Source organism: Sphingopyxis indica (assembly GCF_900188185.1).
Lineage (GTDB): Bacteria > Pseudomonadota > Alphaproteobacteria > Sphingomonadales > Sphingomonadaceae > Sphingopyxis > Sphingopyxis indica.
On record NZ_FZPA01000002.1, the window covers coordinates 1 to 376,392 of the forward strand.

General features: G+C 66.5%; 306 protein-coding genes, 6 tRNA genes, 1 other RNA gene, 4 pseudogenes and 1 riboswitch. Of the genes and pseudogenes, 141 read left to right on the forward strand and 176 right to left on the reverse strand.

Features of this window, described 5'->3' with window-relative positions:
• The first annotated feature begins 1,144 nt into the window (after window positions 1–1,144).
• The 4 genes from CHB69_RS04465 to CHB69_RS04480 all read left to right on the forward strand — a co-directional run bounded on the left by CHB69_RS04465 (window position 1,145) and on the right by CHB69_RS04480 (window position 6,517).
• Window positions 1,145–2,791, forward strand: coding sequence for an acetolactate synthase large subunit (locus CHB69_RS04465; RefSeq protein WP_089214807.1), 1,647 nt, complete (start codon window positions 1,145–1,147; stop codon window positions 2,789–2,791).
• A gap of 134 nt (window positions 2,792–2,925) precedes the next feature.
• Entirely contained in the window at window positions 2,926–4,359 is a 1,434-nt protein-coding gene (locus CHB69_RS04470; RefSeq protein WP_089214808.1) for an aldehyde dehydrogenase family protein, read from the forward strand.
• 230 nt (window positions 4,360–4,589) lie between these two features.
• Window positions 4,590–5,471, forward strand: coding sequence for a UDP-2,3-diacylglucosamine diphosphatase (locus tag CHB69_RS04475; protein ID WP_089214809.1), 882 nt, complete (start codon window positions 4,590–4,592; stop codon window positions 5,469–5,471).
• Window positions 5,468–6,517 carry a glycosyltransferase family 4 protein gene (locus CHB69_RS04480; RefSeq protein WP_089214810.1) on the forward strand — a complete coding sequence of 350 codons (1,050 nt, stop codon included), beginning with the start codon at window positions 5,468–5,470 and terminating at the stop codon, window positions 6,515–6,517. Before CHB69_RS04475 ends, CHB69_RS04480 begins: the two co-directional genes overlap by 4 nt.
• Before the next feature lie 193 nt (window positions 6,518–6,710).
• Here CHB69_RS04480 and CHB69_RS04485 read toward each other — a convergent pair whose 3' ends face one another.
• Window positions 6,711–9,206 (reverse strand): TonB-dependent receptor plug domain-containing protein, encoded by a 2,496-nt coding sequence (locus CHB69_RS04485; RefSeq protein ID WP_089214811.1) that lies wholly within the window; start codon window positions 9,204–9,206, stop codon window positions 6,711–6,713.
• A 195-nt stretch (window positions 9,207–9,401) separates the two neighbouring features.
• Here CHB69_RS04485 and guaA point away from each other — a divergent pair, with 195 nt between their 5' ends.
• The 8 genes from guaA to CHB69_RS04525 all read left to right on the forward strand — a co-directional run bounded on the left by guaA (window position 9,402) and on the right by CHB69_RS04525 (window position 18,016).
• Window positions 9,402–10,988 (forward strand): glutamine-hydrolyzing GMP synthase, encoded by a 1,587-nt coding sequence (gene guaA / locus CHB69_RS04490; protein ID WP_089214812.1) that lies wholly within the window; start codon window positions 9,402–9,404, stop codon window positions 10,986–10,988.
• A 3-nt stretch (window positions 10,989–10,991) separates the two neighbouring features.
• Entirely contained in the window at window positions 10,992–11,384 is a 393-nt protein-coding gene (locus CHB69_RS04495) for a VOC family protein (protein ID WP_089214813.1), read from the forward strand.
• 65 nt (window positions 11,385–11,449) lie between these two features.
• Window positions 11,450–11,674, forward strand: coding sequence for a hypothetical protein (locus CHB69_RS04500; protein WP_089214814.1), 225 nt, complete (start codon window positions 11,450–11,452; stop codon window positions 11,672–11,674).
• Between the two features lie 51 nt (window positions 11,675–11,725).
• Complete coding sequence (locus tag CHB69_RS04505) at window positions 11,726–12,214, forward strand: GFA family protein (RefSeq protein ID WP_245836530.1); 489 nt, start codon at window positions 11,726–11,728, stop codon at window positions 12,212–12,214.
• Window positions 12,211–13,392 (forward strand): formate-dependent phosphoribosylglycinamide formyltransferase, encoded by a 1,182-nt coding sequence (purT, locus tag CHB69_RS04510; protein ID WP_089214816.1) that lies wholly within the window; start codon window positions 12,211–12,213, stop codon window positions 13,390–13,392. Before CHB69_RS04505 ends, purT begins: the two co-directional genes overlap by 4 nt.
• Window positions 13,393–13,910: 518 nt before the next feature.
• Entirely contained in the window at window positions 13,911–16,724 is a 2,814-nt protein-coding gene (polA, locus tag CHB69_RS04515) for a DNA polymerase I (protein ID WP_089214817.1), read from the forward strand.
• Entirely contained in the window at window positions 16,724–17,218 is a 495-nt protein-coding gene (locus CHB69_RS04520) for a hypothetical protein (protein WP_089214818.1), read from the forward strand. Before polA ends, CHB69_RS04520 begins: the two co-directional genes overlap by 1 nt.
• A 111-nt stretch (window positions 17,219–17,329) precedes the next feature.
• Window positions 17,330–18,016: a CDP-alcohol phosphatidyltransferase family protein gene (locus tag CHB69_RS04525; RefSeq protein WP_089214819.1), complete on the forward strand. Its 687-nt coding sequence runs from the start codon at window positions 17,330–17,332 to the stop codon at window positions 18,014–18,016.
• A 2-nt stretch (window positions 18,017–18,018) separates the two neighbouring features.
• On the opposite strand, the gene CHB69_RS04530 is transcribed toward CHB69_RS04525, so the two are convergent.
• Window positions 18,019–18,912: a prephenate dehydratase gene (locus CHB69_RS04530; RefSeq protein WP_089214820.1), complete on the reverse strand. Its 894-nt coding sequence runs from the start codon at window positions 18,910–18,912 to the stop codon at window positions 18,019–18,021.
• Between the two features lie 176 nt (window positions 18,913–19,088).
• Between CHB69_RS04530 and CHB69_RS04535 the strand changes: the two genes are divergently transcribed.
• Both CHB69_RS04535 and CHB69_RS04540 read left to right on the forward strand, forming a co-directional pair.
• Window positions 19,089–19,739: a c-type cytochrome gene (locus CHB69_RS04535; protein WP_089215072.1), complete on the forward strand. Its 651-nt coding sequence runs from the start codon at window positions 19,089–19,091 to the stop codon at window positions 19,737–19,739.
• Window positions 19,739–20,185 carry a c-type cytochrome gene (locus CHB69_RS04540; RefSeq protein WP_089214821.1) on the forward strand — a complete coding sequence of 149 codons (447 nt, stop codon included), beginning with the start codon at window positions 19,739–19,741 and terminating at the stop codon, window positions 20,183–20,185. The genes CHB69_RS04535 and CHB69_RS04540 overlap by 1 nt, the downstream gene beginning before the upstream one ends.
• A gap of 237 nt (window positions 20,186–20,422) precedes the next feature.
• On the opposite strand, the gene CHB69_RS04545 is transcribed toward CHB69_RS04540, so the two are convergent.
• Window positions 20,423–21,292, reverse strand: coding sequence for an LOG family protein (locus tag CHB69_RS04545; protein ID WP_089214822.1), 870 nt, complete (start codon window positions 21,290–21,292; stop codon window positions 20,423–20,425).
• Between the two features lie 48 nt (window positions 21,293–21,340).
• A complete protein-coding gene (locus tag CHB69_RS04550; protein ID WP_425442407.1) occupies window positions 21,341–22,036 on the reverse strand; it encodes an extensin family protein in 696 nt (231 codons plus the stop codon).
• A 175-nt stretch (window positions 22,037–22,211) separates the two neighbouring features.
• Here CHB69_RS04550 and CHB69_RS04555 point away from each other — a divergent pair, with 175 nt between their 5' ends.
• The 3 genes from CHB69_RS04555 (at window position 22,212) to CHB69_RS04565 (ending at window position 26,336) form a co-directional block, all read left to right on the forward strand.
• On the forward strand, window positions 22,212–23,336 hold the full coding sequence (locus CHB69_RS04555; RefSeq protein WP_089214824.1) for a phosphoserine transaminase: 1,125 nt from the start codon (window positions 22,212–22,214) through the stop codon (window positions 23,334–23,336).
• 109 nt (window positions 23,337–23,445) lie between these two features.
• The gene (serA, locus tag CHB69_RS04560; protein ID WP_089214825.1) at window positions 23,446–25,032 is read left to right on the forward strand and encodes a phosphoglycerate dehydrogenase; all 1,587 of its coding nucleotides are present in this window, start codon (window positions 23,446–23,448) and stop codon (window positions 25,030–25,032) included.
• Window positions 25,033–25,214: 182 nt separating this feature from the next.
• Window positions 25,215–26,336, forward strand: coding sequence for an ATP phosphoribosyltransferase regulatory subunit (locus CHB69_RS04565; protein WP_089214826.1), 1,122 nt, complete (start codon window positions 25,215–25,217; stop codon window positions 26,334–26,336).
• A gap of 3 nt (window positions 26,337–26,339) precedes the next feature.
• Here the strand turns inward: CHB69_RS04565 and CHB69_RS04570 are convergent, their stop codons facing one another.
• Entirely contained in the window at window positions 26,340–26,660 is a 321-nt protein-coding gene (locus CHB69_RS04570) for a hypothetical protein (protein ID WP_089214827.1), read from the reverse strand.
• Entirely contained in the window at window positions 26,657–27,055 is a 399-nt protein-coding gene (locus CHB69_RS04575; RefSeq protein WP_089214828.1) for a DOPA 4,5-dioxygenase family protein, read from the reverse strand. Before CHB69_RS04575 ends, CHB69_RS04570 begins: the two co-directional genes overlap by 4 nt.
• Before the next feature lie 144 nt (window positions 27,056–27,199).
• Between CHB69_RS04575 and CHB69_RS04580 the strand changes: the two genes are divergently transcribed.
• Both CHB69_RS04580 and CHB69_RS04585 read left to right on the forward strand, forming a co-directional pair.
• Window positions 27,200–28,489: an adenylosuccinate synthase gene (locus CHB69_RS04580; RefSeq protein ID WP_089214829.1), complete on the forward strand. Its 1,290-nt coding sequence runs from the start codon at window positions 27,200–27,202 to the stop codon at window positions 28,487–28,489.
• Window positions 28,490–28,633: 144 nt separating this feature from the next.
• Window positions 28,634–29,224: an NADPH-dependent FMN reductase gene (locus CHB69_RS04585; protein WP_089214830.1), complete on the forward strand. Its 591-nt coding sequence runs from the start codon at window positions 28,634–28,636 to the stop codon at window positions 29,222–29,224.
• A gap of 50 nt (window positions 29,225–29,274) precedes the next feature.
• Here the strand turns inward: CHB69_RS04585 and CHB69_RS04590 are convergent, their stop codons facing one another.
• The 3 genes from CHB69_RS04590 to CHB69_RS04600 all read right to left on the reverse strand — a co-directional run bounded on the left by CHB69_RS04590 (window position 29,275) and on the right by CHB69_RS04600 (window position 32,415).
• Window positions 29,275–30,588 (reverse strand): spinster family MFS transporter, encoded by a 1,314-nt coding sequence (locus tag CHB69_RS04590; RefSeq protein WP_089214831.1) that lies wholly within the window; start codon window positions 30,586–30,588, stop codon window positions 29,275–29,277.
• A gap of 144 nt (window positions 30,589–30,732) precedes the next feature.
• Entirely contained in the window at window positions 30,733–31,143 is a 411-nt protein-coding gene (locus CHB69_RS04595; RefSeq protein ID WP_245836532.1) for a DUF2721 domain-containing protein, read from the reverse strand.
• Between the two features lie 51 nt (window positions 31,144–31,194).
• On the reverse strand, window positions 31,195–32,415 hold the full coding sequence (locus CHB69_RS04600; RefSeq protein ID WP_089214833.1) for an LL-diaminopimelate aminotransferase: 1,221 nt from the start codon (window positions 32,413–32,415) through the stop codon (window positions 31,195–31,197).
• A 116-nt stretch (window positions 32,416–32,531) separates the two neighbouring features.
• Between CHB69_RS04600 and CHB69_RS04605 the strand changes: the two genes are divergently transcribed.
• Entirely contained in the window at window positions 32,532–34,316 is a 1,785-nt protein-coding gene (locus tag CHB69_RS04605) for a PHA/PHB synthase family protein (protein WP_089214834.1), read from the forward strand.
• Here the strand turns inward: CHB69_RS04605 and CHB69_RS20460 are convergent.
• Window positions 34,298–34,741 (reverse strand): hypothetical protein, encoded by a 444-nt coding sequence (locus tag CHB69_RS20460; protein WP_245836533.1) that lies wholly within the window; start codon window positions 34,739–34,741, stop codon window positions 34,298–34,300. The two genes, CHB69_RS04605 and CHB69_RS20460, sit on opposite strands and share 19 nt — an antisense overlap.
• Here CHB69_RS20460 and CHB69_RS20465 point away from each other — a divergent pair.
• Window positions 34,740–35,186: a phasin family protein gene (locus tag CHB69_RS20465; RefSeq protein ID WP_245836534.1), complete on the forward strand. Its 447-nt coding sequence runs from the start codon at window positions 34,740–34,742 to the stop codon at window positions 35,184–35,186. The two genes, CHB69_RS20460 and CHB69_RS20465, sit on opposite strands and share 2 nt — an antisense overlap.
• A 223-nt stretch (window positions 35,187–35,409) precedes the next feature.
• Window positions 35,410–35,736, forward strand: coding sequence for an ATP-dependent Clp protease adapter ClpS (gene clpS / locus CHB69_RS04615; protein ID WP_245836567.1), 327 nt, complete (start codon window positions 35,410–35,412; stop codon window positions 35,734–35,736).
• Window position 35,737: 1 nt separating this feature from the next.
• Here the strand turns inward: clpS and CHB69_RS04620 are convergent, their stop codons facing one another.
• Entirely contained in the window at window positions 35,738–36,229 is a 492-nt protein-coding gene (locus tag CHB69_RS04620) for a winged helix-turn-helix transcriptional regulator (RefSeq protein WP_089214837.1), read from the reverse strand.
• 108 nt (window positions 36,230–36,337) lie between these two features.
• On the opposite strand from CHB69_RS04620, the gene CHB69_RS04625 reads away from it, so the two are divergent.
• The 3 genes from CHB69_RS04625 (at window position 36,338) to murA (ending at window position 39,185) form a co-directional block, all read left to right on the forward strand.
• Window positions 36,338–37,069 carry an SDR family oxidoreductase gene (locus CHB69_RS04625; protein ID WP_089214838.1) on the forward strand — a complete coding sequence of 244 codons (732 nt, stop codon included), beginning with the start codon at window positions 36,338–36,340 and terminating at the stop codon, window positions 37,067–37,069.
• Complete coding sequence (locus tag CHB69_RS04630) at window positions 37,063–37,668, forward strand: 2-hydroxychromene-2-carboxylate isomerase (protein WP_089214839.1); 606 nt, start codon at window positions 37,063–37,065, stop codon at window positions 37,666–37,668. The genes CHB69_RS04625 and CHB69_RS04630 overlap by 7 nt, the downstream gene beginning before the upstream one ends.
• Window positions 37,669–37,901: 233 nt before the next feature.
• Complete coding sequence (murA, locus tag CHB69_RS04635; protein WP_089214840.1) at window positions 37,902–39,185, forward strand: UDP-N-acetylglucosamine 1-carboxyvinyltransferase; 1,284 nt, start codon at window positions 37,902–37,904, stop codon at window positions 39,183–39,185.
• Here the strand turns inward: murA and CHB69_RS04640 are convergent.
• The 9 genes from CHB69_RS04640 to CHB69_RS04675 form a co-directional block, all read right to left on the reverse strand.
• Window positions 39,172–40,458, reverse strand: a complete 1,287-nt coding sequence (locus tag CHB69_RS04640) for an alpha/beta hydrolase family protein (protein WP_089214841.1) — start codon at window positions 40,456–40,458, stop codon at window positions 39,172–39,174. The two genes, murA and CHB69_RS04640, sit on opposite strands and share 14 nt — an antisense overlap.
• A gap of 46 nt (window positions 40,459–40,504) precedes the next feature.
• Window positions 40,505–41,464: a DMT family transporter gene (locus CHB69_RS04645; protein ID WP_089214842.1), complete on the reverse strand. Its 960-nt coding sequence runs from the start codon at window positions 41,462–41,464 to the stop codon at window positions 40,505–40,507.
• Entirely contained in the window at window positions 41,461–42,471 is a 1,011-nt protein-coding gene (locus CHB69_RS04650; protein ID WP_089214843.1) for a threonine aldolase family protein, read from the reverse strand. Before CHB69_RS04650 ends, CHB69_RS04645 begins: the two co-directional genes overlap by 4 nt.
• A 67-nt stretch (window positions 42,472–42,538) precedes the next feature.
• Entirely contained in the window at window positions 42,539–42,721 is a 183-nt protein-coding gene (locus tag CHB69_RS19620; RefSeq protein WP_141133913.1) for a hypothetical protein, read from the reverse strand.
• A 196-nt stretch (window positions 42,722–42,917) separates the two neighbouring features.
• A complete protein-coding gene (locus CHB69_RS04655) occupies window positions 42,918–44,135 on the reverse strand; it encodes an argininosuccinate synthase (protein ID WP_089214844.1) in 1,218 nt (405 codons plus the stop codon).
• Between the two features lie 109 nt (window positions 44,136–44,244).
• Window positions 44,245–45,480 (reverse strand): SAM-dependent methyltransferase, encoded by a 1,236-nt coding sequence (locus CHB69_RS04660; protein WP_089214845.1) that lies wholly within the window; start codon window positions 45,478–45,480, stop codon window positions 44,245–44,247.
• 30 nt (window positions 45,481–45,510) lie between these two features.
• Window positions 45,511–46,290, reverse strand: coding sequence for a molybdopterin-dependent oxidoreductase (locus tag CHB69_RS04665; protein WP_089214846.1), 780 nt, complete (start codon window positions 46,288–46,290; stop codon window positions 45,511–45,513).
• Entirely contained in the window at window positions 46,287–47,126 is an 840-nt protein-coding gene (locus tag CHB69_RS04670) for a cytochrome b/b6 domain-containing protein (RefSeq protein WP_089214847.1), read from the reverse strand. Before CHB69_RS04670 ends, CHB69_RS04665 begins: the two co-directional genes overlap by 4 nt.
• Window positions 47,127–47,203: 77 nt before the next feature.
• Window positions 47,204–48,910 (reverse strand): class I adenylate-forming enzyme family protein, encoded by a 1,707-nt coding sequence (locus CHB69_RS04675; protein WP_089214848.1) that lies wholly within the window; start codon window positions 48,908–48,910, stop codon window positions 47,204–47,206.
• A 76-nt stretch (window positions 48,911–48,986) separates the two neighbouring features.
• Between CHB69_RS04675 and lgt the strand changes: the two genes are divergently transcribed.
• From lgt to CHB69_RS04705, 6 genes are all read left to right on the forward strand, one after another.
• Window positions 48,987–49,862 carry a prolipoprotein diacylglyceryl transferase gene (gene lgt, locus CHB69_RS04680; protein WP_089214849.1) on the forward strand — a complete coding sequence of 292 codons (876 nt, stop codon included), beginning with the start codon at window positions 48,987–48,989 and terminating at the stop codon, window positions 49,860–49,862.
• Window positions 49,863–49,887: 25 nt separating this feature from the next.
• Window positions 49,888–50,925, forward strand: coding sequence for a class I SAM-dependent methyltransferase (locus CHB69_RS04685; RefSeq protein WP_089214850.1), 1,038 nt, complete (start codon window positions 49,888–49,890; stop codon window positions 50,923–50,925).
• Window positions 50,922–51,440, forward strand: a complete 519-nt coding sequence (locus CHB69_RS04690; RefSeq protein ID WP_089214851.1) for a GNAT family N-acetyltransferase — start codon at window positions 50,922–50,924, stop codon at window positions 51,438–51,440. The genes CHB69_RS04685 and CHB69_RS04690 overlap by 4 nt, the downstream gene beginning before the upstream one ends.
• Window positions 51,437–52,213: a peptidoglycan editing factor PgeF gene (gene pgeF, locus CHB69_RS04695; RefSeq protein WP_089214852.1), complete on the forward strand. Its 777-nt coding sequence runs from the start codon at window positions 51,437–51,439 to the stop codon at window positions 52,211–52,213. Before CHB69_RS04690 ends, pgeF begins: the two co-directional genes overlap by 4 nt.
• 241 nt (window positions 52,214–52,454) lie before the next feature.
• The gene (locus tag CHB69_RS04700; protein ID WP_089214853.1) at window positions 52,455–53,861 is read left to right on the forward strand and encodes an SLC13 family permease; all 1,407 of its coding nucleotides are present in this window, start codon (window positions 52,455–52,457) and stop codon (window positions 53,859–53,861) included.
• A gap of 57 nt (window positions 53,862–53,918) precedes the next feature.
• The gene (locus tag CHB69_RS04705; protein ID WP_089214854.1) at window positions 53,919–55,244 is read left to right on the forward strand and encodes a cystathionine gamma-synthase family protein; all 1,326 of its coding nucleotides are present in this window, start codon (window positions 53,919–53,921) and stop codon (window positions 55,242–55,244) included.
• Window positions 55,245–55,444: 200 nt separating this feature from the next.
• On the opposite strand, the gene CHB69_RS04710 is transcribed toward CHB69_RS04705, so the two are convergent.
• The gene (locus CHB69_RS04710; RefSeq protein ID WP_245836535.1) at window positions 55,445–56,152 is read right to left on the reverse strand and encodes an HAD family hydrolase; all 708 of its coding nucleotides are present in this window, start codon (window positions 56,150–56,152) and stop codon (window positions 55,445–55,447) included.
• A 100-nt stretch (window positions 56,153–56,252) separates the two neighbouring features.
• Between CHB69_RS04710 and CHB69_RS04715 the strand changes: the two genes are divergently transcribed.
• From CHB69_RS04715 to CHB69_RS04740, 6 genes are all read left to right on the forward strand, one after another.
• Window positions 56,253–57,359, forward strand: coding sequence for an ABC transporter permease (locus CHB69_RS04715; protein WP_089214855.1), 1,107 nt, complete (start codon window positions 56,253–56,255; stop codon window positions 57,357–57,359).
• The gene (locus tag CHB69_RS04720) at window positions 57,359–58,216 is read left to right on the forward strand and encodes an ABC transporter ATP-binding protein (protein WP_089214856.1); all 858 of its coding nucleotides are present in this window, start codon (window positions 57,359–57,361) and stop codon (window positions 58,214–58,216) included. The genes CHB69_RS04715 and CHB69_RS04720 overlap by 1 nt, the downstream gene beginning before the upstream one ends.
• A 9-nt stretch (window positions 58,217–58,225) precedes the next feature.
• Window positions 58,226–59,167 (forward strand): MlaD family protein, encoded by a 942-nt coding sequence (locus CHB69_RS04725; protein WP_089214857.1) that lies wholly within the window; start codon window positions 58,226–58,228, stop codon window positions 59,165–59,167.
• An 11-nt stretch (window positions 59,168–59,178) separates the two neighbouring features.
• Entirely contained in the window at window positions 59,179–59,778 is a 600-nt protein-coding gene (locus tag CHB69_RS04730) for an ABC-type transport auxiliary lipoprotein family protein (RefSeq protein ID WP_089215074.1), read from the forward strand.
• A gap of 40 nt (window positions 59,779–59,818) precedes the next feature.
• Window positions 59,819–60,712, forward strand: coding sequence for a CHAD domain-containing protein (locus CHB69_RS04735; protein ID WP_089214858.1), 894 nt, complete (start codon window positions 59,819–59,821; stop codon window positions 60,710–60,712).
• A gap of 133 nt (window positions 60,713–60,845) precedes the next feature.
• Window positions 60,846–61,166 (forward strand): DMT family transporter, encoded by a 321-nt coding sequence (locus tag CHB69_RS04740; protein ID WP_089214859.1) that lies wholly within the window; start codon window positions 60,846–60,848, stop codon window positions 61,164–61,166.
• A gap of 466 nt (window positions 61,167–61,632) precedes the next feature.
• Here CHB69_RS04740 and pepN read toward each other — a convergent pair whose 3' ends face one another.
• On the reverse strand, window positions 61,633–64,227 hold the full coding sequence (gene pepN / locus CHB69_RS04745; protein ID WP_089214860.1) for an aminopeptidase N: 2,595 nt from the start codon (window positions 64,225–64,227) through the stop codon (window positions 61,633–61,635).
• A gap of 310 nt (window positions 64,228–64,537) precedes the next feature.
• Between pepN and CHB69_RS04750 the strand changes: the two genes are divergently transcribed.
• Entirely contained in the window at window positions 64,538–65,329 is a 792-nt protein-coding gene (locus tag CHB69_RS04750; RefSeq protein WP_089214861.1) for a Rossmann-fold NAD(P)-binding domain-containing protein, read from the forward strand.
• Here the strand turns inward: CHB69_RS04750 and CHB69_RS04755 are convergent.
• The 11 genes from CHB69_RS04755 to CHB69_RS04805 all read right to left on the reverse strand — a co-directional run bounded on the left by CHB69_RS04755 (window position 65,326) and on the right by CHB69_RS04805 (window position 78,897).
• Complete coding sequence (locus CHB69_RS04755; RefSeq protein WP_245836568.1) at window positions 65,326–66,498, reverse strand: DUF445 domain-containing protein; 1,173 nt, start codon at window positions 66,496–66,498, stop codon at window positions 65,326–65,328. The two genes, CHB69_RS04750 and CHB69_RS04755, sit on opposite strands and share 4 nt — an antisense overlap.
• Window positions 66,499–66,812: 314 nt before the next feature.
• A complete protein-coding gene (locus tag CHB69_RS04760; RefSeq protein WP_089214863.1) occupies window positions 66,813–70,229 on the reverse strand; it encodes an efflux RND transporter permease subunit in 3,417 nt (1,138 codons plus the stop codon).
• Between the two features lie 32 nt (window positions 70,230–70,261).
• On the reverse strand, window positions 70,262–71,491 hold the full coding sequence (locus CHB69_RS04765) for an efflux RND transporter periplasmic adaptor subunit (protein ID WP_089214864.1): 1,230 nt from the start codon (window positions 71,489–71,491) through the stop codon (window positions 70,262–70,264).
• Window positions 71,492–71,786: 295 nt separating this feature from the next.
• The gene (locus CHB69_RS04770) at window positions 71,787–72,056 is read right to left on the reverse strand and encodes a GlsB/YeaQ/YmgE family stress response membrane protein (RefSeq protein WP_089214865.1); all 270 of its coding nucleotides are present in this window, start codon (window positions 72,054–72,056) and stop codon (window positions 71,787–71,789) included.
• A 140-nt stretch (window positions 72,057–72,196) separates the two neighbouring features.
• Window positions 72,197–72,448 carry a GlsB/YeaQ/YmgE family stress response membrane protein gene (locus CHB69_RS04775; RefSeq protein ID WP_089215075.1) on the reverse strand — a complete coding sequence of 84 codons (252 nt, stop codon included), beginning with the start codon at window positions 72,446–72,448 and terminating at the stop codon, window positions 72,197–72,199.
• 894 nt (window positions 72,449–73,342) lie between these two features.
• On the reverse strand, window positions 73,343–74,332 hold the full coding sequence (nadA, locus tag CHB69_RS04780; protein ID WP_089214866.1) for a quinolinate synthase NadA: 990 nt from the start codon (window positions 74,330–74,332) through the stop codon (window positions 73,343–73,345).
• Window positions 74,333–74,404: 72 nt separating this feature from the next.
• The gene (locus tag CHB69_RS04785; RefSeq protein WP_089214867.1) at window positions 74,405–75,115 is read right to left on the reverse strand and encodes an adenylate cyclase; all 711 of its coding nucleotides are present in this window, start codon (window positions 75,113–75,115) and stop codon (window positions 74,405–74,407) included.
• Between the two features lie 64 nt (window positions 75,116–75,179).
• Window positions 75,180–75,794 (reverse strand): DUF4230 domain-containing protein, encoded by a 615-nt coding sequence (locus CHB69_RS04790; protein ID WP_089214868.1) that lies wholly within the window; start codon window positions 75,792–75,794, stop codon window positions 75,180–75,182.
• Entirely contained in the window at window positions 75,791–76,720 is a 930-nt protein-coding gene (locus CHB69_RS04795) for an MBL fold metallo-hydrolase (RefSeq protein WP_170935437.1), read from the reverse strand. Before CHB69_RS04795 ends, CHB69_RS04790 begins: the two co-directional genes overlap by 4 nt.
• 135 nt (window positions 76,721–76,855) lie before the next feature.
• Window positions 76,856–78,532: a M56 family metallopeptidase gene (locus CHB69_RS04800; RefSeq protein ID WP_089214869.1), complete on the reverse strand. Its 1,677-nt coding sequence runs from the start codon at window positions 78,530–78,532 to the stop codon at window positions 76,856–76,858.
• Window positions 78,529–78,897: a BlaI/MecI/CopY family transcriptional regulator gene (locus CHB69_RS04805; RefSeq protein WP_089214870.1), complete on the reverse strand. Its 369-nt coding sequence runs from the start codon at window positions 78,895–78,897 to the stop codon at window positions 78,529–78,531. The genes CHB69_RS04800 and CHB69_RS04805 overlap by 4 nt, the downstream gene beginning before the upstream one ends.
• 509 nt (window positions 78,898–79,406) lie before the next feature.
• Between CHB69_RS04805 and CHB69_RS04810 the strand changes: the two genes are divergently transcribed.
• The 5 genes and pseudogenes from CHB69_RS04810 (at window position 79,407) to CHB69_RS04830 (ending at window position 86,604) form a co-directional block, all read left to right on the forward strand.
• Complete coding sequence (locus tag CHB69_RS04810) at window positions 79,407–80,414, forward strand: cation diffusion facilitator family transporter (RefSeq protein ID WP_089214871.1); 1,008 nt, start codon at window positions 79,407–79,409, stop codon at window positions 80,412–80,414.
• 50 nt (window positions 80,415–80,464) lie between these two features.
• A pseudogene (locus CHB69_RS04815) lies at window positions 80,465–84,009 on the forward strand (hydantoinase B/oxoprolinase family protein).
• Window positions 84,006–84,677, forward strand: coding sequence for a DUF969 domain-containing protein (locus CHB69_RS04820; protein WP_089214872.1), 672 nt, complete (start codon window positions 84,006–84,008; stop codon window positions 84,675–84,677). The pseudogene CHB69_RS04815 and the gene CHB69_RS04820 overlap by 4 nt, the downstream one beginning before the upstream one ends.
• Window positions 84,674–85,624, forward strand: coding sequence for a DUF979 domain-containing protein (locus tag CHB69_RS04825; protein ID WP_089214873.1), 951 nt, complete (start codon window positions 84,674–84,676; stop codon window positions 85,622–85,624). Before CHB69_RS04820 ends, CHB69_RS04825 begins: the two co-directional genes overlap by 4 nt.
• Window positions 85,615–86,604, forward strand: coding sequence for a DUF2891 domain-containing protein (locus tag CHB69_RS04830; RefSeq protein WP_089214874.1), 990 nt, complete (start codon window positions 85,615–85,617; stop codon window positions 86,602–86,604). Before CHB69_RS04825 ends, CHB69_RS04830 begins: the two co-directional genes overlap by 10 nt.
• An 18-nt stretch (window positions 86,605–86,622) precedes the next feature.
• Here CHB69_RS04830 and CHB69_RS04835 read toward each other — a convergent pair whose 3' ends face one another.
• Both CHB69_RS04835 and CHB69_RS04840 read right to left on the reverse strand, forming a co-directional pair.
• Complete coding sequence (locus CHB69_RS04835; RefSeq protein WP_089214875.1) at window positions 86,623–87,333, reverse strand: anti-sigma factor family protein; 711 nt, start codon at window positions 87,331–87,333, stop codon at window positions 86,623–86,625.
• A complete protein-coding gene (locus CHB69_RS04840) occupies window positions 87,330–87,818 on the reverse strand; it encodes an RNA polymerase sigma factor (RefSeq protein WP_089214876.1) in 489 nt (162 codons plus the stop codon). Before CHB69_RS04840 ends, CHB69_RS04835 begins: the two co-directional genes overlap by 4 nt.
• A gap of 108 nt (window positions 87,819–87,926) precedes the next feature.
• Here CHB69_RS04840 and CHB69_RS04845 point away from each other — a divergent pair, with 108 nt between their 5' ends.
• The 5 genes from CHB69_RS04845 to CHB69_RS04865 all read left to right on the forward strand — a co-directional run bounded on the left by CHB69_RS04845 (window position 87,927) and on the right by CHB69_RS04865 (window position 93,341).
• Entirely contained in the window at window positions 87,927–89,198 is a 1,272-nt protein-coding gene (locus CHB69_RS04845) for a S8 family serine peptidase (protein ID WP_089214877.1), read from the forward strand.
• 95 nt (window positions 89,199–89,293) lie between these two features.
• Window positions 89,294–90,235 (forward strand): hypothetical protein, encoded by a 942-nt coding sequence (locus CHB69_RS04850; protein WP_212541889.1) that lies wholly within the window; start codon window positions 89,294–89,296, stop codon window positions 90,233–90,235.
• A 298-nt stretch (window positions 90,236–90,533) separates the two neighbouring features.
• A tRNA-Thr gene (locus CHB69_RS04855) sits at window positions 90,534–90,609 on the forward strand.
• A 211-nt stretch (window positions 90,610–90,820) separates the two neighbouring features.
• Window positions 90,821–91,516 carry a response regulator gene (locus CHB69_RS04860; RefSeq protein ID WP_212541890.1) on the forward strand — a complete coding sequence of 232 codons (696 nt, stop codon included), beginning with the start codon at window positions 90,821–90,823 and terminating at the stop codon, window positions 91,514–91,516.
• Complete coding sequence (locus CHB69_RS04865; protein ID WP_089214878.1) at window positions 91,500–93,341, forward strand: sensor histidine kinase; 1,842 nt, start codon at window positions 91,500–91,502, stop codon at window positions 93,339–93,341. The genes CHB69_RS04860 and CHB69_RS04865 overlap by 17 nt, the downstream gene beginning before the upstream one ends.
• A 39-nt stretch (window positions 93,342–93,380) precedes the next feature.
• Here CHB69_RS04865 and CHB69_RS04870 read toward each other — a convergent pair whose 3' ends face one another.
• From CHB69_RS04870 to CHB69_RS04880, 3 genes are all read right to left on the reverse strand, one after another.
• The gene (locus CHB69_RS04870; protein WP_170935438.1) at window positions 93,381–95,114 is read right to left on the reverse strand and encodes a ShlB/FhaC/HecB family hemolysin secretion/activation protein; all 1,734 of its coding nucleotides are present in this window, start codon (window positions 95,112–95,114) and stop codon (window positions 93,381–93,383) included.
• Window positions 95,111–100,750, reverse strand: a complete 5,640-nt coding sequence (locus CHB69_RS04875; protein ID WP_170935439.1) for an MBG domain-containing protein — start codon at window positions 100,748–100,750, stop codon at window positions 95,111–95,113. The genes CHB69_RS04870 and CHB69_RS04875 overlap by 4 nt, the downstream gene beginning before the upstream one ends.
• A 249-nt stretch (window positions 100,751–100,999) precedes the next feature.
• Entirely contained in the window at window positions 101,000–103,669 is a 2,670-nt protein-coding gene (locus CHB69_RS04880) for a sensor histidine kinase (RefSeq protein ID WP_089214881.1), read from the reverse strand.
• A gap of 432 nt (window positions 103,670–104,101) precedes the next feature.
• On the opposite strand from CHB69_RS04880, the gene kdpF reads away from it, so the two are divergent.
• The 5 genes from kdpF to CHB69_RS04905 are packed head-to-tail and all read left to right on the forward strand — an operon-like array spanning window position 104,102 to window position 109,249.
• A complete protein-coding gene (gene kdpF / locus CHB69_RS04885; protein ID WP_089214882.1) occupies window positions 104,102–104,191 on the forward strand; it encodes a K(+)-transporting ATPase subunit F in 90 nt (29 codons plus the stop codon).
• Between the two features lie 14 nt (window positions 104,192–104,205).
• Window positions 104,206–105,909 (forward strand): potassium-transporting ATPase subunit KdpA, encoded by a 1,704-nt coding sequence (kdpA, locus tag CHB69_RS04890; protein ID WP_089214883.1) that lies wholly within the window; start codon window positions 104,206–104,208, stop codon window positions 105,907–105,909.
• Between the two features lie 12 nt (window positions 105,910–105,921).
• A complete protein-coding gene (kdpB, locus tag CHB69_RS04895; protein WP_089214884.1) occupies window positions 105,922–107,952 on the forward strand; it encodes a potassium-transporting ATPase subunit KdpB in 2,031 nt (676 codons plus the stop codon).
• 10 nt (window positions 107,953–107,962) lie between these two features.
• A complete protein-coding gene (gene kdpC / locus CHB69_RS04900) occupies window positions 107,963–108,550 on the forward strand; it encodes a potassium-transporting ATPase subunit KdpC (RefSeq protein ID WP_089214885.1) in 588 nt (195 codons plus the stop codon).
• 9 nt (window positions 108,551–108,559) lie between these two features.
• The gene (locus CHB69_RS04905; RefSeq protein ID WP_089214886.1) at window positions 108,560–109,249 is read left to right on the forward strand and encodes a response regulator; all 690 of its coding nucleotides are present in this window, start codon (window positions 108,560–108,562) and stop codon (window positions 109,247–109,249) included.
• A 28-nt stretch (window positions 109,250–109,277) separates the two neighbouring features.
• On the opposite strand, the gene nagA is transcribed toward CHB69_RS04905, so the two are convergent.
• Genes nagA through CHB69_RS04920 form a run of 3 tightly spaced genes read right to left on the reverse strand, consistent with a single transcriptional unit; the run spans window position 109,278 to window position 112,215 of the window.
• On the reverse strand, window positions 109,278–110,432 hold the full coding sequence (gene nagA, locus CHB69_RS04910) for an N-acetylglucosamine-6-phosphate deacetylase (RefSeq protein WP_089214887.1): 1,155 nt from the start codon (window positions 110,430–110,432) through the stop codon (window positions 109,278–109,280).
• The gene (locus CHB69_RS04915) at window positions 110,432–111,478 is read right to left on the reverse strand and encodes an SIS domain-containing protein (protein WP_089214888.1); all 1,047 of its coding nucleotides are present in this window, start codon (window positions 111,476–111,478) and stop codon (window positions 110,432–110,434) included. Before CHB69_RS04915 ends, nagA begins: the two co-directional genes overlap by 1 nt.
• Window positions 111,475–112,215 carry a GntR family transcriptional regulator gene (locus tag CHB69_RS04920; protein ID WP_089214889.1) on the reverse strand — a complete coding sequence of 247 codons (741 nt, stop codon included), beginning with the start codon at window positions 112,213–112,215 and terminating at the stop codon, window positions 111,475–111,477. The genes CHB69_RS04915 and CHB69_RS04920 overlap by 4 nt, the downstream gene beginning before the upstream one ends.
• A 192-nt stretch (window positions 112,216–112,407) precedes the next feature.
• Between CHB69_RS04920 and CHB69_RS04925 the strand changes: the two genes are divergently transcribed.
• From CHB69_RS04925 to nagE, 4 genes are all read left to right on the forward strand, one after another.
• Window positions 112,408–115,074, forward strand: a complete 2,667-nt coding sequence (locus tag CHB69_RS04925; RefSeq protein WP_089214890.1) for a TonB-dependent receptor — start codon at window positions 112,408–112,410, stop codon at window positions 115,072–115,074.
• A gap of 86 nt (window positions 115,075–115,160) precedes the next feature.
• On the forward strand, window positions 115,161–117,446 hold the full coding sequence (locus tag CHB69_RS04930; RefSeq protein ID WP_089214891.1) for a family 20 glycosylhydrolase: 2,286 nt from the start codon (window positions 115,161–115,163) through the stop codon (window positions 117,444–117,446).
• Window positions 117,443–119,935, forward strand: a complete 2,493-nt coding sequence (gene ptsP, locus CHB69_RS04935) for a phosphoenolpyruvate--protein phosphotransferase (RefSeq protein WP_141133914.1) — start codon at window positions 117,443–117,445, stop codon at window positions 119,933–119,935. The genes CHB69_RS04930 and ptsP overlap by 4 nt, the downstream gene beginning before the upstream one ends.
• A complete protein-coding gene (gene nagE, locus CHB69_RS04940; protein ID WP_089214893.1) occupies window positions 119,932–121,626 on the forward strand; it encodes an N-acetylglucosamine-specific PTS transporter subunit IIBC in 1,695 nt (564 codons plus the stop codon). Before ptsP ends, nagE begins: the two co-directional genes overlap by 4 nt.
• 72 nt (window positions 121,627–121,698) lie before the next feature.
• Here the strand turns inward: nagE and CHB69_RS04950 are convergent.
• The 20 genes and pseudogenes from CHB69_RS04950 to CHB69_RS05050 form a co-directional block, all read right to left on the reverse strand.
• Window positions 121,699–123,677 (reverse strand): annotated as a pseudogene (locus tag CHB69_RS04950) (acyltransferase family protein).
• Between the two features lie 210 nt (window positions 123,678–123,887).
• Window positions 123,888–123,963 (reverse strand) — tRNA-Phe (locus CHB69_RS04955).
• A 368-nt stretch (window positions 123,964–124,331) separates the two neighbouring features.
• A complete protein-coding gene (locus CHB69_RS04965) occupies window positions 124,332–124,520 on the reverse strand; it encodes a DNA gyrase inhibitor YacG (RefSeq protein WP_089214896.1) in 189 nt (62 codons plus the stop codon).
• A complete protein-coding gene (locus CHB69_RS04970) occupies window positions 124,510–125,481 on the reverse strand; it encodes a ribonuclease E/G family protein (protein WP_089214897.1) in 972 nt (323 codons plus the stop codon). The genes CHB69_RS04965 and CHB69_RS04970 overlap by 11 nt, the downstream gene beginning before the upstream one ends.
• Complete coding sequence (locus CHB69_RS04975; protein ID WP_089215078.1) at window positions 125,474–126,046, reverse strand: Maf family protein; 573 nt, start codon at window positions 126,044–126,046, stop codon at window positions 125,474–125,476. Before CHB69_RS04975 ends, CHB69_RS04970 begins: the two co-directional genes overlap by 8 nt.
• 14 nt (window positions 126,047–126,060) lie before the next feature.
• Entirely contained in the window at window positions 126,061–126,279 is a 219-nt protein-coding gene (gene infA / locus CHB69_RS04980) for a translation initiation factor IF-1 (RefSeq protein WP_003049127.1), read from the reverse strand.
• Between the two features lie 79 nt (window positions 126,280–126,358).
• Window positions 126,359–127,225: a cupin-like domain-containing protein gene (locus tag CHB69_RS04985; RefSeq protein ID WP_089214898.1), complete on the reverse strand. Its 867-nt coding sequence runs from the start codon at window positions 127,223–127,225 to the stop codon at window positions 126,359–126,361.
• The gene (locus CHB69_RS04990) at window positions 127,222–128,403 is read right to left on the reverse strand and encodes a GNAT family N-acetyltransferase (protein WP_089214899.1); all 1,182 of its coding nucleotides are present in this window, start codon (window positions 128,401–128,403) and stop codon (window positions 127,222–127,224) included. The genes CHB69_RS04985 and CHB69_RS04990 overlap by 4 nt, the downstream gene beginning before the upstream one ends.
• Before the next feature lie 228 nt (window positions 128,404–128,631).
• The gene (locus CHB69_RS04995) at window positions 128,632–130,527 is read right to left on the reverse strand and encodes an XrtA/PEP-CTERM system amidotransferase (protein ID WP_089214900.1); all 1,896 of its coding nucleotides are present in this window, start codon (window positions 130,525–130,527) and stop codon (window positions 128,632–128,634) included.
• 168 nt (window positions 130,528–130,695) lie between these two features.
• Entirely contained in the window at window positions 130,696–132,210 is a 1,515-nt protein-coding gene (gene xrtA / locus CHB69_RS05000) for an exosortase A (protein ID WP_089214901.1), read from the reverse strand.
• Window positions 132,210–133,415: a TIGR03087 family PEP-CTERM/XrtA system glycosyltransferase gene (locus CHB69_RS05005; protein WP_089214902.1), complete on the reverse strand. Its 1,206-nt coding sequence runs from the start codon at window positions 133,413–133,415 to the stop codon at window positions 132,210–132,212. The genes xrtA and CHB69_RS05005 overlap by 1 nt, the downstream gene beginning before the upstream one ends.
• A gap of 119 nt (window positions 133,416–133,534) precedes the next feature.
• Window positions 133,535–134,617, reverse strand: a complete 1,083-nt coding sequence (locus tag CHB69_RS05010) for a FemAB family XrtA/PEP-CTERM system-associated protein (protein ID WP_245836537.1) — start codon at window positions 134,615–134,617, stop codon at window positions 133,535–133,537.
• A complete protein-coding gene (locus CHB69_RS05015) occupies window positions 134,599–135,459 on the reverse strand; it encodes an XrtA system polysaccharide deacetylase (protein WP_089214903.1) in 861 nt (286 codons plus the stop codon). The genes CHB69_RS05010 and CHB69_RS05015 overlap by 19 nt, the downstream gene beginning before the upstream one ends.
• A gap of 41 nt (window positions 135,460–135,500) precedes the next feature.
• Complete coding sequence (locus tag CHB69_RS05020; RefSeq protein WP_089214904.1) at window positions 135,501–136,757, reverse strand: XrtA/PEP-CTERM system-associated ATPase; 1,257 nt, start codon at window positions 136,755–136,757, stop codon at window positions 135,501–135,503.
• Window positions 136,758–136,778: 21 nt separating this feature from the next.
• Window positions 136,779–138,488, reverse strand: coding sequence for a hypothetical protein (locus CHB69_RS05025; RefSeq protein WP_089214905.1), 1,710 nt, complete (start codon window positions 138,486–138,488; stop codon window positions 136,779–136,781).
• Window positions 138,485–139,504, reverse strand: a complete 1,020-nt coding sequence (locus CHB69_RS05030) for a P-loop NTPase (protein ID WP_089214906.1) — start codon at window positions 139,502–139,504, stop codon at window positions 138,485–138,487. The genes CHB69_RS05025 and CHB69_RS05030 overlap by 4 nt, the downstream gene beginning before the upstream one ends.
• 14 nt (window positions 139,505–139,518) lie before the next feature.
• On the reverse strand, window positions 139,519–141,060 hold the full coding sequence (locus CHB69_RS05035; protein WP_089214907.1) for an XrtA system polysaccharide chain length determinant: 1,542 nt from the start codon (window positions 141,058–141,060) through the stop codon (window positions 139,519–139,521).
• Window positions 141,061–141,105: 45 nt separating this feature from the next.
• Window positions 141,106–141,759 carry an XrtA/PEP-CTERM system exopolysaccharide export protein gene (locus tag CHB69_RS05040; RefSeq protein ID WP_245836538.1) on the reverse strand — a complete coding sequence of 218 codons (654 nt, stop codon included), beginning with the start codon at window positions 141,757–141,759 and terminating at the stop codon, window positions 141,106–141,108.
• Between the two features lie 177 nt (window positions 141,760–141,936).
• On the reverse strand, window positions 141,937–143,166 hold the full coding sequence (locus CHB69_RS05045; RefSeq protein ID WP_089214908.1) for a pyridoxal-dependent decarboxylase, exosortase A system-associated: 1,230 nt from the start codon (window positions 143,164–143,166) through the stop codon (window positions 141,937–141,939).
• Window positions 143,163–144,692 carry an acyl-CoA ligase (AMP-forming), exosortase A system-associated gene (locus CHB69_RS05050; protein ID WP_089214909.1) on the reverse strand — a complete coding sequence of 510 codons (1,530 nt, stop codon included), beginning with the start codon at window positions 144,690–144,692 and terminating at the stop codon, window positions 143,163–143,165. The genes CHB69_RS05045 and CHB69_RS05050 overlap by 4 nt, the downstream gene beginning before the upstream one ends.
• Before the next feature lie 35 nt (window positions 144,693–144,727).
• Between CHB69_RS05050 and CHB69_RS05055 the strand changes: the two genes are divergently transcribed.
• The 4 genes from CHB69_RS05055 to CHB69_RS05070 are packed head-to-tail and all read left to right on the forward strand — an operon-like array spanning window position 144,728 to window position 147,463.
• Window positions 144,728–145,726, forward strand: coding sequence for a GNAT family N-acetyltransferase (locus CHB69_RS05055; protein ID WP_089214910.1), 999 nt, complete (start codon window positions 144,728–144,730; stop codon window positions 145,724–145,726).
• 4 nt (window positions 145,727–145,730) lie between these two features.
• Window positions 145,731–145,997, forward strand: coding sequence for an acyl carrier protein (locus CHB69_RS05060; RefSeq protein ID WP_089214911.1), 267 nt, complete (start codon window positions 145,731–145,733; stop codon window positions 145,995–145,997).
• Between the two features lie 18 nt (window positions 145,998–146,015).
• Entirely contained in the window at window positions 146,016–146,690 is a 675-nt protein-coding gene (locus CHB69_RS05065; RefSeq protein ID WP_089214912.1) for an alpha/beta hydrolase family protein, read from the forward strand.
• Window positions 146,675–147,463 carry a hydrolase 1, exosortase A system-associated gene (locus tag CHB69_RS05070; RefSeq protein ID WP_089214913.1) on the forward strand — a complete coding sequence of 263 codons (789 nt, stop codon included), beginning with the start codon at window positions 146,675–146,677 and terminating at the stop codon, window positions 147,461–147,463. Before CHB69_RS05065 ends, CHB69_RS05070 begins: the two co-directional genes overlap by 16 nt.
• Window positions 147,464–147,556: 93 nt before the next feature.
• Here the strand turns inward: CHB69_RS05070 and folE are convergent, their stop codons facing one another.
• Window positions 147,557–148,189, reverse strand: a complete 633-nt coding sequence (gene folE, locus CHB69_RS05075; RefSeq protein WP_170935441.1) for a GTP cyclohydrolase I FolE — start codon at window positions 148,187–148,189, stop codon at window positions 147,557–147,559.
• 435 nt (window positions 148,190–148,624) lie between these two features.
• Here folE and CHB69_RS05080 point away from each other — a divergent pair, with 435 nt between their 5' ends.
• Window positions 148,625–151,582 carry a TonB-dependent receptor gene (locus CHB69_RS05080; protein WP_089214914.1) on the forward strand — a complete coding sequence of 986 codons (2,958 nt, stop codon included), beginning with the start codon at window positions 148,625–148,627 and terminating at the stop codon, window positions 151,580–151,582.
• A 112-nt stretch (window positions 151,583–151,694) separates the two neighbouring features.
• Here CHB69_RS05080 and CHB69_RS05085 read toward each other — a convergent pair whose 3' ends face one another.
• A complete protein-coding gene (locus CHB69_RS05085; RefSeq protein ID WP_170935442.1) occupies window positions 151,695–154,250 on the reverse strand; it encodes a TonB-dependent receptor in 2,556 nt (851 codons plus the stop codon).
• Between the two features lie 326 nt (window positions 154,251–154,576).
• Between CHB69_RS05085 and CHB69_RS05090 the strand changes: the two genes are divergently transcribed.
• A complete protein-coding gene (locus CHB69_RS05090) occupies window positions 154,577–155,617 on the forward strand; it encodes a rod shape-determining protein (protein ID WP_089214915.1) in 1,041 nt (346 codons plus the stop codon).
• A gap of 6 nt (window positions 155,618–155,623) precedes the next feature.
• On the opposite strand, the gene CHB69_RS05095 is transcribed toward CHB69_RS05090, so the two are convergent.
• The 3 genes from CHB69_RS05095 to CHB69_RS05105 form a co-directional block, all read right to left on the reverse strand.
• Entirely contained in the window at window positions 155,624–156,310 is a 687-nt protein-coding gene (locus CHB69_RS05095) for an energy transducer TonB (protein ID WP_245836540.1), read from the reverse strand.
• A 28-nt stretch (window positions 156,311–156,338) separates the two neighbouring features.
• Window positions 156,339–157,016: a Fe2+-dependent dioxygenase gene (locus tag CHB69_RS05100; RefSeq protein WP_089214917.1), complete on the reverse strand. Its 678-nt coding sequence runs from the start codon at window positions 157,014–157,016 to the stop codon at window positions 156,339–156,341.
• Window positions 157,017–157,090: 74 nt separating this feature from the next.
• Window positions 157,091–159,427: a catecholate siderophore receptor Fiu gene (locus tag CHB69_RS05105; protein ID WP_089215083.1), complete on the reverse strand. Its 2,337-nt coding sequence runs from the start codon at window positions 159,425–159,427 to the stop codon at window positions 157,091–157,093.
• A gap of 252 nt (window positions 159,428–159,679) precedes the next feature.
• Between CHB69_RS05105 and CHB69_RS05110 the strand changes: the two genes are divergently transcribed.
• From CHB69_RS05110 to CHB69_RS05125, 4 genes are all read left to right on the forward strand, one after another.
• Complete coding sequence (locus CHB69_RS05110; protein ID WP_089214918.1) at window positions 159,680–160,321, forward strand: PepSY-associated TM helix domain-containing protein; 642 nt, start codon at window positions 159,680–159,682, stop codon at window positions 160,319–160,321.
• 10 nt (window positions 160,322–160,331) lie between these two features.
• Entirely contained in the window at window positions 160,332–160,862 is a 531-nt protein-coding gene (locus CHB69_RS05115; RefSeq protein ID WP_089214919.1) for a DUF2271 domain-containing protein, read from the forward strand.
• A gap of 19 nt (window positions 160,863–160,881) precedes the next feature.
• A complete protein-coding gene (locus CHB69_RS05120; protein WP_089214920.1) occupies window positions 160,882–161,712 on the forward strand; it encodes a DUF4198 domain-containing protein in 831 nt (276 codons plus the stop codon).
• A 68-nt stretch (window positions 161,713–161,780) separates the two neighbouring features.
• Window positions 161,781–162,683 (forward strand): FAD:protein FMN transferase, encoded by a 903-nt coding sequence (locus CHB69_RS05125; RefSeq protein WP_245836542.1) that lies wholly within the window; start codon window positions 161,781–161,783, stop codon window positions 162,681–162,683.
• 7 nt (window positions 162,684–162,690) lie between these two features.
• Here the strand turns inward: CHB69_RS05125 and grxD are convergent, their stop codons facing one another.
• Genes grxD through CHB69_RS05140 form a run of 3 tightly spaced genes read right to left on the reverse strand, consistent with a single transcriptional unit; the run spans window position 162,691 to window position 163,646 of the window.
• Window positions 162,691–163,023, reverse strand: coding sequence for a Grx4 family monothiol glutaredoxin (grxD, locus tag CHB69_RS05130; RefSeq protein ID WP_089214921.1), 333 nt, complete (start codon window positions 163,021–163,023; stop codon window positions 162,691–162,693).
• Between the two features lie 48 nt (window positions 163,024–163,071).
• Complete coding sequence (locus tag CHB69_RS05135) at window positions 163,072–163,305, reverse strand: BolA/IbaG family iron-sulfur metabolism protein (protein WP_089214922.1); 234 nt, start codon at window positions 163,303–163,305, stop codon at window positions 163,072–163,074.
• 14 nt (window positions 163,306–163,319) lie between these two features.
• The gene (locus tag CHB69_RS05140) at window positions 163,320–163,646 is read right to left on the reverse strand and encodes a DUF1476 domain-containing protein (protein WP_089214923.1); all 327 of its coding nucleotides are present in this window, start codon (window positions 163,644–163,646) and stop codon (window positions 163,320–163,322) included.
• A 237-nt stretch (window positions 163,647–163,883) separates the two neighbouring features.
• Here CHB69_RS05140 and CHB69_RS05145 point away from each other — a divergent pair, with 237 nt between their 5' ends.
• From CHB69_RS05145 to CHB69_RS05175, 7 genes are all read left to right on the forward strand, one after another.
• Window positions 163,884–166,955: a CHAT domain-containing protein gene (locus CHB69_RS05145; protein ID WP_245836544.1), complete on the forward strand. Its 3,072-nt coding sequence runs from the start codon at window positions 163,884–163,886 to the stop codon at window positions 166,953–166,955.
• Window positions 166,956–166,958: 3 nt separating this feature from the next.
• A complete protein-coding gene (locus CHB69_RS05150; RefSeq protein ID WP_089214925.1) occupies window positions 166,959–169,043 on the forward strand; it encodes an adenylate/guanylate cyclase domain-containing protein in 2,085 nt (694 codons plus the stop codon).
• Complete coding sequence (locus CHB69_RS05155; RefSeq protein WP_089214926.1) at window positions 169,030–169,785, forward strand: hypothetical protein; 756 nt, start codon at window positions 169,030–169,032, stop codon at window positions 169,783–169,785. Before CHB69_RS05150 ends, CHB69_RS05155 begins: the two co-directional genes overlap by 14 nt.
• 178 nt (window positions 169,786–169,963) lie before the next feature.
• Window positions 169,964–171,778: a ShlB/FhaC/HecB family hemolysin secretion/activation protein gene (locus CHB69_RS05160; protein ID WP_245836546.1), complete on the forward strand. Its 1,815-nt coding sequence runs from the start codon at window positions 169,964–169,966 to the stop codon at window positions 171,776–171,778.
• A 19-nt stretch (window positions 171,779–171,797) separates the two neighbouring features.
• A complete protein-coding gene (locus tag CHB69_RS20650) occupies window positions 171,798–180,014 on the forward strand; it encodes a beta strand repeat-containing protein (RefSeq protein WP_141133915.1) in 8,217 nt (2,738 codons plus the stop codon).
• A gap of 45 nt (window positions 180,015–180,059) precedes the next feature.
• On the forward strand, window positions 180,060–181,511 hold the full coding sequence (gene cysS / locus CHB69_RS05170) for a cysteine--tRNA ligase (protein ID WP_245836547.1): 1,452 nt from the start codon (window positions 180,060–180,062) through the stop codon (window positions 181,509–181,511).
• A gap of 108 nt (window positions 181,512–181,619) precedes the next feature.
• The gene (locus tag CHB69_RS05175) at window positions 181,620–182,564 is read left to right on the forward strand and encodes a D-2-hydroxyacid dehydrogenase (RefSeq protein ID WP_089214929.1); all 945 of its coding nucleotides are present in this window, start codon (window positions 181,620–181,622) and stop codon (window positions 182,562–182,564) included.
• Here the strand turns inward: CHB69_RS05175 and CHB69_RS05180 are convergent.
• The 6 genes from CHB69_RS05180 to pyk all read right to left on the reverse strand — a co-directional run bounded on the left by CHB69_RS05180 (window position 182,561) and on the right by pyk (window position 191,345).
• A complete protein-coding gene (locus tag CHB69_RS05180; protein ID WP_089214930.1) occupies window positions 182,561–183,409 on the reverse strand; it encodes a phosphodiesterase in 849 nt (282 codons plus the stop codon). The genes CHB69_RS05175 and CHB69_RS05180 overlap by 4 nt on opposite strands.
• Before the next feature lie 42 nt (window positions 183,410–183,451).
• The gene (locus CHB69_RS05185; protein ID WP_089214931.1) at window positions 183,452–185,389 is read right to left on the reverse strand and encodes a cytochrome c3 family protein; all 1,938 of its coding nucleotides are present in this window, start codon (window positions 185,387–185,389) and stop codon (window positions 183,452–183,454) included.
• 16 nt (window positions 185,390–185,405) lie between these two features.
• A complete protein-coding gene (locus CHB69_RS05190; RefSeq protein ID WP_170935443.1) occupies window positions 185,406–186,287 on the reverse strand; it encodes a hypothetical protein in 882 nt (293 codons plus the stop codon).
• Entirely contained in the window at window positions 186,287–188,722 is a 2,436-nt protein-coding gene (locus tag CHB69_RS05195) for an FAD-dependent oxidoreductase (protein WP_089214932.1), read from the reverse strand. Before CHB69_RS05195 ends, CHB69_RS05190 begins: the two co-directional genes overlap by 1 nt.
• A gap of 172 nt (window positions 188,723–188,894) precedes the next feature.
• The gene (locus tag CHB69_RS05200) at window positions 188,895–189,668 is read right to left on the reverse strand and encodes an arginyltransferase (protein WP_089214933.1); all 774 of its coding nucleotides are present in this window, start codon (window positions 189,666–189,668) and stop codon (window positions 188,895–188,897) included.
• Window positions 189,669–189,890: 222 nt separating this feature from the next.
• Entirely contained in the window at window positions 189,891–191,345 is a 1,455-nt protein-coding gene (gene pyk, locus CHB69_RS05205) for a pyruvate kinase (RefSeq protein ID WP_089214934.1), read from the reverse strand.
• Window positions 191,346–191,452: 107 nt separating this feature from the next.
• On the opposite strand from pyk, the gene CHB69_RS05210 reads away from it, so the two are divergent.
• The 5 genes from CHB69_RS05210 (at window position 191,453) to ruvC (ending at window position 193,823) form a co-directional block, all read left to right on the forward strand.
• Window positions 191,453–191,773 carry a DUF1244 domain-containing protein gene (locus CHB69_RS05210; protein ID WP_089214935.1) on the forward strand — a complete coding sequence of 107 codons (321 nt, stop codon included), beginning with the start codon at window positions 191,453–191,455 and terminating at the stop codon, window positions 191,771–191,773.
• 62 nt (window positions 191,774–191,835) lie between these two features.
• A complete protein-coding gene (locus CHB69_RS05215; protein ID WP_089214936.1) occupies window positions 191,836–192,078 on the forward strand; it encodes a DUF2312 domain-containing protein in 243 nt (80 codons plus the stop codon).
• 31 nt (window positions 192,079–192,109) lie between these two features.
• Entirely contained in the window at window positions 192,110–192,427 is a 318-nt protein-coding gene (locus tag CHB69_RS05220; RefSeq protein WP_089214937.1) for a YbjQ family protein, read from the forward strand.
• A 73-nt stretch (window positions 192,428–192,500) separates the two neighbouring features.
• Entirely contained in the window at window positions 192,501–193,247 is a 747-nt protein-coding gene (locus CHB69_RS05225; protein ID WP_089214938.1) for a YebC/PmpR family DNA-binding transcriptional regulator, read from the forward strand.
• Between the two features lie 105 nt (window positions 193,248–193,352).
• Window positions 193,353–193,823 carry a crossover junction endodeoxyribonuclease RuvC gene (gene ruvC / locus CHB69_RS05230; RefSeq protein WP_089214939.1) on the forward strand — a complete coding sequence of 157 codons (471 nt, stop codon included), beginning with the start codon at window positions 193,353–193,355 and terminating at the stop codon, window positions 193,821–193,823.
• 9 nt (window positions 193,824–193,832) lie between these two features.
• Here the strand turns inward: ruvC and CHB69_RS05235 are convergent, their stop codons facing one another.
• Window positions 193,833–197,123, reverse strand: a complete 3,291-nt coding sequence (locus tag CHB69_RS05235) for an autotransporter outer membrane beta-barrel domain-containing protein (protein WP_089214940.1) — start codon at window positions 197,121–197,123, stop codon at window positions 193,833–193,835.
• A gap of 147 nt (window positions 197,124–197,270) precedes the next feature.
• On the opposite strand from CHB69_RS05235, the gene CHB69_RS05240 reads away from it, so the two are divergent.
• The 3 genes from CHB69_RS05240 to CHB69_RS05250 all read left to right on the forward strand — a co-directional run bounded on the left by CHB69_RS05240 (window position 197,271) and on the right by CHB69_RS05250 (window position 198,989).
• Window positions 197,271–197,918 (forward strand): sigma-70 family RNA polymerase sigma factor, encoded by a 648-nt coding sequence (locus CHB69_RS05240; protein WP_212541891.1) that lies wholly within the window; start codon window positions 197,271–197,273, stop codon window positions 197,916–197,918.
• Window positions 197,915–198,637 carry a hypothetical protein gene (locus CHB69_RS05245; RefSeq protein ID WP_089214941.1) on the forward strand — a complete coding sequence of 241 codons (723 nt, stop codon included), beginning with the start codon at window positions 197,915–197,917 and terminating at the stop codon, window positions 198,635–198,637. Before CHB69_RS05240 ends, CHB69_RS05245 begins: the two co-directional genes overlap by 4 nt.
• Before the next feature lie 64 nt (window positions 198,638–198,701).
• Entirely contained in the window at window positions 198,702–198,989 is a 288-nt protein-coding gene (locus CHB69_RS05250; protein WP_089215087.1) for a hypothetical protein, read from the forward strand.
• 50 nt (window positions 198,990–199,039) lie between these two features.
• On the opposite strand, the gene CHB69_RS05255 is transcribed toward CHB69_RS05250, so the two are convergent.
• The 7 genes from CHB69_RS05255 to mscL all read right to left on the reverse strand — a co-directional run bounded on the left by CHB69_RS05255 (window position 199,040) and on the right by mscL (window position 209,591).
• Window positions 199,040–201,232 carry a PQQ-dependent dehydrogenase, methanol/ethanol family gene (locus CHB69_RS05255; protein ID WP_089214942.1) on the reverse strand — a complete coding sequence of 731 codons (2,193 nt, stop codon included), beginning with the start codon at window positions 201,230–201,232 and terminating at the stop codon, window positions 199,040–199,042.
• 200 nt (window positions 201,233–201,432) lie between these two features.
• A complete protein-coding gene (map, locus tag CHB69_RS05260) occupies window positions 201,433–202,275 on the reverse strand; it encodes a type I methionyl aminopeptidase (RefSeq protein ID WP_089214943.1) in 843 nt (280 codons plus the stop codon).
• A gap of 189 nt (window positions 202,276–202,464) precedes the next feature.
• A complete protein-coding gene (locus CHB69_RS20040; RefSeq protein WP_170935444.1) occupies window positions 202,465–202,620 on the reverse strand; it encodes a hypothetical protein in 156 nt (51 codons plus the stop codon).
• The gene (gene clpA / locus CHB69_RS05265; protein ID WP_089214944.1) at window positions 202,617–204,953 is read right to left on the reverse strand and encodes an ATP-dependent Clp protease ATP-binding subunit ClpA; all 2,337 of its coding nucleotides are present in this window, start codon (window positions 204,951–204,953) and stop codon (window positions 202,617–202,619) included. The genes CHB69_RS20040 and clpA overlap by 4 nt, the downstream gene beginning before the upstream one ends.
• Window positions 204,954–205,199: 246 nt before the next feature.
• On the reverse strand, window positions 205,200–208,025 hold the full coding sequence (locus CHB69_RS05270; RefSeq protein WP_089214945.1) for a TonB-dependent receptor: 2,826 nt from the start codon (window positions 208,023–208,025) through the stop codon (window positions 205,200–205,202).
• Window positions 208,026–208,746: 721 nt separating this feature from the next.
• Window positions 208,747–209,103, reverse strand: a transfer-messenger RNA (tmRNA) gene (gene ssrA / locus CHB69_RS05275).
• Window positions 209,104–209,165: 62 nt separating this feature from the next.
• Window positions 209,166–209,591 (reverse strand): large conductance mechanosensitive channel protein MscL, encoded by a 426-nt coding sequence (gene mscL / locus CHB69_RS05280; RefSeq protein ID WP_089215088.1) that lies wholly within the window; start codon window positions 209,589–209,591, stop codon window positions 209,166–209,168.
• Between the two features lie 121 nt (window positions 209,592–209,712).
• On the opposite strand from mscL, the gene CHB69_RS05285 reads away from it, so the two are divergent.
• The 4 genes from CHB69_RS05285 to CHB69_RS05300 all read left to right on the forward strand — a co-directional run bounded on the left by CHB69_RS05285 (window position 209,713) and on the right by CHB69_RS05300 (window position 212,766).
• Entirely contained in the window at window positions 209,713–210,309 is a 597-nt protein-coding gene (locus CHB69_RS05285; protein ID WP_089214946.1) for a LemA family protein, read from the forward strand.
• Between the two features lies 1 nt (window position 210,310).
• The gene (locus tag CHB69_RS05290; RefSeq protein WP_425442405.1) at window positions 210,311–211,150 is read left to right on the forward strand and encodes a TPM domain-containing protein; all 840 of its coding nucleotides are present in this window, start codon (window positions 210,311–210,313) and stop codon (window positions 211,148–211,150) included.
• Between the two features lie 12 nt (window positions 211,151–211,162).
• Window positions 211,163–211,852, forward strand: coding sequence for a TPM domain-containing protein (locus CHB69_RS05295; RefSeq protein WP_170935445.1), 690 nt, complete (start codon window positions 211,163–211,165; stop codon window positions 211,850–211,852).
• Window positions 211,853–212,220: 368 nt separating this feature from the next.
• On the forward strand, window positions 212,221–212,766 hold the full coding sequence (locus CHB69_RS05300) for an NUDIX hydrolase (RefSeq protein WP_089214947.1): 546 nt from the start codon (window positions 212,221–212,223) through the stop codon (window positions 212,764–212,766).
• A 133-nt stretch (window positions 212,767–212,899) separates the two neighbouring features.
• Here the strand turns inward: CHB69_RS05300 and CHB69_RS05305 are convergent, their stop codons facing one another.
• From CHB69_RS05305 to carA, 5 genes are all read right to left on the reverse strand, one after another.
• Window positions 212,900–213,535, reverse strand: coding sequence for a rhomboid family intramembrane serine protease (locus CHB69_RS05305; RefSeq protein ID WP_089214948.1), 636 nt, complete (start codon window positions 213,533–213,535; stop codon window positions 212,900–212,902).
• 13 nt (window positions 213,536–213,548) lie between these two features.
• The gene (gene greA / locus CHB69_RS05310; RefSeq protein ID WP_089214949.1) at window positions 213,549–214,025 is read right to left on the reverse strand and encodes a transcription elongation factor GreA; all 477 of its coding nucleotides are present in this window, start codon (window positions 214,023–214,025) and stop codon (window positions 213,549–213,551) included.
• 96 nt (window positions 214,026–214,121) lie between these two features.
• Complete coding sequence (gene carB, locus CHB69_RS05315; RefSeq protein WP_089214950.1) at window positions 214,122–217,454, reverse strand: carbamoyl-phosphate synthase large subunit; 3,333 nt, start codon at window positions 217,452–217,454, stop codon at window positions 214,122–214,124.
• Between the two features lie 3 nt (window positions 217,455–217,457).
• Window positions 217,458–218,285, reverse strand: coding sequence for a hypothetical protein (locus CHB69_RS05320; protein ID WP_141133916.1), 828 nt, complete (start codon window positions 218,283–218,285; stop codon window positions 217,458–217,460).
• A complete protein-coding gene (gene carA, locus CHB69_RS05325; RefSeq protein ID WP_089214952.1) occupies window positions 218,272–219,531 on the reverse strand; it encodes a glutamine-hydrolyzing carbamoyl-phosphate synthase small subunit in 1,260 nt (419 codons plus the stop codon). Before carA ends, CHB69_RS05320 begins: the two co-directional genes overlap by 14 nt.
• 131 nt (window positions 219,532–219,662) lie before the next feature.
• Here carA and CHB69_RS05330 point away from each other — a divergent pair, with 131 nt between their 5' ends.
• The 4 genes from CHB69_RS05330 (at window position 219,663) to rpoD (ending at window position 224,625) form a co-directional block, all read left to right on the forward strand.
• The gene (locus tag CHB69_RS05330; RefSeq protein WP_089214953.1) at window positions 219,663–220,115 is read left to right on the forward strand and encodes a GatB/YqeY domain-containing protein; all 453 of its coding nucleotides are present in this window, start codon (window positions 219,663–219,665) and stop codon (window positions 220,113–220,115) included.
• Between the two features lie 120 nt (window positions 220,116–220,235).
• Window positions 220,236–220,628 carry an endonuclease domain-containing protein gene (locus tag CHB69_RS05335; protein WP_089214954.1) on the forward strand — a complete coding sequence of 131 codons (393 nt, stop codon included), beginning with the start codon at window positions 220,236–220,238 and terminating at the stop codon, window positions 220,626–220,628.
• Between the two features lie 64 nt (window positions 220,629–220,692).
• The gene (gene dnaG, locus CHB69_RS05340) at window positions 220,693–222,579 is read left to right on the forward strand and encodes a DNA primase (protein WP_089214955.1); all 1,887 of its coding nucleotides are present in this window, start codon (window positions 220,693–220,695) and stop codon (window positions 222,577–222,579) included.
• Window positions 222,580–222,615: 36 nt separating this feature from the next.
• Entirely contained in the window at window positions 222,616–224,625 is a 2,010-nt protein-coding gene (gene rpoD / locus CHB69_RS05345; protein WP_089214956.1) for an RNA polymerase sigma factor RpoD, read from the forward strand.
• A gap of 91 nt (window positions 224,626–224,716) precedes the next feature.
• Here rpoD and CHB69_RS05350 read toward each other — a convergent pair whose 3' ends face one another.
• Window positions 224,717–225,274 (reverse strand): hypothetical protein, encoded by a 558-nt coding sequence (locus CHB69_RS05350; RefSeq protein ID WP_141133917.1) that lies wholly within the window; start codon window positions 225,272–225,274, stop codon window positions 224,717–224,719.
• An 86-nt stretch (window positions 225,275–225,360) separates the two neighbouring features.
• Between CHB69_RS05350 and CHB69_RS05355 the strand changes: the two genes are divergently transcribed.
• The 5 genes from CHB69_RS05355 (at window position 225,361) to CHB69_RS05375 (ending at window position 229,519) form a co-directional block, all read left to right on the forward strand.
• Complete coding sequence (locus tag CHB69_RS05355; protein WP_089214958.1) at window positions 225,361–226,434, forward strand: winged helix-turn-helix domain-containing protein; 1,074 nt, start codon at window positions 225,361–225,363, stop codon at window positions 226,432–226,434.
• Window positions 226,435–226,744: 310 nt separating this feature from the next.
• On the forward strand, window positions 226,745–227,038 hold the full coding sequence (locus CHB69_RS05360; RefSeq protein ID WP_089214959.1) for a PspC domain-containing protein: 294 nt from the start codon (window positions 226,745–226,747) through the stop codon (window positions 227,036–227,038).
• 283 nt (window positions 227,039–227,321) lie between these two features.
• On the forward strand, window positions 227,322–227,993 hold the full coding sequence (locus tag CHB69_RS05365) for a DUF6975 family protein (RefSeq protein ID WP_089214960.1): 672 nt from the start codon (window positions 227,322–227,324) through the stop codon (window positions 227,991–227,993).
• 248 nt (window positions 227,994–228,241) lie between these two features.
• Window positions 228,242–229,087, forward strand: a complete 846-nt coding sequence (locus tag CHB69_RS05370; protein ID WP_089214961.1) for an AAA family ATPase — start codon at window positions 228,242–228,244, stop codon at window positions 229,085–229,087.
• Between the two features lie 3 nt (window positions 229,088–229,090).
• A complete protein-coding gene (locus CHB69_RS05375) occupies window positions 229,091–229,519 on the forward strand; it encodes a GFA family protein (protein WP_089214962.1) in 429 nt (142 codons plus the stop codon).
• Here the strand turns inward: CHB69_RS05375 and CHB69_RS05380 are convergent.
• Window positions 229,510–230,907: a methyl-accepting chemotaxis protein gene (locus CHB69_RS05380; protein WP_245836548.1), complete on the reverse strand. Its 1,398-nt coding sequence runs from the start codon at window positions 230,905–230,907 to the stop codon at window positions 229,510–229,512. The genes CHB69_RS05375 and CHB69_RS05380 overlap by 10 nt on opposite strands.
• Before the next feature lie 176 nt (window positions 230,908–231,083).
• Between CHB69_RS05380 and CHB69_RS05385 the strand changes: the two genes are divergently transcribed.
• Window positions 231,084–231,887 (forward strand): enoyl-CoA hydratase-related protein, encoded by an 804-nt coding sequence (locus CHB69_RS05385; RefSeq protein ID WP_089214964.1) that lies wholly within the window; start codon window positions 231,084–231,086, stop codon window positions 231,885–231,887.
• A 90-nt stretch (window positions 231,888–231,977) separates the two neighbouring features.
• Here CHB69_RS05385 and CHB69_RS05390 read toward each other — a convergent pair whose 3' ends face one another.
• The 3 genes from CHB69_RS05390 to CHB69_RS05400 all read right to left on the reverse strand — a co-directional run bounded on the left by CHB69_RS05390 (window position 231,978) and on the right by CHB69_RS05400 (window position 233,901).
• Entirely contained in the window at window positions 231,978–232,580 is a 603-nt protein-coding gene (locus CHB69_RS05390) for an HD domain-containing protein (protein WP_089214965.1), read from the reverse strand.
• Between the two features lie 66 nt (window positions 232,581–232,646).
• Window positions 232,647–233,366 carry a COG3904 family protein gene (locus tag CHB69_RS05395; protein ID WP_245836549.1) on the reverse strand — a complete coding sequence of 240 codons (720 nt, stop codon included), beginning with the start codon at window positions 233,364–233,366 and terminating at the stop codon, window positions 232,647–232,649.
• Window positions 233,341–233,901, reverse strand: coding sequence for a hypothetical protein (locus CHB69_RS05400; protein WP_089215092.1), 561 nt, complete (start codon window positions 233,899–233,901; stop codon window positions 233,341–233,343). Before CHB69_RS05400 ends, CHB69_RS05395 begins: the two co-directional genes overlap by 26 nt.
• 139 nt (window positions 233,902–234,040) lie before the next feature.
• Between CHB69_RS05400 and CHB69_RS05405 the strand changes: the two genes are divergently transcribed.
• The 3 genes from CHB69_RS05405 (at window position 234,041) to CHB69_RS05415 (ending at window position 235,632) form a co-directional block, all read left to right on the forward strand.
• Window positions 234,041–234,487, forward strand: coding sequence for an RrF2 family transcriptional regulator (locus CHB69_RS05405; RefSeq protein ID WP_089214966.1), 447 nt, complete (start codon window positions 234,041–234,043; stop codon window positions 234,485–234,487).
• 147 nt (window positions 234,488–234,634) lie between these two features.
• A complete protein-coding gene (locus CHB69_RS05410; protein ID WP_141133918.1) occupies window positions 234,635–235,150 on the forward strand; it encodes a hypothetical protein in 516 nt (171 codons plus the stop codon).
• Window positions 235,150–235,632, forward strand: coding sequence for a DUF421 domain-containing protein (locus tag CHB69_RS05415; protein ID WP_089214968.1), 483 nt, complete (start codon window positions 235,150–235,152; stop codon window positions 235,630–235,632). The genes CHB69_RS05410 and CHB69_RS05415 overlap by 1 nt, the downstream gene beginning before the upstream one ends.
• A gap of 26 nt (window positions 235,633–235,658) precedes the next feature.
• On the opposite strand, the gene CHB69_RS05420 is transcribed toward CHB69_RS05415, so the two are convergent.
• The 3 genes from CHB69_RS05420 to CHB69_RS05430 all read right to left on the reverse strand — a co-directional run bounded on the left by CHB69_RS05420 (window position 235,659) and on the right by CHB69_RS05430 (window position 237,144).
• Window positions 235,659–236,420, reverse strand: a complete 762-nt coding sequence (locus CHB69_RS05420; RefSeq protein ID WP_245836550.1) for a protein-L-isoaspartate(D-aspartate) O-methyltransferase — start codon at window positions 236,418–236,420, stop codon at window positions 235,659–235,661.
• A 206-nt stretch (window positions 236,421–236,626) separates the two neighbouring features.
• Window positions 236,627–236,702 (reverse strand) — tRNA-Ala (locus CHB69_RS05425).
• Between the two features lie 121 nt (window positions 236,703–236,823).
• Window positions 236,824–237,144 carry an FYDLN acid domain-containing protein gene (locus CHB69_RS05430; protein WP_089214969.1) on the reverse strand — a complete coding sequence of 107 codons (321 nt, stop codon included), beginning with the start codon at window positions 237,142–237,144 and terminating at the stop codon, window positions 236,824–236,826.
• A gap of 125 nt (window positions 237,145–237,269) precedes the next feature.
• Between CHB69_RS05430 and aroA the strand changes: the two genes are divergently transcribed.
• The 5 genes from aroA to CHB69_RS05455 all read left to right on the forward strand — a co-directional run bounded on the left by aroA (window position 237,270) and on the right by CHB69_RS05455 (window position 241,856).
• Window positions 237,270–238,598 (forward strand): 3-phosphoshikimate 1-carboxyvinyltransferase, encoded by a 1,329-nt coding sequence (gene aroA / locus CHB69_RS05435; protein WP_089214970.1) that lies wholly within the window; start codon window positions 237,270–237,272, stop codon window positions 238,596–238,598.
• A complete protein-coding gene (locus tag CHB69_RS05440; protein ID WP_245836551.1) occupies window positions 238,595–238,867 on the forward strand; it encodes a CBU_0592 family membrane protein in 273 nt (90 codons plus the stop codon). Before aroA ends, CHB69_RS05440 begins: the two co-directional genes overlap by 4 nt.
• Window positions 238,864–239,496 carry a (d)CMP kinase gene (locus tag CHB69_RS05445; RefSeq protein ID WP_089214971.1) on the forward strand — a complete coding sequence of 211 codons (633 nt, stop codon included), beginning with the start codon at window positions 238,864–238,866 and terminating at the stop codon, window positions 239,494–239,496. Before CHB69_RS05440 ends, CHB69_RS05445 begins: the two co-directional genes overlap by 4 nt.
• A 174-nt stretch (window positions 239,497–239,670) precedes the next feature.
• Window positions 239,671–241,380, forward strand: a complete 1,710-nt coding sequence (gene rpsA, locus CHB69_RS05450) for a 30S ribosomal protein S1 (RefSeq protein WP_089214972.1) — start codon at window positions 239,671–239,673, stop codon at window positions 241,378–241,380.
• A 116-nt stretch (window positions 241,381–241,496) separates the two neighbouring features.
• Entirely contained in the window at window positions 241,497–241,856 is a 360-nt protein-coding gene (locus tag CHB69_RS05455; protein ID WP_281252651.1) for an integration host factor subunit beta, read from the forward strand.
• Between the two features lie 155 nt (window positions 241,857–242,011).
• Here the strand turns inward: CHB69_RS05455 and CHB69_RS05460 are convergent, their stop codons facing one another.
• Window positions 242,012–242,779, reverse strand: a complete 768-nt coding sequence (locus CHB69_RS05460) for an ABC transporter permease (protein ID WP_089214974.1) — start codon at window positions 242,777–242,779, stop codon at window positions 242,012–242,014.
• Window positions 242,776–243,720 (reverse strand): ABC transporter ATP-binding protein, encoded by a 945-nt coding sequence (locus CHB69_RS05465; protein ID WP_089214975.1) that lies wholly within the window; start codon window positions 243,718–243,720, stop codon window positions 242,776–242,778. Before CHB69_RS05465 ends, CHB69_RS05460 begins: the two co-directional genes overlap by 4 nt.
• A gap of 91 nt (window positions 243,721–243,811) precedes the next feature.
• Between CHB69_RS05465 and CHB69_RS05470 the strand changes: the two genes are divergently transcribed.
• The 4 genes from CHB69_RS05470 to CHB69_RS05485 all read left to right on the forward strand — a co-directional run bounded on the left by CHB69_RS05470 (window position 243,812) and on the right by CHB69_RS05485 (window position 247,481).
• Window positions 243,812–243,898: transfer RNA gene (locus CHB69_RS05470), tRNA-Leu, on the forward strand.
• Window positions 243,899–243,918: 20 nt separating this feature from the next.
• A complete protein-coding gene (locus tag CHB69_RS05475; RefSeq protein WP_089214976.1) occupies window positions 243,919–245,412 on the forward strand; it encodes an ABC transporter substrate-binding protein in 1,494 nt (497 codons plus the stop codon).
• 42 nt (window positions 245,413–245,454) lie between these two features.
• Window positions 245,455–245,877 carry a DUF4112 domain-containing protein gene (locus tag CHB69_RS05480; RefSeq protein ID WP_089214977.1) on the forward strand — a complete coding sequence of 141 codons (423 nt, stop codon included), beginning with the start codon at window positions 245,455–245,457 and terminating at the stop codon, window positions 245,875–245,877.
• Window positions 245,878–246,074: 197 nt separating this feature from the next.
• Window positions 246,075–247,481, forward strand: coding sequence for an amidohydrolase family protein (locus CHB69_RS05485; protein ID WP_245836552.1), 1,407 nt, complete (start codon window positions 246,075–246,077; stop codon window positions 247,479–247,481).
• 204 nt (window positions 247,482–247,685) lie between these two features.
• Here the strand turns inward: CHB69_RS05485 and CHB69_RS05490 are convergent, their stop codons facing one another.
• Window positions 247,686–249,044: a spinster family MFS transporter gene (locus CHB69_RS05490; RefSeq protein ID WP_170935446.1), complete on the reverse strand. Its 1,359-nt coding sequence runs from the start codon at window positions 249,042–249,044 to the stop codon at window positions 247,686–247,688.
• 150 nt (window positions 249,045–249,194) lie between these two features.
• On the opposite strand from CHB69_RS05490, the gene CHB69_RS05495 reads away from it, so the two are divergent.
• A complete protein-coding gene (locus CHB69_RS05495; protein ID WP_089214980.1) occupies window positions 249,195–251,381 on the forward strand; it encodes a TonB-dependent receptor in 2,187 nt (728 codons plus the stop codon).
• Window positions 251,382–251,430: 49 nt separating this feature from the next.
• Window positions 251,431–251,901 carry a DUF3237 domain-containing protein gene (locus tag CHB69_RS05500; RefSeq protein ID WP_170935447.1) on the forward strand — a complete coding sequence of 157 codons (471 nt, stop codon included), beginning with the start codon at window positions 251,431–251,433 and terminating at the stop codon, window positions 251,899–251,901.
• Between the two features lie 80 nt (window positions 251,902–251,981).
• Here the strand turns inward: CHB69_RS05500 and CHB69_RS05505 are convergent, their stop codons facing one another.
• From CHB69_RS05505 to CHB69_RS05540, 8 genes are all read right to left on the reverse strand, one after another.
• Window positions 251,982–252,464, reverse strand: coding sequence for a MarR family winged helix-turn-helix transcriptional regulator (locus CHB69_RS05505; RefSeq protein WP_089214982.1), 483 nt, complete (start codon window positions 252,462–252,464; stop codon window positions 251,982–251,984).
• Between the two features lie 10 nt (window positions 252,465–252,474).
• Entirely contained in the window at window positions 252,475–253,053 is a 579-nt protein-coding gene (locus CHB69_RS05510; protein WP_089214983.1) for an NADPH-dependent FMN reductase, read from the reverse strand.
• Window positions 253,054–253,055: 2 nt separating this feature from the next.
• A complete protein-coding gene (locus tag CHB69_RS05515; RefSeq protein ID WP_089214984.1) occupies window positions 253,056–255,299 on the reverse strand; it encodes a TonB-dependent receptor in 2,244 nt (747 codons plus the stop codon).
• 23 nt (window positions 255,300–255,322) lie between these two features.
• Complete coding sequence (locus CHB69_RS05520; protein WP_212541892.1) at window positions 255,323–257,044, reverse strand: sulfatase family protein; 1,722 nt, start codon at window positions 257,042–257,044, stop codon at window positions 255,323–255,325.
• Between the two features lie 102 nt (window positions 257,045–257,146).
• A complete protein-coding gene (locus CHB69_RS05525; RefSeq protein ID WP_089214986.1) occupies window positions 257,147–258,421 on the reverse strand; it encodes an acyl-CoA dehydrogenase family protein in 1,275 nt (424 codons plus the stop codon).
• A gap of 79 nt (window positions 258,422–258,500) precedes the next feature.
• A complete protein-coding gene (locus CHB69_RS05530; protein ID WP_089214987.1) occupies window positions 258,501–259,025 on the reverse strand; it encodes a MarR family winged helix-turn-helix transcriptional regulator in 525 nt (174 codons plus the stop codon).
• An 89-nt stretch (window positions 259,026–259,114) separates the two neighbouring features.
• A complete protein-coding gene (locus CHB69_RS05535; protein WP_212541893.1) occupies window positions 259,115–260,317 on the reverse strand; it encodes an alpha/beta fold hydrolase in 1,203 nt (400 codons plus the stop codon).
• Window positions 260,318–260,337: 20 nt separating this feature from the next.
• Entirely contained in the window at window positions 260,338–263,238 is a 2,901-nt protein-coding gene (locus CHB69_RS05540; protein WP_089214988.1) for a TonB-dependent receptor domain-containing protein, read from the reverse strand.
• Window positions 263,239–263,535: 297 nt separating this feature from the next.
• On the opposite strand from CHB69_RS05540, the gene CHB69_RS05545 reads away from it, so the two are divergent.
• Window positions 263,536–264,120: a TetR/AcrR family transcriptional regulator gene (locus tag CHB69_RS05545; protein WP_141133920.1), complete on the forward strand. Its 585-nt coding sequence runs from the start codon at window positions 263,536–263,538 to the stop codon at window positions 264,118–264,120.
• Between the two features lie 68 nt (window positions 264,121–264,188).
• Window positions 264,189–265,550 (forward strand): amidohydrolase, encoded by a 1,362-nt coding sequence (locus CHB69_RS05550; RefSeq protein ID WP_245836554.1) that lies wholly within the window; start codon window positions 264,189–264,191, stop codon window positions 265,548–265,550.
• A gap of 136 nt (window positions 265,551–265,686) precedes the next feature.
• On the opposite strand, the gene CHB69_RS05555 is transcribed toward CHB69_RS05550, so the two are convergent.
• The 4 genes from CHB69_RS05555 to CHB69_RS05570 form a co-directional block, all read right to left on the reverse strand.
• Window positions 265,687–266,427, reverse strand: a complete 741-nt coding sequence (locus CHB69_RS05555) for an RES family NAD+ phosphorylase (RefSeq protein ID WP_089214990.1) — start codon at window positions 266,425–266,427, stop codon at window positions 265,687–265,689.
• The gene (locus tag CHB69_RS05560; protein ID WP_089214991.1) at window positions 266,399–266,773 is read right to left on the reverse strand and encodes an MbcA/ParS/Xre antitoxin family protein; all 375 of its coding nucleotides are present in this window, start codon (window positions 266,771–266,773) and stop codon (window positions 266,399–266,401) included. The genes CHB69_RS05555 and CHB69_RS05560 overlap by 29 nt, the downstream gene beginning before the upstream one ends.
• Before the next feature lie 598 nt (window positions 266,774–267,371).
• Window positions 267,372–267,791: a DUF2147 domain-containing protein gene (locus CHB69_RS05565; protein ID WP_089214992.1), complete on the reverse strand. Its 420-nt coding sequence runs from the start codon at window positions 267,789–267,791 to the stop codon at window positions 267,372–267,374.
• The gene (locus tag CHB69_RS05570; RefSeq protein ID WP_089214993.1) at window positions 267,788–268,645 is read right to left on the reverse strand and encodes a metal-dependent hydrolase; all 858 of its coding nucleotides are present in this window, start codon (window positions 268,643–268,645) and stop codon (window positions 267,788–267,790) included. Before CHB69_RS05570 ends, CHB69_RS05565 begins: the two co-directional genes overlap by 4 nt.
• 179 nt (window positions 268,646–268,824) lie before the next feature.
• On the opposite strand from CHB69_RS05570, the gene CHB69_RS05575 reads away from it, so the two are divergent.
• Window positions 268,825–269,460: a TetR/AcrR family transcriptional regulator gene (locus tag CHB69_RS05575; RefSeq protein WP_245836555.1), complete on the forward strand. Its 636-nt coding sequence runs from the start codon at window positions 268,825–268,827 to the stop codon at window positions 269,458–269,460.
• Here the strand turns inward: CHB69_RS05575 and CHB69_RS05580 are convergent.
• Both CHB69_RS05580 and CHB69_RS05585 read right to left on the reverse strand, forming a co-directional pair.
• Window positions 269,455–270,456, reverse strand: coding sequence for a FecR family protein (locus CHB69_RS05580; protein WP_089214995.1), 1,002 nt, complete (start codon window positions 270,454–270,456; stop codon window positions 269,455–269,457). The two genes, CHB69_RS05575 and CHB69_RS05580, sit on opposite strands and share 6 nt — an antisense overlap.
• A complete protein-coding gene (locus CHB69_RS05585) occupies window positions 270,453–270,965 on the reverse strand; it encodes an RNA polymerase sigma factor (RefSeq protein WP_170935448.1) in 513 nt (170 codons plus the stop codon). Before CHB69_RS05585 ends, CHB69_RS05580 begins: the two co-directional genes overlap by 4 nt.
• Before the next feature lie 341 nt (window positions 270,966–271,306).
• Between CHB69_RS05585 and CHB69_RS05590 the strand changes: the two genes are divergently transcribed.
• From CHB69_RS05590 to CHB69_RS05600, 3 genes are all read left to right on the forward strand, one after another.
• On the forward strand, window positions 271,307–274,510 hold the full coding sequence (locus CHB69_RS05590) for a TonB-dependent receptor (RefSeq protein WP_245836556.1): 3,204 nt from the start codon (window positions 271,307–271,309) through the stop codon (window positions 274,508–274,510).
• Between the two features lie 158 nt (window positions 274,511–274,668).
• On the forward strand, window positions 274,669–275,166 hold the full coding sequence (locus CHB69_RS05595; protein WP_089214998.1) for a hypothetical protein: 498 nt from the start codon (window positions 274,669–274,671) through the stop codon (window positions 275,164–275,166).
• Window positions 275,167–275,343: 177 nt separating this feature from the next.
• Entirely contained in the window at window positions 275,344–277,575 is a 2,232-nt protein-coding gene (locus CHB69_RS05600) for a porin family protein (protein WP_141133921.1), read from the forward strand.
• Window positions 277,576–277,735: 160 nt separating this feature from the next.
• Here CHB69_RS05600 and CHB69_RS05605 read toward each other — a convergent pair whose 3' ends face one another.
• Genes CHB69_RS05605 through CHB69_RS05615 form a run of 3 tightly spaced genes read right to left on the reverse strand, consistent with a single transcriptional unit; the run spans window position 277,736 to window position 283,228 of the window.
• The gene (locus CHB69_RS05605; protein WP_089215000.1) at window positions 277,736–278,695 is read right to left on the reverse strand and encodes an alpha/beta fold hydrolase; all 960 of its coding nucleotides are present in this window, start codon (window positions 278,693–278,695) and stop codon (window positions 277,736–277,738) included.
• A 38-nt stretch (window positions 278,696–278,733) separates the two neighbouring features.
• Complete coding sequence (locus CHB69_RS05610) at window positions 278,734–281,847, reverse strand: TonB-dependent receptor plug domain-containing protein (protein ID WP_170935449.1); 3,114 nt, start codon at window positions 281,845–281,847, stop codon at window positions 278,734–278,736.
• Between the two features lie 43 nt (window positions 281,848–281,890).
• Window positions 281,891–283,228 carry a dicarboxylate/amino acid:cation symporter gene (locus CHB69_RS05615; protein WP_089215002.1) on the reverse strand — a complete coding sequence of 446 codons (1,338 nt, stop codon included), beginning with the start codon at window positions 283,226–283,228 and terminating at the stop codon, window positions 281,891–281,893.
• 223 nt (window positions 283,229–283,451) lie between these two features.
• Between CHB69_RS05615 and CHB69_RS05620 the strand changes: the two genes are divergently transcribed.
• The 4 genes from CHB69_RS05620 (at window position 283,452) to CHB69_RS05635 (ending at window position 288,312) form a co-directional block, all read left to right on the forward strand.
• Window positions 283,452–285,254 (forward strand): sensor histidine kinase, encoded by a 1,803-nt coding sequence (locus CHB69_RS05620; RefSeq protein WP_089215003.1) that lies wholly within the window; start codon window positions 283,452–283,454, stop codon window positions 285,252–285,254.
• The gene (locus tag CHB69_RS05625; protein ID WP_089215004.1) at window positions 285,251–286,591 is read left to right on the forward strand and encodes a sigma-54-dependent transcriptional regulator; all 1,341 of its coding nucleotides are present in this window, start codon (window positions 285,251–285,253) and stop codon (window positions 286,589–286,591) included. Before CHB69_RS05620 ends, CHB69_RS05625 begins: the two co-directional genes overlap by 4 nt.
• Window positions 286,592–286,699: 108 nt before the next feature.
• Window positions 286,700–287,809, forward strand: coding sequence for a serine hydrolase domain-containing protein (locus CHB69_RS05630; RefSeq protein WP_281252648.1), 1,110 nt, complete (start codon window positions 286,700–286,702; stop codon window positions 287,807–287,809).
• Window positions 287,806–288,312, forward strand: a complete 507-nt coding sequence (locus CHB69_RS05635) for a MarR family winged helix-turn-helix transcriptional regulator (protein WP_089215006.1) — start codon at window positions 287,806–287,808, stop codon at window positions 288,310–288,312. Before CHB69_RS05630 ends, CHB69_RS05635 begins: the two co-directional genes overlap by 4 nt.
• A gap of 166 nt (window positions 288,313–288,478) precedes the next feature.
• Here the strand turns inward: CHB69_RS05635 and CHB69_RS05640 are convergent, their stop codons facing one another.
• Entirely contained in the window at window positions 288,479–290,656 is a 2,178-nt protein-coding gene (locus CHB69_RS05640; RefSeq protein ID WP_089215007.1) for a TonB-dependent siderophore receptor, read from the reverse strand.
• Between the two features lie 295 nt (window positions 290,657–290,951).
• On the opposite strand from CHB69_RS05640, the gene CHB69_RS05645 reads away from it, so the two are divergent.
• The gene (locus CHB69_RS05645) at window positions 290,952–292,337 is read left to right on the forward strand and encodes a POT-type proton-dependent oligopeptide transporter (protein ID WP_089215008.1); all 1,386 of its coding nucleotides are present in this window, start codon (window positions 290,952–290,954) and stop codon (window positions 292,335–292,337) included.
• On the opposite strand, the gene CHB69_RS05650 is transcribed toward CHB69_RS05645, so the two are convergent.
• Complete coding sequence (locus tag CHB69_RS05650; protein ID WP_089215009.1) at window positions 292,313–293,068, reverse strand: DeoR/GlpR family DNA-binding transcription regulator; 756 nt, start codon at window positions 293,066–293,068, stop codon at window positions 292,313–292,315. The genes CHB69_RS05645 and CHB69_RS05650 overlap by 25 nt on opposite strands.
• A gap of 177 nt (window positions 293,069–293,245) precedes the next feature.
• Complete coding sequence (locus tag CHB69_RS05655; RefSeq protein WP_245836558.1) at window positions 293,246–296,257, reverse strand: TonB-dependent receptor; 3,012 nt, start codon at window positions 296,255–296,257, stop codon at window positions 293,246–293,248.
• 400 nt (window positions 296,258–296,657) lie between these two features.
• On the opposite strand from CHB69_RS05655, the gene CHB69_RS05660 reads away from it, so the two are divergent.
• Window positions 296,658–298,640, forward strand: a complete 1,983-nt coding sequence (locus CHB69_RS05660; RefSeq protein WP_212541894.1) for a calcineurin-like phosphoesterase C-terminal domain-containing protein — start codon at window positions 296,658–296,660, stop codon at window positions 298,638–298,640.
• Window positions 298,641–298,835: 195 nt separating this feature from the next.
• Here CHB69_RS05660 and CHB69_RS05665 read toward each other — a convergent pair whose 3' ends face one another.
• Window positions 298,836–299,255, reverse strand: coding sequence for a metalloregulator ArsR/SmtB family transcription factor (locus CHB69_RS05665; RefSeq protein ID WP_245836559.1), 420 nt, complete (start codon window positions 299,253–299,255; stop codon window positions 298,836–298,838).
• Here CHB69_RS05665 and CHB69_RS05670 point away from each other — a divergent pair.
• Window positions 299,245–300,195 carry an acyl-CoA desaturase gene (locus CHB69_RS05670; RefSeq protein ID WP_089215012.1) on the forward strand — a complete coding sequence of 317 codons (951 nt, stop codon included), beginning with the start codon at window positions 299,245–299,247 and terminating at the stop codon, window positions 300,193–300,195. The two genes, CHB69_RS05665 and CHB69_RS05670, sit on opposite strands and share 11 nt — an antisense overlap.
• Window positions 300,192–301,577: an SRPBCC family protein gene (locus tag CHB69_RS05675; RefSeq protein ID WP_089215013.1), complete on the forward strand. Its 1,386-nt coding sequence runs from the start codon at window positions 300,192–300,194 to the stop codon at window positions 301,575–301,577. The genes CHB69_RS05670 and CHB69_RS05675 overlap by 4 nt, the downstream gene beginning before the upstream one ends.
• A gap of 350 nt (window positions 301,578–301,927) precedes the next feature.
• On the opposite strand, the gene CHB69_RS05680 is transcribed toward CHB69_RS05675, so the two are convergent.
• Window positions 301,928–302,014: transfer RNA gene (locus tag CHB69_RS05680), tRNA-Tyr, on the reverse strand.
• A gap of 78 nt (window positions 302,015–302,092) precedes the next feature.
• Between CHB69_RS05680 and rlmB the strand changes: the two genes are divergently transcribed.
• Window positions 302,093–302,857: a 23S rRNA (guanosine(2251)-2'-O)-methyltransferase RlmB gene (gene rlmB / locus CHB69_RS05685; RefSeq protein WP_089215014.1), complete on the forward strand. Its 765-nt coding sequence runs from the start codon at window positions 302,093–302,095 to the stop codon at window positions 302,855–302,857.
• Between the two features lie 103 nt (window positions 302,858–302,960).
• On the opposite strand, the gene CHB69_RS05690 is transcribed toward rlmB, so the two are convergent.
• Entirely contained in the window at window positions 302,961–303,278 is a 318-nt protein-coding gene (locus tag CHB69_RS05690) for a 2Fe-2S iron-sulfur cluster-binding protein (protein ID WP_089215015.1), read from the reverse strand.
• Window positions 303,279–303,382: 104 nt separating this feature from the next.
• Here CHB69_RS05690 and CHB69_RS05695 point away from each other — a divergent pair, with 104 nt between their 5' ends.
• Window positions 303,383–304,000 carry a DNA-3-methyladenine glycosylase family protein gene (locus tag CHB69_RS05695; RefSeq protein WP_089215016.1) on the forward strand — a complete coding sequence of 206 codons (618 nt, stop codon included), beginning with the start codon at window positions 303,383–303,385 and terminating at the stop codon, window positions 303,998–304,000.
• A gap of 421 nt (window positions 304,001–304,421) precedes the next feature.
• Here CHB69_RS05695 and rpoC read toward each other — a convergent pair whose 3' ends face one another.
• Both rpoC and rpoB read right to left on the reverse strand, forming a co-directional pair.
• The gene (gene rpoC, locus CHB69_RS05700) at window positions 304,422–308,705 is read right to left on the reverse strand and encodes a DNA-directed RNA polymerase subunit beta' (protein ID WP_089215017.1); all 4,284 of its coding nucleotides are present in this window, start codon (window positions 308,703–308,705) and stop codon (window positions 304,422–304,424) included.
• Between the two features lie 52 nt (window positions 308,706–308,757).
• Window positions 308,758–312,933, reverse strand: a complete 4,176-nt coding sequence (gene rpoB, locus CHB69_RS05705) for a DNA-directed RNA polymerase subunit beta (protein WP_089215018.1) — start codon at window positions 312,931–312,933, stop codon at window positions 308,758–308,760.
• Between the two features lie 431 nt (window positions 312,934–313,364).
• On the opposite strand from rpoB, the gene CHB69_RS05710 reads away from it, so the two are divergent.
• Window positions 313,365–314,204 carry a hypothetical protein gene (locus CHB69_RS05710; RefSeq protein WP_089215019.1) on the forward strand — a complete coding sequence of 280 codons (840 nt, stop codon included), beginning with the start codon at window positions 313,365–313,367 and terminating at the stop codon, window positions 314,202–314,204.
• A 155-nt stretch (window positions 314,205–314,359) separates the two neighbouring features.
• Here the strand turns inward: CHB69_RS05710 and CHB69_RS05715 are convergent, their stop codons facing one another.
• Window positions 314,360–314,974: a TetR/AcrR family transcriptional regulator gene (locus tag CHB69_RS05715; RefSeq protein ID WP_089215020.1), complete on the reverse strand. Its 615-nt coding sequence runs from the start codon at window positions 314,972–314,974 to the stop codon at window positions 314,360–314,362.
• Window positions 314,975–315,049: 75 nt separating this feature from the next.
• Here CHB69_RS05715 and CHB69_RS05720 point away from each other — a divergent pair, with 75 nt between their 5' ends.
• Window positions 315,050–316,492 (forward strand): 8'-apo-carotenoid 13,14-cleaving dioxygenase, encoded by a 1,443-nt coding sequence (locus CHB69_RS05720; protein ID WP_089215021.1) that lies wholly within the window; start codon window positions 315,050–315,052, stop codon window positions 316,490–316,492.
• Here the strand turns inward: CHB69_RS05720 and CHB69_RS05725 are convergent.
• Both CHB69_RS05725 and CHB69_RS05730 read right to left on the reverse strand, forming a co-directional pair.
• A complete protein-coding gene (locus CHB69_RS05725; protein WP_089215022.1) occupies window positions 316,413–317,273 on the reverse strand; it encodes an NTP transferase domain-containing protein in 861 nt (286 codons plus the stop codon). The genes CHB69_RS05720 and CHB69_RS05725 overlap by 80 nt on opposite strands.
• Entirely contained in the window at window positions 317,270–318,301 is a 1,032-nt protein-coding gene (locus CHB69_RS05730) for a D-alanine--D-alanine ligase family protein (RefSeq protein WP_089215098.1), read from the reverse strand. Before CHB69_RS05730 ends, CHB69_RS05725 begins: the two co-directional genes overlap by 4 nt.
• 133 nt (window positions 318,302–318,434) lie before the next feature.
• On the opposite strand from CHB69_RS05730, the gene CHB69_RS05735 reads away from it, so the two are divergent.
• Complete coding sequence (locus CHB69_RS05735; protein WP_089215023.1) at window positions 318,435–319,937, forward strand: hypothetical protein; 1,503 nt, start codon at window positions 318,435–318,437, stop codon at window positions 319,935–319,937.
• Between the two features lie 115 nt (window positions 319,938–320,052).
• Entirely contained in the window at window positions 320,053–321,084 is a 1,032-nt protein-coding gene (locus tag CHB69_RS05740) for a hypothetical protein (protein WP_089215024.1), read from the forward strand.
• 106 nt (window positions 321,085–321,190) lie between these two features.
• Here the strand turns inward: CHB69_RS05740 and rplL are convergent, their stop codons facing one another.
• Together rplL and rplJ are read right to left on the reverse strand one after the other, a co-directional pair.
• Window positions 321,191–321,565, reverse strand: coding sequence for a 50S ribosomal protein L7/L12 (rplL, locus tag CHB69_RS05745; protein WP_089215025.1), 375 nt, complete (start codon window positions 321,563–321,565; stop codon window positions 321,191–321,193).
• Between the two features lie 60 nt (window positions 321,566–321,625).
• Complete coding sequence (gene rplJ / locus CHB69_RS05750) at window positions 321,626–322,141, reverse strand: 50S ribosomal protein L10 (RefSeq protein WP_089215026.1); 516 nt, start codon at window positions 322,139–322,141, stop codon at window positions 321,626–321,628.
• Window positions 322,142–322,513: 372 nt separating this feature from the next.
• Between rplJ and CHB69_RS05755 the strand changes: the two genes are divergently transcribed.
• The 3 genes from CHB69_RS05755 (at window position 322,514) to CHB69_RS05765 (ending at window position 323,896) form a co-directional block, all read left to right on the forward strand.
• Entirely contained in the window at window positions 322,514–322,855 is a 342-nt protein-coding gene (locus CHB69_RS05755) for a DUF4440 domain-containing protein (RefSeq protein WP_089215027.1), read from the forward strand.
• A 100-nt stretch (window positions 322,856–322,955) separates the two neighbouring features.
• The gene (locus CHB69_RS05760; RefSeq protein ID WP_425442406.1) at window positions 322,956–323,564 is read left to right on the forward strand and encodes a PadR family transcriptional regulator; all 609 of its coding nucleotides are present in this window, start codon (window positions 322,956–322,958) and stop codon (window positions 323,562–323,564) included.
• A gap of 11 nt (window positions 323,565–323,575) precedes the next feature.
• The gene (locus CHB69_RS05765; protein WP_089215100.1) at window positions 323,576–323,896 is read left to right on the forward strand and encodes a DUF2218 domain-containing protein; all 321 of its coding nucleotides are present in this window, start codon (window positions 323,576–323,578) and stop codon (window positions 323,894–323,896) included.
• Window positions 323,897–324,132: 236 nt separating this feature from the next.
• On the opposite strand, the gene CHB69_RS05770 is transcribed toward CHB69_RS05765, so the two are convergent.
• The 4 genes from CHB69_RS05770 to CHB69_RS05785 form a co-directional block, all read right to left on the reverse strand.
• Window positions 324,133–324,438 (reverse strand): alkylphosphonate utilization protein, encoded by a 306-nt coding sequence (locus CHB69_RS05770; RefSeq protein ID WP_089215101.1) that lies wholly within the window; start codon window positions 324,436–324,438, stop codon window positions 324,133–324,135.
• Window positions 324,439–324,467: 29 nt separating this feature from the next.
• Window positions 324,468–326,144: a SulP family inorganic anion transporter gene (locus tag CHB69_RS05775; RefSeq protein ID WP_245836561.1), complete on the reverse strand. Its 1,677-nt coding sequence runs from the start codon at window positions 326,142–326,144 to the stop codon at window positions 324,468–324,470.
• On the reverse strand, window positions 326,141–326,449 hold the full coding sequence (locus CHB69_RS05780) for a helix-turn-helix domain-containing protein (RefSeq protein WP_089215028.1): 309 nt from the start codon (window positions 326,447–326,449) through the stop codon (window positions 326,141–326,143). The genes CHB69_RS05775 and CHB69_RS05780 overlap by 4 nt, the downstream gene beginning before the upstream one ends.
• 283 nt (window positions 326,450–326,732) lie before the next feature.
• On the reverse strand, window positions 326,733–327,020 hold the full coding sequence (locus CHB69_RS05785; RefSeq protein WP_089215029.1) for a 4a-hydroxytetrahydrobiopterin dehydratase: 288 nt from the start codon (window positions 327,018–327,020) through the stop codon (window positions 326,733–326,735).
• A 51-nt stretch (window positions 327,021–327,071) separates the two neighbouring features.
• On the opposite strand from CHB69_RS05785, the gene CHB69_RS05790 reads away from it, so the two are divergent.
• From CHB69_RS05790 to CHB69_RS05800, 3 genes are read left to right on the forward strand one after another with little or no spacing between them, the layout of a single operon-like run.
• Window positions 327,072–327,500, forward strand: a complete 429-nt coding sequence (locus CHB69_RS05790; protein WP_089215030.1) for a metallopeptidase family protein — start codon at window positions 327,072–327,074, stop codon at window positions 327,498–327,500.
• Window positions 327,500–328,084 (forward strand): heme ABC exporter ATP-binding protein CcmA, encoded by a 585-nt coding sequence (gene ccmA / locus CHB69_RS05795; RefSeq protein WP_089215031.1) that lies wholly within the window; start codon window positions 327,500–327,502, stop codon window positions 328,082–328,084. Before CHB69_RS05790 ends, ccmA begins: the two co-directional genes overlap by 1 nt.
• Entirely contained in the window at window positions 328,081–328,728 is a 648-nt protein-coding gene (locus CHB69_RS05800; RefSeq protein WP_089215032.1) for a heme exporter protein CcmB, read from the forward strand. Before ccmA ends, CHB69_RS05800 begins: the two co-directional genes overlap by 4 nt.
• A 564-nt stretch (window positions 328,729–329,292) precedes the next feature.
• Here CHB69_RS05800 and rplA read toward each other — a convergent pair.
• The 5 genes from rplA to secE form a co-directional block, all read right to left on the reverse strand.
• Window positions 329,293–329,988, reverse strand: coding sequence for a 50S ribosomal protein L1 (gene rplA, locus CHB69_RS05805; RefSeq protein ID WP_089215033.1), 696 nt, complete (start codon window positions 329,986–329,988; stop codon window positions 329,293–329,295).
• A 4-nt stretch (window positions 329,989–329,992) separates the two neighbouring features.
• On the reverse strand, window positions 329,993–330,424 hold the full coding sequence (gene rplK / locus CHB69_RS05810; protein ID WP_089215034.1) for a 50S ribosomal protein L11: 432 nt from the start codon (window positions 330,422–330,424) through the stop codon (window positions 329,993–329,995).
• Between the two features lie 185 nt (window positions 330,425–330,609).
• On the reverse strand, window positions 330,610–331,542 hold the full coding sequence (locus CHB69_RS05815) for an acyl-CoA thioesterase (RefSeq protein WP_089215035.1): 933 nt from the start codon (window positions 331,540–331,542) through the stop codon (window positions 330,610–330,612).
• A gap of 100 nt (window positions 331,543–331,642) precedes the next feature.
• The gene (gene nusG, locus CHB69_RS05820; RefSeq protein ID WP_089215036.1) at window positions 331,643–332,179 is read right to left on the reverse strand and encodes a transcription termination/antitermination protein NusG; all 537 of its coding nucleotides are present in this window, start codon (window positions 332,177–332,179) and stop codon (window positions 331,643–331,645) included.
• 41 nt (window positions 332,180–332,220) lie between these two features.
• Window positions 332,221–332,418, reverse strand: coding sequence for a preprotein translocase subunit SecE (secE, locus tag CHB69_RS05825; RefSeq protein ID WP_089215037.1), 198 nt, complete (start codon window positions 332,416–332,418; stop codon window positions 332,221–332,223).
• A 481-nt stretch (window positions 332,419–332,899) separates the two neighbouring features.
• On the opposite strand from secE, the gene CHB69_RS05830 reads away from it, so the two are divergent.
• On the forward strand, window positions 332,900–333,535 hold the full coding sequence (locus tag CHB69_RS05830; RefSeq protein ID WP_089215038.1) for a PilZ domain-containing protein: 636 nt from the start codon (window positions 332,900–332,902) through the stop codon (window positions 333,533–333,535).
• A gap of 120 nt (window positions 333,536–333,655) precedes the next feature.
• Here the strand turns inward: CHB69_RS05830 and CHB69_RS05835 are convergent.
• Window positions 333,656–333,731 (reverse strand) — tRNA-Trp (locus CHB69_RS05835).
• Between the two features lie 109 nt (window positions 333,732–333,840).
• Here CHB69_RS05835 and CHB69_RS05840 point away from each other — a divergent pair.
• Both CHB69_RS05840 and CHB69_RS05845 read left to right on the forward strand, forming a co-directional pair.
• On the forward strand, window positions 333,841–334,773 hold the full coding sequence (locus CHB69_RS05840) for a DMT family transporter (RefSeq protein WP_089215039.1): 933 nt from the start codon (window positions 333,841–333,843) through the stop codon (window positions 334,771–334,773).
• Window positions 334,770–335,387, forward strand: a complete 618-nt coding sequence (locus tag CHB69_RS05845) for a glutathione S-transferase family protein (protein WP_089215040.1) — start codon at window positions 334,770–334,772, stop codon at window positions 335,385–335,387. The genes CHB69_RS05840 and CHB69_RS05845 overlap by 4 nt, the downstream gene beginning before the upstream one ends.
• Before the next feature lie 25 nt (window positions 335,388–335,412).
• Here CHB69_RS05845 and CHB69_RS05850 read toward each other — a convergent pair whose 3' ends face one another.
• The 37 genes and pseudogenes from CHB69_RS05850 to CHB69_RS20740 form a co-directional block, all read right to left on the reverse strand.
• Window positions 335,413–336,579, reverse strand: a complete 1,167-nt coding sequence (locus CHB69_RS05850; RefSeq protein ID WP_281252649.1) for a DUF885 domain-containing protein — start codon at window positions 336,577–336,579, stop codon at window positions 335,413–335,415.
• The gene (locus tag CHB69_RS20655) at window positions 336,467–337,228 is read right to left on the reverse strand and encodes a DUF885 family protein (RefSeq protein WP_281252650.1); all 762 of its coding nucleotides are present in this window, start codon (window positions 337,226–337,228) and stop codon (window positions 336,467–336,469) included. The genes CHB69_RS05850 and CHB69_RS20655 overlap by 113 nt, the downstream gene beginning before the upstream one ends.
• A gap of 89 nt (window positions 337,229–337,317) precedes the next feature.
• Window positions 337,318–338,874, reverse strand: a complete 1,557-nt coding sequence (locus CHB69_RS05855) for a fatty acid--CoA ligase (RefSeq protein WP_089215041.1) — start codon at window positions 338,872–338,874, stop codon at window positions 337,318–337,320.
• Window positions 338,875–339,002: 128 nt separating this feature from the next.
• Complete coding sequence (locus CHB69_RS05860) at window positions 339,003–339,638, reverse strand: DUF938 domain-containing protein (RefSeq protein ID WP_089215042.1); 636 nt, start codon at window positions 339,636–339,638, stop codon at window positions 339,003–339,005.
• Window positions 339,635–340,093, reverse strand: coding sequence for an ABA4-like family protein (locus tag CHB69_RS05865; RefSeq protein WP_245836562.1), 459 nt, complete (start codon window positions 340,091–340,093; stop codon window positions 339,635–339,637). Before CHB69_RS05865 ends, CHB69_RS05860 begins: the two co-directional genes overlap by 4 nt.
• 88 nt (window positions 340,094–340,181) lie before the next feature.
• The gene (gcvPB, locus tag CHB69_RS05870; protein ID WP_089215043.1) at window positions 340,182–341,828 is read right to left on the reverse strand and encodes an aminomethyl-transferring glycine dehydrogenase subunit GcvPB; all 1,647 of its coding nucleotides are present in this window, start codon (window positions 341,826–341,828) and stop codon (window positions 340,182–340,184) included.
• Entirely contained in the window at window positions 341,825–343,183 is a 1,359-nt protein-coding gene (gene gcvPA, locus CHB69_RS05875; RefSeq protein WP_089215044.1) for an aminomethyl-transferring glycine dehydrogenase subunit GcvPA, read from the reverse strand. The genes gcvPB and gcvPA overlap by 4 nt, the downstream gene beginning before the upstream one ends.
• A 119-nt stretch (window positions 343,184–343,302) precedes the next feature.
• Window positions 343,303–343,674 (reverse strand): glycine cleavage system protein GcvH, encoded by a 372-nt coding sequence (gene gcvH, locus CHB69_RS05880; RefSeq protein WP_089215045.1) that lies wholly within the window; start codon window positions 343,672–343,674, stop codon window positions 343,303–343,305.
• A gap of 2 nt (window positions 343,675–343,676) precedes the next feature.
• Window positions 343,677–344,831, reverse strand: a complete 1,155-nt coding sequence (gene gcvT / locus CHB69_RS05885; protein ID WP_089215046.1) for a glycine cleavage system aminomethyltransferase GcvT — start codon at window positions 344,829–344,831, stop codon at window positions 343,677–343,679.
• A 53-nt stretch (window positions 344,832–344,884) separates the two neighbouring features.
• Window positions 344,885–344,991, reverse strand: a riboswitch (glycine riboswitch).
• Window positions 344,992–345,151: 160 nt separating this feature from the next.
• Window positions 345,152–345,802 carry a Rossmann-fold NAD(P)-binding domain-containing protein gene (locus CHB69_RS05890; protein WP_089215047.1) on the reverse strand — a complete coding sequence of 217 codons (651 nt, stop codon included), beginning with the start codon at window positions 345,800–345,802 and terminating at the stop codon, window positions 345,152–345,154.
• A gap of 134 nt (window positions 345,803–345,936) precedes the next feature.
• Entirely contained in the window at window positions 345,937–347,109 is a 1,173-nt protein-coding gene (locus CHB69_RS05895; RefSeq protein ID WP_245836563.1) for a deoxyguanosinetriphosphate triphosphohydrolase, read from the reverse strand.
• Window positions 347,106–348,785, reverse strand: a complete 1,680-nt coding sequence (locus CHB69_RS20475) for a tetratricopeptide repeat protein (protein WP_245836564.1) — start codon at window positions 348,783–348,785, stop codon at window positions 347,106–347,108. The genes CHB69_RS05895 and CHB69_RS20475 overlap by 4 nt, the downstream gene beginning before the upstream one ends.
• A gap of 218 nt (window positions 348,786–349,003) precedes the next feature.
• Window positions 349,004–350,467 carry a cell division protein FtsZ gene (gene ftsZ / locus CHB69_RS05900; protein WP_089215049.1) on the reverse strand — a complete coding sequence of 488 codons (1,464 nt, stop codon included), beginning with the start codon at window positions 350,465–350,467 and terminating at the stop codon, window positions 349,004–349,006.
• A 153-nt stretch (window positions 350,468–350,620) separates the two neighbouring features.
• Window positions 350,621–351,880, reverse strand: a complete 1,260-nt coding sequence (gene ftsA / locus CHB69_RS05905) for a cell division protein FtsA (RefSeq protein ID WP_089215050.1) — start codon at window positions 351,878–351,880, stop codon at window positions 350,621–350,623.
• A 4-nt stretch (window positions 351,881–351,884) separates the two neighbouring features.
• On the reverse strand, window positions 351,885–352,823 hold the full coding sequence (locus CHB69_RS05910; RefSeq protein WP_089215051.1) for a cell division protein FtsQ/DivIB: 939 nt from the start codon (window positions 352,821–352,823) through the stop codon (window positions 351,885–351,887).
• A complete protein-coding gene (locus CHB69_RS05915) occupies window positions 352,820–353,743 on the reverse strand; it encodes a D-alanine--D-alanine ligase (RefSeq protein WP_089215052.1) in 924 nt (307 codons plus the stop codon). Before CHB69_RS05915 ends, CHB69_RS05910 begins: the two co-directional genes overlap by 4 nt.
• Before the next feature lie 154 nt (window positions 353,744–353,897).
• Complete coding sequence (gene murB / locus CHB69_RS05920) at window positions 353,898–354,794, reverse strand: UDP-N-acetylmuramate dehydrogenase (RefSeq protein ID WP_089215053.1); 897 nt, start codon at window positions 354,792–354,794, stop codon at window positions 353,898–353,900.
• A 154-nt stretch (window positions 354,795–354,948) separates the two neighbouring features.
• Complete coding sequence (gene murC / locus CHB69_RS05925) at window positions 354,949–356,382, reverse strand: UDP-N-acetylmuramate--L-alanine ligase (RefSeq protein WP_089215054.1); 1,434 nt, start codon at window positions 356,380–356,382, stop codon at window positions 354,949–354,951.
• Window positions 356,382–357,563, reverse strand: a complete 1,182-nt coding sequence (gene murG / locus CHB69_RS05930; RefSeq protein ID WP_089215055.1) for an undecaprenyldiphospho-muramoylpentapeptide beta-N-acetylglucosaminyltransferase — start codon at window positions 357,561–357,563, stop codon at window positions 356,382–356,384. Before murG ends, murC begins: the two co-directional genes overlap by 1 nt.
• Window positions 357,560–358,783, reverse strand: a complete 1,224-nt coding sequence (locus CHB69_RS05935; protein ID WP_394357170.1) for an FtsW/RodA/SpoVE family cell cycle protein — start codon at window positions 358,781–358,783, stop codon at window positions 357,560–357,562. The genes murG and CHB69_RS05935 overlap by 4 nt, the downstream gene beginning before the upstream one ends.
• 8 nt (window positions 358,784–358,791) lie before the next feature.
• On the reverse strand, window positions 358,792–360,096 hold the full coding sequence (gene murD / locus CHB69_RS05940; protein WP_089215056.1) for a UDP-N-acetylmuramoyl-L-alanine--D-glutamate ligase: 1,305 nt from the start codon (window positions 360,094–360,096) through the stop codon (window positions 358,792–358,794).
• Entirely contained in the window at window positions 360,093–361,163 is a 1,071-nt protein-coding gene (gene mraY, locus CHB69_RS05945; RefSeq protein WP_089215057.1) for a phospho-N-acetylmuramoyl-pentapeptide-transferase, read from the reverse strand. Before mraY ends, murD begins: the two co-directional genes overlap by 4 nt.
• Window positions 361,163–362,539, reverse strand: a complete 1,377-nt coding sequence (locus CHB69_RS05950) for a UDP-N-acetylmuramoyl-tripeptide--D-alanyl-D-alanine ligase (RefSeq protein ID WP_089215058.1) — start codon at window positions 362,537–362,539, stop codon at window positions 361,163–361,165. Before CHB69_RS05950 ends, mraY begins: the two co-directional genes overlap by 1 nt.
• Window positions 362,536–363,975, reverse strand: coding sequence for a UDP-N-acetylmuramoyl-L-alanyl-D-glutamate--2,6-diaminopimelate ligase (locus tag CHB69_RS05955; RefSeq protein WP_089215059.1), 1,440 nt, complete (start codon window positions 363,973–363,975; stop codon window positions 362,536–362,538). Before CHB69_RS05955 ends, CHB69_RS05950 begins: the two co-directional genes overlap by 4 nt.
• Window positions 363,975–365,669, reverse strand: a complete 1,695-nt coding sequence (locus CHB69_RS05960) for a peptidoglycan D,D-transpeptidase FtsI family protein (RefSeq protein WP_089215060.1) — start codon at window positions 365,667–365,669, stop codon at window positions 363,975–363,977. The genes CHB69_RS05955 and CHB69_RS05960 overlap by 1 nt, the downstream gene beginning before the upstream one ends.
• Before the next feature lie 6 nt (window positions 365,670–365,675).
• On the reverse strand, window positions 365,676–366,311 hold the full coding sequence (locus tag CHB69_RS05965) for a hypothetical protein (protein WP_089215061.1): 636 nt from the start codon (window positions 366,309–366,311) through the stop codon (window positions 365,676–365,678).
• Complete coding sequence (rsmH, locus tag CHB69_RS05970) at window positions 366,305–367,285, reverse strand: 16S rRNA (cytosine(1402)-N(4))-methyltransferase RsmH (RefSeq protein ID WP_089215062.1); 981 nt, start codon at window positions 367,283–367,285, stop codon at window positions 366,305–366,307. Before rsmH ends, CHB69_RS05965 begins: the two co-directional genes overlap by 7 nt.
• Window positions 367,282–367,782 (reverse strand): division/cell wall cluster transcriptional repressor MraZ, encoded by a 501-nt coding sequence (locus CHB69_RS05975; RefSeq protein WP_089215063.1) that lies wholly within the window; start codon window positions 367,780–367,782, stop codon window positions 367,282–367,284. The genes rsmH and CHB69_RS05975 overlap by 4 nt, the downstream gene beginning before the upstream one ends.
• Window positions 367,783–368,074: 292 nt before the next feature.
• The gene (locus CHB69_RS05980; protein ID WP_170935450.1) at window positions 368,075–369,211 is read right to left on the reverse strand and encodes a Gldg family protein; all 1,137 of its coding nucleotides are present in this window, start codon (window positions 369,209–369,211) and stop codon (window positions 368,075–368,077) included.
• Complete coding sequence (locus tag CHB69_RS05985) at window positions 369,208–369,585, reverse strand: hypothetical protein (protein WP_089215064.1); 378 nt, start codon at window positions 369,583–369,585, stop codon at window positions 369,208–369,210. The genes CHB69_RS05980 and CHB69_RS05985 overlap by 4 nt, the downstream gene beginning before the upstream one ends.
• Entirely contained in the window at window positions 369,582–370,562 is a 981-nt protein-coding gene (locus tag CHB69_RS05990) for a cysteine synthase A (protein ID WP_089215065.1), read from the reverse strand. The genes CHB69_RS05985 and CHB69_RS05990 overlap by 4 nt, the downstream gene beginning before the upstream one ends.
• A gap of 73 nt (window positions 370,563–370,635) precedes the next feature.
• The gene (locus CHB69_RS05995; RefSeq protein ID WP_089215066.1) at window positions 370,636–371,172 is read right to left on the reverse strand and encodes a hypothetical protein; all 537 of its coding nucleotides are present in this window, start codon (window positions 371,170–371,172) and stop codon (window positions 370,636–370,638) included.
• Window positions 371,173–371,201: 29 nt separating this feature from the next.
• Window positions 371,202–371,945 carry a 3-oxoacyl-[acyl-carrier-protein] reductase gene (fabG, locus tag CHB69_RS06000; protein ID WP_089215067.1) on the reverse strand — a complete coding sequence of 248 codons (744 nt, stop codon included), beginning with the start codon at window positions 371,943–371,945 and terminating at the stop codon, window positions 371,202–371,204.
• 17 nt (window positions 371,946–371,962) lie between these two features.
• On the reverse strand, window positions 371,963–372,379 hold the full coding sequence (locus tag CHB69_RS06005) for a GxxExxY protein (protein ID WP_089215068.1): 417 nt from the start codon (window positions 372,377–372,379) through the stop codon (window positions 371,963–371,965).
• A 64-nt stretch (window positions 372,380–372,443) separates the two neighbouring features.
• On the reverse strand, window positions 372,444–373,382 hold the full coding sequence (gene fabD / locus CHB69_RS06010) for an ACP S-malonyltransferase (RefSeq protein WP_089215069.1): 939 nt from the start codon (window positions 373,380–373,382) through the stop codon (window positions 372,444–372,446).
• A 115-nt stretch (window positions 373,383–373,497) separates the two neighbouring features.
• Window positions 373,498–374,328: an LD-carboxypeptidase gene (locus CHB69_RS06015; protein ID WP_245836566.1), complete on the reverse strand. Its 831-nt coding sequence runs from the start codon at window positions 374,326–374,328 to the stop codon at window positions 373,498–373,500.
• Between the two features lie 15 nt (window positions 374,329–374,343).
• Window positions 374,344–374,637, reverse strand: a pseudogene (locus CHB69_RS20740) (transposase); the annotation flags it as partial.
• Window positions 374,638–374,790: 153 nt separating this feature from the next.
• Between CHB69_RS20740 and CHB69_RS06025 the strand changes: the two are divergent.
• A pseudogene (locus CHB69_RS06025) lies at window positions 374,791–376,087 on the forward strand (IS110 family RNA-guided transposase).
• Between the two features lie 87 nt (window positions 376,088–376,174).
• Window positions 376,175–376,392 (forward strand): hypothetical protein (locus CHB69_RS20045; RefSeq protein WP_170935451.1); only part of this gene is annotated, 218 nt, incomplete at its 3' end.

Below are 376,392 nucleotides of genomic sequence, written 5' to 3' on the forward strand. Positions count from 1 at the left end.
GGCAACCGCATGGCTCTTCGTCGCCTCGATACAACTCTTCACTCGCCGCATCGCAAGGCTATGAAATTATGAACGATAATTTTGAATCAGACTCTTAAAGATATTCAACTCGCCGCGAAATGCATAAGGTGGTTGGCATCCGAAGCGCGTGACAGATTCATAAACGGCGGCGGTGCAATGGCCAACATTCCGCTATTCGATGGCGTGACAAACGCGCCGTGTGGTAGTGACGAATATAATTTCGACTTTCAGGGGCGAAGGCTCAACGCCAGTTGGCATATCAAAAACGGCGGAAACACCCGCCAACCGGAGAGATGTCTGCGTATTTACTATACCTTTGACGATACAAGCCGACAGATTATCATATCAGATATGCCGGCACACCGGCGAACAGGTGCCAGTTGATGACAGCAACCGTCGCCCATACCTATGTAGACGTCGCCAAGACTTGCGGAATTACGGTGGATGGAGACGCGTGCAGTTCCCCAATTAAATTTCGGCTGTGAACCGAGTGTCACCCCATTCGCCCCAGCGCCGATTGGAAAATTGGATTCGCGCAGAGAGCGCAGAGGCCGCAGAGATTCTGGCTCACGCGGAGGCGCGGAGAGATGGCGATTGCCGCGAAGCGGCCTTTCTTCCGCGGCCGTTGCGATGTCATCGAAGCTGGAGGAAATGAAGGGGCCTGTCGGCCCGGATTCTCCGCGCCTCCGCGCCTCCGCGTCTCCGCGTGAATCCCTTTCCTTCTTCTCTGCGATCTCTGCGGCCTCTGCGCGAAACATATTGAATGCGCCGCCAACTTGCCCACCCCGCTGCGACTAACGAGCAAGCTCGTAAGTCTCGCTGCCCCTCCCCTAAAGGGGAGGGGGTGAGATGGGCATTTTCGCGTCATTGCGAGCGGAGCGAAGCAATCCAGAGTGGGCGTAAGCCGCCCTGGATTGCTTCGCTTCGCTCGCAATGACGGTGGTTTGGGTCGCGGGCCACGCCCTGCGTGACAACCCCCATGCCCCTCGTTACAAATCCTCGCGGCGCAGCAGGGACTCGCGGCCTTATGACGAAAACCGCTGCATCGAATCTGTGCTGACGGTCGCCAGCACCGACTTGGGGGAGCGCATCATTCGATGCGCGGCTAAGGGGGCGACGGCGCGTGAAAAAAGCATCCGACCTGTTCATCGAATGCCTGGAGGAAGAGGGCGTCGAATATATTTTCGGCGTGCCGGGCGAGGAGAATCTCGACTTTCTCGACAGCCTGTCGCGGTCGAAAACGATCAAGCTGATCCTGACGCGGCACGAGCAGGGCGCGGGGTTCATGGCCGCGACCTATGGGCGGCACACGGGGAAGACCGGCGTGTGCCTCGCGACGCTCGGCCCCGGCGCGACCAATTTCGTCACCGCCGCCGCCTATGCCCAGCTCGGCGGCATGCCGATGATGATGATCACCGGGCAGAAACCGATCAAGAAGTCGAAGCAGGGGCGCTTCCAGATTCTCGACGTCGTGCGGATGATGGGGCCGATCACCAAATTCACCCACCAGATGGCCTCGTCCGACAATATCCCGAGCCGCGTACGCGAGGCGTTCCGGCTCGCCGAGGAGGAAAAGCCCGGCGCGGTGCATATCGAGCTGCCCGAGGACATCGCCGACGAACAGACCGACTCCACCCCGCTCAAGCGCAGCCACAGCCGCCGCCCGACCGCCGACGTCAAATCGGTGCGCGAGGCGGTGAAGGCGCTCGAGGCGGCGAAGTCGCCGGTGCTGGTGATCGGCGCGGGCGCGAACCGGACGATGACGAGCCGGATGCTGCTGCAATTCATCGAAAAGACCGGCATCCCCTTTCTGACCACCCAGCTCGGCAAGGGGGTGATCGACGAGCGGCATCCGAAATTCCTCGGCTGCGCGGCACTCTCCGCCGGCGATTTCGTCCACCGCGCGGTCGAGGCGTCGGACTGCATCGTCAACATCGGCCACGATGTGATCGAAAAGCCGCCCTTTTTCATGAAGGCGGGCGGGCCGACCGTGATCCACGTCTCGACCAAGACCGCCGAGGTCGATCCCGTCTATTTTCCGAATATCGAGGTCATCGGCGACATCGCCAACGCGATCTGGCAGATCAAGGAAGACATCGTCGTGAGCGGCGGCTGGAAATTCGACGATCTGCTTCGCTACCGGCAGGCCGAGGTCGCGCACACCGCGCCGCTCGCCGCCGACGCGCGCTTTCCGATCTTTCCGCCGCATCTGGTGCAGCAGGTGCGCGCGGCGATGCCCGACGACGGCATCATCTGCCTCGACAATGGCGTCTATAAAATCTGGTTCGCGCGCGGCTACACCGCCTATCGCCCGAATACCGTGCTGCTCGACAATGCGCTCGCGACGATGGGCGCTGGGCTGCCGAGCGCGATGATGTCGGCGATGCTGTATCCCGAGCGCAAGGTCATGGCGATCTGCGGCGACGGCGGCTTCATGATGAACAGCCAGGAAATGGAGACCGCGGTGCGCCTGGGCCTCGACCTGACCGTGCTGATCCTGAACGATTCAAGCTATGGCATGATCCGCTGGAAACAGGCGAATATGGGGTTCGAGGATTGGGGGCTGACCTATGGCAACCCCGACTTCGTCAAATATGCCGAAAGCTATGGCGCGCACGGCCACCGCGTCGAAAGCGCGGCGCACCTCAAGGAACTTCTCGCGCACTGCCGCGATACTCCGGGTGTGCATCTGATCGACTGTCCGGTCGACTATTCGGAGAACGACCAGATTTTGAATAACGATATCAAACGGTTGTCGAAGGAATTGTAATGTCTGCCCCCTCCCGTTTGCGGGAGGGGCAGCGAGACTTGCGAGCTTGCTCGCTAGTCGCAGCGGGGTGGGCTAGTTCACCGCCGCTGACCCACCCCCAACCCCTCCCGCAAGCGGGAGGGGGGAGAAGCTGAATGAAACTCAAGGACGTCTACCCGCTCTATCTCAACAACAAGGCGGCGCAGCCGAATAGCGACCTCGTCGTCACCGACAAATATAGCGGCGAGGTCGCCTTTCGCACCGCGCTTGCGACCCCCGACGTGATCGACGAGGCGATCGCCGGTGCGGTGCGCGCGGCGGGGCCGATGGCGAAGCTCGCGAGCTATGAGAAGCAGGAGGTGCTCAACCACTGTGTCGTCCGCTTCAAGGAACGGTTCGACGAGCTTGCCTATGCGCTGTGCGTCGAGGCGGGCAAGCCGATCAGGGACAGCGAGGGCGAGGTCACGCGGCTGATCGACACCTTCCGCATCGCCGCCGAGGAAGCGGTGCGCAATTATGGTGAGGTGCAGCCGCTCGACATCTCCGCGCGGGCCAGGGGCTATATGGGAATGTGGAAGCGCGTGCCGATCGGGCCGTGCAGCTTCATCTCGCCGTTCAACTTCCCGCTCAATCTCGCCGCGCACAAGATCGCGCCGGCGATCGCGATGGGCTGTCCCTTCGTGATGAAGCCCGCGTCGATGACCCCGCTCGGCGCGATCATCATGGGCGAGGTGCTCGCCGAGTGCGACATATTGCCCGAAGGCGCGTTCAGCATCCTGCCCGCGACGCGCGACGGCGCCGACCTGTTCACCACCGACGAGCGGCTGAAGCTGCTCTCCTTCACCGGCTCACCGGCCGTCGGCTGGGACCTGAAGGCCAAGGCCGGAAAGAAGAAGGTCATCCTCGAACTCGGCGGCAATGCCGCAGTGATCGTCGACAAGGACGCCGACCTCGATCACGCCCTCGAACGGATCATTTTCGGCGCCTTCTATCAGTCGGGCCAATCGTGCATCGGGGTGCAGCGAATCATCATCCACGCGGAGATTTACGAAAAATTCCGCGACATGCTGATCGAAAAGACCAAGACGCTGGTAGCCGGCGACCCCAAGGATCGCGCCACCTTCATCGGCCCGATGATCTCCGAAAAGGAAGCGGCGCGCCTCGACGGCTGGATCCAGGACGCGATCGCGGACGGCGCAAAGCTGCTGACCGGCGGCAAGCGCGACGGCGCGATGCTCGAGGCGACCTTGCTCGAAAATGTCGACCGCGGCGCGAAAGCCTATCGCGAGGAAGCCTTCGGCCCGCTCGCGATCCTGTCGAAATTCAGCGACTGGAAGGACGCGATGGCCGAGGTCAACGACAGCAAATTCGGCCTGCAAGCCGGGCTTTTCACCCGCGATTTCCAGCAGATACTCGATGCGTGGGACGAACTCGACGTCGGCGGCATCGTCGTCAACGACGTCTCCTCCTATCGCGTCGACAATATGCCCTATGGCGGGGTCAAGGATTCGGGCCTCGGCCGCGAAGGCATCCGCTTCGCGATGGAGGATATGAGCGAGATCCGGAATATGGTGATCCGGCGGGCTTGATTCTTCACAGGTTTCGTCATTGCGAGCGAAGCGAAGCAATCCAGCGCGGTTTACGCCACGCTGGATTGCCGCGTCGCCTGCGGCTCCTCGCAATGACGGGACCGGAAACAACCCAGCGGTCACAAAACCGCCCTCGAACCTTCTTCAAACTGTCGCGAGTTCGAATCGCCCCCTGTAACAAATCTCGTGTCTAGGCCGTGGGCAGCCAAAGGCTGTTTACGGAGTAGGACATGGCCTCGATTTCGACCCTGCCGATCCCCGCCCACTTTCCCGATCCCTATAGCGCCAAGCCGCATGTGCCCGAGCGCGTGATCGGCAAGCGGCGGAGCTATCGCACCGTGTGGGTCAGCGACATCCACCTGGGCACGCGCGGCTGCAACGCCCCGCTGCTGATCGACTTTTTCGACCATGTCGATTGCGAGACGCTCTATCTCGTCGGCGACATCATCGACGGCTGGCGGCTCAAGAAGCGGCATTTCTGGCCGCCCGAGCATAATGACGTCGTGTGGCGCGTGCTCAAGCGCGCCAAGCGCGGCACGCGCGTCGTCTATGTCCCCGGCAACCATGACGAGATGGTCAAACCCTTCGACGGCTTCAATTTCGGCGGCGTCGAAATTCTCCGCGAGGCGGTGCATGAAACCGCCGACGGCAAGAAGCTGCTGATCGTCCACGGCGACGAGTTCGATGCGGTGATGCTGGCGCACCGCTGGCTCGCCTTCGTCGGCGACGCCGCCTACACCGCGCTGATGAAGGCGAATGTGGTGGTGAACGCCATCCGCAACCGGCTCGGCCTGCCCTATTGGTCGCTGTCGAAGGTCGCCAAGCACAAGGTCAAGAATGCGGTCCAGTTCATCGGCCGCTATGAAGAGGTCGTCGCGCACGCCGCGCGCGCGCGCGGGGTCGACGGCGTCGTGTGCGGCCATATCCACAGCGCCGAAATGCGCGAGATCGAGGGCGCCCTCTATTATAACGACGGCGACTGGGTCGAAGGCTGTACCGCGCTGGTCGAACATCACGACGGGCGCATGGAAATCCTCCACTGGGCCGAGGAAGTCGCCTCGCGCGATGCACCGACCCCAATCGACCGGCAGGCCTCGGCGCGCGCTGCATGAGGATATTGATCGTCACCGACGCCTGGGAGCCCCAGGTCAACGGCGTCGTCCGCACGCTCCAGGCGACCGTGAGCGAATTGCGTGCCGGCGGGCACGAGGTCGAAATCGTCTCGCCCGACCTGTTCCGGTCGATCCCCTGCCCGACCTACGGCGAAATCCGTCTCGCCTTCGCCGGGCGGCGCGCGGTCGCGCGGCATATCCGCGCCTTCGCCCCGCACGCGATTCATATCTCGACCGAAGGGCCGCTCGGCCTTGCGGCGCGGCGCTGGTGCCTCAAGAACCGCTTTCCCTTCACCACCGCCTATCATACGCGCTTTCCCGACTATGTCGCGGCGCGGCTGCCGGTGTCGCCCGATCTGATATGGCGCTTCATCCGCTGGTTCCACCGCCCGGCGCGGCACATCATGGTCGCGACGCGGTCGCTGCAAGCCGAACTCGAAGCGCAGGGCCTTCGCCAGACGATGATGTGGGAACGCGGCGTCGATCACGCGCTGTTCCGCCCCGACCGGGCGCCGCATCCCGCCTTTGCCGGAGTGGCGCGCCCGATCCAGATCTATGTCGGCCGCGTCGCCATCGAAAAGAATATCGAGGCGTTTCTCGAGACGAAACAGCCGGGCACGAAGGTGATCGTCGGCGACGGGCCGGCGCTGGCCGAATTGCAGGCGCGCCATCCCGACGCGCTGTTCCTCGGCAAGCTCGGCGGCGAAACGCTAGCGGCGGCCTATGCCGGCGCCGACGTCTTCGTCTTTCCGAGCAAGACCGACACCTTCGGCCTCGTCGTCATCGAAGCGCTGAGCTGCGGAACGCCGGTCGCCGCCTATCCGGTCCCGGGGCCGGGCGACATCGTGACCGGGGGCGCCGGAGCGCTCGACGACGATCTCGACGTCGCGATTGCGCGGGCGCTGGCCTGCGCCCGCGACGATGCCGCCGCGCTGGGCGCGCGCTACAACTGGTCGCGCTGCACCGCCCAGTTTCTGAACGCGCTCACCTTCGTGCCTTCGCAGCCGGCGGCCGGCGTCCCGGTCAGGACACCACGGCTCGCGTAGATTACAGGCGGCAGGAAGCGACCGGTTGAGGGACAGTCTGCGTCTTATAGCTTCGTCATTCCCGCGAAAGCGGGAATCCAGAACGTGCGCCAGCTGACCCTACACTGGATTCCCGCTTTCGCGGGAATGACGAAGATGGGGGACGGCAGTTCACCATCTCGAAGCCGCCGTCCCCGCTCGTGATTTCGGCGACCTAAAAGGATTTCCGCCACTCCAGCTCGATATAGCGGCCGAGCGGGTCGGTGTAGCCGGGCTGGTAGCTCAGTGGCACAGCGCCGCTCGCGTCGGTTACCCTGCGCTGCGCGTCGAACAGATTGTCGATCGACAGCCGCAGCCGCGAATTTTTGAGGAAGGGCAGGTCGCCGGTGACCTTTGGCATCTGGCCGAAGTCGGCGAAGAAGCGCAGGTCGAAGGTCGCGAGCGGGTGGAAGGTCAGATCGCCGTTCGCGCCGCCGACGACGCTGCTGCCGCTGTCATATTTGGCGCGGACGCGCGCGCCGATCCCCTTGTAGAAGACGCCGCCGTCGAGTTCGACGAGGTTACGGCTGGAGCCCCCGCCGCTGCCGGTCGCCGATCCGTCGAGCAGGTCGAGTTCGGGGACGCCGGGACGGATGAGCACCGTGTCGGTGAGCTTGAACGTATGATAGAGCGAGACCTGCCAGCGGCCGCCCTGCGGTCGTCCAAAGCCTCGTCCACCGCCGCGCCGTCCCATGCCGCGACTGCCGCCGCGGGGGGGCCCGCCGCTTGCGCCGGGCGGCGGCCCGGCCTGCTGTGCTTCGCCAGCGCTGCCTTCGCGCCGCGGCGGGGCGTCGCCCCCTTCGGGCGGCGGTCCGCCAGGCGGCGGAGCCTCCGTCGATCGTTCGCGGCGGCCGCTCTCGCCGGGGCCGGTTTTCGGCTCGCCGAAGCTCTTGCCGAAATTGAAGCCCCAGCGGATCTGCGAATTGGTCGCGCGGTCGAAATTGACCGGGCGCAGGTCGACCGCGAGCAGGGTGCCGTCGGTATCGCGCACCACGCGGTCGGGAAAGGCCGCCTCGATCTCGGGGGTGAGCAAGGGAAAGCTGTTCGCCGTATCGTCGCTGCGATTATGGTTATAGTCGATCGAGAAGCTCAGCCCGTCGAGCATCGGCACGTCCCAGTTGAGACCGAACTTGATGTCCTGCCGCTTTTCGGTGAGCAGGTCGGGGTTGCCGCCGGTGATTGTCGTGATCTCGACCGTCTGGCCCGTGGCGAAATCATAGGTGGTCACGCCATCGGTGGTCAGCGGAGCGGCGCCGAGCTGGGTCATCGACGGCGCCGCCTCGTCGCGCTTGTAGCTCGCGATCAGCGACAGATTGCCGGTAAGCCCCCAGTTGAAGGTCGCGCCCCAGCTCGTCAGCGCCGAAAAGTCGCTCGGACGCTCGGCCTGGGCGTTGAGGGTCAGCGACAGCCGGCCGACCTTGCCGACATTATAGTCGGGGTCGAGCAGCGGCACGGTGAGCGATCCGAAGACGCTCGGCGTATCGCGGCCGAGGTCGCTCGTCGTGATGTCGCCCCCGGTCGCCGCGCGGCTGTCGTAGCGCGCGCTGGTGAAGCCGCCGGTGATCGACGCCTGAAGCGGCCCCGCCCAGCCCTCGATCACGCTGCCCGAAATATTGGCGTTGGCGCCGATATTGCGCTGGCTGCTGTCGAAGCGGTCGGTCGTGCCGCCCGTCCGGTCGGTGAAGATGCGCTGATCGCTGTCCGAATAATTGCCCGTGACCGACCAGCGCCAGTCGTCGAGCATGCCGTTGACGCTCGCCGAGCCCTCCCAATTCTGGGTGCGGCTGTCGCGGCGCAGCGGGTCGCCGGGGCCGCCGTCGCCCGGGCCGAGCAGCGACAGGCTGTCGGTCTGGTCGAAGCGCAGGCTTCCCTGCACGTCGGTGACCTTGTCGAGATTGCGGACGATCGTGCCCTCGATCCTATATTCGTCGCTCGCGGGGAGTAGGCTGCGCGCCGGAGCTTCGGCAGCGCGTCCGGCATCTTCGTACCGAAGGTCGCGCTCGCTTTCGAGCAGCATCGTCTGATGCTCCCAGCTCGCGTTGAGGTTGAGCCGGCCCGTCTCGCCGATCGCGATGAAGCCGGGTTCGAGCTCGCTCTTGAATTGCCCGCCCTGCGTCGGCACCCCGGCTTCGGCTTCGGCCGAAATCTGCCGGAAACTCGGCTTGAGCACGATGTTGACCACGCGCTCGGTCGCGGCATAGCCATATTGCAGCGCAACCTCTTCGGGGAAGACCTCGACCTTGGCGATCGCCTCGGGCGGAATATTGCGGACCGCGCCGAACCCCGAAATGCGGCGACCGTTGACGAGGAGCACCGGCCGGCCGCTGCCGCGTCCGCGCCCCGAGCGCGTGATCGGCTCGATCGCGGCGAGCAGCTCCTCGACCGACGACACGCCGTAGCTCGCGACCGCAGCTTCGTCGAGTTCGACCTCGGCGGTGAAATCGGTGTCGAGCTGGCCCGCAAGGCGCTGTCCGGTGACGACGATCTCCTCCTCGTCGTCATAATCCTGATCGTCCGGGTCGGGACTAGCCACCTCTTCCGCAGGGGGCTCGGTCGACGCCGCCGCCGCCGGAAGCATAGCCTCGCCATGCGCGAAGGCCGGTACGGCCAGCGAGGCGGCGGTCGTCAACAGCAGCGCGCGGGAGGTCGTCGAAAGGCGATATTTTTTCATCGGGAGAGGAGCCTTCTATTATATTTCTGTGCGTCATGTCTTAGCCGGCGCGGCTGAATACAGCCTGATGCCTTTTTGCCCCGCGGGTTCATCTGGTTGCAATTTGTCGCAACAATATGGCAGTGCCACCGCTGCTCCACGAACGGGCGATAGCGACCGCTGGACAGCATGGCCGCGGCTCTTTATCGGCCACCCATGCCGACTCCAGATGCCCCGCCCGTTCCCGAATCCATCCTGATCGTCGACTTCGGCAGTCAGGTCACCCAGCTCATCGCCCGCCGCGTCCGCGAGGCCGGCGTCTATAGCGAGATCGTCCCGTTCAGCGCCGCCGAAGCCGCGCTCGAACGGATGCAGCCGAAGGGCGTGATCCTGTCGGGATCGCCGGCGTCGGTCCCCGCCGCGGGCAGCCCGCGCGCGCCGCAGTCGGTGTTCGACAGCGGGGTGCCGATCCTCGGTATCTGTTACGGCCAGCAGGTGATGAGCGAACAGCTCGGCGGGCGCGTCGAGCCGGGCGGCAGCGACGGCGAACGCGACGGCGAGTTCGGCCGCGCCTTCCTGACCGTCACCGAACCCTGCGTGCTGTTCGACGGCCTGTGGGAGGTCGGCGAGCGCCATCAAGTGTGGATGAGCCACGGCGACCGCGTGACGAAATTCGCACCCGGCTTTCGCATCGTCGCGATCAGCGACGGCGCCCCCTTCGCGCTGATCGCCGACGACGAGCGCCGCTATTATGGCACCCAATTCCACCCCGAGGTCGTCCATACCCCCGACGGCGCCAAGCTGATCGCCAATTTCGTCCGCCACGTCTGCGGCTGTTCGGGCGACTGGACGATGGCGGAGTTCCGCGCGACGAAGATCGCCGAGATCCGTGAACAGGTCGGCGACCAGCGCGTGCTGTGCGGCCTGTCGGGCGGCGTCGACAGCGCGGTCGCGGCGGTGCTGATCCACGAGGCGATCGGCGAGCAGCTCACCTGCGTCTTCGTCGACCATGGCCTTCTCCGCATGAACGAGCGCAAGCAGGTCGAGGAGCTGTTCCGCGGCCATTACAATATCCCGCTGGTCGTCGTCGACGCCGAGGCCCGCTTCATGGCGGGGCTCGCAGGCGTCACCGACCCCGAGAAAAAGCGCAAGTTCATCGGCGCCGAATTCATCAACGTCTTCGAAGAGGAAGCGAAGAAAATCGGCGGCGCCGACTTCCTCGCGCAAGGCACGCTCTATCCCGACGTGATCGAGAGCGTCAGCTTCACCGGCGGCCCGAGCGTCACGATCAAGAGCCACCACAATGTCGGCGGCCTGCCGGAGCGGATGAACATGAAGCTCGTCGAACCGCTGCGCGAGCTGTTCAAGGACGAGGTGCGCCTGCTCGGCAAAGAGCTTGGGCTGCCCGACATTTTCGTCGGCCGCCACCCCTTCCCCGGCCCCGGCCTCGCGATCCGCATCCCCGGCGAGGTGTCGAAGGAGCGCTGCGACATCTTGCGCAAGGCCGACGCCATCTATCTCGAGGAGATCCGGAACGCGGGCCTCTATGACGCGATCTGGCAGGCCTTCGCGGTGCTGCTCCCGGTCAAGACCGTCGGCGTGATGGGCGACGGGCGCACCTATGACCATGTCTGCGCGCTGCGCGCGGTGACTTCGACCGACGGCATGACCGCCGACATCTACCCCTTCGACGCGAGCTTCCTCTCGCGCTGCGCGACGCGGATCATCAACGAGGTGCAGGGGATCAACCGGGTGGTCTATGACTATACGTCGAAACCGCCGGGGACGATCGAGTGGGAGTAAGGCATGACCATCGCCTATATCACCATCGGCACCAACGACATGGCGCGCTCCCGGATCTATTATGATGCGGTGATGCCGCATCTCGGTGGCCGGCTGGAGGTCGAATATGGCGATCAGGCCTGTTGTTATGTGATGCGCGACGAAAGGCGCGTCTGGATCGGCAAGCCGCAAGACGGCCAGCCCGCGACGGCGGGGAACGGCATCATGCCCGGATTTCTGTGCGACGACCCGGCGGCGGTCGATGCCGCCCATGCGGCGGCGCTGGCACATGGCGGAACCAATGAGGGCGACCCCGGTCCGCGCCCTCTCTACGGGCCGGATTTTTACGGCGCTTATGCTCGCGACCCCGAAGGGAACAAGATGAGCTTCGTCCATTTCGGCTTGTCGCACGCTTGACCAAACCGTTGGGCTGAGCGAACTTCCACCTTCGTTCGCCCTGAACTTGTCGAGGGAGGTAGGGTATGACTGAAACAACCTCCGCGCTCATCGACGAAATCGCCAATGAGGTTGCGGCGCTTGGCACGGTCCTGTTCGCCGCCGCGAACGCCAACGGGGATGGCGCAGGTGTCAGCGAAGCGATCCGCAGCGTCGCATATCTTCTGGATGATTATCGGAATATCGAAGGCGAGGACCCGGCTCCGAGCCTGATCACGCGCCAGCTTCGCATCAATGGTTTGACCGGATGACAGCCGACGCCAACATCCGGCGCTACCCCGTGCCCTTCGTTTGAGGAGAGGATGATGGACCGGATCGAAACTCACGCCTCCGGCGGCTGCCAGTGCGGCGCGGTGCGCTATCATGCGAGCGCGATGCTCGACACGTCGCACATCTGCCATTGCCGCATGTGCCAGAAGGCGGCGGGCAATTATTTCGCGGCGCTCGTCGGCATTCCGCGCGATGCGTTGACGTGGACGCGCGGGACGCCCGCAGTCTTCAAAAGCTCCGACCCGGTCGAGCGCGGCTTCTGCCGCGACTGCGGGACCCCGCTCTATTACGACTATCTGGAGAGCAGGCATCTGAGCGTCACGACGGGCTCGCTCGACGACCCCGCGCGCTTTCCGCCGAAGATGCAGTTCGGCGTCGAGGGCCGGATGCCGTGGTTCGACACGCTTCCCGGCCTGCCGCAGGAAGGGACGACCGAAGAAACGATGCGCGCGCAGGTCGGCGCGATCGCGGCTACCAACCATCAGCATCCCGACCACGACACGGAAAATTGGCCCGAATGACCCCCACCGCGAAAATCCTGCTCCTCGGCTCGGGCGAGCTTGGCCGCGAGTTCGTGATCTCGGCGAAGCGGCTCGGCTGCCATGTCGTCGCGTGCGACAGCTATGCCGGCGCGCCCGCGATGCAGGTCGCCGACGAAGCCGAGGTGTTTTCGATGCTCGACGGCGACGCGCTGCGCGCCGCGATCGAAAAGCACCGCCCCGACCATGTCGTGCCCGAGATCGAGGCGATCCGCACCGAAGTGCTCGCCGAGCTGGAAGCCAAGGGCGTCCATGTCGTCCCCTCGGCGCGCGCCGCGCAGCTGACGATGAACCGCGACGCGATCCGCGATCTTGCCGCGAGCGAACTCGGCCTCGCCACCTCGACCTTCGAATATGCGACGAGCCGCGACGAACTCGCCGCAGCCGCGACGCGCATCGGCTTTCCGCTCGTCGTGAAGCCGGTGATGTCCTCGTCGGGCAAGGGGCAAAGCACGGTGAAGGACGCCGCGGGCATCGAGGCGGCGTGGGACTATGCCGCCGCCGGGATGCGCGGCGACCGGCTGCGCGTGATCGCCGAGGCGTTCGTCGACTTCGATTATGAGATCACTTTGCTCACCGTGCGGCACAAGGATGGCGTCGCCTTCTGCCCGCCGATCGGTCACCGGCAGGAGCGCGGCGACTATCGCGAAAGCTGGCAGCCCGCCGCGATGTCGGCGGCGGCGCTGCGATCGGCGCAGGAGATGGCGGCGAAGGTCGTCGATGCGCTCGGTGGCCACGGCATCTTCGGGGTCGAATTTTTCGTCAAGGGCGACGCGGTGATCTTCTCCGAACTCAGCCCGCGCCCGCACGACACCGGCATGGTCACGCTGATCTCGCAGGATCTGTCCGAATTCGACCTGCACGCGCGCGCGATCCTGGGCCTGCCGATCCCCGCCGTGGCGCTGCGCGGTGCGAGCGCGAGCGCGGTGCTGCTTGCCGACCGCGATGCCGAGGATTTCGCGATCACCGGGCTGGCCGAAGCCTTAACCCCGCCGGACGCCGACACCACGGTCGATGTGCGCATTTTCGGCAAGCCGGTGACGCGTCCGTATCGCCGCATGGGCGTCGCGCTGGCGCGGGTCGATGGCGGCACCACAGACGATGCGCGCGCCGCGGCGGTCGCGGCGGCGGGGAAGCTGACGGTCGAATATTCGGGATAAGCTGCGGAACATTGGGTCGACTACTTTCTGGCGATTGCGGTCATAAGGGTCCTCCCCGGCACGGGGAGGGGGACCATGCGAAGCATGGTGGAGGGGCACCCTCGGTTTACGCTGCGTTCAAAGAGGGAAAGGCAAACCGCCTGTGCCCCTCCACCACCCTTCGGCCTCGCGGGAAGCAACGCGCCCCGCGCGTTCCTTTGTCCCGCTCGCTCCCCCTCCCCCAAGGGGGAGGACCGGCCGCTCTCCACCCCTAAGCCGACTTCGAAAAAAACACTGTCCTACATCATTCGGCTGTGCCAGCCTTCGTCTCGGCTCTTTCGATATGTGGATAAAGGCAGTCACGGCCCGGTTTACGGATGCGGGCGGGAGCCGGTGCGGCATGTTCGCCAAACGCGACCAATCGGCGGCTGCACAAGGCTGAACTTTGCTGAACTTTGCAACGACGACGCGGACCCGGCCCGCAACACACGCACCGACGCAGCTAGGCCGCCCCCCTTCCCCCTGCTACACCCCGCGCCATGTCCACGAAGAATCACCTCTATCTGGTCGATGGCTCCAGCTATATCTTTCGCGCCTATCACCGCCTGCCGCCGCTGACGAACCCGAAGGGCGTGCCCGTCGGCGCGGTCTATGGCTATACGACGATGCTGTGGAAGCTCGCGAAGGAGCTGCACGAAGCCGACGGGCCGACGCACCTCGCGGTGATCCTCGACCATTCGAGCGAATCCTTCCGCAACGAAATCTACGACCAGTACAAGGCGAACCGGCCCGAGCCGCCCGAGGATCTGATCCCGCAATTCCCGCTGATCCGCGACGCGACGCGCGCCTTTTCGCTGCCGTGCATCGAGATGGCGGGCTATGAGGCCGACGATCTGATCGCGAGCTATACCGAGGCCGCCGTCCGCGAAGGCTGGGACGTCACCATCGTGTCGTCCGACAAGGATCTGATGCAGCTGGTGCGCGAAGGCGACGGCGCCCCGCAGGTCGATATGCTCGATACGATGAAGAATGTCCGGCTCGGCATCGAAGCGGTGGAGGAGAAGTTCGGCGTCGGCCCCGATCTGGTCGGCGACATTCTCGCGCTGATGGGCGATGCGGTCGACAATGTGCCCGGCGTGCGCGGCGTCGGACCGAAGACGGCGACCAAGCTGATCCTCGAATATGGCGACCTCGAAAAAGCGCTGCTGGGCGCGGCGACGATGAAGCCGTCGAAGCTGCGCGACAATCTGATCGAACATGCCGAAATGGCGCGGCTGTCGCGCATCCTCGTCGAACTGAAGCGCGACTGCCCCCTCCCCGATCCGCTCGACGCCTTGAAGCTCGGCGCGATTCCGCCCGCGCCGCTCAAGGCCTTTCTCGACGAACATGGCTTTCGCTCGCTCTCGGCGAAGCTCGACGTCGGCGCCGCGCCGGGCGGTCCGCCGACCCCGCCGCGCGCGGGCGACGAACCCGCTGCGCCCGCCGAGGCGCCGGCATCGACCCCGACCTTGCCGCCGATGCCGCCGATCGACCGCTCGCTCTATGAATGCGTGACCAGCCTCGACGCGCTCGACCGCTGGATCGCCGAGGCGAAGGCCGCGCATGTCGTAGGGGTCGATACCGAGACCGCGAGCCTCGACAGCGTGACCGGCGCGCTCGTCGGGGTGAGCCTGTCGACCGCGCCAGGGCGCGCCTGCTACATCCCGCTCGGCCATGGCGGCAGCGACATGTTCGCCGAACGCCCCGAACAGATCGCGATGGCCGACGCGCTGCCGCGGCTCGGTGCGCTCCTTGCCGACGATGCGGTGCTCAAGGTCGGGCATAACCTCAAATATGACATCGGCGTGCTCGCGCAGCACGGGCTCGTCATCGCACCCTATGACGACACGCTGGTGATGAGCTTCGCGCTCGATGCCGGCAAGCAGCAGCACGGGCTCGACGAACTGGCGAAGCTCCACCTCGATCACACCTGCCTGACCTTCAAGGAGATGTGCGGGACGGGCAAGTCGCAGATCAGCTTCGCCGAAGTGCCGCTCGACCGCGCGACCCAATATGCCGCCGAAGATGCCGAGGTCGCGCTGCGCCTGTGGAAACTGCTGAAACTCCGCCTGCCGCTCGAGGGCGGGACGCGCATCTATGAAATGGTCGACCGCCCGCTCGTCGCGACCGTCGAGGCGATGGAGCGCGCGGGGATCATGGTCGACCGCGACTATCTGGCGAAGCTGTCGGCCGAATTTGCGAGCGAGATGCTGCGCATGGAGGGCGAAATCCACGCCCTCGCCGGCCAGCCCTTCACGATCGGCAGCCCGAAGCAGCTCGGCGAAATCCTGTTCGACAAGATGGGGCTGAAGGGCGGGCGCAAGGGCAAGTCGGGCGTCTGGTCGACCGACCAGAACGAGCTCGAACGGCTCGAACGCGACGGGGTGCCGATCGCGCGCAAGATTTTGGAATGGCGCCAGCTCGCCAAGCTGAAGTCGACCTATACCGATGCCCTGCAGGAACAGATCAACGCCAAGACCGGGCGCGTCCACACGAGCTACAGCCTCGTCGGCGCGCAGACCGGGCGGCTGTCGTCGACCGATCCGAACCTTCAGAATATCCCGATCCGCACCGAGGTCGGCCGCCAGATCCGCGACGCCTTCATCGCCGCGCCGGACCATGTGCTCATCGCCGCCGACTATAGCCAGATCGAGCTCAGGCTTGCGGCGCATATGGCCGATGTGCCCGAACTCAAACAGGCGTTCGCCGAGGGGCAGGACATTCACGCCGCGACCGCGATCGAGCTGTTCGGCGAGGTCAATCGCGACACGCGCGCGCGCGCCAAGACGGTGAATTTCTCGATCCTCTATGGCATTTCGCGCTGGGGCCTCGCGGGGCGGCTCGAGATCACGCCCGACGAGGCGCAGGCGCTGATCAGCCGCTATTTCGAGCGCTTCCCCGGCATTTCGGACTATATCCAGACGACGCTGGAGGGCGCGCGCGAGCGCGGCTATACCGAGACGCTGTTCGGCCGAAAAACCTGGTTCCCGCGCATCAAGGCGGCGAGCCAGAACGAGCGGCAGGGCAGCGAGCGCGCCGCGATCAATGCGCCGATCCAGGGCACCAGCGCCGACCTGATCAAGCGCGCGATGGCGCGGATGCCGAACGCGCTGGCCGATGCGGACCTGAGCGACGTCAAGATGCTGCTCCAGGTCCACGACGAACTCGTGTTCGAGGCGCCCGCCGGCAAGGCCGAGGCCGCGGGCGCAGTCATCCGCCGCGTGATGATGGGCGCCGCCGAGCCGGTGCTGACGCTGTCGGTGCCGCTCGAGGTCGAAATCGGCACGGGCGCGAGCTGGGGCGACGCGCATTGATGTTCGCGCTGCTGCTGCTCGCCGCCCAGTCGATCGCTCCGCTCCCGCCCGCCGCGCCGGCCGCGTCCGAAGCAGCGGCGCCTCCGCCCGTTGCCGAGGCGGACGTGCGCGAATATGCGGCGATCGTCGGACGCAAGGCGGTGGGCAAGCCCGTCACCGGCCCCTTTGGCACCGCCGACAAGGTGCTGGTTCTTGCGCGCGACGACAAGGGCTATCCGATCGTCGGCGCGAGCTTCGGCTATCCGGTGCGCGACAGCTTGCCCCCGCCGCCGGGCGGCGCGCTGGCGGTGGTGCGGCTGCACCAGAAACCGAGCACGATCGTCCCCGGCCCGACCGACGACGACCGCGCTTTCGTCGCCGCGAACAGGCTGCCGCTGTTCGTGATCGGCGAATGGCAGCGCCCGGCACCGATGTGGGAAGTCGCGTGGCTCGACGGCGCGGTCCGCATCCGCTCGATCGGCGAGGTCGGCGAAATCGGACCGTGGCAGGACTGATCGGCGCGATGGATCGCGCGCGCCGCCCTTTCAATGGGCCGCCCCCGCGTCTATGACGATGCGGTGACGTCTGGCTGACGCAGATGTGACAGCCACCGACGAAAGGCCCGCATGACCCTCCATTCGCCCCATTCCGCCGCCAAGATCCAACCGCCGACGCGCATTCAGCAGAATATTCTCGCGCGCGGCGAGCGGCGAGTGCTCAACTGGCTGTGCGCCCGGCTTCCCGCCTGGGTGACGCCCGACCAGCTCACTCTGCTCGGCTTCCTCGGCGCGGCGCTCGTCGCCGCGGGCTATATGCTGAGCTGGATCGACGACGAATGGCTCGGCCTGTCGCTCGCGGGCTATCTCATCAACTGGTTCGGCGATTCGCTCGACGGCAGCCTCGCGCGCTGGCGGCGGATCGAGCGGCCGGCTTATGGCTATTTCGTCGACCACAGCGTCGACGGACTCGCGATCCTGCTGATCGTCGGCGGGATCGGGGCGAGCCCCTATTTCCGGCTCGACGTCGCGCTGCTCGGGGCGGTCGGCTATCTGCTGCTCGCGATCCACACCTTCCTCTCGGCAAAGGTGCTCGGCGAGTTTCGCCTGTCCTATATGGCGGGCGGACCGACCGAACTCCGGCTGGTGCTGATGGCGATGACGATGGTCATGCCGCTGGTCGGCGGCGCGACGGTGCTCGGCACCGATTTTTCGGCGTTCGACCTGTTCGGCCTCGTCGTCGCGAGCATCCTCGTCACGCTGTTCGTCGTCCAGAGCCTCGCCACCGCGAAGCTGCTCGCCGCGCGCGGCGGCTGACGTCAGCCGCGCACGCGCGCCATCGGATAGGTGCCGAGCAGGGTCAGCGACTTGGTCTGGAAATCGAGTTCCTCGAGCGCACGGTCGACCGTTTCCTCGCCGGGCGCGCCGACGATATCGGCATAGAATTTGGTCGCCGCGAAGCTGCCCCCGACCTGATAGCTTTCGAGCTTGGTCATGTTGACCCCGTTCGTCGCGAAGCCGCCAAGCGCCTTGTAGAGCGCGGCGGGGACATTCTTCACCTCGAAGACGAAGGTGGTCATCAGCGGCGCGCCCGTCGCGGCGGCGGCAGCCAGCGGCTCGCGCGCCAGCACGACGAAGCGCGTCATATTATGGTCAGCGTCCTCCATGCCGGTGCCGTGCAGGGTCAACCCATAGAGTTCGGCCGCGTGCGGCGGGGCGAGCGCGGCGAGGCCGACCTCGTCGCTGTCGGCGACCCATGCCGCGGCGCCCGCGGTGTCGCTGTGTGCGACGGGCGAGATGTTATTGCGCCGCAGCCAGTTCCGGCACTGGCCGAGCGCCTGTTCATGGCTCATCGCGCGGGTGACGGGGCCGAGGTCGCGGCTCATCAGACCATAGCGGATCGGCAGGAAATGCTCGCCGACGATGTGCAGCCCGGAATCAGGGAGCAGGAAGTGGATGTCGGCGACGCGGCCGTGCAGGCTGTTCTCGATCGGGATGATCGCGCGGGCGACGCGGCCATCGCGGACGGCGTCGATCGCATCCTCGAAGGCGTAGCAGGGAAGCGGCAGCGCCTGCGGATCATATTCGCGCGCGGCAAGGTCGCTGTTCGCGCCGGGCGCGCCCTGGAACGCCAGCCCGCGTGCGGGATCGGCGAGCGCCGCCGCCTTCATCCCGTCGACCAACCGCTGCGCCGAAGCCGAATAGCTGCCCATATCTGCCTTCCTGAACTGCGCCGCGGCGCATAGCGGGCGACCGCACCGCGCGCAACCTTGCCCGCGTGCGCGAAACCGCGTTCATCCCCTTGCGCCGCCGCGCGCGCGTCAGTAAGGGAGCGACCAATTCTATCAAGCGCGCCGACAAGGGGGCGCCAGCGAACGGGGCTGCACGCATGGACAATCGCAACAACACTATTGCCGGATGGGTTCTGTTTGCCGGCATTTGCGCGCTCGGGCTGTCGATCGGCTCGGGCATGGTGTTTGCGACCCACCACCCCGAAAAGGAAGGCTATCCGATCGAGGATAGCGAAGCCGGCGCCGGCGGCGAAGCGGCAACTCCGCTCCCCAATCTGCTCGCCGCGGCCGACCCCGCGAAGGGCGAAGCGGTATTCGCCAAATGCGCGGCGTGCCACACCGTCAACCAGGGCGGCGCCAATGGCATCGGCCCCAACCTCTATGGCACGATGGGCGAGGAAATCGGCCACGGCAAGCAGGGCTTTGCCTTTTCGGCAGCGCTCGCGGGTGTCGGCGGAAGCTGGGACTTCGAAAAGATGGACGCATGGCTGACCAGCCCGCGCAAGTTCGCGCCGGGAACGAAAATGTCGTTCGCGGGCCTGTCGAGCCCCGAGGACCGTGCCAATCTGATGGTCTATCTGAATTCGCAGGGATCGAACCTGCCGCTGCCCGCACCGGTCGAAACCGCCGCGGCGGAAGGGGGCGAAGAAGCTGCGGCCGCTGCGGCCGAGGGTGATGCGGCCCCGGCCGAAGCCGCTGCCGCACCGGCAGAAGGCGAAGCGCCCGCTCCGGCCGAAGCCAAGAAATAATGCACGCCGCGCCCGTCCTGCTGGCGGGCGCGCTCATCGCCGCGTCGCTCGGCGGCTGCGGCAAGGCGAGCAAGCCTGACGAAGCCCCGGCGGCGCAGTCTGCGCCGGCCGAGACCCCTGCACCTGCTGCGATCAAACCGACCGCGGCGATGGGCGAGCAGATTTTCCGTCGCTGCATGGCGTGCCACACGGTCGACAAGGGCGGCGCGAACGGCATTGGCCCGAACCTCCACGGCGTCGTCGGCCGCGCGGTCGCCGCGCATCCGGGCTTTTCCTATTCGGGCGCGATGAAAGCCAGAGGCGGCGTCTGGGACGAAGCCGCGCTCGACACCTTCCTTGCTGACCCGATGAAGACGCTCCCCGGCACGCGCATGGCCTTTGCCGGCGTCATCGACGCAGCGGATCGCGAGGCGTTGATCCTGTATCTGAAAACGCAGTCCGAATAGCCCCTCCTCTTCGGAGGCGATTATAATATTTGCAAATGCGCGTCGGCTTTGGGGTGGGGAGCTGCCGTTCGACAAAACCCCTCCTCTTCAGAGGAGGGGCAGCGAGACTTGGGAGCTTGCTCCCTAGTCGCAGCGGGGTGGTGCATGGCGTCTTGCGCGCTGTCGCGCGCCACCACCCCAACCCCTCCTCTGAAGAGGAGGGGCTTGAGAACGTCCCGTCCGGCCCGAAAGCGACCCTCAATCCTCGGCATTCTCGTAGAAATGCTGGATGATGCTCCACGCCTCTTCCGCCGTTTCGACGAAGGCGAAGAGGTCGAGGTCGCGGGCGCTGACGACGCCCTCTTCGACCAGCGCGTCGAAATTGACGACGCGGTGCCAGAAATCCTTGCCGAACAGGAGCACAGGGATCGGCTTGATCTTGCCCGTCTGGATCAGCGTCAATAATTCGAACGTCTCGTCGAAGGTGCCGAAGCCGCCCGGAAAGACGCACACCGCGCGCGCGCGCAGCAGGAAGTGCATCTTGCGCAGCGCGAAATAGTGGAACTGAAAGCTGAGGTCCGGGGTGACGTAGCGGTTCGGCGCCTGCTCGTGCGGCAGGACGATATTGAGGCCGATCGATTCGCGCCCCTCGTCGGCGGCGCCGCGGTTCGCGGCTTCCATGATCGACGGGCCGCCGCCCGAACAGACGACGAAATGACGGCACCCCTTGTCGTCGCACGGATATTGGCTCGCGAGCCGCGCGAGCGCGCGCGCTTCGTCATAATATTTGGCCTTGGCCTTCAGCCGGCGCGCGATGTTGCGGCTTTCGTCATCGGTCGCCGCCGCCTCGAGGCCGTCGGCGACGCCCGGTTCGGGAATGCGCGCCGAGCCATAGATGACGAGCGTCGATTCGATCCCCGCTTCCTCGAGCAACAGTTCGGGCTTGAGCAGTTCGAGCTGAAAGCGGACCGGACGCAGATCCTCGCGCAGCAGGAAGTCGGTATCCTGGAAGGCGAGCCGATAGGCCGCGCTCGCGGTCTGCGGGGTCGAAAGCGCCTGCTTCGCGAACTGGGCGTCGTCCTTCGCCTTGTGAAAGCGCGAGCGGTGCGGTTGTTTGTCTTCTGCCATCCGCGAGCGGCTAGCCGCTCCGCATGACTTTGCCAAGGCGAACCCGCGTCAGCGGCAATAGCCGTTGCCGCTCATGTCGAGATGGAAGTGATTATAGTGCGCCGCATTATAGTCGGGGCTGAGTACGGTGCCGAAGCGGCGGCACGCCGATATGTGGAGCGCGCGCAGGAACTGCTGCGACGATTTGTCGCCGTTCCACCCGCCGTCGAGCATGATCCGCCGGCCATCGGCGAGCACGAAGCCCGAGACGTCGACCGCGTTCGACAGCGCATGCTGCGACAGCCGGCCAGAGCGGCCGCCATAGATATTGCGGCAGCTGTAGGTGCCGAAGGTTTCGACCCTTACCACCTCGGTCCTGAAATAGAGGCGCGCCGCGGGGCGCACGGCATATTCGACCCACGCGGCGAAATTGCGCGCGAGCGGACAGGTCATCGGCCCCAGATTGGTGACCGGGGTGCCGATGTCGAGCAGCTTCACCGAATCGATCGACGTGCAGCCGCCGCCGTGATCCGCATTGGGCAGCGGGGTGAATTTCACCCCCGCTTGCTGGAGGTCGGCGGCGCATTGCCGCGCCGCCGCGCTGGTGAAGGAGGGGGTGAGGGTCGCCTGCGGACGCGACGACGGACTGGCACCCGGGCGCTGCGACGCGCTGCGCTTCATCGCATCGGGGGTTCCCGAGCAGGCCGCGACGGCCAATGCGGCAGCAACCGCCACAAGGGTCCGCGGCCGGTGGGCCAGGGTCATCGCCATGGCGCCAACCTACCGAAAATCTGGTTAACAAGCTGCAAAGCATTTGCTCGGCTCACCGAAAATTTCGCACGGGCAGCGCAATTCGTTTGACTCGTGCGCGCTCGCCCTTAAACGCGGCGCCGGGCCACGCGGTCCCAACGCCGCGCGTGCTCTCTGTAAGGAGAGTTTTATGACTGACGCCACGAAGCCGCAGGTGCGCCCTGCGCGCGCCACTTTCTCTTCCGGTCCCTGCGCGAAGCCGCCGGGCTGGTCCCCCGAAAAAATTTCCACCGAATCGCTCGGCCGTTCGCATCGCGCGAAGATCGGCAAGGCGCGCCTCCAATATTGCATCGACCTGATGCGCGAGGTGCTGCAATTGCCCGACACCCACCGCATCGGCATCGTGCCCGGATCGGACACCGGCGCCTTCGAAATGGCGATGTGGACGATGCTCGGCGCGCGCCCGGTGACGACGCTGGCGTGGGAGAGCTTCGGTGAGGGCTGGGTCACCGATGCCGCCAAGCAGCTCAAGCTCGATCCGACGATTATCCGCGCCGATTACGGCCTGCTTCCCGACCTCAGCCAGATCGGCTGGTCGAACGACGTGCTCTTCACCTGGAACGGCACGACTTCGGGCGTCCGCGTTCCGAATGGCGACTGGATCGCCGATGACCGGCAGGGCCTGAGCTTCGCCGACGCGACCAGCGCGGTGTTCGCCTATGACCTGCCGTGGGACAAGATCGACGTCGCGACCTTCAGCTGGCAGAAAGTGCTCGGCGGCGAAGGCGGCCACGGCGTGCTGATCCTCGGCCCCCGCGCGGTCGAACGCCTCGAAAGCCATACTCCTGACTGGCCGCTGCCCAAAGTGTTCCGCCTGACCAAGGGCGGCAAGCTGGTCGAGGGCGTGTTCAAGGGCGAGACGATCAACACGCCGTCGATGCTCGCGGTCGAGGATGTGATCTTCGCACTCGAATGGGCGAAGTCGCTCGGCGGGCTCGACGGCCTGAAGGCGCGCAGCGATGCGAACGCCGCGGCGCTCGATGCGATCGTCGAGGCGCGCGACTGGCTGAGCCACCTCGCCGCCGATCCCGCGAGCCGGTCGAAAACCTCGGTGTGCCTGTCGGTCGCCGGAGCGGATGCGGATTTCATCAAGAAATTCGCCGGCCTGCTCGAAGCCGAAGGCGCGGCATACGACATCGCGGGCTATCGCGACGCGCCTCCGGGGCTGCGCATCTGGTGCGGCGCGACCGTCGACACCGCCGATATCGAAGCGCTCGGCCCGTGGCTCGACTGGGCTTACGCTTCGCTCAAGTGATTTCTGTGTGTCCCCGCGAAGGCGGGGACCCATCTCCTGCCATTTCATTCCGCAAGCATCGGGAGCTGGGCTCCCGCCTTCGCGGGAGCACACGGAAGGTATTATTCCAATGACCACACCCAAAGTCCTCATCAGCGACAAGATGGACCCCAAGGCCGCGCAGATCTTCAAGGAACGCGGCATCGACGTCGACGTCATCACCGGCAAGACGAAGGACGAGCTGATCGCCATGATCGGCGATTATGACGGGCTCGCGATCCGCTCGGCAACGAAGGTCACCGCCGACGTCCTCGCTGCGGCAACGAAGCTGAAAGTTGTCGGGCGCGCGGGCATCGGGGTCGACAATGTCGACATAGCCGAAGCGTCGAAAAAGGGCGTCGTCGTGATGAACACGCCGTTCGGCAACTCGATCACCACCGCCGAACACGCGATCGCGATGATGTTCGCGCTCGCGCGCCAGATCCCCGAAGCCAATGCGCTGACGCAGGCGGGCAAATGGCCGAAGAACGACTTCATGGGCGTCGAACTGACGCAGAAGACGCTCGGCCTGATCGGCTGCGGCAATATCGGCAGCATCGTCGCCGAACGCGCGCTAGGCCTGAAGATGAAGGTCGTTGCCTTCGACCCCTTCCTGACCCCCGAGCGCGCGATCGAACTCGGCGTCGAAAAGGCCGATCTCGACACCTTGCTGGCAAGAGCCGACTTCATCACGCTGCACACGCCGCTGACCGACCAGACCCGCAATGTGTTGTCGAAGGAAAATCTCGCCAAGACCAAGAAGGGCGTGCGGATCATCAATTGCGCGCGCGGCGGGCTGATCGACGAGACAGCGCTCAGGGAGGCGCTCGATTCGGGCCATGTCGCGGGCGCGGCGCTCGACGTGTTCGCGACCGAGCCGCCGGCGGCCGACCATCCGCTGTTCGGTGCGCCGAACTTCATCTGCACCCCGCACCTCGGCGCGTCGACCGACGAGGCGCAGGTCAATGTCGCGATCCAGGTCGCCGAGCAGATTTCGGATTATCTGCTCACCGGCGGGATCACCAACGCGCTCAACGTGCCGAGCCTGTCGGCCGAGGAAGCGCCGAAGCTGCGCCCCTATATGAGCCTCGCCGAAAAGCTCGGCAGCCTCGTCGGCCAGCTCGCGCACGACAATCTCAACACCATCTCGATCGAGGTCGAGGGCGCGGCGGCCGAGCTCAACATGAAGCCGATCACCGCGGCGGTGCTCACCGGGCTGATGCGGCGCTATTCGGACAGCGTCAACATGGTCAACGCGCCGCATCTCGCGCGCGAGCGCGGAATGGACGTGCGCGAAGTGCGCCACGACCGCGAAGGCGACTATCACACGCTGATCCGCGTCACCGTCGCGACGAGCCAGGGCGACCGCTCGGTCGCAGGCACGCTGTTCAGCAACAACGACCCGCGCCTCGTCGAGATGTTCGGGATCAAGGTCGAGGCCGACCTTGCGGGCGACATGCTCTATATCGTCAACGAGGACGCGCCGGGCTTTATCGGCCGCATCGGCGGCGCGCTCGGCGATGCCGGGCTCAACATCGGCACCTTCCACCTCGGCCGCCGCGCCGCGGGGGGCGAGGCAGTGCTGCTGCTCAGCCTCGATTCGCCCATGCCCGAACCCTTGCTGTGGCAGATTTGCCAGCTTCCCGGCGTCAAGACGGTGAAGGGGCTGAAGTTCTAGGCCAACGCCTCCTCCCCTTCAGGGGAGGGGCAGCGAGACTTGCGAGCTTGCTCGCTAGTCGCAGCGGGGTGGGCAAACGCACCGCCAGATGCTCGCTTCGCTCGCGCCCACCCCCAACCCCTCACACAAGCGGGAGGGGAGATTTGTTGAACTCGCCGCCCCGCCATCCTAAGGCCACCGCAATGACCAAGGCCCCCGCCCTGCTGCCCGAAGGCCTCCGCGACCGCCTGCCCGCGCAGGCGGAGGCGGCGTCGCGCGTGACCCGCGCGCTCGTCGATGCGATGCGGTCGCACGGCTATGGCCGCGTCGCGCCGCCGCTCGCCGAATTTCGCGAGACGCTGGGCGGCGACGATGAGCGCGCGTCGCGCGACCTCTTGCGCTTCACCGATCCGGTGTCGCAGCGCACGATCGCGCTGCGCCCCGACATGACGCGGCAGGTCGGCCGCATCGCCACCTCGCTGCTCGCGCAGGCGCCGCGACCGCTGCGGCTCTGCTATGCGGGGCAGGTCGTCAAGCTGCGCGCGAGCCAGCTTCGCCCGGCGCGCGAAATGTTGCAGGTCGGCGCCGAGCTGATCGGCAGCGACAGCGTCGCCGCGGCGCGCGAGATCGTGACCGTCGCGATCGACGCGCTCGAGGCGGCGGGGATCGGGCCGGTGACGCTCGACTTCACCCTTCCCGACGTCGTCGACCTGCTCGCGGGCGGGCCGCTGCCGGTTGCGGTCGACCGCGACGAACTGCGCGACGAACTCGACGCCAAGGATGCCGGCGCGCTGATCCGCATCGGCGCCGAGGCCTATCTGCCTTTGCTCCGCGCGACCGGCCCGTTCGACCGCGCGATCGCCGACCTGCGCGCTTTCGACACCGCGGGCGTGCTGACGAGCCGCCTCGACGCGATCGAGGCGATCGCCGCGCCGATCCGCGATCGCGTCGCGCTGACGCTCGACCCGACCGAGCGCCACGGTTTCGCCTATCAAAGCTGGTTCGGTTTCTCGATCTTCGTCCCCGGACAGGGCGCCCACGTCGGATTGGGCGGCAGCTATGCGATTCCGGTCGGCGGCGGGCAGGAAGAGCCCGCGGTCGGCTTTTCGCTCTATCCCGACCCGCTGATCGACGAGGGGCTGGCGCAGGAGGACGAGCGCGAGCGGCGGATTTTCCTGCCGCTCGGCCACGACGCCGCGATCGCCGCAAGCCTGCGCGCCGACGGCTGGCGCACCATCGCGGCGCTCACCGGCGCCGACGATGCAGCGCGGCTGGGCTGCGGCTACCGCCTCGGCCCCGACGGCCCCGTCGCGCTTCCCGAATAAGCGTTATTCCGTCGCTTCCGCCGGACAGTCCAGCTCGCCCGGAATCACATCGAAATGGCGCGGTCCGACCATGCCCGCGGGCGCCGGCCTTTTGACGATCGCGACCGGCAGGAAACAGGTGCCGGCCGAGACGCGGTAGAGGTCGGGGCGCACATATTCGATCCGGTCGACCTGCTGATCGTCGGGAAGGAGCGCCTGAACCTCGCTGCTCTCCAATATCGCCTTCAACTCGGCAAGCCGCTGATATTTGGGCGGTAGTGCCGCCGTGGCGGGGATCGCGGCAAACAGGAATCCGATGGCGAGAGTCGTCGGCAATCTCTTCATTCTATCCCTCCGTCATTCTGGAAATCCGCCCGTCCAAATCGCGGCACACCCTTGTTCTGGCCCGGCGGGTCGAGAACGGTGGTGTCCAGATCGAGCGGTTCGCCGATCCAGTGCGCGAGCGTCGTATGGTCGGCGAGGTCGTCGTCGGTGAGCGGATGAACCAGCGCGCGCAACCCCGCCGCTTCGATTCGCGACGTGACCGCTTCGACCGAGCACGCGCGGAAATGCACCTCATATTGCGGACACGGGTGCGGTCCGATCGGGCGATCGGTCATCGGGCCGACGAGCAGGATGGCCGGATCGCCCGCCAATGCGTCGCGCAGCGCAGCGGCGGCGGGGCGCTCGGCGGGATCGTAATAGATGTGGGCGTGATAGGGGGCGTCGGGGTCGGTCATCCCATGCAGCTAGCAAATAGTTTCCGCAAAAGGGAGGGCATCGTTCGCAAAGCCTTGCCCAGTCGCGCTGCGCGCCCTTGTATCCGCGGCCAAATCCGCTAAGGCCGCGCCGGGCCAAATGGCCTCGCTCAGCAGGACAGCATCATGGCAAATGTTACCGTCATCGGGTCGCAATGGGGCGACGAGGGCAAGGGCAAGATCGTCGACTGGCTCGCGAGCCGCGCCGACGCCGTGGTCCGCTTTCAGGGCGGGCACAACGCCGGCCATACGCTCGTCGTCGGCAACCAGACCTACAAGCTGTCGCTGCTCCCGTCGGGGATCGTCACCGGCACGCTGTCGATCATCGGCAATGGCGTGGTGCTCGACCCCTGGGCGCTCAAGGACGAAATCGCCAAGCTGCGCGGCCAGGGCGTGACGATCAGCCCCGACAATTTCGCCATCGCCGACAATTGCGCGCTGATCCTGCCCTTTCACCGCGATCTCGACGCGCTGCGCGAGACCGCGGCGGGCGCGGGCAAGATCGGCACCACCGGGCGCGGCATCGGTCCCGCCTATGAGGACAAGGTCGGCCGCCGCGCGATCCGCGTCTGCGACCTCGCGCATCTCGACCATCTCGAGCCGCAGCTCGACCGCTTGACCGCGCATCACGACGCGCTGCGCGCCGGCTTCGGCGAGCCGCCGATCGACCGCGAGCAACTGGTCGCCGAGCTGCGCGAAATCGCCGACTTCGTGCTCGAATATGCGCAGCCGGTGTGGAAGCGGCTGAAGAAGGTCCGCAAGGCGGGCGCCCGCATATTGTTCGAGGGCGCGCAGGGCGTGCTGCTCGACATCGATCATGGCACCTATCCCTTCGTCACCAGCTCGAACACGGTGAGCGGCACCGCGGCATCGGGATCGGGTCTCGGCCCGTCGGCGGTCGGCTTCGTGCTCGGCATCGCCAAGGCCTATACGACGCGCGTCGGCAGCGGCCCCTTTCCGACCGAGCTCGAGGACGAGACCGGGCAGCGTCTCGGCGAGCGCGGGCACGAGTTCGGCACCGTCACCGGGCGCAAGCGCCGCTGCGGCTGGTTCGACGCGGTGCTGGTGCGGCAGAGCTGCGCGGTCGCGGGGGTGACGGGCATCGCGCTCACCAAGCTCGACGTGCTCGACGGCTTCGAAAAGGTCCGCATCTGCACCGGCTACCGGCTGCGTGGCAAGATCCTCGACTATTTCCCGAGCCACGCCGCCGATCAGGCCGCGGTCGAGCCGATCTATGAGGAAATGGACGGCTGGAGCGAATCGACCGCGGGCGCGCGCAGCTATGCCGACCTGCCCGCGCAGGCGATCAAATATATCCAGCGCGTGCAGGAACTGATCGAGACGCCGATCGCGCTCGTGTCGACGAGCCCCGAGCGCGAGGACACGATCCTGATCCGCGACCCGTTCAGCGATTGACGTCAATAACATCGTCATTGCGAGCGCAGCGAAGCAATCCAGAGCCTGCGTAGAACGCCCTGGATTGCTTCGCTGCGCTCGCAATGACGGACAGGGCGGCTACCGCCCTTTCCAATTGCCGTCGGCCATGGCACCACTGCCGCCATGACCCGCTCGATCCTCATCCTCTACGGAAGCTATCGCCGCGACCGGCAGGGCATCAAGCTCGCGCGCTGGCTGGTCGACGCCATCAACGACCGCGGCGACCGCGCCGAGCTGATCGACGCGCAGGCGGTCGGCCTGCCGATGCTCGACCGGATGTACAAGGAATATCCGAAGGGCGAGGCGCCGCCGGCGATGGAGGAACTGGCCGGCAAGATCCGCGCCGCCGACGGCTTCCTGTTCGTCACCGGCGAATATAATTGGGGACCACAGCCTGGCCTCAAGAATCTGACCGACCATTTCCTCGAGGAATGGTTCTGGCGCCCCGCGGCGATCGCCTGTTACTCGGCCGGTCCGTGGTCGGGCGTGCGCGCGATGATGGGCTGGCGCGACATACTCGGCGAAATGGGGATGGCGGTCACCTCGTCGATCCTGCCGGTCGGACGGATCGGCGGTGCTTTCGACGCCGACGGCCGGCCGGCGGGCGAGGATGGCGCGCGGCTGGAAAAGGCCTTCCCGCGCTTTGCCGATGATCTGGGTTGGTGGATCGACGCGGCGAAGGCGCAGCGGGCCAGGCAGGCGCCGCCCTATTAGACCATCGCTCCATAAATCTGCACCGTGATTCCGATTCCCTGCGATTGGCCCTACCCCGATTTGAGCTCGCTGCTGAGCCGCAAGCTCGCGCGCCAGAAGAAGAAGGCCGGGATCAGCCCCAGCCATCCCGCGCCATAGAGGACATAGCGCACGCTTTCCTCGCCATAGGCCGGCGCGAGTGCGTCCGACAGCACGCCGAACAGGAACGGCCCGAAGCCGAGCCCGATCAGATTCTGCCCGAACAGCATGATCGACGCGGCGACCGCGCGCGCCTGCGGCCGCACCAGCCCCTGCACGCAGGCATAGGCGGGGCCGTAATAGGCCGAGTTCAGGATCGTCGGCAGGACCAGCATGGCGACCGCGACGCGCCAGTCCTCCATCGCATAGCCCAGGAAGAGGATCGGCGCGCCGATCGCCATGCCGAAGGCCGGGAGCGAGAGAATGTGGCGCTTGTCGCGCTTGCCGAAGATGTCCGCGCACTTGCCGCCGAGCCAGGTTCCGAACACGCCGGCAAGCCCGAGGACGATCGCCATCGACAGCCCCGCCTCGGTCGTCGAGAGGCCGTGGCTGCGGATGAAGAAGCTGATCGTCCAAAGCGCCTTGCCATAGCCGAGGAAGGCGGTGACCGACGCCGCGATCAATATATAGACGAACGCGCGCGAGGCGAAGATTTCCTTGAACGCGGCGCGCGCGCCCAATTGCGGGGGCCGCGCCACGACCGCGCCCTCGATGGCGTGGCGATGGCGCGGCTCGCGCATGAAGAACAGCACCGCGAGCGCCAGCAGCAGCCCCGGCGCCCCGACGAGCATCAGCGCTATGCGCCAGCCATAAAGGTCGTTGACCACGCCGCCGAGGATCAGCCCGAGGAGCGAACCGATCGGCACGCCGAGGCCGTAAAAGGCGATCGCCGACGAGCGCTTTTCGGCGGGCACGCTGTCGGTGATCAGCGAGTGGGCGGCAGGCGTGCAACCCGCCTCGCCGACCCCGACGCCGATGCGCGCAAAGAGCAATTGCACGAAATTCTGCGCGAGCCCGCACACTGCGGTCATCGCCGACCAGATGGCGAGCGCTCCGGCGATCAGGCGGACGCGGTTGGTGCCCTCCTTGTCGGCATAACGCGCGATCGGAATGCCGAGCAGCGCATAGAAGACCGCAAAGGCCGGCCCGGCGAGCAGGCCGAGTTCGGTGTCGCTGAGCTTCAGGCTGTCCTTGATCGGTTCGGCGAGGATGTTGACGATCTGCCGGTCGAGGAAATTGAAGATATAGACGATCAGCAGGATCCACAGCATCACGCGCGTCTGGGCTTTGACACTGTCGGCTGAGGGTGGAGCGACCCCCGCGGCAAGGGCAGGTTTTCCGTTCATTTTTCTCTCCCGGGCGACGAAGGTGCAGAGCCAGGGAGAGGCTGTCAACGCCGTTGCGGCGCCCCGAAAACCGCCGCGTGCGATTGCCGCTACGGCTGCCGCGGCAAATCCGGCGCAAAAATTTTCGCCCGGCGCGGCGGTCGCCTATTCATGCTCGAGAAATTCGGTGGGCACCTTGATCGCGTGGGTCGCCAGCCGGACTTCAAAGAGGAACAGGCCGAGCGACAGCAGCAGGAAGAGCATCGCGAGGACGAACACGCCCGAAATCGCCAGCCCGATGTGCAGTCCAGCCGCATATTGCAGAAAGAGCAGCGAAACGAGGACGCACACGACGAGCCCGCCGCACACCGCACAGAGGATCGCATTGTTGATGACGCGCATCCGCTTCACGAGCAGGCGCAGCTCGTCGACGAGACGCGCATGTTCGATGCCGCTCGTCGCGCCGTGCCGTTCGGACAGCTTGCGCGAGCGGTCGATCACGCGCGCCAGCCGGCCGGTGAAGACGTTGAGCAGATTGCCCATCGCGACCAGCAGGAACACCGGCGCGACGGACAATTGGATCGTCTGGGCGATCGTCGGCGCCCCGTCGAGGATGGAAGTCAGCGCCTAGCTCCCGCTACCGGCGGCGACCGAGGGCGTGTTGACGCCGTGCATCGACAGGAATTTGCGGATGTTGCGCGCCGCCTGGCGGATGCGCTGCTCATTCTCGACCATCGCGATGCGGACGAAGCCCTCGCCGTCCTCGCCATAGCCGACGCCGGGCGCAACCGCGACCTTGGCATGGGTCAGAAGCTGCTTCGAAAATTCGAGGCTGCCCATGTCCTTCAGCGCAGGCGGCAGCGGCGCCCAGGCGAACATCGACGCAGGCGGACTCGGGATATCCCAGCCGGCGCGCGCGAAACTTTCGACCATCACGTCGCGGCGCTTCTGATAAAGCTCGCGGTTCTTCGCGACGATGTCCTGCGGCCCGTTGAGCGCCGCGCACGCCGCCGCCTGGATCGGGGTGAAGGCGCCGTAATCGAGATAGGATTTGACGCGCGTCATCGCGGCGATCAGCCTTTTGTTGCCGACCGCAAAGCCCATGCGCCAGCCCGCCATCGAATAGGTCTTCGACATCGAGGTGAACTCGATCGCGACATCCTTCGCGCCCGGCACCTGCAGGATCGAGGGGGTCGGATTGCCGTCGTAATAAAGCTCCGAATAGGCGAGGTCCGAAAGCACCCAGACCTTATTCTCCTTCGCCCAGGCGACGAGCCGTTCGTAGAAGGCAAGATCGACCGCCTCGGCGGTCGGGTTCGACGGATAGTTGACCACCAGGATCGACGGACGCGGCACGGTGAACGCCATCGCGCGGTCGAGCGCACGCCAGTAATTCTCGTCGGGCGTCGTCGGCACGCTGCGGATCGTCGCCCCGGCGATGATGAAGCCGAAGGTGTGGATCGGATAGCTGGGGTTCGGCGCGAGCACGACGTCGCCGGGGCCGGTGATCGCGGTCGCGAGGCTCGCGAGCCCTTCCTTCGACCCCATCGTCACCACGACCTCGCTTTCGGGGTCGAGCTCGACGTTGAAGCGGCGCGCGTAATAGTTCGCCTGCGCGCGGCGGAGGCCCGGAATGCCCTTCGACTGCGAATAGCCGTGCGCATCGGGCTTTTGCGCGACCTCGCACAGCTTGTCGATCACATGCTGCGGCGGCGGCAGGTCGGGGTTGCCCATCCCCAGGTCGATGATGTCCTCGCCCGCGGCTCGCGCGGCCGCTCGCATCGCATTCACTTCGGCGATGACATAGGGCGGCAGGCGCTTGATGCGGTAGAATTCATCGTCGGACATGGGAAACTAGAACAACTCCTTTTCGTTAGGTAATAAAATGTCGCGAACGGCGCCTCGCCAGCCACGACGTGACTTGTTATACGCAACAGACGAGAGGCTTACCAGCGGGAACCAGCATGAGCGAGCGAGGCCAGGACGGAACGGACGAAGCCGGCAACACACCGAACCCCTTCATGCCCGCACCCGAGGATTTGCAGCACTGGACGAGCGTGATGGCGCGCGCACAGGCGATGATGCTCGAATATGCGCTGGGGCAGGCGGACGAGGAAAAGGACGCCCAGCCGCTGTTCGACCCGTCGAAGTGGCTCGGCAGCGACGGCGCGCAAATCTGGGCCGAACAATCGGCGAAGATGTGGGAACAGGGCGCGCGCTTCTGGTCGTCGCTCGCGACGCTCACGCCGGGTTTCGCGCCAGAGACTGCCGCCGAAACCCCGAAGGATCGGCGCTTCGCCGACCCCGACTGGACGCAGAACCCCGCCTTTGCGCTGATCCGCCAGACCTATGGCCTGCTCTCCGATCAACTGCTCGAAACCGCGCGCCAGCTGCCCGGGCTCGACGCCGAAGCGCGCGCGAAGATGGAGTTCGCCGCGCGCTCGATGGCCGAGGCGCTGTCGCCGACCAACCTTGCCGTCACCAACCCCGAAGTGATCAAGCGCGCGATCGAGACGCGCGGCGAAAGCCTGCTCAAAGGGCTGAAGCACATGCTCGCCGACCTCGCGCGCGGGCAGTTGAGCCATGTCGACAGGGATGCGTTCGAGCTCGGCGTGAACATCGCGACGACGCCGGGCAAGGTCATCCACGAAACCGGCCTCTATCAGCTCATCCATTATGCGCCGACGACGAAAGAGGTGCTGACCGTCCCGCTCGTCATCTTTCCGCCGTGGATCAACCGCTTCTACATCCTCGACCTCAATCCGGCGAAAAGTTTCGTCAAATGGGCGGTCGAGCAGGGATTGTCGGTGTTCATGGTCTCGTGGAAATCGGCCGACGAGACGATGGGCGACATCGTGTGGGACGATTATGTCGCGGCCGAGGTCGACGCGATCGACACGGTTCGCGAGTTGCTCGACGTGCCGCACGTCCATACGATCGGCTATTGCGTCGCGGGCACCACGCTTGCGGCGACGCTCGCGATGCTCGCCGCAAAGGGCGAAGCCGACAAGGTGAAGTCGGCGACCTTCTTTACCGCACAGGTCGATTTCGAGCAGGCGGGCGACCTCAAGCTGTTCGTCGACGAAAGCTATCTGGCGCTGCTTCAGCAATTGTCGTCGCAAGGCTTCCTCGACGGCCGCTACATGGCCGCGACCTTCAACGCGCTGCGCGGACGCGACCTCATCTGGAACTATGTCGTCAGCAATTATCTGCTCGGCAACGACTATCCGCCCTTCGACCTGCTCTATTGGAACGGCGACGTCACCAATCTGCCGGCGAAATGGCACCGCCAATATCTGGTCGACCTTTATCGCGACAACCGGCTGGTGATCCCGAACAGCCTGTCGGTGCTGGGCACGCCGATCGACCTCAGAAAGATTCGCACCCCCGCCTATATCCAGGCCGGGCGCGAAGATCATATCGCGCCGCTCGCGAGCGTCTGGCGGATGATGGATCATCTGTCCGGCCCCCGGACTTTCCTGCTTGCAGGTTCGGGACATATCGCCGGCGTGGTCAATCCGCCCGCGGCGGGCAAATATCAATATTGGACCGGCGACAATGCCGCCGGGAGCCTGGAGGAGTTCATCGCCTCGGCAAGCGAGACCAAGGGCAGCTGGTGGCCGCACTGGATCGGCTGGATCGCCGGACAGGATGCCGGAAAACGTCCGGCCAAGGGCGCGCGCGTGCCGGGCAAGGGCGCGAAGAAAGCCATCGAGGACGCCCCCGGCCGCTACGTCAAACAGCGGTAATATCGCTGCCTTATACGGAGGCCGCGCGATTGCGGCTTTCTGGCTTTTGTGCGCCGCACAAAAATCTCTTGCAATCCGCGATTCGCTCCTATATTGTGCAGTGCAACATAAAGGAGTTGTCCAATGGCTAGCAAGATGGACAGTGCTGAAAAGGCTTTCGAAGCCGCGACGCTGGAAACGGCCGCCAAGCCGGCGACTCCTGCGGCAACGGCAGCGACCGAAGCCGCCGTTCCGGCCCCCGCGAAGGTCGAAGCGCCAAAGACCCCGACCGTGAAGGCAAAAGCCAAGCCGGTCCAAAAGAAGGCCGCAAAGCCGGCCGCGAAAAAGGCTGCTCCCAAGAAGGCGGCCGCAAAGATCATTGCCCCCAAGCCCACAAAGGCGGCGCCGAAGCCGGCCGCTGCCCCGACCAAAGGATTCAAGACCATGAACGACACCGTCAAGAAGTTCGCTGACGAAGCCAAGACCCGCACCGAAGCGCTGACCGCCGAATTCAACGAAAAGGCGAAGGAAGCGATGGCGAAGAGCAGCAAGCTCGCCGAAGAGGCCGTCGAGTTCAACAAGGCGAACCTCGAAGCGCTTGTCGAATCGGGCAAGATCGCGGCCAAGAACCTCGAAACACTCGGCCAGGAAGGCGTCGCCTTCGCCCGCAAGAGCTTCGAAGACACGACCGCCGCGATGAAGGGCTACACCGCCGTCAAGTCGCCGGCCGAATTCTTCAAGCTCTATGCCGAGAACAGCAAGAAGGCGTTCGACGCCGCGGTTGCGCAGACCTCGAAGACCAGCGAGCTTTTTGTCAAGATGACGAACGACAGCTTCGCGCCGATCTCGAACCGCGTCTCGGTGATCACTTCGAAGATGAAGGCAGCCTGAGGGCCTTCCTCTTTCCCGAACGTCGGCGCGGGCCTCTCTCCCCTCCTCCCCGCCTGCGCCGACGCTCCCAAGGCCGCCCGCTTCCCCCCGAAGCGGGCGGTTCTTGTTTGCCCGGCATCTGCAAAAGGGGGTTAATGGACCGGCACCCTCTTGCGAATCCCCTTACGCGTGCGATATTCTGTCGATGATGCTTCCCGCTTCGATCCCCTATGCGGTCCGCCTGATGGCGGACAAGGACGAGGATACGCCCGGCGCGCCCGGCGTGGGCATTGCGACGCGCACGCGCGCGAAGCCCAAGAAGCCGTCGATGTACAAGGTGCTGCTGCTCAACGACGATTATACGCCGATGGAATTCGTCGTGATGGTGCTCCAGCGCTTCTTCAACATGGATATCGAACGCGCGACGCAGGTGATGCTGCACGTCCACCAGCAGGGCGTCGGCGTGTGCGGCGTGTTCAGCTATGAAGTCGCCGAAACCAAGGTCAATCAGGTGATGGACGCCGCACGGCAGAACCAGCACCCGCTGCAATGCACGCTCGAAAAGGCGTGATCTAGCCGGCCTTCGCCAGCCGCTCGGCATCGAGCGCCGGCGATCTTTGCCCTCGCAAGTCCCCGAAACCGAGTTCGGCCCCGCACCCCGGGCAAACGGTGGCCGTGCCGACGTCGGCCCCGCACGCCTTGTGGATATAGCCGATCGCATAGTCGGCTCCGGTCTCGCCCGGCGCATAAACCCAACGCTCGGCCCAGCCGCGCAGCGCATAAAGGACGCCGAACAGATCCTTGCCTTTGTCGGTCAGCCGATAGTCGTAACGCGGCGGGCGCGGCTGATATTCGTGGCGCGTGACGATGCCCTCCGCCACCAGCCGCTTGAGCCGCGCCGAGACGAGTTGCGGCCCCAGCCCGGTATTCGCGGCGATCGCCTCGAACCGCCGGACGCCGAAGAACAGCTCGCGCAGGATCAGCAGCACCGCGCGGTCGCCGAGCAGTTCGGCGGCACGCCCGACGGGGCAAAAGGTTTTCGACAGATCGGTGCGTCGGGGCATCTGTGCTCCTTGCCGTGGCGGGACGTCGTGGACATTTTCATCTCGCGGAAAAATCGCTTGCAACTATGATTATCATATCTACTCTTGGCGGCCAAGAGGAGAGTCGCGATGCCCAACCCCGCAGCCGTCATTATCGGAGCCGGCGATGCCACCGGCGGCGCGATCGCCCGCGCCTTTGCCGCCGAGGGGCTGACCGCGTGCGTCAACCGCCGCGAGCGCAATGCCGGCGCGCTCGAAGCGCTCGCCGCGTCGATCCGCGAGGCGGGACATGACGCGCGCGCTTTTCCGGCCGACGCACGCAGCGAAGAGGCGATGATCGGCCTCTTCGAGCGCGTCGAGGCCGAGGTCGGGCCGGTCGAGGTCGCGGTGTTCAACATCGGCGCCAATGTGAACTTTCCGATCGCCGAAACCACGCTGCGCGTTTACACAAAGGTCTGGGAAATGGCCTGCCTCGGCGGTTTCCTGATGGGGCGCGAAGCCGCGAAGCGCATGGCCTCGCGCGGCCGCGGCACGATCCTCTTCACCGGCGCGACAGCCAGCTTGCGCGGCGGTTCGGGCTACGCGGCCTTCTCGGGCGCCAAGGCGGCGCTGCGGATGCTCGCCCAGTCGATGGCACGCGAACTGGGCCCGCAGGGCATCCATGTCGCGCATGTCGTGATCGACGGCGCGATCGACACCGACTTCATCAAGGGCCGCCATCCCGATTTCGACAATGCGAAAGCGCAGGATCTGATCCTCAGCCCGCACGCGATCGCCGCCAATTATGTGATGCTCCACAAGCAGCCGAAAAGCGCCTGGACGCACGAACTCGACCTGCGCCCCTGGGGAGAAAAATGGTGACCAAAAGCCTCGAATTCATCTGCGATTTCGGCAGCCCCAACGCCTATCTGGCAATGAAGGCGCTGCCCGACCTGCTCGAGCGCACCGGCGCCGATCTCGTCATCACCCCCTGCCTGCTCGGCGGCATATTCAAGGCGACGGGCAACAAGGCGCCGATGCTGCAATATGCCGACGTGCCGGCGAAGCTCGCCTATGAAAATCTCGAGATGCGGCGTTTCATCGAACGGCACGGGCTGACCCGCTTCCGGCTCAACCCGCATTTTCCGGTCAATACGCTGCTGATCATGCGCGGCGCGATCGTCGCCGAAGACGAAGGCCTGCTCGACGACTATGTTGACGCCGTCAACAGGGCGATGTGGGAGGAGGGCCTGAAGATGGACGATCCCGAGGTTGCCACGGCTTTCCTCTCGGAAAGCGGCTTCGACGGCCCCGCCCTCCTCGCCCGCACGCAGGAACCCGCGATCAAGGCCAGGCTCGCCGCCAATACCGAGGCCGCGGTCGCGCGCGGCGTGTTCGGCATCCCGACTTTCTTCGTCGGCGAGGCGATGTTCTTCGGCAAGGAGCGGCTGGGCCAGGTCGAAGAGGCCTTGCTCGGTTGAGAATATGCCGGGACGAGGTCGGCTTTGGGGTGGGGAGCGGACGTTCGCCTGCTCTCTTTCGTCATCCCGGACTTGATCCGGGATCCACAGCAGCGCCGAAGTCATGGACCCCGGATCAAGTCCGGGGTGACGATGATAAATAGGGCAGCAATCGGTCGCCACCGGACATCGCCTTGAGCACCGCAATCACCGCCCCCGCTTGCACGCCCGCGCGCATCGGCTAAAGACGCCCGATGGATCAGATCGTCATTCGCGGCGGCCAGCGACTCAAGGGCCGAATCCCCATCTCGGGTGCCAAGAACGCCGCGCTCACCCTGTTGCCGTGCGCGCTGCTCACCGACGAGCCGCTGACCTTGCGCAACCTGCCGCGGCTCGCCGACGTCGACGGCTTCGGCCATCTGCTCAACCAGCTCGGCTGCTCGACGACGATCGAGGGATCGCGGCCCGAAGATTTCGGGCGGGTGATGACCGCACGCGCGACGACGCTCACCTCGACCGTTGCCCCCTATGACATCGTGCGCAAGATGCGCGCGTCGATCCTCGTCCTCGGCCCGCTGCTCGCGCGTGCGGGCGAAGCGACGGTGTCGTTGCCCGGCGGCTGCGCGATCGGGAACCGCCCGATCGACCTGCACCTGAAGGCGCTCGAGGCCTTCGGTGCCGAGATCGAGCTTGCCTCGGGCTATGTGAAGGCGAGCGCGCCCGGCGGGCGGCTCGCGGGCGGAAAATTCACCTTCCCCGTCGTTTCGGTCGGCGCGACCGAAAATGCGGTGATGGCGGCGGTGCTCGCCAAGGGGACGTGCGTGCTCGAAAATGCCGCGCGCGAGCCTGAGATCGTCGACCTGTGCAACTGCCTGGTCGCGATGGGCGCGCAGATCGACGGCATCGGCACCGAAACGCTGACGATCGAGGGCGTCGACCGGCTGCACGGCGCGACCTATCGCGTCATGGCCGATCGCATCGAGGCGGGCAGCTATGCCTGCGCCGCGGTCATCACCCGGGGCGACGTCGAACTCGTCGGCGCAAAGGCGAGCGAGATGGAAGCGACGCTCGCCGCGCTGCGCGAGGCCGGCGCGACGGTCGAAGAGGTCAAGGGCGGCATCCGCGTCGCCATGTCGGGCCGCGCCGGACCCGTCACCCTGTCGACCGCGCCCTATCCGGGCTTCGCGACCGACATGCAGGCGCAGTTCATGGCGATGGCGACGCTCGGCACCGGCGCGTCGCTGTTCACCGAAACCATCTTCGAAAACCGCTATATGCACGTCCCGGAGCTGGCGCGCATGGGCTGCGACATTCAGGTCAAGGGCCGCACCGCGATCGTTCGCGGCGTCGATCATCTGATCGGCGCGCCGGTGATGGCGACCGACCTGCGCGCCTCGATGAGCCTCATCATCGCCGGGCTCGCGGCCGAGGGCGAGACGCAGGTCAACCGCGTCTATCACCTCGATCGCGGCTACGAACGGCTCGAAGAAAAGCTGCAGGCGGTCGGCGCCGACATCGAGCGGATCAGCGCGGGCTGACCTTCGCGGTCAGATGTTCGGCGCGGCCGTAGCGGCCCGCGACATCGCCCTTCATCCAGTCGCCGAGCAGCTTCAGATAGCCGTCGGTGATGCGCGTGATATGCCGCTCGCCACCCGCATCGGTGGTGAATTCGACCATGCCATGGTCGGTCTGGGGGAAGAGATAGACGTCCACTGGCCGCCCCGCGGCGGCAAGATCGGTCAGCGCGCCGCGCGTCGTCTCGATCGGCGCTTCGCGGTCCTCACCGGCGAGCACCCACAGCAGCGGGCTCTCCAGCTTTTTCAAGGCCGCGACCGCGTCATAGTCCCAGATCAGCTCCAGATTGTCGAAGCGCGCGCGGCCGATGCGCCGCAGCGTCGCATCGTCCATCCGCATCATCGCGCCGCTATATTCGCCCTCGATCGCCTTCGCCCATGGCTGGCCGGCGAGCGCCGCGCGCGCCGCGTCGAGCTCGGCATAGCCTTCGGTGAAATTCGACAGCAGCAGCTTTGCCGTCGCCTGCGACAGCCGGTTGACCTTTGCCTCGGCATCGGCGCCGAGCCCCGCGGCGCGAACCTCCGACACCAGCTGCTCGCGATCTTCCTCGATCGGCGAGGCGACGAGCCCGAAACCGACCGCAACGAAATCGGCGGGCGTCAAGGTCGCGGCGAGCGGGGCGACCCAGCCGCCCTGGCTGCCGCCAAAGAAGCCCGCGCGCCCGAACCGGCCCTGCGCCATCGTCCGCGCCTGCCCGAGCGCCGCCGCGGCATCGCTCGCCAGCAGCTCGAAATTCTGCGTATATTCGCCCTCCGACGATCCGGTTCCGCGCTTGTCATAAACGAAGACCGCCAGCCCCTGCGCCGCCATCGCATAGCCATAGATGCCCCCGATCGGCGAGCTTCGCTCCGACCCGTGCACCATCACGACCAGCGGCCGCTTCGGACCGGCATCGACGGGCTCGATGAGCACGCCGGCCAGTTCGGTGCCCGCGCTGTCGAAGGTCGCGGGAGTTTCGCGAAAGGCGATCCGCGTCCATTGTTTTGCCGCCGTGCCCTCACCGACCCGCATTCCCTCGCCGGTGCAATGGACCGGCGAGTCGGCGTCGCCCGTAGCGCCGCGCCGCCCGTCGCGGAACAGGTAGCGTAGCCCGCCGCCCGGGTTCAGCGTCGATTTGGCGAGCGCGACGAAATCGCCATCGGAACCGCGATAGGCGCCGGCCTGACAGGCCTCCTCGGCAAATGCGGGGTGCGCGGTGGCCGCGAACAGTGCGAGCGCGAGTAATTTCCTTATCATATCTGTGACTTGAGCCTCTTCCTTGAACCAGGCAAAGGCCGTTCGATCAACCGTCGGATTCGACCGGCAAAGAGACCATATTGCCGCTGACCGACGGCTTCTCGGGCCGCTTCGCCACCGCTATCACCAGTCCGACGAGCGCCACCGCGCCGCCCGCGATCGACAGCGGCGCCCAATGATAGCCCTCGAAGACGGTCGAAAAGCCCATTGCGATGATCGGGATGAGCACGCTCGACCACGCCGCCTGCCCCGGCCCGACCGCGCGGATCACCCCGAAATAGAGCGGGAAGGTCACCGCGCTTGCGACAACACCCAGATAGAGCACGCCGCCGAGGTAGGAAAAGCGCGTCTCGATCACCGGCGGCCCGGTGGTGATCCACGCGAAGAGCGCATCGCCGAGCGTGCCGAACAGCATCGCCCACGCGATCATCACGATCATCGACTGCGCCCGCGCGAAGGCGGTGCCCTGCATGATATTGGCGGTCGACGCGCAGAGGACGCCGGTCAGCGTCAGCGCGGTGCCCGCGACGACCGCCGCCGGACCGAGTGCCGCGGCGCGATATTCGTGGACGATCATCAGCGCGACGCCAACGATCGCGATCCCCGCCCCGAGCAGGAAGCGCCCGGCGAGCGGCGTCTTGAGCATGGCCCGCCCGAGCAGCGTATTGGGCACGATCAGCAGCGCGAACAACACCGCGACGAGCCCCGAGGTGATATGCTGCTCGGCGCGATAGACGAAGTTGAAGTTGAGCGCGAACTGCGCAAGGCCGAGCACCGCGGCAAAGGCAAGCGCGCGCGGTCCGGGCCACAGCCGTTCGCGGCGCAGCAATGCAAAAACGAACATTGCGGCCGCCGCGACGCCGAAGCGATAGGCGACCGACCAGCTCGGCGGCACGATGCCGAGCTGCCCCTTGATGACGATCCACGTCGATCCCCAGATCAGGGTGACGAGTGCGAAGGGAAGGAAGACGCGCGGGCTGAGCAGCGTCGGCGGCGTCTCGCTCATAGCGCCGCGATCGCCGCGGCGAACGGCCCCACGGCGGCGGCGTCCTGATCCCAGCTGACCACCAGGCGAGCCGCGCCCTCGCCCCAGTCATAGAAATCGAAGCCGGCCGCGCGCAACCGTGCGGCTTCGTCGGCGGTCAGGCGCACGAACAGCTCGTTCGCCTCGACCGGATACATCAGCCGTCCCTCGCACGCGCGCGCGAGTTCGGCAGCCCCCGCGTTCGCCGCGCGCGCATTGGCGAGCCACAGATCGTCCTTCAGCATCGCGCGAATCTGCGCGGCGACGAAGCGCCCCTTGCTGAGCAGATGCCCGCCGCGTTTCTTGAGCTCGCGCACCCCCGAACCGCCGCTGCCGCCGAAAAAGACGATCGCTTCGGCCATCATCGCGCCATTCTTGGTAAAGCCGAACGACAGCGCATCGACCCCGGCGCGCCAGGTCACGTCAGCGGGCGCGCACCCCTGAAAGGCGACGGCATTGGCGAAGCGCGCGCCGTCCATGTGCAGCTTCAGCCCTTCGGCCTTCGCCACCTCGCTGATCGCGCCGATCTCCTCGGGGTGCCACGACAGCCCATATTCGGTCGCGTTGGTGATGCTGATCGCCGCGGGTTGCACCTGATGCACATCCTTGCGGATGCCCGCGAGCCGCGTCTTCAGCGCCGCCGCGTCGATCTTTGCACCGCGCCCCGGCAGCGGCATCAGCTTGGCGCCCCCCGAATAGAAGCTCGGCGCGCCGCATTCGTCGACCTCGATATGCGCTTCCTCATAGCAGAGGATGCCCTGCCACGGCCGCACGAAATGCGCGAGGATGATGCTGTTCGCCGCGGTCCCGGTCGGGATCCACACGACCTCGCATGGCGTTTCGAACAGGTCCGAAAAAGCGCCGTCGAGCGACCGGCTGAGCCCGTCGCCGTCATAGGCGGTATCGACGTGATTGGCCGCGGCCAGTGCGTCCATCACCGCGGGGTGAACGGCAGCGGCGTTGTCGGAAAAGAAGCGGGTGGCAGTCATCGGCCGCCCTTAGCGCAGGTCGCGGGGCCGCGCTAATCCTTCATTGCATTTTTGGGAACGGCCGCGCTCAACGCGCAACGCGATAGATCCGGTCACCCCGCGACCGCGAGCGGCGAACAAAATAGCTGCCCGGCAGCAACAATCGCGTATGCACCCCCTGTCGATTCATCAGCTTGCCGATACGTGGGAAAATCAACGAACAGGGTTGCCAATCATATTCATCAAGACCGGCATTCGAAGGCTCGTCCATGCGTACTATCCCGCTTGGCCGCCGCCCTGCGAGCGACGGGTTCCGTTGGCACATCTCGACCCTGTTGCGGCCAGTCCGGTAGCAAATTTTCCGATTCGCGTCACGCGCCAAATCGCGATGATTCCAGAGCGGAACCTCTATATTCAATATCTTGTCTTGCTCGGCGTCACGAGGCCGGGTGTCCCCGGCCGAACGATCACCGGTCGCGCCGGGCGAGCAGTTTCAGGCGCAGCGCGTTCAATTTGATGAAGCCCGCGGCGTCCTTCTGGTCATAGGCGCCGGCGTCGTCCTCGAAGGTCACATGGCGTTCGCTGTAGAGGCTGAACGGCGACTTGCGGCCGACGACGCCGGCATTGCCCTTGTAGAGCTTGAGCCGCACGGTGCCGCTGACCTTTTCCTGACTATGGTCGATCGCGGCCTGGAGCATCTCGCGCTCGGGCGCGAACCAGAATCCATTGTAGATGAGCTCGGCATATTTGGGCATCAGCTCGTCCTTCAGATGCGCCGCGCCGCGGTCGAGCGTGATGCTTTCGATGCCGCGATGCGCGCGCGCATAGATTTCGCCGCCCGGCGTTTCATACATGCCGCGCGACTTCATGCCGACGAAGCGGTTCTCGACGAGGTCGAGGCGGCCGATGCCATGCTTGCGGCCGAGGTCGTTCAAGGCCGCGAGCAGCGTCGCGGGCGACATCGCCTGCCCGTTCAGCGCGACGCCGTCGCCTTTTTCGAAGTCGATCGTGATATATTCGGGCGCGTCGGGTGCGTCCTCGGGATTCACCGTGCGCGAATAGACATAGTCGGGGGTTTCTTCCCACGGATCTTCGAGCACCTTACCCTCGGACGAGGTGTGGAGCAGGTTCGCGTCGGTCGAAAAGGGGCTTTCGCCGCGCTTGTCCTTCGGCACCGGAATCTGGTTCTTCTCGGCAAAGTCGATCAGCGCGGTGCGGCTCGTCAAATCCCATTCGCGCCACGGCGCGATCACCTTGATGTCGGGATCGAGCGCATAGCAGGACAGCTCGAAGCGCACCTGATCATTGCCCTTGCCCGTCGCGCCGTGGGCGACCGCGTCGGCGCCCGTCGCGTGGGCGATCTCGACCAGCCGCTTCGAGATCAGCGGGCGCGCGATCGAGGTGCCGAGCAGATAATCGCCCTCGTAGCGGGCATTGGCGCGCATCATCGGGAAGACGAAATCGCGCACGAATTCCTCGCGCAGATCGTCGATGAAGATATGATTCGGCGCAATGCCCATCAGCTCGGCCTTGGCGCGCGCCGGCTCAAGCTCCTCGCCCTGCCCCAGATCGGCGGTGAAGGTCACCACCTCGCAGCCATAGGTCACCTGCAACCATTTCAGGATCACGCTGGTGTCGAGACCGCCCGAATAGGCGAGGACGACGCGCTTGATGGACTCGGACATGGCGGGGACCCTTGGCTGGTGTGAACGCGGGCGCGGCTAGCAGGGCGCCACGCGCCGCGCAATGGCAATCACGGCTGGGTGCCAAGCCTGACGCGCCGAAAGAAAGCGGCTAGAGATACGCTGCCTCCGCCGCCGCCATATAATCGCGCGTCAGCGGCAGCGCGTGGCGGCTGCGCGCGAACTGGATCTGGTAATTGCCCATGCCGCCGCTTTCGAACGCCGCGGTCGCGCCCGCCAGATAGAAGGTCCACATGCGGAAAAAGCGATCGCCCATCATCGCGACGATCTCGTCCCGGTGCGCGAGCGTGCGTGCATACCATTGGCGCAGCGTGAAGGCGTAGTGCAGGCGGAGCGTTTCGACGTCGGTGACGATCAGCCGGCTCTTCTCGCTCGCCGCCAACGTCTCGCTGAGCGCCGGGATATAGCCGCCGGGGAAGATATATTTGCGGGTGAAGGCGTCGGTCGATCCGGGGCGGCCGAAGCGGCCGATCGTGTGGAGCAGCATCACCCCTTCGGCGGTCATCAGATTGGCAGAGGCGCGAAAGAAGGTGTCGAAATTATGCGCACCCACATGCTCGAACATGCCGACCGAGACGATGCGGTCGAAGCGCCCGGCCTCGCGCTCCGCAAGGTCGCGATAGTCGATCAGCTCGAATGTGACGCGGCCCGCAACCCCCGCCGCGGCGGCGCGTTCCCTGGCGAGCGCGAGCTGTTCTTCGGACAGGGTGATGCCGAGCACCTCGACGTCGGCGAGCTTGGCGAGCGTGATCGCCATCCCGCCCCAGCCGCAGCCGATGTCGAGCACGCGCTGTCCCGGCGCGAGCGCCAGCTTCGCCGCGATATGCGCCTTCTTCGCCTCCTGCGCCTCCTCGAGCGTCATGTCCTCGCGCGGCCAATAGGCGCAGCTATATTGCATATCCGCGTCGAGGAAGAGGCGGTAGAGATCGTTGCCGATGTCATAATGGTGCGCCACGTTCGCGCGCGAGCGGCTGCGGCGGTTGATCGAATTGATCCGCGTCTTGATCCAGTCCATCGCCTCGCCCACCGGACCGCGGTCCTTGAGCTTGCTGCCGCGATCCCATGGCGTATTGGCGCGCAGCAACTGGATCAGCTCCATGATGTCGCCCTGTTCGATCGCCATCTCGCCGTCCATGAAAGCCTCGGCAGCGCCGAGGCGCGGGTCGAGGACGATCCGGCGCATCCCCTTCCGGCTCGCGAAACGCACCGTCACGTCGGGGAAACCGGCGGCGGGCGTCCCGAAGACTTCGCGCGATCCGTCGGGGGCGATGACGGTCAACTGGCCCTGGCGGATGACGCGCGAAAGGAAGGGGCGGAGAATGGACATAGGCGATCTTTCCAATCGTGAAAGTTGGAGTCAGATACCAGCATACCATTCATAGTCCACGCGATCTTCCCAGTAACCCCCCTTGCCCGCGCCGATCCGGTCGAGGCTTGCGACCGCCTCGATCGCGGTCAGATATTTGGCGTGCTTGTAGCCGAGCTGGCGCTCGATCCGCAGGCGCAGCGGCGCGCCGTTGGCGATCGGCAGCACCTTACCATTGAGCGCCCAGGCGAGGATCGTCTGCGGATGCAGCGCATCGACCCTGTCGCAGCTTTCGTAATAATCGGCGTCGCCGATCCGGTCGGCGCAGCGAAAGACGATATAGCGCGCGCCGTCGCGAAGCCCCGCCGCCGCAAGCACGCGGTGCAGCGGCACGCCCGTCCACTCGCCGATCGCGCTCCAGCCCTCGACGCAGTCGTGGCGCGTGATCTGGGTGCGCTGCGGCATCGCGCGGATGTCGGCCATCGACAGCGACAAGGGCCGCGCGACCAGCCCCGTCACCTTCAGGCGCCAGTCGGCGAAGCCGCGCGCGACATGCGCGGCATAGCCGGCACCCGCCGGCATCCGCGTGCCGTTCGAGCGGAATATGGGCGACAGGTCGGCGCGGGTGAATTCGCGCGCGAGGGCGTCACGGTCGGTCAGCGCGCGCTGGCTCGCGAAGTGCATCTCCTCGCCGAGCGAGAGGATCTTGCGCACCGGTTCGGCATCGTTGATCGCATCGCAGCCCGAAAGCAGCGGCAGCGCGCCCGCCGCGGCGACAAGGCCGCCGGCGCGCAGGATGAGGTCGCGGCGCGGAAGGATCAGGTCGCTCATTCGGCCTCGCCCTTCGCTTTCGGCAGGCGGAACCAGCCGGTCAGCATCGACCGCACCTCGTTCACCGGCCCTGCGAGCAGCACCATCGCGATATGGACGAGGAAGAAGGCGACGAGCAGCCATGCGACGATGAAATGGATCGAGCGCGCCGATTGCCGCCCGCCGAACAGGTCGAGCAGCCACGGCGCGGTCGCGTTGAAGCCCGGCGACATGGTGAGCCCGGTCGCGACGATCAGCGGCAACAGGATGAAGATCACCCCGATATACGACAGCTTCTGCAGGATATTATAGCGTGCCGCCGCCTCGCCGGTCGGAAAGCGCAGCCGTGCATGATCCTTGATGTCCTGCCAGATGTGCCGCGGCGACCATTCGCCGCGCCGGACGTGCAGATCCTTGCGCAAATGCCCGCCGAACGCGCTCCACAGCATATAGAGCGTCAGCGCGATCGCGAGCACCCACGCAAAGCTCAGATGCCAGCGCCGCGCATCGGCGAGGCTGTAGCGCGTCGGGATCGTCGCCCAGCCCGGAAAGGCCCAGGTCTGCTCCACGCCGTCCTTGTCGGTCCAGCGCCCGAGCACCCCCGTCGTCTCGACCCGCAGGCTGCCGACACGCAGAAAACCCGTCGTCTCGGTCGCCCCGATCGCGAGCCACGCATGATCGTAATTCGCGCCATATTGCCCCCAATAGAGGCGCGGGTGCGCGTTGAAGATCATCAGCCCGCTCATCAGCAGGACGAGCAGGGTCAGCGCGTTCGTCCAATGCCAGATGCGCGTCGGCAAGCGGTGGCGATAGACGCGCTCCGCTGACGGCACGGTGGCAGGGGCAGCGTCGTACATTGTTTCCAGCACTCCCTCTACAGCCCCTCCCCTGAAGGGAAGGGGCTTGAAGGGGTTCGGCGTCCAGCACGATCTGGTTACGCGGCAAGCTCCGCCGCATATTCCTCGCGATAATGATTGCGCAGGCTCACCTTGTCGATCTTTTCGCTGCCGAGCTTGGGCAGCGCCTCGCTCGCCATCCAGATTTTCGCGGGCACCTTGAACGGCGCGAGCCGCTCGCACAGAAATTCGTGCAGCATCGCCGCGTCGGCCTTGCTGCCCGGCGCCATCCACACCACCGCGCCGACGACCTCGCCGAATCGTTCGTCGGGCAGGCCGAACACCGCGCATTCTTTCGCATCGGGATGCTCGTAGATCGCCGCCTCGACCTCCTGGCAGCTGATATTCTCGCCGCCGCGGATGATGATGTCCTTCTTCCTGTCGACGATGAACAGATAGCCGTCCTCGTCGAGGTAGCCGAGGTCGCCGGTGCGGAAATAGCCATTGTCGAAGAAGGCGGCCTTCGTCGCTTCGGGATTGTTCCAATAGCCTTCGAAATTGCAGATCGAGCGGATGCAGACCTCGCCCACCTGCCCCTGCGCGAGCGGCTTGCCCTGTTCGTCGAGGATCGCCAGGTCGACCAGTGGCTTCGACGCCGGACCGGTCGAGGTCGGCTTTTCGAGATAATTTTCGTTGATGATCCCGCAGCCGACGGCGTTGGTTTCGGTGAGGCCATAGCCGAGCAGCGGCTTGCCCTCGCCCATTTCGGTCGACAGCCGCTTCACATGCTCGGGCGGGCGCGGAGCACCGCCGCCGGCATAGCTTTTGCACGTCGACAGATCATATTTCGAGCGGTGCGGATGGACGAGGATCTCATAGCTCATCAGCGGCACGCCGACGAAATAATTGACCTGCTCGTCCTGGATCAGCCGCATCGCCTCTTCGGCATTCCATTTCGGCATCAACACCAGCTTGCGCCCGAGCGCAAAGCTCTGGAGGAACACCGGTATCTCGGCGGTGACGTGGAACAAGGGCGTGCAGATCAGTGTCGCGGGCTGGATGTCCGGCATCAGCCCGTCCTCGGTGAGCAGATGGACGATGCTCGCGGTCTGGGTGACATAGTTGAAAATGCCCTGCACCACCGCCTGATGCCGCGAATAAGCTCCCTTCGACTGGCCGGTCGAGCCCGAGGTGAAGAGGATCGTCGCAAGGTCGTCGGGGCCGAGTTGCGGCAGCGCGGTCGCCTCGCTGCCGCCGGCGCTCGTGATCGGCGCGATCGCCTCGTCGATCGGGCGCGTGATGTCGAGCGTGACGACCTTCGCGCCATGCGCCACGCCGGCGAGCCGTTCGGCGCGCTGCGGGTCGGCGATGACCAGCTTCGCTTCGCTGTCCTCGATCCCCGCGGCGAGTTCGCCGCCCTGCCACCAGCCGTTGAGCAGGGTGGCGCAGCCGCCCGCCATCAGGATGCCGATATAGGCGACGCACCACGCATTGGCGTTGCGCATCGCGATCCCGACGCGGTCGCCGCGCTGGACGCCATGCCCCTCGACGAGCCCCGCGGCGACCTTGCGCGCCGCGGCATAGACCTGCTTGAAGCTCAGCCGCTCATGCCCTTCGACCAGGAAGGTGGCGTCGCCATGCTGCGCACAAAAAAAGGCAACATAATCGACCAGATTCGACGGTGCATTGGTGATGAAGGGCAGCTCGCGCCCGTTCTTTTCGATGGTTCCGACCTGGATCGGCCCGCCCGGGCCGGTGATCAGTTGGTACGCGGCTTCCAGGCGCAGATCGAGCGCGGATGGCATGGAATATCTCTCCTCTTGGTCTCGCAGCACTTACCCCTTATGGGGAAGGCCTCTCCTGGGGAAGGTCCGAGACTTTATGACATTTTCTGCGCTCCTAGCGGAAGCAACGCAATATGTGAACTTCAACGATCTGATGGGCGAAAACAGCAGCATCGCCTTCAGCGTCTTCGGCTGGCCCATCCGCTGGTATGCGCTCGCCTATCTCGCGGGAATCTTTGTCGGCTATTGGTATTTGCTGCGCCTGATCGCCCAGCCCGGCGCGCCGATGGCGCGCCGCCACGCCGACGACATGATCTTCTATGCGATGCTCGGCATCATCGTCGGCGGACGCCTCGGCTATGTCCTCTTCTACAACCTCGGCAATTATGTCCGCAATCCGATCGAGATATTGCGGCTGTGGGACGGCGGCATGTCGCTCCACGGCGGCGTCGCCGGAGTGCTGATCGCCATCTGGTATGTGACGAAGAAGGAAAAGCTCAGCTTTCTGCGCTTCTGCGACTATATCGCCTGCGTCGTCCCCTTCGGCCTCTTCTTCGGCCGCCTTGCCAATTTCGTGAACGGCGAGCTGTGGGGGCGTCCGACCAGCGTGCCATGGGCGATCATCTTTCCGCACAGCGGCACGCTCGATCCGCGCCACCCGAGCCAGCTCTACGAAGCGGGGCTCGAAGGCCTCGTGATGTTCGCGATCCTCGCCTTCTTCTTCTGGCGCACCGATGCGCGCTACAAGCCCGGCTTCCTCTTTGGCATGGCGGCGATCATCTATGGCCTCAGCCGCTTCGCGCTCGAATATGTGCGCGAGCCCGATGCCCAGCTCGGCACGCTGTCGTGGGGGCTGACGATGGGGCAGACGCTGACCATCCCGATGCTCGTTGCGGGCGTCTGGCTCGTCGCGACGGCGAAAGGCCGACGCCAGCGCGTCGAGCCCGTCGCGGGGACCGACAGCGTTGCCTGACGGTCCACCGACGCCGGCCGACCTCATGTTCCAGATCGCCGCGCAGCGCGCGATGAGCGTTGCCGACTATATGGCGGCGGCGAACGCGCATTATTACGCGACGCGCGACCCGCTCGGCGCAGACGGTGACTTCACCACCGCGCCCGAGATCAGCCAGATGTTCGGCGAAATGGTCGGCATCTGGATCGCCGACCTGTGGCAGCGCGCAGGCCAGCCCGCCTTCCGTTATGTCGAGTTCGGCCCCGGACGCGGCACGCTCGCCGCCGACGCGCTGCGGACGATGACGCGCTTCGGCTGCGTCCCGCAGGGAGTCCATCTGGTCGAGACGAGCCCGGCGCTGCGCGCGGCGCAGGCATCGCGCCTTCCCGAAGCCCGGCATCACGCCGATCTTTCCGAGCTCGACGACGACGTCGCGCCGATCATCGTCGCCAATGAATTTTTCGACGCGCTGCCGATCCATCAATATGAAATGACGGACGGCGGCTGGCGCGAGCGGATGGTGGCGCGCGAGGCGGGACGGCTCGCGGCAAGGCCCGGCGACGTCCCCGCCGACGAAGCCGTCCCCCCCGGGCTGCGGCACCAGCCCGTCGGCACGATCGTCGAAACCGCGCCGGCCGCCGCCGCGGTCATGCAGAGCTGCGCCTTTCGTCTGTCGCGCCGCGGCGGTGCGCTGCTCGCCATCGACTATGGCTATTGCGGCCCCGCGGCGGGCGACACGCTGCAAGCCGTCAAGGCGCATCGCTTTGCCGACCCCTTCGCCGATCCGGGCGAGATCGACCTGACGGCGCATGTCGATTTCGCCGCGCTCGCCTTTGCCGCGCGCCACGCCGGCACGCGCGTCCTCGGCCCCGTCGGGCAGGGCGAATGGCTTCGGCGGCTCGGGCTCGACGCGCGGCTCGACGCGCTCGCCAAGGCCGCGCCCGACCGCGCCGACGACCTTCGCGGCCAGCGCGACCGACTGGTCGAACCGCAGCAAATGGGCGAACTCTTCAAGGTGATGGCGGTACACGCATCGGGCTGGCCGACCCCCGAAGGCTTCCCCGATCTGAGAGGTGCCGCATGATCGCCGTCGAAACCGCCACGCTTGCCGACGCCGAAGCGCTGTCGGCCTTTGCCGAAGCCTCGTTCGTCGACACCTTCGGTCATATCTACGATCCCGCCGACCTTTCGGCCTTCCTCGCCGACTGGAATCCGCCCGACCGCATCGCGGCGCAGATCGCCGACCCCGAATGGACGATCGCGCTCGTCCGCGATGCGGAGGGCACGATCCTCGGCTTCGTCAAGCTCGGCCCGATCGACTTCGACCTGCCGCCGGGCCAGCCGCACGACGGCGCGACCGAACTCCACCAGCTTTATGTCGGCGAAGCGGCGAAGGGCACCGGCGTCGCGGCGGCGCTGATCCTATGGGGCATCGCCTGGGCGCGTGAGCGCGCGTCGATCCTCTATCTGTCGGTGTTCAGCGAAAACCACCGCGCGCAGGCCTTTTATCGCCGCTACGGCTTCGTCGATGTGGGCCGCAACGCCTTTCGCGTCGGCAACCATATCGACGAGGACCGGATCTGGAGGCTCGATCTGTGAGCCCGCCCTTTACCACCGCGGCGCCGCTCGGGGGCGTGCCGCACGGCTTTTTCGGGCGGCGCGGCGGTGTGTCGACGGGCGAGCTCGCCTCGCTCAATTGCGGGCTCGGCTCGGGCGACGATCCGGCGCTGATCGCCGAAAACCGCGGCCGTGTCGCCGATGCGGTGCTGCCGGGCGCGGCGCTCGCCGGACTCTATCAAGTCCATGGCAATCGCTGCGTGATCGTCGATGCCGCGAGCAACCTCGCCGCCCGCCCCGAAGCCGACGCGCTCGCGACGCGCACGCCGGGCATCCTGCTGTCGATCCTGACCGCCGATTGCGTCCCGGTGCTGTTCGCCGACGTCGAGGCCGGCGTCGTCGGCGCCGCCCATGCCGGCTGGAAGGGCGCGATCGCCGGCGTCACCGACGCGGCGCTGACCGCCATGGAAAGCCTCGGCGCCCGCCGCGATCGCGTCGCGGCCGCGATCGGTCCGTGCATCGGCCGCGCCTCCTACGAAGTCGACGACGGCTTCGTAGAGCGCTTCCTGTCCGACGACCCCGCGAACGAGCATTTCTTCGCCGCCGCCCGCCCCGGCCATGCGATGTTCGACATCGCCGCCTATGTCGCCGCGCGGCTCGCCGCGGCAGGCGTCGGCACCGTCGCGATCGGCGGGCACGACACCTGCGCCGAAGCGGATGATTATTTCAGCTATCGCCGCGCCTGCCTGCGCGGCGAGGCGGGCTATGGCCGGCAATTGTCGGTGATCGGCCTGGGGAATCCACAGACACCATAGGTTCGTCAGCCCGGAGTTGAATGGTAATTATCCCTTTGCATCCGTATTTCCGATCCCGTCATTGCGAGCGAAGCGAAGCAATCCAGAGCGGTTCACGCACACTCTGGATTGCTTCGCTTCGCTCGCAATGACGGGACAAGGGGCGCGAAGGGGATAGTCGCCGACTTGATCCGGGGGCCGCCTTCCTTGAGTAAGGGGGCACCGGCTCGGTCGGGCATGACGCTGCGGGATAGGGGGAGCGATGACGCGCACACGGTTTTTCGGATTGGTCGGCGGCCTGATCGTCTTTCTCGTCATGCTTATGCTCCCCGCGCCCGAAGGGATGAGCCTGCCCGCGTGGCGCATCGCCGCGCTGACCTTGCTGATGGCGGTGTGGTGGATGACCGAGGCGCTGCCGCTCACCGCCACCGCGCTATTGCCCTTTCTCGTCGCGCCCTTTGCCGGGGTGATGTCGGCGAAGGACATCGCCAACGAATATTATGATCCGATCCTGTTCCTGATCCTCGGCGGCGCCTTCCTCGCGCTCGCGATCGAGCGGGTCGGCCTGCACCGCCGCCTCGCGCTCGCACTGCTCAAGCTCGCGCCGCCGACGCCGACCGGGCTGCTTTTCGCCTTCATGGGCGCGACCGCGATCCTGTCGATGCTGATCTCGAACACCTCGACGACGCTCATCATGGTGCCGATCGCGCTGGCGGTGCTGCGCGCCGGGGGCGTCGAGGCGGCCGAGACGCGCGGTTTCGCCGGCGCGGTGATGATGGGGATCGCCTTTTCGGCCTCGATCGGCGGGCTCGGCACGCTGGTCGGCAGCCCGACCAATGCGATCGCGGCGGGGCTGATCGAACGCGCGCTCGGCCTGCACATCGGTTTCGCGACCTGGGCGCTTTACGGCATTCCCGTCGTCGCGCTGTCGGTGCCGGCCGCCCTCGTCATTCTCGCGCGCGTCCAGCGGCTTGCCGATCATCCCTTCGACGGCGCCGCGGCATCGAAAGCGCTCGGGCATCAGGCAATCTGGTCGACTGCCGAGCGTCGCGTCGTCCCGATCGTCGCGCTCGTCGTCGGGTTGTGGATGCTTCAGCCGCTGCTCGCGCCGCTGGTGCCGCAGGGCGCTCTCACCGACGGCACCATCGCGGTCGCGGGCAGCCTCTTGCTCTTCGTCATTCCCGACGGCACCGGCCGCCCGCTCCTCGTGTGGAAGGAGGCCGACCGCGCGCCGTGGGGCGTCATCATGCTCTTCGGCGGCGGCCTCGCGCTCGCCGCTTCGATCACCGCGAGCGGGCTCGCGGCGTGGCTCGGCAGCGTGCTGGCGCCGCTCGGGTCGATCCCGACGATCGCGCTTGCCGCGATCATCGTCGCGCTCACCATATTGATCACCGAATTTGCGAGCAATGTCGCGACCGCGAGCGGCATCACCCCCGTGCTCGCCGCGCTGATCGCCGCGACCGGCGTCGATCCGATCCTGCTCGCCTTGCCCGTCGCGATGGCGGCGAGCTGGGGCTTCATGCTCCCCTCGGGCACCGGCCCCAATGCGATCGCGTGGGCGACCGAGCATATCGCCCTTCCCCGGATGCTGACCGCGGGACTGGCGCTCGATATCATCGGCGTGCCGCTGCTCATCGGAACGATCTGGATCATCGCATCGTTGGGGTGACGGACGGGGCGAAGCGCGCTAGTTGCAACGGAAACCAAATCAGCTTGCGAGGAACCCATGCCCACCATCGACAATAACGAACTCACCGGCGCACCCGTTCGCCGCAAGCCCAAGCAGGACGTCACCGAAATCGGCGGCCATCCCCTGTCGCCCTCGACCTTGATGATGGGCTATGGCTATGACCCGATGCTCTCCGAAGGGTCGCTGAAGCCGCCGATCTTCCTCACCTCGACCTTCGCCTTCGAAAGCGCCGCCGCGGGCAAGCGCCACTTCGAAGGGATCACCGGAAAGCGCCCCGGCGGCGCCGAAGGCCTCGTCTATTCGCGCTTCAACGGCCCGAACCAGGAGATATTGGAAGCGCGGCTGGGCGTCTGGGAAAAGGCGGAGGACGCGCTCGTCTTTTCGAGCGGCATGTCGGCGATCGCGACGCTGCTCCTCGCGCATGTCAGCATGAACGACGTCATCGTCCATTCGGGGCCGCTCTATGCCGCGACCGAGACGCTGATCGCGCGCATCCTGTCGCGCTTCGGCGCTTCCTATGTCGATTTCCCCGCCGAAGCGTCGCGCGCGGACATGGACGCGATTCTGGCCCGCGCGAAGGAGATGGCGGAACGGCAGGGCGGCAAGGTCGCGATGGTCTATCTCGAAAGCCCGGCGAATCCGACCAACGCGCTCGTCGATGTGCAGGCGATGCGCGCCGCGGTCGAGGCCGCGTTCGACGCCGATGCGCGCCCGCCGATCGCGATCGACAACACCTTCCTCGGCCCGCTCTGGTCCGCCCCGCTGCGGCACGGCGCCGACGTCGTGCTTTACAGCCTGACCAAATATGCCGGCGGCCACAGCGATCTCGTCGCGGGCGGCGTGCTCGGGTCGAAGCAGTGGCTCGGCCCCATTCGCATGATGCGCAACACGATCGGCACCATCTGCGACCCCAATACCGCGTGGATGCTGCTGCGCAGCCTCGAGACCGTCGAACTCCGCATGACCCGCGCCGGCGAGAATGCCGAAAAGGTCTGCGCCTTCCTGCGCGATCATCCGAAGGTCGAGGGGCTCGGCTATCTCGGCTTCCTGAAGGACGGACCGCAAAAGGATGTGTTCGACCGCCATTGCACCGGCGCCGGGTCGACCTTTTCGCTGTTCGTGAAGGGCGGCGAGGAAGAGAGCTTCCGCTTCCTCGACGCGCTCAGGATCGCCAAGCTCGCGGTCAGCCTCGGCGGCACCGAAACGCTCGCGAGTCATCCCGCGGCGATGACGCACCTGTCGGTCCCCGACGAACGCAAGAAGGCGCTCGGCATCACCGACAATCTGGTCCGCATTTCGATCGGGATCGAAGCCGCCGACGACCTGATCGCCGACTTCGACCAGGCGCTGGCGGCGGTGTGATATACGCCCAATTGGCGAGGTGAATGACGGTTTTCGGACGGTTGCGATCATTCTTAAGCCCCTCCTCTTGAGAGGAGGGGTTTGGGGTGGTGGCGCGCGATAGCGCGCAAGAGGTCAAACACCACCCCGCTGCGACTAAGCCAGCAAGCTGGCAAGTCTCGCTGCCCCTCCTCTGAAGAGGAGGGGTTGAGCCAATTATGCTATCGCCGCCGCCAGTCCACGACCTGCCATCCCATTTGCGGCGCCAGACGTTTCAGCTTGCGCGACGGCGTCGTCGCGACCGCCTCGTCGGCGAAGCGGAGCATCGGGTGGTCGGAAACATGGTCCGAATAGGCCCGGATATGCGCGCCCTCGCGGGTGATCGCATTGTCGGCGAGCCAGCCGCTGATCCGCGCGAACTTGGCCTCGCCATAGCAATTGTCGCCCGACAGCCGCGCGTGGATATGATCGCCGCCATCGGGTTCGTCGAGCCGCGTCGCGAGCACATCGTCGATCCCCAGCCGCCGCGCGATCGCATCGACATAGAGGTGGAAAGAGGCGGTCGCGAGGAGCAGCCGGTATCCCGCCGCGCGGTCGGCCGCAATCTGTTCGAGCGCCGCGTCGTGCAGGCCGCGCGCGACGACCCTGTCGGCGTAGCTTTCGGCGAGCGGCGCGATCTCGGCGCGGCTGAAACGCTTGCCGACGAGCAGCCGCAGGTTGATCGCCTTGAGCTGCGAGCGGTCGATCAACCGCAAGGCATAGGCGAGTCCGGCCAGCCCGACGAGCGGCAACAGCAGCAGGCGCCATTGCTGGCGCCGCCGCGCGACGTGCATCAAAAAGCCGCTGTAGGTGCCCGCGCGCGTGATCGTGCGATCCATGTCGTACATTGCGACGCGGTGGGCATAGTCAGGCGGGCCGGGTTCGCTCATCGAACGCTTCTTAGCCCCGCCACATGACGCGGCCAAGGCTTGGCCGCCATGCCACGGATTCGCTTGAGCTTGTTCGGCAAATCATCCAAGGTCCGGCTCGATGGCGGCCAAGGCGGATTTCGAAACGAGCGATGGAGCCGGGGGAGCCGAGGTGCGCTTCACGGGGCGCCTGACGCTCGCGCGGCTCGGCGACCTGCCCGCGCGGCTCGACGCGCTCGGTCCGATAGCGGCGCTCGACCTGTCGGGCGTCGAGCGGATCGACACGGTCGGCGCGTGGATCGTCACCCGCACCGCGAATGCCCATGATGCACGGATTTCGGGCGCCAGCGAGGAAGCGCAGCGGCTTTTGCAGGCGCTCGCCGACGACAAGAGCGAGTATCGCGTTCATCGCGACCGCCGCCCGATGTGGGCGCGGATGCTCGAACAGCTCGGCACGGCGAGCGCGGGGGTTTGGCACGAACTCGTCGGCATCGTCGACTTCTTCGGTGCGATGCTCATCGCGCTCTTCATCCAGATTCGCGCGCGGCGGCGCATCCGCTGGAACGCGATCGTCACGCGGTTCCAGGCGGTTGGCGTCGATGCGCTGCCGATCATCGGGCTGATGAGCTTTCTGATCGGGATCGTCATCGCGCAGCAGGGGGCGGTGCAGCTCGAACAATTCGGGCTCGATGTCTTCACCATCAACCTCGTCGGGCGCGCGTCGATCCGCGAGCTCGGCCTGTTGATGACCGCGATCATGGTCGCCGGCCGGTCGGGATCGGCCTTTGCGGCACAGATCGGGACGATGAAGCTGACCGAAGAGGTCGATGCGATGCGCACGATCGGCGTGTCGCCGATGGAGGCGATCGTGCTGCCGCGCGTCGCGGCCTCGACGATCGTCATGCCGTTGCTCGGCTTCTATGCCAGCATCTGCGCGATCGCCGGCGGCGGCGTCTTTTCGTGGATCGGGCTCGACATCCCGCCGCTCACCTATATTCAGCGGCTGCGCGAGATCATCCCGATGACCGATTTCTGGGCGATGCTGATCAAGGCGCCGGTGTTCGGCATATTGATCGGCGTCACCGGCTGCTATTCGGGGATGCAGGTGCGGCAAAATGCCGAGGAAGTCGGCCGCCGCACGACCTCCGCAGTCGTCGCTGCGATCTTCCTCGTCATCGTCCTCGACGCCTTCTTCGCGGTCTTCTTTTCCTCGATCGGATGGAATTGATGAGCGAAGACGAGGAACAGGCCGAAATCCGGCACGAACTCGCATCCGCCGAAGCGGTGCGTCCCGAAGAGTTCGACGTCGCGATCCGCGTCCGCGGCCTCGTCAACCGGTTCGGCGACGCGGTGGTCCACGACCATCTCGACCTCGACGTGCGCTCGGGCGAGATTTTGGGCGTTGTCGGCGGGTCGGGGACCGGCAAATCGGTGCTGATGCGCTCGATCGTCGGGCTGCAGATCCCGCAGGCGGGCGAGATCGAGGTCTATGGCAAGTCGCTCGACACGATCGCCGACGAAGAGGAATCGCGCGACCTGCGCCGGCGTTGGGGCGTGATGTTTCAGGGCGGCGCGCTCTTCTCGACCTTGAGCGTCGCGGAGAATATCCAGGTCCCCTTGCGCGAATATTATCCGCGCGTCGACCAGCAGTTGCTCGACGAGATCGCCGCCTACAAGGTCGCGATGGTCGGCCTGCCGCCCGATGCCGGACCCAAATTTCCCGCCGAGCTGTCGGGCGGCATGGTCAAGCGCGCCGGCCTTGCGCGCGCGCTCGCGCTCGACCCGGCGCTGCTCTTCCTCGACGAACCGACCGCGGGGCTCGACCCGATCGGCGCCGCGAAGTTCGACGCGCTGATCCGCGAGCTGGCCGACACGATGGGGCTCACCGTCTTCCTGATCACGCACGACCTCGATACGCTCTACGCGACGTGCGACCGCGTCGCGGTGCTCGCCGAAAAGAAGGTGATCGCGGTCGGCACGATCCCCGAACTGCTTGCCACCGAGCACCCGTGGATACAGGAGTATTTCAACGGGCCGCGCGGCCGCGCTGCGGCAGGATGCAACCAAATTGCCGAGCGGCGATAGGAAAAGCTGATGGAAACACGTTCGAATAATGTGCTGGTCGGCGCCTTCGTGCTCCTTTTCACCGCCGCGCTCGCCTTTTTCGTCGTCTGGATGGCGAACGACAGCGGCGGCGCGAAGCGCGAATATGACATTTTCTTCAAGCAGTCGGTCGACGGGCTGAGCAAGGGCGCGCAAGTGCAATTCTCGGGCGTGCCCGTCGGGCAGGTGACCCAGATCGAGCTGTGGCGCGACGACCCGCAGTTCGTCCGCGTGCGCATCGAGGTCGAAGAGCGGGTGCCGATCCTGCAGGGCACCACCGCCGCGCTCGAAGGCGTCGGTTTCACCGGCGTCTCGCAGATCGCGCTCGATGGCGCGGTCAAGGGCGCGCCGCCGATCACCGACAAGGGGCCGGCGGGCAAGCCGGTGATCCCCAATCGCGTCGGCGGCCTCGGCGAAATCCTCAACACTGCGCCGCAATTGCTCCAGCGACTGTCGACGCTGACCGAACGGCTCGCCGAACTCGCCGACGATGAAAATCAGGCGAGCATCCGCGGCATTTTGAAGAATGTCGAACAATCGACCGCGATCCTCGCGCGCAACGGCCCCGCGCTCGAAAAGGCGCTCGCCGACACGCGCGTCGCGATTCAGCAGACGGGCCAGGCCGCCGAACAGATCGGCAATCTCGCCGCCGCGACGCAGGGAACGATCGACCGCAACGTCGATCCCGCGATGCGCAATCTGCGCGATACGCTCGCCTCCGCGAACGAGTCGATGAAGACGCTCGAAGCCGCCATCGCCGATGCGCGGCCGGGGCTACAGACCTTCAGCCAGACGACGATTCCCGAAGCCAATGCGCTGATCCGCGACCTGCGCCGCACCTCCTCCTCGCTTTCCAGCCTGACCGACAAGCTCGATCAGCAGGGTGCAGGCGCGGTGATCGGCGGAGCCAAGCTGCCCGACTATAAACCATGAGGTATCCGACCATGCTTCGCCGCCTGCCCGCTCCGCTGCTCGCCGCGCTCGGCGCCGCGACCCTGTCCGCCTGCGTCAGCTTCGGCAGCGAGCCGCCGCCTTTCCTGCTCACGCTCGACGCCGACGCGGCCCCCGCGGCGGGACAGGCGCGCACCGCGGGCGAGGATCAGGCGCTCACCATCCTGATCCCGACCGCACCGCAAAAGCTGCGCACCCAGCGCATTCCGGTGCAGCAGGACGATGCGAGCATCGCCTATGTCAAGGACGCGCAATGGGTTGAGGCGCCGCAGCGGCTGTTCCAGCGCCTGCTCTCCGAAACCGTTGCCGCACGGACCAGCCGCGTCATCCTCGACGAAGGCCAATATCTGACCGCGCCCGGCGAGCAGCTCGCCGGGCAATTGATGGAATTCGGCGTCGACGAGGCGACGAACGAGGCGGTGGTCGTCTATCAGGCGATGCTCGTCGAAGCCGGCGGCAAGACCGTCACCCAGCGCCGCTTCGAGGCGCGCGAGCCGATCGGCGGCAAGATCGAGGCAAAGCCGGTCGGCACCGCGCTGACCGCAGCGGCGAACCGCGTTGCGGGCGACGTCGCTGGGTGGCTCGCGGGATAGCGCCGATTGCTATAGTATCGGCCGCTGAACGGAGGCGGCCGTGGCATATCGTTTCAAGCTGAAGGACCGGTCCGTCGCCGACGGCATGCGGCGGATCGCCGGCGAGCAGATCGAAAAGGCACTCGCCTCGGTCGAGGCCCGCGATCGAAGCGACGCGATCCACGACATCCGCAAGCGATGCAAGAAACTGCGCGGGCTGGTGCGGCTCGTCCGCCCGGTGTTCGACGGCTATGCGCAGGAAAATGCCGGGTTTCGCAGGCTGGCCGACAGCATTTCGGCGGCGCGCGACAGCAAGGTCATGCAGGACACCTGTGATCGGCTGACCCGCGATTTCGCCGACCGGATCGACCGCCGCGCGCTGGACTCGATCCGGCGGCAGTTCACCCTGCAGCGCCGGGCCGAAGCCCAAACCGACGGCGAGGCGCGGATGCGCGACGTGCGCGACGGGCTGCGCGAGGCGCGGGAGCGGGTCGCCATGTGGAATTTGAGCGCCGACGGCTGGGAGGCCATCGGCGACGGGCTTCGCAAGACCTATCAGCGCGCCTGCGCGGCGTCGGCACAGGCGCGGTCGTGCCCCCACAGCCGGAATTTCCACGAACTGCGCAAGCGGATCAAATATCACTGGTATCATTGCCGCCTGCTCGAAAATCTCTGGCCCGACCTGATGGAGACCCGCCAGCGACCCGCCAGACGGCTCTCGGACCTTCTCGGCGACCATCACGACCTCGGCCTTTTCATCGGCAAGCTGGAGGGCGATCGGCGCGCATTCGGAGACCAACGCGACGTTGAAGTGGCGATCGGCCTCGCGCGCGAGCGCCAGGCGCGGCTCGAAAAGGCGGCCTGGCCGATGATCGACCGCCTGCTCGCGCAGCAACCCAAGCCGCTCGCGCGGCAATTCGGCGCTCTGTGGGCCGTCTGGCGGCAGGAAGACTGAGCGGCGCTATTGCCAGGGCGCCGCGGTGGAGCTAACGGCGCCCACACGACATCCGGTCTTTTGTGCAGCGCCTCTTTCCGGGTTTCCGGCCTGCACCATCCCGACGAGCCCGCCGACAGCAAAGGACTCGCCTATGGGATGGATCATCCTCGCCATCGCCGTTTTCACCGAAATCATCTGGGCGCTCAGCCTCAAATGGGCCGCATCGCAGGGGACGTGGCAGGCGTCGGCGGTGCCCGTGTCGCTGAGCTTCCTCAACATGGCGCTGCTCGCCTTTGCGATGCGCGAAATTTCGGCGGGCACCGCCTATGCGATCTGGACCGGCCTCGGCGCGGTCGGAGTGATCGTCGGCGGCGTCATCCTGTTCGGCGAAAAAGTGGGCGCCGCGCAGGTCGTCTTCATGGCGCTGATCGTCATCGGCGTGGTGGGGACGAAGCTGTTCGCGGCAAGCTGACCGCCCAGGGGAGCCGCACGGCCGCTAACGACCGGTTGCGGACATGAGCGAAGCAAGCCCCTCCCCTTCAGGGGAGGGGCAACGAAGACTTGGCAGCTTGCTGCCTAGTCGTAGTGGGGTGGGGCCTCTCGGCCTCGCGCAAGGCCGATGGCCCCCACCCGCTGCGACTAACGAACAAGTTCGTCAGTCTCGCTGCCCTCCCCTGAAGGGGAGGGCGTGATTTTGCCCGCACGTCCGCTCCCCACCCCAATGCGGACATCCGCCGCAAAAAACCGCTGTCCTACATTGTTCGGCTGTGCCAGCCTTCGTCTCGGCTCTTTCGATATGTAGATAAAAGCGGTCACGGCCCCGCTTTACGGATGCGGGCGCGAACCGGCGCGACAGGTTCGGCGAATGCGACCCATGGGCGGCTGCACAAGGCTGACCTTTGCTGAACTTTGAAACGCCACCGCCAAGCGGTCGCTCGCTACCCCATCAAACTCTTCGACGCCTGCTCGGTCGTGTCGCGCGACAGGCCGGGCTGCGCGAGGATGCGCTCGAGTTCGGTTTTCATCAACGCCTGCCGCGCGACGTCGAAGCGTTTCCAGCGGCCAAGCGGCGGGATCATCCGCGCGGCGGTCTGCGGGTTCTTCGGATCGAGCGCGATCACGAGGTCGGCGAGCAGGCGATAGCCCGCGCCGTCGGCCTGATGGAACGCCGCCTGGTTCGCAGCGAAGGCGCCATAGAGCGAACGCACGCGATTGGGGTTGGCCAGCGTGAAGTCGGGATGCTGCGCGAGGGCCGCGACCGCGGCAACGGTGTCGCTGCGCAGCGACCACGCCTGCACCTGAAACCATTTGTCGAGCACCAGCGGATCGTCGCGATAGCGCTGATAGAAAATGTCGAGCGCGTGCGCACGCTCGTCGCTGTCGCCATGCGCAAGCGTCGCGAGCGCCGCCTGCCGTTCGGTCATCCCGTCCGCCGACGAAAAAATGCCGAACGCAAGCGCCGCCACATCCTCCTTGCCGGTCGCGGCGAGATAGGCGAGCGCAACGCCGCGCAGGCGCCGGCGCCCTTTGGCGGCGGGCGAAAGGTCGGTCGCCGCGGGCGCGGGGTTGCCAAGGATAGCGCGCCATTGGCCTTCGAGCGCGTCCCCGATCGCCCCCTGCAAAGCCATGCGCGCGCTGCGGATCGCGTCGGGGTCGACCGTCACCATCTGGTCGCCGATAAACGCCTCGCTCGGCAACAGCACCGCCTCGGCGACGAAAGCCGGATCGTCGGCCGCGCCCGCCAGCGTCCGCGCGACGGCGCCGATCACCGCGTCGCGATTCCCCGCCTCACCCGAGACGGCCGCGACCAATGTGTCGAGCATCAGTTGCTGGAGCGCTTCGTAGCGTGCGAACGGGTCGTCGTCGTGCGCCGCGAGCCATGCGAGTTCGCCCGGTGCGCGTTCGTAATCGACGATCACCGGCGCCGAAAAGCCGCGGTTGACCGACAGCGCGGGCCGCGCGGCAAAGGCGCCGAGCGGCACGCGCTGCGCCGCCCCGGTCAAGGTCACCAGCGTATCGGGCAGCGCCGCGCCGCCGCCGTCCATCGCAAAGGCGGCGAGCCTGAGCGGCATCATCATCGGCGCCTTGGCGGGCTGGCCGGGGGTCGGGGGCACCGTCTGCACGATGTCGAGAAACCATTCCCCACCTTCTTGCGCCAGCGTCAAATGCAGCTTCGGCGTTCCCGCCTGCTCGTACCAGCGGCGGAATTGCGTCAGGTCGATCCCGCCGCCTTCCTCCATCGCGCGGATGAAATCCTCGCAGGTCGCGGCCTCGCCGTCGTGGCGGTCGAAATAGAGGTCGGTGCCGCGCCGAAAGCGTTCGGGGCCCAGCAGGGTCGCCATCATGCGGATCACCTCGGCGCCCTTGTTATAGACGGTGGCGGTGTAGAAGTTCGAAATCTCCTGATAGGAGTCGGGGCGGATCGGATGCGCGAGCGGACCCGCATCCTCGGGAAACTGCGCCGCGCGCAGCACGCGGACATCCTCGATCCGCTTGACCGCGGGCGAGCCCATGGCGGCCGAGAAACTCTGGTCGCGATAGACGGTGAAACCTTCTTTCAGCGAAAGCTGGAACCAGTCGCGGCAGGTGACGCGATTGCCCGACCAGTTGTGGAAATATTCATGCGCAACGACGCCTTCGACCCCGTCGTAATCCATGTCGGTCGCGGTGTCGGGATCGGCGAGGATGTAGCGGGTGTTGAAGATGTTCAGCCCCTTATTCTCCATCGCGCCCATGTTGAAATCGCTGACCGCGACGATGTTGAAGCGGTCAAGGTCATATTCGCGGCCATAGACCTCCTCGTCCCACTTCATGCTGTGTTTGAGCGCCGCCATCGCGTGATGCGTGCGGTCGAGGTCGCCGTCGCGCACCCAGATGCCGAGATCGACCTTGCGGCCCGACATCGTCGTGAAACTGTCGCGGTTGACCACCAGGTCGCCCGCGACGAGCGCGAAGAGATAGGAGGGCTTCGGCCACGGATCCTCCCACAGCGCCCAGTGCGTGCCGTCCTCACCCTCCCCCGACGCGATACAATTGCCGTTCGAGAGCAGGATCGGGAAGCGCGCCCTGTCGCCCGCCAGCCGCACCCTGTAGCGGCTGAGCACGTCGGGGCGGTCGGGGTGGAAGGTGATGCGGCGGAACCCCTCGGCCTCGCACTGGGTGCAGAGCATCCCGTTCGAGGCATAGAGGCCCATCAGCTGGGTGTTGGTCGCGGGATGGATCAGCGTATCGACCTCGACCGTCGCAGCGGTGCGATCGCCCAGGTCGACGACCAGGTCGCTCCCGTCCATGCGCCAGTCGTTCCACACCGCGCCGTCGACGCGCACCTCGGCCGGGGTCAACCCGTCGCCGCGAAGCAGCAGCGGCGCCGGTGCATCGGCCGCGCGCACGGCCGACAGCGCCGCGGTGACGCGCGTTTCCTTGATCCCGAGCGCGAAATCGAGCGCGATGTCGGGGATCTGCCATTCGGGCGGGCGATAGTCGCCGCGGTGGATGGTGACGGGGACGGCGGGAGCGGAAGAGGCGTCGGTCATGCGAATGATCTAGGCTTGGCGGCTGCGCTGCGCAATAATACCATATCCCGGTGATCCCGACCGATGAGGATTGGTGGTCCCGTTTGCTGGCGAGGAGCGGCGGCAGCGGCGATGTGGTTCATCGTCGCGACGCCGCGACGGCGTCCAGCGGGCGGGACCACCAACCCGAAGGGCCGTTTCTGGTGGCCCTCGGACCGCGTCGCCTTCTGGCCCCGATGAACCACATCGCCGCTTCGAAGCCTCCTTGCCGAGAACCACCAGAAACGGTCCTCATCGGTCGGGATCACCGGGATATGGTATGAGGCCACCGATGGGCAAGATGCTGATTTTCGGAATGGGCTACAGCGCGGGCCATATCGCGGACCGCCTGCTGGCGCGCGGCTGGGATGTGGTGGGCACCTCGCGCGACGGACGCGGCGGGACGATCGCGTTCGACGACGAAGCCGCGGTGCTCGCCGCGCTGCGCTCCGCGACGCATATCCTGTCCTCGGTGCCGCCATCGGAAGGGGGGGACCCGGTGCTCGCGCGCTATGGCGAGGCGATCGCGCTCGCGCCGGCGGGCTGGGTCGGCTATCTCTCCTCGACCGGCGTTTACGGCGATACCCGCGGCGCGTGGGTCGACGAAAGCGCGCCCGTAAAGGGCCGCCGCGAAGCGCGCAACGCCGCCGACGCGGCTTGGGCCGCGCTGCGCGCCGAGGTGCGCGTCTTCCGTCTTCCCGGCATCTATGGACCCGGCCGCTCGATCCTTCAGCGTATCGAAGAGGGCCGCGCACACCGGATCGACCTATCCGAACAAGTGTTCAGTCGCATCCACGTCGAGGACATCGCAGGCGGGGTCCTCGCCTCTTTCGCCGGACCGCCGGGCATCTATAACCTCGCCGACAACGAACCCGCGCACCAGAACCGCCTCGTCGAATGGGGTTGCGCACTGCTCGGCGCGCCGCTGCCACCGCTGCAATCGCTGGACGAAGCCGGCCTCTCCCCCGCCGCGCGCGCCTTCTATGCCGAGAACCGCCGCGTCGCGAACAGCAAGGCAAAGCGGCTGCTCGGCTGGGCGCCGCGCTATCCGACGTTTCGCGAGGGGCTCGCCGCCTGCCGCTAAAGCAACACGTCGACCGAGTGGATCGCCACCCCGACGAGCCCGCCGACGAGCGTGCCGTTGATGCGGATATATTGAAGATCGGCGCCGACGGCATTTTCGAGCCGGTCGGTGATCGTCTTGGCGTCCCAGCCACGGATCGTGTCGGACACGAGCCGCAGCGCGGTCTCGCCATAGCTGTCGACCACGCCGACCACCGCACGCCGCGCATAGCGGTTGAGCGTGCGCTTGATGCCGCGGTCTTCGCCGAGCATCGTCCCGAACTGGGTGATCAGTTCGCCGAGCCGCCCCGCGAGCATCGTGTCGGGATCGCGTGCGGCGCGCAAGAGCGCGCTGCGCCCCTGTTCCCACAAGCCGTCGAGCCAGCGCTTGACCGCCGGATTGTCGAGCAGCTCGGCCTGCACCCGCGCGACCTTTGCCTGCACCTCGGGATTTTCCTGCAGGTCGAGCGCGAGCTTCGCCATCCCCTCCTCGACGCGCAGGCGGATCGGATGGTCGGGCTCGGCCGCCATGTCGGCAAGCAGCTTCGCGAGCCCCTTGACGATGCGCTTGGCAATGCTTTCGTCGAGCCCCGTGAAGCGGACGATCGCGTTCGAATTGTCATGCACCATCTGGTGGATCAGATGCTCGTTGAGATCGAGCGTCTTCGATCCCCATTGGACCGCGGCGTCGAGCAACGGCTGATGCCGCCCTTCGGCGAGCGCCGCCTGTAGCGCCTGACCGAGCAGCGGGGCGAGATCGAGTTCGCGCAGGCGATCGGCAATCGCCGATTTAACCATGCCGCCCAGCCTTTTCTGGTCGAGCGCGCCGAGTGCATCGGCGATGACCCGCGACGCGCCGAGCTTCAAACGCCCGCCGCCTTCGGCCGGCTGCGACAGGAACTTGCCGACCGCGCCCGCGATGTCGACGTCCTGCATCTTGCGCGCGATCAGCCGCGGCAGCAGGAAATTGGTGAGCAGGAAGCGCGCGAGCGTGTCGCCGATCCGGTCCTTGTTGCGCGGGATGATCGCGGTGTGCGGGATCGGCAGCCCCATCGGATGGCGAAACAGCGCGGTGACCGCGAACCAGTCGGCCAGCCCGCCGACCATCGCCGCCTCGGCAAAGGCGCGCACGAACCCGACGGCCGGGTGGACGTCCTGGAAATATTTGGCGGTGATGAAGATCGCCGCCATGACGACGAGAAGCCCCGTCGCGACGATACGGATGTTGAGCCCGCCCGTCGGAAGCGAGACCCCGGCCCGCGAATAAAGGCCGCGCCCTCCGATCGACGGGGAAAGACGGTCGTTCATGATGCTTCAAATGGCGCCCTGCGCCAAAGGTTGCAACCGGCGCGGGCGCAAAGGCCCGCGGCTTCGATCTTAGTCCTCACGGATCGAGGTTTGTGTGCTCCCGCGAAGGCGGGAGCCCATCTCCCGCCGGTGCCATCTTGAATCGGCAGGAGATGGGTCCCCGCCTTCGCGGGGACACACGAACCTTTGCAAGCGCCTCACTCCGCGGGATGCGGCACCGGGTCGGCGTGCGGCTTCGTATCGTCGCCGGGGCGATAAGTCAGCAGATTGCTCGAGAAGAAGCGACCGAGCCGTTTCTCGATGCTGTCGGCCAGGCTGAAACCCGCAGGGACGATCAGCAAGGTCAGCATCGTCGACAGGATCAGCCCGCCGATCACGACCACGCCCATCGGCGCGCGCCACGCCCCGTCGCCGGACAAGGAGATCGCGGTCGGCACCATGCCCGCCACCATCGCGACGGTCGTCATGATGATCGGCTGCGCGCGCTTGCGCCCGGCGTCGATCAGCGCCTCGACCTTGCCGATCCCCTTGTCCATTTCCTCGATCGCGAAATCGACGAGCAGGATCGAGTTCTTCGCGACGATGCCGAGCAGCATCAAAAGGCCGATATAGACGGGCATCGAAATTTCCATGCCGGTCACGAGCAGGCCGAGCAGGCCGCCGAGCGGTGCGAGCAGCAGCGACGACATGTTGACCAGCGGCGACAGGAAGCGGCGGTAGAGCAGCACGAGCGTCGCGAAGACGAGCATCAGGCCCGACACGACCGCGATCATGAAATTCTGGATCATCTCGGCCTGCCACTTGGCATCGCCCTGGATCACCTTGCGGATGCCCTGCGGCATATTCTTGACCGCGGGCAGCGCGTCGATCTTGGCTTGCGCGTCGCCGGTGACCAGGCCGGGCGCAAGATCGGCGCCGATCACGATACGCCGCGTCTGGTTATAGCGGCGAAGCTCGGTCGGGCCCGAACCGAAGCCGATCTCGGCGACCGACTTCAGCGGCACCGTGCCGCCGTTGGCAGTCGGAACCGGCAGATTTTCGAGCGTCGCAAGGCTGCGGCGCGAGTCTTCGGACAAGAGCACCCGGATCGGAATCTGGCGGTCGGACAGCGAGAATTTCGCCGCATTCTGGTCGATGTCGCCCAGCGTCGCGATACGGATCGTCTGGCTGAGCGCCGCGGTCGTCACGCCGAGGTCGGCGGCAAGGTCGAGCCGCGGCTTGAGGATGATTTCGGGACGCGGAATATCGCCCTCGATCCGCGGCGCGCGCAGTTCCTTGAGTCCCTTCATCTCCTCGACGATCCTGTTCGCGTGCCTTTCGAGCGCGACCGGATCGTCGCCGCCGATGATGAACGTAATGTCGCGGCCCGAAAAGCCGCCCGACTGGCTCTGGAACGACACGCGCGCATCGGGGATCGCCGCGAGCTTGGGTTGCAGGCCGCGCTCCCAATCGACGCTCGAAATCTCGCGATCCTTCTTGAGCGTCAGGAAAGCGTTCCCGCCGCCGACATTGACGTCATAGAAGGCGGTCTCGACCACCGGACTGTCGTCGAGGATCGCCGAAATCTGGCGCGCGATCGTCTCGCTCTGCTCGAGTGTCGAACCCGGCGGCAGTTCATATTTGACCTGGCTATAGTCGCTGTTCGTCGTCGGCTGGAACTGCTGCGGCAAGGTCGCGAACAGGACGAGGCTGAGCACGAAGGCGCCGACCCCGATGCCGACGATCCACACGCGATGGTCGAACAGGCGCGCATAAGCGCGGCGCAGCATGAACGCCGCCCATTCCATGAAGGCCCAGCGCCGCACGTTGAACGCATAAGCGACGCCGCCCAGGACGATCGCGACAAGTTCGCCGACAAGAAAGGCCATGACCGCCGTCAGCGGCATCAACAGCATGAAGTGCAACGCCGGGTTGGGCGCATCCTGCCCCGCGGGAACGGGCTGGAAATATTGCGCGATCGACGCAAGCGCCGCGATGCCCGCGACCACGAGGCCCGGCGCCATGAACGCCAGCCGCGTCGGCACCGCGTCATAGCGCGCGCGCACCGCCTTGTGCTTGCCGCTGTTGAGCGTCCAGCCGAGCACGCGCTCGTAACGGTCGATCCACGGTCCTTCGGCGTGGCTCTGCTCGCCCTGCGCCGAGAGGAAATAGGCCGCGATCATCGGCGTGATCATGCGCGCGACGGCCAGGCTCATCAGCACCGCAAACACCACGGTCATGCCGAACTGGATGAAGAATTGCCCCGACACGCCGGGCATCAGCGCGACGGGCAGGAACACCGCGACGATCGACATCGTCGTCGCGACCACGGCGAGGCCGATCTCGTCGGCGGCGTCGATCGCCGCCTGATAGGCGGTTTTGCCCATGCGCATGTGGCGGACGATATTCTCGATCTCGACGATCGCATCGTCGACGAGCACCCCGGCCACGAGGCTGAGCGCGAGCAGCGACAGGCCGTTGAGCGAAAAACCCATCAATTCCATGAACCAGAAGGTCGGGATCGCCGACAGCGGGATCGCCATCGCGCTTATCAGGGTCGCGCGCCAGTCGCGCAGGAACAGGAAGACGACGACAACTGCAAGCACCGCGCCCTCGATCATCGCCTCCATCGAGCTGCGATATTGTTCCTTGGTATATTCGGTGCGGGTGAAGAGGATCTTGAACTTCACCTTGGGGTTGTTCTTCTGGATCTCGTCGAGCTTCTTTATCGCCGCGTCATGCACGGTGACGTCGGATGCGCCCTTCGCCTTTTCGATCGAGAAGGACAGCACCTGCCGCCCGCCGATCTTGGCGAGGTTGCGCTGTTCGGCGAAGCCATCGGACACGCGCGCGACGTCGGACAGCCGGATCGTGCGGCCATTGCCGATCGAGATCCGCGTTTGTCCCAGTTCATAGGCGCTGCCGGCATTGCCCAGCACGCGCACCGCCTGTTCGGAGCCCGCGATTTCGGTGCGCCCGCCCGCGGCGTTGACGTTCACCTGCCGCAGCTGCTGGTTCACCTGGCTCGCGGTCAGGCCATAGCTTTGCATACGCGCCGGATCGAGGATGACCCGGATTTCGCGATCGACACCGCCCGAGCGGCTGACCTGCGCCATGCCGGGGATCGACAGCAATTCCTTCGCCACCGTGTTATCGACGAACCAGCTGAGCTGCTCGAGCGTCATATCGGCGGCTTCGACCGAGAAATAGGTGATCGGGCCGCCGGCGATGTCGACGCGCATGATTTGCGGTTCGAGAATGCCGTCGGGCAATTCGCTGCGGATCTGCGACACCGCCTGATTGACGTCGTTGTAGGCGCGGTCGATCGGCGTGCCGATCGCAAATTGCACGAAGGTTCTGCTGCTGCCCTCGCTGACATAGGAGGACATTTCATCGACCCCGCTCACCCCGCGAACCGCCGCCTCGACGCGCTGCGTCACTTGCGTTTCGAGCTCGGTCGGCGCGGCGCCCGGCTGCACGACGATCACCTGCACCGCCGGGAATTCGACGTCGGGATTGTCGTTGACGTCCATCCGGTTGAAGCTGACGAGGCCCGCGAGCAGCAGCAGAATGAACAATACGATCGGCGGCACCGGGTTGCGGATGCACCAGGCGGAGATGTTGCGGAAATTCATGGATCAAACGCCTCTGTGCAGTGCCGGTGCGATTATTTCGATGCCTTCTGGACGACGGGCTTCACCTTGTCGCCGGGATTGAGGAAGGCGCCCGCGAGCACGACCACCCTCTCCTGCCCCGTCAGGCCGGACGCGATCGACACGCCGTCGTCGGTGACGGTGCCGACCTTCACCGGCTTCTGCTCGATCTTGTCGTCCTTGCCCACGATCAGGACATAATTGCCCTGCGGACCGCTCTGCACCGCGCTTTCGGGAAGCAGCGGCGCTTCGTCGGCACCGGCGATCAGCCGCGCATCGGCGAAACCGCCGGGGCGCAGCGCCTTGCTGTAGGGCACCGCGATGCGCACCGTGCCCTGCCGCGTGTCGGGATTGATGACCGGCGAAACCTGCCACACCTGCCCCGCGATCTCGAGATTGGTGCCCACCGGCGTGACGATTGCGCGCGTGCCGACCGATATGCGCTGCAGGTCCGCATCGGCGAGCTGCGCGAGCATTTCCATCTCGCCGCCTTTCGCCATGCGGAACAATACGCCGCTGCCCGCGCCGACAACCTGCCCGGGCTCGACCTGGCGCGTCAGGACCAGGCCCGCCGCGGGTGCGACGATGTTGAGCCGCCCGTTGCGCGCGACCGCTTCCTGATATTGCGCCTGCGCGACGCGGACGCGCGCCTGCGCGGCGTCGCGGGTGGCGCGCTTGCGGTCGATATCGGCCTTCGACACGAAGCCGCGCGCGACGAGTGCCTGCGCGCGGTCGAGTTCGGACTGCGCGAGTTCGGCATCGGCCTGCGCGACGCGGATCGACGCGGCGAGGCTCGCCGCCTGCTGCGATTGCACCGACCGGTCGATCACTGCGAGCGGCTGGCCCGCGCCGACCCATTGGCCGGGTTCGACGAGCACGCGGACCACCTGCCCGCCCTCGCCCGCCACGCCGACGGGCATTTCGCGCCGCGCGGCGATCGTGCCGTTCGCGGCGATCGCCGCCTGCACCGACTGCTGGCCGGGGATCATCACCGTAATCGTCGGAACGGTGGCGCCGTCCTCCTCGCCCGCGGCGCCGCCCGCCGTCGCGGCGTCGCCGCCCTTGGCCGCCGAGAAGGCATACCATGCCGCAGCGAGTATCAGTGCCACCAGGACGAGCCCGATGATCAGCCGCATCCGCTTGCGGCGATTGTCCGCCGCCTCATAGCTTTCCGCCTCTTCGTAAAAGCCCTGGGTCGAACCCGCCACGCTGTCCATCGAATCCACTTTCCGCTCGTAGTTCATACCCGCATCCCTTTCTGCCGCTTTCGGCAGCCGGAACCCCGATCGCCCTGCGACCCCGCCCCCCGATCGGCACGACGAGACCTCTGGAAAATCCTCGAAGGTGTATTACCGAATTAAATCACCCCTGACAAGGGGAAACGAAAGGCGTCGATACGGCCCTCGCTCAAATCGCGGAGTGCCGCTCATAAGCCTTTTCCCCGGCTCTTTCCAGTACGCTGGACACGAAAAGGGCGACCGGCCTTCCGCCGGTCGCCCCTTGTCCCCGCGGGCCCGGACGCCCGCAGGATGTCGAAGGTTAACGCAGCCGCCCGCGCCGGAACAGATTGACCGCCGCCAACAGGATGATCGCGCCCAGAAAGGCCGTCAGCAGCGTCCGCCAGTCAAAGGCGTCGCCGCGCAGGTGGCCGCCCCCCAAAAGGCCGCCAAACAGGAACCGGCCGAGGATCGACCCGATACAGCCGACCACGATATTCAGGAAGATACCTTGCTGCGCGTCGGTTCGCATGACGATGCTCGCCAGCCATCCGATGATGCCGCCCATGATGATTGCGATAATCCAAGTCATAAGATGACCCCCTATGATCCTTGCCGATGTCCGCGGGCGCGGACGCCGGGATGCTAACCCAAATGGCCCGATTTACCTAACGGAATGGCGGCCGCGCCGGGCGCTGCCGCCTTTCCGTCCGCCTTGCGGACACGCAATCCTCAGCGCACGCGGCCGCGCCGCACGAGATTCACGATCGCCAGAAGGATGAGCGCCCCGACCAGCGAGGCGAGGAAACTGTACAGCGTGATCCCCGCATTGATCGAACCGCCGAGCAGCAAGCCGCCGATAAAGGCGCCGACGATACCGACGATGATGTTGAGGAAGATACCCTGTTGCGCGTCGGTGCGCATGATGATGCTGGCGAGCCAGCCGACGATGCCGCCGATGATAAGCCAGATGATGATACCCATGGTTTTGCTCCCTTCGTTGCACCGGAGCGATGGGCGCGCGACGCGTGCTTTCGCAAACGCCCGGTCGCTTCCGACCATCGTTTCGCCGAGTATCAGCACAATGCCACGATGAAGCAAAAGGTTCCCGGCCGCACCGCGAGCGATCCGGCCGGGAGAGTGGGATCAGTTCCGGTCGGGGAACTGCTCCGGGTCGCAAGGCGGGCATAGGATGGGGTCGGCGACCGCGATATGACCGCGATCACAGAGCCGGGATTTTCGGGAAGGGCGCCGATTCGCTGCGCGCATACGAAATGGGGGCCGGCATCGCTGCCAACCCCCACTATCCGGAATTTGCGCTAGGCTTCTCTGCTTCGGGTCATCCCGGTCCGCTTCTCTTGCGATCGGCGGCCCGCAAAACGATCCGTCGCGGTAGCAGGCAACGCAGTCCGGCGACGGTTTGGTCGGCCCCCTTGCGGGGGCCGGCCGCACCTGAAAAGCCCTTCATCATCTTGTCCGAGCGTCTGCCGAAGCACACAATCTTCAAAAGCGATGGACTGCTTTTCATCCGATCGGGTCGGTTGCAACTCGTGGGAATTGCGGCCTTCCGTGATCGGCTATCGGTCCGTTTCCTCGTCGATCCGTTCCGTTTCAATCGGGCTGGTCTTGCAACGAGCCTTCCTGTCCCGGGGGTTCGACGTCTCTGCCGTCCCGATGAGTTGAAGCTGTCACGAAGCGGGACGCGCGCCAACAAAAAAGCGCGCGAAACCGCGCGTGGTTGTGGATAAGTCGGGCATTAGCAATTTGGCTTTGCCGCGCAGCATTTTTGTAACGCCGCCGCAACATTTTCGGATTCGGATTACGGCCCGAGCCAGCCCTTGCGGAGCTTCGACTCGGATCACCGATCGCGACTCGGACTCACGCCCGCCCCAGATCGCCCTTGCCCACGGTCCCCGACGCCATCTCGAGCATCCGGTCGAGGCTCTTCTTGGCGCCGAGGCGCAATTCCTCGTCCATCTCGATCCGCGGCTGAAGATCGCGCAGCGCGACGTAGAGCTTTTCCATCGTGTTGAGCGCCATATAGGGGCAGATGTTGCAGTTGCAGTTGCCGTCGGCGCCCGGCGCGCCGATGAAGGTTTTTTCGGGCAGCGCCTTTTCCATCTGGTGGATGATGTGCGGTTCGGTCGCGACGATCAGCGTGTCGCCGGGGAAGCTCTTCGCGAACTGCAATATGCCGCTCGTCGAGCCGATATAGTCGGCGTGGTCGACGATATGCGCCGGACATTCGGGGTGCGCCGCGACGGGTGCGCCCGGATGCTGCGCCTTCAGCTTCAAGAGCTCGGTCTCGCTGAACGCCTCATGGACGATGCACACGCCGGGCCACAGCAGCATATCGCGCCCGAACTTGCGGTTGAGATAGCCGCCGAGGTGCCGGTCGGGGCCGAAGATGATCTTCTGATCCGCGGGGATCTGGCCGATGATCGTCTCGGCGCTCGACGAGGTGACGATGACGTCGGAGAGCGCCTTCACCGCCGCCGAGCAGTTGATGTAGGTCAGCGCGATATGGTCGGGATGCGCTTCGCGGAAGCGTTTGAACTGTTCGGGCGGGCAGCTGTCCTCGAGGCTGCACCCCGCGTCCATGTCGGGCAGCACGACGATCTTCTCCGGCGACAATATCTTGGCGGTCTCGGCCATGAACTTGACCCCGCAAAAGGCGATGACGTCGGCGTCGGTGTCGGCCGCCTTGCGCGACAGTTCGAGCGAGTCGCCGACGAAATCGGCAAGATCCTGAATCTCGGGCTTCTGGTAATAATGCGCAAGGATCACCGCATTGCGCTCCTTGCGGAGCCGGTCGATCTCGGCGCGCAGGTCGAGGCCGGCGAGCGTTTCGCGGACGGGAGCAGTCATGGCTTTTCCTTATCTGGCCTTTGCCTTGAGCGCCCTCCTACACAGGGGATTCGGACAGGGCAATTCGGAACCTCAGCCGCCGGCGAGCCTCGCCGCGAGCGCCGCGACGGGGGGCGTCAGCGACAGGCCATAGATGGCGATGCGCGTCGCGATGACAACCCCCGCCACCGCCCGCGTCGCCGGATGGATGCGCCCGAGCGTGCGGCGATCGTAAAGCGCGACGATCCCTACCGCGACCAATTGGCATAGCGCGACGGGGATGTCCGACCAGCCGATCATCAGCGGCAACGGCAGGATGCGCCCGAGCGCGGGTTCGAGGATCACGATCGTCGCGCCGATCATCAGCCGGCGGTGCCAGTCGGTGCGGCGCCGGTTCCGGATCGCGGCGGCGACCATCGCGCCGAAGACCAGCGCTTCGACCGTCGTCAGCGCGAGGAAATAGGGCGGCGTGAAGAAGGGCGGATAGCGATGCAGCACCAGCGACGCGACGCCAGTGAAGATGCCGAGCGCGACGATGAAGGCCGCGAGCGCGGCGGCGATCCAGCCGAGCCGCCGGTGCCGCGCCATGTCATCCCTTATGACGAAGGTCGGCTGCACAACCAGCACGCCCAGCCAGGCGAGCATCGCCAGCCCGTGCAGATGCACCCATGGCGGTGCGCGCAGCGGATCGACGAAACCGCGCGCCGCAAATTGCAGGAAGCCGAAGACGATGAAAACGGCAAGGCCGATCGCCATACGCTGCCAGAACCGTTCCGCGCGCACCGCGCCCGCCACCGTCGCCATGCCCCACCCTCCTGATCCGAGGAGGTGCTGTTTACCCCAGTTCGCGCGCCGCCGGAAGCCGGATTCAGCCGGCGGGCGCGCCCGCAAAACGCGCCGTGACGGTCGCGTCGATTCCGGCGGCCCTCAGCGGCATGGCGAAACTCTGTTCGATGGCATTGCGCGCAGCGCCCTCGGCAAGCCGCATCGGCGTCGCGCCCCTTGCCTGCTTGATCAGCTCGGCCTGTGCGGCCTTGCGGTTGGCGGCGTCGAGCACCGCTTCGGCGTCGGTGAGCGTCAGCAGGATTTCGCCGTCGCGAAACTCGCTGATCGCGTCGATGTCAATCTCGGGTCCGGCGAGTCGTAGCGGCGGCAGGGTCACCGTCAGCGATTTGGTCGCCGCGTCCCAGTCGAGGTCCGACGGCTCGAGCTTCGCCAGATCGACCTCGTAACGCACCGTGCCCGGCATGATCAGCGTCTTCTTCGCACTGAGCCCCAGGCGGCTTTGTGTCGAGGTCACCACCGCGACATAGCGCGCGGTGAAGGGGACGAGCACATTCTGCTCCTGCAGCCCCTGCAGGCTCGCCGCCACGACCGTCTGCGGGTCATAGCTTCGCTGCCAGCCATCCCATGCGCGCCAGCCGAGGAACAGCGCGAGCGCAAGGAGCGCGACGACAAGGATGCGAAACGCGCCGCGGGTCATGCGACCAGCCTCCACGCCTCGTCGTCGCGCGCGACGCGGCCGCGCTGTTCGAGATCGAGGAGATGCGCCAGCACCGAGCGGCCCGCAGCGCCGGTCAGGCGCGGGTCGAGCCCCTTGTACATATGCTTGACCATATCGGGGATCATCGCCGTCCCGCGCTCAAGCTCGCGCAAGATCTGCCGCTCGCGCTGCTTGCGATGGCCGAGCATCCCGCGCACGAGCTGGCGCGGCTTGGCGACTGCGGGGCCGTGCGCGGGATAATAGACGCGGTCTTCGCGCTCATGGAGTTTCGAAAGGCTGGCCATATAGGCCGCCATGTCGCCGTCGGGCGGGCTGACGACGCTTGTCGACCAGGCCATGACATGATCGCCGGTAAACAACGCCCCGCTTTCGAGGAGCGCGAAGCAGAGATGGTTCGACGTGTGCCCCGGCGTCGCGACCGCCTCGAGCGTCCAGCCGTCGCCCGCGACGCGATCGCCGTCGGAAAGGATGCGGTCGGGCGCATAGTCGGGGTCGAACGCCGAATCGGCGCGCGGGCCGTCGTCCTTGAGCACCAGCGGCGCGCAGCCGACGATCGGCGCGCCCGTCGCTTCCCTCAGCGGCGCCGCAGCGGGGCTGTGGTCGCGATGTGTATGCGTGCAGAGGATCGCGGTCACGCGCTGCCCCTCGGTCGCGCGCAGGATCGCGTCGACATGGCCCGTGCCATTGGCGTCGGGCGGGTCGCCGATGCTCATGCCCGATCCGGTCGGGCCGGGGTCGATCACCGCGACCTCGGCGCCGGCGCCGACGATCCACGTCTGGGTGCCGGTGAAAGTATAGGGCGATGGATTGGGCGCAAGCACACGGCGCACAAGCGGCTCATGCTGCTCGCACTCGCCGGCGCGGATCGTGTCGGGCCAGGGCTTTTCTTCGGTCACGCGCCTCATGTGGCATCGCAGCCGCCAAAGAAAAAGGGGGTGCGCAACGGAAAAGGGAGCGGGTGAAGTGTCCGCTCCCTTTCCCCGCCCCTGCCGCCGATCCCAACCGGGGACGTGGATCGGCGTCGTAAACCGTCGCGACTCTTAGTGTTTCGTGCGCTCCATATCGGCGATCGCGCGGTCCATGTCGGCGATGACCTTGGCGCGCATTTCGGCCGACAGCTGCGACGACGCCGCGCCGCTCGCAAAACGGTCGCGCGCCTTTTTGAGCGCGTCGATCTGGCCCGAGAAATCGGCCTTGCTATCGCAGCGGACCATCAGGACGCGGCTCCGTTTGTCGCCTTCGCGGTCGTCGCGATCGACGATCGGCATCGCATTCCCACCGTCGGCACAATGGGCGAACGCCATCGCCTTGCCATCCTTGGCGATCCACGCCGCTTCGGGCGGCATCGGAGGAATCGGCGGCATGGGCGGCAACGGCGCCATTGCCACGCGAAGGCTTTGGCGGCGCTTCGCTTCGAGCTTGTCGGCGATCGCCTCGGCCTGCGCGCCCGAAATGCCCTGTTCGGTCAGGGTGGCGAGGATATCCGCGCGCGACAGGCTGCCGGGGATGCGAAACTCCATGTGGCGATCGTTCGGCGCGCCCTCGCCGCCATCGTCGCGGACGACGACGCGCGTCACCTCGCGGCGCTGGTCGCCCGCCGCTTCATCGCCTTCGCGCGTGACGATCATCGTCCTATACACGCCTTCGGTGGGTGCGGGCGGCGCGGGGGGAGCGGGCGGCGCGGGAGGGGCCGGAATATCGCTGACTGCGGGAGGGGCCGGCGGCGCCGGAACATCCTGCGCTTGCGCTTTCGCGGTGCCCGCCGGAACGAGCGTCGCAGTCGCGGCGAGCACGCCGAGCGCGGCACCGCCGACGAGCAGGCGCCCGACGAGGCCGCGCGTGCGCGAAATATCCTTCTGCATCAGCATCGTCAGTCTCTCCTGCAAATTGTCGTGCGAGGCCATCGGCGCGGCGAGCGCGAGGCGCGGGCCCACCGCGGTCTTGGCGATCGCGGTCGCATAGCTGGCCGTCCGCGCGCGCCGCTCGCCTGTCGCCGCCGCCATCGTCAGCACGCGCGCGTCGCACGCCGCCTCCTGATCGAAGCGAAAGGCGCGCAGCGCACGCCAGGCGAAGGGATTGAACCATTGCGCCGCGAGCAGCAGCAGCGCCGCGGCATTCGCCCACAGGTCGCCGTGCCGGTGGTGCGACAGCTCGTGGTCGATCGCCAGCGCCCGCTCGTCCGCGGCATAGCGGGCGAAAAAATCGCGCGGCACCGCGATGAAACGGCGCCACAGGCCAAAGGCGACCGGCCCGTCGACCGCATCGGTCATCACCAGCCGGATCGACCCGAACGGATCGAGGTCGACACCCCCCGCCAGCACCTCCGCCTTGAACCGGCGATGCGCGGCCAGCGCCCGCACCAGCACGAACAGCGTGCCCGCGAGCCAGAGCGCGAAGAGCGGCGGCAAGGCGTCGGCAAACGCCCAGCTCGCGTCCGGCGCGGTCGCCGGGGTTGTAATCGCGTGCGCCGTATCGGCCATTCCGATCAGCACCACATCGGCGGGAACCGCGGGCGCTGCGACGGGCACGGCGGCCGGGTCGCCGAAAGGCAGCGGCGGCAGCACGAGGCGAAGCGCGGGAATCGCCCACAGCGCATAGGTCAGCCCCGGGCCGAAGCGCCGCGCAAAGGGCTTGCGGACGACGAGCACTGCCGCGACGAGCAGTGCGGTCGCGAGCATGGTATCGCCCCACGCCTCGAGCATCAGCGCGGCGCTCACGACTTCAGCCTCTTCAGCAGCGCCTCAATCTCTTCGATATCGGCGTCGGACAGCGCCTCGCGCTCGGCGAGATGCGCGATCAGCGGGCTGACGCGGCCGCCGAACAGGCGGTCGACGAAGCGCTGCGATTCCTCGCCCACAGCCTCGGCGCGGTCGATCGCGGGGCGGTAGAGATAGCGGCGCCCGTCGGCTTCGGCAGTGACCGCGCCCTTTTGCACCAGCCGCGCGATCAGCGTCTTGACCGTTGCCTGGGTCCAGCCGTTCGCGGCGCCGATGCGCGCGGTAAGGTCGGCGGCGGTCTGCGGCGCCTCGTCCCACAGGGCGCGCAGCACCTGCATTTCGGATTCGCTTGCGCGTTCGGCCATGGAACCCCTCCTTCGCCTTCATCCTGCAATACGACTACATGTGTAGTCAATTCCCTGAACGCTGGCTGAATGGCGACAGCAAGGGTCAATGTGTCGGGATTTTTGACAGGCAGAGAGGGTGGTAAGAAATCAATAACCATCGAACGGGCCCCGAATGCGTGCGACGCGCCATTTGGCACGCGCCTTGTATGGTGTGATGCGTTCCCGAGTGTTCCGCTCAACTGAGCGGCAGGGGATATCGGTCTGGTCCCTGATATCCCCTGCCCTCACCGGGAAATCCCCACTTACCCCCCGAGGCAAATGGGGGGCGAGCGGCCGAAAGGCCCCGCCCCCCGATGCTGCGTCGCTGCGGAGCCATTTTGCCCGGTCCGCTCTCTACGCGCATGTCTGCCACCTTATCGGGCTGAAGGTCCGCGAGCGCCCGATGAGGCCTTGGGTGTCGGCGAAAATCTGCCTATCGTCATCGGGATACTCGCTACGGCGACGCGGCTGACGGGGAAGGATATTCGATGGGCGGCCATAACCAGGGCCATTCGCATGCAGGGCACAGCCATGCGCCGCGCAGCTTCGGCATGGCATTCGCGGTCGGTATCGGCCTCAATGTGGCGTTCGTGGCAATCGAGGCGGTTTATGGCGTCCTGAGCAATTCGCTGGCGCTGCTCGCCGATGCCGGGCACAATCTGAGCGACGTTTTCGGGCTCGCCATCGCATGGGCGGCGGTCCTCGTCGCGAAAAAGAGACCGACGCCGCGCTTCACTTATGGGCTTCAGGGAAGCACCATTCTCGCCGCGCTGGCCAACGGCGTGTTCCTAATGCTGGCGGCGGGCGCGATCGCGTGGCAGGCGATCCTGCGCTTTTCCGACCCCGAACCCGTCGCCGGCAACACGGTCATGACCGTCGCCGCGATCGGCATCGCGATCAACACCGGCACCGCCTTGATGTTCCTGCGCGGCCGCAAGGGCGACATCAACATCCAGGGCGCCTTCCTGCACATGGCGGCGGATGCGGCGGTGTCCGCAGGCGTGGTGATCGCGGGACTCGCGATCCGCTACACCGGCTGGAACTGGCTCGATCCCGTTACCAGCCTGCTGATCGTGGCGGTGATCGTCTGGAGCACATGGGGCTTGCTTCGCGAAGCCGTCGCCATGTCGCTGGGGGCGGTCCCGTCGGGGATCGACGCCGAGGCGGTCGAGCGCCATCTGGCCGCGATCGAGGGTGTCGATGCGGTCCACGACCTGCATATCTGGGCGATGAGCACGACCGAAACCGCGCTCACCGCGCATCTGGTGGTGCCGATCGAGGGCGACCGCGACATTTTTCTGCATCGCGTTGCGGGCGAGATGCACGATCATTTCGGGATCGGCCACACCACGCTCCAGATCGAGCGCGATGCCGAAGCCTGTGCGCTCGAGCCGATCAACGGCAGCGGCTGTCGACCGCCGGGCCATCGGCACCGGCCGGACGGGCTGTGCGAGCGGGAAGGAAGCGCGCAGGCGCACCGCGGCGCTGGACATTGACGCCGCCGCCAGCCAAATTCGCGCGCCATGCGGGAAAGAGAATAGCGAAAATGAAGGCCTGGCGCTTTGCGGTGGATCGCGGGGGCACGTTCACCGATGTCGTCGCGACGACCCCCGGCGGGCGGTTGGTGACCGAGAAGCTGCTATCCCAAAACCCCGGTTTCTATTCCGATGCGGCCAGCGAGGCGGTGCGGCGGCTGATGGCGCGCCACGGCGCGGGGCCGATCGCCGAGCTTCGCATCGGCACGACGGTGGCGACCAACGCGCTGCTCGAACGCAAGGGCGAACGGCTGGCGCTGGCGATCACGCGCGGTTTCGGCGACGCGCTGCGGATCGGGACGCAGGCAAGGCCCGAAATCTTCGCCCGGCATATCGTGCTGCCCGAGCAATTGCCCGCGCGCGTGATCGAGGTCGACGAGCGGGTCGGGGCCGATGGCGCGGTGCTGCGGTCGCTCGACGAGGTGCAGGCGCGGGCCGACCTCGCGGCCTTGCGCGGCGAGGGTTTCGATGCGCTGGCCATCGTCCTGATGCACGGATGGCAGTATCGCGATCACGAGGCCCGGCTGGCCCGGATCGCGCGCGACATCGGCTTCGCGCAGGTCAGCGTCAGCCACGAGGTCGCGCCGCTGATCCGCCTCGTCCCGCGCGGCGACACGACGGTAGTCGACGCCTATCTCTCGCCGGTGCTGCGGCGTTACACCGACCAGCTGCAAGCCAGCCTTCCGCCGAGCGGAACACTACGCTTCATGCAGTCGAACGGCGGCCTGGCCGAAGTCGGCGCGTTTCGCGGCAAGGATGCGATCCTCTCCGGCCCGGCGGGCGGCGTGGTCGGCATGGTCGCGGCGAGCGCCCCGCTGGGCCACCGCAAGCTGATCGGCTTCGACATGGGCGGGACCAGCACCGATGTCGCGCATTATGCCGGAACTTACGAGTTGACCGGCGACAGCGTGGTCGCGGGGGTCCGGATCGCCGCGCCGATGATGCAGATTCACACCGTCGCGGCGGGCGGCGGCTCGATCTGCCGCTTCGACGGCTCGCGTTTCCGGGTCGGGCCGGAGAGCGCGGGCGCCGATCCCGGCCCGGCTTGCTATCGCAAGGGCGGGCCGTTGACCGTGACCGACTGCAATCTGTTCCTCGGCCGGATCGACCCGGCCTTCTTTCCCGGCGTCTTTGGCCCGAACGGCGACGAGCCGCTCGACCCGGCGGCGGCGAAGGCGCGGCTGGCCGAGGTCGCGGCGATGCTGCCCGAACCGAAGTCGCTGCACGAAATCGCCGAGGGCTTTCTGGCGATCGCGGTCGATAATATGGCCAATGCGATCCGCAAGATCAGCGTCGCGCGCGGGCATGACGTGACGACCTATGCGCTCGCCTGTTTCGGCGGCGCGGGCGGGCAACATGCGTGCAGGGTCGCCGATGCGCTGGGGATGGAGACCGTGCTCGTGCATCCGCTGGCGGGGATATTGTCCGCCTATGGCATCGGCCTCGCGCCGGTTAAGGCGATCCACGAGGTCAGCCTCGTACGACCGCTCGGGGAGGACTTCGCCGACGATCTCTCGACGCTCGAAGGTCAGGCGCGGCAAGCGTTGCTCGATCAGGGCATAGCCCCCGAGGCCATCGTCCTCGAAAGCCGCGCGCGCCTGCGCTTTGCGGGCAGCGACAGCGCGCTCGCCATCGCGTGCGGCGACCGGGCCGAAATGGATGCGACCTTCCGCACGCTCCACCGCCGGCGCTTTGGCTATTCGGACGCCGAGACCGCCATCGTCGTCGAGGCACTGAGCGTCGAGGCGAGCGGGCATTCGGGCGGCCTCGGCGCGGTCGTGCCGCAACCCGTCGCCGCGCTTGGCAAGGCTTCGGGCGATTGGCCGACCATCGAGCGTGCGGCGATGCAATCCGGCGAGACGGTAAGCGGGCCGGCGCTGGTGATCGACCCCGGCTCGACCACCGTGGTCGAGGAGGGCTGGCAGGCGCGGCGCGAGCAGGAAGGGAGCCTGGTCCTGACGCGCGCCGCCGCGCTCGTGCGCGACCGCGCGGTCGGCACGAAGGTCGATCCGGTGCGCCTCGAGATATTCAACAATCTGTTCATGGCGATCGCTGAGGAGATGGGGGTCGTGCTCCAGTCGACCGCCACCTCGGTCAACATCAAGGAACGGCTCGACTTTTCCTGCGCCCTCTTCGACCGCGCCGGCGCGCTGATCGCGAACGCGCCGCACATCCCCGTCCATCTCGGCAGCATGGGCGACAGCATCGCCCGCGTGATCGAGGCGCGCGGCGCGTGCCGGGACGGGCGCGGCTTCCGGCGCGGCGACGCCTATGTGCTCAACGATCCCTATCGCGGCGGCACCCATTTGCCCGACATCACGGTGATCGTGCCGGTCTTTTATGGCGAGGAAAGCGCCGAGCCCGATGCCTTCGTCGCCGCGCGCGGCCACCACGCCGACATCGGCGGCATCGCGCCGGGGTCGATGCCGCCCGAGAGCCGCACGATCGAGGAAGAGGGCGTGCTGATCGACAATGCCCTGCTCGTCGACGAGGGACGTTTTCAGGAGCGGGCGATGCGCGAATTGCTCGCCGCGGCGACCTTTCCGGCGCGCAACCCCGACCGCAACCTGTCCGACCTGCGCGCCCAGCTCGCCGCCTGCACGCGCGGCGCCGACTGCTGCAAGGCGCGGCGAAGGAACAGGGCGCCGAGGTGGTCGCGGCCTATATGGACCATGTCCTCGCCAATGCCGAGGAAAGCGTCCGGCGCCTCCTCGACCGGCTCGACGAGGGCAGCTTCGCCTATGAAATGGACAATGGCGCGGCGGTGAAGGTCGCCATCCGGATCGACCGCGCCGCGCGCTCGGCGGTGTTCGACTTCACCGGCACCAGCGGCCAGTTGCCGGACAATTTCAACGCCCCGCGCTCGATCACCCGCGCCGCCGCGCTCTATGTGCTGCGGACGCTGATCGACGATGCGATCCCGATGAACGACGGCTGTCTGCGGCCCGTCGAACTGGTCGTGCCCGAAGGGTCGATGCTGAACCCGAAACCCGGCGCGGCCGTCGTCGCGGGCAATGTCGAAACCAGCCAGGTGGTCACCGATGCGCTGTTCGCCGCCACCGGGCGGCTCGCGCCGAGCCAGGGGACGATGAACAACTTCACCTTCGGCAACGAACGCTATCAATATTATGAGACGATCTGCGGCGGATCGGGCGCCGGGCCGGACCATGACGGGACCAGCGCCGTGCAGACGCACATGACCAACAGCCGCCTCACCGATCCCGAAATCCTCGAAACCCGCCTGCCCGTGCGGCTCGACCGTTTCGCGATCCGCCGCGCCTCGGGCGGAGCGGGGCGGCGCCGCGGCGGCGACGGGGTCGAACGGCGGGTGACCTTTCTCGAACCGATGCGCGCCAACATGCTCGCCAATCGCCGCCGGATCGCGCCGCGCGGCATCTGCGGCGGCGACGACGCGCAGCCGGGGCGCAACTGGGTCGAGCGCAGCGACGGATCGCGCGAGGAACTGGGGGCGACGGCGTCGGCGGACATGCGACCGGGCGACGCCTTCGTGATCCTGACGCCCGGCGGCGGCGGATTTGGCGAAGAAGCCGAATGAACTACTGGCCGCTCCTCGGCATTGCCATCGTCGTCGTCGGCTTTGCACTGCGGTTCAATCCGCTGCTGGTGGTGGTCGGCGCGGCGGTGGCGACGGGCGTGCTCGCGGGGCTCGATCCGCTTGCTGTGATCGAGGCGCTGGGCAAGGCCTTCAACGACAATCGCTATATATCGGTCACCTGGATCATCCTGCCCGTGATCGGCCTGCTCGAACGCTATGGCCTGCAGCAACGTGCCCGCGCGGTGATCGAGGGGATGCGCGGGGCGACCATGGGCAAGCTGCTGGTCGCCTATCTGGCCTTCCGGCAAATCACATCGGCGCTGGGCATGAAGGACATCGGCGGCCATCCGCAGGCGGTGCGCCCGCTGGTCGCGCCGATGGCCGAGGCGGCGGCGATGAAGACCCACGGCGAATTGTCGGGCGACGAGCGCGACAAGGTCAAGGCCATGGCCGCCGCGACCGACAATGTCGGCCTGTTTTTCGGGGAAGACATTTTCTTCGCCATTGCCTCGATCCTGCTGATCCAGGGCGTATTCGAGAGCGCGGGCTATCGCCTGACACCCCTGCAGCTTTCGATCTGGGCGATCCCGACCGCGATCTGCGCCTTCCTGATCCATGGCGCGCGCATTCTCGCCTTCGATCGCAGGCTGGGGAGCGTGTCCCGGTGATCACCTATGAATGGCTCTATGGGCTTGCCGGCGCGGCCTTTACCATCTGGTCGCTGCTGTCGCTGCACGATCGGCGCTGGGGCAATGCCGGCTTCTGGGCGCTGCTCGCCGCGAGCTTCCTGATCGGCAGCCATGTGTCCGACCTCGTCAACGGGCTGCTGGTGCTGGCGATGGTTGCGATCGCCGGGCTCGGCGGGCTGAAGCGAAGCGACCCGCCGACTACCGGCGCCGAGGAACGGCAGCGCCTGTCGGCGAGGCTCGGCAACCGGCTTTTCCTTCCCGCGCTGATCGTGCCGCTGACCGCGGTCGCGGGGACCTTGCTCTACAACTACACGCCGCTGGGGCAGACCGGACTGTTCGAGGCGCGGCGCGAGACGCTGATCCTCTTCGGGGTCGGCGTGGTGGTGGCGCTCGGGGTCGCGATGCTATGGCTGCGACCGCCGCTGCTCGCGCCCGCGCAGGAGGGACGGCGGCTGCTCGACTCGATCGGCTGGGCCGCGATTCTGCCGCAGATGCTCGCCGCGCTGGGCGCCGTCTTTGCGCTGGCGGGCGTGGGTGAGATTATCGGCGGACTGGCGAGCGCGGTCATTCCCCAGGGCAGCGTGTTCCTCACCGTCCTCGTCTTTGCGCTCGGCATGGCGCTGTTCACGATGATCATGGGCAATGCCTTCGCCGCCTATCCGGTCATGGCGGCGGCGATCGGCATTCCGCTGCTCGTCCAGCAATATGGGGGCAGGCCGGCGGCGATCGGCGCCGTGGGCATGCTCGCGGGCTTTTGCGGGACGCTGATGACCCCGATGGCGGCGAACTTCAATATCGTGCCCGCGGCGCTGCTCGAGCTCAAGGATCAGAACGGCGTGATCCGCCAGCAGATCGGGACCGCGCTGGCGCTCTGGGTCTGCAACGTCGCGATCATCTATGTGGGAGCCTTTCTGCTGTGGAACTGACCGGGGATCTCGCTCGCCGTTTCGCCAGCGTCGCGCTCGGCCATGTGACGCGGCCCTATCCCTATAAGGACGATCATGTCTTCGAAAGCGACGCGGACGTCCGGCCGCCGCGCGCCGCGCATCCCGTTTTTTTCGGCAGCTTCGACTGGCACAGCTGCGTCCATGGGTGGTGGACCCTACTGACCTTGCGGCGGCACTATCCGGACATGCCCGAAGCGGCGTCGATCGCGGCGCTCGCGGACGAAAGTTTCACGCCCGCCAAGCTCGCGGTCGAGCTCGCCTATCTCGACCGGGCGACGTCGCGGGGGTTCGAGCGGCCCTATGGCTGGGCCTGGCTGCTCTACCTGCATCGCGAAGCCGAACGGCACACGGACCGCGAATGGGCGGCGCATCTCGCGCCGCTGGCACGGGCCTTTGCGATGCGCCTGCGCGACTATCTGAAGATCCTGACCTACCCGATCACCGTCGGCACGCATTTCAACACGGCGTTCGCGCTCGTGCTTGCGCGACGCTGGGCCTGCGGCCGCGATGCGGCGCTGGTGGCGCTGATCGACGCGTGGGCGGAGCAGGCCTTCGGCGATCGCAGCGACTATCGCGGGTGGGAGCCGGGGGGCGACGAATTCCTGTCCCCCGTTCTGACCGCCGCCCTGCTGATGGCCGAGGTCCGTCCGCGGCCCTCTTTCGCGCCCTGGTTCAAAGCGCTGGTGGTGGCCAATGGCTGGCTTGCGCGCGAATGCCGGCCGGTTTTCGTTTCGGACCGCAGCGACGGTAAGATCGCCCATCTCGACGGCCTCAACCTCAGCCGCGCGTGGTGCCTGCGCGCCATCGCCGGGACGCTCGGCGACGAGGGGTTGCAAAAGCCGCTGGCGCAGCTCGCGGACCATCACCTCGAGGCGGCGCTGCCGCATGTCGCCGGCGACTATATGGGCGAGCACTGGCTTGCGAGCTTCGCGCTGCTGGCATTGCTCGTGCCGGAATGAAATTTGGCGAAACCCGGTTTACGGCCGGGGCGCTCGCCAGCCGGCGTCGCGCGCCGCGCGTTCCGCGTCGGCGTCGAGCGGGCCATCCGCCGTCATCATGGCGGCCGCCGTCGCCGCCAACTCGCCCGAGGACGCCTGGCGATAGGCGCCGCCAGCTTCGCTGCGCGCCGTCCGTTCGAGCTGCCAGCGTCCGTCGTCACGGCACCCTATGCCCGCCAGCGCGCCACTGTCGAAGCTGCGGCAATAGCGCCCTTCGCGGTCGCGGAAGCTGAGGCCGATGCGCACCCGTGCATTTTGCGGCTGGTTCGAGGCAAGCTGGCTGTCCAACGCCTTCGCCAGCGCTCCGGACGCAATTAGCCGGCCCTGCTCGGATGCAATGTCGGCGGCAGGCGCCCAGGGCTTGAGGCCGATCGTCAGCCCCAGCGCGAGCGAGGCCGCGATCGCCCCCCAATGGATTGCGGCAAACTGCGATCGCTTTGCCTCGCGCCGCGCGGCAAGGCTGGTGTCGATCTTGCCATCGGCCGCCAGGAGCGTGCGCAGCCGTTCGGGCACGGGCTCTTCGGCAATCGGTGCATAATGTGCGGCCAGTCTGCCCCTGAGCGCCCGATGCCGGGCTATTTCGGCGGCCAGCGCCGGGTCGGCTTCGGCCTCGCGTTCGATCCGGCGCGCGGTTGGACCGTCGAGTTCGCCGTCGACGAACGCCGCCACGGTTGCAGGGTCAAAGGTCATGCCGCCTCTCCCAGTAGATGCATCAGCGTCTCGCGCCCCCGTGCGAGGCGCGACGTCACGGTCCCGATCGGCACGCCCAGTATCTCCGCCGCTTCGCGATAGGCATAACCCTCGACAAGAACCAGCATCACGACCTCGCGCTGCTCGTCGGGCAGACGTGCCATTGCGCTGTCGACATCGCCGCGCATCGCGCCGGCCTCGACCTCGGCCGCGCCGTCGCCCGCGATCTGGACTACGGCATCGTCGATCGGGACATGCGCCCCGCGCCGGCCCGCCGCGCGGCGTTCGTCGATCCAGAGGTTGCGAGTGATGCGATACATCCAGCTATCCAGTTTCGTCCCTCGTTGCCATTGGCCCTGCGACTTCAGCGCACGTTCAACCGCCGCCTGGCACAGATCGTCCGCACTGCCGGCGTCGCGCGCCAGCCCACGGGCAAAGCGGCGCAGGCGCGGCAAAAGCTCGACCAGTTCCTCTTCGAAGCGCATCGTCGCCTTTTCGTCCGTTCGGGGAAGAAACGACAGCCTTTTACCGTTTCTTCCATATCGTGCTAAATTTTTGCGCCGACGGGGAGCGAAGGTCAAACAGGACAGGATATGCGATTACCGACCGCCCTATTGCTCGCCGCAAGCCTGCTGCTGACCGGGCCGGGCGCATCCGCCCAGATCGGATTGCCGTCGGTGCGGCTTCCCGATCCGACGCAGACATTGCCGCCGCTCCCCTCGATCGGTGCCGAGCCATTGGCGACGGTGGACGATATGCTGGCCGGCTTGCGGCTCGACCGGATCGCTACCTTGCTGCGCCAGAATCCGGACCGCGTCGAACTCGACGAGCGCGGCGAGCCGGCGGTGCGCGCTGTTCTGATCGCAAGCGGCATCGACGACGCGATGGTGTCGCGCGCGGCCGGTGAGGGTTTCGCGCTTCTCCACCGCGAGCATATCGAAGGCCTTGGCCTCGACCTCGCGCGCTTTCGCGTGCCCGACGGACGCAGCCTTGGCCGCGCGCGCAAGCAGCTCGCGAAGCTGCTTCCGGACGCCGAGGTCGATGTCGACAATCTCTATTTTGCAAGCGGAGGCAACGCCGCGGCCGGCCATGCGCCGCTATCGGCGGCGCTGGCGGCCACGAGCGGCACCGGGACGGCGGCGCTTGGCCTGATCGACGGCGGTGTCGCGGCGCATCCCTCGGTCGCCGGGCGGGTCGAACAGCGCGGCTTCGCAACCGGCGCCCCTGCGCCGAGCCGTCACGGCACCGCTGTCGCATCGCTGCTGATCGGCGAAGGCAGTGTGCGCGGATCGGCGCCGGGGGCACGGCTGCTGGCCGCCGACGTCTATGGCGTCGATCCTGTGGGCGGCAGCGCCAGTGCGATCGCCCGCGCACTCGGCTGGCTTGTGCAGAATGGCGTTGCGGTCACGACGATCAGTCTCGTCGGCCCCGACAACAAATTGCTCGCCATCGCCGTCACCCGCGCCCAGCAGCGCGGGATGCTGATCGTCGCGGCGGTCGGCAACGACGGCCCCGCCGCGCCGCCCGCCTACCCCGCCTCCTATCGGGGCGTATTCGCGGTCACCGGCGTCGATACGAAGGGACGCGCGCTACCCGAGGCCGGCCGGGCCCTGCATGTCGATTTTGCCGCACCCGGCGAGGCTGTGCTCGCCGCGACCGGGGTGGCCGGGACCGACAGGATGCGCGGAACCTCCTTTGCCGCGCCGCTCGTCGCGGGGCGGTTGGCGCGACGCTACCCCGCGCCCTCGGTCGACCGCATCGGCCCGGCCATCGCGGGACTGGTTCTGGAAGCCCGCGACATCGGCAAAAGGGGTCGCGATAAAATTTATGGCCACGGCCTGATTTGCGGAACGTGCGGCCGCTGACCATCACCCACAATCGGTCCGGAAGAAATTCCCGGCCGCCGTCGTTCTCTCCTCAGGCCCATCCCCTCGCGGCCGCAAATTCAGGAGTAGGACAAATGGCAAATCATATTTTCACCTCGACCATGGTGCTCGCGGCGTCGGCTCTGGCCTTCTCGGCTCCGGCCTCGGCGCAGCTGCTCGGCGGCGGAGGCGGACTCACCGGCGGGCTCGGCGGCACCTTGGGCGGCACGCTCGGCCACCCGGCCGGTCCCATCGGCGGCACGCTGGGCTCCGCGGGAGAACTTGCGGGGTCGGGACGCGGCGAAGCCCATGTCGACCGCCGCGCGGGCCGCGTGCAAGGCAAGGGAAGCGGCGACGCGAGCGGCAGCGGATCGGCCGTTGGCGGCAGCGACCTGATCGGCAACGCGATCGGCGGCAGCGCTGAAGGTTCAGGACGTGCCCAAGGCGGCGGCAGTCTCGATGCGCAACTCATCGGTACCGACCATGTCCGCCAGGCGGGCAGCAGCGCGGCCGGGACCGCGAAGGGCGCCGCCTCGACCGCGACCGGAACCGCCAGCGGCGCCCTTGGCGGCGTTCGCGACCAGGCGGGCGGCGCGCCTTCAGGCGCGGCGGGCGCTGCGAACGGCGCCGGATCGGCGGCTGGCAACTTCGAAGGCAGCCTCGGCGGGCTCGCCGCCGCCGGCACCGGCGCGGCGAACGGGGCCGGCATGTTCGCGGTCGAACCAGGCATGGCGGTCACCGACGCGCGCGGCAAGGTGATCGGCCATGTGCAAGCCGTCCGCCAGACCGGCCGCGGCCTTGTGCAATCCGTCACCGTCAAGGCCGGCGATCGCTTCGCGACGCTTCCCGCGACCAGCTTCACGGGATCCGGCGATGTCCTCGTCACCGGCATGACCAGGGGCGAGCTCAGGAAGACCGCCAAACAGCAGGAAGAGGCATCGGCCGAACCCCGGCCGCAGCGTAAGGGCCAGCCGGCGCCCGAATCCGCCGCGGCGCGCGGCAACGCCGCCGAACGCCGCGGCGCGCACGCCGACTGACCATTGGAAACCCGGAAAGGATAATGCGCCGGCCTTCGCGCCGGCGCATATTTTTGCCGTCGCGGCAAGCGGAGAGAAAACCGGATGACGAGCGAAGATGACGCATTTTCGAGCCGATCGCCGGGAAGGCCGATACGTCCGCGTCCTGCGCCGCTTGCAGCGCCTCCCCGCTCGCGGAATTGGGGAGCGGCGGCAAACCCGCTATGAGCCCACCGCCAGCGCGCTCGCATGGCGGCGACAACAAAAGCTCGTCAGTGCTTGTCATGCGCCAATCACGCTGCTAGGGGCGCCCCTCGTTGCCGCTTTAGCTCAGTTGGTAGAGCACATCATTCGTAATGATGGGGCCACAGGTTCGAGTCCTGTAAGCGGCACCAGTCCTCCCCCTGAAAATGGACCGCTGCTGCTGGATTCGGCGACTGTCCTTTCGCGTCCGCGCCTATTTGCAGGAGCGAAAGACCGTCCAAGCGGCCCCAACATGGCAAGCCTACCTGATTCCGAGGATGTTTGATTAAATCATTTATGCCAAGCTGACGATTGTGCCGCCGAGCGGTGGCGCTTTGGTAATGTGCTTGATCGGACCCGCGGTTGAACAAGGAAGAATCCGGCCACCTCGGCGCCGATCTGCCAGCGCCGCTTCTGCTCGTCGAAGATGAGCAGATCATGCATGTTCGTCTGCGATCGATTCTGGGCGCGCTGGGCTACACCGAAGAGGTGCTTTCCTTCGCGTCGAATCTTGCCGAGGCCAAAGCGCTGCTTGCCGCCCAGCCTTTCGCCATGGCCTTTGTCGACATCGGGCTGCCCGACGGCAACGGCGTCGACCTGATCGGCGAAATGCACAGAAATGACCGCGCGTTGCCGATCCTCGTCATCTCGGCGTGGAGCGACGAACAGATCATTCTCCGCGCGCTTCAGGCCGGCGCGAGCGGCTATCTGTTGAAGGAACGCGACGATATCGAGATCACGCTTTCGATCCGCAGCGTCCTGCGCGGCGGCGCCCCGATCGACCCCTTTGTCGCGCGCCATATTCTGGCGATGATCGGCCCGCCCGAAGCACCCGCCGAGGCCCCGCCGCCGCCCGCCGCCGGTCCACCTCTCACGCCGCGCGAGATCGAGATATTGACGCTGGTCAACAAGGGCTTCACCAACAAGGAGATTGCGGAACTCGCCGGATTGTCCCCGCTCACGGTCGAATGCCATATCCGGAATATCTACAAGAAGCTGGCGGTGCGTTCGCGGACCGAAGCCGTGTTCGAAGCGCGGGCGCATGGCTTCCTGCCTTAGGTGGTTCGCCTGGCTCGCGATCTTCCTGTTCGTGCCAAGGCCCGCGGAAGCGCGCCCGGCCCCGCTATCGTTCGAAAGCGTCGAAGCCGCGAAAGCGGACTGGGATTCGCAAGCGCCGCCGATCGCAGGCTGGCACCGCGTGGCGTTGCCCGACGACTGGTCGACGCGCTGGCCCGGCCATGACGGTGTCGTCTGGTATCGGCTGACCTGGACGCAGGGGAACGCGGCGCAGCCGGTCGGGGTGGCGGTCGATTACTGGACGCTGGCGGGGGCGGCCTTTCTGAACGGGCAACCGATCGCGCGCGATGCGCAATTGACCGAGCCGCTGTCGCGTTCGTGGAACCGGCCGCGACACTGGCTGCTCACCGCGCCGGCGTTGCGCGAAGGCCGCAACACGCTTCTTTTCCGGGTTTCGGGCTATGCCCGATATCAGCCGGGGCTCGGCCCCGTCACGATCGGCGATCCGACCCGCGTGCAGGCGCATTATGAGGCGGTGCGCAAGATGCGGCGCGTGCTGCCGCTGTTCAATATGGGGATCACCGCCGCGCTCGCCATCTTCTTCCTCGCCATCTGGCTGCTTCGACGATCGGAGACCTCCTACGGCTGGTACAGCCTCGCGCTGCTCGGTTGGGCGGGATATTCGCTCAACCTGGTGGCCACGCGGCCGTGGCCGTTCGCCACGAGCGATGGCTGGGCGCGCGCGACGCTGAGTATGCTGATCCTCTTCGCGGCGAGCTATTGCATGTTCGTCATCCGGTTTCTCGAACGGCGCTCGCCCCGCATCGAACGGCTGCTGTGGGTGAGTGTCGCTTGCGCCATCGCCGCAATGTGGCTCGTGCCGCACCATCTGATCGGCGTCACGCGCACCATGCTCGCAATCGCGAGCGTCGCGCTCTATTTCGCGACCGCCGCAATGTTGTTCGCCAAAACCTGGCGCAGCCCCCGCGTCGATTATTGGGTGCTGAACCTGACGCATGGGCTCATGCTGATCGCGGGCGCGCACGACCTGCTGGTCTTCATCGGAATATCGCGGGACAATGTCTATTATTCGTCGATCGTCTCGCAGGTTCTGATCGTCTGCATGGCGGTCGTGCTGGCCCGGAAATTCGTTTCGGCGATGCGGCGCGTCGAGCATTTCAACGAACAGCTGAGCGCCGAGATCGCGGTCGCCCGAAACGAACTCGCCGACATGCTCAATCGCGCACATGCGCTGGAACTCGAACGGACCAAGCTGGAAGAGCGGATGCGGCTTGCCCATAATCTGCACGACGGCATGGGGGCGACGCTGGTCAACAATATCGCGATGCTGGAGCATGACGGACGCGCGGTTTCCACCCCCCGTTTTCTGTCGATCCTGAAGGAATTGCGCGAGGAACTGCGGCTCGTCATCGACATGTCGGCAGGGGTTCGTCCGGCCGACCAGCCGCTGGCGGGATGGCTCGCACCGCTGCGTGCCCGGCTGACCCTGTTGTGCGAGAATCGCGACATCCGGTGCCGCTGGAACCTCGACGACCTCGACGGTTTCACGCTGCCTGCCGCGAACAGTCTCGATATCATTCGCATCGTTCGCGAGGGGTTGACCAATGTCATCAAGCACAGCGGCGCCAGCGAGGTGGAGGTTGCCGTCAGGCAGGGGGACGCGGCCCTTCGCATCACGATCGTCGACAATGGACGCGGGTTCGAGGAGCGGTCCACCGGCGAACGCGGAATCGGACTTCAGAGCATGGCCTCGCGCGCCGCGCGGCTGGGCGGAACGTTCGACATCGCCTCGGCCCCCGGCCGAACCGCTCTGACCGTCACCATCGCCCGGCCGGCGGAGCAATAGGGCCGCGAAATCCTTGCGAGCGATGCGGCGCGGGTGCCGTCACCACGAGAGGGTCAGGCCGACATGCGTGCCATAGTGGCGCCCGCGCGGATCGGTTCCGGGATCGCCGATCTGCACCCCATGGTCGAGCCTGAAATCGAGATGATTGCCGAGCTGGTACCGCACGCCGAAGCCGACACTGGCGAGCGAGTAGCGCGCGCGTTCGTCGGGCAGCGGCGAATGCACGAAGCCGAGCCCGTAGTCGACGAACCACAGCAGCTGCATCTGGTCGGCGAGCTTGCCGCCCAGACTTCTCAGCACCGCCATGGGCGGGTGACGAAGCTCGTTGCGCAGGACGAAGCCTTCATCGACATAGACCTGCCCCTCGTCGAAGCCGCGCAGCGACCCGGCGCCGCCCATCGCAAGCTGCTCGCTGCCGAGCAGATTGGTGCTGGTCACCTGTCCCCTCAGATCGAACACCCAGGTGAAATCGCCGGGCAGCCGCGTGTGGCGATTCAGCCCGGCGTTCAAATAGGTGTAGCGCGCCCGTGCCCCCGCGCGTTGGGCCTGAAAGGCGGCGTCGGTGTTGCGATCCGAAATGTCGCCGGGGCTCAGCACCAGCGTCACGTCCATCGCGGTCACGCCGCCCGCATCGTCGAGGCTCGCGCTATAGCCGACACTCGCCTGCATGATGTCGGTGGCGGCACCGAAAACCGGGGCCTCGGCGAATAGCAGATTATTGTCGCTGCGCTTGTAGTCGAGCCCGAGCGTCAGTTCGTGGTGAAAATTTCCCGTGCCCGCGAGCGGGGTCAGATATCGCAGCGAGAAGGCCGACGATTTGCCGCGCTGATCGAGCGGTTCGGGCACCCGGCTCTTGACGTGCCCCACCGAGACGCTGGCGGTGAGCAGGTGCCGCCAGGGCAGCGGCACCGTGTAGTTCACCGAGTCGCTGCGAAACAGATCCCAATCGTCGATCGAATGGGTGTGCTGATAGCCGAGCTGGTGCCCGAGCCCAAAGACATTGCCCCAGTTGAGACCGACGAAGGCGCGGCCATAGCCGGTGCTGCTCGTGCCGCTGTTGTTGATGCCGCCATAGACGCGCAAGGGACGTTGCTCGGTCGTCTGGAGCGTCAGGTCGACCTCGCCTGCCGTCGCGCCGGGCCGGGTGACCAGCTGCACGCGGCGAAAGGGGTTGCGGTTCAGCCAGTCGATGTCGGCATCGAGCGCCGCATGGTCGATCGGATCGCCCGGCTCGATCCGCAGCTCGCGGCGATAGCTGGCTTCGGAAAAATATTTCGCCCCCGCCACTTCGATCGTGCCGGCGCGGCCGCGCAGCACGAGCAACTGCACCGCGCCGCCGGGCACCTCCTGCGCCGGCACGACGACGCGCGCAAAACGCTCGCCGCCGTCGAGCAGCGCCTGGGCCAGCGCGGCGCGCATATCGTCGAGCAGCGCCAGATCGAGAGGCTTGCCGATGAAGGGCGCGAGCGCTGCCCGAACTGACGCACCGGGAAGTGCGGCGGTGTCGTCGATCGCGATGCCTTCGACGGCGACCCCTTGCTTTTGCAACTGCGCCGGATCGGTCAGCACCCGAACGCCGCGCAGAACGCCGTAGCTTTCGGTCGCCGCGTCCGGCGGAGCGGGCGCATCGAGCGGCGGCGGGACCGGCTGCGGCTGTACCGTCCGCAGATCCTGCGCGAACGCGGGGAGCGGCGAGACCAGGGCCAGCGCGGCGGAGAGCGCGCCGAGCGGCCATGTCCGGGCGGCGGGCGATTGCCGGCGATCTGCTGTCACGGCTGCGCCTCCGGCCCGCCCGAAGGCTGTGCGACGGGTTCGGGCGGCGCCACGACGATCGGCGCCATCGGGGTGCCCTGGACGGGCATCGAGGTCATGGTGATGGTTCCGTCGGGATTGGTTACCGTCGTGGTCTCCAGCGTCATGATTTTCGAAGGATCGAGCACGATCGGCGGCTGTTCGATCACCATGCCGCCGCCCGGAAGGGGGCCGATCTCGGTCGAGGTCGTCGACACCGCGCCTTCGGTCGTGCCGCCCGACAGCAGCGCCGCCAGATTGGCGACCGTGCCCATCTGCAATGCCGGATTGTCGCTGCTGCCCAGCATCTGCGTGATCGACATGTTGCTCCGCGATTGCTCGGCCGCTTCGTAGAGCTTGTCTTCGAACTGGCTGTCGTTCACGACCTTGACGATGCCGCTCACGGCAATTTGCAGCGCCGTGGTGACGATGACCAGCGGCCCCGCAAAGGCGCTGCCGGCCGCCCCGGTCGTGCTGGCGCCATAGCGCGCGACCTGGGTAGCGAGGCCCACCGAAATCTCGGTTATGTTGGCGGCCGCAACCCCGCCGACGCCGGCCCCGACCCAAGCCGAGCCGGCGGCACCGAGGACGCGCGCCATGATTTCCGGATTCGCATCGCCGGGGTTGGCGCCGCCGCCTGCCGCCGTCATCAGCTCCTGCGGCGGACTTTCGCCCAGGTCGAACAGGCCGAGCAGCGTGGGCAGCTTGTCCGCCTTCTTCTGCTCCGACGCGACCTTCCAGTCCTTATAGGCCTGGACGGCGGCATCGGCGGCGGCAATGCGCTTGTTCTGCAGATCGGTCATGATGTAGTCATAGAGCGCGGCATCGCTCGCGCTCGGGACGGTCGTATAGCTCTTCAGATCGGCCAGCCGCTGGCGGAGTTGCCATTCCGATCCGCCATAGTTGAACTGCACCAGAGCCCGCTCGGTAGGCGAAGCCGTGCCATCGAGATAGCGCTCGATCATGCCGATCCGCTCGGCGTTGAAGCTGTTGCGTTCATAATCCTGCATCCAGCTCAGGATGAAGGGCAGGATCTGGCCATAGGCATCGGGATTCTGCGCGTTCGCGAGCAGCCAGTTGTTGACGCTGGCGGCGTCGCTGGGCTGGCCCGCGGCGGCCAGAAAGCGTCCGACGATCGTGTCGAGCTGCCCGGTGAAATTGGCGGGCAAGCCGAATATCTTTGGAACGCCGGTAAAATTATAGAGCGGCACCCGTTTCGGGCTGGCATTTTCGACGAGCAATTGCGTCACGGGCGCGAACAGGCATTTCTTGCCTTCGCACTCGCCCGGCAGATGATAGAGGCTGCCGTCTTCGTTGAGGACGGTCAGCGTTCCGCCGCTATATTCGACGTCATAGGGACCATAGCCGTCGCGCACGCCGTCGAAGGTCGCGGGGCCGGTCGGGGTGATCGGATAGAGCCCCGGCGTTCCTATGGTGGCGGTGGTCGTCCAGCCGAACTGGTCGTCGTGAAAATCCTTGCCCTCGCGTTCGGCGGCCTCTGGGCCGCGAAAGCCCCTGAAGACGTAGCGCGGGCTGAAAACCAGATCCTGCGCCATCGCATAGAGGTCGGCGATCGACACCGTCAGCGTCGGATTGTGGACCGTCAGCCAGCCGATCCCCACGGGCTGCGCAAGCGTGATGCGATAATTGGGCGACGCGCTGAGCGTCCCCAGATCGAGCCGATAGGCGCTGTTCACCCCGTCGCCGGTAAAGCTGGGGGCACCGCTCAGTCCGAAGTCGGTTCCGGCGAAGCCCGAAACCTGCCATTCGAACTTGTCCTCGGTTCCATATTGGCTCGTGAAGCGCGACCGATAGGTCACCGCACTGCCGGGATTTTGAGCATCGAAATCGCTGGTCATCGACACCAGATCAACCGGCGTGTCGCCGCGCACGACATCGCCCGACAGCAGCCGCACGATCAGCTCGGCGGGCGAAATGGTCAACGTACCGTCCACTTCCCCGGCGAGCTTGTAATTGCCCGAAAGCAGCGTCGCGTTGGGTGCGATAGCGTAGCTGCCGACGTTGCTGCCGACGGCCGCGGTGGTCGTCGGTGTATAGCCGACGACATCCGCGGCGCTGTCGCCATTCTTCAAACCGGTCACGTTGGCGGTGAAGGCCGGATTGGCTTCGCCATAGAGGCGGCTCGCATCGGCAGCGGTCACCATCAGCGGCGCCGGGGTGACGGTCAGCGTGCCGTCGGTCTGTGCCGCGAGCACATAATTGCCCGAGAGCAGCACCGCGTTGGGTGCGATGCGGTAGCTTCCGACGTTGCTGCCGATGGTCGCAGTGGTGGTCGGCGTATAGCTGACGACATCCGCCGCGCTGTCGCCATTCTTCAAACCGGTCACGCTGGCGGCGAAGGCCGGATTGGCATCGCCATAGAGACGGCTCGCATCGGCGGCCGCGACGGTTAGCGGCGCGGGGGTGATCGTCAGCGTGCCGTCGGTCTGGCTCAGCGTGTAATTGGCGGACAGCAGCGTCGCATTGGGCGCGATGCTGTAGCTGCCGACATTGCTGCCGATGGTCGCGGTGGCCGAGGCGTTGTAGCCGACCACCTGTGCGGCATCATCGCCGTTCCTGAGACCGGTGACGGTGACGCCGAAAATCGGGTTGCTGCTGCCATAGAGGCGGCTCGCATCATTCGCGGCGACATGGAGCAGCGCCGGATTGATTGTCAGCACGCCATCGACATAGGTGACGTCATAATAGGAAGGCGCGCTCGCGCCATAGGGGCGAATCCAATAGGTTCCGGCATTGCTGCCCAAAAGCGCATTGGTGCTGAACTGCAGTCCGGTAACGTCGCTCGCATCGTCGTCGCCGACGAAGCCCGCATAGCTGGCGGTAAACGCCGGCAAGGCGCCCGCGCCATAGGTCATCGCCTTGTCGTCGGCGGTGATGGTCAGCGCATAGCTCGTCGGCGTGCCGCTGCAGATCAGCTTGCAATGCACCCCCAGGTCCATGAAATTGCCGCCCTCGCCGCGCCATTCGGCGGCGGTGCCATAGCCGCTCGGCACCCAGCCGCCGAGATCGACCAGCGCATCGGACACGCCCCAGATCGACACGCCGGCGGCGGAGGCGAGATTGGTGTCGACCAGCCGGATCGCGCCCTCGCCCACGGCGGGGCGGGTCGGGAAATCATTGTCGGCGATCAGCAACAGGGGGATGCCCGATGCACCCGCCGAAGCGAAACTGCTGTTCTCGAGCAGCACATGGCGGCCCGCCTCGAGGACGACGAGATCGGCGGAATCGACCTGCGTTCCGCCTGGCGCCGTGACGATGTCGCGCCCGGCGTGATATTCGAATCCCCCGCCGCTCAAGCTGCCGCCTGCGCCGCCCACCGAACCGCCGGAGCCGCCATGATCGGCGCCCGTGAATTGCTGGCGAAAACCGGTGGCCGTCCCGCCGAGCTGGATGTCTCCGGTGGAGCGGATCACCAGATCGCCCGCCCCGACGAAGCCCGCATCGACCCCCGCGGTGCTGCCGGCGATCGCGCCGTCGCCGCCGCGCGCGGTCGCCGACAGCATCGTATCGCCGAGCAAAAGGACATCGGCCGCATCGACCTGAAAGCTGCCGGCGGTGGCATTGCCGGCGCCGCCCGAGCCCCCCGGAGCGCCGCCATCGTCGCTTCCCGATTGTCCGCCGATGCCCGTCGCGTCGTTGGAGAGCTGTGCGCCCGCGGCAAGCGTGAAGCGATTGCCGGCGACGAGATCGAACTGCCGGGCCACGGCGGTGGCGATGCCTCCGCTGGCTGCTATGCCCGCGCCGCTCGACGCCCCGCCGGCGCCGCCCTGCGCTTCGACGATCTTGGACATTTGGGCGCCCGCCGCGACGGTGATGTCGTTCGCGGCGTCAAAGCGAAAGCCGGACCCTGCCCAAATCTGCGCCGCACCGCCCGCGCCCGCCGTGCTTGCGGCACCGCTGCCGAGTCCCGCCGCGCCACCGGTCGAGCGCACCGACATGGTGACGTCGGTGTTGACCGCGATGTCGCGCCCCGCTTCGAACAGGGTCGACCCCGGGGTCAATTGCACGGTCCCGCCTGCCGTCCCGGTCGCCCCGCCCGAGGCATCGCCGCCGCGTCCGCCGGTCGCCGTAAGCGAGACGGAAAAGGCCTCGTTCAGCACGATGTCGTTCCCGGCCCGAAACAGAAGATCGCCGAGCGTCATCGCCGAAGACCCACCCCCGGCAGCGCCATCCACGCCGGTCAGAACGGCCGACACGTCGAACCCGGTGTCGAAGACGATGTTGCGCGCGGCGTCGAACGTCAGCGCATTGGGCAGGCTGGTCGCGAAGGGCGTGCTGCCCTGGAAGATGATGTCGCCATTGCCGCCGCTCACCGCGGCGTCGGTCTCGACGGCGATCGCGCCGAACGCCAGCTGGCTGTTGATCCACTCGTCGGTGAGTGTGCTCGTCGAACCGCTGACGCCATTGGCCAGGGCGTCGGTGTCGACGACGATGTCGTTGGGATCGAGCAACAATTGGCCGGCGATCCCATGGGGTGCGCGCAGGTCGGCATGACCGTTCATCGCCAGCTGCTTGCCCGACACTTCGGCAAAGCCGCCATCGCCGCCCAGGCCGCCACCGCGCGCCGAAATGCGGCCCGAAAAATCGGTGCGACCGTCGGACCACACCACGACCCGGCCGCCGTCGCCCCGTTCCGAACCGGCGCCGGCGTCAAGGACGGCCGCGCCCGCTACGCGGACATTGGCCGCATGCGCGACCGCGGGATCGTCGCCGCGCACCCCGCCCCCGATCAGGATCGTCCCGCCGCTTCCATCGGCGTCGCGGGCCGTGATGGCGCCTTCGACCGCGACGTCTCCGCCATCGGCGGTGAGCACCACCCGGCCGTCTCGCTGGCCGATGCCCGACGCTTCGATCACCCCGCCGGCGCTGACCGCCAGGGCATAGACGTTGCCGCCGGCTGCAACCAGCTCGGCCTCGGCCGCGCGGATGGTTCCGGCATTGTCGATCCCGGTGCCGCCCCCGGGCAGCGCGGTGCGCACCAGGACGCGCTGGTCGCCCGACGATTGCAGCAAAATGTCGTTCCCCGCGGCCAGCACCGCGCTCCCCCGCGGCGCCTCTATCGTTCCGCCATTGACGACGTGACGCCCGACGAGCACGACATCGCCCGAAGCCGCGCGGATAAGGCCGAGATTCTCGACCGACGCCCCCGACGCGCCGCGGAAGTTCAAGGCATCGCCCGCCATGAAGGCGGCGTCGTCGACGTCGAGCGTCGATGCGACGAACGACGCGGTCCGGATCATGCCATCGGGGCCGACGAGCACGCCATTGGGGTTGATCACAAAGACGCGCCCGTTGGCCTTGATCTCCCCCATGATGCGGCTCGGGTCGCCGCCCAGCACGCGATTCAGGATCGCGCTGTCTACGCCCGGCTGGACGAACTGCATCCATTGGCCCGCCGCGACCGAGAAATCGCTCCAGTCGATGATCGCGCGCTGGCTGGCCTGCGTGATCGTCGTATTGCCGCCGTCGCGAACGATGCTCGCCTTGCCCGCCACCACCGCGGCATCCTGAGCGTGGGCCGCGCCGAAAGCGAGCATGGTCGCCAGCGCGATGGCGCCGCGGCTCGGCCGCGACAGCCAGACAGTGGATGTGCGCATTTCAGTACCCCCGCAAGCCCGATGAAATCTCCATTTCATCCTACCGCGGCGAGGCCTCCAAAGGGCATCCATGAAATCAGGTAGTTGCGAAGCGCGATGGCGAGGGCGGCGGCAAAGGGCGCCAGCTGCCCGGTCGATGCTTTCCGCCAGGCCGGCGCATCTTCAACATCGACGCCAGGTATCGGACCGCATTTTCAATCCTGGTGCGATCAAGCAGAATTTGCGCAGCGCACAAATTGAACCAAATAATCAGGACAAGTCAGTTGCGGCGGCGATTAACCGGCTGGGAAAACTCAGTGTAAATGCGGCGCCGCCATCGGGATGGTTGGCGGCGGCGATGTCGATGTTCAGTGCGTCCGCAAAACCCCTTGCGATCGCTAGCCCCAGGCCGCTGCCTCCGTGACGGTCGCTCCCCTTTCCCTGCGCGAACGTGTCGAAGATCGTCCGTTCGGTTCCCGGCTCCAGCCCCTCGCCGCGATCGCGCACGGTCAATGTCACGGCATCGGGAGTCCGGCGGCCGACGATGTCGATCGGACCGGCGCTGCCGCCGTACTGGATGGCGTTGGCGAGGAGATTGAGGAGAATGTGATGGAGCAGCCGCTCGTCGACGCGGACCAGCGGCAGGCCGGCGGGAACCTGGAAGTTGATGTGATGACCGCGCAGGGGTTCTTTGAGATCGTGGACGACGGCGGCGACGACGTCGGTCAGATCGACCGGCGTCAGATCGAGCCGGACGCCGCCGGCGTCGAGACGCACCAGTTCGACGAGATTATCGAGAAAACGGCGCAGTCGCGATACTTCGGCGCGCGCGACGGGCAAGGCGGCAGTGTCGGGATGCTCGTCGGCGATCGCCTCGATCGCCGCGGTCACGCCGGTGAGCGGGGTGCGCAGATCGTGCCCGATCGACGAAAGCAGCGCCGCGCGCAGCCGATCGCGTTCTTCGAGTACCGAGAGGCTGCGCATCTCGTCCTCGAGATGGAGTCTTTCGTGCGCGAGCGCGGCCTGGCCGACGAGCGCCGACAACAGCGCCGCGCGGTCGGGCGCGATCGGATTGCCGCCGTCGTCGCTCGCGATGCCGAGCACCGCGAGCACGCCGAGCCCCGTCTTGAGCGGATGGAATTGCCAGTCGGACGCGACGAGCGTGCTGGTGCCGCGCCCTGCGGGCTCGCCGCTCGTCCACGCCCATTCGGCGGCGGCCTGATCGACCGGCGAAATGCGCGCGTCGGCGGGTCGCGCGACGATCGGGCGCAGCAGGCCGTCGCGTTCGCCGAGCACGACGCTGCGCACGCCGAGCAGGCGCGAGACTTCGTCGCAGGTAGCGGTAGCGGTGGTTTCGCGATCGGATGCGCGCGCGAGCATCTGCGCGAAGGCCGCGAGCGACGCATTCTCCTGCGCGCTGCGCACCCCGATCCGCGCGCGCGTCCGGAGGCGCCCCGCAAGGTTGCTCGTCACCGCGGCAACGCCGGTGAGGATCAGGACCGTGAGCACGCTCTGCGGCTCGGCAATCGTGAAGGTGTAGAGCGGATGCAGGAAGAAGAAGTTGAACGCCAGCGCCGCCGCGACGCTCGCGAACAGGCCGGGCCGCAGCCCATAGAGCGTCGCCGCGACGATCACCGGAACAAGATAGAGCAGGTCGACCGCCCCCGTGCCGATCCACGGCTCGGCGAGCTTGGCGAGGCCCGTCGTCATGGCGATCAGCAAGAGGGCGACCGCATAGTTGCCCGACCGCCCCCAGCCGCGCGCCCAGCCACCGCGGCGGTGCGTCGTCATGGCGGTTCCGGGCGACGGAATGACATGCACCGCAAGCCCCTCCCCCTCGCGGATCAGCGCCTCGACGATCGACCCGTGGCGCAGTTCGAACCACCAGCTGCGCTGCGAGCGGCCGATGACGAGCTGCGTCGCGCGCAGCGCTTCGATCTGTCCCCGCAGCCCGACGATCACATTTTCGGACGGGACGGTGGCGATCGTCGCGCCGAGCGTAGCGGCGAGCGCGAGCGATGCGGCGATGCGGCGCTGCGCTTCCTCGTCGAAACGCTCGCTGCGCGGGGTTTCGATATGCACTGCCGTCCACGGCGCGTTGAGCCCGTCGGCGAGGCGCTTGGCGGTGCGTACCAGCGTGTCGGTGCCCGGCTGCTCGCTGATCGCGACGAGGATGCGCTCGCCCGCGGCATAGGTGCCGGCCAGCCCGGTCGCGTCGAGATCGTGAAGCATCTGCCGGTCGACGCTGAGCGCCGCGCGGCGCAGCGCCATCTCGCGCAAGGCCGACAGATTGGGCTTCGAAAAGAAATGGCCGAGCGCGCGGCTCGCCTCGTGCGGCACATAGACCTTGCCGTCCTTGAGCCGCTCGATCAGTTCGTCGGGGGGCAGGTCGACGAGCTTGATCTCGGCGCCCTCGAACACGCTGTCGGGCACGGTTTCGCGCACGCGGACGCGGGTGAAGCTCGCGACGACGTCGTTCAAACTTTCGACATGCTGGATGTTGAGCGTCGTATAGACGTCGATCCCCGCGTCGAGCAGTTCGTCGACGTCCTGCCAACGCTTGGGGTGGCGGCTGCCCTCGACATTGCTGTGCGCATATTCGTCGACGAGCGCGAGCGCGGGCCTGCGCCGCAGCACCGCGTCGAGGTCCATTTCGGCGAGGCGGTGGCCGCGATAGTCGATCTCGCGCCGCGGAACGACCTCCAGGCCGCGCATCAGCGCCTCGGTCTCGGCGCGGCCGTGCGTTTCGGCGACCGCGACGACGACGTCGGCGCCCTCGCGCGCGAGCGCGGCGCCCTCGGTCAGCATCGCATAGGTCTTGCCGACTCCGGGTGCGGCGCCGAGGAAAATCTTGAGCCGCCCGCGCGCCTCGCGCTTCGCCTGGCGGAGCAGCGCGTCGGGCAAGGGCCGCTTGTGCTCAGAGGGTGGCGGGCTGGGCATGGGCGAGGGTTCGGCGTCCGTTTGAGACAAGGAACTATCCCACTTCCGCCGCCCCGAGCGAAGACGAGGGGCTAGGCCGAGCGAAGTCGAGGTCCGGTGCGGGTTCTCGCTTCGCTCGAACGGCCCCCTCGTCTTCGCTCGGAGCGGCGGAAGATTGGGGAGTTGTTCTTCAAACAAGCCATAGCCCAGCATGATGATGCACGCCAAGCGAAGCCGGTTCGACTTTACGGAAACTTTACGCAAACCGCGAAATTCGCCCGCGAAACTTTACGGCGAAGGGGCGTAGCGGCCGCCACATCCTATCCCGGCCCGTTCACCATCCGGGCCTTTGCCGGAGACCCGCCATGTCCGATCTTTTGTGGCTTGCCCTGCTCGGCGCGCTGTTTGCGCTGACGCTCGGCTATACGCGCCTGTGCGAGCGAGGGTGATGCGATGACGACCCCGATGCTCCTCGCCGGCCTCACCGCCGCCGCCCTGCTCGTCTATCTGCTCGTCGCGCTCTTGCGCCCCGAACGTTTCTGAGAGGAGACGCGACCATGACCTTGTCCGGCTGGGCGCTGATCCTGCTGTTCATCGCCCTCACCGCCGCGCTCGCCAAACCGATGGGACTTTGGCTGTTCGCTCTCTACGAAGGGCGCGCGACCCCGTTCCATCGCCTGCTCGGCCCCGTCGAGCGCGGTTTCTACCGCCTCGCGGGGATCGACCCCACCGAAGAGCAGAGTTGGCGGCGTTACGCGCTCCACCTGCTGCTCTTCAACCTCGCGCTGCTGCTCTTCACCTATGCCATCCTGCGGCTGCAGGGCGTGCTGCCGGGCAATCCGCAGGGCTTCGGCGCAGTCGGCGCCGACGGCGCGTTCAACACCGCGGTCAGCTTCACCACCAACACCAACTGGCAATGGTATGGCGGCGAGGCGACCTTGTCGAACCTGTCGCAGATGCTGGGCCTCACCATCCAGAATTTCCTGTCGGCGGCGACCGGCATCGCGGTCGCCTTCGCCCTGTTCCGCGGTTTCGCGCGGCGCGAGGCGAAGACGATCGGCAATTTCTGGGCCGATATAACGCGGATCACCCTCTATCTGCTGCTCCCCATTTGCGTGGTCTTTGCGATCTTCCTGATCGCCAGCGGCGTGCCGCAGACCTTCACCGGGTCGGTTGATGCGACGACGCTCGAAGGCGCGCGGCAGACGATCGCGCTCGGTCCCGTCGCGAGCCAGGAAGCGATCAAGATGCTCGGCACCAACGGCGGCGGCTTCTTCAACGCCAACAGTGCGCATCCGTTCGAAAATCCGACCGCGCTGACCAATCTCGTCCAGATGCTGTCGATCTTCTCGATCGGCGTCGGGCTGAGCTGGTGCTTCGGCAAGGCGGTCGGCGACACGCGCCAGGGCTGGGCGATCCTTGCGGCGATGGGCGTGCTGTTCGCCGCCGGCGTCAGCATCGCCTATTGGCAGGAAGCCGCGGGCAATCCCGTCCTCCATCAGCTCGGCGTCGCGGGCGGCAATATGGAAGGCAAGGAGGTGCGCTTCGGCATCGCCGCCTCGGCGCTGTTCGCGGCGATCACCACCGCGGCCTCGTGCGGCGCGGTCAATGCGATGCACGACAGCTTCACCGCCTTGGGCGGCCTTGTCCCCCTGTTCAACATCCAGCTCGGCGAGGTCGTCGTCGGCGGGGTCGGCGCGGGCATCTATGGCTTTCTGCTCTTCGCGATCCTCGCGGTGTTCGTCGCGGGCCTCATGGTCGGGCGCACCCCCGAATATGTCGGCAAGAAGATCGAGGCGCGCGAGGTCAAGCTCGCGGTGCTCGCGATCGCGGTGCTGCCGCTCGTCATCCTCGGCTTCACCGCCCTTGCAAGCGTGCTGCCGCAGGGGCTCGCCGGGCCGCTCAACAAGGGGCCGCACGGTTTCGCCGAAATCCTCTATGGCTTCAGCTCGGCCGCGGGCAACAATGGCTCGGCCTTCGCGGGCCTGTCGGCGGGCACGCCCTTCTACAACGGCCTGCTCGGCGCGGCGATGTGGCTCGGGCGCTATTTCGTGATCGTCCCCGTGCTCGCGATCGCGGGCAGCCTTGCCGCCAAGCGCCATGTCCCGGCGTCGAGCGGCTCCTTTCCCACCACCGGCGGCCTGTGGATCGGCCTGCTCGTCGGGATCGTCCTGATCCTCGGCGGCCTGACCTTCCTCCCCAGCCTCGCCCTCGGCCCGATTGCCGACCATCTCGCGATGGTCCGCGGCCAGCTCTTCTAGGAGCCTGATGTCATGACCGCCCCAACCTCGATGTTCAGCGCCGCGCTCGTCGTCCCCGCGATGCGCGACGCGGTGGCGAAACTCAATCCGCGCGACCTTGCGCGCAATCCGGTGATGTTCGTCACCGCGACCGTCGCCGCGCTTCTCACCCTCCTCCTCGCGCTCGGCGAGCCCGGCCTTTCGACGGGTTTCCAACTCCAGCTCGTCCTGTGGCTCTGGTTGACCGTGCTGTTCGGCACCTTTGCCGAAGCGCTGGCCGAAGGCCGCGGGCGCGCGCAGGCGGCCTCGCTGCGCGCGACCAAGGCCGAGCTACGCGCCAAACTGATGCTTGGCGTCGGCGACACCTATGAACTCGTTCCGGCGAGCCAGCTCGAAAAGGGCGAGATCGTGCTTGTCGAGACGGACGACCTGATTCCCGCCGACGGCGAGGTGATCGAGGGTGTCGCCTCGGTCAACGAAGCCGCGATCACCGGCGAAAGCGCGCCGGTGATCCGCGAGGCCGGCGGCGACCGCAGCGCGGTAACGGCGGGCACGCGCGTCATTTCGGATCGCATCAAGGTTCGCGTCACCGCCGAGCCCGGCCAGGGCTTCCTCGACCGCATGATCGCGCTCGTCGAGGGCGCCGAGCGGCGCAAGACGCCGAACGAGATCGCGCTGACGATCCTGCTCGTCGGGCTGACGATCATCTTCCTGATCGCGGTCGCGACGATCCCGAGCTTCGCCTCCTATGCGGGCGGCGCGATCCCCGTCGCCTTGCTCGCGGCATTGCTCATCACGCTGATCCCGACCACCATCGCCGCGCTGCTCTCGGCGATCGGCATTGCGGGGATGGACCGGCTCGTGCGCTTCAACGTCCTCGCCAAGTCGGGCCGCGCGGTCGAGGCAGCGGGCGACGTCGATGTGCTGCTGCTCGACAAGACCGGCACGATCACCATCGGCGACCGCCAGGCGAGCGAGTTCCGAGCGCTGGCCGGCGTGGAGGTCGACACGCTCGCCGAAGCCGCGCTGCTCGCGAGCCTCGCCGACGAAACGCCCGAAGGGCGCTCGATCGTCGCGCTCGCGCGCGAACGCTATGCGATCCGGGTCGAGGCGCTGCCCGCGGGATCGGACGTCGTCCCCTTCTCTGCGCAGACGCGCCTGTCGGGCGTCACCGTCGCGGGCGTCACGATCCACAAGGGCGCGGTCGATTCGGTGCTGAAGGCGCATCCGCAGGACGAAAGTGCGCCCACGGTGCAGGAATTGCGCCGCATGACCGACGAAATCGGCCGCTCGGGCGGCACCCCGCTCGCGGTGATCAAGGACGGGCGGCTGCTCGGCGCGATCCACCTGAAGGATGTGGTCAAGGCGGGGGTGCGCGAACGCTTCGCCGAGCTTCGCAAAATGGGCATCCGCACGGTGATGATCACCGGCGACAATCCGCTCACGGCCGCGGCGATCGCCGCCGAAGCCGGGGTCGACGATTTCCTCGCCGAAGCGACCCCGGAAGACAAGCTCGCGCTGATCCGCCGCGAACAGGGTGAAGGCCGGCTCGTCGCGATGTGCGGCGACGGAACCAACGACGCGCCCGCACTCGCGCAGGCCGACGTCGGGGTCGCGATGAACACCGGAACGCAGGCGGCGCGCGAGGCGGGCAATATGGTCGACCTCGACAGCGATCCGACCAAGCTGATCGAGGTCGTCGGCCTCGGCAAGCAATTGCTGATGACGCGCGGCGCGCTGACCACTTTTTCGGTCGCCAACGACGTCGCCAAATATTTCGCGATCATCCCCGCCATCTTCGTCGCGCTCTATCCGGGGCTTGGGGTGCTCAATATCATGGGGCTCGCGACGCCGCAAAGCGCGATCCTGTCGGCGATCATCTTCAATGCGCTGATCATCCCGTGCCTCGTTCCGCTCGCGCTCCAGGGCGTTCGCTATCGGCCGATGCCCGCCGGGCCGCTGCTCGCGCGCAATCTGTCGATCTATGGCCTCGGCGGCCTCGTCGCGCCGTTTGCCGGCATCAAGCTGATCGACCTCGCCGTCTCCACCCTTCATCTTGCCTGAGGACAAGCCGATGCTTTCCGATCTCAAAACCGCCGTCCGTCCCGCGCTCATGTTCACCCTGCTCTTCGCGACACTGCTCGGTCTCGCCTATCCGTTCGCGCTGAGCGGTGTCGGCCAGGCGCTGTTTCCCGCCCAGGCGAACGGCAGCCTGATCCGCGACGGGAGCCGCATCGTCGGCTCGGAACTGATCGGCCAGAAATTCGCGAGCGACGCCTATTTCCATGGCCGCCCCTCGGCTGCCGGCGCCGACGGCTATGACGCCGCGGCTTCGTCGGGATCGAACCTCGGCCCCGCGAGCAAAGCGCTCGCTGCCCGCGTCGCCGCCGACGTCGAGGCCCTTTCCGAAACGGCACCGGGCCGCCCTGTCCCGCCCGACCTGGTGACGACCTCCGCCTCGGGGCTCGACCCCCATATCAGCCCCGAGGCGGCCTTTTTTCAGGTCGCGCGCGTCGCAAAGGCGCGCGGCGCGCCGGAAAGCGACGTCCGCTCGCTGGTGCAGCAAGCGGTCGAACGCCCGTTCCTCGGCTTCCTCGGCGAACCGCGCGTCAATGTGCTCGGGCTCAATCATGCGCTCGACGCGCACTACAGGGCGCAGTAGAAAGCCGCGATGCCGCAGGTTTCGAAAATCCTCATCGTCGAGGACGATGTACACATCCGGCGGCTGCTGAAGGCGACGATGCAGCGCGCCGGGCACGACGTGGTCGAGGCGGCCGACGCGCGGCAGGCACTCGCCCTGCTCGACATCGAGCATCCCGACATCGTGCTGCTCGATCTCGGCCTGCCCGATCGCGACGGGCTCGAGCTGATCGAGCCGGTGCGCCGCCGCTCGACCGCGACGCTGATCGTCGTCTCGGCGCGCGAGGACAGCGCCGAGAAGGTCGCCGCGCTCGACCTTGGCGCCGACGATTATGTCACCAAGCCGTTCGACACCGACGAGTTGCTCGCGCGGATCCGGACCGCGCTGCGCCATCAACGCGCCACGAGGGACGAAGAGACAGGCGTGGTCGACGTCGGCGCGCTGCGCATCGACCTCGATCACCGCCGGGTTTTGCGCGACGGGGAGGAGGTCCATCTGACGCCGAAGGAATATTCGGTGCTTGCCGAGCTTGCGCGCCGTCCGGACCGCGTGCTGAGCCACACGCAGCTGTTGAAATCGGTATGGGGGCCCGCACAATCCGATCGCGTCGAATATCTGCGGATCGCGATACGCGGGTTGCGCCAGAAGCTCGAAGCGGACCCGTCACGACCGAAGCTGATCGTCAACGAACTGGCCGTGGGATACCGCCTTCGAACTTGAAAGCCGCGCACCGGTGAATCAAGATCGCTCAGCGGGCGTCACCGAAGACCATCCTGCCGTCGATCCAGGTCCGCCGAACCCTCGCTCCCTCGTCGAGCGCTGCCAGATTGGCTCGATGCCCTGGCGCAATGCTCCCCATTTCGGCCTCCAGTCCGATAAATCGCGCCGGATTTCGCGTCGCCAGGCGGATCGCATCGTCGATCGTCAGATCCAGGAGCGCGGAGGCGTTGCGGACCGCCGATGCCATCTCCAGATCGGCGCCCGCGAGCGTACCGTCGGCCCGCCGGCAAACGCCGCCGGACGCGAATATGGTTTCGCCGTTGAGTTCGAACTCCTTCCGGTCGTGCCCGACCGGCGGCATCGCGTCCGATACCAGAAGGAAGCGATCGGGGCCGCCCTTGGCCTTGATCGCCAGGCGCAGCGCGACCGGATCGACGTGAAAGCCATCGACGATGATCCCGCACCAGCATTGCGGATCGGCCAATGCCGCCCCCACCACGCCCGGCTCGCGCGGCGTGATTTGCGACATGGCATTGAACAAATGGGTCACCCCGGTAACCCCGGCGGCAAAGGCCCGCTCCATTTGGGCGAAGGTCGCGTCTGTATGGCCGGCGGAGACGACGACGCCGCATTGCCGGAGCTGGCCGATCCGCTTTTCATCGGTCACCTCGGGCGCCAATGTCACCAGCGTCCTGCCCCGGCGCAGCCCGGTGATCGCTGCAAAGCCTTCGTCGTCGAGCTTGCGGATCGCCTTGGGGTCGTGCGTCCCCTTGCGGTCCACATTCAGAAAGGGCCCCTCGATGTGGATGCCCGCAATGCCCGGGACGCCCGCCGCGATCGCGGCATCGACCGCCTGCACCGCCTCGCGGATCTTGGGGATGCTGTCGCTGATCAGCGTGGGCATCAGGGCTGTCGTCCCGAAACGGTGATGGGCGGCGGCGATCCTTCGCAATGTTTCCACCGACGGATCGTCGTTGAACAAGGCGCCGCCGCCGCCATTGACCTGCACGTCGATGAAGCCGGGCACCAGCATCGCGCCCGCCAGATCGACCGTGTCGATCGCGGCATCGAGATCGGCCACCGGGACGATGGCCTCGATCCGCCCGTCTGCAATGACGACGGCACGCCCGTCGAGCATCCGGCCATCGGCAAGGACGGGACCGTTCGAAATGGCAAAGCGCATCAGACGGTTTCCGTCACTTTGCGCAGCAAGGGCGGGCGGTCCGGATCATGCCCCCGCGAAATCGCGAGGCTGCTGATCGCCTTGTAGAAGGACTGGATTTGCAGCATCGGTTGCAGCGCGGCCGGAGCATCGACGACGGGCAGGTTGATCGCACCCCCGCAGGGGCCGGAGCCCGCAACCAGCAGCTTCGCGCCGATGGCCAGCAACTCCTTTATCAACGCATCGACGCCCGATGCCGATTCATCGTCCTGGCGGAAAATCAGCATCGGCAACCCCGTCGCGGCAAGCGCCATCGGGCCGTGCCGGACCTCGGCGGTGCTGAACGCTTCGGCATGAATGCCGCAGGTTTCCTTGAATTTCAGCGCCGCCTCCTGCGCGATGGCGAGGCCCGGCCCGCGACCGAGCACGAACAGGCCCTGACTCTCGTTGAACGCGGCGGCCATCGGCGACCAGTCGAGCCGCCAGGCGGCACGCAGCAAGCCGGGCAGAGCCGCGAGATCGGGCGCAATCCCGCCGTCGTTTCGCTCGAGCGAGCCGACGATACGGGCGATCGCGGCGAGCGAGGCAATATAACTCTTCGTCGCCGCGACGCTGTTCTCCGGTCCTGCGCAGAGCGGCAACGTCCAGTCGGCGATTTTCGACAGCGGCGTATCGGGTGCATTGACCAGCGCCAACGTTCGCGCGCCCTGATGCGACGCGCGCTCGACGGCTTCGAGCAGGTCAGGGCTCTTGCCCGACTGCGAGATTGCGAGGAACAGGCTGCCGCCGAGCTTCAACGGTGCTTGATAGATTGAACTGATCGACGGGGCTGCGGACGCCGTGACCCATCCCAGCTGTCGCTCGAAGGCATATTTGGCGAAGGTCGCGGCATGATCCGAACTACCGCGGGCGCAGGTGACGACCATCGACGGCGGATCGGCGGCGAGCGACCGCAAAATGTCGATGATGACGCCTTGCGCGCAGCCAAATTGCCGCTCGACGGCGTCGCCCGCGCTGGCGGCTTCCAGAAACATCAATGTGCGCTCGGCGGATGTCGCCACGTTCATCCCTCCACCAGCTCGGCGATGAAATCATAGGCGTCGCCGCGATAGAGGCTCTCGGTCATCTCGACGATCCGGCCGTCGGCAAGGAAGCCGCGGCGTTCGATCAGCAAGCCCGGCGCCCCCGGCTCGATATCCATGATCGCCGCCGATTCGGCGTCGACCAGAATCGCGCGCAGCTTTTGCAGCGCACGCACCGGCCGATGCCCCGTCTTGTCGAGCGCCGCATAAAGCGAATCGACGACCGCATCGGGGTCGGTGAGCGCATAGCTTGCAATCGTCGATCGCTCGATTGCCATCGCGATACCGTCGGCACAGCGCAGGCGCGCGAAGCGATAGATACGCGACCCGGGGCTGAGCCCGAGGGACAGCGATTCGTCGGGGGTGACGAAACTTTCGATCCTGTCGAGCCAGCGGCTCGACGGCACGCGGCCGCGCGAAATCATGTCTTCGGAAAAGGAGCTGAGCTTCGCGAACTGCTTTTCGACGCGGTCGACCACGAAGGTTCCGGCCCCGTGCCGCCGCACGAGCAGGCCTTCGCTCACCAGTTCGTCGACCGCGCGGCGCACCGTGACGCGCGACACACCATAGCGTTCGGCGAGCATACGCTCGGGCGGAATCGCGCCGCCGGGCGCGAATTCATGGTTCGCGATACTCGCGCGCAGCATGTTGCCGAGTTGCTGATAGCGCAGCCCGGCCGGCTCGGTGTCGGCCGGTTTGGATTCGTCGCCTGCGATGACCATGGAACGCGTGCCCTCACTCCGATTTGATAGACCAATTCAACACCAATTCTCGACGCAACGCAAGAAAAATTCACAAAATGCCCCATAAATCTTGGAAAATCTCGCTAATTGGCGACGGATACGATTTTTTGGTTGATATTGGTATTTTCTCTATGTTACCAAATTAGGACCATTACATAGAGGGGGACTCGCATGTCTGGATCGAAGCCGCTTTTGGCCACCGCAAGCGCCATCGCCTATATCGCCTGCATCTCGCCCGCTGCCGCACAGGACAGCGCCCCGACCGGAGACGGCCAGGAAATCGTCGTCACCGGCTATCGCGCCTCGATCGCGCAGTCGATCGACGCCAAGCGCGACCTGTCGGTGATTGCCGACGTGATCACCGCCGAGGACATCGGCAAATTCCCCGACCGCAACGTCGCCGAAGCGCTGCAGCGCGTCCCCGGCATCGTGATCAACCGCGAATATGGCGAAGGCGAGCGCGTCTCGCTGCGCGGCACGGCGCCGAACCTCACCCGCACCACCGTCAACGGCCATGCGATCGCGACCGCCGACTGGTTCATCCTCGACCAGCTCGCCTCGACGCGCAGCTTCAACTATCTGACGCTGCCGTCGGAGATCGTCGGCAAGATCGAAGTATACAAGAGCCCGCAGGCCGATATCGAGGAGGGCGGCGTCGGCGGCACGATCAACGTCAACACGCGCAACCCGCTCGACCTGCCGAGCTTCACGGTCAGCGGATCGGCGCAGCTCGTCTATTCGGACCGGTCGGACAAGACCAATCCGCAATTTTCGGGCCTCGTCAGCTGGAAGAACGACGCCGAGACCTTCGGCATCCTGATCGGCGGCGTCTATCAACGCCGCGAGATCCGCCGCGACGGCGTCGAAGTGCTCGGTTATCAGACCGTTCCGGGCGCCGCGGCCGATTCGCCGCTGGCGCCGTCGCTGATCGGATCGGCGCTGTTCCAGCAGGACCGCGAGCGCTATGGCGGCAATATCGGCATCCAGGTCAATCCGTCGGATGCGGTCGAGATCAACGTCACCGGCCTCTATGCGGTGTTCAATGCCGACAATTTCAACCAGAACTACCTCGCCTGGACCGCGAACGCGCTCGGCGGCGGCGGGACGCTGACCGACACGACCGTCGAGGACAACACCTATGTGAAGGGGACGGTCACCTCGACCCCGGGCGGGCGCGCGGTCGTCTATGACGCGATCGACCGTTTCGCCAAGGCGAAGACCGCCTCGGCGGACTTTGACCTCAACTGGCACCCCACCGACGGATCGACGCTCCACTTCAAGGCGGGCTGGACCAAGGCGAGCGGCGACACGACCTCGCAACCTTTTTACGAGGGCGGCGCGCCGGGCAGCTTCACCTATGACCTCACCGGCCGCGCGCCGCAGGTCAGCTTCACCGGCATCGACCCCGACAATCCCGACGACCTCATCTTCGACTTCGCCTCGCTGCACCAGATCACGAACGACGACGAAGAGAAATATGTCTATCTCGATTACGAACATGCGCTCGACCTCGGCCCGCTCCAGGCGATCAAGGTCGGGGTGAAATATACCGACCACGACCGCGAAACGGGCTTCCTCGCAACGACCTATGGCGGCTTTTTCCTGCCGCTCGCTGCCGAAGGCTGCGGCGGCCCCTGCCTGTCGTCGGACTTTGCGGGCGGGTCGCTGCCCTCCGACTTCCTCAAGAACATCGCTTCTCCGGGAACGCTCACGAGCTATTTCAACATCGACCGCAAAAAGCTCGAACAGATCTTCTTCAGCCAGCCCGAATCGGTGCGCGCCCGCATCCTCAATCCGCCCGAAAATTTCACGATCAACGAAAAAACCTATGGCGGCTACGTCATGGCCAAGCTCGGCGGCGACCGCTGGAGCGGCAATTTCGGCCTCCGCATCGTGCGCACCGACCAGCGTTCGTCGGGCAATATCCTCGGCGTGCCGCCCGGACCGGGCACGGTCGACGACAATGCGTTCGGCGTCTATCTGCCGGTCACGATCGACCGGTCGTACACCGATTTCCTGCCCAGCGTGAACCTCAGTTACGACCTCACCGACGCGGTGAAGCTGCGTTTCGCCGCGGGCCGCGTGGTCGCGCGTCCGGACTATACCGATATCGTGCCGCGGGTCAGCCTGAACCCCGGGGCGCTGACCGCGAGCGGCGGCGACCCCTTCGTCAATCCCTTCCGCGCCAATCAATATGACCTGTCGCTCGAATGGTATCCCGAACGCGATACGATCGTCGCGGCGGCGCTCTATTACAAGGATATCCAGTCCTATATCGTCAACCGGACGATCCAGGAGACCTTCCCGGTCGAAACCGCGACGCCCAATCTGTCGCGCTGCACGCCGTCGGGCGGGAGCAATCCCAATCTGTACGACTGCGTCTTCGACGTGAACCGGCGCTCGAACGGCAGCGGCGGCACCAACAAGGGCATCGAGTTGCAGGTGTCGCGGCCGCTGTGGGGCGGCTTCGGGGCACTCGTCAACTACACCTATTCGGATGCCAAATCGGAAGATGGAGATCCGATCCCGGGCAATTCGAAACATGCGCTGAACCTGACGGGCTATTATGAGAGCGACCTTTTCTCGGCCCGCCTGTCGTATAATTACCGGTCGAAATTCTTCATCGACATCGACCGCGCCTCGCCGCTCAACCAAAAGGCGACCGCATCGCTCGACGCCTCGCTCAGCGTCCATGTCACCGAAAATGTGTCGCTCTTCGCCGATGCGGTGAACCTGACCAACGAGAAGATCGAGCAATATTCGGGAACGACGGCGCGGCCGCGGGCCATTTACGACAACGGCCGCCAGTTCTACTTCGGGGTGCGGGGCAAGTTCTGACCGCCCGGCCCCGGACGGCCCGTCCGGGCTCCGTCCGTCCGAACGGCGGGCGAGCCCGGAGGGGCGCCCGGCTATTGGGGAGACATATGGCACTCGGGCGATCTCTATCCTGTGCGCTGGCCTGTCTGATCGCCTTGCCCGGCGCGGGCGAGGCGCAGCCCGCGAGCGCAACGCCGGCCGCCGCCACCGTGTCTGCGACCGGCCAAAGCCAGGAGATCTTTCCGACCCCCCGCCATGTCGAAGCCGCCAAAGGGCACCTCGACCTGACCGCGGGCATCCGGATCGTCGCGCCGCCCGGCGACGCGGCCGCGAGCAGGATCGCGGGCATATTCGGCCAATGGACCGCCGGCCGCTTCGAACCCGCCGGCGGCGCCGGCGCGGCTCTGCATCTTCAGCGCGCCGACGGGATGGCGCCCGAAACCTATCGGCTCGACATTGGCCCCGCGGGCGCGCGGGTGACCGCGAGCGACGACCGCGGGCTATTCTATGGTCTCGTCAGCTTCTGGCAGCTGGCGACCGCATCGGAGGGCCGCTCGATCGCCGCGCAGCGCATCGACGACGGCCCCGCGCTCGGATGGCGCGGCGCGATGCTCGACAGCGCGCGCCATTTTCAATCGCCGCGCTATGTCCGGTCTTTCATCGACTGGATGGCGGCGCACAAGCTCAATCGCCTGCACTGGCATCTGGTCGACGATCAGGGCTGGCGCATCGAGATCAAGGCGTTCCCGAAGCTGACCGGCATCGGCGCGGCGCGCCGCCCCGCGACCGCACCGGGCGCGCCGCCGCTCCCCGAATATCGCGGCTTCTACACCCAGGCCGAACTCCGCGACATCGTCTCCTATGCCGCCGACCGCGGCATCGAGATCGTGCCCGAAATCGACGTCCCCGGCCACGCATTGAGCGCGATCCGCGCCTACCCCGAATGGGGCATGGGCGTGCCGGTCCCGCCGGGCACCGAGGCCGACTGGGGCGTCTTCCCGTGGCTCTACAACAGCGACGCGGCGACGCTCGCGGCGCTCGAGACGATCCTCGCCGAAGTCATCGACATCTTTCCCGGCCGCACGATCCACATCGGCGGCGACGAGGCGGTGAAGGACCAGTGGCGCGCTTCGTCCGCGACGCAGGCGCGCATCGCGGCGCTCGGGCTGAAGGACGAGAATGCGCTGCAGGGCCGGATGATGAGCCGGCTCGCGCGCTTCCTCGAAGCGCATGGCCGCACCGCGATCGGCTGGGACGAAATATTGGAGGGCGACGTCCCGCAATCGGTGGCGGTCATGTCGTGGCGCGGCATCGACGGCGCGATCGAGGCCGCGCGAAAGGGGCATGATGCGGTGCTCAGCCCGTCGCCCGACCTCTATCTCGACCATATTCAGGCACAGCACCCCGGCGATCCGCCGGGGCGCGGCGGCATCATCTCGCTTGCGTCGGTGCTCGCCTTCGAACCCCGGCCCGCCGAACTGTCGCCCACCGAGCGCACGCATATATTGGGCGTGCAGGCGAATATCTGGACCGAGCATATCCGGACCGAGGAGCGCACCTCCTTCATGGCCTTCCCGCGCCTGTCGGCACTCGCCGAAGTCGCGTGGACGGGACATGGGAGCAAGGATTATCCGGCGTTCCTGCGCCGGCTGATGCCACAGCTCGATCGTTTGCGCCCCTTGGGGTTGGAGCCCTCGTCCAGCGCATGGACACCCGCCATCGCCGTCGAGCCTGCCGGTGCGCGCGCGCGCGTCGCGCTGTCGGTGCAGGGCGGCCTGCCCGTGCAATATTCGGTCGATGGCGGCCCTCCCCTCCCCTACAATGCTCCCTTCACGGTCGATGTGCCGGCCGAGGTCGCGGCATGGGCACTGCTCGACGGCCGCAAGCTCGGCGTCGGCACGACGCGCCGCCTGACCGCCGGTGGGTTGCAACGGCGCGACAGCCGCGCGCTCGAAACCTGTCAGCACAAGGTCGATCTGGTGCTCGAGGATGATTTTCCCGCGGCGGGTCCGCGTGCCGCCTTCCTGATCGACATCCTCGAACCATGCTGGATCTATCGCGGGGCAATGTTCGACAAGGTGACGGACATCGAACTCGGAGTCGGACAGCTCCCCTTCAACTTTCAGGTCGGCAAGGACCGCGATGCGATCCACTTTCGCACGCCGAAAACCCCCGCGGGCGAGTTCGAAGTGCGGTTGGACGACTGCGACGGCCCGGTGATCGCGACCTTGCCGCTCGCCCCGGCCGTGAGCAATCCGGGGGTGACGAGGCTGACCGCGCCGGTCGCGCCGACGACGGGGCGCCACGACCTTTGCCTGACCTATACGGCGACCGGGCCCGACCCGCTGTGGGCGATCGAGACGGTCGACTTGCTGCAACGGGAGCCGAGGTGACGACCCGAATTCATGCGCCGATCGCCGGAATCGTCTGCGCGCTCGAACAGGTCCCCGACCCCGTATTCGCGCAGAAGATCGTCGGCGACGGCCTCGCAATCGAGCCCTTGGCAGACCGTTTGCTCGCCCCTTTCGACGGCGAGATCGTCGCGGTGGCGCCCACGGGTCATTCGGTCACGCTGCGGTCGGACGGCGGCATCGAACTGCTGATCCACATCGGGATCGACACAGTGGCACTGGGCGGCAAGGGCTTCGTGCCGATGGTTGCGGCGGGCGACCGGGTTGCGGCGGGCGACGCGCTGATCGGCCTCGATCTCGACCATATCGCGCTGGCCGCACCCAGCCTCGCCACCCCGATCGTCGTCACCACCGCCGGCGCCGCGATAGGGTTCAGGGCCGGGCCCGGGCCGATCGCCGCGGGCGAATTGCTGCTCGAAATAGAAGCTCCCGCGGCCGCCGATGCCGCGGCGCCGGGGGGCGTGCAGGCGACCGCGCATGTGCGCGCGATCTTGCCGGGCGGCCACGGTATCCATGCACGGCCCGCGGCGCGGATTTCGGCGCTCGCGCGCGCATTCGGCGGCGAGGTCCGGGTCGCCTGCCGCGATCGCAGCGCCGACGCCAAAAGCGTCACCTCGCTGCTGGCGCTCGGCGCAATCGCGGGCGACGAACTCGATATTCGCGTCGTCGGCCCCGAGCCGCGCGCTTTTGCCGTGCAGCTCGCCGAGATCATCGCGCATAGCGGTGCCGACGACGGCGATGCCGTCACCCCTGCCCGTCCCGACGAGGACGCGGCCGACACGCCGCTCCGGCCCGGCGAATTTCGCGCCGTGCGCGCGTCGCCCGGCCTCGCCGTGGGACCAGTCTTTCGTATCGAGGGCGCAGATGCGCCGATTGCGGTCGAAACCGGTGAACCGCGCGAAGAGCTGGCGCGCCTGACGGCCGCGAGGGAACGGTTGGTGCTGCGGCTCGCCGCGCGCGCGTCCGATCCGGATGCCGGACCCGCCGCTGCCATTGCACAGGCACATATTGCGCTGGTCGAGGATGTCGCGCTGGGTGAGCGCGCCGCCGCGCTGATTGCGGGCGGCGCCTCGGCGGCCTTCGCCTGGCGGCAGGCGTCGCGGCAAGAAGAGGAGGCCTTGTGCAGCACCGGGGTCGCGCGCCTCGCCGAACGCGCGATCGACCTGCGCGATATCGAGCGGCAGTTGCTCGCCGAACTCGCGGGGACCGTCCCCGATGCCGTCGAGGTGCCCGCGGGCGCGATCATCGTCGCAGCGGACCTCGCTCCGTCTTTCCTGCTCGAGCCCGCGCGTGCAAACATCGGCGGAATCCTGCTCGGCGCGGGCGGCGCGACCTCGCATCTCGCCATTCTGGCGGCGGCAAGGGGCGTGCCGATGCTCGTCGCGGCGGGGGCCGGCGCTGCGGCGCTGGCACAAGGCGCGACCATCGTCCTCGACGCCGACCGCGCGCGGGTCGAGACCGCGCCCGATGCCGCGCGGATCGCCGGCGTTCGCACCGATCTCGCCGCGCGCCGTGCGCGGGCCGCCGATGCGCTCGCCGCGGCCGCGCAGGATTGCGTGATGGCCGATGGACGGCGGATCGAGATCTTCGCCAACCTCGCTTCGGCCGACGATGCCCGCCACGCCGTCGCGATGGGCGCCGAGGGATGCGGGCTGCTGCGCACCGAGTTTCTCTTCGCCGAATGCGACACGCCGCCCGGCGAGGATTGGCAGGCCGGCGTCTATGCCGACATCGCCACGGCGCTGGGCGGCAGGCCGCTGATCGTCCGCACGCTCGACGCGGGCGCCGACAAGCCGCTGCGCTGCCTGCCCTTTGCGCCCGAAGAGAATCCCGCGCTGGGGATGCGCGGCATCCGGTTCTCGATGCAGCGGCCGGACGTCCTCGCAACGCAATTGCGCGCAATTTTGCGCGGCGTTCCGGCGACGCAACTGCGGATCATGCTGCCAATGGTCGTCGAGCCTGGCGAGCTTCGCGCCGCCCGCGCGCTGCTCGACGACGCCCGCCGCGACCTTGGCATCGCCGCGCCGGTCGAGCTCGGCGCGATGATCGAAACCCCCGCCGCGGCGATATTGGCCGACGCGATCGCCGTCGAGGCCGACTTCCTGTCGATCGGCAGCAACGACCTTGCGCAATATGCGCTCGCGATGGACCGCGGCAACGCAGGGCTGGCCGCGCGCATCGACGCGCTTCACCCCGCGGTGCTGCGCCTGATCGCCGCCGCAGCGGAGGGCGCACGCAAGCACGGCCGCTGGTTCGGCATCTGCGGAGGGATCGCGTCCGACCCCGACGCCGCGCCGCTGCTGATCGGGCTCGGCTGCCGCGAATTGTCAAGCGTCGCGAACCCGATCCCTGCGATCAAGGCGCGCGTCCGCACGCTCGATCTCGCGGCGTGCGAGCATCTCGCGCGCCGCGCCTGCGCGCTGGGCAGCGCCGAAGCGGTGCGGGCGCTGCTCGGAAAGGAAAAGCCATGAGCGTCAGAACCGTCGTCCAGAACCGCCTGCAACCGATCGGCCGCGCGCTGATGCTGCCGATCGCGGTCCTGCCCGTGGCGGCGCTGCTGCTTCGCTTCGGGCAGCCCGATCTGCTCGGCCTTGCCTTCGTCGCCAGCGCGGGGTCGGCGATCTTCGCCAATCTCGGCCTGCTCTTCGCGATCGGGGTCGGGGTCGGGCTGTCGAAGGAAAATCACGGATCGGCAGGGCTCGCCGGCGCGGTCGCCTATCTCGTACTGACCGAAGGCGCGCGCGCGTTGATGGCGGTGCCGCCCGGCGCGGTGCCGGCGGCGATCGCCGACCCCGCGATCCGCGATACGCTGACCGCGGCGTGGAAGAGCAAGGAACTCGCCAAGCTCAGCGTCCCGGCGGGAATTATCGCGGGCCTCGGCGCGGGTTATCTCTATAATCGTTTTCACGCGATCCGTCTGCCCGAATATCTCGCCTTTTTCGGCGGCCGGCGCTTCGTGCCGATCGCCGCGGGCCTGTTCGGCCTGCTCGCGGCGCCGTTCTTCGGGCTCGGCTTTCCCTTGATGGAAAGCGCGATCGACCATCTCAGCCAGTGGGTGATCGGCGCCGGTTCGGTCGGCCTGTTCCTCTATGGCGTGCTCAACCGGCTGTTGATCGTCACCGGGCTGCACCACATCCTCAACAATCTCGCCTGGTTCGTGCTCGGCGATTTTCACGGCGCATCGGGCGACCTCAATCGCTTCTTCGCCGGCGACCCGGCCGCGGGCGCGTTCATGAGCGGCTTTTTCCCGGTGATGATGTTCGGCCTGCCCGCAGCCTGCCTCGCCATGTATCGCGCCGCGCCGCGCGAACGGCGCCCGGCGGTGCTCGGCATGATGTCGTCGATGGCGCTCACCAGCTTCCTCACCGGCGTCACGGAACCGATCGAGTTCAGCTTCATGTTCGTCGCGCCGCTCCTCTATGCGCTGCACGCCGTGCTGACAGGGGTGTCGATGGTGGTGATGGACCTCATCGGCGCGAAGCTCGGCTTTGGTTTCTCGGCGGGGCTGTTCGACTATCTGCTGAACTTCCGCCTTTCCACACGGCCGCTGCTGCTGCTGCCCATCGGGGCGGTCTATTTCGGCATTTATTATGCGAGCTTCAGCTTCGCCATCCGCCGCTTCGGCATCATGACCCCCGGCCGCGATCCGGCGGAAGTCGCGGCAGCGGATGCAGGCGACGAAGGGCCGCCGGCCGACCGCGCCGAGGCCTTTGTCGCCGCGCTCGGCGGCCGCGCGAATCTCCTCGGCATCGAGGCATGCACCACGCGCCTGCGCCTGACGCTGGCCGACCGCGCGCTCGCCGATCCGCACCGGCTGGCGGCCTTGGGGTCAAAGGGCATGATCGCGGTCGGCGACCGGGGCGTGCAGGTCGTGGTGGGACCGGAGGCCGATCTCATCGCGAGCCAGATGCGCGCCCATTGCGACGGAGCTTCGCGCGCCGTCGCACAGCCACCGAAGATGGCGCCGTCCGAAACGCTGCCTTCGGATATCGCGGCGATATTGGGCGGAATGGCCAATATCGCCTCGGCGCGGCGCATGGATCGACGCTGGGTCGTCACCCTTCGCGATTGGCAGGATCGGTATGCGGCGCCCCTGAACGCCAACTGGTCGAACCGCTGGACTCGAACTGCCGCCGGAGCCGTTCACCTGATCCTGGACTGATCAACCTGACGCAGCTTTCGATCATTCCGCGGGCTTCGCCCTTTTTGCGCTTGGGCAATCCGCTTCGCATGTTCACTTTCGTCGCTCGGGCGCCCCCGATAGGGACCGGCGCGACGCGGCATTGGCCTGGGCGAGCAGCTTGAGGCGCCCCGCGTCACGCAGCCGGTCGACCACCAGCAGCGCGCCTTCATAGGTCAGATGCCCATAGTCGAACTGCGCCGGCGCGCCCGATCGCGTCTGCGTCACGCAGCGCCCCGCGTCGCACATCGCCTGGAGCACCGAGACGTAGCGCACATTGCCTCCCGCTGCACCGACCGCGGCCTCCATCGCGTGGTCGATCCGCTTCACACGCTCGAGTTCGCGCGCGTCGGCGACCATCCGCCCCTCGCCCCGCGTTTGAGCAAGCGCAAGCAGGCGCGGCAGCGGCATCCGGTATTCGACCGGCGGACCGACGACATAGACGCGCCCGGTGCGCCGCTTCAGATAGCGAACCGTGCGCACGAGCGCCCCACCTCCTCCTCGCGCCAGCGTCCCGCGAGAATGATGGCCGCGAAATCCCGCCGGCGCACCAGTCGCTTCAGCCCCATGCGGATCAGGCCGACGCAGCGGTCGGCGCCTTCGGCGGCGAGAAGCGGGCGGCACCCCGTCGCGGTCACTTGCGCGATCTGCAGCCGGGGGAAGGTCGCGTGCAGCGCCTGATAATATTGCGCGGCATAGCTGTCGCCGATCAGCAGCACCTGCTCGCGCCCCGCCACCGGCGGCGGGACGCAGTGGCGCGCATCGAACGCATCATCCTCCTTGTCGGCCTCGGCGTTGATCAGGCAGGTGCCGGCGCGAAACCGCGTCTGGGCGTCATAGTCGAGATAGGCGATCAGCCGGCTCGACTGCCGCTCGCGCTTGTCGGCAAGCCCCCCGTTCGAAAGCAGCACCACCGCAAGCACCGCAACCAGCGCAGTCGATCCCGCGCCGAAAGTGAAGATCTGCTGCCGATAGCGCGCGATCGACAGCCGCCGAGCGGGACATTCGACGAAGCGATAGAGAAGCCACGCTGCGACCAGCGAGCCCGCGAACATCGCCGCGAGCCCGAGCGGCGGCGTCTCCGGCCCGTAATTCGCCCGCACCAGCACAACGATCGGCCAATGCACCAGATAGAGCGAATAGGAGATGCGCCCGACGAAGACCAGCGGCGGCAGGCTCAGCCAGCGCCCCGCGACGATCGGCGAGGACGCGCCGGCGTGGATCACCAGCGCCGAGCCGAGCACCAGCGGCAGCGCGACCGGCCCCGGCACCGGCGATACCTCCGACAGCAGCAGGATCGACCCGCCCACCGCCGTCAGCCCCGCAAATGCCGCGCCATCGGCGACGCGCGGCGCCAGCACCCGCGGCCGGGCCAGCGCCAGCAGCGCGCCCGCGCCGAATTCCCAGAAGCGCGTGACGCTGAAAAAGAAGGCCGCGTCCGAATCGTGCTCGACCAGCCACCCGGCATAGACGAGCGAGACCAGCACCATCCCCGCGACCGCGGGCAGCTTCCAGCGCGGCGCATAGCGATGGAGCGCGAACAGCAGGACGGGGAAGACCAGATAGAATTGCTCCTCGACCGCCAGCGACCATGTGTGGAGCAATGGCCGGATATCGCCTTCGGAAAAATAATCCGCCGCCTGATAGAAATAGAAATTCGACGTATAGGTCATCGTCGCGACCGCCGCCTTGCCGACGCGCATGACTTCGGTCGGGAACAGGAGCGGCACCGACGCCGCGAGGGTGATCAGCACGGTGACGACCAGCGCCGGATAGAGGCGCCGGATGCGCTTGGCGTAAAAGCTCGCCATCGAAAAGCGCCCTGCGGCAAGCCCCGCGTCGATCTGGCCGCCGATCAGAAAGCCCGAAATGACGAAGAAGATGTCGACTCCGGCATAGCCGCCGGTCAGCTTGACCGGATCGAGATGAAACAGCACGACGGCGAGCACTGCGATCGCGCGCAGCCCGTCGATGTCGGCGCGATAGAAGCGCGTCGGGTCCTCGCCCGCAGCCGATGGTCCCACACCGCTCATCCTCGCTGCTCGCCCGCCGTCGGCCGCGCTGTCATGGAATCGCCTCCGAAGGCCGCAGTCATGGCGCCATCATCGCAAGGCCCAGCCCCTCCCGCCATGGCGCATCGGGCTTACTCCGTCCGGGCGGAGACACGCCCTCGCGCAAGACATGCTATCCGGAATGACTTACCGGGCTTTGCGAGATTTTCTGGAATGCCCTGAAAAGGCTAATGGTGCCCGGGGGCGGGATCGAACCACCGACACTGCGATTTTCAGTCGCATGCTCTACCAACTGAGCTACCCGGGCACGGGATTTGCGAGGCCATGGGCCTGTTCGCGAGCGGCGGCTATAGGCAGCGTGCCGCGCCGTGTCCAGCGTCTTTTCGGACCAATTTCATGCCCCTCAATCCTGGGGTCAGGACCCATTAATTGCACGTTCGAGGTTTGAAGCGATTTTGCTCAGGGCGAGGAGAAAAGGCGCAGGAATATGTCGATATTTCCAGACTTTTCGACGAAGCCCTGGGCAAAATCGGTCAAATCGCGAAGCGACGCCGAAATGGCCTCGATCTCGCCTCCGCGCGGCCTTGCGGGTAGCGATGCTACCCGCTGCACCCGCCCGAACCCGATATCTTCGCCATTTCGACGCCTCGAACGCGCAATTAATGGGTCCTGACCCTAGTCGTAGCGGTCGGTCTCCATCGTGCCGTCGGGCGCCTGTTCGGCGGGAACGCGATAGTCTTCGTCGAACCAGCGATTGAGGTCCCGGTCGCGGCAACCGCGGCTGCAAAAGGGTTTATAGGCCTCGTCGCGCGGCTTGCCGCACAGTGGGCATTTGCGCGGTTTGGTGCGCGATTCACTGGGCATGGCCCGCTCCTTTGACTTGCGCGTCGGCGACGATCTCGACGCGGCGGCCGACGCGCGCCTGCAAGGCATCGACCCAGTCGCGGCGCGCGGCGATATGATCGGCAACGGCCGGACGCGCGACGAGTTGCAGCGTTCCCGTGCCGACCGCGCGCCCGGCGTGCCGCAACAGCTCGGCCGCGTCGGTCGCCACCGCATCGAATCGCACCTGCTCGATCAGCGAGGGGCGGCTGCGGCGCCGGACGATCTGCATGAAGCCGAAGCCGTTCGTCGCGGTACGCTCGAAAGGTTGCGGCAGCAATGCATCGACGAGCGCGTCGACCGCCTGCCGCTCGGCGCGCCCCGCGAGCGAAGGAAAGTCGATACCGATCGCGCCGCCGACATCGCAGCAGCGCACGACCTCGATCGCCGCCGCGGCGCCGGCCTTTGCGAGATCGAGCGGATCGCCCTCGCCGTCGATGTCGATCAGCAGCATCGCCGGGGTCGGGTCGATCCACAGCGCGCCGCCGGCGAAGGGCCAATGCCCTTCACGAATCCGCTCGATCAGGTCGGACCAGCCTGCCGCTTCCAGCCGATCGGGTCCGTTCGGCGACAGCTCGACGACCGGCGCATCCGTCGCCGCGATCCGTGCCCGCAGATCGGGGCCGTCGGTGAGCGCCGCGCCCTCGCCCGCGAGGCGCGCGCGCGCCGGCTTGGCGCGGCCACGCTCGCGCAGCGCCATGCGGGTGATTTCGACGATGAGGCGGCTGCCGAGCGACAGGCCGCGCGTCCCGGACAGCGTCGCGATCGGCTCCCCGGGCGCATCGAGCGCGACCTTGCCCGGCTCGACCAGCCGCGCAGCCAGCACCGCACCGACGCGCGGGCCGTCGCTTGCGCGTTCGATCCGCGCCTCGATGATCCGACCATCCTCGACCAGCGCCGCGCGCGTTTCGCCGATGCCGGCATCATATATCCATTCAGCCAAGCGGCACCCCGACGCTGGTCAGCAGCGCACGCGTTTCGAACAGCGGCAGGCCGACGACGTTCGAATGGCTGCCGGACAGGAAACGCACGAACATTTCGGCGCGCCCCTGGATGGCATAGCCGCCCGCCTTGCCCATCCCCTCGCCGCTTTGGACATACCAGCCGATCTCGGTCTCGGTCAGCCGCTTGAAGGCGACGACAGTGTCCGCCACGCGGACGCGCGGCTTGCCGTCAGGGCCCACAACGCAGACCCCCGACCAGACATGGTGCCGGCGCCCCGACAGCAGCGCGAGCATCCGGCGCAGATCGGCCTCGTCGGCGGGTTTTTCGAGGATGCGGCGTCCGACCGCGACCGTCGTGTCGCCCGCGAGCACGACCTCGTCCGCGGCACGCTCGACCGCGAGCGCCTTGCTTGTCGCAAGACGCGCGACATAGGCGCGGGGAAGCTCATCCTTGTGCGGCGTTTCGTCGATGTCCGGGGCCGCGATGCGGGCGGGCTCGATTCCGATCCGCGCCAGCAACTCGCGCCGGCGCGGTGACGTCGAGGCAAGAACGAGCGCGGGCATGGTCGCCGCGCCGCTCACTTGAAGCGATAGGTGATCCGACCCTTGGTCAGGTCATAGGGGGTGAGTTCGACGAGCACCTCGTCGCCCACCAGAACGCGGATGCGGTTCTTGCGCATCTTGCCGGCCGTGTGGCCCAGAATCTCGTGGTCGTTTTCCAGTCGCACGCGGAACATCGCGTTGGGCAACAGCTCGACCACCTGGCCGCGCATTTCGAGAAGTTCTTCTTTCGCCATCAATCCTCTATGGGCTCGAAAAATCTGGATGCGCGCCCATAGCGGCAAATGCGCCCAATTGGAAGCGATCTGTCGCGCTTCAGTTGACCAGACGCAGCCTGCGCGCGATCCGCCAGCCGACGGTCTTGATCCGCGCATGGCCGGGCCAGCGCGGCGGCATGGCCGGGTCCATCCCCATCCGGCGCAGCAGCGCATTGGCGGCATGCGCCTCGGACTCGCGATAGCTCCATTCGCTGCGCCAGGTGATCGACAGCGAAATCGACGGCGCATCGCCATTGGCAACGAAATGCGGCGCCATTACCGGGACGAGCACCGCGTCGCCGGGGGCGAGCGGCACGCGCTGCTGGTGCCCCTCAAAGGCCTGTTGCCACGGCAGGTTGCGGTGGCCGCCGCTGTGATAGCGCTCATGCTCGATCCGGTGCGCGAAACGTTCGTCACCCGCGGGCCAGACGTTCATCACCTTGCTGCCCCTCAGCTGCAGCAGGATATTGTGCTCGGGGTCGAAATGATAGGGCGTGATCGAGCCGGGCGAGGAGACGAAGATGAAGCCCTGCGGCGTCAGCATCGCGCCGGTGCGCGGCTCGACGACCGGTTTCAGTTCGCCCAGCAACCGCATCAGCAGGTCGCGATAGGCGGGCTCGCTCTCGATATTCTTGAGCACCGCCCAGCTGCGATTGCTGTCGATCGTGCGGATCGTCTCGCCGATCGACAGGCCGTTCGAGGGAACATCTTCGGGCCGGATGCCGACCGGCAGATCGCCCGGATTATATTCGACCTGACTGGCAGGCAGGCCTTCGCCGAGCGCCGCGAGCGCGTCGAGCGACAGCAGCGGATGGTCGGGCAGGCCGTGGCGCAACGCCCCCGCCTGCGACGGGTAGAGCGCCGCCACCCGCTCGAGCGTCTCGGCGGGAAAGACGGGGGCAGTGATCGGCTGATGCATCGTCATGACGGGTCCTGTTCCTGCCCCACCTTAGCCGCGGGACGCTTCCAGCGCCGCCACAATTTTTCGGCCCGCGCCAGCGCGTGAAAGCGCCAGCGATCGCCTGCCGCCGACAACGGCACATTGACCCAGACGAGCCGGCGGCGCTCGCGCCAGATGCTGTCGATCATCGGATGGCCGGGCGCGGCGCAGCTGTCGACCCAGTCGATACGATCGTCGCCCAGCAGGTCGAGATTGGCCTGCTGGAGCAGGACGCCGGGCGAGAAGCGCGCATACTCCTCGTCGAACGCGGTCTTGAAGGAAAAGCCGCCGGGCGGGCAGAGGAAGTTGATCAGCATCGCGAGCGGCCGCTCGCCCAGATAGAGCGCGCGCATGTCGAGCTTGCCGGCCTCGGCAGCGCCCGCCGATATGGCGCGGAACCAGGCTTCGGTGTCGCCATGGCTGGCGAGCGCCGACCCCGCGCGTCCCTTCCACCCGCGTGCTTCGAGCGCCAGGAACGCGTCGAGCCACGGATCGAGCGCCTCGCCCGCCTGCCGGCGGCGGATGACGATCGCCCCCTCTTCGGCCAGCCGGTTCGCCTGCCGCCGGAGTTCCTTGCGCTTCTTGGCGCGCACCGCCGCGTCCCAATAGGCGTCGGGTGAGAGATCGCTTTCGAGCAGCGCGCGTTCTTCGCGATGAACCACTTCGGCGTCGCCGCCGCGCATATGCGCGACCTCGATCAGCGCGCGATGGAGCGGACCGTCTTCGGTCAGCCGCGGGATATGGACGAGCGTCTTCGCCCAGGTCGCGGCGTCGCACCAGCCGAGGAGGATCGACCAGAACAGGCTTTCGAACCCCGCGCGCACGAGCGGCGCACCATGGAAATGATTGGGATGCGCCCAGCCGGCGACATGCCGCAGCGGCAGGCGGCCATAATGGAGCGCGGGGGCGAGCGGCATCACGCCGATCACCGCCCCACCCTCGCCGTCGCGCACCATCACGAGCCGCGCCTGCCGCTCGGGATCGAGCAGGTGCAACGCCGATTGCAGGCACCAGCGCTCGGCAAAGGGATTGGGCTCGCTCGCATCCGCGGCCAGCGCGTCCCATGCAGCGGCAAGCTCGTCCGAGAGCGACAGGGGATCGACGACACGCACCGCCAGCGGCGCGGCAGGCCCGGCGGCCGGGAAAGCAGGATGGACCGTCATCGGATGCAGCCTAGCCGCGAAGCGTTAAAAGGTGGTGGCGATTTTGATGGGACCTTCCCCTTGTGGGGGCTGACGGTAGGTCGCTGCCATTTTTAAAGCCCCTCCTCTTCAGAGGAGGGGTTTGGGGTGGTGGACGCCGGTGCAGGAGCACCACCCCGCTGCGACTAACGCGCAACGCGCGTAAGTCTCGCTGCCCCTCCTCTGAAGAGGAGGGGGTGGGACAAGGCTTCAAATCCCGAACAATTTCGCGAGCGATTTTTCGAGCATGAAGAATTGCCAGATCAGCCGGCCATGGTCGCGCCGCCCCGACTGGTGCGCGGCGACGATCCGTTCGATCTCGGCCATGTCGAACCAGCCCGCGCGCGCGAGCGTCGATGAGGTCGAAAGCGCGCGCGCCTGAGCGGTCAGGGCCCCACGGAACCACTGCGACACGGGCGTCACGAACCCCATCTTGGGCCGATAGAGAATATCGCGCGGCAGATAGGGCTCCATCGCCCGCTTGAGGATCGCCTTGCCGGTGCCGCCCTTGACCCGCATCGCGGCGGGAAGCGCCGCGGCGAATTCGACCAGGCGATAGTCGAGCAGCGGCTCGCGTGCCTCGAGGCTGACGCCCATGCTCATGCGGTCGGTCTTGGTAAGGATGTCGCCCGGCAGCCAGATTTTGAGGTCGGCATATTGCGCGCGGTCGAGCCGTTCGCGTGCCGGCGCTTCGGCCATCGCGCGCCAATAGCGTTCCTCGGCGACATGATCGCCGAGCGCCGCCTTCGCCGCGCCGTTGAACAGCCGCGCGCGCTGTACCGGGCCGGTGACGCCGACCGCTTCGGCATAACCCTCCGCCCCGCTCTTCGAGAGGCTCGCGAGCGTCGCGCGGGCGCGGAGCGGGCGCGGCGCCCAGTCCATCTGCGGCCAGACGCGCGCGAGCGGGCCGAGCAGGCCGCGCCGCAGCACCGGCGGGATCATCGCGCGCAGCCGCTCTTCCTGATGCTGGAAGACGAGCCGGCGATAGCCCGCAAACGCCTCGTCGGCACCGTCGCCCGACAGCGCGACGGTCACCGTCTCGCGCGCGAGTTCGCACACGCGGTAGGTCGGGAGCGCGCTCGCGTCGGCGAAGGGTTCGTCGAACAGATCGGCGATGCGGTCGATCAGCGCGAAATCGGCGGCGGCGACGGTGCGCGTGCGGTGGTCGGTCGCGAAACGCTCGGCGATCGCCTGCGCATAACCGGTTTCGTCGAGCGCCGCCTGATCGAAGCCGATCGTGCAGGTCTTGACCGCCTTGCTGCTCGCCTCGGCCATCAGCGCGACGACCGCGCTCGAATCGACCCCGCCCGAAAGGAAGGCGCCCAGCGGCACGTCGGCGACCATGCGGTCGGTCACCGCGGCGCGCATCAGATGGACGAGATGCTCGGCCGCCTCGCCCTCGCTCGCGCGGATGCGGTTCGAGAAATCGGGCGCCCACCAGCCGGTCGGGGCGGGCACCCCCTTGCCGCGTTCGAGCAGCAGAAAATGTCCCGCGGGCAGCTTTTGCACGCCCGCGACGATGCAATTGTCGTCGGGGACATAGCCGAGCGCCAGAAAATCCTCGACCGCCGACAGATTCGCCTCTTGCCGCAACAACGGGTGGCGGAGCAGCCCCTTGAGTTCGGACGCAAAGGCGAGCGAGCCGTCGGACAGCCGCGCATAGTGGAGCGGCTTCACGCCCAGCCGGTCGCGCGCGAGGAACAGGCAGCCGCGCCTATGGTCGTGGATCGCAAAGGCGAACATGCCATTGAGCCGCGGCAGGCACTCAGGCCCCCATTGCCGCCACGCCGCGATGATCACCTCGGTATCGCCGCTGGTACGGAAGCGGTGGCCGCGATCCTGCAATTCGGCGCGCAGCTCGCGATAATTATAGATTTCGCCGTTGAAGCTGATGGTGACGGCCTCGTCGTCGCTCGCCATCGGCTGCGGGCTGCCCTCCACGTCGATGATCGACAGGCGGAGATGGCCGAAGCCGACGCCGGGCGCGGTCCAGGTGCCCGATCCGTCGGGACCGCGATGCGCCATCGGATGCAGCATCGCGCGCAGCCGCGCCGGATCGACAGGCTTGGCCGTTTCGAGGTGAAAGATGCCCGCGATGCCGCACATATCAGAGCGACGATCCAGGCTTGATCCGCATCCCCGAGCGAAGACGAGGGGCCGGGCCGAGCGAAGTCGAGGCTGCGACGGCGCGGCTTCTCGCTTCGCTCGAAGAAACCCCTCGTCTTCGCTCGGGGAAACGGAAATTTGATGCACCAATCATAGATGATCGAAGGCCTAGCGCAGTTTCAGCGCGCGGTCAGCCATCGCCTGCGCACCGCCCGATGCAGCGACGAAATCGGCGATGGCGGCGCGGCCGCCCTGCCCCGCTTCGCTCGACACGATCAGCGAGAGTGCGCGCGGATCGCCGCCGATCAGGCGCGCCCTGAGTTCGGCGAGCTTTGCCGCGCGCGGATCGCCCGTCGCCCGGCCACCCACGACATACCAGGTCGCCGCATCGCGCAGCAGCGGCCCCCGATGGAGCAGCCGCTCGGTCTTGCCGCCGTCGACGCTCGGCAGCGCCGCGCTCCACATCCATCGACCGTCGGGATCGGCAGCGCCCTGCCCGAAGCCGACGACCTCGCGCCCCTCGTCCTGGCGTTCATAGCCGCCGATCGCGACCGTGACGCGGCGCCCCTTCGCATCGACGAAATGGCGGATCAGCCGCTGGTCGGCGCCGTCGAAGCGCGGGTGCCACGGCGTCCCCTCGCTGGGCGCCTCGCTCCAGCCCGGCGGCACCGCGAGCGGCATGGTCGCCGGCAGCGGTGCCGAACGCCCGCCGACGAGCACCGCCCAGCCGGCGAAGAGGAGCGGGATCGCCAACGCCGCCGGCACGATCGCAGACCCTCGGCCAGCGTGGCGCGGCAAGGCTTTCAGACCGCCAATGTCCACCGCCGGATCGTTCGCCGGCCGGTCGAACCAGCGCCGCGCGACCAGCATCACGAGCAGGATGACGAGCCCGAAGAAAATCCAGCCATAAAAGATATGGTCGATCCCGCCGGCGCGCTCGATGCCCCAGATTTCGGCCGCAACCATCGTGCCATAGGCGCGCAGCGCATTGGCGAGGATCGTCGTCGCGAGCGCCGCGATGACGAAGACGATCCGCCGCGGCCAGCTTTTGAAGCATAGATGCGCGGCGAACACCGAATAGGCGAGCATCGCGATCAGGAAATTGATCCCCGAACATTCCTCGGCGACTTCGAAAAAGCCGGCGCGCGTGGTGATGAAGACGCCCTCGATCGCCGCTTCGAGACCCGACAAATGGAGCAGCGCGACGCTGATCCGCGCGGTGAAGGTCTGGAGCAGCGGCACCAGTTCCTCGCCGAAGGGCACGAGCAGCAGCGCATAGGCGAGCGGGAAGAGCAGCGCGCGAACGAGCTGTCCGCCGAGCGCCGCGCCGACGACGCCCTGCAGCATCAGCACCAGCGCCAGTTGCCGGAACAGCGCCACCCCCGCCGCTTCGCCGACGAGCCACACCGCCCCCGCGCCGGCGAGCCAGAACAGCGCGGGCCACCACCAGACGGGCGTCAGCGCGCGGACGAGCGGCACGCGCAGCGACACGAGCCAGCCGATCATCGGCACCATGAGCAGGCAATGGGTGAAGGTCGAACTGTGCCACCAGATGCCCGCCATATCGGCGGCGTCGCGGTGGAACAGCGCGAGGATCGCCGCCGCCAGCACCGCGAGCGCGGCCAGATGCCGCTGCCAGGTCGTCCCATGCCGCGGGCGCGCCGGGTCGAAGACCGCCGCCATCAGTCCGCCAGTCCCAAAAGCTGCCCGAGCGGGGCGAGCCGCGCGTCCCAGCCGTAGCGCGCGATCATCCGCGCCCGCGCCGCCGCGCCCATTGTCGCCGCCGCGGCGGGATCGTCGAACAGGCGGCAGACGGCCCGCGCCATCGCCTCGGCACCCTCGGCGACAAGCAGATGCTCGCCATCGCTTGCGTCGATACCCGTCGCCGCGGCCGAACTCGCGACCACCGGCCGCGCCATCGCCATGGCCTCGAGCAGCTTGTTCTGCACCCCGCGTGCGAGCAGCAGCGGCGCCACCACCGCGTCGGCGGCCGCCAGCCACGGGCGGACGTCGGGCACCTCGCCGGTCACGACCACCCCCGGCAATTCGCCGAGCACGCGCACCTCTTCGGCCGGAGCGCGCCCGACGATCGCAAAGCGTGCGGCCGGGTGCCGCTTGCGGATCAGCGGCAGGATGTCGGCGGCGAACCAATGCACCGCGTCGATGTTCGGGCGATAGTCCATCTGGCCGGTGAAGACCGCGAGCGGCCCATCGCCCTCCCCGACCGGCGCGAAGGTCGCATCGGGGTCGAAGCGATCGGTGTCGATGCCGTTCTCGACCGCGAAAATGATGTCGCCGCCGAGCCCGCTTCGCTTGCGGAACAGCGCCGCCTCGGCCTCGCTGACGAACAGGCTCGCGTCGACCTCGCGCGCCACCTTCGCTTCATGGGCCGCCAGTTTCACCGCCTCGCGCGCGTGGACCCAGTGCATCGGCTGGCTTTTGTCCTGCTCGGCATAGGTCGCAAATTTCGCCGAATCGACATCGACGAAATCCATGATCACCGGGCCGTCGAACCGCGACGGCAGATATTGCGCCATCTGGCCCGAAAAGGCGACGATATGCGTGATTGTCCCGAGCGCGAGCAGCGCGCCGACCTGCTCGGCAAGCGCGGCGCTGCGGAAAAGCCGGTTCGAGATGGGCTCGCCATGCAGAACCGCTCCGGCGAGCGCGACGGGTCGCGAGACATCGCGAACTTCGATGCACAGGCTCTTGCAAAGCGGCGCCATTTTCTCCCGCGCTGCCCTCGCGTCGGCGGCATTATCGGCGAGCGCGGCGACATGCACGGGCGCGAGCTTCGCCAGCGCCTCGAACATATGCCAGCTGCGAATGCGGTCGCCGCGGTCAGGCGGCCATGGCGCGCGATGCACCAGAAACAGGATCTCGGCCATCAAAACGCATCCGTCATTGCGAGCGCAGCGAAGCAATCCAGAGCGGCCTTGCCTAGCTCTGGATTGCCGCGCGGCTTCGCCGCTCGCAATGACGAAAGTTGATGGTGCACCACAGGATCTTAACCCAGCCCGCGCGCGATCAGCGGCCCGATGCGGTTCGCGGCCCACAGCGGCAGCCTTTTCCACAGGTCGACCTGCAATCTGTATTTGGTGCTGTTCGGGTTGGTATCGCGCGGGCGTTCGCCCGGCGCGAGCCACCGCGCATAGACGAGCGGCTGCGGCTCGAAACCCCAATTCTTCTTGTAGGACCAGGGGCCGCTCCCGACCTTCGACCGGCCGAAGTCGAAGCGGCTGCACCCCTTCGCGCGGGCATGGTTCATCAGCGCATAATACATCAGCTCGTTGGCGCGCAGGCCGCGCGCGGCAAAGGTGCCGCCGCCCCAATAGGGCATGACGGTGCCGCGCCAATAGAGGCTGAGCACGCTCGCGACCGGCGTTTCCGCATGGCGCACGGTCAATATGTCGGCGTCTTCGCCGAAGACATCGAGCACGGCATCGAACAGCGTCTTCGGAAAGACCGGCGTGCCAAGGTTGCGTACGCTTTCGGCATAGACGCGGTAATGATCGCGCCGCTCCTTCGCGTCCGTCCCCACCGTCACGGTCAGGTTGCTCGCCAGCGCCTTGCGCACCTCGGCGCGCTGCTTGCGCGGAATGGCGAGCAATTCGGCTTCGTCATCGTCGGCAAGGTCGCGCGCGAAGCCGGCATAGACGCCGTCTTCGCGCTGCCAGCCGGGGCCGCCGGGAAGCACGCCGCCGCGCAGTTCGACCGAAGGCGCGCGCAAGGTTCCGGCAAGCGTAACCGCCGCGCCTGCAAGCGTCTCCGCCGCCGTGTCACTATTCGCGAGCAACCCGCCATCGACCGCAAAGCCACTCGCGACCAACGCCTGGCCGAACAGCGGCGAGCGGATATGATGGAGCGGCAGCAGCCCGACGATCGCCCCGCTGGCATCGCGCGCCGCGAGCGGGTGGCAGCCGTGTCCGGTCGCGCGCGCGATCGCCTCGCACCACGCGCGGCTGTGAAAGGGCGTTGCGGAGGGATGCACGGCAACATAGCCGTCCCACGCAGCGGGGTCGCCAAGCGGCGCGACCGCGACCTTCGCGGCCGCCGGATGCACCGGGGCGTTCACGCCGCCGCGCGCCACGGCCGGGCGCGCTCCTGCTGCGCCGGAACCAGCGCGTCGGCGCGGGTCCAGTCGAATTCGTCGAGCAATTTCTTCAGCTTGCCGGCCATCGCGGCGAGACCGCTGTAGTGGCGGATCTTCGATTTGAGCGGCGCATCGGCGACGCGCGGCTGGCCGGGGTCGATCTCCCACGGATGGAAATAGAGGATCGCCGGATGCCCTTCCTCATTCATGCGCGCGATGGCCCAGCGCGTGAAACGATAGGGCAGCAGCCGCATGAACCCGCCGCCGCCCGCCGCAAGCGTGCGCCCGGCGACGTGTGCGGTCGCCACCGGCCATTCGACGAGGTCGCTGTCGGACAGCGGGCGCCACGCGGTGCGCGGGCTTTGCGGCCAGCCATAATGGTCGTGGACAACGGGCGCCACGCTCGACGAATAGGCATAGCCCTGTTCGGCAAGGATCGGGTGTGCCCATGGCGTGCGCGCGTCGATCGAAAAGCTCGGCGCGCGATAGCCGCGCACCGGCACGCCGCCCAGATCCTCGAGAATCGCGCGCGATTTTTCGAGGTCGGCGGCAAATTCTTCGGCGGTGAGCGTGAAGACGCGCTTGTGGTCGTAGCCGTGACTCGCAAGCTCGTGCCCCGCCGCGACAATGCGCTTGATCAGTGCCGGGAAGCGCTCTGCGACCCAGCCGAGCGTGAAGAAGGTGCCCGTGACGCCGGCATCGGCGAAAATCTGGAGTACGGCATCGCAATTGGCCTCGACCCGGCTTTCGAGCGCCGGCCAGTCGGCGCGGTCGATCGTCCGCTCAAAGGCGCCGACCTGGAACCAGTCCTCGACATCGACCGACAGGCCGTTCCGCATCGCCGCTCACCTCCGCGCGCCTTTCCATAGCCGAAAAGGGGTCAGGCCGCCCACACCTTTGATTTCGTGGGGTTCGGCGCATTTTCCGGGTCGCGTTCGACCCATTCGATGAGCAGGTCGAGCACGCGGCGCAGCGCCGCATCCTGCTCGACGAGCCGCGCTTCGAGGTCGGCGATCTGCGCCTTCAGCTCGGCGACCTCCTCGGCAGCGACCGGCGGCTCGGAATGGCCTGCCTCTTCGGCCGCCGGCGCTTCGGCGACGGCGGGCGCGCCCGCCCGGCGCTCATCGCCCGCCCCGCCCAGCCTCGCCCGGCTCAGGTCGAGCGGCTTTTCAGGCGCCTCGGGCGCCGCGAAAGGCGGACGGCTGCCGGCGCGGACTTCGGGCTCGGCGACCGGCCATTCGAGAGCGGTTTCGGCCTGAACGGGGGCTTCAAATGCGCGCGCCACCTCTTCGACCGGCGCCGCCAGCGCGGATTGATCGAGCCCGCGGTCGGCCTCGATCTCGCCGATCACCTCGCGGACATGCTGCGCGGTGATGCGGCTCAACTGCTCGACCGCGCCAAAGAGCAGCAGCCGGCTCACCAGCACGTTCAGCTTGCGCGGCACGCCTTCGCTATAGTCGAAGATTTCCTCGAACGCGTCGGGGCTGAAGCTGGGGTTGCCCGTCCAGCCGACCTTGCCGAGCCGGTGGAGGATATAGGGCTCGACCTCCTCGGGCTCCATCGGGTCGAGGTGGTGCGTCGCGATCACGCGCTGGCGCAGCTGTTCGAGCGTCGGCGTATGAAAGAGCGTCTGGCGGAATTCGGGCTGGCCGAGCAGGAAGATCTGGAGCAGCGAATGGCCGCCGAGCTGGAAATTCGACAGCATGCGCAGCTCTTCGAGCGCCGAAATGGCAAGATTCTGTCCTTCGTCGACGATCAGCAGCGTCCGGCGCCCGGCGCGCGCCTGTTCGCGCAGATATTGCTCCATCGACCGCAAAAGCTCGGCCTTGCTCTGCCCTTCCCATTCGATCCCGAACTGTTCGGCGACGAGCCGCAACAGGTCGTCGCCCTCGACCTGCGTCGAAACCAGCTTCACCGCGGTCAGGCGGTTGGGGTCGATCGTGTTCATCAGATGGCCGACGAGCGTCGTCTTGCCGGCGCCGATGTCGCCGGTGATGACGATGAACCCCTCGCCCTGCGCCAGCCCGTAGCCGAGATAGGACATCGCCTTGCGGTGCGTCCCGCTCTCGAAATAGAAGCTGGGGTCGGGGGTCAGCTGAAAGGGGCGTCCGGTGAAGCCGTAGAACTGATCGTACATCGGAATATCCTCTTGTCTGGATCAGAAATTATAGCGCAGGCCGAGCAGCGCCGAGCCGATGAGCTGGCTGTTGAACCCGTCCTGGTCGAAAGCGTTGATCGAGGCCGCCGCGGTGCCAGTCAGGCCGCGCCACAACCGCCGCGAATAGGAGCTCGAAAGGCCCGCCGACTGCGCGTCGGACGCGCCGGGCGCACCATTGTCGAAATAGTTGACGAAGCCGGTCACGCTGACGCTCGAATCGGCATCGAGCTGGCGGCCAGCGGTCAGGAAGAGATAATAGCTCTCGTCGACGACGCCGTTCAGATCGGCGAGCACCGACGTCTCCGGAACGAGCAGGCGGCGGCGGTCGTAGCCGATACCGACGCCATAGTTCCAGCGGCCGTAGCGCGACGAGAGCAGCGCCTGCACGCCGCTGCTGCGATACTGCGCCGCGGTCGCGCTCGCGAGTTGCGGCGAGAGGCAGCCGCCGCCCTGCTGCCCGAAGACGCACGGGCTGATGCTGCCGTCGACCGGGTTGCGCGTCGGGTCGAACTGCGTCGGCAGCGCCGAAAGCCCGCTCGACAGCCCGCGGCCGAAGCTCGACAGCCCGTCGTAGACGCCGATCTGGAGCATTGTCGCATGATCGGGGCGATAGGCGAAGCTGCCGGTGTAGATGGTATCGCCATAGCGGCGTCCGACGCGCGCGGTCAGCGACGTGCGCCGGCTCGGCCGCCACATGACGCCGGCGTCCCAGATCAACCCCTCGGTATCGAAGGCGAGCTGGCGCGGCTGCGATTTGTCGGTGACATAGCGCCCGTCCGAATCGATCACCGGCCGCCCGTCGGCGTCGAGCACGGGGTCGCGCTGGCTGATCTCGATATCCTCATAACCGACGCCGCCGAGCAGCGCGACGGTCGGGCTGATCGGCACGGTCACGTCGGCGCGGACATATTTGCCGTCGTAGCGCTGGTCGAGCTGGCTTGCATCCTCGCGCTCCCAGCCGCCCGAAAGCTGCCAGCCGAACGGCAGGTCGCCCGGCCGCGCGCCGACGCTCGCCCAGGCGGCATGGTTGGTCGAGCTGTCGAAAATGCCCTCGGGGATGCCGGCCGTCGCCGCGCCCGGCGTGTCGATGTCGGTCTTGGTATAGCCGAAGCGATAGCCGGCGCCGACGTCGAGCCCCGCGATGCGGCGCGCGAAGGTCGGGCCGGCGTAAAAGGAATAGACGTCGGCGATGTTCGTCGCATCGGCGAGGAAGATGTCGGCGCTGCCATAGCCGTCGGCGCGCGTGCGCGTCGCGAGCGCGCCGGCCTCGAGATTGAAGCCGCGCGCCGCCTCGAGCCGCGCGCGAAGCAGGCCGCTGATGAGGTCCGAATCGCCGAGACCGCCCGATTCGCCGATGCGATGCTCGTAGCGCAGCGACGCGGCCACCTCGGCGCGGCGCGTCACCACCGCCGCGTCGACCCCCGCGGCGAGCGTCGTATAGGTCAGGACATCGCCACCATTCTTGAGGTCGGCGTTCAACACCTGTCCGATTTCGAGATAGGGGGTGACGTCCACCGTCCGCTGGCGCTGCGCCTGGCCCGCATCCGCCTCGCCGCCGCCATAAGGGGTTGCGGGGCCTGTCGCCGGCGCATCCCTGTCGCCCGCGCCCTCGTCGCCCGACCATTGCGCCTGCGCGCCGCTCGCCGCCCCGGCGAGCAGGAGCGCGGCAAGCATCGCGCTGCGGCGTGCAAGGCGGAAGCGCGCACTCATTCGGCGGGGCTTCCCTGTCCGTAATAGGTGCCGAAGCGGCGGCCGCCGGGGGAGAATTTCACGCCGTTGAGCAGCAGCTGGATATGCGGGCACGCCCCCATCAGTCCGACCGCATCGCGCAGCGAGGATTCGAGCGTTTCGTCGGCGCGCACGACGATGACAAGCTGGCCGACATGCCCCGCGAGCACCGCTGCCGGCGACGCCGCGAGCACCGGCGGCGAATCGAAAATGAGAATTCGGCCCGGCGCGCCCTGCTCGAGCGCGGCGAGCAGTGTTTCGGTGCGCGCCGATGCGAGCAATTCGGTATCGTGCATGTGCTGCGCGCCCGCGGGCATCACCTTCAGCCCGGCTATGTCGGTCTGGATCATGCAATCGCCGAGCGGCAGGTGCGGGTCGGCGAGCGCGTCCATCAGCCCCGGCCCTTCGTCGAGCCCCAGCACCGAAAGCACGCTCGGCTTGGCAATGTCGGCGTCGATCAGCAACACGTCGTGATCGGCCTCGACCGCAAGGCTGAGCGCGAGATTGACCGCGGTGAAGGTCTTGCCCTCGCCGGGGTTCGCCGACGCGATCAGCACGCGATGCCCGCGCGGGACGACCGGGCGGTTGGCGGCGCCCGAAAAGTTCCGGATCAGCTCGCGTTTCACGATGCGATATTCTTCGGCGATTCCCGTCACCGGCGCCCCCGGCACGACCATGCCGTGCGCTGCGAGCCGGTCGCGGTCGATCTTGCCCTGGCGCGCCGGGACGATCGCGGGGGCGGCCCTTGCCACCTCCTTGCGCGGCGACGGCGCGGGCGCCAGCTCGACTTCGGACGCGGCGGGCTCGGCGGGTTCGATCTTCCCGGGCACGGGCGCCTGTTCGGCCGCCTCGATCTTGCTCTTGCCCTTCTTCTTCTCGGGCTCGGGCGGCAGCTCGGCGGGGTCGATCGTCGGCCCGCTCGACGCATCTATGCCGAACATGTCGGCGGCGCGTTCGAGGAGCGACGGCTTGCGCTTGAAGGGGCGGTGTTCGTTCATGTCCTTGTCCCCCGTCACGCAACCAGGCCGCGTTGCACGAATTCGGCGACGAGCAGCAGCGCATAAAGCGCGACGAGTGCGCCCGCGCCGCTCGCCAGCCAGACGAGGCGCTTCTTGCGTTCGACCTGACGCTCGGGCGTCACGACCTCGGTGATCGAGCCGATCACCGGCAGCCCGCTTGCCCGCTCGAGCCGGGCGGCGGTCGGATAGCTGGTCCGTATCTGCGCGAGGCCGAAGGCCGCGCCGATCCCCCCCGCGATCCCTGCGAGCAGCACCGCAGTCAGGAACAGCGGCCGGTTCGGCGCCGAGGGCGTCGTCGGCTTCGATGGCGGGTCGAGCAGCTCGACCTTGATCGCGTCGGTTTCGGTCTGCACCTGCCCGCGCAGCCGCACCTGTTCGCGCTGCGCGAGCAGCTTGTCATATTGCGCCTTCAGCGCGGTATATTCGCCGTTGATCCGGTCATATTCGGCCGCCACGCCGGGGTTCTGAATCTGCTGCGACGTGATCCTGGCGATGTCGCCGGTCAGTTGCGCCTTGCGCGCACCGAGCGCGCTGACCGTCGCCTGCCGCTCGGCCCGCATCGCCGCGAGCGAGGCATAGGCCGGGTTCTGCGCATTGCCGCCGCCCCCGCCATTGCCATCGCGCTCGGCCTGCGCCTTCAGCGCCGCGATCTGGCTCTTGACCGCGATGACGTCGGGGTGCGCATCGGTCAGCCCCTTGGCGCGCATCTGCGCGAGCTCGTTCTGCGCCCCCGCCAGCTGTTGCCGCGCGACCCCCGCGCCAGTCGCCGGCGCGCCGGGGACGTTGATCGTCGCCGGGGTCTGCGCAAGCTGGCCGTTCGCTGCGGCGAGCGCCGCCTGTGCGGCGACGAGCTGGCTGTCGATCTGGTTGATCTCGGCGCGCATCGCATCGACGCGCTGCGCCGGCGATCCGGCGCCGCCGCCGACGAGGCCGATGTTCGACGCCTCGAACGCCGCGCGCCGCGCCTCGACCTCGCGCAGCGCCTTTTCGCGGTCGGCGATCTGCGCGTCGAGGAATTTCAGCCCCTCGCGCGCGTCGATCCGGCCCCCGCGCAGCTGGTCGTCGCGAAACACGGTTATCAGGCTGTCGAGCACGCCCGAGGCGAGCTTCGCATTGTCGGCGTCGGACAGGCTGCCGACCCCGATGCTCGAGGTGATTTCGAAGATATTGTCCTGCTGCGGCACCACCTTGATATTCTGTTGCAGCATCGCGACCGCGCCTGCCTTTTCGCGCTCGCCCGCTGCCGCCGGCAGCAGGCCGGTGGTCACCGCGACCTTTTCCATGTTGCGCGCGCTGGTCAGCGTCGCGCGGATCTGGTCGACCTGCTGCTGCGCGCCGAGCCCGCCGGGGGTGTCGTCCGGCAATATCTGGTTGACGTCGACGAGCAGGCGCGCGCGCGAATCATAGCGGTTGGGGATCGACGCGATCGCCAGCCAGCCGAGGATGCAGATGCCCCAGGCGACCGCAAGCACGAGCCACCGGCGCGTCCAGACGCTGTGCAGCGCCACCCGGAATTCGTCGTAGAGGCTGTTCATCGGCGGGGGTCGTTCCTTGGAAGATGGCTCGGTCGCGTCGGTTCGTCAGAACATGCTTTCGGGGATGATGATGACATCGCCCGGCTGCAGGCGGACATTCGCCTTGATGTCGCCGCGCTTGATCAGGTCGTTGAGGCGCAGCGCATATTCGTGCTGCTTGCCCGTCCCCTTGTCGAAGCGCACCAGCCGCGCCTTGTTGCCCGCGGCATATTCGCCGAGCCCGCCGACCGCGATCATCGCGTCGAGCACGGTCATGTTCGCCCGATAGGGGATCGACGCGGGCTTTTCGGTCGCGCCGACGACGCGCACCTGCTGCGAAAAAGTGCTATTGAAGCTGGTGACGATGACGCTGACGATCGGGTCCTTGATATATTGGCTGAGGGCGAGCTTGAGATCCTGTTGCAGCATCGTCGGCGTCTTGCCGACCGCAGGCAGGTCGGTGATCAGCGGCGTCGTGATGCGCCCGTCGGGGCGCACCTGAACCTTGCCGCCGAGTTCGGGGTTGCGCCACACGAAGATCTGCAGCTCGTCGAGCGGGCCGATGATATATTCCTCGCCCGGCCCTTCCTGGTTCGCGACGAAATTGGCGCTCGGCAGCTGCGGCGCATCGGCCACATTGCTGCAACCGGCAAGCAGGGTCGCCGCAATGCCGGACACGAGCGCGGCGCGGGCGGCGCGGAGCGCGGGAGAGGACGTCATAATCAATTACCTTTCGACCGGCCGGGGTGAGGCCGCCCCGGCGCGGAAGCCCGTGGCGACAGCCATTGCGTCGGGCTCAGCCATGCTCGGAAAGGGTGAACATACCGTTAGTATTGGGTTATGTTCAAACCTCAGCCCGCCGCAACCTGTCCCGTTATGAAACGGAACGCGGCTGGTTCAAACAAGCATTTCGCGCGCCGGACCCTGCCCCAGAAAGGCCGACGGGCTCGCCGATGCGCCATAGGCCCCGGCCTGGAAAATGGCGACGAGATCGCCCACTTCGGCGCGCGGCAGCGCGACCTGATCGCCGAGCCGGTCGAGCGGGGTGCAGAGACAGCCGACCACCGATACGCTTTCGACCGGATCGGCGCCGAAGGCATTGGCGATCGCAATCGGATAGTTGCGGCGAATGACGGTGCCAAAATTGCCGCTCGCGGCGAGCTGGTGGTGGAGCCCGCCGTCGGTGACGAGGAAGGTCTCGCCATGGCTGGTCTTCCGGTCGATAATCCGCGTCAGATAGACCCCCGCCTCGGCGACGAGCCAGCGGCCGAGTTCCATCGCAAAGCGGCTCGGCCCCAGCACCGGATCGCGCGCGGCGAGCGTTTCGGCGAGCCTTGCCCCGACCCGCGCTGCATCGACCGCCGTATCGCCCGGAAAATAGGGAACCCCCATGCCGCCGCCCAGATTGACGAGCGGCGGCGGCGCGCCGACCGCATTTGCGAGGCGCGCCGCGAGCGCGACGGTCTGCGCCTGCGTATCGGCGATCGCGTCGGCGTCGAGCGCCTGCGATCCGGCGAAAATGTGAAAGCCCTGCCAGTCGGCGCCCGCGTCGATCAGGCGCCTGACGAGCCCCGGCACCGCCTCGGCATCGACCCCGAAAGGCTTGGCGCCGCCGCCCATCTTCATCCCCGACCCCTTGAGGTCGAAGTCGGGATTGACGCGCACCGCGAGCCGCGGCGCGATCCCGAGCCGCGCGCCGATGGCGAGCGCCCGTTCGGCCTCGCCCGCCGATTCGAGGTTGAGCGTCGCGCCCGCGGAAATCGCCGCCTCCAGCTCGCGGTCGCGCTTGCCCGGCCCCGCGAAGCTGATGTGCCCGGCCGCCATGCCGCTCGCCAGCGCCGCCGCGAGTTCGCCCCCCGATGCAACGTCGAACCCGTCGACGATACCCGCCATATGCGCGAGCAGCGGGGCAAAGGGGTTCGCCTTCATCGCATAATGGAGCAGCACCCCCTCGGGCATCGCGGCGCGCCATTCGGCGGCACGCGCGGTCAGCATCGCACGGTCGTAGACGAAGAGCGGCGTATCCCCTGCCCGCTCGGCGAGTTGGTCGGCGCGCGCGCCGCCGATCAGCAACATGCCGTCGGGGTCGGCCGAAAAGCCGGGCGGGATCGGGCCGTGCGGCTTCACGCGGTCACCTCCGCCTGCCAATCGGCCGCGATCGCGACGCGGTCGAGCTTGCCGTTCGGATTGCGTGGCAGCGCGTCGCGCCATTCGATGAGCTTGGGCTGCATGAAATTGGGCAGGCTCTGCCTCAGATGCGCCGCCAGCGCCTCGCGGTCCGCGGCGCCCTTGCCGCGCACGATCAGCACGATCGCCGCGCCGAGCCGCGCGTCGGGGACGCCGAAGGCGACGGCTTCATAGACCAGCCCCGATGCCGTTGCCGCCTCCTCAATCTCGGTCGGGCTCACCCGATTGCCCGCCGTCTTGATCATCGCATCGTCGCGTCCGACGAAATACAGCAGCCCCTCGGCGTCGCGCCGCACCGTGTCGCCCGACCACACCGCAGTGCCGCCATAGGCCGAAGCGGGCGGCGCCGGCCGGAAGCGCTCGGCCGTGCGTTCGGCATCACGCCAATAGCCTTGCGCGACGAGCGGGCCGCAATGGACGAGCTCGCCCGGCTCGTCGTCCGCGGTAATGGTTCCGTCGGGGCGGCACACCAGAATCTCGGCGTGCGGGATCGCACGGCCCATCGAGGCCGGATGATCGGCGACCAGCGCCGGATCGAGGAATGTCGAACGAAAGGCTTCGGTGAGCCCGTACATCGGGTAGATGGCCGCTTCGGGAAAGGTCGCGCGCAGCGCGTCGATCAGCGACGGCGTCAGCGCGCCGCCGCTGTTGGTCAGCCGCTTGAGCAGCGCCGCGATCTCGGCGGGCCAGTCGCTTTCGACGAGCTGGACCCAGAGCGGCGGGACGCCCGCGAGCGTCGTCGCGCGGTGCCGCGCGACCGCCTTCACCACATCGCGCGGCGTCAGATAGTCGAGCGGCGCGACCGCACCCCCGGCATACCAGGTCGAAAGCAGCTGATTCTGGCCATAATCGAAACTCAAGGGCAGCACCGCGAGCACCCGGTCGTCGGAGATGAGTTTCAGATAGGAGGCGACGCTCTCGGCCCCGAGCCATAGATTCGCATGGCTGAGCATCACGCCCTTCGGCCGCCCCGTCGAGCCGCTGGTGTAAAGGATCGCCGCCAGATCGTCCGGCTGGGCGAGCGACGGCGGAAGGCCTTCGCCGCCTGAATCAATGACTTCTTCGGCAATCTTCAGATCCTGCACCACGCAGCTTTCGGGTCTCCCCTCGCCGAGAGAGTCGGCACGCGCTGCGTTGGTGACAATCAATCGGGCGCCGCTGTCGGCCAGGATATGCGCGGCCTGCGGCGCCTTGAGCAGCGGGTTGACCGGCACATGGATCAGCCCCGCGCGCGCCGCCGCGAGCGGCATCAGGCAGGCGGTCCGCGTTTTCGCGCTCCAGCTCGCGACGCGCTCACCCGGCCCGCCCGCCTGTTCGAGCAGCCACGACGCCAACCGGCCGACGCCCGCGTCGAGCTCGGCAAAGCTCGTGATCCTGTCGCCGATGAGCAGCGCAGGCGCGTTCGCCGCGCCGCGGCGGGCGAGATGGTCGATCGGGTACGACGGAGGGCTTAGCGGTTCGGTCATCGGCTGTTAGGAGAGTGGTGATAGAGGGCCGCACGATGCAAGGGAACGGTGAAGATCGCGCTAATGATGCCGTGCTGCCCGCCGCAGCACGCGGCACGGGCTTCGCTTCGCCCTTCGACCGCGCGCAATGGTTCGACCTGCTGACCGCGCACGGCTTTGCAGGCGAAGGCCGCGAGGACGCCAGCGGAAGCGCGGGCGAAACGGCCGCGTGGCTGCCGCTGCGCCGCGAGCGGGCCGGCCATTATTCGGGCCTCGCCAATTGGTACAGCTTCGCGATCCGGCCGCTCTACACCGGCGAAGACGAACGCCCGGCGGCGCTCGCCGACCTGTTTCGCCGGCTGCGCAGGCGCGCGGCGCGCTTGACGCTCTATCCGGTCCCCGACGCCGAGCAAGGCGGGGTCGCGGCCGCGCTCCGCTCCGCGGGCTGGTGGGTGAACGCCGCACCCAAGGGCGACCGCCACTGGCTCGACCTTGGCGGCATGGACCATGAAGGGTGGTGGGACAGCCGCCCCGGCGCGCTCAGGAATACGGTGAAGCGCAAGGCGAAGAAGGGCGTTGTCGCCATCGAACTGCGCACCGAATTCGACGCTGGCGCATGGGCCGCCTATGAACGCATCTACGCCGCGAGCTGGAAGCCCGAAGAGGGCGACCCCGCGCTGCTTCGCGCCTTTGCCGAGGCCGAAAGCGCGCGCGGCACCTTTCGCATGGGGCTGGCGCGGATTGCGGGCGACCCCGTCGCCGCGCAGTTCTGGACGGTCGAAGACGACACCGCCTTCATCCACAAGCTCGCGCATGTCGAGGACAGCCTGAAAGCCTCGCCGGGCACCTTGCTGTCGGCCGTACTGTTCCGCCATGTGATCGAGGTCGACGGCGTCCGGCGCGTCGATTTCGGCACCGGCAACGACGGCTACAAGCGCGACTGGATGAACCGGCACGAACCGCTGTGGCAGATCGAGGCTTTCAATCCGGCGCGCATCGCGGCATGGGGACCCGCGTTGAAGGCTTTTGCGCGCTCGGCACTCGGGCGCGAGTGAGGACATGAGTGTGACCGATACCGTCGATGCCAATCTCCGCGCGCTGCTCGCCGATGTTCTGGGGCTGGGCGAGGACCGCGCTGCCGCGCTGACCGCCGACAGCGGCCTGTTCGGCGAACTGCCCGAATTCGATTCGATGGCGGTCGCGACCGTGCTGACCGAAATGGAAGACCGGCTGGGCATCCTGATCGACGATGACGAGGTCGACGGCGAAATATTTGAAACCTATGGCAATCTTCTCGACTTCGCCGAGCGGAAAGTTCGCGGCTGAGGCGGGAAGCGGGGGCGCATGGACGAACAGCTCTTTCGCCTCTCCCCCGCAGGAGCGCCGCGCACCACCGTCCTTTTCGTGCCCCCGCTGTTCGAGGAAGCGAACCGCACGCGGCGCACGCTGGTGCTCGCGATGCGCGCGCTCGCGGCGCAAGGGTTCGCCGCGCTGCTGCCCGACCTGCCGGGGCAAAATGAGAGCCTCGTTCCGCTCATAGAGGCCGATCTCGAGCGCTGGCGAAGCGCCCTCGCCGAGATCGCACGCGATGTCGATGGTCCGCTGATCGTCGCCTCGCTGCGCGGCGGTTGCCTGATCGATCACGGCGCCGCGGCCGATGCATGGTGGCGCCTCGCTCCGGCAAGCGGCGCCTCGCTGCTCCGCACGCTGCTGCGCGCCCGCGTGTCGGCCGACCGCGAGGCGGGGATCGCCTCGTCGATCGAGGGTTTGCAGACGGCGGCGGCGAGCGAAGCCCTGCTGCTCGCGGGCAACCGCCTGTCGCCCGCGATGGTTGCCCAGCTTGGCGCGGCCGAAGTGCAGGCGGTCGAGCCTTTGCGCACCGTTACGCCCGGCGGCGGCGAGGGGCAGATCGCCGGCACCCCGCTGTGGCTGCGCGCCGAGCCCGGCGAGGACGCCGCGATGGCGCGCGCGATCGCCGCCGATCTCGCCCTGTGGAGCCGGTCATGCGGCGTCATCTGAGCTTTGCCTGCGAAGGCGCCGCGCTCGGGGCGACGCTCGATGACGCGCCAGGCACGACGGGGCTCCTCATCGTCTCGGGCGGCAACGAGATTCGCAGCGGCGCACACCGCAGCATGGCGATGCTCGCGCAGCGGATCGCGGCGGCGGGCCATCCGGTCTTCCGCTTCGACCGTCGCGGCATCGGCGACAGCGAGGGCGAGAATCGCGGCTTCGAGGCAAGCGGCCCCGACATCGCCGCCGCGATCGCCGCCTTTCGCGCGGCGGCGCCACAGCTGACGCGCATCGTCGCTTTCGGCAATTGCGACGCCGCGAGCGCGCTCTTGCTCCACCAGCCGCTCCCGCTCGACGCGCTGGTCCTCGCCAACCCCTGGACCTATGAGGGCGACGAACAAGACGCCGACGAACCCGCCCTGCCCCCGGCCGCCGCGATCCGCGCGCGCTATTGGTCGCGGCTCAAGGATCCCGCCAGCCTGCTGCGGTTGCTGCGGGGCGACGTGGACATCCGGAAACTCGCGCAGGGCCTCTCGGCGCTCGGCAAGCGCAGGACGCCCCTCGCGGTCGAGAGTCTGGCCGCGCGGCTCAACGCCGCGATGGCGTCGCTGTCACTCCCCGCGACCATCCTGCTCGCGACCGGCGACCGGACCGCGCAGGCCTTTGCGGAGGCCTGCCACTGCGGCACGATCCCGGTCGAACGGCTTGCAAGCCCCTCGCACAGCTTCGCGGGCGACGATGCGGACTGGCTGGCCATGCAGATCGTTAAAAGGCTGAGATAGCCACCGGACGGGCCATCGGCGGCTTTGGGTGGAGAGCGGCTATTGAGGGACAGGTCGCCCCGCGAAGGCAGTTCCCCGCCCGAAACCCGCCGGTCAATAGCCCATCAGGCTCAGCACTTCCTTGCGGCTGCGCTCGTCGTCGAGGAAGCAGCCGAGCAGGCGGCTGGTCACCATGCCGACGCCGGGGGTGCGGACGCCGCGGCCGGTCATGCAGCCGTGCTGCGCGTCGATCACCACCGCGACGCCCTGCGGCTGGAGATTGTCCCAGATGCACCGTGCAACCTCGGCGGTCAGCCGTTCCTGCACCTGCAACCTGCGCGCATAGCCGTTCAGGACGCGCGCCAGCTTCGAAATGCCGACGACGCGATCCCTGGGCAGATAGGCGATCGAGGCCTTGCCCGTGATCGGCGCCATATGATGTTCGCAATGCGACTGGAACGGGATGTCGCGCAGCAGCACGATCTCGTCATAGCCGCCGACCTCCTCGAAGGTGCGCGACAGATGCACCGAGGGATCTTCGGAATAGCCCTGGCAATATTCCTTCCACGCCCGCGCGACGCGCTTGGGGGTGTCGCGCAGCCCTTCGCGCGCGGGGTCGTCGCCGGCCCATTCGATCAGCGTCCGGACCGCGTCGGCGACGTGCGCGGGCACGACGAGCTTGCCGTCCGCGTCGTAGCGATCGTCCACCAGATCGCCGTCCCCCGGCGTGCCCTTTGCCTGCGTCATATCCCCGCTTTCACTGTTGCCATCATGCCGCACATTTCGGGCACGCGAGGGCGATGCGCAACCCTCGGCCGGCAAGAAAGTCAATGCCCGGGCCAAGTTGACGTTGCGGAATCGGACCTTTTTTATCCCTAGGAGTTGCGCGACTTTCGCAGCCTTAGCTTTCGAAACAAGTGACTTGACGCTTTCGTCAACTCGGCGCAACTTTATGCCCTTACAGAGCTCGCCGAAGCGGGCCGTAATCCGGAGAGGCCGGCGTATTCCCCGACGCCGGTGGGAGAGGACGATGACCAGCACCGCTGGCGAGAGGGATTACCCGTGGCGCTCGGCCGACCAGGCCCGGTGCCCTTTGCCATGTCTGGTCGAAGCCCCTCCCCTGACCACAAATTGATCATTTGGGCGGCCGCGCATTCGCGGGGCTGAAAAAGGGAGGTATAAATGAAGTTCAACGCATTGATCGGTTCGTCGATTCTGGCGGTGGCGGTGGCGACGCCGGCTTTCGCGCAGGACGAGGGCGCCCCGCAACGGGATGCCTTCGGCGGCGAGATCGTCGTCACCGCGCAGCGCCAGTCGGAACGGCTTCAGGATGTGCCGATCGCGGTCAGCGCCTTTTCGTCCGAAGCGCTCGAGGCGCAGCAGATCAAGACCCCGTCCGACCTGCAGCTGACCCTGCCGAACGTCACCTTCACCAAGACCAACTTCACCGGCGCGAGCTTCACGATCCGCGGTATCGGCGACCTGTGCGTCGGCACGACCTGCGACAGCGCGACCGCGATCCACCTCAATGGCGACCCGCTGTTTTCGACCCGCCTGTTCGAGACCGAATTCTTCGACCTGGAGCGCGTCGAAGTGCTGCGCGGCCCGCAGGGCACGCTGTTCGGCCGCAACGCGACCTCGGGCGTGGTCAACGTCATCACCGCCAAACCCAAGCTCGGCGCCTTCGAGGCCGCAGCCGAGGGTGAATATGGCAATTATAATTCGATCAAGGGCAAGGCGATGGTCAACATCCCCCTTGGCGAAAATGCGGGCATCCGCGTCGCGGGCATCTATCTCAACCGCGACGGCTATACGAAGAATCTGTTCCTCGGGAACCGGTTCGACGACCGCGACCTCTATTCGGTTCGCGGCTCCTTCCGCTGGGAGCCGACTCCCGACACGACGATTGATTTCCTCGCGTCCTATTTCCACGAGAAGGACAACCGCACGCGCATCCAGAAGCAGCAGTGCCAGCGCGACCCGACCGGCATCCTCGGCTGCTTGAACACGCGCCGCGACAATGCGCCTTTCAATGGCAATGCGACCTTCACCGCGGCGCTGACGTCGCAGGAATTCCTGGCGACGCAGGGCATTCCCACCGCCTTTGCGCTCGGCAGCCTTTACGGGCCGGATGTCTATGCCAATACGACGATCCCGTCGGACCCGCGCGTCGTCAATTCGGCCTTCACGCCGCAATATTTCACCAGCGAATTGATCCTGCAGGGCGAAATCGAGCATGATTTCGGTCCGGTCTCGCTACAGGTTTCGGGCCAGTATCAGAAGGTCAAGCTCAACTCGCTGCAGGACTATAACAGCAATGTTGCCGACCGGTCGCTCTACGCAACCGGCCTCGCGACGCTGCAGGCCGGCGCGAACGGGGCGTTCGACGGCATACTCCCCGGCTTTTCCAACTATCTCGCCCCGGTCGCGGCGGCGCTGATCCCCGATGGCCCGACGGGCGACCTTTGCACGTCGCAGGCCGAGGAAACCGGCCTCGGCTCCTTTGGCGGCAACAGCATCTGCGGCCCCAATTCGCTGCAGTTCGACCGGTCGGACCAATATAACAGCAGCTGGTCGGCGGAAGCGATCCTGACGAGCGACTTCGACGGCGCGTTCAACTTCCTGCTCGGCGGCATTTATGCCGATTATCACCTCACCGAGAACAGCTATTATGTGAACGCCTTCCCGATCGACTATCTGTCGGGCGTGCTCGGAGCGTTCAATTCCTATGCCAACGGGCTGCCGCCGTCGTTCCTCGGCTCGCCCTTCTATCGGAACAACACCGACGATCTGAAGATCAAGTCCTACGGCATCTTCGGCGAGACCTATTATGAATTCAACGACCGGCTGAAACTCACCCTGGGCCTGCGCTACAACCATGACGAGAAGAGCGTCGTGGCGCGTACGGCGCTGGCGAGCTTCCTGGTGCCGTTCGGGCAGACCGGTTCGGCGTTCGATTCGCCCTTCGTCGTCACCTACGACGCCGATCCGGGCACCGCGGGCAACCAGCTGTTCCAGAGCCGCGACGTCAGCTTCAACAAGCTGACCGGCCGCGCGGTGCTCGACTTCAAGCTCTCGCCCGACAATCTGCTCTATGCGTCCTATTCGCGCGGCTATAAATCGGGGGGCATCAATCCGCCGCTGTCGCCGATCTTCTCGGTTCCCGAATCCTTCAAGCCCGAACAGGTGGATGCGTTCGAAATCGGATCGAAAAATTCGTTCGACAACGGCAAGCTTCAGCTGAACCTGACCGCCTTCTATTACAAATATAAGGATCTTCAGCTCAGCCGCATCGTCGCGCGCACCTCGGTCAACGACAATGTCGACGCCGACATTTATGGCGTCGAAGTCGAAGGCATGGTCCGCCCCGATCCCGACTGGCTGATCAACCTCGGTTTCAGCTATCTGCACACCAAGGTTTCGGGCGACTCCTTCTTCAGCAATCCGCGCGACTTCGGCGGCGGCCGATCCGATGCGGTGATTATCAAGGACATCACCAATGCGGCTAACTGCGCCGTGGCGCCTGGTACTGCCGGTAATGCAGCGGGCAGCAATGCCTTCGTCAATTTCGTGAACAGCGAGATCAACGCAGGCAATGTTACCGGTCTGTCAGGCGGCGCCGGGCTCCAACCGACGACGGCCTTCCCGGCCGATGGCGGCATCGCGTCGACCGGCGCGTTCAGCATATGTCAGGTGCTGCAGGGCTATGCCGATGCGGCCGGAGCACTGTTCGATCCTAATGGGATCGAGGTTTACTCGGCCGGCATTCCCGTCAACATCAAGGGCAACAAGCTGCCGCAGGCGCCGAACTACAAGTTCAGCGCCGGTGTGCAATATACGGCGCATCTGGGCGGCGACATGACGCTCGTCCCGCGCTTCGACCTGGCCTATACCGGCGACAGCTATGGCAATATCTTCAACGGCAACGTCAACAAGATCAAAGGCTATGCCCAGGTCAATGCCCAGATTCAGCTGAACGGCGCCGAAGACCGCTGGTATGTGAAGGGGTTCGTTCAGAATCTGTTCGATTCGAACAGCGTCACGGGCCTTTATGTCACCGACCAGTCGTCGGGCAACTACACCAACATCTTCACGCTCGAACCGCGCCGCTATGGCATCGCGGCGGGGGTGAAGTTCTGACGAACCCGGCGTAACGCCAAACAAACACCCCGGCCTCTCGATTGAGAGGCCGGGGTTTTCTTTTGTCCGAAGGGAGAAGGCGCGGAGCGGACTGCCGCCCCGCGCGCGCCGATCAGAATTTGAAGCGGCCGGTCACGCCATAGGTGCGCGGCTGGCTGGGGTAGCCCGAGACGCTGCCCGACTGCGCGACGGCGGGAAAGATCGTCGTCAGATAGTGCGCGTTGGTGAGGTTGCGGCCCCACACGCCGAGCTCGAGGCCGTTGTTCAAGGCAAAGGTGAACGATGCGTTGAGCTGGTTCACTTCGCGCTTGAACTGGTCAGAGAAGCCGTCGGGGAAGCCCTGCAACCCGTCAACGAGGCGCGTCGGGCTTTCGTAGAGATAGTCGACGTGGAAGATCGCGCGATTTCCGCCGTCGAACTCGTGCGTATAGGTCGCGCCCATCGCGGCCGACAGCTCGGGGATCGTCGAGGGCTGGGTGCCCGAAATATCGCCGAACGACGAGTTGGTGAAGCTGTCGTATTTCGGGTCGAGCCACGTCACCGCGAGCGTCAGGTTGAGCCCGCGAACCGGCCGCACCGATCCGTCGAACTCGACGCCCCAGGTCGACTGTCTTTCCGCATTGACGAGCTCGAAGCCGGTGCCGTTGAAGACATTCGACTGGAAGCCCTTGATCGACTGTTTGAACACCGCGACGTTCGCGGCGGCGACCGACCACTGACCCTTCAGGCCGATTTCATAGACTTCGGATTCCTCCGGCCCCGCAAAGCGCGAACCCGCGGCGAGGTTCGGTGTCGTCAGGCCCGCGGCGTCGATCGCCGGCAGGTCGGATGCGAGCGGGCGGCTGTCGCGCGACAGGTTGATCGAGCTTGCCTTGAAGCCCGTCGCATAGGTCGCATAGACGTTGACCGTGTCGGTGAGCTCGTAGGCGAGGCGCGCGCTCCACGAAAGGTCGTTGTCATGCGTCTTGCCCGGCTCGACCGCGTTCGGAACGTTGAGGAACGGCGGCAGGAACTGGAACGCCTTGAGGCCTGCGAGCGGGTTGGCGCTGCTGCCGTCGGGCAGCACGATCGTCGGGTTCGCCGCGAGATAGGCGGCGGTCGCCGGATCGACGCCGCCGCCGATCAGCAGCGCCTCACGGAACGGCGTATAGGCCGGCGAATCGAGATCGACCGCCGAGAAGGTGTCGGTGCTCACCACGTCGGTCGAGAAACGCTTGCGGTCCTGCGTGTAGTTGGCGCCCGCGGTGAAGGTCAGCCGGTCGGTGATTTCGAAATCGACGGTGCCGAACAGCGACCAGCTCGTATTCTTGAGCTTGTACGCCTCGTCCATCCCGTCGCCGACATGGAAGAAGGTGCCGAGATATTTGGTTGGATCGCCTTCGAGCGCGCCGAGCGTCCCTTCGAGCGTCGCGACATCCAGCGCGCCGCCGCTCGCCTTTTGGATCAGCGCATTGCCATAGTCGCGGAAATCGTCGCCGAAGAAGAGCTGGTTCTTCTGGTCGATCTTTTCGTTGAAATAATAGCCGCCGACGAGGAAGTTGACCGGGCCGTCGAAATCGGACGCCAGACGAACTTCCTGCGTGAAGGTGTCGATCGCGACGTCGTCGGACTTGCGGCCGATCAGGTCGGCGGCGGTGAAATCCGAATCCTGGTTCGCGAACGAACGCACCTCGCGATAGGCGGTGATCGAGGTCAGCGCCATATTGCCGAGATCATAGTCGATCTGCGCCGAACCGCCGTAATTTTCGATCCGGTTTTCCGACAGGAAATTGTTGTACACGTCATAGGAGAAGGGATTTTCGCGATCGACGCTCGGCCCGCCGACGAGGAAGTCGGTGATGTCGACCGTCGGCCCCGCGACGACATTGCCCGCGATGCAGCAATTTTCGTCGATCTTGTCATAGTCGCCGATCAGGCGGATCGACAGCGCATCGCTCGGTTCGAAGAGCAGCTGCCCGCGCACGCCCCAGCGGTTGCGGTCGTTGACGTCGGTGTCGAGATAGAGGTCGCGCGCATAGCCGTCGTTGCGGTTGAAATTGCCGCCGAGCGAGAAGGCGATGGTATCGCTGATCGGGCCGGTGATGTCGCCCTTGACGACGACCGCGTCATAATTGCCGTAGCTCGCCTCGATCGAGCCGCCGAAATCGAACTGCGGCTTTTGCGTGATGATGCTGATGACGCCCGCCGAGGCATTCTTGCCGAACAGGGTCGACTGCGGCCCGCGCAGCACTTCGATGCGCTCGACGTTCGGCAGGTCGCCGATCTGGGCGGCCGAGCGCGAACGATAGACGCCGTCGATGAACACGCCGACCGACGGCTCGATGCCGGCATTGTTCGCGCCGTTGCCGAAGCCGCGGATGACGAAATTGGTGTTGGCGCTCGACTGGAGCTGGCTGACGCGCAGGCTGGGCACCGACGATTGCAGGTCGATCAGATCGCGAATCGCCGAATTTTCAAGGTCCGCGGCCGTGGCTACCGACACCGCGACGGGCGTATCCTGCAGCGTCTGCGAGCGCTTCGAGGCGGTGACGATGATCTCGCCGCCATAATTATCTGCGGGTGCCGCCGCATCGTCGGCGGGCGCGCTGTCCTGGGCAAAGGCGTAGGCGGGGGCGGTTGCGGCGCACAGCATCGTGGCGCCCAACAAAATGTTGCGCAAGGTCATCATCTCTCTCCATCCCGGGGAGCCGGCCCTATGGCCTGAGGAGGGGATACTCCGCCGGTAGCGGGCCGATGTAACGAGGCCGCCGGGGGCGTCAACGAAGACGCTGAGCAAGCTCAGCATTTTCTTGAGGCAAGTGGCCTATTGGCAACAGTCCACCGATGCGGCGGCACGCCCCGGACCGTCGCGGCCGCCGAAATCGCGCGGAAACTCGGTAGAACGCAGGAAACCAACGGTCTGGCTCGCGCGATAATTGACGCCGGGGGCGCCAGCCAACATGCCCGGGCGAGGCCTCCCCCCGCCCACGCCAGTTGAAAGCCCGAACCCCTTCCATGAGTTTTTTCGACCGTTTCGCGTCCAGCGCGCACGACATCGCCATCGACCTCGGCACCGTGAACACCGTCATCTATGTCCGCGGCAAGGGGATCGTGCTCAACGAGCCGTCGGTGATCGCGCTCGAAACGCGCGACGGGGTGCGGCACGTCAAGGTGGTCGGTAACGACGCCAAGCTGATGATGGGCAAGACGCCCGCGAACATCCAGGCGCTGCGCCCCTTGCGCGACGGGGTGATCGCCGACATCGAGATCGCCGAGCAGATGCTCAAGCATTTCATCGAGAAAGCGCTCGGCGGGTCGAGCCGTCTCAGGCGCCGCAGCAATGTCGTCGTCTGCGTCCCGTCGAGTTCGACGATGGTCGAGCGCCGCGCGATCCGCGACGCCGCCTCGAACGCCGGCGCGCTCGGCGTGCAACTGATCGAGGAACCGCTCGCCGCCGCGATCGGCGCCGGCCTGCCGGTCACCGAGCCGCGCGGCGCGATGGTGATCGACATCGGCGGCGGCACGACCGAAGTCGCGGTGCTGTCGCTCGGCGGCGTTGCCTATTCGGGGTCGATCCGCATCGGCGGCGACAAGATGGACGACCAGATCGTCTCGCATATCCGCCGCAAGCACAATATGATGATCGGCGAAATGACCGCCGAACGCGTCAAGCTCGCGATCGGCTGCGCCGTGGCGCCGCAGGGCAAGGGCATCGTGATGACCGTAAAGGGCCGCGACCTCGTCAACGGCCGTCCGTCGGAGGTCGAGGTGACCGAAGCCGAGATCGCCGACGCGCTCGCCGAGCCGGTCGGGCAGATCATCGGCGCGGTGCGTCAGGCGCTCGAGCAGACGCCCCCCGAGCTTGCGGCCGACATCATCGACGAGGGCATCACCCTGACCGGCGGCGGCGCGCTGCTGCGCCGCATGGACCAGGCGATCGCCGAGGCGACGGGCCTGTCGGTGCGCGTCGCCGAGGACGCGCTGATCTGCGTCGCGATGGGCGCGGGCATGGCGTTCGAGGACCGCGTCTATCGCGGCGTCCTTCTCGTCGCCTGACAAGCCTCAGCCCTCGCGCAGCACGAAGGGGATTTCGACCAGTCCCCTGACGCGCACCGCCTGACCGCCGCGCATCGTCGGCGCCCAGCGCCACTTGCTCACCGCGCGCAGCGCCGCGTCGTCGAGGCGGTCGAAGCCGCTGCTCCGCGCGATCGAAATCGTCTCCACCGTGCCGTCGAGGTCGAGCGTCAGCGCGAGCACGACCGTCCCCTGCTCGCGGTGGCGCCGGCTTTCGCGCGGATAGCGCGGCGGCGCACCCGACAGCATCCGCGTGCCGAGATCGTCGGCCTGAACCGTGGCGGGCGGCGCGGGCGGCGCCGGGGGAGCGGGCGGGACCGCCACCGCGACAGGCGGCGGCGGCGCGGAATCGGGCGGCGCGAGCAAAGCGGGCTTACTGTTGGGCAGCGCGACCAGCGGGCGCGGCGCGGTGACGGGCGCGGCGGGCTGCGGCACCGCTTTGGCGGGCGGGGTCGGCGGCGGCGCGGGGGGAGGCGCGACCGACAGGTTGACGACCGCGAGTTCTGCGGCTTCGGCCTGCTTGTGGCGATAGCCCGTCTGCGCCAGCACCGCGAGAAACAGCCCCGACAGGAGCAGAGTGAGCGCCGCGGCGGGCAGACTGGGCCGGCGATCCTCGCCATAGCGGCCGATCGGCATGGCGGCCGCGGGCCGGACGAAGCTGCGCGGCTCCGTCACCTCCGCCGCCGGGCGCCTCGCCGCTTCGTCAGGTCTCCGACCAGCGGCGGAGGAGATTGTGATAGACGCAGGTAAGTTGGAGGACAGCATCGTCGTCGGCCCCGTCTTGGGTGAGTTTCTGGATCGCAGTGTCGAGTTCGAACAGCATCCGCCGCAGCTCGGCGTCGCGCACGAGGCTCTGTATCCAGAAAAAGGAGGCGAGCCGCGCGCCACGGGTCACCGGCTCGACGCGGTGGAGGCTGCTGGCGGGATAGAGGATCGCGTCGCCCGCGGGCAGCGCGACCGCATGTTCGCCATAGGTGTCGCTGACGATCAGCCGCCCACCCTCGTATGCGTCGGGGTCGTTGAGGAAGAGCGTGCAGGAAAGGTCCGAGCGCAGATGCTCCCCGTCCGCTAGATGCATTACCGCGCCATCGACGTGAAAACCATATTCGCCGCCGCCCGCGTAACGGTTGAAGCGCGGCGGCAAGATCCTGCTCGGCAGGGCCGCGGCAAAGAACATCGGGTTGCGCTTCAGCGCCGCGAGGACCGCGGCGCCAAGTTCGGCCTTGACCGGCGAAGCGTCGGGCAATTGTTCGTTGCGCTTGACCTTCGCCCCCTGCGCCCCGACCGTCTCGCGCCCGTCGGTCCAGTCGGCGGCGTCGAGGCGGCGGCGGAATTCGGCCGCCTCTTCGGCGGTCAGGACGTTCGGAATGTGCAGCAACATGCCGGTGTTCCCATCATCTCCAAATGGCGAAGGCGGGAGGCACGCCCCCCGCCCGGCCCCGGTGCCGCTGTGCCCTAGAAACGGACATCGGCGCTGAACAGAAAGGTTTGCGGCTGCCCCGGAACATAGCGATATCCGCTCTTGTTGATCGCCGCGACATAGTCTTCGTCGAACAGATTATAGGCGTTCACCCGCAGCGTCAGATTGTCGGTCACCGCATAGCCGAGCAGCGCGTCGACCACGGTATAGCCCTCGGTGAAGGCGGGCGTGCCCTGCGCCCCGTCGGTGCCGCGGTGCAGCCCGCCATTATGCCGCACCCCGCCGGCAAGCTCGAGCCCGAAGGGGAAGCGGTAATTGGTCCACAGGGTAAAGGAATCGCCGGGGATATAGGTCAGGTTCGGCGTCCCGTCGCTGGTGATCGGCGCGCCTTCGGTGACCCGCGTCTTCAGATGGCTGTAGCCGCCCGAGATCGACCAGGCGTCGGTGATGCGCCCGACCGCCGACAATTCGATGCCCTTGACGCGCTTCCTGCCCGTCTGCGTCGGATTGCCGTCGTCGTCGAGAATCTCGCTGTTGATCTCGTTGGTCACCGTGGTCTGGAAGATTGCCGCGGTGAGCGCGAGGCGCTCGCCGAGCGCGTCCCATTTGATCCCCGCCTCGATCGTCTTCGCCTTTTGCGGGTCGAACTTCGGGTTGCTCGCGCTGCTCGCCGAGCTGCTCAGCGTGAAATTCTCGCCGCCCGGCGGCTGCTGGGAGATCGCGTAATTGACATAGAGGCTGACCGGTTCGGCGGGCTTGAATACCGCGCCGAGCTTCCAGTTGAACAGCGTGTCCTTGTCGTCGAGGTCGGCGGTCGTGACGACCGTCCCCTCGGGCGCGCCGTCGCACGGAACGGCGCGGCGTCCGGTGCCACCGCACGGCGTGCTGCTGAAAAAGCTCGTCTTGTAGTGATCGACGCGAACACCGCCGGTAACGAGGAACAGGCCGTCCGCGAACTTCGCGGTGTCGAAGAGATAGACGGACTGGGTATCGGTCTTGCCCCTCGCAATGCCCCCGTTGCGCGCGACGCTGAGCGTGCCTGCGTCGGTCCAGTCGGGATTATAGAGGTTCGCCGGCGGGCGCGCACCCGACGCCGTCTGGCCATAGGTCACCTGCTTTTCGCTGGTGATCTCGATCCCGGCGCTCAGATTATGCTCGACCGCGCCGGTCGCGAAATCGGCGCGCAGGTTGAGCTGGTCGGTGAGGATGCGGTTCGTGACGTCCTTCAGCGTCGGAAGGCTGCGCGCGATCGTATAGGTCGACAGGTCGTTCGGATCGGTCCATTTGATATTGCCGCCCATCGGATCGTCGGCGCTGCCGCCCGTCGACATGAAGGCGGTGAGCAGATAATCCTGCTTCGTCTGCCCCCAGCGCGCGATGTTCGACAGCGTCACATTGTCCGAAAAATCATGCTCGACGCGCAGCGTCGCCATTGCCGCGCTGACATTGTCGCGATCGTCGCGGGTGCCATAGAAATTGGTCGAGGCGACGGGATGGCCGGCGAGCTGTTCGAGCCCCGGCTGCGGTTCCCAGCCCGGCAGGCCGATCGTCGGGACATAGCCGTCGGGGATATTGTCCTGATAGACATAGAGAAGGTTCACATAGGCGCGCGTCGAGGTGTCGAGGCCGAGGCCGAGCGATGCCGCGATGCCGAGGCGCTGATCCTCGACATGGTCGCGGCCCGGAACGTCGCTGTCCTGCCACAGGAGGTTGAGGCGAAGCGCGTTGCTGCTCGCGCTGCCGAGCGTCTGGTTGACGTCGGCGGTGACGCGCTTCTGCCCGTCGACGCCGAAGGAGGCGATCCCCGACACCGCCGTTTCCAGCATGGCCTGCTTGGTCACCATGTTGATCGCGCCGGTCGGCGCGGTGCGGCCGTTGTCGGTGCCCGCCGGTCCCTTTTCGACCTCGACCGCCTCGGTGTTGAAGATGTCGCGCGAAATCGAGCCCAGGTCGCGGATCCCGTCGACGAAGATACTGCTCGACGTGTCGAAGCCGCGCATACGGATCGAATCGCCGGTCGTCGTATTGCCATTCTCGCCGGCATAGAAGGTGCCGACGCCGGGGCTGTTGCGCAGCACTTCGGTCAAGGTCGTCGCGCCCTGTTCGGTGAACAATTGCTTGTCGATCACCTGAATCGTCTGCGGCGTATCGCGCAGCGGCTGGGTGAATTTGGGCGAGGAGGCACGGTCGACCTTGTAGTCATCCTCGTCGATCGCGCTGTCGGTGACCGTCACGCCGCCGAGCATCGGCGGTTTCGCTTGCTCTCCACCATCCTGCGCCGCGGCGGGCGCCGCCGCGAGGCCGAAACAGCTCAATGCCAGATAGGCCGGAGCCGCCGCCGAGATGGAGTCGCGCAAACGCAAGAATGACATGATTTTCCCCTGTTGTGGTTGATGCCCGAATAGTGCCGGAGCGCTATTGCGAGTCGTTCTCATAAATGCAAGCGAATTTGTCGCATTGTGTCGCGAAACGAGCTTTCCGGCTTTCTCGGAGCACGGAAAATTGCGGATTTCGGGTGGCGAGCCCGCATCGCCTTCGAGAAGGATCGCAGCCTCTTCGACAATATTGTTGTATTTGCGAATCATTCGCGATACTGGCGCCCGACCCAAATCGACCGGACACCCATGCACCAGCCCCGCATCATCCAGCCCAAAGCACGCAAGAGCCCCAAAGCCTTTTGGCTGAAGCAATTGCATATGTGGCACTGGATGAGTTCGGCGCTGAGCCTCGTCGGATTGCTGCTGTTCGCGGTGACGGGCTTCACGCTCAACCACGCCGCCGACATCGAGGGCGCGCCCGCGGTGTCCGAGCTGAGCGCGCAGATGCCGCCGGCGCTCGTCGCGGCGCTGACGTCGGCGCCGGCGAGCGGCACCGCACCCCTGCCCTCCCCCGTCGCGGCGTGGGTCGAGGAGAATTTTTCGGTGCGCGCGTCGGGCGATGCCGAATGGTCCGAAGCCGAAGCCTATCTCGCCGCGCCGCGCCCCGGCGGCGACGCCTGGGTCGCGATCGACCGCGCGACCGGCGCGGCGACGGGCGAGGTCACCGACCGCGGCTGGATCTCCTACCTCAACGATCTGCACAAAGGGCGCAATGCGGGCGGCGTGTGGAGTCTGTTCATCGACGTCTTTGCCGCCGCCTGCCTGATCTTCGCGCTCACCGGGCTGCTGCTGCTCCAGCTCCATGCCGCGAAGCGCAAGAGCACCTGGCCGCTCGTCGGCGCCGGACTGATCCTGCCCGCAGCGCTCGCGATCTTCTTCATCCACTAGGGAGGATATTATGCCGAACCCCCGCACCATCGCCATCGCCGGCAGCGCCGCCGGCATCGGCGCGCTGCTCGCAGCGCCCGCCGTCGCCGCGGCGCCGCGCACGATGGACGTGACCGTGACGATCCCGCGGCTGAAGGTCGCCGAATATCACCGCCCCTATGTCGCGATCTGGGTCGAGAAGGACGGTGCGAGGGCGAAGACCGTGGCGCTTTGGTACGACCATGACATGAAGGGCGACGAGGGCACCAAGTGGCTGCGCGACATTCGCCAGTGGTGGCGCGCCGCGGGCCGTTCGATGCGCCTTCCCGCCGACGGCATCACCGGCGCGACGCGCGCGCCCGGCACGCACAAGCTGAGCTTCTCGCGCGCGCAGCTCGGCGCGGCGGCGCCCGGCACCTATACGCTGGTGGTCGAGGCGGCGCGCGAGGTCGGCGGCCGCGATTTGCTGCGCATCCCCTTCACCTGGCCCGCGGCGCCCGGCGTCGGCGGAAAGGCGGTGGGGAAGACCGAACTCGGTTCCATTTCCATAGCATTTCGCTGATCGACGAAGGGGTTAGACGATGAAAAAACATATTCTGGGTTTCGCCGCGACCGCCGCGTTCGCCATCCTCGCCGCCGTGCCCGCCGAGGCGCATCGCCAGTGGCTGCTGCCGTCGGCGACGGTTCTGTCGGGCGACGATGTCTGGGTGACGGTCGACGCCGCGGTGTCGAACGATCTTTTCTATTTCGAGCATTTCCCGCTGCGCCTCGACGATGTGAAGGCGTGGGCGCCCGACGGCAGCGAGGCGAAGATCGAGAATGCGGCGACCGGCCGCTATCGCAGCACTTTCGACGTCCATCTGACGCAGAAAGGGACGTGGCGCATCGCTTCGGTCGCGGAGATGCTGACCGGCAGCTATGCGCTGAACGGCAAGCGCGAGCGGCTGCCGCGCGGCACCACTGCCGCCAATCTCGCCGAAAAACTGCCTGCGGGCGCAACCGATGTCCAGACCGCCGAAGCGAGCAACCGCAACGAGATTTTCGTGACGGTCGGCGCCCCGACCACCACCGTCTTCGAGCCGACCGGCAAGGGGATCGAGCTGGTGCCCGTCACGCATCCCAACGACCTCTACGCGGGCGAAAGCGCGACCTTTCAGTTCCTGCTCGACGGCAAGCCCGCCGCCGGCCTGCCCGTGACGGTGATCCCCGGCGGCATCCGCTATCGCGATCAGCTGAACCAGATCGACCTGACGACCAACGCCGAGGGCAAGGTTGCGGTGACCTGGCCCGAACCGGGGATGTATTGGCTCAACGTCACGACTCCGCGCGGGCCGCGCGGTGCGGCGGGCGAGGATGCCGCGCCGGCGCGCCGCGCGAGCTATGTCACGACGCTCGAGGTGCTGGCGCCCTGACCGGGCATGTCCTCATCCCGCTCGCGCTGACCCCCAGCGCCTTCGCCGGGCGCAACGCATCGGCAGCGGTGCAGCGCTTTGCGGGCGAAACCATGGGCACGAGCTGGTCGCTGCACGCGGTTGATCCGCCCGCCGGTGTCGAACGGGGCGTCCAGTCGGCGTTCGACCGCGTCGTCGCGCAGATGAGCCAGTGGGAACCGGCATCGAATCTGTCGCGCTTCAATCGCAGCGCACGGAGCGAATGGCAGGAGGTGCCCGAGGAATTTGCCACGGTGCTCGACGCCGCGCTCGCAGTCGCGGCGGCGAGCGAAGGTGCCTTCGATCCCTGCCTCGGCCGGCTCAGCGAGCTATGGGGCTTCGGCAGCGCCGGGCCGGTCGGCGCGGTTCCGAAGGCGGAGTCGATCCATGCGGCGCGCCGCGCGCCCGCCGCAATCGAGTTCGACCGCGAAGCGTGCCGCGTCCGCCGCACCGGCGACGCGATGCTCGACCTGTCGGGGATCGCCAAGGGCTTTGGCGTCGACCATGCCGCCGAATGGCTGCTCGGCCAGGGCGTGCGCCACTTCCTGATCGAGGTCGGCGGCGAACTGCGCGGCGAGGGCGTGCGCCCCGACGGCCAGCCATGGTGGGTCGATGTCGAGGCGCCGCCGGACGCGCCGCATGACCCCTTCCGCATTGCGCTCCATGACCTGTCGGTCGCCACATCGGGCAGCTATCGCCGCGGCTTTGCGGTCGATGGCCGGCACTATTCGCACAGCCTCGACCCCGTGACCGGCTGGCCGATCGTTCACGGCGTCCAGTCGGTCACCGTGATCCACCGCAGCTGCATGATGGCCGATGCCTGGGCGACCGCGCTGACGGTGATGGGCGCCGAACGCGCGATGGCGACCGCCGACCGGCTGGGCCTTGCCGCCCATGCAAGCGCGGGCGAGCGCCAGCATATGTCGCAAGCGTGGCGCGCGATGCTCGGCTGATCGGCCGTTATTCGGCGCGGGTCGGGACGCCGTCCATCAGCTGGTGCAGTTCGCCGGCTTCCCACATTTCCATCATGATGTCGCTGCCGCCGACGAACTCGCCCTTCACATAGAGCTGCGGGATCGTCGGCCAGTCCGAATATTCCTTGATGCCCTGCCGGATTTCCATGTCCTGCAGCACGTCGACGGTGCCATATTCGATGCCGAGCCGGTCGAGCATCGCGACCGCGCGCGACGAAAAGCCGCACTGCGGAAAGAGCGGCGTGCCCTTCATGAACAGCAGCACGGGATGGTCCGCAACCAGCTTGGCGATGCGGTCCTGAACATTGGGGTCACTCATGATCAATCTCCGGTGGCGCGCACGGCGCCGCAAATTTCGCTGATGCCCCTATGAAGGGACGGCGGTGGTCAATTGCAAGGCGTGAAGTTCGCCGCCCATCCGCCCGCCGAGCGCGGCATAGACCGCCTTGTGCTGCGCGACCCGGCTCAATCCGCGAAACTCCTCGCTCACGACATGCGCGGCATAATGGTCGCCGTCGCCGGCTAGGTCGGTGATCGTCACCTCGGCGTCGGGAAACGCCGCCGCGATCATCGCCTGCAAATCCTCCTCGCGCATGGCCATTCCGCAGCCGCTCCTCAATTCTCTTTGTCGATGAACTGGCGCCGCGCCTCGGCGGTCTTCTGGTTCAGCGCCTCGCGAATCTCGGCGTCGCTGATCTCGATGCTCGCCGCGGTCAGGTCGCCTGCGAGCTTGCGGATCACATCCTCGTCGCCCGCTTCCTCGAAATCGGCCTGAACCACCGCCTTCGCATAGGCGTCGGTTTCCTCGGGCGTCAGCCCCATGCGCTCGGCCGCCCATTCGCCGAGCAGGCGGTTGCGCCGCGCGGTGATGCGGAATTGCACTTCCTGATCGCGCGCGAACTTCGCCTCGAAAGCGCGTTCCCGGTCGTCGAATTGGCTCATTTTGTCCTCGCCTGGTGAAAGCCCGAGCCTTGCAGATAGGTCGCGCCTTGCCCCCGCGCAAGCCGCCTGTGCGCCAGATCACTTCCCATTTTGTCTATAAGGGGTTAGGGTTCGCACCAACGGGATGGGTCGCATTGCAGCACGGGAAAACTGCACCATGCCGCTACGCCGCTGCATGGCGCCACGATGCACGGGTTTGGGGGAATTGCGCCGATGATCGTTCGAGTTTCATTTGGCATGCCGATTCTGGCGGGGCTGGCGCTCGCCGCAGCGCCGGCGGGCGCGGCGCAGGCGGGCGACCCGACGCTGCGCGACCGCTTTGCGATCGGCAGTCAGGGCGGCGCGCTGTGCGAAGTCCAGGCGACGGTGCGCGACCGCGTGGTTGCCGGCATGTTCGACCGCGCATGGCTGATCCTGTGCCGCGATGCGAGCCAGCCCGTCGGCACCGTCCGCATGCTGCGCGCGAGCCCCGATGCGGCACGCGAGCGAATCGAACGGGGCCGCGCGGACACTATCAACTGCCCCGCGCCCGACGCCTGCACGGTGAAGGGCAGCGACGTCGCGTGGCGCACCCGCATCGAATCCGACGGCGACACGAGCTATACGGTCGAAGGCTTTGCCGCCTATGGCGACGCGCTCGACCTCGCGCTTGAATCGATCCGCCAGCGCCGGATCGTCCCCGGCGTGATCGAGGTCGCGACGACCTCGGTCGGCGGGGATGACAGCTTCGCGCGCACGCTCGCCGGGACGGTCGACCTCGACAAGGCGCTCGCCGAAGGATATCGCCGCAACCACAGCGGCGACTATGCCGACGCCGCCGAATTTTTCGAAGCCCTGTCGCGCCGCGCAGAGGAAGAAAGCGGCGTGACGGGTCTCGACCCAACCGAATTCACGCTTAACCGCGCGCTGCAGAAATCGAACCTCGGCCAGTTCGCCGAGGCCGAGCGCCTGTTCACCGAGGCCGAGGCGGTGCCGACAAGCGATCCGGTGCAGCTGCGCCTGCGCCGCAATTTTCGCGCGATCCACGCGCTCAACCAGCAGGATTACGACGCGGCGGCAACGATCCTGCAAACCCCGATCGCGCCGCTCGCCAACCCGATCGAGACCGACGGCGCGAGCGTGACGCTGACGCCGCAGATCGCGGCGGGACTCAACAGCGGCGGCGCGGGCGTGGTCCAGCAGGCCGCAGACAGCGAACGGCTGACCCCCGCCGAGCGCGCGACGATCATCGACGCGCAGGCGACGCACCTGCTCGGCGTCGTCGAGCGGCTGCGCGGCGATGCGGCGGCGGCGAAAGCGGCGCAGCTCAAGGGTTTGTCCGACGCGCTCGCGGTTCGCGAGGGCCGCGTGACGTCGATCATCCGGCTGCGCTCGCAGATGCTCGGCGAACTCGCGATGAGCGAGGAGGATCTGGGCGACGAGGCCGGGGCCGACGCGCGTTTCCGCGGTTCGGTGGCGCTGCTCGCGGCCGAATATCCCGAAACGACCGCGCTCGCTTCGGCGCGGGCGCGCTATGCCGCCTTTCTGGCGCGCCACGGGCGCGAGGACGAAGCGCTCGCCATCTATCACGACGTCGTGACCGCGCTCGCCGGATCGCAACGCGCACTGACCGGCATGGCGAACCGGATGGCTCCCTATTACCGGCTGCTTGCCGCGCGCGCCGCGACCGACCGCCAGGCGATCGCCGATTTCTTCGTCGCGAGCCAGATTCAGGTCCGGCCCGGCGTCGCCGACACCCAGGCCGTGCTCGCACGCGAACTGTCGAGCGGCAGCGACGACGGCGCACGCCTGTTCCGGCAGGCGACCAATCTCGACCGCGACATCGAGCGCGCGCGCATCGAGGACGCCCGCCTCGCCCAGCTTCCCGCGACGCCCGAGATCGCCGCGCTGCGCGCCGACCTCAAGACGCGGCTCGACAATCTCGGCTTCCAGCAGGCGGAGACGCTGGCACGGCTTTCGGCCTTTCCGCAGTTCCGCGTCGTCGCGCCCGGCACGCTGGGGCTCGCCGACCTGCAGGCGGTGCTGCGTCCCGACGAAGCCTATCTGAAGATGCTCGTCGTCGGCGACGCGGTCTATGCGATGCTGGCCGGTCCGGCCGACGCGCAGCTCTGGCAGGCCGATATCGGGGCTGCGGACCTCGAAGGCGCAGTCGACAAGATCCGCGCGACCATCTCGACCGTCGAGGGCGGCCAGCGGGTCACCTATCCGTTCGACGCGGCGACCGCGCGGGCACTTTATGCGCAGCTGTTCGGCCCGGTCGCCGATCGCCTGCCAACGATCGCGCATCTGATCTTCGAGCCCGACGGGGCGATGCTGCGCCTGCCGATCAACCTGCTCATCACCTCCGACCAGGGGCTCGCCGACTATCAGCGGCGGCTCGCCGATCCTGCCGCCGATCCGTTCGACATGCGCGAGATCGCGTGGCTCGGCCGGACCGTGCGGCCGAGCACCTCGGTCTCGGCGCTCGCCTTTCGCAACGCACGGCAGGCGGCGCCGTCGCGCGCGGCGCACCAATATTTCGGCCTCGGCCAGAACCAGCCGGTCACGGGCACACTGCCTTCGCTCGGGTCGCGCGGCGGTGTGCCGGGCACGATGGACGACGACTGCCAGTGGAGCCTTGCCCAGTGGAGCCGGCCGATTTCGGCGGACGAGTTGCGCATCGCGAGCAGCGCGATGAAGGGCGACGCCGCGGCGCTGCTGACCGGAAGCGCCTTCACCGACACGGCGGTAAGGACACGCGCCGACCTCGATCAATATCGCATCATCCATTTCGCGACGCACGGCCTCGTCACCGCGCCGCGGCCGTCCTGTCCCGCGCGTCCGGCGCTCGTCACCTCGTTCGGCGACGCGAATTCGGATGGGCTGCTGACCTTTCAGGAGATTTACGATCTCAAGATCGACGCCGATCTCGTGATCCTGTCGGCGTGCGACACCGCGGGCGCGGCGACCGTCGCCGCAACGCGCGAGGCGGGGATTTCGCAGGGCGGCGGCAATGCGCTCGACGGGCTGGTGCGCGCGTTCGTCGGCGCCGGGGGGCGCTCGGTGATCGCGAGCCACTGGCCCGCGCCCGACGATTTCGACGCGACCAAGCGGCTGATCGGCGGGCTGTTCGCGGTGCGGCAGGGCGAAAGCGTCGCCGACGCGCTGTGGGCGACACAGCAACGGCTGATGGACGACCGGCTGACCTCGCATCCCTATTATTGGGCGGGCTTCGCGATCGTCGGCGACGGCGCGCAGGCGCTCCTCCACAATGGCGGGACGACCACCGCGGCGGCGGCAGAAGTAGCCGGCGGGCACGCCGGGGGCTGACCGATGGCACGGGGGGATAGCATCGACGACACGCGCGAGACACCGGCAACCGACACGGTCGAGGCGGTGCCGCTCGGCAAGCGGGTGCGGCAGCTCGCGACGCAGCTTGGCCCCGCACGGCTGATCGCGACGGTCGTCTTCCTCTGCCTTGCGGTGGTCGTCGCGCGCTTCGGGTGGGAACTGCCGCTGACCAACGCTGCCGAGCGCGCGCTCTACGACGCCCGCGCGACCGCGATGGCCCCATATGTCGGACAGGACAAGCGCATCGTCCTCATCACCTATAATGACGAGACGCTGTTCAACACCGGCATCCGCTCGCCGCTCGACCGCACGACGCTCGCGCGCGCGCTCGCCAATATCGACGCGATGGGGGCGAAGGCGATCGGGATCGACATCGTCTTCGACTCGCCGCGCCCCGACGACGATCTCTTGAAAACCCAGCTGCGCGCGATGCGGACGCCGACGTGGCTCGCCTATGCCGAGCATGGCAGCAATCCCGACGCGATCCAATATGCGCAGCAAAGGTTCCTCGAGGGTTTTCTTGCCGACGTCACGACCGCGCGGACGCGGCCGGCGAGCGTCTTTTTCCTCACCGATCCCGACGGGGTCATCCGCAACTGGCCGCCGCGGCCGAAGGGACTGCCGCCGCTGATGGCGAACGCGCTGGCGCCGGTCGACGCCGCATATGCCGACTTTCAGGGCAATATCCGCTTCCTGCTCCCCGCGCGCGCCGCCGAAGGGCAGGAAGAGCCGGTGTTCGCCAATATCCCCATCGACAGCTTCGCGATGCCGATGGACGCCGACCTGCGCGCGGGCTTTTCGGAGCTGGTCAGGGACCGCTATGTGCTGATCGGCGGCGACATCATCGACAATGACCAGTTCTATACGCCGTTCAGCCGCTTTCCCGATGCGCAGACGGGGCGCCTCGAAACGATGATCGGGCTCGAGGTTCATGCCCATATGCTCGCGCAGCAGCTTGACGATGCGTGGACCAACCGCATTCCCGGCCCCGCCCTGTGGGTGCTCGCGCTGCTCGTCGTCGCGGCGGGCGGGCTCACCAGCCTGATCGACCTGCGCGCGCGCTGGGTCGCGCTGGCTTTCCTGGGGCAGATGGCCTTTTTCGTCGCCTTTCCCTTCTGGCTGCAGGGTCAGGGGCTCGACACCACGACCCTGCCCGCCGCCGGCTGGGCGCTCGGCTGGCTGTTCGGCTATGCCGCGGTCGGCACCGCCGCGCGCACGATCGGGTCGCGCCAGCGCGCCTTCGCCCAGTCGGCGCTCGGCAAATATCTGCCGGTCGACATCGCCGCCCAGATCATGCGCGACCCCGACCGCCTGTCGCTGTCGGGAGAGAAGCGCGAGATTTTCTGCGTTTTCACCGACCTCGAAGGATTCACCCAGCTCAGCCACGCGATCACCCCCGAAACGGTCGCGCGGCTGCTCAACGAATATCTCGACCGCCTCTCCGACGTCGTGCTCGACCATGGCGGAACGATCGACAAATTCGTCGGCGACGCGGTCGTCGCCTTCTGGGGCGCGCCGATCGGGCGGCCCGACGACGGCGAGCGCGCGGCGGCGGCGGCGGTCGCCATGTATCTGGCCGGCGAGCGCTTTCGCGTCGAACTCGCCGACGGGGTGCCGCCGATCGGCATGACGCGCGTCGGGCTGCACGTCGGCGACGCGATCGTCGGCAATTTCGGCGGCGAGGACCGCATCCAATATACCGCGCTCGGCGACAGCATGAACACCGCCTCGCGTCTCGAATCGGCGAACAAGGCGCTCAAGACGGGGGTGCTGATTTCGGCCGAGGCCGCCGAGCGATCGGGCCGCCGCGATCTCGTGCCGATGGGCCGCGTCACCCTGCGCGGTCGCGCGCGCGCGGTCGATATCTTCACCCCCCGCCCCGACCTGACGCCCGACCAGCGCGCACGCATCGCTGCGATGGTCGCCGCGCACGCCGCGGGCAAAAAAGAGACTTATGTGACCTGCGCCACAGCGGTGCGGGCCGAATTCGCGCAGGATGCCGCCATCCAGTTTCTGGTGGAACGCCTGAACGAGACCGAAGAGGGAGAAAGCTATGTCCTGTCCTGAAGCCCCCACGCGCCGCCTGGGCCTGACCGCGGCGGCCGCGATCATGGCGGTCGCGCTCGCCGGCACCGCCGCGGCGCAATCCTTGGTCGTCCGCTCGACCGGCCCTTCGGCGAGCCAATATCCGACGGGCGCCAGGCTGAAGGCAAATGCGCGGGTGACACTCGTCGCCGGCGACCGAGTCATATTGATGCAGGACGGCAAGACCCGCACACTGAGCGGCCCCGGCACCTATAGCGCCGGCGGCACGGTGCAGGCGAACCAGACGATGGGATCGACGGTGGCGCGGATGCTGTCGCCGGGACCGCAGGGCCGCGCACGCGGCGGCTTTTCGCGCGGGGACGCGCCCGAGGAACCATCGGCGCCCAATATCTGGGTGCTCGATTATCGCGAAAGCGGCACCTTTTGCGTCGCCAACCCTGCGACGCTGCTGCTCTGGCGCCCCTATATGGAGAGCGACCAGCTGCTCAAGATCGAGGCGAAGGGCAAAAGCGAGACCGTCGCTTTCGTATCGGGCGCCAATTATCGCAAATGGCCGACCGAGGCGATCCCGCTCGAATATGGCATCGACTATCGCCTGTCGGGCGCCGGGCTGAGCGCACCGGTGACCGTCCGCTTTGCCGCGATGGATGTGGTGCCCGAAGCGGCCGAGGGCGCGGCCGAAGCCCTGATGGCGAAAGGCTGCACGCCGCAGCTCGACCGGCTGGTCGACGCGATGTCCGAAGCCGAGGCGACGGGCGGATAGGAGTCCGGGCCGGCATTGAACCGGCCCGATCTCTCTGATAATAGGGAAGGAAAGCCGCCGGTCGAGCGGACTCTCCTTTCCTTGGATCGAAAAACTGGCGGCGCCGCGCCCATGCGGCATGGCCCGCCGAACGGGCTCCGGCGCAAAGCGCGGCGGCGCCATTGGGCAAGGGGTGGTGATGAGCGACGTCGGGGCTATTGTCATGGGCCGCCATCCGCGATGCGGCGTCCGCACCGCGCTGGGCTGGTCGGCCGGCCTGATGCTGGCGACGCTGCCGGGCGCGGCATGGGCGCAGCTCCCCCGCCCGGCCCCGACGCGCGAAGAAATCCAGCCGCCGACACTGCCCCCGGCCGCGCCGCCCGCCGAGCGGGTGGTCGCCGCGGACGACAGTGTCGAACGCGCACCCTGCCCGCTCGCCAGCGGCGAATTCGCCGACGTCCGCTTCACGCTGCGCAGCGTCGAATTTTCGCGCGTCGAGGGGATCGACCCGGCGATGCTCGACGCCGCCTGGCACGACCGCGTCGGGCAGGATCTGCCGATCGCGGTAGTCTGTGATATTCGCGACCGCGCTGCGACCTTGCTGCGCGAAAAAGGCTATCTCGCCGCGGTGCGCGTGCCGCCGCAGCGGATCGAGGACGGCGTCGTCAGGCTCGACATTCTGGCCGCGCGTATGAGCCGGGTCGAAGTGCGCGGCGATGCCGGCGCCAACGAAGATCTCCTCCAGCGCTATCTGGCGCGTCTCGATGACGGGACGATCTTCAACATCCGCGATGCCGAGCGCTATCTGCTGCTGGCGCGCGACATTCCCGGCATGGACGCGCGGCTGACGCTGCGGCCCGGCGGCGAACCCGGCGAAGTCGTCGGCGAGGTGCTCGTCACCCGCACGCCGGTAATCTTCGATGCCAATATCCAGAATTTCGGATCGAAGGACGTCGGCCGCTGGGGCGGCATCGCGCGCGCGCGCTTCGCCGGGCTGACCGGCCTCGGCGATCTGACGACCGCCAGCCTCTATTCGACCGCCGATTTCGACGAGCAGCAGGTCGTCCAGCTCGCGCATGAATTCCGCGTCGGCGGCGAAGGGATGCGGCTCGGCGGCAGCTATACCTACGCGTGGACGCGGCCCGACCTGGCCGGGCTCGCGATCAGGACGAACACTCAGGTCGTCAGCCTCTTTGCCGCCTATCCGGTGACGCTGACGCAGGCGCACCGGCTGACCGTGGGCGGCGGCTTCGATTTCATCGACCAGGATGTGCGCCTCGCGGGGTTGGCGCTCAACCGCGACCGGCTGCGCGTGCTCAACCTGCGCGCCGACGCGAGCTGGATCGACCCCGCCTCGATCGCCGGCCGCGCCAGCTATAATCCGTCCGAGCCGCGCTGGTCGCTTGCGACGTCGTTCGAAGCGCGGCAGGGTCTCGACATGCTCGGCGCCAGCGACGATTGCGGCCCGACCGGCACCGCCTGCTTCGCGCCGGGCCGCGTGCCGCTGTCGCGTATCGAGGGGAAGCCCGACGCCTTCGTGCTGCGCACCGAGGCCATCGCCGAATGGCGGCCGGTCAAGACCTTCACCCTTTCGGCGGCGCCGCGCGCCCAATGGGCGAGCGATCCCCTCCTCTCCTATGAGGAATTTTCGGGCGGCAATTTCACGACCGGTCGCGGCTACGACCCCGGCACGATCATCGGCGATAATGGTATCGGCGTCGCGCTCGAGGCGCGCTACGGCTCGCTCGTTCCCGCCAATACCAAGGCGTTCGCGGTGCAGCCCTTCGTCTTTTTCGACGCCGCCTGGGTGTGGAACAAGGACAGCGCCTTCGACGGGTTCAACCCGCAAAAGCTCTATTCGGCGGGCGGCGGCGTGCGCGTCGCCTATGGCGACCTCGCGCGCCTCGACGCCGCCGTCGCGGCGCCGCTCAACCGTCCCGACCTGCTCGCCCGGCGCCCCGACCCGCGGCTGCTCGTCACGCTGACCACCCAGTTCGGCGTGCGGGCGCGCTGAGCCATTGAGGATGACTGCCATGCGTGCCTCCACCGCCACCCCGCCGGTCCACAAGGGCAAGCGCCGCCTGCTCGAAAGCTGCGCGATCGCCGCGGGGCTGATGGCGCTGATGCAGGGCGGCCCGGCGCTGGCGCAAGTGGCGGGCACCGGGCAGGTGGTGAGCGGCAGCGGCAGCATCTCACCGCCCGACCCGCTCGGCCCCACGGCGCCGCCCAATTCGACCCAGGTCGAAGTTTCGACACCGCAGACGATCATCAACTGGACGCCGACCGACGATGCGCCGACCGGCGGCACGATCGACTTCCTGCCCGCTGGCAACACGCTCGAATTCTACGGGACCGGCGACTACACCGTCCTCAACCGCTTCGTCGACGCCGCGGGCGGCTCGATCGGACGGCAGGTTGCGCTCAACGGCACGGTGAACAGCTATGTCGGTTCGCGCTTTGCGAGCAGCGGCAATGTCCCGGGCGGCAATATCTGGTTCTATAATGCCGGCGGCGTGCTGATCGGCAATGGCGCCGCGATCAACGTCGGCAGCCTGCTGCTGACCGCCAACGACATCGACACGACCGGCGGGCTGTTCGGCGCGGGCGGCGAGATCCGCTTCCGCGGCGCCGCGGGCACGTCGCGCGTCGAGGTCGCCAATGGCGCGTCGATCAACGCCGCGGTCGCGGGCAATCCGGGCGGCAGCTATGTCGCGCTCGTCGCGCCGCGCATCGTGCAGAGCGGCGCGGTCCGCGTCGACGGGTCGGCCGCCTATGTCGCCGCCGAACAGGCCGACATCCGCATCAACGGCGGCCTGTTCGACATCGACGTGCTCGTCGGCGCCGACGGCGGCAATGCGATCGTCCACGACGGCAGCACCACCGGCCCCACGCACGAGCAGGGCGATGTCGACCAGAGCCGCATCTATATGGTCGCGATTCCGAAGAATGACGCGGTCACGATGCTCGTCTCGGGCGAGGTCGGCTATGACGATGCCGTCGTCGCGCAGACCGACCCCGATGGCGCGATCGTGCTGTCGGCGGGCTATGGCGTGACGGCGGGCCAGATCGACGCCAGCCCCGCAAATGGCACCGCCGCGAATATCGCGGTCAGCGACACGATCTTCCGCAGCAGCGTGCGCACGCACGCGAGCGGCGCCTTCACCGGCGCGCCGGCCAATCCGGTGCCACCCTCCCCCATCCCCGGCGCGCCCGCCGAGGGCATGCTGATGACCGAAGGCAATGCGACGTTCATCGGCGACGCGAGCGCGACGCTGACGGTCAGTGCCGGTCAGCAGGCCGGTGCGACAGGCAACCTCTCGCTCCAGTCGGGCGGCGCGGCAAGCATCGACGTCGCCGGCGGGCAGCTGACAACCGGCGGCACGCTCGATCTCGCATCGACCGGACAAGTGCAGGCCGACGGGTCGAGCGTCGGCGGCGACGTCACCCTTTCGATCATCGACGGAACGGTCCAGGCGGCAAGCGTCACGCTCACCTCGACCGGGAACGCCGGCGTCGGAGGCACCGGACAGGCCGGAAACGGCACCGGCGGCGCTGCCTCGCTGCTCGTTTCGGGGACGGATGCGTCGCTGACCGCCGACGACATCGCCGTCCAGTCGGTCGGGCGCGGCGGCGGCCTGACCTCTTCCAGCGGCTTCGTGGTGAGTGCCGCCGACACAGGGGGCGACGGAACGGGCGGCAGCGCGACGCTGCGCATCGAAAACGGCGCCAGCCTGGCCGCCAGCACCGTCATTTCGGTCGGATCGACCGGCTATGGCCAGACGGGCAATATCCAGTCGGGCACCGGCACGGGCGGCACTGCGCTGCTCAGCGTCAGCGGCTCGGGATCGACTTTGACCGCGGCCTTCACCAGCGTTTCCGCCGATGGTTTCGGCGGCGAGGATTATCTGCAATCGCCGGCGCCCGACTTTCTGACGCTAAATGGCGGCGACGGCATCGGCGGCACCGCGTCCGTGAGTTTCACGGGCGATGCGCCGACCGACACGAATTTGGGGAAGGCGACCGTTTCGGCGAGCGGCTTCGGCGGCGGCGCGAGCGCGGGCGAGAATGCCGTCGGGGGCGACGCGCAAGGCGGATCGGTCGCGATGACCATCGACGGCGCGCTCACCATCGAGGCTGCCGAGCTCGACCTGATCGCGACCGCGAACAGCGGCTCGGCCGCGTCGCCGAGCCTGACGACGGCTCTGTCGGGCGACGCGCAGGGCGGGTCGGTCGCCTTCACCGCGACCGGCGGCGCCCTTTTCTCCACAAGCACCGACATCATCCTCTCGGCCGATGGCGCCGTCGGCAGCGGGGAAAGTTTCGGCAGCGGCGCCGGCGGCGACATCGCCGTGACGGCGACCGGCGGCGGAACGATCGGCGGCCAGGGCTTGTCCGCATCGGCCAGCGGCGGCAGCGATGCGCTCGACGCAGCACGCGGCTCGAGCAGCGGCACCGGCGGTCATATCGGCTTCACCGCCGACGGCGGCACGATCAGCAGCATCGCATATAACCTCTATGCCGAGGGACGGACCCCCGACGCCGATGTCGGGGGCGTCGCACAGGGTGGCACGATCGACCTTCTCGCCTCGAACGGCGGGTTGATCGAGGCGAGCGACCCCGCTTCCTTCAGCGATTTCAGCGCCAACGCGCAAAGCGGGCAGAGCATCGACGGCGCGGCGGCGACCGGGGGCGCGATCCGGTTCATCGCCGATGCCGGCACGATCAGCCTGCCGGGGTCCGCCTCGGTTTCGGTCAACGGCATATCGGGCGGCGCCAGCCCTTCCAGCGGCGCGGTTCCGCTCGGCCGCGGCGGCACCCTGGTCCTGCGCACCGTCGCCGAAGCCTCGGACAGCAGCGCGCTCCTCTTCGGCTCTCTCTCGGGCTATGCCGACGGGAGCGCGGGTTTCGGCTCGGAGGGGTCGCCGGGTTCCGGAATACCCGTGGGCAACGGCCTCGGCGGCGACATCAGCGTCGACGTCCAGGGCGGCAGCTTCACCGTCACCGGCCTGCTAAGTCTCGGCGCCACCGGCTATGGCGGCGGCGTCGGGTCGAACGGCGGCACCGGAACCGGCGGGACGGTCGGCTTCACCCAGACCGGCGGCGCCACGATCGGCGGCGACATCGGGATCAGCGCCGACGGCTATGGCGGTTATGATCCGAACGGGGCGGGCGACGGCTTCGGCGGCACGGCGACCATGGACCTGCTCGCCGGCACGCTCAACGCGGCCGAAGTCAGCGCGTCCGCGCGCGGTTATGGCGGCTATGGCTTCGAAGGCGACGATTTCGATCCGGCGAACATCATCCCGCCCGCGTCGGGCGGCGATGGCGCGGGCGGGGTCGCGACCATCACCCTTGCCGGGACGATCGCCGAAACGAGCAGCCTTGCCGCGGTCGCGACGGGGAACGGCGGCGACGGCGCCGGCTTCTATGTCTATAACGGCACGCCCGCCGTCGCGGGCGATGGTGGCGACGGTGCCGGCGGCCTGGCGACGGTCAACATGATCGCGGGCACACTCATCACCACCTCGCTGACCGTCGATTCGCGCGGCATCGGCGGCACCGGGGGCAGTGTCCTCGATTCATCGAGTCCGGGTGCAATCGCCAGCATCGGCATCGGCGGGACCGGCGGAAACGGCGGCGGCGGAATTTCGACCCTTGCATTGGCCACCGGCGTCGAGCCGGGCGCGGCAGTGACCGTGGTGTCGCAAGGCACCGGCGGCGGCGGCGGCTCGGCGGGGACGGGCGGCGATGCCGGCAGCGGCAGCGGCGGCACCGCGCAGATCGTCGTGACCGACTATGACGCCGACCTGCTGCAAGCGACGGTCGACGCCTCGGCAACCGGCGGCGCGGGCGGCTATGGCGACGATGGCGCCGGCGGCGACGGCGGCGCGGGCGGCGGCGGCACCGCGCGGGTGCAGGCCGACGGGCCGAACGCGCGCGTGACGGTGAGCCAGGCCAATTTCGTCGCGAGCGGCACCGGCGGCGCCGGCGGCGCGGCGCACGGCTATGCCACCTCGGGCTTTGCCACGGGTCCAAGCGGCGGCGATGGCGGGGCCGGAACCGGCGGCACGCTCGAAGTGGTCGCAACCAACGGCGGCGCGCTCTCGGTCGGACCGATCCCCGACACGACAGGAACCATAGCACTCAGCGTCGGCGGGACCGGCGGGACCGGTGGCGCTGGCGCCGACAATGATTTCGGCGCCGGCCTTAGCGGCGGCGACGGCGGCGACGGCGGGATAGGCGCGGGCGGCACCGTCCACCTTTTGGCCGATGGCGGGACCGTTGCGACGACCGGCGAGCCGGTCGATATCGCGGTGAGCGGCGTCGCAGGCGCGGGCGGAACGGGCGGCGCGGGTACCGCCGGCGCAGGCGCGGCGGGAGCGTCAGGCACCACCGCTGGCGGACGCGCGGTGATCGAGGCGCGCACGACGACCGTTCCGACGGCTGCGATCAACCTCGGCGACACCAGCATCGGTGCCAATGGCGATGCCGCGGGCCGCATCGAGTTCCTCGGCGACGGCGCCATCACGATGGCCAGCCTGACGGCAGAGGCGCTGGGCAGCGCCGCGCCGACGAACAATGACACCGATACCGCGGCAAGCGGCATCTTCTTCGGTGTTTATGGCGGAACGGTGCAGACGGCCGGCAACGCGACACTGACCACCGACGGCTCGATCGGCGTCCATGGTCAGGGGGGCGGCATCGTCGCGATCGGCGGCGACCTGAGCCTCCAGGCGGGCGACCAGATCGACATTCGCCATGACTTCCGCGCCGGAACCGCGCCAACGATCCAGGCGGGCGGCAATTTGATAGCGACCGCAGGAACGGGCATCAGCAGCGCCGCAGGCAGCCTGCTCGCCGCGAACGGCACGCTGTCGCTCACGGCGACCACCGGCGTAATCGGGGTCGACCAGCTCCATGGCGCCGACATCATATTGAACAGCGCAGGCGCGACGCGCGTCGAACATGCCGAAGCCGACACGGATTTCACCACGCAGGCGGCGAGTTTCGCGACCGGGCCCAACTCGATCATCACCGGCGGCAATATCGACATCAACGTCCCGGGCGCCGTCGACCTCGGCAATTCGAGCGCGGGCGGCTATGTTTTCGTCGTCGGCCAGTCGATCAGCTTCAACGCGATCGACGCCGGCACCACGATCGGGCTGAACGCGAATGGCGCAGGCGCGGCCGACGGGATCGACGGCGGCGACCTGACCGCGGCGGGCAATATCGTCCTCTCCGGCAATCATGTCGCGGTCGGCGGCACGATCACAACACCCGCGACCCTCGCGATCAATGCCGGAAACGGCAGCGCCGCAGCCAGCCTCGCCGATGTCGGCGGCTCGATCAGCGTCGTCGCGGCGGGCGACATAGACGGCATATTTCGGGCCGGCGGCAATGTCGTGCTGACAGCGGGCGGCAATATCGCCGCCGAGGCCGACGCGGCGGGCGGCTATGTCGATCCGAACGGCATTCCCGCCGAAGGCTATGTCTTCGCCGATGCCGACGGCGACGCGTTTCTGACCGGCAGCAGCGCCGCGACGATGCTCGCGGTGCGCGCGGGCGGCGCTGCGGGCATCGACGGGGCGGCGGCGGGCGAAGACATCTTCCTGCTCGCCGGAACGACCGCTACCCTCGCGAACCTGACCGCAGGCGACGACATCGACGCGACGGCGGGCGGCGCGATGACGATCGCCGATGCAATGACCACGGGCAGCGGCAACGACACGCGCAGCGTCGTCTATGCACCCGGCGCCTCGGTCCCGACGCCCTTCCTGCAAATCCAGGCGAGCCCCGCCGGCCTGTCGAACATCACCCTCTCGGCGCCGACCGCGACGATCGCCGCCGCCGACCTGTCGGCGTTCGACAATCTCACGGCAACCGCGGGCGGCGCAGTAGCGGGAACGGGTTTGCTTCAGTCAGGGCTCGCGACGAGTATCAGCGGGAGCGCTCTCTCCTTCGCTGCGATCAGCGCCGGCACCGACCTCGACCTGACCGCGACGACGGGCGGCATAACCTCGACCGGCGTGTTCGCCGCGGGGTATGACGCGACGCTCGACGCGGCAGGCGGGATCGACCTGTTCGAGGTCGACGCCGGCGACGATGCGATGCTGACCGCCGCGGGGCCGGTCGCGGCCGGCGCGGCCTATAGCGGCACCGGCAGCTTCGACGACGAAGGCGACGGCGGCAATATCGCGATCGCGGGCGGCGCCACCACGGTGGGCCATGCCGAAGCCGCGGACGATTTCACCGCCGACGTCGCAAGCTTCATCACGGGAACCAACACGATCATCGCCGGCGGCGATATCGACATCCGGTCGGCGGGCGCCGCCGATCTCGGCAATTCGAGCGCGGGCGGTTATATCGCAGTCGACGCCCGGTCGATCGCCTTCGCGGCGCTCGACGCCGGAACGACGGTCGATCTGACCGCCGCCAATGCGATCGCCGGCGGCTCGATCGCCGCAGGGGGCGGCATCGCGCTTGCCGGCGGCAGCATCGCGGTCGGAAGCATCGTCGGCGATGCGGTGCTCTCGGCGACCGCAACGGCTGGTTCCGTGACGGTCAATCAGGCCGATCTGGCGGGATCGGTTGCCGTCGATGCGTCGGGCGATATCGCGGGCAGCTACGCTGCGGGCGGCGATATCGCGTTTTCGGCCGGGGGCGCCATCGACGTGGCGAGCATCGCGAAACAGGGTGCGGGCAGCGTCACGCTGAACGGCGCCGGCGGCATCGCCGCCGATACGATCGTCAATCAGGGCGCCACCGGCCTGACGAGTGCGAACGGCGCGATTGCGGTCGCCTCGCTCGCTTCGGCGGGCGCGGTCGATGCGGACGGCCGCAGTGTGGCGATCGGCGGCAGTGGCGATCTGGTCTTTACCAGCCTCGTTGCCACCGCGGGCGATGCCACGGTCGGCACCGCCGGCACGCTGTCGGTCGCCAGCGCCACCGTCGCCGGCCTCGCCGATTTCGGCGGCGATCAGGGGCTGACCGTGGGGACGCTCGACGCAGGCGAGGCGCGGCTCGCCGCGGCGAACGGCGATATTCTGTTGACGGGCGCCAGCGTCGCGAGCGGCCTCAGCGCCGACGCGGGCGGCGCGATCGCGATCGACGGCACCGTGACCGGCGCGACCATCGTCCTTGCCTCGCGCGACATTGCGATCGGGGCTGCGGGACAGGTCGGCGCCGCCGGGACGACCGCCAGCCTTTCGATCGCCAACAGCGGGACCCAACAGACCTTCGTCGGCGGCGACGGCAGCGGCGACGGCTATAACATCGACGCCGATGAAATGGCGCGCCTCTATGGCAGCGGCATCCGCATCTTCGCGCCGGTTGCGGCGGGCGCTGCCGGCGGGCCCGATCTGGTCGTCGGCGATTTCACCATGACGGGCGGCAGCGACACCTCGAACCTCGGTCCCGCGGGATCGCTGATCCTCGAAACCGCCGGCCGCGCCGAAGTGGCGGGCGCCGTCGCGCTGACCGGCCTGTCGAGCGCGAATCAATTGTCGATCATCGCGGCGAGCACGCTCGACATCGTGCTCGGCGAGGGGTCGATCCGGCTGACGGGAGCAAACGATAGCGCGCCGGGCGGCCGGCTGTCGCTCGCCGCCGACCGGATCGCCGTCGCGACGCGCACCGCGATCGCCGACGTCGATGCCGCGACCTCGACCGATGCGATCGAGGTCCGGCTGGCGCAGAATGACGGCGTCGCCAGCGACGAAGGCGCGCTGTTCGCGCGCGGCATCGACGTCGGCGCCGTCAGCGGCTTCTATGTCCAGAACAGCGGAACCGGCGTGGATTTCGACCAGCGCCGCGGGCTGACCTTCGGCGACGGCGGGTTCAACGTCGACACCGCCGGGTCCGCCACCCGCCTCGTCCTCAACGGCGTCTATCTCGGCCCGCAAGGGCAGGTCGTCGGGCTCGACGCGATCCCGCTGCTGACGGTCAACGGCAGCGCAGCGACCTTCGGGAGCTTCGAGGCACGGTCGCGGTTCAACGGCTGCCTGATCGCGGCTCCCGTGCTGTGCGGCCGCGGGTTCGACAGCATTCCGATCTTCCCCGTGCAGGATGTGATCGAAGAGGAGGTCGGAACCGACGGCAAGCCCGACGAGGGCATCACCCTGCCCACCGCGCTGATTATGATCCGCGACATCGACCCGCCGACCGGCGCGCCGCTGCTCGACGACCCGGTGACCGGCGCGGGCAACGACGATCTGTGGACGCCGCCGGCGAAGGACGACGGAAACGAATAGGCTTTCAGTTGACGCGCGCCCCCGCGTCGCGGCATGGGCGCGGGGATGACCGACGACCTCCCCGCCCCCGGCGCGCCGCTGATGCTGTTCGACAGCCTGACGCGCAGCCTTCAGCCCTTCGCCCCCGTGCATCCGGGCGAAGCGCGCGTCTATTCGTGCGGGCCAACGGTCTATAATTATCCGCATATCGGCAATATGCGCGCCTATGTCTTCGCGGACACGCTAGGGCGCACGCTGAGCTACAAGGGCTACCGGCTTACCCACGTCATCAACATCACCGACGTCGGCCACCTGACCGACGATGCCGACGCGGGCGAAGACAAGCTGGAGAAGGCGGCCGCCGAGAAGGCGCAGTCGATCTGGGATATCGCGCGCCACTATACCGAGGCCTATTGGCAGGACGTCAAGGCGCTCAACATCCGCCAGCCCGCGCATTGGTCGATCGCCACCGACTATGTGCCGCAGATGATCGAATTCGCAAAGGCGATCGCCGACAAGCATTGTTACGAACTCGACAGCGGCCTCTATTTCGACACGGCGACCATCGCCGACTACGGTCGCCTCGCGCGTCACAGCACCGATGAAGGCGAGAGCCGCATCGACCCCGTCGACGGCAAGCGCCATCCCGCCGATTTCGCGATCTGGCGCAAGACCCCGCCGGGCGAAAAACGCCAGATGGAGTGGGATTCGCCGTGGGGCCGCGGGGCGCCGGGCTGGCACCTCGAATGTTCGGTGATGTCCGAAGCCCTGCTCGGCTTTCCGTTCGATATCCACACCGGCGGTATCGACCATCGCGAAATCCACCATCCGAACGAGATCGCGCAGAACCAGGCGCACAGCTGCTCCGACGCGAGCGGTGCGCGGATCTGGATGCACAATAATTTCCTCGTCGAACGCAGCGGCAAGATGAGCAAGAGCGCGGGCGAATTTCTGCGTCTGCAACTGTTGATCGACAAGGGCTACCACCCCCTCGCCTATCGCCTGATGTGCCTGCAAGCGCATTACCGGTCGGAACTCGAATTTTCGTGGGAGGGCCTCGGCGCGGCATTCACCCGGCTCAAGCGGCTGGTGATGGCGGCGGCCCCGGTGCGCGAGGCGCAAGCGGCCGATGTGTCGGACAGGCGCCTCGCCGACCTGCTCGCCAAGTTCGATGCGGCCATCTCGGACGACCTCAACACCCCGATCGCGCTCACGCTCATTGAAGAGGCGGCGGCGATGAAGAAGGTCGATGCCGGCCAGAAGCGCGCCGCGCTCGCCGCGATGGACGCGGTGCTCGGCCTCGACCTGCTCACCCTCTCGCGCGAAGCGCTCCGCATTCGCCCGAAGGCGGCGGTGATCGGCGAAGCGGAGATCGAAGTCCGCCTGACGCGCCGCAAGGAAGCGCGCGCCGCCAAGGATTTCGCCACCTCCGATGCCCTCCGCGACGAACTGAACGCCGCGGGGGTCGAGGTCATGGACGGCGACCCGCTGGGCTGGGACTGGCGGCTGGACAATTGAGTTCCCCTCCCGCTTGCGGGAAGGTTTAGGGGAGGGCATGTTAGGCTGACCCCGTTGCGCGTGGACAGGCCCTCCCCCTGCCCCTCCCGCAAGCGGGAGGGGAGAATTATGACCAAAACCGTCACCGTCCTGTCCGGCCTTATCCGCCCGCTCGTCGAAAATCGCCTGCCCGAATGGGTCGAACCCCGCTTCTTCCAGTCGAAGGATGAAGCGATGGCGCTCGCCCCCGAGGCCGAGATCGGCTGGTTCGACATGTACGACAAGAGGGATATGGCGGCGGCGATCGGCGCGGCGACGCGGCTCAAATGGCTCAACTCGATCTATGCCGGGGTCGACGGCATGCCGCTCGACCTGCTGCGCGAGCGCGGGACGGTCGTCACCAACGGCGCGGGCATCAATGCGATCACGATCGCCGAATATGTCGTGATGGGGATGCTCACCGTCGCCAAGGGCTATCGCGAGGTGGTGCGCGCGCAGGAGCGGCACGAATGGCTGACGGACTCGCCGGGCAAGGTCGAGCTTTACGGATCGAAGGCGCTGCTGCTCGGCTATGGCGCGATCGGCAAGCTGGTCGAGGAGCGGCTGAAGGCGTTCGCGGTCGACGTCACCGTCGTGCGCCGCTCGCCCGGCCCCAACACGCTGAGCCCCGACCAGTGGCGCGCCCGGCTCGGCGAGTTCGATTGGGTCATCCTCGCGGTTCCGGCGACGGCGGAAACCGACGGGATGATCGGCACCGACGAGCTTGCGGCGATGAAGCCGAGCGCCACGCTGATCAACATCGCCCGCGGCACCGTCGTCGATCAGGCCGCGCTGGTCGAGGCGCTGAAGGCGAAGCGCATCGCCGCGGCTTTCCTCGACGTCACCACGCCCGAGCCGCTGCCCGCCGGCGACCCGCTGTGGGGCCTCGACAATGCGCATGTCACCATGCACCTGTCGGGGCGCGCGCAGGACAAGATGTTTATGCGTTCGGCGGCGCGCTTCCTCGAAAATCTGGACCGCTGGCACCGGGGCGAGGCGGTCGAGCCGCGGGTCGATCTGGCGCTGGGATATTAGCTTGGCCGCTCGCCTTTCAACTCCTTCACCAGCGGCTGCAACCGCTCGTCATATTTGGCGAGCATCGTGTGTGCGCCGGCATGGTCGTAGAAGCTGACGAGTTCGCGCCCGTTCCAATGGTGGAGCGCATAGGCGGGGTCTTCGGCGACGATCATCGGCCGATCGTCGGGATGGTTCTCGTCGATCGGGCGCAGGTCGAGCGATACCTGCGGCGCGGTCGACGAGCAGATCGCGACGGTGCGCCCTTCCCACGCGACGGTGACACTGCGGTGCAAATGGCCGCAGATCAATCCGCGCACCTGCGGGTGGCGGCGCACGACCTCGGCGAAGCGATGCACCCACGGTTCGTCGGGATGGGTGTTCATCCAGTCGATCCCGCTTTCGACCGGCGGATGGTGCATCACGATATAGGTCGGCTTTGCGCTGTCCTTTGCCAGTTCGGTATCGAGCCATGCGGCGCGCGCGGTGCAAAAGGCGCCGCCGTGGCGCCCTTCTTCGAGCGTATCGACGGTGACGAGGCGCAGTTCGGGCAGATCGAGCACATATTGGACGAAGCCATTGCCGTCGTCGAACCCTGGGAAGTGCGCGTGGAAATTGTCGCGCAGATCGTGATTGCCGACGCTCGGCCAGACGGGAAAGGGGCAGCGCGAAAAAGCGGTGACGAGGCGGCGATAGCTGTCGGCGTCGCCGCGATCGGTGATGTCTCCGGTCGCGAGCAGCAGGTCGGGGCGGTTCGGTCCCTCGATCAGCCGGTCGAGCACCTCGTCGAGGCGCTTGCGATTATATTCGGCCGGATTGTCCGGATCGAAACCGATGTGCAAATCGGTGATCTGGGCGATCAGCATCTCCGTCCCCTGCTCCGCGCCGCTGTCGCGGCCGCGCGATGATTATCCACCCCAATCCGCGTGCCGCAGCGCCGGTCGGCGCCACGCAACAGCGTAAAGGCCGCGCCGAGTCGGCCCTGTGATCTTGCTCACAGCATAGGCATGGGCCGGCGGCGGCTCTGTGATCGCGGTCACAGGCTTCTTGCGCTGCCGCGCCGGCACCCACGGCTTGCCGCCGTCGCTGTGATATTCGTGGCACATCGCGCAGGGCGAGGCGGTCGCGGTCTCGACCTTGACCAGCGTCGCCCCGCCCTCGCCGACGTGGCAGGTGCGGCACTGCGTCAGCCCCGGCACGAGCAGATCGCTCGCCTGCTTCGACCCGCGCGCCGCGGTGTGGCAGCCGGCGCACGCCGTTTCCTTGTGCGCGTCATGGTCGAACCAGCCTTTTTGCAGAAAGCGCGGCGTCTGATGCACCGGCATAACGCGCCAGCCGCTCCCCGATTCCGGCGCGCGGATCGTGTGGCAGTCATAGCAGGCGCCACCCTTTGAAAAGACCGCACGCACCGCGTCGGCGGCGCGGCGCGGCCGCACCGCAGTTTCGCGGAAATAGATGTTGTAGACCTGCCCCTCGGCATATTGGCCGGGCCGCCGCCGCGCCATGCCGCCGAGCTGAAGCGGGCGCGCCGGTCCGGTCGAGCGGTAATAGGCATAGAGGTCGGCGACGACCTGATCGGGTTCGCCATGGCGCAAGGTGCGCGTGACGCCGCCGACGGTTTCAAACGCGAGGCTGTGGCACATCGCGCAGTCGCGCTCCATCTTCACCGGCGCGATGCGAACGCCATCGGCTTCGGGCCGGTGGCAATTTTCGCATTCGAGCTTTTTGCCAAAGTCAAAGCGGCCGCGGAAGCTCGCCGCCATGCGCGCGACACCGCCGTTCGCCGCGAGATGCAGGTCGTGCGGAAATTTGAGCCCGTCGAAATCGGCAAACGGCGCTTCCCCGAGCTTCGCGCGCAGCGGCTTCGCGCCCGGCGCGGCGCGGACGAGCGGGCGAAAGTCGGGGTGGCTCGTCCCGAAGTCGCCGGCGTCGGCAAGCCGCGTCTCGAACCCCGCCGACGTCAGCCGCGCCGCCATGCCGTCGTGGCAATCGGTGCAAAAGGCCTGCGGCGTCGCGGGCATCGGCCCCGCGCCCTCATGTTCGGTGTGACAGCCGACGCAGCGTCCCTCAGGCTTGTTGAACGCCTTGGCAAAGCCCGCCAGCAGCTTGCCCCCCGCCCCCGGCGGCGCCCGCGCGGCGAGCAGCATCGCGGTCGATGCGCCCGCATGGGCCTGGCTCATCGCCTTGTGCTCGCCGGTGTGGCAGCCGACGCACGCCTTGTCGGTGACCGCGACGAAAGGCTCGACGTGGCAGGCCTGACAGTCGTTCTTCAGGCTGGCGTGCGCGCTCGACAGCGGCCCCGACAACCACGCCTGGTCGGCATGATAGCCCTGCGGCCGCTCGTCGACGCTCCGGTAGCTGTGCCACGCCCAGATCGGCCCGATCAGGAAGGCGACCAGCACCAGCGCCGCGAAGCTCCACGCCCCGATGCGCTTGCCGGGCATCACCCCGGCGAGCGAAAAGGCGCGCGCCTCGTCGACGTCCTTCGACGCCTGCGACAGCTCGTCGATCCGTTCGACGCGCAGGATGACGTCCTCGCCCTCGCGCGCGATCGTCAGCCGGTGCCCGCCGAAGCGCAGCTCGGCGCCTGCCGCGCTGTCGATGTCGGCCACGTCGAGCGTGCGCCCGTTGAGGTCGAAGCCGAGCCCTTCCTGCGCCACAATGCGGACGTGGCGCCCGTCGGCGCTGCTGATCGTCGCATGGTGCGGATTGACCGCGAGGTCGGCGACATGGATCGCGTTGCCTGCGTCGCGCCCGAGCGTGATGCTGTCGCCGTCGAGCGGCTGGTCGCGGACGATCTCTTTGCCCGTCTTGGTCGTCGCGATCCGGCGCAGGATGAAGCTCATCGTCCCCTTCCCCGCCTTACCAATAGAAAAAGACGCTGATGATGTGCGCCGACAGCGCCGCGATCAGCGCAAAGGTCAGCGGCACATGCACATAGAGCCAGATCTCGAGCAGCGCGCGGAGCCTGAGGTGGCGGCGCAGCCGCGCCAGCGCCGCTTCCTTCTGGGTCAGCAGCGCGATCACCTTCGCGCGCGCCTCGGGCTCGCTGCCCTGCGACGCGGCGAGCGCGCGGTGCGCCGCGGCCGTCGCGCAGTGCGGATAGCGGCCCGTCAGCCGCGCGCGGATGCCGCCCGCGAACGGGTCCTCGTCGAGCGCCGCAAGCACCGGTGCCGTATCCGCGGGACCGAGCGGCTGCGCGGCGGCATGAAGCTGGCGGTCGAAGGCGCGGATCGCCTCGAGCATCTGCATCTGCGTCATCTGTTCGCGATTGTTCGAAAGCGCGGCGGGCAGCGTCGCATAAACGATCACCCCGAACATCCCCGACAGGATGACGAGCATCATCAGCGCCCAGGCGAGGGTGTGGACGTTCCAGCCGAGCTGAAAGCCCGTGTGCCAGGTGCCGATGACGATCAGGCTCAGCCCCAGATAGACATGCGCCGATGTCCACGCCTTCAGCGACCAATAATCGCGCGTCATCCGCCGCTTGCGATAGCCGAGCGCGGTGAGCCACAGGATCAGCAGCGCGCCGATCGTGCCGAGCGTATAGCCGTACCAGCTGCCGCCATTGGGGCGCGGCTGAACGTCGATCAGCGAATAGCTGACGATGACGAGCAGGCAGAGGCCGCCCGAAATCTTCGCCCAGCGGAAATCGGCGTAGCGCAGGAAGCCCTCGTGCCGGCTCTCGCGCACGCGCTCGGTCTGCGTGGCCTTGCTGCGGCGGCGCTTGAAAAGGGTCGCCATCAGCCGGCATCCTCCTCGAGCCGGGCGATCGACAGGAACTCCTCGGGCGAGACGCGGATCGCGGCGCCGGTCGGGCAGGCGCGGACGCAGGCCGGACCGCCGGCGATCCCCTTGCACATGTCGCATTTGACCGCGATCTTCTTGGGCTTTTCATCGCCCAATTGCTGCTTCGTCCATTTGGGCGACGGCTCGCCCGGCCCCGGGCCGCGGCCGAGGAGCAGCCAGCTCAGCAGTCCCGGCTTGGGCGGCGGTGCGGCCTCCATACGGATCACGCCATAGGGGCAGTTGCGCATGCAATTACCGCAGCCGATGCACCCCGGTTCCATGAACACTTCGCCGTCGGGGCCGCGGTGGATGACGTTGGGCGGGCAATCGGCCATGCAGTGCGGATGCTCGCAGTGGCGGCAGCTCGTGGGCACGTGCAGATGCGCGAAGGTCTTGCCCGCCTCGCGGTCGAGCCGCGACAGCCCCTCGTGACTGTCGGCGCACGCCTTTTCGCAATTGTCGCAACCGACGCACAGATTTTCGTCGATCAGCAGCGCGTCGGTCGCCTCGCCCAGCCCTTCCTTCATGATGAAGCCGGCGGTGTCCGAATAGAGGTCGACCGCGCTCGAATAGCTCGCCTTGCGCGATTCGATGAAGTCGTTCATCGCGGCGCGCTCGGCGACCGCGGCCTCGGTGGCTTCGCGCACCTGCGGCCGCGCCGCGAGCATCGCCTTGAAACCCGCGCCGGTCAGCTTGATCACCTCGCTGCCGACCGCGGCTTTCACTGTCGCATTGCGCTTTTCGCCGCTCAATACCGCCATTTCGCCGAAATAGCTGCCCGCGGGCAGGTAGCGCAGGAAGATAGGTTTGCCGCCGATGTCCTTTTCGACGACCATCGAGCCCGATCGGATGACATAGACGTCGTCGCCGTCGTCGCCCTCCTCGACCACCGCCTTGCCCGCCGGAACGCGGATCACCTCGGCCTCGTCGACCACGGGTGCGAGGTCCTCCACGGTCAGTCCGCCCTTGAAGATCTGCAACAGCTGGCGTTCGAGCGAGATGCGGTTGATCGCGCGCTTCGCCCCCGGCACCGCCGCCATCAGCTTGAGCGCCGCGGTGCGCGATAGTTCGACGAAAATGCTGTCCGCGCCCGCGCGGATCGTCGCGCCGCGCTTGCGCCCCGAAATCAGGCCGACCTCGCCAAATATCGATCCCTGCTCGATCGGCACGGTGACGCCCGGCCCGACCTCGACCAGCGCCTCCCCCTCGGCGATGGCGAACAGCGACGACCCCGGCTCGCCCTTCTCGAACACCACTTCGCCCGCGCGGTAGAAGGCGACCTTCGAATCGAGCATGAATTCGCGCATCTGGAGCGGCGAGACGTCGGCGAAGATGCGGACGTGACTGCGCAGGAATTCCAGCCACTCGCTGACCGGCATGTCATAGGGCAGGCCGGCGAAGATCGCCGCCAGATCCTTTTCGTCGGCGGGGGTCAGCGCGTCGTTGCCATTGATGAACTCGGCGACGTCATAGCCCTGGTTCATGCAATGCTTGATCAGCGGATAGCCCGCGAGCGCGCCGATGACATAGATGCCGGGCACCGTCGTTTCGAAGGTTGGCGACAGCTTCGGAAAGGCTTCGCGGTCGGGGCCGGTGAACGCGATCCCCATCGCCTCGACGAAGGCGCGCGGCGCAACCGACCCCAGCCGCGCGACGATGGTGTCGCAGGCGATGCGCTCCTCGCCATTCGGCGTGTCGAGCGTCAGCCAGCCGTCCTCGACCAGCTTGGGCTGCGTTTCGGTGCGGATGTCGATCAGCCCGTTTTCGCCCGCGTCCATCAGGTCGGCGACATTCTTCGCCTTGGCGCGCGCGAAATCCTTTGACCGGTTGAGGATGGTCACGCGGTTGCCGAGCGCTTCCTCGGCGACGCCCAGCGCATTTTCGATCCCCGCATCGCCCGACCCGACGACGGTGATGTGGCGGTCACGGAAATCCTCGGGGTCGTCGACCTGATAGATGATGTGCGGCAGCTCGTTTCCGGGGCAGCGCAGCCGGTTCGGATTGCCCTGCGTGCCGATCGCGAGGACGATCGTTTCGGCCGCGATCGTCTCGCCCTTCGCAGTCTTGATGAGAAAGGCACCCTTGGCGCCCGACACCTCGACGACCTCGGCATTATAGAGGATGTTCAGCTTGTTCGCGGCGGCATCCTCGTCCCAATTGGCGAGGATCGTCTCGCGCGCGCCCTCGCCGAAGCGGCAGTCCGACCGCAGGTCGAGCCGGTCGGGGGTCGCAAGCACGCGCTTGCCCTTCTGATATTTGAAGATGGTATCCGACAGATGGTCGGTCTTTTCGAGCAGGACGTGGCTCAGCCCGAGCTGCGCGGCGCGCGCGGCCGCACTAAGGCCCGCCGGGCCCGACCCGATGATCGCGACCTTGACGGTTTCGCTCATCGCACCGCCGCTCCGATCGCCGGCGGCGGCCTGTATCTGCGCGCGGGCATCCCAACCCCCATCGCCCTTCCCCCTCGGCGACCAATAACGGATGCGACCCGGACTTACGTCCTGAAAATACAGCTATGCCCTTGAACGCAAGGCGAGGTCAACCGGCGGTTTTGGCGCGGCGTCAGGCGAGTTCGAAGATCGCCGCGATGCGATCCGACGCGATCGGTTCGAAGCGCGACCAGCCGTCGGGGCCCAGTTTTTCGAGCGGGCGGAAGCGCGCCTTGTACGCCATGCGCGCCGATCCCTCGATCCAGTAGCCGAGATAGACATAGGGCAACCCCGCCCGCGCGGCGCGCTGCACATGGTCGAGGATGATATAGGTGCCCAGCCCCTCGCGCAGCGGATGCTGCGTGTCGAAAAAGCTGTAGATCATCGACAGCCCGTCGCCCTGCCGGTCGGTCAGGCAGCAGCCGACGAGCCGGCCGCGGCTGCCGTCGCTCGTCGGCTCGCGATATTCGATCATATAGCTGTCGACCGGGGTCTGCTCGACCATGTCGGCGAAATCCTGCTCGTCCATGTCGGCCATGCCGCCGTTCGGGTGGCGCGTCGTCAGATAGGAGCGCAGCAGCGCATATTGTTCCTCGGTCGCCCACGGCCTGCACGCGGTGACGACGAGGTCGCGGTTGCGGCGGACGTTGCGCTTCTGCGACTGGCTGGGGGCGAAGTCATTCGCGCACACGCGCACCGACACGCACGCCGAGCAATCGGCGCAACTCGGGCGATAGGCGACCGACTGGCTGCGGCGGAAACCGATGCGCCCGAGCGCGTCGTTGAGGTCGTTCGCATTATTGCCGCCGAGTTCGGTGAACACCTTGCGCTCGGTCTTGCCTTCCAGATAGGGGCATGGCGCCGGGCTGGTCACAAAGAAGCGCGGGAAACGAAATGGTGCGGACACGCGAGCTGGACCTCCGGATTGGCAACGCGCCCTCCCACGCGGGCGCCGACGCTTCACTGACAGCGACTATGCCGCGCGCCGTCAATGGTTCAAAGCCCATTTACCATTTTTCCCCGTCCCGATCTGAATCAGGCCCGAAATTTTCTGAATCGCCCGGTAACTTTTGTGCCGATTTGAATCGATTCGCGCCGGCGCTCGCGATCGGCGCGCGGAATCGGCGGCTCAGCTATAGCCTTTCAGCTCGTCGCCGGTCAGCGTCGCGACGTGGAGCACATTGGTCGATCCCGGCGTGCCGAAGGGAACGCCCGCCATCATCACCAGCTTCGACCCCGCCTGGCCGATGCCATGGCGCAACGCCATGCGCTTGCCCTTGGCGATCATCTCCTCAAAACTGCCGATGTCCTTCGTCGGCACGGCATGGGCGCCCCAGAGCAGCCCCATCCGCCGCGCCGCCTCGCGCTTCGGCGTCAGGACGAGGAGCGGCGCGCCGGGACGCTCGCGCGCGACCCGGCGCGCGGTCGAGCCCGACGCGGTGAAGCAGATGATCGCATCGGCGCCGATCGTCCCGATGATGCTCCCCGCCGCCTCGGCGAGCGCGTCGGCGGTCGTCGGATCGGGAAAGGTTTCGGTGAAATGGAGGCGGCGGAAATAATCGGGGTCGCTTTCGACCGAGCGCGCGATCGAATCCATCATCGTCACCGCTTCGACCGGCCAGGCGCCCGCCGCGGTCTCGGCCGACAGCATGATCGCGTCGGCGCCGTCGTAAACCGCGGTCGCCACGTCGCTCACCTCGGCGCGCGTCGGCGAGGGCGAGACGATCATCGATTCGAGCATCTGCGTCGCGACGACGACCGGCTTGCCCATGGCCCTCGCGGTGGCGACGATGCGCTTTTGCAGCGGCGGCACCGCCTCGGGCGGCAGTTCGACGCCCAGGTCGCCGCGCGCGACCATCGCGGCGTCGGCTATCTCGAGAATTTCCTCCAAGCGCGCGACGCCCGCGGGCTTTTCGAATTTGACGAGCAGCGCCGCCTTGCCGCCGATCAGCCGCCGCGCCTCGGCGACGTCCTCGGGGCGCTGGACGAAGGAGAGCGCGATCCAGTCGACATGCTGTTCGAGCGCGAAAGAGAGGTCGCGGCGGTCCTTTTCGGTGAGCGCCGCGAGCGGCACGACGACATCGGGGACGTTGACGCCCTTGCGGTCCGAAATGCGGCCGCCGACCTCGACGAGGGTCTCGATGCGATCCGCCGTGACCTGCTTGACGCGCAGCACCAGCTTGCCGTCGTCGACGAGCAGCCGCGTCTCGGGCTCGAGCGCAGCGAACAGTTCGGGATGCGGCAGGTGGACGCGCGTCGCATCGCCCGGCGTCTTGTCGGTGTCGAGGACGAAGCTCGCGCCCTTCGCAAGCTCGGCGGGCCCGTCCTTGAAGGTGCCGACGCGCAGTTTCGGCCCTTGCAGGTCGACGAGGATCGTCGACGGGCGGCCGGTTTCCTTTTCGAGCGCGCGGATCGCCGCGATCACCTTCGCATGGCCCGCATGGTCGCCATGGCTCATATTGACGCGGAAGGCGTCGGCGCCGGCGCGGTGCAGCGCCGCGATCATCTCCGGATTGGCACTCGCAGGGCCGAGCGTCGCCAAAATGCGCACCTTGCGCTGGCGGGGGGAAAAACTCTGGACCACGATTGCTCCGCTTGCCTGTTTGCCGTTACGGTGAGCGTGGCATGGCGCGTCGCGCCCGCCAAGGCAACCGCCGTATAGCTATTCAATTCGGTAAAGGAGATGAAGCCATGTCGTGCAGCGAGGATCGGGGCGACGGAACGGATGCGCTCGACACGCTCGACGATGCCGTCGCCGCCGCCGCCTTTCGCCGCCTCGTCCGCCTGCTCCGGCATCGTCACGACGCCGCGAACATCGACCTGATGGGGCTTGCCGGATTCTGCCGCAACTGCCTCGGCGACTGGATCGCCGAAGCGGGCGGCATCGACAAGGAAACCGGCCGCGCGATCATCCACGGTATGCCGGCCGCCGAATGGAAGGCGCGCTATCACGTCACCGCGACCCCCGAACAGCTTCGGCGGATGGAAGAAAGCATGGCCAAGAATCCCTGACCCGGCTACGGACGCGCCGGGGCGATTCTCGCCAGACCACATCCAATCCAGCGGAGCATAAAATGAGCGAAGCCACCACTGCCGACGAACAACTGCGCCTTTTCATCGAGCGCATCGAGCGGCTGGAGGAAGAGAAAAAGGGTATCGCCGACGATATCCGCGACGTTTACAACGAGTCCAAGTCGCAGGGTTACGACCCAAAGATCATGCGGCAGATCGTGCGCCTGCGGAAGATGCCGGTCCACGACCGCAAGGAAATGGAAGCGATCCTCGACGTGTATAAATCGGCGCTCGGTATCGACTGACGCGGGGGCGCACCGGCAAGGAGACGGAAGGATGTTCAGCACCACCACCAATGTCGTCGAGGGCCGTCCGGTCCGCGAATATCTGGGGATCGTCACCGGCGAGGTGATCGTCGGTGCGAACATCTTCCGCGATCTGTTCGCGAGCATCACCGACATCGTCGGCGGGCGATCGGGCAAATATGAGGACGTGCTCGCCCGCGCGCGCAAGGAAGCGCTCGGCGAGATGGAGGCGGAGGCGGCGAAACTCGGCGGCAATGCCGTGGTCGGCGTCGACATCGACTATGAAGTGCTCGGCCAGAACGGGTCGATGCTGATGGTCTCGGCGAGCGGCACCGCGGTCGTGCTCTGACGCCGCGGTTGTGCGCCGCACGCAGGCGCGCTAGGGGCGGCGCACGATTTTCCGCATCCGATGGAGGTAGGCCGTGGCCGGCCATAGCAAATTCAAGAACATCATGCATCGCAAGGGCGCGCAGGACAAGAAACGCAGCGCCCTTTTCTCCAAGCTCAGCCGCGAAATCACCGTCGCGGCGAAAATGGGCCTGCCCGATCCCGACGCCAATGCGCGTCTGCGCGCCGCGGTCAATGCCGCCAAGGCGCAGTCGATGCCCAAGGACAATATCCAGCGCGCGATCGACAAGGCCGCGGGCGGCGACGGCGACAATTACGAGGAAATCCGCTACGAAGGCTATGGCCCCGGCGGCGTGTCGCTGATCGTCGAGGCGCTGACCGACAATCGTAACCGTACCGCGACCAACGTGCGCACCGCCTTCAGCAAGAATGGCGGCAATCTCGGCACGTCGGGCAGCGTCAGCCACGGCTTCGACCGCCTCGGGCTGATCAGCTATCCCGCCGCGGCCGGCGACGCCGACACCATCTTCGAAGCGGCGCTCGACGCGGGCGCGGACGATGTCGAATCGTCCGAGGACGGGCACGACATCTGGACCAGCATCGACAGCCTGCACGAAGTCGCGAAAGCGCTCGAAGCGAAGCTCGGCGAGGCCGAGGGCGTGAAGCTCGCGTGGCGCCCGACGCTGAAGAGCGAAGTCGGCGACGAAGCGACCGCGCAGACCTTGTTCAAACTGATCGACACCCTCGACGACGACGACGACGTCCAGGCCGTGTGGGGCAATTATGAGATCCCCGACGCGGTGATGGAGAAATTGGGGTGACAAAGCCCTCCCCTCCCGCTTGCGGGAGGGGCCGGGGGTGGGCCGATGCACGGCGCGCCGCTTGCCCACCCCAAACCCCTCCCGCAAGCGGGAGGGGCTTCTGACATGATCGTCCTCGGCCTCGACCCCTCCTTGAGCTGCACCGGCTGGGGCGTGATCCGCGTCGAGGGCAGCCGGATCAGCCATATCGCCAACGGCCAGGTCAAGACCGACGCAAAGGCGCCGCTGCCGGGCCGGCTCGCGCATCTCGATACTGTGCTCGCCGCGGTGATCGCCGATCATGCCCCGGCGTGCGCTGCGGTCGAGGAGGTGTTCGTCAACGACAATCCGCAATCGACGCTGAAGCTCGCGCACGCGCGCGGGGTCGCGCTGCTCGCCTGCGCGCGCGCCGGCCTGCCCGTCGCCGAATATGCGCCGCGGCTCGTCAAGAAAGCGATCGTCGGCACCGGAGGCGCGGCGAAGGAGCAGGTGCAGGCGATGCTCCGCATCCTGCTTCCCGGCGCGAAGATCGCGGGCGCCGACGCCGCCGACGCGCTGGCGGTCGCCATCGCGCATGCGCATCACCGTCCGCGCTGATCGCGCGCGTCAGAAGGCGACGCTCAGCGACACGCGCGCCGAATAGTTGAGGTCGCTGTTCGCGCTCTTCTCGGCGCCCGCGGCGAGCTTCCACGTATAGTCCCAGCCCCCCGCGAGCAGCCGCAGCTCGCCCGTCCAGGCGTCGTCGAGCGCGTCGGGCGTGATCGTGAAGGGATCGCCGTCGGCGAAGCTCGCCTGCGTCACGCCGAGATCGCCCGAGAGCAGCGTCCGGCGCCCCGCCTCGACCTCGATCGTCAATGGGCGATAGTCGCGGTGTCGCGGCGCGAAGGCGTAAGAGACGGCCAGCGAGGTGATGCCCGACAGCGATGTGCTCGTCCGCTTGTCGACCGTCAGGTCGATCGCATCGCCGCCGCCGCTTTCGCTATAGCCGTCCTCCTGCAACCGATACCATTCGAGCCGCGCCTTGGGCTGGATCAGCAGCTGGCGCGACGCTTCAATGTCATAGGTGACGCCGCCCATTCCCGAAAAGAGCCAGCCCTTCCAGTCACCGTAGCTCGCATAGCTATAGTCGGTGTCGTTCGCGGTCACCGCGACCGTCCGCTCGCTCGCAAAGCTCATCTTCGCGGCGCCGAGCCGCGCGAAGGCATAGAGAGGCCCTTCGCCATCGGTGCGCCAGAAGGCGGCGAAATCGTGCTGGGTCGTGTCGATCGACTGCGTGCCGCCATTGTTATCGACCGTCCCGCTGAGCCAGGCGTAGGAGCCGCCGACGAAGCCGATGCCGGTGCGCCACTCGGCGCCGCCCGACAGGCCCCAGCCGCTCGTCTTGTACGCGCTCGTGCCGGTCGCGTCGCGATTGCTGCGCCACATCACCGGCTCGAACCACGCCGCCATCTCGCCATCCTCGGTCACGTCGAAGATCGAGTCGCGGTCCATCACATGCTGCGCGACGAGCCGCGACGCGCGCGTCGCGCTGTCGAACAGGCCGCCGGCATGGTCGGGCAGCATCTGCGACACCTGCGTCTGCAACGTGTCGCCGTCCATGATGTCGAGGAAGCTCTGCGCGATCACATCGTCCTCGACCGCCGCGGTCAGGATCGCGTCATAGGCGCTGCTGCCGGCACTGTTCAACCCGACCTCGTCGGCACTCTTGCGCCGGATGTCGAGCGTCAGCTGATTATCCTCGACGCTGACCGATCCGGCATAAATATAGGGAAGCTGTGTCGTCGTATCGTCGAATGTCGGGTCGCCTTCGATGGTCCCGGCGCTGAGGATCACATAGCTCCCCTCCGCGCCGACGAGCGAATTGATCGTCGCCGAAACGGTAGCGCCGCTCTCGAAAATCGCGGTGTCGGCGACGATCTGCGAACTCGTGCCGGTATCGCCGTCGATATAGGCGTTGAGCGTGCCGCCCGAACCGATCGTCAGCGATCCGACGGTGAAGGTCTTGACGCCGTCGGCGCCGAACGTCCCGCCGTTGACGACGATCGACGAGGCGTCGCCATTGGCGATCGTGCCGAGAAAGGTCGCGTCATCGGCGAGCGTCAGCGATCCCGCGAGCCCCGCGAAATCGAGCGTGCCGACGAAAGCGGCCTCGCCCGACAGCGCCGCGAGCGCCGCGCCATCGCCGAAATAGACCTTGCCCTTGTAATAGGCCTCACCCGACAGCAGCAGGCTGTCGTCGCCGTCGTTGAAAATCGTGTTGCCGACGATCCATCCGGCGTTGGCGGCCAGCGTATCGTCGCCCGAGCCAGTGACGATGTTGCCCGTGATCGCGGTATAGACCGTGGTGTCGGTTTCGCCCTCGTCGAGGTCGGCCTCGATCTCCTCACGCGTCGCGATGTCCGCATCGTTCATATATTGGGTGATGGTGACGTCGTCGGTCGCCGCCGACAGATTGATCGCGTTGACAACGTCGGTGCTCGACCCGGTCGCGGTGATGAAGCCGGTATTCTCGATCGTCGTCAGCGTCCCCGACAGGTCGAGGATGCCGTAGGCCGCGCCCTCGCCCTGCGAGTTGATCGTCGCCTTGATCGTGCCGCTGTTATAGAGCGTGCCGACTGTCACGCCCTCGTTGATCAGCAGCGCCGTTGCCGCCGAATCCTGCGTGACCGCGGCGACCGTGCCGGTCACACCGATCCCGCCCGGCAGCTCGACCGTGCCGCCCTGCCCGCCGATCACGATGCCGAAAGCATCGGTCGAGCTGTAATTGGCGGTGCCCGTCACCGATCCCTCGATGAGCAGCGAATAGCTGCCGTCGCTCGCCGGGAGCGCACCGATCGTGATGTCCTCGTCGCCGCCGATCTGCATCGCAGGGCCGTTGCCGAAGGAATAGACCGAGCCCGTCCCTTCCTCGCTGTCGTCGATGCCGTCGCCGTCTTCGTCGTCATTATCCTCGTCGTCGTCGGCGGGCGGCGCCGCGACGACGATGCCGCCGTCGACATTGCCCGCGATCGACACCGCGGGCGCGCCGAGCCGCAGGTCGAAGCGCGAGACATAGACGGTGCTGTCGTCGTCATAGGTGAAGGAGGTCGTCTGGCCGACGATTCCCTGCAGCCGCACCGTGCCGCCGACATCGCCGGTAATGTCGAGCGCACTCGCGCCGGCCCCGGTCACCGTCGTCGTTCCCTCCATCACGACGTCGCCGGTGACGTCGGCGACGCGCACGCCGACCGAATCGTCGCCGACGACCCGGATCGTCCCGTCCTGCACCAGCGAGCCGTCGAGCGTCGAGTCGATCACGATGCCGCCCGAGTTCAGGCCCTCCACGGTGATCGTGCCCATGTTCTCGATCGTCCCCGTTATCGCGCCACCCGCCGCGACGTGGATGCCATAGCGGTCGCTCGCCGATGCGAGCGCGCCGTCGGCGATACCGTTCGCATCCTCGTCCTCCGGCTCGAAATCCTCGAGGACCGAGATGGTGCCGCTATTGGAAATGGTCGTGGTCACGCCGGGTTCGACCAATATGCCGGCCGCGCCGTCGCCTTCGCCCGCCGTGACCTGTCCGGGTTCGTCATCGCTATCGTCGCTGTCGTCGTCCTCGATCGTCACCTCATTGTCGCTGTCGACGGTGATCGCGGCGCCCGAGGCAACCGCGAGCTCGGCATCTTTCGCGATCGTAATGTCCCCGGCGGACGAGGTTTTGAGCGGCGTGCTGCTGTCGGCGCTGACCGTCGTGTCGGCGGCGGCGGGCGCCTGGGCGAGCGCCACGATGAGGGAAGAAAGACAGATTGTGCCGAACAGCCGACCCGATTTCATTGCGTAATCCTTGAAAATTGCTGGGGCGATGAACAGGCCGCGGATCGCCGCGACGCGCGGCGGGTTCGAACCAGGGACGGTCATTGAAGGCGGCCTGCTCATCGAGCGACAAACGGGGAGCGCGGCAAAACCCTTCGCGGGCGAGGCGATTTTTTTGTGCCCGCGCGTAAATCGGCCGTTCATCGCGGGCGACCTAGCGCTTGGGCGTTGCTGTCAGTCTGCGGGTCGCCGGTGTCGCTTCAGATATCTCTCTTCGCGCGCGAGGACGCGCCGGCCTGCGACGCCCCCGCCGCCCCCGCCCCCCTTTGCGATTCCGACGATCTCGACGCGCTGATGGCGCGCGTTGCCAGGGGCGACGCCGACGCGTTCGGCGCGCTCGTCGATCGCTATAGCGCGCGCCTCTATCGCCTCGCGTGGCGCCTGCTGGGCGATGCACAGGAAGCCGAGGATGCGGTGCAGGATTGCTTCGCGCGGCTGTGGCAGGGCGCGCCCGGCTGGCAGGCGCGCGGCGGCGGGCTCGCCACCTGGCTGCACCGCGTGACCGTCAACCGCTGCCTCGATCGGCTGCGTCGATACCGGACCGTCGCCGACGAGGAAGCCGTCGCCGCAGTCGAAGACATATCGCCCGGTCCCGAGCGCCGGCTTGCGATGCACCGGCTGCAAAATGCGATCGAAGCCGCGCTTCATGCGCTTCCGCACCGCCATCGCGCCGCACTTGTGCTATGCTATCTCGAAGGCTTTTCGAACGCGCTGGCCGCGGAGATGTTGGGCCTGAACCTGAAGGCGATGGAATCGCTGCTCTTTCGGGCGCGGCGAAGCCTGCGCGAGCGATTGGAGCAAATGGGCGTGGCGGTCGAGGATCTGGAGTTGCTGGCATGAGCGGCCGGATCGAAGAAGCGAAGGACGCGGCCGCGGCGCGCGCGCTGTCGCGCCTGGCCGAACCCGCGGTGCCCGAGGGGCTCGCCGCGCGCATCAAGGCGCAGGCGACCGCGCTGCCGCAGGCGGCTGGTCAGGCTGCCGAACCCGTTGTGGCCGCACCAGAGGCTGCCTCCGCCCTCGCCTCGCCCCGTCCACGCCGCTGGCCGGCCTATGCCGCGGCGGCGTCGGTCGCCGTCGCCATCCTCGCCTGGGCCATGCTGCCGTCCCGCCCGCACGACGCGACGCCGATTGCGCCGCAAGTCGTCGACAGCACCCCATCCTCTCCAGCCGAAGCGCCGAAAACTCCCGTTCAGATAGAGGCACCGGCTCCCGCCGCACCGGCACCGAAGCTCGCCGAGCGGCAGAAACCCGCGAAAAAGACGGCGCCGGCGCCCGAACCGGTGCCCGCACCGCCCGCAGCCGGACCCGCGGCGGTCGAGCTGGCGACCAAGGCGCCCGAATCCGCCCCGCCTGCGCCGCCCGGCGAAAGTCCGCAGGAGCCCGAGCTTGCCCAGACCGGGCCGCAACTGCCCGCCGAGAACGACAATGTCACCGGATCGGTTTATGGCCCGCCTGCGCCGACCGGGCTCGGCATCGCCGGATCGGCCGGCGCGCGCCCCGGTGCGCCGATGGGGGGACATCGGGGCGGGCCGCCGCCAGGCGGACCGGGGCCACGCTGATCGATCCCGCCGAAAAGGAACTCACGGGGATGTGTCTCCGTTAGGACAGCGAAAGGGAATGATCATGCCGAACCGCTTCCAACGCTTTCCCCTGCTCCCTGCGCTCGCCGCGTCGCTTGCGGCCGGCGCCGGTCTCGTCGCGCTGTGGCGGAAACACCGCAATACACGGACACCCGCGCCCGCGCCACGCCACGGCGCCGCCTTCGCGGACCACGAAACCGATCCCGAAAACGCCACCCAGACGCGCTCGGCCGGCCCCGGCGCGATGCGCGACGGGGCGCAGCGGCGCTGGGACAATGTCGACGAAGCGAGCGACGAATCCTTCCCGGCAAGCGATCCGCCGGCCTATTGACCCGTCGAAGCGGCGGGGGGCGAGCGTCCGCCCGCCCCCGGCCGCGCGGATCAGCGTCCGACCGGCGCCGAAACCTCTGGCAGATTCTTCTTGGTCCAGTTCGACCGCTCGATCACATAGGCGCGGATCGCTTCGGCATCGGCGGGCGTCAGCACCTTCGCAAAGCTCACCATGCCGCGGTCCTTCAGCGCGCCGTCGAGCAGCACGCTCTTCCACGCATCGGCATTGCCGAGCGTGCCCGAGACGCGCAGGTCGGGGGTGAAGCCGTTGCCGATCGCGCTGTCGCCGTGGCAGACTTGGCAATAGCGGCCGAAATGCGCCTTGCCCGCGGCGATCTGTTCACCCGTACCGATCGGAGCCGGCGGATTCCACGCGAGCTTGGTCGTCGGTGCCGGCGGCAGTTCGACCGACCCGCCGAGCTTGAGCACGACGAGGCGCGGAATATTGGGCACCTTGCGCGCCGCGCCGCCGGCAATTCCTCCGGCGAGCGGGAAGGCCCCGCCCTTGCTGGTCATGAAGGCGACATATTGAACGCCGCCGACGCGGAAGGTTGATGGTGCGCCGACGATTCCCGACTGCATGTCGAGGTCGAGCAACTGCTTGCCCGTATCGGCGGCATAGGCGCGGAAGCGGCCGAGGCTGGTGCCCTGGAACACCAGATTGCCCGCGGTCGTCATCGTGCCGCCGTTCCACGCCGCGGGATAGTCGACGCTCCACGCCACCTTGCCCGCGCGCGGATCGAAGGCGACGAGACGGCCGGTGGTCGCGGCGATCGCCGCCTTGAACGCCGCGGCGTCGTCGGGGAGCATCGTCCCCGAAAGCGAGGTGCCGACATTGAAACCGAGCACCTTCCTCTTGTCGAGCTCGGTCATGTCCTGAAGATAGCCCTGCGGCACCTGCTGCGCGGGGATATAGACGAGGCCGGTCGCCGGGTTGAAGCTCATCGGATGCCAGTTGTGTGCGCCGAGCGCGCCCGGAATCGCGATGAACGGCTTGCCGGTCTTGTAATAGCGCGCCTCGGGGTTCTCGATCGGGCGGCCGGTCTTGAGGTCATAGCCCGTCGCCCAGTTGATCCCGTCGACGAAGGGTTCGGCACCGACCAGCTTGCCGGTCGTGCGGTCGATGGTGAAGAAAAAGCCGTTCTTCGGCGCATGGTAGAGCACTTTGGTCGGCCGCCCATCGACCTGCTGCTCGGCGAGGATGATCGGCTGGGTCGCGGTATAGTCCCACGTCTCGGCCGGGGTTTCCTGATAGTGCCATTTATAGGCGCCGGTGTTGGCGTCGAGCGCGACGATCGAGGAGAGGAACAGATTGTCCCCGACCCCTTTCGAACGCGTGCCATGGTTCCACGGATTGCCGTTGCCGACCCCCAGATAGATCTGGTCGAGATCCTTGTCATAGACGATCGCGTCCCAAACGGTGCCGCCGCCGCCCGACGTCTTCCACTCACCCTCGTCGGACCAGGTCGGGGCCGCCTTCGATGCCAGTATGTCGTCGCTCGCCGCATTGTCGGGGCGCCCGTTCGGGTTGGGCACGGTGTAGAAACGCCATTTCTGCTTGCCGGTGTCGGCGTCATAGGCGGTGACGTATCCGCGCACGCCGAATTCGGCGCCGCCGTTGCCGATCAGCACCATATCCTTCACCACCCGCGGCGCGCCGGTGATCGTATAGGGCTGGCGCACGTCGAAGGTCTGCGTCGACCACAGCTCTTTGCCCGTCTTTTTGTCGAGCGCGATCAGGCGGCCGTCGATCGTGCCGACGAACAGCTTGTCGCCCCACAGCGCGACGCCGCGGTTGACGACGTCGCAGCAGGCGTTGACCGCGCGGTCGCCGGGGACCTGCGGGTCGAACGCCCATAATTTCTTGCCGGTCGCCGCGTCCCAGGCATCGACCTTCGACCAGGCGTGGCTGACATAGAGCACCCCGTCGACGACGACGGGCGTTGCCTCCTGCCCGCGCGCATCGTCGAGGTCGGCGTACCAGGCGATGCCAAGCTCGCCCACATTCCTGTCGTTGATGTCGGTGAGCGGGCTGAATCGCTGCTCGTCATAGCCATAGCCGATACCGGCCCAGTCGTCGCCATTGCCGCCGGTCTTGAGCAAGGCTTCGCTCGCCTGCTCGGCGGGGTCGAGGGTCGAAACGCTGCTCGTCGCGTCGCCGTCGTCGGTGGTCGATGCGTTGCAACCAGCCAGAATCAGAGCCGCACCGCCCAGCAGCGCGGCACTCCACACCCGTTTCGCCATGTCTCTCTCCCTCGGCGCCTTACTTGACGTTTACGTCAAGTCTGCGCGCAAAGGAGAGCCGGTGCAAGCGGGAAATGGGGGAGGGAGGCAATCCCCTATCGTCACCCCGGACTTGATCCGGGGTGCACGAAGGTCAGCCCTGCGCTGGAAGTTCATGGATCCCGGATCAAGTCCGGGATGACGAAAAACAGTCGGGCTGATCAACTTTGCCAGGGCGGCGCGTTCAGCCCCTTCGGACTCGCGGTGAAAATCTCGCAGCCGTCCTCGGTAATGCCGATGCTATGCTCGAACTGCGCCGAGAGCGAGCGGTCGCGCGTCACCGCGGTCCAGCCGTCGGACAGCATCTTCACGGCATATTTGCCCGTGTTGATCATCGGCTCGATGGTGAAGAACATGCCGGGGCGCAACTCGGGGCCGGTGCCGGGGCGTCCTGCGTGGACGACCTCAGGCGCGTCGTGGAACATCTGTCCGACGCCATGGCCGCAGAAATCGCGCACCACCGAATAGCGGTGGCGTTCGGCGTGACTCTGGATCGCGTGGGCGACGTCGCCCATCGTGTTGCCCGGCTTAGCCTGCTCGATACCGAGCATCAGGCACTCATAGGTCACATCGACCAGCCGCCGCGCCTTGATCGGCACCTCGCCGACGAGATACATACGGCTCGTGTCGCCGTGCCAGCCGTCGACGATCGACGTCACGTCGACATTGACGATGTCGCCTTCGCGCAGCGGCTTGTCGTCGGGGATGCCGTGGCAGACGACATGGTTGATGCTGGTGCAGCAGCTGTGGGTGAAACCGCGATAGCCCAGGGTCGCGGGGATGCCGCCGCCCGCGAGCATCATCTCGCGCACCTTGTCGTCGATCGCGCCGGTCGTCACGCCGGGCTGGATGAAGGGAACGAGCGCGTCGAGGATCTCGGCCGACAGCCGCCCCGCCTTGCGCATCCCGGCAAAGCCCGCCGCATCGTGCAGCTTGATCGTGCCGTCGCGCACCGCGGCAGGGGCGCCGGCTTCGTCGGCGGTTACGGAGATATAGTTATACATGGGGCCAATATAGGTGCGGGGGCGGCAAAAAGCGAGGGTGGTAAGCCCCTCCCCTTCAGGGGAGGGGTTTGGGGTGGGGCCATCGGCCTTGCGCAAGGCCTGTAAGCCCACCCCGCTGCGACCAGGTCCGGCTTCGCCGTACCAAGTCTCGCTGCCCCTCCCCTGAAGGGGAGGGGCGTGGCGATGACCCTATTCGGCCAGCTTTTTCAGCGCAGATTGCCGCTTCTTCATAACGGCCCGTGCAACCGTCAACTGCTGATCCAATTCCGTTGACGCCAAGGCGCGCAAGATGTCGCGGTCCTCGGCCATACGCATCATGGCGCCTTGAGCGTCTTTCTTAATCACTCCGCCGCCTTCTCGGCCTTGCCCTTCGCCTTGCCCTTGCCCCCCTTGGGCGGTGCGGGGGTGATTTCGAAGGTCAGCGGGTTGCCGACCTTGGCATCCTCGCCCGCCTTCATCTTCACCTTGACCTCGCCGCCGTGGACGAGCTTGCCGAAGAGCAGTTCCTCGGCGAGCGGTTGCTTGATCTTTTCCTGGATCAGCCGGCCCATCGGGCGCGCGCCATAGAGCTTGTCATAGCCCTTCGCCGTCAGCCACTGACGCGCCGGATCGTCGAGCTGGATATGGACGTTGCGGTCGGCGAGCTGCAGTTCGAGTTCGAGGATGAACTTGTCGACGACGCGCGCGACGACCTCGGGCGGCAGATAGCCGAAGGGGACGATCGCATCGAGGCGGTTGCGGAATTCGGGGGTGAAGAGTGACTTCACCGCTTCCTCCTGCACATCCTCGCGCGTCGACTGGCCAAAGCCGATCGATTCGCGCGCCATGTCGCTCGCGCCCGCATTGGTCGTCATGATCAGGATGACGTTGCGGAAATCGACCGTCTTGCCGTGATGGTCGGTCAGCCGGCCATGGTCCATCACCTGCAGCAATATGTTGAACAGGTCGGGGTGCGCCTTTTCGATCTCGTCGAGCAGCAGCACGCAATGCGGATTCTGGTCGATCGCATCGGTGAGCAGCCCGCCCTGGTCATAGCCGACATAGCCCGGCGGCGCGCCGATCAGGCGGCTCACCGAATGGCGCTCCATATATTCGCTCATGTCGAAGCGCTGGAGCGGAATGCCGAGCAGGCTCGCGAGCTGCTTCGCCACTTCGGTCTTGCCGACACCGGTCGGGCCGCTGAACAGATAATTGCCGATCGGCTTTTCGGGATCGCGCAGCCCCGCACGCGACAGCTTGATCGCCGATGCGAGCACCTCGATCGCGGTATTCTGGCCGAACACGACGCGCTTCAGGTCGGTCTCGAGCGTTTCGAGCACCTTCTTGTCGTCGCTCGACACCGATTTGGGCGGGATGCGCGCCATCGTCGCGATCACCGCCTCGATCTCCTTCGCGGTGATCGTCTTGCGGCGCTTCGACGGCGGCACCAGCATCTGCATCGCGCCGACCTCGTCGATCACGTCGATCGCCTTGTCGGGCAGCTTGCGGTCGTTGATGTAGCGCGACGACAGCTCGACCGCCGCGTTGATCGCGTCGCTCGTATATTTGACATTGTGGTGGTTCTCGAACGCTTCGCGCAGCCCGGCGAGGATCTTCTTCGTATCCTCGATGCTCGGCTCGATCACGTCGATCTTCTGGAACCGGCGGAGCAGCGCGCGGTCCTTTTCGAAATGATTGCGAAACTCCTTGTAGGTCGTCGATCCGATGCAGCGGATCACCCCGCCCGAGAGGGCGGGCTTCAACAGGTTCGACGCATCCATCGCGCCGCCCGACGTCGCGCCCGCGCCGATCACCGTGTGGATTTCGTCGATGAACAGGATCGCGTGCGGCAGGCCTTCGAGCTCGGAGACGACCTGCTTCAGCCGTTCCTCGAAATCGCCGCGATAGCGCGTGCCCGCGAGCAGCGCGCCCATGTCGAGCGAATAGATCACCGCTTCCCTCAAGACCTCGGGCACGTCGCCCTCGACGATCTTGCGCGCGAGCCCTTCCGCGATCGCGGTCTTGCCGACGCCGGGATCGCCGACATAGAGCGGATTGTTCTTGCTGCGGCGGCAGAGGATCTGGATCGTGCGATCGACCTCGGCGCCGCGGCCGATCAGCGGATCGACCTTGCCGCCTTTCGCCTTTTCGTTGAGGTTGACGGTGAACTGGTCGAGCGCGGTCTCTTTCTTGTTCTTGGCGTCCGACTTTTCCTTCGCTTCCTCCTTCTCCTCGGGCTCGGCCTGCGGCGAGGGCTTGCCGCCCTTGCCGACGCCGTGGCTGAGGTAGGACACGGCATCGAGCCGCGTCAGATCCTGCTGCTGCAGGAAATAGACGGCATAGGATTCGCGTTCGGAAAACAGCGCGACGAGGACGTTGGCGCCCGTCACCTCATCCTTGCCCGACGACTGAACGTGCAGGATCGCGCGCTGGACGACGCGCTGGAAACCGCTGGTGGGGGAGGGGTCGCTGTGCCCCTCGACCTTCAGGCTGTCGAGTTCGGTGTCGAGATAGTGGACGACCGCCGATTGCAGGTCGTCGAGCGCGACGCCGCACGCGCGCATCACCTCGGCGGCGTGCTCGTCGTCGATCAGCGCATTGAGCAGATGCTCGAGCGTCGCATATTCGTGATGCCGCTCCGACGCGGCCTTCAGCGCATTGTGCAGGGTCTTTTCGAGGGACTCCGAAAAGGACGGCATGGGTCTTTCTCCTTGCGGGGACCGATCCGGGGAGAGGCGGCCCCCTCTAGGAACATAAGGTGGCGATGCCACCGCCCCGCCGCAAGGGAAAAGCGGTCGGCGGTGTGAAATTACGATGACAGCCTTGCTTCATGGTTAACGAAGGCTTGTCATTTTTCGAGCGGAACCCGGCGCAATCCACAAAAAGACGGTCGCCGCAAGGGACTGCGGCGACCGTCACCATACTGATCGTCGGGAGGGAAGCGATCAGAAATTGGCCGAAACGCCGAACTTCGCGGTCCAGCTATAATCCTCATATTGCAGCAGACGGCGGCGGCCCCCGAACTGCTGATAGGCGAAATAGGGGGCGTCGGTGACATTCACCCATTCGACGAAGACGCGCACGCCGGGCGTGACGCGATATTTGGCCGACAGGTCGAGCCGGAACTGGTCGGCGACGATCCGGTCTTCCTCGGCCACCCCGCCGATCTCGTCGAGATATTTGTCGCGATAGGTGCCGGCGGCGCGCAGCGACAGCGGTCCCTTTTCATAGCCGAGCACCGCGTTGAACGTGTTCTTCGACGAAGAGGGCAGCATGATCTCGCGCGGGTCCTCGATGTCGCCGTCGGCGAACACCGTGCCCTTCGCGTCGGTGTAGGTATAGTTGAACTGCGCTTGCAAACCGTCGAACGGTGCGGGCAGGAAATCGAAAACCTGATTATAGCTGAATTCGAAGCCCTTGACCGTCGCCTTGTCGCCGTTGATCGCGGTCGTCGCCTCGTCGAGCGTCACGCCATTGTAGACGACGTCCTCGAGCGTCTGGTCGACGATGTAGTTCTTGACGTCCTTGTAGAAGACCCCGGCCGAGACGGCAGCGTTGCTGCTGAAATAATATTCGGCGGCGAAATCGAGGTTCCAGGATTCATAGGGCTTGAGGTCGGGGTTGCCGAACTCGCCTTCATTATCCTCGATCACCGCGCGCGGCGCCAGCTTCGAAAGCTTGGGCCGCATCAGGCTCTTCGAACCGCTCGCGCGCAGCACGAGGTTCTGGACCGGTTCGTAGCGCACCGTCAGGCTGGGCAACCAGTCGGTATAGCTGCGGCGGAAGGTCTGCGGGGTGATCAGCACATCCTCGTCCTGGATCACTTCGCCTGCATCGTCCTCGATTTCGGGAATGAAGGTCAGGATGTTGCCGGTGATGCGGTTCCTGGTGCGCTCCATGCGCACCCCGCCGATGACGCGCAGCGTGTCGCTGTCCCAGCGGCCGAGCAGATAGGCGGCGGTCACATCTTCGTCGACGCTGTAATCCTCTTCGGCCGACGCCGATTTGGTGTCGAGCGGGTCGAGTTCGAAACTGCCGATATTATCGTCGAAGAAGTCGCGGAAGCCCGTCTTCGACAGCGTCGGCTCGATGATCGCGAGATCATAATCCTGCTCGCCCAGGAAATCGGCGAGCGTGATGTCGCCGTCGAACCCCTTATAGATGTCGAAAGTGCCGTTGTAGGACTTGGTGCGCCAGCGCTGCTTCGCGCCCGCCTGGATGGTGAAGTCGCCATTGTCCATCGCGAAGCTGCGCGCGATGTCCGCTTTCAGCGCGAATTCCTCGTCCTCCGAGTCCGACAGCGTGGTGCGCTCGACCTTGTCGAATTCATATTCGGTCGGATCGAGGAAGGCCGCCTGCCCCGCGGTGATCGTGTAGGGGATGTGCATGTCGCGCGCATAGTTGAACGATACGCCGAAATCGTCGCCATTCTCGAACACGCGCTCAAAACCGACGGGGTCGATCGAGCCATGTTCGGTCTCGCTCGATTTCGCCCAGCTGCCCGAATATTCGAGCTTCCACGGGCCGGTTTCGGTCTTGCCGCCGAGAACGAGCGAGCGGATGCGCTGCCGCTCGAAGCGATCCTTGAGGTCGCGCTGGACCGAGATTTCCTGATCCTCGTCCTCCGACGAGAAACCGACTGCATCGGCGTTGCCGCCGCGCGGGCCTTCCTCCATTTCGAAAGTCAGCCGGCGGCGATATTCCTGATCGTCGAACTGGCTGTAGAGGCCGCGCGCATAAAGCGTCGTCGTGTCGGCCGGACGGAAATCGAGGGAAAGCGACCCGCTGATCCGTTTCCGCTCGACGTCATAATCGCGATATTCGACCGTGTCGGCATAAACGAGCCCGTCGTCGGTCGTATCCCAGCCGTCGACCTCCTGATTGTTGGTCGCGAACTTGCGGCGATAGAAGCTGAGACCGCCGGCGATGCCGAAATTGTCGCCGAGCTTCTTCGAGAAATCGACGCTCCCCTTCGGCGACACGCTCTCGGTCAGGTCGTTGTAGCTGCCCTCGGCCTTGACCGCGAACAGGTCCTTCTTGCGGTCGAAGGCGCTGGTCGTCTTGATCTCGATCGACCCGCCCACCGCGTCGGCGTCCATGTCGGGGGTCAGCGACTTCTTGACCTCGATCGATTCGATGATGTCGCTGCTGATCACGTCGAGCGCGACCGAGCGAACGTCGCTCTCGGGCGCCGGCAGGCGGACGCCGTTTACCGACGAGGCGTTGAGCTCGGGATCGAGGCCGCGGATCGAGACGAAACGGCCCTCGCCCTGGTCGTCGAGCACGTTGACGCCCGGCAGGCGGCGCAGCGATTCGGCGACATTCTGGTCGGGGAATTGCCCGATCGCGTCGCGGGTCAGCACATTTTCGACGCCGTCGGCGGCGCGCTGGCGCGACAGGGCGCTCGCCTGATTTGCCGCCTGGCCGATGACGAGAATATCGCCGCCGCCGGCGCCCGACAGCGCAATATTGACCGTGATCCGGCCCGTTTCGGGAACCTCGACCGTCTGGCGCACCGGTTCGGCGCCGACATAGGTCGTCTCGAGCGTATAGGTGCCCGCGGGAACGTCGGCGAAACTGTAGCTGCCGTCGCGCGCGGTCGTCGTCGCGCGCCCGAGTTCGACGATGCGCACATTGGCCGCCTGCAGCGAGCGCGTGCCCGACGCATCGGCGACATTGCCCGCAAGCTCGCCCGCGTGCGCGATCGTCGCGATGGAAGTCCCCGCCAGCAACAATGCCAGCCCGCGCGCGACGCCGAATCCCTTGACCATGAAAGCCCCCTTTTTGAGTATCAATGGCGGGCTCGCTAGGGACGCTCGGTGACAGGGTGGCGTCGCACGGTTGACAGGTTGATGACGCTTGAAGGTCATTTCGGTGACAAGGCGGCCAAGCCCATGCCGCAGCGCAGCATTTCGGCCGGTCGATTTGCAGCGGAGGGTCGGGGAGGCCGAGAAAAGACAGGCCTATTTCGCTGGAGATGGGCGCCGGTGTCGCGCTTCGGCCGGTTGCTGCCCTGTTGATCATCGTCACCCCGGACTTGATCCGGGGTCCATGACTTCGGCGCTGCGGTGGATCCCGGATCAAGTCCGGGATGACGAAAGAGAGCAGGCGACCGTCCGCTCCCCACCCCAAGCCGGACATCCGCCGCAAAAAAACCGCTGTCCTACATTGTCCGGCTGTGCCAGCCTTCGTCTCGGCTCTTTCGATAGGTGGATAAAAGCGGTCACGGCCCGGCTTTACGGATACGGGCGCGAGCCGGCGTGGCATGTTCGCCGAACGCGACCCATCGGCGGCTGCACAAGGCTGAACTTTGCTGAACTTTGAAACGGCGAGGCGGACCCTGCCCGCGATAACCAAAGACGGCGATGGCAACTGGACACCCCGAAGCAGCCGTCGGCCGCCGACGCGCGATCGCGTCCTGCCGCATCGAAACACCGCCACAAAAGAAGGAAAGGTGGGACGATTCTGTTGCCCGGCTCGTCCCCAGCCGCTGGTATCCGATTCTGTTGCCCGGTTCGGTCCGAACCGCGTTCTATTTGTCTAACCTTAGGCCGTGAGGCTTATCGGTTAGGCAGCAAGAGCGAGTGCTTCGTTATCGTTAGCACTTATAGGTTTGAGCCTTTTACGGGTTACTCAGCCCGGAAGAAAACATCGTCTTTGAACACACGTCGATCCTGGTTCGGCCCCGTCAGAAGCCCGCGCGCCCCTTCTGGCAAACGCGGGTTTGTGGTGGAGCCGCCGGGTACTGCCCCCGGGTCCGCTGTGTCTATTCCACGACACCATTTATCCTCATAGCCGGCCGAAACCGGCACGACCCATATAGGAAGCCCGACCGCGCATGGAAAGAGCGCAAGCGGGCTTTTTGTCGCGGATACGCCACCGGCGCGGGGCGAGCCGCGCGGGCAAAGCGGCTATTTCCTGCGCAGTTCGTCGCGAATCTCGACGAGCAGGTCGACCTCGCTCGGCCCCGCGGGTGCCGGTGCGGCTTCCTCCTGCTTGCGCGTCATCCGGTTCACCGCGCGCACGAGCAGGAAGATGATGAAGGCGAGAATCAGGAAATTGATCACCGCGGTCAGAAAGGCGCCATAGCCGATCATCGCGACCCCCGCCTCTTTGAGTGCGGCATAGTCGCCTGGCGCGACACCCTCGGGAAGCGGGCCGAGGCGGATGAACTGGTTCGTAAAATCGGCACCACCGAAGATCGCGCCGACGATCGGCATGATGACATCTTCGGTCAGCGATTTGGTGATCGTCGCAAAGGCGCCGCCGATGATCACCCCGACGGCAAGGTCCATGACATTGCCCTTTGCGATGAATTCCCTGAATTCTGCCAGCATGTTAAAGCTCTCCTGCGCTTGGCTGCCGAGGCCCAAGGGTGCCGCGATGATTGCGCAAAGGCAAGCGGCATCCTATGTCCTGTATTGTTGCGGCAAAACGCCGCCGGAGGGAGATAAATCCATGAGCTTTCGTTCCGCCCGCTGGATGATCGTGCCCGTCGCGGCAGTGTCGCTGTCCGCCTGCGGCATCAACAGCGTTCCGACCAAGGAAGAGGCCGCCAAGGCGCAATGGGCGAATGTCGAGGCCGCGTACCAGCGGCGCGCCGACCTGATCCCCAACCTCGTCGAAACCGCAAAGGGCGCCGCGCAGATCGAGCAATCGACGCTCGAAGGCGTGATTCAGGCCCGCGCCTCGGCGACGCAGGTCAAGCTGTCGCCCGACGACCTCGAAGACCCGGCCAAGGTGCAGGCATTCCAGCAGGCGCAGGGCAATGTGTCGAGCGCGCTCGGCCGCCTGCTCGTGACGGTCGAAAAATATCCCGACCTCAAGAGCCAGGGGCGCTTTGCCGACCTGATGACCCAGCTCGAAGGCACCGAAAACCGCATCAACATCTCGATCCGCGACTATAACGCCGCGGTGCAGGATTATAACACGACGATCCGCACCTTCCCCGACATCATCGGCGCCAAGATCGTCCATGGCGCGAAGCCGATGACCCCGTACAAGGCGACCAGCCCCAACGCCAACGAGGCGCCCAAGGTCGACTTCGGGCAATAAGGTGGGCCTGAACGCCCTCACCCGCCCCTTCGCAGCAGTGGCGCTCTCCGTGGCGCTGCTGCTGCCGGGCGCACCCGCGGCGGCGCAGGATTTTCCCAAGCTGACCGGCCGCGTCGTCGATCAGGCGGACATCATCCCCTCCGACAAGGAAGCGAGCCTCACCGCGCAGCTCGCCGAGCTCGAAAAGACCAGCGGGCACCAGCTCGTCGTCGCGACGGTGAACAGCCTCGATGGCAATGACGTCGCCGACTATGGCTACAAGCTCGGCCGCGCGTGGGGGATCGGCGGCAAGGCGGAGAATGACGGAGTCGTCTTCCTGATCGCCCCGAACGAGCGGCGGATGAACATCTCGGTCGGCTACGGGCTCGAACCGGTGCTGACCGACGCGCTGTCGGGCCGGATCATCCGCGACGACATCACCCCCAAATTCAAGGACGGCGACTATCCGGGCGGCATCCAGGCCGGGGTCGATGCGATCGCCGAGCAGATCCAGCTTCCGCCCGAAGAGGCCGCCGCGCGCGCGCAGGCCGCCGCCGCCGAAGAACGCGACCGCGCCGACGACGGCAATATCGGCGGGCTGTTCTTTCTGGGCTTCATCGTCTTTTTCTTTTTCATCCTGCCGATGCTCACCGCCTTCGGGCGGCGCGGCAAGCGCCATCGCCGTCACCGGCCGTGGGGCGGCGCGCCGATCATCATCTGGGGCGACGACCATTGGGGCGGCGGTGGAGGCGGCGGCTCCTCGTGGGGGGGCGGCAGCTGGGGCGGCGGCGGTGGCGGCTTCGGCGGCTTTTCGGGGGGCGGCGGCAGCTTCGGCGGCGGCGGCGCCTCGGGCGGCTGGTAGGAGATCGAAGCGATGGCATTGAGGAAAGTCAGCCACGTCAGCGAAGCCGATCATCAGCGCGTCACCGACGCAGTGGCGGCGGCCGAGGCGCACACCGATGGCGAGATCGTCACGGTGATCGCGCGGCAGTCGAACGATTATGACGATGTCGCGCTCGTCTGGGCGAGCGCCATCGCCTTTCTCGCCATGTCGCTCGTTGCGCTCTGCCCCGAATTCTTCCGCGCCAAATATGACTGGCTGACCGGCGGCTGGGGGCACGAACTCACCGCGAACGAATGGCTCGGGATCGTGATCGGGCTCGGCGCGCTCAAATGGATCGGCGTCTGGCTGGTCCTGCTGTGGCGCCCGCTGCGCCTCGCCCTGACCCCGCGCGCCGTCAAGGCCGGCCGGGTGCGCGCCCGCGCGATCGACCTGTTCAAGGTCGGCACCGAGGCAAAGACGCTCGGGCGCACCGGCGTGCTGCTCTATGTCAGCCTGAAGGAGCATCGCGCCGATATCGTCGCCGACGAGGCGATCGCGTCCAAGGTCGCGCCGACGGTTTGGGGCGAGGCGATGGAAGCGCTGATCGACCGCATCCGCGCGGGCGAGCCCGGCGCGGGCATGGCGGAGGCGGTCACGCGCATGGGCGCCGTGCTCGCCGAACATTTCCCCAAGAGCGACGGCAATCCGAACGAATTGCCCGACCGGCTGATCGAACTGTAATACCAAGATGCAATGATCGCAACCTATGAGGACGGCCTTCTGGCGGTTTCCGGCAAGGAACGGCCGAAGGGGGCGATGGGTTCATCGGTCCGAGGGCGTGACGCTGTCCGGGAGCCGCCAGAAGGCCGCCCGCAGGGTTGCCAGTCCCGTCCGCTGGACTTCGTCGCAACGTCGCGGCGATGAACCACATCGCCGCTTCCGCTGCTCCTCGCCAGCAAACGGGACTGGAAATCCTCATAGGTTGCGATCATTGCATCTTGGTATAAGCCCTTCGTCATTGCGAGCGGCGAAGCCGCGCGGCAATCCAGCGTTGGCGCGCACCGCTCTGGATTGCGTCGCTTCGCTCGCAATGACGGATAGGAGATACCATGACCCGCCCCTCCCCCGACACCCCCATCGAAACGCCGTGGGAAGGCCGCTTCATCACCGTCAGGCAACAGGGCACATGGGAATATGTCGCGCGCTCGCGCGGCATCCACGCCGCGGTCATCCTGCCGATCGACGACGCGCCCGACGGCCGGCACGTCATTCTGGTCGAGCAATATCGCGTGCCGTTGAAGGTCAACTGCCTCGAGCTTCCCGCGGGCCTCGTCGGTGACGAAACGAGCGGCGAGGCGGCGGAGATCGCGGCCGAACGCGAGCTGGAGGAAGAGACGGGCTATGCCGCCGCGCACTGGCGCACGGTGGGCGAATTCTACAGCTCGCCGGGGATGGTGAGCGAGAGCTTTACATTGCTCGTCGCGACCGGGCTCACCCGGATCGGCCCCGGCGGCGGAGTCAGCGGCGAGGACATCATCGTCCACCGCGTCCCGCTCGACGGCATCGCCGATTTCGTCGCGGCGAAACGCAAGGAAGGCTGCGGGATCGACGTGCGCGTCGCGATGCTGCTCGCGGGCGGGTTGCTAAACCTTTGAGCCCCTCCTCTTCAGAGGAGGGGTTGGGGTGGTGGCGCGCCAGCGCGCGGGAGGCCCCGCACCACCCCGCTGCGACTAACGCGCAAAGCGCGTAAGTCTCGCTGCCCCTCCTCTGAAGAGGAGGGGGGAGCCGCTAGCGCGCGCCGAAGCGCCAGCGCAGCAGCGGGCGGGCGAGGACAAGGCCGGCGACAAAACCGCCGACATGCGCCCATATCGCGATCGAACCGAAACCGCCGCTCCCTGCGAAGCCGAGCAGCAATTGCACCCCGATCCACGCCGCGGCGAGCCACAGCGCGCGCACCCAATGGCTGGGAATCGGGCCGATCGCGCGCGTTTCGGACCGGCTGAAGATCAGCGCGAAGACCGCGATCAGCGCCGAAATCGCGCCGCTCGCGCCGATCATCGGCACCGCCGACTGCGGCCCCGACAGCCAGTGCGCAAGCGCGCCGGCATAGGCGCCCGCGACGAGCAGCACCGCGGTCGCCTTCGACCCCAGCGGCGCTTCGAGCTGACGCCCTATATAGAGCAGGACGACGAGGTTGAAGGCGATGTGCAGCACGCCGCCATGCAGGAAGGCGGCGGTGAGCGGCGTCAGCGCGAAGGGCACGAACGTCCCCGGCGGCAGGACCAGTTCGCTCCCCGCGCGCGCCGGAATGAACCCCGCGCGCACGATCGCGTCGACCTGAAATCCCGTGATCGACAGCAGTATGAAAAGGACGACGCAGGCGAGCGCATAGCCCGTGACCAGCGGCGCGGCCTGCGCTTTCATCGCCTGCCGTCCCTCAGAGGAACTCGATCTTCGTCACCAGATAATATTTGTCGCCCGCGGGCACGGTGACCTCGATCTCGTCGTCGACCTTGCGCCCGATCAGCGCGCGGCCGAGCGGCGAGTTGTAGCTGATCTTGCCCGCCTTGGCATCGGCTTCGGCCTGGCCGACGATCTGATATTTGACCGGCTTGTCGTCCTCGTCGGCGAGCGTCACGGTCGCACCGAACACGATGCGGTCGCCCGACAGCGTCGAGGGGTCGATGATCTGCGCGCGCGACAGCTTGTCCTCGAGGTCGCCGATCGAGGCTTCGACCTGGCCCTGACGCTCTTTCGCGGCGTGATATTCGGCATTTTCGCTAAGGTCGCCGTGCGCGCGGGCTTCCTCGATCGCATCGACGATCTGCGGTCGCTCGGCCTTGAGAGCGGCGAGCTGCGCGCTCAGCTTCTCATAGCCTTCTGCCAGCATCGGCACCTTTTCAACGCTTGCCATTATCCTGTTGTCCTTCGTCAATAATCCAGCACCAGCGAAGCTTCGCCGGGCGGCCAGGCCGCTGTTTCCGTCAATGTCGGGGAGTGGAGCGGTGCCTCAATAATAGTCCTGAAGCGGCTTCACTTCAAGGGACCGTGCGCGCAGCGCCCCGATCGCCTCGGCCGCCGCCTCGCTCGCTGCGGCGGTCGTATAATAGGCGATGTCGGCGGCGAGCGCCGAAGCGCGGATCGACTGCGAATCCTGCAAGCTCTGCCATCCCTCGGTGGTGTTGAAGATCAGCTGGACGTCGCCGTCCTTGATCCGGTCGACGATGTGCGGGCGCCCTTCGGCGACCTTGTTCACGCGCTCGACCGCGATTCCCTGCCCCGCCAGATAGTCGGCGGTGCCGCCGGTCGCGATCACCTGCCACCCCCAGTCGGCGAGCTTCCTCACTGCGGGCACGATGCGCGGCTTGTCGCTGTCCTTGACCGACACGAACAGCCGTCCGTCGGTCGGCAGGCGGTCGCCCGCGCCGAGCTGCGCCTTCGCAAAGGCAAGGTTGAAATCGCTGTCGATTCCCATGACTTCGCCGGTGGACTTCATCTCGGGGCTGAGCACCGGGTCGGTGCCGGGAAAGCGCGCGAAGGGAAAGACCGCCTCTTTCACCGCAACATGCTTGATGTCGCGGTTGATCTTCGGCAGGTCGGCGAGCTTCTCGCCCGCCATCACCCGCGCCGCGATCTTGGCGATCGGCGATCCGACCGCCTTGGCGACGAAGGGCACCGTGCGGCTCGCGCGCGGGTTGACCTCGATCAGATAGACTTCCCCGTCCTTCACCGCATATTGCACGTTCATCAGCCCGCGCACGCCAAGCGCGCGCGCGAGCGCGTCGGTCTGGCGCTCGATCTCGGCGATGATGCCGGCGGGCAGGCTGTAGGGCGGGATCGAGCAGGCGCTGTCGCCCGAATGGACGCCGGCTTCCTCGATATGCTGGAGCACGCCCGCGACGACGACATCGGTTCCGTCGCACAGCGCATCGACGTCGACCTCGATCGCGTCGCGCAGATAGCGGTCGATCAGCACCGGCGAATCCCCCGACACCTGCACCGCGGTCTCGATGTAGTTTTCGAGCTGCGCCTGGTCGTCGACAATCTCCATGGCGCGGCCGCCGAGGACATAGCTCGGCCGGGTGAGCACCGGATAGCCGATGCGCGACGCGACCGCGATCGCTTCCTCGCGGCTGCGCGCGATGCCATTCTCGGGCTGCTTCAGGCCCAGCCTGTTGACGAGCGCCGCAAAGCGTTCGCGGTCTTCGGCGAGGTCGATCGCGTCGGGCGAGGTGCCGAGGATCGGGATGCCCGCTTCCTCGAGCGCGCCCGCGAGCTTGAGCGGCGTCTGGCCGCCGAACTGAACGATCACCCCGGCGAGCGTGCCCTTCGACATTTCGACGTGCAATATTTCGAGCACATCCTCGACGGTCAGCGGCTCGAAATAGAGGCGGTCCGACGTGTCATAGTCGGTCGACACCGTCTCGGGGTTGCAGTTGACCATGATCGTTTCATAGCCCGCATCCTCGAGCGCGAAGCAGGCGTGACAACAGCAATAATCGAACTCGATCCCCTGCCCGATCCGGTTCGGCCCGCCGCCGAGGATCACGACCTTCTTGCGGTCGGACGGATTGGCCTCATTCTCCGCCTCGCCAAAGCTCGGCGCTTCATAGGTCGAATAGAGATAGGGGGTCTGCGCCTGGAATTCGGCGGCGCAGGTGTCGATCGTCTTGTAGACCGGCCGCACGCCGAGCTTGTGGCGCAGCGCGCGCACCTCGGCCTCGGTAACGCCGCCGGTCATCGCCTTGACCGTTTCGTGGATCAGCCCGGTGCCGTGCGCGACGCCGCGCGCGCCATTGCGCAGATGCGCCGACTGGAGCGCCAGATAGGCGAGGCGCTTGTCCGAAAAGCCCATCGCCTTCAGTTTGCGCAGCCCCGCCGCGTCGCGCGGCAGGCCGTCCTTCATCACCGCATTTTCGGCGGCGACGATCTCCGCGATGCGCTCGAGGAACCACATGTCATAGCCCGCGATGCGGTTGATCTCTTCGAGCGCCAGCCCTTCGCGGATCGCCTGCGCGGCGTTGAGCAGCCGGTCGGGGGTGCGCCGCGCGAGCTCGCTCTTGAGCTGCTCGTGGCTCGCGCCGACCAGCCGGTCGACGAAGTTGAAGCCCGACAGCCCCGTTTCCAGCCCGCGCAGCGCCTTTTGCAACGATTCATGGATCGTGCGCCCGATCGCCATCACCTCGCCCACCGACTTCATCGCGGTCGACAGCAGGGGTTCGGACCCCTTGAACTTTTCAAAGGCGAAGCGCGGGATCTTGGTGACGACATAATCGATCGTCGGCTCGAACGACGCCGGGGTGACGCCGGTGATGTCGTTCATGATCTCGTCGAGCGTGTAGCCGACCGCGAGCTTCGCCGCGACCTTGGCGATCGGGAAGCCCGTCGCCTTCGACGCAAGCGCCGACGACCGCGACACGCGCGGGTTCATCTCGATCACGATCAGGCGGCCGTCCTTCGGATTGACCGCGAACTGGACGTTCGACCCGCCGGTTTCGACCCCGATCTCGCGCAGCACCGCGATGCTGGCGCCCCGCATGATCTGATATTCCTTGTCGGTCAGCGTCAGCGCCGGGGCGACGGTGATGCTGTCGCCGGTATGGACGCCCATCGGATCGACATTCTCGATCGAACAGATGATGATGCAATTGTCCTTGCGGTCGCGCACCACCTCCATCTCATATTCTTTCCAGCCGAGGAGCGATTCCTCGATCAGGACCTCGGTGGTGGGCGAGGCGATCAGGCCGCCGCGGACGATATGCTCGAACTCCTCGCGGTTATACGCGATGCCGCCGCCGGTGCCGCCGAGCGTGAAGCTCGGGCGGATGATCGCGGGCAGGCCGGTGCGTTCGAGCACCGCAAACGCCTCGTCGAGCGTGTGCGCGACGCCCGAGCGCGCGCTTTCGAGCCCGATCTTGTCCATCGCGTCGCGGAACTTCTGCCGGTCCTCGGCCTTGTCGATCGCCTCGGCATCCGCGCCGATCATCTCGACGCCATATTTCGCAAGCGTGCCGTCCTGCGCGAGCGCGAGCGCGGTGTTGAGCGCGGTCTGCCCGCCCATCGTCGGCAGCACCGCCCAGCCACCCGGAAACGCGGCGGTCTCCTTTTCGATGATCTTCGCGACGATCTCGGGCGTGATCGGCTCGACATAGGTCGCGTCGGCAAGGTCGGGATCGGTCATGATCGTCGCCGGGTTGGAGTTGACGAGGACGATGCGATAGCCCTCCTCCTTCAGCGCCTTGATCGCCTGCGTCCCCGAATAGTCGAACTCGCATGCCTGACCGATAACGATCGGGCCGGCGCCGATGACGAGGATGGATTGGATGTCGGTTCTTTTGGGCATTATCTATTTAGTTCCAAAGATTTTGATTAACTCGGCCACCAGCTGAGACGCTAAAGCGCCGATCGCTTCTTTCTCATATCGCTTCGCCAAGAATGTCAGCGTTTCGACGAGCGCTAACTGCAGAAGATAAACGCGAGCACAACCTGCTCGGATTAGTTCTCGCCCCGCCTTCAGTTGGCCCAGAATCTGTTCTCGCAATCCAGGCGTCTGATCAATCGAATTTTCCTTCGATACTAGATCGATAATCTCCGTCGATTTTTTGCTAAGGCTCTCAACCTGATTGTGGGAAAATTGGACTACTCGATCACTAGCGAACGCTCGGTCGCTGTGTTCCAACCGAAGTGCCTCTAACGCATCTTCGTCCATCTGACGCAAAGCCTCCATTGCGTCAAAAATGTAGTCCTCACCGTTACGGGCATAAGCGCAGAGAATGCGGAGAGAGGATCCATAACTCTTTAATTCGTCAAAACCCTCGCTCTTATCCTCATCACTGACCTCGTCCTTGAAGTAATAGGTGAAATTGTCGTCATTTACTGTCCAGTATCCGCCGGTGGCTGGGCTATGCTCCAAATCAGATATTGCAAAATACTCCAGCGCCTCCAGGACCGATTCAACCTCAGACGAATCAGCCCGAAAGGCGAATCTCTCCCAAATGAGGTCCGCAATTTTTTTCGCAGATCCCGCGCATCGACCGAGCTTCTTCGCTCGAATTGTTCGACGCCCGCTATCCTCCGCTTCAATTTGGATCATGGCAGCAGCCAAATATTGCTCTAACGCGTTCAACTCAGCAGCCCCCGTAAGAGAAAAATACCAGCAATCACTCCAACCCACCCACAAACTTCTCGAACAGATAGAAGCTATCCTGCGGCCCCGGGCTCGCTTCGGGGTGATATTGCACGCTGAACGCCTTCTTCCCCGTGATCGCGATGCCGCAGTTCGATCCGTCGAACAGGCTCTTGTGCGTCTCGACCACGCCCGCGGGCAGCGTCGAGGCGTCGACAGCGAAGCCGTGGTTCATGCTGGTGATCTCGACCACGCCGTCTTCCGCGCGCTGCACCGGATGGTTCGCGCCGCGGTGGCCCTGGTGCATCTTCACCGTTTTTGCCCCCGCCGCGATCGCGAGCATCTGGTGGCCGAGGCAGATGCCGAAGATCGGCACGTCGCGCTCCAGCAGCCCCCGGATCACCGGCACCGCATAGGCGCCCGTCGCCGCGGGGTCGCCGGGGCCGTTCGACAGGAACACCCCCGCGGGTTCGAGCGCGAGCACTTCGTCGAGGCTCGCGGTCGCGGGCACCACGGTGACGCGTGCGCCGGCCTTCACCAGATTGCGGAAGATATTGTCCTTCGCGCCATAGTCGACCGCGACGACATGGGGGCGATCATCTCCCCTCCCGCTTGCGGGAGGGGTCGGGGGAGGGCCTGTTTCGGTGGAGGCGGAGGTCGACATGCCCTCCCCTAGCCCCTCCCGCAAGCGGGAGGGGGACTGGTAGCCCTTGCCCAATTCCCATGTCCCCGCGTCCCAGTCGCCGATGTCGCCGCGGCTGACCTCCTTCGCCAGATCCATCCCCTCGAGCCCCGGCCAGCCGCGCGCCATGGCGAGCAGCTCGTCGATATCGAACTTGCCGTCCGCGCTGTGCGCGATCACCCCGTTCGGCGCCCCCGCATCGCGGATGCGCCGCGTGAGCGCGCGCGTGTCGATGCCGGCGAGGCCGATCAGCCCTTGCGATTCCATCCATTCGGGCAGCGGCATATGGCTGCGGAAATTGCTGGGCGCGGTCGGCAGCTCGCGCGTGATCGCGCCGATCGCCGCACGCCGGTCGCGCTCGACATCCTCGGGGTTCGCGCCGACATTGCCGATATGCGGAAAGGTGAAGGTGACGATCTGCCCCGCATAGCTCGGATCGGTCAGTATCTCCTGATAGCCGGTCATCGAGGTGTTGAAGCAGATTTCGCCGACCCCGGCGCCGGTCGCGCCATAGCCCTGCCCCCAGACGATCGTGCCGTCGGCAAGGACAAGGACGCCCGTTGCGCCGGCGGGCTGGGTTTCGGGCGTGGCTTTGGGCGTGGCGGGGGCCATTTTTGATGCTCCGGTCGGAAGGCTAAACGGCCGACCAACTAGTAAGCAAAAAAGTGATTCACAAGCTATCGGATTATGAATCTTGTCGCTAAAGAGACTTCTTTCCGAAATGGCAGCGCATGGGGACACGCATGATTCGCGATGACATCAAGGCTGCGCAGGTCGCCGCGATGAAGGCCGGCGACAAGGCGCGGCTGGGCACGATCCGGCTGATGCTGGCGAAGATCAAGGACCGCGACATCGAACTGAGGACCGGCACCGCGCCCGCCGACGACGATGTGCTGGTCACCGATGTCCTGCAAAAGATGGTCAAGCAGCGCCGCGAATCGATCGCGATGTACGAACAGGGCGGCCGCCAGGAACTCGCCGACGCCGAAGCCGCCGAGGTCGCGGTGATCGAGGATTTCCTGCCCGCGCAGATGGGCGAGGACGAAGCCAAGGCCGCGATCGCGGCGATCGTCGCCGAACTCGGCGCAGCGAGCGTCAAGGACATGGGCCGCGTGATGGCGGCGGTGAAGGAACGCCACGGCAGCCAGCTCGACATGAGCAAGGCGAGCGCGTGGGTGAAGGGGGCTTTGGGCTGAGCTTCCGGCAAGCGCTGTCCTCCCTTGGCCCTGCTCGCAAGCGGGAAGGGAGCAACGGCAGCGATCTTACTTCTCCCCTCCCGCTTGCGGGAGGGGTCGGGGGTGGGCATACGCCCTAGGATGGACGGACAGTTTCAGCCCCGCGACACGCCGCGCGCCAGGGAGTTGCGCAACGCCGCCACGCCAGCCGAGCGAACGCTGTGGCGCTGCCTATCGCGACGAAAAGTCGCTGGTTGGAAATTCAGCCGCCAAATGCCCGTCGGCCCCTATTTTGCCGATTTCCTTTGCCGCGAAGCCCATTTGGTCATCGAACTGGACGGACATTCGCACGACATGCGCCAAACCCATGACGTACATCGCGACAATTGGCTGACGGAAAGCGGCTACCGAGTCCTTTGCTTTACGAACAGCGATGTGATGGGAAATATAGACGGCGTGGTGCGCGAGATCGAGCGGCAGCTTGCCCATCTGCCCACCCCTAACCCCTCCCGCAAGCGGGAGGGGGACATATGACCGCGAACGTGACTCTTCTCCCCTCCCGCTTGCGGGAGGGGTTGGGGGTGGGCATGCCACGCTGATGACCCTCACCCCCCAATGGCTCGACGAACTGCGTTCGCGCATCACCCTGTCGACCCTCATCGGCCGCACGGTGAAGATCACCCGCGCGGGCCGCGAGTATAAGGCGTGCTGCCCCTTCCATAACGAGAAGACGCCCAGCTTCACGATCAACGACGAGAAGGGATTCTATCACTGCTTCGGCTGCGGCGCGCATGGCGATGCGATCCGCTGGATGACCGACCAGCGCGGGCTGTCGTTCATGGATGCGGTGAAGGAGCTCGCGGGCGAGGCGGGGATGGATGTTCCCGCGCCCGACCCGCGCGCGGCGAAAAAGGCCGAGGCGCAGGCGAGCCTGCGCGACGTGACGCAGGCGGCGGCGGAATGGTTCGTGCAGCAGCTCGACAGCGCGAACGGCGCGCCCGCGCGCGACTATTTGGCGAAGCGCGGCATATCGGAGGCGACGCGGCGCGCCTTCGGCTTCGGCCTTGCGCCAGGCAGCCGCACCGCACTCAAAGAGGCGCTCAAGAAATTCCCGACCGCGATGCTCGTCGAGGCGGGCATGCTGATTTCGGTCGACGACAAGGAGCCCTATGACCGCTTTCGCGGGCGCCTGATGATCCCGATCCGCGACGCGCGCGGGCGGGTGATCGCCTTTGGCGGGCGCATTCTCGGCGATGGCGAGCCTAAATATCTGAACTCGCCCGACACGCCCTTGTTCGACAAGGGGCGCACGCTCTTCAACATCGACAAGGCGAGCCCCGCGTCGCGGCAGACGAACCGCATCATCGTCGTCGAAGGCTATATGGACGTGATCGCGCTCGCCGAGGCGGGGATCGCCGACGCGGTCGCGCCGCTCGGCACCGCGCTGACCGAGAATCAGCTAGGAATGCTCTGGCGGATGGTGCCCGTCCCGGTCCTGTGCTTCGACGGCGACGCCGCGGGGCAAAAGGCGGCGATGCGCGCCGCGACACGCGCACTCCCCCTCCTCCGCCCCGGCTTCAGCCTTGCCTTCGCGACGCTGCCGGCAGGGCAGGACCCCGACGACCTCGTCCGCGCGAAGGGTGCCGAGGGCTTTGCCGCGATCCTCGAGGAGGCGCAGCCGCTCGTCGAGCGCCTGTGGGCGCACGAGGTCGCGGCGGCGCCGCTGACGACGCCCGAGGAACGCGCGGCGCTCAAGACGCGGCTGCTCGCCCACGCCGATGCGATTCAGGACCCCGACGTTCGGCACCATTATCGCGAGGCGTTTCGCGAACGGCTCGATGCGCTGTTCGCGCGCGCCCGGCCCGAGCGCGGCCCGCGCGTGCCGTGGGCGCCTTCGGGACACCAGCGCGGCGGCGGACGGCGCTTCCTTCCCGACCCGCGATTGCAACCTCCGGGGGCAGAAACGCGTTCGATCGGCGAAGCCGGCATCGCCGCGCCTTATATCGCGGCGCTGATCGGCGGATTGCTGCGCTATCCCGAAGCGCTGGCGCGGCACGAGGAGGAGTTGTCGCGGCTGACGATCGGCAATCCGGCCGACGCCGAATTGCTCGCGGCGATGCTTGACAACGCAATCGCTCAGGAAGGGCTTGATTGCGAGGGGTTGCTTGCCATATTGGAGCCGATGAAAGTGTATAATAGGGCGACGACGCTGCTCAGAGCCGATGGAATGCACTTCTCGTTCACTCGACGGCTGGAAGACGGCGAAGGGGCCGATGCGGCGCGGGAAACCGCGCTTCGCGACCTCGACGAATATATCGGCGTGCTGGTGACCCAGCCGGAAATCCGTGCGCGGCTCGCAGAAGCAACCGCGGATTATATGCGCACGATGGACGACGAAGGCCATGCGCGACAGCAGAAACTGCGCGCGATGGACGAGGATTTGACCCGCCGGCTGGCTGCGCTGACCGAAAACAGCCAGCGCTGATGAATTTGCGATTTGCCCTTTAGGCAGGAAGAATAGATGGCCACCAAGACCAACGCCGAAACCGATGCTCCGCTGATCGACCTCAACGAAGCCGACGTCAAGAAGCTGATCGCGCGCGGCAAGAAGCGCGGCTACCTCACCTATGACGAATTGAACGAGGCGCTGCCGCAGGACCAGATGTCGTCCGAGCAGATCGAGGACATCATGTCGGCGATCTCCGACATGGGCGTGAACATCGTCGAAAGCGACGAGGACGTCCAGGAAGAGGCCGAGCAGGAAACCGACGACGAGGTCGACGTCTCCGCCGGCACGGGGTCGGTGTCGAACCCCGCGGTCGAGAAGAAGAAGGAAACGGTCGACCGCACCGACGACCCGGTGCGCATGTATCTGCGCGAGATGGGCGCGGTCGAACTGCTCAGCCGCGAAGGCGAAATCGCGATCGCAAAGCGCATCGAGGCGGGCCGCGACACGATGATCCTCGGCCTGTGCGAAAGCCCGCTGACCTTCAACGCGATCATCGAATGGTCGAACGCGCTCAACAATGGCGACATGCAGCTGCGCGAAATCGTCGATTTGGAAGCGATGCTGACCAAGGATCCGGCGCCCGAAAACCTCGATGAAGAGGAAGAGGGCGACGGCGAGATCAGCGAAAAGACCGCGGGCGTCTCGTTCAAGGACGACGACGAGGTCGAGGACGAGCCCGAAGCCGATGGCGACGACGAGGACGGCGAAGGGTCGGCCAAGAAGCGCGAGGGCTTCGACGACGACGATGAGGACAATACGCTGAGCCTCGCCGCGATGGAGGAATTGCTCAAGCCCGACGCGCTCGAGAAATTCGCGGCGATTACCAAGAGCTTCAAGGCGTTCCAGAAGCTGCAGGACGCGCGGCTCGAGGCGCTGTCGGCGGGCGAGGAATTTCCCGCGGCGTCGGAAAAGAAATATCACAAGCTGCGCGAAGAACTGACCGCGCAGGTCGAAAGCGTGCAGTTCCACGGCACCAAGATCGAATATCTGGTCGACCAGCTCTACAGCTACAACCGCCGCCTGACCGCGCTCGGCGGCCAGATGCTGCGCCTCGCCGAGCGCCACAAGGTGCCGCGCAAGTCGTTCCTCGACCATTATATCGGCCGCGAACTCGAAGAGAATTGGCTCGACGAAGTCGGCGGGATCGACAAGAAATGGGCCGCCTTCGCCGAAAATGAGGCCGCCGCGGTCGACCGCATCCGCACCGAGATCAGCGAGATCGCGCAGGCCGCGGGCATGAGCCTGGCCGAGTTCCGCCGCGTCGTGAACATGGTCCAGAAGGGCGAGCGCGAGGCGCGCATCGCCAAGAAGGAAATGGTCGAGGCGAATCTGCGCCTCGTCATCTCGATCGCCAAGAAATATACGAACCGCGGGCTGCAGTTCCTCGACCTGATCCAGGAAGGCAATATCGGCCTGATGAAGGCGGTCGACAAGTTCGAATATCGCCGCGGCTACAAGTTCAGCACCTATGCGACCTGGTGGATTCGCCAGGCGATCACCCGCTCGATCGCCGACCAGGCGCGCACGATCCGTATCCCGGTCCACATGATCGAGACGATCAACAAGCTGGTCCGTTGCAGCCGCCAGTTCCTGCACGAGAGCGGCCGCGAGCCGACGCCGGAGGAAATGGCCGAGCGCCTGTCGATGCCGCTCGAAAAGGTGCGCAAGGTGATGAAGATCGCCAAGGAGCCGATCTCCCTCGAAACGCCGATCGGCGACGAGGAAGACAGCCACCTCGGCGATTTCATCGAGGACAAAAATGCGATCATCCCGGTCGACGCCGCGGTGCAGTCGAACCTCAAGGAAACGGTCACCCGCGTCCTCGCCTCGCTCACCCCGCGCGAGGAGCGCGTCTTGCGCATGCGCTTCGGCATCGGGATGAACACCGACCATACGCTCGAAGAGGTCGGGCAGCAGTTCAGCGTGACGCGCGAGCGCATCCGCCAGATCGAGGCGAAGGCGCTGCGCAAGCTGAAGCACCCGTCGCGGTCGCGCAAGATGCGATCGTTCCTCGACCAGTAAACCTCCGTCGCCCCCGCGAAGGCGGGGGCCGCAGTCGGCCTTGCGCCACATCTCCAGCGGCCCCCGCCTTCGCGGGGGCGACGGCTGATTTTCAGCGCCCTTCCCTGCTTGCCCGGTGGAACAGCGCTGCCGCGACCAGCCACATCGCCGCGAAAAAGCCGCAAAGCACAAGCGCGCCGGCGGTGCCGCGGGGCTCGTTTGCGGCCGAGGGTGCGGTCGCGATCGCAAGGGCGAGCAGTCCCTGCATCACGGCCGTGCCGAACATCGCGCGCGCCATGCCGTCGGGACGGAGCCGTGCCGCGAACGCGCCGACCGCCGACGCCATAACGAGCAGGAAAAAGCTGAAATTGATCGGATTGTCCTCTCCCAATATGCCCACCGCCAGATTGATCCAGACCAGCAGGAAGGAGACCACAAGTGCGGTGGCGACGCCGCCTCGATAGGCGAGGCTCGGCCACAGGCGCGCTGTGCGTTCATAAGCGAGAATGGGACCAAAGATCATAACCCCGGCCAGCAGAAAGGCGGCCGGCCCCCAATGCCAGTCGTCTCTGACCTGCATCATCACCGCCGGCGTCAGTAACAGCGCTGTCGCCATCCCCCAGCGCGCAGCGCGCCAGCCGTTCCACCCAATTCGCACTTTGCCGTCCATGGACTTGCCTCCTTCGATATTTGCGGCTTTATCCTACGCTGCCGGCCGATGAACGGCATGAGCAGTTCGTGAGATTTTGCTGAAAAATGGATCCGGGCCGCTATCAGTTCGACGATTTCACGGTCGATCCCGCCGGCCGCAGCCTGTGCCGGTCGGGCGCTGCCGTCGAGCTCGGCAACCGCTATTTCGACGCGCTTTGGCTGCTGCTGCGCGAGCACGGGCGGCTCGTAACCAAGGACCGCTTCATGGCCGAGGTGTGGCACGGCGTGCCCGTCACTGACGAAGCCCTGACGCAGTGCATTCGCGCACTGCGCCGCCTGCTCGGCGACGATGCGGGAAACCCGCGTTTCATCGAGACAGTGCCCAAGCATGGCTATCGCTTCATCGGCGCGGTCGAAGTCGTAGAGGGTAACACTCGCGCCCGAGCGGCCTTCCAAATCTCCCCAAACCGATGGGCGGATGCGCTGAAAGCCGCCGCAGCGGCCACGATGGGCGGGGGTGTCGCCGGTGTGCTCGGCGGCCTGTTCTATGGCTTCGGCATCGGAATCGGGGCCCCGATGGGCGGCACGTCGGTCCTGTTCGTCCTGCTCGCGATCAACATGACTGTCGGGCTGACCGCCGGAGCCGGCGTCGGCGCGGGAATTGCGGCGGCGGAATTCGCGCCCGACCGGCGCTGGCAATGGACGGTGCTGGGCAGCGCGGTCGGCGGCCTGATGACCGGCGGCGCCGCAAGACTTGTCGGTCTCGATGCCTTCGCGCTGCTGCTCGGCCGGTCGCCGGGCGATATGACCGGCGCATCGGAGGGCCTGATATTGGGTGCGGCCGTCGGCTTCGCTGCTTGGGCGGCACGACGCCGCATGCTGACGCTGTCGGGGAGCGCCGCCCTCGGCGGGCTGGTCGCCGCCGCGGCGGGCATCGCCATTTCGCTTTCGGGCGGGACTTTTCTTGGCGGCAGCCTCGATTTCCTTCTCCGGCGCTTTCCCGAATCGCGCGTCCGGCTCGACGCGATCGGCGCGCTTTTCGGCGAGGAGGGTTTCGGGCTGGTCAGCAAGACCGCCACCTCGGGCATCGAATGCCTGCTCTTCGGGGCCTGCGTCGTCGGAGCGATGTTTTTCGCGCGCCCGGCAACGATCGGCGCAATGCGTCGCGGGGCGCTCTGAACCGGGCAAAAGCTTGCCGCGATACTGCGTCGCGCAATTTTTCGCGCCTCTCTTTGAATCTTCATATTTCTTCGTCACATAGCGCGCATCGGGGCGATGCGCGGGCTTCATCGCCCGTTCAGGCGCTACCCATCAAATGGCGATCATTCCCACCCATTGGGAATTGATTCACGAGAAATGAGGGGCAGCCTGTCGAGGCGAGACGGGAAAAACCCGGAAATTCGAGGGGTTGCAAAAATTGGCACGGCCTTTGCGATGCTTCCGGCATCGGTGCGGGACACTGCTCGCAGCCAAAGGGAAAGACGAAAAGATGCAGAACGAAACCACCAATCTCTTCCGCCGCCGCGACACCTTCTTCGGGATCTGCGAGGCCGTGGGCCAGGACTTCGGCTTCAACCCGCTGTGGCTCCGCCTCGCGTTCATCGCGCCGCTCTTCTTCTTCCCCGTGCAGACCTTCATGGCCTATTTCCTGCTCGGCGGCGTCGTGCTCGCCGCGCGCCTGCTCTTTCCGGCGCGCAAGGCCGAAGCCGCGCCCTCGGCGATGACCGCGATCGAAGGCGACGCACCCGCCGAAAAGCGCGACGAAATGGCGCTCGCCGCCTGACATTATTGCCGGATTGCCGGGGCCGGCGGGCATCCCTCTCCCCGCTACGCCGCCCCGGCCTTTTTGCGGCCTTCCATCCGCGGGCCGCATCGAAAGGACCGGCTGGCCAGATAAGGCCCGCCGGTCCTTTGTCGCATTTTTCCCCCGGCCCGTCCCCGACTGGCACAGCGACGACGCAATTCCGTCCGGCGCATAAACGCGACGTTTACGACGTTGGCCTAAAGCCATCCCTTGCCATTATCGCGCGCGGTCCGACCATGCTGCGACCAGTGAGGAAGAAGCGTTGAGCCAACCGATCCCGCTCCAGACCCCGACGCGCGGCGTCGCCGACCTGCTCGATGCACTCGTCGCCAGCGAGGGCACCGGCGCGCATCCGCACGTCAAGTCGGGCGCGCTGTCGAGCGGCGCCGACGCGATGCGGAATCTGGCGGACGCCGTTCACTTTATCTGCCTGCTCCACGGCCGGTATCCAGGCGTGATCGACGGCGCCGCGCGCAAGGCGATCGACAGCCCGGCGCGCCGCTGGCTCGACGAGGCCGCGCAGGCCTTTGCGCAGGAACGCGCCTTCCTGTCGAAGATCGCCGCGGCGGTCGGCCCCGTCCCGAGCACGCCCGGGCAGGACCAGTGCGAAGCCGCGGTCGCCGCCCAGTGCAAGGCGCTCGACATGCTCGCCGAATCCGATCGCCACGGCTGCGCGATCGGCGCTGCAATCGCCCTGACGCTCGACTGGCGCACGATCCGCGTGCTGCTCGACATCAGCGCCCAGCGGCTCGACCTGTCGCCGCAGCGCTGCGCCCTTCCCGACCTGCGCGACACCGCGCGCCTCGCCGCCGCCGTCGCCGACGGCCCCGCGACCGAGCGCGCGATGGGCTTCGGCGCGCAGCAGCTGATCGCGCAGCACAGCGGCCTGTGGGACCTCCTCGCCGCACGCGCCGCCGCGCGGGCGCATAGCTGACAAGATTTCCCCTCCCGCTTGCGGGAGGGGTAGAGAGGCTTGCGAGCTTGCTCGCTAGCCGCAGCGGGGTGGGCCAGCCACGCCGCGATCATGCCCACCCCGCTGCGGCTAGGTCCGGCTCCGCCGAACCAAGTCTCGCTGCCCCTCCCGCTTGCGGGTGGGGTGCCAGCCCATGCTTGCGCCCTCCCCCTCCCGCCGCTATGCCGATCCCGAGTTGACGTTCACGTTAAGGGAAAGGTTCTCCGCCCATGCGCTTCGAAGGCACCAGCGCCTATATCGCGACCGAGGATCTGAAGGTCGCGGTCAACGCCGCGACGATGCTGCGCCGCCCGCTGCTGGTGAAGGGCGAACCAGGCACCGGCAAGACCGTGCTCGCCGAAGAGGTCGCGAAGGCGTTCGACGCGCCGCTGATCAGCTGGAACATCAAATCGACGACCAAGGCCCAGCAGGGCCTTTATGAATATGACGCGGTCGCGCGGCTGCGCGACGGCCAGCTCGGCGAAGAGCGCGTCCACGACATCCGCAACTATATCAAGAAGGGCAAGCTGTGGGAGGCTTTCACCTCGCCGCAGCTCCCGGTGCTGCTGATCGACGAGATCGACAAGGCCGACATCGAATTTCCGAACGACCTGCTTCAGGAACTCGATCGCATGGCGTTCCATGTGTACGAGACCGACGAGACGATCACCGCGAAGGAGCGCCCGATCGTCGTCATCACCTCGAACAATGAAAAGGAACTGCCCGACGCCTTCCTGCGCCGCTGCTTCTTCCATTACATCAAATTCCCCGACCGCGACACGATGGCCGAGATCGTCGAAGTCCATTTCCCGGGCATCCAGAAGACGCTGGTGAGCCGTGCGATGGATATTTTCTACGACGTGCGCGACGTCCCGGGGCTCAAGAAAAAGCCCTCGACGAGCGAGCTGATCGACTGGCTCAAGCTGCTGCTCGCCGAGGACATGCCGCTCGAAGTGCTCCAGAACCGCGATGTCGGCAAGGCGATCCCGCCGCTCCACGGCGCGCTGCTCAAGAATGAGCAGGATGTGATGCTGTTCGAAAAGCTCGCCTTCATGGCGCGGCGTCAGGGGAGCTAGGGGATGGCCTATACGGGAAGCTGCGCGTGCGGCGCGGTGCGCGTTGAAATCGCCAGCCCCGCACTTGCGGCACGCCAGTGCTGGTGCAGTCATTGCCAGAAACTCGCCGGTGGCGGCCCGATGCATAACGCCTTCTTTCGCACCGATGACATCATTCTCACCGGCGAGCTGGCGTCGAACAGCTACATCGCCGATAGCGGGACCGAGATACGGTGGTATTTCTGCCCGGCCTGCGCGACGCATGTGTTCGCGGGCGCCGATATCCGTCCGCATATGCGCGCCGTGCGCATCGGGATATTCGACCGTCCGCACGACCTGAAGCCAGAGATGGCAATCTGGACGCAGGAAGCGCCGGCTTGGGCTGCGATCGACCCCGCTCTGGAACAATATCCAGCAGCGCCCCCTCCGCCGCCGGCTTTGCCTCAGAGCTGATAGGCGACCTCGACATCGCCCCAGCGGCGTCCGCCAATGACCGCGGGCATATAGACGTTGCGCACCGTGATATAGTTGATACCGTCGCCCTCCTGCCGATAGACGGTCATGAAGAAGGGCGCAGTGCTACGCTTCGCCGCAGCGTCGGTCTCGTCGAACAGGATGCGGCCGTTGCGGCAATGCGCGGTGTCATGCTCGATCTCGCCGGTCGGCGTGCGCGAGCAGTCGGTGATATGCGTCGGCAGAAAGCCGTTCATGTCGCCCGCCGACGACATCTTGATTTCAGGATGGTTGGCAACGACGCGGTCGAACAGTGGTCGCCAGTTGGCGTCGGCCCAGTCGCAAAGCGTCGTACGGAAGCGCTCGGGGTTCGAGTTCGGAACGCGCACATAATTGGTGTCGAAGAGCTGCTCCATCGTCAGCTCCCCCTTGGCGAGTGCGGCTTCGGCTAGGGCGACGAACTCGTCGCGAACTGTCGAAGCAAGGTCAACGATCGCCGAATCGCGCGGACTGACCCCTGCGGAGATCACCGCGTTGAACATGCGGTTCGACACATGCTCCATCGACAGGATCGAATCGCGCGTGGCGTTGAGGGTCGCGCCATTTTCGCGCACCGACGTCACGACGCGGTCCATCGCCTCGCGCACCTTGGCGCCATTGGCATGGACCATCGCGCTCGATTGCGCGATGCGGTCGCTCTGATCGTCGAGCAGCGCGACGAGGTGCGTCGCGTCGTGCAAGGCATCAGTGATCGTTTCGAACTGCGCCTCGGCGCGGCTCGATTGCTCGACCCCCGACTGGATCTCGGTGACGAGCCCGCTCGCTTCGGTCGCGAGACTGCCGATCGAGCGGCGAATTTCGTCGGTCGCGCCGCGCGTATTCTGCGCGAGCTTCTTCACCTCGGCGGCGACAACCGCGAAGGTGCGCCCGGCGTCGCCCGCGCGCTCGGCCTCGATCGCGGCGTTGAGCGCGAGCATGTTGGTGGTCTTCGCAATCTGCTCGATCGACTGGCTGACCTGCTGCACCTGCTCCATGACCGCGGCGAAGTTGGTGACATGGGTGCCGAGCCGTGCGACGAGGTCGATAACCGAACGGAATTCGGTGACCGCAGCGTTGACGCGTTCGGCCCCCGCGTCGAGCTGCTCGCACGCCCGCGCCGAAAGCAGCTTCGCCTCGTCGGTCGAATCGGCGATCTGGCGCTGGTCGGCCTCCAGGCTGACGACATAATCCTCGAGCCGTCCGAGTTCGGAAATCTGGCGGTCCATCTGGTCGGTCGCGCGCTTGATCCGGCCCGCGGCTTCGCTGCAGCCAACGGCGAGCTCGCCGCAGTCGCTCGCGACCGACTGGTCGAGCACTGGCTGCGCCGGATTGATCGGATCATGTTTCATTGCGCCACCCACGTGATTTGATCGCGATGCTATGCCCGACATTGGTTAACCGGGCGTCAATGGACCGGCCTGCCGCACACAGTCCGCCCGGCCAAAGCGCTTGCACTCGTCCGGCGAATCGGCCACAACTTTACGTGAACGTAAAGGTAAAGCAGCTCGCGAGAGGATTCTTCCCCATGACCGACATCCCGACCTTCGACACGATCAGGCTCGACGTCGCCGACAACGTCGCGACGATCACGCTCAATCGGCCCGAGCGGCTCAATTCGATGCCGCCCGCGATGGCCGACGACATCCGCGCGGCGCTCGACTGGATGGGCGTGCTCGGCGCGCGCGCGCTGCTCATCACCGGCGAAGGCCGCGGCTTCTGTTCGGGTGCCGACCTCGCGGGCGACCGCACCGCGTCGGCCGTCGGCGGCGGCGCGAACAGCCGCAAGGCGTTGCGCAACCATTACAACCCGATGCTGCTCGCGCTCGCCAACCTCGACATTCCGGTGGTCACCGCGATCAACGGCCCGGCGGCGGGTGTCGGATGCAGCTTCGCATTGTCGGGCGATTTCACCATCGCGGGCAAGAGCGCCTATTTCCTGCAGGCCTTCGTCAACATCGGGCTGATCCCCGACGGCGGCTCGTCGTGGCTGCTGCCGCGCCTCGTCGGCCTGCCGCGCGCCGCGCAGATGATGATGCTCGGCGAAAAGATCGGCGCCGAACAGGCCGCCGATTGGGGCCTGATCTACAAGGCGGTCGATGACGAGGCGCTGATGGACGAGGCGCGCGCGCTGGCGAAACGGCTCGCGAACGGCCCGACGGTGGCCCTCGGCACGATGCGCAAGGTGCTGCGCGGCGCCCTCACACAAAGCCTTTCCGACACGCTCGACGCCGAAGCGATGGGGCAATATGTCGCGGGCAACAGCGCCGACGCGATGGAAGGCATCATGGCCTTCCAGCAGAAGCGCAAGCCCGCGTTCAAGGGTCAATAAGCCCGAAACAAACAAGACCCCGGCGCAAACCGGAGTCTCGACGAGTTCCTAAGGAACTGGGCCCCGGCCGTATCGGCCGGGGCCTGTTTTTTATTCGGCCGGCTCTTCGGTCATCACCTTTTTATAGATGCTCTGCTTCGGCCGCGCGCACAGCCGCATCACCATCGGCTCGAAAAAATCGAGCGGCAGCGTGTCATAGTCGGGATCGAAGGCGGGCTGATCGTATTTCTCGCAGAATTCGGCGCAGGCGGCGGCATAGGGATGGCCGGCGAACTGGTCGCGCATGTCGCGGTCGAGGCCGATATAGTGGAAGAAATAATGGCCCTGGAAGATGCCGTGATGCTGGACGATCCAATGATTCTCTTCCGACAGGAAGGGCTTGAGGATCGCCGCGGCGATGTCGGGGTGGTTGAAGGCGCCGAGCGTGTCGCCGATGTCGTGGAGCAGCGCCATCACGACATATTCCTCGTCGCGCCCGTCGCGATGCGCGCGCGTCGCGGTCTGCAGGCAATGCGTCAGCCGGTCGACCGGAAAGCCGCCGTAATCGCCCGCGAGCAGCTTCAGATGATCGAGGATGCGCGCGCCATTGTCCGGAGCAAACGCCTTCTGCTCGGCGGCGATGATGTCCCAGTCTTCCTGCGTGCCTTCGGTCATCGCGCGGAATTTGGCGCGTGGGTGCGTCATGTCGTTCATTTGCGGCTCTCCCGATTTTCCAGATCAGTCTAGGCCTTCCGTTGCACTTTGCAACCGGCGTGATCGTCATTCGGGCGCGTAGGTTACGCCATATTTGAGCGCTTCGTCGAGCGTCAGACAGCGGCGCGTCGACTTGTTCTCCTCGGTCGCCACCGCGCTCTGGCGATACATGATGTCGGTCAAGAGCTTGCGCGAAATGCCCATCCGGATCAGGAAATCATTGTCCTCGCTCGCGAGCAGCGCCGAATCCTGCTCGATGTCACCGATCAGTTCGCGCGTCGCGTCGGTCCCCATCGCGACGCTCATGTCGATCGCGCCGCGGTCGCCGGTGCGCGTGAACATATGGACGATGAACAGCCCGCCGGGCTCGATCATCCGCGGCTGCCCGCCCATGAAGACGAAATTGCACGCGCTGAAACACGCCCAGCCGCTGGGGATGCGGGTGCCGAGCCCGAAGTTCGAGCGGATGATCCGCCCCGCCGCATTGCCGGCGCGCGCATCGCCGCCAGGCGAGCGCAGCCAGATTTCGGACACGTCGGGATTGGCCTTGAGCGCGGCGGTCAGGCGATCGGGAAGGCCGGCATCGACCCGCCCTTCGGCCAGCATGACCTTCATATTGCCGCGCTTTTCAACGGTCAGCTTCATTTCGGGATAGGCCGACCAGTTGGGCTCGAGCGGACAGGTCGGGTTCGCCGGGTCCATCACCGTCGCACCCGTCAGGCCGGCCAGCGCGAGCGCGGCGACGAACAGGCGCGCAGGCTTAGGTCGCAAGGACATAGCGCGCATCGCCCGGTCCCTTGCACATGCGTTTGGACACACGCGTCTCTTCGCCCTCGACGATGATGAAATCATTGACCGTCATGCACCGGCGCCCATCCGATTCATCGTTTCTCGCGACGACGGTCGACGATCCGCTGACATTCTCGCGCGTTTCGCTGGTCCAGCTCGACGATGCACCGACCTCTTCGCCGCGCACCACCTCCTCGGTCGCCGCCGCCGCCTGCTTCTGCTCTTCGGGATCGAGGCGGCAGGCGATCGCGTCGGTCAGCGTGTCGCTGACCTCGCTGATCGGGACATAGCTATATACTCCGGCCTTGCTCGCCGCATCGCCGACGACATCGCGCAGCACGCCGCCCAGTATCCCGCGCCCGACGCTGCTGCCCGACTTGCCCTTGGGGCAGCCGCCATTGTCCTCGCCGTCATTCGAGCTTGGCGCAGGAGTAGTCGCCTGGCGCAAGATGCTTCCGAACTGCGCAGTCGCCGGAGTCGCCGTAAGCCCCGCAACCGCCGCCCACGCGGGAAGCCATAACCATCGTCGCATCGCCTGCTCCAAAAAAGTCAATCTGTTGGCGACCCTTGTTTAGCCACGAAGCTACCCCCCGCAGTGATTTCGATCAATGGCGCAAAGATTGTCATGCTGACAGGTTGAAATTGTTTTCGAAAGGGCTCAGACAGCGGCCATGCTGTCGCAAAAGACCCGCTATACGATCCGTGCCTTCCAGCACCTTGCCGATCATTGGGGCAAGGGGCAGGTGCAGCTTGCGGACATTGCGGAGGCACAGAATATTCCGCCGAAATTCCTGACCGTGATCCTCTCCGAAATGGCGCGCGAAGGGCTGCTCATCTCGCAGCGCGGACGCGACGGGGGCTATCAGCTCGCGCTGCCTCCGATCGACATCAGCTATGGCGATCTCGTCCGGCTGACGCGGGGTTCGCTCGCACTCGTCCCCTGTGCGAGCCGCAACGCGCACGAGACCTGCAAGAACTGCCTTCCCGAAGCCGAATGCCGGATGCGCAGCCTGATGTTGAAGGTGCGCGACGACACCGCCGCTATCCTCGACAAGATATCGCTCGCCGACCCGATTCGCATGGAACCGGTGTTCGAAAAGGACGAGCTGGCACTCTGAGGCTGGCACCGCGAACGAAAGCCGGGGCCGATTGATCCGTCGCCGGGGGCGGGCCGAACAACCGATAGCGCAACGGAATTCGCCGTCCCGCGTTTCGATGGGGTTCGAGCATAAATGTCTCGCTCGCGCGCCGAAGGGACGAAGGCCATGGCGACACCCGACGGAATCGAAGAGCCTGCCGAAAAGGGCGGCTTATGGGACCGTCATGCCAGCCCGATCTCGATATTGTTGCTCGGCGCGCTGATGCTGGCCGCGCTTTCGGGGGTAGCCGGAGGACAACCGGGCGAGCGCCGGCTGGCCGACTTCGGCGAAGCAAAGCTGCTCGTCAAATCGCCCTCGGTCATCCGTAACGGCGAATTTTTCGAAATGGAGATCGCGGTCGAGGCGAAAACCGATCTCGACGCTCCGGCGATCGAGGTCAGCCCCAGCCTGTGGCGTGACATGACGATCAACACGATGATGCCGGCCCCGGCCGAGGAGCTCTTCGAAAAGGGCGGCTATCGCTTCGCCTATGACCGAATGCCCCGCGGGAAGCGCTTGCTGATCAAGATCGACGGGCAGATCAACCCGCCGCTCTTCGCCGGCACGCGCGGCGATATCGCGGTCTATGATGGCGAGCGCCGGCTGGGTGCGATGCCGCTGGCCATAGAGGTCCTCCCCTGATGGATATCGTGCTGCGCGCCACGGTCATGTTCGGCCTCCTCTACCTGCTCCTGCGCTTGCTCGGAAAGCGCGAGCTGGGGCAGATGACGCCGTTCGAATTCGTCATGCTGGTCGTCATGGGCGACCTGATCCAGCAAGGCGTGACCCACAACGACTTCAGCCTGACCGGCGCGATGCTCGCGATTTCGACTTTCGCCTTCTGGGCGCTCGTGCTCAGCTGGATCACCTATCTCTTCCCGCGCGCCAAGGGACTGCTCGACGGCGAGCCCCGCGTCGTGGTGCGCGATGGCCGTCTCGTCGAAGCCAATCTTCGCCGCGACCGGCTGACGCGATCCGAAATCGAGTCCGAAATGCGGCTCGCCGGAATCGCCAGCCTCACGTCGGTCGAATGGGCCATCCTCGAACCGCAGGGCAAGATCAGCTTCATCAAAAAGGACGGCGGCCCATCACGGCAGCGCGACGAAGAACAGTCGGCGACATAGGCGCGGCCGCTGCTTCGGCCCTTCGCTCAGCGCAGCGCTTTGCCGGCGCCGACCGGGTCGCCCGGCCAACCATGCTCGCCGATCAGGGGGACGAAGACGACCGCGCCCAGATCGTCTTCGCGGAAATCGGACGCGCCGGTGCGCGTGACGCGCAGCAGCCGCTGCGATCCCCCTTCGCCGACCGGAATGACGAGGCGGCCGCCGGGCGCCAGTTGGTCGAGCAGCGGACGCGGAACGCGGGGGCTGCCGGCGGCCACGAGTATGACGTCGAACGGCGCCGCATCCGCCCAGCCCCGCGTTCCGTCGCCCGTGCGCAGCGTCACATTGTGGCAACCGAGCGCGGCGAGCCGCTCGGCGGCCCGATCGGTGAGTTCCGGGTGCCGATCAATCGCGTGAACGGCGCGGCCCATGCGGCTCATCACCGCAGCGGCATAGCCGGAGCCCACGCCGACCTCCAGAACCCGATCGTCGGGGCCGATCGCCGCGGCTTCGATCATCAGCGCGACGATATAAGGCTGCGAGATCGTCTGCCCCGCCTCGATCGGCAGCGCCGTATCTTCATAGGCGAATTCGACCATGTTTTCGGGCACGAACCGCTCGCGCGGCACCGCGCGCAGCGCGGCGAGCAGCCGGTCACCGCCGATGCCTCGAGCGACGATCTGATAATCGACCATGGCATCGCGGCGGCTCGCAAAGTCCGACATCGCCCCCGCGTCAGACGCTGAGGCAGCGGCGCCGACCTCGCCCTGTTGTTCGCCGGCATGGCGCGACCTGCCGCCTCCGGACATGATGACTCTCCTCGCCGCCCACACCCTATGGAAAACCGCGCGAGACTCCCAAGGTTCCCTCTGTTCGTCCGATCGAACCGGTGACCTCTAATATGCCATGAGCAGCGCTCTGCCGTGCCGCAAAGGAAAATGGTGGAGCCTACCGGGATCGAACCGGTGACCTCTAATATGCCATGAGCAGCGCTCTGCCGCACCGCAAAAGAAAATGGTGGAGCCTACCGGGATCGAACCGGTGACCTCTACAATGCCATTGTAGCGCTCTCCCAGCTGAGCTAAGGCCCCGTGCCATTTCGTGCGATCGCTCTGGGTGATGCGATCGGGACGCCGCCTTTACCAGCGAACGCCCATGATGCAAGGGGCCAAATGCATCGCGCGATGCTTTTTTGGCCCCTCGCCGATACGATCAGCTCTCGTCGTCTTCGTCGTCGCCGGTCGCGACACCAAGGTCGTCGTCGCCGCCCAGATCGACGTCGTTGTCGGGCGAATCGCTGTCCTCGTCGACATCGACGTCCAGATCCAGATCGTCGTCGCTCGACTCTTCCTTCGTCTTGGCGGGCTTGGCCGCCTCTTCGAACGGCATCGGCTGCTTCGACTTGAGCACCGATTCGGGGATCCAGGCGTAGCCGCAATTGATGCAGGTTACCGGATCGTCGTTGGTCAGATCATAGAATCGCGTGGCGCATTTCGGGCAGCTGCGTTTCGTGCCCCATTCAGCCTTTACCATATAAGCCTCGTAAACCTTTGGAAACGGGTGTAGAATTTCGGAAAACAAACGGCGCCTCGCGGCCGATCCGTCAAATCGGCGTGCGCCTTGCCAGATTGTCGGGCCGCTGTCAAAAGCCGCACGCCATGAATGACCCGATCGCCACGCCGCGCGCCTTTTCCGCTTCCGCTCCACTCAAAGGTAGGATCGCCATTCCCGGCGACAAGAGCATTTCGCACCGGTCGCTGATGCTGTCAGCGCTCGCGGTGGGAAGGAGCCGGGTTACCGGGCTGCTCGAGGGCCATGACGTGCTCGCCACCGCGGCCGCGATGCGCGCGATGGGTGCGCAGATCGAGCGCCGCGAAGGTGGCGAATGGGTGATCGACGGCGTCGGTGTCGGCGGCCTGCTCCAGCCCCGCGAAGCGCTCGACATGGGCAACAGCGGCACCTCGACCCGGCTGCTGATGGGCCTCGTCGCGAGCCACCCGATCACCGCGACCTTCGTCGGCGACGCCAGCCTGTCGGGCCGTCCGATGGGCCGGGTGGTTGATCCGCTGAGCGCCATGGGCGCCGATATTTCGGCCTCGCCGGGCGGCCGTCTGCCGCTGATGGTGCGCGGCCTCGCGCCCGCCATCCCGCTCTCCTATCGCCTGCCGATGGCGTCGGCGCAAGTGAAGAGCGCGGTATTGCTCGCGGGGCTCAACACGCCGGGCATCACCGAGGTCATCGAGCCGGTGCCGACGCGCGACCACAGCGAGCGGATGCTGCGCGGCTTCGGCGCCGACCTGACCGTCGATACCGACAGCGACGGGACGCGCCACATCCACATCCGCGGCGAGGCCGAATTGAAACCCCAAGTGATCGTCGTGCCGGGCGACCCTTCTTCGGCGGCCTTTTTCATTGTCGCGGCGCTGATCGTCCCGGGATCGGAGGTGACGATCGCCAACGTCGGCCTCAATCCGACGCGCGCCGGGCTGGTTGCGGTGCTCCGCGCCATGGGCGGCGACATCGAGGAACTCGACCGCCGCGACGTAGGCGGCGAACCCGTCGCCGACCTGCGCGTCCGCCACAGCGCGCTGAAGGGCATCGACGTCGATCCGGCGGTCGCGCCGAGCATGATCGACGAATTTCCGATCCTCTTCGTCGCCGCCGCGCTGGCTGATGGGCAGACCACGACGACCGGGCTCGACGAGCTGCGCGTCAAGGAGAGCGACCGGCTGGCGGTGATGGCGGCGGGACTGCGGGCGATCGGCGCGCGCGTCGAGGAACGCGAGGACGGGCTGATCATCGACGGCAGCGGCGGCGATACTCTGCCCGGCGGCGCGACGATCGCGGGGCATCTCGATCATCGCATCTGCATGAGCTTCGCCGTCGCGGGGCTCGCCAGCAAAGCGCCGGTGACGGTCGACGATATCGCCCCGGTCGCGACGAGCTTCCCCAATTTCGAAGCGCTGCTCGCAGAGTTGCAGGCATGATCGAGGGGCTGTCGGGCACCGCCGCGAATGTCATCGGGCTGGTCGGCACGGCCTGCGTGCTCGCAGCCTTCGCCTATATCAACCTGACCGCAAAGCCCAACGGAGTGCTGTTCAACGCCGCGAACCTGATCGGTGCGTTGCTGCTGATGATCTCGCTGCTCGTCCACTTCAACCTTGCCTCCTTCCTGCTCGAGATCGCGTGGGCGAGCATTGCGCTCTGGGGTCTCGCGCGGGCCCTCTACAAAAAGGATAATGGAGGCGCGGCATGATCATCGCCGTCGACGGTCCTACCGCGTCGGGAAAGGGCACGATCGCCCGGGCGCTCGCCGCGCATTTTGGCTTGCCGGTGCTCGACACCGGGCTGCTCTACCGCGCGGTCGGCTATCAGACGCAGCTCAACCATGGCGACGCCGACAAGGCCGAGGATGCCCTCGCCGCCTGCGATTTTCCCGACAGCCTGCTCGACGATCCGGCGCTGCGCTATGAAACGACCGGCGGGCTCGCGAGCCGCGTCTCGGTACATCCCGCGGTGCGCAAAGCGCTGTTCCAGCGGCAGGTCGATTTCGCGAACCAGCCCGGCGGCGCCGTGCTCGACGGGCGCGACATCGGCACCGTCATCGCGCCGCACGCCGACGCCAAGCTGTTCGTCACCGCCAGCCCCGAAGAGCGCGCACGGCGGCGCCATGCCGAGATGCATTCGCGCGGGGTCGAGGTCGATTATGCGACCGTGCTCGCCGATATCCATGCGCGCGACGCGCGCGACAGCGGGCGCGCCGACGCGCCGCTGACGCAAGCGCACGATGCGGACTTGCTCGATACGGGCGAAATGACTATAGACGCGGCCGTCCAACGGGCGATTGCGCTGGTTGAGGCACGGACAGGCCGCCGCTCCACCTGAGCGTCGGGCGTGACGGGGCGCACTCGTCGCGCCTTTTTTGCTTTGCCCGCTCCTCCTTCCTCGCCGCGTCTTTGCGGATGTTCCGTTTCGCATTCGGCGAACGGGACGGATCGGCCACAAGACCAGCGGAACCAACCGCTTGGCCGGAACAAATGAAGTAAGGAAGAACTCTCTATGGCCTCTACGGCTTTTCCGACGCGCGACGATTTCGCCGCGATGCTCGATGAATCGCTGGGTGGTGCCGAGGGCGGCTTTGAAGGCCGCGTCGTCAAGGGCACCGTAACCGGCATCGAAAACGACCTGGCAGTGATCGACATCGGCCTGAAGAGCGAAGGCCGCGTGCCGCTTCGCGAATTCGCCGCACCGGGCCAGAAGGCCGACCTCAAGGTCGGCGACGAAGTCGAAGTCTATGTCGACCGCGTCGAAAACGCCAATGGCGAAACCATGCTCTCGCGCGACCGCGCCCGCCGCGAAGCCGCGTGGGACCGCCTCGAAGAAGAATTCAACAAGGAAGCCCGCGTCGAAGGCGTCATCTTCGGCCGCGTCAAGGGCGGCTTCACCGTCGATCTCGGCGGCGCCGTGGCCTTCCTGCCCGGTTCGCAGGTCGACATCCGCCCCGTGCGCGACGTCGGCCCGCTGATGGACCTGCCGCAACCGTTCCAGATCCTGAAGATGGACCGCCGCCGCGGCAACATCGTCGTCTCGCGCCGCGCGATCCTCGAGGAAACGCGCGCCGAACAGCGTTCGGGCCTGATCCAGAACCTCGAAGAGGGCCAGATCATCGAAGGCGCGGTGAAGAACATCACCGATTACGGCGCCTTCGTCGACCTCGGCGGCATCGACGGCCTGCTCCATGTCACCGACATGAGCTACAAGCGCGTCAACCACCCGAGCGAGATCATCAACATCGGCGACACGGTCAAGGTGCAGATCATCCGCATCAACCGCGACACGCAGCGTATCAGCCTGGGCATGAAGCAGCTCGAAGCCGATCCGTGGGAAGGCGTCGCTGCCAAATATCCGGTCGGCGCGAAACTTACCGGCACGGTCACGAACATCACCGACTATGGCGCGTTCGTCGAACTCGAACCGGGCATCGAAGGCCTGGTCCACGTCAGCGAAATGTCGTGGGTCAAGAAGAATGTCCATCCGGGCAAGATCGTCTCGACCAGCCAGGAAGTCGAAGTCATCGTGCTCGAGGTCGACAGCGAAAAGCGTCGTATCTCGCTGGGTCTCAAGCAGGCGCAGTCGAACCCCTGGGGCGCCTTCGCCGAAGCGCATCCGGTCGGTTCGGTCGTCGAGGGCGAAGTCAAGAACGCCACCGAATTCGGCCTGTTCGTCGGCCTGCCCGGCGACGTCGACGGCATGGTCCACATGTCGGACATCGCCTGGGGCATTTCGGGCGAGGAAGCGCTGCATCTCCACCGCAAGGGCGAGACGGTGCAGGTCGTCGTGCTCGACGTCGATGTCGACAAGGAACGCATCAGCCTCGGCATCAAGCAGCTTGAAAAGGGTGCGCCCGCGGTTGGCGCCGGCGCTGCCGCCGGTTCGCTCAAGAAGAACGAGACCGTCACGGTCACCGTTCTCGAAGTCCGCGACAACGGCCTCGAAGTGCAGGCCGGCGACGACGGCGCGACCGGCTTCATCAAGCGCGCCGACCTTGGCCGCGACCGCGACGAACAGCGCCCCGACCGCTATCAGGTCGGCCAGAAGTTCGACGCGATGGTCATCGGCTTCGACCGTTCGAAAAAGCCGAACTTCTCGGTCAAGGCGCTGCAGATCGCCGAAGAGAAGCAGGCGGTTGCGCAATATGGCTCGTCCGACTCGGGTGCGTCGCTCGGCGACATCCTCGGCGAAGCGCTGAAGGCGGGCAAGAAGGACTGACCCTTCGCGCCACGACGAAGTGACGGAAAGGCCCGCCGAATGTCCCTCGGCGGGCCTTTTTGCATCCGCGATATGTTTTTGATCGCTTCCTGATTCATGTTAGTCTCGCCCGCGCGTTGGGAGGGGTCTCACGCACGGGTGCCGGCAACGACCGGAGGCCGCATCGTCGCGATGCGCGTGACACAGAGGGGAAGCACATGATCCGGTCGGAACTGGTTCAAAAAATCGCGAGTGAAAACAGCGATCTACGCGTCGAAGAGGTCGAACGGATCGTCGACGCTTTTTTCGATTCCATCGTTGACCAGCTCGCCGCCGGCGGCCGCGTCGAACTGCGCGGCTTCGGCGCCTTCTCGACCCGCGCGCGCGAGTCGCGCACCGGTCGCAATCCGCGCACCGGAGCGCCGGTTGCGGTGAAGGCGAAAAACGTTCCCTATTTCAAGCCCGGCAAGGAAATGCGCGAGCGGCTGAACGATTGAACGCCTGATCGGTTCGGAGTGGAACGGGTTCGGGTATCTTCTCCTCCGCTATTGAAAATGCTGGGTGCTCCCGCGAAGGCGGGAGCCTATCTCCGGTCGGAACGATTTCGAGCCGGCGGGAGATGGGTCCCAATCACGGACGATTATGTTCCGCCTCAATTTTTGAGCCGGTAGCCCGTGCGGAACATCCAGAAGATGACGCAGAGGCACAGCGTCAGGAAAAAAGCGACTGCGCCCATGCTGACGCCGATACCGACGTCGCCCTGCCCGAAGAAGGTCCAGCGGAAACCGCTGATCAGATAGACGACGGGGTTGAACAGCGTCACCGCCTGCCACGCGGGCGGCAGCATCGAAAGCGAATAAAAGGCGCCGCCGAGGAAGGTCAGCGGATAGACGACGAGCAGCGGGATCACCTGCAATTGCTCGAAACTCTGCGCCCAGATGCCGATGATGAAGCCGAACAGGCAGAATGTCACGGCCATCAACAGCATGAAGCCGACCATGAAGAGCGGATGCGCGACCTCTACGTCGACGAACAGATGCGCGGTCGCAAAGATGATCGTGCCGATGATCACCGATTTGGTCGCCGCGGCGCCGACATAGGCGATCACCATCTCGAGCGGCGACAGCGGCGCCGACAGCATCTCGTAGATCGTGCCGGTCCATTTCGGCATATAGATGCCGAAGCTCGCATTGCTGATGCTTTCGGTGAACATCGTCAGCATCATCAGCCCCGGCACGATGAAGGCGCCATAGGGCACGTCGCTGACCGAACTCATCCGGCTGCCGATCGCCGAGCCGAAGACGACGAAATAGAGCGTCGTCGTGATGACCGGCAGCATCAGGCTGGTCCAGAAGGTGCGCCCGAAGCGCGCCATTTCGAAGCCGTAGATCGAACGGATCCCGCGCAGGTTCGAAATCATGCCGCGCGCTCCTCTTCCCGCTTCTCATGCACCAGCCCGACGAAGATGTCCTCTAGCGAGCTCTGCGTCGTGTTGAGGTCCTTGAAGCCGATGCCGAGGTCGCTCATCCGCCGCAGCAGCGACGGCACCCCCGTCGCCTCGGCCTGGCTGTCGAATTCATAGACCAGCTCGTGCCCCTCGCCCGCCAGCGCGAGATTCCATTGCGCCAGCTCGTCGGGAACGGTCGCGAGCGGCTCGGCGAGGTTGAGCGTCAGCGTCTTGCGCCCCAGCTTCTTGATCAGCGCATTTTTTTCCTCGACGACGATCAGCCGCCCCTTGCTGATCACCCCGACGCGATCGGCCATTTCCTCGGCCTCCTCGATATAGTGGGTGGTCAGGATGATCGTCACGCCGCGTTCGCGCAGACCGCGCACCATGTTCCACATGTCGCGGCGCAGTTCGACATCGACCCCCGCGGTCGGCTCGTCGAGGAACAAAATCTCCGGCTCGTGGCTCAGCGCCTTGGCGATCATCACGCGGCGCTTCATTCCGCCCGACAGCTCCATGATCTTCGCGTTGCGCTTGTCCCACAGCGACAGGTCGCGCAGCAACTGCTCGATATAGGCGGGGTCGCGCGGCTTGCCGAACAGGCCGCGCGAAAAGCTGACCGTCGTGATCACCTTCTCGAAGGCGTCGGTGTGCAGTTCCTGCGGCACCAGCCCGATCATCGAGCGCGCGGCGCGGAAGTCGCGGCTATGGTCGTGTCCTGCGACGGTCACGGTGCCGCCGCTCGGTGTGACGATGCCGCAGACGATGCTGATGAGCGTCGTCTTGCCCGCGCCATTGGGCCCGAGCAGCGCGAATATCTCGCCCTTGTCGATCGTCAGGTCGATGCCGCTGAGCGCCTGGTGGCCGCTTTTATAGGTTTTCGCCAGGCCAGCGATGGAGAGCACTGGTTGCATGGCGCCCTCCCTAGCCGAGCGACGCGCCGGGGTGAAGCCGCAAACAATCCTTGACCTCCTCGGGGTCATCCGCTTGACCGTCCCCCGGTGCGCGGACGTGGCGGAACCGGTAGACGCAGCAGACTTAAAATCTGCTATCCATATGGGTGTGCGGGTTCGAGTCCCGCCGTCCGCACCAGCGACGGGAGCAGCAGCGATATGACGGCAGGACGCATCGGCGCGCGGATTCTCGCTGCCGGATTGCTGGCGCTGTCGGCGACGAGCTGCGGTCTGTTCGGCGAGCGGGGGCCGGTGCGGATCGCGGCGATCGGCCCACTCTATCCCGCCGCCAACCCCATCCGCGGCGAGCTTTCGGCGACCAATGCGGCGCTGCTCGAAGCCACCGCGCAGGGGCTCGTCAGCTATGATTCACTCGGTCAGATCGACGTCGGACTCGCCGAACGCTGGACGGTCACTGCCGACGGGCGCAGCTATATCTTCCGCGTCCGCGAAGCCAAATGGTCGAACGGCGACAAGGTCGCGGCGGCTGAGGTTGCCGCCATCCTGCGCGGCTATCTCGGCCGGCGGAGCAAGCATGTCCTGAAGGACGATTTCCCCGAGGTCGAAACGATCAAGGCGATGACCGACACGGTGATCGAAATCCGCCTGTCGGTACCGCAGCCCCATTTGCTCGAGCTGCTCGCCCAACCGTCGATGGCGATCGTCAAGCGCGGCATGGGCTGGGGGCCGATGCGGCCGAAGAGGATCGGCGCGGCGATGCTGCTGACGCCCGTTCCCGACCCGCTGGCCGACGACCCCGAAGAAGCCGAGGCGGCCGCGGCCGATCCGGCGGCCTCGATCGAACTCGTCGGCACCGACGCCCCCCGTGCGCTGGCGCGGTTCAAGAACGGCTATGCCGACGGCGTGCTCGGCGGGCGTTTTTCGACCCTGCCCTATTTCGTGGCGTCGAATATCGGACGCTCGCGGCTCGTCGTCGATCCTGTGCCGGGATTGTTCGGGCTTTCCTTCGTGCGTGCCGAAGGCTTTCTCGCCACCGATGCCAATCGCGAGGCGCTGTCGCGCGCGGTGCGGCGGCAGCGCCTGGTCGACGCTTTCGGGCTCGCCGAATGGCAACCGCAGGTGACGCTGCGCCCCGCGCTTTACGCCCGCGACGGCGGCCCGGTGCCGCTGCTTCCCGCCTGGGCCGACTATGACGACGCCTCGCGGGTCGCGCAGGCGAAGCGCGTCGTCGATGCGTGGAAGGCCACGGGGCGCGAAATCGAACCGCTGCGCATCGCAGTGCCCGATTCGCCCGGCGGGCGCATTCTCTATGCCTATGTCGCCGCCGATTTCGAACGCATCGGGGTGCCGAGCAGGCGCGTCGCCATCGACGCCGAGGCCGACCTGACGCTGATCGACGAGGTCACGCCCAACGACGACCCCCTTTGGGGCCTGCGCCGCCTGTCGTGCCGCACCGACACATTGTGCAACGGCGAGGCGCAGCGCAGGATCGACGAGGCGACGGCGGCGACCAGCCCGACCGATCGCGCGCGCCTGATCGGCGAGGCGGAAGCGATCCTCGGGCGCTACGCGCCCTTCATCCCGCTCGCGACGCCGCTGCGCTGGTCGGTCGCATCGCAGCGCCTGTCGGGCCTCACCGCCAACGCGCGTGCGCAGCACCCATTGAATCACCTGCGCGACACTCCCAACTAGGGGGAAGCGTACGCATTCTGTGCGCTCAGAAAAAGGACGCCAATGGCCCCTTCGACTCCCGATACCGACGCGATCTTCGATGCACTGATCCCGAATCGCAACGACCCCGCCGCGCTGCGCAAGCGCGTCGAGACGCTGGAATTTCTGCTCGAACGCAGCTTCACCATCCCCGGCATCAACCGCCCGGTGGGGCTCGATGCGATCGTCGGCCTCGTCCCCGTCGTCGGCGACGTCGTGACCGCGGCGATGGGCGCCTATCTGATCTGGGAGGCGCGCAACCTCGGCATGCCGAAATGGAAGCTGTGGCGGATGATGGGCAATCTTGGCCTCGACACCGCGCTCGGCGCAATCCCGCTCGTCGGCGATGCCTTCGACCTGGTTTTCCGCTCGAACAGCCGCAACCTCAAGATCATCAAGCGCCACCTCGACAAGCATCATCCCGGCACGATCACGATCGACCAATAGCCACGGGCAGCAGCGCCACCGCCCGAACCGGTCGGGCCTGTCTTCGCGATGTCGAAAGATGGGAGGCTGTGTGTCGAACCAATATACTACTACATGGAATGATGCGCGATAACCCTATCCGGGGTCGATCATCGGACAATCGGGACGTTTCCGCCATGAAGATGCTGATATCCATTCTCCTTGCCTGGCTTTTCCAATTGCCGCTATCCGCCGTCGCAAAGGAGCGCGCGGACCTGCTGATACGCCACGCGACGATTGTCGACGTCGCGGGCGCCCGGTTGATCGCCGACCAGACGGTCGCGACGCGGGGAGACGTGATCGTCGCAGTGGGCGGCGATGCCGAGGTCGCGAAGGCATGGACCGCCAGGCGCACGATCGATGGCGGCAATCGCTTCCTGATCCCGGGCCTTTGGGACATGCACGTCCATTTCGGCGGCGGCCCCGCGCTGGTTGAGGAGAATAAGGCGCTGCTGCCGCTCTATATCGCGCACGGCATCACGACGGTGCGCGACGCCTCCGGCGACCTGCCGAACGAGGTGCTGGCGTGGCGCGGCGACATTGCGAGCGGCAGGCTTTTCGGCCCGACGCTGCTGAGCTCGGGTCCCAAAATCGAGGGCATCAAGCCGGTCTGGAAGGGCACGATCGAAACCGGTTCGAAAGCCGACGTCGATGCAGCGGTGGCGAGGCTGAAGGGGCTCGGCGTCGATTTCGTCAAGATCACCGACAGCACGATGAAGCTCGACCTCTTCCTCTACGCGATCCGCAAGGCGCGCGCCGCGGGGCTGTGCGTCTCGGGCCATATCCCGCTCGCGCTGACGGTCGATCAGGCGGTCGATGCCGGGATCAGCTCGATCGAACATATCGGCTATGCCTATAAGGCGGGGGTCAAGGACGAAGCGACGATCGCCGCCGACTTCGCGGCGGGGCGCATCGACCGCGCCGAGGCCTATCGCCGCATCGACGCGGGCTTCGACCCCGGAACCGCCATGGCCGCCTATCGCAAGCTCGCGGCGAAGGGCGTGTTCGTGACCCCGACGCTGAACGGCAGCCGCGTCATCGCCTATCTCGACCAGGACGATCACAAGACCGACGATTACCTCGGCCTGATCGGCCCCGGCCTGCGCGCGACCTACCAGTGGCGCGTCGACCGCGCCGCCAACGCCGACGCCGCCGGAATCGCCGCGCGCCACGCCGAATATGAACATGAGGCATCGGTGCTGCCGATGCTGCAAAAGGCGGGCGTGACGATCATGGCGGGAACCGATGCGGGCTTCCTCAATTCGTACAACTATCCCGGCATCGCGCTGCATCAGGAACTTGCGATCTTCGTCGACAAGGGGCTGACGCCGGCAGAGGCGCTTGCTTCCGCAACGCGCGCCGGTCCCGCGTGGTTCGGCAAGCTCGACCGTTATGGCGCGGTCGAGGCGGGCAAGGCCGCCGATCTCGTGCTGCTCGACCGCAACCCGCTCGAAGACATCGGCGCGACACGCGCGATCCGTGCCGTGGTGCTGCGCGGCGCCGTCTACGACCGCGCGGCGCTCGACAAGATGCTCGCCGACACGCGCTCCAAGGTCGCCGCGTGGGATGCGGCGGCGGCGAAGTAGGCGGAAAGGTTGGATGATGGACGCGCCGGCCGTTTGGTTCGGGGTGGCCATAGCTTGGCATCGCCGCGTCGCGGCGCGCGTTGGAATGCCGACCTGGCACGCCGATTATCGCCGATGCTGTTGGCAATGGCGGCATTGGAGAGCGAAGCAAGGGGTCGTGTGGGACCGAAAGCTCTCCGGGGGCTGCGCACGAACCAGGCAGCGTCAGCCGTTTTTTCCGAGATCGCGGGCGAAGGCGGCAAAGCCCGCGGTCAACAGGATTGCGGCCAGAGGCAGCGCCACGCCCGTCACCAGCGCGATCGAATAGCGCAGCGCGGCATCATCGCCGAACAGGTGGTCGGTGAGCAGCGCGATCAGCATCGGGCCAAATCCGAGACCGGTCAGATTGACGACAAAGAAATAGAGCGCGGTCACGCGTGCGCGATACGCATTCGGCGTAATCAGCTGCAGCGCTACGGTTCCGACACCATGCATCGTCAGCATCGGAAAGGCGCAGGCGAGCATCGCAAAGGCCAGCAGCGCATCGGGCATCAGTGTCGCCGCGAGCAGCGGCGGGCCGCCGAGCAGGATCGACAGGCGCATCACGCGCAGATGCGCATCGGCGACGCCGCGGGCAAAGGTCCGGTCGGCGAGCGTTCCGCCCATCACCAGCCCGGCCGCACCGCCGATTGCCATGATGATGCCGAACCACAGCCCGGCTTGCGACACATCCATGCCATAGGTGCGCGCGAAGAAGGTCGGCACCCATGCGATGACCCCGTACATGACGAGCCCGATCAGCGACATGCCGGCGAACAACGCGCCGAGCGCCGCGCGCTGCTGTTTCAGATGGGCGATAAAACCCGGGGCGGCCCGGTTGCCGGTATCCGCCTGACGCAGCCCGCGCCGCAACGGCTCGCGCACCGTCAGCAGCAGCAGGCAGACGAGGAGGCCCGGCGCGGCGACCCACAGGAAGATCGTCCGCCACGCCGCGACCGGCCCGATCAGCGGCAGATCGACCATCGGTGCAGCAAGCACCGACTGGACGACAAAGGCGCCGAGGACCATCGCGACGCCCGAGCCGAGCGGCACGCCGATCGAATAGACCGCCATCGCCCGCGCCAGCCGGTCGCGCGGGAAGATGTCGCTGAGCATCGAATAGGCGGCGGGCGACAGCGCTGCCTCGCCCACCCCCACGCCCATACGCGCGGCGAACAGGGCCGCATAGCTGCCCGCGAAGCCGCAGCTCGCGGTCATCGCACTCCACAGCGCGACCCCCACGACGATCAGGTTGCGCCGGTTCCAGCGGTCGGCGATCCACGCGATCGGGAGCCCGAGCAGCGTGTAGAAGAGCGCGAAGGCGAGCCCGATCAGCAGGCTGACCGCCGTATCCGAAATGTCGAGCGCGGCGCGAATCGGCGCGACAAGAAGACTCAGGATCATCCGGTCGACGAACGACAGCGTATAGGCGAGCAGCAGGACGCCAACGACATACCATCCATAGAGCGGACGGGGCCAACCCGGCGCTTCGCCATCCGTGCCGGAAACCGGTCCCGCCTGCGATCCGCCGTTCGCGGTTCCCATCGACATCCCCTCCATCGCCCGGTTGCGCCCGGTCTTGCGTCGCGGGTCGGCCTGCTATATAGAAATACTTACTTAGCAAACTAAGTATATAGACGATCCTGTCAAGTATGAACGGGACGCGCGAAAAACATAACAGGTGGGAGAAGCGAGATGGCACAAATCGGAAGGACCCGGTCCGCCCTGTTTCTGACCGGAGCGGCGATCGCGGCTACGCCCGTCGCGGCGATCGCGCAGGACGCTGCCGAAGACATGAGCGGCGACATCATCGTCACCGCGCAGCGGCAGGAACAGCGACTTCAGGATGTCCCGGTGTCGGTCACAGCATTCGGCGCCGATCAGCTGCGCGAAAGCAGCATCGAAACCGTGCAGGACATTGCGACGCGGACGCCGGGCCTCGCGATCACCGCGGTCGATCCGATCAACACCAATTTCGCGATGCGCGGTATCGGCAGCGCACCGGGAATCAGCCAGAATGCCGGCGGCGATCCGTCGGTCGTCGTCTTCGTCGATGGCGTCTATGCCGGGCGCGGCGGCACCCCCGATCTCGATACGCTCGACCTCGAGCGGGTCGAGGTGCTGCGGGGGCCGCAAGGCACGCTGTTCGGCAAGAATGCGATCGGCGGTCTCGTCCAGTTCGTCAGCCGCAAACCTGACGACGAGACCAGCTTCTATTTCGACGGGACCTATGGCAACTATAGCCGCGTCGGCATAACCGCGCGGGGCAATCTGCCGCTCAGCGACAAAATCTTTCTGTCGGCGGGCGTCGCGCACAAGCAGCGCGACGGGTTCGAATATAATGAAACCACCGGCAATGACGTCAACGACCTCAACCTGACGACCGGCCGCCTCGCGCTGCGCTTCGTGCCGACCGACACGCTCGACATCATCCTGCGCGCCGATGTTTCGCATCAGGACCAGAAAGGCAATCCGCGCCACAATAATTGCGACGCGACCTTCGACGGCGGCATCCACTGCGTCGGCATCAACCCCGACCCGCGCGTCGTCGATGCCTATATCGACGGGCAGATCAAGCGGACGATCCAGACCTATTCGGCCGAGGTCAATCTGGACCTGCCGTTCGGCACGCTGACCTCGCTCACCGCGCTGCGCAAGGTGACGTTCGATTTCGTCACGCCCTTTTTCAGCAATCCGGTCAATCCGCCCGCGCAGATCGAGTCGACGAGCTTCGGCGACGAGGACGACAGCCAGTTCAGCCAGGAACTGCGCCTGTCGTTCGACGCATGGAACGGGCGGCTGAAGGGCCAGACCGGCCTCTATTTCCTCAAGGAGAACAACGACCGCGTCGAGGGCCAGATTCAGGATTTCCCGTCCCCCGCCATCTCGGGCACCGGCATCTATCCGCAATCGGTCAATGCCCGCAGCTTCGCGGTGTTCGGCCAGGTCGATGCGGAGATCGTGCCGTCGCTCACCGCCACGCTTGGTGCGCGCATGACGTGGGAGCGCAAGAGCGGCCGCTTCGCCGGTTTCAAGGTCGACGATGGCCCGGGCGTTCCGCCGCCGCTCGGTTCCGCCGACGGCTATGACGTGACGAGCAGCAAGAAGTGGAACGCCTTCACCCCGCGCTTCGCGCTCAACTGGAAGGCGAACGACGACGTGCTGCTCTATGCCTCGGTCGCGCGCGGCTACAAGAGTGGCGGCTATCAGGGGATTTCGGGCACCGCCGCCGGGGCTTCGACACCCTATGATCCCGAATTCGCCTGGAGCTATGAGGTCGGGGCCAAGACCGACTGGTTCGACCGCGCGCTGCGCGTCAATCTCGCGGCATTCCGCACCGATTATTCGGACCTGCAAATCTCGCAGCTGGTCCCGCTATGCTGCGTCGTCGTGACCAATGCGGCCAAGGCACGGATCAAGGGGTTCGAGATCGAAACGGTCGTGCGTCCGGCAGCTTGGCTCCAGCTCGACGGCAGCTATGCCTATCTCGACGCCAAATTCACCGAATATGCGATCCCCGGCCAGGATTATACGGGCAACCGGCTTCCGCGCTCGCCAAAGAACAAGGTCAATGTCGGCGGCCAGATCGAGGCGCCGGTCGGCGCGCTGGCGGCAAAGCTGCGCGTCGACTACAGCTGGGTGGACGACGCCTATTTCGAGGCGTCGAACATCCCGCAGCAGCTCTGGCCGGCGCATCAGAATCTCGATGCCCGGCTGTCGCTCGCGGGTCCCGACGACCAGTGGGAGCTGTCGGTTTGGGGCAAGAATCTGACCGACGAACTGGTGCCGACCTATGTCACCTATTTCGCGCCCTATCGCCAGATACTGACGCCCTATGCGCCGCCGCGCACCTATGGCGTGACCCTGGCGTTCAAGCTCTGACCAGCGCACGGCGGCTTCGCGTCGCCGCGGCCATATCGAAAGGATGACGATGCAGGAACCGGCTTTTCGCTATCTCTGTTCCTACCGCGCCGCTTTCACCGAGCCACAACAAATGGTCGGGCGCGCGCATTTCGGGCGCCGCATGATCGCCGCGCTGACCGGCGGGGAAGTTGAGGGCGAGCGGTTGCACGGCCGCGTGATGCCGAGCGGCGGCGACTGGGCGACGATCGACGACAGGGATACGCTGCGGCTCGACGCCCGCATCACGCTCGAAACGCATGACGGCGCGCTGATCTATGTGTCCTATCGCGGTGTCCTGCGCCCGCTATCGGTCGCGCACAAACATGCGCGCAACGGCGGGCCGCAGACCCCTGAAGAATGCGCCGAGGTCTATTTCCGTACCACGCCGATGTTCGAAACCGGAGATGAGCGCTATCTCTGGCTCAATGACATCGTCGCAGTCGGTCTCGGTGCCAGCATCGGCGGCGCGGTGCGTTACGACGTGTTCGAACTGCTGTAGGAGCCTCGTTTAGACCGGCGCATCGCCCGCTTATACCAGTTCGCCCCGACGCCGATATCCGGCGGTGGCGACCATCCCCCTCAGCAACGACTGGAAAACTCTTCCTCCGCCAGATTGGCGACGATGCGGAACAGAAGGCCGCGCAGCCGCTCCACCTCTTCGGGCGACAAACCGCGGGTCGCCGCTGCCTGCACCTCCCGCGTGACCGGCAGGAGCGTGCCGGCAAGAGCGCGCGCGTGCGGGGTCAGATAAACGAGCGTTTCGCGGCGGTCGCGGCGATTGACGCGGCGATGGATCAGCCCTTCCTTTTCCAGCCCGCGAAGCGCAACCGCCGTCGTCGCGTCCTGCATCACCAGCCGGCGGCTGAGCTCGTGCTGGCTGACGCCGTCCTCGCGCCACAATTGCCGCAGGAAAGGCCAGTGCCCGGCCGACACGCCATGCTCGCGCGTTTTCGCCTCGCGCAACATTGAAAAGGACCGAAAGACCAGGCGAGCGAGATAGCCGAGGCTGTCTTCGAAAGCCCAATAGGCGGCAGTGCGATCCGCTTTGCTGCTCGTCGGCATTGTCCGCTTCCTACGCCCGCGCGACCTCCATGACCGACCGCACCAGATCGGCCAGCAATCCGGCGAGCATGGGATCGGCGAGGCGCCCGCGCGCGTCGAAGGCGCGGTGCGCGTGCGGCACGCTGAGCTGCTCGGGCACGACGAGCGCCTGCACGGTCGTCAGGATATGGCGGAGCTGCGAAAGCCCCCGGAGACCGCCGAACGGGCTCGACGAAGCCGACACCAGCCCGAAAGCCTTGCGCCGGAATGCGCCATAGGTCTGTGGCGCCTCTCCACGGCTGGGGCACGACATCCAGTCGATCGCATTTTTGAGCATCGCCGTGACCGAGCCATTATGTTCGGGACTGGCGAGGATGACTCCCCCGTGGCTGCGAAACATCGCCTTGAGCGCGAGCGCTTCGGGCACCTCGTCGATCGTCAGCGCCTCGGCGCCGAACAGCGGTAGCGGATAATCGGATAGCGATAATCTGGTCGTCCGCAGCCCCAGATCGTTCGCAATGTCGGCGGCGCAGCCGATCAGCCGTTCGTTGAGCGATCCGGATCGAATGCCCCCCGCCATCAACAGCAGATCGCCCCGCGCCGCCGCCATGTTCAAAAATCCAGCGAGAGCTGCACCGTCACCATCCGCGGCGCGCCGACCATCGCCATATGGCTGTTGCCGCCGAACACCGGGGTATTGAAGCCCTGCGTCGTCGTGACCTTGTCGGTCAGGTTACGGCCGACGAGTGCTAGTTCCCACCGCCCGTCTTCGCGTCCGACCGCCAGCCGCGCGTCGAATTTGGTGAACGCACCCTGCGAGTTGAGCGGGTTCATGTCGGGCTGAAAGAAGGAGCGTGACTGGTGGTTCGCCGAAACATGCGCAAGCGCATAGAGGCGATCGGACACCGGATATCTGGCCTCGATGAAACCGCTCGCGGTCCACTCGGGCGCGCGCACGAGTCTCTCGCCGGCCAGATTGTTCGTCTGCGGCGTACAGGTCGGCGGAGCGTCATAGAGGCAGGCGCCGCCCGGATAATCCTTATAATGCGCGTCGAGATAGCCGAGGCTGCCGCCGATCCGCCAATAATCGCCGAGCCCGATGTCGGTGTCGACCTCCACCCCCTGCGCGATCGCCGAGGCAGCATTGCCGGTGACGAAGGCGGTGCCATTATATTCGGACACCTGAAGATTGCTGAAATTGGTGCGGAACAGCGCGACGTTCAGATTCCCCTTTCCATCGAGGAAGCGGAATTTTCCGCCGACCTCCCACGACCGCGCGCGCTCGGAATCATATTGGAAGGTCGCGATGCCGTTCTGGATATTATAGAGCAGCAGGGCGTCGTTGGAGACGAAGCCGCCGCCCTTGGTCCCCGTCGCATAGCTCAGATAGACATAGGCGTCGGGGCTGAATTCGTAACGCGCGCGCAGCGAATAGTCCCACAGGCTTTCCTTGCGCGTTTCGGTGAGGTCATAGGGCAGATAGGTCGGCGGAAAGACCCCGTCGTTGAACGAGCGGGCGCGCCCGGTCCGCTTTTCGTGCGAATAGCGCAGGCTGCCGCTGAGCATGATCTGCTCGCTGACCGGCACCTCGAGCGAGACGAAGGGCGACAGCGATTGCCCCGTCTGGTCGAACTGGCGCGTCGACAGGCCATTGAGCGGCGCAGGGCTGCCCGCGCTCGCCGCATTGAACAGCGACGCCTGCTGGACGTGCAGGTCGGTGTCGATATAGGTCAGGCCCGCGATGAACGCGCCGCCGTCGCCTATCGGGCGCTGCGCGCGCACTTCCTGGAACAGCGAACTCGATTCTTCGGTGATGTCCGATTCGAGGAAGGTCAGCGGCCCGTCATAATCCGAATTCACCCCGCCATCGAGGTCCTGCCACGCGGTCACCGAGGTGAAGGTCCAGTCGCCGACGTCGAGGTTCATCGTCAGCTCGGCCATCGTCGTGTCGGTGTCGTCATATTCGGGATTCACGGTCCGCGCGGCGCGGCGATAGCTCGGATATTCGGGGACTTCCTCCCCCGAATTGCGCACCGCGTCGCACAGCAGGCAGCCGGCATCGCCGATATAGTTGAACACCGTCGTGCCGCCGTCGATCCGGTTCGAGCCATGCTCGACCTTGACCAGCGCCTCGAAATTGTCGGTCGGCTCCCACAATATCTGGCCGCGCACCGCTTCATAACGCGATCCGTTTTCGTCGCGTCGCGTGATCGTGTTGCTCATCGTGTCGCCGATCGCGCCGACGCGGCCGGTCAGGCGGACGCTGAGCGTGTCCGATACGGGACCCGATACCGCGCCTTCGAGATTCCAGCCGCCGTGCTCGACCTCACCGCTCGCCCGCGCAAAGCCTTCGAAGTCGCGCGTCGGGCGGCGGGTGACGACGCTGATCGCGCCGGCGTTCGTATTCTTGCCGAACAGCGCACCCTGCGGCCCGCGCACCACCTCGACGCGCTCGATATCGAGCAGCGGGTTCTGGAAGGCGCGCGAACGGCTGAGATAGACGCCGTCGATGAACAGGCCGACCGATTGTTCGAACGACAGATTGCCCGTTCCGGCGCCGAGTCCGCGCATGGTGATCGCGAAATTGCCGTTGGTGCGGTCGATCTGGAGGTTGGGGACGCTGTCCTGCACGTCGTCGAACAGCAATATGCCCTGCTTTTCGATCTGGTCGCCGCCGACCACCGCGACCGAAATCGGCACTTCCTGAAGCGTCTGTTCGCGGCGCGTCGCGGTGACGATGATCGCTTCGGGATCATCGAGCGTCCGCGCGCCGGCCTTCTCCGCCTCCTGCGCGAGCGCAGGCGTCCCCAGGGCGAGCGCGAGCGCGCTCCCCCACAACAGTCTCGCAATGGTCATTTCCCTCTCCCCTACTGGATGGATCAGGTCAGCTTCAATGTCCTGTATTGCGAAGCCGGACCCGGATATTCGGCGCCATTATCTTCACCGATTTCGTCTGCAACGAGCGCATTGGTCTGGGCATTCAGTCGCTCGATCAGCATCTTGTGCGCGTCCGGCCGCCACGCGAGATTGTCGATCTCGTCGGGGTCGGTCGCAGTGTCGTAGAGTTCGAGGTCGTTATAGGCGACCAAGTCTTCCCAGCGCCGCGGCACATGGTGCTGCGCCGGCGCGAAATAGCGCGCGAACTTGTAGCGCCCGTCGTGAACGCCGCGATGCAGGCGGCGCAACATCAGGTCGTTTTCGGCGAGCGGCTTCGCCTCGGTCACGCCCGGCGCGACGTCGGGCGCGTTCCAGCCATAGCGCACGGCATAGTTGAACAATATCCCCGCCGCGTCGCGCCCGGTGCGCACCGTCGGCGTTGCGATCGCCGCCGACAGATCGTGCCCGACGAGCGCCGGATGCCGCTCGCGCCGCTCGGCGTCCGAAACCCCCGCCAGCGCCAGGATCGTCGGCACGAGGTCGACCGAACTGCCCAGCGCCTGCGTCGTCCGTCCGCCCGGCAGGTCGGGATGGACGACGATCAGCGGCACGCCGACATCCTCCTTGTAGATCGTCCCGCCCTTTTGCCGCATCCCGTGCGCGCCCGCGCGCTCGCCGTGATCGGACGTGAAGAGGATGATCGTATTGTCGAGCTCGCCCGACGCCGCGAGCGCGTCGAGCACCGTCTTCATATGGCGGTCGGCGTCGCGGACGCAGTTCAGATAATAGTTGAGGTTGCGGCGCCACACCGCCTCGTCGCCGTGCGGCATCTTGCCGTAAAAGGCATATTCGCTCGCGTTGATCGCGGCGTGCGCGCGCGGCTTGCGCGACAGATCGTCGGCGTAGAAGCTGCGCGGCAGATCGAAACCCCAGTCGCGGTCGTAAACCGGGTCGCCGGGCGCAGGCAGCAGCGGCGCGACGAGGTTGGGGCGCATCCGCGTCGCTTCGCCCTCGCCCGTCGCATCATAGAACATGATGTCGTGCGGATTGACGAAATTGACCGCCATGAACCACGGCGCATCCTCGCCGTCGTTGGCATAGGCGCGAAGCTGGCCGACCGCTTCGGCAGCGGTCACGCCGTCGTTGATGAAGCCCTCCCACGTCAGCCCGACGCGCTCGCCGTCGAAATTATACTGGCCGAAACCGAAGGGTTCGAGAACGTCGACCGTATTGGGAAAGATGCCCCCGGCGACCCCGCGGAAGTTCAGCCCCTTGTTGATGTTCGAAAGATGCCATTTGCCCTTGTAGGTCGTGCGATAGCCCGCCTGCCGCAGCATCGTGCCGATCGTCGGGATGGCGGGACTGAGTTCGGGATAGGGCGGCGAATTGGGGTTGGCATAGACGCCGGTATGCTGGGTGTGCAACCCCGTGTAGATGCTCGATCGCGACGGCCCGCAAGGCGTCGTGTTCACATGGAAACGATCGAACGACAGGCCCCGTTCGCGCAGCCAGTCGTGCGCTGGAAGCGGCAGCGACGCGGGAATGTCGGCGAGTGCGCGCTCCTGGTCGTTGACGATCAGCAGGATATTCGGCCGCCCTCGCCGCCTCCGCGGCTTTGCCGGCGCCGGTACGGCGGCCTCGGCAGACGCGGCCGGCGCCGCGACGATGGCGGCCGAACCCCCGGCGAGCAAGGTCCGCCGGTCCATTTCCATTCTCTCCCGCATCTTCGCGCCTCCCAAAAGCCGGACCGATGCATCTTCTTAGTATACTAAGATAATGCTCGCATCTATTTTTTGTCAAGCATCTTGCGTATTATTTCGCCGCGATCAGAACACGGGCGTGTTTGGCGGCAGCCCGATCAGCGAGCGGCCGAGCAATTCGGTCGCGGCATCGAAATCGTAAACGACGTGGCTCGCCATCACGTTGATGTCGCGCATCGCGCGCTGCAGCGGGCTCGACAGCATGTGCGCGCTCGACCCCGCGCCTTCGACGAGCAGGCGCACCGCGTCGCGGCAGAGATCCATCGCGAGCGCGACCTGCGCGCGCAGCGCGATACGGTCCTCATTGCTCACCAGCCCCGTACCCGCCGCTTCGGTGAGCGCGACGTTGCGGCGCCCGACGTCGCGCAGGATCATCTCGGCAGTCTGCGTCTTCGCCGCCGCCTCGCCTAGCCGCATGTGCGCCGACGCCTTTTCGACCTGCTTGACCGTGGTGCCCAGCATCGTGCGCACACCGATGCGCTCGCGGAAATTCTCGACCGCCGACCGTGCAACGCCGACCGCCGCGATCGCGGCGGTGATGGCGAGGAACGGCGTCATCGGCATCCGGTAAATCGGATTGTGCGCGTGGATCGTCGCGCCAGGTGCGCAGCCCATGCGCATCTCGCCCATGTCCATCACGCGATGCTCTGGGACGAAGATATCCTCGCAGCGAATGTCGTTGCTGCCCGTCCCGATCATCCCGTCGACGTGCCAGGTATCGAGAACCTCGACCTCGCCCGCCGGCACCGCCAGGAACAGCTGGCGCGGCGGATTTTCCCCCGGGATCATGCCGGTGATCATCACCCAGTCGGCGTGCATGATGCCCGTGCCCCATTTCCAGCGCCCGGTCAGCCGGTAGCCGCCGTCGACCGGCTGCGCGACGCCGGGGGGATTGGTCGCACCCGGCGCGATGATGTAGGGAAAATCGCCGCCGAAGGTTTCGTCCTGCAGCGTTTCGGGGAATTGCGCGAGCATCCAGTTATGCTCGACGCAAAAGGCGGTAACCCAGCCGGTCGAGGCGCAGCCCTCGGCGATCGGCAGCATCGCGTCGATGAAGCTGTCGATGTCGAATTCGAGCCCGCCATAGCGCCTGGGCACGAAGTGATAGAAGACCCCGGTCTTGCGGATCGCGTTCCACACCGCGTCGACCGGGCGCCGCAGCGCCTCGCACTCGGCGGCATGCGTCGCGACGAGCGGCTTGAGCGCAGTGGTCCGCCGCACCAGCTCCTCGGGAGTCAGCGCCGCGAGCTCCTCGCGCGACAGCCAGTCCTTCTCCTTGGGAATGCGCCGGTCGGCGAACGCCTCTTCGTCCGCCCGACGCGTCTGAACCGCTATATTCATGCCTCGTCTCTCCCAGCCGGCCCGAATCGGCCTGTCGAGACAAGAATAGTAAGAGGTCTAATTATGTCAAGAAACTTGACTAAAACTGATCGGCGGCGTGCCCGGTCGGTTGGTCGGCTTCGGCGTCCACGATCACCTCGGGCGGCACGGCGGGCGGATCGCCCCAGTCCATCCGCATCGCGTCGCGAAGGCCGTGATAGGCCGGCAGGCCGATGCGCTCGACGAGCTTGAGCTCGAGGTAGTGAAGGATTTTCGACGCCGCGCGCCGCGTCTCGTTCGCCTCCTCGGCGAAGCGCACGATACGCGCCCGGCGGTCGTCGGGGTCGGGCACGATTTCGACGATGCCGCGCGCTTCGAGTTCGCCGAGCATCAGGCTGATCGCCTGGCGCGTCACCCCCAGATTGCGCGCAATCCGCGTCGCGCGGTGCTCGCCGGCCGAGATATTCGCGATCAGCATCGACTGCGCGCGCGTCACATTGGGAATGCCCGCCTCCCTGAGCGCGGCCTGGAGCGCCTCGTCGAACCAATAGAGCGCGCTTAGCAGATTCATCATCAGATAGGGACTGTGCATCGACGGACCTTCGGCAGACCAGGTCAGCGGCATAATACGTCCGCGGCCGTCAGGGCAACCTGCGGCGAAGGCAAAGGGCGGCCGGCACAGCTTCCTGCCGAATGCGATGGCCGCCCCGAAGTTCAGTGATCGCCGCGAACCGCCCCGGCCGGCGAACAGGTAGCGGCGACAGGCTTGCCCGCGATCGCCTGGCGCGCGAATATTCGCGAGTCCGCAGAGGAGCGATTGAGCGTCGCCGAATGGTCGAGCCCGGGATAGACATGCGCCTCGATCGTCGAACCGGCGGCGCAGGCGCTTTCGACGAGGGCTCGCTGCATCGGCGCGGGGGTATCGACATCCTCGCTTCCCGTGCCGATGAACACCGGGGTAGTGATCTTGAGCGTCGGATAGCCGGCATGTTTCAGCACCGGTGCATAATAGCGCCAGAAATCGCCCTTGAAGCTGTTCGCACGCGTCAGCCCGGCATCGACCACCGCCTTGAACATATCGACCACGCAGGTGTCGGCCGCCTCGGCGAAAGCGGGCATCGCGCGGTCGGTCAGGACGGCCGCCGGGTCGTATTTCGGGTCGATCTGCTGCGCTGCCGAGGCGATATAAAGCAGATAGGCGATGATCCGGTCGACCTTGTCGGCCGCGTCGGGGTCGGTTCCGGCCGAGGCCGCCGCCGCGAGGTTCGGGATGCCGGTCGCGATCGTCCCGCGAACATCGACATCGGGCGCATAGTCGGGGGCATAGCCCGCCGTGGCGAAGGCCGCACCCGCGCCCTGCGACTGGCCGACGATCAACACCTTGCCCGACAGGCCGAAGCCGCCCCCCTGCACCGCACGGATCGCATCGAGCGTCGAATAGGCGGCGGCGCGGCTGTCGAGATAGGGATGCGGTCCCGGCGAGCCGAGTCCCTGATAGTCGGTCGCGACGACCGCATAGCCTTCAGCGAGCCAATGATTGAGATAGGTGCGGTCGCGCAGCGAACGGACGTTGCGCGACGGCGCGCAATCGTCGCCGATGCCGACGGTGCCATGCGCCCACGCGACGAGCGGCCAGCCGCCTTTCGGCGGGGCGCCCTGCGGCAGGAAGAGCGCACCGGTCACCTCGATCGCGCCCTGCCCCGCCACGCCGTCGGTCGAACCATAGCGGATCGCCAGCGCCCGCCCGGCCTCTTCGAGGCCGAGTTCGGGCGCGAGCGGCCGCGCATCGAGCAGCCGGCCCGGTGCGGCGGCGCTCGTCTCCGCCGCCAGCACCGTCTGCGCGGATACCGCGAACGGCACCGCCAACAGCCCGAATGCCGCGAGCATCGCAGCAGATCGCAACCGGTTCGCCATCATCCTCTCCTTCATCCCGTGCCTCAGAAGCGCGCCGTCGCCGACAGATAGTAGGTCCGGCCGAGCACATCATAGGTGCCCGCATCGGTGGTTCCGGGAACCCCGCTGACGACGGGGGGCGTCTTGTCGAACAGATTGTTGACCCCGAACCGCACGCTGAAGCGCTCGGCGGGATCGACGCGCAGCGACAGGTCGAAATAGTCATAGGCTTTCACGCCCGGCGTCGTGCTCGCGGCGTTGGTGACCATCGACGCATCGTCCATCGCGCCGATATGACGCCAGCGCAGCAACGCATTGAAGCTGTCGGTGCCGTAGGTGAACGACGTCGTCGAACGCCAGCGCGGCAGGGTGGTGCCCGATCCGATCGTGTCGGCGAAATCCTGGAAGGGCGAATCCGGCAGGTTCTGGATCTCGAACTTGTCGAGATAGTTGATCACCGACGAAATGCCGAAGCGTCCCGATCCGTCGCCGAGCCCGACGTCGGCGAGGCGCACCGACCAGTCGAGCTGGACGTCGACCCCCGCGGTGCGATAGCCGCCGAGGTTCAGATAGGGCTGGAGCGCATTGGTGATACCCCCGGTCCCCGCATCGCGACCGATCAGCGCGCAATAGAAATTCGCGGCGTCATAGCCCGGATTGCTGCCGTCGCCATTGAAGCATTTGTTGAGCGAGACCGACACCGGGATCACCGCGATCGCATCGTCGATCGCGATATTATAATAGTCGACCGACGCCCGAAAACCCGAGAGCCAGGGCGAAGCCGCGCGCGGCGAAAGCACCGCGCCGATCGTATAGGTGTCGGCCTTTTCGGGTTTCAGATTTTCGTTGCCCGACAGATAGGCGGCGACCTGCGCGACATTGTTGACGTAGACGTCGGCGATCGCGTCGGGCATCCCCTGCGCGACGCAGATGTCGCGCACGTCGGCGCCGTTGCTGCCGGTACGGAAACTGCTGCGGATATCACACGGGTCGCCGCCGCCGTTCGCGATCAGACCGATCGTCGGATAGAGGCCGGTGGTCGCGGTATAAAGCTCGCCGACATTGGGCGCGCGGATCGCGCGCTGATAGCCGCCGCGCAGCCGCACCCCGTCGGTCACGGTCCAGTCGACGTCGACCTTGTAAGTCGAGACCCCGCCGCTCTGCTTATAGTCCGAATAGCGATAGGCGAAGTCGAGGGTCAGGTCCTGCACCGCGAACATGTCGTGCAGCACCGGGACGAGCAGTTCGGCATAGCCCTCGATTGCGCGGGTCGAACCCGCGGTCGGCGACGTGCGCGCGATCGCGACGACATTGCCCGTCACCTGTTGCGGGTCGGGATCGAAGCTGAACTCGTTGCGGCGATAGCCCGCGCCGACCGCGAAGCGCATTTCGCCTGCGGGAAGCTGCGCCAGCCCGCCCTGGATATTGAGTTCGACCACGTCCTGCTTCGTTTCGGTGCGGTTGCGCGTCACCCCGCTGATATAGGCGACGCATTCGGGTGAATTGGTCGCGCTGAACGGATCATAGCCGCCTGCGCAGATCGACGCGCCGCCGTCGGCCGCCGACACGAGCGTCTGCACGCGGTCGGTAAAGACCGACCCGTTCGCAATATCGTCGACGACGCTCTTGCCGGTCGAACCGTAAAGCTCCCAGCTGATGCCGCTGTCGCCGAACTTGCCCGACGCGCCGCCGAGCAGCTGCCAGGTCGTCGCTTCGTGATCGGTGCGGCGCGGCCCCACTTCACTGTAGCGCTTGGTCACCACGACCGGCGCCGCCGGATTGGCGCGCGCGTCGATCAGCGGGCGCAGCGCATCGGGGATGAAGGGGCTCGTGACCGGAACGCGCATCGTCCACAGCCCGGCGTTGGGCGCGGCGTCGGCGATCGTCGTCGACGTATAGTCGGTATAAAGGCCCTGCACGAACAGCGTCAGACTGTCCGACGCTTCAAAGGTCGCGCGGCCGAAGGTTGAAATACGCTCGAGCGGGATTTGCGAATAGGTGAGCTGCGGCGTCGCGAGCAGCGCGGTCCCGGTGTTCAGCACATAGGGAATATCGTCGCGGTAGTTGTAAACGCCGCGACCGGTCGAAAAGAGCGTGCCGTCGGGATTGATGCCGATCGACGAACTCGCCGGGACCGAACCCGGCGCGACGCCATAGGCGGCGAAGGCGGCATCGACCGCCGCCTGGTCGGGGGCGTTGGCGCCGGGGGTGAAGAGACCTAGGGGGATGGTGCTCGATACACCGCGGTTCTCGCGGAAAAAGGCACGCGAATTGATGTTGATTGCGTCACGGTCGGTGTAGGAGACCCCCGCCGTCACCCGCCCGCGCCCGTCGGCGAAGCGCGTGCCCGCGCCGAGCGATATTTCGCGAATGCCGCCGTCGCCCCGGCTCGTGATCGTGTTCTGCCCCGAAATTTCAACGCCGTCGATCTGGCGCAGCTTGAAATTGACCACGCCCGAAATCGCATCCGATCCATAAACGGCGGAGGCGCCGCCGCTGATGATCTCGGTCCCGCCGATCAGGATCGTCGGCAAGGTGTTGATGTCGATGACCTGGCTCGAATTGGAGGGCTGCAGGCGCCGCCCGTCGAGCAGCACGAGATTGCGCTGAGCGCCGAGGCCGCGCAGGTTGAGCGTCGCCTGTCCCGTCGAATTGAGATCGTTCGAAAAGGCGGTCGAATCGGCTGTGAACTGGGGAAGCTGGTTGAGCGCGCCTTCGAGCGTGACGCTGCCGGTCGCGGACACCGCGTCGCTGCCCAGCGTGACGATCGGACTCGACGCCTCGAAATCACGCCGCGAAATGCGCGATCCGGTGACGACGATCTCCTGCGCCGGCGCTGCTGCGGCGGCTTCGCCGTCCGATTCGTCCTGCGCCGATGCCGGCGCACTCAAAAGCGAAATGACCGAGGCCGAAATGGCGAGCGTCAGCTTGCGATTGTCCAACATTTTCAAGAAATCTTCCCCTTTTGCCCTGGCGCGGCGGCGACGCGGACGATCGGCCCGAAGCGCCGCCTCATTATCTGTCGTCGCCCCTTAAAATTACGATACAATCATGCATCGAAATTGGCCCTTGGCGCAAAATGGGTTCGCCTGTCAATCGCCGCCTGGCGGCCCCCGCGAACCGCGCGGCGATCGCGTCGAGGTCGAAACGCTTGACCCTGCATCATATTTCGATACATATTTGTATCGTATTTATTTGCTGTCGCATGCGGCGACCCGTTGGGGCATGAGGAACGGGGCAAGATGGACGTCATTATCTTGGGCGATGAAAAGGAAACGGCGGTCGGGCGGCCGCGGCAGGCCGATCTCGACGAGCGCATCAAGCTCAGCGCCGTCGCGCTGCTGGGCGAGGAAGGCTTTGCCGGGCTGTCGGTCAACCGCATATGCCAGCGCGCCGGGGTTCCGCGCCCGACCTTCTATCGCCGCTGGCCGTCCGCGGTCGCGGCGCTGGTCGACGCCTTCAACGACCGCTTCCATGATGCGCTGCTTGTCGACACCGGCGATGCGAAAGCCGATTTGCTGGCGTTCGCGACCAGCGTGCGCAACCGCTATGACGATCCCGTCGTCAGCGTCTGCCTGCCCGCGATCTACGAAGCGCGGCGCCGCGAACCGGCGCTTATCGCACCGATCATGGAGGCGCAGCGGGCGCGCCGCCGGTCCAACGTCGCGACGCTCGAGCGCGCGCTGAAGGAACAGCGGATCGAACCCGTTCTCGGCCCGTTCGAGATTCTCTTCACGCTGACCGCCGCGATCGACCAGGGCTATCTCGCCGGCCGGCCGCTCGCCGACGATTTCCTCGACCGCCTTGTCACCGTAGCGCTGCGATAATCCGGCGGCCGACCCGCGCCGATGGTTTTCCGAGCCGGCGCCCCGTTCCCAGCAAGAAGGACATGAGAATGATGCACAGGAAGCTGCTGACGCTGACCACCGCGCTGATCGCCCTGCCGGCGCTCGCCCAGGCGCCGGACGGCGCGCCGCCCGCCGCCTTCGACGTCGCCGCAGCGAAAGCGCGGATCAACGCGACGCTCGACCGGCAATATCCGCATCTCGACGCGCTCTACAAGGATCTTCACGCGCATCCCGAGGTCGGCTTTCAGGAGACGCGGACCGCGGCGCTGCTGGCCGGCGAGATGCGCAAGCTCGGCTTCACGGTCACCGAAAAGGTCGGCAAGACCGGCATCGTCGCGATCTACAGGAATGGCGATGGCCCGACCGTGCTCGTGCGTACCGAACTCGATGCGCTGCCGATGGAGGAAAAGACTGGCCTGCCCTATGCCAGCCGCGCGCAGCAGGAGGTCAACGGCGAACTCAGCTATGTCGCGCACAGCTGCGGCCACGACAGCCATATGGCCTGGTGGGTCGGCACCGCCGCCGCGCTCGTCGCGATGAAGGATCAATGGCACGGCACGCTGATGTTCATCGGCCAGCCGTCCGAAGAGACGGTCAGCGGCGCCGAAGCGATGATCGCCGACGGCCTGTTCACCCGCTGGCCCAAGCCCGATTTCGGCTTTGCCGCGCATGTCGCGCCGATGCCGGTCGGAACGGTGCTGGTGAAGGACGGCGTCGTCAGCTCGGCCTCCGACGCGATCCACATCACCTTCCACGGCGTCGGCGCGCACGGATCAATGCCCGACAAGAGCATCGACCCCGTGATGATGGGCAGCCGCTTCGTCACCGACGTCCAGTCGATCATCAGCCGCGAAAAGGACCCCAAGGCGTTCGGCGTCATCACCGTCGGCAGCTTCGTCGCCGGAACGGCGAACAACATCATCCCCGATCACGCCGATCTGAAGCTGACGCTGCGCTCGCACGACGATGCGACGCGCAAATTGCTCGTCGAGGGCGTGGAGCGCACCGCGCGCGCGGTTGCCGAGATGGCGCATGCCCCCGCGCCGACGATCGAACATCCCAACGGCACCAATGCGGTCCACAATGACGCAGCGCTTTCGGCGCGGTCGGCGGCGGTCCTGAAGACCGCCTTTGGCAAGGACGTTCTGTTCGTGCCCGCGAGCGAGGCCGGCGGCAACGCCAGCGAGGATTTCTCCGAGTTCATCGACGCCGGCGTGCCCTCGGTCTTTTACGCGATCGGCGGCTATGACCCCGCGATGATTGCCCGCTACAAGGCGGACGGAAAGCCGCTGCCGGTCAACCACTCGCCCTTTTTCGCCCCGGTGCCCGAGCCGACGATCAAACGCGGGGCCGAAACGCTGGCACTGTCGGTCCTGATGGCGATGGCAGGCGACGAGCAAGAGAAATAGCCGGACCATCGGCGGGCTTCGAAGGAAGCCCGCCGATGGTTCGAAACGCCGCAAAGGCGCCTCGTGGACCTGCTGTTCGCCTTGTGCTCGAAGCGATTGGCGTCGGTTCCGGCGCCGGGATGGCTGCGGCTTTCCGCTACAGGCCGAAATCCTCGTTCCGGAACGCAAAGCGCTCGCGCGAAGGAAAGGCCGCATAGGCGGTCATTTCGCCGCGCTCGAACCGGAAATGCCACGTCTGCGCATTTTTGGGTACAGGGCCTTGAAAGACCGCCGGATCGAAAAGCGCGACATTGGCGCGGTGCTCTGGATCGCGCACCGATGCGTAGCGGATCGCCTGGGTGCCGATGGTCCGGGCTTCGGCCGCGAAAGCCTGGCAGGCCGAATAATCGCCGGGGTCCATCCACAGCGCCTTCGCTGCATCATAGGGCGGCGCGCAAAGATCGAGCAGCCGTTCGATCGCGACCGTCACGCTGATCGCCGTATGCTCGACGATAGAGGCCGGCGGCTGGAAGCCCGGCGAGCGCGAATAGAAGCGCAGCCGCCAGTATGCGGTCTCGGCGAGCGCGGTCGCGACCGTTTCGGCCGCATAGAAGATGCCGGGCTTTTCCCCGGCCTTGCGAAAGCGCGAACTGCTCTTGTGTCCGTAGCGAAACGGCGTCGCGAGCAGGTAATGGAGATGCCGTGCGGCGACGGGCTGTACCGGCTTCACCTCTTCGACGAGTTGTTCGAGCAACGCCTGATCGTCGCCCCCCGACGCGAGCCGGTTCGTCGAGATCCGGTGCTGCGCCTCGACGATCCGCCAGAGCTTGCCGCGATAGTCGCGAAACGTCTCGGCCTTGGGCGTGCGATCAGACTCGGGCGCGATAGTCATCGACATAGTCGGCGACGTCGCCGAGGCCGCGGATCGTTCGAATGAGATCGATCGGCCGACCGCCAAGATCGAGATTTTCGGCCTTTAGCCAGGACATTGAGGCTGCATCGTCGCTGCCCATCAGCGCGTCGAGGCTACGGAACAACCGCACGAGAAACTGGCCGAGTTCGAAGGCCTTGTCAGGCCTTTCGAGCCGATAGCTGCCCGAACGAAGCCGCGAGGCCGTGGCGGCCGAAATGCCGAGCACCAGACCCAACTGCTCGTTTGTGAACTTCCAGCAGGCGGCCACGCGGGCGACAGCTTCCGAAAGCACCCGCCCCTGATCGACGGCGGAAGCATATTGTGTGGCCATATCATTCTCCTGAACAAATGATAGAAATGTCATTCATAGTAACGGAACGAGGGTTTCACAAGAGTAGATGCCTCCCGTCCAACACAAGATGCCCGTCGCCGCCAAGCCGTGCCACCGCCCGGTTCCGGAAAGGCGTGGTTTTCGAAACCGGCGAGCCATTGACGCGCATAGTTGCAGCCGCAGAAGCCAATATGCCCCGCTTGCTTGTCGACCTTCAGGAATAGCCCAACCCAGTCCGGTAGGTGCCAGGATTGGCCAAGGCAGCCTTGATTGCCAAAGCTGTTAGCTTTTTCGTATGATTGATCGACGTCCCTTCATAGTTTTTTGCTGCGCTGCAGTGAACCGAAATGGATGAAAAAGGACCGAACCTTGCGATGATACGCCAGGTTTTCTGCCACTTCTTGGGATTGGATGTCCCCGAAAGGTGGATGGTGGCAGGCGAACATCGCCGCGTCGCGCCAGTTCCGCTGTTGTCCTGAGCGCGATGGGAAAATCTTTCTGCACATCGAGGCGCCCCGCCTCAGCCGATCTCGACCGGACATCGACCAATGCCTCGTGAAGCATAGCCTGCCGACACGGCCGGATTGGCCGCCAAATGCTATTGCGCGCGCGTCCATGTCTTGGTGCGACAGAAAATGGCGATGCAACCCGTCACCTTGAGCTTGCCGTCAGCGAGCAGCCTGAGGCGGCCACTATCCGCACCGTCGCCGCTTTCCGGATCGTAGACCGGCCCGCCCTCCCATTCGGATGGCCCCCCGCGAAAATTCCGGAGGACGACAAGACCTTTCAGGCGGCGCTGGCGCAGCTTGGGGTCGGCGTTGCGAACGTCGCGCAGGTCGGGGTTCGCGCGAAGCCGACGCGCATCGACGAGCTTGCCACACAGCGCCTTTCCACAGCGGTAGATTTCGACGCGGCCACCTTCGCTTCCTGTCGCCCAGACACCGGTAATATCCGCCGCCCAAGCCGGGGAAGACAGCATGGACAAGCCGAACGCGCAAAGAAGGTAGCGGGACTTCATGCGGCGGCCTCCCGCACCGGGGGTGCATCGAGCAGCGCAAGCGCTTCGGCAAGGAGCGGACGGTCGTCATGCTGCCACGGGTGGAAACCAGGTCGCCAGTAACCCATGACGCCCTTGAGCAGCCGGCGCATCAGTCCCTCGCGGCCGTAGAGATAGGAGAGCAGCCCGTACCAGGTTCGCCAGTCGTTGCGACCGTCCTGCCGGAGGAGATCGGCGGTGTTGCGGAAGATGACGTAGTGGAAGCGCAGCGCCGTGACGCCCATCACGGTCGATCGCTTCAGCCAGCGGCGCAGCGGCGTCATGTAGCGCGCAGCATGAAGATAGGTATCGAAAGCAACTGCCTTGTGCTCGATCTCCTCGATCGCGTGCCAGCGCCACAGGCGCCGCGCTTCCTCGGTGGCCCCGTCGAGATGTGCAGGGCTTGCGAGCGCATCATGGGCGAGCGTTGCCGTGAAATGTTCTAGTGCGCAGGTCGCGGCGAGTTGCTGGATCGGTGAGCGCCGCCGCGCCCAGGCGATGGTTCGGCGCGCCCGCTCCTCGAGCGGCCGGATATCAAAGCCGGCATCCTCGGCCTGACGATTGAAGACGACATGTTCGCGCGAATGCATAGATTCCTGATAGAGGAAATCGTCGATCTGGCCGCGAAGCGGCTGCGGCGCATCGGCGCGGTAATGACGAACCGAAGTCATGAAAAACTTCTCGCCGACCGGAAAGGTCGACGACAGGGCATTGAAGAAAGCCGTGCGTCCCGGGTCATTGCTGTGCCACCAGCGCGGTGGGGCTTCGTCACGACCGAACTTCAGGTCGCGCTTTTCGATCCTTAGATCGCGGGGGGTTGGGGTCTGCAACGCCATAGACGGTCTCCTGCGAATCAACTTACATTTACATCAATGTTTATATATATCTCTGCCGCTCACTGCAACAGCTTCCAAAACACTGATCTAGAAAGATTTTCCTCGATCCTCCTCCGCCCCTGTTGCATTTGAACGGGTTGAGCTAAGGCCGAAAGGGAGGCCATAGTGGGAGCAAGACCATGCCGCGGATGTACAAGCCGGCGCGCGCGGGACCGAAGCGGCGCAAACGGACCGGCGACGAAGTGCGCGAGGAAGGACTGGCGGCAGCGCGCCAGCTCCTGCTCGAAGGCGGCCCGGGTGCGGTGACGCTCGCCAATGTCGGCGACGCGATCGGTATGTCGCATGCCAATGTGCTCCATCATTTTGGATCTGCCGCGGGACTCCAATCGGCGCTTATGGGGTCGATGATCGACGATCTGACCGCGGCGCTCGGGAATGTCGTCGATCTGCTCGAAACCGATCAGGCGGCGCCGCGGACGATCGCCGACCATGTCTTTGACGCTTTCGACCAAGGCGGTGCGGGTCCGCTGGCCGCGTGGATCGTGCTCTCGGGCGACGTCGCGCGGCTCGAGCCGATCCGCGAGTCGGTACAGGCGCTGGTCGCGGCGATCGTTGGTCAATCGAAAGACGCCGGCGCCCCCGAGCGGATCAGCGCGGCGGTGCTGATGATGGCGGTGAGCGCCTTCGGCGATGCGGTGATCGGGCCACATCTTCGCCCGATGCTGGGCCAGGATGACGACGCGATGCGCGATCTCGTCGCGCGCTTCCTGCCCTTGTTCCTGACGAGCGACTTCCTGTCGCCCGCAAGCTCATGACGAGGCGGGGCCTTCGGAAAGGATGATCGCGTCGCCCGAGGCCGAAACACGGTGGGCGATGCCGTTGAGTTCGATCGCCTTCACAAAGCCCTCGACATCACCCGCCTTGAAGACCCCGACGATCTTGCGGTCGGGGACCCGTCCACCGGCGAAGGTCAGCTTGCGGCTAGAATAGCGGTTCACTTCGGCGACCGCTTCGGCAAGCGCATCGTTCATGAAGACAAGGCGCCCCTCGGTCCAGCTCGTTTCCTTGCTGACATCGACGCGGCGCAGCGTCCAGTTGCGGTCCGCGCCGATCGTGAGCTGGCGCCCAGGCACCATGTCGGTACTATTCCCCGAACCCGAAGTGGTTTCCTCGACGCGCACCTTGCCTTCGGCCAGCACGACGACGACATCGCCGCCCTCGATGCTCACCTCGAACGCGGTACCGACCGCGCGCACGCTCTTGCCGCCCGCATGAACAAAAAAGGGCCGCGACTTGTCGTGCGCGACGCGGAAAAAGGCCCGCCCGCCGATCAGCTCGGCGAGGCGCTCGTGCGGTGCCTGCCGGAACCGGAGATCGGTTTCGGAATCGAGCGTCACGACCGTGCCGTCCGGCAAGGTGATGGTGCTCCGCTGACCGAGTTCGGTCCGGAACGACTGCGCAAGCTGCGCCGGCTCGGCCCGAAAATAGGGTGCCAGCGCCAATCCCGCCGCGACCAACAGAATGATCGATGCCGCAAGGGCCAGCGCACGCCACCCTCGCCGTGCGACGCCAGCGGCGACCGACAGATCCTTGCGCGGCACGCGGAGCGCGGGATCGTCCGCCGCGGCGCCGGCGATCGACCAGGCTCTTTCGACGCCGCGATAGAGTTCGCGATGCAGATCGGATCGGCCGAGCCATTCGTGGAAACGGCTTTCATCGTCGAGCGTCATGTCGCCCGCCAAGTGGAGGTTGAACCAGTGCGCGGCTTCGGATCGCAAGGCCGCGCGGCCGACGTGATCGGCGCCGCTCATTGCCCCACCTCCATATCCTCGGCGATGCGGACGAGCGCGCGGTGCATCAGCTCCTTCACCGACTCCTTCGTTATGCCCATGCGCTGCGCGATTGCCTGATAGGTCAGATGCTCGAAGCGGTGGAGCTCGAACGCCTCACGCGCGCGCGGCGGCAGGTTGACGATCGCCTCGACGACGCGGCGATATTCGTCCTGTCCGATCGCGATGCGCTCGGGCGAGAGCGGGTCCGACGTCGGCGCTTCCGCGGCCCATTTTTCCCGCGCGGCGGCGTTGCTTCGCGCGCGTTGGCGGTAAGCGTCGATCAGGACATTGCGCGCGGTCGCGAACAGATAGCCTTCGACATTGTCGATCGGCGCGGAGAACTTGGCCGCCTGCAGCCGCAAGAACACATCCTGGACCAGGTCATCGACATCGGCCTCGCTCGCGCGGCGACGGAAATAGCGGCGCAGGCCCGGGCCATAGGCGCTGACCCACGCTTCGATGTCGCTATCGGGCCGCGATGCCGGCATGGTCAGATATGGTCCCTCGAGGCCAAGCATCGCCTGTCACGCGTCCCGTAAAGCTCCATCTCGCCCAACACCCTGCCCATTGCCCCACGTCTCAAGCGCCGGCTCATCAGAAGAGACGCGCTTGCAGACAAAAAGGGGGGAGAGATTCCCGCCCGGAGAAGAATTTTTCCTGCCGCTTTGCCATATTTACATTAACATCGTTGAAAATATTCGTCACTCATCCCCCCGAAACAACGCGATGCGCGTCCTATTGCATGACGGGGGACGGGCCGCCGTCGAGAAGCAGGAAGACCTGCGGGACAGAAGAGGGGAGAGCGAGCATGCGGGTTCGGGCATGTGGTTTGCGCAAATTTTTTCTGAGCGGCGTCGCGATCGGATGCCTGTCGCTGTCGGCCGGCGTGGCGCAGGCGAAAGACAGCAGCATCAACTATCAAATTCCGCCGCAGCCGCTGAGCCGCGCGCTTCGCGACTTCGGCCTGCAGAGCGGCATGACGATTCTTGCCGATACGATGGTCGTGAACGGCAAGCGAAGCGGCGGGCTCAGCGAACGCGCCGATCCCGAAACCGCGCTTCGCGTCCTGCTCAAGGGTACCGGCCTTGGCTATCGGCGCGAGGGCAACATCTTCGTCGTGCAGCCGGTGGGAAACGCAAATCCGCCCGCCGCTCCCGCTGACGCCGCCGCCGACAGCGAGATCATCGTCACGGCGCAGAAGCGCGAAGAAAAGATCATCGACGTCCCGATCGCGATCAGCGCCTATTCGCAGCACGCGCTCGACGACCGGAAGGTCGAAGGCGGCGCCGAGCTCGTTCGCGTGGTCCCCAACGTCAATTTTTCGAAGAGCAATTTCAGCGGCTATGATTTCACGATCCGCGGTATCGGAACGAAAGCGATTTCGGCGTCGAGCGACCCGGCCGTCGCGGTCAGCTTCAACAACACGCCGCTGATCCGCAATCGGTTGTTCGAACAGGAATTCTTCGACCTCGAACGCGTCGAGGTGCTGCGCGGGCCGCAGGGTACGCTCTATGGCCGCAACGCGACCGGCGGCGTCGTCAATATCATCACCGCGATGCCGAAATATGAGGCCGAGGCAACGCTCAAGGCCGAGGTCGGCAGCTATGGCACCCAGCGCCTCAACGGGATGGTGAACGTTCCGCTTGCGGACAATTTCGCGATCCGCGGCGCGGGCGCAATGACGAAGCGCGAGGGCTTCGACTATAACAGTTTCACCAATCGGCACGTCAACGACCGCGATTTGTGGTCGACGCGGCTGTCCGCGCAGTGGGAACCGAACGACGACCTGAAAGCCAATTTCGTCTGGCAGCATTTCGAGGAAAACGACCGGCGGTCGCGTACCGGAAAGCAGCTCTGCACGCGCGACCCCGGACCCGACATGGTCGGAAGCGCCGCGGTCGATCCCTATCTGCGCGCCAAGCTCAGCCAAGGCTGCCTGCCGGGGTCGCTTTACGACGACGCCGCGTTCGGCGCGCCAAATGCAGCGAGCTTCGCCTTCGTCAATGTCGCGGCCAATATCGGGCTCGGCTTCGTCCAGCTTCCCGACGGCAGCTTTGCTTCGCTCGGCGCGATCGACCCCGGCCGCGACGCTTATGCCGACGTCGTCCAGTCGCGAAACCTGCGCGAGATTTCGACGAGCTACGATCCCAAATTCCGGGCGAACAACGACGTCTTCCAGCTCAATCTCGAGGCCGGGGTGGGCGATTTGCGGCTGATTTCGCAGACCGCCTATTCGAGCGACCATTATTATTCGTCGCAGGACTATAACCGTTTTCTCTCGGCCCCCATCTTCAACGATTCGACTTTGGTCCTCGGCGCGACGGTGCCCGGCCCCACGCCGGGCGGCATCTATACCGATCCCCAGCTCGGGCCGTCGGACCGGATGATCGCGGTCGATATCAGTCAGTCACGCAACAGCCAATGGACGCAGGAACTTCGCCTGCAATCGGATTTCGCCGGACCGTTCAACTTCAGCATTGGCGGCAATGCGCTGAACTTCAAGTCGCAGGACGATTATTATGTGTTCAGCAACATGTTCAGCCTCCTCGCCGAATATTTCTACAACCGCGAGGATATCCCGGGCGAGGTCGGCGCGAGCACGCGCAATTGCGATGCGGGCAACGAGTTTCGCGAATGCGTCTATGTCGATCCCAACCCGATCGATGCGATCAACGGCGAGGGACATAATTATTTCCGCAGCAAGAATGTCGTGCAGACGCGCTCGTGGGCGCTGTTCGGCGAAGCCTATTGGAACGTGACCGACGACGTAAAGATCACCGCCGGCGCGCGCTTCACCAACGACAAGAAGACGTCGGTTCCGGTGCCGAGCCAGCTCTTGCTCGGCGCTGCCAACTTCGGCACCGAAAGCGGGCCGTCGAGCGGCGGCCGCGTCAGCCGCGGCTATCCCGCGCTGCCGCCCATCAAGCAGGAATGGAACGCCTTCACCGGCCGCCTGGTCATCGACTGGAGGCCGCAGACCAGCTTCAGCGACGACACGCTTGTCTATGCCTCCTATTCGCGCGGCTATAAGGGCGGTGGTTCCAATCCGCCACGCGTCGATATCGACCCCAAGGTGATCCAGTATCAGCCGCTCGCCGAGACCTTCGAGCCCGAATATGTGAACGCGTTCGAGATCGGGATGAAGAACAGCCTCGCGGGCGGCAAGCTCATGCTCAACGCGACGGCCTTCCTCAATCTCTACAAGGATTATCAGGTCTCGCAGATCGTCGATCGCATTTCGCTCAACGAGAATTTCGACGCCACAACCTGGGGGCTCGAGTTCGAGGCGGCGTGGCGGCCGTCGCGCAATTTCCGCATCGACACGAATCTCGGCTATCTGCGCACGCGGATCGGCAAGGGCGAACAGTCGATCGACGTGATGAACCGTACCCAGGGGAATGAGGATTGGGTGGTGCTGCGTCCGCAGCTCGGCGTGCCCTCCAATTGCATCGCGCCCAAGGACAAGGTCGAGGCGATCCTGACCTCGCCCTTTGCCGCAGGCGGATTCTATGGGCTCGGCGACTTCATGCTATCGGCGCTGTGCGCAGGATCGACCCGCTACGGCAGCTTCAACCCCAATGTGGAAACCAACCTTCGCTGGGACCAGTTCCTCGGCTTCACCTACGATCCGCTGACCGACGCGCCCAATGGCGGGCGCGGCTTCTACGCCGATCTGGGCGGCAACGAGCTTCCCAACGCGCCGCGCTTCACCTTCAATCTCGGGGCGCAATACACTTTCTTCATCGACGAATGGAATCTGACCTTCCGCGGCGATTATTATCGCCAGGGCAAGAGCTGGGCGCGCGTGTACAACACCGAATATGATCGGCTGCGGGCATGGGACAATGCCAATCTGTCGGTAACGCTCGAACGGCCCGCATCGCAGTTCGCGGTGCAGCTTTACGTCAAGAATCTCTTCGACGACACGCCGATCACCAACAGCTTCACCAACAGCGACGACACGGGCCTGAGCGCCAATATCTTCACGCTCGACCCGCGCATCGTCGGTTTCAACGTCACCAAAAGTTTCTGACCTCCCGGAGGCCACTCCGTCCTGGGCGCGTCTTCGGGCGCGCCCCATTTTTTGTTCGGGAAGGGCGGCGTCAATCCCCCCGGCCGCGCGCCCGCCGCGTCTAAGCTTTCGGGAAGACCAAAAACTTCCCGACCAAAGCATATGAGGAGAGGATAGTTATGAAACATTTTGCGAAAGTTTCGATCAGCGTCCTGGCTTCGCTGGCCCTTCTGCCGGCCGCTGCGCTGGCGGGCACCTATTCGCCGTCGGGAAGCGGTTCGGGCGGACCGAGCCCGGTGCAGGTGAAGAAGGGCATCACCCTCAACTGCACTCTGACTGCCACCACCAATTCGGACGGCACGATCTCGAGTTCGGGCACGCCGAGCGGCACCGAAATCACCAGCATCGCGCTCAGTGGCGGGCTCTGCGGCGCGGTTTCCTTTACCGGCCTTCCCTATGACGTCAGCACCACGAGTTCGACCGACATCGTCATCCACAATGTCCAGGTGACCGGCGTCACGGGCAATTGCGCGGGCAATCTGAAAGCGAAACTCGTCGGCGGCGTGCTGCAGTTCACCCATGCCAACACGATCCCGTCGAGCCCCGCGGGCGGTTCGCCGTGCAGCATCCAGGGCAATGTGTCGACCAGCCCCACGGCCTCCTACACCTACCCCTGACCGCCGGAAGCCGTCAGGCACCGGCCGGTCGCGTCGAAGGGCCGGGCAATCGCGGGAAGGCCCCTCCCTCCCCCTCGCCCGTCCCGGCGGCCGGAACGATGAAGACCGGAAGGCATCGGCCTTCCGGTCTTCATTTGCCAGCGGGCAAGGCTGCCAGCGTCAGTCCGAAAGGAACGGATGACAGCCGGTCGAACGAAATATTGCGGTTGCCGGAAACGGTATGCGAGCGGAGCGACACACGCCGCTCTGGCGGCGCTCCTGTCGTTGACCGCGCCGCCGCTCCACGCGGCGACGCCGTTGCAGTCCGCCGCCGAACCCAAATCCGATGATATCGTCGTTACCGCGCCGGTCGGCGAGGCGCTGGTCGAACCCGAAGCCGAGCTCACCGAAGCGGATATCGCCGCTTATGGCGCGAGCACGATCGGCGACCTGATCGCGCGCATCACGCCGTTGACCGGGCGCCCCGGCGAACAGCCGATCGTGCTCGTCAACGGCAAGCGCATCGACGGTGTCGGCAGCGTCAACGGCTTCCCGCCCGAAGCGCTGGCCCGGCTCGCAATCCTGCGCCTCGAAGCTGCCGCGCGCTACGGCTACGCGTCCGACCGACGCGTCGTCAACGTCGTGCTCAAACGCCATTTCTCCGCATGGCAATCCGAAGCGGGGGCCGGCATGGCAACGGCAGGGGGCCGGGCGAGCACAAGGGCGTCGATCGGCCGCTTTGTCATCGACGGAGACACGCGCTGGAACGCCCAGCTCCAGGCCTCACGCGACGAGCCGTTGCTTCAGAGCGAGCGCGACGGAAGGAGGGACCCGGCGTCACGTGCGCGCACCCTGATGCCCTCGGCCGACGCCGCTTCGCTGAACCTGACCGTCGCGAGGCCGCTGGGGCAATTCGTCGGAACCGTCGCCATCGACGCAGCAAAACGCGGGCAACGGCAATTGCTGGGTCTCGGCCCCGCGGAGGACACGGCGGCTCGGGCACTCCGCGGCGATCGCGATACGAGCAATATCGGCCTCTCGACGATGGTCGCGGGAAATCTGGATGGCTGGAACGGCAGCCTCATCCTTCGCTATGACCGTTCATGGTCCGACGCATCGATCGAGCGGATCGCGCCGGCGTCGACCATTGCGATCGAGACGACCCGGTCGCGAAGCGAAAACCTGTCGGCACAGTTCAACCTGAATCGCACGATCCTGACGCTACCCGCGGGCGCCGCGACCGCGAACCTGACGATCGGGACGACGCGCAACTGGTCGGCCAGCCAACGCACCGGCCGCCCCTTACCGGCGGCCGAGTTCCGGCGGCGGCAGACCGATGCGCAACTGTCGCTGACGCTACCTCTATCGCCGGCGAGCGGCGGGACTGTCGGCGATTTGTCGCTCGACCTGGCGGCGGGCCTCGGATCGGCTTCGGGTTCGCTCCAAAAACGATATGAGGCGAGCGTCAACTGGAGCCCTGTCGCAGCGCTCGAGCTGCGCGCGGCGACCGGGTTCGCCGATCTCGTTCCTACGCCCGATCAGATCGGGGGCGCCTATGTCGAGGAAATCCGGCACATCTACGACATCCGGCGACAGGAAACGGTCGACGCTTTATGGATCACCGGGGGCAATCCGGACCTCGGCCGCGGGACGCAGCGAAGCTACAGCCTTCGCGCCGCCCTCCGCCCTTTCGGCCCCGCGCCTTTGACGCTTACCTCCGAATATCGCCGGCAGGAGGCGAGCGGCGGCGTGGCAGCCTTCCCGACGCTGACGCCCGCGGTCGAGGACGCCTTTCCCGAGCGTGTCCGGCGCGATGCTGCGGGGCGCCTGCTGTCGGTCGACGCGCGTCCGATTGCCATCGCGCACGACATCGACGAGCGCCTGGACAGCAGCCTGATCCTCGCCATTGCCGCGCACAATCGATCCGAGCACGCGACCGCCAAGGCTAACGGGTCCCGCTGGCAGGCGACGCTTGCCGTCACCCATGGCCTGTTGCTTCGGAGCGAGCTGGTGACACGGCCCGGCCTTCCGCCGCTCGACCGCATCGACGGCGACGTGGCGCAATCGCGGCACACGCTCGGCTTTCAGTTCGTCGCCAGCAAGCCGGGGCTGGGGATTACGCTCGACGGCTCGTGGCAAAGCCCCTTCCGCCTCCGCAATCCCGACCTTCCCGGGGGACGGGGCGATTATCACTACCGCGGCGTGCTGACAGCGAACCTTCGCCTCCATGCCGAACCGGAAAAGCTCTTGCCCAAGGGAAATTCGCCGGCCTGGCTGTCGAACCTGCAAATCTCGTTCGACATCCGCAACCTCTTGGGCACTTATCGCAAGGTCGCTCTTGCCGACGGGACGGTTCCGGCCGGCTATCGTCGCTATGATGTCGACCCGCTGGGTCGGTCGGTGCAGCTTTCCCTCCGCAAGCGCTTTTGAGTTACTGATCCCGGCGCAAGGCTGGCGGCCCCTGTCCATCCCCGCTCCCTTCGCCCCGCGCACGCTATGTGAGCGGGGGTGTTGTCTTGCTCAAGATTTTCCGATTCAAGCTGTTGGCTGACGAGGAGCCCTCGTTTCGGCCGCGCTCGATAGGCCCCTGTCACCTTGCCTCCTCCACGGGAGCGCAATCGGCCCCGGGAGCGAGCGCCGTCTTGCCGAACAGAACGCGCACCGCGACAGGCGCCATGCCTCCATTGTCATGGCCCACGCCTCGCACGAGCCCGCAGGTCCAAGCGAACGGCACGCCTTCAGATTTCGCAACCGCACGTGCGCGGGCGTAAAAGGTCTGGCCGCGCGCGAGACGATATGGCCCCTGCGCCATCGCTTCGGGCTGGCGCGGCAGGCTGTGGTGATGGGGGTCGATATCCTCGGTGCCGAGCAATACCGTTACCGGGAGCGCAAATACCGACTTCGGATGCCACAGCCCTTCGGGAAGACCAGCGAGCCCGAACGGCCACTTCACCGCGGGATCGGTCATCGCATAGGAGCCGGCATTGGCCGACACCGCGCGCGCCATGTGGGGACCGCCGCCCGCAAGGATGAAGCGATGCACGAACTGCGCGCCGCCCGAATGGCCGTAGAGCGAATAGCGCTGCGCATTCAGGGCTTCGCGCGCCCTCACCTCTGCGAAGATCGGCTCGACGACCGCGAAGGACCATTTTTCGGGCGGCCGCGGCATGCCGTCCTTTTCGGTGAACCAGCCATGGCTGTAGCTTCGGGCGCCGGGGAAGGATGCCTTGGAAAACTCGGGAACGATGAGCACGATCTTGTATCTTCGCGCAAGATCGAGCCATTGATCGACATAATTGTCGGCATCGCGCAAGGCACCGTGGAAAATGAAAAGCACCGGGGCATCTGCGGGAGTGCCGGCCGCGCGATAGGTCCATACCGGCAGCGCGGGGCCGGCCCAATCGGAGAAGATGAAGCGCTTCACCCCTTTCGCGAAGAGCTTTTCCTGTAGCGCGGAATTGCCATGCGGGGCGGCGCCGGCGACCTCCTGGCCGGGCGCGCAACCCGCCAGGACCAGCAACGCCGCACCCGCGATGGCCTTTGCGGGCACAGTGGCCGCCCGCAAAGCTCGAAAAGAAGCGCTCGCCATCAGAATTTCACCGTCGCGCCAAGGTAGAAGCGGCGCCCGGCGATGTCGTACACGCCGTTCTGATTGGTCAGCCGCCCGCTGTCGGTGCCGGTCGGCAGGAAGGGGCTGATCGAGTTGAACAGATTGTTCACCCCGCCGTAGATACGGAATTCCTTGCCGCCGTCGTCGACATCGAACGACAGGAACAGGTCGTGCTCCCACACGTCGCCGATGTTCAGATAATAGGGCACCTCGGCATCGGGATTGGTCGCGAGCAGCGCGCGATATTCGTCGCGCAGGACATTGCTGTCGTTGATCTTCCCATAATAGGTCGTGGTCCAGCGGATGCGGAAATTGTCGAGCTTCCAGCTCAGCGAGCCCTGCGCGCGATATTTGAAGCTGCCGTCGCGCAGGTCGCCGCGAAGATCGTTGGTGACGGTGCCGTCGACCCCTTCGAAGCTCACCTCCTGCTTCAGGATGTGGGTACCGTCGTAACGCAGGTCGAAGCGGCCGGGGATGCCGAGCGCGTCATCGAGGCGGAAACGATAGTTGAGCGCCACGTCGATACCCGAGGTGTCGAAGCGCGCGAGATTGGCCTGCCGCTGCACCAGCTCGACGATCTGCCCGTTGATCGGGTTGCGCGTGATGTCGGCGCAGAAGGGATTGTCGGCCTGCGGAATGTCGGTGTCATAGCATTGCAGCTGGATGTCGCGGTTCGTATAGGCATCGATCGCATCGCGGATCTTGATGCTGTAATAGTCGACCGCGAGGCTGAGGCCGCGCGCGAAGCGCGGCGCGAACACCGCGCCGAGGGTCAGCGTGTCGGCCGTTTCTTCCTTGAGGTCGAGATTGCCGCCGTTGGGGCTGAAGATGTTCGAGCCCGCCTGTTCATATTCCTGATCGAGCCCTTCGGCCGCCTGCCGCGCGAAGAGCGCCTGGATGCCCGGGTCGAGCCGGCAATTGGCATGGATGCGGCCCTCGCTGGTCGGCGTCACCCCGTCGCATTCGTCGTCCGCCACCTCGAAATTGCCACGCGGCGGAGAATAGAGTTCGGCGATATCGGGCGCGCGCTGGGCGCGAGCATATTGGGCGCGGAACCGGATGTCGGGGATCGGCGCATATTGGATGCCGCCGCGCCAGCTGAACACCGTGCCGACATTGTCGATGTCGTAATGCGCGACGCGCGCCGACGCGTCGAGGCTGAGCAGATAGGCGCCCGGCGCGTCCTTGAGCAGCGGCACGCTGACTTCGCCATAGCCTTCATAGGCGGTGATCGAGCCGCCGAAATTGGGCACCGCATTGCCGGTGGTCCCGCCCATCTGCGACAGGAGGTCGCCGTTAAGCTGCTGGCTGTCCTTGCGGAAATCGACCCCGAACGCCGCGCCGACCGGACCGGCGGGCAGTTCGAGCAGGTCGCCGGTGACGAAGGCCTGCCCGGTATATTGGCGGATCGTCAGGTCCTGGTGCAGGTCGGCGCGAATCCACGCCGCCGTCTCGGGGGTGATCGCCCCCTCGCCGAACAGGTTGATCGGCACGCAGCCGGCGGCGCGTGCGTCGGCGTCGACGCAGCGCGGCGCGCCGTCGGGACCGGTCTCGGCATCGAGTGCCTCGATCAGATGGTCGCCCCAGATTTCGTTGCGGCGCCACTGGTCCTGCTTGTACTGGCCGTAGCCGAAACTCGCTTCCCAGTTCCAGCCGTCCGAAACCTTGCCGCGCAGCCCGACCCAGCTGCGGATCGTCTCGCGCTTGTTCTCGGTGATCTGCCCGCCGACCTCGTCGAAGCGGCGGTCCCACGCGATCCCGACGCCGGTCGAGGGCACTTCGTCGGGGTTCAGTTCGGGCGGGACGAAGGGGTTGCACGGGCCGTTCTGGAGACAGGGAATCTTGCCATATTCCTGCTCGGTCGTGATCCCGGTGACCGGGTCGGTGATCGGGAAGGTCGAATCCCAGCCGATGCCGATCGATTCGCGCGTTTCGCCCGAGATGATCCGCGAATATTGAACCTGCGCAAAGCCTTCGAGCGTGTCCGAAAATTCATAGTCGAGCTTCGCCGCGCCAAGATAGCGTTTGCGCGCGAGGATCAGCGAGCGCCCGGTGCGCTGGTTGTAGCCGTCACGATTGGGGAGGAAATAGCCGGAGTTGCCATTGTCGGTGTCGCCGATCTCGATCGGCTCGCCGGTCTGGACGTCGGGGCCGAGCGGCACGAGCACGCCATTGCGATAGAAACGGTCGCGTGACGAGCTTTTGCCCGAAAAGACGCCGCCGGGGATGAAGCTGCTCAGATCGCTGTAGATGTTGGGCGGAAAGGTGTCGGCCGGCTGACGCCCGCTGGTCAGCCCGCCGCTGTTGTTGACATAATAGGTGTCGAACAGATTCTGCCCCGTATCGAAATCATATTCATAGCCGATCGGGCGCGTCGCCCATTCGCGGTCGGTCGCGCGAATGCCCCAGTCGCGGTCATAGGTGCCGCTGACGAGCAGATAACCGCGGCCACCCGCAAAGCGCGTCCCGTAAGTCGCGCCGAGCGTCAGTTCCTGCCCGTCGCCTTCGGCGGTCAAGCCGGCGCGCGCGCGCAGGGTCAGGCCCCGCTCGTTCTTCTTGGTGATGATGTTCACCACCCCGGCGATCGCATCCGAGCCATAGACCGACGAAGTGCCGCCGGTGATGATTTCGACCCGGTCGATGAAATCGCTGGGGATGGTCGACAGGCTGACGCGATTGCCGATCGCCGAGTTGGATACGGTGCGCCGTCCATCGATCAGAACGAGGGTGCGATTGTCGCCGAGATTGCGAAGCTGGATCGACGACAGGCCCGAATTCTGGGTGTTGCCGGTCACCGTCGAATCGTTGAGGGTCGAGGAAAGCTGCGGCAGGTCGGCGAGCGTCTCGCTGAGTTCGCTTCCTCCCGATTCGAGCAGGTCCTCGCCGGTGACGCTGACGGTCGGCGCGGCGGTGTCATAGGTTTCGCGCGCGATGCGGCTGCCGGTGACGATGATCGCGCCGTCGCCGGCGGGATCGGCCGTGGCGGGATCGGCGGGCGCGTCCTGCGCCTGCGCGGGCATCGCGAGCGTGGCGGACAGGATCAGCGCGGCATGACTGGTGCGGCGTGCCCAACGGGCTTTGGTCGAAATCATCGTCTCTCTCCCCATATCTTTTTCATCGTCCGGTCCGGCGGTCTCAGTCGGCATCGGCTTCGATCGGCAGCGCGGCGATCGGCGCAAGCTTCCCGCCGAGCGCGCGGTCGAGCGCGTCCTCGTCGAGCGCCCTTTCCCATTTCGCGACGACAATCGCCGCGAGCGCATTGCCGATGAAATTGGTGAGCGCGCGGCATTCGCTCATAAAGCGGTCGATGCCGAGGATCAGCGCGAGCCCCGCGACCGGCACCGACGGCACGACGGTGAGCGTCGCCGCGAGCGTGATGAAACCGGCGCCGGTCACGCCCGCCGCGCCCTTCGAGCTGACCATCGCGACGAGCAGCAGCGCGACCTGCTCGCCGAGGCCGAGGTGCACGCCGGTCGCCTGTGCGACGAACAGCGCCGCGAGTGTCATATAGATGTTGGTGCCGTCGAGGTTGAAGCTGTAGCCGGTCGGCACGACCAGGCCGACGACGGGCTTGGCGCAGCCCGCGCGCTCGAGCTTTTCCATCAGGCTGGGCAGCGCCGCCTCCGACGAGGACGTCCCGAGCACGAGCAGCAGTTCGGCCTTCAGATAAGCGATCAGCCGCAGGATCGAAAAGCCCGCGACCCGCGCCATCGCGCCGAGCACGACGAGCACGAAGAAGAGCGAGGTCAGATAGAAGGTCGCGATCAGCTTGCCGAGATTGGCGAGCGATTCGACGCCATATTCGCCGATGGTGAATGCCATCGCACCGAACGCGCCGATCGGAGCGAAGCGCATCAGCATCGCGACGATGCGGAAGAACACCACCGACACTTTCTCGAGCATCGCGAGCACGGCCGCGCCGGCGGCGCCGGTGTGCGAGAGCGCGATGCCGAAGAGCACAGCGACGAACAGCGCCTGAAGAATCGAACCCGAGGTCAGCGCCGAGACGAAAGTCGTCGGGATGATTTCCATGAGGAATCCCGTCAGCGTCGCCTCGTGCGCCTTCGCCTGATAGTCGGCAACCGCGCCGGCGTTGAGCGTCGCGGGATCGATGTTCATCCCCGCGCCCGGCTGGAAAACATTGGCGATGATCAGCCCGACGATCAGCGCGAGGGTCGAAAAGAAGAGGAAATAGGCGAAGGTCTTGAGCGTCAGCCGCCCGAGCGCCTTGCTCTCGCCGACCGAGGCGATACCGGTCGAGACGGTGAGGAAGATCACCGGCGCGATGATCATCTTGACGAGCTTGATGAAGCCGTCGCCGATCGGCTTCAACGCCACGCCGGTTTCGGGCCAGAAATGACCGAGCAGGACGCCGGCGGCGATCGCGGTCAGCACCTGCACATAAAGGTGCGTCCACCACGGGCGCGGCGTCGCGGGTTGCCGCAATGCTGTCGAATCGATCGGGACTGCCACCCGTCTCTCCCTGTCGTCGTTCGCGCTCACGGGCGCAGCCCGGACCGTTCGCCCGGCCTTTCGAGGAAATTAGGGCGTGCGCCGCGTTGAGGTCAAAAGCAGCGGACATTTTCAACAAGCTATTGATAATATGTTTATTTATTAAACATGACTGCTGTAATACAGCCAGAAGTGTGCGATATTTCGCATAGTCATTCCAGAATTTGTGCGATAACCCGCACATATGATCGACGCCGATTCGCCGCCCCGTCCCTGGCTCGACCGGCGCCGCCTGCTGCTCGCGAGCCTGACCGGATTGTTGCTGCTTGTTGTTGCGGCGATCGCGCTCGATCGCTGGGCGGCGGGCAATGCGCGTGCCGAAACCGATGCCGATGCGCGCCAGAATGCGCGGGCGCATGTCAGCCTGCTCGAAAGCGAGTTGCAGAAATTCCGCCTGCTGCCGCGCGTGCTCACCGAATTCCCCGACGTCCGCCTCGCGCTCGCCGAACGCAGCGCCGCCGCGTCGCGCCGCCTCGACGCAGAACTCGAACAGCTTGCGCAGCGCACCGACGCCGCGGTCATTTACGTTCTCGACAAGGACGGCACGACGATCGCGGCGAGCAACTGGCGCGAGCCGACGAGTTTCGTCGGCCAGAACTACCGCTTCCGTCCCTATTATCGCGGCGCGATGGCGCGCGGCGAAGCCGAACTGTTCGCGCTCGGCACGGTCAGTGGCCGCCCCGGCCTCTATCTCGCTCGCAAGGTCGCGCCCGACGGTGCGGCGCTCGGGGTGATCGTCGTCAAGGTCGAGTTCGACCGGCTCGAGGCGAAATGGGCCGATTCGAGCGGCACTACGCTCGTCACCGATGCCAGCGGCATCGTGATCATGGCGAGCGATCCCGCTTGGCAGTTCCGCTCGCTCGCGCCGATCTCGGTCGCCGCGCGCGAACGGCTGCGCGCCTCGCGGCGCTATGGCGACCGTTCGCTCGCCCCGCTCGCGCTGGTCCGCGACGATGGCGACCTGCGTCTCGGCACGGCCGCCGGCGAGCGCCTGTTCCGCGAGGCGACCGAGCGCGTCTCGCTGCCGGACACGACGCTGCACCAGTTCCAGCCGATGGCGTCGCACCGCGATGCCGCCAACGCGACCGCGCGCGTGATCTTCCTGATCCTGCTGATCCTTGTCGGTGCGGCGATCGTGGCATTGCTGCGCCTCGTCGAGCGGCAGGCGATGCGCCACGCCGCGCACCAGGCGCTCGAGAGCGAGGTCGCCGCGCGAACGCGGGATCTGCGCGCCGCCAACGACGAGCTCAAGCAGGCATCCGAGTTGCAGGCCGAGACCGACCGCCGCTATCGCGCCGCGCGCGAGGAGCTCGCGCAGGCGAGCCGGCTCGGCTCGATCGGCCAGATCACGGCCGGCGTCGCGCACGAAATCAATCAGCCCGTGGCGGCGATCCGCGGCTTTGCGGAAAATAGCCTCGCCTATCTCGATCGCGGCGATGCGGGCAAGGCGCGCGCCAATCTGAACACGATCGTCGAGCTGACCGGGCGCGTCGGTGCGATCACGGGCGAGCTCAGGAACTTCGCGCGGCGCAAGCCGACACCGCTCGGTCCCGTCGCGGTGGCGGCGGCGATCGACGGCACGATGCTGCTCGTCGGCGACCGGCTGCGCGCGCAGGGAATCGCGGTCGATATCGCGATCGAACGCCCCGACGCGATGGTCCGTGCCGACCGGGTGCGGCTCGAACAGGTGCTGATCAACCTGTTGCAGAACGCCGCCGACGCGTTGCAGGGACAAGCCGATGCACGCATCGCGATCCGCGCTCACGGCACGGCGCAGCTCCATATCGACGTCGTCGACAACGGCCCCGGCGTACCCGACGAGCTGAAGCCGCAGCTCTTCATCCCTTTCGTCACCGGACGCGCCGACGGGCTGGGACTCGGGCTCGCGATCGCCAGTCAGATCATGGCCGATTTCGGCGGCAAGCTTTCGCTCGTCGCATCGCCGTTTGGTGGCGCGGGCTTCCGGCTGGAGCTTCGGACTGCATGACCTTCTTCACCGGCAATCAGACGGTCCTGTTCGTCGACGACGACGCGCAGCTGCGCGAGGCGAACCGGCAGACCTTCGACCTCGCCGGGCTCGCCGTCGACACGTTCGCCGAAGCAAGCGCCGTCTTGCCGCACATCACGCCCGATTTCACCGGCATCCTGATCACCGATATCCGCATGCCGGGGATGGACGGATTGCAGCTGCGCGCCGCAATCCATGAAATCGACCCTGAAATTCCCGTCATCCTGATCACGGGTCACGCCGATGTCGACATGGCGGTTCGCGCCTTGAAGGACGGCGCCTTCGATTTCCTGCCCAAACCCTTCGCTGCGGACCACCTCGTCGGCAGCGCGCGCCGCGGGCTCGCGCACCGCGCGCTGGTTCTCGACAACCGGCGGCTACGGGCAGCCGTCGAAGAGATCGACAGCCCGCTTGTCGGCGACAGCCAGCCGATGGTCCGCCTCCGCGAGACGATCGCACAGCTTGCGCAGGCCGACATCGACGTTCTGGTCGAAGGCGAGACGGGAACCGGCAAGGAACTCGTTGCCCACATGCTCCACCGCCAGAGCCGCCGCCGCGGCGGCGCGCTGGTCGCAGTGAACTGCGCAGCGCTCCCGCAACAGCTTGCCGAGGCCGAACTTTTCGGGACCGACATGGTCGATCCCGCGAGCGGCAAGCTGGGTCGCCCGGGCCGCATCCGCGCTGCGCATCGCGGCACCCTCTTCCTCGACGAGATCGACACGATGCATCCCGCGGTGCAGGCGAAACTGCTGCGCGTCGTCGAAGAACGCGAGGTGCAGCCGCTCGGAGCATCAGCCCCCGAGCCCGTCGACCTACGCATTATTGCGGCGACCAAGACCGATCTGATGGCTGCCGTGCGCGGGGGAAGTTTTCGCGAAGACCTCTACTACCGGCTCCACGTCGTCAAGCTGCGCATCCCGCCGCTACGCGAACGCCGCGCCGACATTCCCCAGACGTTCGCCTACTTCCTCGACGAGGCAGCGGCAAAGCTGGGGGTCGATGGTTTCCGCATCGACGACCGCGTGCGGCACCGGCTCATCGAGCACGACTGGCCCGGCAATGTCCGCGAGCTCAAGAATTTCGCTTACAGCATCATACTCGATCTACCCGCCGACGCCGGGTCATCGGGGGCCATCACCGAGATGACGCTCTCCGAACGATTGCAGCGGTTCGAGGCAATGGTCATTCGCGACGCGCTCGCACAATGCCGCGGCGATATCGCCCGCACGATGCAGATACTCGGGCTGCCGCGCAAGACGCTGTACGACAAGATGGCGCGGCACGGGATTATCCCGCGCACGTTCCGAAACTCATAGGCGGTCGGCGGCGCACCGATCCCGCCCCGCGCGCCACCAACCTCTCCCCGGCGACCGAGCCGCAGATCGTTCATCGGCGGGGTTGCCGCAGCGGGCCTCACCCTTCCGGTGCGCGCGAGCGCGGGCACATCGGATTTCGCAGGGCTCGATCGCTTTATTGAGGACCAGATGCGCACCGCTGCGATCCCGTGCCTTGCCGTCGGCTTGGCCCGGAACGGACATGTCCGCTTCGCAAGAGGCTATGGGCTGGCCGACGTAGCCCGGCGGAAGCGCGTCACCGTCGATTCGATATTTCATCTTGCGTCGGTGACCAAGACCGTGACCGCGACCGGCATCACGATGCTGGTCGAGGACGGCCGCCTCGCGCTCGACGAGCCGGTGAATCGCCATCTCGACTTTGCAGTGGCGAACCCCTTCGCTCCCGACGTGCCGATCACCGTGCGACAGCTGCAGATGCACATCTCGAGCATCTCCGACGCGACCTATTATGAGGTCGATTTTCGCACGCCGGGACGCGGCTCGCCACTCGCTCTTGGGGATTTTCTGCGGGATTGTCTCGTTCCGGGCGGGGCGTACTATAGCGCGAAGGGCAGTTTTTCGGCTCACGCCCCCGGCTGCAGCTATGACTATTCCAATGTCGGCTATGCGCTGCTCGGCTATCTCGGCAGCCGCGTCGCCGGCCTGGATTTCCGCGCATATTTGCAGGAGCGGCTCTTCAGGCGACTGCCGATGACGGGGCTTGCGTGGCGCCTCGGCGACGTGCCCCTCGCACGCCGGGTCATCCCCTACGAGCCGGGCGATGGCAGAGCCCGGCCGACGGCGCCGATGGGATTCCCCGACTGGCCGGCGGGAATGCTCCGTGGATCGATCGCAGGGTTCATGCCATTCGTCGCCGCCGCGGCCAATGGCGGTGCCGTCGGACCCGCGAGGATGCTGAACGCGAGTTCCATGGCCGAGATGCTCGCGATGCACGCGCCGCCGGGGCTTCCCACCTGGCTTTCGGGACAAGGTGTTGACTGGATGGAATCCGCCGAGGGCGGGGCACGGCACGTCAACCATTGGGGCGGCGATCCGGGCGTGTTTACCGCCGCCTATCTCGACCCGGCTTCGACAACCGGGATTGCTATCTTCACCAATATCTCGGCCACCGCGGCCAGCAAGGGCGCGATCAAGGCAATCACGCGCCGGCTCCTCGATCCGGACGCCTCGTCGGCATGATCGCGCATCCCGACTTCAGCCGCCTCGCCGGCGCCGCTGCACTCGGCGCGCGCTTGCGCCGCCTGTCCGAACGCCTCGATCGCGACAGCGCCCGTGTCTACGCGGCCTGCGGCATCAAATTCGAACAACGGCGGTTCGGCATCTTGAACCAGATCGCGCTGAACGGCCCCATGACGGTCGGCGAGATCGCAGCGACGCTCCAGGTAACGCACGTGTCGGTCAGCCAGGCGCGCCGTTCGCTCGAAACCGAAGCTCTGGTGGAGAGCCTCAGCTATGCGCAGGATGCGCGCCGACGTCCGATCGCACTCACCTCGCGCGGCCGAAGCCTGGTCGCGAAGCTAGCACCGGTGTGGGAAGCACTGGATGAATGCGCGCGAGCGTTGAATGCCGAGGCAGGAAACCTGGTCCCGCTGCTCGACCGGCTCGACGACGCGCTTGAGGCGCGCTCGCTTTTCGATCGAACGCAGGATCGTCTCGCGGCCCGCCCGAATTCCCCCGACTGACCTGGACTCGGCATCAGCGAGGCAGAAGAATGGGTCAAAGCAACGCGTGATTCCCGTCACTGACGGATAGGGCTTGTCGCAGCAACATCAGGTCGCCCCGCCCCTCCGCCAGGGTATCCTGCCCATGACGCCATCGCTATTGCGCCGCCTCTTTGCTGCCGCGCCGTCAAAATCCATACCGCAGAGTGATGCGCACATTGCGCGGTTCGCCATAGATGAAGCCGCCGAACCAGCTGTTGGTGTTGTAGTAGCTCTTGTCGAAGATATTGTTGACGTTGACTTGAAGCGACAGCGCGTCGGTCAGATCATAGGCGCCCATCAGGTTCACGAGCGCATAGGCCTTCTGCCCCACGGGTTCGATCTCGCCCGTGGCGGGGTTTTCGGCGGTCTGCGGCGGGCGGCTTTCCCAGCGAAGCGAGCCGCCGAGGCTGAAGCCGCCCAGCGCGCCGCCGAATTCATATTTCGTCGCCATGCGGAACACGCGCCGCGGCTGATGCGCCTGCACGTCGATGCCGTCCGGATCCTTCGCCTTGAAATGGCTCCACCCGACGCTGATATCCCAGCCCCGAAGCGGCTCGCCCTGCATTTCGAGTTCATAGCCCTTCGACACCACGCCCTGCGCGGGGCGCGACGCGATGTCGGTGGTGCCGGGGACATAATAGGGATCGCCCGTTTCGGGATCGATGTCGGGGACGGCGAAATTGCTCTGCTCGATACGGAAGACCGCCGCCGAGGCGCGGAGCCGTCCGTTCATCAGGTCGGCCTTCAACCCCGCTTCGTAATTGTCGCCTTCGAGCGGGTCGAGATAATGTCCATCGCGATCGCGCGCGGTCTGCGGGTTGAAGATGCTCGTGTAGCTCGCATAGGCCGAGAGATAGTCGGTGAAGTCGAGGATCAGGCCCGCATAGGGCGTGAATATATTCTTGTGCTCGATCCGATAGGCCTCGGGCGTATAGAGCGCCTCCTCCTCGTCGCGGGTCCAACGGCTCAGCCGCCCGCCGGCGATCAGCTTCAACGGATCGAGTATCTGGAAACGCGTCACGCCATAGATCGCGGTCTGCTCGGTTGTGCCGAACCCGCTCATCCGATAGCGCTCGCCCCAGACGGGTTCGGGATAGCTGCCGTCCCAGGTGTTGAAATCGCCGACCGGGGCGACCGTCGCGGGATCGGGATCGCGATTGGTCCAGCCGCCCTTCTGATGGCTGTACATCGCGCCGAAGACCAGCTGGTGGCTGCGGCCGAAGAGCTGGTAATCGCCCTTGACCTGAAGATTGGCGCTCCATTGCTTCGGCTTGGACAGGTACCAATAGGGCCAGACGTCCATGCCGAGTCCGGTCTCGCGGTCGGGATTGCCCCACAGCCAGATCAGCTTCGAATCCTCGGTCTGTTCGAAATAGGAGACGTCGCCGCGCAATTGCCAGCTGCCCCCCAGATCCTGCTCGAGCGAGACGAAGGCCGACATTTCGGTGGTGTCCCACTCGTTCCACTCGGCGCCCGTGGTCCGCGATCGCGACCAGCCGGGACGCGAGCCGTCGGCATACCAATAGGGCAGCTGCGCCCACATCACGCCGTCGCGCTCGTCGCGCTGATAGCTCGCCCCCGCGCTGAGCCGGGTGCCCGGTCCCAGATCGGCGCCGATCACACCATAGAGGGTGAAGCCGTTGCTGCTTTCGAGATCGACGAAGGCGTCCTGCGAATAAGCCTCGGCAACGAAGCGCGCGCGCACCGAGCCATCGGCGGTCAATGGCGCGCCGATGTCGATCATGCCCGCGATATGGTCCCACGATCCCGCTTCGAGCCGCGCCTCGCCGGTGAGCACCCGCGCGTCGGCGCGCTTGCGCACCATGTTGATCGACGCCGACGGCTCGCCCGCGCCCTGGAGCAACCCCGTCGCGCCGCGAATGACCTCGATCCGGTCGTAGATCGCCGTGCTGGTTTCTTCGAGGCCGACATTGCCCGTCGCGAAGGGCAGGCCGTCGAGCTGGAAATTGGTGATGTCGAAGCCGCGCGCCGACAGGAGGTTGCGACCGCGATCGACCCGCTTGACCGAAAGCCCAGTCGTATATTCGAGCACGTCGGCGACGGTCGATGCCGCCTGATCGTCGATCTGCTCGCGGGTGATGATCGTGATCGACTGCGGCGTCTCGCGCGGAGTCAGGTCGAGCCCGGTGGCGGCGGTATTGCGGTCGATGCCGCTGCCATAGACGACGATGGCCTCGTCCTTTCGCCCGTTTCCGTCATCGTCTTTCTTCTCCCCGACAGCGTCCTGCGCGAATGCCGGAAGCGAAAGAGCGCTTGCCGCAAGCAATGCGAATTTGAAAACAGAACGAAACGAACGAAACATGATGCCCCCCAAGGCAATTTGACGATGTCGGGCGCCTAGTCTAATTGAGATTGAGACGCAATAGATATTACCGATGTGGCAGGACAAGCGTGTTGAGAAGGCTTGGCTGGAAGCTGACCGTCCGCCGTCCGAAGATTTGCTGGGGAATGCTGACAGGCGTTCGCGGTCCGCAGCTTTTTCCAGCTCCCTGAACCGCTCACCCTTGCCACGGCCCTACGTTCAGGCCGTCGAGCGTCATCATGCTGTTATGATGATCGCGGCATAGCCCCCTCCTCGAAAGCTCGGAGGGCGCATTATGCGATCGGTCGACCATCTGGAGCGAGCGCCATCGCCGCCGGGCCAGGCGACCCCTGTGCAATTTGCGGGCCTGTCGCTGACGGAATTCTGGGAGCGTTTCGCCCTAGCGGGACTGAAGTCCATGCTGACCCTTTTGTTGATCGGCCATGTACTGCTGCCGGAGGCCGGCGTAGCCGGGACGGCTTGGCTGCAAGACCGATTCGACGGGAGCAGCGGACCGGGCAAGGAACCGGTTGCGCTTGCCTCCTATATCTACGGGGCCGCCAATGCGCTCGTCTATCTGTCGATCCCGGTTGGCGGGCTGATCGGCGATCTGCTGATCGGACGGCGCGCTGCGGTGCTGACCGGCGGGGCGAGCATGATCGCGGGCTTGCTCATGATGATTTCGCTGCGGGGCTTCCTGCCCGGCCTGTTGCTGTTCGCGAGCGGCGCCGGCCTGCTGAAAGGCAATCTGTCCGCCCAGTTCGGCGCGCTTTTCGCCGAGGAGGCGCAGCGCAGGCGCGCCTATTCCTATTATCTGATCTTCCTCAATGCGGGCGTCGTTTTCGGCCCCCTGGCGATGGGCGTCGTAGCGATGGCTGCGAGCTGGCAATATGCGCTCGCGCTTGCCGCCGTCGGAATTGCCGTCGGCTTGGCGATATACATGGTCCTGATGGGCGGAAGCGCGGGGTGGCTCGCACCTCGGCAGGGGCCGCGCGCCGAGGGTGGAGTCACCCGGGCCTCGCGCGCGGCCGAACCATTGGCCTTCCTTCGCCTCCTTCTCGCGCTGTTGGCGGTCTATCTCTGCTTCGCCGCCTATGGGCAGATCGGCAACATCCTCCTGGTCTGGGCCGAGCGCCGGGTCGATCTCGAATTCGGCGGCTGGACGCTGCCCGTCGGCTGGGTCCTCGCACTCGACGGCCTGTTCACCATCCTGCTGGTCTTCGCCGTACAGGCCGCCCTCCGGTTCGCGCTACGGCGCGGCTTCGGCATCGGCCCCTTCCTCCAGACAAGCCTTGGATGCCTGGCCTGCGCGGCAGGCTATTTCGTGCTCGTCCTGGCCGAACGGACCGGCGGAACAACGCTTTCCCCGGCATGGGTGGTCGCCTATCTGCTACTGGTCGACCTCGCAATCGTTCTGGTGTGGCCGTCGGGTCTCAGTCTCGCCACCGGGCTCGCCCCCGGGGGAAAGGCCGGCCTGTGGGGAGGGATATTCTATCTGCACGGCTTTTTCGCCAATCTGTGGGTGGGTTTCGCCGGAAGGCTTTTCGAAACATGGCCGGTGCAGTCCTTCTGGCTGCTGCATGCCGCGATCGCGCTGGTCGGAGCCGCCCTGGCGTTGCTCGCGGCGCTTCCGGTTCCGCGAGCCAATGCGGCGGGTCAAGCGATCACAACCTCGGCATGAGCAAAGGCACGGGCAAAGGCATCGTCCAGCTCGCGCTCGGTCACCAGAATGTCGACGTCGCGCAGCTCCGCCGTGTGCATCAGGGCATAGCGGCCGAATTTCGACGAATCGGCGCCGAGCAATATCTTCTGCGACGTGGCATAGGCGATCCGGCTCATCGTCGCCTCGCCGGGATGAAAGTCCATCAAGCCGCGATCGGTGCTGATCGCACCCACCGACAGGATCGCCAGGTGCGGCGTGAAACCCGCCACATAATGCTGCGCGCTGGTGTCCGAAAAAGCCCGATACTCATAGTCCATCTCGCCCGCAGCGAGGAACAGGCGATTGTCGTTGATCCCGCCGAGATCGGTCGCGACCTGCAAGGAATTGGTGATGACGGTAAGCGAATGGCGCTCCACCAGCTGTCGGGCGATGTAGCAGGAAGTCGTTCCCGAATCGATGAACAGGATGTCGCCGTCGGCGACGAATTCGGCCGCAGCGCGCGCGATGCGCAGCTTTGCGTCGGCATTTTCCTCCATCCGCTGGCTGAGCGGCCCTTCGAGCGTGGGCGCCGCAAGATGCGCGCCGCCATGTTCGCGCTCGACGATGCCCTGATCCTCCAGCACACGCAGTTCGCGGCGGATCGTCTCGTCGGAGACGCCCAGTTCCCGTGCCAGGCCGGCCACCGACAGCGTCATCCCGCCGCGCAGCATCGCGACGATCTCGCGCTGGCGAGCCGATCGCTTCAACATCGCTCCCTCCCCCTCGATTTCGGGGAGGCGGCCTCCCCCCAAAAGCTTGTGCAATTCTTCGCCAATCCGGTCAACAAGGCTGCGCTTCGCCTCGATTTGTGAACGGCAACCGCAAAAGCAACCCTTTTCCCACAGGAAAGGAGCGGGGCGACGCTGCTCGCCCCGCTCGCGTGCCGGTCAGAAACCGAGGCGGAATTGCAGCCGCACATAGCGCGGCGTCTGATAGGCCTCGGGCTGCCGATAGTTCGAGTTGGGCGCGTCGTTACCGAGCTGGCCGAACTCGTTATAGGCGGTCACCGACTTGCTGTTGAACAGGTTGAACACGTCGAGCCGGACCGAAGCGTCGAGCCCATCGAACGGCAGGCGTGCGACCGCGCTGACGTCGAACTGATAGAGCCAGTCGCCCTTGAACGCGGTACCGCGCGGGACGAGCTCGCCGTTACAATAATAGCTGTAGCCGTGATAGCCGTGTGCATAGGGATCGACCTCGGCCGGCACGGTGCCGATGCAGCTATAGCTGCGCGGCGACTGTACGAGCGCGTTGACACCCAGATCGAGGAAATCGAACGGGCGATAGCTGCCATAGGCCTTGAAGGTGTGGCGCCGGTCGTTGGGCAGATAGCCGTAGGAGCCGTTCTGGAACCCCGGCGAGTCGAAGTCGGACACCCGGTTGACCGCGAGCTGGCCGTTCTCCGATCGCACGCCGCCTTCGTAATTCCCCTTGTCCATCGCCCAGGTATAGGAGGCCGCGATGCCCCATTTCCCGTCGAACTCGCGGTCGAAGGTCAGCGTGACGGCGTTGTAATTCCGCTTCGGCTTGTCGTAGAGCAGGTCGTCCGCGGCGAGCGTCACGGTCGGCGTCGAGCCGTCGGGGAGCGGGTTGATCCGCACGGTAATGTCGCGTCCCGGATTGGCGATCACCCAATTACTGCCGCCCGGATAGGCGGCGGTGCAGTCGGCTTCGGAAAAGCCCTGCGCGACACAATAGGCGCGCGCGCCGAAGTCGACGGTCAGATCCTCGATCACATTGTCGAGCTTGCGGTGGGTGAAATAGGCGCCGATGCGAATGCGGTTCGAGAAACGATGCTCGGCGCCGAGGATGAACTCGCTCGACGACTGCGGGCTCAGATTATGCGCGATCGCGCCCGAGGGATCGGCGGCCGACCCGTCGGCCTGCACCTCGCAATTGGCGATGCCGGTATCGGGGCAGGCCGAGAAGCCATCGGCACCGAGGATCGCCTCGCCCGGCAGCGGCGTATTCTTCGCCGGATCGAGCCCGTTCAACAGATTGTAGCGCGTATAGGTGACGCGCCCGCCCATGACGTTCAGATTGATGTCGCCTGCGAGCGGCAGATAATATTTGCCATAGAAACCATAGAGCTTGGTGCGGCCGTCGCCGAAGAGGTCATAGGACGCGCCGACGCGCGGCGCCCACTGGTTGCCCGACTTGTAATAGGATTCGCCGTTGACGCCCTGGTTCGAAAAGCGGTCGTTGCGAACCCCCAGTTGCAGCCGCAGCCGGTCATCGAGCAGCGACCAGTCGTCCTCGAGGTAGAAGGCCTCGTTCTTGACCGTGCTGATGCCGTTGTTGCGATAGACGCGCGTCGTATAATATTCGGTGCCCTCGGCGATCCCGAGCCGCGCGGCATCGCCCTCGCCCGCGCGCCAGATCTTGTAGAAGCCGGCGCCCATCGTCTGGTGGATCTGCTCCGACGTGTCGGTTTCATGGTCATAGCCGAGCCGGACATGGTGCGAGCCCGCGAGCTCGAAGTTGATGTCGACGTCGCCGCGATAGAATTCGCGCTCGTCGGTCGTATAGCCATAGGCGTCGGTGACCTTGTTGAGCCCGATGTCGATGCCCGAATCGCTGTCGCGATAATCGAGCACGCGTTCGTTATTGATGTCGAGCGGCAGGGTGCCGTCGCGCAGCTTGTTGACGCCATAGGCGGCCGATACGGTGAGCCACGGCGTGAAGGTGCCCGTATAGCGCGCGACATAATTCTGCCCGCCGCCGCGCGCGTTGGTGCCGCCGGTCTCGGCGCCCACCTCCCCCGTCGCGCGATCATAGTTGAGGTCGCGGGTGCGCGTTTCGTTGGTCGTGTCGAAATAGGTGAATTCGAGATGATGATCGTCGGTGATATAGCCGTCGACCTTCACCCCCCAGAAAGGGCTGTCATTCTCGACCCGGGTCGCATGATCCTGATCCTCGTCGGGCGTGAAGGTCTCGAACTTGCGGATCGTGTAGAGGCCATAGACGAACAGATGATCGCGGATGATCGGGCCGCTGCCCTGCATCGCGATCTCGTGCCTTTTCTGTTCGACCCCCTCATAATTGGTGTTGTAGGTCGCCGGCGACGTCGATCGCAGCCCGTCGGGTTCCCACGTTCCGAGAATGCTCGCGTGGAAGTCGTTCGAGCCCGACTTGGTGACCGCATTGACCACGCCGCCCGTCGCACGCCCGAATTCGGCGGGCATGCCACCGGTCTTCACTTCCACCGTCTGATAGAAGTCATAGGGCACCTCGACGGGCTGAAGCCCCATGCGGAAATTGGTGATATTGAGGCCGTTCACATAATAGGCATTCTCGATGAACGAGGCGCCGCTGATCGCGACCTGATCGGCGAAACCGCCGTTGGCGCCCGACGAGCCGCGCACCGTGCCCGGCGACATCAGCACCACATCCTGCAGCGAGCGCGCGATCGGCACGCGCTGGTCGATTTCTCCAAGGTCGATCGTCGCGCCGGTGGTCGCGTCCTCGAAGTCGGCGACGCGGATGCGCGATCCGCGCACGATGATCGCGTCGCCGGCGTTCGCGGGCAGCAGGGTGAAGCTGTTCGCCGCACCCGTGCTGCGCACGAGCGACACACCCGCTTCCTTATAGGGCGCATAGCCTTCGGCGGTGACCGTGAAGTCGTAGGACCCCGGCGCAAGCTGCGGGATCGAATAGGCGCCGGTGTCGCTCGTCACCGCCGACCGGACCACGCCGCGGTCGCTCGAGGTGATCGACACGGTCGCCCCCGCGATCGCTTTGCCATCCTCGTCGGTCACGCGGCCCGATGCGGCGACATTGGTATAATCCTGTGCGTGGACGACCTGGGGCGCGCTCGCGAGGATCGGAAGAGCGGCGCCGAGCATGAGCGCGGCGCGCAGCGCGGAGGCGTGACGAACGGTGTGTCGGAAGCAGTTCACTGTTGGACCCCTGGTTAAATGACTTTCGCTGCAGACCGGCTTCGGGCCACCCGCGAGGGCGAATCCGTTGGCGCCTTGGCCTGCCGGGGCCGGCTAGGCGCGCGTTGTGGATTATTTGTTACAGACGGGCATTATCCCAACATTATATTCACATATTTCACGTCGACCGCGAAACCCCATGCGCCCCCTCGAAAATCCTGCTTCGTCATAAAATGGCAAGATTTACTTGAGAGCACACGTCCGCCTTGCCTCCCGGCGATCAATTTCGATCGCAGACAGGCCGCCTGAGAACGACGCTGATTATGTTAGATTTTTGTTGATTTCATTTTCAAGGATTGAGCCTGCGCGGGCGATCGGCCGGTGTCACCGAATGAGGAGCGGAACAAGGATGGGATTCGCGGTGAAAAAATGGGGCGCTTTACTGGCGGCGATTGCGGGCGGCGCGATTGCGGGACCGGCGTTCGCCCGCGAACCCTATTTCGCGACCATCGACGTCGTGCGGGGGTCTGCGCCCCCAGCCGGCACGGCGGCAGGCAAGGTCTTCGACGACGCAAATCGCAACGGGCGGCTCGACGATGGCGAAGCGGGCGTCCCGGGGGTCAAGGTGTCGAATGGACGCGATGTGGTGCAAACGGCCGCCGACGGCAGCTATAGCCTCGCGGCGCGCGACGACATGAGCGTCTTCGTCATCCAGCCCAGCGGCTGGCAGGTTCCCACGAACCGGGATTTCATCCCGCAATTCGCCTATCAGCACAAGCCCGCGGGCTCGCCCAAGCGCCTGCGCTTCGGCGGCCTGCCGCCGACCGGACCGCTGCCCGCGGCGATCAACTTCCCCCTCGCCCCCAGCGAGACCGGCGACGATTTCCGCTGCGCGATCCTCGGCGACGTCCAGGCCACTTCGAACATGGAGGTCGGCTATGCGCGCGACACCATCGTACGCGAGCTCGAGAATCTGAACGACCGACCGGCGTGTATCTTCGCGCTGGGCGATCTAGTCGGCGACGACCTCGGCCTCATCCCGCGGCTTGCCGATGTGCTCGGCGCGGCGCGCATCCCGCAATGGTGGGTGCAGGGTAATCACGACTATGATTCGGATGCCGATCGCGACGCCGACAGTTCGGACAGCTGGCGCCGCGAATATGGACCGGTCACCTATGCGTTCGAGATCGGCCGCGTGCTGTTCATCGGCCTCGACAATATCGTCTATCCGTGCGGCAGGGTCGATTATGAAGCGTTCAGCCGCGACTTCTGCGGCGAGGACCCGCGCAAGACCTATAATGGCCGCTTCACGGACGATCAGATGCGCTTCGTCGAAAATCTGGTGAAGGCGACCGACCCGGGCAAGCTGATCGTCCTCGGCCATCATATTCCGCTCGTCGGTTTCGATAATCGCGAGCAATGGCAGCACCAGACCGACAATGCGGCCGAGCTCTACCGGATATTGAAAGGCCGCAAGGCACTGGACCTGTCGGGCCACAGCCACACGCTCGAAAATCTGGCATCCGGCGACAGCTTCGCAGGCTGGAAGCAATCGGTCGGGGTCGACACCATCCCGTTCCGGCATGTCGTGGCGGGCGCGGTCGCAGGCGACTGGTGGGGCGGCGACTTCGACATCGCAGGCATCCCCATGAGCCTGCAGGGCGACGGATCGCCGCGCGGCTATATCGACATGGCGGTGCGCGGCACCGACTATGATCTCGACTATCGCGCCGCGGGCCAGCCCGTCGACAAGGCGATGTGGCTGTCGATGAGCACGCCCGAATTTCGCGACTGGGCACGGGTGTTGCTGGCATGGCGCAATTCACCGGCGCAGAAGCGCGGCGAGGTGCCTCCGCTCAGCATTCAGGACCTGCCCGACGTCCGCCTGCTCACGCCGCAGGACATCGCCGGAGGCAGCTGGCTCACCGCGAACGTCTGGATGGGCGACAGCGACACCGTGGTGACCGTGTCGATCGACGGCGGCGCGGCGCAGCGCATGGAGCGCACGCAACAGGCACGCGGCGAACCGAGTCATGTCGGCGCCGATTTCGCCGACCCCTTCGCGCTGCAGCACCAACTCGCCGTGACGCGCACCGCAATCGCCAGCCGGTCGGGCGACCCGCTCGCCCAAGGTTATATTCAGGGCCGGCAGGACCGCTTCGCGCCCGCGCCACCGCGCCCGCAAGGCTCGGCGGCCGACCATAGTTCGCACCTCTGGCGGTTCCGCATTCCCGGCGGCTTGCGAGACGGCACCCACTCGGCACAAGTGCATGTCGAACGTCCACAGGGATCCTCCACAAGCGAGACGATGATCTTCGAAACCCGCGCGACGCGGCCCCAGCCGACCTTTCGGTTCGACGCATGGAACGCGTTCGAGGACGGTCCCCGCGTGCCGGAAAACTGATCGCCCCCCATTTCCAGTGACCGGCAGATTTCGCTGGCGACACCAGCTGGAAGCAGCCGCTTGCAGTCAGGCGGCTTCTGGCGCGGAGATCGCTAAAGCTGACATATGCGTTACTGGTTTGGGGTGACATAAATCGAGCGCGTCGGTGAGGGCGGCGACGTTCGCTAGAGGAAGATGGGGTTTATATACGGGGCCTCAGTCTCCCGATTGCCTTTGCTTGTCGGCTATCGCTCGCGATTCCGCTTTTAGCGGCCGCGACACCGGACAGACTTCCTGCACATAGCCATTGAGCACGTTGGTGAGCGCATCAGGCAAAAGGCGATAGAAGACGAATTGACCGCGCTTCTCGCTTTTGATCAGCCCGGCATTTTCAAGCACGGATAGATGCTGCGACACCGCCGGTTTGCTCATTTCGAACCGCGCAGCGATGTCGCCCGCGCTCAGCTCCGCATGCGCCAGATACGCCAATATCTTGCGCCGCGGCGTCGATGCCAATGCCTGAAAAACCCGTTCCATGGTTTCAAAATGGGCATCGCACAGGCTCTTGACAAGCAATAATTTATTTAAGTAATTACTTATATACTTTTGAATAAGGAGTCGGGCGATGCGCAGCAAAGATGATCCCCATGCGATCAATTTCCTGATCGACGAGGAGGGACCCGATCCGCGCAGCGGCCGCGTCCGCGCCGATTTGCCGAGCATCGTCTGGAACGGCGGCATGGCGGCTGTCGCGCTGATCGCCGGCCCTTTCTTCGTCACGCCATCAGCGATCCTCCTCTTCTTCGTTACTACCGGCGCGGCGCTGCTGCTCGGCCACAGCGTCGGCTATCACCGCATGATGATCCACGGCAGCTTCAAGGCATCCCGCTGGTTGGAGCGCACGCTTGTCTGGTTCGGCGCTTTCGGCGGCATGGCGGGGCCTTATGGCATCATCCGCGCGCACGACACGCGCGACTGGGCGCAGCGGCAGTCCGACTGCCATCCTTTCCTTGCGCACAAGACGCACATCCTGCGCGACGCGTGGTGGCAGATCTATTGCCGGCTCGACCTCGATCGCCCGCCGCACTTCGATTTTGGCGGGCTGGGCCACGATCCCTTCTACCGCTGGCTCGAGGCCACGTGGCGCTGGCAGCAACTGCCCGTTGCGCTGGTCTTCTTCGCGATTGGCGGCTGGAGCTGGGTCGTGTGGGGCGTCGCCGCGCGCGTCGCAGTCACTAACCACGGGCATTGGCTGGTCGGCCATCTCGCACATAATCGAGGGCCGCAGCACTGGACCGTCGATGCGCACGGGGTACAGGCGTTCGATGTCCCCTGGGCCGCGATTCCGACGATGGGCGAAGCGTGGCACAATAATCACCATGCCTATCCCGGCTCGGCGCTTATCGGCCTTCATCCCGGCCAGAGCGACTGGGGTTATGCCTTCATCCGCCTGTGCGAGGGGATCGGACTGATTTCGAACGTCCAGACTCCCGCGACGCTTGGCGTGCGGAACGGGCTGAGCCTCGTACGGAATGACGCGAAGCCGCCGGCCGTCCTCGCCGGGACAGTGCGATGAACGACCTGCTTCAACGCCTCCGGAGCGAAGCGCCTGCCGCTGGCCTCTATGCGATGGCCGCGGCGGCGCTGATCCTGTCGCAGCACACCATGGTCGCGCTTGCGTGTCGCGTACTCGGCGCTCCGCTCGCCATTGACGATATGTTCTGGCTGTTCCCGATCCGCCAGCTCGCGATGCGACCCGACATCCCACCGCTCGTTGCGATCGGCGGCTTCGCCTTTTGCCTGGCGATATCGGGGATCCTCGCCCGCCTCTCGCTGCGCCGTGCCGACCGGCTCGGACGTGGTGGCTGGCTGGCGCTGGTAACCATGATCCCGACCCTGCAGATTCTCGCTGTCCTCGCGCTTGCTTTGCTGTGGCCGCGCCGCGCGGAGGCCGCGCCCGAGCAGGTCGGCGACCGCGCGCCGCCCTACCAGCTCGCGATCGGCATTTTTGCCGGAACCGCGCTGATCGTCGCCGCGGTCGCGGTCTCCGCGCTGACGATGGGCGCCTATGGCTGGGGCCTGTTCGTCGCGACCCCCTTCTTCGTCGGCCTGATCACCGGCTTCCTCGTAAACCGCAATCATGTGCGCAGCGCCGCCGAGACCTTCGGCGCCGTCGCGGCGGCGGGAGCGCTGGGCACGGTTGCGCTGCTGATGCTGGCGCTCGAAGGGCTGATGTGTGTTATACTAGTCCTGCCGCTAGCGGTTGGGCTCGCCTTGATCGGCGGCTTCATCGGCCGTGCGGCGGCAAAGCGGCTCGTCGATCCGCGCCAGCCTTTCTACAGTGTCGCGCTTCTACCGCTGATCTTTCTGCTCGACGCAGCGATGCCGCCCGAACTGCCGATCGAAACGCGCAACAGCATCGTCATCGCCGCGTCGCCCGATGCGGTATGGCGTAGCCTGACAGCCGACCGCCCAGTCAGGGAAGCACCGGGGCTCGTCGGCCTGGCGGGACTCGCCTATCCGGTTGCAAGCCGCATTGTCGGTGAAGGCGAAGGCGCGCGCCGTATTGGCGTCTTTTCGACCGGCATCGCTGATGAGCGTGTCACCATCTGGAAGCCGGGTCAGACGCTGGCGTTTCGCGTTATCCGCCAACCGCCCGCGATGGAGGAAATGAGCCCGTACCGGCACCTCCACACGCCTCATCTCATCGGATACTTCGACACTGGTGAGACACGGTTCGACCTCGTGCCCTTGGCGAACGATCGGACACGGCTGGTCGCCACCGCAGATCACGTGCTGCGCATCGATCCTGTATATTACTGGGGTCCGATCGCACGCTGGGCGATCAAACACAATGTTGCGCGGGTGTTGACCGATGTCCGGAATGATGCCGAGCAGCGCACTGATGCGGGGCGGCATGAAGTCCTGCTGGCGGTATCCACACAGTTCGCGACATGAGAGTTGCGCGCCGCATCCAACACAATTGGCCGCTTGCAGCCAGTCAGCATTTAGGCCCCGAACAGCGAGAGCGGACGTTCGGACCGCCCAAACGTTCGCTCTCCAGTTTATCTGGTGTGTTCGCTGTCGATCAGACTTCAATTCCCTCGGCCGACGTCAACGCATCCTCAATATCGACGCCGAGGTACAGGACCGTATTTTTAATCTTCGTGTGGGGGAAAGCCGATCTTCCCCCACACTGCGCTCTGGCTGCAGGCAAATAGCCTCGGAAGCAGACGGACAGTTACGCCCATATACTCTAGGTTTTCTTCGATTTCCAGGGACTTCAGCGGATGCCTCGGAGGGAGAAATGGTGGACAGGGCTGGATTCGAACCAGCGTACGGGAAACCCGGGCAGATTTACAGTCTGCTGCCTTTAACCACTCGGCCACCTGTCCATGGGGTCCGCGTCGGGAAGCGGTGCCATGGCGAAACGAGGCTTGCCTGTCAATGGCAGTCGTGGGAAAGGCGCCGGCATGAGGCAATTTTCCCGACATCGCCGTCCGCAGGGCGGGCAGAATCGCGGCCAGGGCATACGTTTCTGGGGCCGCCACGCCGTGATCGCCGCGCTTGCCAACCCCGACCGCCGCGTCAAGCGTATCTGGGGGACGCGCGAGGCGCTGGGGCAGCTCGATCTGCCGCCCGTCGTTCCCATTTCCTATGCCGACGTCGCCGACCTCGCGCGACTCGTCGCGCGCGACGCGCCGCATCAGGGACTGGTGATCGAGGTCGATCCGCTCGACAGCCCCTTCCTCGGCGATATTTTGCAGGAAGAGGTCGATGCGGGCAGCAAGCGCCCGCTGATCGTCCTCGACCAGGTCACCGATCCGCATAATATCGGCGCGGTGCTGCGCTCGGCGGCGGCCTTCGACGCCGCCGCGATCGTCACGCAGGACCGGCACAGCCCGCCCGAAAGCGGCGTGATCGCGCGCTCGGCATCGGGCGCGCTCGAAAGCGTGCCATGGGTGCGCGTGGTCAACCTGTCGCGCGCGCTCGAGGAAATCGCCGAAGCGCAATATTGGCGCATCGGCCTGACCGGCGACACCGAAACGACGCTGGGGGCGACACTCGACGGCAGCAAGGTCGCGCTGGTGCTCGGGTCGGAAGGCGAAGGGATGCGCCACAACGTCATGGAGCATTGCGACGTGCTCGCACGGTTGCCGATTTCGCCGCGCATGGAGAGCCTGAATATCTCGAATGCCGCGGCGATCGCGCTCTACGCAGTGGCGACGGCAGGATGATCTTCAAAACCTCGTCATTGCGAGGAGCGTAGCGACGCGGCAATCCAGCGTGGCGCAAACCGCTCTGGATTGCTTCGCTTCGCTCGCAATGACGCTTTCGGACTCAATCCTCTTCGGCGATCCGCACCTTCAGCCCATCGAGCGCATCGCTGAACGGGATCTGGCACGACAGGCGCGAATTTTCGTCGCGGTCGCTGGTCGAATCGAGCAGGTCGTTCTCGTCCTCGCTCATCGCGGGAAGCGCGTCCGTGTTGCCGGCCTCGACATGGACGTGGCAGGTCGCGCAGGAACAGCAGCCGCCGCACAGCGCGAGCAGTTCGTCGAACCCGGCGTCGCGGATATTTTCCATCACGGTCAGGCTGGTGTCGCCCTCGATCTCATGCTCGGTCCCGTCGCGCGTCACCACAATCAGCTTGGCCATGCTTGTCCCCAATATCGTTTGATTCGCGAGGGGCTATGTCGCGCGTTGCGCCGCAAATCAAGCATTGCTAAGGATGGCGCGACGGAACAAAAGGGGAATATGCGATGGGCTTGAGCCAGGAACAGCTGAACGCGGGAATCGACGCGCTCGCGGGGCTCGAGCCCCATTTCGCGCGCGCGCTCGGCCATGCCGGCTATCCCGAACCGCGGATTCGCGAGCCCGGCTATACGACGCTGCTGCGCACGATCGTCGGTCAGCAGGTCAGCGTCGCGGCGGCCAATTCGATCTGGAACAAGCTGGAAGCCGCGTTCGGCGCAGGGTGTCCTGCCGGGGTGATGGCCGCCGCCGAATTCGACGCGCTGCGCGCGTGCGGCCTGTCGGCGCAGAAGCAGGGCTATGCAAAGAGCCTCGCGCAGCTCGTGCTCGACGGCGAACTCGACTTCGCCGCGCTGCCCGCCGACGATGAGGAGGCGATCGCGCTGCTCACCAAGGTCAAGGGCATCGGGCGCTGGTCGGCTGAAATCTATCTGCTCTTCGCCGAGGGACGCCCCGACATCTGGCCCGCCGGCGATCTCGCGGTGCAGGAAGCGGTCGGCCGCATCCTCGGACTCGAAGCGCGCCCGAGCGAAAAGCGGGTCCGCGAACTCGCCGAAGGCTGGCGCCCGCACCGCGGCGCCGCGGCGATCTTCAGCTGGCATTGCTATAATATGGACGTGATCTAGGCGGGTCGGATCGGGTCCGGTCGAGTCACGAGAAGCACATTCTTTCCAAAGTTCAGGAAAGTTCAGCCTTGTGCGCCCGCCGATCCGGACCTGATGGCGGGGCCGGGGGCCTCCCGTCGCCTTGCCGGAGCCGTATCCCAAGCGGGGCTGCGACCGCTGTTATCCACCAAATGAAAGAGCCGGATGAAGGTTGGCACAGCCGGATAATGTAGGACAGCGGTTTTTTGCGAGGGCGGCTTTGGGGCGGGAAGTTGTCGTCCCTCACTCTTTGTCATTCCCGCGAAAGCGGGAATGACGAAGATGGGGAACGGCGGTTCTCTGTCTCCAACCGGCCCGCCGCCTCCCCCATAGCCCATAGAAAAAGCCCCGCCGGATCGCTCCGGCGGGGCTTTATTCGGTCAGGCCTGAGGCCCGGCGAGGATTATTCCTCGTCGCCGCCTTCGGGGCGCTCCTCGACCATCACATCGTCGGTCGTGAAGTCCTCGCCCTGCACGGCGCCGAGCGGATCGTCGCCGATCGCGGCATCGGGACCCTGCTGCAACTCGGCTTCATGCTCCTCGGCCGCGGTTTCGGGCGCGATCAGATGCGCTTCGGTCGCGGCGCGCATGGCGGCGCGCAGCGCGGCATCCTTGCTCGACGCGGTGACGCGGACACGGTTCATGGCAGCGCCGGTGCCCGCCGGGATCAGGCGGCCGACGATGACATTTTCCTTGAGGCCCATCAGCGAGTCGACCTTGCCCTGCACCGACGCCTCGGTGAGCACGCGGGTCGTTTCCTGGAAGGACGCCGCCGAGACGAAGCTGCGGGTCTGCAGCGACGCCTTGGTGATGCCGAGGAGGACCGGGCGGCCTTCCGCGGGCTTGCCATTCTTCGGCAGCTTGGCGTTATATTCCATCATCTCCAGATAATCGAGCTGTTCGCCCGGCAGCAGCGTGGTGTCGCCGCCGTCGGTGATCTCGACCTTCTGCAGCATCTGGCGAACGATCACCTCGATGTGCTTGTCGTTGATCTTCACGCCCTGCAACCGGTAGACTTCCTGGATCTCGGCCACGAGGAACTCGGCGAGCGCCTCGACCCCCATGACGTCGAGAATGTCGTGCGGGTTCGGCGAGCCCGAGATCAGCGCGTCGCCGCGCTTCACATAGTCGCCTTCCTGCACTTCCAGAACTTTCGACTTGGGGATCAGATATTCGACCGGATCGCCCTCTTCGGGAACGATCGCGATCTTGCGCTTCGCCTTGTAATCCTTGACGAACTCGATGCGGCCGCTGATCTTTGCGATGACCGAATTATCCTTCGGCACGCGCGCCTCGAACAGCTCGGCGACGCGCGGCAGACCGCCGGTGATGTCGCGCGTCTTCGATGCCTCGCGGCTGACGCGCGCCAGCACGTCGCCCGCCTGCACTTCCTGACCGTCCTCGACCGAGATCATCGTGCCGACCGCGAGCAGATAGCGCGCGGCTTCGCCCGACGCATCGTCGAGCAGGGTCAGGCGCGGCTGAAGATCTTCCTTCTTGCCGCGGCCGGTGGCGCGATATTCGGTCACGACGCGCTGCGCGATGCCGGTCGCTTCGTCGACCTGCTCGGTCAGCGTCTTCGCATCGACCAGATCCTGATATTTCACGACACCCGGCTTTTCGGTGATCAGCGGCATGGTGAACGGATCCCATTCGGCAATCCGGTCGCCCTTCTTCACCTTCTCGCCGTCCTTGTGCATGATCTGCGCACCATAGGGCAGCTTGTGGGTCGCGCGCTCGCGGCCCTCGGCGTCGATGATCGCAATCTCGCCCGAGCGCGACAGCGCCAGGCGACGACCACGCTGGTCGACGATCGTTTCCATGTCGCGATATTCGATCGTGCCGTCCGAAATCGCTTCGAGGTTCGACTGCTCGTTGACCTGCGCCGCGCCGCCGATGTGGAAGGTCCGCATCGTCAGCTGCGTGCCGGGCTCACCGATCGACTGCGCCGCGATGACGCCGACGGCTTCGCCGATGTTCACCGGCGTGCCGCGTGCGAGGTCGCGGCCATAGCATTTGCCGCAAACGCCCATCGTCGCTTCGCAGACCAGCGGCGAGCGGATCTTGACCGCCTGCACTTCGGCCTCCTCGATCTTCGCGACCGTCGCTTCGTCGAGCAGCGTGCCGACCGGCGCGAGGACATTGCCCTCGGCATCGGTGACGTCCTCGAGCGTCGTGCGGCCGAGGATGCGCTCGCCGAGCGAAGCGATCACGCTGCCGCCCTGCACGATCGCGCGCATTTCCATGCCACGGGTCGTGCCGCAATCTTCTTCGATCACGACGCAGTCCTGCGACACGTCGACGAGGCGGCGGGTCAGATAGCCCGAGTTCGCCGTCTTGAGCGCCGTGTCGGCCAGACCCTTACGCGCGCCGTGGGTCGAGTTGAAATATTCGAGAACCGTCAGGCCTTCCTTGAAGTTCGAGATGATCGGCGTTTCGATGATCTCGCCCGACGGCTTGGCCATCAGGCCGCGCATACCCGCGAGCTGCTTCATCTGCGCCTGCGAACCACGCGCACCCGAATGCGCCATCATATAGATGGAGTTGATCGGGGCGAGACGGCCGTCGTCGAGCTTCGGCGTCGCACGGATTTCGTCCATCATCGCGTTCGCGACCTTGTCGCCGCACTGCGACCAGGCGTCGATCGCCTTATTGTACTTCTCCTGCTGCGTGATCAGGCCGTCCTGATACTGCTGCTCGAAATCCTTCACGAGCGCGCGCGTATCGTCGACGAGCTTTTCCTTCGCCGCGGGGATGATCATGTCGTCCTTGCCGAAGGAAATGCCCGCCTTGAATGCGTGACGGAAGCCCAGACCCATGATCGCGTCGGCAAAGAGAACGGTCTCTTTCTGGCCGGTGTGGCGATAGACCTGGTCGATGACGTCGCCGATTTCCTTCTTGGTCAGAAGGCGGTTGACGACATCGAACGGCACGGTGTGCGACTTCGGCAGGCATTCGCCGATCAGCATACGGCCCGGGGTGGTCTCGAACCGCTTCAGATACTCGTTGCCCTCTTCGTCGGTCTGCGGAACGCGGCTGATGACCTTGGTATGCAGCGTGACCGCGCCCGTATAGAGCGCCTGATGCACCTCGGCCATGTCGGCGAGCAGCATGCCCTCGCCGGGTTCGCCTTCGCGTTCGAGCGACAGATAATAGAGGCCGAGCACCATGTCCTGCGACGGAACGATGATCGGCTTGCCGTTCGCGGGCGACAGGATGTTGTTGGTCGACATCATCAGCACGCGCGCTTCAAGCTGGGCTTCCAGCGAAAGCGGGACGTGCACGGCCATCTGGTCGCCGTCGAAGTCGGCGTTGAACGCGGCGCAGACCAGCGGATGCAGCTGGATCGCCTTGCCCTCGATCAGCACCGGCTCGAACGCCTGGATGCCCAGGCGGTGGAGCGTCGGCGCGCGGTTCAGCAGGACCGGGTGCTCGCGAATGACTTCGTCGAGGATGTCCCAGACTTCCTTGCGTTCCTTCTCGACCCACTTCTTCGCCTGCTTCAGGGTCATCGACAGACCCTTGGCGTCGAGGCGGGCGTAGATGAACGGCTTGAACAGTTCGAGCGCCATCTTCTTGGGCAGACCGCACTGGTGCAGCTTGAGTTCCGGACCGGTCACGATGACCGAGCGGCCCGAATAGTCGACGCGCTTGCCGAGCAGGTTCTGGCGGAAGCGGCCCTGCTTGCCCTTGAGCATGTCCGAGAGCGACTTCAGCGGGCGCTTGTTGGCACCCGTGATCGTGCGGCCGCGGCGGCCGTTGTCGAACAAGGCGTCGACCGCTTCCTGCAGCATGCGCTTCTCGTTGCGGACGATGATGTCCGGCGCGCGCAGCTCCATCAGGCGCTTCAGGCGGTTATTGCGGTTGATCACGCGACGGTAGAGGTCGTTGAGGTCCGACGTCGCAAAGCGGCCGCCGTCGAGCGGCACCAGCGGGCGCAGTTCGGGCGGGATCACCGGGATGACTTCGAGGATCATCCATTCGGGGCGGTTGCCCGATTCGATGAACGATTCCACGACCTTGAGGCGCTTGATGATCTTCTTGGGCTTGAGCTCCGACTTGGTCGTCGCCAGCTCTTCCATCAGGTCGGTGCGCTCCTGTTCGAGATCGAGATTTTCGAGCAGCACGCGGATCGCCTCGGCACCGATGCCGGCGCTGAACGCGTCTTCGCCATATTCATCCTGCGCGTCGAGCAGCTCGTCCTCGGTGAGGAGCTGGAACTTCTCGAGCGGGGTCAGGCCGGGTTCGAGGACGATATAGGCCTCGAAATAAAGGACGCGCTCGAGCTGCTTCAATTGCATGTCGAGGAGCAGGCCGATGCGGCTCGGCAGCGACTTCAGGAACCAGATGTGCGCGACCGGCGCGGCCAGTTCGATATGGCCCATGCGCTCGCGGCGAACCTTGGTCACCGTGACTTCGACACCGCACTTCTCGCAGACGATGCCCTTGTATTTCATGCGCTTATACTTGCCGCACAGGCACTCATAATCCTTGATCGGGCCAAAGATGCGCGCGCAGAACAAGCCGTCGCGCTCGGGCTTGAACGTGCGATAGTTGATCGTCTCGGGCTTCTTGATCTCGCCGAACGACCAGGACCGGATACGCTCGGGGCTCGCGATGCCGATCTTGATCATGTCGAAGGTCTCGGGCTTCGCGACCGGGTTCATGAAGTTGGTAAGCTGGTTCATTTATCTGCTCCACTCTTCCCCTCCCGCCGCGGGCGGGAGGGGTGAGGAAAAATCATTCGGCGGCTTCGGGAAGGGCGTCCGGACCTTCGTCGTCTTCGTCCGAATAGGACGATAGCTCGACGTTGAGGCCCAGCGAGCGCATTTCCTTGACGAGCACGTTGAAGCTTTCGGGAATGCCGGCCTCGAAGGTGTCGTCGCCCTTGACGATCGCTTCGTAAACCTTGGTGCGGCCGATCACGTCGTCCGACTTCACCGTCAGCATTTCCTGGAGCGTGTAGGCCGCGCCATAGGCCTGGAGCGCCCAGACCTCCATCTCACCGAAGCGCTGGCCGCCGAACTGCGCCTTACCGCCCAGCGGCTGCTGGGTGACGAGGCTGTACGGGCCGATCGAGCGCGCGTGGATCTTGTCGTCGACGAGGTGATGCAGCTTCAGGATATACATATATCCCACCGTCACCTTGCGGTCGAAGCGGTCGCCTGTGCGGCCGTCATAGAGATCGACCTGACCCGAGCGGTCGAGCCCGGCGCGCTCGAGCATCGCCGACACATCGCCTTCGCGCGCACCGTCGAACACCGGCGTCGCGAACGGCACGCCGAGCTTCAGATGCTCGGCCATATCGACGATCTGCTCGCTCGTCCGCGCCTTGATGTCGTCGGCATAATCGTCGCCATAGGCGTCGAGCAGCGCCGCGCGCACCGCCTCGGGCGGCGCGCCCGCTTCGGGCTCGGGGTTCGCCGCGCGCCAATCCTCGAGCGCGGCCGTGATCCGCTGGCCGAAGCCGCGCGATGCCCAGCCGAGGTGCGTTTCGAGGATCTGACCGACGTTCATGCGGCTCGGCACGCCCAGCGGGTTGAGCACGACGTCGACGGGAGTGCCGTCTTCGAGGAAGGGCATGTCTTCCTGCGGCAGGATGCGGCTGATGATGCCCTTGTTGCCGTGACGGCCCGCCATCTTGTCGCCCGACTGGAGCTTGCGCTTGATGGCGACGAAGACCTTGACCATCTTGAGCACGCCCGGCGCGAGTTCGTCGCCGCGCTGCAGCTTTTCGACGCGATCTTCATATTTCGCGTTGATGCGCTTGATCGCCTCGTCATACTGCGCCTTGATCGCTTCCAACGCGGCCTGCGCCTTGTCGTCGACGACGGCGAGCTTCCACCAGTCGGCGCGGTCGAGATCGGCGAGCTGCTCTTCGGTCAGCGTCTCGCCCTTCTTCATGCCCTTCGGCACCGCGCTGGTGGTCTGGCCGACCAGCAGTTCCTTGAGGCTGGAGAAGGTCGCGCGGTTGAGGATCGAGCGTTCGTCGTCGGCGTCCTGCTTCAGACGTTCGATTTCCTCGCGTTCGATCGCGATCGCGCGCTCGTCCTTGTCGATGCCGTGACGGTTGAAGACGCGGACCTCGACGACGGTGCCCGACACGCCCGGCGGCAGGCGCAGCGAGGTGTCGCGCACGTCGCTCGCCTTTTCACCGAAGATCGCGCGGAGCAGCTTTTCTTCGGGCGTCATCGGGCTTTCGCCCTTCGGCGTGATCTTGCCGCAGAGGATGTCGCCGGGGCCGACCTCGGCGCCGATATAGACGATGCCCGCTTCGTCGAGGTTGCGAAGGGCCTCTTCGCCGACGTTCGGAATGTCGCGGGTGATGTCCTCCGGCCCAAGGCGCGTGTCGCGCGCGGTGACCTCGAACTCCTCGATGTGGATCGAGGTGAAGACGTCGTCCTTCACGATGCGTTCGGAAATGAGGATCGAGTCCTCATAGTTGTAGCCGTTCCACGGCATGAACGCGACGAGCACATTCTTGCCGAGCGCCAGTTCGCCGAGTTCGGTCGAGGGACCGTCGGCGATGATGTCGCCCGCCCGGATCACGTCGCCCACCTTCACCAGCGGACGCTGGTTGACGCAGGTGTTCTGGTTCGAGCGCTGGAACTTCTGCAGGCGATAGATGTCGACGCCCGACTTGCCCGGTTCGACCAGATCGGTCGCGCGGATGACGATACGCGTCGCATCGACCTGATCGACGATGCCGCCGCGGCGCGCCGCGATGGCCGCGCCCGAGTCGCGTGCGACCGTGCCTTCCATGCCCGTGCCGACGACCGGCGCCTCGGCGCGCAGCAGCGGCACCGCCTGGCGCTGCATGTTCGAGCCCATCAGCGCGCGGTTGGCGTCGTCGTTCTCGAGGAAGGGAATCAGCGAGGCCGCGACCGAAACGAGCTGCTTCGGCGACACGTCCATCAGCGTGATCTGCTCGCGCGGCGCCATCAGGAACTCGCCGCCTTCGCGCGCCGAGATCAGCTCCTCGGCGAAGCTGCCGTCTGCGTTCAAATCGGCGTTCGCCTGCGCGACGGTGTGCTTCTGCTCTTCCATCGCCGACAGATAGACGACTTCGCTCGTCACCTTGCCGTCGACGACGCGGCGGTACGGCGTTTCGATGAAGCCATATTTGTTGACGCGGGCAAAGGTCGCGAGGCTGTTGATCAGGCCGATGTTCGGGCCTTCGGGCGTTTCGATCGGACAGATGCGGCCATAGTGGGTCGGGTGAACGTCGCGGACTTCGAAGCCCGCGCGCTCGCGCGTCAGGCCGCCCGGCCCGAGCGCCGACACGCGGCGCTTGTGCGTCACTTCGGACAAGGGGTTGGTCTGGTCCATGAACTGCGAGAGCTGCGACGAGCCGAAGAATTCGCGCACCGCGGCGACCGCGGGCTTCGCGTTGATCAGGTCGTTCGGCATCACGGTCGACACATCGACCGAGCTCATGCGCTCCTTGACCGCGCGCTCCATGCGCAAGAGGCCGACGCGATACTGATTCTCGAGCAGCTCGCCGACCGAGCGGACGCGGCGGTTGCCGAGATTGTCGATGTCGTCGATCTCGCCCTTGCCGTCCTTCAGGTTCACCAGTTCCTTGACCACGGCGAGGATGTCCTCGCTGCGCAGCGTCGTCACCGTATCCTCGGCGTCGAGGCCGAGGCGCATGTTGAGCTTGACGCGGCCCACCGCCGACAGATCGTAGCGTTCGGCGTCGAAGAAGAGGCCATCAAACAGCGCTTCGGCGGTCTCGCGCGTCGGCGGTTCGCCGGGGCGCATCACGCGGTAGATGTCCGAAAGCGCCTGGTCACGGTCCTCGGCCTTGTCGGCCTTCAACGTGTTGCGGATCCACGGACCGGTGTTGTTGTGATCGATGTCGAGCAGCACCAGCTTGTCGATGCCGGCGGCGTCCATCTTTTCCAGATTTTCGGCGGTCACCTCGTCGCCGGCTTCGATGTAAATCTCGCCGGTCGCCTCGTTGATCAGGTCATAGGCCGAATAGCGGCCGAAGATTTCCTCGGTCGGGATCAGCAGCGTGTCGAGCCCGTCCTTCGCCGCCTTGTTGGCGAGGCGCGGGCTGATCTTGTGGCCCGCGGCGAAGACGACTTCGCCGGTCTTGGCATCGACGACGTCGAAGGTCGGCTTTGCGCCGCGCCAATTCTCGGCGACGAAGGGAACCTTCCAGCCGTTTTCGGCGCGCTCGAAGACGAGGCGGTCGTAGAAGAAATTGAGGATCTCCTCGCTCGACATGCCAAGCGCATAGAGCAGGCTCGTCACCGGCAGCTTGCGCTTGCGGTCGATGCGGACGTTGACGATGTCCTTGGCGTCGAATTCGAAATCGAGCCACGAGCCGCGATAGGGGATCACGCGCGCGGCAAAGAGATATTTGCCCGACGAGTGCGTCTTGCCGCGGTCATGGTCGAACAGCACACCCGGCGAACGGTGCATCTGGCTGACGATGACACGCTCGGTGCCGTTGATGAAGAAGGTGCCGTTCTCGGTCATGAGCGGCATGTCGCCCATGTAGACGTCCTGCTCCTTGATATCGAGGACGCTGCGGGTGTCGGTTTCGCTGTCGACCTCGAAGACGATCAGGCGCAGCGTGACCTTCATCGGCGCCGCATAGGTAATGCCGCGCTGACGGCATTCCTCGACGTCATATTTCGGGTCTTCGAGTTCGTAATGGACGAAGTCGAGCTCGGCGGTGCCGGCGAAGTCGCGGATCGGGAAAACGCTGCGCAGCGTCTTTTCGAGGCCGGAGACATAGCCGACCGAGGGGTCGGACCGCAGGAATTGTTCGTAGGATTCGCGCTGCACCTCGATGAGGTTGGGCATTTCCACGGCTTCGTGGATGTCGCCGAACAGCTTGCGGATACGCTTCTTCGCGGTTGCTTCGAGGGCCTTGCCCACCGACGTCGCCTTGGTCGCCATATGTGATTGTCTCGCCTGCAAAAATCCAAAATCGCGCGAGCGCTAGAGACGCAAAAAGGCCGCAAGCAACCGTTGCCGGTTTACCGCAGCTTCATCACGCATCCCGAAATCCCCGACGCCCCATTCATGGAACCCGCTGCGCAAAGTCGGGTCCGTCCCGGACGGAAGGGTGTGACCGCCATATAGGATTGCCGTCGCCGCCTGTCAATTGCACCCTCCCCGCCCGCGCGCGAATCCCTTCATCGGACGAAACGCCCGGCCGCCCTCCCTGCAAGCAACGCGCGTGCCAATCGCCAACCAATTGGCTCCGGGCCCAACGGTTCGTCGCGCATATGGCACGGCTCGGCAGCATTTGATTAGCCATCCAAGGGGTCTGTGCGTTCAGACCGTGAACGCAATTCCCGTTTCATTCCTCAAGGAGACTTTTCGCGATGCGAAAGATCGCAGTTTTGCTTACCTCGGTTTCCCTCGGCCTCGCCGCCGTCGCGGCCGCGCCCACGATGGCAGCGGCGCAGGACGCAGCCGGTCCCAATCTGACCGCCGGCACCACCGTCTATGACAGCGAAGGCACCGAAATCGGTCTCATTTCGAGCGTGAGCGGCAGCAATATCGTCGTCACCATGAACGGCAAGCCCGTCACGCTTCCCGCCAACGCTTTCACCCAGGGCGACAAGGGTCCGGCGATCACGATCACGCTGGCGCAGCTCACCGCCGCGATCGACAAGGCGGCCGCCGACAATGCCGCGGCGCTGACCTCGGCGCTCCAGCCGGGCGCGGACATCCGCAGCGCGGGCGGCACCGCCATCCTCGGCAAGGTGAAGCTCGTCGACGCGACCGGCGTCGTCGTCACCACGCCGACCGGCGAGGTGAAGGTGCCGAAGAACGCCTTTTTCGTCTCGCAGCAGGGCCTCGCCACCAGCTTCACCGCCGAACAGTTCGCCTCGGCGGTCGCGCAGGCGAACCAGGCTTCGGCCGCCGATGACGCGGCGGTCGCGGCGGCGCTGAAGCCCGGCGTCGAGGTGCGCAGCATCAACGGCGCCGCGGTGCTCGGCACCGTGAAGTCGTTCGACAACGCCAATGTCGTGATCGCGACGGCGAGCGGCGACGTCGCGCTGCCGCGCAGCGCCTTCAACATGGGCGCGAGCGGCATCGTCGCCGCCTATACGCCCGAACAGTTCGCGGCCGCCGTCGCGCAGGCGACCGGCGCCCCGGCTCCGGCTGCCGAAACGGCAGCAGGCGATACGTCGGCGGCGGAAGCCCCGGCAAACTAAGGCTGGATTTTCGACCCGAAATCCGGGCGCGGAAACGAGAGTTTCCGCGCCCTTTTTCGTGGGTGACCGTCCCGCTCGCGATCACGCAAGGACAACGCGCCGAAGGTGCCCGGCGGGCTCGTCGTGCGCCACCCGACGCCCTTAGGGTCAGGACGCTAATCCACCCCGCCGAAGGTCAGGCCGACGACGCGCTCGACCATCGCTTCGTCCCAGTCGACGCGGCGGTCGAGGATCAGCATCGCCAGGCCATGCACCAGCGCCCAGGCATGAAGCGCCGCGGTATCGACCGGGCCGGCGGGAAAAACCTCGCCGACGCCCGCGCGTAGCAGATTATAAGCGACCTCGCCGCCGTCGCTCGCGTCGCCCCCGCCCTTGCGCTCGGGCATCTGGCGCGTGAAGCTGAGGCGGAAGAGCGCCGGTTCGTCGTGCGCGAAGCGAACATAGGCGACGCCGGTCGCCTTGAACCCCGCGCGGCCGCCACCGGCCTTCAGCCACGCCTGCGCCTGCAACGCCCCCAATCGCCGCAACCCCTCGTCGGCGAGCGCGTCGAGCAGCGCCTCCTTGTCGGGAAAATGGCGATAGAGCGCGGTCGCGCTGACCCCGACGTCGCGCGCCAGCGCGCGCAGCCCCAGCTCGCCGCTGTCGCCCTCGGCAAGCCGCGCCAGCCCCGCCGCGATCACCGCGGCGCGCAGGTCGCCATGATGATAGGCGCGCGCGTCCCTCGCTTCGGAATTTTCCATGTTGACACTGTTACCTTTGTTCGCCATCATGTTTCCACTGTAAACATACCGAGTCGCCGAAGCAAGCCCGGGCCTCCCCTCCCCCCGGCATAGTGGAGAAGCAACATGGCCAGCAATGTCGAAACCCTGATCCGCGGCGCGGTCGCCAAAGGCATCGGCAAGGTCGCCGATTTCAACCGCAAGCGCCTGCCCCGCCCCGCCGATGCCCATCCCTATCTGACCGGCATCCACACGCCGATGACCGAAGAACTGACGCTCGAAGAGCTGCGTGTCGAGGGCGAAATCCCCGCGGCGCTGTCGGGCCGCTACCTGCGCAACGGCCCCAACCCGGCGCTCCCCCCCGATCCCGCGAGCTATCACTGGTTCACCGGCGCCGGCATGGTTCACGGCATCCGCATCGCAGGCGGCAGGGCCGACTGGTATCGCAACCGCTGGGTGCGCGGCACCGAAGCCTGCGCGAAACTCGGCGAGCCGATCCCGCCGGGACCGCGCCAAGAGGGCTTCGATGCCCCCAACACCAATGTCGTCGGCATCGCAGGCCGCACTTTCGCGATCGTCGAGGCGGGCGGAACCCCCGCCGAAATGACCGAAATGCTGGAGACGATCGCGCACAATCCCTTCGACGGCACGCTCGCCGGTCCTTACACCGCGCACCCGCATCACGACCCGTTCACGAACGAGATGCACGCGATCACCTATAAGGGCGACCAGCTCGGCACGGTCTGGCATACGGTGCTCGACGCCGAGGCGCATGTGATCCGCGAGGAATCGGTCGCGGTCAGCGACGGCCCCTCGATCCACGACTGCGCGATCACCGAAAATTACGTCCTCGTCTTCGACCTTCCGGTCACCTTCTCGATGAAATCGCTGCTCGCGGGCTATCGCTTCCCCTATGCGTGGAACGACGCGCATCCGGCGCGGGTCGGCCTCCTCCCCAGGAAAGGCCGCGGCGACGAAGTGGTCTGGGTGCCGGTCGATCCCTGCTATGTCTTCCATCCCGCCAATGCGTTCGAAACGGCGGACGGCAAGGTGATCGTCGACGTCGTTGCGCACGCGACGATGTTCGCGCGCTCGAAGCGCGGCCCCGACAGCGAGCGTTCGCGCATGGAGCGCTGGACGGTCGATCCTGCCGCGGGCACGACCACGCGCACGGTGATCCACGACCACAACCAGGAATTTCCGCGCTACGACGAGCGGCGGACGACGAAGCCCTATCGCTATGTTTACAGCGTTTCGCTACCCGGCGAGGACCACGTCGAGATGGCGATCGCCGACACGCGGCTCTTTCGCCACGACCTCGAGAAAGGCGTCACCGAAACGCGCGACTTCGGCCCCGGACGCCATCCGGGCGAATTCGTCTTCGTGCCGCGCAGCGCCGAGGGCGCCGAGGACGACGGCTGGCTGATCGGCCTCGTCGTCGACATGAACGACGAAACCACCGACCTGATGATCCTGAACGCCGACGATTTCAGCGGGCCGCCGCAAGCGGTCGTGCATCTGCCGCACCGCGTTCCACCGGGATTTCACGGCAATTGGGTGGCGGACTGACACCCCCGATCCGCCGCATCAACATTTCGGTCACGCGCAATGACCGTTCATTGTCGACATCAATCGCGGTTGCTCCATTGCTCACCAGAAGCGGGGCGACTTCGACCTTTAATTGCCCGGAAATGCGGCGGAAAATATGGTGGATCGGGCCGAGGCCGAAGCGGAAGCGGAGCAGGTTGATCAGCCCGAACGCCTGCATCACGCGCATCGGCTTCTTGACGAACTGGCCGCCGCCGCGAAACGCCTCGGCGGCCTTCAGCGCGCCGCGATGGCCGATCCAATAGGCGTTGCAGTTCGACACCGCGACGTCGGAAAATTCGTAGAAGCGCCGCTGGCCCTCGGGATGCACCGCAAGCACATCCTCGCGCCGCGCGAGCGCCACGCCGGCTTCGGCACCGAGCCGCGCCGCTTCCGAACCGATCTCGGCGATCGTTTCGGGGGTGAGCAGGCAATTGTCGGCGGTGGTGATCAGCAGCGGGAAGTCGGCGCGATCGGCGACCGCGAGCACCGAGTCGGTCAGATTGTCCGCCGCCGGAACGACGACGAGCCGCTCGCCGAGCGCTGCGACGATCGGATCGTCCAGATCGTCCGCGAGCGCGCGGTGGTGCGTCGAGACGAAGATCTTGCCCGCCCCGCTCACCGCCGCGCTTTCCAGCACATGCGCGATCATCGGCCGTCCCGCCACGCGCACCAGGCATTTGTCGGCGACACCGTGCGCCGCCGCGAGCGCATCGACCGCGCCCGGACGCCGCCCCGCGAGGATCAGGATCGAGCCCGTCATGCCGCGTCCTTTCGCCGGCCGGCTGCGCCGACCTGCCGGATCATGCTTTCGGCGACGATCGTTTCGATGAGGTCGGCCTGGCTGAACCCCGCCGCCAGAGCCGCGCGGCCGAACACTTTTTCGGACCAGAGGTTGCAGTTGAGATTGACCTCGAGCAGCCGGATGTCGCCGCTCGCGAAATCGACGCGAAACTCGAAACGCCCATAATCGAACGGCCGGAAAATCTCGACCATCCGCCGTGTCAGCTCCTCGATCCGCGCCGCGACCGGCGAGGCTTCGAGCAGCCGCAGGCTGTATTTGGCGCTGCGATCGACAAGGTCGCGCTTTTCCTGATAGGTGCGCAAATGCGTCGGGTCGGCCTGTTCGAAGATCATCATCGGCAGCATCGCGGGCTCGCCGCCCAGCGTGATCACCGGCACCTCGACGTCGCTGCCGTCGATGAACGGCTCGACGAGCGCGTCATGGTCGAGCGCCTGCACCTCGGCAATCGCCTGCGCGAGTTCGGCGCGGTCGTGCGCGTCGCGAATGCCCCACGACGCCGAGCTGTTGTTCGGTTTCACCACCCAGCGCCGCGCGGGCGGACAGCGCGACACATCGACCGGCGCGCCGCGGCGGAACAGCGCCCAGGGCGCGGTCGGAACGCCGCGCGCCGCCGCTTCGAGCTTGGTCAGATGCTTGTCGTCGGACAGGCCGCGCACGATCGGCGACGCCCCGACATAGGGCAGGCCGAGCCGGTTGCAGAGCAGGGGCAGCAGCATTTCCGAATTGAAGAAGCCGCCGCGGTTGAGCAGCGGAAAGACGAAATCGGCCTCGGGCGCGGCGAACAGATCGGTGTAGCTGTCGGCGACGACGAGCGGCATACCGAGCGCTTCGAGTATCTCGCGCGTCTCGCGGTGATACAGCGCATGATTGCCGTCTTCGGGGTGCAGCCCTCCGGTCCATTTCGCATGTTTCGCGATGAACAGCAGCCGCTGCGTCTCGCGCAGCGCATCGGGCAGCTTCGTCGGCTTCAGATCGTCGGTTCGCATGAGCTTCCTCTGACCACGCGAAGGTTGCGACAGCATGACGCTTCGATGACATGCGTGAAACGAAAACGCCAATCTACTGTCATCGCGCGGCGCTAACGGGGAACGCGTCACCTCCCCCACAGGATGCATCCCGATGCTGCTGAGCCCATCCGATTTCACCGACAATGGCTTGGGACGCGCCGGACGTGACAGGCTGCGCCTCGCCGCAATCCTTGCGAGCGGCGGCGACGCGCGCATCCGCCCCGACGCAGAGGGGCGTAACAAATATTACGCGAGCGTGTTGCCGTCCGACGCACTCGCCTATGGCTCGTCCACGATCAACAGCATTTCGCAGCACAGTTTCGACCTGCTCGCGCGCCGCTGGCGCGACCGGCTCGACCGCCCGATGGACGCCGGCGCCTATGCCGAGGCGCTCGCCGGGCTGCGCGAGCGCATCACCGACTATTTCGACCTCGCCGGCACGGCGGTCGTCTTTGCGGCATCGGGAACCGACCTCGAATATATCGGCCTCGCCGCCGCGTACGATGGACGCCCGCTGACCGCGGTCCTCCTCGGGCGCGACGAGGTCGGCAGCGGCTGCGTCCACAGCGCGGCGGGACGCTTCTTCGCCGATGAGACGGCAGCGGGCGCACAGGTGACCGCCGAAAGCGCGATCGACCCGGCCTTTTCCGATACCGAACTCGTCGATGTGGCGATCCGCGACGCCAACGGCCGTCCGCGCGCCTCCACCGCGGTCGCCGCCGAGCTCGCGCTGCACATCGACCATGCCGCCGCGCGCGATCGCCGCGCCATCGTTCATGTCGTGCATGGATCGAAGTCCGGCCTGACCCTCCCCGCATTCGGCGATGTCGAGCGGCTGGCGAGCGCCTATGCCGATCATGCCACGATCGTCGTCGACGCCTGCCAGCTCCGCATCGCGCCAAAAGCGGTGCGGCGCTATCTCGCGCTTGGCTGCGTCGTTCTGCTCACCGGGTCCAAATTTGCGGGCGGGCCGCCCTTCAGCGGCTTTGCGCTGGTGCCCGATGCGCTCCACGCGCGCGCCCACCCGCTGCCCGCAGGTTTTCGCCGGCTCGCCAGCCGCGCCGAATGGCCGGCGGGCTGGCCGGGCGCGGGGACGCTGCCCGCCTCGGGCAATTTCGGGCTGCTGCTGCGGCTCGAGGCCGCGCTGATCGAAATGGAGCGCTTTGCCGCCATCGACTGCGAGCGGCGGACGACCATCGCCGGCGCCTTCGATCGCGAAGTGCGCCGGCTCGTCGACCGGTTGGAAATCGGCGAAGTGCCCGGCGCCGGCAGCGCCTGCCTCGCCAGCGAAACGCTGCGCACGATCGACCTGTCGCCGCGCTGGCCCGCGTGCGATTTCGAAGCCGCGCGCGCGATCCACGCGACCATAGCGCGCCAATCGAAGCATTGGCTGGGGCAGGAAATCCGGCTCGGGCAACCGGTGCGCACCCATATGCTGCCGTGCGGACGGGCGGCCGGCACGCTGCGGCTGTCGCTGTCGATGCCGCTGATGTCCGAACTCGCCGCGATGCCCGACGCGGCGCTCGAGGCGCGGCTCGAACGCGACCTGTCGCTGATCGGCGCCGCCATATCGGCCTCGGCTGCGACGACGCTGACGCAGCGCGAAGTGGCCTGAATCCGACCGCCGGATCGAGCGGATTCTTCAGTCAACCGTTCGGCGGCAACGGCTCGCCGTGAAAAATCGAGCCGTTCGGCAGCGCTTTTCGTACCATGGCCGTTTGCCCCCCACTATGACGAAGAAACTGCCTCTCTCCCGCCCCGCCACGAGCGCGATTGCCGCGTTTCTGGCCCTTTCCGCCCCCGCTGCCTTCGCGCAGGCGGCCCCTGCGCAGCCCGCTCCCGCGCCGGCGAGCCCAACGATCGAGATGTCGCCACCGGTGATCGTGCCGCCGGTCGCGCCGACAACCACGCCGACGGTGCCCGCGCCGACCGTAACGGCTCCCGCACCGGAAACGCCGCCGCCCGCGACGCCCGTGCTCCGCGTGCCGCTCGACATCGAGCCCGCCCCCGAAACGGCTCCGGCGCCGAAGGCCGCCGAAGCGCCCGCGCCGAAACCCGCACAGGCCAAGCGCAGCGCCCCGGCGCCGCGCGAAAAGGGGCCGGAGCCCGCCTCCGCTACAACGACGACGCGCTCCGTCGATGAACCCGCGCCCGTAAATGGTCCTGCCGCTGCCGCAATAGCTGAAGCAGCGCCGCCGCCGGCTGCCGTTCCGACGGTGCCCGCGACCGGGTTTGCGGCGCCTCCCAGAGCAGACGTGGCGAACGACAGCTTCCCCTGGGAACTTGCCGGCGGCGCCGCGGCGCTGCTGCTCGCGGGCGGCGCGGCCTTTGCCCTGACGCGCCGCCGCCGGGTCGTCGCCGAAGCCGAACCTGCGACCGCCTATGAAGCCCCTGTCACGCCCCAGCCCGCGGTGCATCGCGAAACGCCGGTCAAGGCGTCGCTGCCGCGCTCGACCCCGGCCTTCACCGCCGCACCGCACGGCAGCATGGGGCGTCACGAAGCGATGGCCATGGCCGGCCCCAGCGATGACAATCCCTTCCTGACGCTGAAGAAGCGGCTCAAGCGCGCGCGCTTCCAGGACCGCCGCGAGCGGATGGAATATGAGGCGCTGCTCGCCGGTCAGAAGGACGGGACGCGCAAGCCCGCGAGCGCCTGGGACGTCGCGCAGCGCCCGGCACCGGCGCCGGCCGAGCAGAAGGTGCTGCGCCCCGAACCGGCGCGCGGCCATCGCGGCCTGCGCCCCGGCTTCGCCAAGGGCTGATCCCGCCGATCACAACGAAAAAGGGCGGCGCCTCGCGGCACCGCCCCTTTCTTTTGCGTCGCAAAGCCGACCGGGTAGAACCCGCCCGGCTCGTCCGCGAACCCGATTACTTGAGTTCGACGGTCGCGCCGGCCGCTTCGAGCTTCTTCTTGATCTCTTCGGCTTCGGCCTTGTTGGCGCCTTCCTTGATCGGCTTCGGCGCGCCTTCGACCAGCGCCTTGGCTTCGCCGAGGCCCAGGCCGGTGATCGCACGGACTTCCTTGATGACGTTGATCTTCTGACCACCGTCGCCCGTCAGGATGACGTCGAACTCGTCCTTTTCTTCAGCGGCCGGAGCAGCGGCGCCGGCAGCGGCCGGAGCAGCAGCAACGGCAGCGGCAGCCGAAACGCCCCACTTTTCTTCGAGCATCTTCGAAAGCTCGGCGGCTTCCAGAACGGTCAGCGCCGACAGGTCTTCAACAATCTTGGCAAGATCAGCCATTTTCATTCTCCATTTCAAGCCGGACAGAGCCGGTGAATCATTGCAGTCAGGTAGGTAAGTTTACGCTGCGTCCTTGGCGCCATAGGCACCGAAGACCCGCGCCAGCTGGCCCGCCGGAGCCGCCGCAATCTGGGCGACCTTGGTGGCCGGAGCCTGGACGAGACCGACGATCTTCGCGCGCAGCTCGTCGAGCGACGGCAGCGAGGCAAGCGCCTTCACGCCTTCGACGTCGAGCACGACATCGCCCATGCCGCCGCCAACGATCTCGAGCTTGTCGTTGGTCTTGGCAAATTCCACGGCGACCTTCGCCGCTGCCACCGCGTCGGTGGAAGCTGCGATTGCCGTCGGGCCGGTCAGCAGATCGCCGATACCGGTGTAGGCGGTGCCATCGAGCGCGATCTTGGCCAGGCGGTTCTTCGCGACCTTGAAGCTCGCGCCGGCGTCGCGCATCTGCTGGCGAAGCACCGTCGACTGGGCGACGGTAAGGCCAAGGTTGCGAACAATCACAACCGAGGCTGCATTCGACAGCGTAGCGTTCAGCGCGGATACGGCTTCGGCCTTTTCAGCACGATCCATGCCTGTTTCTCCACTCTTGCCCGGATGCGAGCGCGCACGAGGCACGCGCGCCGCCGGGCGGCTAACACACGCGCGAACAGACATGGGACGAATCCCGCCTGATCCACGCGCAACGATGTCCGATGGGGTCGGTCAAGCCGCGAACGCCTGAAACGCCAGGCGGGCGACCGAGAAAGACTGTTCCCCGTCTCGGCTGGAAATTAAGAAGGGCAATCCCCTTCACCAACTGTCTCGGACGGAATCGCCGGGCCGAAACCCGGACGACACGCGGGCGCTCATAGCGGCGCAGCGCGCAAAGTCAAGCGCGCGTGCCGCGAGCGCCCGAGGCAACCTTGCCCATTGCGGCGAGTTGGCGGGACAGGAGGACGCGCGATGAACGACGATGGCGCATGGGCAATCGAGAAGGCTCTCTGGCTCGGCGGGCCCGAGCGATACGAGCAATCGGTCGACCGCGACTGCGTGATGGTCTTTCCGGGGATCGGTGCGATGGAATATGACGCGATCGTCGAAGAGGTCCGGCAGGCGCCGCGCTGGGCCGATGTCGAACTGAGCGAGCGCCGCCTGTCGCGGCCGCAGGCCGGGCTGTACGTCCTTGCCTATAAGGCCGCGGCGCGCCGAGAGGGGGACCAGGTCTATGGCTGCTGGTGCTCGTCGACCTATCGCGACACCGGCGGCGGCTGGCAGCTCGTCCAGCACCAGCAGACGCCGCTCTGACCCACGCGAGGCGACTGATGATCGCCCGCGAAATTGCCCCTTGCCAAATTGCATCTAAGATATATCTTAAAGCTATCTTGATTCACTCGAAGGAGCTTTTATGCATTATCATCACCACGAGCATGGCGGTCGCGGCTGCGGCCGGCGCCATGCGATGCACCGCGGCGGACGCGGTTTCGGCTTCGGGCCCGGCGGCGGACGCGGTTTCGGCGGCCGGCACGGCCACGACGGCGACGGGCGCGGCCGGCGACGCCGGATGTTCGACAGCGGCGAGTTGCGGCTCGTCCTGTTGAGGCTGATCGCCGACGAACCGCGCCACGGTTACGACCTGATCCGCCAGATCGAGGAGCTGACCGGCGGCGCCTATGCGCCGAGCCCCGGCGTCATCTATCCCACGCTGACCATGCTCGACGACATGGGCCAGATCGAAGCGCAGCAGAGCGAGGGCGCGAAGAAACTGTTCGCGATCACCCCCGATGGCGAGGCCGAACTCGCCGCGAACGCCGAAGAGGCCGAAGCGCTCGTCGCGCGGCTCGCCGCGATCGGCGAGGAACAGCAGCGCACCGATGCCGTCTCGGTGCGGCGCGCGATGGGCAATCTGCGCAATGTCCTGGTCAACCGCCTCGGCCGCCGCGAAGCCGACGAAGAGGTTCTGCACCGGATCGTCGCGCTGATCGACGAGGCGGCGCAGAAGATCGAGCGGCTGTGAAGGAGCAAGGCATGACGATTTCCGCCACGGCCCGCGTGCCGACCGCGCACGCGAGCAAATATCTTCAGCAGCTCTGCAAGCATTGGCAGCATAATCTGGCCGTCGAATTCACCCCCGAGCACGGCACCGTGACCTTCCCACGGGATGCGCGCGGCGCCGACTGGCCCGGCGACGGGCTCGCGACGCTCGACGCGGGCGCCGATGCGCTCGCGGTGCGGATCGACGCGAGCAGCGAAGCGCAGCTCGAGGGATTGAAGGGCGTCCTCGCCCGTCACCTCGACCGCTTCGCCTTTCGCGAGGCGCCGCTGACCTTCGACTGGCAGGCGGTCTAGCGGCCGATCGCCCTTGTGTGAAGCGTTAGCACAGGTTCGTGTGTCCCCGCGAAGGCGGGGACCCATCTTCCGACGGTTCAAGATGGCACCGGCATGAGATGGGCTCCCGCCTTCGCGGGAGCACACGGGCTTTATTCAGACCAAGATGATCATGCTTCAGGGTCGGAACCTGTCGCCCGCGCCATTCCTGTTTTCAGGGTTGGCGGGGACACCCCGAAACCGAACGGCCGTCCCCCTCAACGTTTCCGCACGAATTCGGCGCGCAGGACGAGGCCCTTGATGCTTTCGTGGCGGCAGTCGATTTCCTGCGGATCGGCGGTCAGCCGGATCGACTTGATGACCGTGCCGACCTTGAGCGTCTTGCCCGCGCCCTTGACCTCGAGATCCTTGACCAGAACGACGCTGTCGCCGTCGGCGAGCCGGTTGCCGACGGCGTCGCGCACCTCGACCTCGGCCGCCGCCGCACGGCGCGCGGCGAGTTCGGAGGCCGGCAGCCACTCGCCGCTTTCCTCGTCATAGACATAATCTTCGTCGTTGCTCATTTCATTCTCCATGGATTGGGGCCGGCGCGTCAGTGGCGCGCGGCATCGTCGAGGCCCGCGAGCTCGATGCCGAGCGCCTGCGCGCTCGCATAATCGGCGGCATAGGAAATCTTTCCCGCGGCTTCGCCGAGGCCGATGCGTTCGAGCATCGCCCTCGGCTGCGGCTGCACGCCCGAGAGGATGACATGCGCGCCGGCGATCCGTGCCTGACGGGCGAATTCCTCGATCGCCTGCGCGCCGCTCGCATCGAGCAGCGGGACGAGCCGCATCCGCAGGATGATGACGCGCGGCGGCGCGCCGAGCCGGCGCAGCGTGTCGAGCAGTTCGCCCGCGACGCCGAAGAAGAGCGGCCCCGCGATACGAAACACCTCGACCCCCTTGGGCAGATCGTCGCGCTGGTCGAGATCCTCTTTATCGAGTTCGGCATCGCGGTCGCCGCCGCGCCTGACCTCGACCGCCTCGGCCATGCGCGCCATGAAGAGCAGCGAGGCGAGCGTCACCCCGACGGCGATGGCGACGGTCAGGTCGACGAGCACCGTCAGCCCGAAGGTGAGGAGCAGCACCGCGCGGTCGCTGTTGGGCATTTTGAGCAATGCGAGGAAGCGCTGATATTCGCTCATGCCCCACGCGACCATGAACAGGATCGCCGCGAGCGCCGCCATCGGGACATAGGCCATGAGGCGCCCCGCGAAGAGGATGAAGAGAAGCAGGAAGACCGCATGCATCATGCCCGCGACCGGCGTCTTCGCCCCCGACCGGATATTGGTCGCGGTGCGCGCGATCGCTCCGGTCGCCGGAAGGCCGCCGAAAAAGGCCGAGCCGAGGTTCGCCACGCCCTGCCCGATCAATTCCTGGTTCGAACGATGCCGCGTCCCCGCCATGCCGTCGGCCACGACGGCCGAAAGCAACGCCTCGATCCCGGCCAGAAAGGCGATGGTGAAGGCCGAGGGCAACACCGCATTGACCTTCGCCAGCGAAAGCTCGGGAAAGGATGGCATCGGCAGGCCAACCGGCATATCGGGGAAGCGCGAGCCCACCGTGTCCACGGGCAGGTGAAACAGCGCGACCGCCGCCGAGGTCGCGACGACGGCGATCAGAAATCCGGGCAGGCGCGGCGCCGCGCGGCGCAGCCCGACGATGATCGCGAGCGCAGCGACACCGATACCGACCGTCGCCCCGTCTATGCTGCCGAGCGCGCCCAGATAGGCCTGCCATTTGGCAAGAAAGTCGGCGGGCACGTTCTCGATCGTCAGGCCGAGGAAATCCTTGACCTGGCTCGAAGCGATGATGACCGCGATTCCCGCGGTGAACCCCGTCACCACCGGATGCGGGATATATTTGATCATCTGCCCAAGGCGGAGCAGCCCCGCAGCGATCAGGATCAGCCCGGCGAGCAATGTCGCGATCAGCAGGCCGTCATAGCCATGGCTCGCAATGACGTTGAAGATCACCACGACGAACGCGCCGGTCGGCCCGCCGACCTGGACGCGCGAGCCGCCGAGCATCGAGATCAGGAAGCCCGCGACAACCGCGGTCACGAGCCCCTTGTCGGGCGAAGCGCCGCTGGCGATGCCGAGCGCCATCGCCAGCGGCAGCGCGACGATGGCGACGGTCAGGCCGGCGAGCGTGTCGGCGCGGAAAGTGGCAAGGGAATAGCCTTCGCGCCAGACGGTCAGCAGCTTGGGGGTAAAGCCCTGCGCGATCACTTCGCGCGGTCTCCCTCCGCAAATCGGGGCGAGAGGCGTCGTCGATCCGGCGTCGCCGCGGCTTCGCGCAGCCGGACGCCGCGTCCAATCCCGATGCTCGGCGCATTTTCGCCGAGCAGTTCGATCCCCGCATTTTCGAACGCGGTGACGACCTTCACCAGCGTGTCGACGACCCCGCGCACCTGCCCGTTCGACGCCTCCATGCGCTGGATCGTCGGCAGCGACAGGCCGGCGCGTTCGGCCAGCTCGCGCTGGTCGATCCCCAGCAACGCCCGCGCGGCGCGCATCTGTTGCGACGTGATCATATCCGCCTCATTGATGTTTCATACATCATTTATGATTATTAACACCAATAATGGATGCTGCATATATGAATTATGCTGGTCTCCGCATTAGAGCATTACGCGAATCCGAAGGCTTTCCAATTTGCCCAATGGCGCGATCGCCTTTGCCCGAAAAGGCCGTGGGTCCCCGCGAAGGCGGGGACCCATCTCCCGACGGTTCAGGATGGCACCGGCAGGAGATGGGCTCCCGCCTTCGCGGGGACACACAAGCTTTCACAATGGTTTCACTCAAAACCGGCCGGTTTCAGAGCAGCGCCTCGATCGCCTCGGCGAGCTTTGCGTCGCGCTCCGACAGGCCGTTCGCGTCATGCGTCGTCAGCAGGATGTCCACGCGATTATAGACGTTCGACCATTCGGGATGATGGTCCATTTTTTCGGCGATGATCGCGACGCTCGCCATGAAGCCGAACGCCTGCGCGAAATCGGCGAAGGTGAAGCGGCGCGTGATCGCGTCGCGCGCCGGCTCGTGCGTCCATTCGGGGAAGCGTGCGAGCAGCGCGGCGCGCGCGGCATCGTCGAGTTTCCGGACCATCTGCTTTCTCCCGCTGGTAAAGGCCGAGCGCCCGCCATAAGGAAGGGCGCGATGAGCGACAAGACCGCCCTTCGCGATCCGCCCGCCGGCTGGGCCGGCACCGCGCCCGACGCCGATGCCTTCCATGCGATGGCCGAGGCGGCGCTCGCAGCGCTGCCCGATATGTTCAAGCCGCATATCGAAGGCGTGGTGGTCGCGATCGAGGAGGTCGCCGACGACGCGACGCTCGCCGCACTCGACATCGAGCATCCCTATGATCTGACCGGCCTTTACGAAGGCCGCCCGCTGACCGAACGCAGCATCGACACGAGCGGCGCGATGCCCGACCGCGTGACCCTTTTTCGCCTGCCGATCCTGATCGAATGGATCGAGGGCGGCGAACGGCTCGACTGGCTGATACGCCATGTGCTGATCCACGAAATCGGTCACCATTTCGGCTTTTCCGACGAGGATATGCACGCGCTCGAGGACATGGCCTGATGGCGGAGCTGCTGCGGTTCGACCGGGTGGCGTGCATCCGCGGCGACCGGCTGCTCTTCGAAGGGCTGTCGCTGGTGCTGGCGCGCGGCGAAGCGCTGTGGCTGCGCGGCCCCAATGGCGCGGGCAAGTCGAGCCTGATCCGGCTCGCCGCCGGACTGCTGCGCCCCGCTGCGGGCACGGTGACGCGCCGCGAACGCTGCGCGCTGATCGACGAGGCGGCGGCGCTCGATCCCGAGCTGCCGCTGCGCCGGGCGCTCGATTTCTGGGCGCGGGTCGACACCGTCGATGGCCATGCGGTCGACCGCGCGATAGCGGCGATGGCGCTCGCGCCGCTGTCCGACGTGCCCGTCGCCATGCTGTCGACCGGCCAGCGCAAGCGCGGCGCGATGGCGCGCGTGATCGCGAGCGGCGCGCCGATCTGGCTGCTCGACGAGCCCGCGAACGGGATGGACGAGCGCGCGCGAGGCCTGCTCGTCGCCGCGATCGCCGCGCACCGCGCGAACGGCGGCGCAGTGCTGCTCGCGTCGCATTTCAGCCTGGGGCTGAAGGATGTGGCACAGCTCGACATGGGGGCGCTGGCGTGACCGCGCTCATCGCCCTCTTCTGGCGCGACCTGCGCCGCGCGTGGGGCAGCGGCGCGCTGTGGATTCCGGTCGTCTTCTTCCTGCTCGTCGCGACCGCCTTTCCCTTCGCGGTCGGCCCCGATGCGCCGCTGCTGGCAAAGACCGGCGGCGGGATGCTGTGGGTCGCGGCGCTGCTCGCAGCGCTGCTGCCGATCGACCGGCTCGTGCGCCCAGACCGCGACGCGGGGGTGCTCGACCAGCTCGCGGTGCGCGGTTTCGCCGACGAACTGATCGCCGCAGTGAAGATTGCCGCGCACGCGATCGGCTTTGGCCTGCCGCTGCTGATCGCGCTGCTGCCCGCGGCGGCGCTGCTCGCGCAGGATGGCGCGCGGGTGGCCACGATTGCGGCAGGGCTCGCGCTCGCGATTCCGGCGCTCGCCGCGCTCGCGGTGCTGAGCGCCGCGCTGACCGCGAACCTCAAAGGCGGCAGCGCGATCGGCGGCCTGCTGATCCTGCCGCTCGCAGTGCCGCTGCTCATCTTCGGTGCGGGGATGCTCGACCCGTCGGGGCGCGGCGCGGCAAAGCTGCTCGCGGCGGTGAGCCTGCTGTTGACCGTAATCGGGCCGTTCGCGGCGGGCGCGGCGCTGCGGGGGCTGCGCGAATGACCGCCTTCGGCCGGTTGCTACCGTCAGGCCATCACCAGATTCGCGCAGAGACGCAGAGAACGTAGAGGGCAAGCGTGAAAATCTCTGCGTTCTCTGCGTCTCTGCGCGAAATGTTTGGAAGGCGGCATCCGACCGATTGCTGCCCTGTTGATCATCGTCACCCCGGACTTGATCCGGGGTCCATGACTTCGGCGCTGCTGTGGATCCCGGATCAAGTCCGGGATGACGAAAGAGAGCAGGCGAACGTCAGTTCCCCACCCCAACCCGGACGTCCGCCGCAAAAAACCGCTGTCCTACATCATTCGGCTGTGCCAGCCTTTGTCTCGGCTCTTTCGATAGGTGGATAAAAGCGCGGTCACGATGCGGGCGGGAGCCGGCGCGGCAGGTTCGCCGGACGCGACCCGGCGGCCGCACGAGGCTGAACTTTGCTGAACTTTGAAACGAGAGCGCGGACCCGACCCGCGATAGCCGAAGACCGCAACGGCAACAGGCCACCCCAAATGCCGCCCAAAAGAAAAGGGCCGGAGTTTCCCCCGGCCCTTTCCTGAATCGGTTGCAGGTCGATCAGGCGCCGATTTCGGCGGTGTCGACCTTCACGCCCGGGCCCATCGACGACGACAGGGCGATCTTGCGGACGTACTTGCCCTTGGCGCCCGAGGGCTTCGCCTTGACGATCGCATCGACGAAGGCGTCGAAGTTCTGGCGGAGCTTTTCCTCGCCGAACGACAGCTTGCCGAGGCCTGCGTGGATGATCCCGGCCTTTTCGACGCGGAATTCGATCTGGCCGCCCTTGGCCGCCTTGACGGCTTCGGCAACGTTCGGGGTGACGGTGCCGAGCTTCGGGTTCGGCATCAGGCCCTTCGGGCCCAGCACCTTGCCGAGGCGGCCGACGATGCCCATCATGTCGGGCGTCGCGATGACGCGGCCATAGTCGAGGTTGCCGGCCTGCATGTCTTCCATCAGGTCCTCGGCCCCGACCTTGTCGGCGCCAGCCTTCAGCGCTTCCTCGGCCTTGTCGCCGCGCGCGAAGACCGCGACCTTGACGTCCTTGCCGGTGCCCGCGGGCAGCGTGACGACGCCGCGGACCATCTGGTCGGCGTGGCGCGGGTCGACGCCCAGGTTCATCGCGATTTCCATCGTTTCGTCGAACTTCGAGCTGGCGAGTTCGCGCACCGTTTTGATCGCCTCATCGACCGCGTGGAGCTTCAGCGCGTCGACCTTGCCCTCGAGGGCCTTCTGCTTCTTGGTCAGCTTTGCCATGGGATCAGCCCTCCGTCACTTCGAGGCCCATCGAGCGGGCGCTGCCTTCGATGATCTTCGTCGCCTGTTCGATGTCGTTGGCGTTGAGATCCTTCATCTTGATCTCGGCGATCTCGCTGAGCTTCGAGCGCGCGATCTTGCCGCCGCTGATCTTGCCGGGCTCCTTCGAACCCGACTTCAGATTCGCGGCCTTCTTGATCAGATAGGTCGCCGGGGGCGTCTTGGTGACGAACGAGAAGCTCTTGTCCGCATAGACGGTGATGATGGTCGGGGTCGGGGTGCCCTTGTCCATGCCGTCGGTCGCGGCGTTGAACGCCTTGCAGAATTCCATGATGTTGACGCCGCGCTGACCGAGCGCCGGCCCGAGCGGCGGCGACGGGTTGGCGGTGCCGGCGGGCACCTGCAGCTTGATATAGCCGCTGATCTTCTTGGCCATGATGGCCTCCTTTCTTTCTGTCGCCCCGGACGGAATCCGGGGCTCAAAATAAGCGGTCCAGCAGAGGGCATCACCCCTCCTCCCGCGCGGAATCGCACCCGTGTCTGATGCGAAGCGGCGCGGTTAGACCCAAATCGGCGGAGATGCAAGGGATTTGCCCTCTCCCGAGGGGAGAGGAAAGTCGTTCACCCCTGCGGGCGGTAGCGCACGAGCCCTTCCTGGACGACGGTGGCGATCAGCGTGCCGTCCTGGCGGTAGATCGAGCCGCGGCACAGCCCGCGGTCGCCGCCGGTCCACGGACTGTCCATCACGAAGACGAACCAGTCGTCGACGCGAATGTCGCCGTGGAACCACATCGCGTGGTCGAGGCTGGTCGACACCATGCCGGGGGTCCAGAAATTGACCCCGTGCGGCAGCATCGCCGAGGACAGGAGCCCCATGTCCGAGGCAAAGGCCAGGAAACCGCGATGGATCAGCGGATCGTCGCCGATCGGCGCGGCGACGCGGAACCACTGATAATGCTGCGTCGCCTTTTCGGACGGCGCCGGGCGATAGCTGCGCACCTCGAACGGCCGGCGCCGCGCCATATGCGCGAGGTGGCGATCCGAGATATGCGGATCGGCGGCGATGAAGTCGGTGAAATCCCAGCATTCCTCCGGCGGGCGGAGGTCGGGCATCGGAACCTGGTGCGACAGCCCTTTCGCCGGAATCTGGAACGAGGCGGTCAGGTTGAAGATGACCTTGCCGTCCTGCCGCACGACGACGCGGCGGTTCGAGAAGCTGCGCCCGTCGAAATCGCGGTGGATGCGGAAATGCAGCGGCTTGGTCTCGTCGCCGCCGCGCAGGAAATAGGCGTGGAGCGAGTGGACCTCTTTGCCTTCTTCGATCGTGCGCGCCGCGGCCATCATCGCCTGCGCGATCACCTGTCCGCCGAAGATGCGGTCGCGCGCCGTGGTCGGCAGCGCGGGAAAGGTGAACTCGTCCGGAAGGCCGGGGACGGGATCGAGATCGAAGAGCCGCGCCACGGCGCCGACGACCTTTGCGGCATCGACGCCCGCGTTGATTTCGCGCGCGCGGTCGATGCGTGCCTGAATCTCTGCGGGAGAGAGCGAATTCATGATGACGGCCTACCCCTTGCCCGTCGCTCCCGCGCAGGCGGGGGCCGCTGTCGGCGCAGCGCAAGGCCGCCGACGGCCCCCGCCTGCGCGGGGGCGACGCTTATTTCATGCGTTCGACCTGCTCAAAATCGAGCTCGACGGGGGTCGCGCGGCCAAAGATCGACACCGATACCTTGACGCGCGCCTTGTCGAAATCGAGTTCCTCGACGACGCCGTTGAAGCTCGCGAACGGACCTTCGAGCACCTTGACCTGGTCGCCGATTTCGTAATCGACGCGAATCTCGGTCTTCGGACGCGCCGCGGCCTCTTCCTTGCTGTTCAGGATGCGCGCCGCCTCGGCCTCGCTGATCGGCTGCGGCTTGCCCGACGAGCCGAGAAAGCCCGTGACCTTGGGCGTGTTCTTGACGAGGTGATAGACGTCGTCGCTCATCGTCAGCTTGGCGAGGACATAGCCGGGGAAGAATTTCCGCTCGGCCTGCACCTTCTTGCCGCGCTTGACCTCGGTGACCGTCTCGACCGGCACTTCGACCGCTTCGACGAAGTCACTGAGGCCCATGCGCTCGGCTTCGGCGATCACCGAATCGCGAACCTTGTTCTCGAAGCCCGAATAGGCGTGAATGATGTACCAGCGCGCCATTGTCGTCCTGTCCCTGGAAAAATGCCTGTAACCGCGCCCTGTCAGCGCGCGAGCGACGTCAACCAGTTGACGATCGCGTTGAAAACCGTGTCGACGCCAAGGAAGAAGAAGGCGAGGATCGTCGTCATGATCAGCACCATGATCGTCGTCTGCACCGTTTCGCGGCCGGTCGGCCACACGATCTTGCCGGCTTCGGTCTTCACCTGGTTGACGAATTCGCCAATCTTGGGCCTCGCCATGTCGATCGTCCTGTCCTTGTGTCCAATTCGAAGGGCAGATGGGATGCCGGCCGCACCGCGTCAAGCGCGGTTTCAGGCAATAGTCCGCCCACCCTCCCCGGCGGGGCCGGTGAAAGGCGGAAGAAAACGGCGCATCTGTCCGAGTGAAAGCGGCCTTTAGCCGCCCGCCGGTGGCTTGGCAAGCCGCGCATGATGCGCGGCGGCGCGATCACGCGGGACGGGCCGCCGGGCGGCCGGCGAAAACGGCGTTCGAAAGGGCGCAAATATCCCCCCGGCCCGAAAACGGCCGGAACAGGAGCGAGAAAGGCCCTTAACCCGGCGGAATCGCTCCAGGATTTCTTACTGGTTACGAAATGGTTAGATCAAAACCTTCACCAACAATAAAATATCGACATCATCGGGCTTAATAACCTAGAATTTATCCGTAAATTACATAGGTCTCTACGCACTCATCCGGGTACGCAGCGATAAGGAGAAACCTGTGAACATTCCCAATGCGGCCAGCCCGGTACCGCCCGATACCAGCGGGCTCGAGGATGAGCGCCGCGAAGACAATCGGCATTGTACGGTCTTTCGGATCGCCAGGATCGCGCGCGAAAGCGACGCCGGACTGTGGCGCGTCCGCAATATTTCGGACCATGGCATGATGCTCGCGACCACTGTCGCAGTGAGTCCCGGCGAGCCGTTGCAGATCGCGCTTTCGGACGCGATCACGCTCGTCGGCAAGGTCGTGTGGGCGCGCGACGGGCGCTGCGGCGTCGAGTTCGACACGCCGGTCGACGCGCTCGACATCCTTCGCCAACTCGCCGCCGAACGCCAGTCGGGCGATTACCGCCCCCCGCGCCTGCCCGTCCACGGCCGCGCGCTCGCGGTCACCGAGGATGGCAATCACGACGTCGAGATCGAAAATCTGTCGCAGAACGGCGCCGGCGTTATCCACGGCGGCGGGCTTGAAACGGGCACCGAGTTGCTGCTCGTCCTCGGCGAAGACATCCGCCGCCGCGGCATCGTCCGCTGGTCGCGCGGCGACCCCCAGGGAATTTGGCGCGCCGGCATCTGGTTCGCCCCGCCGCTCGCGCCGGGCGACCTCGAAAGCATCCGCCGCTTTCAAAGCTGACGCACGCTGCACAAAGCCTGGCCGGACCCCAGGGGCCAGGCGCAGCGCAATCCCATCGACAAATTTTGAAGACGGTCCTCGACAAGCGGCGACCGGCGACGTCATTTCCCCGCAAGGAAATGGCAGGGGCAGCAGGATTCGAACCCGCGACCCTCGGTTTTGGAGACCGATGCTCTACCAGCTGAGCTATACCCCTAAGGCCGGAGTGCGCCCTTAGCCGCAACCGGGCGGGGTGCGCAAGCGGAATAGAGCGGCCGAATGCATAGCTTGCAAAGCATCGCCGGGCTGATATGCGCTGACCCCGCATGACCGCCGCCCGATCCTCCGACGTTCCGCAACATTATCTGGGCGGCATCGCGCTGCGGCTGCTCGCGATGGCGAGCCTCTCGCTGATGTTCGTGCTGGTGAAGATCGCCGCCGCCGACGGCGTCCACCTGGTCGAGAGCCTGTTCTGGCGGCAGGTGGTCGTGCTCCCCTTGCTTCTCCTATGGGCGATACGCCACGGCGGGATCGCGACGTTCCGCACGCAGCGCCCCGGCACCCACGCGCGGCGCGCGATGATGGGCCTCACCGGCATGGCGCTCAATTTCGGCGGCATGATCTATCTGCCGATGGCCGAGGCGACGACGATCAATCTGTCGGTGCCGATCTTTGCGGTGATCTTTGCCGCGGCCTTCCTCGGCGAGCCGACCGGGTGGCAGCGCTGGGGTGCGGTGATCGTCGGCTTTCTGGGCGTGCTCGTCGTGCTCAACCCGACGACCGTGATCGCCGGCGGCTTTACCGGCGACCATGGTATCGGCACGCTGATCGCGCTCGGCGGCGCGATCATGACCGCGCTGATCACGATCCAGGTCCGCGACCTTGCGCGCACCGAAAGCCCGATGGCGATCGTCTTCTGGTTCAGCCTGATCTCGCTCGTTCCGCTGACCATCGCCCTGCCCTTCGTAAATACGCCGCACGGCCCGGCGATCTGGGCGGTGCTGATCGGCCTCGGTCTGCTCGGCGCGGTGGTGCAGATGTCGCTGACCGGCGCGCTGCGGCTCGCCCCCGTCGCGGTGGTGACGCCGATGGATTATTCGAGCCTGCTCTGGTCGATCGCCTGCGGCTGGTATGTCTTCGGCACCCTCCCCGCCGATACGACGTGGGTCGGCGCGCCGCTGATCGTCGCGAGCGGCCTGTTCATTGCCTGGCGCGAGCATCGCCTGCATATCGAGCGGCGAAAGGACATCACCGCATGACGCTGCCCATCCTCTATCACTGCCCCGATGCGCGGTCGCTGCGCTGCCTGTGGGCGGCGGAAGAGGCTGGGCTGGACATCGACCTCAAGCTCCTGCCCTTTCCGCCGCGCGTCTTTGCGCCCGATTATCGCGCGATCAATCCGCTGATGACGGTGCCGGGGTGGGTCGAGAACGGGCGGCTGCTGACCGAATCGGCGGCGATCTGCGAGCGCATCGCCGAGGACACGCCGCTCGAAGTCGGACGCGACGAGCCCGATTACTGGACGTGGCGCAACTGGCTGCACCGCAGCGACGCGACGCTGACCTTTCCGCTCGCGATCATGATCCGCTACACGCGCGTCGAGCCCGAGCCCCGCCGGCTCGCGCAGGCGGTCGAGGATTACAAGGCCTTCTTCGGCGGCCGCGCCAAGAGCATCGAGGCCGCGCTGGCCGACGGACGCGAATGGCTCGTCGCGGGGCGCTTCACCATTGCCGACGTCGCGATCGGCTATGCGGCGTTTCTGGCGACGACGCTCGGCGCCGGCGACGTGCTCGGCGAGGCGACGAAGGACTGGCTGGCGCGCTGCACGGCGCGCGACGGGTTCGTGCGCGCGCGCGAGCGGCAGAAGGGATAAGCCGCCCGGGCGCCTGCCGTCGCTCCTACTGCTTCTTCGCCGCGATATAACGCTCGACCTGCTCTTCGAGGATATCGAGCGGCAGCGCGCCTTCGCTCAGCACCGCTTCGTGGAAGTCGCGGATGTCGAAGCGGGGTCCGAGTTCGCTTTCGGCGCGCCCCCGCAGTTCGGCGATCTTGAGCTGGCCGACCATGTAGCTCGTCGCCTGCCCCGGCCAGTTGAAATAGCGATCGACCTCGCGCGCGATGTCGGTATCGGACACCGAGCTGTTCGCCTTGAAATAGGCGATCGCCTGTTCGCGCGTCCAGCGCTTCGAATGGATGCCGGTGTCGAGCACCAGCCGGATCGCGCGCCAGACCTGCAGCGACAACATGCCGAAACGGTCATAGGGAGTTTTATACACCCCCATCTCGTTCGCGAGGCGCTCCGAATAGAGCCCCCAGCCCTCCATATAGGCGCCGTAGCCGCCATATTTGCGGAATTTCGGAATACCGGCGAGTTCCTGCTGGCGCGCGATCTGGAAATGGTGCCCGGGCGCGCCTTCATGCGCAGCGATGCCGGCGACCTGAACCTTTTGCGTCTGGTTCATGTCGACGAGATTCACATAATAGATGCCGGGCCGCGTCCCGTCGGCCGACGGCGGGTTGTAAAAGGCGGTCGGCGCCGTCGCCTCGCGCCACTTCTCGACCGCGCGCACTTCGAGCGCCGCCTTGGGCAGCACGCGAAAATAGCGGGGGGCGGCGGCCATGACCGAAGCGATCACGCCGCGCGCGTCGGCGAGATAGGCCTCGCGGCCGGCCTCGGTGTCGGGATATTTGAACCGCGGATCGGTGCGGATATGGTCGAAGAATTGCGTGAGCGTGCCCTTGAAGCCGACCTCGCGCTTGATCGCCTCCATCTCTTCATGAATCGCCGCGACCTGCTTCAGTCCGAGCTCGTGGATCTGGTCGGCGGTAAGGTCGGTGGTGGTCGAGCTTTTGAGCCGGTCGGCATAATAGGCCGCGCCGTCGGGCAGATGCCACGCGCCGAAGTTGCCCGTCGATTGCGGCTCGATCTCGTCGATCGCGGCGACCAGCGTGTCATAGCCATGCTTGAAAGGGCCGGTCAGCGCGGTGCGCGCGTCCGCCAGAAGCCTGGCCTTGGTCGCCTCGGGCGCATCGAGCGCGGCGACCTTTTTGCGAAAATCGGCCATCAGCGTCGAATCGGCGCCATCGTCGAACGGCGCGCCGGTCACCACTTTCAGCGCGTCGGCGCGCCGGGGCGAAGTTGACCTTGTTCGGAACGATTCCCGCGGCCGCCTGCTCGCGCATCGTCGCCGCGACTTCGCGCATCACGCGGTCGGTGTCGCGCAGCCGGGCGATATAGGCCTCGGCATCCGCCACGCTGTCGACCTTGTGGTTGTTGATGAGCAATACCGGGATGGCGCCGGCAGGGCTGCCATTGGTCGAGACGGGAAAGCGCAGCTTGCGAAAGCGCAGCGATTCGCGGCCGCGTTCGACTTCATATTCGAACAGGCGATAGCTGACCCGCGCGCGCTCGCCGAGCTGGTCGGGCTTGAAGCGGGCGTGCATCGCTTTCAGCTGCCGCTCGGCCAGCTCCTGGTCGCGCACCGCGGCTGCGTCGGTATAGTCGTCGAGCCGGTCGTAGTTGGTCTTGAGCCCCAGCTGGGTCTGCGATTCGGGGCTGAGCGCGAGGCGCTCGTCGAACGCCTTGTCGAGAAATTCGAGCAGCGCCTGATCCTGCGCCCTGGTCTCGGGAGCGGCCTGCGCGAACGCGGGGGCGCTCACGGGAGCGAGCGGCAGGACGGGAAGCAGCATCAGGGCAACGGCAAAGCGCATCATATTCTCCTGTCGGTTGAGGAGCTTGTCGCCGAATGGTTCGCCGGACGCAATAATATTTCAGCGGCAAAACCGGCCTGGTGCGGATCGCCTCAATTCACCATGCGCTCATAGCCCTCCCAATAGGGTGCGCGCAGATCCTTGCGCAGGATCTTGCCGCTCGCGTTGCGCGGCAGCGCTTCGATGACGTCGACGCTGCGCGGCGCCTTGAAGGCGGCGATGCGCTCGCGGGCCCAGGCGATGATGTCGTCGGGCTCGACCGTCATGCCGGCTTTGGGGACCACCACCGCCTTCACCGTCTCGCCCCATTTCGGATCGGGGATGCCGATCACCGCGACCTCCTGCACCGCGGGATGGCCATAGATCGCGCTTTCGACCTCGGCGGGATAGACATTCTCGCCGCCCGAGATGATCATGTCCTTCATCCGGTCGTGGATATAGAGATAGCCATCCTCGTCCATGTAACCGGCGTCGCCGGTGTGGATCCAGCCGCCCGCGGTCATCGTCCGCGCGGTCGCGTCGGGAAGGTTCCAATAGCCCTGCATATTGTTCGAAGATCGGGTGACGACCTCGCCCACCTCGCCGGTCGGCACCTCTTCGCCGTCGGGTCCGAGGATGCGGATTTCGACGCCGGGGAGCGGCTTGCCCGCCGAGCGCATCCGCCTGTTGCCCTCCGGATCGTGATCCTCGGGCGGAAGCATGCAGATCGTGCCCGTCGTCTCGGTCATGCCATAGGCCTGGATGAACTGCGCGCCGAACATCTTGATGCACTGGCGCAAGAGGTCGAGCGGGATCGGGGCGGCGCCATAGAGGATATATTTGAGCCGGCTGTAGTCGACGCTCGCGCAGCGCGGGTGGAGGAGCAGCATCTGCAGCGCCGCGGGGACGATGAAGAAGCGCGTCACGCCGTGATGCTCGACCGCATCGAAGACGCCGTCGGGGTTGAATTCGGCGAGGATGATGCCAGGCAGCCCCGCCGCGAGCGCCATGATGCCGAGCCCGGTGCCGCCGATATGCGCGCAGGGCATCGCGACGAGCACCGCCTCGTCATCCTCCCACCGGGTATAGGGCAGGTCGAGGTCGGCCGAATTCCTACGCAGCGCAAAGAGGTTGGTGTTGGTGAGCACCGCGCCCTTCGGATTGCCGGTCGTCCCCGAGGTATAGAGTTGCAGCACCGCATCCGCCGGTCCCGACGGATCGAACGCCACACGCCTTGCCCCGTCGATCATCGCGCGCGCGGCATCGGCGCCGATGATTTGCGGATCATGGTCGAGCTTGCCGGCGAGCTGGTCCTCCGCGGCGTCGAAGCCGGGGCCGGTGAAGACGATCTTCGCCCGCGTGTCGTTGACGATGAACGCCCATTCGACGGGCGAGAGGCGCCAGCCGATCGGCGCCATCACGATGCCGGCGCGCGCGGCGCCGAAGAAGAGGGTGAAATAAAGATCGCTGTTCTTGCCGATCCACGCGATGCGGTCGCCCCTTTCGAGCCCCGCGGCGAGCAGCGCGCTCGCGACGCGCGCGGTGCGCTCTTCGAGTTCGGCATAGCTCATCACCCGGTCTTCCTCGCGCATCGCAACGCGATCGGGACGCTCCTTTGCCCAGTGGGTGAGGAATTGGTCGAAGGTAATCAGGTCGGCGGTATCGCTCATCTGGACTCTCCCAAGCGGCTTCGCGCCATTCTCAGATCTGATAACAACAGACCCGGCGGTTTGACAAGCGCGACGCTTCGTATGCGAACTTATGCCAAGCGCGGCTGGGCGCAACGGGAAAGCGCGGATCAGCTGCGGCGGAAAAGAAGCATCAGATTATTGGCGGGCATCGCGCGCCGCTCGGCAAAAACGAAGCCCGCATCGGCGGAGGCGGTTTTCACCGCGGCAAGATCGCGCAGACCCCATTCGGGATTGCGCGCGCGCAAGCTGGCGTCGAAATCCGCATTGCTCGGCGCGGTCGGCACGTCGGGCTCGACATAGGGGCCATAGAGGATCAGCGGCGCCGCAACGGGCAGGAGGCGCGCCGCGCCCGCGAACAGGCCGAGCGTCGCGGCCCACGGGCTGATATGCACCATGTTGATGCAGAGCAGCGCATCGGCATCACCCGCCGGCCAATCGGGCGCGGCGGCATCGAGCATGAGCGGCGGCGCGACATTGGCGAGCCCCGCCTCGGCGCTCCACGCGACGATCGAGACGAGCGCGCCGGGGTCGGGATCGCTCGGCTGCCATTGCAGCTGCGGAAAGGCAGCGGCGAAATGGACCACATGCTCGCCCGACCCGCTCGCGACTTCGAGGACGGTGCCCGTGCGAGGGAGCCACTCGGCGAGCACCGCCGCGATCGCGTCGCGGTTGCGCAGCGTCGCGGGGGCGTGGCGCTTGTCGCCGGCGCCGCCGTCGCCGGGGGTCCAGGGACGCGGGCTCATTTCGCCTTTGCCAGCGCCCTGGCGCGGCGCTCGCGCATCACGAGCCATGCGAACAGCCCGACCGGCCCGACCATCAGCGTCAGGAAGAGGAAGGGCAGCTGAACGATACGGCTGAAATCCTTTTGATCGGCGTCGCGCGCGATCCACATGCCGACGAACAGGTCGAAGGCCAGATAATGCGTCCAGCCGACGACCGTGCCGCCCTTGGTCGCGAACAGCGCCATCACCCCCGAGAGGCTCGCGAAATCGAGCGCCGCCTTCGGTCCGCCGGCATCCCAGCCGCCGAACATCAGGCCGCCGAGCAGGATCGCATAGGTCAGGCAAAGCAGCGCGACGCCGGCATAGAGGATCGCCGACAGGATGCGCGGGCCGCGCGGCAGGAAGGCGAGCGCGAGCCAGCCGATCAGCGCCCAGCCGTTGGTGAGCGAATAGAGGCTTTCCCAGCTCATAATCATGGTCCCGTTCCCGTCATTGCGAGCGAAGCGAAGCAATCCAGGGAGGTTTACGCCGCTCTGGATTGCTTCGCTACGCTCGCAATGACGATCAGTTGGCTTCGCTCCACGTCAGGATCGGCTTCCTTGCCGCCAGCGTCTCGTCGAGCCGCGCGCGCGGGGCGAAATGCGGCGCCGACTTGAGCGCGGGGTCGCCATTTTTCGCGCGCATTGCGAGGCTGCGCAAGGCACCGATGAACTGGTCGAGCACCGCTTTCGACTCGGTCTCGGTCGGCTCGACGAGCATCGCGCCGTGGACGACGAGCGGAAAATAGACCGTCATCGGGTGGAAGCCCTCGTCGATCAGCCCCTTGGCGATGTCGAGCGTCGAGAAGCCCTCGGCGAAACCACGATCGCTGAACAGCGCCTCGTGCATGCACGGGCCCGACGCCGCGAAGGGGGCGTCGAGCACATCCGACAAGCTGCGCAGCACGTAATTGGCGTTGAGCACGGCGTCTTCGGCGACCTGCTTCAGCCCGTCGGCGCCGTGGCTGAGGATATAGGTCAGCGCGCGCGTGAACATGCCCATCTGGCCGTGGAAGGCGGTCATGCGCCCGAAAGTATCGGGATGCTCGTCGCCCGCACTTTCCTCTTCGACCAGCTTGAACGAGCCATCGGCGTAACGCGCGGCGTAGGGGATCGGGCCATAGGGCGCGAGCGCTTCGGACAGTACGACCGGACCCGAACCGGGGCCGCCGCCGCCGTGCGGGGTCGAGAAGGTCTTGTGGAGGTTGATGTGCATCGCATCGACGCCGAGGTCGCCGGGGCGCACCTTGCCGACGATCGCGTTGAAGTTCGCGCCGTCGCAATAGACATAGCCGCCCGCGGCGTGGACCGCGTCCGAAATCGCCTTCATGTCGCGCTCGAACAGACCGCAGGTGTTGGGGTTGGTGATCATCACGCCGGCGACGTCGGGGCCGAGCCGCGCCTTCAGCGCTTCGAGGTCGACGCGGCCCTCCTTGGTCGCCGGAATATCCTCGACCGTGAACCCAGCAAAGGCGGCGGTCGCGGGGTTGGTGCCGTGTGCGCTTTCGGGGACGAGCAGCACGCGCCGGTCCTCGCCGCGCGCTTCGAGCGCCGCCTTGATGCAGAGGATGCCGCACAGCTCGCCGTGCGCGCCGGCCTTGGGCGACATGGCGACGCCATACATGCCGGTGAGTTCGATCAGCCACACCGCGAGTTCGTTGATGACGGCGAGCGCGCCCTGCACCGTTTCCTGCGGCTGGAGCGGGTGGACGTCGGCAAAGCCCGGCATCCGCGCGACCTTTTCGTTGAGGCGCGGGTTATGCTTCATCGTGCAGCTGCCGAGCGGGAAGAGGCCAAGGTCGATCGCATAATTCTGGCGCGACAGGCGCGTGTAGTGGCGCACCGTTTCGGACTCGCTGAGCCCCGGCAGGCCGATCGGATCGCTGCGGAGCAAGGTCGAAGGGACGCTAAGCCCCTCCCCTTCAGGGGAGGGGTAGGGGTGGGGCGTGTCGGGCGTCGACGGAGGCCGAGAGGCCCCACCCCCGACCCCTCCCCTGAAGGGGAGGGGGGATTCGTCGTCGAAATCGACCCCGGTGGTCCCGGCCGAGCCGATCTCGAAAATGAGCGGCTCTTCGAGCATCAGCGCGCGGTTGCCGGTGAAGGTGGCGCTGTCGTCGGCGCCGCCCGCGACGTTCATTTCGGGGCGCCAGCCGGCGGGGTTGAGCGCGGTCATGCCAGCACCTCCTTCAGCGCCGCGGCAAAGGCGGCGATATCCTCGTCGGTCACCGTTTCGGTGACGGCGACGACCAGCCCGTTCGCGAGGCCGTCATTGTCGGGGTAGAGCCGGCCCAGCGATACGCCGCCGAGCACGCCCTTTTCGGCGAGGCTATGCACCGCGGCGCGCGCGTCGGACGGCAGGAGCAACGTGAATTCGTTGAAAAAGCTGCCGTTCATCACCGACACGCCGGGCACCTTCGCCAGTTCGGCGGCGGCCGCCTTCGCGCGCGCGTGGTTGATCGCGGCGAGCTGGCGCAGCCCCTTTTCGCCGAGCAGGCTCATGTGGATGCTGAAGGCGAGCGCGCAAAGCCCCGAATTGGTGCAGATATTGCTCGTCGCCTTCTCGCGCCGGATATGTTGCTCGCGCGTCGAGAGGGTGAGCACGAAGCCGCGCTTGCCCTGCGCGTCGACGGTCTCGCCGCACAGGCGCCCCGGCATCTGGCGGACATATTTGCTCTTGCAGGCAAAGAGGCCGACATAGGGCCCGCCGAACTGGAGCCCGACGCCGAGCGCCTGCCCCTCGCCCACCACGATGTCGGCGCCCATCTCTCCCGGCGACTTGATCAGGCCGAGCGCGACGGGTTCGGTGACCACCGCGATCAGCAGCGCGCCCGCGGCCTGGCAGGCGCTCGCAAGCGCGCTCATATCGTCGATCCGGCCAAGTATGTCGGGATATTGGACGACGACGCAGCTCGTATCCTTGTCGACCGCGTCGGCCAGCGCGCGCCAGTCGGTGCCCGGATCGAGGCTCGGATCGCCATCGACCAGGCTGTCGCGGGTATATTTCGCCATCGTCCGCGCGACGCTGCGATAATGCGGGTGCAGGCCGGTCGATAGCAGCGCCTTGCCGCGCTTGGTGATCCGCCGCGCCATCACGATCGCTTCCCAGCAGGCGGTCGAACCATCGTACATCGACGCATTGGCGACGTCGGCGCCGAACAATCGCGCGACCTGCGTCTGAAACTCGAACAGCATCTGCAAGGTGCCCTGCGCGATTTCGGGCTGATAGGGCGTATAGGCGGTCAGAAACTCGCCGCGCTGGATCAGATGATCGACGCTCGCCGGGACATGGTGGCGATAGGCACCCGCGCCGAGGAAGAAGGGACCGTCGCCCGCGGCGCGGTTCCGCCGCGACAGCGCCGCCATGTGGCGCTCGACCGCCAGCTCGCTCGCGTGCAGCGGCAGGCCGGAGATCGGGCCATCGAGCCGTGCTTCGGGCGGAACATCGGCGAACAGATCGTCGATCGACGACGCCCCGACGGCAGCAAGCATCGCCGTGCGGTCGTCGGGGGTGAGCGGGAGGTAACGCATTTCACTATCTCCCCCCTCCCGCTTGCGGGAGGGGCTGGGGGTGGGCATGGCCGCAGAGGTGAGCTTGATGGTTCAGGCCCACCCCCGACCCCTCCCGCAAGCGGGAGGGGAGGTTTTTGTCACAGATCGTCGCAATAGGCCTTGTAAGCCGCGGCGTTCATCAACCCGTCGAGCTGGCTCTTGTCGGACAACGTCATGCGGAAGAACCAGCCTTCGCCCTCGGGGTCGCTGTTGACGAGCGCGGGGTCTTCCTCGAGCTGGGCATTGCCTTCGGTCACGGTGCCGTCGACCGGGGCATAGACGTCGCTCGCCGCCTTCACCGACTCGACCACCGCGGCGTCGCCGCCCTGCGACAGTTCGGCGCCGGTGTCGGGGACTTCGACGAACACGATGTCGCCGAGCTGCCCCTGCGCATAGTCGGTGATCCCGACCGTCGCGACGTCGCCGTCGACGTCGATCCATTCATGCTCTTCGGTATAGTAACGCGGCATCGTCAGGCTCCTGTTTTACGAACATAGCGGTGCGGAACGAACGGCAAGGCGGCGACCGTCACCGGGATGCGTTTCCCGCGCACCTCGGCGGCGAGCGCGGTGCCGGGCGCGGCCGACCCGCGCGGCACATAGCCCATCGCGATCGGCGCGCCGACGCTGGGGGCGAAGCCGCCCGAGGTGACGATGCCGACTTCGCGATTGCCGTCGAACAGCTTTGCGCCTTCGCGCACCGGCAGCTTGCCTTCGACGCTCAGGCCGACGCGCTTGCGGGGGGAGCCGTCGGCGAGATGGCCGAGGATGCGCGCTGCACCGGGGAAGCCGCCTTCCTCGCGGCGGCGCTTCGAAATCGCGAAGGAGAGGTCGCCTTCGACCGGGTCGATGGCTTCGTCGAGATCGTGGCCATAGAGCGGCAGCCCCGCCTCGAGCCGCAGCGAATCGCGCGCGCCGAGCCCGATCGGCTTCACCGTCTCGAGCGCGCACAGCGCATCGGCAAGCGCTTCGGCCTGTTCGGCGGGCACCGAAATTTCGAACCCGTCCTCGCCGGTATAGCCCGAGCGGCTGATCCCCAATCGGACGTCGCCCCACAGATAGGCGCCTGCCTGCATGAAAACGAGGCGGTCGACGGGGAGAATGTCGGCGAACTCGGGCGCGACGCCGAGCGCGACGAGCGCTTCGACCGCCTTTGGCCCTTGCAGCGCGAGCAGCGCATGATCGTCGAGCAGGTTCATCTCGATTTCGTCGGGCAGATGCTCGCGCAGATGCGCGATGTCGTCCCATTTGACCGCGCCGTTGACGACCAGATAGAGGCCGCGCCCGGTGTTGGTGATCATCAGATCGTCGAGGATTCCGCCATCGTCGGCGAGCAGCAGCGAATAGCGCATCCGGCCGGGCTTCAGCGCCGAAATATCGCCGGGAACGAGCGCTTCGAGCGCCTCGGCGGCGCCCTCGCCGCTGAGCACGAGCTGGCCCATGTGGCTGACGTCGAACAGCCCGGCGCTGTCGCGCGTCCACAGATGTTCGGCCATGATGCCGTCATATTGGATCGGCATGTGATAGCCGGCGAATTCGACCATGCGCGCGCCGCGCGCGCGGTGCCAGGCGTCGAGCGGCAGCGTTTCGATCGCCGCCTCTTCGTCAATTTCTCCAATTTCGCTCATATCGGCCTCCCGTCGTTGACATGGCGCGCGGCGGCCCGATGCCGCCGCTTTGCCATGCCCCCTCTGTCACGGGAACCTGAGAGTTTTCCTCCATGAAAGCATGGAGTTACCCCTTCGGTGGTCGCAGCATGGAGCCACGACGCTTTCCAGAGTGTCCAGATCCGGCGCGCGGTCCTGCTGACCTGAGAGTTTCCGGGGCGGTTGCTCCTTCGGTGGCGAGGCGCGGATCGCTCCGGTCCCCGCGCTCTCCCGCGCGGCCGGCCGAATCCCTTGCGAGGCTCCGGCAGACGCCCGAGCCTTGGCGGCGGCGGTGGACAGAGTCAATCGGCGAGCCGCCGCATCGCGTCATTTTCATGGACGTAAATCCCCGGCGCGCCGGCATCGACGAGCGCGACGATCGCCCTTGCGACGACATCGGCGGGAATCGAGCGATAGCGCCGCAGCGAGCCGTGGAGCAGCATGTCGGTGAAAGGCGCCGCAGCCATCGCAATCCCTTCGCCCAGCCGCGGCGGCCCATGCCGCTTGCCCGTGAGCAGACCCGGCCGCAGGATATCGAGCCGGTCGAAGCCGAGCGCCGCGAGGCCCGCCTCCATCGCGCCCTTGGTGCGCAGATAGAAATTGCGGCTTTTCGCCGACGCGCCCACCGAACTGACGACGATCATATGCGCAGCATCCGCCCTTCGCGCCGCGCCGGCAGCCGCGAGCACGAGATCGAGGTCGACCGCGCGAAAGGCGGCCTGCGACCCTGCCTGCCTGATCGTCGTGCCGAGGCAGCAGATCAGCGTCGCGGGACGCACGGCGGCGATGATCGCGGGCCAGTCGTCGGGCGGCGCGACATGCTGGCTGTGGTGTGGGGGCAGGTCGGCGAGCGCATGGCGTCCAAGGATCGTCAGCGGACACTCGTCCGCCTGCGCGATCACGCTGCGACCGATCATGCCGGTTGCGCCGATGATAAGAGTTTCCGCGTCCATCTTGTCCGCCTCCCCGAGCGCAGACGAGGGGCATGTTCGAGCGAAACGAGAAGCGCCCGCCATCGGCCTCGACTTCGCTCGGCATAGCCCCTCGTCTTCGCTCGGGGAAACGGGAATTATCGAGCGGTCCGCTCTCAGGCGTGTTTCAGAGCCTCGGGCACCGCATCGCGCCCGTGGATCTCGGCGAAGCGGTCGATCGCGAAGCGGTCGGTCATGCCCGCGATATAGTCGCCGATATGGCGGACCATCGCGGTCTCGCCGTCGGGCAGGCGCGCCGCCCAATCCTTGCCCATGCGGCGCGGATCGTCGACATAGGCGGCGAACAGGCTGGCGACGACCTGCCGCGCGCCCTCCGCCGCGGCGAGCTGCGACGGGTGGTGATAGAGATTCGCATACATGAAGCGCTTGAGGTCGCGCTCCTGCCGCGCGAGTTCGGGTGAGAAGGTGCCGAGCGTGCGCCCCGCCGCGCGCACTTCGGCGACGGTCGCGACTCCCGCACCGGCGACATTCGCCTGCGTCGCGGCGATCACGTCGTTGACCATCACCCCGATCTGGTCGCGCACCAGTTCGCGCAATTGCCGCTCGCGCGCCGCGCCGGGAAAGCGGCGTTCGACTCCTGCGAAGTTCGCCGCGACGAATGGCTGTTCCATCAACTGGTCGAGGCAGAGCAGCCCGGCGCGCAGCCCGTCGTCGATGTCGTGATTGTCATAGGCGATGTCGTCGGCGACCGCCGCCACCTGCGCTTCGAGGCTTGCATGACTGGTCAGATCGAGCGGAAATTCGGCGTCGATGTCGGCGAGCGCCCAGCCGGGGCGGCGCACCGGGCCATTATGCTTGGCGAGCCCCTCGAGCGTCTCCCACGTCAGATTGAGGCCGTCGAAGCGCGGATAGGGACATTCGAGCCGCGCGAGCGTGCGCAGCGTGTGGCCATTGTGGTCGAAGCCGCCATGCGCCTGCATCGCGGCTTTCAGCGCATCTTCCCCCGCATGGCCGAAGGGCGGATGGCCGATGTCGTGCGCGAGGCACAGCGCCTCGGTCAGATCCTCGTTGAGCCCGAGCGCGCGCGCGATACCGCGGCCGATCTGCGCGACTTCGATACTGTGGGTCAGGCGCACGCGATAATGGTCGCCGTCGGGCGCGACGAACACCTGCGTCTTGTGCCTGAGGCGGCGGAAAGCGATCGAATGGATGATGCGGTCGCGGTCGCGCTGGAACATGTCGCGCGGTCCGCGCACGACGCGCCCGACCTCTTCGTGACGGCGGCCGCGCGTCTTGCCCGGATCGCTGGCGACCCCCGCCAGGCTCACTTGATCGGCTCGACGACTTCGCCGGCGTCGCTGTTGAACAGGAAGCCGTCGCCTTCGGCCTTCTTGTAATCGACGAGCCAGTCCTGCGCGCTCTTCCTGTCCTTGAACGGGCCGACGAGCAGCCGGCGCGTCTGGCCCCATTCGGCGGTCGACCCCGACTTGCCCTTGAACAGCGCGGCGTTGCGTTTCGAGAAACGGTTATAGTCGAAGGCGAGCGCCTTGAGGTCCGAGCCCGTCGCGATCTGCACCCAGATGCGCGCGGGGTTCGCTTTCTTGCGCTCGGCCTCTTCCTTCGCTTTCGCTTCGGCTTCGGCCTTCGCCTTTGCCGCCGCCTCTTCCTTCGCGCGCTTCGCCGCCTCGGCCGCTTCCGCCTTGCGCTTGTCGTCGAGCATCCGCGCGAGCGTTTCGGCGCCGACCGCGCCGTCGGGTTTCGCCATTTCCTCGGGCGGAATGTCGATCGAACTCGCGATCTCGGCGAGCGAGGCGAGCGAGGCGAGCGGCGCGGCCGCCGATGGCGCCCCAGGCGCGGTGCTGTTGCCGGGCGTATCGGCGAGCGAAAAGCCGGGGCCGACCGGACCGCTGTTCGGCCGCACGGCAACGCCAACGGGCTCGGGCGGCGCGGCGGCGGGCGCCTGCGGTGCGGGCAAGGGCGTCGGGGCAGCTCGCGCCGGGACCGGAGTGGGGGTCGGGGCAGGTGCCGGCGTCGGCTTCGGTTTTGGCGTCGGCGCAGGTGCAGGTTGGCGCCGCACGGCCACGGCAGCTGGAGCCTGCGCTGGTGCGGGGGGCGGCGCAGGAGTCGCCGTGGGCGCGGCCTTGGCGTCACGCCCGCGGCGCGGCTTCGGCGAAGGCTTGGCGGCAGGCGTCGGCGCCGGGGTCGCCGCCGCCATTTGCACGGGCTTCCGTGCCGGCCCCAGCTCGCCCGAGGGGAAGCGGCCGAAATGCGCAGCCGCGGCCATCTGCGCGGGATTGAGCCGGTCCATCTTGAGCAGATAGGGCAGGATGTTCCGCGCGAGTTCGGGTGGCATCGTCGCATCGACGATCTGTTTCGCCTCGTCGTTGCGGCCATTCATCGCGAGGATCATCGCGCGCGAGCGCCACGCCGCGCGGTTCGACTGGCGCAGTTGCGGCGCGAGCAGCTGGATCGCGCGATCGGGATCGCCGCCGATACCGAGCGACAGCGCATAGCGGCGCGTCACCTCGTCGTTCGGCGCCACCGACAGCGCGAGCTGATAGTCGCGCTGCGCCTGGTCCTGCTGGCCGAGCAGGTCGCGCGCGAGCCCGCGGTCGGCGACGAAAAGCCGTTCGGGCGCGCCGAGCAGCTGCGCCTCGCCGAAATAATCGAGTGCCCGCGTCGGATTTTCCATATGCACCGCCGCCGACCCGAGCGCGGCCTTGACCTCGCCGCTCCGCGGCGCCGCCTGTTCGGCGCGGACCAGAAAGCTCAGCGCAGCGCGATAATCTTCGAGTTCGATCGAGGCGCGTCCCGCATCGAGCAGCGCCGATGCGTCATTGGCGTTGGCGGCGATCCGCCCGAGCGCCGACGACAGCAGCGTCCGCGCCGCAGTGCGCTTGTCCATCGCCGCCTGGGTCGCGGGGTCGGGCGGCGTCACCTGCGCCTGTACTGCCGGTGTCAGGGTCGTCGTCAGCAACAGCAGGCCGAGCGCACCAAGCCACAAGGACGATCCGTGTCCCCAAGCGAAGACGAGGGGTATTGCCGAGCGAAGTCGAGGCAGCGACGGCGCGGCTTCTCGCTTCGCTCGAATATGCCCCTCGTCTTCGCTCGGGAATGCGGATCGTTTGGGATCTCTCGCAATCCGCTCTAATCGCCGCATGGGCAAGCTCATCCCGTATTCCGGGCCGCCCTGCCCTGATGCAGCGGCCGTCAAAAACCCCGTTACTGGTTGTTCTGCCGACCCAGGAAGCGCGGGATGTCGACCCCGTCCTCCTTCCTGTCATCGTCGGTCTCGGCCGGCGCGCCGCCGCGCGACAGGCGCGACATGCGTTCGAACAAGGTGCCGCCGCCGATCGGGCGCGCGGGCGCCTCTTCGGCCGGAGCCGGCGCCGGGGCGGGTTGGCTGGCGACGGGCGCCGCCGGCTCGCCGAGCACCAGCTCGTCGGCGGTATCGTCATAGCTTGCGGCGACGTTCGAAAGCTCCATCGGCTCTTCCTCGGGCGCTGCCGCCGGTTCGGGCTCGGCCGCGTGCTGATTGTCGCCGAGCGAGAAGCCCGGAGCCGCGTCGCCCTCGCCCGTCTCGGCCGCGGGTTCGGCGACCGGCGCTTCCTCGGCCGGCGGCTCGAGCGTCTCTTCGGCGACCGGTGCGGGCGCCGCCGCGCGCGCCGGCGCGAAGGAAAAGCTGCGCGCCGCGGGCGCCGGCGCCGCGCCCTGTTCGCCGCTGCCGTCGATCCCGGTCGCGACGACCGAGACGCGGATCTTGCCCTCGAGCGATTCGTTGAACGCGCTGCCCCAGATGATATTGGCGTCGGGATCGACGAGTTCGCGGATGTGGTTCGCGGCTTCGTCGACTTCCATCAGGCGCATGTCCTCACCGCCGACGATCGAGACGATGACGCCCTTGGCGCCCGCCATCGACACGCCATCGAGCAGCGGGTTGGCGATCGCCTTTTGCGCCGCTTCGAGCGCGCGGCCGTCACCCTCGGCCTCGCCCGTGCCCATCATCGCCTTGCCCATTTCGCGCATGACGCTGCGCACGTCGGCGAAGTCGAGGTTGATGAGGCCCGGCATGACCATCAGGTCGGTGATGCCGCGCACGCCCTGCTGGAGCACTTCGTCCGCCATGGAGAAGGCTTCCTTGAAGGTCGTGTTCGGATTGGCGACCAGAAAGAGATTCTGGTTCGGGATGACGATCAGCGTGTCGACATGTTCCTGCAGCTCGCTGATCCCCGCGTCCGCCGAGCGCATACGGCGCTGACCCTCGAAGGTGAAGGGCTTGGTGACGACGCCGACGGTCAGTATGCCACGGTCGCGCGCCGCCTTTGCGATCACCGGCGCCGCGCCGGTGCCGGTGCCGCCGCCCATGCCGGCCGCGACGAAGCACATATGCGCGCCGTCGAGCGCTTCCTCGACCTGCGCGATGCTTTCCTCGGCCGCCGCGCGTCCGACCTCGGGCCGCGAGCCTGCACCGAGCCCCTGAGTGATCTGTGTCCCCAACTGGATGCGCCGCTCGGCAGGCGACGCGTTGAGCGCCTGCGCGTCGGTGTTCGCGACGATGAAGTCGACCCCCTCGACCCGCGCCGCGATCATGTTGGCGATGGCATTGCCCCCTGCACCGCCCACGCCGATCACCGCGATGCGCGGCTTCAGCTCATCGACCTGCGGCGGGCCAATATTGATGCTCATCCAAAAATCTCCCTGCAGCGGCGAACCCTTGCCGCTTGCCTCACCTTGCGACCCTCCGGACGGTGGTCCCCTTCGCCCGGCTTTCTGACAACGCATTGCACTATTGTGACCTCGGAATCACCCAAAAAATTAACCTTTTCCCATGCCCCGCCATCAAAAACTGCTTTTCAGCGCGGTCATCAGCCGCTGGAGGATCGACGCCCCCTTCGGGCGATAGATATCCTGCGCCATCATCGGCAGGTCGCGAAGGTCGACCGGGTCCGATGCGGCATAGAGAACCAGACCGGCGAGGGTCGCGAAAGCCGGTCCGGCGTGCGCATCGGGCAGGCCGTGCAGCCCGCGGGGCCGCCCGATGCGCGCGGCGCGGCCGAGCGCGACCTGCGTGTAATCGGCGATTCCCTTGAGGTCGGCGCCGCCGCCGACGAGCACGACCTGCCGCCCGACCGGCCCGACGAAGTGCAGGTCCTTCAGCGTCCGGCCGATCTCGCCCATCATCGCGTCGAGGCGCTGGCGGATCACCGTGACGAGCTGGGCGCGGGTGATGCGCGGCGATTCGCTGCCCGCGGCGGCGGCGCCGGGATCGAGTTCGATCACGTCATTATTGTCGCGCGGGCTTGCCGACGCCGAGCCATAGAAGCTCTGAAGCCGCTGCGCCTGACTGCGGCGGATGCCGAAGGCCGAAGCGATGTCGTCGGTGATGTCGCTCGCGCCGAAGGGCAGCGACGCCATCTCGACGAGCATCCCGCCGGCATAAAGCGACACCGTCGTCACGGCCGCACCCAGTTCGACGAGCGCGACGCCGAGGTCGCGTTCTTCGTCCGACAGGCAGGCGAGGCCCGCCGCGATCGGCGACGCGACCACGGCGTTGACGTCGAGATGCGCCTGGCGCACCGCGGCCTCGAGGTTCCGCACCGGCGCGCCGTCGGCCATGATGATATGGATGTCGACGCCGAGCCGGTCGGCGTGGAGGCCGATCGGGTTCCTGACGCCGGTGAGCCCGTCGAGCGTGTAGAGCGCGGGCTGGGCGTGCAGGATCATCCGGCCTTCGGGGTCGATCCCGGCGCGTCCCGCCGCGAGCAGGTCGTCGATATCCTCCTGCTCGATCCGGTGGCCGCCGAGCTCGCTTTCGATCGGCGCGACGTCGCTGAGCAGCCCGCCGGCCGAAAAGCTCACCCAGACGTCGTCGATGTTGAGCCCGGCGATGCGTTCGGCCTGCTCGATCGCCTCGCGCACGACATGCTCGGTTTGCTCCATGTCGGCGACATAGCCACGCTGGACGCCGCGGCTCTCGCGCTGGCCGGTGCCGAGCACATGCAGCTGGCCCTCGGCGGTCTGCCCCGCGATCAGCGCGCACACCTTCCACGACCCGACATCGAGCGCGGTGATGATCCTTTCGATACGCGGCGGCGCCATGGGCCTATCCCTCGCTCGCCGTGCCCGCGGCGACGGCATCGGCGGCGGCGCGCGCGTCCTCGAGCTGCGCCGGCGCGACCTGTCCCTCGTGCGGCAGGCGCAGCACGAAACGGCTGGGGTCGCGCATGTCGAAGCGCAGGATGCCGCGGCCGAGCAGCCGGTTCGCGCCGTCCATATGGGCGAATTTGGCGAGCGCCTCTTTCGCCGGCATCTCGCCTTCGGGAAGCGACAGCGTCTCGCCGCTGCGGAAGCGCAGATCCCAGCGGCGGTTGCCCACCCAGGTGGCGCCCGCGAGCAATTCCCTGAGGCTGCTCGCCGACGCGAGCAGCCGGTCGAGATCCTGCGCGCGCTGGTTGGCGTTGGGGCCGATGAGAAGCGGCAGGTCGGGCATCGTCGCGACGGTAACGGGTTCGAGGACGATACCCGTCTTGTCGATCAGCGACAGCTTGCCGCCATGCTGCCAGATCGCTGCGGGCTGGCGCTCGACGATGTCGACGACGAGCGTATCGGGCAGCCGCCGCGACACGCGCGCATCCTTGATCCAGCCATAATGCATCAGATCGTCGCGCACCCCTTCGAGGTCGACCGCCGCCATCGAGCGATCCTTTTGCGCGAGCGCGATGTCGTAGACCTTGAGCCGGTCGATGCGATCGGCCCCGACCACCTCGACCTTCCTGACCTGAAAGCCGGCGCGGCCGACCGCCTGCGCCCATTCCTCATTGATCTTGGCCGTCACGCCAGTCGCGTGCGCGCCCACGGCGACGAGCGCCGCGAGGCTGAGGCCGATCGTCCAGTTCGCCGCGCGCTGAAGCGTCGCGGGGCTGACCGGCAGCGCGTTGAGCAGCGCGTTGACGCGCGACGTCTTGACCGTCTTGCGCTTTTTCGGCGCCCGCGCGGGGCGGCGCGGCGGCGCCTTGGCGCGCTTGATCCGGGTGCCGCTCACAACGCCTCCTCCACGATGCGTTCGACGAGTTCGGCATAGTCGATGCCGATCGCGCGCGCCTGTTCGGGCACGAGGCTGAGCGGCGTCATCCCAGGCTGGGTGTTGACCTCGAGCAGGAAGATGCCCGCGAGGCCATGCTCGTCGTCCCAGCGGAAATCGGAGCGCGAGGCGCCCTTGCAGCCGAGCAGCCGGTGCGCCTCGAGCGCGAGCTCTTTCATCCGCTCCGCCACCTCCGCGGGCACGTCGGCGGGGCAGATATGCTCGGTCAGCCCTGCGGTATATTTGGCGTCATAGTCGTAAAAGCCCGACTTCACGCGTAGCTCGGTGACGCCGAGCGCCTGCTCGCCGAGCACCGCGACGGTCAACTCGCGCCCCTTGATGAAGGGCTCGGCGAGCAGCCGGTCGAACTCCTGCCACGGGCCGACCGAGCCGCGCGCGATGGGGTTGCCGTAATTGCTGTCGTCCCTGACGATCGCGACCCCGACCGACGAGCCTTCGTTGACGGGCTTCAGCACATAGGGGCGCGGCAAAGGGTCCTTGGAAAAGAGGCTTTCGCTGTCGACCATCACCCCCGTCGGCATGGGGATTCCATGCGGCACGAGCGCCTGCTTCGTCAACTCCTTGTCGATCGCGATCACCGAGGTGACGAGGCCGCTGTGGGTGTATTTGAGGCCCATCAGGTCGAGCATGCCCTGCACCGTCCCGTCCTCGCCCGGAACGCCGTGCAGCGCGTTGAAGACGACGTCGGGCTTCGCCTCGGCGAGCCGCTGCGCGACGTCGCGGCGCATGTCGATGCGCGTGACGCGGTGCCCGCGGCTTTCGAGCGCGTCGGCGATCCCCTTCCCGCTCGACAGCGACACCTCGCGCTCGGCGGACCAGCCGCCCATCAGGACGGCGACATGCCAGGGACCGCGGGTCATCCGCCAATCCTCCCCACTTGTGGGGAGGTGGCAGACGCGGAGCGGCTGACGGAGGGGGCTGTAATGGCCCGCCAACGCTGTTTGAGGACGCGAGCCCCCTCCACCGCTTCGCGGTCCCCCTCCCCGCGAGCGGGGAGGATTTTGTTTGCCACGCTCACTTCGCCACTCCCACGCGCTGAATTTCCCATTGCAGATCGACGCCACTCTTTTCCTTCACGCGGCGGCGGACTTCTTCGCCGAGGGCTTCGAGGTCGGCGCTTGTCGCTTCGCCGGTGTTGATGAGGAAATTGGTGTGCTTCTCGCTCACCTGCGCGCCGCCGAGCACCAGCCCGCGGCACCCGGCCTCGTCGACGAGCTGCCAAGCCTTGCGCCCGTCGGGGTTCTTGAAGGTCGAGCCGCCGGTCTTCGAACGCAGCGGCTGCGACGCCTCGCGGCTCGCCGAGATGCGGTCCATTTCGGCCTGGATCGCCGCCGGATCGCCTGGGCGGCCCCGGAAGGTCGCCGAAACGACGACCGCGCCCTCGGGCAATTCGCTGTGGCGATAGGTGTAGCCGAGGTCGGCGGGCGCGAGCGTCCGGCGCTCGCCCGAGCGCAGAACGATGTCGGCCTCGACCAATATGTCCTTGACCTCGCTGCCATAGGCGCCGCCGTTCATGCGCACGAAGCCGCCGACAGTGCCGGGGATCGAACGCAGGAACTCCATCCCCGCGACCCCCGCGTCGCGCGCGGTCGACGAGACGAGAATGCCCGACGCACCGCCGCCGCAACGCAGTGCGGTTGCGTCCAGCACTTCGACTTTCGCGAACGCCTTGCCGAGCCGGACGACGACGCCGGGGAAGCCGCCGTCGCGGACGATGAGGTTCGACCCGAGCCCGAGCGCCATCACGGGGACGGCAGGATCGAGGTCACGCAGGAAAGCGGCCAGATCGTCGGCGTCCTTCGGCTCGAACAGCCAGTCGGCCGCGCCGCCCGATTTGAACCAGACGAGCGGGGCCAGCGGCGCGTGAGGGGTGAGCTTGCCGCGGACGGCGGGAAGAATGGTGGTGGTCATGATCCGATCCTCCCCACTTGTGGGGAGGTGGCAGCCGCGAAGCGGCTGACGGAGGGGGCTATCGTGGCCCGCCGACGCTGCGTGAGGACGCGAGCCCCCTCCACCGCTTCGCGGTCCCCCTCCCCGCCAGCGGGGAGGATTTGGGAAAGGCCGCTCACGCCGCCGCCTCCACCGCGTCCGCCAGCCCCGCCGCCGTCCTGGTCACGTCGCCCGCGCCGAGGCAGATGATCTTGTCGCCCGCGCCGATCTGGCCCGCGCGGATCGCCTCGGCAAGCGCCTCCGCGAGTGCGGTCGCGTCGGCCACCGTCGCGGCGTGGCGGTGGCCGCGGTCGCGCAGCCCCTGAACCAGCGCGTCCGACGACACACCCTCGATCGCCGCTTCGCCGGCGGCATAGACGGGCAGCGCGAGCACCATGTCGGCGTCGTTGAACGCCTGCTGGAACTCGTCCATATGATCGCGCAGCCGCGTGAAGCGGTGCGGCTGGACCACCGCTACGACGCGCCCCGCCCCGACGCCCTCGCGCGCCGCCGAAAGGACCGCGCGGATTTCGACCGGGTGGTGCGCATAATCGTCGATCACCGCGACACTGCCCTCCCCCGCCGCGATCTCGCCGACCTTGGTGAAGCGGCGCTTGACCCCCGCGAAGCCGTCGAAGCCCGATACGATCCTGTCGTCCGAAACCCCCATATGCAGCGCGACCGCAATCGCCGCGAGGGCATTCTGGACATTGTGGCGCCCCGACATCGGCAGGTGGATGCCTTCGATCGTCCGGCTGTTTCCGTCGCGGTCGCGCACGACGACATCGAAGCGATTGCCGTCGGGGCCCGGCGTCACATTGGTTCCGCGCACGTCGGCCTGCGCCGAGAAGCCATAAGTGATGATGCGCCGGTCGCGGATGCGCGGGATGATCGCCTGCACCTCGGGATGGTCGAGGCAGAGCATCGCGGCGCCATAGAAGGGCACATTCTCGATAAACTCGACGAAGGCGTCCTTGATCGCGTCGAAGCTGCCATAATGGTCGAGATGTTCGGGGTCGATGTTGGTGACGACCGCGATCGTCCCGTCGAGGCGCAGGAAGCTGCCGTCGCTTTCGTCGGCCTCGACCACCATCCAGTCCGACGCGCCGAGCCGCGCGTTCGAGCCGTAATTGTTGATGATGCCGCCGTTGATGACCGTCGGGTCGATCCCGCCCGCATCGAGCAGCGCCGCGACGAGGCTGGTCGTCGTCGTCTTGCCATGCGTGCCCGCGATCGCGACGGTCGATTTGAGGCGCATCAGCTCGGCGAGCATTTCGGCGCGGCGTACGATCGGAATGCGGTGCGCGAGTGCGGCCTCGACCTCGGGATTGCCGCGCTTGACCGCGGTCGAGGTGACGACAACGGCGACGCCCTCGACATTTTCGGGTGCGTGGCCGATCGCGACCTTGATGCCGCGCTTCCTCAGCCCCTCGACGACATAGGAGTCGGCGATGTCGCTGCCCTGCACCTGATAGCCCAGATTGTGCATCACCTCGGCGATCCCCGACATGCCGATGCCGCCGATGCCGATGAAGTGGATGATGCCGATATCGGTCGCGACGCCGCGCATCAATTCGCCTCCCGCCGCGCCGCGCTGACGCCGCTCGCGGCCGCACGCGGCGCGCTCGCGCCGACGCGGATCACGTCCATCAGCGGCGGCGGCGCAAAACTTTCGACGAGGTCGGCGAGGTCGCGCGTCGCATCGGGCAAGCCGCAGCGCGCGGCATTTTCCGCCGCGGTTTCGAGTGCGCCGGGTTCGAGCGCCATGCGCTGAATCTGCTTGGCGAGCGCGGCGGGGGTGAAGTCGGCCTGCGGAATCGACAGCGCGCCATGCGCCTCGACCAGATCGACGACGTTCCACGTCTGGTGATCGTCCATCGCGTGCGGATAGGGAACGAAGATCGCGGGGCGGCCGGCGCAGGCGAGTTCGGCGACGGTCGAGGCGCCCGCGCGGCCGATGAACAGATGCGCCCAGCGCAGCCGCTCGGGCAGGTCGGCGATATAGGGGGCGCATTCGGCCGCGACGCCGAGCTCGGCATATTTGCCGCGCACCGATTCCAGATCCTCCTCGCGCGCCTGCTGGACGATCTGCAGGCGTTCGAGCAGCGCCTTCGGCAGCATCGCGACCGCCGCCGGAACGACGTCGGAGAGGATCGTCGCGCCAAGGCTGCCGCCGACGACGAGCAGGCGCAATATGCCGTCCTCGGGCAGCGGCGGATAGCCTTCTTCGCGGATCGCGATCACTTCCTCGCGCACCGGATTGCCGGTGAGGTGGCGTTTCATCGCGCATTTTTCAGGGAAGCGGTCGATGTTGCGATAGGCGACGGCGATCGCATCGACCCGGGCCGCCATCAGCCGGTTGGTGCGGCCGAGCACGGCATTCTGCTCGTGGATCACGCTCGGCGTCTTCGTCGCGCGCGCCGCGAGCAGGCTGGGGAGCGAGGGATAGCCGCCGAAGCCGACGACCACCGCGGGGTCGAAGTCGCGGATCAGGTCGATCGCCTGTGCGCGCCCCTTGCGGATCGCGAGCGCGGCCTTGAACCAGCCGACCGGTCCGCCATGGACGCGCCCGGCGGGCAGCACATGCGTTTCGAGCTCGGCGGGAGCGCCGGGAATCTTCAGGCCGCGGTCGTCGCTGACCAGCGCGACGCGATGCCCGCGCGCGATCAGCTCGCCAGCGAGCGCATAGGCGGGCAGCATGTGGCCGCCGGTACCGCCGGCGGCGAGAAGATAGTGGCGGGTGGCGCTCATTTCTTGTTCCAGTTGCGGGTCATCGACACGCGCGCCGCATAGGGGTTCCGCCGGGTCAGCGACAAGAGCAAACCCATGCCGATCGACAAAGCGATGAACGACGAGCCGCCATAGCTGATGAAGGGCAAGGTCATGCCCTTCGACGGAAAGAGCTGGGTGTTCACCGCCATGTTGATGATCGCCTGTCCGCCGAATTGCGCGATCAATGCGGTGACGGCAAGGATCAGGAAGCTGTCCTCCTCGTCGAGCAGGCGGACGAGGACGCGGACGATGATCGCGAGGTAGAGGATGGCGATCGCGACGCAGGCGATGATCCCGAACTCTTCGCCGATTACCGAGAAGATATAGTCGGTGTGCGCTTCGGGAAGCTGGAACTTCGCGAGGCCCGCGCCGGGGCCGGTGCCAATCAGGCCGCCCGCCGTCAGCGTCGCATGCGCCTTGTCGACCTGATAGCTGTCGCCGCTTTCGAACAGCCAGATATTGATGCGCTGCTGCGCCACCGGATAGAAGAAATAGGCGAGGACGATCCCCACCAGCCCCGCGACGCCGAGCCCCGCCATGATCCGCATCGACAGCCCGGCGACGAGCACGAGCACGAACCAGGTCGCGCCGAAGATGACCGTCTGGCCGAGGTCGGGCTGTCCCATGAGCAGCACCGCGATCACGCCCGTCAGCACGAAGGACAGCGGCACGACCGGCAGGCTCTGATCGTGGAGCCGCAGCGACAGGACCCACGCGAGCGATACCGCAAAGAAGGGCTTCAGAAATTCGGACGGCTGAAAGCGGAAAGCGCCGCTGCCGATCCAGCGCTGCGCGCCGTTCACCGACGTGCCGATCAGCGGCACGAGGAAAAGCAGCGCGAGGCAGGTGAGCGTGCCATAGATGGCGAACCGCCGCGCCTGCGGCTTGGGCAGCATCGAGATCGCGAGCATCACCGGCACGCCGACGATCACCCACATCAGCTGGCGATAGAAATAATAGAGCGGATCGAGGCTCGCGGTCGTCGTTGACAGCTTCTGCGCGGCGACCGGCGACGCGGCGGCGACCGCGACGAGGCCGATCGCGATCAGCATCGACACGAGAAGCAAGAGCACGCGGTCGATTTCCCAGAACCACAGGCCGAGCGGGGTGCGGTCGGCGCGGCTGAGGCGCGGGCCGCGTCGTTTCGTGCCGCGCGTCGCCGCGATAATCGGCCGCTCGCTCGCGCGCTCCATGTCCATCCCCCCGCTCACGCCCCGAGCGCCTTGACCAGCGCCCGGAACCGGTCGCCGCGTTCTTCATAATCCTTATACTGGTCGAACGAGGCGCAGGCGGGCGAGAGCAGCACCACATCGCCCGGCTGCACCGCAGCCGCGGCACGGGCGACGGCCTGTTCGAGCGTGCCCGCGCGATCGACGGGCAGCGCGTCGCCAATCTCCTCGGCAAAGCCCTCCATCGCCTCTCCGATCAGATAGGCGCGCTTGACATGGCCGAACCATGGACGGCAGGCGGCGAGCCCGTCGCCCTTTGCCTGCCCGCCCGCGATCCAGTGCAAACGCTGGTCCGGCGCCGGCGGAAAAGCCGCCAGCGCCGGTGCAGCGGAAGCCGCATTGGTCGCCTTGCTGTCGTTATACCAGCTGGCGCCACGGGCTTCGCCGATCCATTCCATGCGATGCGGCAGCGACTTATAGGTCGCAAGGCCGCGCTCGATTTCGTCGTCGTTCAGGCCGAGCACCCGGCAGACCGCGATCGCGCAGACGGCGTTCTGCGCATTATGCGGCCCCTGCAGCGCGGGCCAGCGCGCCTGATCGGCAGGGTCGATGTCTTTCGCCGAGACGCGATAGAGGCGATGGTTGATGTGGCTCGCGATCGCTTTCGACGGGCCGTCGTCGGTCGCGACGATCGCCACCTGATCGCGGTGCTGAAGGCTGAACAGGCGGGCCTTCGACGCGGCATAGCCTTCGAATCCGTCATAGCGGTCGAGATGGTCGGGGCTGATGTTGGTGAGCACCGCAATGTCGCACGCAAGGCTGTGCGAAAGGTCGATCTGATAGCTCGACAGTTCGAGCACATAGACGCCACCTTCGGGCAGGGGATCGCGCGCGAGGATCGGCAGGCCGATGTTGCCGCCCATCAGCGCGGGGATGCCCGCGCTTTCGAGCATATGGGTGACGAGCGCGGTGACCGTCGACTTGCCGTTGGTGCCGGTGATGCCGACGAGCTTGTGCGGCGGCAGCTCACCGCGCGCTTCGGCGAAAAGTTCGACGTCGCCGATCACCGACACATGCGCCTCGCGCGCGTGCGCCGCGATCGGGTGGCGGTTCAATGGCACGCCGGGCGAAACGACCACCCCGGCAAAGCCGGTGAGGTCGATCGTCAGCGGGTCGCCGATGTCGGCACCCAGCGCCATCGCCTCGTCGCGCGCTTCCTCGCGGTCGTCCCACGCGGTCACGCCGGCGCCGCTGGCGATCAGCGCCTCTGAGGTCGCGAGCCCCGAGCGCGCCAGTCCCAGCACCGCATAGCGGCGGCCGGCAAAGGCGCGGCTGGTGATCACCGCAGCTTCAGGGTCGCAAGCCCCGCGAGCGCGAGGACGATCGACACGATCCAGAAACGGATGACGACGGTCGATTCGGGCCAGCCGAGCTGTTCGAAATGATGGTGGATCGGCGCCATGCGAAAGACGCGCTTGCCCGTTCTCTTATACCAGAAGACCTGGATGATTACCGACAAGGCTTCGACCACGAACAGGCCTCCGACAAGGACGAGCACCAGCTCGTGCTGCGCGGTGACCGCCATCGTCGCGAGCGCGCCGCCGAGCGCAAGGCTGCCCGTATCGCCCATGAACACCGCCGCGGGCGGGGCATTGAACCACAGGAAGGCGAGGCAGGCGCCGATGATCGCGGCGGCGAAGATCGCGAGCTCGCCCGCGCCGGGAACGTGCGGAATGCCCAGATAGCCGGCGAATTTCACATTGCCCGACAGATAGACGATGACCAGAAAGGTCAGGCTGGCGATCATTACCGGAAAAGTCGCGAGCCCGTCGAGCCCGTCGGTCAGGTTCACCGCATTGCCGAAGCCGACGATCAGCACCATCGCAAAGACATAATAGAGCGGGCCGAGCGGGATATAGACGTCGCTGAGGAAGGGAAGATAAAGGTCGGTGCCGGTGCGCGAGACGATCAGCAGCACCGCGATCCCGGCGATGACGAACTCGATCAGCAGCCGGACGCGGCCCGGAATGCCGCGATGGCTCGCCTTCGTCACCTTGTCGAAGTCGTCCAGGAAGCCGACCGCAGCGAAACCACCGGTGACGAACAGGCAGGCCCAGACAAAACGATTGGACAGGTCCATCCAGAGCAGCGCCGAAATCATCAACGAAATCAGGATCATCAGCCCGCCCATCGTCGGCGTGCCCTTTTTCGCGAGATGGCTTTGCGGGCCGTCGTCGCGGATCGGCTGTCCCTTCCCCTGCCGCATACGCAGCATCAGGATGAAGCGCGGGCCGATCCACAGCCCGATGATCAGCGCGGTCGCCACCGCGGCCCCCGAGCGAAAGCTCAGGTAGCGGATGAGATTGAGCGCCCCCGGAAAGCCAAGCCATTCCGCCAGCCAGTACAGCATCAATAATCCCCATGAGTCAGCGCCGTCACCAAGTGCGACAGGCCGACGCTATTCGATCCCTTGATCAGCACCACGTCGCCGGGGCGGATCAGGTCCCTCAGCCGCGCGGTGGCGGCCGGGTGGGCGGCCACATGCTCGAAATCGATGCGGCCCTCAAGCGCTTTGGCGAGCGGCGCCATTTCTTCGCCGACAAGCAAGGCAAATTGCACGCCAGCTGCGACGAGCGGAGCGGCGAGCCCCGCATGATAGGCCTCGCCGCCGGCGCCGAGTTCCTTCATGCTGCCGAGAATCACTACCTTGCGCTTTCCGGATTCGTCGCCGAGCTGGCCGATGGTCGCCGCCATCGACGCGGGATTGGCGTTATAGCTTTCGTCGATCACCAGTATCTCGCCGCCGTCGACCGGAACCCGGTGCCGCGCGCCGCGCCCCGCAAGACCGCCCATTTCGGCAAAGGCGAGCCCCGCGGCAGGCAGGTCGCCGCCGACCGCTTTCACCGCGGCGAGCACCGCGAGCGCGTTCGCGACCCAGTGCGCGCCGCCCTGCGCGATGGTGAAGCAAAGCAGCGCCTCTTCGACCTCGGCCGTGACGAGCGAGCCGCCCCTGCCGTCGGACAGCCAGTCGACCGCACGCACATCCGCGCCTTCGCCGAACCCGAAGCTGACGACGCGCGCGGCATGGCGCTCCGCTTTGGCGCGCAGCCGCGCATAATGCGGGCTGTCGAAGGGGATGATCGCGGTGCCGCCGGGCTCCAGCCCTTCGAAAATCTCGCCCTTGGCGTCGGCAATCGCTTCTTCGCTGCCGAAGAATTCCATATGCGCGGGCGCGATGGTCGTGACGATCGCGACGTGCGGGCGGACGAGGCGGGTCAGTTCGGCGAGTTCGCCGGCGTGGTTCATCCCCATTTCGAACACACCATAGTCGGCGTTCGCGGGCATACGCGCGAGGCTCAAGGGCACGCCGACATGATTGTTGTAGCTCTTGACCGAACGATGCGCCTTGCCGGGACGGAAGCGGTCGAGCGCGGCGTAGAGCGCTTCCTTGGTTCCCGTCTTGCCCGCCGAACCGGTGACGCCGATGATCCGCGCCCGGCTGCGCGCGCGCGAGGCGGCGCCGAGCGCGGTGAGCGCAGCGGCGCTGTCGGCGACGCGGACGTGCGGGAAGTCGATCGGGGTTTCGCAGACGATCCCCGCCGCCCCCGCAGCGATCGCCTTGTCGATAAATTTATGCCCGTCGGTCGCCTCGCCCTTCATCGCGACGAACAGGTCGCCTTTCGTCACCTCGCGCGAATCGAAGGCGACACCCTGGACCGCGAAATCGGCGCTCGCCGTCCCGCCGGTCGCCCCCGCGATGGCGCGTGCGGTCCACAGCGCGCTCATGCCGCCACCTCGCGCGCGACGCCGACGTCGTCGAAGGGGATGATCCGCATCGCCTCACCCGCGCCGACGATCTGGCCCTGCTCATGCCCCTTGCCCGCGATGCAGACGATGTCCTCCGCCCCGGCCTCGGCGATCGCGGCGGCGATCGCGGCGCGGCGGTCGCCGATCACCTGTGCGGCGGGCGCGCCCTCGGCGATCGCGGCGCGGATCGCCGCCGGGTCTTCGCCGCGCGGATTGTCGTCGGTGATGATCGCAAGGTCGGCCTTGGCGGCGGCGACGCGGCCCATCGCCGCGCGCTTGTCCCTGTCGCGGTCGCCCCCCGCGCCGAACACGAGGATCAGGCGGCCGCTCGCGTGCGGACGCAGCGCGTCGAGCGCCGCTTCGAGTCCGTCGGGGGTGTGCGCATAATCGACATAGACGGGGGCGCCCGCGCGCGTGATCGCGGCGCGTTCGAGCCGGCCGCGCACCGGTTGGAGCCGCGAAAGGTTGGCGAGCGTCTGCTGCACATCGCCGCCGGTCGCGATGACGAGCCCCGCGGCGACGAGCGCATTGGCGGCCTGATAGGCGCCGATCAGCGGCAGGTCGACGCTCACCTCAAGATCGCCGGCGGCGACCGCGAGCGTCTGGCCGAGCTGGGTCGGCGTGCGCGAGACGAGCCGGAGCGCCTCGCCGTCCGTCCCCACCGTCAGCGTGCGCAATCCGCGCGCGGACGCCGTATCGAGAACCCGTGCGGACGAGGGATCGTCGGCCCAGATCACCGCGGCGCCGCCGGGTTCGACGACTTCTGCGAACAGGCGCAGCTTGGCCGCAAGATAGGCGTCCATCGTGCCATGATAGTCGAGATGGTCGTGGCTGAGATTGGTGAAAGCCGCCGCGCGCACGGGCAGCCCCTCGGTGCGATACTGGTCGAGCCCGTGGCTCGACGCCTCGAAGGCGGCGTGCGTCACCCCCTCGGCGGCGAGCCCCGACATGGTGCCGAGAAAGGTCACGATGTCGGGCGTGGTCAGCCCGGTTGCCGCGCTGTCGATCGACGTCGTGATGCCGAGCGTCCCGATCGAGGCGGCGTGAAAGCCCGCCATGCGCCACAGCTGGCGCGTCATCTCAACGGTCGAGGTCTTGCCGTTGGTCCCGGTCACCGCAACGCAGGTCGCCGGGAAACGATGAAAGAAGCGCGCGGCGATCCGGGCAAAGGCGCGGCGCGGATTGGCGTCGGCGACATGCACCGCGCCCTCGACCTTCGCCTCGGGGCGCGCGACGATCGCGATCGCGCCCGCCTCGACCGCGGCGGGAATGAAATCCTCGCCGTTGACGCGCGCGCCGGGGAAGGCGCCGAAGACCGTTCCGGGCGCGACCTTGCGATGGTCGATGGCGAGGCCGGTGACCACGGGGTCGGCGTCGGACTGGGCCGGGGCATCGAGGAGCGCCGAGAGACGCATCAATCCCCCTTCTCGTCCTTCCACAAGAGCGGGGTCAGCTCGGACACGTCGACGTCGCGGCTTTCGTCGGGGAAGACGCCGAGCATCGGGCCGGCGCGCATGATCACTTTCTTGACCACCGGCGCGGCGGTATAGCCCGCGGTGCGCTGGCCCGAACTGAAGGCATTGCCCTTGGGCTCGTCGATCATCGCGAGGACGACATAGCGCGGATTGTCCATCGGAAAGGCGGCGACAAAGGTCGAAACGAGCGAATGACGGCGATAGCCGCCGGCGCCCGGCTTTTCGGCGCTGCCCGTCTTGCCGCCGACGCGAAAGCCCGGCGCATCGGCGTTGCGGCCGGTGCCGTCGGCGACGATCAGGCGCAAGAGCTGGCGCATCCGCGCGCTCGTCGACGCCTTGAACACGCGCCGCCCCTTCGGCGGAGCCTTGTCGCCGAGTTCGAGCAGCGTGGCGGGGCGCCACAGGCCGCCATTGACGAGCGCGGCATAGGCGCTCGCAAGATGCAGCGGCGTCACCGCGATGCCGTGGCCATAGCTCGTCGTCATCGTCGTCACACGGCCCCAGTCGCGCGGCCACAGCGGAAAGGCGCGCTCCTTGAGCTCGATATGCGGGCGGCCGTCGAATTCGAGATTGCGGAACAATTCCTCCATCTTTTCGCGGCCGAGCTGGTCGGCGATCTGCGCGGTGACGATGTTCGAGCTGTGAATCAGCGTTTCGGGGACGTTGAGCCAGCGGTTCATCATGTGCGAATCGCGGATATGGAAACCGGCGATCGCGAGCGGCTTGGTCGCATCGTAGCGCTTCGCCATGCTGGTGACGACGCCATTGTCGATCGCGGCCCCGATCGACAGTGGTTTGAAGGTCGATCCGAGCTCGTAGAGATTATAGGTCACGGCGTTGCGCCGTGCCTCCGTATTGCCCGCGACCAGCTTGTTCGGATTATAGGTCGGAAGCGACGTCATCGCCAGCACTTCGCCGGTGTGGACGTCGAGGATGATCCCCGCGCCGCCGATCGCCTCGAGCTGGGTCACGGCATAGCCAAGCTCGCTTTCGAGCACGCCCTGCACCCGCGCGTCGATCGACAGCTTCAAGGGCTCTCCGCGCGTCGCGTCGTTGGTCAACCGGTCGTCGAACGCGCCCTCGACTCCGGTGACGCCATGGCCTTCGGCATCGGTGAAGCCGAGCACATGCGCCGCGAGCGTCAGCTGCGGATAGAGGCGTTCCTTTTCGCGCGGGAAATCAAAGCCGACGTCGCCGATCGCGTTCACCGCCGCGACCTGATCGGGCAGCGCGCGGCGGCGGATATAGGTCGCGTGCGGCCCGGTGAGCTTTGCGAGCAATTCCTCGCGCGGCATGTCGGGGAAGATGCGGTGCAGCTCGTCGGCCAGATAGGCGGGCTTGTTGATCAGCTTCGACGGCACGACGCGGATCGAATAGCCGTCGATCGTCCGCGCGAGCGGCACGCCATTGCGATCGACGATGTCGGCGCGCGCGGGCACGAACACCGCCGATCCCGAACCGCGCCCCGCCGAGGTATCGAACATCGCGAAATAGAGAAGGCGCAGCGAAACGAGGAAAAAAGCGGCCGTGAACAGCAGCATCAGGATCATCAGCCGCTGCTGCGCGGTCAGCAATATCTGCTGCCGCACCCCCGCCGTGCGTATCCTGGCTGGACGGACGACCAGCGTGTTCATTGAACCCTATCGCCCTCCCGCAGCTTCGGCCGCCGCGCCGCGCTTCAGTTCGGCGAGCGTCGATTCGGACAGGAGCTGGTTTTCGATCATCGCCAGCTGTTCGCGGCGGCGCGTCGGCACCATCCGCGGCGCACTATCCGAGCGAACGCCGGCGCGCGTATCGGCCTGGGCAAGGAGGATCGGCTTCGCCGCCGGCGCGGCCGCCTTCGGCTTCGGCGCTGGTTCGGCAGCCGAAGCGACGGGGATCACCGACGCGGGCTTGGCGGATGCTGCTTCGGGCTGTCCGACCGGGCTGACCATCGCCATCAGCACCGGCGCGACATCGTTCGCACCGCGCACGCGCGGCAGCCGGTCGAGCGAGGCGAGCTGGCGCTCGTTCGCGAGATACTGGTCGGCGGTCGGCGCCGAATAGCCGAAGCTTTCGGCGTTCCACTGTTCGAGCTGGCGCATCGAGGCGCGCACCGCCAGCTCGGATTCGAGATAGCGGATATTGTCGCGCGTCTGGCCGATCTGCGCATTGATCTGCGCCAGTTCGCTGCGCGTCGCCGCAACCTTGAGCGACACTGGATAGAGCATCATCGCAAAGATCAGTACGAGCAGCACCAGGCCGATCCCCTGGAGCTTGCGAGCCGCCATCAACATGACATCGCCTCCTTCATCCTGTCGTCGGCTGGCCAGGCGGGCGCGGAGGTGCGCACCGCACTGCGCAGCGTTGCCGAGCGCGCGCGCGGGTTGCGCGCTTCCTCGGCCTTTCCGGGGCGCACCTTGCGCGCCGGGGGGTGGAAAGTTGCGGCCCGCGCCAGAGGGACGGGCGCGGGCCGGTGGCGCGAACCGCGGGCATCGCCTCCGCTGCGTTCGCGCAGGAAATTCTTCACGATCCGGTCCTCGGTGCTGTGAAAGCTGACCACCGCGAGGCGGCCGCCGGGGCGCAGGACGCGCTCGGCGGCACACAGCCCCGCGACCAGCTCTTCGAGTTCGCCATTGATATGGATGCGGATCGCCTGAAAGCTCTTCGTGGCCGGGTCCTTGGGCGCGCCGGGCGGATGCCGCAGCGCCTTGCGGATCACCGCGGCAAGCTCGCCGGTGCGCGACAGCGGCCGCGCGGCGACGATCGCGCGCGCGACGCGGCGCGACTGGCGCTCGTCGCCATAATGATAGAGCACATCGGCGATTTCGCCTTCGTCGGCGCGGTTGAGCCAGTCGGCCGCGCTCTCGCCCGACTGCGCCATGCGCATGTCGAGCGGCCCGTCGGCCTGAAAGGAAAAGCCGCGGTCGGCGCGGTCGAGCTGCATCGACGACACGCCGATGTCGAAGACGATGCCGTCGACCGCCTCGATCCCGCGCTCCGCGAGCAGCCGGTCGATCTCGCCGAAGCGCCCTTCGATCAGCGTCAGCCGGCCGTCCGACTCTTCGACCAGTGCCTGTCCTTCGGCGATCGCGTCGGGGTCGCGGTCGCACGCGATCACCTCGGCGCCCGCCGCGAGCATCGCGCGCGTGTAGCCGCCGGCGCCGAAGGTCGCATCGACATGACGCTCGCCGGGCATGATGGCGAGCGCGGCGACGACTTCGTCGCGCAGGACCGGATCGTGGCGCGGATCGCGGGGCAGCTCGCTCATTTGCGCGCCCTTCCCTTGGTCTCGGCCCAATTGGCGGCGAGCCGCTGGAGCACCGGGTCGGCGGCGGCGCATTCGGCGAGCGTCGGCAGCCACCAGATTTCGAAGCGGCGGCCCGATCCGACGAAGGCGGTCGCGCCCGTCTCGCCGACGCGGTCGCGCGCGGTGAAATTGGGAAGGAAGCGCCCGCTGTCGTCGAGCGTATAGGCCTCGGTATAGCTGAAGCGCTGCTTGAACGCCTCATCCTCGTCGAAGTCGAGGTTGCGCGCGAGCGCGGCCGCGCGGTCGCGCTCGATCTCGTCCGAAAGGCGGTCGTACTGATCCTGACCATAAGCGACGAGGCAGGGCAGCTTTTCGTGAAAGCCGACCCAGAGCACGCGCTGACCGTCCGCATTGAGGGGCACATTGTTGCGGAACTGCGAAGGGACGGCGATGCGCCCCTTGCCATCAATCACGGCGAAGTTGGTGCCCGAGTATCGGCCGGGCGTCACAACCGCCATCGCTCTTGCCCCCGTTCCTCGCGCCTGCGGGCAAAACTTTCCCGATCCGGGAATCGCGCGATTCCGGGCGAAGTGACTCGGGCGGAGATTGCCCCTCTCCGATTCCGTGAGTATCAACAATCAATTGGGGTGAAAAGGGGAAAATTAGGGTGAATTAGGGAAATCAACCCAAATTTGCCCCAAAAACAGGGCAAACGCCAGCGCCGAACGGGAAAATGGCGACGACCGGCCGGGCGGGCCGCGCCTTTCAGGGGCCGGATTGGAAGGGGGGAGCGCGCCGAAACGCGGCGGATCAGTCTGCGCGAATCCAGAGCGGCCGCAGCACCGCGCCGCGCATCGCCGCGCCGCGCAGCCGCGCATCGAGCCACTCCATCGTATCGGCGCGGCGCAGATGCGCGGCGCCCGGCACGAGCGGCTGCCACAAAGGCGCGAAGAGAAGGTCGGCGTCGCCGACGAGCCACGCCGTCCCCTTGCCGATCGGACAGCGCGCGATGCGCCGGCCCGCAAAGGCGCGGCATCCGCGCGGCAGCACCTCGAAGCGCCCCGCGCTGAACAGCCGCACGCGCTCGCCGTCGAGATCGAAGGAGCGAGCCGCGCGCTCGCCAACCGGCGCCGCGGCGAGCGTGATGCCCCAATGCGCGAGCAGCGCCGTGAGCAGGCTCGTCACCGGCGGGTTGCGCGGATCGCCGAGCGGGTGACGGATCGGCCAGCCCGAGAGCGCATCGGCCAGGATCACCGCGTCGCCGCCGCCGCGCACGAAAGCGTCGATCGCGACGAGATCCTGCGCCGCCAGCGCCCGCGGATGCGCGAGCAGCAGCGCGGACCCCGCTGGCGGCGGATGATCGGCGAGGCTGTCGACGAGGTCGAGCGGGCCGGTCGCCTCGATACGCATGAGCGCCGGGTCCTCGTCAGCCCCCCGCGCCACCATCGCCGCGAGATCGCCCTCCCCCGCCCAGCGCAGCGGCAGGCCCGTGAGCATGACGACGGGGCGCGGATCGGCGGCGAAGCGCGGCGCGTAAAGCGCGGCAAGCAGCGCATGGCCCGCACCGAACCAGCCAATCGCCAGCGCGGCGGCCAACAATATCCGCCGCCATCCACCACGTCGCTGCAAGACGAGGTCGGCGAGCCAGGCGGCCAACGCGCCGCCCATAAGGATCGGAAGAAGCTGCTTCCACGCGAAAGCGTCCGACAGCCACCAGGCCAGCATCGCCTGCGCCGCAAGCAGCAGGGCCAGCGTCGCAGCCACCGATCGCAACTTCAGCTGGCGCGGATCGGCACGCTGCCACCAGGCGAGCAGCAGCATCGGCAGGATGAGCATCGGGAAAGCGAGCGCGGGGTCGATCCGGCCGAGCAGCGCCTGCCCGCCCGGCGCCCAGGCCAGTGCCAGCCCCAGCGCCGCCGCAACCGCGGAACGCCAGGCGGCGGTCACTGTCCCTTCGACTGGCGGGCGCGCTGCAATTCGGGATCCGGTTCGAGGTCGGGGACGGTCGGGGTAGGCTGCGGCACCTTCACCGACATATCCTCATTCTCGTCCTTCGAGACCGGCTGCACGCCCAGCTCTTCGAGCGGCGCGCTCGCCGGCTTCGGCTGCGGTCCGGGCATCTTGACCTCGATCGCGGTCGCGGCATCCTTCGCGGCATTTTCGCGCGCCCGGTCGCCGATCAAGCCCGCGAGGCCGACGAGAAGCAACACCGCGAGCAGCCCCGCGATACCGATCTGAAGCCGCCGCATCGTGTCGCTCGGCGGTGCCGGTGCGGCGACGGGCGCCGCGGCGGTTTCGCGCCAAGTCTGGACCTGATTCATGCGGCCTCCTCCGCCAGCCCCTTGCTCGCCAGCCACTCAGGGTTGAAGAGCGTCGAGAGATAGCGAAACCCGCTGTCGCACAGGATGGTTGCAATGCGCTTGCCGGGGCCGAGCTGGCGCGCGAGCGCCATCGCGCCCGCGACGTTGATCCCCGACGACAGGCCGAGGCACAATCCTTCCTCGTCCAGCAGGCGGCGCACGACCGCCAGCCCCTCGGCGTCGGAGATGCGGAACTGCGTGTCGATCGGCGCGCCTTCGAGATTGGCGGTGATGCGATTCTGTCCGATCCCCTCGGCGACGCTCGATCCCTCGGGCTTCAATTCGCCGCATTTGTAATAATTATAGAGCCCCGCCCCGTGCGGATCGGTGAGCGCAATGGTGATGCTCGCATCCTTCGCCTTCAGCCCCAGCCCGGTGCCGGCGATCGTGCCGCCGGTGCCCGCGGCGCAGGTGAAGCCGTCGATGCGCCCCTCCATCTGCGTCCAGATCTCCTCGGCGGTGCCATGCACATGCGCCTTGCGGTTGGCGATATTGTCGAACTGGTTCGCCCAGATCGCATTGTCGGTTTCCTCGGCGATACGGCGCGAGGTGTGGACGAAATGCCCCGGATTGGCGAAGGGCGCCGGCGGCACCAGCACCAGCTCGGCGCCGAGCGCGCGGATCGTCGCCATTTTCTCGGCGCTCTGGTTGTCGGGCATGACGATGATCGTCTTGTAGCCAAGCGCATTGCCGACGAGCGCCAGCCCGATGCCGGTGTTGCCCGCGGTCCCCTCGACGATCGTGCCGCCGGGACGCAGGCTGCCGTTCGCTTCGGCGTCGCGGACGATGTAGAGCGCCGCGCGATCCTTTACCGAGCCGCCGGGGTTGGCATATTCGCACTTGCCCCAGATTTCGCATCCCGTCGCTTCGCTCGGCCCCTTGAGCAGCACCAGCGGCGTGTTGCCGATCAGCTTCAGGCTGTTTTCCGCAATGATCATGCGACCGATCTAGGACGCGCCCCGAAGCGCTGCAAGAGAGCTTCGCTTGCAGCATACAAGGCCGGGCTTTGCGTCAGGGCGTCAGCTTCCGGCGATTGGACCAATAGAGCGAGGTCGCCGCGGCATAGGCGCCGACCTTTTCCCACACCGCCTGGTCGACCGCTTCGACATCGACCCCGGCCTCCTGATAGGCGGCGACGATCGCCATGATCTGATCCTCGTTCATGTCGTTCGCGAGATCGGGGTTGGTGCCGTCGATGCCGAAATCGAGCGCTTTGTCGACCGGGCCCGTCGACAGGCTGGCCTTCGCGATCTCGCCCGTCAGCCAGTCGCGGGCGATCCGCGCGAGGCCATAGTTGAAATATTCGGCCTTGAACTCGTCGCCGATGCCATGTTCGGCGGCACAGCTGTCGACGACTTCCGAAAATCGTCCGAACAGCGAGTCATAGCCCGCCTTGTCGGCGCTTCCCGCCATCGCGGTGCCGAGCGCGGCTTTCAGCTCGGGGCTCGCGGCCCCCGAAATGCAGTCGAGCTTGGCCCCGTCCTGCGCGGATGCCGCGCCGGGCGCCGCGGCCAAAGCCAGCGCGGCGCCGGCGATCCATGCTTTCATAATCCAATTCCCCCCGAAAACCCCCGCCGTCAGGACAGCATCGCCATCCCGCCGTTCACATGGATCGTCTGCCCGGTGACATAGCCCGCCTCCCTTGACGCGAGGTAAACGACCGCCGCGGCGATGTCGCTCCCTTCGCCCATCCGGCCCGCGGGAATGCGCTGGTTGAGCGCTTCCTTCTGCGCATCGGGCAGAACGTCGGTCATCGCGGTGGCGATAAAGCCCGGCGCGACGCAGTTCACCGTGACATTGCGGCTCGCCAGTTCCTGCGCGAGCGCCTTGGTCATGCCGGTAACCCCTGCCTTCGACGCGGCATAGTTCGCCTGCCCCGGATTGCCCGTCGCGCCAACGACGCTGGTGATCGAGACAATGCGGCCGAAGCGCGCCTTCATCATCGGTTTGGCCGCGGCGCGCGCGAGGCGGAAATTGGCCTCGAGGTTGATGCGGATCACCTCATCCCATTCCTCGTCCTTCATCCGCAGGATCAGATTGTCGCGTGTCACGCCGGCATTGTTGACGAGGATGTCGAGTTTGCCGCCGAGCGCCTCGACCGCCGCGGGCACGAGCGCATCGACCGCTGCTGCATCGCCGAGGTTGCACGGCAGCGCGACATGGTCGCCGCCGAGTGTGTCGCGAAAGGCGTCCAGCTTCTCGGCATTGGAGCCCGAAACCGCAAGCCGCGCGCCCTGCGCCGCGAGCGCCTGCGCAATGGCCGAGCCGATCCCGCCCGAAGCGCCGGTAACGAGGGCAGTCATGCCGGTGAGGTCGAACATTATGAGTCTCCTGATTTTTACCGGTTCACGCGGAGACGCGGAGACGCGGAGGGTTTATGGTCGTTGACGATGCGGCGCACACCTTCCTTGAGTGTCGCACCTCCGAAATTGATGAGCAGCCCCACCGATTGCCCCGTCAGGCGAAGGTAGGTCAACAGCTGTTTGCCGTGGGCGGGGTTCAGTTTCTCGATCGATTTGATCTCGACCAAGAGGCGGTTATCGACGAGCAGATCAATACGAAAGGCCGCATCGAAGCGAGTCCCTTCGAAATGTATGTCGATCGGCTTTTGTCGCTCGACCCTATACCCGAGATCAACCAGCTTGCCGGCAAGAACCGTCTCATAGACGCTTTCGAGAAGTCCCGGCCCCAAATCCCGGTGCAGACGAAGAGACAAATCGAGCACATCGCCGCTCACAACGTCTATGTCCCGCACGATCCCTCCGCGTCTCCGCGTCTCCGCGTGAACCTCTCTCTCTCTGCGCGTCTGCGCGAATCTACTAAAGCGTTTTCAGCAAGGCTTCGATGTCGTCCATCGACATCAGGCTGACCGTTTCGACCTCGCCGCTCGCGCTGCGTTTGACCATCGGCGAGAGGACCTTGCCGCCGAATTCGACGAACTGCGTCACGCCGATCGCTTCCATCGCGCCGACGCTCTCGCGCCAGCGGACGCGGCCGGTGACCTGGCTGACGAGCAGTTCGCGGATTTCGCCGGCGTCGCTTACCGGCGCCGCGGTCACATTGGCGACGACGGGGACGAGCGGCGCGGCGGGGGGGCTCGCGGCGAGCGCCTCGGCCATCGCGTCGGCCGCAGGCTGCATCAGCGGGCAGTGGAAGGGCGCCGACACGGGGAGCAGCACGCCGCGCTTGATCCCATAATTCTTGACCATGGCGACCGCGCGCTCGACCGCGCCCCTGTGGCCCGAGATCACGACCTGCGACGGGTCATTGTCGTTCGCGACCGCGCAGACCTCGCCCTCGGCCGCCGCGTCGGCGAGTTTCTGCGCCGTCTCGACATCGGCGCCGAGCAGCGCCGCCATCGCGCCGGCGCCGACGGGCACCGCCGCCTGCATCGCCTGCCCGCGCGTCTTCAAAAGCCGCGCCGTGGTCGCGAGGTCGAAGGCCCCCGCGGCGCATAGCGCGCTATATTCGCCGAGGCTGTGGCCGGCGACATAGTCGGCCTTGGCGGCGAGCGTCACGCCGCCTTCCTTTTCGAGCACGCGCAGCGTCGCGATCGCGTTCGCCATGATCGCAGGCTGGGCGTTTTCGGTGAGGGTGAGCTGATCCTCGGGGCCTTCGCTCATCAGCTGGAACAGCTTCTGCCCGAGCGCGTCGTCGACTTCCTGAAATACCTCGCGCGCGTGGCTCGATGCGTCGGCAAGCGCCTTGCCCATGCCAACCGACTGGCTGCCCTGTCCCGGAAAGATGAATGCGCGCATGACCCTGTCCTCGTTTCATTTCGTCGTCCCAGCGAAAGCTGGGACCGTTGGCGTTCTGATCCAGCGATCCCAGCTTTCGCTGGGATGACGGATTAGGATGGCCGCGCCTATTCCTTCACCCCGCGCGATGCAAGCCGAAGGGCACGACCTTGTTGTCGGCATCGTGCCCGATGTCGGCGCGGCCGAGCCAGGCGATGCCGGTGCGCGCGCACCAGTCGCGCGCGATCTCTTCGGCATCCATGCCGAACGGGCGGTCATTCTCGGGCACCGCGCTCACGCGGCCGAGGCGAATGCCCGACAGCCCGCGCGGCGCGAGGCAGGTCGCCATGTGGAAAAAGGCGCGGTCGAAGGCATAGAGATGCTCGCTCACTTCTTCGACCAGCAGGACATGACCCGCGAGGTCGGGCTCGAGCGGGGTGCCGAGCAGCATCGACAGCGTCATCAGATTGAAGGCCGTGTGGCGCGCGCCATGCTCGAGCCCGCTCTCGCACGCGACGGGATCGCGCGCGACGAGCCAGTCGAGCGCGCGCGCGATCGCCGCGTCGCCGCCCTCGCGCCGGATATCGGCGACCATCGGCCCGTGCGCGACATGATCGAAGCCTTCGCGATAGAGGCAGGCGAGCAGATTGCCCTGGTCGGAATAGCCGAGGAAGGCCTTGCCGCGCGCGGCGCCGGTCATCGCCGCGACCGCTTCCTGCGCGATGCGGCACGCGCCATAGCCGCCGCGTGCGAACCAGATCGCGTCGATGTCGGGCCGGTTCGCCATCTCGACCAGCGCCGCGAAGCGATGCCCGTCCTCGCCGGCGAAATGGCCGTGCACCGCGAAACATTGCTCGTCGAATATCAGCTCGACGCCGGGATAGCCGAGCGCCGCGATCGCGCGCACCGCCTCGGCATCGTCGGGCAATATGGGGGTCGAGGGAGCGACGATTCCGATGCGCATCATTAACTTCCTTGACCGTCACCCCGGACTTGATCCGGGTGTGGATTCACATTTGAAGTGCAACGGTATGAAGACTTCGGCTGGGGTTTGGAAGCCGAGGCATTTTCTGGGAGTATTGTTGTAGATTGCGATGATGGCGTCGAAGGCGTTGGGGGGCAAGTCGTCGAGGCTGGTTTTTCGGGGGAGGTATCGACGGAGGCGACCGATGGCGTTTTCGATGCCGCCTTTCTGCCATGGGGCGTGCGGATCGCAGAAGAAGGCCTGGATAGCGAGTTGCCTTTCGATGCGGTGATGGCGGGTAAATTCGGTGCCATAGCACATTGGGAAGCAGCCTTTCGAAGGGCCGCGATGCCTTGATGGAGACAAGGGCGCGTAGCGCCCGCCGGCTTCATCAAGGCAGTCATGACCTGCCAGCAGGTCTCTAAAGAGAAGTTGTCGACACAACCCTTTGGAGGCTGACCGATCATGACCAAGCTGTATTCTACGCCACCCGACGCCGTCCTGGTAGCCATCGATATGTCGAAGCACCGCCAGGAGGTTCTCCTCGAACGACCGGAGGGCGGCCGCCGACGCCGTATGACCGTCATGGCAACGAAGGCGGACTATGACCGGCTGGCGGACGATCTGACGACCATCGGTAGGCCCGTGATCGTCGGCTTTGAAGCAACCGGCAACTATCACCGCACGTTGGCGCATCGATTGCTGTCCGCCGGGTGCGAACTGCGCCTGATTTCGTCGGTCGCCTTGGCTCGGACACGCGAAGCGCTGCACAATGGCTGGGACAAGAATGATTCCAAGGACGCGCAAGTCATCCTGCACATGCTGAAGATCGGCGCGACCCAGCGCTATGTCGATCCGCTGGCGGCAGGGATCAACGATCTGCAGGAGATGTCGAAGACGCATGAAGCCATATCGAAGGCGAAGACCCAGACCTGGCATCGGATCCTCACGCATTATCTGCCACTGTATTTTCCGGAGATCGAGCGTTTCGCCGGCAACAGCCGGTCCGACTGGTTCCTGGCGTTGATCGAACGCTTCCCGACGCCGGGCAGCATCACCTCGATCGGACGCGAGGCGTTCACCGAACAGGCCTGGCCGCTGATCGGTCGCAAGGTCTCCAAGGCCCGGGTGGTCAACGATATTTACGAGACCGCCTGTGCATCGATCGCGCTGCCGATCGACGAAGATTCCACGGCGGTCGCCATGTTCCGCATGGTCATCGCCCAGGCACGCACCCTGATTCAGCAGCGTAACGAGATCGAGCGGATCGCCCATGACGCGCTGGCGACGAACAGCGATTATCAGCTCCTGCGCATGATCCCCGGTATCGGTCCGATCAACGCCCTGACGATCCTGGCCGAGGCCGGCGATCTGCGCCGGTTCAGCCACCATCGCCAGTTCCTCAAGTTCTGCGGCCTCGACCTCGCTACCTACCAGTCAGGGATATTTCGGGGGCGGACGAAGCTATCAAAGTACGGCAATGCCCGGCTGCGACGCACCTTCTGGATGGCAACGCAGGTCGCGATCCGACAACCCAACAACAGCTTCCGTGACAAGCTCTCCCGCTATGTCGATGGCCATGCCAACGACCCCGATCGCCGCCGCAAGGCGATGACCGCTCTCACCGCCAAGATGGCGCGCGTCGTGCACGCCGTCATCAAGACGGGAACCGAGTACCGCCCGTTCGTCGAACGGGCGGACACCAGATGGAAGGACCCCTCTCTGCTGTGCCGTGAGGGCGCTACGGCGACCCTGTAGATAATGTTCGGGCCTTCCATCTGGCATGCGTATCTCATCTTAAGGACGGTGAGGACCACGATCCCGATGATCGATGGATCCTATGTTTGCTATGGCCGAGAGCGCCTTCCTTGACGATGGAAGCCATCTGGATCATAAAATCATCAGCGCCGATCACATTCGGCGCAACGAGATCTGCTGGCCTGTTCCCGCCGCTGCTTCCCAACATAGGACGTTGTCGAAGGTGATCGACCGTCGCAGCGACGCGGGCATTGGCTGGAGCAACTGGACGATGGCGTCGGCGACGGGATCGGCCTTGAGGCTGTTTTG

Excerpts from the sequence above, each read along its gene's own strand:
- CHB69_RS04470 (WP_089214808.1), top strand. The coding sequence starts at position 2,926 with ATGAAACTCAAGGACGTCTACCCGCTCTATCTCAACAACAAGGCGGCG.
- CHB69_RS04475 (WP_089214809.1), top strand. The coding sequence starts at position 4,590 with ATGGCCTCGATTTCGACCCTGCCGATCCCCGCCCACTTTCCCGATCCC.
- CHB69_RS04480 (WP_089214810.1), top strand. The coding sequence starts at position 5,468 with ATGAGGATATTGATCGTCACCGACGCCTGGGAGCCCCAGGTCAACGGC.
- CHB69_RS04485 (WP_089214811.1), bottom strand. The coding sequence starts at position 9,206 with ATGAAAAAATATCGCCTTTCGACGACCTCCCGCGCGCTGCTGTTGACG.
- guaA (WP_089214812.1), top strand. The coding sequence starts at position 9,402 with ATGCCGACTCCAGATGCCCCGCCCGTTCCCGAATCCATCCTGATCGTC.
- CHB69_RS04495 (WP_089214813.1), top strand. The coding sequence starts at position 10,992 with ATGACCATCGCCTATATCACCATCGGCACCAACGACATGGCGCGCTCC.
- CHB69_RS04500 (WP_089214814.1), top strand. The coding sequence starts at position 11,450 with ATGACTGAAACAACCTCCGCGCTCATCGACGAAATCGCCAATGAGGTT.
- CHB69_RS04505 (WP_245836530.1), top strand. The coding sequence starts at position 11,726 with ATGATGGACCGGATCGAAACTCACGCCTCCGGCGGCTGCCAGTGCGGC.
- purT (WP_089214816.1), top strand. The coding sequence starts at position 12,211 with ATGACCCCCACCGCGAAAATCCTGCTCCTCGGCTCGGGCGAGCTTGGC.
- polA (WP_089214817.1), top strand. The coding sequence starts at position 13,911 with ATGTCCACGAAGAATCACCTCTATCTGGTCGATGGCTCCAGCTATATC.
- CHB69_RS04520 (WP_089214818.1), top strand. The coding sequence starts at position 16,724 with ATGTTCGCGCTGCTGCTGCTCGCCGCCCAGTCGATCGCTCCGCTCCCG.
- CHB69_RS04525 (WP_089214819.1), top strand. The coding sequence starts at position 17,330 with ATGACCCTCCATTCGCCCCATTCCGCCGCCAAGATCCAACCGCCGACG.
- CHB69_RS04530 (WP_089214820.1), bottom strand. The coding sequence starts at position 18,912 with ATGGGCAGCTATTCGGCTTCGGCGCAGCGGTTGGTCGACGGGATGAAG.
- CHB69_RS04535 (WP_089215072.1), top strand. The coding sequence starts at position 19,089 with ATGGACAATCGCAACAACACTATTGCCGGATGGGTTCTGTTTGCCGGC.
- CHB69_RS04540 (WP_089214821.1), top strand. The coding sequence starts at position 19,739 with ATGCACGCCGCGCCCGTCCTGCTGGCGGGCGCGCTCATCGCCGCGTCG.
- CHB69_RS04545 (WP_089214822.1), bottom strand. The coding sequence starts at position 21,292 with ATGGCAGAAGACAAACAACCGCACCGCTCGCGCTTTCACAAGGCGAAG.
- CHB69_RS04550 (WP_425442407.1), bottom strand. The coding sequence starts at position 22,036 with ATGACCCTGGCCCACCGGCCGCGGACCCTTGTGGCGGTTGCTGCCGCA.
- CHB69_RS04555 (WP_089214824.1), top strand. The coding sequence starts at position 22,212 with ATGACTGACGCCACGAAGCCGCAGGTGCGCCCTGCGCGCGCCACTTTC.
- serA (WP_089214825.1), top strand. The coding sequence starts at position 23,446 with ATGACCACACCCAAAGTCCTCATCAGCGACAAGATGGACCCCAAGGCC.
- CHB69_RS04565 (WP_089214826.1), top strand. The coding sequence starts at position 25,215 with ATGACCAAGGCCCCCGCCCTGCTGCCCGAAGGCCTCCGCGACCGCCTG.
- CHB69_RS04570 (WP_089214827.1), bottom strand. The coding sequence starts at position 26,660 with ATGAAGAGATTGCCGACGACTCTCGCCATCGGATTCCTGTTTGCCGCG.
- CHB69_RS04575 (WP_089214828.1), bottom strand. The coding sequence starts at position 27,055 with ATGACCGACCCCGACGCCCCCTATCACGCCCACATCTATTACGATCCC.
- CHB69_RS04580 (WP_089214829.1), top strand. The coding sequence starts at position 27,200 with ATGGCAAATGTTACCGTCATCGGGTCGCAATGGGGCGACGAGGGCAAG.
- CHB69_RS04585 (WP_089214830.1), top strand. The coding sequence starts at position 28,634 with ATGACCCGCTCGATCCTCATCCTCTACGGAAGCTATCGCCGCGACCGG.
- CHB69_RS04590 (WP_089214831.1), bottom strand. The coding sequence starts at position 30,588 with ATGAACGGAAAACCTGCCCTTGCCGCGGGGGTCGCTCCACCCTCAGCC.
- CHB69_RS04600 (WP_089214833.1), bottom strand. The coding sequence starts at position 32,415 with ATGTCCGACGATGAATTCTACCGCATCAAGCGCCTGCCGCCCTATGTC.
- CHB69_RS04605 (WP_089214834.1), top strand. The coding sequence starts at position 32,532 with ATGAGCGAGCGAGGCCAGGACGGAACGGACGAAGCCGGCAACACACCG.
- CHB69_RS20465 (WP_245836534.1), top strand. The coding sequence starts at position 34,740 with ATGAACGACACCGTCAAGAAGTTCGCTGACGAAGCCAAGACCCGCACC.
- CHB69_RS20460 (WP_245836533.1), bottom strand. The coding sequence starts at position 34,741 with ATGGTCTTGAATCCTTTGGTCGGGGCAGCGGCCGGCTTCGGCGCCGCC.
- clpS (WP_245836567.1), top strand. The coding sequence starts at position 35,410 with ATGGCGGACAAGGACGAGGATACGCCCGGCGCGCCCGGCGTGGGCATT.
- CHB69_RS04620 (WP_089214837.1), bottom strand. The coding sequence starts at position 36,229 with ATGCCCCGACGCACCGATCTGTCGAAAACCTTTTGCCCCGTCGGGCGT.
- CHB69_RS04625 (WP_089214838.1), top strand. The coding sequence starts at position 36,338 with ATGCCCAACCCCGCAGCCGTCATTATCGGAGCCGGCGATGCCACCGGC.
- CHB69_RS04630 (WP_089214839.1), top strand. The coding sequence starts at position 37,063 with ATGGTGACCAAAAGCCTCGAATTCATCTGCGATTTCGGCAGCCCCAAC.
- murA (WP_089214840.1), top strand. The coding sequence starts at position 37,902 with ATGGATCAGATCGTCATTCGCGGCGGCCAGCGACTCAAGGGCCGAATC.
- CHB69_RS04640 (WP_089214841.1), bottom strand. The coding sequence starts at position 40,458 with ATGATAAGGAAATTACTCGCGCTCGCACTGTTCGCGGCCACCGCGCAC.
- CHB69_RS04645 (WP_089214842.1), bottom strand. The coding sequence starts at position 41,464 with ATGAGCGAGACGCCGCCGACGCTGCTCAGCCCGCGCGTCTTCCTTCCC.
- CHB69_RS04650 (WP_089214843.1), bottom strand. The coding sequence starts at position 42,471 with ATGACTGCCACCCGCTTCTTTTCCGACAACGCCGCTGCCGTTCACCCC.
- CHB69_RS19620 (WP_141133913.1), bottom strand. The coding sequence starts at position 42,721 with ATGGACGAGCCTTCGAATGCCGGTCTTGATGAATATGATTGGCAACCC.
- CHB69_RS04655 (WP_089214844.1), bottom strand. The coding sequence starts at position 44,135 with ATGTCCGAGTCCATCAAGCGCGTCGTCCTCGCCTATTCGGGCGGTCTC.
- CHB69_RS04660 (WP_089214845.1), bottom strand. The coding sequence starts at position 45,480 with ATGTCCATTCTCCGCCCCTTCCTTTCGCGCGTCATCCGCCAGGGCCAG.
- CHB69_RS04665 (WP_089214846.1), bottom strand. The coding sequence starts at position 46,290 with ATGAGCGACCTGATCCTTCCGCGCCGCGACCTCATCCTGCGCGCCGGC.
- CHB69_RS04670 (WP_089214847.1), bottom strand. The coding sequence starts at position 47,126 with ATGTACGACGCTGCCCCTGCCACCGTGCCGTCAGCGGAGCGCGTCTAT.
- CHB69_RS04675 (WP_089214848.1), bottom strand. The coding sequence starts at position 48,910 with ATGCCATCCGCGCTCGATCTGCGCCTGGAAGCCGCGTACCAACTGATC.
- lgt (WP_089214849.1), top strand. The coding sequence starts at position 48,987 with ATGACATTTTCTGCGCTCCTAGCGGAAGCAACGCAATATGTGAACTTC.
- CHB69_RS04685 (WP_089214850.1), top strand. The coding sequence starts at position 49,888 with ATGTTCCAGATCGCCGCGCAGCGCGCGATGAGCGTTGCCGACTATATG.
- CHB69_RS04690 (WP_089214851.1), top strand. The coding sequence starts at position 50,922 with ATGATCGCCGTCGAAACCGCCACGCTTGCCGACGCCGAAGCGCTGTCG.
- CHB69_RS04700 (WP_089214853.1), top strand. The coding sequence starts at position 52,455 with ATGACGCGCACACGGTTTTTCGGATTGGTCGGCGGCCTGATCGTCTTT.
- CHB69_RS04705 (WP_089214854.1), top strand. The coding sequence starts at position 53,919 with ATGCCCACCATCGACAATAACGAACTCACCGGCGCACCCGTTCGCCGC.
- CHB69_RS04710 (WP_245836535.1), bottom strand. The coding sequence starts at position 56,152 with ATGAGCGAACCCGGCCCGCCTGACTATGCCCACCGCGTCGCAATGTAC.
- CHB69_RS04715 (WP_089214855.1), top strand. The coding sequence starts at position 56,253 with ATGGCGGCCAAGGCGGATTTCGAAACGAGCGATGGAGCCGGGGGAGCC.
- CHB69_RS04720 (WP_089214856.1), top strand. The coding sequence starts at position 57,359 with ATGAGCGAAGACGAGGAACAGGCCGAAATCCGGCACGAACTCGCATCC.
- CHB69_RS04725 (WP_089214857.1), top strand. The coding sequence starts at position 58,226 with ATGGAAACACGTTCGAATAATGTGCTGGTCGGCGCCTTCGTGCTCCTT.
- CHB69_RS04730 (WP_089215074.1), top strand. The coding sequence starts at position 59,179 with ATGCTTCGCCGCCTGCCCGCTCCGCTGCTCGCCGCGCTCGGCGCCGCG.
- CHB69_RS04740 (WP_089214859.1), top strand. The coding sequence starts at position 60,846 with ATGGGATGGATCATCCTCGCCATCGCCGTTTTCACCGAAATCATCTGG.
- pepN (WP_089214860.1), bottom strand. The coding sequence starts at position 64,227 with ATGACCGACGCCTCTTCCGCTCCCGCCGTCCCCGTCACCATCCACCGC.
- CHB69_RS04750 (WP_089214861.1), top strand. The coding sequence starts at position 64,538 with ATGGGCAAGATGCTGATTTTCGGAATGGGCTACAGCGCGGGCCATATC.
- CHB69_RS04755 (WP_245836568.1), bottom strand. The coding sequence starts at position 66,498 with ATGGCGGCGATCTTCATCACCGCCAAATATTTCCAGGACGTCCACCCG.
- CHB69_RS04760 (WP_089214863.1), bottom strand. The coding sequence starts at position 70,229 with ATGAATTTCCGCAACATCTCCGCCTGGTGCATCCGCAACCCGGTGCCG.
- CHB69_RS04765 (WP_089214864.1), bottom strand. The coding sequence starts at position 71,491 with ATGAACTACGAGCGGAAAGTGGATTCGATGGACAGCGTGGCGGGTTCG.
- CHB69_RS04770 (WP_089214865.1), bottom strand. The coding sequence starts at position 72,056 with ATGACTTGGATTATCGCAATCATCATGGGCGGCATCATCGGATGGCTG.
- CHB69_RS04775 (WP_089215075.1), bottom strand. The coding sequence starts at position 72,448 with ATGGGTATCATCATCTGGCTTATCATCGGCGGCATCGTCGGCTGGCTC.
- nadA (WP_089214866.1), bottom strand. The coding sequence starts at position 74,332 with ATGACTGCTCCCGTCCGCGAAACGCTCGCCGGCCTCGACCTGCGCGCC.
- CHB69_RS04785 (WP_089214867.1), bottom strand. The coding sequence starts at position 75,115 with ATGGCGACGGTGGCGGGCGCGGTGCGCGCGGAACGGTTCTGGCAGCGT.
- CHB69_RS04790 (WP_089214868.1), bottom strand. The coding sequence starts at position 75,794 with ATGACCCGCGGCGCGTTTCGCATCCTTGTCGTCGCGCTCCTTGCGCTC.
- CHB69_RS04795 (WP_170935437.1), bottom strand. The coding sequence starts at position 76,720 with ATGAGGCGCGTGACCGAAGAAAAGCCCTGGCCCGACACGATCCGCGCC.
- CHB69_RS04805 (WP_089214870.1), bottom strand. The coding sequence starts at position 78,897 with ATGGCCGAACGCGCAAGCGAATCCGAAATGCAGGTGCTGCGCGCCCTG.
- CHB69_RS04810 (WP_089214871.1), top strand. The coding sequence starts at position 79,407 with ATGGGCGGCCATAACCAGGGCCATTCGCATGCAGGGCACAGCCATGCG.
- CHB69_RS04820 (WP_089214872.1), top strand. The coding sequence starts at position 84,006 with ATGAACTACTGGCCGCTCCTCGGCATTGCCATCGTCGTCGTCGGCTTT.
- CHB69_RS04835 (WP_089214875.1), bottom strand. The coding sequence starts at position 87,333 with ATGACCTTTGACCCTGCAACCGTGGCGGCGTTCGTCGACGGCGAACTC.
- CHB69_RS04840 (WP_089214876.1), bottom strand. The coding sequence starts at position 87,818 with ATGCGCTTCGAAGAGGAACTGGTCGAGCTTTTGCCGCGCCTGCGCCGC.
- CHB69_RS04845 (WP_089214877.1), top strand. The coding sequence starts at position 87,927 with ATGCGATTACCGACCGCCCTATTGCTCGCCGCAAGCCTGCTGCTGACC.
- CHB69_RS04850 (WP_212541889.1), top strand. The coding sequence starts at position 89,294 with ATGGCAAATCATATTTTCACCTCGACCATGGTGCTCGCGGCGTCGGCT.
- CHB69_RS04865 (WP_089214878.1), top strand. The coding sequence starts at position 91,500 with ATGGCTTCCTGCCTTAGGTGGTTCGCCTGGCTCGCGATCTTCCTGTTC.
- CHB69_RS04875 (WP_170935439.1), bottom strand. The coding sequence starts at position 100,750 with ATGCGCACATCCACTGTCTGGCTGTCGCGGCCGAGCCGCGGCGCCATC.
- CHB69_RS04880 (WP_089214881.1), bottom strand. The coding sequence starts at position 103,669 with ATGCCCAGCCCGCCACCCTCTGAGCACAAGCGGCCCTTGCCCGACGCG.
- kdpF (WP_089214882.1), top strand. The coding sequence starts at position 104,102 with ATGACGACCCCGATGCTCCTCGCCGGCCTCACCGCCGCCGCCCTGCTC.
- kdpA (WP_089214883.1), top strand. The coding sequence starts at position 104,206 with ATGACCTTGTCCGGCTGGGCGCTGATCCTGCTGTTCATCGCCCTCACC.
- kdpB (WP_089214884.1), top strand. The coding sequence starts at position 105,922 with ATGACCGCCCCAACCTCGATGTTCAGCGCCGCGCTCGTCGTCCCCGCG.
- kdpC (WP_089214885.1), top strand. The coding sequence starts at position 107,963 with ATGCTTTCCGATCTCAAAACCGCCGTCCGTCCCGCGCTCATGTTCACC.
- CHB69_RS04905 (WP_089214886.1), top strand. The coding sequence starts at position 108,560 with ATGCCGCAGGTTTCGAAAATCCTCATCGTCGAGGACGATGTACACATC.
- nagA (WP_089214887.1), bottom strand. The coding sequence starts at position 110,432 with ATGCGCTTTGCCATTTCGAACGGTCCCGTCCTTGCCGATGGCCGGATG.
- CHB69_RS04915 (WP_089214888.1), bottom strand. The coding sequence starts at position 111,478 with ATGAACGTGGCGACATCCGCCGAGCGCACATTGATGTTTCTGGAAGCC.
- CHB69_RS04920 (WP_089214889.1), bottom strand. The coding sequence starts at position 112,215 with ATGGTCATCGCAGGCGACGAATCCAAACCGGCCGACACCGAGCCGGCC.
- CHB69_RS04925 (WP_089214890.1), top strand. The coding sequence starts at position 112,408 with ATGTCTGGATCGAAGCCGCTTTTGGCCACCGCAAGCGCCATCGCCTAT.
- CHB69_RS04930 (WP_089214891.1), top strand. The coding sequence starts at position 115,161 with ATGGCACTCGGGCGATCTCTATCCTGTGCGCTGGCCTGTCTGATCGCC.
- nagE (WP_089214893.1), top strand. The coding sequence starts at position 119,932 with ATGAGCGTCAGAACCGTCGTCCAGAACCGCCTGCAACCGATCGGCCGC.
- CHB69_RS04965 (WP_089214896.1), bottom strand. The coding sequence starts at position 124,520 with ATGCCCAGTGAATCGCGCACCAAACCGCGCAAATGCCCACTGTGCGGC.
- CHB69_RS04975 (WP_089215078.1), bottom strand. The coding sequence starts at position 126,046 with ATGCCCGCGCTCGTTCTTGCCTCGACGTCACCGCGCCGGCGCGAGTTG.
- infA (WP_003049127.1), bottom strand. The coding sequence starts at position 126,279 with ATGGCGAAAGAAGAACTTCTCGAAATGCGCGGCCAGGTGGTCGAGCTG.
- CHB69_RS04985 (WP_089214898.1), bottom strand. The coding sequence starts at position 127,225 with ATGACGATGCATCAGCCGATCACTGCCCCCGTCTTTCCCGCCGAGACG.
- CHB69_RS04990 (WP_089214899.1), bottom strand. The coding sequence starts at position 128,403 with ATGACGGTCCATCCTGCTTTCCCGGCCGCCGGGCCTGCCGCGCCGCTG.
- CHB69_RS04995 (WP_089214900.1), bottom strand. The coding sequence starts at position 130,527 with ATGTGCGGCATCGCGGGCATCTTTCACCTCGAAACGGCCAAGCCTGTC.
- xrtA (WP_089214901.1), bottom strand. The coding sequence starts at position 132,210 with ATGGCGGCGGTCTTCGACCCGGCGCGCCCGCGGCATGGGACGACCTGG.
- CHB69_RS05005 (WP_089214902.1), bottom strand. The coding sequence starts at position 133,415 with ATGGCCGAGATCCTGTTTCTGGTGCATCGCGCGCCATGGCCGCCTGAC.
- CHB69_RS05015 (WP_089214903.1), bottom strand. The coding sequence starts at position 135,459 with ATGCGGAACGGCCTGTCGGTCGATGTCGAGGACTGGTTCCAGGTCGGC.
- CHB69_RS05020 (WP_089214904.1), bottom strand. The coding sequence starts at position 136,757 with ATGTACGATCAGTTCTACGGCTTCACCGGACGCCCCTTTCAGCTGACC.
- CHB69_RS05025 (WP_089214905.1), bottom strand. The coding sequence starts at position 138,488 with ATGAGTGCGCGCTTCCGCCTTGCACGCCGCAGCGCGATGCTTGCCGCG.
- CHB69_RS05030 (WP_089214906.1), bottom strand. The coding sequence starts at position 139,504 with ATGAACGAACACCGCCCCTTCAAGCGCAAGCCGTCGCTCCTCGAACGC.
- CHB69_RS05035 (WP_089214907.1), bottom strand. The coding sequence starts at position 141,060 with ATGAACAGCCTCTACGACGAATTCCGGGTGGCGCTGCACAGCGTCTGG.
- CHB69_RS05040 (WP_245836538.1), bottom strand. The coding sequence starts at position 141,759 with ATGACGTCCTCTCCCGCGCTCCGCGCCGCCCGCGCCGCGCTCGTGTCC.
- CHB69_RS05050 (WP_089214909.1), bottom strand. The coding sequence starts at position 144,692 with ATGACCGAACCGCTAAGCCCTCCGTCGTACCCGATCGACCATCTCGCC.
- CHB69_RS05055 (WP_089214910.1), top strand. The coding sequence starts at position 144,728 with ATGCAAGGGAACGGTGAAGATCGCGCTAATGATGCCGTGCTGCCCGCC.
- CHB69_RS05060 (WP_089214911.1), top strand. The coding sequence starts at position 145,731 with ATGAGTGTGACCGATACCGTCGATGCCAATCTCCGCGCGCTGCTCGCC.
- CHB69_RS05065 (WP_089214912.1), top strand. The coding sequence starts at position 146,016 with ATGGACGAACAGCTCTTTCGCCTCTCCCCCGCAGGAGCGCCGCGCACC.
- CHB69_RS05070 (WP_089214913.1), top strand. The coding sequence starts at position 146,675 with ATGCGGCGTCATCTGAGCTTTGCCTGCGAAGGCGCCGCGCTCGGGGCG.
- folE (WP_170935441.1), bottom strand. The coding sequence starts at position 148,189 with ATGACGCAGGCAAAGGGCACGCCGGGGGACGGCGATCTGGTGGACGAT.
- CHB69_RS05080 (WP_089214914.1), top strand. The coding sequence starts at position 148,625 with ATGAAGTTCAACGCATTGATCGGTTCGTCGATTCTGGCGGTGGCGGTG.
- CHB69_RS05085 (WP_170935442.1), bottom strand. The coding sequence starts at position 154,250 with ATGATGACCTTGCGCAACATTTTGTTGGGCGCCACGATGCTGTGCGCC.
- CHB69_RS05090 (WP_089214915.1), top strand. The coding sequence starts at position 154,577 with ATGAGTTTTTTCGACCGTTTCGCGTCCAGCGCGCACGACATCGCCATC.
- CHB69_RS05100 (WP_089214917.1), bottom strand. The coding sequence starts at position 157,016 with ATGTTGCTGCACATTCCGAACGTCCTGACCGCCGAAGAGGCGGCCGAA.
- CHB69_RS05105 (WP_089215083.1), bottom strand. The coding sequence starts at position 159,427 with ATGTCATTCTTGCGTTTGCGCGACTCCATCTCGGCGGCGGCTCCGGCC.
- CHB69_RS05110 (WP_089214918.1), top strand. The coding sequence starts at position 159,680 with ATGCACCAGCCCCGCATCATCCAGCCCAAAGCACGCAAGAGCCCCAAA.
- CHB69_RS05115 (WP_089214919.1), top strand. The coding sequence starts at position 160,332 with ATGCCGAACCCCCGCACCATCGCCATCGCCGGCAGCGCCGCCGGCATC.
- CHB69_RS05120 (WP_089214920.1), top strand. The coding sequence starts at position 160,882 with ATGAAAAAACATATTCTGGGTTTCGCCGCGACCGCCGCGTTCGCCATC.
- grxD (WP_089214921.1), bottom strand. The coding sequence starts at position 163,023 with ATGAGTGACCCCAATGTTCAGGACCGCATCGCCAAGCTGGTTGCGGAC.
- CHB69_RS05135 (WP_089214922.1), bottom strand. The coding sequence starts at position 163,305 with ATGGCCATGCGCGAGGAGGATTTGCAGGCGATGATCGCGGCGGCGTTT.
- CHB69_RS05140 (WP_089214923.1), bottom strand. The coding sequence starts at position 163,646 with ATGAGCCAATTCGACGACCGGGAACGCGCTTTCGAGGCGAAGTTCGCG.
- CHB69_RS05145 (WP_245836544.1), top strand. The coding sequence starts at position 163,884 with ATGCCGATTCTGGCGGGGCTGGCGCTCGCCGCAGCGCCGGCGGGCGCG.
- CHB69_RS05150 (WP_089214925.1), top strand. The coding sequence starts at position 166,959 with ATGGCACGGGGGGATAGCATCGACGACACGCGCGAGACACCGGCAACC.
- CHB69_RS05155 (WP_089214926.1), top strand. The coding sequence starts at position 169,030 with ATGTCCTGTCCTGAAGCCCCCACGCGCCGCCTGGGCCTGACCGCGGCG.
- CHB69_RS05160 (WP_245836546.1), top strand. The coding sequence starts at position 169,964 with ATGAGCGACGTCGGGGCTATTGTCATGGGCCGCCATCCGCGATGCGGC.
- CHB69_RS20650 (WP_141133915.1), top strand. The coding sequence starts at position 171,798 with ATGCGTGCCTCCACCGCCACCCCGCCGGTCCACAAGGGCAAGCGCCGC.
- cysS (WP_245836547.1), top strand. The coding sequence starts at position 180,060 with ATGACCGACGACCTCCCCGCCCCCGGCGCGCCGCTGATGCTGTTCGAC.
- CHB69_RS05175 (WP_089214929.1), top strand. The coding sequence starts at position 181,620 with ATGACCAAAACCGTCACCGTCCTGTCCGGCCTTATCCGCCCGCTCGTC.
- CHB69_RS05180 (WP_089214930.1), bottom strand. The coding sequence starts at position 183,409 with ATGCTGATCGCCCAGATCACCGATTTGCACATCGGTTTCGATCCGGAC.
- CHB69_RS05185 (WP_089214931.1), bottom strand. The coding sequence starts at position 185,389 with ATGAGCTTCATCCTGCGCCGGATCGCGACGACCAAGACGGGCAAAGAG.
- CHB69_RS05190 (WP_170935443.1), bottom strand. The coding sequence starts at position 186,287 with ATGGCGACCCTTTTCAAGCGCCGCCGCAGCAAGGCCACGCAGACCGAG.
- CHB69_RS05195 (WP_089214932.1), bottom strand. The coding sequence starts at position 188,722 with ATGAGCGAAACCGTCAAGGTCGCGATCATCGGGTCGGGCCCGGCGGGC.
- CHB69_RS05210 (WP_089214935.1), top strand. The coding sequence starts at position 191,453 with ATGTCGTGCAGCGAGGATCGGGGCGACGGAACGGATGCGCTCGACACG.
- CHB69_RS05215 (WP_089214936.1), top strand. The coding sequence starts at position 191,836 with ATGAGCGAAGCCACCACTGCCGACGAACAACTGCGCCTTTTCATCGAG.
- CHB69_RS05220 (WP_089214937.1), top strand. The coding sequence starts at position 192,110 with ATGTTCAGCACCACCACCAATGTCGTCGAGGGCCGTCCGGTCCGCGAA.
- ruvC (WP_089214939.1), top strand. The coding sequence starts at position 193,353 with ATGATCGTCCTCGGCCTCGACCCCTCCTTGAGCTGCACCGGCTGGGGC.
- CHB69_RS05235 (WP_089214940.1), bottom strand. The coding sequence starts at position 197,123 with ATGACCGTCCCTGGTTCGAACCCGCCGCGCGTCGCGGCGATCCGCGGC.
- CHB69_RS05245 (WP_089214941.1), top strand. The coding sequence starts at position 197,915 with ATGAGCGGCCGGATCGAAGAAGCGAAGGACGCGGCCGCGGCGCGCGCG.
- CHB69_RS05250 (WP_089215087.1), top strand. The coding sequence starts at position 198,702 with ATGCCGAACCGCTTCCAACGCTTTCCCCTGCTCCCTGCGCTCGCCGCG.
- CHB69_RS05255 (WP_089214942.1), bottom strand. The coding sequence starts at position 201,232 with ATGGCGAAACGGGTGTGGAGTGCCGCGCTGCTGGGCGGTGCGGCTCTG.
- map (WP_089214943.1), bottom strand. The coding sequence starts at position 202,275 with ATGTATAACTATATCTCCGTAACCGCCGACGAAGCCGGCGCCCCTGCC.
- clpA (WP_089214944.1), bottom strand. The coding sequence starts at position 204,953 with ATGCCGTCCTTTTCGGAGTCCCTCGAAAAGACCCTGCACAATGCGCTG.
- CHB69_RS05270 (WP_089214945.1), bottom strand. The coding sequence starts at position 208,025 with ATGGTCAAGGGATTCGGCGTCGCGCGCGGGCTGGCATTGTTGCTGGCG.
- mscL (WP_089215088.1), bottom strand. The coding sequence starts at position 209,591 with ATGCTGGCAGAATTCAGGGAATTCATCGCAAAGGGCAATGTCATGGAC.
- CHB69_RS05285 (WP_089214946.1), top strand. The coding sequence starts at position 209,713 with ATGAGCTTTCGTTCCGCCCGCTGGATGATCGTGCCCGTCGCGGCAGTG.
- CHB69_RS05295 (WP_170935445.1), top strand. The coding sequence starts at position 211,163 with ATGGCATTGAGGAAAGTCAGCCACGTCAGCGAAGCCGATCATCAGCGC.
- CHB69_RS05300 (WP_089214947.1), top strand. The coding sequence starts at position 212,221 with ATGACCCGCCCCTCCCCCGACACCCCCATCGAAACGCCGTGGGAAGGC.
- CHB69_RS05305 (WP_089214948.1), bottom strand. The coding sequence starts at position 213,535 with ATGAAAGCGCAGGCCGCGCCGCTGGTCACGGGCTATGCGCTCGCCTGC.
- greA (WP_089214949.1), bottom strand. The coding sequence starts at position 214,025 with ATGGCAAGCGTTGAAAAGGTGCCGATGCTGGCAGAAGGCTATGAGAAG.
- carB (WP_089214950.1), bottom strand. The coding sequence starts at position 217,454 with ATGCCCAAAAGAACCGACATCCAATCCATCCTCGTCATCGGCGCCGGC.
- carA (WP_089214952.1), bottom strand. The coding sequence starts at position 219,531 with ATGGCCCCCGCCACGCCCAAAGCCACGCCCGAAACCCAGCCCGCCGGC.
- CHB69_RS05330 (WP_089214953.1), top strand. The coding sequence starts at position 219,663 with ATGATTCGCGATGACATCAAGGCTGCGCAGGTCGCCGCGATGAAGGCC.
- CHB69_RS05335 (WP_089214954.1), top strand. The coding sequence starts at position 220,236 with ATGGACGGACAGTTTCAGCCCCGCGACACGCCGCGCGCCAGGGAGTTG.
- dnaG (WP_089214955.1), top strand. The coding sequence starts at position 220,693 with ATGACCCTCACCCCCCAATGGCTCGACGAACTGCGTTCGCGCATCACC.
- rpoD (WP_089214956.1), top strand. The coding sequence starts at position 222,616 with ATGGCCACCAAGACCAACGCCGAAACCGATGCTCCGCTGATCGACCTC.
- CHB69_RS05350 (WP_141133917.1), bottom strand. The coding sequence starts at position 225,274 with ATGGACGGCAAAGTGCGAATTGGGTGGAACGGCTGGCGCGCTGCGCGC.
- CHB69_RS05355 (WP_089214958.1), top strand. The coding sequence starts at position 225,361 with ATGGATCCGGGCCGCTATCAGTTCGACGATTTCACGGTCGATCCCGCC.
- CHB69_RS05360 (WP_089214959.1), top strand. The coding sequence starts at position 226,745 with ATGCAGAACGAAACCACCAATCTCTTCCGCCGCCGCGACACCTTCTTC.
- CHB69_RS05370 (WP_089214961.1), top strand. The coding sequence starts at position 228,242 with ATGCGCTTCGAAGGCACCAGCGCCTATATCGCGACCGAGGATCTGAAG.
- CHB69_RS05375 (WP_089214962.1), top strand. The coding sequence starts at position 229,091 with ATGGCCTATACGGGAAGCTGCGCGTGCGGCGCGGTGCGCGTTGAAATC.
- CHB69_RS05380 (WP_245836548.1), bottom strand. The coding sequence starts at position 230,907 with ATGAAACATGATCCGATCAATCCGGCGCAGCCAGTGCTCGACCAGTCG.
- CHB69_RS05385 (WP_089214964.1), top strand. The coding sequence starts at position 231,084 with ATGACCGACATCCCGACCTTCGACACGATCAGGCTCGACGTCGCCGAC.
- CHB69_RS05390 (WP_089214965.1), bottom strand. The coding sequence starts at position 232,580 with ATGAACGACATGACGCACCCACGCGCCAAATTCCGCGCGATGACCGAA.
- CHB69_RS05395 (WP_245836549.1), bottom strand. The coding sequence starts at position 233,366 with ATGCGCGCTATGTCCTTGCGACCTAAGCCTGCGCGCCTGTTCGTCGCC.
- CHB69_RS05400 (WP_089215092.1), bottom strand. The coding sequence starts at position 233,901 with ATGCGACGATGGTTATGGCTTCCCGCGTGGGCGGCGGTTGCGGGGCTT.
- CHB69_RS05405 (WP_089214966.1), top strand. The coding sequence starts at position 234,041 with ATGCTGTCGCAAAAGACCCGCTATACGATCCGTGCCTTCCAGCACCTT.
- CHB69_RS05410 (WP_141133918.1), top strand. The coding sequence starts at position 234,635 with ATGGCGACACCCGACGGAATCGAAGAGCCTGCCGAAAAGGGCGGCTTA.
- CHB69_RS05415 (WP_089214968.1), top strand. The coding sequence starts at position 235,150 with ATGGATATCGTGCTGCGCGCCACGGTCATGTTCGGCCTCCTCTACCTG.
- CHB69_RS05420 (WP_245836550.1), bottom strand. The coding sequence starts at position 236,420 with ATGTCCGGAGGCGGCAGGTCGCGCCATGCCGGCGAACAACAGGGCGAG.
- CHB69_RS05430 (WP_089214969.1), bottom strand. The coding sequence starts at position 237,144 with ATGGTAAAGGCTGAATGGGGCACGAAACGCAGCTGCCCGAAATGCGCC.
- aroA (WP_089214970.1), top strand. The coding sequence starts at position 237,270 with ATGAATGACCCGATCGCCACGCCGCGCGCCTTTTCCGCTTCCGCTCCA.
- CHB69_RS05440 (WP_245836551.1), top strand. The coding sequence starts at position 238,595 with ATGATCGAGGGGCTGTCGGGCACCGCCGCGAATGTCATCGGGCTGGTC.
- CHB69_RS05445 (WP_089214971.1), top strand. The coding sequence starts at position 238,864 with ATGATCATCGCCGTCGACGGTCCTACCGCGTCGGGAAAGGGCACGATC.
- rpsA (WP_089214972.1), top strand. The coding sequence starts at position 239,671 with ATGGCCTCTACGGCTTTTCCGACGCGCGACGATTTCGCCGCGATGCTC.
- CHB69_RS05460 (WP_089214974.1), bottom strand. The coding sequence starts at position 242,779 with ATGATTTCGAACCTGCGCGGGATCCGTTCGATCTACGGCTTCGAAATG.
- CHB69_RS05465 (WP_089214975.1), bottom strand. The coding sequence starts at position 243,720 with ATGCAACCAGTGCTCTCCATCGCTGGCCTGGCGAAAACCTATAAAAGC.
- CHB69_RS05475 (WP_089214976.1), top strand. The coding sequence starts at position 243,919 with ATGACGGCAGGACGCATCGGCGCGCGGATTCTCGCTGCCGGATTGCTG.
- CHB69_RS05480 (WP_089214977.1), top strand. The coding sequence starts at position 245,455 with ATGGCCCCTTCGACTCCCGATACCGACGCGATCTTCGATGCACTGATC.
- CHB69_RS05490 (WP_170935446.1), bottom strand. The coding sequence starts at position 249,044 with ATGGGAACCGCGAACGGCGGATCGCAGGCGGGACCGGTTTCCGGCACG.
- CHB69_RS05495 (WP_089214980.1), top strand. The coding sequence starts at position 249,195 with ATGGCACAAATCGGAAGGACCCGGTCCGCCCTGTTTCTGACCGGAGCG.
- CHB69_RS05500 (WP_170935447.1), top strand. The coding sequence starts at position 251,431 with ATGCAGGAACCGGCTTTTCGCTATCTCTGTTCCTACCGCGCCGCTTTC.
- CHB69_RS05505 (WP_089214982.1), bottom strand. The coding sequence starts at position 252,464 with ATGCCGACGAGCAGCAAAGCGGATCGCACTGCCGCCTATTGGGCTTTC.
- CHB69_RS05510 (WP_089214983.1), bottom strand. The coding sequence starts at position 253,053 with ATGGCGGCGGCGCGGGGCGATCTGCTGTTGATGGCGGGGGGCATTCGA.
- CHB69_RS05515 (WP_089214984.1), bottom strand. The coding sequence starts at position 255,299 with ATGACCATTGCGAGACTGTTGTGGGGGAGCGCGCTCGCGCTCGCCCTG.
- CHB69_RS05520 (WP_212541892.1), bottom strand. The coding sequence starts at position 257,044 with ATGCGGGAGAGAATGGAAATGGACCGGCGGACCTTGCTCGCCGGGGGT.
- CHB69_RS05525 (WP_089214986.1), bottom strand. The coding sequence starts at position 258,421 with ATGAATATAGCGGTTCAGACGCGTCGGGCGGACGAAGAGGCGTTCGCC.
- CHB69_RS05530 (WP_089214987.1), bottom strand. The coding sequence starts at position 259,025 with ATGCCGCTGACCTGGTCTGCCGAAGGTCCGTCGATGCACAGTCCCTAT.
- CHB69_RS05535 (WP_212541893.1), bottom strand. The coding sequence starts at position 260,317 with ATGATGGCGAACCGGTTGCGATCTGCTGCGATGCTCGCGGCATTCGGG.
- CHB69_RS05540 (WP_089214988.1), bottom strand. The coding sequence starts at position 263,238 with ATGTTGGACAATCGCAAGCTGACGCTCGCCATTTCGGCCTCGGTCATT.
- CHB69_RS05545 (WP_141133920.1), top strand. The coding sequence starts at position 263,536 with ATGGACGTCATTATCTTGGGCGATGAAAAGGAAACGGCGGTCGGGCGG.
- CHB69_RS05550 (WP_245836554.1), top strand. The coding sequence starts at position 264,189 with ATGATGCACAGGAAGCTGCTGACGCTGACCACCGCGCTGATCGCCCTG.
- CHB69_RS05555 (WP_089214990.1), bottom strand. The coding sequence starts at position 266,427 with ATGTCGATGACTATCGCGCCCGAGTCTGATCGCACGCCCAAGGCCGAG.
- CHB69_RS05560 (WP_089214991.1), bottom strand. The coding sequence starts at position 266,773 with ATGGCCACACAATATGCTTCCGCCGTCGATCAGGGGCGGGTGCTTTCG.
- CHB69_RS05565 (WP_089214992.1), bottom strand. The coding sequence starts at position 267,791 with ATGAAGTCCCGCTACCTTCTTTGCGCGTTCGGCTTGTCCATGCTGTCT.
- CHB69_RS05570 (WP_089214993.1), bottom strand. The coding sequence starts at position 268,645 with ATGGCGTTGCAGACCCCAACCCCCCGCGATCTAAGGATCGAAAAGCGC.
- CHB69_RS05575 (WP_245836555.1), top strand. The coding sequence starts at position 268,825 with ATGCCGCGGATGTACAAGCCGGCGCGCGCGGGACCGAAGCGGCGCAAA.
- CHB69_RS05580 (WP_089214995.1), bottom strand. The coding sequence starts at position 270,456 with ATGAGCGGCGCCGATCACGTCGGCCGCGCGGCCTTGCGATCCGAAGCC.
- CHB69_RS05585 (WP_170935448.1), bottom strand. The coding sequence starts at position 270,965 with ATGCCGGCATCGCGGCCCGATAGCGACATCGAAGCGTGGGTCAGCGCC.
- CHB69_RS05595 (WP_089214998.1), top strand. The coding sequence starts at position 274,669 with ATGAAACATTTTGCGAAAGTTTCGATCAGCGTCCTGGCTTCGCTGGCC.
- CHB69_RS05600 (WP_141133921.1), top strand. The coding sequence starts at position 275,344 with ATGACAGCCGGTCGAACGAAATATTGCGGTTGCCGGAAACGGTATGCG.
- CHB69_RS05610 (WP_170935449.1), bottom strand. The coding sequence starts at position 281,847 with ATGATTTCGACCAAAGCCCGTTGGGCACGCCGCACCAGTCATGCCGCG.
- CHB69_RS05620 (WP_089215003.1), top strand. The coding sequence starts at position 283,452 with ATGATCGACGCCGATTCGCCGCCCCGTCCCTGGCTCGACCGGCGCCGC.
- CHB69_RS05625 (WP_089215004.1), top strand. The coding sequence starts at position 285,251 with ATGACCTTCTTCACCGGCAATCAGACGGTCCTGTTCGTCGACGACGAC.
- CHB69_RS05635 (WP_089215006.1), top strand. The coding sequence starts at position 287,806 with ATGATCGCGCATCCCGACTTCAGCCGCCTCGCCGGCGCCGCTGCACTC.
- CHB69_RS05640 (WP_089215007.1), bottom strand. The coding sequence starts at position 290,656 with ATGTTTCGTTCGTTTCGTTCTGTTTTCAAATTCGCATTGCTTGCGGCA.
- CHB69_RS05645 (WP_089215008.1), top strand. The coding sequence starts at position 290,952 with ATGCGATCGGTCGACCATCTGGAGCGAGCGCCATCGCCGCCGGGCCAG.
- CHB69_RS05650 (WP_089215009.1), bottom strand. The coding sequence starts at position 293,068 with ATGTTGAAGCGATCGGCTCGCCAGCGCGAGATCGTCGCGATGCTGCGC.
- CHB69_RS05670 (WP_089215012.1), top strand. The coding sequence starts at position 299,245 with ATGCGCAGCAAAGATGATCCCCATGCGATCAATTTCCTGATCGACGAG.
- CHB69_RS05675 (WP_089215013.1), top strand. The coding sequence starts at position 300,192 with ATGAACGACCTGCTTCAACGCCTCCGGAGCGAAGCGCCTGCCGCTGGC.
- rlmB (WP_089215014.1), top strand. The coding sequence starts at position 302,093 with ATGAGGCAATTTTCCCGACATCGCCGTCCGCAGGGCGGGCAGAATCGC.
- CHB69_RS05690 (WP_089215015.1), bottom strand. The coding sequence starts at position 303,278 with ATGGCCAAGCTGATTGTGGTGACGCGCGACGGGACCGAGCATGAGATC.
- CHB69_RS05695 (WP_089215016.1), top strand. The coding sequence starts at position 303,383 with ATGGGCTTGAGCCAGGAACAGCTGAACGCGGGAATCGACGCGCTCGCG.
- rpoC (WP_089215017.1), bottom strand. The coding sequence starts at position 308,705 with ATGAACCAGCTTACCAACTTCATGAACCCGGTCGCGAAGCCCGAGACC.
- rpoB (WP_089215018.1), bottom strand. The coding sequence starts at position 312,933 with ATGGCGACCAAGGCGACGTCGGTGGGCAAGGCCCTCGAAGCAACCGCG.
- CHB69_RS05710 (WP_089215019.1), top strand. The coding sequence starts at position 313,365 with ATGCGAAAGATCGCAGTTTTGCTTACCTCGGTTTCCCTCGGCCTCGCC.
- CHB69_RS05715 (WP_089215020.1), bottom strand. The coding sequence starts at position 314,974 with ATGATGGCGAACAAAGGTAACAGTGTCAACATGGAAAATTCCGAAGCG.
- CHB69_RS05720 (WP_089215021.1), top strand. The coding sequence starts at position 315,050 with ATGGCCAGCAATGTCGAAACCCTGATCCGCGGCGCGGTCGCCAAAGGC.
- CHB69_RS05725 (WP_089215022.1), bottom strand. The coding sequence starts at position 317,273 with ATGACGGGCTCGATCCTGATCCTCGCGGGGCGGCGTCCGGGCGCGGTC.
- CHB69_RS05730 (WP_089215098.1), bottom strand. The coding sequence starts at position 318,301 with ATGCGAACCGACGATCTGAAGCCGACGAAGCTGCCCGATGCGCTGCGC.
- CHB69_RS05735 (WP_089215023.1), top strand. The coding sequence starts at position 318,435 with ATGCTGCTGAGCCCATCCGATTTCACCGACAATGGCTTGGGACGCGCC.
- CHB69_RS05740 (WP_089215024.1), top strand. The coding sequence starts at position 320,053 with ATGACGAAGAAACTGCCTCTCTCCCGCCCCGCCACGAGCGCGATTGCC.
- rplL (WP_089215025.1), bottom strand. The coding sequence starts at position 321,565 with ATGGCTGATCTTGCCAAGATTGTTGAAGACCTGTCGGCGCTGACCGTT.
- rplJ (WP_089215026.1), bottom strand. The coding sequence starts at position 322,141 with ATGGATCGTGCTGAAAAGGCCGAAGCCGTATCCGCGCTGAACGCTACG.
- CHB69_RS05755 (WP_089215027.1), top strand. The coding sequence starts at position 322,514 with ATGAACGACGATGGCGCATGGGCAATCGAGAAGGCTCTCTGGCTCGGC.
- CHB69_RS05760 (WP_425442406.1), top strand. The coding sequence starts at position 322,956 with ATGCATTATCATCACCACGAGCATGGCGGTCGCGGCTGCGGCCGGCGC.
- CHB69_RS05765 (WP_089215100.1), top strand. The coding sequence starts at position 323,576 with ATGACGATTTCCGCCACGGCCCGCGTGCCGACCGCGCACGCGAGCAAA.
- CHB69_RS05770 (WP_089215101.1), bottom strand. The coding sequence starts at position 324,438 with ATGAGCAACGACGAAGATTATGTCTATGACGAGGAAAGCGGCGAGTGG.
- CHB69_RS05780 (WP_089215028.1), bottom strand. The coding sequence starts at position 326,449 with ATGATCACGTCGCAACAGATGCGCGCCGCGCGGGCGTTGCTGGGGATC.
- CHB69_RS05785 (WP_089215029.1), bottom strand. The coding sequence starts at position 327,020 with ATGGTCCGGAAACTCGACGATGCCGCGCGCGCCGCGCTGCTCGCACGC.
- CHB69_RS05790 (WP_089215030.1), top strand. The coding sequence starts at position 327,072 with ATGAGCGACAAGACCGCCCTTCGCGATCCGCCCGCCGGCTGGGCCGGC.
- ccmA (WP_089215031.1), top strand. The coding sequence starts at position 327,500 with ATGGCGGAGCTGCTGCGGTTCGACCGGGTGGCGTGCATCCGCGGCGAC.
- rplA (WP_089215033.1), bottom strand. The coding sequence starts at position 329,988 with ATGGCAAAGCTGACCAAGAAGCAGAAGGCCCTCGAGGGCAAGGTCGAC.
- rplK (WP_089215034.1), bottom strand. The coding sequence starts at position 330,424 with ATGGCCAAGAAGATCAGCGGCTATATCAAGCTGCAGGTGCCCGCCGGC.
- CHB69_RS05815 (WP_089215035.1), bottom strand. The coding sequence starts at position 331,542 with ATGAATTCGCTCTCTCCCGCAGAGATTCAGGCACGCATCGACCGCGCG.
- nusG (WP_089215036.1), bottom strand. The coding sequence starts at position 332,179 with ATGGCGCGCTGGTACATCATTCACGCCTATTCGGGCTTCGAGAACAAG.
- secE (WP_089215037.1), bottom strand. The coding sequence starts at position 332,418 with ATGGCGAGGCCCAAGATTGGCGAATTCGTCAACCAGGTGAAGACCGAA.
- CHB69_RS05840 (WP_089215039.1), top strand. The coding sequence starts at position 333,841 with ATGACCGCCGCCCGATCCTCCGACGTTCCGCAACATTATCTGGGCGGC.
- CHB69_RS05845 (WP_089215040.1), top strand. The coding sequence starts at position 334,770 with ATGACGCTGCCCATCCTCTATCACTGCCCCGATGCGCGGTCGCTGCGC.
- CHB69_RS05850 (WP_281252649.1), bottom strand. The coding sequence starts at position 336,579 with ATGGCCGATTTTCGCAAAAAGGTCGCCGCGCTCGATGCGCCCGAGGCG.
- CHB69_RS20655 (WP_281252650.1), bottom strand. The coding sequence starts at position 337,228 with ATGATGCGCTTTGCCGTTGCCCTGATGCTGCTTCCCGTCCTGCCGCTC.
- CHB69_RS05855 (WP_089215041.1), bottom strand. The coding sequence starts at position 338,874 with ATGAGCGATACCGCCGACCTGATTACCTTCGACCAATTCCTCACCCAC.
- CHB69_RS05860 (WP_089215042.1), bottom strand. The coding sequence starts at position 339,638 with ATGAGCCCGCGTCCCTGGACCCCCGGCGACGGCGGCGCCGGCGACAAG.
- CHB69_RS05865 (WP_245836562.1), bottom strand. The coding sequence starts at position 340,093 with ATGATTATGAGCTGGGAAAGCCTCTATTCGCTCACCAACGGCTGGGCG.
- gcvPB (WP_089215043.1), bottom strand. The coding sequence starts at position 341,828 with ATGACCGCGCTCAACCCCGCCGGCTGGCGCCCCGAAATGAACGTCGCG.
- gcvPA (WP_089215044.1), bottom strand. The coding sequence starts at position 343,183 with ATGCGTTACCTCCCGCTCACCCCCGACGACCGCACGGCGATGCTTGCT.
- gcvH (WP_089215045.1), bottom strand. The coding sequence starts at position 343,674 with ATGCCGCGTTACTATACCGAAGAGCATGAATGGATCGACGTCGACGGC.
- gcvT (WP_089215046.1), bottom strand. The coding sequence starts at position 344,831 with ATGAGCGAAATTGGAGAAATTGACGAAGAGGCGGCGATCGAAACGCTG.
- CHB69_RS05890 (WP_089215047.1), bottom strand. The coding sequence starts at position 345,802 with ATGGACGCGGAAACTCTTATCATCGGCGCAACCGGCATGATCGGTCGC.
- ftsZ (WP_089215049.1), bottom strand. The coding sequence starts at position 350,467 with ATGAGCATCAATATTGGCCCGCCGCAGGTCGATGAGCTGAAGCCGCGC.
- ftsA (WP_089215050.1), bottom strand. The coding sequence starts at position 351,880 with ATGGCGCCGCCGCGTATCGAAAGGATCATCACCGCGCTCGATGTCGGG.
- CHB69_RS05915 (WP_089215052.1), bottom strand. The coding sequence starts at position 353,743 with ATGACCCGCGGTCCCTGGCATGTCGCCGTCCTGATGGGCGGCTGGTCC.
- murB (WP_089215053.1), bottom strand. The coding sequence starts at position 354,794 with ATGACCACCACCATTCTTCCCGCCGTCCGCGGCAAGCTCACCCCTCAC.
- murC (WP_089215054.1), bottom strand. The coding sequence starts at position 356,382 with ATGCGCGGCGTCGCGACCGATATCGGCATCATCCACTTCATCGGCATC.
- murG (WP_089215055.1), bottom strand. The coding sequence starts at position 357,563 with ATGAGCGCCACCCGCCACTATCTTCTCGCCGCCGGCGGTACCGGCGGC.
- CHB69_RS05935 (WP_394357170.1), bottom strand. The coding sequence starts at position 358,783 with ATGGACATGGAGCGCGCGAGCGAGCGGCCGATTATCGCGGCGACGCGC.
- mraY (WP_089215057.1), bottom strand. The coding sequence starts at position 361,163 with ATGCTGTACTGGCTGGCGGAATGGCTTGGCTTTCCGGGGGCGCTCAAT.
- CHB69_RS05950 (WP_089215058.1), bottom strand. The coding sequence starts at position 362,539 with ATGAGCGCGCTGTGGACCGCACGCGCCATCGCGGGGGCGACCGGCGGG.
- CHB69_RS05955 (WP_089215059.1), bottom strand. The coding sequence starts at position 363,975 with ATGCGTCTCTCGGCGCTCCTCGATGCCCCGGCCCAGTCCGACGCCGAC.
- CHB69_RS05960 (WP_089215060.1), bottom strand. The coding sequence starts at position 365,669 with ATGAACACGCTGGTCGTCCGTCCAGCCAGGATACGCACGGCGGGGGTG.
- CHB69_RS05965 (WP_089215061.1), bottom strand. The coding sequence starts at position 366,311 with ATGTTGATGGCGGCTCGCAAGCTCCAGGGGATCGGCCTGGTGCTGCTC.
- rsmH (WP_089215062.1), bottom strand. The coding sequence starts at position 367,285 with ATGAGCGAGCTGCCCCGCGATCCGCGCCACGATCCGGTCCTGCGCGAC.
- CHB69_RS05975 (WP_089215063.1), bottom strand. The coding sequence starts at position 367,782 with ATGGCGGTTGTGACGCCCGGCCGATACTCGGGCACCAACTTCGCCGTG.
- CHB69_RS05985 (WP_089215064.1), bottom strand. The coding sequence starts at position 369,585 with ATGAATCAGGTCCAGACTTGGCGCGAAACCGCCGCGGCGCCCGTCGCC.
- CHB69_RS05990 (WP_089215065.1), bottom strand. The coding sequence starts at position 370,562 with ATGATCATTGCGGAAAACAGCCTGAAGCTGATCGGCAACACGCCGCTG.
- CHB69_RS05995 (WP_089215066.1), bottom strand. The coding sequence starts at position 371,172 with ATGAAAGCATGGATCGCCGGCGCCGCGCTGGCTTTGGCCGCGGCGCCC.
- fabG (WP_089215067.1), bottom strand. The coding sequence starts at position 371,945 with ATGTTCGACCTCACCGGCATGACTGCCCTCGTTACCGGCGCTTCGGGC.
- fabD (WP_089215069.1), bottom strand. The coding sequence starts at position 373,382 with ATGCGCGCATTCATCTTTCCGGGACAGGGCAGCCAGTCGGTTGGCATG.
- CHB69_RS06015 (WP_245836566.1), bottom strand. The coding sequence starts at position 374,328 with ATGATGCGCATCGGAATCGTCGCTCCCTCGACCCCCATATTGCCCGAC.